The following is a 461,373-nucleotide window of genomic DNA, read 5'->3' on the forward strand; positions in this document are numbered from 1 at the left end:
ATGCGTGCCGTACTTGTGAGAACGACGGTATCAGCAATAAGGTAAAGCAAGCTCCTGTGCCTCACTGCGTTATCCCAAAAGGTTATGCAACGCCAAGCTTATTAGCGCAAATCATCACCAGCAAATATCAGTATGGGCTACCGCTTTATCGTCAAGAGGCCATGTTTAAGCAGCATGGTATTGAACTCAGCCGTAAGACGATGGCGGACTGGATAATCCGCTGCGCTGAGTTGTTTAAACCCCTTTATGACCAACTTCATCAACACCTGCTGCAACAACCGGTTATCGCTGCGGATGAAACCACGTTGAAGGTGATTGAGTCTGAGAAAGTGAATAGCTATATGTGGCTATATGCCAGTGGCGCTGATTCACCTAGCGGTAATATCCCCGATACAGCGATACCTAACATCGTGCTCTACGACTATCACAATAGTCGAGCTGGGCAATGCGCGGTAGACTTCCTTGATGGCTATAACGGTTACCTACAAGTGGATGGTTATCAAGGCTACGAGCAAACGCAAGCCACACTCGTCGGGTGCTGGGCACATGCCCGCCGTAAGTTTATGGAAGCGAAGAAAGGCGCGGGTAAAAAAGGCAGTGGCAAAGCGGATTGGGCACTCAATCACATCCAAAAACTCTACCGCATCGAAACCCAGTTAAAAGATAAAACGGTGGAAGAACGCTACCTCACCCGACAAGAAAAGAGCCTGCCGTTACTCAATCAGCTCCATACATGGCTAGCGAAATCGGTTCAACAGGTGCTGCCGAAAACCAAATTAGGTGAAGCGATACAATACTGCTTAAACCAATGGGAAAAGCTTGCACGCTACACACTCGATGGATTACTGAATATAGATAATAATCGCGCTGAGCGCGCGATTAAACCGTTCGTCATCGGCAGAAAAAACTGGCTGTTTAGCCAAACCGCCACGGGCGCAAATGCCAGTGCGGTGCTTTATAGCATCATTGAAACCGCAAAAGCCAACGACCTCAATGTGTTCGAGTATGTAATGACATGCCTTGATGAAGTCAGCAAGCCCGACGCCGATATCGAGCAACTGCTACCATGGCAGTTTGATAAGCGCTAGGTGGTATTGCCGGACGGATACAGTTCGTCTGGGTTTTCTTAATCTTGATGACTGTGTCCTTTTCCGCATTACAACACCATTATACTGACGCGAAGTCCAATCATTGATTGGTCTCAACGGCGTTGAAAGAAAAATGTCTATTCAGTCACCAGGGCTACTGCGGGAGAGCTATCGTGGAGATCAAATAAATCTTCATTAAAGAGATTGACGGCACACTTCCTCAACTTTTTTACCAGCATCAACTTCTTTCAATACTGCGACAATCTGATATTCGTATAGCGTGATTTTTTCATAGTCGTCTCCTGCGTTAATCATTGCAGAAAACTCCAATTAAGTCTGTCTCAGTTCAGGGGTAGTGGACAGTTGACATACGCGCTAATGACTTAAGTGAAATCTGGCTGAGGGGGAACAGGAATACCACTGCGTTACGATTGGTAGTGCTTACTAAAGCAAAATATTAAAAGTGTGATTACGTCAAAACCGCTTTGTACTTATACAGTCAGTATTCCTTAGTAATCACACTAATTCAGCTTACAGTTATTTAGGTGATAATTGAACGTGCATATTCTAGAACCATCAGAACTATCTTAAGCTCCTAAAACACACTAAATCCGGTTATGGCTCGTCTGGCAGACTATCTGCATCAGGCATAGGGGTGTATTTGTATCCAGTCAATACCCAAACTCCATTAATATAAGTATAAGTCCACGTCCTAGTTCCATCGGTTCTAGTCTGTGTGATTGTTTGCTTATCACCTTCTTTCGGTGTCGGGTCAGGATCTGGTACATTGTTAAACGTTTCAAAAGAACTAGCGGATCCTATATTAGACTCACCTACACTCGTGCAGAAATGTTTCTTACTTATCACAGTATAAGGTTCGTCAAGGTCAAACGTGTTAGTGCTAATTGCTTCATACATTGCATCAATCAGCCCTGCACTGAGAGTCGGGGTGCCTTCTTCTTTTACCACTTCAGTACTGCAAACTGTTTTTGCTAAAGTAGAACCGGAAAAGATTATAGATGAAACCACAAAGAATGATACATAAGTACCTATTTTGAACACATCTGACGGTTCCGAACGTACTCGGTGGATTTTAGTCGATAATACAAAATTATTAATGTATTTAAGCATTTGAATAAAATCTCCTTTTAATTTGAATTGTGAAAGTCCAACTCCACAATTCAAACCTAGTTGTAATTCATGCGAATTGCAAATTGCATTGTGAGCGTCCGGTAATCCCCACATTCAATTCATAAGTTAGCTACGGCATGGTGTTCTTTTATGCAAAGGAGAATGATCATGCAGCAACGAAGAGAAGTGCAAGATTGGCTCAATCTATTTGAGCAACAAAAACAAAGCGGACTCACTGCGGTGGAGTTTTGTCGCCAGCAGCAGATTAACGTTCAAACCTACTATACCAGGCGTCGTGATATTCTGCTTCAACGAACAAGCAGCAAGTTCGTTCAAGTGAAACGCGAAGTCACGAAGATTGAGTCATACACCGAAGAAATGGGGGGCGACCTTCTCCTGCAACTCGGAGACGCTCAATTGAGCGTGCCAACGAACATGAGTCCTCATTGGGTTGCTACTGTGATGAAGGCATTGGCCGAATGAAGATGTTCGTTGAGCCTGCCGATATTTATCTATACATGGATATCGTCGACTTCCGCAAATCCATTAATGGCTTGATTGTAGTGGTCGAGCAAGACATGAACCTTAATCCGTTTCGCGATGCACTGTTTGTGTTTTGCAATAAAAAGCGCGATAAAGTCAAAATACTCTACTGGGATAAAACGGGCTTTGCACTCTGGTATAAACGTCTCGAGAAGCATCGGTTTAAGTGGCCTGTCGAGACGGAATTGCAACAACTGCACGTGAGTGAACAACAGCTACAATGGCTGTTATCGGGCTACGATGTCATAGGCCATCAGCCATTGCACTACAATACATCCGGCTTATAACCTGTGATCATAAGTCGCGATTATCGATCACCAAACGGTCTTAATAATGTCGGGTAATCAGTGGCTTATTGCATGATAATAACGTCATGAATATTGATATCGAAAACTTACCCGACGATCCAGCAACATTGAAAAAGATGTTGTCGCAAGTCATGTCTCGTAATCAATACCTTGAAGAGCAGTTTCGTATTGCCCAGCATAAGCAGTTTGGTAAAAGCACCGAAGGCCACCCTGGGCAAGGTGAGTTGTTCAATGAAGCGGAAGAACTGGTTGTTGAGGCTGAAACCGCCGAAGAAACGATTAGCTACACCCGTAAAAAGCCGGTACGTAAACCGCTACCCAAAGACCTTCCCCGTGAGGTTATCGTTCACGATATTACGGATGAAGAAAAAATCTGTGGCTGTTGTTCGGGTGAATTACATCGCATCGGTGAAGATAAGTCAGAGAAGCTTCAGTTTATCCCTGCTCAGGTCAAAGTGATTGAGCATGTTCGCCCTAAATATGCGTGCCGTACTTGTGAGAACGACGGTATCAGCAATAAGGTAAAGCAAGCTCCTGTGCCTCACTGCGTTATCCCAAAAGGTTATGCAACGCCAAGCTTATTAGCGCAAATCATCACCAGCAAATATCAGTATGGGCTACCGCTTTATCGTCAAGAGGCCATGTTTAAGCAGCATGGTATTGAACTCAGCCGTAAGACGATGGCGGACTGGATAATCCGCTGCGCTGAGTTGTTTAAACCCCTTTATGACCAACTTCATCAACACCTGCTGCAACAACCGGTTATCGCTGCGGATGAAACCACGTTGAAGGTGATTGAGTCTGAGAAAGTGAATAGCTATATGTGGCTATATGCCAGTGGCGCTGATTCACCTAGCGGTAATATCCCCGATACAGCGATACCTAACATCGTGCTCTACGACTATCACAATAGTCGAGCTGGGCAATGCGCGGTAGACTTCCTTGATGGCTATAACGGTTACCTACAAGTGGATGGTTATCAAGGCTACGAGCAAACGCAAGCCACACTCGTCGGGTGCTGGGCACATGCCCGCCGTAAGTTTATGGAAGCGAAGAAAGGCGCGGGTAAAAAAGGCAGTGGCAAAGCGGATTGGGCACTCAATCACATCCAAAAACTCTACCGCATCGAAACCCAGTTAAAAGATAAAACGGTGGAAGAACGCTACCTCACCCGACAAGAAAAGAGCCTGCCGTTACTCAATCAGCTCCATACATGGCTAGCGAAATCGGTTCAACAGGTGCTGCCGAAAACCAAATTAGGTGAAGCGATACAATACTGCTTAAACCAATGGGAAAAGCTTGCACGCTACACACTCGATGGATTACTGAATATAGATAATAATCGCGCTGAGCGCGCGATTAAACCGTTCGTCATCGGCAGAAAAAACTGGCTGTTTAGCCAAACCGCCACGGGCGCAAATGCCAGTGCGGTGCTTTATAGCATCATTGAAACCGCAAAAGCCAACGACCTCAATGTGTTCGAGTATGTAATGACATGCCTTGATGAAGTCAGCAAGCCCGACGCCGATATCGAGCAACTGCTACCATGGCAGTTTGATAAGCGCTAGGTGGTATTGCCGGACGGATACGGATAATTTCTGATTCAGGCCAGTTGTGGTTAAGCAGACTTAACAACCAGGGCGTGTTGTCAGGAGGAAAGCTCCCTCTGTGTTCACGCAAGGAATTTATGACTCTGGTTAATTGAGAGAGTTGTGCAGGGCTGATATCGGTTTGGTTTCCGAATTGGTTCAGCCACCTTCTTACGGTCGCGCTATTAATAGTGATGAATGTTACCTTGGCTCTATCCATCAGGCTCTTACCAGTCGTAATGAAAAGGGTCGTCAAAGCTGGAAAAGGTATCGTCAATACCATTATCAAATACGTCGAAATCATCATTGCTGTACATCACGTGTCCTCCGGCATCAATACCGCTTTCTTCAATTTCTGGAAACCCTGTACACGGATTTACGGCAGGAATTTTACTATCTTCGTGTATAGGATGTTCTTCATTGTGAGAAGGAAAGCCTGATGTCTGCCTTAACGTTTCTTGCAGGACATAATCATCGATGGGATTACCAGGTACTTCGGTTTCCCATTCGAGTGGTTCTGACTCAAAGTCATCACTTTGTTTAGGCTTAATGTATGCCTCTTCGGTCTCGACTGAAAATGTTTGTTCCGTGGTGACGTTTAAAAACTGGGAAGCGTGGAAGTGAGTAGATATCAACGATACCGTTGGTTGAGCTGGCGTTTTAATGTGGACAGATTCAGTGGGCTTTTCTTTACCGTAGTTTTCAAGTTCGGCAAGAGAGTAATGGCCTAAAAGTTCGACAAGTGTCATGGTGGAATACCTCAATTTTAATTAACAGAGGTACAGGTACATTAATAATTTTTAAGACAAAATCAAATACAAAATGCGTAAAAGAGCGGAGACGCTAAATCGCACTTTTCTGATAAGAACAATACGCCGTTATGCAAGCGCATGACGGCAATAAGCGAGCTTCAACGAAGCTCAATAACCGGCGTAGACGAAGTGTTTCAACGAAAGACTTCGGCGAAGCCAGTGACTGTGCGCCGTGGCGTACTTCCCGAAAAAAGGTTTCGCGTCAGCGAAATTCGAGACATGAAACAAGGTGTCATGGCGATGAACCGAAAATCAATTTCATTGAAATTGAACAGTGCATCACGATGTGATGAGACGCTGTGCGCTGCACAAGTCGACACGGCATTTTTGCGGGAAGTACGGCGCAGAGCGCGGTACAGTCACTGTCGGCTTTTAGCGCTAGTGTCGCAGACACGTAAAGTGATTCCGTTGCCATGGCAACATCAGCAATCACGGGCGATACAAGGCGATTAAAAATCAGCGAAAGGCGCTGGTTTTTATTCTGCAAAGCAGAAGCGGTTGCAACAAGTGTTGCCGTTGTCGTTCCGAGCATGAAAACAGAGTCTCAGGGAACCAATCAGGGAATAATTTTGTGTTTATCGATGTAATACATCGATAATTCTGCCTGACTAAAACCTACCTCCTTATATCCACAACAAGGAGGGATTAATGAAACAACTCGAACTCGCTGGATTGCCAACGGCACTTCAGCATCAACTTTATATCGATATGCGCTATCAGCCAGCGGCCAGTAATAATGAAACGGGCAAGCGGCGGTTACATTGCACTATCAAATACGCTGCGCGGCTTGGCATGATAAGCCCGATATTCATTAGCTGGCTTTACGGTATCAATCGTTCATTAGCTTTAGAGCATTTGAATAAGCTCGTTAAAGCGGATTTATTAAATGTTGCACCGACAGTGCGTGTGCCAGATGGCAGAGTATATGTGCTTACCCTGGGGGGCGCTAAACTTGCCGAAGAGCTGCTGCGTCAGCATGTACCTTTCCGGTCATCTACCAATCCACAGTTACAGGTAAATCAAAACACGTTAATGCACGATGTGATTTTGCAATATGTGCTTGCCAGGGGAATTCAAAATATTGACGGGGCAGGGAATTACCGGCCTCAATGGACAGGCTTTATCAGTGAAAAGGAATTCAAACGCTTATATCCCTCAAATACCATTCGCAATGTGGATGGCCTGGTAATTGAGCCAGAGGGAGCCTGCTGCGCCATTGAAATTGAACACAGCTATAAGCCTATCCAGATTCGCAAAAATATCCTTTTAAAATACCGCGATGCGCTACAGGATAGCTTATACGATAAAGTATTTTTTATATCCCAGTCATTGCAGATTTTGCAGGACAGCAAGCGAATAAATAGTTTAGCCATGGACAGCCTGAGAAGCATTGTTGACCGGAAAACCGATAAGCCACTGTTGAGTGATAACGACAGGACATTACTGGAAGACCGGCTTATTTACCGGACGAAATTTTGTGAAGAAATCACAACGCTATTCTATCCATAAAAATGCGCCCGATGGGCGCATCAATGTTAATGACTCAGTTATTCTGAGTCTTTGGTACATATCCAGATAAGCCCTGCACTCATGTAAAAGCAGGAACTCAGCCACAAAGTATTAAATCCTGCATAGAGTTCATTGCGGTCGAGACCTGGCTCTGAAATGATTCGCCAGAAAGCAACAAAAAGAAAGTGGATGAGACATGCATCTCCCAGTCTTAAAATTAAACTTATCCACCAATCTACGGAGTCTTTGTTGAACTTACTCATATTTTTCCTCTTTACCTTAATTGGTTCTCTATGAAGGGATGCCTTGAGGTAAATATGAGGGGGAGGTCAGGGCTTTGAATTTATAAAGGCCTAGAAAAAAGCCAGGGGGAAACCGTAGTTTCCCCCTGGCAAGTATGACCTGACTCTAGTGGCGCAATATCCCGTCTAATGCTATCGCACGCTTTTGTGCTTTAGCACTGCAAAATCTCTACATTTGCCTTCCTAAGTGATCTCGATGAAAGCGTAACGCGTCATAGCCAATATCGAACTAAGAGAGGTAGAGTCTCTCGGACACGTACATTATTCAGGAAGTTACAGATTGCGCCTGTACGTGTAGTGTTGAACCTAAATTTAAATAGGAAAGGGTATCGGGAAATTGGATGGTTTATCTTAATATTCCAGCATAATCCCCAGTTTTTTTAATTTTTGTGATTGTGACAAAATAACATTGTGCGGTCAGGGGGGTACTCAGCCTTCTTTGGAATTAAACTTTTGATGCATGTCATCACCATATGCAGAGGGCGTTAAAGCAACAGAGTTAATGTAAGGGTACTTGAACCTACAACAAACAAGGTCGGCGAAATGCACGCCAGAAATATGCTAAGACCGCACATTTTTATCACACGTTATTACTATGAGGGCACAACAACCCTTTAGTCTGGGACAACATTCCGTAATTTAAGTACAAGAGACAAAAGAGGAAAATTCAAAAGCATAACATCAGGATTAATCAATAAAGCTTATTGTTTTCGCTGTTTTGGACTGCTTGTGCAGGCCTGATATGTCTCATTTGACTTATGATATGAGCCTAATGGGAAATAATCGTAGGTAGCCTGTTTTGGGTTCAAAGATAGATCAACCGAGGACTTACAACGGTTTGATTGCCTGTTTCTGATTTTGGTCAAAACTGGCCATGCTGCTATTTGTTTCTTTATGACTGGTTTGTACGTAAAGCGGAAGTTGAAACACTGGACATTGCGCGTCGCAATGAGCGGCTACTGAATTACGTCTATTTATTCTTCTGATATGTGCAATCACCCTTTCAAACATTTTTCATGGTATGGTCGAGCACCGTGAAATTTTAACGTTAATCACTACCAGATTATTACACAGGATGTCGTAAATGAAGTTAGTTCATAGCTTAGTTGTTTTTGGCTTTGCTACATTATTGGTAGCCTGTTCTGATAGCCCTCAACAATCTGACCCTGACTTCAGACCTAAACATAGAGTTGCACACTTTTCCCCTGAGAGTAGTCCACTTGTTTTAATAGACGAAGCCCATAATAACTTTTTGACGTTGAGCGGCAGATATAAGCCATTCGCGCAAGTTCTAAAAAGTGACGGGTTCAGGGTCGATTCGAACGATAAACCAATTACAGAAAATCAGCTAAAGCAAGTGGATATTTTAGTAATTGCAAACGCGCTTGACAGAAAGCGACAGGACTGGCTTCCACCTTATGGAGATGCGTTTGATGACAATGAAGTTGAAGTGCTCAAGAGCTGGATATCGAACGGTGGTTCACTTTTTTTAGTTGCTGATCACACACCGTTTCCCAAAGCTATAGATAATCTGGCACTTGCACTTGGTTTTCAATTCATCAATGGACATGTTGGAAACGCAACCTTTAGCAAAGTGAATCATTCGCTCACCGAACACGCTACAACTTACAATAAAGAAATTTCGCAAAATATAGATGAAAAATCACAGCCTCTTTTTCTGCAAAGTATTAATAATGTATCACCAGATATACTACAGGTAAGATCGTTTGGTGGCTCAGCATTTAAAGCTCCCGAAAAAGCAATATCTCTACTGAAATTAGGGAACGGTATCACTGCTACAGAACCCAAAATACCGTTTCAAGTTAACGCGGATACACCAAAGCTTCCAATGTCAGGATGGAGTCAAGGTGCTGTTTTAGAGCTAGGCAAAGGACGTGTAGCAGTTTTTTCTGAAGGCATGATGTTCTCTTCGCAATTAGTTAAAAGTACAGGCAAAACTATGGGGTTACGCTCTGTTGGTGCGGAACAAAATGAAGAGTTTTTACTGAACATAATGCGCTGGCTAGCTGACTCGCAAGACTGATAATTGACTAGCTGTCTACAGGTTTAAAGGCAGCCTATTGCTCTGGGAAACAATTTTGCGTAAACAAATTTCTATTCTGGCTCATGCCAGAAACTCAGAGTCTCAAACCAAACAGTCGGCTATTTGTCTTTAAGTGCCCCTGTCTTAGTTGGCCGATTCGTACGTGAAGCTGCCGCTCGGGCCGACAGTCATTTCATACTTTCGCTCTTTATTTCTCTTAGCAGTTTTGCGAACGCCTAAGTGTATGATTTGGATGCGTAAAGCTGTACTATGCCAATAGTGATTTATTTATATGCGAACCGTTGTTCGCATACAAATAGGTTCGCAAAATATTAGATATCTGCCAGCGCAGTCACAGCAACGGATAGCGGGAGCTGGCCCGGTATGATAAAAATTAATTTGCGGTTCTTAGTGGCCGTATCATTTAGATGGCAGCAATCAAAAGGACACACATGCTCAGTGTTTATGATAAATACTTGGAATTGCTTCATGATTTCGAGTCACTTCCCGATTCAATAAAAAGCGAAAGCATTTTTGATGTCGCTGGCTATCCTCATTATGAAAATGTGATAAGCAATATCTTGGCATTTTATCTCAACCCAAATAATGAACACGGTTTAGGAAATTTGCTTTTTTCTTCTTTGATGAACCTTGCTGGCGGAAATGAAATACGACAAGATAATGTGCAAATAAGCCGAGAGGTTTCAACAAATAAAGGCGGTAGGCTCGATATAGTCATTGAAACCGATAACCAAATTATAGGTATTGAGAACAAAATATATCATCATTTGAATAATGACCTTGATGATTACAGCCGATTAATTGACGAATTGGCTAAGCCGAATAATTTGGATACAACAAAAATCATACTTAGCATTAGAAATGAAGGGAATAGCTCTGGATTTATAAATGTTACTTACGAAAACTATTGGCAAAATATAAAAGAGAATCTTGGTAGCTATGTGTCAACGTCATCTCAGAAGTGGGTGTTGTATCTCATTGACTTTATGAGCACCATAGAAAAATTAAACGGCAGCAACATGAAATTAGATGATAACGATCAGTTCTTCATAAAAAATGAAGAAAGAGTAAATTCATTAATAAATGCCAGAAATAAATTTATATCAAAACTCAATGGAAAAATAAGAGATTTATCTGATCTAGTTCAAAAACCAGTCAACTGCGAGCGCCAATGGATTTATGCAAAATCTTGTTTGGTTCACGACTTTAATCTGTCAGGAAATTCAATAGCGTACGATCTTTATATTTCACCAAAAGGGTGGGAGCTTCAGTTGTTTGGCCGCAACGCAAAATCCAGAGAATATCTGAAAGAACTATTTTTAATGCCAGCTTTATCAGAAAAAACAGTACCACTGAAAGATTCAAGACTTATCTTGAAGAAATATGACTTATCTACCGAACTGACCACAATTAAAGAGGATTTACTTGGGTGGTTTTATCTTTTAGATCAAGCGGAAAACGAAAAAAATGCTAACAAAGGCATCAACTCGGGCAACTGAAACTGAGCAATTTCCGTTATGCTTCAGTCACACAGCTTTCAGTTGCCGGTTATAGCAAGCGTTGAACGTCCGTTGTTTGTCTTTTGCCGACGTTCCCAATCAGCCCTCTTGATGTCCGCTTCTCGCTTATTTGAGTCTTAAACAGCCTCTGCCGAGACGAGGAATTGTAAGTGCTGATGATTCGAGAGAACGTTATCCATTTCTTAAAGATTTGAGTGGCTTACTCTGTTCACGCGATCTCTTTAAAACGGAATTAAATTTTGGAGATCTAGAGAATCTGAATCTGGTTTAAGACGATGGGCAAAATCAAATTAATTATTCTGGAAGAATTATTGTGATCGTAGACTTCCGCTTGTTTCCGAGATTGTTCCACTGAATTACTGACTTGTTCCACTGACTTTGTTAGTATCCAAGGTGGAACAAAAGTGGAACAGAAATCCCTTGGTCAACTATAAGTCATTGATTTTATTGAATTTTATTTTGTAAGTGGTGGCCCCACCTGGACTCGAACCAGGGACCTAACGATTATGAGTCGTGTGCTCTAACCAACTGAGCTATAGGGCCATTGTGCGCTAAACGCTTAAGAAATCCTGTTTGAATAACCAAACGCGCGCAAGTATAAGCAGTTTTTAGGGGCTTGTCACCCCATGTTAGGATTACTTGATGTTTTCTTATACTGATCAATACTAAAAATAACGATCTGTTGAAGCCTGAACCTGATCAAAATTGCTGAATCCATTATGAGACGTCATAGCTTAGTGCAAATATATTAATAGTCTGCTATCTTTCAGCTACTTATAGGTAAAAACGTCTTGGTTCGGCATTTGAATTGGGAGATAACAATGACTGAAAAACCCTATTTGGTCAGTGGCCGCAACACATTAATCCATAAAATACGTAAATTTGATCTACTGATATTAAACGGCAACGACGACCCGGCAGTAGTGGTGAATTACAAGGGTATTAAGGAATACTCGGGAAAAATTCCGGAAAATAAGCGCGAAGCAAAAATGATGGATATGGAGCTGGTGGATGTAACCGCCAGTGAGGTATTCGGCGATGAAAAAACGCTGATTTTTGTGCAAACCCTTAACGGTAAAGAATACAAAATAGATTATTCAAAAGCGGGTACCTCGATGTTTATTCGCGTACATCAGGACAGTATTTTTTAACAATTCCTGATATACCAATGTTTGGTAGTGTTGTGATTGCCAACCTACCAACCTTATGTTTTGTACTTCACAGAAAACATTATCCTAAATTTCCCCACCGGTACGGATTTAAGCTGTTAAATCCTTCAATCTTTCTTTTTTTGCCTTTGAGTTGTACGTATTTGGGGGCAAAGATCGTGAACTGGCAAATATCTTTTGGCGTTGTTTCTGAAGGGTTGAGTTCACGGGTTATGCCAGCTTGATTCAAACCTTCTGCCACAAGCTCTGAACAAAACCAGCGATTACTCTTTTTACGGTTGTAGGTGATCCAATTGAACCAGCGGTGATCATCAAACACATCGATAGCCGCGCCAAACAGTTGCCAGATGTCATAACCTTTACCCAATTCGCCGGCCAGAAAATCATGAAAACCATGCCAGTTATTCTGTAACTGTTGTTTGGCTTCGTTGTGCAGGGGTAACCACCAAACATCGCCATTATAGTGCTTAATGCGTTCTTCCACATAGTTGTACATGACGCCCTTTTTGCCTTTTATTGACGTTGCCTCGATCATAGTGAGATGCTGTGCCGCAGAGTTAGAGCGCTTGTCATCAGGCGAGTCGATGACCATCGCGGTGTGGGTAACTACCGAGCGGGTAGTTAATTTGGTCCAGCGGGAAAACAAGCTGGTACCGCCGAACGCAATAATATCCCCTGGGGCTATCTGGTGTTTTATATCGTGATAGGCGTGTTGAGTAAGCATGTCTTTCCTGTTTTTGCCTGGGCTCTCTGCTACCCGGTTTCAGTTTGGGTAGGTTCTCCGGTTTTCGCTCTATCTGACTCTTGGCCGTGTACTCCTTGCTCGCGACATTGGGTCGAATGTTACAAAGTGTGTGGTGTGCACGACTAACAATAGGCGATTCCGGACCGTTTAACTGCAGTTATATCCCTTTTGTCGCAAAATCTCAAATAGACGTCGATTAACGCTTTGCAGGCAACCTTTTGCTGCTCTGCCTCTACTGTATAGGGGCGAAAGGAAGAGTCAGACCTTATCTTCCACAACAGAGTCAGCGATAGGTAAAGGAAAGTGTCATGCAAAAAGTTAACAGTGTCATTCGTTCAGCGTTATTAGCAGGTACCACAGTAGCTGCAACATTAGGCGGTATCTCTTCCGCTCAGGCCGGCAACATACCCGAGGCCCTGGAAGATAAATTAGTTGCGGTTTGTCAGGCAATCAAAGATGACAACCGTATTGAGCTTCACAAAGCCGTCAAAGACAGCGGGGTAAGTTACCGCCGTCTGGCCCGCGGCCTGGTGTGCAACGGCATGGATATGTACACCTTTGCAATGCAATATGGTGCTGATAATACTCGAGTATTGATTGCCGAACGCACCAATTTAGAAAAACAAGTTTTATTAGCAAAGCAATAGGAGAAAGGGTTTCACATCCCTGTGGTTTGGGCTGTGTTCTTCACAGCCCTTTTTTTGGAGTCTGACATGCAAGAGAGACATTCAGATAGCATGATAGTGCGATTTATTGGCAAACCTAGTGCAGAAGTCGATGCTTTTCATCAGTTTCTAACCCAGTACTTCATTAGGCCGTTTGAGTTTGAGTTTATAGCGGAACTCAATGATGCAGCGTTAAATGAACTTTTTGCCAGTCACCAGACAGTTGCAAAAACCGTTTCGCACCAATCACCCCAAATACGAATTGTTGTAACTGATCATTCCACCATTGGAGCGTTTACTGAAACCGGACTGTGTGGTGTGCTCACTGTAATGTGCGGCCATACCAATCGGGATGCGTTACAGGCATTTAACGCTGGTGTAGGTGTGTTTTTCTGCTTATCCGCAAGTGTAGAAGAAAAGCGCAAGCAGATGCATCGGCTGTATCTAAAATACCAAACACGCATGCAGGCACTGAAATGGCGTTTTGTTAGCGAGAAGCTTGCCCGCCAACACGCATGTTCCTCTGCCCGGTTGATAGCTGAATTAACTAACATCAAGTCAAACTGCTCACGACCCTCCCAACAAATTGCCATGCGTTGTGGTGCAGACTGGCAGTATGTAGACTGGCAAACCATTCGTTATGTGGAAGCTGCAGGCGACTACATGTGCGTTTACACGCAGGAAGAAACGCTGATTGTTCGTTCTACACTAACCGATATGGCGAGACGATTGCCCAAGCATGCTTTTACCCGTGTGAACCGTTCTATCATTGTGAATACGCAGTTTGTAAAACGGTTGATTAAACTCAACTCCCGGGTGAACTATGTGGAGCTTCAGGATGGCAGTAAAGTAAAAATAAGCCGGCGCTTAATGCCTGTTTGTAACCAGCAACTGGACGCGGCGTTGTCGCAGTCCTGAATACGTTTTTCTGCATGCGAGCCTACCCTATTAATCTGATAAGGCGCTTCCTGCTGTCAGCATTTCTTTAATTAATCCTGCACATAAGTAACTATAACCGAAGTCGGCTAGTGGTTTGCACTTAACCTCGTTATCATCGAGCTATTCCATCCCTGCGGAGCATCACAGTGCATGTTAAATCAATCCTTAATGGGTGGCTGATCATTATTGGCTGCTACCTGGTGGGAGAGTTTTTTGTATTAGTGACTAATTTACCTCTGCCTGGTGCGTTAATCGGCTTGCTATTGCTGCTTGGCGGGCTGTTGTTGCGTCAGCGTCCTGCAGTTACGGTTGGGCGGGGCGCGCAGCCGTTGCTCACGCATATGTCGGTTCTGTTTGTGCCGGCTGTGATTGGTGTAGGTTTATTCTGGGCTGAGGTAAGTGAAAATGCGCTGGGGATTGCACTTGCGCTGGTAGCTACCACCATTCTGGCGCTGGGTTTTACTGCCTGGTTTGCCCAGCGGCTCATGAAAGCCAGAAGGCCTGATTAATGTTAAGGGCAGAGCTGGCAATTAAACAAATTATTACCCGCTTCAGCGACGTAATAAGCAGTACGGCTTCCATTAATGGCGTGTTGTGGCTGGCTGTTACCCTGGCCTTTTATAGCATTGCGCTTAAAGTTTTCCGTGTATCCAAAGGCCATCCGCTGGTACATCCATTGAGTATTACTACTTTAGCCGTGGCAGGGGCGATGTGGTTAGCAGATATCTCCGCTGCTCAATATCGAGAGTTTGCCTCATTATTACACTGGTTGTTAGGGCCAGCCACGGTGGCACTTGCGGTACCTATGTACAATCAGTGGCAAAACATTCGTCAGTTGGGAATGCCGTTGATCATTAGCGTGATGGTTGGCGGCATTGTTGCACCGCTGCTAGCCTGGGGCGTGATATACTTGACCAACGCGCCGCTGGCAATTCAGATGACAATGCTGGTGAAGTCTATAACGAGTCCGTTGGCTATGGAAACCGGGGCGGCAATTGGCGGTATTCCGGCCCTGGCTGCGGTATTTGTTATCCTTACCGGTATTGTGGGCGCTTTGGCGGCACCGCTTACCTATCGGTTGTTAGGGGTCACTATGCCAGATGCTCAGGGCGTGGCGTTGGGCGCGGTGTGCCACGCTGTGGGCACCTCCAAAGCACTGCAGATGGGCGAAGTGCAGGGGGCGCTCGCCACGGTAGGACTGGGCCTGAATGGGATTCTAACCGCCGTTATCTTACCTATTATTCTATAGGGTTTTTCATGGACCGAGTCTATAAATACCCTATGTTAAGTTGATTTTTGCCGTCTAACTGCTATTTGTTAAAAGGTACTTACTGCATTGTTTTCTGCCAGTTCTTAACCGTTGGATAGTTATGTACTCAGTTTTGATTTGTGATGACTCGTTGGTGGCCCGCAAGCAGGTGGCAAAATGCCTGCCACAGGACTGGGATGTTGCTATTCATTTTGCTAAACATGGCGGTGAAGCTATTCAATGCCTGGCGGCCGGTAAAGGGCGCATTTTGCTGCTTGATTTAAATATGCCGGAAATGGACGGCTATCAAACATTGGAAGCCATCGCTCAGCAAGGCTTAAAAACTAATGTGATTGTGGTGTCTGGCGATGTCCAGCCCGAAGCCCGTGAGCGGGTAATTAAGCTCGGCGCGCTGGATTTTATTCGTAAGCCGGTCAGTGCTTCTGAGTTACTGGCCGTTTTAAGTAAACATCAACTGATCAACGCGCCTGTCGAAGAAGAGCAAAAGGAGTTTGAGCCGCTGGATCCTGATATTCGTGACTGTTATCAGGAAATTACCAACATAGCCATGGGCAGGGCGGGCGATCATCTGGCCCGTACACTGAATGTTTTTGTTCATTTACCTATCCCAAACGTTAATTTAATTGAGGTGTCTGAGCTGCACATGCTGCTCAGTGATATCGAAAACCACGAGCGGGTGAGTGCCGTTTGTCAGGGGTTCGTGGGGCCTGGGGTACAAGGTGAAGCATTGTGTATTTTAAGTGACTCAAGCCTGGATGACGTGGCCCGAATCCTCAATATTTCCGGAGAAGTCGACGATCAGAAACAATTGGAGTTGTTAATGGATGCGGCAAGCATCCTGATAGGTACCTGCCTGAGCGGCATTGCCGAACAGCTGGATGTTAGTTTTGCTCAGGGGCAACCGGTTGTGCTCGGTCAGCATCGTAATATCACCGAGATCATTGCCACCAATAAGCTGAAATGGAAAAGAACACTGGCTATCGAAATTTCTTACGGCCTTGAAGGGTACAACACCGTGTGCGAGTTGCTGTTGTTATTTACCGAAAGCTCCATGGAAACGCTCAACTATAAACTCGCTCACTTGCTGGAGGATTTCTGATGACCAATGACGCCGTAGATGACATGCTGGAGTTTCATTGGATTATCGACATGCTACAAACCGTGGATGTGGGCATTGTTGTACTGGATCGCGAGTTTAAAATCAAAATGTGGAACGGTTTTATGGAAAGCCACAGCGGCAAGTTGCCCTCTGAGGTACGCGATAAAACCCTGTTTAATGTTTTCCCGGATATCAAGCCAGACTGGTTCGCTCAGAAAGCTAAGCCGGTATTTGAACTCAAAACCCGGGCATTTATGCTTTGGGAACAGCGCCCTTATCTGTTTAAGTTTTCGAATTACCGGCCAATTACCGGCAGTGAAGAATTCATGTATCAGAACATTATTTTGTCGCCACTGGTATCGGCAACCGGTAACGTTGATCATATCAGCATGATGATTTACGACATGACGGATATTGCCAGTGGCAAAAAGCAACTCGAAGTATTACAAGTAATGCAGAGTGAAGCTATAGAGCGAGGGGCTAAAAGCCGCGCCTGACGTGTGGCGGGTTATTTGCGATGAGTTATCGCGAACACTGTAGTGTTCGCCGCTTAGCGTTGTAGGTGGCCGTATTCAACCTGATTTTTAGCAATCTGGTCTAAAGCGACTTTTCATTTACGGTTTTGGTTTCACAATATCAGTATGAAAAGCGTATCTCATTTTTTATTGTGCATTATGTGTTTGTTGCCGGCTGGTCTATCAGCGCCGGCTGCAGCGCATTACAGCTGCGACGTCGATTTAAATTATGGCGTTGTGGTAAACGACGATCAGCTACGTGTACTTAAAGAATACCTGACTTTATATCAGATCAATCATCAGCAGCAGTTATTTGTCGCTGGCGACTGGCTATCGCTTGATGATAGCCAGGCTGCTCTGGTAACCGAATATGCCAAAGGGCTGCATTCCATAGTGCCGCAGGTAACCTTGCTGGCGACCACGGGCATTGATTTAGCTACCGATACCGTTCAACAGATGTTTCTGTCGTTATTAGGCAGCGATCATGACAGCTACGAAAAGCTCAATACTGCCATGGATAAAATGAAGAAGCGGGTGCGCAAGAAGTTTCGTTACGCCCGCAGTCATTATTATCTTGGACCAAGTTCAAGCGAAGGGCTGGATGAACTGGCCGAGGCCGATCTGATGGTGCCCTTATCACAAACGTTAACGACTTCGGTGGGGAGTATTCTAACCACGCTTGGTGCTATGGACTCCGACAAACTGGCGGTAGATCGTACTGAAATGGCGGTTATCAATCAACGCATTGCACATTATGCGGCCACATCCGACGGTGACGGCCCACCGGTGGATACCACCCTGCCACAAAAAGCCCGGTGGTATTGTGACTACTTCAAAAAACTCGATATGCTTGAAAAGCAAATGCAGAGCACCATTCCACAATTGGCAGGCATCGATTTAATTCGACAAACCAGTCATAAAGACTAATCACACCGGAGTAGACTACCCGGATTTTAGTTCTAAATACATCCTCTGCGTCATCCCTGCATGCTTTAAGTGGGCACACCCTTGCATGATATCGTGGGTTTAATACTTCATTGGTGAACAGCTTTAATTGGATAAGACAGCTTTTATGGAGGTCCCGGCTTGTGGGCAGGGATGACTGATTTTTATTGACCGGGATGACTATCAAGATGAGTGTCATCCAGAAAGTTTCGAAGAAACTATCCGGGATATCCTTAACAGTTTCACTCACTCAAAATACTGATTGATAACACTCGCAGTCTCCGCATCTTGTCGGGGTGCCAACTGCACCCAAAGAGGAGTTGACTCCCCTTTGGAAACCTCCGGTTCTTTAATCGCGAAGGAGTATACTGTCAGCGGGCAGGTATAACCTATCGGTCAGAGAGGGCGTACAGCCCTCCTGAGCGGAGTCACCATCCATGATGCCTCTAGGCTTTTACTTAATCTGCCCGATGGCAGTATTTCGCGAAACAAAGAACCAAAAGGGAAAGGGCACGTTTTTTAACTGGTCGGTTAGGGAGGTCCCGGCTTGTGGGCCGGGATAACAGTAATAGTTTGGGTCGGAATGGCGATCAGTTATTTTAGCAACGACGAAACAGATACCGAGACATTCACGGCACCCTTGTGGATTTCGTCCATTACTCCCTGCACCTGGGTGATCTGCTCGTTGGTTTGCTCTACATTGAGTTGGACGTTTTTCATTTGCTCAGAGACAGTGCCTGACAACTGCTTATTTTCGTTAACGACAGATTCGATTTCAATGGTCGATTCACTTGTTCGACTTGCGAGTTGACGGACCTCATCGGCGACAACCGCAAAACCTCTCCCCTGGTCGCCGGCTCTGGCTGCTTCGATAGCGGCATTCAGAGCGAGCAGGTTGGTTTGTTCAGCAATTGAGCGTATGGTTGAAACAATCGCCTCAATACTGGAAGACTGTTCATTAAGCCGGTTCATCAATTCACTGGTAGTACTTACCTGTTCGCGGGCAGCATCCGATGCTACTACAGACTTTTTGAGCATACCATTGCCTTGTTCTGCTATTTGCGCGGTTTCCTCAGAGGTAGAAAAAGCCAGCTCTGCAGCTTTGGTGATTAACTGTTTTTCTTCTACCTGAGCGGTCACGTCGGTAGCGAATTTAATTACCTTTATTACCTTACCGTCTGGCCCCAGTATGGGATTGTATGTGGCTTCCAGCCAAATAGAGTTGCCCTGGGCAGTGCGGCGCTCGAACAAGCCAGTCTGGTGCTCACCGTTACTCAGCCGTTTCCAGAAGTCTTTATGGTTCTCCAGAAATTCCTGAGAACAAAATATGGCGTGATGCTTACCATTGATTTGGTCTAGTGAATACCCCATAGCGTTGAGGAAGTTTCGGTTGGCCTTGCGAACTTCACCGGTTGGAGTGAACTCGATAACGGCGGTTGATTTATCGAGTGAGTCATTGACAGCCTTCAGTGACATCACCTCATCCATTCGCTCGCTTACGTCACAGGCAATTTTAAGGATTGAGGTAATCCGATTATTGGCTTCAACAATGGGAATATAGGTGGCCTCAAGCCAAATTGACTCGCCGTTCGCCTTAACGCGTTCGTAGGTGCCGGTTTGCGGGATCCCCTCTCGGAGTTGTTGCCAGAATTCTGCGTAATCCTGACTTTTTGTATAGCTGGATCTACAAAGCATCCGGTGATGCTGGCCTTGAATCTGTTGCAAGGAATAACCCATTATCTGGCCAAATAACTCATTGGCTTCAATAATTTCGCCGTTTGGGGTGAACTGAATTACGGCTACGGAGTTCTTTATCGACTGCAGTATGGATTGAGCAGTGTCGACCTGCGTTTTTAATATATTCAGCTCGGCCTTATGGCGGGAAAGTGAGACAATCATTCTCAACCTCATTGAACTTTCAAAACACTGATCCTGCAAACAGTTAATGCCGGTAAGAACTTTCTTTTCCTGGCAGAATCGCTTAACAACTGGCTATTTACACCTGACCAGATGACTTTCGTACCTAAGTCGTAAATATAGACTATTAAACATAAAGTTAATAGTTTTATAATGAACAGTTAAACTAAAGATTAAACATCACTAAGATGCTGGTACCTCGAGCCTGTAAAAGTACCAGCAGAATTGATTAGGGAGTTTACAGTGCGGCTTTCGATGCGGTCGCAAAGGCAACGTGTAGTTTGTGATAGGCCGCTTCGTTTATAAAATGGGGGTAAATGGTCTCGCCTTGCCAGATTTGTGGTTCACCATCAAACGACAAAAACACCGGATCGCCTGCACTGACCGGGGCAAAGTCGTTGTCTTGAAGGTCAGGATGGATCATAGCCAGTCTCTCACCGTCTTCGTTGAGCGGGAAAGTAATATTTTCAATAAAACGAAACACGTCACAGGGCGGGAGTTTGGGTACTGTATCGCTGTTGTAGGCATTAACAAAGTCGAGAATAGCCAGAGCCATCCGCTCTGTCAGGTCGTATACATCTGCGCGTAATACGCCCTGAGGTTGCGCGCCTACTTCAATCATAATGCCGCGTTTGCCGATGCTACACAGATAAGCATGTTCTGCCGGGGGCTTTTCGTCTTCTACCAGAATATTGGCTTCTGGCATCTGCTGTTTTACATAGCGAGCGAGTTGCGTATGAAAATCATCGGCTTCCAGAATGATTAAGGTTGCCCCCATCGCGCTGGTCGTGTTGTGAATGTCAATAAGTAAGTCGATGTCAGACTCGCCTTTCGGCCCCCATTGTTGGTTAAGGGCGTGGGCTAACCTGGCTTCCTGGCACTGCGGCTGGCGGGCTAGCAGGGCAGGGGTAAACTGGCGGTTAAGGTCTTCCTCAACAAAGCGCACATTGGCATCAATAGCTGCCATATTCGACAAATAACAGTCGATGTTTAGCCCGTTATAGGCTGCAGGCACACCAAACTGCTGCCAGTTTCTCACCAGTTGTATGCCACTGGTCTCGTTACCGTGGGTACCGCCCACAATAGTAATGTTTGCGATCATCAATGTTGGTCTCTAATGCTTAAAAAAGTCGCTGTGTTGTTCACTCAGCATGGCTTCAATGTCTTCGGGGTCCAGGTTATTGATATCTGACTCCTGAGCCGGACTGGAGATGACTTTTTCTTCACCAGCCCACTCTCCTAAATCAATTAACTGGCATTTTTTGCTGCAAAACGGGCGGTATTCACTGTTGTGTGACCATTCCACGTCTCGCTGACAGGTTGGGCATTTTACTTTCACAATTAACACGCTGCTAAATCAAATTGAACCGGTTTTTCGACCGCGCCGGAGCGGCCTTCAGGAGGGTTATAGTACATAAAGCGGATAGCATAACGATACTTATTTCCGCTTAGTACAGGATAATATTCTTCGTTGGTTTGACAACGGATCCGAATCAGCTCGTTGCGATCATCTGCGACGCCCTGATAAAAGCCATTGGCTGCCTCGGTTGCACTAAAAGCGGTTCGCTCTCGCAAAAACGACAGGGCGATGCTGATAGCTTCTTCGGTAAGGGCAAAGGACATGATCCACTGTTTAATGTCTTCCTGACGCTTAGCGATGGGACGGTGACACCAGTAATGTAAATTGGGCAGGTCGAAGCTGCAGGTTCCGCCCGGTATAGCAAAGCGCTGACGAATGCTGGCCAGAAATTTGTCATCACGCAGTAGAGCATTGATCTTTTTACTGATCTTGAGCTGATCGCGCACGTTGATAATGGTTTTCAGGGTTTGTTGCAGGGCTTCGTTATCGATATTGGGCAGTTGTGACCAATGCACCAGGTTTTTTTCGTGGGCATCAAGGTCTTTAATGATATCGGTACGAATGTCGATACGTTCAAACAAGTCCAGTAAGGTAAACAGCTGCTCAAAGAAATACAGCGACAAGCCATTATCAAGGCCCGCGGCACCCAGTTTCAGTTGTCCCATTAACTGTTCTATACGCAGATAGTTACGAACTTTTTCTTTCAGCGGGAATTCGTAGACTGTTGTGTTTGACATTCGGTTCCTCGTCAATTATTCGCACTAGCGTACCAGCCCAGCCTACAATTTACCAATGCATTCGCCAGCCACGACGGTGCTCTGGTCTTACAAACAGGAAGGAATTACATGACCGCTGCGCAGAATTTACTTACAAACACGTAAATTTAGCGGGTGTGATTTTAATAATAGCTAAAAATCATTAGCTTAGCTTGTTTTTTTAACCTGGAACAGCAGTTGCAGCAGTCTGCTTGAAGTGCAATTAAATTTAAGGAGAAAATAATGGCTACATCAAAATCTACCGCAAATGGTGCAGATACGTCAGGTCACCCTATGACAGATAAACTGCAATCCACACTGCATGATTCACTGGATACGATTGCAGAAAAAGCGGCAACTGCTGAGCAAAGCTTGCGTGAGTCAGCATCAGAGTCGGCTGATAATCTGGCTGCTCGTCGTCGCTTAATGAAGCAAAAATGGTTGGGTTCTTCAGTGCGTAATTACGCCGTGGAAAACCCCGTAGCGGCAGCGGGTATTACTTTCGCAGCCGGCATGCTGGTAGCGTCTTTGCTGAAAAAAAGCAAATAATCAGAGGTGATGGATGACTCAATCATCTGTTAACGACCCAGCAGCGCCCCGTCCGGACAGTAACATGCCCGACGGGGCGTCGCCGCATCAGGAATCACCAGCTGAGCAGGTTCCGCAGCCAGACATCACGCTCGACGAAGTGGTGGCCGCGTTTTCCGATCTCATAGCGGCAAAGAAGCTTCAATTCAGTGCTCAATGGGAGCTGGTAGGAGCCGAGGCAAAACTGCTGAGGCAGTCTGTGCTGGTTACCGTTCTGGCCACCCTGGCAACGTTCGCCTTTGGTTGTGTTTGCTGGTTAATTGTTAATGCTGCTTCGGCGGTGTTACTGGCGAAAGTCGGATTACACGCGGCTTTAATAGCCGGTATCTTACTGTTGATTAACGGACTGTTGATGTTTACGGCCTGGCGTGTGGCAACGGACGCGTTTAAACACATTTCTATCAATCCATTGGTAGCAGCTGTAAAAGGTGAGCCTGAAGAGAGTAGCGCTAAAGCACAGCAAGGTAAGCAGGAGAGTTAATATGGCCAATTTGTTTTTACGACGTGCAATCGCCGAACGTGAGCAACGAGTCCACGAATATAAAGAGATTAAGTTACTGGGTAAATATTGTCAGGAAGATGCCATCGCCGCGTCGAAGCAGCTACTGGCTACGCCACTTGGGTTGTTGGGCAGCTTTTCGGCCGGTGCATTTAAAGGCTGGCACGATGACGATCCGCACAAGGCCCACCGACGACGTAAAGCTGTCTGGCGTTTTGCCAGAATGTGGATGCAGCAAACTATGTTTTAACTCGTCTGAGCCCTGGCGAGTGCAAGGTACCGCTTGTGTAACTGCTCGACCTGAGCAACCGTATGTTTCTTGTCCCCGCTATTGTCTATTACGTCATCGGCTTCAGCAAGCCGAACGTCTCTGCTGACCTGAGATGCGATGATGCCTTTAATGACCGTTTCACTGCTCCCATCCCGGGTTAAAGCGCGCTTTAATTGAATCGACTCAGGACAATCCACAACTGCAATGCGGTCGACCATTTTTTGCATGTGGTTTTCAATCAGCAGCGGCACGGCCAGCACGCCATATTCAGAACCAATGTTACTGATGGCCTCCGTCATGGCCTCACGAATACGCGGATGTAAACATTCATTAAGCCACTGTTTTTGCTTTTCGTTGGTAAACACTAACTCACGTAATGCTGCCCGGTTTAGCTCACCTTGAGCGGTTAAAATAGTGTCTCCGAAGTGGGCAGCAATGGCAGCAAGGCCGGCTGAGCCAGGAGCAACGACGTCTCGGGCAACCACATCTGCATCGACCACCTCTATCCCTAAACTTGCAAAGGTATCTGTTACCAGCGTCTTACCCGAGCCGATACCGCCGGTCACGCCAACCAGAAAGGGGGTATCACTCATTCTAGTAGCCCAGCGCCCAGCTCAGGTAGGCGGTTTTAATGGGTTCCTGATATAACAGGGTAAACCAGCCGGCGATGGCCAGATAAGGCCCGAAAGGAATCGCTAATTCCTTACCTTGTTTTTGTCGGATCATAATGACGATACCAAATAGCGCGCCAACAAAAGATGACAGTAAGATAATAATCAGCAAGCCCTGCCAGCCGGTAAAGGCGCCCAGTGCTGCGAGTAATTTAAAATCGCCATAGCCCATGCCTTCCTTTCCGGTAAGTAGCTTAAATGCCCAGTAAATACTCCATAGACTCAGATAGCCGATGGCCGCGCCGAGGATAGCTTCGGTGGGCGATACAAAAATGTGATTAATACTGGCTAACAGCCCAATCCAAAGTAATGGCAATGTGAGCTGATCTGGCAGGATCATTTTATCCAGGTCGATAAAGGTCATGGCAACCAGTAACCAGGTTAATACGATGGCGATTAAAGCCTGGGAGGATGGACCGTAATGCAGTGCTGCCCATAGCGAGAGCATGCCGGTAAGTAATTCAACAGCAGGATAGCGAAATGAGATGCCGGTTTTACACTGGCTGCATTTGCCACCTAAAAACAAAAAGCTGAGTACGGGAATATTCTCCCAGGCGCGGATCCGATGGCCGCATTTAGGGCAGGTGCTGTCGGGTTTGATTAAATCGAAGCGTTCGGTTTCGGTAGCCGACTGGTCGGGATTGAAATAGCTCTGGTATTCCCGCTGCCAGTCACGTTCCATCATAATTGGCAAACGGTAGACAACCACGTTTAAAAAGCTGCCCACCATCAGGCTGATAACGGCTGCCAGGGCATAAAAGAACCAGGGTGAGTGTAAACTAAGCTCAATGACGGATTGCATGCAGGGCGTAACCTATGATCAGAAAATGCAATTAAGAATAACAGCTTAGCTAACGTTAAACTACCATACCCATTTGGAAAATCGGCAGGTACATGGCAACAATCAGGCCACCGATCACCACGCCTAACACCGCCATGATCATAGGCTCCAGCAGGCTGGTTAGACCGTCGACCATGTCATCGACTTCGCCCTCGTAGATGGTGGCGATTTTGCTAAGCATTTCATCCACTGCGCCGGATTCTTCGCCAATGGCGATCATTTGCGTCACCATGTCGGGGAAAACGTTAGTGCTGCGCATAGCGGCATTCATTTGAATACCACCGGCGACTTCTTTACGAATAAACAAAATAGCATCGCGGTATACCGCGTTGCCAGCCGCACCCGCAGCGGAATCTAAAGCGCCGATTAATGGCACACCAGCTGCAAATGTGGTGGCAAGAGTTCGGGTAAAACGTGCGATGGCTGCTTTGCGTAGGATTTCACCAATAACGGGCATTTTAAGCAGTTTCGCGTCCAGATTATCACGCAGATCTTTGGACTTTGCGTAATATTGTTTAAACAGGAAGCCAAACACACCCATCCCGGCCAACATAAATACACCATAATCCTGAACAAATCGTGATATAGCCAGCACCAGTTGGGTAAAGGCGGGTAGTTCAGCGCCAAAGCTTGAAAATATTTCTTCAAACTGCGGCACTACAAAAACTAGGAGTACGGCTGTAACGATAAAAGCCACTACTAATACCGCGATGGGGTAAAACATTGCCTTTTTAATTTTGGATTTAAGCGCTTCGGCTTTCTCTTTATAAGTGGCAATCCTATCGTAGATAGTTTCCAGTGCACCAGAGTGCTCGCCAGTTTCCACGAGATCGCAATACAGGTCGTCAAAGTGTTTTGGATGTTTTCTAAGGGCGCTAGAAAGCGGCGTACCGGCTTTAACGTCATCACCTATTTGGTTCAGCACCTTACGCATCGAAGCCTTGGTATGGCCCTTAGCCAGCATATCGATGGTTTGAATAAGTGTCACACCTGCCGCCAGCATGGTGGCTATTTGGCGGGAGATCATGCAAATATCGGCTGCCGTGATTTTATCGCCGCCGCGGCCGAATAAAGGTTTGGATAATTTTCTGACTTTGGTGGCTGAGATACCCCGGCGTCTTAACAGGTTTTTCGTTTCCTGAATCGACTTGGCGCTGGTTTCACCTTTAATGGTTTGGCCCTTGGCGTTTGTGCCTTGCCAGGTATAGGTGGTTAACGCGTTTTCTTTAGCCATTACGTAATCTCACTGTCAGAAAGCAAAAAGCCCAGTTCAAACTGGGCTTAGATAATTTGCTAATTGATTAGCAAAGGTCTGCATTGGCGCAAGTCTCTTCCCAAGTAACAACACCGTTGGTGTATTTTGGTTTGAGAGTATAAGTGTCTGCAACTGCTAAGCCGCCCGCTGCTTGAGGAGTTACAATAATACCATTAGCAGGAGTGTAAGTAATGAAGTCAACGTAGTCAGACAGTTTAGCACCAGAGGCTGTGTCAGCTGGGATACCATTAGTACCAGCAGTACAGTTAGTTAAACCGCCTTCAGCTTGGGCACATACTTCAATAGCTGTCTTGTATCCCTGAGTTGCCAGTACTACTTCTGAGAAGCGCGCTTTCTTGGTGTAGTTTTGGTAAGCAGGTAATGCTACCGCTGCCAGAATACCGATGATGGCAACAACGATCATCAGTTCGATTAAGGTAAAGCCTTTGTTGTTCAGCTTGATATTTTTCATGGTTACATTCTCCGGGTCGCAAAACAATATAATGTCAGCATTAAATAAAGTTAAGGTTGATACCTGAGGCGTCGTCACTTACGTCCCCGGTACTTGATTCTCAGTATAGAACCATCTAAGCATCTGACAAGTATTAGGAATTATACTCTAGTGTTTGAAACTGCTACCTATTTGTACAATTCGGCATACGTAAAGATACCTAAGCCAGGGAATTCAGGCGGTTAGCCGGTATTACAAATTGATGCGTAACGACAAATCAACCGCCTTGACATGCTTGGTAAGCGCTCCTGAAGAAATATAATCCACACCCAGCAGAGCCAGTGAAGATAGTCGTTCAGAAGTAATATTACCCGACACCTCCAGTTTACAAAGTTTTTGCGTCAGGCTAACTGCGCGTTGGATCTGTTCGTTACTAAAATTATCCAGCATCACGATATCGGCACCTGCGCCGATCGCTTGTTGCAATTCGTCCAGGCTTTCCACTTCTACTTCTACCGGTTTACCGGGCGCCTGGGCTTTGGCTGTACTGATGGCCTGGGCAATACCACCACAGGCCATAATATGGTTTTCCTTTATAAGGAAGGCGTCGAATAAGCCAATGCGATGGTTCTTGCCGCCGCCACAGGCGACAGCGTATTTTTGTGCCAGCCGTAAACCGGGGATGGTTTTGCGGGTATCAAGAATACGAGTGTCCGATCCGGCCAGTAGACTGGCATAAAAAGCCGTTTCCGTGGCAGTACCCGATAGCAACTGCAAAAAGTTAAGGGCGGTGCGCTCAGCCGTTAGTAGTGCTCTGGCAGGTCCTTTCAATGAAACCAATACAGCATCTGCCGGTATGCTATCGCCATCTGCTACCTGCCAGCTTTGTTCTATGCTGCTATCCACCAGGCTAAAAGCCAGTTGTGCCCAGGCCACACCACACACCACGCAATCTTCGCGGGTAATGATGGTGGCGGTAGCCTGATGGTCGGCAGGGATTAAATTGGCCGTGATATCGGCACTGGCTTCAGGCGTGCCGCCGAGGTCTTCGGCCAGCGCCTGGGTAACTTGTTGCTGAATACTTAGTTGGGATGGCAATGATTGTTGACTCACAGTAATACTTCTTTTTATAGGGTACGAAGAATAAGGGTTTCCCCTCGTTGGGTGAATTCTAACTGTTTTAGGGCGCTCATACCCAGCAAAATCTGTTCGCTTTGAATGCCAGGGTTGATATTTGCCTCTACATTTTGCAGCGTAATGCCGCCCAGGGTTAAGGACGCAATTTCGGTAAGCGTAATCTTAACCCGGCCGTTTGCCGTGGAAGCTATACCGCTTCGCCCCCTGGGCAGGTTAAACTCATCGGCTAAGTGGGCTGGAATGGAAACACTGGTGGCGCCGGTGTCTACCATAAACACCGCCGGCTTGCCATTGATGGTGCCACTGACGACATAATGCCCCTGACGATTCTGCTCCAGTCGAATCTCGATCTGGTCGCCTCGCATTATACTTAGTGGCTTTTGGTTAGGGTTTGCCTGTTGCTCGAGCAAATTGCCAAATACCAGGATCAGCAAGCCAAATAAACAGGCCCAGGCAAGAATAAGCATCCATTTTGCGGCTTTGCTGGTGTCAGTGCTTTGTTGGGTCATACCTTGCCTTTAGATTGTCAATCGGCGACTTCGCTGTCACACTATTCTAATGAATTACCTAAAAAATTCACTACTATGAGTGTTTCTTATCAATATAAAGATGCAGTAATAAAGGTCTCTCCTTTTTATGATGAGCGGCCGGACGAGAGCGCAGTGAGCGTATTGGTGGTTCACAATATCTCGTTGCCGCCGGGGCAGTTCGGCACCAAAGGCATTGAGCAACTGTTTACCGGCACCCTTGATCCTAATGAGCATCCTTATTATGCCGAAATAGCCCATTTGCGGGTATCGGCTCACTGTGTGATACGCCGCGATGGCACGGTGGAGCAATATGTGCCGTTTAACAAAAGGGCCTGGCATGCCGGAGTGTCCAGTTTTCAGGGGCAGGAAAAATGTAATGACTTTGCAATTGGTATTGAACTGGAAGGTACGGATGAATTGCCATACACCCAGGCGCAGTATCAGTCGCTGGAAGCGGTGAGCGCACAGATAATTTCGTTGTATCCGGCTATAACACTGGGCAGAATAGTAGGGCATAACGATATTGCACCCGGACGCAAAACCGATCCGGGCGTGGCATTTAACTGGGCTGGCTTTCGCCAGGCGCTTAGTCAATATATGAAAAGGTGAAACCACCATGGTGTTAATCAGTTTGCTATTGGTCTTGTCTCTGGAAAGGACAATTCGTAAACAGCCGATGTGGCATGTTGAAAATCATTTAGGCCAATACCTGCAATGGACACAGGAGCAGGACTGGATAGCGAAACAAAGCGTGCCTATGCAACTGATATTGCAAATTGCGCTCCCGGTACTGGTCACCTTTTTAATTTGTCAGTGGTTATTTGGCGGCTTTATCAGCTTTGTTTTACAAAGCGTTGTATTGTTTTTGTGCCTGGGCAGTGAGCCTCTGCGCAATACCTATCGATCGTTTTTACAAGCGGCTGACCGCGGTGACCTGGAAGCCTGTCATTTATATACCCGGGAGCTGGGTCACTGTACTTCTCTGGAAGTTGCCGATGAGCCGGCCCAACAAGGTAAAAGTTTTGGCCAGCATTTACTGTGGTTAAACTATCAGCATTACGCAGCAGTGATTATCTTTTTTACGGTATTTGGCGCTGCAGGCACTATAGCATATGTTACCAGCAGAGAATGTTACCGTCTGTGGTGTGAAAGTGACGATGAACGTAAAAAAGGGATGGCCACCTGGATGCATATTCTGGACTGGCTCCCCGTGCGTATTACCGCATTTGGATTGTTGTTGGTTGGCCATTTTTCCCGCGCGCTGCCGATATGGCTGAGCTACCTTACTCACCCGTCCATTGCCAGCGAGAAAGTATTAACTGAAGTGGCGGCACAAGCCGAAGATGTCGATTTTACTGAATCTCAACAGGCGGATCCTACCTGTGAACCCAAGGCTCTGGTGACTCTGGCGAAGCGCAATGTCATGCTGCTATTGTCAATTATTGCCGTGCTGACCTTACTTGGCCTGGTCGACTAGCAAACACTCATCTCGCTACAACAAGGGCTGCACTGGCAGCCCTTTTACGTTATCTATTCCTTTATAAATCTGATCGTTAACTGCTATCAGCCGGTACAAATATCCATTATTGATGTTTTTTTTAACAATACGTGTGATTTTTCAGCGTTACGGGTCAGAAGCAGGGGGGAATAGGCGGGTTTCATCGCAGTTTTCAGGGGATTGGTAATAAAATGCTGCACTGCAAAACAATAGCTTACCATTTTTTAAATTGCCTAATCTGTAATTAAATTACCGGAAATTGAGTCATTTCAGGGCTGGTTAAACCAGTTTGGCCGGTGAAATTTTATGAATAATTTCAAAAGTTAAGTGGTTTGTTACAGAAACTTTATAAAACTTGGTCTATGTTTACTATTTACCTCCGTGATATTCTGCTCTACACTAGTTAGATAGGTAAAATGGTAATACCAATTTTGGTGTGAGCGATTCTTCGTTTACAAAGTAATGTTTCGGAGCCTGAATTTTATATTATGCAAACCGGCCGCAAAAAGCTTGCAGACGTTATCACCGAGCAACTCGAGTCTATGATACTCGATGGCTCGTTATTGGCCGGTCAGCGCTTACCTCCGGAACGTGAACTGGCTGAACAATTTCAGGTATCCCGGCCGTCTTTACGGGAGGCCATTGGTAATTTACAGGCGCGCGGGCTGGTAGAACGTAAGCAGGGAGGCGGCACTTTTGTAAGTCGTCAACTTAACTCCGCGATGACCGATCCGTTAATGGCCCTTATCAGCGGCCGCCCGGAAACCCAGTTCGATTTACTTGAATTCAGACATGCCCTTGAAGGGATGTCGGCCTATTACGCAGCGTTGCGGGGCCAGCCGGAAGATTACGCAGCCTTGCGCGAAGCGTTGGACCAAATGCCTACGCCCAAACGCACCGAGTGCAAGCGGGAGCAGGCGGAATGCCTGGGGCGTTTTTACGTCATTATGGCGCGCGCTTCACACAATATGGTGTTGCTCCATGTCATGAGCACCATGCAAACCATGCTGGTAGACAATATCGAACGTAACTTCGAAATGCTGGCGTTGCATGCCAGTGATGAAGCGGTTGATAACATTGCCCAGCAGCGCAAAGAGATTGTTGAAGCCATTGCAAGCCGGGATCCGGAAGCGGCCCGTCAGGCCTGTAATGCGCACCTTGCCTACATCGAGAAAACGTTGTTGGCAATTAATCAACGAGACAGTCGTGTGCAACGAGCGTTGCGCCGGTTGGAAATTTAAGAACACGTGTCGGCTTCGGTAGTATAACGAGGCAGTCAGGTAAGTATTACAAAGCGACATGGTGCGGTAGTATCGTTGCCATGTCAGACAATTTGTTAGGTATTTCATCCGCCATATGCGCCGACCAGCCATATAGAGTGTGGATGTATTTCTATATCAGTAACTATAGGATGGCACCATGAGTGATATGATGCACCAAGATGTTGACCCGCAGGAAACCCAGGAATGGCTGGAATCGTTAGAATCGGTTCTGGAGGAAGAAGGGGTAGAACGCGCGCACTTTTTGTTAGAGTCTCTTATTGAGAAAGCCCGCCGCAACGGTGCGCACTTGCCGTACGACGCTACCACTGCTTATATCAATACAATCCCGCCAGGGCAGGAACCGACCATGCCGGGCGACCAGACGATTGAAGGTAGCATTCGTAATGCACTGCGCTGGAACGCGTTGATGATGGTATTACGGGCGTCTAAAAAAGACCTTGAATTAGGTGGTCATATCTCAAGTTTTGCCTCTTCTGCCATGCTTTACGATGTGGGCTTTAACCACTTCTTCAAAGCGCCGAACGACAAAGACGGCGGCGACTTTATAATGTACCAGGGCCACGTAGCGCCTGGTATCTATTCACGCGCTTATATCGAAGGCCGTTTAACCGAAGAGCAGCTAGACGGTTTCCGTCAGGAAGTAGACGGCAAGGGTCTGTCTTCTTACCCGCACCCTAAATTAATGCCAGAGTTCTGGCAGTTCCCAACGGTATCAATGGGGTTAGGTCCGATGCAGGCAATATATCAGGCCCGTTTCCTGAAATACCTGACTAACCGCGGTTTAAAAGACTGTTCTGATCAGCGCGTGTGGTGCTTCCTGGGTGATGGTGAAATTGATGAGCCGGAAAGCTTGGGGGCAATTGGCCTGGCGTCTCGAGAAGGTCTCGACAACCTGACGTTTGTGGTTAACTGTAACCTGCAGCGCCTGGATGGTCCGGTACGTGGTAATGGCAAAATTATTCAGGAACTGGAAGGTACCTTCCGTGGTGCAGGCTGGGAAGTGATCAAGGTTATCTGGGGTCGTTACTGGGATCCACTGTTGGCCCGTGACACTACCGGTAAACTGCTGCAGTTAATGAACGAAACCGTAGACGGTGAATACCAGAACTTCAAAGCGAAGGGCGGTGCTTACACCCGCGAACACTTCTTTGGTAAATACCCTGAGCTGAAAGAAATGGTGTCGAACATGTCGGATGAAGACATCTGGCGCTTAAACCGTGGTGGTCATGATCCGGTTAAAGTCTATGCCGCTTACGATCGCGCGGTAAACACCAAGGGCCGTCCACAGGTAATCCTGGCCAAAACCGTTAAAGGTTACGGCATGGGCGCCGCCGGTGAAGGTAAAAACATTGCTCACCAGGTGAAGAAAATGGACATGGATGCGATTAAACATTATCGCGACCGTTTCAATATTCCGGTATCTGATGAAGCATTAGAAAAACTGCCGTACTACAAGTTTGACGAAGACAGCACTGAGATGAAGTATCTGCGCGAACGCCGTGAAGCTCTGAAAGGCTACATGCCGCGTCGTCTGGCTAAGTCTACCGAAGAGTTACCAGCGCCAGCGCTGAAAGCGTTTGAAGCGGTAACCAAAGGTTCTGGTGATCGTGAAATTTCAACTACCATGGCGTTTGTACGTGTGCTGACTGCGCTGCTTAAAGACAAGCAGATTGGTAAGCGCGTTGTACCAATTATACCGGATGAAGCCCGTACCTTTGGTATGGAAGGTCTGTTCCGTCAGGTAGGTATCTACTCGAGCCAGGGCCAGAAATACGAGCCACAGGATTCGGATCAGGTAGCGTACTACCGTGAAGATCAAAAAGGCCAGGTACTGCAGGAAGGGATTAACGAGCTGGGTGCCATGGCGTCATGGTTATCAGCCGGCACCTCTTACAGCACTAACGATCTGCCAATGGTACCGTTCTATATTTACTACTCTATGTTTGGTTTCCAGCGTGTGGGCGATTTAGCCTGGGCCGCCGGTGACAGCCAGACCCGTGGTTTCTTAGTAGGTGGTACGGCCGGTCGAACAACGCTTAACGGTGAGGGGTTGCAGCACCAGGATGGCCACAGCCATACTCAGGCAGCGCTTATCCCTAACTGTGTCAGCTACGATCCGACTTATGGTTATGAAGTTGCGGTGATTGTTCAGGACGGTCTGCGCAGAATGCTCGAAGAGCAGGAAGACGTATTCTATTACCTCACCGTAATGAATGAGAACTACAAGCAGCCGGCTATGCCTAAGGGCGTTGAAGAAGGCATCATCAAAGGTATCTACAAGCTGGAAACCATTGGTCGCAGCAACGCGAAGAAGAAAGTAAAACTGCTTGGTTCAGGTACCATTTTAGAGCAGGTACGCACTGCGGCTAACAAACTGCATGACGATTACGGTGTAGCCGTTGAAGTGTACTCAGTACCTTCTTTCAACGAACTTGCCCGTGACGGTCAGGAGTGTGACCGCTTCAATATGTATCACCCGGATGCGGATGCCAAAGTGCCGTTCATCACTGAAGTGCTTAACGAAGGCTTTGATGGCCCGACTATTACCGCTACCGATTACATTAAGAACTACGGTGAGCAGGTCCGTGCCTATGTACCGGGCGCGTACCGTGTGCTGGGCACTGACGGTTTCGGTCGTTCAGACAGTCGCGCTAATCTGCGTCGTCACTTCGAAGTAGATGCTGATTACGTCACTTTTGCAGCCCTGTATGAGCTGTACAAGCAAGGCGAGCTGGATGGTAAAACGCTCAATAAAGCCATGCAGGATCTGGGGATTGACCCGGACAAAATTAACCCGCTGTTCGCATAAGCTCAGGGAGACTGCAAACGATGTCAGACATTAAAGACGTATTAGTACCGGATTTAGGTGAAGATGAAGTTGAAGTCATTGAACTGTGCGTATCACCAGGCGATTCGGTTGAGGCCGAAGACGCCCTGGTAACAGTTGAAAGTGACAAAGCCAGTATGGACGTACCTGCACCTTTTGCCGGTACGCTCAAAGAACTGTGCGTAAAAGTGGGTGATAAAATCAGCCACAACGACCTGCTTGCCAAGCTGGAAGTGGCTGGCGAAGCTGCCGCTGAAGCACCTGCTGAAGAAGCGCCAGCTCAGGAAGAAAAAGCTGAGGAAGCGCCCGCCGCCCAATCAGAAGAGCCAGCGGCTGCGCCGGCTGAGTCAGGCAGTGGTGGTAGCGATACTATCGAAGTGACCGTCCCCGACATTGGCGACGCCGCAGATGTAGACGTTATTGAGATTTTGGTAAGTGCTGGCGACAGCGTGGAAGCAGAAGACGGCTTAATTACCCTTGAAACCGACAAAGCCACCATGGACGTACCGAGCCCTAAAGCCGGTAAAGTGGTGGAAGTGAAGGTAAAAGAAGGTGACAAAGTGAGCGAAGGCTCTCTGGTTCTGATCCTTGAAGTGGCCGGCTCAGGTGGCAGTGCTGCCCCGCAAGCAGACAGTGCTCCGGATCCTGAAGTGGCGGCAGAAGCGCCGTCTGCGGAACCAGTTGGTGAACCAGTCGGTGAAGAAGAAATTGAAGTGACTGTACCGGATATCGGCGATGCATCGGATGTCGATGTTATCGAGATCCTGGTTGCCGAAGGTGACAAAGTAGCGGTAGAAGATGGGCTTATTACCCTTGAAACCGATAAAGCTACGATGGATGTGCCGTCACCGAAAGAAGGTGTGGTTACCAAGTTGCTGGTGAAATCCGGCGACAAAGTGTCTAAAGGCGATAAGGTATGTATGTTAAAAGTAGCCGGTGCCGCAAAACCAGCGCCTGCTAAGTCAGACAGTGCTGCGTCTGCGCCTAAAGCCGATAGTGCACCTGCTGCAAGCAAGCCTGCTGAGCCCAAGAAAGCACCGGTACCGCATCATCCTTCGGCCGGTACCAAACCAAAAACCGGTAAAGTACACGCCTCGCCATCGGTGCGCCGTGTTGCCCGCGAATTTGGTGTGGATTTATCCGAAGTCCCTGGCAGTGGTCCTAAAAATCGTATTCTGAAAGAAGATATTCAGGCTTACGTTAAAGAAGAACTGTCACGTCCGCGTACCACAGCACCAGCTGCTGGTGGTAATGGCGGCGGTCTGCAGGTACTCGCGCAGCCGAAAGTTGATTTTGCTAAGTTTGGTGAAATTGAAGAAAAGCCGCTGACCCGTATCCAGAAGCTCTCTGGCCCGAACCTGCATCGTAACTGGGTAACTATCCCGCACGTAACGCAGTTCGAGGAAGCCGATATCACCGATCTGGAAGCGTTCCGTAAAGAGCAGAATGCCATCGCTGAAAAGCGCAAGCTGGGTGTAAAAATTACCCCACTGGTGTTTATGATGAAAGCGGCCGCCGATGCACTGCGTGCCTACCCAATTTTTAATACCTCACTGGGAGAGTCGGGGGACACCCTGATCCAGAAGAAGTATATTCACATTGGTATTGCTGTAGACACTCCGGGAGGCCTGGTGGTACCGGTGGTTCGTGATGTTGATAAGAAAGGCATTTATGAGCTGTCGGAAGAGTTAATGCAAATCAGCGTTAAAGCCCGTGACGGCAAGTTAAAGGCGGCTGATATGCAAGGTAGCTGTTTTACCATCTCAAGCCTCGGAGGCATTGGTGGTACAGCGTTTACGCCAATTGTGAACGCGCCTGATGTGGCTATTCTTGGTGTATCAAAATCTGACATGAAACCGAAGTGGAATGGTAAAGAGTTTATCCCACGCCTGACGGTACCTTTATCGCTGTCATACGACCATCGTGTTATTGACGGCGCGGTCGCAGCAAGGTTTGCTGTACACTTGAAGTCAGTACTGGAAGATTTACGCCAGTTAATTCTGTAAATCATTGTTCGCCCTGCTTTGTGCAGGGCGATTTGTAATCTGAATTAGTGGGTTTACCTTTACTGCTGTGACGCAGCTAGTTACAATTCAGACACTTACATTCGTATAGAAACAGGACAGATTTGAGGTCACGATGAGCGAAATTAAAACGCAGTTAGTGGTACTAGGCGCCGGCCCCGGCGGCTATTCAGCAGCCTTCCGCGCAGCTGATATGGGGATTGAAACAGTTCTGGTTGACGCCAGAGAAACCCTTGGTGGTGTATGCTTGAACGTTGGATGTATTCCTTCCAAAGCCCTGCTGCACGTTGCTAAAGTGATGAAAGAAGCTAAGCACCTGGCCAGCCACGGCGTGTCGTTCGGCGAACCTGAAATCGACCTGGATAAAATCCGCGCATATAAAGACGGCGTGGTAGGCCAGCTGACTAAAGGTTTGGCGGGCATGTCTAAAATGCGTAAAGTTAAGCACGTTCAGGGCTACGGTAAATTTACCGGCGCTAACACCCTGGAAGTGGAAGGCAAAGACGGCAAAACCACGATTTCTTTCGAAAACGCGATTATTGCTGCAGGTTCTGAGCCGGTTTCTCTACCGTTTATTCCTGAAGATGACCGCGTAATCGACTCCACTGGCGCGCTGGAAATGAAAGACATTCCGGAAAAAATGCTGGTACTGGGTGGTGGTATCATCGGTCTGGAAATGGGCACAGTGTACGAAGCGCTGGGTTCAAACATTGACGTGGTCGAATTCCTCGACCAGTTAATCCCGGCCGCAGACAAAGACATCATGAAGGTCTTCATGAAGACCTACAAAGAAAAATTCAACATCATGCTGGAAACTAAGGTGACCGGCGTTGAAGCGAAAGACGATGGTCTGTACGTCAGCTTTGAAGGTAAAAATGCACCGGCTGAGCCAGTACGTTACGACAAAGTGCTGGTAGCGGTTGGCCGTAAGCCAAATGGCGGTCTGGTTGCGGCGGATAAAGCGGGCGTTAAAGTCGACGAGCGCGGCTTTATTTCTGTTGATAAGCAAATGAAAACCAACGTTGGTCATATTTACGCCATTGGTGACCTGGTAGGTCAGCCTATGCTGGCGCACAAAGCGGTTCACGAAGGCCACGTGGCCGCTGAGAACATCGCTGGTAAGAAGCACTTCTTCGACCCACGTTGTATTCCTTCAGTAGCCTACACTGAGCCAGAAGTGGCTTGGGTTGGTTTAACCGAGAAAGAAGCCAAAGAGCAGGGCGTAAGTTACGAAACAGCCACTTTCCCATGGGCTGCTTCTGGTCGTGCGATTGCCTCTGATGCAACCGACGGTATGACTAAGATGATTTTCGATAAAGATTCTGGCCGTGTAATCGGTGGTGCCATGATTGGTACTAACGCAGGTGAAATGCTGGGTGAAATTGGTTTAGCCATCGAAATGGGTGCTGATGCCGAAGACGTAGCGCTGACAATTCACGCTCACCCAACGCTGAACGAGTCAATTGGTCTGGCGTCTGAAATTTTCGAAGGCAGCATCACCGACCTGCCAAACCCCAAGGCGAAGAAAAAGTAATTAAGCAGGTTAACCACCCTGCCTAATTATCCCGGAATCGCCAAAGGTGATATCCGGGACCTCCCCAAAAGGCTGTCTCACTGAAGACAGCCTTTTTTGTTTGCCTCATCAAAAAAGCCAATAACATGTTGGGAGATCCCGGATATTTGCTGCGCAAATTCCGGGATGACAGGATTGATGTGCTAATAAATAATTGCCATCCGGCCAAACTATCTCCGTCATCCCCGCCGGCTTTTGAGCGGGGATCTCCTGAAAAGTCTGACTCACGCTATTATTTTTCGTCATACCTGCCCCCCGAATCGGGATCTCCCGAACAGGTTGGCTGATTCAAACAGCCCAATATGCCCGCTGAATCGCCTTGAATCATCGCTGAAACGACCTGATTTTGCCATAATGTCTTTTTATAGTTATTGACGTAATTAATCGTACAAAAAGGACATAACATGGATAAAGGTGCTGCAGGTATATTAGCTCTGGGTATTTTCTTCGGTGCAGCAGCACTCGGAGGCTTGGGCGGAAATGCGTTAATTGAAGCCAAACAATGGGAACGTTCGGTTGTTGTAAAGGGATTGTCAGAGCGCGAGTACGTAGCTGATAAAGTGATTTGGCCGCTACAGTTTGTTGCCGCTGATAATGATCTCAGTTCGTTATACAGCACCATGTCGGACAATAGTGAGAAGGTCAAAGCCTACCTTATCTTACAAGGCATAGATGCCGCGGAGATTACCGTAGGACTCCCTGAGGTGACCGACAAGCTGGCCCAGCGTTATGGCAGCAACAATGACGTGAAGTTTCGTTATAGCGGCACACAAACTGTTACCGTTTATTCTGCCGATGTGATGAAAGTACGAAGTGTGCAACAAAACTTATCTGATTTGCTCGGGCAGGGCGTAGCGCTGAGTACCGAGAACTATAATGCCCGAACGGAGTTTATATTTACCCGGTTAAACGAAGTGAAACCGGAAATGATTGAGGAAGCGACCATTAACGCCCGTGAAGTGGCTGAGAAGTTTGCAGATGATTCCAACAGTCAACTGGGCAAAATTAAACGGGCGAATCAGGGGCAGTTTTCTATTTTTGAAAGAGATAGTCAGCACCCTCACATTAAACAGGTGCGGGTGGTTTCTACCATTGAATATACACTGACTGATTAAAAACTATACTTTACGCCCGTTAGGGCGTGCTAAGCTAATCATATTGATTATTAAATTCTGTAACCATGGCAGACGACAAGCAGCCAGCTCAGCTTGAGTTTTTTACTATACCGAGTCCGTGTATTGGCGTTTGTCAAAGCGGACCAAAAGGGTATTGTCAGGGCTGCTTTCGCTCCCGCGAAGAGCGGCTGTACTGGCTACAGATCGATGACGGCACGCGACACGCAATACTTGACGCCTGTAAGCGGCGCAAGCGTTATTCTCAACGCCGTAAGTCACAATCAAATAACCAATCCGATACTCAGCCGTTGCAACAGGATTTGTTTGGTGATGAACCAGGCAAATAACGCAGCGAGGTTTTAACGCTCTGATATACTTAATTTATGATCGAGGAAAGGTCACAGGGTAATGAATCAATTTATTGAATATGCAACGCAATCCTTTACGTTACCGGATATCTGTTTAAGGTTACGAAGTGTGCTGGACGATCCGCGCTCTGATATGGACGACATCGCCGCGCTTATCAGCATCGATCCTTCGCTTACCGCCAAATTACTTCGTCTGGCTAACAGTGCGCTGTTCCGGTTTCCTTCGCAAATAGAATCCATCAGCAAAGCGGTTAGCGTTATCGGTGGTGAAGCTCTGTATAACCTGGTGTTGGCTGAAACGGCCAATATTGCTTTTAAGCATTTTGATAATCAGATTCTGATTGTGGATAAACACTGGGAACAATCGGTGTTTACCGGCATGCTGGCAAAATACCTCGCTAAAGATATGAACGTGCGTGGCAGCGACCGTTTTTTTGTCATGGGGATCTTGCAGAGCCTGAGCGAGTTGGTCATTGCTAAGTGTGATCCTGAGAAATATCAACAATATGCGAAAGATGATTCACCGGGTACGCCCTGGGATCGTCAGGTTGCTCACTTTGGCTTTTTATTCAGTGAATGCAGTGGTTCAATTATGGAACAGTGGAAGCTGCCTATGCCGTTGTTTTATCCGGTTAAATTTGCTCACAATTGGGTGAAATTGGCTAGCGACTTAGACGTGTCTTTGTTAACCTGTGCTATACGGCTGTCAACGGCTCATTATCAGCGGGAACGGTATCCGGAGTTGGATATTATCTCTCCCGACATGGTGCGGTTGTTACCGTTAGACGACGATGTGTTACAAAACGCCAAACTGTTTGCCCAAAAAGAAACTAACAAGGTTGCAGTATCCGTTTTGTAAATGCTCCTTAGGCAATAAAAACGAAATATAAAAACTGCTTCCATGTTACACCAAGTTTTAGCGAAGGCAGCGCCACTTGTTCTGGCGCTGTTTTGTATGTCGGTATCGGCGGCTGATAAGGATCTTATCAGTACCTTGTATCACGCCGACTTTGTTGAATACGACGAAGACCAAAAGAACAAGTTTACGCTTGATGGGGAACTTGGGGTGATATTTGCCTCGGGGAATACTAACGCGACCTCAATTAAGAGCAGTCTTAAATCCGAACACGAAACCAAACGCTTCTCTAATAACTACTGGATTGAGTTCCTGTATAAGGAAACCGAAGTCAGTGTGGATGATGGAGTGGTTGATCAAACCACCGCTCAGCGACTTTATACCTACGCCCAATCCGACTACAAACTGGAACAGGAAAACCGTCGTTTGTTTGTTTACGGCGATTATGAAGATGATCGTTTTAATGGTTATGACTACCGTTCATCCTTCGCAGCCGGTTGGTCACAATTAATGTGGCAAAACGAAATCAGTGACTTTCGCTATAGTGTGGGGCCGGGTTATGCCTTTGCAAAGTTCGATAACGGTGAACGGGCGGATCAGGTTGATGGCTTTATTGTAAGGGCGTCTGCAGAGTATCATTACATCTGGCCCACAGGGGCTAAACTTCGTCAGTTTGTATCGATGGAAGCTGGCGACGAAAACATTAAGTCGCGCACTGAATCATCCCTGAGTGCGAATCTATTTGAATCACTGGCATTAAAGTTTTCATTTATTATGCAGCACAACACCAGTCCGGTGAATGATGCGCAGTCATTAAACACCGAAACAGCGGTGACGATTGTCTACCGGTTTTTCTGAATTTTGTCCTGTTGTTGAATTGATTTTGCTCTGAGATGCTTTAACATAGCGGTTTCTAGCCATTGGGAGTATTTTCTCCTTCAGACTGTGGCGAACAGGATTTAATATATTTAGGAACCCCCCGCATGAAAAAACTACTACTTGCCATTACCGGTACCTGCGTTGCTGTCAGCGCTGTTGCACAGGATGAACCAAAGCCGTTTACCATGGATGGTGAGTTTGGTCTGATAGTGACCACTGGTAACACCGAAACCTCTTCTGCTACTGCTGGTATCACAGCTCAACAAGAGCTTGAGAACTGGAGTAATGACTATCAAATTGAAGGTCTATACAAACAGGAAACGGTTACGCAGGATGGTGAGGAAGTAGAACGTACCTCTGCACAGAAATTTTTCGCCTCTGCTCAGGGTAACTACAAATTAGAAAACCCTGATCATCGTTTGTTTGCGTTCTCCTCATATGAAGATGACCGCTTTAGTAACTTTGATTATCAGGCAACACTGGCCGGCGGTTGGTCACAAAAAATGTGGGAAACTGAGAAAACCGCATTAGAATATAGTATCGGTCCGGGTTATTCGTGGGCCGAAACACAAGCTGGTGTTGATAATAGTAGCTTTATTGTTCGTGGCTCTGCAGCATTTAAATGGTTTATCTCTGATACGGCTAAGTTTACGCAAACAGCGAGTACTGAGGTGGGTTCTGAAAACACCAAATCACGTGCCGAGTCAGCGTTAACTGCTACTATCAACGGTTCATTGTCGATGAAGTTCTCTGTGCGTCTGGACCACAACAGCAATGTTACTGAAGGGGTTGAAAAGCTGGATACCGAAACAGCGGTTACTTTGGTTTATAACTTCTTTTAATTGTTGTTCTACGGCGCTTTCGCCGAAGTGGTATAAAAGGTTGTCTTTAAGGCAACCTTTTTTATTTACGGAGTATATGCGTTAGCAATCCCTGTTTTCTCAATAGTTCGCAATAACCGAACGGGTGACAAGCCGTTGTATTGAGATCTGTGGGTAACCGGTAATAGTGAGAGAAGATCCCGGATAGTTTCATTGAAACTTTCGGGATGACGAGGGGGCGAAATTCAGCTATGACAGACGGTTTTGATGCCTTGTCATTACCCATAAAAAAGCTGCCTTAATGGGGGCAGCTTTTTGGATATACTATTTGGTAAAGCCTGATTAGTGCAATACGCGGGTTTTGATAGTGCCGTTGATTTGCATTAATTCAGACAGAGCGTCTTCCGCTTTATCGGCCTCCACGTCGATAACCACATAACCGATGTCGGCATTGGTTTGCAGGTACTGAGCTTCAATGTTGATGCCTTTAGCTGCAAATGCCTGGTTGATTTGGGTTAGCACGCCCGGGCGGTTTTCGTGGATATGGAGTAAACGAGAACGCTTGATATTTGCCGGTAGTGATACTTCAGGGAAGTTAACTGCAGACAGAGTAGAGCCGTTGTCACTGTATTTCGCCAGCTTACCAGCGACTTCGATGCCGATATTCTGCTGCGCTTCCTGGGTGCTGCCGCCAACATGTGGTGTAAGGATAACATTGTCAAACTGACGCAGCGGTGATTCGAACTCTTCGTTGTTTGACTTTGGTTCTACCGGGAATACGTCAATGGCTGCACCAGCAATGTAACCGGAGGACAGCGCTTCGGTTAATGCGTCTATGTCGACCACAGTACCGCGAGAGGCGTTAATTAAGATACCGCCTTTTTTCATTTTCGCCAGTTGTGCCTGGCCAATCATATTTTTGGTTTCCGGTGTTTCCGGAACATGTAGTGAAACCACGTCCGACATAGCCAGCAGGTCATCCATCAACTTCACCTGTTCGGAGTTACCCAGTACCAGTTTGTCTTCAATATCGAAGAAGCGCACGCGCATACCCAGGTGTTCAGCCAGAATAGACAGTTGGGTACCAATATGGCCGTAACCGATAATGCCAAGTGTTTTACCTCGCGCTTCGTAAGAGCCTTCTGCGCTCTTGTCCCAGCCGCCACGGTGCGCCTTTGCGTTCTTTTGAGGTACCCGGCGCAGTAACAGAATAAGCTGCCCAAGCACCAGCTCTGCTACCGAGCGGGTGTTAGAGAACGGTGCGTTAAATACCGGGATACCACGGGCCTGGGTCGCTTTAAGATCAACCTGATTGGTACCGATACAAAAACAGCCCACGGCTACCAGTTTACTGGCCGCGTTAACCACAGCTTCGGTAATATGGGTACGAGAGCGAATTCCCACAAAATGAACGTCTTTCATCTTTTCGATGAGCTCATCTTCGGGTAACGAGGTTTTTAAGTACTCGATGTTGGTATATCCATTAGACTGCAGGGTTTCCAGGGCACTTTTGTGCACACCTTCCAGCAGCAAGATCTTAATTTTATCTTTTGATAGTGAAAATTTGCTCATTACATCGTTCTCAGTCAGGGAGTTTAAGAGACATCTGGACGTCTATATGGGTAAAGTACCACAAAGTCACTGATAGAACAAAGTGCTTTGTTGCATCACTTTGGAATAATTAGGAACGTTTGGGTCGTTTTTAGTCCTGTTTTGCCCTGGCGTTTCTGCTAGGGCTAATCCCAGGGGGCTATGATTTTTACCGTGTCGCTACACCATCGTCGGTAGCAACCAGGACAATATCTGCACCGCGCAGGGCGAATATCCCGTTAGTGACAACGCCAGGAATGTTGTTGATAGTTTTCTCCATCTGCACCGGATTGAGTATTTCTAGGTTATAGATATCCAGGATCACGTTACCGTTATCTGTTACTACACCTTCACGATATTCCGGATCACCTCCCAGCTTAACCAGTTCGCGGGCTACATATGAACGAGCCATCGGGATCACTTCTATTGGCAGTGGGAACTTACCGAGGACGCCGACTTCTTTGCTGTCATCTACAATACAAACAAAAGTTTTGGCTACAGCGGAAACAATCTTTTCCTGGGTCAGTGCCGCGCCACCGCCTTTAATCATATGCTTATGCTCGGTGACTTCGTCGGCACCATCAACGTAAATAGACAGACTGTCGACATTATTCAGCTCAAATACTTCGATGCCTAATGCTTTAAGGCGCTCGGTTGATGCCACAGAACTTGATACTGCACCTGTAATCTGATGCTTAATGTCGGCCAGGGCATCAATAAAGTAATTAACCGTTGAACCGGTGCCAACACCAATAATGGTATCTGGCTCCACATATTTGATTGCAGCGCGGCCAACCGCCTGCTTTTTTGCGTTCTGATCCATGTTTATACCCGCTGAGATAAAGAGGCGGTATTTTAGCCGAAATTACCCCTCTTCGCATAGGGAATTATAGAGAGAGCGAAAGTTAAAAGCTGAATATCACGCCAGGAAATGACCAGGGCTTAATCGCTGGATCAGCGACTAGCGATGATTTGTGTAGGCGTTACGATCAGATCCAGTGGCACATCCCAGGGCTCAACAGGCAATGCTTCGACCTGTTGGCAATCATGGGCTACGCCAACCAGAGTAGGGCGATTCAATACGGAATCGATATTGGCCAGCGTGCGGTCGTAAAAACCACCGCCCATACCAAGGCGATTACCCTGGGCGTCAAATCCTACTAACGGCATCAGTAATAACTGATGTTGACACAGCAAACGAATGGCGCTGCTGTTAAGGGCCGGTTCGCTAATTCCAAAGCGGTTCAGGGCCATCTCAGTATCCGGCGTATATTCCTGAAACAACAGATGCTTGCCGGTAAAAGGGTGTAAAACGGGCAGCGTTACGTGGCCTGTTTGCTGGCAGGCAGTAATAGTTGGGGCTAAATCAATTTCACCATCATTGGCCAGATAGCCTGCCACGGTACCGTTGGCCCGGGTAAGCAGCGATTGAATTTGCGTGCAAAGTAAACGAGCGGCCTCCGCTTGCTCACTGTGGCTCAGCGCATTGCGCTTAGCGCGCAGTGATTTACGTAATTCCCGACGGGATAAAGGGCAACTGCTAGTCATAGGTGCTACAAAGGCCCTGTCTGCTGACAGGGCCTTGAGGGGTTACAGTGCGTAAGTGTCGATAAACAGTTGAAACAGTTCATCGTGTTTCACGCTTGTGGCGGCCTGAACAAATTTTGCTTCGGTCCACAGCGGACTGGCTGTAGTACCTGGCACTGCTACCACAGTTTGACCACGGTTTAATTCGTCGGTGGATACGCGAATGTTGCCGCGGGTAAATTCAAACAGCTCCGGCTTCACCAGGTGAGCGATGGGGAAGGCGTCATGGAAGAAGCACACTTTTTCATCGCGGTTCTGGGAGTAAAAATTAATATAGAATTGTGAGGCCTTTTGCATAAAGCCACCCATTACCGGATTCTTGTCAGCGAGAATGTCGACAAATTTGGGATCGGTTGGTGCGAACAAGGTTACGTCCAGGCCAAACATTTTTACTTCCCAGTCGGCTGAGAAAACAATATCAGCGGCATAAGCGTCGTTCCAGATATTTGCTTCGGCTACCGGGGTAACGTTACCAGGAACGAATGCAGCACCGCCCATAATGCTGATCCCTTTAACCAGTTTGGGTAACTCCGGCTCAAGGCGTAATGCCAGTGCGATATTGCCCAGAGGACCAATTGCCACCAGAGTAATTTCGCCGGGGTGCTTGCGGGCCATTTCAACAATGAATTCTGCCGAACTACGAGGGTCTACCTCGCGGGTTGACGACGGGTAATCGATGTTACCGAAGCCGTCGTCGCCATGCACAAAGTGCGCGTAGTCAGACTCAGGTCCTACCCAGGGTAACGCCACCCCTTTGGTTACAGGTACGTCCTGGCGACCGGCGATATCACATAACGTGAGTGCGTTACGTGCCGACATGCTAACCGGTATGTTGCCATAAACGGTGGTCAGGCCAAGTACTTCTATTTCAGGTGACTGAAAGGCAAAAAAGATCGCCATAGCATCGTCGATGCCCGGATCCGTATCGATAATAATTTTGTGCGTCATAATATTCTCAGTTAATGCTTTATACTCTGCCGTTTACCCGGTGTGCTTCGCTAAAAAGCGATCGACTTCTTTGGCTTCGGGGATCGACTGAGCCGCGCCAGTGCGAGTGACGGAAATAGCTGATGCAGCGCAGGCGCGTTTTAATGCCTGACGGGCATCCGCATGCTGACTGTAAGCCGCTAAAAAATAGCCTATAAAGGTATCGCCGGCTGCGGTGGTATCTACTGCATCCACAACAAAAGCGTCGACCTGTATGGTTTGTTGATTCTTAAGCATAATCACACCGGCTTTGCCCAGTGTAATAATCACCTCAGCATGTGACCACTGGGTTTTATAGTGTTCAATGATGGCGTCGAGCTCCCGCTCTCCGGAAAGTTCTGCTGCTTCGACTTCGTTGACAATTAGCAGGTCGATGCATTCATGGGGCAAAGACTTTACAGACTCACTCATTGGCGCCGGATTGAAGGCTACCTTGATGTGTTTCTCTCTAGCTTGTTGCAGGGTTTCAGCCAGTCCGCTGGTTTCGTTCTGGGTTAATACCCAGTCGGACGGGCGGGCTTTATCCAGCGCATACATTATGTCTTTGCTGCCAATTTCCTGATTGGCGCCGCCAAACAATACAATAGCGTTTTCGCCAGAAGGCGTGACCTGAATGATGGCGTGTCCGGAAGGTGCCTCCACACACTGCAAAAACTGGCAGTCGATACCGTGCTTAATCAGTGTTTGCTTAAATGAGCTGTCCGCTTGATTTACCTTGCCGACATGGCGAACTTCTGCGCCGGCTGCCGCCAGAGCGATAGACTGGTTGGCACCTTTGCCACCGAGTAATTGTTGGTAATTGGTTGATGCGATAGTTTCGCCGGGCTGGACGAAGTGGTCGACCTGGTAGACATGGTCAATATTTACCGATCCAAAGTTTATTATTGCCATTATTAATTCCGTCGATAAATGGCGTCTCCCAAAGTGCCGCTGTCTATTGTTCGCCCTAGAACCGAAAAGTTCAGGGCGGAAGCATCATTATTACCGTAGGCTTCTCGGTACGAGCCGAGCCTGCTCAATAGTAACAAGTCAACTTCCTTGGTAAATAGCATCGGCCAGGGACATGAATAGACTGGCAAACACCCCAGGAGACATTGTTATTAGCGAATTCAAAGGGGTAAGTTTACGCCCTCTGTGTCGCTATGCAAGTTTGTGATGAATAACTTGCGAATGCTGATCATAGTAGAATCAGCCTTGAACTGCCAGACACGATACGTCATATGATATTCAAATGCTTACTTTGTGCCCGCTTAGCTGTTTATTTAATCCGCTCAAGGGTAATATGGGCGGGAGTTTTGGATTTAAACCAGTGCATTTGTTAGCATTGGACAAATTGTTTATGGAATACCTTATGTCCACTGAGTTCGATACTTTAACCCAATGCCTTGCCGATAACGAGATGGTTGTGGATGGCGCTGAAATCCATGGCATGATGTGCGGCATGTTGTGTGGCGGTATGTCACTGAGTGAGCAGCAATGGCTGGTGGTGCTGCAGGACACCATGAACCAGGGGCAGCCATTGGCTGAGCCGGTGGTTTCGCAATTGCAAAACCTGTTCAATGAAACCTGTCAGCAACTGGTAGATGGTCAGTTTGCTTTACGCCTGATGTTGCCCGACGATAATCAGCCTATTAACGACCGCGGTCTGGCGCTGATTAATTGGGTCCAGGGTTTTATGGCCGGTTTTGGCTTGTATCAGCAAAAACTCAGCAATTGTTCTGATGATGTACGCGAAGCGCTACAGGATTTCTCGGATATCGCTCGCATGGAAGAACCCATGAACGATGATGAGGAGTCCGAACAAGCCCTGCACGAAGTGGTGGAATACGTGCGCATTTCTGCATTGCTGTGTTTTAATGAGCTCGGCCAATCGTTGCTCGAAGACCAACAAGACTCACCTTCTGTCCATTAATGGTTACGGTAAAACAATTCCGCCAGCGCCAAACTCGCTTGCTGCGCCAGTTGCCACCCGCTAGTGTTCTGGTATTGCCAGCTGCGCAGCTGGTTACTCGAAGCCGGGATACCGAGTATGTCTTCCGGCAAAACAGCGACTTCTGGTATCTGACCGGCTTTAATGAACCAGACGCCTGGCTGTTACTCTCGAATCACGAACGGTATGCGGGCGATTACCGGGCCATGGTATGTCAATCTAAAGACCCTCAGTTGGAAATCTGGCAGGGCAGACGTCTAGGGCCGGAGCAGGCGCTGGAAACGTTCAAACTGGATGAGGCCTATCCCACAGATGTGTTCTCTGAGGTGCTGACTGAATGGCTCGAAGGTCATCAACAGGTCTTTTTCCCGCAGGGCGAATTTACTTTTGCCGATGAGGCGATATTTGCGGCCCTCGATACCCTGCGTAAAACGCCGAAACAAAGCTTGGCGCCTACTACGCTGGTTGATTGCCGGCCGTTAATTCACGAAATGCGACTGTTTAAATCGAGCGACGAAATTAACGTTATGCGCGCCGCTGCCGAAATATCAGCCCGAGCCCACCGCCGGGCTATGCAGTTTGCCTCTCCCGGTTGTTATGAATACCAGCTCGAAGCTGAACTGCACCACGAGTTTGCCATGGCCGGAGCCCGGCAACCCGCCTACAGCACCATCGTTGGCGGTGGCGAGAACGCCTGTATCCTGCATTACACTGAAAATAACCAGCAAGTAACCGACGGTTCCTTGATCCTGATCGATGCAGGGGCCGAATTTCACGGCTATGCTGCCGATATCACCCGTACGTTTCCGGTTAACGGGAAGTTTACCAGCGCCCAGGCCAAGCTGTATCAACTGGTGCTGGATGCGCAACTGGCCGCTCTGGAGCAACTAAGAGCCGGCGTAACCTTACCTGCTGTGACAGAGGTAGTCATTGAAGTGATCTGCCATGGTTTGTGTGCATTAGGGTTACTGAAAGAACGTCCGGAACAAGCGCTGGCCAGTAAAAGTTGGCGACGCTTTTTTATGCACGGTCTGGGGCACTATCTTGGCCTTGATGTTCATGATGTTGGGGATTACCAGCAAGACGGACAGCCAAGACCGCTTGCTGCCGGTATGGTGATCACGGTAGAGCCGGGTGTGTATATTCCGGTTGAAGATGATATTCCCGAGCTTTACCGGGGTATCGGGATCCGAATCGAGGATAATATCGTTATTACCGAAGATGGTTACCAGATGTTAACCGGTGACGTACCTAAAACCATCGCAGACATTGAAGCCTTAATGGCGCGGGACTAACAACCCTCAGAAGGACTAAAGACAGGTAGTGGCGAATATTAACCAGTCGGATATTGTTATTGTAGGTGGCGGAGCTGTGGGCTCCGCGTTGGCGCGTTTGCTGATAAAGCAAGGCCGTCATAGTGTTACGCTTATCGATGCGAATCAGTTTAGCCGGGATCCGCAGAGTCATCCGGGCTTTGATGCCAGAGTGATTGCTCTGGCCAAGCGCACTGAACAGGCTCTGACTGACGTCGGTATTAATCTGAAAAAAGCCTTCGCGACTCCCATTGAACATATTTTAGTTTCTGATCAGGGGTTTATCGGCCAGACTCGCTTGCACGCTAGCGATTACCAACTAAACAGTTTTGGTCAGGTCGTGGGTATACAAGCGCTTGGTCAGCAACTCTTTCCTGCTGGCTTAAGCGGGCTCAATGTACTGGAAGGGATAACGGTCGATGGCGTTAACCAACAGACCGATAATACTGAACTGCAGCTCAGTAATGGCGACAGCTTAAAAGCGGGTCTGCTGGTGCTCGCAGATGGCGGGCGTTCCGAGCTGGCCGATAAACTCAATTTCAGGCGCACCAGTGAAGATTACGGTCAGTCAGCCCTGACTGCTAATGTTCAGATGAGTGAGCCGCATAGCGGCTGGGCTCATGAACGGTTCACCTCCAATGGCCCGTTAGCTATGTTGCCGTTCGCCGAAGGCGATAGCAGTGAATATGCCAACCTTTATTCGCTGGTCTGGACGCTCAGTCATGAAGAGGCTGACGCTGCGCTGGCGTGGCCAGAAGCAAAGTTTATCAGTCGCTTGCAGCAGCAGCTCGGTTATCGTCATGGCATGGTAAAAAAGGTAGGCAGCCGTCACTGCTACCCATTGGTATTAACTCAGATCCGAGATTTTACCGGTCATCGCTGTGTGGTGGTCGGGAACGGCGCACAGGCCTTACATCCCATTGCCGGACAGGGCTTTAATCTGGGACTCAGGGATGTGCTGACGCTGGCCGATGTACTGGCCGAAGCATCAGATCCCGGGGCGTTTTCGGTGTTACACCAATACCGGCAAAAAAGAGTAAGGGATAAAGCCACCACCATCGGGCTAACGGATGGACTGGTAAGGCTGTTCTCCAATCGGTACGCACCGCTGGTGGCAGGCCGGAATGCTGGCTTACTGGCGATGGAGTTTTGCGATAACCTGTCGCAAAAGTTTGTCCGCCAGACCATGGGTTTTGGACAGTAAATCCGAACAATACAGGACTTAAAATATGTATCAGGCGGACATCGCAATTGTAGGCGCAGGCATGGTGGGACTGGCACTTGCCCGGTCATTAAAAGATGCCGATCTGTCGGTGATCCTTATCGACACCACCCCGATAGCCAAACCTCTGACAAATCAGCCCGAACTGCGCGTATCAGCGATTAATGCAGCGAATAAACAAGTGCTTGAGCAACTGGGCGTGTGGCAGCATCTGGACCAGCAGCGCCTGAGTGCCTACACGCAGATGCAGGTTTGGGATCAGGATAGTTTCGGCCGGATCCAGTTCAGTAGTGAAGAAATGGGAACCTCTGAGCTGGGACATATCATTGAGAACCAGTCTCTGGTCAACGCGTTACATCATCAGGTCAGTCAGCAGCCCAATGTGCAGTTGTTACCATCGACCCATATTGCCAAAGTACTGGCCGGACAATCTGAAACCATGCTCATGCTGGACAGCGACGAGGTGGTGTCCTGCCGGTTGTTAGTCGGGGCCGATGGGGCTAATTCGGCTATTCGGAAATATGCCAACTTTCCACTGACCTTTAAGGATTACGGGCATACTGCCATTGTGGCAACAATCAAAACTGCAGCGCCACATGGTAAAGTGGCCCGCCAGGTGTTTACGCCTGCCGGACCGCTGGCCTTGTTACCCTTAAGCGAGCCCCATTTATGTTCTATTGTCTGGTCGCAGAACAGTCAGTACGCTGATGAGCTACTGGCGTTGTCGAACAGTGACTTTGCCAAAGCCCTGCAGGTTGCGATTGAAGGCGACGTGGGCGAAATCACAGTTGAAAGCGCGCGCATGCACTTCCCGTTAACCATGCGCTACGCCCGTCAGTGGCTCAGTGATGGGTTGGTCATTATTGGTGATGCGGCACACACTATTCATCCGTTAGCCGGACAAGGCGCAAACCTCGGCTTACAGGATGCTTTTGCGCTGGCTGAAAGTTTGCAAAACCTGGCTGCAAAGCAGGCTGCGTTTCATCAGGCAAGTCAGTTGCGCGCCTTTGAGCGAGCACGTAAAAGTGAAGCCATTAAGATGATTGCTGCCATGGAAAGCTTTAAACAGCTCTTTGGTGGCAGCCACCCGCTTAAAAAACTCATTCGCGGGGTGGGGATGTGTACCGCCGATGCGATCCCAGCCATAAAACAACGGTTTATCACTCAGGCAATGGGCTGGTAAGCCCGACCGTTTTTTCTTCTTTACCTATCTGGCATGCCAGCTTATCGTAGCTGGCGTTGCAACTATGGCCAGGCGGGCATACAGTAGCTAAGTCTTTATTCACTATCAGGAGCATACCGAGTATGCGAGTGTTTGTTGTGTTACTGCTACTGAGCGGTTTAGGCGTATTTAACAGTCAGGCTGAACCGGCCGATGAGCTACTTTCATTGCGCGAGAGGGCCGCAGTGCAGGATGCCTTGCTGACAAAGCGGGTAGAACTGTTACTGCCGCAACTGATGACCAACAGCGGCATTGATATGTGGTTGATGATTAGCCGTGAATATAATGAAGATCCGGTGTTACGCACATTTCTGCCTGCAGACTGGCTACAAACTGCCAGACGAACCACCATCTTAGTGGTTGCAAAAGATAACCAGGACAAGATTCACACACTGGCTGTCGCGCCTTACAAGGTGGGGAGTCTGTTTGAGCGTGCCTGGGATAAATCCGCAGAGCCGGACCAGTGGCAGGCGCTGAATGCGATTATCAGGCGTTTTGATCCTAAAACGATTGGCGTAAACCAGTCGGAATTCTGGGCTCATGCCGATGGCCTTACCGTTACCGACCGTGCCAGGTTAATGGCTAAGCTGCCTGCAAAATATCAATCACGGGTGGTGTCTGCTGAGGCTCTCGCGGTGAGATGGCTCGAAACCCGGATTGATGCCGAAATTGAGCAGTACAGAAAAATGGTCGCCGTGGCTCATCAGATCATCGCAGAAGGATTTTCTGCCAAAACCATTATAGTGGGCAAAACCACAACTGAAGATCTGGTGTGGTGGTTCAGAGAACGGGTAGCAGAATTAAAGCTGTTAACCTGGTTTCATCCGTCCGTATCGCTGCAGCGAAGCGATAATCAACACTTTGATCACGAAACCACGTTTGACGACGATCAGGCCGAGGTGATTCTGCCCGGCGATTTGTTGCACGTTGATTTTGGCATTACTTATCTGGGCCTCAATACCGATACACAGCAGCATGCCTATATTTTAATGCCTGGTGAGAATAGCGCGCCGGATTACCTGCAGCAGGCACTGCAAAAAGCCAATCAGTTACAGGATATTTTTACCCGAGAATTTGCTGCGGGCCGCACGGGTAATGCGGTACTGGCGAGCAGTTTAGCCAAAGCAAAAGCGGCTGGATTACAGCCAACTATCTATACGCATCCGCTGGGGTATCACGGCCATGCTGCGGGCACCACACTGGGTATGTGGGATCAACAGGGTGGCGTGCCCGGTGATGGTGATTATCCATTGCATGTAAATACTGCCTATAGCATTGAACTGAATAACGCGGTGATGGTGGAGCCCTGGGGCAAAGAAATTCGCATCATGCTGGAGGAAGATGCGTTTTTTGATAACACCGGAGTCTGGTATCTGGACGGGCGACAGACCCGCCTGATAGAAATCCCATCGCGCTCTGTGTTTTCGCATCAGTTTTAACATCCAAACAAGAAGAACGAGAGATGGATAAACGTACATTTTTAAAAATTGCGGGTTTAAGCGGCGTGAGTCTTTTGCTGGCGGGTAGAGCCAATGCGGCAGCACAGAGTGAGGAGCTGACCTCGTTAACGTCGCTGGTGGGGGATTTACAGCCGGTGTCGGTAACTGAAAAACGTAGTCGGATAGCCCGCGCACAAAAACTGATGGCCGAGCTGAACATCGATGCGATTGTTATAGAGCCTGGCGCAGCCATGGTGTATTTCACCGGTATTCAATGGTGGCGCAGTGAAAGACTGACTGCAGTGGTGATCCCCTGGGACGGTGAGATTGGCGTGGTGTGTCCGTTCTTTGAAGAGCCCAGTATCCGCGAATCCCTGGCAGTGGGCGACGATGTGAGAGTGTGGCAGGAGCACGAGAGCCCGTTTGCATTGGTGACGGAAATTCTTGCCGATCGGGGTATTAAAAAAGGCACGGTTGGCTTTGAAAACAGTGTTCGTTTTTTTGTGTCTGACGGCATTCTGGGCGTAAACCCGCAACTGCTTGCGGTGAGCGCTGAACCGGTCACCCGGGGCTGCAGAATGATGAAATCGTCTCATGAACTTAAGCTGATGCATAAAGCCAATGAAATAACCCTGGCTGCTTACGGCTACGTGTATAAACGCTTACGCAAGGGGATGTCTCAGGCCGAAGTGAAAAGTATGATGAATCAGGCTATGGTGGCGCTGGGAGGCAGCCGGCCATGGAGCCTGGCGCTGTTTAATGAAGCCAGTGCGTACCCTCATGGTACCCGTCAGCAACAAGTCATCGAGAATGGCTCTGTAGTACTGATGGATTGCGGTTGTGCGGTGCATGGTTACCAGTCAGATATTAGCCGGACGTTTGTGTTTGGCGAGCCTGATAAAAAACAGCTGCAGGTGTGGCAAACCGTACGTAAAGGGCAGGAGATCGCGTTTGCCGCGGCGCAACTCGGTAAACCGGCCGGTAGTGTGGACGACGCCGTGCGGGAGCATTATAGCGCATTAGGTTACGGACCGGATTATGTGCTACCGGGGCTATCTCACCGAACCGGTCATGGAATTGGCATGGAAGGGCACGAAAGTGTCAACTTTGTAAAAGGTGAGATGACGGTGTTACAGCCTGGCATGTGTTTCTCTAATGAGCCTGGTATTTATATTCCCGGTGAATTCGGTGTACGGCTGGAAGACTGCCTGTATATGACGGCGAAGGGCCCAGCCTGGTTTACCTCGCCTCCGGAGTCGCTGTTCAGTCCACTGGGGAAACTTGAGCCGTTAAGAGCTTGAAATAAGTCGACTGGCGGCGAAGTGTCGCCAGTCAACTTAGCCGATACTATGCCATCGGGGTTACTTAGAGGTCGACGAAAACCGTATCGTCTTCATTGTTTTCGGGAACGATCACCGGACCAGGCATCGGGGCTGGCATTGGGATCGGACTGAACCCCGGCAGCTGAGAAACGCTACCGCCGAAAACATGACTAAGTTGTTGTTGAGTAAGAATGGTAATGGTTGTTTCGCTCATGATTTTTCTCCGTAAATAATAGTGAACTGCCAGCTCATCATAGTGCTTGTGATGCACAATGAGAGCTGACAGGAAGGCCGGAAAAAAGCCAGTATTATCAGATTGTGTAGTCAGGATTAAGTATCGATAAAACAGTATCGATTAGAATTTTCCTGCGTAACGGTTTGGTGATGTAGGCGTTCATGCCGGCTTGCAGGCATTCTTGTTTGTCATGCACCGAGGCGTTGGCAGTACACGCTACGATAGGGATATGTTTGTAGTGCTTGCCTGCCTTACCGGTTCGGATAGCATGGGTTGCAGCAAAGCCGTCCATTACCGGCATGCGACAATCCATCAGAATAAGGTCGATGTCATTATTGGCTTTCAGCAAATCAATAGCATGCTTGCCATCTTCAGCTGAAAGCACCGGGAAGCCAGCGTCCTGCAACATATAAAAAGCGACCTCCCGATTAATAGGGTTGTCCTCTACTATCATGATGCGGCCAGTTGGGAGCGCCAATTGGTGGGGCGGAATATAGGATAGCTCGGTTTCCTTTGAAACGGCTTTGGGTGAACCCTGCAACAAGGCGAATAGTTCATGCCGTAATACGGGCTTATTAAGGACATGCTGTTTATTGTCAGGTAGAAGTGTGGCGTTAATGGTAGTGTTACGATCAGCAAAGACAGCCTGATTAGCGGGTAATAACTCAACCCGGCGGGCATGTTTTTTACTACTTTTCCAGGCGCTAAATTCAGCCTGAAGTGCAGTATCAACAATCAGCCAGTCCATGTTAGGTGGTATCTTTTCGCAGAACTCAGTCAGCGAGTCGAGCGAGTCAATTAAGACAAAGCGAACTTTCCAGGCGGCTAATTGTTTACACAGCAAACGGGCCTGACTATGCAGTGAGCTCAACACAATAACGCCACCTACCTCCGGTAGTGCTTGCAGACGGGCCGGCGAAGACAGCGTTGCCGTTGCGGTAAACTGACTGCCTTCATTAAGTTTACTGGTAACCGTGACTTTGCCTTCCATCATATGAGTAAGGCGTTGCACAATGGATAGCCCGAGGCCGGTGCCACCAAAACGCCGGGTAGTAGATGAGTCGGCCTGACTAAACGGCTGAAACAAGACTTGTTGCTGGGCGTCCGTCATGCCTATTCCGGTATCTGCCACGGTCATTTCGAGCAAAATATGCTCGCTGTCCAGTGGAATACCGCGCAGGCTAAGGCGCACTTCCCCCTCGGCGGTAAATTTAATCGCATTAGACAGTAGATTGGTTAACACCTGCCCCAGGCGTACTTCATCGCCGGTAAGTCGGCTAAAGGGTAAATCACTCAAATCGACCTGGAGTTGTACAGGCTTCGTACTCAGGTGAGCTAATTGCTCCTCAATTATTCGCTGTACCAGTAGATCTATTTCGATAGGCGCGTAGTCCAGCTCCATTTTCTGCGCCTCGATTTTAGAAAAGTCGAGAATATCGTTAATAATGGTGAGCAATGCACTGGCACTCGTATGGGCAAGTTCAAGGCGACGTTGTTGTTGTTCATTACTGGCCTGCTGTAATGCCAACTGTAACATACCCATAATGCCGTTCATTGGAGTGCGGATCTCATGACTCATGGTGGCTAAAAACTCACTTTTAGCCTGGTTCGCCTGCTCCGCTTCATTTTTTGCCAGCTGCATGGCCAGCTCACTGGCCTTAACGTTGGTAATGTCGGTTGCAACACCCAGGATGAAGGATTGCCCGTGGGCATCCTCAAAGCGGATTTTCTTCGTCCACAAAGTACGTATTTCGCCATTGGGAAACTGGATCTGCTCTTCGTTTTCTGAACTGCCAGAGGCAAAGGCCAGGATATCCATTTGCAAAAACTGTGCGGCTTCATCCTTGTTATATTCCTCAACCGTTGTGTAGCCTATGATGTTATTCCGCTTCTCTGGGGGATAAAGGGAAATGAATTTATTATTGGCCATCACAATGCGGTAATCGGTGTCTTTAACAAATAAATACACCGGTAGGTGATCGAACATTAACTGCTGGAAACTGGCCTTTTCAGTCAGAGCAATCTCGAACCGCTTTTTCTCATTGATATCGGTATGGGTACCGGCCATCAAAACTGGCTCGTCTTTAGCGTTGTATTCGGTTACCTTACCGCGTTCGAGAAACCAGACCCACTCGCCGTTTTTATGTCGCATACGGCATTCGAAATCGTAGTATTCACTGTGGCCCTGCAGACAATCCTGCAGCAGTAATCTGGCTTTATCCCGGTCTTCAGGGTGCATGGCATTAAGAATGGTCTCTATCGTCAGCGGGCCCAGTTCGTTAAGCTCATAGCCGAGCATATTGGCCCAGCGGGCGTTGAGTTGCAGGCGTTGAGAGGGAATTTCCCATTCCCAGGTGCCGGCTCCGGTGGCTTCTACAATAAACCCAAGACGTTTTTTCTTGATTAGCCTGGCCTGCAAAATGCGTTGTCGGGTAATATGCTGGCACAAGGTAGTGAGTATATTCAGATAATGCTGCAAGCGATTAAACAGCGCTTCATCGGCAGTGGTGCCAGCCTTCAGCATCACGCAGAGGCTGAGTTCTATATTTAGTGGTTCACTGAACAAGGTAAGTGCTGCCAGCTCGTCGTGCTCTCCCAGTGCAAAGTCGAGAATGCCGGCGGGACAATGCCAGCGACTCTCGGCCCTGAATTGCCCCAGTAATGACTCGATAAACTCGGTGTCCAGGGAGTGTTCTGTGGTGAAATACAACTGGTTCCACAGCGAACGTGAATGACACAGCAGCATAGCGCCATCCAGGCAAAGGTGATCGGTGAGCGTGTGAAAGACAGGTGTAAGCTGGGCGGCTTCCTCTGCGGTCATGTCGCTGGTTAACAGTGAATAGTCATCGTCAACCAAATTACTGTCTATGGGAGTACTTAGCATATCATCGAAAAACGGTGTCTTTGAGCAAAGTATAGTGCAAAGTAGCGATCCACCAAGCCCTGTTGGTCATTATCGTTCTCTTAACCGACGAGTGATGAAGTCGGCCAGTGTCTTACTCACTACCGGATGCTGGGTAGACTGACTAAACAGGCATACGTTAATCCCTCCCAGCGCCGGCAGATTTTTATGTTTCAGCTCCATCAGGTTAGCCGGCATACTGGAGCGGGCCAGTGCGGTGATGCCTAAACCCTGTTGGATGGCCGCCACCAGGCCGGATAAATCGGCGTTGGTGTAACTTATTTTCCAGGCCGTAGTTTGTTGTTTAAGGTGTGTAATTATGCGACTGCGATAAATACAGCCATCGGGCGCCAGCACCAGAGCAATATTGGGGGTGAGCAGGGGGTGGGCTGGATCGCCAACCCAAACTACTTCATCTTCCAGAATCACATCACCGTTGGTAGCCTGCTCCGGATTAACCAGCGCCAGAATCATGTCGAAGTCATTCTGCCGCGATGGGTGAAGCAGCTCGCGGCTCAGTGCAGAAGTTACTTCCAGCGATACATCCGGGTAACGTTTAGAAAATTCTCCTATTAGCCCGGGCAGCAAAGTAGAGGCAAACTCGTTGGGGATCCCTAACCGCATACGTCCGCGTAAAGGGGTGGGATCCAGACTACGGAAAATACTGTCGTTAAGTTCCAGCAGCTCCTTGGCTTTAGGGTACAGCCAGTTGCCATCGGTACTCGGTAAGTGCCGTTGACCTACTTTAGTAAACAGCTTTTTACCCAACTGTTCTTCCAGCTTTTTTATCTGCAGACTGATAGCAGGTTGCGAACGTCCCAGCCACTGACCGGCTTTAGCATAGCCGCCTTGTTCAATGACACCAACGAAGGTGCGCAGGTTGTCGAGGGAAAGCTGCTTCATCATAAAGATTAGTAATTCTGATATTTAGGCTTATGTATATAAGTATTTTAAATGTATTGATAAGAATTTCCAATTTGTTGTGATTGCCAGGCCTCCCTATACTTTTATGCAGAATCTTCACAATGTCGGGTTAGCCACAATGAGCAGCGCAACTACACAACGCACCGCGTTATACAATAAACACCTTGAGTCAGGTGCCAAGATGGTCGATTTCCACGGCTGGGATATGCCGCTTCACTATGGATCGCAAATCGAAGAACACCATACTGTACGTCAGGCGGCGGGCATGTTTGACGTGTCGCACATGACCATTGTTGATGTTACTGGCAGCCAGGCTAAAGATTACCTACGTTATTTGCTGGCCAACGACGTGGATAAGCTCAAGGACAAAGGCAAAGCGCTATACAGCGGCATGCTGAACGAAGATGGCGGCGTGGTTGATGACCTGATTGTGTATTATTTTGATGCGACCAATTACCGCATGGTGGTGAACTCTGCGACCCGTGAAAAAGATATGAACTGGTTAATTAAGCAAACCGAAGGCTTTGATGTCACCGTTACAGAGCGTCCGGAATTTGCCATGATTGCCGTGCAGGGGCCGGAAGCAAAAGCCAAAGCTGCAGCCGTTTTCTCTAACGCTCAAAACGAGGCGGTTGAGGGAATGAAGCCTTTCTATGGTGTGCAGGCCGAAGATTTATTTATCGCGACTACCGGATACACCGGTGAAGCAGGTTACGAAGTTATGGTGCCGGTAGAAAAAGCACCTGAACTGTGGCAGAGCCTGCTTGAGGCTGGGGTTAAACCCAGCGGATTAGGAGCACGGGATACGCTGCGTTTGGAAGCAGGCATGAATTTATATGGCCAGGACATGGACGAGACCATTTCGCCTCTGGAAGCCAATATGGGCTGGACCGTTAGCTGGGAACCTGCCGAGCGTGATTTTGTTGGTCGTGCGGCGCTTGAAGCGCAGCGCGGGCAGGGCACTCGCAAACTGGTTGGCCTGGTAATGAAAGAAAAAGGCGTATTACGCGCCGGCCTGAATGTAAAAACAGCAGAAGGCGAAGCGGGCATTATTACGTCGGGTACCTTCTCACCAACCCTTGGACATGCCATCGCCATGGCGCGTATTCCTGCGACTAACAGCAGCACCGTAGAGGTGGAAATGCGTAAAAAGTGGGTTAAAGTAGAAGTGGTTAAGCCCAGTTTTGTCCGCAATGGAAAAAGTGTTTTATAACAAATTAACGAAGAGCAGGAATACACATGAGTACTATCCCAAATGATTTACGTTACGCGGCGTCACACGAATGGGTTCGCCCGGAAGGTGATGGAGTTTTTACCATTGGTATCACTGAACACGCGCAGGATTTATTAGGTGATATGGTATTTGTTGATTTACCGGATGTGGGTGATCAGGTGAATGCCGGTGACGATGTGGCTGTTGCAGAATCGGTTAAGGCCGCGTCAGACGTTTACACGCCTCTTACCGGTGAAGTGCTGGCGGTAAACGAAGAACTCGAAGACTCACCAGAACTGGTTAACTCAGACCCCTACGGTGACGGCTGGTTGTTTAAAATTAAGGCCGACGATGTGGCTGAAGTAGACGAGCTGCTCGACGCTGAAGGCTACGCCGCCAGTATCGAAGACGACGAATAAGTCTGACGTTACAACATTGATAATAAAGGGGCGATATTGGCCCCTTTGTTTATTCTTTTTACTCTATTGCAGATGCTTAACGAATTATGTCAAACGCTTCAATTTCACTGGCTCAGTTAGAGCAAAAAAATGCTTTCGTAAGTCGCCATGTAGGCCCTAGCGAAGATGAAATCCAGCAGATGCTGGAAAAAGTGGGCGCCAGCTCATTAGATGACCTGATTAACCAGACTGTGCCAAACAGCATTTGTCTGGATAAACCCATTGAAGTGGGCGAAGGTGCCACCGAAGTTGAAGCGCTGGCAGCCCTTAAAGCAACCGCCGCAAAGAATAAAATTAATCGCTCGTTTATCGGCATGGGCTATTACGATACGCATGTGCCGAATGTTATTTTACGTAACGTGCTGGAAAACCCGGGTTGGTATACCGCTTATACGCCGTATCAGCCGGAAATTGCCCAGGGTCGCTTAGAAGCAATCCTGAACTTCCAGCAACTGACTATCGATTTAACCGGCCTTGAGCTGGCTTCAGCCTCATTGCTAGACGAAGGTACCGCTGCGGCGGAAGCCATGGCGCTGGCCAAACGGGTCTCTAAAAACAAAAAAGCCAACCTGTTTTTTGTTGCCGACGATGTGCACCCGCAAACCCTTGACGTGGTAGAAACCCGCGCCGAAATGTTTGGCTTTGGTATTATTACCGGTCCTGCTGAGCAGGCAGCTGAACATGAAGTATTTGGTGCCTTATTGCAATATCCCGGCACCACCGGCGAAGTAAAAGACTTAACCGACATTATTGCAGCCGTACAAGCCAAAAAAGGCATTGTGGCGGTTGCCACCGACCTGATGAGCCTGGCGCTGCTGAAATCGCCCGGTGAACTGGGTGCAGATGTTGCCTTAGGCAGTGCACAACGTTTTGGTGTGCCCATGGGATACGGCGGTCCACACGCGGCCTTTTTTGCCACCCGTGATGCTTACAAGCGTTCATTACCAGGCCGTATCATTGGCGTAAGTAAAGACACCCGTGGTCGTCAGGCACTGCGTATGGCGCTGCAAACCCGCGAGCAACACATTCGCCGCGAAAAAGCCAACTCCAACATTTGTACTGCCCAGGTATTACTGGCCAACATGGCCTCGTTCTACGCGGTTTATCATGGCCCTGAAGGCATTAAAACCATTGCCAGCCGTATTCACCGCTTTGCCGATATTCTGGCCGCCGGTTTAGCCAAGAAAGGTCTGGCGCTTAAGCATTGCACCTATTTTGATACACTCACCGTGCTGGTAGATAACAAAGAAAGTGTGATTGAGAAAGCGCTGACGCTGGGCCTCAATCTGCGTACCGACCTGGAAGGCGCGGTGGGTATTGCTTTAGATGAAACCACTACCCGCGACGACATGCTGAACCTGTTCAGCGCATTAGTTGGTGAAGAGCATGGCTTAAACATTGACGATCTCGATGCTCAGGTAACCACGCAGGGCAGCCAGTCTATTCCGAGCGACCTGGTACGTACCAGTGACTACCTCACGCACGACGTGTTTAACAGCTATCACTCAGAAACCGAGATGTTACGCTACATTAAGAGCCTGGAAGATAAAGACTTAGCGCTTAATCATTCGATGATTTCTTTGGGCTCGTGCACCATGAAGCTGAATGCCACGGCAGAGATGATTCCGGTGACCTGGCCTGAGTTTGGTCAGTTGCACCCGTTTGCGCCGCTTGAGCAGGCTGCTGGTTATCAGGAAATGATCAGCGAACTCAGTGACTGGTTGATCAGCATTACCGGTTACGACGCCCTGTCTATGCAGCCAAACTCCGGTGCCCAGGGGGAGTACGCAGGCTTGCTGGCCATTCAGCGCTATCATGAAAGCCGTGGTGAAGGTCATCGTAATGTGTGCCTGATCCCAAGTTCAGCTCATGGTACTAACCCTGCGTCAGCGCAAATGGTGAGCCTGAAAGTGGTAGTGGTTGCCTGTGATAAAAACGGAAATGTGGATCTGGCCGATCTTCGTACCAAAGCTGAGGAAGTGGGTGATAACCTGTCTTGCGCCATGATCACTTATCCATCAACCCACGGTGTATACGAAGAAACCGTGCGCGAGATCTGCGATATCGTGCACGAACATGGTGGCCAGGTATATATGGATGGCGCCAACATGAATGCTCAGGTAGGTATTACCGCCCCGGGCTTTATTGGCTCTGACGTATCGCATTTAAACCTGCATAAAACCTTCTGTATTCCCCACGGCGGCGGTGGCCCGGGTATGGGACCTATTGGTGTTAAAGCGCACCTGGCGCCATTCCTGTCTAATCACAGCGTGGTGAATATCGATGGTGCGGGTAAAGACTGCGGTGCAGTTTCAGCCGCGCCCTGGGGGAGTGCTTCTATCCTGCCAATCAGCTACATGTACATCAAGATGATGGGCAGCGAAGGCTTACGTAAAGCCACCGAGGTGGCCATTTTGAACGCCAACTATGTAGCGCGTTCACTGGAAGGCCATTATCCGGTGCTATACAAAGGTCGTAATGGACACGTAGCACACGAATGTATTATCGATCTACGCCCGTTAAAAGAAGCCTCAGGCGTGACCGAACTGGATATTGCCAAACGCTTAAATGACTATGGTTTCCACGCGCCAACCATGAGCTTCCCGGTAGCGGGCACGCTGATGATTGAGCCGACCGAGTCAGAGTCTAAATTTGAGCTGGACCGTTTTGTTGAAGCCATGGTGAGCATTCGCAGCGAAATCGCCAAAGTTGAAAGTGGTGAGTGGGATGCCATTGACAACCCACTGCATAATGCACCGCATACGTTAGCTGATATTTGCGATAACGACTGGAACCGCAGCTACGACCGCACTACTGCGGCGTATCCGGTGGCAACTGTTGCGCGCAACAAATTCTGGCCGAGCGTAAACCGTATCGACGACGTATACGGCGACCGCAACCTCATGTGTAGCTGCCCCCCACTTGAAAGTTATATTGAAGAGTGATTAGTTGATAACTGGTAATGAAGTCTGTTACAGGTAATTAAGATTGTGACAATCTAGTTAGTTGAACTCAAAAAAGGCGAACCAGAAATGGTTCGCCTTTTTGTTAACTCGTTTTATGCCCCAAAATTATTTACTGCTTGTTCAAAATACTTTCTATTTGTTGAAATTTACTTTCTTCAAATGCGTCAAAACTTTTTCTTATTTTTTCTGATTCTTCTTCATCATAATATTCTACAATTTTACTAGGAACGCCATAATCACTTGCTAGTCTCGCTTTGTCAGATGTTGCGTTGTACTCTAACTTTAGCAATAAGCGGTCTAATCCAACTATATCGTCCATAGGCTTGTTTTGTGATTTGGATAAAAAGAATTTGTACATAACATTAAATACACCAAGATATTTAACTAATTGATATTTTAATGTATTAAATACAAATCTTGATGACTCTTGAATTGCTTTGTCAGTAGTAAAGTAATTACCTTTGTTATCTTTTCGGCTTAAATTGTACTTAATACTGCCTGCAAAGCCATCAGAAAGATATGCAGATAAAGAATACACCAACGTGGGGTAACTATTTCCAGCGTTAGTTCCATTTCTTAAAATCGATTCGTTGTTAATTAAAAAGGCTAGTGTTTTATTGCTCACAATAGGTTTTACAACACTCAAAACAACCTTAAATCCATTGTAATCAATTGTTAGATTACGAGTAATTGAAGAGATAAGTAATCTAATTTGGTGAAGACTTACAGGGGTTAATGATGAAATTTGATCATAAACTCTTATTTTATCTGAGTGAGATATAACTTTGTACATAGACATGATTTCATCTGGTATACCACGTATATTCTGCTGCCTAATTACTTCTCGGCGTTTTAATATATCTTCCTGACTTAAGAATGACTCGTCAGTTATGAAATAATCGATTTCATCTTTATTAGAGTCGGGGTCAAAGTTTTTATGCTTAATTTCACTATCAGAACCTTCAAGAATATCTTTAAATTTCTTGTCAAGAATTATTACTCTGCCGCTAAAATGATGCAAAAATCGTCCTGCACGGCCTGCGATATTTTTGGCATCAAAGGTTTTTAAGTCTTTATTTCCTTTTGTTGAGTTAACAACAAGTAGATTTTTAGCCGAGGTATTTACACCTTCCGTTATTGTAGTTGTTGATATTAGTACATCTAAGTGACCATCATTAAAGAAGTTTATTATTTCTTTTTGAATGTACTTTGGCACTAACCCGTGGTGAATTCCTACTTTATTTTGCAGTGCATTTATTACCACCCAATCATTGTATTTATAATGACTAAGAAGGTGACTGATAAAGCTTTGAAGATTAGGATTTAATTCGTCATTCTCTATTGTAGAAAGGCTTATCACGTCTTTTGCATATGACTCTGCTTTCCCAGGCCCTTTTGTGTATAAAATTAAGTTTTCTTTTATTGAACGAACATCATCAACAATTTTGGAAATCCTAGAGCCGATACTCTTCTGGCTATACCCCTTTAAATCAATCGTCAATTCATCATCGAATTTCAAAGTTGCATTTCTTACTATCAAACTACTTTTACTTACGATTTCGTACTTATTGTAGTCGATAATTTTAAACTTATTGCTATTAAGGAAAGTGTTAAAGGATTGATTTAGTTGACTATCATTTTTATCTGGGAAGTCGATATAAGGCCCGACTAAAAGAATATCTTGGCTTTTATCCAAAATGCTTTTAAGTGCAACTCTATATGCAGTATCTCTTTCATTTTCTTTACTGGTTGTGTCGATAACAAATTCATTATCGATTTTGTAAATTTCGTCAACAAAGACAAAATCAATATTAATTTCAGGGTGTCTATCAATAAAAGATAAATATCTTTCTGGCGTGAAAATGAAAATGTTTTTTTCTGAAAATTCATCGACATCACTCAAGGTATGTATATCAAAGCCATTATAAAAATATCGAAAATTGTCATCCGTAAACAGCCTTTCGTAATTTTCAGATAACAGCGCGATTGTTGGAAATATTAGAACAATATTGTCGTATGATAACTTTTTTATGATTTCATATATCAGGAAAGTTTTTCCAAATGAAGTAGTAGCAGATAGAAAATATCTATTTTGTTCAGTTGTTCGAAATTGGTTTAGCACCTGCTTTTGAAATTTATGAATCTTGATTTTTTCATCAATGTGTAAAGTGCTTTCATAAAGCATCGATGAAACCGTGTTTAAATCATAGTGCTCAAAGTCTTCAGCCGAATTAAATTTTGATAGTAATAAATCGTAGTAGTGAGGGATTCCTGCAACATTAGATATGTATTTCAAAAACTTAAGATCTGAAGCTGATAATTCCAGCCCTTTAACTTTATCAAAGTAGTCACATACTTTTTTAATAAAGTCGTAATCATTTATAGAATCAGACAGGAATAAATTTAAATCTTTTACTATAGAAGTGGCTGCTTCGACTCTATCCATGAAATAACATCCTCTTTAATTTTTTTGACTTCGCTTACAGGAACTAAAATAAAAAATAGTTCAAAATCCACTGATAAATTATATTGCTTTTCAGAATAGCGTTCGTTGATATGAGCGATTGTATTTTTAATTTTAGTTTCGAAGTCATCGCTATTGTCTGGGTAAACGAGTAAAACAGGGTAAATCAGCTTCATGTCATACTTTTTAACCTCTTCAATAATATTAATCGAAGGGTTGTTAGTCCACTCATGAAGAATTGCTTCAATTTTTGAATCTTTAACCGAAAAGTTATTTCTATGGTTTACCATAGCCAAGATGTTATCTCGCAAGTAACTATCAGAAAATGCTTTATCTAATCCTTCAATGGCTGACTTCGCACAACTGGCAAGCGTGGCTCTAAATTTGACCTCTCCAAACCAAAGTTCTAAGTTCCCCTCGTCATCTATCATATGGTACGAATCATATCCTTTAGTTTCTGAATTCTCTAATGGGTTGTAAAAGTAACCTCTAGAAATGATAGGGTTGGCGTGATAAAAATTAGTTAAAATTGCGTAGAGTAAAACTTCACCATAAAAGCCATATTTAATTTTTATATCTTGTTTCTGCCAATCTTTATATTTAATTTTTGTTTGAAGAGCGACTGCAAGTAAATCATTGTAATCTTTGTCTGTAAGTTCAAATTCGTTAAATGAATATTCGATGATTGAGTTGTATATAATTTGGGCGAGTTTATTTTCACAGGTACATTGAAATGCGTCATCTCCCCAAGTACTAATATTGACACCTTTAACTCCTGATTCTGAACATGGGAGTTGGTCCCGAATTCAGATAATAAGTGCACCACTCATGGTTAAAGGGTGACAGACGACCAACTGCCTGTTGGTGGTATTCTAAAGTCGCCAAACAATTAGAGTATTACCATGAGTTACAAGCAGTTGATCGAGGGACAACGATACCAGATCGAAGCCTACTTACGCGAGGGTTTCAGTTATCGGGAGATTGGAAAGCGTCTGAGTGTAAGTCACAGCACCATTAGTCGTGAAGTTAAGCGCAATCGAATTCGAGATAGCCATTACCTACCGGAAGTCGCTCAGGCCAAGGCATTAAAACGGCGTTGTCAGGCCGCAAAGTACAGGATATCTGAACTGACGATTACCTTTGTTGAGTTCGGGCTTAACGAAAAGTGGAGCCCTGAGCAGATTACTGGTGTAGGTAAAATCATCGGTCATCACGTCAGTCACGAATGGATTTATGGCTACGTCCAGCGTGATAAATTACGCGGCGGTAAATTGTATAAACAGCTACGTCAGAGCCACCGAAGATACCGTAATGGTAGCCGCGCGAAGCGTGTGATTATCCCGAATCGCGTTGGGATAGAGCAACGTCCAGCTATCGTGGACAAGAAAAAACGCTTCGGTGACTGGGAAGCTGACACAGTTCTGGGGAAGCAAGGTACTGGCGCAATTGTCAGCCTGGTAGAGCGTAAAAGTAAGCTGTATCTGATACGCAAAGTGCCAGCGAAAAGTGCAGCCGATGTGGCCCGTGCCATGGTTGGCATGTTGTGGAAATATCGCAGTCATGTCCGAACTATCACGGCGGACAACGGCAGCGAATTCTGTGACCACGAGCTGGTCGCAGAGAAGCTTAAAACGGATATTTACTTCGCGAACCCTTATTCATCCTGGGAACGCGGACTGAATGAAAACTTTAACGGTTTGCTTCGCCAATACATACGTAAAGGCACCGATTTGCGGACAGTAACGGACAAGCAAATTACTGAGATTGAACGGGCATTAAATGCCAGGCCGAGAAAGTGTCTCGGCTTCAGGCAACCTGTTGCGGTATTCAATGAATTACGCCAGGCTGCCTAATTTAGCGAGTGGTGCACTTCGGAGTTGAATTCGCGGTATTCCCATATGAGAGTTTTTTCTAGTAGGCTTTTGAGTGCTTTTCTCAAATATACATTCCTATTTCTTGTTGTTTTTAGGTTGTTCCATATCTGTAATAGGAACTAAGTTGTCGTTTTCAATAAGATAGTATAAAAAACATTCGATAATTACCAGTAACCAACCATCTCTCCTTGGCATTGGCGTAGTTTCAAGCTTTAAACTTACGGTAATCGTTGATGAAGCCTGAAGAAATCCAGTAAAAAAGGTTATTCGGATACAGATGAGTTTTTTCAAAGATAAAAAATCTCAAACAAACTGCTCGCGAATTCAACTCCGAAGTGCACCACTCGCTAAATTAGGCAGCCTTGCGTAATTCATTGAATATCGCGACAGGTTGCCTGAAGCCGAGACACTTTCTCGGCCTGGCATTTAATGCCCGTTCAATCTCAGCAATTTGTTTGTCCGTTACTGTCCGCAAATCGGTGCCTTTACGTATGTATTGGCGAAGCAAACCGTTAAAGTTTTCATTCAGTCCGCTTTCCCAGGATGAATAAGGGTTCGCGAAGTAAATATCCGTTTTAAGCTTCTCTGCGACCAGCTCGTGGTCACAGAATTCGCTGCCGTTGTCCGCCGTGATAGTTCGGACATGACTGCGATATTTCCACAACATGCCAACCATGGCACAGGCCACATCGGCTGCACTTTTCGCTGGCACTTTGCGTATCAGATACAGCTTACTTTTACGCTCTACCAGGCTAACAATCGCGCCCGTTCCTTGCTTGCCTAAAACCGTGTCAGCTTCCCAGTCACCGAACCGCTTCTTCTTGTTCACGATAGCGGGACGATGCTCTATGCCAACACGATTTGGGATAATTACACGCTTCGCGCGGCTACCTTTACGGTATCTTCGGTGGCTCTGGCGTAGCTGTTTATACAATTTACCGCCGCGTAATTTATCACGCTGAACGTAGCCATAAATCCATTCGTGACTGACGTGATGACCGATGATTTTACCTACACCAGTAATCTGCTCAGGGCTCCACTTTTCGTTAAGCCCGAACTCAACAAAGGTAATCGTCAGTTCAGATATCCTGTACTTTGCGGCCTGACAACGCCGTTTTAATGCCTTGGCCTGAGCGACTTCCGGTAGGTAATGGCTATCTCGAATTCGATTACGTTTAACTTCTCTACTAATGGTGCTGTGAATCGACCAGACTTCTCTAGACACTTTCCATCCGTTCTGGTTTAAATGTTGAGAGAAAAGCGCGACCCATATAGAAATGGGTAGCGCTTTAAACATATGCAAATACAGACTTAAACAAGGTGTTCAGTTCATCAAAATTGGCGTCTCGTTCAGTGACGCTAGTGGCATAAGACTCGTGACGTTTAAATTCTGATTCGATGAAATCGTTTATCACAGGTACTGCACTTGCGTATTCCTTTTCAAGGCTCACTTTCTTTCGAGCCAAAAGGTCAGTTATCGCCTCATCCAACAATGAGTTATCTGCAACCAATTTACGTAATACGTCAAACTCTATGGGGGCCGGTTTGTCATAACGCTCCAACCACATGATGGCGAGCAATGGTCGTAACACATAAAAGTACTTTTTTAGCGGTACGACGTCCTTTTTTAAGAACTCACGATAGTTGCCTTTGGCCATATGCAGGTAGTGGTATATACCTTTATATGATGATGCTATACGCGGCATCATTTCTCGGGCTTGTGCAGCAAAGTGCCCATCATCAACATACACGATAGGGGACTGAAGCCATTCGATAAAAGCCGGGTTGGATTTCCAAAACAGCTTAAGGGCCTTTTTGATATCCCAACCATTGATATCGATTTCATCTACTATCGGGTATTCGATGACATCGCGCTTATCTTCCACATTCACAGTTAAATACCAGTCTTTAGGATGCGCATAGATAAATCGCACATCGTAGTCACTGTTGGGGCTGGCAAATCCCCAGGCGCGACTGCCTGATTCAACGGCGTAAAGTATTTTTACATTGTGTTCCTGCTCTGCTGCGGTTATACGCCTCAGTATTTCTGCTCTTATTTCCGGCTCTATCGCGTCCGGTGCGTGTTTGTTTTCCATGTTGTATTACTCCAATAATTTATCTATCTAAAGTGATTTTCCAACACACCTCATTGTGCCTTTTCATTGTTATATTTATATCCACAAACTGCCGGATGACCTCAATATTGGTGGTCGTATGCAACGTTGGTTTTGTGGTGGTATAACTCCCACTGCCGGCCAACACCATTGGAATGAGTAGTTGGTCTGCCAGTTGCTCCTCCACTGCCGCTTGCGAATGAATAAACTTTCTCACGCGGCCAGCACATCGTTTGGCGACCCGTTCTCCGGAAACTCCCAGTTCGCCGACCACTTCAAATAGGCTTGTGTGCGTTTTACTGTCAATTTTCAACTGAAAGCTATTACCAGGCCCGAGTGAATCTACCTCTGTGACTGCGCCTTTTGAAGCGTTCCAGTTCAATATGGCTCTTGCTGTTTCTATCTCTCGTTCGCCAATCGAAGGCGGTAACTGACTGACCAAAGCATCTAGCCGGCAGTTTTCTGGTGCTACAGCAAAGTTGCTAGCAGCTTCTGTTAGTTCAATCCGACTCAAGTCTTTGGCTGGGTTGATAGTGATTTTCCACTTGCCGCCACCTGCGGGATAAAACCCCAGAGCTGACCTTTCAACCTGACATCCTATTCCCATCTTCTGTAACAGCGGCAAATAGGATTGCTCCAGAAAGCACAGTGATGGTGACATGCCATTATGTGTGCCACCTTCAAAGGTCACACTTGAACTGGCATTGGCCAATGCCAGTATTGGTAAAATGGTCTGGCAGACCAGTACAGTGCTACCCGCCGTTCCTATTGAGAAATGGTAATCACCCGGTACAACCTCACAGGGTGTAAACCGTATTCGCCCAGCACCTAGCTCCACACCCTCTGTGGTCGCGCCGCATATCGCTTGCGCGGCCAGTACTGAGGTGAGGTGTTGACGCAATAACCCTGACTTTTTGCGTTTGGCACGTATGTTTACTATTTCAATAGGTTGCTTAGTGAGGACGGACATGGTTAAGGCTGTCCTTAACACCTGTCCGCCGCCTTCACCTTGCGCACCATCAAGTTGTAAGTACGTCATTGTTTACCCCTTTACACACACAACTTGCTTTAAGGTGTAAACCACTTCAACCAGGTCTTTCTGGGCTTCCATGACTTTATCAATATCCTTATAAGCATGTGGGATCTCATCAATCACTGACTCATCCTTACGGCATTCCACGCCCTGAGTCGCTTCAATCTGATCTTTTATGTTATAGATCTTTTTCGCCTGCGTCCGTGACATGACTCGCCCGGCGCCATGGCTACAACTGTTGAAACTTTCAGGGTTTCCCAGGCCTCTTACGATGAAGGAACGCGCTCCCATGCTGCCAGGAATGATCCCCATTTCACCTTTCTCTGCCCGTACAGCACCTTTACGTGTCACAAAGCAGTTTTTGCCAAAATGCCGCTCACGGGAAATATAGTTATGGTGGCAGTTCACAGCGAGTTCTGCCGTTGAAAATGCCGTGGGGATCTGTTTTCTCAATGCGGCAATGGCATTAATCATCATGATCTCACGGTTTTTCGCGGCATAGTCTTGTGCCCATTCCACCGCTTCAACATAGTCATCAAAATACTCACTGCCTTCTTCCAGGTATGCCAAATCTCTATCAGGCAGATTTATCTGATGACGCTCCATTTCCTTTTTAGCCAGCTCTATAAAATAGGTACCAATACGATTACCCACGCCGCGACTGCCTGAATGCAGCATGATCCATACTGCGTTGTTTTCATCTAAACACAGTTCAAGAAAGTGGTTGCCTGTTCCCATCGTACCTAAATGGTTTACGTGGTTACTCTTTCTGATTTCCGGGTGCTTTTCACATATGCGTTCAAACCGGGCCTCCAGTTTCTTCCACTCAGCGGCGACCACATCCGGAATGTTATGCCAGGCGCCTTTATCCCGTGAGCCTCTGGCTCTTGCGCTTCTCCCGTGTGGAATAGCGGCTTCAAAGGCGCTTCTGATACCCGACAAGTTATCTGGCAACTGGCTGGCGGATAGGGTGGTTTTTGTAGCCACCATACCGCATCCGATATCTACACCCACTGCCGCAGGGATGACCGCATCAACAGAGGGGATTACACTGCCTATCGTTGCGCCTTTGCCCATATGTACGTCGGGCATAACGGCAATATGGGAGTGAACCAATGGCATGCTGGCGATGTTATTTAACTGTTCTTGAGCCTTGTCTTCAAACGGGACACCCTTGGTCCACGCCTTAATTGTTGCTCTTCCTTCGCTTTCAATAACGTTGTAGTTGCTACACATTATTTACTCCTTAACTTCTTTTTTGTTTTGTTCGTTTTATCGTTGCGAGATTTCAATGGCGGACTGCGACATCTTTTTCGTCGCAGTCCTTCCCGCTTCCTGTTTTTTACTATGTGGTTCTCTATGCTATTTTCACCACGCCATTCATTAGGCCTTCCAGGCCTCCATACACCGTCAGGTTGCCTATTTTGTCCGACACTTTTTCAAGCGCTTCGAGCTCTTTCAACCGCATCAGGGTAGGGTTGTTTTCCATCACCTTGGCGGTGTTGTGCAAACTTCTGGTAGCCGAAGTTTCTTCTCGCCGTTTAATCACATTGGCTTCTGCGGCTTTTTGCGCTTCAACTACCTGATTCAGGATGGCTTTCATTTCGCCAGGCAAAATGATGTCCTTCACGCCTACATTTATCAGCGATATGCCTATGTCGTTAAGTTGCCCTGAGACTAACTCTTTCACCGTTTCGTTTACGTACAACTTATCCAGTAGGATATCGTCTAGTGCTTTAGTACCTACGGCCTCTCTTAGCGCGAGCTGCAAGGTTTTGTAGACATAGTCATCCACCTTATCAACGCTGCGGGCGGCAAGCTCTGGGTCCAGCACTTTGATGTTCGCACTCAGGTTTATTCTGAGACTCACTCTGTCCTTACTCAGGATTTCCTGTCCGGATATCTCCAGCATCTGAGTTTTGCAATCAAACGCCTTCACTTCAATCGTGTGATTGAACTGCCAAAAAGCATGTTGACCGGGTTCCAGTCTACGAATGAACTTTCCATCCACATACAACAGACCAACATGTTCTTTTGCTACCGCTACATCAGCAATTGGCTTAACGGCAACAGTTCGGCTACTTCTAATCAACCTTGAAGCACTATTGGCTCCTGCCCGGTTAATCAGGAAAAGCAGTTTTTCGTCGACGGTCAGGTTGTCGTCTATCGAGAGCGTTTCCAACCTCAATTCGCCAGCATCTTTCCAGAGGTAGATATGTTCACTTGGGGCAACAATACCTTGTAGCAAATCATCTACGTATAGCAATCCGACTTCGTTGCTCGACAACTTCCAGTGTGAAATATGGTTACGCAAGGTTTCACTATTTCGATAAAGTCTGTCGGCATTTTTTTCAGAAAAATACAGATCATTGATGTCAAATGTTATAAATTCGAGTTCATTTTTGAGATCCCACATTTTGTGCTTTCCTGGCAGCAGGATGTCAGTCAACTGCTGATTTTTAAACATCAACATTCTTTGGTTTTCAGCGACTGTCACTGTTTTTCTCATTAGGTTATTTTTCAACATCATTAATTTCCTTTTATCATTCCATCCACTTTTCCAACGTCTTGTCGCTAAGTGGTGTTAGCAAGGGTTAATTGCTTCACTGACAAGGGCACCGGAGCGTTGAATAGCAGGGAGCATCCGGCTTGCTGCTAGTCGTTTCTCTTTAGCGCTCGTCAGTCATTGGCAAAAACGACTCACTAACGTACTTTTACAATGTGTTTTTAGGGTGGGACTTGAACCCACAACAATCGAAGTAAATGTTCGATGCTCTACCAATTTGAGCTACCTGTATTTAAGGAAGGATTCGAACCTTCGCCAACGGGTGTTACGCCGTTGCTCTATCCGCTTGAGCTACTTAAATAGTATTAAGATGGGAATCGAACCCATGACCGACGAATATCAATTCGCTGCTCTTCCAACTGAGCTACTTAATAGGTTGTTTGATTAGGCATACGCAGTCACAGAGTTCAGCGCACCAGTGTGATGTTTTGAATCACAACCGTTTAATCAGACACTTTCTGTATATCAATCGATGTGCCAATCTTGGTTTTATTTTTCATTTTTATCATAACCTATTGTTTTTAAATGGTTATGTTTGAGTCCTTGTTGGCATGAATGTATTCTCATAATTTGACTTGAAGTAAAAATAATAATTAAATGGATATCTAATTATCTATATGGATATATTTTAATGAAGCGTACCGTGGTGGTAAGCCTGATTGGCACACAATTGGATTATGTTGGAAAGCGAGTGGATCGCTGGGGAAAATGGCGGCCTAATGTCAGCTTATGTAGTCAGGATGATTTGATAGTTAGTCAATTGCACATGCTGCATGACAACCACAGTACCCGATTAGCGAATAACGTTGCGGTTGATATTGAAAGTGTTTCGCCGGAAACCAACGTGGTTTTACACAATGTGAATTTTAACGATCCGTGGGATTTCGAAGAAGTATATTCAAAGCTTTACGACTGGTGTCACCAACAAGTCTTCGACACCGATCACAATGACTACCTTTTCCATATTACAACGGGTACGCACGTCGTTCAGATTTGCAGTTTCTTGCTGACAGAAAGCGGCCATTTCCCGGGCCGATTAATACAAACCTCACCGGATAGAAGAAACAAAAATAAAGCCATAGGTAAGACTCAAATCATTGATTTGGACTTGTCCAAGTATGACCAACTCGCCACACGTTTTGATCGGGAGCATTTAGAAGGTAAAGAATTTCTTAAAGGCGGTATTAAAACCAAGAACACTGCTTTTAACGGTTTAATTACCCAAATTGAAAAGGTTGCTATTCGCTCGAGCGATCCCATTTTGCTTACTGGGCCAACGGGAGCCGGTAAGAGTCAACTGGCGACACGTGTGTTTCAGTTAAAGAAGAAACGGGTCATGCTTAAAGGTGATTTCGTTTCGGTAAACTGTGCCACACTGAAAGGTGAAAATGCCATGGCAGCGTTATTTGGCCATACTAAGGGGGCATTTACCGGGGCACAAAAAGAGCGCAGTGGCTATTTGATGACAGCTAACAAAGGCGTGTTATTCCTCGATGAAATTGGCGAGTTGGGGCTAGAAGAGCAAGCCATGCTACTTCACGCTATCGAAAATAAAACTTTTCACCCAGTAGGAAGCGATCAAACCGTCAGCAGTAACTTTCAATTGATTGCCGGGACCAATAAAGACCTCAAATTCGAAGTCGAACATGGCCAATTTCGGGAAGATCTGCTGGCAAGGATAAACTTGTGGACTTATGAGCTACCGGCGTTGAAAGATCGGCGAGAAGATATACCGGCAAATATTGATTATGAATTAACTCTGTATGAACAAAAAACAGGTCAGCGGATTCAGTTTAACAAAGAGGCACGGGACACTTTTGAGCAATTCGCGACATCAGCAACGGCCATTTGGTCAGGTAACTTTCGAGATTTGAGCTCCGCGATTACTAGGTTATGCACCCTAGCTGATTCTTCACGGATCTCAGTTGACGATGTTAAGAATGAGATTGAACGGCTCAGGCAAGCCTGGCAATCATCCGGTCAGTCAGTCTCAATAATACAAAAATACGTTTCAAAAACAGATATTGACCAGATGGATCTGTTCGATGTGCATCAACTCAACTATGTGTTACAGGTTTGCAGCCAACACCGGACTATGGCCTCAGCCGGTAGGGAACTGTTTAACGTCAGTCGTACCAAAAAGGCGCAAACTAACGATTCAACAAGGCTACAAAAGTACCTGCAAAAGTTTGGATTGAGTTGGTCGCAGATAATGGAACGATGAATTATTGTTTGCTATTTTTGTGTGTTGGAATGATGAAGCAGAGCGCTAAGCAATGTTTTACCCTGGTCAAAAGTTCTTTCAGCGCTGTCAGACGGTGGAATTCTGCGTTCACAATTTTAATTGTTGTTCTCCATTAGTTGATAACGACAATTGAAGTTGGAAACTAACTAAGTATAGAAGGCGAACCTGATGGTTCGCCTTTTTTTAACTTATTTCAGCCCCTTTCTAAGTTAGAGTATTGGCTCTCTCACGTTTTGATAACCAGAGCTTTCTATACATAAGTAATATCAAATACCATTGATAACTGAACATGATTATTGATCATTGCGTAGTGAATAATTATGCAATCGTATTGTTTATTATTGACTTAGGGAAATGGGATGTAGATTATGTATTTAAGCAAATTGAATAAAACCAGGATTAGCTAAAAAGGTGCCCGGGTTCCATCGCTTCATCACCAAGATTGTACCATTGCTACATACAGTGAATGCGGAACATTGTTTCCAGTGGATACGGGCGGCGACCATTGTCCAACTTACGGTAAAAAGGTTCAATCACGTCCAGCAGTTGAGACAACAGCAGCAGGTTGTCCATCCGGGATAAGAAAATCTCCTCACGAGTCTGGCGGCGCTTGCTGGAAAACTCACTATCGACAAAAGTTAACTGTTGGTTCATTGGTAGCCGTGGTGGTGCCCTAAAGCCGATATTTGTCTTTCAAAATCTTACAGGAAATGCTACTTTCGCGCTGGTTTTGGGTACTGTACAAACAGATGAAATATAACCTGCCGGAACTTTCCATAATGGAGCATTTTCAAAGATTACATAATGGATGCATAGCAACTCTCAGGGATTGAATTATGAAGAATACTCTTTCTGTCATTGTGATCACGAAAAACGAAGAAGATCGCATTTCACGTTGTTTAAACTCAGTAAAAAGTATTGCCGATGAAATAATTGTTTTTGACAGCGGTAGCACCGACAAAACCGTTGAAATAGTTAAACAATTCACTGATAAAGTTTTTATTACGGATTGGCAAGGCTATGGAATCCAAAAGCAAAGAGCGCTGGATAAGGCAAGGTGCGACTGGGTTTTATCTCTCGATGCAGATGAGGAAGTGGATTCAAAACTTGCTCGAGAAATAACAAAACTCTTAAATCAAGATTCTATTGAGCACAATGCTTATAAGATGAGATGGAAAAACATCATCTTCGGTAAACCAACTCGGTTTGGTAGAACTGCGAGAGCGTGTACTCGCTTGTTCAGAAGGAAGGGTTCTAGATTTGATGAGGCCATTGTTCATGAAAAGGTACTTTTCGAAGGTGAAACTGGTGTTATTAAAAAAGGCTTTTTAAATCATTACTCTATACGAGACTTTGAGCATCTTCTTTATAAAAATCGACTCTACGCAGTATTAATGGCTGAAAAGAAATTCGCCAAAGGCCAAAAGAGTCATGGGCTATTGTTAGCGGCTCTGAGAGGGTTACTCAACTTCATACAAATATACGTATTCAGGCTTGGCTTTTTAGATGGCAGCAGAGGACTTTTGTATGCTGTTATTTATGCACAATATACTTTTAACAAGTACGCAGGCTTGTGGTCTCTTGAGCAGCAGAGTAAACACTAGCCAGTAGTAGAATTGTTATGTTAATTGGCGAGTCTGTTGACTACAATGAGCAACTAACTGAATGAGCGTGGTTACCAAAGGTTACTTACGTGTATAGGTTGAGTTGAGGGCATGGAATGATGTTGGTTAACTAGTTGTTCATATCTCGTTTAAGAAGGCAAACCTATTGGTTCGCCTTTTTTAACTCTTTCTTCCCTGTCATGAGTAACTAATGACTCTGTATCTAAACACGTGTTTAAACGTCAATCCCCAATAGGTTGCTGAGGCACAATTCCGTGCAAAGATGCAACACTGGCCCTGACTCGTTTCAAACTATTTTCCGCCTTATCACCCAATAACATTGCAACCTTGTGTACTAAGCAATCAATTACAAATAATTGTGAGAATCTCATTGGGTTAGGCTGATTATGAGCTACTCCAGACTGAGATAATTCGACATTCAGACAGACATTAATGATGCGCGCAAGAGGGCTGTTATTATCAGTAATAGCAACGGTGGAGGCACCGTTGTAATCCGCCAGCTCAGCGCTGTCAAGCAATGAACTCGGACGTCCTGTAGACGACACAAATAATGCACAGTCTTTTTCACCCAGGGTAGCAGCAGACATACGTTGTAAATAGCTGTCAATATAAGCTGTACAGGTGATATTGAGTCGAAATAAACGGTTTTGAATTTCATTAGCTAGTATAGCGGAGCTGCCACCGGTACCATAAATGAATACTCGATTCGCTTTAGCAAGAATTTCTGCCGCACTTTCAAGGTCATCCAGTGATAGTTTCTGAGCGGTAAATTCAAGCTCGGTAGTCGTAGCGTTATAAATATGGTCAAGATACGAACCTGATTGTTTTCGTGGTCTAGAACCATCTTCGGAGTCTTTGAACGCTTGCACAATAGCAAGGTGTTGTGAAAGCAATATTTTAAGATCTTTAAAACCTTCACAGCCGAAATTTCGACCAAACCTTACCACTGTGGCTTCACTGACATCTGTAATCGCTGAGACCTCTTTTATACTGGTGTTGGCAAACCGTTGTGGTTCGTCCAGTAAAAACTTGGCAATTTTTTTGTCGGACTTACTCAAGCCGGTGTACACCTCGCGCACGAGTGCTAGTAAATCACTGGCGTTGGTATTATTTGCTTGTGTTTTCATTTTGCTCTCTTCAGCCTCTGATATGATCCTTACCAAGACCTTATAAAGGCTAGCATTAACGGTAGATAGTGTCATTGAATTTCATTTGAAATTCAATCGCAATCGCACGTATAGCTAATCGCCGATAGGTTGCTGGGGTACGATTCCGTGTAATGGGGCAACACTGCAGCGCACACGCTTGAGTATAATGTCTGACTTTTCCCCCAGTTGTCGAGCTGCTTCGTTAGACAAAGCATCTACCATTGCGAGTTGCGCAAAGCGCATTGGGTTGGGGTGCCCATGTGCAACGCCATTTTGATTAAGTGGAACATTAAGACAAATATCAACAACCTTGCCTAGTGCGCTGGTATCATTGGTGATGGCTATACTCGTGGCCCCGTAGTAGTGACAAAGGTCGGCACTTTCTACTAAGCAACGTGGCAGGCCTGTGGACGAGACAAATAAGGCGATATCGCATTCGGATAACGTTGCCGCAGACATCCGTTGTTGGTAGCTGTCAGTGTACACGGTGCAGGGAATATTCAGTCTAAATAGCCGGTTCTGAGCTTCTTGTGCCATCATTGCTGAACTTCCACCCACACCGAAAATCAATACACGACGGGCTTTGACCAAGTGTCTAACTGCTAGGACGATACGCTCTGGAGGGCAGTGTTTCCCGCACATTGTAATGGTCTCAATGGCCGACCGGAAAATACTCTCAATCCAACCGTTGCCAAATTGAGGAGGTTTGACTCCGGCGTCCTCTCTTACGCGGGCTACGGCTAGTTGTTGCGTTAGCTTTATTTTTACGTCTTTGAACCCTTCAAATCCCATCTTACTGCCAAACCGGATCACGCTGGCTTCACTAACTTTGGCTGAATCTGCGACGTCTTTGACACTCGCGTTAACAACAAACTCCGGGTTTAAAATGAATAAGCGGGCAATACGTTGCCCGGCATAGCTCAAATTCCTGACGTTAGCTTTAATTTTCGCGATGATATCGCCATTTGGATTTGTTGACATAATTAATAAATCTAAGTTTCATATTTTAACAATATCATACTTTTATGAAATTATGCTTCTTTATTTTGAGGTTTGATGTCAGACTATGGGATGAGAGGTTATGAAATATAGAAGAAAATTTTTGAAATGATTGTGCTCGATGCATAGGAAATTAATACATGTATGTATTTATTGATTAAAAATGCATGCTTTTTTGTGTTCTGTTTTACAAATGTAGTTTAGTTTCATTATTGGTTGAGGTGGATTATTATGGGGGGGGGAGTGTTTCAACACGTCGATTGGCTGCGCACAATAGCAATCAGAATGGGATATTTGTTTGCATGTTGTGCAATGGTTTCGTGTACCGGGAATTCAAACTTAAATTCGGTGATGTCCTACAAAGAAAATTCAAATCGTAAGGCTGCATCGCTGTATAGTTTTGAGCAAGGTCATGTACCGTCTGTGTTGTCATGCAAAAATTCATGCACAAGCTTAACCGACTACCAATATAAAGATGGTAGCCAGAGCCTGAAATGGCAAGTGTCGGACGACGATTCGTTAACGTTGAACTACTCTGCCGATATTTCAAATTCAGTGACACAAATTTCAGATGGCCTGGCCCCCGCCTTTTATACCTGGCTTTACAATCCTGTTGCGGTAGATGATTCTCTGCGGGTGGCTTTTTTCAATGGTGAAAAAGAAATCCGATATTTTGAGTATGGTCTTAATTTCACCGGTTGGCGAGCAATACTGGTGCCTTACCTTACTGAAATGTACGGTCAGGGTGAGTTAAGCTTCGATAAGATTCAATTGCAGTACCCAAAGCTTCGGGCAAATACAGATTCATTTTTACTCCTTGATCATTGGATCCCAGTGGTAAATGTTGATGCTCGCTGGCCTCTGCCCGATTATCAGATTCGTCTTCATGAGGAAGTGGCAAGAGCACCCAATGCGCACTGGAATGCCGTGCTACAATATGACGATTGGCGAAAGGCTAACGCCAGTAACAATAGCGTTCACACTAATTCCTCACAACAAATTGAACAAATTTCACACCGTATAGAGCAACAGCTGTTGTCAAATGTTTCCGTAGACGAGCATTCATTTGCAGCTTTGCTGTTGTCGCTTCAAAACGCACAGGTTAGCACCTCACTGCCAGAAAACCTTAAATGGAAACCGGTATTTTTTGTGAGGCATCATGAACTGCTGAGTCAGGGAAGGGTGAATTCAAATCAGTTGCAATGGGTTAAGCAAAATAGCCTTTATTTCAGGGATGCAGGAAGGCTACTGCTTTCTATTGCCCAGCATTATCATAAGACCACGCTGGTTAGACAGCGTAAATTATTGCTTGTTTACTTTGAGTCGTTGGCCAAGCATTTGCGCGAACAGGGATTTGCCGAGGGAAGCGGGCTTGGCAATATGCACCATCAGGGTTACTCAATCAGGGAATGGGCCGATGCGATATTCTTAATGCGGGAAGTGTTGCCTGGATTGTCCGCAACAGTAGCTGAAGATATGGCCTGGTTTGCAGGGCTAGGGCGCATCTACAGGCCTGAAGCGGAAATCGTCGGTTTTAATGTCGATGTTATGAATACATTTTTGCCTGCTATGCTTTACGCCGCACTACTGCAACCTATCCCTGAAACACAGTATGAACTGGTTCGTCAACTCAGCAAATGGGTGAGTTATTCATTAACTCACCACCAGGGACTGGCTGGTGGAATACAATCAGATAGCGCTTTTTTTCATCATTCACAGCACTATGTTGCGTATGGTAACGGTGGATTATTAGGACTAGCTCCGGTGATTTACTATCTGAGTCAGAGTGATTTTGCTATCAGTGAACAAGCCTTTGAACGAGTGAAAAAAGCCTTGTTACTTTCCGCGGTGTTTTCTAATGAGCGACGTATCCCTCTGAGTTTGAGTGGACGACACCCTGACGGCAAACAAAGTATCGTGGTTGAACCTTTTCAATTTCTGGCCAGAGCAAGGTCTGTGCCTGACCGCGAACTAGCTTCACTGTATTTAGCTTTGTCAGTGGATAAAGACCCACGTATTGTTCGTGAATTTAAAGCGGCTGGTATTACCCCAGCGAAAACACCGACCGGAGCCTGGGCCGTTAACACGTCTAGTCTACTTTTGTATAGGCAGCAGAACTGGTTACTGTCAGCGCGCGGATTTAATCGTTACCTTGTGAGTCATGAAAGCTATGGTAATGCCAACTTATATGGTCGCTATATCAACTATGGCCAGATTGAAGTTATGCCTGAGAAAGCTGACCTGCGAGGCTTCAGGGAGTCCGGTTGGAATTGGAACCACTGGCCTGGCACAACCAGTATTATCTTGCCGCTGGCAAAATTGAAAGCGCAACTTTTTCAGGTCGATAAATTCGCCGGTATTGAGGAAATGCTGCTGGCAGAAGAAACGTTCAGTGGGGCAAATGTATTGAGTGACGATGCCGCAATGTTTGCTATGTCTTTGCGTGGACATGCTAAATATGCGCCTTCGTTCCGTGCTAAAAAATCATTATTTGTGTTTGGCAACAAAGCCGTTGCTTTAGGATCAGATATTCACTATGCAGATCCAGATTTTCCTGTTCAGACCACCTTGTTACAAGTGAGTCGTGAGGCTGAAAGTCTGGGTACGTCAATTCGACTAGACGGTGTCACGTTGGAACAGGCTCCGTTCGAACAAGTTTTTTATAGCGATGCGTTTACACGACTTGATGATCACCTTGGTATAGCCTATTTTGTTGCTCCCGGACAAGCTTTACAGGTCGCGCGGCGAAACCAACATTCTCGCGACAATAAGAATTCCCAAGACACTGAGGGCGAGTTTACGACAGCCTGGATAGATCATGGACACGAGCCCAAAGCCTCGACTTACCATTACAGTATGTTGATTGGCGCGAGTGAGGAAGAGAAGTCAGCCTTTGCGTTACAGCTGCATCAACCGGACACAGCACCATATACTGTGATTCAACAAGATAGTACCGCACACATTGTGCGCGATAACCAGCGTCAAGAAGTGGGGATGGCAATTTATGATGCCTCGCAACCTTTACTATCAGAGGTCATTAAATCTGTCGATAAACCAGCGATGCTCATGTTTGAGAACGACGAGACGCTGACAATGACAGTAGTAAATCCTGACCTTGCCTTGTATGAGGGCCTCGACTCTGACCAGTACGACGAGCATGGCCTTTTTAAAGAAGTCAGCATATATTCTCGGCCTTGGCGCACTGCAGAGTTTCAGGAAACGAAGCTGTCTGTCACCGTTTGGGGACAATGGGCGCTTTCCGCCCCTTCAGAGGTGGTTACCGTCATGTATGATTCTGACGGCAATACCCGCCTACAAATTACCTGCTTGGCAGGGCAGCCCGTAAAATTCGATTTAACGCCCATCAGGTAAGGTACTGTGGCATTATATGCGTTGACAACGTTACTTTTGCTGGTCGCTACCACCCTAGGTTCACCCAGCAAATGTTATGTTGCGCCTCAAGTTGCTGAGAAGCCCTCTGGCGCAATGTGGCTATCAGTACCAAAAGCCAGCATTCCTGAGTCTCCGTGGCCACTCGCAACGAAGCCAGTTGTGGCACTGAATCCAACCTCATTTCAGGTGGCTCATAATCGTAAATATATATTCATAAAGATCACAGCGAATGATGATGCTGTGATCACACCAGAATCCATTGATAAAGAAACGGATATTCGTCTCGCCGATAGAGTGGAAATTGGCTTCTCAGCAGACGATAGCTTAAACCACTATGTGATGATGGAGGTTGACGCTCGTGGTCGTGTTATGGACTATCAGGCTAAGCCATTTCGGCAGTTTGATTTTTCTTGGCAGTTCGATCGGGCCGTCGTATCAAGCATTCCGTACAAAAAAGGGTATATGATAGATATAACGTTTCCTATTCAAGCACTTAAAGACCATCTTCATCTTAACGTAGCGACTCTCTCAAAGTTGACTTTTGGTGTCTTTCGCGCTGATTTCCATTCATCCAAACCACCTTGGCAGGTTAGTTGGCGGAGCTGGCAAAACCCTGGTACCGACAAACCTGATTTTCATACTCCTGCCGCATGGGGATGTTTGGTGCTCCAATATGGTGAGTTTGCTAACTAAACCTGCACTATTTTGTAGCTTAGCTACATTGCGTATTATAAATTTAACAAATATGAAGAAAAGCTACCTTTCTTGCTTGTTTATTCGACACAATGGGGGTAAGGTTGATTTGTAGCTGAGTTGCATTAACTGGCGAATTTGGCTATTTATGAAATTAAACTCCTTTTAGGGAGTCTGAATAAGAAAAACAAGCTGTCAGTCACCCAAAAAGAAAAAGATGACGCAGCGTTCTAAACAGAAACCGGTGAAAAGAAACCCAATTACCTTCGCCGGTTCCAGGAGAAATTCATGTTATCTATAGTAAATGTTAAGCACAAACCCTGTTTTCGCCCTGCAACACTCACTATGGCTGTCTATACAGGCTTAATCGCAGGAACGCTTGTGCCGGATGCTATGGCTCAGGAAAGGGAACAAACAACTGAAGCTGTTGAAAAAATAACCGTCACTTCCGGATATCGTGGTAGCTTGGTTTCGTCGTTGAACGACAAGCGATTCAGTAACAAAGTTCAGGATGGTATTACCGCAGAAGATATCGGTAAATTCCCAGACCAAAACGTCGCGGAGTCTTTGCAACGTATCACGGGTGTTACTATTAGTCGTTCAGAAGGTGAAGGTCAGAAAATCTCTATTCGCGGATTTGGCCCCGAGTTTAACACCAGCTTGATGAATATGCGTACATTACCGTCAGATGGTACCGGCCGTTCATTTTCTTACGATGTGATTGCGTCGGAGCTGATAAGTGGAGCAGAAGTCTATAAGACATCCAGTGCAGATCTGCTTGAGGGCGGGATAGGCGGAACGGTTAACATCACAACAGCTAGGCCTTTAGATGTGGATGATAAAGTTGTCGCCGCATCAGTAAGAGGTGTATACGATACACTGGCTGAAAGTACAAACCCATACATCTCTGCATTAGTTAGCCGTAACTTCGATGACAAGTTTGGTATTCTTGCATCATTCGCCTATCAGGAGCGAGAAGCACGAGTGGATGTGGCTGACATTGGTGGCTATCGTCAGGACGCTGTTATTCCAGGTGATGATCCTTATGGTGAATATACCGACGAGGCCTTCTGGCGTCCGCAGTCTGCAAGTCAAACGCTGAAAGAGCAGGATCGCGAACGCTTAGGTGGAACGGTTGCGTTTCAATGGAGCCCGAGTGACAACGCGGTACTAACGGTTGATGCACTGTATTCAAAACTGACTATAGATGAAACTTCCAGCCAGTTGTCTCGTTGGTTCTCAATGCCCATGTACAACGCTGAGATGGACAGTAACGGTACCGTAGTTGAATTTGACCGTATTCCCAAACCTCAGGTGACTCCTGGTGTCTATGAACTGTGGGACAACGGTGTACAAAACGGCATTGGTCAGTGGAACTCTGTAAATGTAAATTCAGTGGATCGGGAGTCTACTACTACCATGTTCGGCGTGAACTTTGAGTGGCACCTAAATGACGATATGTCGTTGGTCTTTGATGCACAAACCTCCAGTGCCAAATTGGACTCTCCGAACAACCCAGGCTTTACACTGGCTAATCCGAGTCAAGTAGCAACGCATTTCGCTCTTACTGGTGATACTTTTAATTGGTCAGGTACTGATGATGAGTTTAAAGGTAGCAAATTGGATTATATGGCCAACAATATGTCTCTGGCCTCAGATATAGCGGATGATGACATCACGGAAGCGCGCGTAGATTTTAACTGGTTACTGGACGATGCAGGCCCTTTCAGTGCTCTACACGCTGGTGTGTATTACTCTGATAGAGAAAAAAACAGCAAGCGCTACGAAACACCTTGGACTGATGTGACAGTTGCACTGCGTGGCTTTTACATTAACATTCCTGAAGAGTACCTGTATGACGTGAAGCCGTCAGGCGGTTTCCTTAGCGAGTACAACGAAGGCGGTTTTGTTAATAGCTGGTACGGCTATAACCCGGACGCCATTATTGATTATATGATGAGTGAAGCGGTGTATGCCAATGCTCAGAATAAAGCAGACCAGTTACAACATAGTATAGATAACGGTAGTGGTGCTTCCGTTGATGATGAGTTGGTTGCCAATACCATAGCGGCAATTCAAACGGCTCAGCAAATTGGTTTTGCTCCCGTGCTACGTAGTGATAAGTCCTGGAAAGTGGCGGAAAAAAATGTCGCACTCTACGTGAGTACCGATATTGATACGTATGTAGCCGACATGGCGTTAACCGGTAACATGGGATTGCGCTACATCCGAACAAGCCTCGATTCCTGGGGGCAGGGTGCTGAATTTGTTGGTCTTCAGTATGATCAGGTACAAGGCAGTGCAACAGCGGTCACCAACAGTGGTGTGGCGTTGAGTGCATCTAACAGCTATAGCGAACTGCTACCAAGTTTGAACCTGAAATTATCACTGACTGAGGACGTCGTCGCGCGTTTTGCGTATTCAAAAACTCTCACTCGCCCGGATCTTAATCAGGTATCACCAAGCGTTTCTATTGCCAATAACTCAGTAGGTGTTCTGGACTTTGACAATATTGATTTTGTTGGCACCATTTCAGGAGATAATCCAGAACTGGAGCCCTATACTTCGCAAAACTTTGATTTGGCGTTGGAGTGGTATTACACCGACGACAGTTTTGCTGGCCTGAGCTTGTTCTATAAAGATATCAACGACTGGATTGTTACCGCCAATTATACAGACTACCTGTATGACACTATCAACAATGTTGAACGTGAGTTCCAACGCAAATCGCCGCTTAATAGTGAAAGCGCGACTGCAGAAGGTGCTGAGCTGTCGTTCCTACATACCTTTGATTCAGGCTTTGGTGTGCAAGCTAACTACACCTATATGGACAGCTCTGCGGCATTTGACGTTAACAATACAGATTATGTTTTTAGTCTCGATGGTCTGTCTAAGAACAGCTACAACCTGATTGGTTTCTACGAAAATGAGGGCATTCAGGTGCGTGTTGCTTACAACTGGCGTGGTGAATACACCCAGTGCGCAGCCTGTTCACGTTCGTCGCAGCCCATCATGGTGGAAGACTACGGACAATTGGATGCGTCATTTAGTTATGAATTGACCGACACTGTAACGTTAACCGCTGATGTGATTAACCTTTTGGATGATGACCCTCGCTCATACAGCGTTTATAAGAGTCGTTTCCTGTCAATGGCAGATACAGGAACTCGTTACTCTGTGGGCGTGCGTTCACGTTTCTAAAACCAGATAAAAGGGGAAGTATTGCTTCCCCTTTTTTATTTCTTAATCTGTTTGGCATAAACGGAGCTGTATCGACAGAATGTCTACGCACGTCAGAAAGGGCAAACCTAACTTTTACCTCTGAAGGGCGTATCGCCGGACAATAATAAAAAACACAAGGGAGACTGGAAAATGATGAAATTTCGTCATCTTTTCGTTTTATTTGTAGTGATTATCACTATCAATCTGGCATCAGCAGCTATCGCTTATGATGAGTCCCACACGTCAGCAGCTGAAAAACATCGCGTCAAAAAAAACATTCGAAACCCTCATACTAAGGCAATCCAGGCGTTATCCGGTAAACCCAGCTCTGGCCCTGCTCAGAATGTCATTGGTCAAGTAATTAAAGCACTTTCAATAAACCAGGCATATGCAGTACATGATAACGAATCACAGTATTGGATTAATTATCTCGATAGCCGATCACCAAACTCAGATTTGAGAGATCCTTTTACTGTCTTATCTGATGATGACATATTCCCAAACTTTTCTTACGCAGGATATGATTTTGCTAATTCAGCGATTCCTGAGAGCACGGGAGGAACTGGATACGGAGACAGTGTCCCTGTATTCGATCCAGAATTGACGACTCATAAAGTATTTAACGTGGTCGACTATGGCGCCATGCCAGACGATGCGGTGTCAGACAAAGCCGCAATTAAGGCCACTATTGAGGCGGCTGAAAATTATGTGGAAAACGGCGGTGATGGAGCGATTGTTTATTTTCCGACTGGTCGGTTTTTAGTTAATGAAGACAGTGACATGGTCTTTACGGACGAAAATGCGCAGCCCGTTTCGGTTGGTTATTGTGATGGTCAAAGTGTGGCTTGTATCGGCAGTACTATGCAGCCAGGCGATGATGTGTTGCGTAAGAATGCGGCAACTAATCAGCCTTTTTTTATTCGCACTGGAAATATAATTGTGCGTGGCTCTGGCAGCGGTGAAGGTGGTACACAACTGTATATGAAGAACCACTTTGTAACGCCGTATTACAACGTGTTGTATGAAACTCCCCACCTTTTTATGATTGGTCAGTTTGCTGATGACTACTGGCAGCGCAGTAGTGGCGGCGATGAGTCCAGTGCCTATTTGGCGCTGCATGAGCCTAAATCTCAACCTGCCTCCACCGGTATAGGCGCGTTGATAACACGTATCACTTCTAATGCGTTACGTGATACTACGCGCACAGTTTCCGTTGAGGATGCTTCGGCGTTGTTCGTTGGTCAGTGGGTCAGGTTGCACAGTGTTGATACAAGAGTCGGGACACTGAGTGAAGTGTTGGGCCCTTACGAACCCGAGCCATTGTTCAGCAAAACCGGGAGCCCCTGGTGGACCGGTCTCAATCGCGGTTTTGAGCAACGTCAACTGAACAAAGTTATTGCCGTTGATAGTGTGAACAATACCGTAACCTTTGCAGCCCCTATTAGTGCTGATATTGAAGCCTCAAGTAGTGAAGATAACTTTGGTTGGGTTATTGAGGTCCTTGAATACACTGAAAATGTTGGCGTTGAAGACCTGGCTATAGTGGGCAATGCGCCGGCTCCATTTGTTCACCATAAAAACTATGTGCATGATAGTGGCTGGTCCGGACTGAATATGTTTAAAACCGTCAATAGTTGGGTGCGCAACGTACGATTTGAGAGTATGAGTGAAGGGCTTCAGGTCGTATTGTCTTGTGCCATGACCTTGCAGGATATTGACGTAGGGGGGAATGCAGGTCATCTGTCAGTTGCGATTGAAAACAGTAGCAATGTGCTGGGATTGAACATAGCAGAAACGGCTTCCACCTGGCATGCCGCTGGATTTTCTAATTACGCTGCAGGCAACGTGATTCTGAATCACCAGTATCCGGCAGATACATCACCCAACATTCATGCCAGTTTCCCTCGAGCAAACCTGTTTGATGGTCAAACCGGAGGCTGGATCCATGGCCATTGGGGTGGGGCACTGAGCAATACTCCTAATCATATGAAACACCTGGTATGGTGGAATCCCGTTAACCTGTCAAAAGCCGAAAATGACTGGGAATTCATGCAGAGTGATTCAAAATATGGCCGCATTATCATGCCCTATGTTATCGGCATGACTGGTAACGTTCACACTTTTGCTGATCAGGCCCGTTATTACAATAATCAGGTAGATTTGCATTACACGAAAACGGGGGCGGTTTCAGGAGATGGCCGGGATTACATTACCGGGTTTGATGAGTCGCACAGCAACTGCTATGAAACGCCGGAATCAGATACCGATGATCAATGTGATCTGCCTTCTACAGTTGAAGATGCCGCTACGGCGATTACCTATACTGATGTTGGTGGCAATGCCGATTTTCCAGCCTTGTTTAACCCGTATTCGGCGCCGTTGAGTAGTGAAAAATTACAAGCTTTTGTTGAGTCGGCAGGACAACGTGTTGGTCCTGTATTGCTATATGAAGCTCAGTTACAGCAACGTTTGGGGCAACTGCCTGAGTGGTTGGTTTCTGCTACCGACAAAGTCCGCTACGTCTCTTTTCAAATCGCTACATTACATGACGGTGGCAGTGTCCCTGTATCAGGTACATTGCGTGTGTATGGTTCTCTTGGTCAACTGATCACTGCTACCCCCCTCACTTTCTCTGCTATACCTGCTTCCGTGACCGTTGATTTGGGCGGTTATTACAATCTCAGTGAAATTGCGTTTGTTCCCGACGCAACATCCTCAGGGTTGGTTGCTAGCTTTGCTGTATACAGCAATCAAACAGATCTTGGCAGCTCAGACTGGGGCGACGCTGACGTGTCCGGCACTATGGGTAATAGTGTGCACATTCAGCGTTTCAGTCCAGGTGAGTCGCAACAGATACTCATTTCAGCACTAGACAGCAATGAGCAACAAGTGGAAGTGGTATCCGATAGTGACAATGACACTTATTGGATGGCGTCGCAGGCTGGCACATCACTGTACTTTGATTTGCAGCGTCCTGTCTGGGCCGAGAGCCTTAACATGGCGTTTTTTAATGGTGCCAGTAATCAGTTTGCATTTGACCTTGCGTACTCTGACGATCTGGTTACCTGGACATTACTGTCTGACCCGACTAACACCAGTGATGACTTTGTTACTTCAGGGACCAGTAGCCAAAACGAAACCTTGGCGCTTGCTACACCCGTTCAGGCAAGGTATTGGCGTGTTACCGCACAAACCAGTGTAGCTGGCAGCGATGACTTTGCTCTGGCGGAATTTTCTATCAATGAGCAATCTGAGCCCGGATTGGTGAGTTACTTGCCGCTTAATGAAGGTGTGGGGGCAACATTGCTCGATGCTACCGGGTTGCAATCGCCAACGTTAGTCAATTCAGAACGCGTGAATGGTGTGATTTTTGATGGTATTGACGACTATGTTGAGCTGGGTGATTTTGATCCTGCTGATGGCGCATTTTCTGTCGCGCTGTGGGCTAAACTTGAAGCGCAATCTTCGACCGCGTTCTTGTTGCGTAAGCATAGTTGGGGAACGGCAAATCCCTATTATCTACAGCTAACCAGTTCCGGTGTACTCAGTGCCAGAGTCAATGGTTCGGGTGTCACAGCAGACAACATGGCAGATGGACTTTGGCATCACATTACCATGACATTAGACAATACAATACTATCTTTCTATGTTGACGGTGAGTTTGTGGGATCAGCAACGGTCTCGCCAGTCAGCAATGATACGCCGGTGACATTAGGGGGGGATCCTAGCGGCCGCTACCCGTTTACCGGCGCAATAGATGATGTGCGATTCTATTCGTCAGTACTGAGCCATACCGATGTTCAAGCTCTGGCTGCTATTTCTCAGGTCAGCCAGTTAAGAGGAAGCTGCGACTCTGATGATTCAGGGATGCTTGCCTTTTATCCTTTTGAGGATGCGGATCCGACAGATTCCGCCGCTGTTATTGAGAGTTGTGAAGCAACGGGCACTGGCCCTAGTGCGTATCTTGCAAATGGTGCTGGGTGGGGGGATACCGTTAACGCAGCCTGGCAAGGGGAAGTCACCGGTCTGACATTTGATGGTGTGGACGATTACCTCACACTGTCTGATATTGATTATGGTGTGCAAGGCGAGCTAACGGTTGCATTGTGGACGCGTTTTACTAACCAGGCTTCCACCGCCTTTCTACTGCGTAAAGGGAACTATGGAAGCAGTAATCCTTACTATATTCAGGTCAATACCAACGGAACTCTGCTGGCCCGGGTGAATGGAGCAGGCCCGAGTGTCAGCTATATTAATGATAACCAGTGGCATCACGTTGCCATGGTGCTCAGTGGGAACAGCCTGGCGTTGTATGTTGACGGGGATTATCACAGTGACGCTACGGTCATACCGGTAAGTAACAATACGCCCGTGACCATAGGCGGAGAAAGTGGTGGCAGTAAACCCTTTGCTGGAAGCGTCGACGATGTGGCTATTTATCAACGTGCTTTAACAGCTACTGAAGTCAGTGAACTTGCCGCATCTGCGCAGTATAACGCTAACGGTGACTGTAACGCAGTAAGCGATACCGATTTAGCCGTGTACCTGCCGCTTCAGGATGGAAAGTCTGTTACCTGTGATGTATCAGGGAATGACTCTCATGCGATATTAGGTAATGCACCCGTTTGGGAATATCAGACGACCTGGTTGGCATTGGACGGTGAGGACGACCAAATCATGATAGGCGAGATCGGGTATGGGCAGGGAGAGACGATGTCTGTATCGTTTTGGCTACGTGCAGAATTGCCGGATGATGTGAGCTATCTGTTCCAGAAAGCTACATGGATCGGTAATTCCCCGCTGGCCGTTTATTTACGGACAGACGGTGCGCTTAGAGCCGGTGTGTTGGGTACTGAAGCGGAAATCAGCAACGTGGCTGATGGACACTGGCATCATATTGTAACTGTGCTGGAAGGCAGCACGCTACTGGTTTATATGGACGGTGAACTGGTAACATCTCAAACGGTCTCGCCCGGTGATGACAGTGGCTTGCTAACGGTTGGAGGGGCAACAGGTTTACCCCACCTCCGAGCTTTTCAAGGGGCACTGGACGAAATACGCATATATCAAAGTGCTGTTTCAGCTGATGTGGTCAGCGAGCTTTATATGCAAGGACATTAGGCCTGTACACAGCTTAACCGCTGCGTAACTTTTCAGTCAGAGAAACTATTTATAAAATTCGTTTCTCTGGCAAGCCGTTCTTTTTCTCAAAGGTAGTTGTCCGACCATACCCATCCAAGGCGATACCGCACAATGAGTTCTGGGGCCATGTTTATGTACGCAGAGTATATTAGCCCATTTTGTTGTTGACCGATGGCGTATATCTGTAATGAGGCAGGTATCTGCTTTACCTGCCTAACATCCAGGCAATCTTACCGAATTAGTCAGAGGATGACGTTGAAATAGGGTGGTTAAGTCGGGCTACTTCGGCATTCAAATAATCTATAAATGCAGACTTAGTCGCAATTGCACTGCTATCCTGCTCCCAGGTTGCTGCAAAGTAATAATGAACAGCATTATCTTGCGTATTAAGCAGCACCAGATAGTTATTTTCATCGCTGGTCAGTGCGTTTAGCTGGTCGGTTGGGTAGAATACGGCCATACCCAAATGGTCACCCGCTTCACTTTGTGCTCCCCAGCTCGCGATATACTGCCATTGAGCAGATGGGATGTCAGAACTGAGTAGTTCAGTATTGGGGTGTTTCACAATACCGGTAGCCACTATTGCATCCTGGCTCAGGGTTATTTCGCTGTGAGTCAGGCGTGAGCCCGCGACGATACTTAACTGATTGCTGATATCCAGTATCTGTGCGTTCACATGCCATTTTGTGTGGGCCACCTCAAGGCTAGCCTGCAACGGGCCAAGGGCCTCAAGTGTTACCTGCATTTTCTCGGCGGTATTGACGGTGTGTACCTGATTGTTAACCCACAATGCCGGTGCTCCCATCCCCAGTGACTTTCCGACTTTCAACACATCCATCCCCCATTCGGATGGTGCGTGGTAGTTCGCATCCTGTTGGCCTACATGCTGCAGTTCAAGCTGGTTACGCTTTTTTCCAAATATATCGATAATATTGCGCTGATCGAAATAAAGTCGGTACGCTACCAGTTCTGACTCCCAGCCCGGTCCTTCATAGCGATATAAGCGATCGCCCGGCACATGTTCTTGTTCCAGAACCGCTTGCTGAATATTTACGTATTCACCTCCTTGATATTGCCCGTTGACCAAGCGTCCTCCCTGTCGGCGTGAAAAGTCGACCTGTACCCGAGGTGAAACAAGTGGTTTGCTTTCAGTAACAGAAAGCGTCAGGGTTTTGGTTTCGTTTGCTGCGAAGTCAGCTATCACCAATAAACTGTCATCAACACCATTATTATCGGTATCAATTGGCTGCGTTGACAACGTGTTTTGTTTATCCATAACCAGAAGGTTTGCCAACGGCTTATTAAATGCCTTTAACTGACCTGCATCTATGATAAACCGGCTGTCCTTGCGGGCTTTATTCAGCGGGTTTGTCACCTCAATGCTTGAAACAAAGTCGCTTTCGCCGGGCTGTGAGGCCTCATTGCACCCCAGAAGAGAGAGGGATAAGGCAATAAAGCTACCCTTGTATAGTAAATTTACTTTCATTTTTTACTCCATTTGACTTAAGAATCATTATAAAATGAAATAATGCTTCAAAAACGGGGTGCAATCAAATTATTAATGTAGTAATGTTGCATTTAGCTGGTGATGTTTCATGCAAATGTATTGAAACGAGAAATGAAAAGTCAGAAAGGAACAAAGCAATAATGAAAACAATGATAAAGAGATGGGGAGCAGGTGTCAGTGCGGCAGTAAGTATGTCGCTTGTCAGCATGGTAGCCGGATGTAGTGCGGCAAATACCGTAGGCTATGCGCCTCAATCTCAACAAACACAGGCGACATTTTCTGCTGCGCTTAAGACGGATGCTGTGATGACCGTCATGAACGCCGTCGCTGATTGGCAAATAGCACAATACGACACTAAAACTAACATGCTGTATCAGGATGAAACTGCCGATGGGCATCCTCAGGGATGGGTGTATGCCGCATTGTTTGCTGGAATGACACGCCATGCCGTCCTGGCTGAGTCGCCCAAATATCTGGATTTTCTACGCAATGTCGCTGAGCGTAATCAGTACTTATTTGCGCCACGTATTTACAACGCAGACGACTACGCTATCGGCCAGATGTATCTGGATTTATACGAACTTGATGAGGATCCAAGATATCTCGCACCTCTTAAGATGATCATGGAGCTCATGCTGTTGAACCGGTCAACCGTGTCCCTTGAGTTCGTTAAAGCGAAAGGCATGTTTGAATTTTACGACGGCCGTGAATACAGCATCGTACCGTGTAAAAACCGATGGTGTTGGGCAGACGCGCTGTTTATGGGGCCACCAGTCTGGGCCCACATGGCCAGTGTAACCGGTGACGACCGTTATATGGCATTTGCGGACGAGGAATTCTGGGCGACTACCGATTACTTATACGATACTGAAGAACATCTGTATTTCCGCGACAGCCGCTTCTTCGAACAACGTGAATCCAATGGTGCCAAAATTTTCTGGGGAAGAGGGAATGGCTGGGTATTGGCCGGCCTGGCACGTATGCTTGAGCATATTCCTGCAGACCATCCAAAGCGCAACGAATATGAAACTATTTTCCGTGAAATGAGTGCTGCCTTGGTGAAGGCACAAACAGACGAAGGTTACTGGCGTACATCTATTCTGGCACCGCAAACCTATAGCACACCTGAAACTAGCGGCACAGCCTTTATCACTTTTGGTCTTGCATGGGGGGTTAATCATGGCCTGCTCGATAAGTCGGTGTATATGCCTGCAATAGAGAAAGGTTGGCAAGGTCTGCTTAACGCCGTACATGCAAACGGTAAGCTCGGCTGGGTGCAGCAGGTTGCTCATGCGCCGGGTAGTGCAACTTACGATGACACACAACTTTACGGTGTGGGCGCTTTCCTGATGGCGGGTAGTGAAATAATGATGCTGGCAAACTAATCGATTTTTGTCCCAATTTGTGTGTTCTTTGGGCTTTAGAGCCCTTGTGGCTCTATTTTTATAAACTGGTTATGAAGTTAAATTTCATAACTAAAGATAAGCCCCTTGTAATAGTTACTGAATTACATGAATCGTAGTTCATAACATTATGGCGGGGCAACTTTGTATTAAAGGAGTACTTCATGAATATTGAACGTATTGGCGGTGTTAAGACCGGTAGTGGCGGCCAAAGTCTGCCTTTTTGTCAGGCGACGGTTGCAGACGGTTTTGTGTTTGTGTCTGGTCAGGTGGCTATGGACGAAACGGGTGAAATTATTGCAGGTGGTATTGTGCCGCAAACTCATAAAACCATGCAGAATGTTATCGCTATCTTGGAAAAAGCAGGGTGCACATTAAAAGATGTGGTGAAGGCCAACGTCTGGCTGGATGATACGCGTGATTTCCAAGGCTTTAATCGTGTGTATGCAGAATATTTTGCCGACTTTGCGCCTGCTCGCGCTTGTGTTCAGTCCGCCATTATGGTTGACGCCAAAGTGGAAATTGATGTGATTGCCTTCAAAGGCAAAGATTGAATTTAGCCAACAGGATTAAGGATTAAGTATGAGCTATTCGTTTTACGCTTATCCGTGGACGATGAATGAAAATAACCTGCAAACGCGTCTCGACGACGCCGCGTCAGTAGGAGTGCAAAATATTAATTTCGCTGCTTCTTACCACGCCGGTAAGTTTATTCATCCTCAGTCATCAGGTGAGCGGGTATATTTTCCACAGGACGGAACGGTATATTTCCGTCCTCAAAACGAATACGGCGTGCTTAAACCTCAGGTTGCGTCTTGTTGTGACGAATTTGACTGCATGGCTGAAGTGGCTGCGACGAATACATTAGCTGTCAACGCCTGGACGGTCTTATTTCATAATAGCCGCCTTGGCATGGCTCATCCGGATGCCTGTGTGCAAAATGCTTGGGGGAATCGTTACCCTTACAGTTTGTGCCCGAATAATCCTGATGTGCGTGAGTACGGTAAAACCCTGTGTCTGGACATGGCCGAGCATTATTCGCTGAATTCGATTTTGCTGGAAACGCCTGGATTTCTGACCTACGAACATGGCTATCATCATGAATTCGCGCAAATGCGTCCCAATCCCTGGTTAGACGCGTGGTTAGGGCTGTGTTTTTGCGAACACTGTTGTGATGGTGCCAAGCAAGAGGGCATCGACGCTCAAGCGCTACGCTACACTGCCAGAGAAGAAGTTGACGCCTTTCTGGCATCCGATGCCGATCCAAGCGAATCAATGGCGTTTGCCAGATTACAGTCAGACTTGATCTTAAAGCCAGAATTGAGCGCATTTTTGCGCTGGCGGGCTAACCAGGTTACGGCCTTAGTCAAAGACATAACCCAGCAATGCGCACCGTATTGTCGCGTTAAGGTTATTGCGACAACACAAAAACCTCATGCCACTGCAATATGGGAGGGCATGGATTTAGCCGCTCTCAATGCAGTGAGCGATGGTCTCGAACTGCCTCTGTACCAACCTACTGTTTCTGAGACCCTCGCTGACCTGCAATACGTTCTTCATACTGTAAAAGAGCAACAAAAGGTCAGTGTTATTTTGCGTCCCGGTTGGCCGGATATGCAAAGCGCTGGACAGGTACTGGAGACAGTGGTGTGCATGCATGAGTATGGGATCAAGGATATAGGGTTTTATAACCTTGATATGTTGCGTCCCGTTAATATCGCATGGCTGAAAGCTGTATTGACAGAGCAATAATAAGGAACCAATGATGAACCAGAATACATTTGCAAATGATGTGGTATTAGTTACCGGTGCGGCCGGTGGTGTCGGTCAGGTGTTGTGTGAGCAGTTTTGTGCAGCTGGCGCAACAGTAATAGCATTGGATTACGCTGCTAGTGCTCTGGATCCTTTAATTACACGATTAGGTGACCAATGTGTACCGCTGGTGAGTAGCGTGACAGAACTTGCGGTGCTTAAAGCGGCATTGGCAACCGTAACGGAGCAGACTGGCCCGGTGACCATTCTCATTAATAATGCTGGCGCAGCTGCTGCGACAACCTTGTCAACCATGACGCCAGAAGCCTGGCAACACGATATTGATTTAAACCTCACCGGCGCTTATCACTGTATTGAATGTGTAAAAGAAGCGATGTTCGAACAATCATCGGGCTGTATTCTAAATATTGGCACTGTGAACGCAACACTAGCTCTGGGCCATCCTGCATACAGTGCAGCCAAGGCGGGTTTAATCAGCTATACCAAATCTCTGGCGGTCGAATACGGGCCAAGAGGTGTTCGTGCTAATATGATCAATCCAGGAACAGTGAAAACACCGGCGTGGAAAGCCCGGGTTGAAGCTAAGCCTGATGTTTTCGATAACCTCAAAAAGTGGTATCCGTTGCGTAATTTTGCTGAACCAGAGGATATCGCTGCACTCGCGTTATTTCTCGCATCAAAACAGGCACGTGTAATCACCGGAGCCGTGATTCCTGTTGACGGTGGTCTGACAGCGGGCAACCCGGTACTGGCATCAGAACTGACGCTGGAGACATTTTAATGACTCGGGTTTTTAATGTATCACTCAGCTCCATGACCAAAGGGCTCCCAGGGGAGGCCGCGGCGGTCAGTCTCGATGATGTTGGTCAGCAGGGGTGGAATGTACTGCGCGAAGATTTGCCTTTCCCGGTAGCCGTTATTCGCCAGGATGCGCTGGAGCATAACCTGAAATGGATGAACCAGTTTCTCACTTCTCGTGGTGTACGGTTGGCTCCCCATGGGAAAACCACTATGTGCCCAAAACTGTTTAAGATGCAGATGGACCACGGGGCATGGGGCATTACCATAGCGACGACCCAGCAACTAAATGTGTGCTATGAACATGGCATCGGGCCGGTATTGATGGCTAACCAGTTGGTTGGCAAAGCCGCTGTACGTAATGTTGCGGAAAAGATAGCCAATGATCCGGCATTCGAGTTTTATTGTCTGGTTGACTCAAAAGCACAGTTGGACAGTCTGCAGCATCAACTGGCTGAGATGGAACAATCTTGTCAGCGACCAATAGCACTTAGAGTGCTGATTGAACTCGGTTTTACCGGCGGGCGCACAGGGTGTCGCAATTTGCAACAAGTGGTGGCACTGGCCGAGTACATACAAACTTTACCGAACATCGCTTTACATGGCCTTGAGTGCTACGAAGGCGGGTTTGTGAGCAAAGACATCTCCAAAGACGTGAAGAATGTCGAGGGGTTACTGTCCGAGCTTGCTACTGCTTACCATGCAATAAAAGAGCGCCAGGGGTTCGTTGATCCCGGCAATGTGTTATTGACCGCAGGGGGATCTGCCTACTTTGATTTGGTCGCTGATGCCTTGCATGCTATCGACCCGAATAACACAGTGTGTATTGTCAGAAGTGGGTGTTACCTGACCCATGATTCTAAATTTTACCGACAGTTGGTTGAAAACCTGATGTTGCGTTGTCAGGCAGGCGAGGCAACAACGGAAATAGAAGGTTTACGACCTGCGCTTGAAGTCTGGACCTGTGTGCAATCTGTTCCTGAGCCTGGGCTTGCGATCCTTAGTTTGGGTAAGCGTGATATTTCTCATGACATTCACTTGCCCATTGCGCATCAATGGTTTCGGCCAGATGAATCGAATATGCCCATTACTTTGGGCGATGACTTCGAGATTGTAGCTCTTAATGATCAGCATGCGTATTTATTATTGCCAGATAACGCAGATGTGGCTGTGGGCGATATCATCGGGTTGGGAATTTCGCACCCCTGCACAACCTTTGATAAATGGCAGTTGATCCATTTGGTTAACCAGCACTACGACGTGGTTGACGGATTAAAGACGTACTTCTAATCGTCGTTATTTTATTGTTTTCAATTTTTCCTTGCACCAGTTAGGGCAGGACAGGTGCATCCAAATTTAGGGATAACGCTATGTATGATTTAGTTTTTCGAGGGGCCACCGTGATAGACGGAAGCGGCAACCCGAGCGAGATCGCTGATGTAGCGGTGTTGCAGGGGCGCATTGCTGCTGTGGGTGATTTAGGTTTAGTTTCAGCTGACGAGGAGGTTGATGCACGCGGCAAGGTACTATCACCGGGTTTTATTGACGTTCATACCCATGATGACAGAGCTTGTTTGGATAAACCGGATATGGTGCCGAAAATCAGCCAGGGGGTAACAACCGTCATCGTAGGTAATTGTGGACTGAGCCTTGCTCCACTGATCGGGCAATCCACTATTCCCGAGCCGCTCAATTTGTTGGGTAATCCGGAGCAATTCGAGTTCGCAAGTTTTGCCGATTATGTTGACGCTGTTAACCGAACTGCGCCGGCAATCAATATCGCCGCCCTAGTTGGTCACAATACGCTGCGGGTAGCAGTCATGGACTCACTGGATCGCGAGGCCAATAGCGAAGAAATACAGGTCATGCAGGGCCTTCTAGCCGACGCTCTTGATGCAGGAGCGGTAGGCATGAGTTCGGGCGTATTTTATGTGCCAGGGCAGGCTGCGACATTGCACGAGCTGGTGAGTTTGGCAAAAGTAGTCGCTCAAAAGGGCGGTGTTTATACCTCTCATATCCGGGACGAGTATGATGATATTATGGGGGCTTTGGAAGAGGCTGTAACCACGGCTAAGCAAGCCGAGACGCCACTGGTGATCTCGCATCACAAATGTGCCGGGGTACAAAACTGGGGCCGTACAGAGCAAACTCTGCCTTATATCGACAAAGTCCGTGAGCACCAGTGTGTGCACATGGATTGTTACCCCTATCACGCGGGTTCCAGTGTGCTCGACCCAGAGTTGGTCGACGGCAAAATTGAGATCATGGTGACTTGGTCGCAGCCTCATCCTGAGATGGGTAGCCGCATGTTAGCGGATATTGCCCATGAATGGGACTGTACAGAGAAGGAAGCGGCAGAAAAGTTATTGCCGGGCGGTGGATGCTATTTCCAGATGCACGAAGATGATGTGCGCCGGGTTTTAGCGCACCCAGCCAGTATGATTGGCTCAGACGGTCTGCCTAACGATCCACATCCTCATCCGCGCTTGTGGGGCGCGTTTCCTCGCGTATTGGGCCACTATTCCCGCGATTTGAAATTACTGCCTCTAGAGCAGGCTGTTCACAAGATGACCGGGCTTTCTGCTCGCGAATTTGGCTTGCGTCGGCGTGGTCAGATCCAAATCGGTTATCACGCTGATCTGGTATTGTTTGACCCTGATAGAGTTATCGATAAAGCGTCTTTTGACAATCCATGCGTACCGGCTGAAGGCATCGATATGGTGTGTGTTAACGGCACCATTGCCTGGCGTGACGGAGCGTCAACTCAATCCCGAACTGGTTGTTTTATCCGCAGAAGCAAATGCAATGAGGACGCACTATGACGCTTGCACTCATAGACTGGATATTTATCGTTGGTTTTTTATCGTTATCACTTCTAATTGGACTCTGGGCAAGCAAAAAAGCCAGCAAAAGCAGTGGAGAGTTTTTCTTAAGCGGCCGCAGCATGCCCTGGTGGTTATTGGGCGCATCTATGGTGGCGACGACATTTTCCACTGATACGCCAAATCTGGTGACCGATATTGTGCGTACTCAAGGCGTAGCAGGAAATTGGATCTGGTGGGCGTTCCTACTGACCGGTATGGTGACCTGTTTTATTTATGCCAAGTTGTGGCGTCGCTCCGGTGTGACTACCGATCTCGGTTTTTACGAGTTACGTTATAGCGGCCGCGCTGCAGGCGCTTTGCGGGCGTTTAGAGCGCTGTATCTTGGGGTGTTTTTCAACATCATGGTAATGGCCATGGTGTCTCTGGCTGCGATAAAAATTGGGGCTGTGATTTTGGGGTTATCTCCCCTGGAAACCATCGTCATTGCCGGGGGCGTGACCTTACTTTTCAGCACGCTCGGCGGCTTCCTTGGAGTCGTGGTGACCGATTTGATCCTGTTTGTTATTTCTATGGTCGGGGCTGTATGGGCTGCCGTTGTTGCGGTTTCTCTGCCTGAAGTTGGTGGTTTGACGGCATTAATCAATAATCCGGCGGTTGCGGATAAAATTAGCTTTTTGCCAGATTTTTCTAATTGGGAAGTGGCGCTGACGGTGTTTATTATTCCTTTAACCGTGCAATGGTGGAGTGTGTGGTATCCAGGGGCAGAGCCCGGTGGTGGTGGGTATGTCGCACAACGTATGCTCGCAGCCAAGAACGAGCAGAATGCACTGGGTGCTGTGTTGCTGTTCCAAATTGCCCACTATGCGTTGCGCCCCTGGCCATGGATCCTCGTGGCGCTGGCATCACTGGTTGTATTTCCTGACCTGGCGAGTATTGAAAAAGCCTTTCCTGATTTAGATCCATCCGTTATTGATCATGATCTGGCGTATCCGGCCATGCTGACATACTTGCCGCACGGTCTATTAGGACTGGTTCTGGCCTCACTGATTTCGGCTTACATGTCGACTATGTCGACTCAGCTTAACTGGGGCGCATCCTACGTGGTAAACGATTTCTATAAGCGCTTCGTGCATCCGCAGGCCAGTGAAAAGCAATTGGTTTTGGTTGCGCGTCTGGTTACCGTGGGTTTAATGGTACTGGCATGTATCTTTGCTCTATTCCTACAGTCTGCATTGCAGGTTTTCAGTATTCTGCTGAGTATCGGCGCAGGGACAGGCTTACTATTTTTACTACGTTGGTTCTGGTGGCGTATTAATGCATGGAGTGAAATTAGTGCCATGATCATTTCGTTTGTCGCCGCATTGTATTTTCAAATGGCTGAGCTCAACGGGATGAGCGATGCAATGCGTTTGGTGTCTAGTGTAGCAGTAACAACCGTTGGCTGGTTGGCAGTGACTTTGCTAACGCCGGCAACTGACAGAGATACTTTGAAAGCGTTCGTACAACGTATTCAACCTGGTGGGCGTGGCTGGAAAAACATCGAGCTGGAGATGGCCAATGAAGGCCTCGATATTACACCTGGAAGTAATAATTTCTCCATGTCACAAGCTATTGGCTGTGTGTTTAGTGGCTGCGTAGCGGTGTATGCATTGCTGTTTGGTATTGGTAGTGCGATATATAGTGAGCGGCTACAGGCGACAGTATTATTTACAGTAGCTTTCATCGCATTGTTTTACATCTGGCGAGCAGTGAGCGGACAATCTGCTGAAACAGCCGATGAGCGGGGTGAGAGATGCTAAGTACGCGCCCAGTTTTAATTGCCGTTGATTGGGGGACAACCAACTTTCGTGCGTTTTTGCTTAATGGCGAGGGCTGCTGCGTTGACGTTCGCAAGGCGAATACTGGCATTGCGAATGCTGACATGCAGCATTCAGAGATACTGCACAAGCAATTGGATGATTGGTTAACGCCAAACCCGGGTATTCCCGTAGTCCTCTGCGGTATGGTTGGAAGTCGCCAGGGATGGGCTGAAACCAGCTATATATCATGTCCGTTTAATGCACAGAATCTGGCCAGAGACTGGGTACAGGTAAGTACTTTCAATCAGGGAAAGTGTTGGATAATCCCTGGAGCGCAATGCAAAACGAGTGCAGGCTACAGTGATGTAATGCGGGGTGAAGAAACTCAGTTGTTAGGGGCAATAAGCTTGCTACAGGAACCTGTTAACGCGATATGTATGCCCGGAACGCACAATAAGTGGGCCTTGATTGAGCAAGGTAGCGTGACCAGTTTCCGCACAGCAATGACCGGAGAAATGTATCACCTTTTATCGCAGTATTCATTGCTGTCTCATTCCGTAGAGCAGAGCAGTGAATTGAACTGTGAAGTGTTCTTGGCCGGTGTTGAACTGGCCCGGCGAGAACCGAATTTACTGCAGCACTTGTTTTCGGTGCGCACTAATCATTTGTTAAACGTCTATACGCCCGCGCAAAGCAGCGCATACTTGTCTGGTTTGTTAATCGGTCGTGATGTAGCCAGTATGCTGGATTGTGGATTGTTATCCCCAAATGCCCGCGTAGCAATCGTAGCCTCCGAAACCCTAGCTAAGCGTTACGAAATGGCGCTACTCGCCTGTTCTTTTCAGTCTTTGTATGTACCAGGAGAGCTCGCTGTCACCCGAGGCATATTTGAAGTGGCGAAAGCCGCTAACATCATTCATCTAAATCCATCTCAACAAGCATGTAAAGGGAGTTCTTGTGTCAAGTAAGCATCAACATTTACCACTTATTGCTATTTTAAGAGGAATTACGCCGGACTATGCAGTTCCAATTGCTCAGCAAATAGTCGCAAATGGTATTACTCAAATAGAAGTACCGCTGAATTCACCCAATGCCTTGCAAAGTATTGCGAACATGGTCGAATCCCTGCCTGAGCACATTATTGTTGGCGCGGGAACAGTATTGCATCCAGATCAAGTTAGGGCGTTGTCTGACATTGGCGCAAAATTAATTGTGTCGCCAAACCTGAACCCAGAGGTAATTGCACTGACGCGGAAGTTAGGCATGATCAGTGCGCCTGGTGTGGCCACGCCAAGCGAAGCATTTGTGGCATTGGATGCCGGCGCATCCCTACTTAAAGTATTTCCCGCTGAACAAATAAGTCCGAAAGCTCTAAAAGCCTGGTGTGCAGTTCTACCAGCCAAAACACAGATTGTTCCAGTTGGAGGTATCGATGAAAATACTATGGCGCAGTATTATGAAGCCGGTGCAACCGGCTTTGGGCTTGGTGGGAGTCTTTACTCGGTAGGTCAAAGTGTTACGGTGACGGCACGAAGAGCGGTGGCGTTAGTAGCAGCGTGTAGACAAACAATGGAGATAGCATAGATTGTTTCAATGACCTTAACTGATGGATGGTGTCTATATATATGACTACAGACACCAATCTGTCATTATTGATAATCTCGCTAAATGAGGTATGGGCATAAGTGACAGAATCAAATATGCACCAAAAAGTTCGGCTGTTGAGCATCAACCTGGAATATTAGCTGCACAAAATAATCCGAGGTTGCCGGATGCTAATACTCCGAGGAGAATTAGTGAATAAAAAAAGCGTAACGTAATCTCTGAAATTCTGCCAGCGAATTTGATATTTATGTAGGGTGATGAAACCGTATTTTACTTGGTTTCTTAGGCAAATAAGACTGGTGACTTTTTTGGAAGTCTTTCTCCATCTTCGGGCACTTACCTTCTTCTCTGAGCAGACGGATTGCTTCCTGTTCCGGTGTCAGTGTCCCATTATCTCGAAATGCATGCGCACCTTATGACTTCTGTTTTTTAAGTCTGCGCCCTAATATATTTGCGCTAATACCAGGACAACGAGCAGCCTCAGCAATATTATAATTATTGATCAATAACCAGACTCTCTGCGTCCAGTCGAGTTAATTATCTCTTAACTGGAGGCATGAATCTATTGAGGCACGTCAACCAGGATAACAATGGTGCATGGAAGGTTGAAGAGGCAGAACCTTATGAGTTGGGTAAAAGGAGCGCGCAGTTGAACAGTACGGTAAAGGCAATATCTATGGTCTGGAAGACCAAGAAAGGCAGCTGAATGAAGTTACCGCATTACGGTTAACAGGTAACCAAGGTAGCGGCATGGCTTGGGCCAAGCTCATTCGAAACATCTCTTCAAACCAGGCGCTGCCTGCAGCTTGCAACAGCATCGCAAATCACCACTACTGATTGATAGTGAAAAGTAACTTAAACCTCTGTGAATGCTGACTTTTTGATACCTGTAGATATGAAACAATACTCCCGGGAGGTTGTCCGAAGGATAAACAGCGTGTATACAATGATGTGATGTTTCTTACCATGTTGTGAAGGTTTTTCATGTCCTTTCGTTATGACCTCCGGTGGCTTGGATGCGTTCTTTGGATAGCCATAGTGAATCCCGCAGACGCTCAATCACCACCTGAACTGGCTCAGCTAGTCAAAGAGTTGACCTCGCAAATTATTGATGCGCGTAATGCAGGAAATATGCAGCGAGCCGACGAACTGGCAGAGATTTTTATTAGCCAGGCCAGGGATCAAAATAACGCCAGCCTAGAAGGCGAGGCTTTGTATCAGCAAGCGCGCAATGCTATGGAGCGAAATCAGTATGATGAGGCGCAAAGCAAACTAACCTTGGCGATTACGCGCTTTAAGAGCGTTAATGATCGGCAAGGGCTTGGCCGGGCTTACCGCCAAATGGGGTTAACCTACCGTTATCAATCCAGTTACTCTAAAGCGCTGCAATACGTTTACCTGTCGATGCAGATTTTTCAGCAGTTAGACGACAAGAATGCCATTAGTTCGGCTTATAACAGCATCGGTGTAGTGCTGGAAAAGATGGGGTATTACGAAGAAGCTCTTGAAGCTCACCAACAAGCACTGGAAATGAATAGCGAGCTCAATGATAAATCCGGGGTGGCCAGTGCGTTATATAATATCGGCGATTTGCGCCGGAGGATGGGGGATTGGGGCACTGCGCTAAGCTATTTCGAGGATGCGCTGAAATTGGATATTGCTTCAGGCAACTCAAAAAATATCGCCTATAGCAATAACAAAATAGGTTATCTACTCAATTCCATGGGGCAACACGAGCGGGCGCGGAGTTATATTCTTAAAGCGTTGGAATTATTTCGTAAAATTCAGGCACCGCGAGATACTGACTGGGCCTTATCATCGCTGGCCCAATTAGAAATGGACAGTGGTAATCTAACCACTGCCACAACCCTCATTGAGGGTGTGATTGAGCGTGCCCGGCAAAATGATTATCGCAGTTTACTGGTTGATGCCTTCGAGATTGCTGCTGAGCTTGATTACCGGCAGAAAAAGTATGCCTCAGCATTGCAATACATTAACGCGGGTTTGCAACTGGCCATACAAAATAATGAACTCGCGCATCAGTCCGAGTTTGAGGCGTTGCAGGTAAAGGTTCATCTGGCTAACGACTCGTTGGAACAGGCGTTCGAGGCGTTACAAAGACAAAAACGGCTTGACGATCAGCGGTTGAATGACGTACGTGTTGAAGGCATTGCAAAAGTGCAGGCTCAGGCGGAATTTGTGCGCCGCGCCCATCAAATCGAACTGCTTGAAAAAGAACAGGCACTTGAGAAGACATCACGCATTTTGTGGATGACGGCAACCTTTACTATTATCTGTTTATGCCTGCTTCTGTTGTTACTTTACAGTCGGTTAACTCAGCGCCGGATTAACAGCCAGTTGGAACAAAAGGTTGCCCAACGCACTCTGGAACTGGAAGAGAAAAACCAGCAGTTGTCGGCAGCGTATCAGGAAGTAGAAGCCATTAGCCTCACCGACAAGCTCACCGGATTACATAATCGCCGGTTTCTGGAAAGCCATATTGAGCCCGATTTGGAGCATTCGCATCGGCTTTACTACGACTGGCATGTCGGCAAGACAGATAAACCGGTCCAGGCCGATGTCGTTTTGTTTATTATCGACCTGGATGACTTTAAAAAGGTTAATGATTCCTATGGTCATAACGTCGGCGATAGTATTCTGGCTCAACTCGCCCAGCGTATGAAGCAGGTGTTTCGCCAGTCCGACTACGTGGTGCGTTGGGGCGGCGAAGAGTTTGTGGCCGTTGCTCGCTTTATTAACCGGGAAGAAGCGGCACTGTTGGCGCAGCGGATGCTTGAGATAATTAACTCTGACCCCTTTAATTTTAGTTTAAATGAAACGCACAAGCAGACCTGCTCTATTGGCTATGTGTGTTTTCCTCTGGTGCCCCAAGCGCCCGACCTGAAAATCAGTTTAACATCACTCATGGCGATTGCTGACGGTTGTCTTTATACCGCTAAATCAGCGGGTAAAAATACCTGGGTTGGCGTTGAATCTGCTGAGGATCCGAAGTTATTTGATGATGAGACATCGTTACTCCGGATAGAAAGTTTACTGCAAAATGAGGAGGTTGTTATCAGACGAGGTCTGGGTTAGTTAGCGGTGAGCGGGGACGCGGTAACCACAGAGACAGTCAGCCTGTGCAGTTAGCGTTGCAAATATCTATGCCTTGGGTTTTTATGCGGTGATTATTTGGAATTGAGCTAAACTTTCTATAAGTTTACGATTATGAAAGAAATTTATGAAACACTGCTTAGTGCTTGTATAGGAAGACAATGTGTTCAGATAAACGGCAACAGACAAACTTCGGTGATTCCTATGATGCGGCAGAACTGAGATTTTTGGATCTTATCTGTTCTCTGACCAAAGTATCTATTCAGGGTTACGACAAGCGCAGAAATGTCATCTACTGGAATGAATCGAGCGAAGAAATTTATGGGTTCCCTCGTGAAGAGGCCATCGGGAAAAAGCTAGAAGAGCTGATAATTCCTCCCCCTATGCGGGATGAAGTCCTCACTCTGCACCAACGATGGCTGGATAAAGGTGTGCCCATTCCGTCGGCTCAGTTGCCGCTACAGCGTAAGGACGGCAGCATCGTACACGTCTTCTCCTCTCACGTCATGCTCAAAGCCCATACCGATTCGCCGGAGATGTTTTGTATCGATATTGATTTGAGTGAACAACATGCGGCGCGGGAGAAACTCGAACAAATGGCGTCTACCGACTTACTTACCGGGTTGCCCAATCGTCGTCACCTTGAAAATACCTTACATAGTCGTATAGCCAAAGCACAGAATGCTGGTGAGCAGTTTGCTGTATTTTTTCTCGATCTGGACATGTTTAAAGAGGTTAACGATACGCTCGGTCACGCATGGGGCGATGAACTTTTACAAGCGGTCTCGCAGCGTTTGCACGAGTGCCTTGAGGGTAAAGGGTTAATCACTCGTTTTGGTGGTGATGAGTTTGTAGTGGTGAGTGATGTCCTGGATGACGTTGGTGCCAGAGAGCTTGCTGGCAAGCTGACCGATTGCTTTCAGGAAGCGTTTGAGTTGAGCGGTGAAAATGTGCGCATTACCCTTACCGTAGGCATCAGCCTGTTTCCCAAAGACGGTACAAAGGCCGGTGATTTGCTGAAAAACGCAGATTTGGCTATGTACGACGCAAAAGCGAAAGGACGAAACCGCTACGAGTTTTTCAGTGAATCTTTGGCCTTGCAACTGCAGGCGCAGCGTGCTCTGGCCGCGCAATTACATGAGTCGCTGAATAATAATGAATTTGAATTAGTTTATCAGCCGCAGTTTGATTTAAACACGGGTCGGATTGCAGCCTGTGAAGCCTTGCTCCGCTGGCGGCCAATGAAGGCGGTTGCCAGTGTTTCTCCTGCCATTTTTATTCCGGTTGCAGAGCGTACTGATCTTATCCTGCGTATGGGGCGCTGGGTAATGGAACAGGCATGCCAGCAGGTAAAAGCATGGCGTGATAAAGGCATTCAAATCCGTGTCGATATCAATGTGTCCGGGCGGGAACTGGTTGAGTCGGGTTATTTTGCCACCCTTGACGATTGCCGCTTGCGCCACGGGCTTGCGCCTTGTGACATCGGGATCGAGTTAACCGAGAATATTCTTATTAAGGCGGGCAGCGAAGCCCTTGAGGAGCTTAAGAAGCAGCGGGATAAAGGCGTTGAAATCTCGGTTGACGATTTTGGTGTGGGTTACTCATCGCTGAGCTATTTAAAACATTTCCCGGTAAGTCACCTTAAAATAGATCGTACTTTCTTAAAAGACGCCCCTGAAAGTGCTTACGATGGTGCACTCATGGAAGCCATTGTTAATGTGGGTCACAAACTCGATTTGTTTATTGTGGCGGAGGGGGTGGAAACCGAAGAGCAGTCTCTGTATTGTCAGGACCTTAAAGTCGAATATGCTCAGGGTTTTTTGTATGCTAAACCAATGCCAGCCGAAGAACTTGAAAAGCTATTGATCCCCAGCGAGTAGTGGCGCAATGTCGCTATCACTTTTTACTCAGTTGTAGCTGGGTAAACAGTGGGAAGTGGTCAGAGCCGTAACCCGACAACCTTTCCACCTTCACCATCTCGAAATCCTTTGAGTGAAAAATATGATCCAGCGGCCAGCGCACCAGCGGGTATTTGGCGTGAAAGGTGTTATAAAAGCCGCGTCCAATGCGTGGATCCTGAGCTTTGCTAAGCTTACGAAATCGACGGGTGCTGGGCGACCAGGCCACGTCATTTAAATCGCCCGACACAATTACGGGATCGTTATGCTCGGCCATTTCTTTACCGATGACGGCTAATTCAGTGTCTCTGGGCGCGGCAGATTCATTTTCGGTTGGGCTCGGCGGTTTGGGATGCAGAAAATAAACCGTTATCTGAGTGCCATTAATATCAATTTGCACTTCCATGGACGGCACATCATCTTCTATTACATAGCGTATTTGTTCACCTTTAAAAGGCAACTTGCTGTACAAGTGCATGCCATAAAGGTTTTCCAGCGGGCAGGCTAAGCGGTGCGGATACTCGGTGTTAATCGATGACATAGCGTCCTGCCAGGCCTGGTTACTTTCCAGCAGCACCAGCATATCGGGCTGGTACTGAGCTACCAGTTTCTTTAATCCATCATAGTTATCGTTATACATATACACGTTACTGGTAAGAATACTGAGGGTGTTGTTGGCATCCGCATGGCTTACCTGCTTTACCTGTTTGGGCCACAGTACAGTATAGGGCAGGATCCAAATTGCCTGATAAATGCCCGCAGTCGTCAGGGCTGGTATCATCACTGCTGCTGACTCCGGGTGAGCCATCGCCAGAAAAGCCCAGCCAGTAATACACAACAAAATTAATACAAACAATTGTAAACGGGGAAACTCCCAGACTCTGATAAGCCAGTGTTTACCGGGCAGGTGAGGTGCCAGGGTAGTAAACAGCATAAACAGGCTTGCGATGAGCAGCGTGATGTACATTAGTCGTCCATGATCAGCAGGTCCTGCAGGTAAGATACCTTTATTCCTTAACTTTTCATACTTAACCGTTATATTCGATCAATCCTCGTGGTTCAATTCACTAGTTGAGAAAAGTTGCTTAATGGGCGTATGATCATCGTTTTTCCGTAATAAGAATTCCCAATGTATCAGAATTTTCAAGCGGAGCTGGCCTGGGCTACGCTCCATATGCCACGCACTCGCGCTGCTATTAATGCGTTACCGGCTCTCAAGGGGGTAAAACTTGCCTGTAATATGCATCTCGATTTAAAAATGGCACCGCTGGTGGCCGGGTTACTCGATGCGGGTTGTGAAGTATTTCTGACCACTTGTAACCCCACTACCGTGCAGGATGATGTCGTGGCGCATCTGGTGAGCAAAGGCGCAGTCGCCTATGCCTGGCGCGATATGAGTGCCAAAGACTGGTCTGATTCTTTTGATAAGGCGCTTGCCTGGGGGCCAACTCATTTATGTGAAATGGGCGCCGACCTCACCACACGCTTACATGAAGGCAATCTTCAACCAGCCATTATTGCTGGCCTGGAAGCAACCGGCTCAGGCATCAATCGTTTGGGCAACGTGACGCCGCGTTATCCCATTTTTAACTGGGATGACCTGCCGGTAAAAGAAGGGCTGCATAACCGCCACATGGTGGGACTGAGTGCCTGGCAAACCTTTTTCCAAACCACACATCTGACGTTGCACGAAAAAGTTGTGGTGGTGATTGGTTATGGATTAGTGGGGCAGGGTGTCGCCGCCTCGGCCAAAGCCTTTGGCGCACAGGTGCAGGTGGCCGAACTGGATCCGGCCCGCGCTCTGCAGGCTAAATATGATGGCTGGCCGGTGGTCGATTTGAGTGAGGCGGTGAAAACCGCAGATGTTATTGCCACGGCTACCGGTGCTTATGGCGTAGTAAGTGCCGCGCACCTCGATAGCATGAAAGACGGAACCTTTATGTTAAACGTGGGTCATGTCGCGCAGGAAATCGATGTGCCTTACCTTAAACAGAATGCTACCCACAACGAGCCGATGCCATATGTTAACGCCTACCAGTTGGGCGATAAAACGTTGTTTTTGCTGGCTGACGGTTCTATGTTTAACCTTACCGCCGGCTATGGCGACAGCTTAAACGCCTTTGATGTAACGTTGGCAGTAATGGCGGCGGGGATTGGCCATATTGTAGGGGAGGGAGCTTCGGCAGAACAAGGCCTGTATTTGCTTCCCGAGCATGCGTGGATGAGCGCACTCTGATCAGCCCATCTACAGGAGGTGCATTTGCACCTCCTGTTCTTATTACTGCGTTAAAACGTCTTTCAATTTCTGTTTACATGGGTACCCCAATGGTAGCGCTCATGGTAGAAAAAGTGTTGTGTCTGGTGCTGAAATTCATTGTCTCGACGGTAAGTGGTACATCTATTGTGCCGCCAGCGAAGAAGGCGATATCTGGGCGTTGCGGCATTAAGCGTTGGCGTGTACAGGCCAACGCTTAATGATGAGCGGGTATAACTGGGCATGATGCACGCCGAAAAATCCTTTATCGACTTCGCCCTCGATGCCACCGTGTTTGAAAATAACGGTAAGCACTATTTTTGCTGGGCTGAGAAAACCGGCGGACAATTCGCTGCATCTAACCTGTACCTGGCTGAAATGGGAGCGTCTATTAAACTTAAAACCACGCAGTTTATGCTTACTATCCCCGATTATGACTGGGAGCGGGTTGCTTTTTGGGTAAACGAAGGTCCGGCTGTGCTTAAGCAAGGTGGTAAAATCTTTATTGCGTTCTCGGCTAGTGATACAGGCACCTGCTACTGTATGGGTTATATGGAAGCCGATGAAAACGCCGATCTGCTCGACAGTAATTCATGGACCAAAACCCACATGCCGGTGCTGGCAACTGATTACGACCAGAAGCTCTTTGGTCCCGGCCACAACTGTTTTACCGTTGCCGAAGATGATGTAACACCGTTGTGTGTTTATCATGTCAGGGATTATGAGCATGCTGTGGGCAAGCCGGTATTTAAACTCTACTAAACTCCTTATAAAACCACCGCTTGGCTGAGCGGTGGCTTGTACTTTTACGCAGATAAGTCCTTTCCCGAAACGCCTTTTTAAAAAATGATAACCGACTAGCGGTGAAAACCTCCCCTAAACGCTATACTGTGTAATAAAATGATTAAAAATTCGCCATGTTGTCAGGTTTCCCCCGGCCTGTTGATCGTTGTTGGTGACGATATCCAACATACAAGGAAAGAAGCATGGCTACGTCTGTTAACGGGCTCTCCAGTACTGACAGCTCCTCCTGGACTGATTTTTATACCAGCGTTAAAACCAGTGGTTTTCATTTTATTTTTGTAGCACTGATTTGGGCTTTTTTCTTTGGTGTCGGTCAAATTCAGGACATGATTCAACAAACCAATGGCTATGGACTGGACGAGTTAGGTTTTTCGGTACTATACGTTTTCGCCAGTGTGTATTTTTCGTTGGTAGTTTGGCTTACGTTGCGGCTCATTTTTGATATTAAAAGCTATGAAATGCAACAGAACGTCAGGATTTCTTTGCTTGGCTACATAGTGCAACAGTTAAGTACGCACCGAGAAAACTACTATGCCGGACGTTGGGGCATTCAGCTACCTCGTTACCTGTCGGCTATTCCATCAATTGGCGCTATCATTTATGCGGTGTCCAGCGGGTTTTGGTGGGTTGCACTGTTAGCCGTGTTTAGTACGGCGCTGGTACTTATCTTCTTAATTAAACGTCCTAAAGATTCCCATGCCTTAAGCGTTCAACGTTGGTTCTGGATCCTGCTTGGCCTGTTCGCCGTTACGGCCTTTATTGCGATTTTCTTTCAGTCTGCATTTATTGCAATTTTTAATGGTTTAAACCTCATTTGGTGGGGGCTGGCCAGCATGTTGTTTGGCTTTGTTCTGACGGCTTATTTCATGTTTGATACCCTCAACTATGGAAGTCATCGCTTCGATATCCATTGTTTAAAAAATGCTTTTAGTAAACCTTACCCGGTGCTTCTCACCATTATTCTGATTCCAATTGTGGCAGGTGTACTGCCAACGTCCGATAACCATCAGGTGCGCTTTATTGAAGCGTCTGAAGGCTCGTCACTTTACCCGGTAAAATCGCTGGTCGATGCATTTGATCGTTTTAAGCGCAGTGAAGCCAGCAAAATACAGTTTACCGATGAGGAGCATAAAGTAACTTATGTGCCAGTGTTTCTGGTGGGGGCGCAAGGCGGCGGACTGCGCGCTTCATACTGGACCGTATTGGCATTAAATCGTTTGGAAAAGCTGTTGCCGGGGTTCAGCAATAATTTGTTTTTACTTACTGGGGCGTCGGGTGGTTCGGTGGGAAATGCCTTCTATTTTGCCAGTAAACACGTATCGCCGCCTGGAACTGAATGCATACTGGAAGATCTCGACCCGTCACTTAGCCTCGATCTTGCAGGTGCTGCGGATATGTGCTTTTTAAGCAATGCGGTGGGGAAAGATTACCTGTCGTCAGTAGCAACATCCTTTATGTACAACGACCTGCTTTACTCTTTTTTACCCGTGCCAGTACCCGTTTATAAAAAAGACCGGGCGACTTATCTCGAGCAGTCTTTCGAAAACGGTTTTGCCGAGGTTTACGGCAAGGTTGAAACTGGAGATGGTAAATCCATTTCTGCACTGGGCCTGGGTTACAAATCCTTTTATCGTGACTCATCCTGGACGCCGTTATTGTTAGGCACTTCCACAATACAGGAAACCGGGCTGATGTCGATTTATGCTCCGTTTCCGGTGAAAGGTGATGTGTTTAATAATAAGCTCGATACCAACTTGTATATTAACTCAGCGAACCCGAAAAAGTGGGTCATCAGTGACACTGTACCGCCTGTGCTGGATATGCGTTTAAGTACCGTCGCAGTTAATTCTGCAAGGTTTCCTTATGTTACGCCCACCGGTACGTTAAATGTTGAGGCACCTCGTGCTGAGAAGTTTCATACTGCCGATGCCGGATATTTCGATAACTACGGTGCGGCCACATTACTGGATGTGATGGAAAAATTACTGTCGCCAGTTGATGTTGATGCCGACGAATGGCAAACCGTTTATGTACCCATACCTGTGATCCTGAAAAATGACATCCTCATTGATAAGTACCGTCAGCACAATTCCCGCAGTGTGTTCGATATTGGCGAACCGAATATCTCCGCCAATACCAGTAGTATCTTTGCTCATGAGCTGCTAAGCCCTATTCAGGCCCTCATTGAAATCAGGGGAGGGCTGGCTAATACCAAGCTGGCAGAGTTAATTGCTTATCAAAAGCGTCATTCTAACGTTAAAAGCTTGCTGAGAATGACGCAAAAGGATCCCCTGTGGCGTGCTTTGTTGCCTGAAAACTCTCCGGTTGTGGCGGTGTACTACCAGAAGCTAAAGGCCGAACCCGGCATAACCACCATTGAACCGCCATTAGGGTGGTGGCTGTCAAAAGGATCCAAAGAAGATATGTTGTGCCAGATATTACTGTTCCCGAATCAGGTTTACCGCGGCAACAGTCCCATCTGTAAAGCAATCCAAAAGCGACTTTAACCCTCGTTACTTATCGAAAGGAACGCAGACATGTCAGACAGCTCAATATTCAGGTTTAAGTGGTCCATAGGGACCATAATTTTAGTTTCCGTTGTTGTATTGTATTTTGGTTTCAAGATTAGTAACGCCATCGACAGCATTAAATATGCCCTTACTCCCCCAAAACTTCCTGAGTTTCAATCGTTGGAAATGCAATACGTTAACGCTAACGGCTATAAGAATGAGCCCTCTGATTGGTTTCACCATGCCTCTCAGGGGACCGCTACGATCCCTATTCCATATGCATGGCTGGTGGCCCTGGAGGCACCTAAATCCAATCCATGGTTGTTATTTTTTGGCGAGGAGGCGTTGTTTACGGGGAAGTATATGTTGCGACACGGGTTTATTGAGCAATCCGCATCGGATGACAATCCCGATGGTTTACCTATTGGCATTGCAAAAACAGAGAGTATTTATTTTGCCGGGCTTAATCGCAAAGCGGCGGCGGCTGGCTTTACTTGTGCAGCTTGTCATACCGGCCAGTTAATCTATGCCAAAAAGCGATATATAGTCGATGGCGCTCCTGCTTCGACTGATCTCGGGTTATTTACCCGATCTCTTGGGGCGGCGCTCGGACAAACCGTACTGTCCGGCAAGGTGAATATTTTAAATGGTCGCTTTGACAGGTTTGCCCGGCGTGTACTTGGGAGTAATGACAATGTTGTTACCCGCAATCAGTTAAAAGAGGAGCTCAATGAAACCATCGGGATACTGGCCAAAAGCAGCGATACCATAGCCGTAACAGAAGGTTTTACGCGACTGGATGCATTAAACCGCATTGGTAATCAGGTTTTTAATAAGGATATGTCGCGGCCTGCCAACTATTCACCCATTAACGCCCCGGTGAACTATCCGCATATCTGGACTACTTCCTGGTTTAACTGGGTTCAGTACGACGGCTCAATTATGCAGCCTCTGATCCGTAATGCCGGCGAAGCGCTGGGCGTAAGTGCTTATGTTGATACCACAGGGCCGGATGCCCAGCGTTTTGCTTCGTCGGTCAACTACACGAGCCTGGTAAAGATGGAAGGCTGGCTGGGCGGCACCAATCCAAAACTTAATGGTAATCAGTTCAATGGGCTGCTAGCGCCGGAATGGCCGAAGCGCTTTCCGGCAATTGACACTGCCCTGGCGCAGCAAGGCGAAAAACTCTACCAGCGACTGTGTCAGGGGTGTCACCTGCCAGCGGTTGACTCAACTGCGTTTTGGGATGATCGCCACTGGCAACCTATTCGCTATCAAATGCAGAATGAATTAATAACCACTACTGAACCCTATCTGACGCTGCATATTATTCCGTTGCAACACATCGGCACCGATCCCGCTCAGGCCAGAGTACTGGAAACACGCACGGTGGATACGACCGGGTTAAATCTGGCGACACAGGTTTGCACGCCGGTGCAGGTCCCTGCCCAGCAATCAGCGAGGCTGACCTATGTAAACCTTAATGACAGTGCCACGGCCAACTTTGGTTTGGCGTTGGGGGCATTTGTTGAACGGACCAATCAGCAGTGGTTTAAGCAAAGCAATATTTCCAGCTCTCAGCAAACGCAAATGGAAGGCAGACGGCCAAACTGTTTACAGGTTGGCGCTGGGTATAAAGCGCGACCACTAAATGGTATTTGGGCCACAGCGCCTTTTCTGCATAACGGCGCTGTGGCAACGATTTATGATCTGTTAAGTACCGAGCGACCCAACTTCATTATGTTGGGAGGACAGCAGTTTGATGCCGAGAAGCTTGGTGTGGCGCAAAGTGAGTTAGTGAGTACTTTTGCAGCTAAATACGCAGGGGTAGAACACGCCTTAACGCCTGATTATAGTGATGGCTACTTCTTACTGGATACCCGCCAAAGTGGTAACAGTCAGGGCGGTCACTGGTTTGCTGAGAAATCATCAGGCAAGCAGGGTATAGTGGGGCCGACACTGGCGGAAGAGCAAAAGTATGCGCTGATTGAGTACCTGAAAACGCTCTGACCCATTGGCGTTACAAGATCGCTGGCAGAGGCTTTGATCAATGCCAATAAAAGCGATTTTTCGGGCATCTAATGCTGGGTGAAATGACCAATAACCGTTACATTAGACGGCAAGCGTTTTCTACAGCTTTTTTTTTTCGTTAATGTGCCATTGAAGTTTCGGTGGCGGTTTTCGCCGCTGGTGGCTGATGGGTAGGGTGGCCGGAACACAGGCTTTCCTGCACAATGTTGACAGAGTCTTAGCAGACTGAAATAAAATGACTATCTTTTAACGAGTATTTAAGGATATATGTGGTGTAATGAGTTCACAGCCGTCGCTTACCATTCAGCAAAACCTGACGATCCGGTTACTACGGGTGTTGCGCTATAACAAGGCCCGTATTGAACGGGCGCAGGCGCTATTGCCGCCCGAGCGCCGACCGCTGTTTCATGTCATCCCTTTTTTACTACACGTTAATCATCCTGATCTCCCCGGTTATGTGGAGACCGACGCAGACCTTTTTTTTGGCCTGAATAACTTTAGTTTTCGCGACGAGATAAAAGACGCGTTGTTTACCGTTTTTCCTCAGCAACATGATTTATTTGACGACATCAAGTCTGTCTGGCCCCGCCAGCGAGCCATCGACGCTTTGGTGTTAATGGGCAGTATTGGCACTATCGCACAATCGGATAAGTCAGACTTTGATTACTGGGTTTGCGTGGATGGCGATAAACTGAATCAAGCATCTTTGGATGCCATGCAACGCAAACTTCACGCCATTGAAAACTGGGCGATGAGTTGCTACAACATCGAAGTCCACTTTTTCCTGTCGGATATCGAGAAAGTCAGAAACAATGACTTTGGCGTGGCGGAAGGAGAAAGTGCCGGGTCGGCTCAGGCGGTGTTCTTAAAGTCGGAGTTTTACACCACCAATATAGTGGTGGCGGGTAAGGCACCATTCTGGTGGTTAACCCCGGATTTCACCACCGAACAGCAGTATTATTCGCTGCTGAACGCCTTGGAGGAGGGCGGCTCACCGGATCCCAACTGGTTTATGGATCTGGGCCATCTCGACAAGCTGGATATCAAAGAGCTGTTTGGCGCGGCGATCTGGCAGTTGGGTAAAGCTATCGACTCGCCGTTTAAATCGGTATTAAAAATGGCCAAGCTTGAAGTGTTCCTGGAAAACCTGGAGCACGAACAGCCGTTGTGTAACCTATTGAAGAAACGGGTCCATCACGGCGATGAAGCACCAGGCAATGTGGCCAATATCGACCCGTATGCGCTGATGTTTGATCAATTACTGAGTCATTACCAGGCCGTCAACGAACCGGACACGGTGTTGCTGTTACAGCAGTGTCTTTACATTAAGTGCAATTGCCAGCTCAGCCACCCCGTGGCGGAGAGTGATATCACCTTTAAGCGTCGCATTATTGCCGGTCTGGTCAAGGAGTGGGGCTGGACAAAAAGTCAGATCCGCCACCTGGATAACTCTCAAAACTGGTCGCTGACCGAGTTAGTGCAACTGAGCCGCAAAATTCACCGTTTCTTAATTTATTGCTACCGGCGCATGTCCTCACAATTACAAATGGATAATCAGTCGGTCAGCCGGGAAGATATGGCCGTGTTAGGTCGTCGTCTCGATACGTTTTATTCCAAAAAAGAGCACAAGCTGGAGTTTTTACGTATTGGCTTTGATGACAAAGTATTTTGTCCGGTGATAACCATTAAACAGCACCGCCGTAAAAACGGTCAGCAGGTTTGGGCAGCGTATTACGACGATCAGTTAGGCGTGCTGGGTAAGAGTCTGGAAAAAGCCCGGATCAGCGCAGCGGAATCGCCGGTACGCCTTATTTTATGGTGTGTGTGTAATCGCGTTATAGATATCAGCACCACGGTGTTATTGGATTACGATACCGATCCGGTCACCGACAGCGACATCCATGCACTGATCAAACATTTTGGTAATATTTTTGGGCCGGTAAGGGTCAATGCCATTCCCCGGGAGGCGCTGTTAAGCCCGATGCAAATCAAGGCCTGTATGGCGGTTGTCAATTTTACGTCCAGCCGCCTTAAACCTACCGTTGATGAAGTGACCGTTATCTACACCACCACATGGGGTGAGACTTATGTGATGCCTGGAACAGAATCGTTGGATAAACTGTGGTTTGAATTGCAGGAGTCCATCCCCCGTCCTCCCTGCTACATCTTTGTGCCGGAAAGCTCGCAGCGCAAACGTATTTATCAGGCGTTCATCGACGCCGCTGAGCAGGACTTTGAATTACTCAACTACTGGTAGCCGGCGACGTTTTCAGGTCCCTTATTCCCGCGGAGGCTTTAAATGAAACTGTTTGGGCCAGTCACGGTAATTAAATACCTGCCCCTCATTGCGAATTCGGGCAATTTCTCCCAGGTCGACCGAGGCATACACCCAGTCTGGCTCGCTGTTTTCCCCTTCAGCTAAAATACCGTTAGCCGGAAAGCCATAATCAACCGGGGTATAAACGCTGGCTCTGCCCGTATTGGCATCTACCGCCGGCGACCAGTTAGCATCTCCCACCGTGGGCGATTGCACCACATAACACTGATTCTCCAGGGCGCGAGCCTGACAACCGATGCGCACGCGGTGAAAGCCCGCCTGGGTATCGGTACAACTGGGTACCAGCAGCAAATCGGCTCCCGCTACTACCTGGTGGTGGGCGATCATGGGAAACTCTGAGTCATAACAAATGTGAATGCCGATTCGTCCTAGCGAGGTATCAATCACGTTAATGTCGGTGCCTGGGCTAATGTGCCATTGTTCGTTCTCAAAACGGGTCATGATGAGCTTATCCTGATAGCCCAACAGGCCCTCAGGGCCAAACAGGTTGGCGCGATTCACAAAGCTACCATCTGCCTGAGCAGTAGGGAAAGAACTGGCCAGAATATGCACGTCATATCGGGCCGCTAACGATGTATGCAGGGCTTCCCATCGCGGCAACAGGGTTTGCATCGCATGCAGTTGCTGAGCTAAGTCACTGTAAACCGTTTCACCAAACAGGGATGCCAATTCCATGCTGCCATACTCTGGAAAAACCAGCAGTTTGGCACCTTGTTTGGCGGCGCGACTTACCCAGTCATCAAGTTTGCTGGCAAACTCGTCCCAGTGCTCAAAGAAACCGATGTCATATTGTGCCGTAGCCAGTTTAAACGTGTGCATTAATACTCCTGAGTGAGCGTTTTCATCCAGAATGTCATGGGTTTGGCAGACTCCTGAGAATCACCCACTTCCTTCCAACTGAAGGTGGTAGTCAGGTCGGCACATTTCTGGTAGCCGCGGCGTTGCCAGAATGCGTCCAGAGGTTGATAGTCCGCCGGTCGGGCCGGGTGATCAACTGGTCGCTGAACCGCACAAAAGCATGAGTGGGCGATACCGGCGATGGATTTAGCGTGTGCCTCTCGATAATTAAAAAAGGCAACGCCCGCCCCCTGACCTCGATATTGCGGCAGCAGCACTGACTCGCCACAATAAAAAATGCGCTGAGTATCGAAGCCTGCGTTGATAAAAGGCTGCTTCACTTCCGCCATTTCATGTTGCAGCGGTAGGCCGGTGGACGCGCCTACCGCTTTAGTGCCGTCGAATGCCATCACAATAACACTGTTGGGTGCCTCAATATAGGTACTCAGATAGCGGGCTTCGTACGCCGCATCGCCATCGTATAAATAGGGGAAATCGCGAAACACCTGCATACGCAGATGTGCGAGTTCATCTATATATTGATGCAGCGGTGCGCCGGATAAACATTTAAAAGTAAGCATAAAGGTTGTTGTATGGCAATCAGGCCGAAACCTGTGCGATCCAGTCTTCGAGGTTGTAATAATTTGTAACCCGGGCAACTTTGCCATGCCGAATATCAAAAAACGCACCGGCGGGCAGTTTGTAGGTCTGACCATTTGCTTCGGGTAATCCATCATCGGTGGCCAGGTATTCGCCTAATACGGTGAACTCCACCGCGGCACGATCGCCGGCCGTATTGGTCATCACCTCGATATCCACAATGGTTTCTTTGTAGTTTTTATTCATGCGATCCATAAACGCCAAAAAGGCATCCTTACCAACTTCCCGGGCGCCCTGATTAATGTCATGAATAACATCATCAGTGAGCAGCGACAGAAAGGTTTCCATGTCCTGCTTATTAAAGGCAGCGTAGTAATCCTGAAGTAGTTGAGCCGTTATCTGATTCATTCAGCAAACCCTAAAAGGTTAAAAACGCATGATAATCTGCCAGCCTGGGAGAATAAACAGGTATACCGCGGCGATTTATCTTGTAATACCAGTTAGCCAGCAACATATCTAAGGGGCTTTGGGTCAGCAAGTCGCTGAACAGGTTATTAGTAGTAAGCTGAATAGCTTTGAGTGATGATGTGGCCTGATTGATGGTCTCTTTTTTCGTGCAGGTATCCTGATCGCTTGTATACTTAGTCAGTCGAACGGTGCATGTTTACAGTGCTGACTTTGTATACTAGTGCATCCTGAGTATTAAATTTGTTGAGTGTAAATTAATGTCGGTGAAAGACTTAAGGCGTGCATCCATCCAGAGCAGTATCAGTAAATCTGTGTGGTTACCTCTGATTGTCTTGATTATCGGCTATCTTTACGCAACAGAGGTGGGGAAAAGTTATGAAGCTCAGCGAGGCCAACTGATTACCGATGCTCTGGAGCGACGTCTGGCACAAATCAGCGAAGCGGTTAATGATCGCGTGTCACTTTATGCGTACGGGTTGTCGAGCTTAAAGGCATCGGTTGTGGCAGTAGGGATAGATAACCTGCGTTATGATTACTTGCAAACCTACGCCAGAAGCCAGAATTACAGTCAGCAGTACCCCGGAGCCCGCGGGTTTGGCTTTATCCGTAAGGTCGAGGTGGCAGATTTTGCCGAATTCATGGCGATGGCCAGGCTGGACAGGCCGGATAATCAATTCGAACTCCGCACGTTAACGCCTCACAATAACAGTTACTTTATCATCCAGTACATCATGCCTGAGCATGCCAACCTGCAGGCAATCGGGCTGGATATTGGCTCTGAAACCATGCGGCGGCGTTCTGCAGAGAAGGCCGCAAAATCGAATTCTACCCAGTTAACGGCGCCCATTACTCTGGTCCAGGCAAATCAAAAACGGTTGCAAGGCTTTTTAATTATGCAGCCGGTATACAATTCTCCGCAGGTACCCGGTGGAGATGAAGCGCGGATGGAGGCGCTGGTTGGCTGGAGCTATGCGCCATTGCTGATTGATGAAGTGTTATCTTCGGTAAGTGGTTTACGCGACGACGTGACACTTGCCATCGATGATATCTCTGCCGGTGAGGCCCTAACGTTCTTCGGGCGCCATCATGATGGCAGTCTTGATGCATTCAAAATTCAGCAAACCCTACAACTGTTCGGTCGTGACTGGCGTTTATCGCTGATGCCAAACCAGGCCTTTATCGATGGTTTGCGTTTACCGTCCAGGCAACAGGCGTTCAATAATACGCTGGCCATTGTGACCAGTCTGGCACTGGTGATTTTCAGCCTGCACATTGTAATAAGTCGTCGCGCCGATGCAAAACGTTATGAACGGGAGTTGGCCGAAGCCAATCAGCGCGCCCTGGAGTTAAACAACGAAAAGCTGGAAGGCGAAGTAGCCGCCCGTACTTATGAGATAGCCCAGGCGAATATTTTGCAGCGGCGGATTCTGGAAAGCGCCGGCTATGCGCTGATTGCTACCGACAATGAGGGCCTGATTACCGCTTTTAATCCGGCCGCAGAAAGACTGATTGGCTATCGGGCCGACGAAATGATTGGCAAGCAAACCCCCGTCGTTTTTCACCTGTTTGAAGAGATGGAAGCCCGGGCAGCGGAACTCACCGAAGAGCTTGGACGGCCAATTGAACCCGGCTTCGATGTGTTTGTAGAAAAAGTGATAAACGGTAATACTGACATCAACAACTGGACCTATGTGCGTAAAGACGGTTCCACGGTGCCGGTACGACTGAGTGAGACCAGTTTATTCGATGAAGACGGTAAGCTATTTGGCTTTCTCGGTATCGCCTACGATCTCACCCCGCAGTTAAAACGCGAGCAGGAATTAAAAGAAGCACGGCAACTGGCAGAACAAGCGAATGAGGCCAAGTCCAGTTTTCTGGCCAATATGAGTCATGAGATCCGCACGCCGTTAAACGGTATTTACGGTGCACTCCAGTTGATTCGCCGTTCCGATACGGGTGAGCAACACGCTGGTTTGCTGGATAAGGCGATTTACTCCACCCGCAATCTGAGTCGGATTATTAACGATATCCTGGACTTCTCTAAAATTGAAGCGGGTAAGATAACTATCGACCCTCATCGTTTCAGTTTGTCGACGATGCTTGATGGTCTGCAATCTGATATGTCGATGTTAGTAGGTAATAAACCAGTGGCGCTGATCTTTGACAATCAGGCAAATCATGATGTCTGGATTGGTGATGCGGTGAGAATGCGTCAGGTGCTGCTGAATATCTGCACTAACGCCATAAAATTCACTGAGCAGGGAAAAGTCACTATTTCTGCGCGCAACACCGCCAGAGATGGATTGCTGTTCAGCATTACCGATACCGGTCAGGGTATGACAAAAGATGCCCTGGCACGATTGTTTGATCGCTTTGAACAAGCCGACTCCTCGACCACCCGAAAATATGGCGGTACCGGACTCGGCATGGCAATAACCCAGTCGCTGGTGCATTTAATGCACGGCAAGATCCGAGTGGCCAGTACGCCAGGTGAGGGCTCCCGATTTATTGTAACGTTGCCGGTCATTAAGGCGGCCGGTGATATGAATGACTCTGCGCCGGGTAAGGATGACAAAGCCCCCGATTTAAGCAACACAATGATCCTGGTCGCCGAAGACAACGACATTAATTGTTCCGTGATGGAGGCGATGCTGGCAGAAACCAAAGCAACCCTCTTTTTTGTCGAAAACGGCCTGGAAGCCGTTGAGTTTGTGAAAAAGAAATACCCGGACTTGGTATTGATGGATATTCAGATGCCGGTAATGGATGGGGTTGAGGCCTGTCAACAAATTAAACGTGAGCACCCGGAATTGCCGGTGGTTGCGGTAACCGCCAATGCCATGGCAGTAGATGTTGCGCTCTACCGTGAAGAGGGCTTTGATGATTATTTATCGAAGCCTGTGGACGTGGGGCAACTTAACGCTGTACTGGCTCAGTATCTTGTTTCACAGGCGGATTAATTCGGGCAGTCCTTTGCCCGTCTGATGATTATTGGATATCGGTCGTGGTTTGCTCGGTTGCCGTTACCGTTGTTTCGACTACGGCCTGGAAGCTGAATATGTCAGCATTCTCATCGGTTTCCGGTTCGTCGTTCAACGCCAGGCAACTAAACCCTACAGTGTAAGGACCGGCAGGCAGGTAGCCAGCGACGAACTCGTAGCTCTCACTCTCTTCACTGTAATTGACGTTAGCCACTGTGTAGGGCGAGATTTCATCGGCGTTGGCCGGTTGGTCTGCATCGTCGCCGAGCAGCGTTTCGTCCAGCGAATCGCCTTCATAAATATAAACGGCATTACCGCTGTTCATATCTATCTTTTCGGCACACGCCGCGCTTTCAATTAACGCTGGAGATACCGTGCCGAGTAACGTACCCACTGAGTCGTTTGCGACTAATCGCACGCCCCGCGGTTTTAAGAAAATAGTGTTGGGTTGACCAACCGGGTCGACCAGGCTTTTACGCAGATCAAATTCTACGGTATAGGCAGCTCCTACCCCTGGCAGGGCTTCAATGCCGTCCAGTTTTAACTCGTTGCTGGGTACTTTGAGTTCAAAAGTGCCACTGTCCATTTCAATGTATGAGTCGTCAGTGACTTCAAGGCGCAATTGGGTATATGTGCCAGTGGGGATTGCAGTGGCATCCACGATGGTAACAAAGGCTTCGCCCTGATAATTAAGCAGGTCGATGGCCTGCGGATCATTGTTTTCATCACGTACATCAAAAGTAATCGGGCCGTCAGGACCAAAAAGCTCCACAGTATTAAAGTACACCACAACAGCGTTAGCCTGATCCACCGGTGCATCAGATACGGCGAGGCTGAAAGAAGTGGTGTCTGGTTCAGGGTTGGCATTATCACTGCCGCCACCGCCACAAGCGATCATTGAGGCAGACAGGGTGGCTACGGTGAGTGTTTTGGCTGACTGCTTCTTTAAAGCGTCTGAAACGAAATTTAACGACTTATTCATTTTTTGACTCCTGGTATCAATGCAGCTTAATATTGAGCATTTATTTCTTTTTATGTCATTGCATCGCCATTGTGCGCCATCAAGCACTATGCCATACCGGTAAGAGTTATGTTTATCAATGCCTTAGTCTAAATTTTTGTCAGTAATCAAATTTGAATAACCGGTAAATGTTGCAAATACGCTACAGAATTTACCGGTGTTTCTTTGGCATACGACCAGAGATTTAATCTGATTAATGCGTCAGCACCGCCTGAGACTGTTGTTACCTGAATGACTAGTGGTTGAATGGTCTGGTGGAAGGATTGCAGTTTAACCGGGGTTCTTTATACTGGAATTCAGACTATTAGCAGGCTGATGGCAGCAGGGAGAAAACATGAATAAGCCGGGCAGGGTACTGCGATGTTGGCTGGTGGCATTAGCCGGATTTATCGCCAGTGCAGCCACCGCAAAGGATCAGCCGTTGGCTAACCTGAAAAACTATCAGGTGAATACGCCAGCCATGATGAGTTCGGGGTTACCTGATACAACGCATTTTAACGCCTTAAAATCGCTGGGTGTTACCCGGGTTATCGACCTGATACCAGGTGACAGAGGCGAGGAGAAAGCGCTGGTTAAACACCTTGGGCTGGATTATTACAACATTCAGGTAGCGTGGGAAAACCCAACGCTGGCCAATTTTGTTAACTATGTGACGTTGATGGAAAGCACGCCCCAGCAGGGGATGACTTTAACGCACTGCAAATTGAACTGGCGGGGGGCTGTGTTTACCTACTTATATCGGGTAATCCGCCTTAAAGAAGACGAGGAGACTGCAAGAGAGGATTTAGCCGCTATATGGCAGCCCAATGATACCTGGCGGCAATTCATCGATGAGGTAAAGCAGCATTATCAGGCGGAGTAATTTTCCCGTTAACCGTTACATCTGTCGTTCAAGGAGGCAAGGATGCGTTTAACCAACAAAATAGCACTGGTGACCGGCGCAGCCAGGGGGATTGGTCAGGCAATTGCTGCAGAGTTTACCCGGCAGGGGGCAACGGTAATTGTTACCGATGTAGACTAGCAGGCCGGGCAGCATGTAGCTAATGATATTGGTCACTCAGCACAATTTTTGCCGCTGGATGTAGGCTCAGAGGCTGCATGGGCGGCGATTTCCGACAGCGTGCGCAACGATTACGGCAGACTCGATATTCTGGTCAATAATGCGGGTATTACTGGTTTTATGAGCCATCCCGGCCCTTTTGATCCAGAGCATTTTAACTTAGACAGCTGGCATGCCGTGCATCGCGTTAACCTGGATGGGGTTGCACTGGGCTGCAAATATGCCATAGGTTTAATGCAGCAAAGTCCGGCAGCCAGCATTGTTAACATTTCATCGCGTTCCGGCATGGTGGGTATTCCGGCTGCAGCGGCTTATGCGTCGAGTAAGGCGGCGGTGCGAAATCATACCAAATCAGTCGCACTCTATTGCGCGGAGAAAGGGTACCCTATTCGTTGTAATTCCATTCATCCCGGTGCAATCCTCACACCCATCTGGGAGTCTATGCTCGGTGATGGCGAAGCTCGGCAACAAGCTATTGCAGCGATCGCCGCAGACATTCCATTGCAACATATGGGAATGCCGGAAGACGTAGCGTTTGCAGCGGTATATCTTGCCTGTGATGAGTCTAAATATGTCACCGGTACGGAACTGACCATAGATGGTGGAATTCTGGCGGGTTCGTCAGCCCGGCCACCCACCAGTGACGAAGAATAATCTCAAGCTTTTCGAGGTCATAAACTAAAGGCCACAAAAAAATAGATGTGGATCAAATTTTAATCAGTTGGCCCTGCTATACTTTAGTTTAAATGAAGTGAGTCGTTGTGCTTTGCCGGTTTCCGGAGGCTGACTTGTTTTATTTTTAATCTCATACCCTACATTTACTCTTTCGGTTGCCGTATTGCGAAAGACATAGCGACGGAGTTACCTATGACAGTGCATACAATAAAATCGAAGTTACCTTCGAAGGCCGATCAGGCCCTGATGGTAGAAAAAGGGCATCTTTGGCTACACTGCTTCAGAACCTGTAAAAGTTGTAAGTCTTTATCGAAGAATTTAACTCAGTATGAGTTTGGTGATGGAAGTTCAGTGATCCTCGACTCCAGCGCTGATTTTCCTGCGCCGGTAGCCCCTGAGTTAGTGATACCCAAACTGCGTTACAGCGGCGTAACCAGCCACTGAAGTTTTAGTTTGTCATTTATTTTATAGTTTCAAGGCATTATGCAAACGGTAATGCCTTATTTATTTTGTTAACCGAAAGTCCCTTCATATCCTGATTTTATTGTCGTTCTCCCATACCGGCCGTCTGTGGCTCATAAAATTTAGACTATAGTGTCTTTGAATAAAGAATATAGTTGCTATTGGGCGCGTATAGCTCATAATTTGGGCGACTGCATGTGATTTGGTTTATGTATCTGGAGTAGCCTGTGAATCTGTCAATTAAGCAAAAGTTGTTGCTCATTTCCATCGTGCCTGTACTGATCCTGGGAGGGGTGATGACCTTCTTTTCGGTGTTTCAGGTAAATCAACAAGCGCAAGACCGGTTGTTAAGCAGTCGCGAGGTGATGATGAACGATCGCGAGAAAGAAGTAAAAGCGTTGCTTGAAATGGCGGTCAGTCTGGTGAAGCCCATTTATGAAAATGGCGGCAGCATTGAGGAAGCGGTAAGCTTACTGCGACGGTTCCAGTTTGGTGAGTCCGGGTATATATTCGGCTATACCGACCAGGGGATACGGGTATTGAATGGTCAGAGTCCGGACCAGGTTGGCGACAGCTTCTGGGATTTTCAGGACAGCAACGGTGTATACCTGATCCGTGAGCTGGTGGCTGCAGGCAAAAAGAATGGCCTGGCTAAGGGAGATCATTATGTCACTTATCACTTCCCTAAGCCGGGTGAGCGTGAACCCCATCCCAAATTATCCTATTCAGCATACTTTCCTGACTGGCAATTAATGATTGGCGCCGGTTTTTATATCGATGAAGTCGACCGCGAGCTGACTGTCATTGAAGAAGCGGTATACAGCAGTCGGAATCATCTGGTAACCCTGCTTATGGTGAGTTGTATTGTACTCGGTGCGGTATCCTTTGTGATCGGGTTACTGGTTCGTCGCAGTATTATCCGGCCTTTGGACGAAGTGAACTCATCAATTAAAATGCTGGCCCAGGGCAACGGCGATCTTACCCGCAAGGTGGTGGTCGACGATCAGTTTGAAATAGGCACGCTGGCTGACAATGTCAATCAGCTACTGGCGAGTTTGCATCAGATGATGTGCATGATAAGGGACGTGACCAAAGACATTGAGCAGGAAACCACTCATCTCGACGGGCGCGCTTCAGACCTCAACGTTATTGCCGAAGAGCAACAGAGTAATACCGATCAGATTGCCACGGCCGTCACCGAGCTTTCTCACTCATCGCAAAATGTGACCCAGCATGCCTCGGCTGCGGCAGAGGCGGCGCAGCAGGCTGAGCAACAAAGTGAACTAGCCGATAAAACGGTGGATGAAACCGTTAGCAGTATGAATCAGCTGGCTGAAGAGATCAGCCGTGCCAGCAACGTGGTGCAGCGCGTGGGGGGCGATGTAGATGGCATTGTTAATCTCTTGCATGTTATTGAAAATATCGCAGCGCAGACTAATCTGCTGGCTCTAAACGCCGCCATCGAAGCTGCTCGTGCCGGTGAGCAGGGGCGCGGATTTGCGGTGGTTGCTGATGAAGTGCGTAGCCTGGCCAGCAAAACTCAGGATAGTACTGAGCAAATTCAGGATATGATCCAGCGGCTCCAGAGTGGCTCGCAATCGGCGCTGGAAACCATGCAAAGCAGCCTGGATAAGAGTCAGGAGACGCAGCAACGGGTAGAAGCTACCCGAGAAGCCCTGCTGGCGATAATTACTGCTACCCAGACGATTAATCAGATGAATGCGGAAATTGCCGCTGCCGCCCATGAGCAAAGTGAAGTGTCGGCAGATATCAGCGTGCGGGTGAACGAAGTGAATGAGCATACCGGCCAACTGGCTCAGGCCTCATCCGATAATAAGCAGGGATGTAAAATTCTGAATGATAAAACCGACCGGCTGGAAAAGTTGGTGGGTCAGTTCAAACTTTAACAGCTTCCATTAAGCTGGTCCCTGGAATGAGATTCGGCGCTGGCGCCTGTGTTTGGTCAGTTTGCAGATGCAAGCTGGCCGTGATTTCGTTACTATGATGCAGACTCAAATCATCATAATAACAACAGGACGACAATGAAGAATCTCGCATGGTTACTCACTACCATCCCTTTATTCACCGCTTGTTCGCCGGCGCCAGAAACCGATAGCTCAGTAGCTGAGGTCGAAGCGACCGTTACCGATAACAGTGATATTAAAGCCGGGGTGGATTATCACTCCTATTCTAACCCTGCTGAAGTCACCGTGACCCACCTGGATCTGGATTTAACCGCTGACTTTGCTGCCAGTGTGTTAAGCGGCAGTGCCACACTGACTTATCAGAAACAGACTGCCCAGGCAGATACGCTGATTGTGGATACCCGTGACCTCAGCATTCAGAGCGTGACCGCCAACGGTGAATCGTTGGACTACCAGTTACAGCCGGCTGATCCGGAACTGGGTGCGGCGCTGGAAATAGATCTGCCCGAGCAGGGCAATAAGGTGACTATTGAATACGCTACCTCGCCTCAGGCATCCGGGGTACAGTGGCTTACGCCTTCGCAAACAGCGGGCAAACAGCACCCGTTTTTGTTTACCCAGGCCCAGGCGGTTCATGCCCGTAGCTTTATTCCGTTGCAGGATTCGCCACAGGTGCGGGTGACTTACAATGCCACCATTCATACGCCCGAGGCGCTACTGGCTGTAATGAGTGCGGCAAACGATCCCGACACCGAACGTGACGGCGAGTATGATTTCACCATGCCGCAACCGGTACCTTCTTATCTGATTGCCCTGGCCATTGGTGATTTGCAGTTTAAACCTATGGGGGAGCGCACTGGGGTCTATGCAGAACCGGCATTACTGGACGCCGCGGCGGAAGAATTTGCGGATACCGAAAGTATGCTGGAAGCCACGGAAAAGACCTATGGCCCTTATAGCTGGGACCGTTATGATCTGCTGATCCTGCCGCCCTCATTTCCTTTTGGCGGGATGGAAAATCCTCGCCTGTCGTTTATTACGCCAACTGTGATTGCCGGTGATAAAAGCCTGGTTTCGCTAATTGCCCATGAACTGGCTCACAGCTGGTCGGGGAATACTGTTACCAATGCGACCTGGCGTGACTTATGGCTGAACGAGGGGTTCACTACCTATCTGACCTACCGTATTATGGAAATGATCTATGGCCATGACCGGTACCGTATGGAAGCTGTACTCGGCTATCAGGATTTACAGGACGATATTGCTGCGTTGCCTGCTGATGATCAGATCCTTGCGATTGATTTACGCGGGCGTAACCCGGACGATGTGTTCTCTGATATTCCCTATGAAAAAGGCGCGCTGTTTCTGCGCGAGCTGGAACAAAAGGTTGGGCGCGAAAACTTCGATCAGTTCCTGCTGAATTACTTTCAGCACTTCGCCTTTCAGAGCATCACTACGGATGAGTTTATTGCTTATTTGAACGATACGCTGCTAGCCGAGTACCCGGATAAACTCGACAGTGAACGCATTGAGCAATGGATCTTTAAGCCAGGCATTCCTGCCGATGCGCCTATGCCAACTTCAGATGCTTTCTCGATTGTGGATCAGGCTCGTCAGGACTGGTTGTCAGGTGAAAAAAACGCATCCAGCATTGATACTGCTCAGTGGACGGTTCACCAATGGCTGTATTTCTTAAATAACATGCCTGCAGAATTGTCTGATGAGCAACTGGCTGCGCTGGATGATGCTTTTGGGCTTACTGCCAGCAGTAATAATGAAATAGCCCACAGCTGGCTGATGATCGCAGTACGTAATGAATATCAGCCTGCCTATGACAGACTCTATGATTATCTGGTATCCATTGGCCGCAACAAGCTGGTAAAACCGTTATATCGTGAGTTGTCAAAAACGCCGGACGGAAAAGCGTTTGCTCAGAAAGCCTTTGCCGAAGCAAAACCGGGCTATCATCCGCTCACCATTAAAGCTAACGAAGGCTTTGTAAACTAACCCCTGCTACAGCCAGCGCGAGACCTTAGCCGTCTCGCGTTATTTCAATTTCTACTGGTCGTCAGCACTGTTTTATTGTTTATTTTATGTTAATTTGTCATACAAAATAACAGGGGAATAAACCGTGAAAACATCCACAATAGTGGCCAGCTTGTTACTGGTAGTGAGCTTTTCTGCGCAATCAGCCATTCGCAAACTGGACCTTGAACTCTACCCACAGAACATACCCGGTGCTATCGACACAAGTAATCAGGGAGAGCTGTATGATGAGCGATTTAACGACCGTTTTATTACTGCAATAAGTAAGCCTTCACTTACTCTTTATATCCCGGAAAATAAAGCTGTTAAGAAAACTGTAATCATCTGCCCCGGGGGCGGGTATTTTGGTGTGTCATCCATTAAGGAAGGCCAAGAAGTGGCTGAGCGGTTTGCAGAAAATGGGGTTGCGGCGGCGGTGCTATGGTATCGAATGCCTAACCCTGCCACCATGGAAGTTCCCTATGAAGGACCACTACAGGATTTGCAACAGGCATTTTATCGGCTTCAACAGGGTGGCGAGCAGTGGCAGCTTAACCAGAGTCAGTTTGGCGTAATGGGCTTTTCTGCCGGTGGACATTTGGCAGCAACCGGAGCGACCCATTTTGCGCAGCCGGTGATCGACAGCTATGCTCCCAAAGCGCTCCGACCTGCTTTCCAAATCCTGATCTATCCGGTGATCAGTATGCAGGCACAAATTACCCATAAGGGGTCGCGTAATCTGCTGTTGGGCGAACAGCCCGAGGCGGCATTAGTAACCGCTTTTTCCAATGAATTACAGACCACTGAACAAACGCCGCCAGCCTTCATCGTTCATGCTAATGACGACAGTGTTGTAGTGGTTGAGAATGCCCTTGAATATTATTCTGCTTTGCGAAAGCAGAATGTATCAGTACGCCTGTTATTGCTTGAAGAAGGCGGACACGGCTTTGGCATGCGCCATCATGTAGATTGGTTTGCTGATGTGCTTGACTGGGTGAAGGCTCAATAAAAGCAAAATAGAAAGGGGCGTCTGTAGCGTCCCTTCGAGGTGACGTTTTCTGGTAGTTGGTTTTACTGAATATGGCCCCGTAGCTCTCCGTATTCAAAAGTGTCGGTGTGCACGTTGACATACCATTCGCCTTCGAGCAAATTAGTGATCAATCCACTGTTGACACTGGTTTCATCAAGAGTATATGTGCCGGCCGTTGACCCTGACGCCACGTCGCCGTTACGCCCGATAATGCCATTGTGAATATGAATTGCCTGAACCCCTTCCACATCGTTCACAAAACTGTGGTAGCAACACAAATAAAGCTTTGGAGAAGAGGTTAAAGGTTAATCAAAGCGGTGAACTAACCAGTTATAAGGTTCAGTTTACAGTTCACAACAGTTGGTTACACTTTAGCGACTAAATCTTAGTAGCAATAAATGTTATTATTCGACGGTTATTTCATCACCAAATAATAAAAAAACTCCAATCTCAAACGACAGTGAGGACGCGTTCATGAAAAGACTCTTATCCTGGGTCTCCTGCATGTTCATGCTGGTGGCAAATGTTGCCCTGGCAGAAGATGTAGACTATCGGCTACCTGGCGCCGTTAAGCCAACTTTTCAACAAATTCATTTAAATATCGATCCGGATCAGCCTGACTATTCCGGCGAAACGGTTATCGAACTTAATATTACCGAAGCGGTAACCAAAGTTGGTTTTTACCAAATGGATATTCAGGTGACCAATGCTGAGCTTCGCCAGGGTAATCGCATTTATCCACTGCGTATTACCGAAGGTGATTACAACATTAACTGGGGGCATAGCTCAGCAACTGTTCCGGTTGGTCAATACGAACTTGCCATCAGTTTTGAGGGGAAGGTGAATACCTCTTCAGATGGTATGTACCTGTCGAGTTTCGAAGGACGTAACTACATCTTCACTCAGTTTGAGGATATGCATGCGCGGAAAGCGTTCCCTAGCTTCGACGAACCTGCATTTAAAATTCCTTATCAAATGACCATCACCACGCCGGAAAAACAGGTTGTTGCGTCTAATACACCGGTTGAGAAGCGCACCGTTGAAGACGGTATGCAAACCGTAACCTTCATGAAAACCAAACCTATGCCGACCTACCTGATCGCTTATACGGTGGGTCCGTTCGACAGCGTTGAAATGGAAGGTCTGTCGGTACCAGGCAAGCTTTATGTGCCTAAAGGTTACGCTGATAAAACCAAATTTATTGTGAAGCACACGCCCGAAATTCTCGAATCACTGGAGAACTTCTTTGGTATAGATTACCCGTATCGCAAGCTCGATTTCGTAGCCGTTCCTAACTTTACCCACGGCGCAATGGAAAATGCCGGTCTGATCACCTATCGCGACAGTCTGTTATTGCTGGAAGACGAGCCGGGTCTGGCAGAACGTTCAGCACCGTTAAATGTGGTAGCCCACGAACTTGCTCACCAATGGTACGGCAACCTGGTAACCATGGCCTGGTGGGATGACCTGTGGTTAAACGAAGCTTTTGCTTCATGGATGGCCAGCTACGTGATGATGGAGCTCTATCCTGAACTCAATTTCAAAGATCGTATCATTCAGGAAGGCGCGTTTGGTGCTGATGCCAGCCCCACAGTTAAGCCTGTGAAAAAGATTGTTCGCAGCCAGCCTGACGTAATGGACGGACTCGGCCTTAACTATTCGAAGGGCGAATCCATCCTGCAAATGATTGAATCTCTGATTGGCACGGAAAATTTCCAGCAAGGCGTTCAGGCATATATGAAAAAACACGCCTGGGGTAATACACAGGCCGACGATTTATGGGCAGCACTGGATGAAGTATCCGACTTCAACCTGAGCAAAATGATGAAAGCCTATCTGGAACAGCCGGGCTACCCGCTGCTGGACATCGACAGCGACGGCACCATCGCGCAGAAACGTTTTCACCTGGCCGGTGCCGACGTGAAAGAGCAAACCTGGGCGGTACCGCTGAATATCAGTTACAAAAAAGACGGTAAAATCCACCGTGAGATTGTTTTTGTTGACAAAAAGTCTACCCGTTTACCACAGCTGGCAGAAGCCGAGTGGGTTTTCCCTAACGATAATGCCACCGGCTATTTCCGTTGGAATATTCCGGCCGCACAGATGGATAACTTGCTGGCCGATTTGGATGTGCTGAATAACCGTGAAAAGAAAAACGTACTGTATAACATGCAGGCGCTGTTAAATGGCGGTGAGGCAGGTATCGACAGTGTGATGAAAGTACTGAATGCCATGGCTGCAGATGACGATCCGGTGGTTATTCGTGCATCGGTAGGCACGCTGGCAGGTTTCCTGTATCTGGTTAATGACGACAATGAAGCGCAATTTGCCGAGTTACTCAATAAAAAATACATGCCGCTGCTGGAGAAGCTTACGCTGACTCAGTCAGATGATGATGATGAAAGTGTTATCAGACTACGTACTCAGTTGTATAGCTTATTGGGTCGCCACAGCGACAATGAAGAGCTGGTAGAGAAAAGTAAAGCGCTGGCTGAGCAGTACCTGGCCGATACCGGTAGTATGCCAAACGGAATAGCCAGTACCGCTCTGAACGTGACGACCATGGGGTCAGATGCTGACCCTGCCTGGTTTGACCGTATTATGAAAGTCTTTGCCCACAGCAAATTGCCGAATGTGAAAAACACGCTTCTTTATTCAATGGGTTATGAAGATCCGGCAATGATCAACAAACTGCTCGATCTGTCACTGACTGATAATGTAACGCCGGCTAATACTATTAGCATGCTGGGAAGCGTGAGACGCAATCTGGATGATCAAACGCCTTATTATGCCTGGTTAACCAAAAATGCCGATGCCGTATTAGAAAAAATGCCTGATTATCATGTATCGCGCATGCCTGAGTTTATAGCCACTACCTGTGATGCTGATAACCTGGCGCTGGCTATTGAGTTCTATGGCCCGATTAAAGACCAACACGAAGGTATGGCTCGCAGTTATGACATTATGATGGACGAGTCTAATCAGTGTCTGCGCCTGAAAGAAACCTATCAGAGTAAGTTTGATGCGTTCCTGAACGGACTGTAAACACGCCGCTAGTTACCAAAAAGCCTCCGTTCGGAGGCTTTTTTTTGGCATTAAAAAACACCGCGCCGGGCGGTGTTCTTTATAACGTAACGCTTAAAGGTTTTATTCTTCCGATGGGATTTCCTGCATGATTAAACGGCCCACAATGCGTTTCACCATCGGGGCGACAACCATGATGGTAGGGAACGCGATGATGAACGTCATCGGCCATGATACGAGCCAGCGTAACAATAAATCCTCAACCAGCCCGATATTAATACTGGTGACAACCAGAGACATGATACCTGACATAAAAAATGCCATAAACAGAGCGAAGACGACAGGTGCAAAACGAGGATGAATCATATTAATGGGTTCCTGTGATCGGAATTAGCAAAATTACTCTGTATTTAAGTGTAATATGTTACAATAATGGTATAAATGCTTAATTTATTAATCTTAAATTACCAAAATGAAATCATCTATCGACGATATTGCACTCTTTGTTCAGGTGGTAAAGCACGGTAATCTGGCCGGGGCTGCACGCTATGCCGGGTTGCCGCCGGCAACGGTTACGCGCAGGTTGCAGAAGTTGGAGCACGCGCTGGGGGTAACGCTCCTTCACCGGTCCGCGCGGAAATGCGTGTTAACCCAGGACGGAGAAGCTTATTTTGATGCTTATGCGGAATTGGTTGAGCGCTTTGAAGCGGCCCGGCAGCAATTTAGTGATGAATCACTAAAGTTGGGAGGGAAGTTAAAGGTACTTGCGCCGGTGAATATTTCTCACGGGATATTAGGGCCGATGTGGACCGCCTTCACGCGGGATTACCCCAAAATAGAACTTGAACTGCACTTAAGCAACCATCCCATGGATATAATAGAGACACAGGCGGATCTGGCTATTCGTATCGGCAGACAGGATGATTCATCTTTATATCAGCGTCGTCTCGGCCAGATTGAAAACGTGCTGGTAGCCAGCGAGGACTATATTACCCGTCACGGCATACCGAATAGTCCCGCTGAGTTATCGGAGCATGAGTTAATTGGCTTGAGTATGCGCCCCAAATGGCAACTGCATCATGAAGCTAACGGTCAGACATTTACCCTTTATCCTCGTTACCGGGCGCAGGTAAATGATCCATTAATGGTGAAGTATTTCGTCCGCGATGCCCAGGGGATAGCCCTGGCGCCGCTCACCGAAGTAAAAGAGGAATTGGCCGGGGGAGAGCTTACGAGAGTACTCCCCGAGTGGGGTGGGGAAGTCAGGGATATCTTTCTGCTTTGGCCGGGAGGCAAGCTGCTGAGTAAACGGGCAAAGTGTTTAAGAGATTATGTTTACCAGTATGTTCAGCAGCACTTGTAATTAATTTGCCTGATCCGGACTTTGCTCCACCGTGGGTAATTCTTCTTCGGTGGGATGCACCGGTTTGCCGACTATGTAAAGTACTATAAAGCCCAGCACGGCAGATACCGCTGAACCGGCAAGAATACCCACCCGTACATCGAAGATCTGATTGATACCCGTTTCCTGAAACGCCAGTCCGCCAATAAACAAACTCATGGTAAAGCCAACGCCGCACAGTAGTGAACAGCCATAGATATGTTTAAAATTGAGGTCAGACGGAAGTGACGCCAGTCTGAGTTTGACAATCAGCCAACAAAAGGCAAACACGCCTACTTGTTTACCAACCACCAGACCTAAGAATATCCCCCATGTTACCGGGTGGAAAATGCCCTCCGGCGCGATGTTGCTGAAATTAATGCCGGCGTTGGCGAAGGCAAATATAGGAATAATCGCAAAGCTCACCGCGGAATTGAGCTCGTGTTCTAACCGCACTACCGGCGAATTATCCGGGTTTTTCTTTTCTCGCATAGGAATAAAGGCGGCCAGTAATACGCCTGCCAATGTGGCATGCACACCGGATTTTAACAGAGCAACCCAGAGTACCACACCAACGATGATGTAGCTCGGCAGATCGACCACGTTACGTTTGTTCATGAGCCATAGGATGGCGAAGCAAACTGCGGCAATCATCAAAGCCACTACGGTGATGTTTTCGGTGTAAAATAGGGCAATGATAACGATAGCGCCAATGTCATCGATAATGGCCAGGGTCACCAGAAACACCTTCAGACTGGCTGGCACCCGCTTGCCCAGTAATGCCATTACCCCGAGGGCAAAAGCAATATCGGTAGCGGCAGGAATCGCCCAACCAGACATGGCCGTTGGGTTACCCCAGTTGATGCCGACATAAATCAGTGCCGGAATGATCATGCCACCTATCGCACCGCTGGCAGGGAGAACAATATTTTTGGGATTGGCCAGTTCGCCTTCACAAACTTCACGTTTGAGTTCCAGCCCGACATGAAAGAAAAACACGGCCATCAGGCCATCGTTAATCCAAAGCAGCAAAGGTTTATCGATTCTGAAATCACCGGCGGCAATAATGACTGGCATGGAAACCAGTTTATCGTAGTAGATGTTGAGAGGAGTATTGGCTACCACTAACGCCAGGGCCGTAGCGATCATCAGCAGAATACCGGCTGAGGACTCGCGCTTAAGAAAACTCTCTACGACTTCGGTAATTTCATTTATTTTTTCCACACATACTCCTGTGTTGCTAAATCAATCAGTTATTACGCCTCGTTGATAAAGATAGAATACCCCACCATAGATGAAAGTTTAAACATTAATCAAAGCTTTATAAAGCAAAGGACTGAAAGGGAACTGTTGATATGCAAAATAACAAACTCGTATCGCGAACACGATAGGTTTACCTGGCTATTTTCAGTCAGGTTCAGCAAGTATGCATGTTGGTCAGTGAGCAGGCAAGAGTATTAACCATTTGCCAACTGGCACATAACCAGGGGTTAAAGGTGGTTGCCGAAGGCGTTGAAACTGATGTTCAGTATGCGCTCCTTCATCAGTATGGGTGTGACGACCTGTAAGGCTATTTGTTTGCGCGGCCGGTGCCAGCCTGAGAAGCGTTAAATCTGTTTAACTAAAAACGGCGCCGTCAGGCGCCGTTTGACTTTAACACATCAATGTTCAAATGCCTCAGGCAGCATCACTCACTTTATCGCCATTCTCTTTACCCTGGGCAAGACCAAGGTCAAAGTCGAACTCGTCAACATTAACGACCTCCTTACGCAACTCGTCCGCGGCCGCAATCTGATCGGCCTCGGCCTCGGTAATCACCTGCTCGGCCAGTGCTTTATCACGTAATTGGAAGATACTGCCTTTGCGCGGCAGAGTTTTGGCTTGCTGGGCCGCTTTCACTTTACTGGCTAATGGAGCCAGCGCGTCGATAGCATCCATGGCCTGGTTCAGCACGGCAACGGCATCATCTTCATTCTTACCCACATAACACATGGGGGTAATGGCGTCGCGCAGCGATTTATCCTGGCACAGGTTAAGCGCCAAGCGTGTTTTCAGCTTGTCTTTAGGCGGATTATAGGCGCTGCCCCAGGGGAAGATCAGACGCTGGATCAGCGTGCCAATAACCGGATTAGCAATATGGCGGCAGTAACCTTTAAGCGCTACCTCACAGTTATACAGTGACTGCTGAATAAGGTAATCAACAATCGGTTGCTCTTTAGGGTTAGCGCCGCGGCTATAGAAGTGTTTGAGTACCGCTGAAGCCAGGTACAGTTCACTTAATACATCACCTAAGCGGGCAGATAGCATTTCGCGCCGTTTTAGCTCACCACCCAGCATCAGCATGGCAATGTCCGAGCAAATCGCTAATGCTTTACTCATACGGTTAATTTGCTGAGTATGGCGCTTATTGGCATCGTTTTTCGGTGCTGAAGCAAAGCGGGCGCCGGTTAAGCCGTGGCCAAAGGCCGCGAAGGCATTGCCCAGCGCAAACTTAATGTGTTTGTACAATAACGGCTCAAACTGTGCCAGGCCGGTTTTAAAGTCCGACTCGGCGGCTGCCACCATTTCGTCAAACACGTAGGGATGGCAGCGGGTAGCCCCCTGGCCAAAGATCATCAGGCTACGGGTGAGAATATTTGCCCCTTCAACCGTAATGGAAACCGGCATCGCCATGTACAGAGAAGCCAGGTAATTATTTGGCCCCATCTGAATACCTTTACCCCCGTGAATATCCATCGCAATATTAATGCTCTGGCGGGCCACTTCGGTCATGTGGAATTTAGCAATGGCAGTCACCACCGCTGGCTTCTGGCCCAAATCGATAGCACCTGCAGTCAGATGGCGAACGGCTTCTGCCTGATAGGCATTGGCGCTTAATTGGGCCAGCCCTTCCTGAACACCTTCAAACTCATACAGTGAACAACCAAATTGCTGGCGAATGCTGGCGTAAATGGCGGTGGTCTGTGCGCTCAACTGAGCGTTACCGGTAGACAGTGCGGGCAGAGAGATCCCACGACCCGCTGACAAGCATTCCATCAGCATGCGCCAGCCTTTGCCCGCATAGTCCGGTCCGCCGATGATCCAGTCAATAGGAATAAACACATCTTTACCGCGGGTAGTACCGTTCATAAACGCCTGTTCGAGTGGCAGGTGACGCTGGCCGACTTCCACTCCCGGGTGGCTGGTAGGGATCAGCGCACAGGTAATGCCGATACTTTCCTTATCGCCTAATAGCTTATCCGGGTCGAACAGTTTAAATGCCAGGCCCAGTACCGTCGCAACCGGGGCAAGGGTAATATAGCGTTTGTCCCAGTTAAGACGGATCCCCAGGGTTTCCTTGCCATCATATTCACCCATAGTGATAACACCAGTATCCGGAATACTGCCAGCATCGGAACCCGCTTCAGGGCCGGTAAGGGCAAAGCAGGGAATGTCAGTGCCGTCAGCCAGACGCGGTAGCCAGTAATCTTTTTGTTGCTGGGTACCATAATGGCTTAATAGTTCTCCGGGGCCGAGGGAGTTAGGTACCATTACCGTTACGCCGGCACTTACTGAGCGGCTGGCAATTTTTGAGACGATGGTAGAGTTGGCCAATGCAGAGAATGCCTTACCACCATACTCTTTAGGTATGATCATAGCGAAAAAGCCTTTTTCCCGCATATAACGCCAGGCGTCCTCGCTGAAATCTTTGTCTTTGTGGATCACGTCGAAGTCGTCAATCATGCCCATCAGCTCATTGACTTCGTTATCTAAAAACGACTGCTCGTCGTCAGTCAACTGAGGTAACGCCATGGAATACAGGCGTTGCCAGTCTGGCTTACCGGAAAATAAATCGCCTTCTACCCACACGGAGCCTGCTTCCATGGCTTCCCGCTCGGTTTGACTTAATGGTGGTAGTACTTTCTTGAAGAGTTTAAATGCGGGTCCGGTAACCCACTGTTGGCGCAATGATTTTACCTGAAACAGGACGAAAATCAGTGCCGCGACAAGAATCCAAAAGAGCATAATCAATCTCCTGAGTGTATGTGATGAGGCAACCCCCAATTTAAATATATGAATTAAACGGGCGTTTGAATTTCCCGAATTTAAACACTTGTTTTAATTCTCGTCAATCAACAAATCTATCGATAAATACGAAAACTCAACTCGCATGAAATGCCTCAGACACCACTCAACTTATTAATAGATAATATAAAATGACTAGAATAGGTAGCTCGTAGCGGCAGAGAATAGAAGCTTGATCAGCTCATCCGATGAGTGGAGGGTGGCCATTTTCGTCAGCCCGAAAGCTATACCGGATTGTTCAACTGACTTTTATACTCATGAACCACCGCCAAAAATGCACTGAGTAGCGGCGAGTGATCGTTTTTCAAATAGATGCAACTTAGATCCACGGTGGCATTGTCGGGTAATCCGCCAAGGGGGATATATTTAACGCCTGGCAACTGCAGCACGCTTGCCGAGCTGGGAATTAAACAAAAGCCAAACCCACCGGACACCAGTGCAATACCGGTTACAGCATCAATGACCGTTTGGGTGATATTCATGGTTACCCCGGCCTCCTGAAATACCCTGGAGACCAGATCAACAAAGTTTGGCCGTGCACCTTTGGGGAACACCACAATGGGCTCGTTATCCAGTTCTGTAAGATTGATAATGGTTTTCGTTGCCAGCGGGTGATCATCGCGTACGGCTACCATCAACCTGTCCTGCAGGATCATGGTGGAATCGATGTCCGTCAACGGGGCAAGTAGGCGGTTAAAGCCCACAGAAATGCGTTTTTGCCGGAGCGCTTCAATTTGCTCTGCTTTACTCATTTGATGCAGAACAATATTTACGCCTGGGTAGGTGGTCTTAAATCGCTTAAGAATATCCGGAATGGTGTTAAGGATCCCGGAGCCAAAAATGGCCACATCGAGTCGGCCTAACTGGCCTTTTCCTGCCCGCTGCGTTCGCTCCTGAGCTTGCTCTATAAGACTCAGAATATTCCGCGATTCATTGAGGAATAACTGACCCGCTGAAGTCAGCTCTACGCCTTTAGCGGTGCGCTCAAACAGCTTTACCTGTAGCTCGTCTTCAAGTTGTTGGATCTGGCGGGTCAGAGGCGGCTGAGAGATGAACAATCGTTTCGCTGCTCGGCCAATATTGCGCTCTTCAGCGACAGCAACAAAGTAACGGATCTGGCGAATATCCATGGCCGCATTCCGGTTAGGTAGAATTGCTAATACCTTAAAGGTATCAAGTGGGGCCGTCAATAGTATTGGAAGGTAATTAACAGCAAATATACATTTCGTTCACAACGCGTGATTTAACTATATCCAACCTATTTGGTGCGACAGAGGTTCGCTGTTACACCAGGCTGTGAGGTGAGGTATCCGGGTCGCGCAACTCAGCATAGTGAAACATTCGAGGAGGAACGCTATGAATGAAGTGTGGGTGAAACAAAACAACAATAAGTTGCCTCGCAACGCACTCGCCGCCGCCGTTGCCCTGGGCCTTTTAGCCTCAGCGCAATCCCAGGCTGCAACCATCGATACGGGCAATCGCGATCTGCGTGTCCGTTGGGATAACACCGTTAAGTACAGTGCAATGTTCCGCGTAGCACCTGCTGAAAACGATGTGGCTAACGGCTCTCAGGGGCCACAGGCTAACACCAACGATGGTGATCTCAACTTTGATAAAGGGTTGGTCTCCAGTCGTCTGGATTTGTTTTCAGAGTTCGATCTGCGCTACAAGCGCCGTTATGGTCTGCGTATCAGTGCTGCCACCTGGTATGACTCGGTTTATCACGAAAGTAACGATAATCCGGGATATCTGGACGGCGCGCTGGTTAACACGCAGTCTGTCCCGGCCGGTGAGTTTGCCGAAGATACCCAGGATTTGCATGGCCAGTATGGCGAGATCCTGGATGCGTTTGTGTACGGTGGATTTAACCTTGGCAAAAAATCGATAAACCTGAAAGCAGGTCGTTTTGCCCAGCTTTACGGTGAGAGCCTGTTCTTTGGTTCTAACGCAGTGGCCGGTGCCATGACCAGTCTCGACCTGGCACGTGCATTGTCTGTACCGCAGTCTGAATTTAAAGAAGTCGCGCGTCCTACCGGTCAGTTTGCTGCCCAGTTGCAGGTTAACTCTAAGTTGACCCTTGCTGCGTACTATCAGTTTGAATGGCGCAAGTCGCGATTACCTGCAGCGGGCAGCTATTTTTCATTTGCCGATTTTGTTGATAAAGGCGGTGAAACCATCATTCTTGGCCCCGGTCAGATTGTTCATCGAAGCGAAGATATTGTCGCCGATGATTCTGGTCAGTTTGGTTTCCAGGCCCGTTATAAAATTAACGATTACGAAGTAGGGTTCTATGCCGCCCAGTTCCACGACAAGATGCCGCAGTTCTATGCGCGCCCCGGCATTAATGTACAGGAAGGTGGCATTGGTGACTATGCTCAGGTATTTGCCGAAGATATCAAAGTGTATGGTCTAAGCGTAAGTACTTTGGTGGGTGAAACCAACGTGGCGGCAGAAATGTCGGTACGTCAGGATATGTCGCTGGTGGCTACCGGTAATACAGTAATTCTGCCGGGTGATACGGTGTCTGATGGCGGTGATAACTCGGCTTTCCCTCGTGGCGATACGTTCCACTTCAACGCCTCCATGATCAGCATTTTAAATGAAAACAGCTTATGGGACGCCGCGACCTTTATCGGTGAGTTTGCTTTCAACCGCCGCTTAAATATCTCGGAAAATGCCGATCAGCTGGATCCCCTAGCGACTAAGGATGCCAGTGCGATTCAGTTCACCTTTACACCGGATTATTTCCAGGTTTTACCTGGCCTTGATATGCAGGTGCCCATTGGATTCGGTTTTGGCATTGAGGGGCGCTCGTCGGTGAACGGTGTGCTGTTCCCATCAGAACACGGTGGCAATGTCAGTGTTGGCCTGAAAGGCGACTACAACCGTATGTGGCGCTTCTCACTCAACTACAACAAGTATCTTGGCGATGCCGGCTCGATAATCCAGTACAACACCCCGGTACCTACACTTTCTTATGAGAACTTCCATGGCGATCGTGACTTCATCTCGTTGTCTGTACAACGCACCTTCTAACGATCGAGGACAGGAGAAAAATTATGTTTAACCAAATTCGTAACGCAATCACACTGGCCGTCACTCTGGCCGTGGTACCTGCCACTTTTGCGGCAGGCACTGACGTCAGTAAGCTCGGCACTGAACTTAACCCACTCGGTGGCACCATGGCAGGCAATGCCGATGGTTCCATTCCGGCCTGGACCGGCGGTCTGACGGAAAAAGTAGCTGGCGAACACGCTGGTGACATTCCGCTGGAACTGTTCAAAGATGAAAAACCATTGTACCGGGTAGATGCCAGCAATTATCAGCAGTATGCCGATCAACTGACCGACGGTACCGTTGAACTGCTGAAAAAATACCCTGAGACGTTTTATCTTGACGTGTATCCTACCCACCGTACAGCGGCAGCACCGGAGCATGTCTACGATGCCATCAAAGCCAATGTAAAAAATTGTACGCTGACAGAACAAGGCTACAGTCTTGAAGGATGTATCGGTGGTATTCCGTTCCCTATGCCTGAAAATGGTAATGAGGTGATGTGGAACTTCCTGCTGCGTGTTGAAGCACCTTCAATAGAATATACCTTTAAAAACATTGTGGGTAATGCCGATGGTTCGCACACGCTGGCAACCCGCAACGAAATTTCATTCCAGTACCCGCCTTACTACGAAGATGCTGAAGCCGATGACTGGAACGGGGAATACTCCATGTTTCGTTTCAACACCATGGAACCACCTTTTAAAGCCGGTGAGTCACTGGTTATCCGCGATAGCATTGATGCCGACAGTCCGCGTAAAGCGTGGCAGTACCTGTTAGGTCAGCGTCGTGTGCGTCGAGCCCCCACCGTAGCCTATGATACACCGGACTTTGTTGCCTCCGGTGCTAACTACTTCGACGAAGTACAGGGCCTGTTGGGTCACATTGACCGCTACAGCTGGACGCTGAAAGGCAAAAAGGAAATGCTGGTGCCTTACAACAATAATGGCTTTATTGCGCCTGATGCGGATGAGGCTATTGCTGAGTTTCATTTAAACCCTGAACACGTTCGCTGGGAAAAACACCGCGTTTGGGAAGTGGAAGCGCAGGTAGGCGAAGGTAAACGTCATGCAGTGCCAACCCGTACCTATTACATCGATGAAGACTCCTGGGTGATCCTGCTGATGGACGGCTATGATGCCGAAGGCAACCTGTGGAGAACCACGCAGGTTACACCGTTTGTACTACCGTCTGTTCCCGCAGTACTGGTCAAAACGGCCACGGTTTTCAACCTGCAGGCAAAAACCATGAGTGTGATTCAGTCTCTCAATGGTGAGCGCTTCTTTGTGGTGGATACTAAGCCAGAGACGTTCTTTACCGGTGATGCAGTAGCGGCTGACGCCGTACGCTAACCACTTTGCTTTAAAGCACAGGCCCGCGTCAGCGGGCCATTCCTGTGATGTAACAGAGATAGTTATCATGAAACGAATGAACGTAGATGGCTTGTTCGGCTTTGCATTGCCCTCAATCTTCTTCACTTTTCTACTGCTGTGCGCACCGCTTCACGCCTCAGCTGAGAACGAAGCCGAATCTACACTTGTGGATGTGCTGGATGCCCCCGCCAAACAAAATAAAACCAGTGTAAATACACTGCAACTAGGCCTCGCAAGGGCTGGTAGCAAACTGGTGTCTGTAGGCGAACGCGGCGTTATCCTGCTATCCGAAGATGAGGGCAATAGCTGGACTCAAGCGAAATCAGTGCCGGTGTCAGTTACCCTTACTGCGGTAACCTTCAGCGACCCGTTAAACGGCTGGGCAGCCGGTCATAGCGGCGTCATTTTGGTGACGACTGATGGTGGTAACACCTGGCAGGTCCAACTGGATGGTTATCAGGCCGCCCAACTTGCCATGGCTGAAGCCGAATCGCTGGTAGCAGCCGGTGATGAACGCGGCGAGCGCGCTAAACGTAATGCAGGGTATCTGATTAAGGAAGGAGCGGATAAGCCTATTCTGGATATCTTCTTTGCTAATCAGTTTGATGGCTGGGCAATCGGTGCTTATGGCCTGGCTTATGCTACCAATGACGGTGGTGATAATTGGTATTCGATAATTGCCCGGCTACCAAACCCTGCCGGCAAACACCTGTACAAGGTGGTTCGCTCCAATGACGAACTGATTATCTTAGGTGAACAGGCGGCGGTATTTACCTCTGCAGATGATGGCGACACTTTCACGAAGCTCGACACGCCTTACTACGGCAGCTTTTTTGATGGTCTGCTGCTTGATGACGGGACCCGCCTGTTGTATGGCCTGCGCGGTAACGTATGGCGTCAGAGTAAAGGTAAAGGTCGCTGGAAACGGGTGAAACTGGGGTCCGAAGTCACGCTGACCAGTGGTTTGGTTGGCTCTGACGGTCAGATTATGCTGGCAGACCAAAGCGGACAACTGTTTATCAGTGCCGACTCGGCAAAAAATTTCAGCCTGATGGGCCAGGCACCCTTTGGTGGTATCACCGATATTATTCAATCGCAAAGCGGCTATGCCGTTGCAACCGCGCGCGGTTCGCATCCGGTTAGTGACGACAATCTGGTGAGTAGGGGAGCGCGCTAATGACTAAACATACACAGGGCGAAACCCTAATTCGTCATCTCGAAGACTTCGATACCAGTTCCGGACGCGTTCTGGAACGGGCCATTTTTAATTTCAGGCCAATCATTATTTTGTTATGCCTGGTAGTGACCGGGATTTTGGGCTATCAGTCAACGCAACTTACCTTAAGTGCTGCGTTTCAAAAAATGATCCCCAGCAATCATCCGTATATTCTTAACTTTCTGGATAACCGCAAACAACTATCGGATACCAGTAATGCTTTACGGATAGCCGTGCACAATACTGAAGGCAGCATTTTTGATGCCCAGTACCTGGAAACACTGCGCGAGTTAAATGACGAATTGTTCCTGATGCCTGGGGTGGAGCGGCCGTTTATGAAGTCGTTGTGGACGCCCTCGGTACGCTGGACCGGCGTAACCGAAGAAGGACTCGATGGTGGGCCGGTTATTCCGGATGACTATGACGGTTCCCAGGCATCCCTGGATCAGGTACGGTTAAACGTCGAGCGTTCTGGTGAGGTGGGGCAACTGGTTTCTGGCAACTATGCTTCCAGTATTATTCTGGTGCCTTTGCGGGAAATGGATCACGAAGGCAACCAACTGGATTACCATGCGTTCTCGGCAAAGCTTGAAGAGCTCAGAGCGAAATATCAGAAAGACGGTATTGAGATACATATCACCGGCTTTGCCAAGGTGGTGGGCGATTTAATCGACGGGCTAAAACAGGTACTGGTGTTTTTTGCGATCACTATTGGTATTGCCACCGTGGTGTTGTTTATTTACACCCGTTGTATTCGCAGTACGTTGCTGGTGGTGAGTTGTTCGCTGATTGCCGTGGTCTGGTTATTGGGTTTGTTACCGACTCTTGGCTATGAGCTGGATCCGTATTCGATACTGGTACCTTTTCTGGTGTTCGCCATTGGCATGAGTCATGGCGCGCAAAAGATGAACGGTATTATGCAGGATATCGGTCGCGGAATTCATAAGTTACTGGCGGCTCGTTATACCTTCCGTCGCCTGTTCCTGGCCGGCATTACTGCGCTTATTTCTGATGCCGTTGGTTTTGCCGTACTGATGGTCATTGATATTCCGGTCATCCAGGACCTGGCTGTCACTGCCAGTATCGGTGTCGCCGTACTCATTTTCAGCAACCTGATTTTGCTACCGGTGCTACTGTCTTACACCGGGGTTGCCCAGTCTGCCGCAAAACGTAGCATTCATGCAGAGTTAAGGGATGAAGCGGACGTTTCACACAGCAAGCATCCGCTGTGGGCATTCCTGGATCTGTTTACCCGGAAGAAGTACGCCACAGTAACTGTTATCGGGGCGATAATTCTAGGCGTCGGTGGCAGTATGATCAGCGCCAATGTAAAAATCGGTGATACCGATCAGGGGGCGCCGGAGTTGCGTCCGGACTCTCGCTATAACCTTGATAATGCCTTTATGACTGCAAACTATACTACCAGTTCGGACGTGTATGTGGTGATGGTTAAGACAGAGCAGTACGCCTGTGCCCATTATGATACGCTGATGGCGGTGGATGCTTTGGAGCAGGAATTACGGCAACTCTCGGGAGTGGTGACTACGTCTTCACTTGCCGGTCTGGCCAAGGTGGCTAATGCCGGAATGAACGAAGGTAATCTCAAGTGGTACGGCATTCCCCGTTCTCAGGGCATGCTCAATGCCATTATTACCCGGGCACCACGAGAGATGTTTAATCAGAACTGTGACCTGCTGACCATTTTCGCTTATCTGGAGGATCACAAGTCTGACACTCTCTATGAAGTGGTGCAGACCGTGGAAGCCTTTGCCGAACAATACAATACTGAAAAATTCCAGTTCTTAAATGCTGCAGGTAATTCAGGGATTGAGGCGGCTACCAATATCGTGGTGGAAAAGGCTAATACACAAATGCTGCTGTATGTTTACAGTGCCGTGATCATTCTTGCCTTTATTACCTTCCGCTCCTGGCGTGCGGTGGTGTGTGCCATTCTGCCACTGATGCTGACTTCTATTTTATGTCAGGCTTTAATGGTGTGGTTAAACATCGGCGTGAAAGTGGCAACGTTGCCGGTTATCGCCCTGGGTGTAGGGATTGGTGTGGATTACGCGTTGTATATTCTCACTGTAATGAAGTCCCGTTTGCAGGATGGTAAGTCGCTTTCAGACGCTTACTACGACGCACTATTGTTTACCGGCAAAGTGGTGGTTCTGACCGGTATTACACTGGGCATTGCCGTAGCGACCTGGGTGTTCTCACCGATTAAATTTCAGGCTGACATGGGGATCCTGCTAGCCTTTATGTTTATCTGGAACATGTTAGGGGCACTGATTCTGTTGCCAGCGCTGGCAAGGTTTTTAATGCCAGGAGCAGCCAGGCAGAGAAGTGCTTAAACATAAATTGCGGTAATGGTAAGTATTTTGCTTAATTGAAATTACGTTGTAATTAAAGTGTTAACACTTTTGGAATTAAAGGGGTATGATGGGCCAGAGATGGCCCCATACCCCCTGTTGTTGGACAGTAGTATGATTGCAGATCAACAAATAGCGCAGGAAGAAAAAGAGGTAGTCGATCGTTTTGACCTTCGCTCAAAACTCCGTTTTAACCAGGAAACAGGGAAGATCTGGCTAGGCGAAAGCCGTTTGTTGTTATTACATGCCAAAGCGCTGATGGAAATGCGCACCAAGTTATTTGATTACCTTGACGCAGAGTCCGCCAAGCGGATGCTCATTCGTATAGGTTTTGTGGCCGGCGAACAGGATGCTGACCTTGCTCACAAGCTCGCAGATAACAAAAATAATTACGATGTGTTCCGGATTGGTCCGGAGCTACATGCTTTCGAAGGCCACGTGCGCTCGCATATTACCGAAGCCGAAATTGACTGGGAAACCGGGCGATTTTTTGGCGAGGTGGTTGTCGAGAACTCCTGGGAAGCCGAAGCCCATTTACAGTCATTGGGTTTATCTGAAGAAGCCGCCTGCTGGACCATTGTGGGTTATGCGTCGGGTTACACCAGCCGCTTTTTTCGTCGCTTCATTGTATTTAAAGAAATCGAATGCATGTGTAAGGGCGATCATCACTGCAAGATTGTGGGTAAGCCTGCAGACTGCTGGGATGATGAGAATTATATTGAATTATTTCGTGACGATCCGCTCAGCCCGTCATTACGGGAAATCGAAAAAGAACTCAGCCAGCTGCGTGGTAAGCGTCAGGTAAAATATGATACCGATGGCCTGGTGGGTGCCTCGCCCGAATTTACCAGTGCTCTGAACTTGCTGAAGCGAGCGGCGGATTCGCCAATTAACGTGCTGTTGCTTGGCGAGACTGGCGTGGGTAAAGAGGTCTTTGCCCGTTGGTTACATGAGCACAGCAGTCGCAGCGAAAAGCCTTTTATTGCCGTCAACTGCGGGGCAATTCCCCATGAATTGATTGAAGCGGAACTCTTTGGGGTGAAAAAAGGGGCTTATACTGGCGCTCAGGAATCCCGCCCAGGGCGCTTTGAGCGCGCCGATGGCGGTACCTTGTTTTTGGATGAGTTAGGTGATTTGCCTTTATCGGCGCAGGTTAAACTCCTGCGGGTATTACAAACCGGTGAAGTAGAACGACTCGGCGATGATGAGGTGCGTAAGGTGAATGTGCGTTTGGTTGCCGCGACCAATGTTGACCTTCAACAAGCCATTAAAGACAGTCAGTTCCGGGCCGATCTGTATTACCGTATTGCCACCTACCCGGTCAACATTCCGCCGTTAAGAGAGCGCCGGGGAGACATTCTTATCCTGTGCAACGCAATGATAGAGCGCTTTTCAGCAAGCTATCAAAAGCGCCTGACTGGTTTGTCAGGTCAGGCGATGCAGGTACTGTCCCGCTATGAATGGCCGGGGAATGTGCGTGAACTGGAAAACGTCATTGAGCGTGGTGTGCTGCTGGCAACGGATGGCGGCTTAATCGAATTAGAGCATTTGTTTGTCAGCCCGCCGGATTTAGCCGATACCCACGAGCGCCTGAGCGAAGTCGATGAACAAGGGCAGATTAAACCGCTCAGTGCGATAGCGGAAATGGACACGCAGTTTTACGATAAGCTGCTGGAGCAGGGCGAGTTTGATTTGGCCAGCCACGAACAGCAGCTGTTTGAGGCGGCCGTGAGAAAAGCGAAAGGCAACTTAACCCATGCGGCGCAATATCTCGGTGTCACTCGCCGGCAACTGGCGTATCGGGTTAACGAAAAACCGCGCTAAAACCGATTGTGAACAGTCCCAACCCCACCGAGCGGGTTTGATCATATGATTAGCTCGTTTCGGTGTACCCTTCCTGATTTAATTAAATGGTTAACTGCCGGCAACGGTTTTATTCACTCATTTTATTTTTAATCCTAACCACCTGCTTCAGTAGGTAGTGATCATTTAAGATAGGTTTTTGCCTGTATTGCTAGCGGTTAACAAAGGAAATTGTTTATACCGTTTTGTTGGAGTCGCCGACGACATAGTTGGGAATATAGCAACAAACCTCTCCGTGATTCATTTCAGTCTCGCTATCCGTAGCATTCCTAATACTGCGACATGCCAATGGCATTCTGGTTATTCGTCACCCCGCATTACCAACCTTACAAAATTGTAAGGGCACAACATCAAACTAACAAATGCGTTATGCAAACGTTAAGTAAAATCGCTAAAAATTTACATGAAATATATAAATATCAATTAAAACAATGAGATAAAACGTTGGCATGATACCTGTATTAAGTTAATGGATTGTTGCGCTCAAGGGCGCTTAGAAGCTCATAGTGGAGAACAGATTATGGCGATGACAGGTGTATTACGTCCAGGACATGTAGCTGTACGGGTATTAGATTTGGATGAAGCGGTTAAGTTTTACAGTGATGTAATGGGACTCGTTGAAACCGGTCGTGATGACATGGGACGGGTTTATTTCAAGTGCTGGGATGAGCAGGACCACAACAGTTATATCATTCGTGAGGCCGAGCAGGCAGGTGTTGATTTCGTAGGCTTCAAAGTACTCGATACTGCCACCCTCGATAAGCTTGAGAAAGATTTGAACGCTTACGGTGTAGAAACCCGCCGTCTTGAAGCCGGTGATTTACTTGAAACCGGTGAGCGGGTCCGCTTCACGCTGCCATCCGGCCACGAATTTGAGCTTTACGCAGAGAAAACCAAAGTGGGTAACGGTATGGGCCTGATTAACCCGGCCCCTTGGTACACCCAGAGTGAGCATGGTATTGCGCCGGTACGCCTGGACCACATGCTGTTGTACGGGCCAGACATCGCTAAAGTGAAGGCCATTTTTGAAGATGTTTTGGGTTTCTTCCTGGTTGAGCGTGTACTGGCTGAAGACAACGAGTCAGAAGCGGCTATCTGGCTGTCCTGCTCGCACAAAGTTCACGATATAGCCTTTGTTGAATATCCGGAGCCTGGCAAGCTGCATCACACTTCATTCCTGATGGAAAGCTGGGAACGTGTGCTGCGTGCTGGTGACATTATGTCGATGAACAAAGTGGCCGTGGACATTGGCCCCACGCGTCACGGCATCACTCGTGGTTGTACCATTTATGCCTGGGATCCTTCCGGTAACCGTTTTGAAACCTTTATGGGCGGTTATCACCCTTACCCTGATTACGAAACCATTACCTGGACCTGGGATAACTTCGCGCAGGGGCTCGATTACCCGCAGCGTAAGCTGCACGAGAGCTTCCTGACGATAGTGAGCTAACGGCAAACCTGGAAGGACAAATCATGAACGACAGTATTGCGGCCCCGAAAGAGCAGTTCGACACCTCGTTACATTACGTGCGTGTGACAGGCAAACGAGACGACGGATTTGTGGAGTTTGAGTTTAGTGTAGGCCAGCCGGAGGTAGCACTGGAAATGGTGCTTAAACAGCAGGACTTTGAAAAGTTTTGTGAAGAACAAAAGGTGACATTCCTCGATGAGGAAGCGGCTCCCTCCGACGATGAAGAAAAGAATGCATTCCAGTGGAGTCTCCACGACGCTACCCACCACTTTCGTGACGAGTAGATAGGCAATTTTAGAGGAAAGAATTATGCAAATCGATGTACAAACGGTCAATATTGAACAGAAAAATCAGACCTTTACCCATTTAAAGAAGCGCTTTGGCGATAAGAAAATCCCATCGCGGTATCAGGAAGCCAGCTATGACCTGCAGGCCGTAGAGAATCTGCATTATCGCCCGACCTGGGCGCCAGAGCAGGAGCTTTACGATCCGAATTTAAGCAAAATTCGCATGAACGACTGGTATGACTTAAAAGATCCCCGTCAGTTCTATTACAGCACCTACACGCTGAATCGTGCCAAGCAACAGGAGACCATGGAGTCTAATTTCAAGACGGTTGAGTCGCTGAACCTGATTGAAGGCATGCCGGACCCGGTTCTGGCTGTGGCGCAGGACCTACTCATTCCGCTGCGCCATGCCAATTACGCGGCCAACATGAATAACACCCTGGTTTGCGGCTACGGTTATGGCACGGTGTTTACCCAGCCCTGTGTTTATCACGCGATGGATAATTTAGGCATTGCCCAGTACCTGTCTCGTCTTGGCCTGATGATTGGAGATGTGGAATCCCTAGAAGCAGCAAAGCAGGACTGGATGAACAGCGACGCCTGGCAGCCACTGCGTCGCTCGCTGGAAGACCTGATGTGTGTACGCGATCCGGTTGAGGTGTTCATTAAGCAAAACTTTGTGCTTGATGGCCTGCTGTATCCGTTGGTGTTTCAGCGCATTGTGGATCAAAACCTGGTTGAGCAGGGCGGTTCGGGTATTTCGATTCTTACTCAGTTCATGACTAACTGGTATCTGGAATCCAAGCGCTGGATTGATTCGGTGCTCAAAACCATGGCGGCTGAATCAGCCGAGAATAAAGCCGTATTGGAAGAGTGGATCGATACTGCTGCAAATCACTTTACGTCGGTGTTACTGCCGGTAGCAGGGTTAGCGGTAGAAGGTAATCAGGCCGACGAGCTGGTTAGCGAAGCTCACGATGATTTATTACAGCGCGCTAAAAAAGCTGGTTTGTTTAAGTAGGAATCAAGATGTCTAAAGTTTTTATTATTTTACAGGCTAATGAAGAAACCCGCTCTATTGTAGAAGCCATTGAGCAGGATAATCCAGACGCCGAAGTAGTACACGAACCGGCCATGGTAAAGGTACAGGCGGAGGGCCATCTGGTGGTGCGTCGCGAAACCATTGAGGAAGAAATTGGCCGCGAGTTCGATATGCAGGAACTCAACATTAACTTAATCACGCTCAGCGGTAACGTCGATGAAGACGAAGACGCTCTGACACTCACCTGGAACAGCTAGGAGACTATCGTGGATATTAAAAAGACCCCAAAGAAACTTAACATTAAAGAGAAGTATCGCTTAATGACCCGCGATCTGGCCTGGGAGCCAAGCTATCGCGATGAGAAAGAAATTTACCCTTATGTTGATTACGAAGGCATTAAGGTTCACGACTGGTCGAAATGGGAAGATCCGTTCCGCTTAACCATGGATGCTTACTGGAAATACCAGGCAGAAAAAGAGCGTAAGTACTATGCAATCATTGACGCCCACGCGCAGAACAATGGCCATCTGAACGTTACCGATGCGCGCTATTTAACTGCTATCAAGCTGTTTCTGCAGGGCATCAGCCCGGGTGAATATGCCGCTCACCGTGGTTTTGCCCGGGTCGGTCGTGAGTTTGCCGGAGTGGGCCCGCAGGTGGCGTGTCAGATGCAGTCGATTGATGAAATCCGTCATGCGCAAACCCAGGTACATGCTATGTCGAACTACAACAAGTTCTATAATGGCTTTAAAGATTTCGCGAACCAGCGTGACCGTATCTGGTATACCTCAGTACCGCGCTCATTCTTTGATGATGCCATGTCGGCAGGTCCGTTTGAGTTCCTGATTGCCATTGGTTTTTCATTCGAGTACGTGCTGACCAACCTGTTGTTCGTTCCCTTTATGTCGGGTGCCGCATACAACGGTGATATGGCGACTTGTACGTTTGGTTTCTCGGCACAGTCCGACGAAGCGCGTCACATGACCCTTGGTCTTGAATGTATCAAGTTTATGTTGGAGCAGGATCCGGACAACATTCCGATTGTGCAGAAATGGATTGATAAGTGGTTCTGGCGTGGTTGCCGTCTGCTGACGCTGGTCGCGGCGATGATGGATTACATGCTGCCTAAGCGCGTAATGTCCTGGCGCGAGGCCTGGAATATTTACGGCGTGGAAAACGGTAATGCGCTGTTCCGCGATCTGGCTCGCTACGGTATTAAACCACCGATGCACTGGGATGATGTAGAAAAGTCCATCGATCACACCTCGCATCAAATCATGCTGGGCTTGTATCAGTGGAAATTCGGTACCGCGTTCCATTCATGGACACCTACTGACAGTGACATTGAGTGGCTGAAAGAAAAATACCCGACCACCTTCGAAAAATACTATCTGCCGCGCTGGGAATACGCTATCGCGCAGAAAGAGGCAGGCGGTGAATATAACAACTTTGGTTTACCCAAACTGTGTCAGACATGTCAGTTACCTTGTCTGTTTACTGAGCCGGATGATCCAACTCAACTTGCACAACGCGAAACAGAGTATGAAGGTGAAAAGTATCACTTCTGTTCTGATGGCTGTCAGCATGTGTTTGAGCAGGAACCTGAGAAGTATGTTCAGGCCTGGTTACCTATGCCGTCTCTGATGCAGGAGCCGTTAAAAGGTGATCTTGCAGCCTGGATGGAGTGGGTCAGTCTTGAGCCAACAGCTTCTGGTGAATACGCCAAGTCAGAAGACAAAGCCAACTTTGAGAAATGGCGCAAGCAGGTTTCGACCGACTAATCACAGTATTTAAGCATCGCCCGGTGATGCCGGGCGACATGAGCCTGCAAGTGCAGGTTATAACAGGAGAATTATTATGGCAGTTGTAGCAAATGGTGAGTACAAATTCCCCTCACGGGACAGAGTAGAAAACTATTATGGCCATCAGTTGTTGTTTGCATGCTGGGAGCATCACATGCTGATGGCGGCACCTTTTATGTTATTTGGTGCGCCGGATCAAAAGCTCGGTGACATTATTGAACAGCAGTTGAAACCGCTGTTGCAGCCGGATCCCGACTTTGAAAAAATTGACTGGAACGCTATTGAGTGGACTAAAAGCGGTGAGCCATGGCAGCCTGACTTCAATAAAACGGTAAAAGAAAACGGCCTGGTACACAAAGAGCAGTTCTGCTTTAAAACCCCTGGCTTGTCAACATTGGTTCCGCCTCAGGGAGAATAGCCATGAGCTTTGAAGTAACCATAGAGCCATTGGGACAAACCATCGAGGTTGAAGATGATCAAACTATTCTGGATGCCGCATTGCGTGCAGGTATTTATCTGCCGCATGCGTGCTGCCACGGATTATGTGCAACCTGTAAAATTGATGTGTTGGATGGTGAAGTCGACCACGGCGAAGCGTCAAGCTTTGCCCTGATGGACTTTGAGCGCGACGAAAATAAATGTCTGGCTTGCTGCGCCATACCGGAAAGCGATTTAGTGATCGAAGCTGAAATCGAAGAAGATCCCGATTCACGCAACCTCCCGGTTCAGGATTACCAGTGTACGGTTAGCCGCATTGAAGATCTCACGCCTACCATTAAAGGTATCTGGTTAAAAATCGAAGATGCCGATGGTATAGAATTTCAGGCCGGCCAGTACATTAACCTTAACTTACCGGACGACATTGGCAGCCGGGCGTTCTCTATTGCCAGTACCCCGGCAGAGCCGGGAGAAATTGAACTGAATATTCGAAAAGTTCCCGGTGGTGTGGGCACTGCTTATATTCACGATGAGTTAAAAGAAGGTGATGAGATTACCTTTAGTGGTCCTTACGGACGCTTCTTTGTGAAAAAGTCAGCTGAAATGCCCATGGTGTTTATGGCTGGAGGTTCAGGGTTATCGAGTCCGCGCTCTATGATAGTGGAACTGCTTGAAGAAGGTTGTGAACATCCGATCACATTGGTGTACGGTCAGCGTACCCGCGAAGAGCTTTACTACCACGATGAGTTTATAGCCCTGGCTGAGAAGTACCCGAACTTTACCTATATTCCGGCACTGTCAGATGCCGGGGATGACGGTGAGTGGCAAGGTGAGGTTGGCTTCGTACATGAAGCCGCGCAGCGTGCTTTTAATGGCGATTTCAGTGGCAACAAAGCGTATTTGTGTGGTCCGCCACTAATGATAGACGCTTGTATCAATACCCTGATGCAGGGCCGCTTGTTTGAACGGGATATCTATACCGAGAAATTTATATCTGCTGCAGATGCACAGCAGGTTCGCAGCCCGCTATTTAAAAATATCTGATTTGTGTCACAGGGACGTGATACGAAGTTGCCAGAACTTTATGACCAACATCGTTGTTACAGTGATTGCCGCAATGCGCACCGCGCCCTTTGGGTTACGGTCCTTGCGGCTTTTTATTTATCACTACCTTGCAGAGGGGTAACCGTGCTGTATCAGTGACTCAAGGTTATACCTTTTAAGTATTAAATTGTTTTTTAAATGGTATTAGACGGTATGAGGTTGGGAATTTACACTGACTTTAAGTGTTATTGAGTTGTAAATATTAATTTAAGGGCTTGCGTAGCCTAAAGTGAGAGTCCGATATGCGCCAAGTAGAAAATTTTATCCGCGGAGAGTTTGTGGCTGCCAGAGATGGTAAGCGTTTTGACAAAGTATCTCCGGTTACCGGCGAGGTTATCGCCAGCGTTGCCGAAGCAGGACGCAGTGATGTGAATGAAGCTGTGTTAGCTGCCAAGGCTGCGCTTCAGGGCGAATGGTCGACCTTTACCACGAATCAACGGGTGGAGATGCTGTATGAAGTAGCTGATGAAATCACCCGCCGCTTTGAAGATTTTGTAGAAGCCGAAATGGCCGATACCGGTCAGCCTTCTCATGTCATGCGCCATGTGTTTATTCCTCGCGGCGCGGCTAACTTCAAAATCTTTGCCGACACCATTAAAAATGTGCCTACCGAGAGTTTTATGCTGGACACACCGGATGGCGCCGGCGCCCTTAACTACGGCGTGCGCACACCGAAAGGCGTAATTGGCGTTATCAGTCCGTGGAATGCGCCGTTTATGCTGATGACCTGGAAAGTCGGCCCGGCTCTGGCCTGCGGGAATACCGTGGTGGTGAAACCATCAGAAGAAACACCACTGACGTCCGTATTACTTGGTGAAGTAATGAATAAAGTCGGCGTACCAAAAGGCGTTTATAACGTTGTGAATGGCTTTGGCCCGGATTCAGCGGGCGCTTACCTGACTGAACATAAAGACGTTGATGCCATTACCTTTACCGGTGAAACCCGGACGGGCACGGCTATTATGAAAGCCGCCGCTGAAGGGACACGCGATGTATCGTTTGAAATGGGCGGTAAGAATGCTGGTATCGTGTTTGCCGATTGTGATTTTGATAAAGCCATTGAAGGCATCTCCCGTTCCTCTTTCTTAAATTCCGGTCAGGTGTGTTTAGGCACTGAGCGGGTGTATGTAGAGCGTCCCATATTCGATAAATTCGTCGCGGCATTAAAAGAAAAAGCCGAAGCGGTTAACTACGGTAAACCCACCGATGAAGGCGTTAACTATGGGCCATTAATCAGTAAAGAGCACCAGGACAAAGTACTGTCATACTACAAAAAAGCGGTAGATGACGGCGCTACAGTAGTCACCGGTGGTGGGATTCCAGAGGTACCTGAAGCGCTCAAAAATGGTCACTGGATCCAGCCGACTATCTGGACCGATTTAGCTGATGACGCCGCAGTGGTACGAGAAGAGATCTTTGGACCATGCTGCCACATTCGCCCCTTTGACAGCGAAGAAGAAGTGATTGGTCTGGCGAACAGCACCGATTACGGCCTGGCGACCACTATCTGGACCAAGGATTTACCCCGCGCGCACCGCATGGCGGCCAAAATCGATGTAGGTATTTGCTGGGTTAACAGCTGGTTCCTGCGTGATCTGCGTACCGCATTCGGTGGCACCAAACAGTCCGGCATTGGCCGTGAGGGCGGCGTACATTCCCTGGAGTTCTACACTGAGCTGCGCAACGTCTGTGTGAAGCTATAGGAGGCCTCTGATGGATAATTCACAAGTTAAAAAACTGGGCGATGAGTTGTATGACGCCATGATGTCGCGCAACACGTTGGTCCCTTTTACTGAGCAATATCCCGATATCACCCTGGAACAGGCTTATGAAATTCAGCTGCAATACATTCAGCGCCGTCTTGATGCCGGTGAGAAAATTGTCGGTAAAAAGATTGGGGTGACAAGCAAAGCCGTACAGGACTTTTTAGGTGTGTTCCAGCCGGATTTTGGTCAACTGACCGACAAAATGGTGTATCAGGAAGGCGAAACTATTGATCTTAACGAGCTGATCCAACCCAAAGCCGAAGCTGAGCTGGCCATTGTTCTGAAAGAAGACTTAATTGGTCCGGGCATTACCGCAGTGGATGTTATTCGTGCCACCGACTATGTGAGCCCCTGTTTTGAAATTGTCGACTCACGGATCACCGACTGGAAAATCAAAATCCAGGATACCGTAGCAGATAACGCATCTTGCGGTGTATATGTGGTGAGCAATATCAAAGCCGACCCACGAAAAGTCGACATCACTATGGCCGGAATGACCCTGTACAAAAATGGTGAGCTGTTCTCCACCGGAGTGGGCGCAGCAGTACAAGGCTCGCCGTTTAACGCCGTGGCCTGGCTGGCGAATACGCTGGGCGAATTGGGTATACCGTTCAAGGCGGGCGAGGTGATCCTGTCAGGCTCCCAGTCTGCGCTGGTACCGGTGACCGATGGTGACGAACTCGAGTGTTACATCGCCGGCGTGGGGGGTTGTAAAGTGAATTTTGCTGGGAGCACAAAAGTATGAAAACCAATTTAACTCAGGAACAAATTATCCGCTTCTGTGAGCGTGTGGAAGGTGCTCAGCGCCGTGCAAACGATATCGCAAAGCTCACTAATGAATACCCGGAAATGACCATTGAAGATGCTTACGCCGTGCAAAACGCGCTGCGTGCCCGCTTCATTGAGCAGGGTGAAAAGTTGATTGGCTGGAAAGCCGGACTGACCTCCAAAGCAAAAATGGTGCAGATGGGCGTTGATAAACCGTCTATTGGCTTCCTCACCGATGCCATGTCGCGGCCGGAAAATACCGCGATAAGTACCCATGATCTGGTGCACCCGCGGGTGGAATGTGAAGTGGCCTTTGTCACCAAAGCGGACTTGAGTGGTCCCACCTGTACACGTGCTGATGTCCTGGCTGCTACCGACTTTGTGATGCCGGCGGTTGAGGTGATCGACTCACGCTATGAAAACTTCAAGTTCGATTTACCGAGTGTGATTGCCGATAACAGTTCCTCTGCACGATTCGTCGCTGGCGGACGTCCCCGCTATGTGGAAGACATCGAAGTGGATGGCATTGGTGTCGCCATGGAGCTAAACGGCGAAATTGTTGAAATGGGTTCATCTGCAGCAGTCATGGGGCATCCGGCGGATGCCGTGGCCATGGTGGTTAATATTCTACACGACATGGGTGAAATACTGCCCGCTGGTAGTTTTGTGATGAGTGGTGGGATCACCGCCGCCGTCGCTGTGAAACCTGGTGATAACGTGATTGCACGCTATCAGGATTTGGGCAGCGTCAGCCTTCGCTTTGAATAATCCGGTACCTGAATGGAGAACAACCATGCCAATTCTCGAAATGCACCTGATGACAGGGCGAACGGAAGAACAAAAATGTAATGCAGCCAGAGCAGTCACTGATGCACTGGTATCGTCCCTGGGCGTTAAACGTGAGTCAGTGCGGATCCTAATCACTGAACACGGTGAACACGACTTTTTCGTGTCAGGAATGACCATGAAAGAGCGCAGTCAGGCTCAGCAGGCAGCCCAACAACCACTGAATGCAGAGGGGAAATAGTAATGAAAAAAATTAAGTGTGCGTTAATTGGTTCGGGCAATATCGGTACCGATCTGATGTACAAAGTCATGCGCAGCGAATGGCTTGAACCGGTCTGGATGGTGGGTATCGACCCTGAATCTGAAGGCTTGGCCCGGGCTAAAAAAATGGGGCTTAAAACTACCGCAGAAGGCGTAGACGGACTGCTACCTCACGTGGAAGAAGACGGGATTCAGATTGCCTTTGATGCCACCAGTGCTTATGTTCACGCCGAAAACAGCCGCAAGTTAAATGCTAAGGGGGTCATGATGATTGACCTCACACCAGCTGCTATCGGGCCTTTATGTGTGCCGCCGGTAAACCTCAAGGAGCACGCTGACAAGCAGGAAATGAACGTGAATATGATTTCTTGTGCCGGACAGGCGACCATTCCTATTGTCAATGCGGTTGCTCAGGTGCAAGGCGTTGAATACGCTGAAATTATCGCCAGTTTGTCGAGTAAGTCTATTGGTGCAGGCACCCGCGCTAACCTGGATGAATTTACCTTTACTACCTCTAATGCCATTGAGAAAGTGGGCGGGGCCAAAAAAGGTAAGGCGCTGGCAATTATCAACCCGGCTGATCCACCTATCATTATGCGCAACACCATTTACTGCCTGACCGAGGGAGAGCCTGATGAAGTGGCGATCCGCGACTCCGTGCTGAAGATGATAGAAGAAGTTCAGAAATACGTGCCCGGTTACAAATTGGTCAATGGACCGACTTTCGACGGCAATAAAGTGGCCGTGTTTATGGAAGTGGCCGGCCTCGGCGATTACCTGCCTAAATATGCTGGCAACCTCGACATTATGACTGCTGCAGCAACGCGTACAGCAGAAATGTTTGCCGAAGAAATTGCTAACGGCACCATCACGTTAACCCCTACGGAGGCCGCGTAATGAGCGAAAACAATATTATTTTACATGACATGTGTCTGCGCGATGGTATGCATGCGAAGAAAGAGCAAATCAGCGTAGAGCAAATGGTTAAAGTCGCAAAAGCGATGGACGATGCTGGTGTACCCTACATTCAGGTAACCCATGGCGCCGGTTTAGGTGGAAATTCGTTGCAGCATGGTTTTGCTCTTGCCAGCAATGAAGAGTACATCAGCGCGGTCGCAGAGGCTGTAAAACAAACGATTATCTCTGTGCTCCTTATCCCCGGCCTTGGCACCATGAAAGAACTGAAGTCAGCTTACGAAAGTGGTGCGCGCAGCGTTCACGTTGCTACCCACTGCACTGAAGCTGACACCTCACCCCAGCATATCGCTTTTGCGCGCGAACTAGGCATGGATACCTCGGGCTTCTTAATGATGTCCCACCTCAATACACCACAGGGGCTGACTGAGCAGGCACTGCTAATGGAATCCTATGGTGCGAATACGGTTTACATTACTGACTCAGCCGGCTTTATGCTGCCAGAAGATGTGACCGAAGTGATTACTCGTCTACGTGGTGAGCTGAAACCTGAAACTGAAATTGGCTTCCATGGCCATCATAATATGGCTCTCGGTGTGTCTAATTCTGTGGCGGCCATTAAAGCCGGCGCAACGCGAATTGATGCCTCGGTTGCCGGTCTGGGAGCGGGAGCAGGCAACACGCCACTGGAAGTACTGGCTGCAGTGCTTGAACGTATGGGCATTCCAACCGGGCTGGATCTGTTCAGGCTGATGGATATTGCTGAGGACATCATTACGCCAATGATGGATCACATGGTTCGCATTGACCGCGACTCGCTCACACTGGGCTATGCCGGTGTTTACTCAACCTTCTTACTCCATGCTAAAAAGGCAGCAGAAAAATACGGTATATCCGCTCGCGATATTCTGGTTGAGCTGGGACGCAAGAAAATGATCGGTGGCCAGGAAGATATGATCCAGGATACCGCCATGACGCTGGCCAAAGAAAAAGGCCTGTTAAAAGAAGCTGTATAAAATAAGGTGTCGTTATGCCTGATAAAAATATCGCCATAGTCGTAGGTGCTACCGGCACCTTTGGTGTGGAAATTGTGCGTCAGTTAATCGAAAGCGACTTGCATGTGCTGGCCGTAGGTCGCAGTGCCGATTCGTTGGCCAGTTTAACTGAAACTTATAGTGAAGTGAGTGTTGTGCAGGCTGATATCAGCCAGGACAGCGCCATTGAAGCGATTAAATCGGCCATCACAGGTCCGGTAAAAATGGTTGTGCATGGGCCTGGTGTGGCTGTTGCTGGTGGCATCTTGAAAGCGCCTACTGCAGCTATGGTGGATGCGGTAAACATAAAAGTGGGTGGTATTTTACGCTTAAGTCGCGCCGCCGATGAACACTTTTGTGACAATGCCCGCATCGTGGCGATTGGCGGTCACTACGGCCTGGAGCCCACGGAATATGCAGCGTCTGCTGGTGTGGCTAACGCCGCACTGGTTAATGTGATGCGTCAGCTTTCACTGGCTTACGGCCGTCGTGGCATTAGTGCTCACACTATTGCGCCGGGTCCTGCCGACAGTGAACGCTTGCGTAATGTTGCCGCCGCTCGTGCTGAACAGCGCGGTATTAGCGTAGATGATGTACTGGAAGAACTACTTGAAGAATCTTCTGTACATCAGTTCACTACTGCCGAACAGGTAGGTTGGGCAGTGTGTAATTTGCTGGACGCTCGCGCTATTGGCATGACCGGTTCCACCATCATGCTTGATTCGGGCCGTCGTAAAGGGTTGCCATAGGCGCTGACAAACTGCTGCGCTGGGTATTGCTGCGTTAAAACTGTTTTCAAAATCCTCATTTACTAAAAGTAAACTGCGGTTTTTCAAAGATTTTTGCCTTGCTATACCAGCGCTCGCGACGTTCGTTAGTAAGCGTTTAGGATTGATTATATCGGGTTCATAAAACCTGTTTGTCGGGAGTAGTGTTATGCCAATCGTTAAATTTCACCTTGCTGATAAAGATATCAGTGATGCGCAGATTGAGTCAGTCATCGAGCAAGCCACGCAAATTTATGCCCAGGTGCTGGATAGCCCGGTTGATCGTATTCGTGTCTTTATCGATCTGCACGCGCCTAACTTGATTGGCGTGGGTGGTAAACTCGTAAGCAAAGGTGGCAACAATGCGCCTTTCTTTGAGTTTATTGTGATGAAAGGACGCACCCTTGAGCAGCGCCAGAGCATTGCTGAGCAGTTTACCAACATGCTGGCAACTACGCTCAGGGTCGATAAGGCTGATATTCGTGGCAATTGCTACATCGTAGAGCCGGAGAACTGGAGCATCGCTGGCAGCCTGGCGTCGGAAATACGTAAAGCCGAAATCGAAGCCAGAGCGCAAGCCGGCGCATAATCAACAGTAAATCGCGCCGGGGCAGGGGAGAGCACTATGACCTATACGATCGACATTATAAACACCCAGGAAAGTTATTCTTGTCGTGCCAATGAGTCGTTGTTGGACGGTATGGCGCGCCTTGGACGCAAAGGGATCCCGGTGGGCTGTCGCGGCGGCGGCTGCGGGATCTGTAAAATTCAGATTGAGACCGGCCAGTATACGGCAAAAAAGATGAGTCGCTGTCATATTAGTGAAGAAGAGCAGGCGGCGGGCGTGGTGTTGGCGTGTAAAGTGTTTCCGCTGTCGGACATTACTCTGCGGGTGACGGGTAAATGTCAGCGCCAGTTTGAGCGCAAATGTGTCAAAGCGGAAACCTTTCTGCTAGCAACCAGTGAAAGTGGGGAATAGCTTCCTCCGGGAAAAAGAGCACGAGGTGCGGATAATTTGGACATTATCAACACTTTTTTGACAGGGCGTTCGCGCCCTGTTTTTTTTGCTGAAAATATTTCAGGGTGCCTGCCATAATTGCACACTCATTATACGGTCTTTTATAAAGCTATTACTTTACTTAATCTAAAACAGTAACTTATAACCTGGCGCAAAGATTGTATCGTCTTTAGTAAAGGTAAGAATAAAAGACGGGGTACAGTATGTCTGATCAAAACTATCGTACAAAATTAGTGGATGCGGATCAGGTACAGGTTGCATCGGTTTTCGATTCGAAACTCAACGCTAAGAAAGCGATTGAACAAGTGGTGCGCGGCACCGATGTGGGGGCGCAGCAGGTAACGCTGATTGAACCTGATGACAGTGACTTTAACCGCAAGTTGGAGGGTGACAGTAAGGTACTGGGTAAGATGATGTGGTATTCCCATTTACTGCTCGGCGCAGCAGGGCTGGTGGTAGGATTATTTACCGCCTATTTGCTGGTTAATATTGGTCCTGCCCTTACGCAGCAGAATCCGCTGGCCACCTACATTGGGGTAATTTCGCCCGGCATTTTTATTGGACTGTTTTTGGCCGGATTGCTGAGCTTGCGACCCGATCGCACGCAGATTATCGAGGTGGTCAGAAAAGCGGTTAAGGCAAAACACTATGCGGTGGTAGTAAATCTGAAAAGCGGCCAGTCAGTGTCGAAGGTGCGCGATATGTTCAGCCGTCACAGTAGTCAGGTCGTGGAATCGATTCAGTAAACTATTTATTTAGCGTTCAAAGCACTCACAATTTGTGAGTGTTTTGTCGTAACATAGCCCTATCTATTGTTTTCACACAGGCATGTTCGTTATGGCTATTCATGAAATCACCCACCCACTTATTCAACATAAAATTGGCCTGATGCGCGAAGCTTCCATCAGCAGTAAGGATTTTCGGGAACTGGCAGGCGAAGTAGGCAACCTGTTAACCTACGAGGCCACACGCCATCTGCCGGTCGAGCTGGTAGACATTAAAGGCTGGACCGGTGAAAGCCTTAAAGTCAAAAGTATCAAAGGCAAAAAAATTACCGTAGTGCCTATACTTCGGGCTGGGCTGGGTATGCTCGACGGCGTGCTGAACCTCATTCCCAATGCCAAGATCAGCGTAGTCGGGTTATACCGCGATGAAGAAACTCTGCAACCTGTGGCCTATTTTGACAAAGTGGTTAAAAATATCGACAAGCGCACTGCGTTAATTGTTGATCCCATGCTGGCAACTGGCGGTACACTGATTGCCACTATCGACCTGCTTAAACAGAAAGGCTGCAAAAAAATCATGGGGCTGTTTTTGGTGGCAGCACCAGAAGGTATTGCGGCGGTAGAAGCTGTGCATCCCGACGTCGATATCTACACTGCATCCATAGACGACCGGCTGAATGAAAAAGGCTATATCTTGCCGGGTCTGGGCGATGCCGGCGACAAAATATTCGGTACCCGCTGAGTGAATTTCCTGGCAAAACCAACCTGGCTTTCCCGTAAATAAAAAGGTTAAACGATTTAGAAAGCTTAACCTTTTGTTTTATGCTAGAATTATTTTTAACATTTTTTTAAACTTAATGAAATTAAGAGCGTCTTAAGATACGTTAAGAAGATCGTAGCAATATACTAGGTTGGGAATTGTTGATAACTCTATGAAAAAGCTTACTTTAAAAGATGTTGCTAAGCAGCTCGGTGTTTCTACAGCAACTATTTCAAATGCATTTAATCGCCCTGATCAGTTATCTGCTAATAAGCGCACCGAAATCCTCGAAGCCTGTAAAGAAATTGGCTACACTGGCCCTAATCGTGCCGCTCAGATCCTGCGCAAGGGGCAGTCGAACATCGTTGCTCTGGTGCTGGCTGACAGCCTTGACTATATGGTCACTGATCCGGTCGCTAGTACCTTTATCCAGGGGGTATCGCGAGTGCTACGTGAAAATCAAAAACATCTGCTGTTGTATGCCGGCGATTCAGAAAATATCACCGATGTGGTGGATTTTGTTGATGGGTTTATTTGCTACGGTGCGCCACGTAATGGCGCTTTATCAACGCAGCTAAATCAACAGAGTAAACCGGTGGTAACGGTGGACTTTAACCTCGAAGGCCGCCCGGCAGTTAACATCGATAACGAACAAGCCAGCTATGAAATTGCCAAAGCGGCGCTCAGACCAGGTGATCGGGTCGCTATCCTTGGGCTGCGCCTTATTGATTCGCCCAACACCTGCCGCATTTATGACAGCCCACTGCTCGACGCCGAGTCATCCATTACTCATCGTCGTCTGGATGGCTATTGCCGGGCGTTAAAAGAGACAGGCATCAGGGTTGAAACCGACTGGATCTGGAACCTGCCGGAAAATGCCGGTATGTACGCTGTTCAGGCCGCCAGGGAAGTATTGCAAAGCTCCCCGCGACCCGATGTGATCCTATGCATGAGTGACATTATTGCCCTTGAATTGCTGCAGTGTGCGCTCACTATGGGAATTGATATTCCCGGTGAGTTACGGATTACCGGCTTTGACGGCATTGAAGAGGCAGCCAGGACCCGACCCTATATGGCTACGGTATGCCAGTCGAGTGTGGAAAAAGGGATGGAAGCCGCAAAACTGCTGTTGTCTGGCGACAATACCTCTTCGTCTTTACCTTACGAAATCAAATTAGGCGAAACCATCTAGTTAACGCCCGGATCCAGCCGGGCTAAAGTTAAGCAAACAGCCTTCAAAAAATGCTGCCAGTTGGTTTTGTTTAAACAGATCCGTGGCGGCAACACCTCTGTCCAGAGGCGGGAAAGCGCCGTAACCAGCCAATAAGCAGTGCCATGAAGTGGTGCCAAAGTGAGAGTTGAGTTGCTGCCGCTGAATTTCCTGGCCCAGGTCGCCCCTGCGGTACCAGGCGTTGAGTAAATGCAGTAGTGAATCAGACAGGTTTTCGTTATTTTGATTGGCCAGCCAGTATTCGCTGTCAGCGCGCGTATTAAGTCGATAGTGAGCAACAATATAATCCCGCACCCGTTCGAATCGTTCACTAATAAGCTGGTTATAGGCACTGCGCTGAGTCTCTGTAAAGCCCCCCTTATCAACGTGATTGAGGAAAATCTCCACGCTGGTCTGCACCAGATGCAGCGCCGTGGCTTCAAGGGGCTCAATAAACCCCTGCGACAGACCAACCGCCAGACAGTTTTTAATCCAGTGGCGCTCCACCTGCCCAACGTTCATGGTCAGTTTACGTAACGTTGCTGACTCCTCATCCACACCTACATGTCGGCATAGCTCCCTGGCTGCTTGGTCATCACTGATAAAGTCACTGCTGTATACATAGCCATTACCAGTGCGGTTTGTCAGTGGGATCTGCCACGCCCAGCCGGCAGAGAGCGCCGTAGCGCGGGTTTCAACGGGGAGTTCGGTTTGCGCCGGAGTCGGGCAAACGACCGCAGAGTCGTTAAACAGATTGTCTTTAAACGAGTTAAACTTAACACCTAAGGTTTTTTGCAGTAGCAATGATTGAAAGCCGGTGCAATCGATAAAAAAGTCGCCCTCAACACGCTCGCCTTCTTTACTGTGTAAAGCGGCAATATCGCCGTTGGAATGGCAGGCTATGTCGGTAATATTAAGCGCTTTGTGCACAACGCCGAGTCCCTGCGCATGGCGTTTTAAGAACTCACCCACCAGACCCGAGTCGAAATGGTAGCCGTATTCAATGCGAAACGGAAAGTTTGCCGGGGTCACCGGGCTGCGCTGGTGTTTTGCCAGCCAGCCGTTAAACAAAAATGCATCAGGGCAGGTGATAACATCCTGCCCTAAGCGGCGGTGAAAGCAGTTCACATAAAAGGAACGTTCGCTAAAGGTGTCGAGCTGGCTGATAAACGGGTGTGAATAACTGCTAATATTTGCGCCGGGACTCCAGCCGTCAAAACGAATACTGACTTTATAGGTGGCGTTACACGCTGGCATCCACTCCTGCTCGGCAATGCCCATGTCGCCGAAGAAGCGCTTTAAGGTAGGCGTGGAACCTTCACCAACGCCAATAATGCCAATATCCGGTGACTCCACTAAAGTGATTGTTACCGGCTGATTCAACCAGCGTTTAGCCAGCAGGTTGGCGGTCATCCAGCCGGCCGTACCACCGCCGGCGATGACAACGTGTAACGGCCTGACACTCATGCGCTGGTGTACCGCTCTATGAATTCGTCATGGCCAAGTAGCTTGGCTACCGGTTGCTGTTTGGCCTGTTGAATTTGCTGCATGGCGTTAAGCAGGGTTTGATCATCCATGGCGTTTACCGCTGCATGATAATCCTGGGGGAACAGACCTTGCCCCATCATCACCTGAACCCAGGAAGCATCACGGAAAATGTCATTTTGTTCATTGAAAATAGCGGCGGTTTCCTTAAATGCCTCAATCTTCTGCGCCAGTCGGTCAGGAATAGCCATTTCGCGCATGGCTAGCCAAAACTCGCTGTCATCACGCTCATTGACATGATAATGCAAAATAATGAAGTCGCGGATGGTTTCAAACTCATCCTTTGACTCAGCGTTATACATATTCACCATAACAGGAGATATGCCGTGATTGGGAAACATCTTCATCAGCCGGATAATAGCGGACTGAATAAGGTGGATACTGGTAGACTCCAGTGGTTCAAGGAAGCCGCTGGATAAGCCGATAGCCACCACATTTTTACACCACTGCTGGTCAGTACGCCCGGTGTTAAAGCGAATAGTGCGAGGTTCGCCCAGTGCTTTAGTGTCGAGGTTACCGAGCAGGGTCTCGCTTGCCTGCTCATCCGTGGTAAAGCGCGAGCTATAGACAATACCATTGCCGTTACGGTGAGTTAGTGGAATGCGCCACTGCCAACCGCAACTGTGAGCAATACTGCGTGTATAGGGCAGGGTTTTATCAAACCGCTCACTGGGTACGGCCTGCGCCGAATCGGCGGGCAACCAGTGACTCCAGTCTTCATAAGTTACGCCCAGCGTTTTGCGGATGAGCAGACCGTTTAACCCAGTACAGTCGATGAATAAATCACCCTCAATCTGCCGTCCATCAGTTAGCTGTAACCCGGTGATAAAACCGCTTTGGGAGTGTTGCTGAACATGCTCAATAATGCCTTCGCTGCGTTTCACTCCACCTTGTTCTGCAAAGCGGCGCAGGAATTGCCCGTACAGCGCTGAGTCGAAGTGATAGGCGTAGGGCATGTTATAGAGCGGATTCTGGGTATTTATTTTATTAAACTTGCCCTGTTGGCAGGCAAGATAATTCAGGTCGAAGTCCCAGAATGAGTGGTCTAAGCCGGCCTCTCTGGCTTTTAGCCAGTAATGATGGAAACTACAAAAACCCATGGTAGTGCCGGGCGCACCAAAGGTGTGGAAGTAGCTCTCACCATGCACCCGCCAGTTTTCAAACTTAATCGCTAGTTTAATAGTACCCTGAGTTTCTCTGAGAAAGGCTTTCTCATCGATCCCTAAAAAGCGGTTAAAAGTTTGAATTGGCGGGATGGTCGCTTCGCCAACACCCACAATACCAATTTGCTCTGACTCAACAAGTTCGATAGTGACGCTGTTTCCCAGTACTTTGTTGAGCAGCGCTGCGGTCATCCAGCCGGCGGTGCCGCCACCGGCAATGACTACTTTTTTAATTGCATCAGGCATGAATCATCCTCAGAGCATGTTTTCATCGGTTTGCTTTTGACTCTAGTGAAGTTAAAGTGAAAAGCAAACCGGTTGGAACAAAAAAGCCCCACTAAGGCGGGGCTTTTTATTTCGTTGCTAATTAATAGAACGAATAGTTGAAGTTGAGCATGTAAGAAGGGCCAAACTCACGACGCAATGTCACAATGCCGTTGTCGTCGATAGTTTCTTCTTTCTCATCTGTTAAGTTAACACCCTGCAATGACACTCGCAGACCTTCCAGATATTCAATACCACTGCCTTCAAAGTCGTAGCTGATTTGCGCATCAACCTGAGTGATCTTGTCACGGGTTGCGGTTTCAATCTTGTTAGAACCACCACGCTGGTAGGTTGCAAATTCAGAGCGGTCAGTCGCAGCTACACGAATCTCAAAACCATCCATTTCATAGTACGCAGTCAGTGATAACACTTGATCAGACTGGCCTGGAATTGGGTTACCATTTTCAAGTTCTGCATCGATGATCGTGGCAGAGCCTGCAAAACCAAAACCTTCCAGTGCACCAATAAAGTTACCCAGAGGAATATTGGCAGTCAGCTCGGTTCCTTTTACTTCACCTTTCAGACCATCCTGGAAGTACTCAAAGTAACCAAAGTCCGGAGGCGTCGCTAAATCACCTGCATCGTAAGCCACGTTGGCCGGACCATACAGACCGGTGGTCTGGATAATACGGTCATGGAAGCCAGGGATGAAGTAGTTGGCGCCGTTGTTGGTTGAATCATTGGTAAAGTCGATTAACTCACGAGCGTCATCTGTCCAGTTAACTAAGTCTTTGTAGAAGAATGTTAACGCTACGTAACCTTCTTCGTCGAAGTATTTCTCGAACGACAAGTCGAAGTTATTGGCTTCAAGCGGGCGTAACGATGGGTTACCCTTAAACTTACTCCATGGAGAACCGTATTCCTCAACATCGGCCTGGCTATTTGGAATAGCAATTAAATCAATGTTCTGGTCAAACTTCACAAAACCAGAGGCTTTCATTTGGTCGATTCGGGCCCGGCTGATGGTTTTATTTGCCGCAACACGAATGAACTGGTTATCGTCTACTTCAATGCTAACGTTAAGGCTTGGCAGGAAGTGACTATATTCATCGCCATCACTTAATATACAGTCTGAATCCACCTGGCCATTGTTGTCGTCATCACATACTGCGAAGTTTGAGCCGACAATGCCTAAGTAACCTGTAGACGACTGAGTAGTATCCACATACTGCGCACCAAAGTTACCGATAACAGGGAAGCCATTGATTTCGGTTTCAAAATCAAACTTGGCATAGATTGTGACGATTTCTTCGTCTACCGTGTAGCTGTCACCTAAACGATCCGGTTCAAGCAAGCCTGCATCGTTCAGGGTATATTCGCCATCGTTGTATGGTGCGAAACCGTCGTAAGCGACTACCTTACCAAAGCCAGCCCAGGTCAGATCGGCCAGACCGTTATACAGGTATTCTGATGGGATAGCCTCTGAATAAGGATAAGACGAAGCGGTTGCAAAGAAACCCTTGTTATCCTTCATCTTGTAACGATCGCTATAATTAACACCATACTGGATCTTGTTGATAATCCCCCAGTCTACATAGCCCTCTGCTTCAACGCGAACCGTGGTCAGTTCTTCTTCAAAGTCTGCGTAGTTTAAGAAACCATCCTGTGCATTTAAGTAACTGAATGGAATAGGGTTGCCATCCTCGTCAGTAAAGACTGTGTTTACGTCTGTAGCAAATTGGTCGGCAATGTTAGCCATACCGCCGCCCCACTGCTGCGGGCCGGTAAGTTGTAACAGAGAAGGATCAGAGAATGCTTCCAGACCAGTGCTACCAGTGAGGAACACACCGTCAGCACTCATTTGAAACTGGCGGGTACCAAATGTATCGATGGCACCGTTACGGGCTAAACCGGCGTACGACTCACCACGCAGGTCGCGTTTTTCTGACTGGCTGTTGGCCGCATCAAGCATGACTGACCAGTTGTCATCAATGTTATATTTAACATTCAGGCCAAAGGTTTGCAGTTCGCCGTCTTTTTGCGCCGGGTCGGTACGCATAACCGGGTTTACGCCAACCTGAGTACCAGAAACATTGGTGCCGTTGCCGGATAATGACGCTGGATCCGCATTGAAGGGTTCGATAAATCCGCGAATAACCCCTGAGTCAGAGTAATCGATATCCAACGCATCCACTACGATGTCGAGGTTATCGGTTGGGCGCCACTGGAGTACGGCTGAAATAGTGTCACGATCCAGCTCACGGCTGATTGCCTGAGTATCCAGACCCGACGGTAGAATCTGACCAGCATCATTGGCACTGTATCCCCACACACCATACTTACGTTCGTTACGTGGTGACTCAGTGGTGGCTAACGCCACGGCAATACCCACGGTATCATCGGCAAATTTTTCAACGAAAGACAACGCCAGGCGCTTACCTGTGTTATCAAATTCAGGGTTATCAGAGTCGTTGCCGCCCATCTCGTAAACACCGGTTAATGTCAGTGTTTCCTGTGCAGCAAGCGGACGAACCGTTTGCAGGTCAACCGTACCACCAATGCCCTGAACCATCAGGTCTGCTTCGGTGGTTTTATAAATGGTTGCACCGGTCATGATCTCAGAAGGATACAAGTCGTATTCTACACCGCGGTTATCACCAATACCGATGAGCTCACGGCCATTCAGGGATGTACCGGTAAAATCTTCTTTAAAACCACGAACAGAAATACCCGAAGTCCGGCCACCGACACGCTCACCGGCAAGACCAGGCAGACGAGCCAGTGATTCTGCGATCGATGAGTCAGGTAATTTACCGATGTCTTCAGCAGAAATGGCTTCAACAATTGATGTGTTGTCCATCTTGATGGCCTGAGCACGCATCAGTGAGCCGCGAATACCTTTTACTGCAATTACTTCTACTTCAGGTTCACTGGCGCCGTTATTTTCTTGTGATAACGCGTGGCCTGAATACATTGCTGAGGTCACAGCCAGTGACAACAACGCTGGTTTAAATATGTGTTTAGTCTTCATGTTTAGTGCCCTAACTAAAGTTTGAACGGTGCAATCTTGTTACATCGATGTTAACGATAGTTAAAGTATTGTCAGCCGTCAAGTAATTTTCTTAATCAATTAAGAAAATTAATTTAACTTTATTTACCGTGGCTTAGTGGTATTTTTTGTAGGTGGTTTATCCAGTTGGATTTTTTCGATTAAGTATGATTATTGAAAATAATTTAATGGCGAATATTTTTTACATTTATGTTTATGCACAAATAGCACTAATGCTTAACTAATGGCACTTAGTAAAGGTAGAACAAAAGTCACAAAAGTATAAATTTACGCGTTGAATTTTTTCTCGCCGCTGTAAAGTGAAAAGATCTTGTGGTGAACTACAGCAAATAAGCTATAGGACGCGGTGAATTAACTGGGCAATCTGAACGGGGTTTGTTAGCTTAAGAATTTGTTGTGGGCGACAACCCGTCAGGCATCGACAGCCATGGAGTTTGAACAGTGAAATTATTCGGTGGTGTATTTTTCTTTATCGTTACTGCGATTGTTGTGTTTGGTTGGATAAGTAGCGACCCGGGCTCCGATGCCTCGGTTGGTGAAATGCGCCAAACGTCTCTTAACACTGAACCCGTAAAGTCGGTTAAGCGGCATTACGAACAAGTGGCAGAGCGTCACTTCAAAAAACCGCGAGTCGAACCCGTCAGGCTACCGGACATCGGCCGTACCGATGTGTCCTGGGGAGCGGTTGGTAACGATCCGGCGGGGAATATTTATGTGGGTCTGGCGGAGTCTAATGGTGAACCGAGAAGTGCTTATCTGGTTAAGGTTAATGCCGCTGGCCAGTCAGCAGTCATTGGTGATGTGGTTAGCGAGCTCAAGCGCAAAGGTATTGGTCCGGCGAGCCAGAGCCAGGGCAAAATTCACAGTCAGATTGTTGCCGCACATGATGGTTACCTTTACTTTTCCAGTTTTGATGAAGCCGGCGAGACAGACGTTCGTTTACCCGATTATGGCGGTCATCTGTGGCGAGTAAATATCCAATCAGGACAGTGGGAACACCTTCTCGCCACCCCGGAAGCGTTAATTGCCGTTAACACCGATGGTCGCTATGTTTATGCGCTTGGTTACTGGGGGCATGTGCTGTATCAGTACGACACGCAATCGGCGAAGGTAAATAAAACCGAAGTGGGTTCGGTACCTGGTCATGTGTCACGCCAGTTTTTGGTTGATGGTAAAGGCCATGTATATGTGCCCAAAGTGTCGCAAAGTGGTATTAACGAGGCACCTTCGGCGATGCTTGTTGAGTTTGATCAAAACCTGAATGCAGTGACTGAATATCCGCTACCGGATTACCAAAACAAAGATATGACCCGTTACAGAGGCATAATTGCATATACGAATATGCGCAACGGTGATGTGTACTTCACACTCGGGCAGGGCTACCTGCTGCAGATCCAGGCAAATGAATCGGGGGCTGAAAAACTGATAAATCACGGTCTGTTTAACCCGGCTGGTGAGGCAAATATCCCCAGTTTGTTTACCGTTGATGGTGAACAGTTTGTCATGGGGGTCAGTCGTCGTCCCGGTGCCGATCCTGAGTGGTTAATTTATGAGAAAATATCCGGGGCAACGGTAAATTATGCGATGCCGGAGCTGAATGACTTTTTGTTTTTTGGCACAGAGGCCAAGGATGCATCGGGTAATTTTTATCTGGTAGGGCGGGATACCAGCTCTCGAAAACCTAAAGTGGTTAAATTAACGTTTTCTGAGTAACCCAGCGCTCAGTGTGGGCGCTGGGTTCTTCATCAACCTATCTCTGCTACGGGTTTTGTCTGGCATTGCAAAGCTGGTCGCCATAATAATTATTGGCATAGTTACAGTTTGTTTCAGCCTCGCGTTTTTCAGCGGCGATACGTTGTTTGATTTGATTGATTAGTTTACTCATGTGTCTTTCTCCTGATTGGTTACAGACACTATATGAATAAAGCTAAGTCTAATATATCAATTAATAGTGATTAATCTGATAGTTTTTCTGAATCATCTTTATTGAAGTACATGTCAGTGTATTCGTGAGACTCTTTTTGCTTATCAGTAAAAGGGTATAAGCTGAAACCGGTCACTTCCCGCTTTGTGTTCACATCGAAGTGAATAAACGCATCACTGGCGGCATTCTGGTTATCCCAACGGATCACAAACGTGTGATCAGCAAACGCTTCCAGGCTGCCGGTTAAGGTGGTCATTTTTTCGGATTGGATCCGCAACTGGTCGTTTACCATGGTAATGGTCAGTTGCCCAAACCACTGGTCAGAGAATTGCCCGGCATAGGCAAGTGGATCCAGAATGACTTCGCCTGTTCCTTCAGGCACAGAATAGTTGGCCAGGTAAATGGCTTCACGCTCGGCCTGATAGTCTTTTAAGGTTTGGACCCAGTCGTTTTTTTCCTGTGGCGCAATGTAGGCCTTGAGAATGTGCTGCATTACGGCACTGCGGGCACCATAGTTTGAACCGTTGTTAAGCAGCACCACGCCTAACTCCAGGTCTGGCACCAGGGCTACATAGGCCTGATAGCCTGACAATGTACCGGTATGTGATACTACTTTATGACCATACACATTGGATAACCGCCAGCCAAGCCCGTATGATTTGAGGCTGGTGTTGTCCCACTCTTCATCAGTTGCGGAAACTGGCAGGACCATATGGGCTTTCTGCATAAAGGCAATCTGATCAGGGCTAAGCAGGGTTTCGCCGTCAGCTGTCTGGCCATCATTCAACCACATAGCTACCCATTTGAGCATTTCCTCTGCGTTACACACAATGCCTCCTGCTGCTGCTGACACAAGCTCAGTGCCGTTAATAGCATTACGAGGGATAGCGTATAAGCCGCGCTCATCATTGTGACCGTAGCTCATGGCGGCATTTTGCAGGGCGGCGTCATTCAGATCGCCGGCAAAGCATTGCATAGTTAACGGCGCAAAGATTTTTTCTTCTATCACCGAGGCATAAGGTTTACCGTAAAGCTGCGCAACAATTTCACCGGCGGTGATAAACATCAGGTTGCTGTACGCATATTCGCTGCGAAAACTACTGACCGGCGTCAGGTAGCGCAGGTTATGAATAATCTCCTCACGGCTAAAGCCGCTGGGCTCAGGCCATAGCATGCTGTCGCCGGCGCCGCTGGCGAGCCCGGAACGGTGGGTTAACAGGTCCAGCAAGGTGAACTCCCGGGTTACCCAGGGATCCTGCATTTGAAACTCTGGCAGGATGTCGGTGACCTTAGTTTGCCAGCTCAGGGAGAATTCGTCGATTGCCATGGCCAGGGCTGTAGCCGTAAAGGCTTTAGACGTTGAGGCCAAACGGAAATAAGTACTTGCAGTAACCGGTAAGTTATTGGCCAGGTTTCGCTGCCCTACACCGTTTAGATAAACGGTTTCGCCCTGATGAATGATACCAACTCCCATCCCCGGGGTGTTAAACTCCGTTAATGCCTGTTCTATTACTGCAGTGGTGTTCTGAGGCGGTGCCGTTAATTTGTCAGGCGTAGCAGAGCAGGCGGAAGTGGTTAATAACACCAGGCCGGCGAGAAGTTGGGTAGCGCGAATGGCAGACATATTGATTCCCTGCAAATTGAATGGTTTGGAATAATTTATTCAATTTGCAGGCTCGTGCGGCGATTGTCAATGCTATCTTATTCTTCGCTGACTTTAGTCGGGTCCCACACCAGTGCTTTGAAGTGTTTACGGCACATAGATTCGTAGCGGTCATTGCCGCCGATTTCCACCTGTGCACCACTGGTTACTGCCACACCATTTTCGTCGATACGCACCACAAAGTTAGCTTTGCGGCCACAATGGCAAACGGTTTTGAGTTCAAAAAGTTTATCCGCCCAGGCCAGCAGGTAGTGACTGCCGGTGAAGGTTTCGCCTAAAAAGTCGGTGCGCAGGCCATAAGCCAGTACCGGGATATCCAGTTCATCCACCACTTCGATAAGTTGTGATACTTGCGCTTTGGTTAAAAACTGAGCCTCATCAATGAAGACACAATCCACATAGTGCTCGCTGTGCAGTTTGGTAATAATATTGAGCAGGTCGTCCTCTTCATTGTATAGTCTGGCGTCGGCTTCCAGTCCTATGCGGGAAGCCACTTTACCGCTACCGAAACGATTATCCAGCGCAAAGGTGAAAATGAGCGGGTTCATGCCCCGCTCTCGGTAATTGTATGCAGATTGCAGCAGTGAAGTTGATTTCCCGGCATTCATCGCCGAGTAATAAAAGTATAGTTGCGCCATAATGTGTTCTACTTATTATCCTGCCAGCCAGTGTACCACTCCTGCAGGGCTTTTTTCTCTAGTGGACGGGCAAATAAATAGCCCTGTAGGCAGTCAACCCCAAGCAGTCTCAGCAGGCTCGCTTGTTCTTCTGTTTCTACGCCTTCAGCAACGGTTTTACAGCCAAGCGCTTTTGCCATTAACACTGTCGCTTTCACGATGGCGTCACTGCTGACAGCCATTTGTTGCACAAAGGTTCGGTCTATTTTTAGCAAATCAAAGTCGAGTGACTGGAGCAGATTTAGCGAGGAAAAGCCAGTGCCAAAATCATCGATGGCAACCTTCACACGGCGTGCTTTAAGCTCACTGATGTTGGCTGTAAGTACCGCCATGTCGTCGGCAAAAATTGACTCTGTGACTTCCAGGTGCAGGCGCTGGGGGGCGAGACCCGAACTGACCAGTGCCCGCTCGACGCAAGCTACAAAATCTTCACTGACCAGTTGCAACACAGAGACGTTAACCGATACGCCACAAGACTCATCATCCCATTGGGCGGCATCAATACAAGCCCGATGTAATACCCAGGCACCGATATCGTGGATGGTGCCGTTTTTTTCAGCCAGAGGGATGAACTCATCAGGACTTATCCAGGTGTCATTAAATTGCCAGCGTAGTAGCGCCTCAATGGCCCACAAGCGATTTGATGACGCGTCGATAATGGGCTGATATACCACCTGTAGTTGCTTTTTCTCTATGGCCTGGCGCAACCCATCGCGTAGTTGCTGCTCATGATGCATCTTGTCGTACAGTGCTTCGGTGTAGATGCCCACCAGCCCCGGTGAAGTGCGCTTGTAGTGATACATGGTCAGGTCGGCTAACTGCACCAGAGTAGAAGCAGAATTACCATGTAATGGGTACAAGGCAATGCCTATGGTGGCGTCAACAGACAACGGGCTATCGGCAATGGGATTCAGCGTGGTCAGACTGCTTTTAATGGCTAAGGCAATGGCGACGGCGGTATCACCATCGGCATGGGGCAAAATAATAATAAATTCATCACCACCCCAGCGGCCAATACAATTGGCTTCACAATATTCACTGAGTTTGGCCGCGACCTTTGATAACACCACATCACCGGCCTGGTGCCCCAGACTGTCATTGATTTGCTTAAAGCCATCGAGATCGATAAATAACACGGCCATTGAAGTCTTGCCTTGAGTGGCGCCCTCCAGAATGGCGTTGAAGTTATGCATGAAGCCAATGCGGTTCATTAAGTTAGTCAGTGGATCGCGATTAGAAATATCCTGTAATTCTTTTGTACGACGGCTCACTTCAGATTCGAGGTTACTGTTGGCATGGTCGAGTTTCTGGTTGGAATCGAGCAGCGCCTGATTGACTCTTCGGACTTCATTGCGCTCCTCACGCATTAAGGTCACTAACTCTTCGTTCTCATGTTTTATAGCGATGGCCTGTTTGGTGAAGTCGTTGGCCTTTACCGCGGCACTGCACATCGCTAACCAAAACAGGGAGCCTAAACCGCCAAGCAGCGTAAAGTGTTCATTACTGTCGAACAGTGCACGAACGGATAAGGGTAATAGCAATAAGGTTGTATACAGTAACACCAGCGGCAAATGTGAGGCCAGGGTGGTTGCTGCACCGCCTGCCATGGCGGCAACTATGACCATGGTGGTGGACAGTTCAATTAATGACATGCTCTCATACAGGCTGACACAGTAAAATGCCCACATCAGCGCGGATAATGAAGAACCGAGGATAAATCGCGTCAGCGGCCAGCGCGGTGGGTAGTTGCTGTTGCGCAGGTGCAGATACCAGTAGGCAACGTCAATAGTGCGGAGCAGTGACAGGAACATCATGCCTGCCCATAAATAAAACTTGGATGGCGCTATATCGGGATTGGCGAAACCAAAGGTAATGGCACTGATACTCAGTATGGTCATCACCAGTCCGGTAAAAAGGTTAGCGTACAATAGTTCGACAACTTCTCTCGTAGTTGTGATACTCGCTGATGAAGGCGGTGACTTGATCATGCTGCGTTTTAATACTCGGTGTGCGGGCTATTCAGGGCGGTACCCAGGAATGTTCAGATGCGTTCCCCGCAAATTACAAATGCTGTGTGCTTTATAGTGTTGATTTTAAGCAAATGTAATGCAAGCTTAATTGATAGATATGCGGCAAAATGTGGTGATAAAAACAACAAAGCCGGGCTCAGGGCCCGGCTTCAGAGTAAATAAACGACGTTACTCAGGCGGCGTCTTTGGTTTCCTGACCGGGCGCTTCGGCTGAAATCAGCTCCAGATCAAAGGTAAACTCGTCGACACGTACAGCCAGTTTACGTTTTTCGTTATAGTCGTGCAGATCCCTGGCTTCTTCCGCTGTTACGACACCACGTTCCTGTAGTTTATTGAGCGCATTTTCAAAGGACAGGAATGGTACTACAGGTTCTTTGCGCAGCGCTTTTTGCACTTTGCCCAGTAACGGCAGTACTTTGTGCTTGGCTTTAAAGGCCTGCTCATTGATGTCGTTACCGTCTCCGGCAACCGGCTGAACCAGGTGGGTCAGCTGTGCCTTAACACTGTTGTCCTGCAAGGCCGCCATGGACAACTCGCGGATCAGGTCATCGCTAATAGTGCTTACGCTACCGCTGTAAGTTGCGGTAAGCAAACGCATCAAACCACGGGTTGGCGTGTTCGGGAAGTTACGAACAAAGTTCACCAGTGCCTGTTCAGCCTGTTGCAGTGACCATTGCATTGCATAATCGAAGTACGGCTTAGCTTGCTGACGATCTTCAATACGTTGCTCGTAGTAACGAATCGCAGCCATGGCACCATACAGATAGCTCATGATGTCACCTAAACGGGCAGACAGTAACTCGGCTTTCTTTAAATCGCCGCCCAGCACTGCCAGTGACAAATCGGCCATTGGCGCCAGTTTGGCAGATAGCGCATTAAGGCGTTTTTCGTAACCACGAACTTCCGGCAGACTTGACTGCGCGCCACGTACAAATGGCAGGTAGCTGCTAAACATGCTGCGGAATGCATTTTTCACGCTAAAGCTAACGGTTTTACGCAGCACTTTATTAAACTGCGCATCAGCCGATTTCTCTTCGCTGTAGATTAGGTCAACCATCTCTTTTAAGTGCGGGTGACAACGCATCGCCCCCTGGCCGAAGATCATCAGGTTACGGGTCAGAATATTCGCGCCTTCCACCGTAATAGCGATAGGTAGCGCAGAGTACCCGGCTGCCAATGTGTTTTGTGGACCACGCTGAATAGCTTTACCTGCCTGGACGTCCATGGCCGCGTTCATCACCTGACGACCAATTTCGGTCATATGATATTTGGCGATTGCGGTAACCACTGATGGCTTAAGGCCTTCGCCTAACCCTTCAGTCGTCAGCACGCGCATGGATTCACACAGGAATGTCTTCCCAGCGATTTCTGCCAGTTTTTCCTGAATACCTTCAAAGCGGCCAATCGGTAAGCCGAATTGTTCGCGAACAAACGCATACTCGGCGGTAGACTTTAATGCGCTTTGTGCTGTGGCCGTGCCCATTGCCGGCAGTGAAATACCACGGCCAGCACCTAAGCAGCTCACCAACATTTGCCAGCCGCGACCGATGTTCTTTTGGCCACCAATGATAAAGTCCATAGGGATGAACACGTCCTGACCACGGGTAGTACCGTTATAGAATTTCACGCCCATTGGGTCGTGACGATTGCCCAACTCAACCCCCGGATGAGATTTAGGTAACAAGGCACAGGTAATGCCCAGCTCCAATTTGTCGCCCAGTAACTGATCCGGGTCGAACACTTTAAAGGCCAGACCCAGCACAGAGGCAATGGGGGCCAGCGTAATATAGCGCTTGTCCCAGCTTACGCGCAGACCAATGACTTCTTCGCCGTTGAACTGGCCTTTGGTAACAATTGCAGCATCGGGAATACCGCCTGCATCGGAACCGGCCTCAGGACTGGTTAAGGCAAAGCAAGGAATGTCTTTACCTACGGCCAGGCGTGGCAACCAGTAGTCTTGCTGTGCTTTAGTGCCGTAGTGCATCAGCAGTTCGCCCGGGCCTAAAGAATTAGGCACCATTACGGTGACTGCCAGTGCGCCGCTTTTGGCTGCAATGGTTGCTACGATGGTCGAGTTGGCATAGGGGCTAAACTCTAAACCACCAAATTTCTTGGGAATGATCATCGAGAAAAAACGATTCTCACCCAGAAAATCAAGAATATGTTGTGGGATATGCTTTGAATTACCTAATTCAAAATCATCCACCATGCCTAACAGTTCTTTTACCGGTCCGTCCATGAACGCTTGCTCATCGGCACTCAGCTTGGCTTGAGGAACTGCTCGCAATGCCTCCATGTCAGGCGCTCCACGGTAAATGGAGGACTCTAACCAAATATCACCTGCATCCAGGGCTTCTTGTTCTGTAATTGAAATGGGAGGTAAAACTTTCTTCAAACTTGTTCTGATACTCATAACTCATCCGCTCATCTGACCAGTTGGTTTTGCAAATGATACAGAAAAAAAAACCAATTGCAAATACATTGTTAACTGTATGTATTGTATGGTTTATTTCTGGTCTACCGGTTAACGGTTACGGTGTGGAAAGCGTTTTTGGTGGGTGCTTGAAGTGATTGTTCTATGTTCAGTTGCGGTGGCTGGTGCTTACCGTTAAGGCGGCTATAGTTAGGTTAACAGACCCAGTTATATTACTGAGAAGTGCGGCAAGCATTGACTTGTAAGCGCTTTAAACGTGCAGTCTTACTGTAATTTGCTGTCGATAACAGTATAGTATCTGCCAATAACTCTTTAGAAGCATAAAGGATTTCAATATGTTGGAACGTAAGCTTGTATTTGGCTCGTTACTTGTCGGGTTATCTTTGCCGCTACTGTGGCCTGCGGCAGTAAATGCCGATGAAGCAGAGGGATTGCGTATTGCAACTGAGAGAAAATCGCGTAATTCAGGATGGGAGGACACCGTGGCATCAACTACTATGGTGCTGCGTGATGCCCGGGGTAAAGAAAGTGAGCGTGAATTACGGGTTTATACCCTCGAAAGAGTTGATGAGGGAGATAAGTCACTGACCGTATTTGAATCGCCGGCCGATGTAAAAGGTGCCGCCTTCTTAAGTTTTTCAAATACTCTGACGCCGGATGATCAGTGGATGTATCTGCCCAAGGTCAAGCGGGTAAAACGCATTGCAACGCAGAATAAATCTGGCCCATTTATGAGTAGTGAGTTTGCCTACGAAGACATGACGTCTTTTGAACTGGAGAAATTTACATTCGACTACACCGGCGATGCTGAAGTTGAAGATCAGGCCGTTTTTGTTGTGGAACAAACGCCGGTGGATCAATATTCCGGTTATTCAAAGCAAATTGCCTACATTGATAAAGAGCATTATCGCTTATTAAAGATGGATTTCTTTGATAAAAAGGGCGATTTGCTTAAAACCCTGATCCTGGATGATTACGAACTCTATCTCGATGCCTACTGGCGTCCACATACTTCTGAGATGTTTAATGAACAAACCGGTAAAAGTACGGCCATGTACATTAACGATATTGAATTTAAAACTGGTCTGAAAGACAGTGATTTCGATAAAGACAGTCTGAAACGAGCTAGATAATATGAAATTAACCAATGCTATGGGGCTGTTGCTGGCCATGGGAGTCCTGTCACACAGCTTTTACGTAGAGGCTGAAGTCGAATATTCCGGCGTATTGACCGTTGAGCAGCGTTTTTTTCTGCAGGATGCTGCGTTTCCCGGACAAGCCCGGGCACAAACGTCATTAACTGTGACCCCCGAGGTGTTTTATGACTGGAATGATGGTTATGACCGGATAACCTTCAAGCCTTTTATGCGAGTTGATCAGTACGACGAAGAACGTACGCATGCCGATATCCGTGAACTTATGTGGCTGCACGCGGCTGAGTCCTACGAAGTAAAAGCCGGTATTGGTAAGGTTTTCTGGGGACAAACTGAGTCGCTGCATTTGGTTGATGTGATTAACCAAACCGATGCTGTTGAACGGGTGGATGGCGAAGAAAAACTTGGCCAGCCAATGCTTAGTGCTTCCTATCTGATGGAAAGTGGCGCGATAAGCGTATTTGTAATGCCTTATTTCCGCGAGCGTACATTTGCTGGTGAGGAGGGGCGCCTGCGTCCGCTGGTGCCGATCAACAATGACAATGCAGTTTATGAGTCGGAAGATGAGCAACAGAATATTGATTACGCCATACGCTGGCAGCAAACTCTTGGCGACTGGGAAGTAGGGCTGTCTTATTTTGACGGTACTAACCGTGAGCCGCTGTTGCTCGTTGATGGCGCCATTGAAACCAACGATTTACTGCTACGGCCTTATTATCAGCAAATGCAACAGGTTGGCGCAGATTTATTGTGGGTAAATGGTGCCATGTTGTACAAACTTGAAGCTATTCACCGGAAAACCGACCTCCAGTCTTTTTATGCTGCGGTGGGCGGCTTTGAATATACCACCGTGGGTATTTTCGATTCAGTTTATGATATTGGCTGGTTAATGGAGTACCAGTTTGATGAGCGTGAAAACAGCTTTTTTGCACCAGCCCAAAACGATTTAATGGTGGGCTTACGCTGGGTGTGGAATGACCTGGACGGTACTCAGGTGTTGTTCGGCTATGTGCAGGATCTTGATGATACCAAGACGTACAGTGGCTTTGTTGAAGCGTCCAGTCGCATGACGGACAACTGGAAATTTACCATCAATGGCTACTTTTTCTCTGCTGATTCACTTACCGATCCGTACTATTTTGTACGCCGGGACGACCACATAGAAATTAACGTTGAGTTTTTCTTTTAATTGATAGCCGGGAGAAGGTTAATGAAGTTGAAATCACTGTTAGGTGGATTGCTGATATTAGTTAGCGCGCAATCTGCCCAGGCTATCGAACGAATGTACGGAGTGATTGGCGTCGGATACTCTGATCTGGAATACCGCCAGGCCCAGGATGAAGCGTTCAGTTATAAACTGGTGTTGGGACACCAGTTTCACCGTCAATGGTATGTTGAGGGGGGGTATTATCAATTTGCCGATGTGGATGCTGACGCCGATGGTTCCAGTTTTGGGTTGCAGTCTGATGCCCTTTACCTTGGCGTGTTAGGAAAGGCGTCACATCCGGTAGGTGAGTTGTTTTATCGGCTTGGCGTTGCCAACGTGAGCGTGCAAAGCTCAGAACTAAGTGGTAGTGGCAGCTGTGAGGTGGGCGCCGCGGTGGCAACCGCCGGTACCCAAACCATTTGTGCTTATGACGAAAGCGTTGCTGCGGGATTGATTGGCTTAGGTTTTGACTACTATGTGGCCACTAAAACGTTTATCCGGTTAGAGGCTGAATATTTACGTGGTAAAGACGGTTTTGATACCAGTTTTATTTCACTGGGTGTTCGTTACAACTTTAATTAGAGCCTGTCGCCGGATTCTGAACAGCGCTAATTGGTTGTAATCTAAAAGGCATCTTCGGTGGTATAACAAACAGGAGGTGTCTTTGTATGAAAAATGAAATAGATTCAAAATTTGTCCTGCGGGTGTTTGATAAAATCCGTCAGGAAGGTGAAGAACAGGAAGGAAAGTACCGACTTGAAGGGGTGGTAGCTTATACCGACTTTGACGGTTATACCCTTTATATTAATGATGCCAAAGTGGCCATGCAATTTGGTTTCCACAACCAGTATCACTTTGATTATCAAAAGTCTGACGATTTTGACGCGTTCGAAAAGAAGCTTCGTTATATCGATAAAGCTTATTAGGTCTGTTGCAGTATCATGCATTGGGGGTAATGCATGCACGGTAAGTATTCAAAAAGACCGACTTAAGCTACAATGCCGTCAAATTTTGGCGGCAGAGGTTATCGCTCTGTTCGCTCGTTAAAGTGACAGAGGACCATCATCTTGGCTGTAGCAATTAAGCCGCCCAAATTTTCTTTGGCATTTCTCGGACCCCGCTACTGGTTAGTCTGGCTCGGCGTTATCCTACTTTATATTGTCACCTGGTTACCTTTCCCGGCAATTCGCGGTTTAGGCCGCAGCACCGGGTGGTTGTTGGGTATGTTAGCAAAATCACGGGTTAAGGTTGCCCGGCGTAATATTCAGCTTTGCTATCCGCAGATGTCCGCTGAGGCCCAGAATAAACTGGTTAAACACAACCTTGAGCGAGCAGGTATGGCAGTGTATGAAACCGCCATGGGCTGGTGGTGGCCCGACTGGCGGGTTAAAAAACATGGCGCGGTGGAAGGCTTTGAACATGTTGAAGCTATTCTGGCGGCGAACAAGGGGGTCTTTGGCATGGCTCTGCATAACATGAACCTTGAATTTGCCTGCCGGATCCTGGGGTTGAAGTATCCAAGCATCGCCTTTTATCGAAAGCATAATAATCCCCTGATGGACTATTTGCAGTATCACGGCCGGGCCCGCTCGAACAAATATATGATCCACAAGCGCAATGCCCGGGCGCTGATCGCGGCCCTCGATGAAGGTGAACTGTGCCTTTATTTACCGGATCAGGATTATGGTCGCAATCAAAGTATTTTTGTGCCCTTTGCCGGTGTAAAAGAAACGGCAACGACCACCGCTACGATGATGTTTATCCGGCGTACTAACAGTGAGCCGTTGATTGTAACATCACAGTACGCAGAGAAAGGTTACAAAGTGAAGTTTTATCCACCCATGCCGGAGTTAAGAGAACTCGAGGATGTGCCGGCTCTGACTTTACTTAATCAAAACATTGCCGATATTATAAATGAGCAACCTGAAAGTTACCTGTGGATGCACAAGCGGTTTAAAACCCGTCCGGATCCGAAGGCGCCATCTTTATACAAGTAGGGTGGGTTCATAATCGAGCAAAGTGGTCATGAAAAGAAGTGGAACACTTAACGAGATAGCTGTAAATCAGCAGTCGCTGGTTTTATCGACGAGAAGCAGAGAGCCTGAATGAACAAAAAGCCTACCTCTACCCTTTTTTGGGCTAAACACCTTGGGCTGGCCCTGGCGGTGATTATTGTCGCGGGTATTGTTATTCACCTGCAGATGAACATGACATCAGCGCCAACACCAGTGGATGCGCCGGAAGAGCGCTCTGTAGCCAAAGGGTTGTCCGACTTTTACCGGGAATTCAGAATGACGGCCAATGAACCAGAGCGTTCTGAAGGGGCTGATATGGTGCTTGATCTCACGCCGTCAGAGCAAAGTCTTGATGACCGTTTGCAGTCGATGTCGAGTGCTTTGAAACCGGTGGATAGTCGCTGGGAAGGTGAATACAAATACCGGACATTCCGGGCTGGTAATACACTGCGCGAAGCGATTTCGTATTATGCTGAGCAGGAAGGGATGCAGGTTATCTGGGATTTGAATCAGGACTTTGTGATCAAGCATCAGTTTCAGATGGACAATACTGTTGCCGGTTCACTGGCAAAGATTGCCAGTGCAATCGATAGTAATTTTGAAGGCAAGGTGGCAACTTTCGTTTGCCCCAAACAACGTTCACTGGTAGTGACTGAAAAAGTCACCGAATATCTGAACACGCAGTGCAGTCGGGTGGGCAACTAAAGCCGCCCTCAGGATAGATTAAATGTTTGCTGCCACTGTGCGGTAACGAGTTTTCTTACAGCTTCCAGCTCTTCATTACTGTGGGCAAATTTTTCACCCGCCAGGGTTAACTGATGATAATGGTCACGCAGCGTTAAATAAGCATTTTGTAGGTTTTCAGCCGTGGTTTTGGACAGCAAACCGGCGTGCTGGACATGCTCAATAATACGCAGGTTATCCGGCCATTGCGTGAGGCTTGGGAACTGATGGGAATAACCGAGCACCCAGAACTGCACCATAAACTCAATATCCGTGATCCCGCCTTCACACTGCTTGAGATCTAGTCCGCTGGCCTGATTGTCGAGCAGGTGGTCACGCATTTTAAGGCGCATTTTAACCACTTCATTTGCCAGCGAGGACAGCTCACGCTGACGTTGCAAGACCCGGTTTCTGACCTGCTTAAATGCCGCCAGCAGTGGTTCATCTCCCAAAATGCTGCGGGCTCTGACCAGCGCCTGATGTTCCCATGTCCAGGCTTCCTGTTCCTGATAATGTTCAAAGCCGCTTAAATGACAGCATAACAGGCCGGAATTGCCGGATGGACGCAAGCGCAAATCGGCTTCGTAGAGCTGACCTGACAGGGTGCGGGTATTTAACAGGTGCATGATGCGCTGGGCCAGTTTGATATAAAACTGTTGTGCAGAAACCTTTTTGGGACCGTTCGTTTCGCTGTCCTGCGGGGCGTTATGGATAAATACTAAATCCAAATCTGACCCATAACCCAGTTCATAACCACCTAATTTGCCATAACCTACGATTAAAAAGCCGGTATCATCCTGTTGCAGGTGTGAGGGGGCACCAAATTTTTCGGTTAATTGTTGCCAGGCTGACTTAAAAACCGCCTGGAGTAACACTTCGGCGAGGACGGTTAATTTGTCGCTGACTTTTGCAATGGGCAGCGAGCCTGAGATATCGCTGGCCGCGATACGCAGTTGCTGGCAAAGCTTGAACTGGCGCCACTGCTCCATTAACAATTCAGTGTCATCAGGCTCTACCCGCAACAGACTCTGGCGTAGTTCATCGTTGTACTCATCGTACACTACCGGCAAATTTGTTTGTTGCTGCTGCAGATAAAGTGGCGTCAGTAATTCGTCCAGCAATAGCGGGAAACTGCGGATCTGTTCGGTGATCCAGGCGCTTCTGGCACACAGCTTGATAAGTTGTTTGAGGACATCCGGGTTCTCATGTAGTAAGTCAAGATAAGTGGTACGCCCGGTAATGGCACCAATAACACTGATCAGGCGCGGTAGTAACCGGGTGATGCTAGTGGGGCACTGCCTGAGCATATAGTAAATCATTTCCGGCATGAGTTTGCCCAGGGTGTCTTCGCCGCGCTGACCAATGCGATGCCTGCTCAGCTGCCCTTTGAAATCTCTCAGTTGCTCAAACAGCGCCAGCGCGGATTCTTCATCGAGGGTATCGCTCAGCAGTTCACAAAATTCGGGCTCGGACATTTCCAGCAACCAGGCATCTTTGCAACGGCTAAACAAGGAATCCTGCTCTTGCTGCTCATCACCGGGTTCAGATACTAACTGATTAAACTGCGCGTGCACCCGCTCCATCACCACCGTCAGGGTGGTTAAGAACGCCTGATAATCAGGGAATGCCATGACCCTTGCTATCACCGCCCGCGGCCAGCTATTTTCGGGGAGCAGTTGGGTCTGCTCGTCATTAAATTGTTGTAGGGTATGCTCTGTTTTGCGTAGAAAATAGTAATCTTCCAACAACTGGCTGATGGCCTGGGGTTCGATAATCTGTAATGCTGCAAGGCGGGTTAAGACCGGCTGTAGTTGCCGTGATTGCAGCGTTGTTTCACGCCCGCCGTGGATCAACTGAAAGCTCTGGGCGAAAAATTCTACCTCTCGAATGCCACCGGCACCAAGCTTGATATTGCCGGTTAAACGGCGACGGCGTAGCTCTTTGCTGATCAACCGTTTCATATCACGGATAGCGTCAATCGTAGTAAAATCCAGGTAACGCCGGTAGATAAAGGGGGCCAGTATGGCTTCCAATTGGCTGGAATAGTGAGATTCAGGGTTGAGTATACGCGCTTTAATCATGGCGTAGCGTTCCCACTGACGGCCCTGATCCTGATAGTAATCTTCCATTGCACCGAAATGCGCTACCAACGGACCGCTGTCACCGAAAGGACGTAAGCGCATATCCACTCTGAAGACCTGCCCTAAAGACGTGGTTTTGTTCAGCGCAGCGATGAGTCTTTGTGCAAGTTTGGTAAAAAACTGCTGATTTTCGATGGGTTTGCGGGGATGGTCGGTTTCGCCCTTGTACGGATACGAAAAGATAAGATCAATATCGCTGGAAAAATTGAGCTCTTTGCCGCCAAGCTTACCCATCCCGAGGATAAGCATGGGTTGTGGGCCATTGGGGCCCTGAGGTACTCCATAGCGCGCAGAGTGTGCCTGATAAAGCCAGTCGTAGGCTGCCATAATTAATGTGTCGGCCAGTTTGCTGGTTTGCGTTAGGGAGTCCTGAATACTTTGCTGATTTGTGAGATCCCGCCAGGCCAGCGCTGCCATTTGTTCAGCTCTGAACAAACGTAGAGCTATCAGCAGGTTATCTTCACTGTCGGTTTCGGCGAGTCGGGTTTTAAAGTCACTGCAAACCTGATCAATATCAACCTGTTTATGCCACTGATGCCTAAGGATTCGGGTAAACACATCGGGTTTAGTCAGCGCTACCTCAGTGGCAAAAGGGCTCAGCCCCAAAATCTCAGTGATGGCGTCCTGATGCTGGGTCAACAATTCTGCCGGGCAGTCACTATCCTGCAGTTTTTGCCAGTTTTCATCAGCATGTTGTTGAATAATCCCGTTTATTGTTTTTTCCGTAGACATATTAACTTAGGATGGTGTGTTATGAGTGTGAGTCTGGCACAAAGGTGGCATTGCCTCCAGTGTTATAAGCGGAAACTTAGCGCTGATTAACCGCGAATATCACATCAATTATGAACGCAAATTAGAGGTGTAAATGGAAACATTAGTCAAGCTGGTGCCACTGGCCCGGGATTTATGGGTGTATGTAGCGATTGATGTGGGACTGGCGTTGCTGTTATTGCTCGTTATGAAATGGCTTTCCCGCTCCCGGGCCAAAGTCTCGGTGAGTGACGAGTTAGGCGTTAAGGATAACTTTGCTTTTGGGATAAGCGTTGCCGGCGGCATGCTGTCACTGTGTCTGGTACTTAGCTCGGTAGTTGGGCGTCATGTAGGGCAGGGGTATGAGCAAGCCGCTATAGGCATGGTCATATTTGGCATCATTGGTATATTGTTGGTGAAAGTGGGCAGGTTTGCCCATGATAAAATCGTGCTTGATGCCGTGGATACCCATCATAAAATTAACGATCGAAATGTCAGTATCGCGCTGGTGGACGCCGCCAGCCTAGTCTCCAGTGCCATTATTTTACGCAGCATTATGGTGTGGGTCGATGGCAGCGATGTGAATGCAATGATTGCCATCGTTACCGGGTTTCTGGTGGTGCTGACCATTCTGCTGATCATGACCCGAATTTACGAAATGCGCTATGCCATACAAAATCAAAATCATTCCTTTCAGAGTGCGCTGGATACCGGCCAGTTAGCTTTGGCAGTGCAGCATGCCGGCAACCTGTTAGGCACTGCGATAGTGGTGTCTTCTGCAGGGGCCTTGTTGCGCTATAGCCCTGAAGGCTATGTGAGTAACGTGACTGGCTGGTTAGTGACCAGCGTATTATTGTCTTTATTGTTGTGGGTACTGGTGGCCTTTAGCAAACGAACTATATTAAATGGCATGAATTACCAAAAAGAAGTCGATGAGCAACATAATGTGGGCGTTGCCGCCGTGGAGTTAACGCTCAGTATCGGCCTGGCTATGATTATCACCAGTGTGTTGAGTTCATCTGCCGGATAGCTTGTTCTGTCAGGCGGGTAGCCGCGACAGGCAATTCGCCATCCTCCCTGACAAGAGCTTCTTTAGTTTGTCGGCTGCGTTGCTTTATCCAGGCTTCCAGCCTGAGCGCCTGAGACTTATCACTCACCTCAAAAATGCAATAAAAGGAAAGTGGTGTTTTGCCTCGCAGCGCCTTAGCCCCGCCTTTAATGGCGCCGCTGTGTTGCCGCATGCGCCTTTTGGGGTCGGTAGTAATACCGGTATACAAAGTATTGCTGGCTGTTTTAAGTAAATATACGTACCACGGGGTCATGAGTTGGCTCTTCGCGTCTGATCACTGTTATAATCCCGCCATTAGTGTATCGGAAAAGACAGAAATGGCACTCCCGAATTTTAGTCAAATCAAAGTATTAGTTGTTGGTGATGTAATGTTGGATCGCTACTGGAGCGGTGCAACGGCACGGGTATCACCTGAGGCGCCGGTACCGGTAGTAAACATTAATGCTGCGGAAGACCGCCCCGGTGGCGCGGCCAACGTGGCTATCAACTTATCTTCGCTGGGCGCTAAAGTTACCCTGCTGGGGATGACCGGTAACGATGCGAATGCGGATGTGCTGGAAAAACGGCTGCTGGGCTATGGTATTGATTGTTATTTTAGTCGCTGCGATGGTTTCGATACTATTACTAAATTGCGAGTGATGAGCCGTAACCAGCAATTGCTGAGAATGGACTTTGAGCGCTCTTTTGCCGATGTGGATAAAACCGGGCTGGAAAGCCAGTTTACAACAGCGCTTGCTGAACATGATTTAGTGATCCTGTCAGATTACGCCAAAGGTGCATTGAGTAACCCTGCACGCCTCATTGAGCTTGCCAAAGCTGAAAACAAACCAGTAGTGGTAGACCCCAAAGGTAGCGATTTCAAAAAATATCAGGGCGCTACCCTTATAACGCCCAATATGGCTGAATTTACGGCCGTTATGGGCGAAGTGAACAGCGAGCAGCATTTGGTCGAACTGGCGAATAAACTTTGTGCTAAGCTGGCGCTGAACGCGTTACTGGTCACGCGTTCAGAACAAGGGATGACCTTGTTTACACCCGGGGAAACAGAGTTTCATCTGCCCGCTAAAGCCAAGGAAGTTTTTGACGTAACCGGTGCCGGTGATACGGTTATTTCGACACTGGCCGCTTGCATCGCTGCGGGAGAAACCCTGCAACAGTCATGCGTAATGGCAAACCTCGCCGCCAGCATAGTGGTAGGTAAATTAGGTACATCAACAGTAACCACCACCGAACTGGCCGTGGCTGCCGGTCAGCACAATCACCCTGATGGCGGTGTGATGACAGAGGAACAGCTGGCCCTTGCCGTAGCGGCTGCCAAACAGCGGGGTGAAAAAGTAGTAATGACTAACGGTTGCTTTGATATTTTACATGCCGGGCATGTGTCTTATTTGGATGCCGCCGCAAAGCTGGGCGATCGCTTGATTGTTGCTGTGAATACCGACGCATCGGTACAGGCATTAAAAGGCCCGGGCCGACCAGTAAACCCGGTACAACGCCGCATGGCTGTTCTTGCCGGACTCAGCGCCGTTGACTGGGTTGTACCGTTTAGTGAGGAGACCCCGCAACGTCTGATTGCCGGTATTTTACCGGATGTGTTGGTCAAAGGCGGTGATTATAAAGTTGAGGAAATCGCTGGTGGCAGGGAAGTGCTTGATAATGGTGGTGTGGTGAAGGTATTGCACTTCGAAGAAGGGGTATCTACCACGGGCATTATTGAAACGATTGTGAAGCAACAAAGTTATGGTAAATCCTGATGATTTTCGGTGTTGATTTAATGCACACTTTGGCGCTTTAGGATAAGCTAGGGAAAATCGCGTTGAGCGCATAAGGCGCGGGCGCAATAACAGCGGTAGAAGCATTTCATGTACGAAAGTTATTACGGACTTAACTCCAAGCCTTTTCAGTTGACCCCGGATCCCGCATTTTTCTTTGCCAGTAAATGGCATAAGCGTGCGATGTCCTATTTACAGTACGGATTATCTCAGGCTGAAGGCTTTATTGTGATCACCGGCGATATCGGTACCGGAAAAACCACTATTGCCAACAGTTTGCTGGCTGAGATCGAAGACGATATTGTTGCTGCGCAAATTGTTACGCCAAAACTATCACCGGATGAACTGGTGAAAATGGTGGCGGCCAAGTTTGAAATCGATGTGGCCGGTAAAACCAAAGCTGATATCCTTAAAGATTTAGAAGGTTACCTGTTTGCCCTGAGTGCCCAGGGACGTCGTGCACTGTTGTTGGTGGACGAAGCGCAAAACCTGCCGCTTGAGACTATCGAAGAATTACGTATGCTGTCTAACTTCCAGGAGAAAGGGAAGCCGCTTCTACAGAGCTTTTTATTGGGGCAAGAAGAGCTTCAGCCCATTTTACGCGCACCCAATATGGAGCAGTTTCGTCAGCGTATTGTGGCCTCCTGTCATTTGGCACCACTGACGCTGGAAGAGGTACAATCTTACATTGAATATCGCCTGCAGCATGCCGGCTGGAATGGTTCTCAATTGTTCTCCAGCGATGCCTATGAGCATATTTACAAGTTTACCCGTGGTGTGCCGCGCAAGATTAACACACTGATGGACCGCATTCTGCTTTTTGGTTTCCTTGAGGAATTGGAAGTGCTTGATGTGCAAGCCGTTGACTCGGTTATCGATGAAGTTCGTGAAGAAATGTTTGTGCCAGACTCACCGGAAGTAAAAGAGGATGAGACGGTCAGTGAAGAATTGTCGGAGGATGCTCAGGTCGATGCGCAGGCGGCGTCGAATACTGTGCCTCGCCAGCGACTCATTACGCCTAACGGAAACGAAGTGAAGGACGCTGAGTACTATAAAGCGATGTTAGGGGAGTTGGTTGATGCGCTGGATGATGCCATTAGTCACAAAATTAAGCTGACCCAATACATCGATAAGCTGCTGAAGAAAAAGTACCGGACCTATGTTCGCCTGAAGTCTGATGATTAGACAATAAAAAAGCCCTTAAGGGCTTTTTTATTGTCTGTTACTTTGGAAGTTGTAGGTCATACTGAACGATATACGGGTTTCGTTTAAATCCAGCGAATCTCTTCCGATAGCCCTGTTCGTACCACCGTCCAGATAACGTAAGTCCGTGCTTACAGTCAATCCTCGTGATAGACGACTACTCAAACCTATCGAATATATCCTGGTATCGTTTTCAGACTGACTACCATTAACGGTATTGTCCATTTGAGTATATTGAATTCGGCTGAATAGCGAGCTTCGACTGCCAAGCTGAAGGTTGCCGGTCACCCCAATTTGTTTTTGGATTTGCTGCCTGTCGTCAATGCTGTAATCCGTATCAATATACCTAATGTCTGTTGAAATTTTGAGTCGCCGTCTTTGAAAACCAATGCTGGCACCTAATTGACGGCGAAGAATCACCTGATCAGTTAACTCACTGACCAATTGACTGAATTGTACAACCTGATCACCGGGTTGCATCTCATAATCGAGAGTATCTGGTTGAAAGCAGTCAATAATATCCACTGCTCCAGCAGGACAAACAAAAGTACCTACGTCCACAATGTCATACATCAGCCGCGAAAAAGAAGTTGTACTCTCTTGGTAGGTAATTGCTGAGCGAACCCTCTTAGTTCCATAATTAAAGGTAAAACTTCCTGCATCACCATAGTAACGACGCCCATAATCGGCTTGGATATTTGTGCGTGGCGTAAACTGCCAACTCGTAGATACTCCTACAAAGGTTTTACCGTCGTCTTCGCCGTCAGTCGATACTTTGTTTAACGTGACATTAAAAAAACGGCCTTCTGCGGGACGGTAATTAACCCCGGCTCCATAGGTATCGAACTTAGCAAACTGATTGTTATAACGGTTTAAAAAGTTTGACAACTCTCCGTCTATATCATTTTCTTCATGGGTTACTGTAAGGAGTACGCCTAAATCATTGTACAAATTAAAACCGATCTGCGCATTTGCCCTAAGTGACTCAAATGTGCCGCGATCTTGTCTTTCAGTGCTCTGAAAAACTGCGTTGACGTTCCAGTAACTATTCCTGAACCAATTACCATTAACTAAGGTCGCGTTAGCAGACGTGCCCTTGGAATTGATAAATTGATTGAAGGCCGAAGAGCTATTTTCAGCTTCTTCCAATGTATTATCTGACTTGGTTTCAAAATAGCGGCCAGTAACCCCAAGGCCCCAAATATTGCCTCTGGGAATATTCAACGAAGCCCCTGCACTGTGAGAGGTTATTTTCGTTAAGTCATCAGAATTAAGCAGGAAGTCTGATGAGATATAAGTCTCAGGACGAAACGAACGATAGCCCTGTGAACCCTGACCAAAAATTCTAAATACATTATCTATAACGTTAAGGTTTCCAGCATATTCAAATTCTGTAAAATTGGTTGAACGACTACCTTCATCAAAGTCAAAACGTTGATAAAGTTGCGTAGCAGTCACGCTGGCACTCGCTTTCTTACTTGTATAGACGCCTGTTAATGTGGGCGCAATTTGTATTGTATTTCGATCTTCATAGCGGCTATTTGTACTGTCGGTATCAAAAGACTGGTTTACCAATGAAGCTTCAACCGAGCCTCTGAATTGTACATCAGCTTGCAAGTTAGCGCTGAAAGCCGCCGTTACCAATGTTGCGATAATGGCCGGGCGAAATGTATTAATCCTTTCCACAAGCTATCCTTTATCGCTGTTTATTCAGAAGGGCCACTACCGTAGTAGTAGCCATAGTAATTACCATTTTCGGCACTTTCATTCACTGCTTTGTTAACAATAAAACCTACTGCCATGTCCGGATTAAGCCGGTCGACGATATTGTTAATATCATTAAGCTTAGTTCGACCTTCCTCAGTAACGATAACAGCCTGGCCGGCAAAACTGGCCAGTACCGCTGATTCATTAATACCAATCAACGGAGGCGTATCGATAATAACAATACGGTCCGGATAACGATTAGAGAACTCGTTAATTGTCTCATTCATTCGCTCACTGGCTAATAGTTCAGTAGACAAGTGGTGGGTTTGACCAGCAGGAATAATTCGCAATTTATCCACGTTGGTGCGATAGAGCACATCAGAAATATCCTTATTTTCATCTAACAAATACTCCATCAAGCCTTCACCAGGGTTTACACGTAACGTTCTGGTAACGTTTGGCTTAAGTACATCAGCATCCACTAACAGCACCGTTTTATCTTGTTCCGCTGCAAAACTTAACGCCAGATTGATTGCCGTAAACGTTTTACCTTCGGATGGACGAGCACTGCTCACCATGATGATATTACTGTTTTTCAATGTCTTGGATAATGCACCAAAAGCATTCCTGAGAAGTTTTCGTTTAATTTCACGATATTCTTCATTGATCAGCTTGCGTGCATTACTTACTGATACAAAACCCCGTTCATCTAGCTCTTCAAGATTAATGGTCAAATTAAGTGCTTCATTATCAGCATTAACCGCAGCACCAGCTTGGGGCTTACCTGCTGACTTACTCTTAACCGGTTCTGTAACCACCCGCTCAGATACAGTTGCCTGCTGTTTCTCTAACGTGCGTTCAATGGTTGAAGATTTGCTTTCTTCCTGTTGGCTCTCGGCTTGTTCTGCAGCCTGCTTGGCGGCGGCTTCTTTCTGCCGTTGTAAGGCTTTCTCTATAGTATTATTAGCCATTATAAGAACCTCTCCACCAGGTTAATATTTGCTAACTCTGCAGCCAGCAGAATAGCATACATCGACACGATCGCACCGGATGATAAGATGAAAACGAACACTCGGATTCTATTTCTGCGTTGGATTTTCTTCAAGTTCAAATGGGTGACAGCACCAAGCACAGGGAAAGACGTAAGCGTTGTCAGCTGTTTTCCGCGAACCAGTACAGGTCTTAACTGACTGAGCGCAAATGCTAAAGCTATTCCAACACCAAAGCCCAGAATTAACACGCCGGTATAGAACATCAGTCGTTTCGGACCGGTAGGTTTAGAGGGAACTAATGGTGGCTCAATGATTCTGAATTGAAGTTCCTCTGAGGAAACATCAGCGCGTCGCGACAATTCTGCTGCTTCTTTTCTACGCAGCAGTTCTTCATACTTCTGCTTGGTAATTCCATAATCACGGTTTAAGGCAGTTGATTCGGCTTCGATTTGTGGAACAAGATCTATTTTATTTCGTAATTCCTGGATCTTGGCTTCAAAATCTCCTTCCCTTACTCGTAGCGAAGCAATCTGGCCCTCTAAGCGGCTTATTTCAAGCTTTAATTCGGTAGCCAATGGGCTGAGATTTGCATCATTACCTTCTTCGCCGGTTGCACTGAAGTAGGCTTTGATCTCTTCCTGTCGCGATTCTTCCAGCGAAGCCAACAAGTTTTTAGCTTCGATCACGTCCGGATGTTGATCGGTAAACCGAAGTTTTAATTGATCAATTTTTTCTTCCAGAGACTTAATACGATTATCGTACCGGGTGGTAATTATCGGCGTATTGTCGCCCTGACGAACGTCAAAACCATCAGTCGCTCTTCCAGAGCTCATCTGACTCTTAAGCGAAGTCACCTGCTGTTGGAGTTCTCTGATTTGCAATTGCGTGTTTTCGAGGTTACTGGTTGCCCCTTGAAGCGTTGAGTAGAACGAGCCCGAAACAGGCAGTATATCATTGTAACGACGTTGGAAGTCGGCCAAACGTTGTTCTGCTTCTATCAAACGTGTTTCGTATTCTGAAATTTGTTCATCGAGAAAGCGACTGGCTGTATCGGTATCCCGACGATTATTTCCCAGACTACCTTCAACAAATAAATCCAGCGTTTCTTGAACAACTCGTTTGGCTAATTCGGGATTTCGGTTGGAATAGGAAATAGTGTAGATATTATTCCTGCCGGTTCGATTTAGCCTGATGTTATTGCTGAGTGCATTGATCAGATTCGTATACCCCTGAGCGGTATTTACCGTTATATCCAAGTCTGATTCGCGGGCAATAATTTCGATATTGGAACGACTTAACAACGTCTGTGCCATCATCGCAATTTCTTGCTGCGGATTAGTTTGGATTGCCAGGCCGCTTAGCAGAGGTTGCAGCATTGAACGCGTGTCAACGAATACAACAGCTTCAGACTTGTATACGTCGGGCATCATTGCTACATAGCCAAACCCAATAGGGCAAATTAGCCATGAGCAAAGCATTACATACCGTTTCTTTAACCAGATCCCACGAATATAGTCGAGGATCATATCTATCGTTTGTTGCAATTCCTGCATGATTTCGTCCGTTTACCGCAAATTAGACACAGTGATTACGATTCTGATTTCTAGAACCATGCTTCTGGAATAATAACGATATCACCAGGTAACATATCTACATTTTTAGAAATGTCGCCATCGCGAATTAAGTCATCAATGGCAATCTTATAAGTATTCTGACGTCCATCGACAACGCGTATCAACTTCGCATCGTTACCATCGGCGAATTCTGTTAATCCCCCTACTGAAATCATCAAATCCAGCAACGTCATGTGCTCGGTAAAATTGATCGCTCTCGGGTTGGTTGCTTCGCCAATTACTCTTACCTGCTCACTTAACGGCCCAGAAAAACCGTTTACGCTTACAGTAACGCGTGGATTATTAATGTACGTTGATAACTTCTCTTCGATTTCTCGTGCCAGCATAGTTGGAGTGCGACCCGATACATCCAGATCTTCAACCAACGCGGTGGTGACTTTTCCATCGGGGCGAACGACGAAACTGCCTGAAATTTCAGGGTTACGCCAAACAAAAATTGACACATTATCACCCGGGCCAATCAGGTATTTGTAGTCATTAACATCCGTGGTGAGTGACGGACGGGTGGTAGCCTGGGGTAGACTACTGGTTCCACTACATCCGGTCAGTAAAGTTCCCAGTGCAGCCGTAATGAGTAATAACCTGGTATTTACCTTTTCCATGCTTTTCTATCCTGTACTTAACAAATTAATTGACGGGGGACGTCTCAACTTAGCAGACTTTTAAAGTCCGTTGTTAAAATTTAGCCACTAATATAATGCGATAGTGTGCAATTAGTCTATCTCATTCAAAAAAAATGTCATATCATAAATCCCGACAGCGGAAATTACGTCAATAACAGGCTGGTAAAAGACAATATGGCAGTTGCAAAAAACAGACAAAATAAGCGTTCTAACGCGTTGGTTATCACAGAAGCTTTGCTTGTTTCGTATGTGGGTTACATCACCAGCTTTATTCTGGTTCAACTTAATCTGATAACTGAACCCGATATAGAAAATCTCACTATCAACATTTTCCTGATCACACTCTCAGTGCTGCTTTGCTCCTTGTCAGTGGGTCTCTATGAAGCAAAATTAAGGGAAACTTTCAGGGGAATTATTCGGCGCATATTCGTGAGCCTGGGGTTGAGTTATTTCATCGTTGAAATACTCACGGGCACTTTGTTCGCCTCTCTGGATATGCATTCTTACTACCTGCCTACCGCAATTTGCCTGAATATTATAGCGTTGGTCTTTTTCCGCTATTTTACCAACCGTTTGGGGTTACTTGGTTTAGGTCGCGTTCGACTGGTTGTATTAGGTGCTGGCGAGCGGGCATCTATTATCGAGAAGCGCATGCGGCGTGATGTGGACAGGCTGGGCTTCGAATTGCTGGGTTTTGTACCTGTGCCGGGCGATAATCGGGAAGACGGTATTAAAAACGAAAAAATCATTCACGTGAAAGTGGATGAGAGCCTGCGCAATTTTGTGGTTGAAAATGATATTGAAGAAATTGTTATTGCATGTGACCAACGCCGCGGTACTTTGCCAATAGAAATTCTTTTCGATTGCCGCTTACGCGGTATCGAAGTCACTGATCTACTGGATTTTATGGAGCGCGAGACCGGCCAGATTGCGGTTAATCTGATGTATCCGAGCTGGGTAATCTATTCCAACGGTTTTCACTCGCAAAATTATCTGCGTGACGCACTCGATTACACTATGAATGCAGTCCTGGCTTTGTTCGTATTCTTTTTTGCCTGGCCATTTATGCTTATCACGGCAATGATTATTTACCTCGATGATGGACGCAGAACAAAAACTTCTGTGTTTTATAAACAGGAGCGCGTTGGGCAAAACGGGCGACTGTTTAAAATTATTAAATTCCGCAGCATGCGGCCGGATGCCGAAAAAGATGGCGCAAAGTGGGCAACCAAAAATGATAACAGGGTTACCCGCATCGGCGCATTCATTCGCAAATACCGGATTGACGAACTGCCCCAGTTAATTAACGTATTTAAAGGTGAAATGTCTTTCATCGGGCCTCGCCCAGAGCGCCCCGAGTTCGTTGAGCAACTGGTAAAAGAGGTGCCCTATTACAATCAGCGTCATAATGTAAAGCCTGGTTTAGCCGGGTGGGCACAACTGAATTATCCCTATGGTGCAAGCGTTGAAGACTCCATGGAGAAGCTGAAATTCGATTTATATTACGTAAAACATCAAAGTCTGTTGTTGGATATTCTTATATTGATACGAACGGTTGAGATCGTATTATTTGGAAAAGGGCGATAATTGTGAGTGCTGCAGAACCTCGCTTAAATGCCATGACCGTTGACGTGGAGGACTACTTTCAGGTGTCCGCGTTTGAGTCGGTTTATACCCCCGACGACTGGTCAAAGATTCCTCTCAGGGTTGAGGATAATACCAACCGTTTGTTAGATATTTTCGCGGAAAACAACGTCAAGTCGACTTTTTTTACCCTTGGCTGGGTGGGTAAGCGCTGCCCGAAGTTGATCAAACGCATTGTAGATGAAGGGCATGAATTGGCCAGCCATGGATTAAACCACAGGCGAGCAACCACTATGGATCGCCAGGCGTTTATCGACGATGTGCAGACCAGTAAGTCTATTTTAGAAGACGCCGGCGGCGTAGCCATTAAAGGTTATCGGGCCCCCAGTTTTTCTGTAAACGATACTAACCAGTGGATTTATGAAGTTCTGGTGGAGCTTGGCTTTACGTATTCCTCAAGTACTTACCCGGTTGTACATGATCTTTACGGTGTGCCTGACTGGCCGAGATTTAAACATGAACGACCAGAGGGCATTACTGAAATTCCGGTTCCTACAATTGTTAAGAAAGGCAAGAATGTTGGGATTGGCGGTGGTGGTTATTTCCGTTTGTATCCTTATTGGCTGTCCAAAAAGCGAATAGAGCGCTTTATGCAGACTGAGTCTGCGCCCTATAGTTTTTATTTCCATCCATGGGAAATCGACCCCGATCAGCCCCGAATAAATGAGGCGCCTCTGAAGTCTAAGGTTCGTCATTACATTAACCTGAGCAAAATGGAAGGCAAATTGAAACAACTGCTGGCTGATTATCGCTGGGGTACAATGCAAAACGCTTACGAACTTAAATAATATCGCGGTGGTAAATCATGCAGGAGCAAGGAGTCGCGGGTAACAGCGATAAGGAAATAAATAAGGCCTTTACTGCCGTAATGATGCCCGTCGTTATGGTTTTATTTGGGTGGGCTGCCGTATTTCATGAGGGCTTGGTTACTGCCATTACCATCTGGTACAACTCAGATATTTTCAATCATTGTTTATTCGTCATTCCCGGTACCTTTTTTCTCATTTACTTAAAACGCAAGGCGTTGTTGGCACAGCCAATAAAGCCCAATTACTGGGTGGCTGTGCTAATTCTGCCCGCCATAGTGCTTTATGGCATTGGCCTGGCTGGGGATGTGCAACTGTTTATGCATGCAGCAATGTTTGGTTTGTTACCGGTACTTATATGGATGGTACTTGGCAACAAAGCGGCCTGGCAAATCTTATTCCCATTGGTGTTTATTCTCTTCTGTATTCCGGTAGGGGAGGAACTGGTTCCTTACTTGCAACAAATCGCTGCTAGGTTCTCGGTTGATCTGCTTGAGCTATCCGGGATCCCGGTATTTCGCAGCGGACTGTATATTGAGATCCCCAAAGGGCGTTTTCTGGTGGCAGAGGCCTGCTCCGGGATCAGCTTTTTTATTGCTTCGCTGGTGATTGGTTGCCTTTATGCTTATCTCAATATGTATAGCACTCAGCGACGTACCGTTTTTGTTTTACTGTCTGTGATATTTCCTATCGCGGCAAATATTGTCAGGGTTTACGGCATTATATTGATTGCACACTTGTCTGATATGCAATATGCAGTAGGGGCTGATCATCTTATTTACGGCTGGTTTTTCTTCGCGTTTGTGATTGTGTGCCTGATTGGGATTGGTGAGTTACTGCGTGATAAGACGCCGCTGCAAAGTAACGACGCTACATTTGTGATAGAGGCGCAAAAGCCTTTCAAGGCAGCCAAAGGTGGTTTGCTTTCTGTGGGCGTTTTATTGCTGGCAGCTGCCGTCTGGTATCAGTTTATCGCTGGTGCGATACCGGATAAGCAAGTACAGCAGTTTGAGTTTACAAACACCCCTCAGACCAAACCACTCAGCGAGGATGAGGTTTACTGGTTACCCTGGCGGGCTAAATTCCGCTCGCCCACGGTTGAGCAATATCAGCAAATGACAACGCCTTACGATTCCACCATTACCGTCTACCAGGCTTTTTATGCTGCAGGCGACGGTGAACTGGTTAGCTCATTAAATCGTCTGTATGACCAGGATCGCTGGACCCGGGTGGAAGTCATTGTTCCGCCGGCTTCCTATGATACTCCTTTCGCTGTAGAGTTACTCTCTTCTCCTGCGGGTCAATTGCGGTTGATAGCCAGTTGGTATGTCTTAGAGGATGAGACGTTCGCAGGCAAGCAACAAACTAAACTACAACAAATAGTCACGACCTTAGGCGGGGAGCCCGCCCACGGTGCAGTGGTCATCATGTCGATGGAAATAGAGCGTCGATTCCAGCAAGAACAGCAACAATGGTTTATCGATAAAGTGTCTCAGATGTACCCTATACTTTCCCGACAATCCTGGCTGGCCGGGAAGTAGCGGTGTCAAAAAGCATTGGCAGCTTGCATAACCTGCCTGGCTGGTTAAACCGGTTAGTGATTTGGTTTCAATTGCACGATGCGAAAGGTAAGTATGCTTTATATCGACTAATGTGTAAGTATTTTGCAGACCGATATGTTTGTTACCAGTTCGAAAAAAGCACCTTTATCCTGCCTGTTGACGAATGGTGTTTTTGGCTTGAGGGTGGTCCCGATAATTATTATCCGGACGAGTTTGCCCCATTCTGTGAACTACTGAACCAACTCGGCGACTTTTCTTTTTTTGATTTGGGGGCGGATATTGGCACTGTGAGTGCTTTGGTATCGCGAAACTGCCCGGGACTGCAAAACGTCTTAGCCTTTGAACCAAACCCTGGATCCTATGCCATGCTTAGTTATAATCTGACCGAGCTTGATGTAACGGCGCTGGCCTTAAATCAGGCTGTTTCAGACTTTGAAGGTATGGTGAGTTTCACGTCAGACAATAATCAAACCGGTGATCATGAAGGGCACATTTTGCCCGGTTCATCAGGCGATACCCAGGTAACTTCAATCGACAAGTATTTATCCCATAACCGCGTTGAGCTGGCGAGTAAGCTAGTGTTCAAAATTGATGTGGAAGGCCAGGAAGTGCAGGCTGTAAAGGGGGCACTGGAAACTATACAGCGGTCCAGTGGTGCAGTGCTATTGCTTGAAATTCATCCTGATGTACTGGCGTCACAGGGACAAACTCCGGAAGATATGTTTAGCAAAATCGAGTCGATGCTGGAAGTCAGCTGGTTTGTGCCGATGTTTTCTCAGCAGAAAGTCGATAGGCAGCAGTCTTTTTTTAACCAGTTTCCTGTGCAACAGTATGATGTTATTGCTCTAACACCATCGCTAGATCACCTGCTTTAATCGTTGAGCGGGTAAAGCGCATTAAAGATTTGCTGTTGATAATGGGCTGGAAAGCGTTGAATAATGCTTTTTTTCAGCGCCATCGGTAATGTGGTTATCTTATAGTTATTCTTTAGCTCAGCGCTTCCGCTATTTCGTTTTTTAATCCGTTTATTGATCCCGTTTTCTGCGATAACAACTCCCTTTGTGGCGGCAAAGCGGTATTCAATGGCATTGGGATAGGAATGCAACTGGATAATCTGGTTGCCCTTTACTAATGTGCCAGGTGATGACTCAAGAATAATACCCGCATCGGCATTAGGATGGTGGTTATCGGCATGATAAATAATGTTGTTGGCAATGAGCCCACCCTGGTTACCTCTCCCGGCCATACCGAAACCAATGCCACGGTCACTGTTTATAATAACATTGCCGATAACCTGATTATTGTTACTGTTATTCCATAAATGAATAGCATGTTCGGCAACCCGGTTTTCAGGGCTTGCGATACCAAAAAACTGGTTAGACTCAATGAGCCAGTTCTGGCCACGATGTAAGTCGACGCCGCCAATGTAATACTGTGGTCCGATTCCCCGGGTGTATCCAAAGGTGCAGTGACGGATAATGCCACTGTCTGCAGCCACCGGGCTTTTCGCCCGATGGCTGACTTTGAGAAGCTGCTCATAAGCATCCTGTAAAATACAATGCTCAATGACTGCAAAGTCGGCATTTGCCTCGCCTACTATCTGAATAATGTGATGAGGGGCTGCCTCGCCGGTTAAACCAGAAAATGTGAAATGCTGACCGGTTACCCGGATTAGATTTTTAACTCTCTTTGACGCAAGCATACCCTCTCCACGCAGAATGGTGGAAGTGGGGTTGCCTGATGCAGATTTCAGTGTAATGTGATGACCTGTCACATTAAGCGTATTATTAAGCTGGTAAATACCTTCAGAGATAATAATCTGTGTATATCCGCCCCGTTGGTTGGCTTGCTTAACTGCTTTGTATAGGGCGTGTGCCGAGTCAACTTCAATGGTGTGTTTGTATTTGTTATGGGGGAACAACTTTTCGGCATTGCCGGAAAAAGGCAATAGCGTAAGAAACACAAAAAAGAGTAAATACTTCATACCATTAATTTCCGGCGGACTTTCTACTACCAAGAATCTTAGCCGGATTGCCGCCCACAATGGCATAATCGGGCACAGGGTTGATGACGACACTGCCTGCACCTATTACACATTTTTTACCGACATCGGCCATTACCAAAGCACCGTTACCCAGCCAGCTGTCCTCACCAATAGTCACCTGGGTAAAAACGCCCCCTTGCTCCCGCAAAGGGGTATCCGGGTCTGCGAAACTATGCTGGCCTTTACCGCTCATAATATGCACGCCACTGCCTAATAAACAGTTCTCACCGATAGCACATTTACCTATATTGCATTGTGGACCGATATACGTGCCGGCTCCGATCTGAGTAGCGCTTTGGGAAAACAGGGTACCGAACCCGATAACCAGATCCTGGCTGGTATGTTTAAAGATGAGTGAATAAAACGCTGCTCGGAAATAAACGCCCAGCATTCCAGGCCAAAGGCTCATTAATTGTGACCAACTGGTTGTAGCCTGATCCGCACCCATCAACACGCTCTGCAGTTTGTACAACAGATAAAAGGGCAGAATCAGCAGCACAAACAACAGTCTCAATGCGGTTTTGACAAGGGCTTTCATAATGAATTCGCTTTTTCCTTACTGATCAGTTCTAACAAGGGAGTCAGAATGCCATCCCAGGAATAATGCTCATCGATGGTTGAGAGAGCACTGTTGCGCATGGACTGGTAGTGTTGAGGCTCTTCCACTAGCCGCTTAATTGCCTCAAACATTTCCTGGGCTGTATCACCGACTTCTATATTCTCTCCCGGTGTGCAACGAATACCTTCCGCACCCATTGAAGTGCTGACTACCGGTAATCCGCATGCAAAAGCCTGCAGAATCTTATTTTGGATGCCCCTGGCGATTCTGAAGGGGGCAACGAATATATTGCTTTGGTGAAAGTAAGGCAGGATGTCTTCAACAAATCCAGTGACTTTTATATTGTCTAAGCCCTGCAACTTGGTGATAGAAGGCGTAGGGTTCATACCAGCAATCGTAAGTGTTGCATCCGGCCACAAGGCCAATACTTTAGGCCAGACCTGATTGTAAAACCACATCATAGCATCCACATTCGGAGTGTAATCCATGACACCGGCAAACAATAGATGTGGCGATTTTACCTCTTTGGGCTCGGTAACCGGATAAAATTCGTTAGGATCTATTCCATTGCCAATTGATAACACCTCGGCTGCCGGCTGGTTGGCTTGTTGTTTATACAATTCGGTTTCTGGCTCGGCGACAAAAAAGCAGGCATCAAACTGGTTTCCTACCTGATTCTCCAGACGTTTAACCAGACTCGCTTCTCGCTGATAAACCCAGCGCATAGGCGGCTTTGCATTCAGCGAGTACTGGTGCCACTTATGAGAATCCATATCCATGAAATCCATAATAAGGCGGGGTCTATTGGTGGCTCCCGCTATTGCTCTGGAACGAAACACATAATTCGCCATGCTTGAGGCTGTACAGATAATCGCATCAATCTTTTGTTGTTGCAGTAAATCGTCGATTTGCTTTTGCAATGCGACACTATAAAAATGCGCTTCACTAAGAGAGGTGTTGCCAGCCAGGCCGGTTAGATAACGGACAACTTTATGACCAAGTGGTTGGTTGAGTGTTTGGCAACCATATTCCCGCTCCAGTGTTTCAAAGTATTCTAGCTCATCCGAATGCTCAAATGGGGCTGCAACAGTCACTTCAATGCCATTTTTTCGCAAAAAGTTAATTTGGTGGAAAGAGCGTAATTTCTCTCCTTTATTTGGCGGGTAAGGTATCCGCTGGGCAAGGTACAAACAGTGCAAAAGTGATCTCGTTTAGTTGTTATAGGCATATGTTTTGATTAGTGTATTATGCTTTCTGGTGAATAAAAAGCCATAACCGCGTGTCAATCTGGTTTCTGTATAACGCTTTACTCAGATTGCTGCTTTTTGCATCCAAGGCTAACACTCTGAGTGGGGATAAATGCCTTTGCAAAGCAAAAGCTTATTTACAGTTTCACGTGCCGACGCTATTCTGCCATGTGTTGGTATTTCAATCACTTTCTCGGAGTAACCATTGAAGACTCTGGTACTAACTCAGAACTTTCCGCCTGCTTCAGGAGGCAGTGGCCGTTGGTTTTGGGAGCTTTATTCGCGATTAGGTAACGATTATATTGTTGCTGCCGATGTGATGGCTGAGTCGGCAGCATTTGACTCGGCCGCACCTATAATCATACATCGTTTACCGCTTTATAGCCCGCAATGGGGCGTGGCTAATTTACAGGGCTTGAAATACTACTGGCAGTCATTTAAAGCGTTAAAGCGTCTGGTGAAAGAACAGGACATTGACTATATCCATTGTGGCCGCGTGCTGCCAGAAGGGCTGATGGCATGGATGCTCAAGAAGACGCTGGGAATACCGTACTTGTGCTATGTACATGGAGAAGATCTGGAAGCCAGTGCATTATCCCGTGAATTAAATAGCCTGACCAAATTGGTGATGCGCAGCGCAGAGAAAATAATCTGCAATAGTCACAACAGTGCTGATATCGTCAGTCGGGTGGACGAAACTGTTAATCATAAAGTGACGGTGATGCATCCGGGCGCTGACACTACGAAGTTCTATCCGGTAGAAAGTACGGATAACGACTTTCTTTCTTCTATGGGATGGCAAGGCAAAAAAGTTATCTTAACTGTCGGACGGTTGCAGGCACGAAAAGGGCAGGACAAGATGATTGAAGCCATGCCTGAAATATTAAAGCGTTGTCCGCACGCTCATTACGTAATTATTGGTCATGGCGAAAGTCGCTCTCACTTAGAAAATTTGATAGATTCGCTTGAGTTAAAAGAGCATGTACAGATGCTGACTGACTGCGATGACGAAACTATGATTAAGTGTTATCAGCACTGTGATGTATTTATTCTGCCAAACCGAACAGAGGGCCAGGATATCGAAGGTTTTGGAATGGTGTTGGTAGAAGCTCAGGCTTGCGCGAAGCCGGTTGTCGCAGGCAACTCCGGAGGCACTAAAGAAACCCTTATTCCAGGTGAGAGTGGTGAGATAGTTGATGCTACCGACGTTGATGCCCTGGTTGCTGTTATCACCAAATTCATTGAAGACCCGGCTCGCTGTGTGGTATACGGCAAAGCTGGCCGTAAGCACTCGGTTCAGGCCTTTGACTGGGAAAATGCAGCAATAAATGCTCGTTCGGTGTTTATTCGCGACTAAAGATCTGCAAGTTGGCGGTATAAGGCCATCATCTGCCTGGCGGATTCGTCCCAGCCGAAAGAGTGACTGTGCCTTAGCCCTTTGTCAATCAGCTCTTGTTTTAGCTGTGGGTTATTTACTAAAGCAATAATCGCCTCTCCAAGCACACCTGGTTGTTCTATATCGACTTTAATACCTGCGTCCCCTGCCGCTTCGGGCAGGGAGCTGTTAGTACCAGTAATCACCGGAACTCCATAGGACATCGCTTCAAGAATAACCAGGCCGAACCCTTCATAAAGACTAGGATAAAGGAAAATGTCGGCATACTTGTATAAGGTGTGGCGCTCTTCATCAGAGATAAAACCGGTTAACAACACTCTGTCGCTTAAACCGTACTCAGTGATTTTTTTCTCTACCGCTTGCTGGGAATCGCCGGGGGCACCGGCAATGATTAATAAGTGTGGAAGCCGGTCACTGATTTTGGCAAATTCATCAACCAGATATTCAACATTTTTGCGTGGCTGCAGGGTGCCTATAAACAGTAAATACGGCGTCAGGGAGGTAATGGGGCGGTTCATAATACTGGTAGATTCACTAGTCTGGCCAGGATTCGGTTCATAGCCCTGATAGATCACGGTTGTTTTGTCTGGCGCAGCCCCTTCCCTGATGATGTCGTTGGCCGTTGATTGCGATACTGCAACAATTTTTGTAGCGCTTGCCATATTCTCAAGTGTGCTACGTTTTAGCATTCTGTCGAGACCTTCGCCATGCACCCTCATGTAGAAATAGGCGATGTCATGAATGGTCAGGACTGTGGGGATTTTACCGGCAACAGGAACAGAGTGATTCGGGCCGTGGAAAATGTCTATTCTGTCGAACTTCATCATAAACGGCAGGTAATACTTCCACCAGACACTAGGGTGTTCGCTAAGGAGGTTTACCGGCGTCCATAGTGGACGGTGTCTGACCTGCTTATTATTGCTCAACCAGTCAAGTTTCTTCTCCCCAGGCTGACGCTGGTAATAGAGATAAAAAGAGACATCAGGGTGATGCTGACTGACCAGCGTTTCAACTAACCTTTTGACATATCTGGATATTCCGGTATGAAACTGTGCTTTGACTACTTCAACGAAAATGCCAACCCGCATTGAGTATATCCTTAATCTAACCTTAATTGGTTCAACAAACGCTGACCTATTGTTGCAGACAAAAGCGTTTTAAGCATTGCTTTTTCAATAAAAAGTAAACCTGGCAGTTAGTGACCCTAGTATATCTTAGTCGGAACAGGACGGTATGAGTAACCAAGGATTCATTTGAGTGTTTGTATATTCGCCTGTGAAGGGTAATATGCAGTACGGTTTAATGACTGAATTAAGTGTCTTCGTCCAGCTTTCGTTTTAGCTCCAAAAGCTGAGGCCTCTTTAACAATTTAGGGGAGATAATGGTAATAGATAAGGGCGTTTTTCGATTTCTTTTAGGTTTTTTCCAGTTTTACAGAAAAAACAAACACAAGAAAATTATACTTATAAAATCAGCTCATCCGAATAATCCATCGATGTACAGTTGGGGGGATTATCATTTTGCATGTGATTTGGCGAGCGGATTAGAGTGTACTGATGAGTTGGCGGCTTTCATCGTGCCATTCGAATACTGGAATATCGACTTTATTAATAACAGGGCTCATTTCTCTTTGCTATTAAGTGGTGTTAGGAAAGCTGTCATACACCCCGCCAATCCCCACTATCTTTATGTTATATCCCATCCTGAAATCCTCAATGAAGACTATGTAAAACAATTTAATCATGTATTTTGCGCCAGCCTGTACTTAACTGACTTACTGTCTAAGCAAACAAGCGACGTATCTTACTTACCTCAATTTACTAATGAGGACAGGTTTTATCCATGTGCTGAAGTTGATAGTGAGCTTAGCAATCAAGTTATATTTATTGGTAATACACGAAATACCTATCGCGAGGCGGTAAAATATTGTGTTGCTGCCAAGATTCCAGTGGCGGTGTATGGCAAGGGCTGGGAAAATTACATACCGGCAGAAATGATTATGGGCGATTATATAGATAATAATCAGCTTAGGTCTTTTTATTCGAATGCAGCCATTGTCCTCAACGATCATTGGCCAGAAATGAGAGAGCAGGGGTTCATCTCAAATCGCATTTTTGATGTCAGTGCATGTAATGGTTTTATTATTACTGATTACTTATCCGCGATAGAGCAAAGTTTTTCGGATTCTATAGTAACCTATACCAGTGAGGATGATTTGGTCAAAAAGATCAATTACTACCTTAATCATCCAAAAGAGCGTGAGTCCTTAGCCGCAAAAGCGAGAGAAATTACTCTCCGGACCCATACCAATAAAGCTATTGCCACTGAAATATTACGAGTGATTGAGGTTTAGCTGAAGTTGGTTGAGGAAAACGACAGTCACAGCGAGTTCTTAATATACCTTTGTGTGGGAAGAAATAATTGCTAGTTTTTACTGACTAGGGTTGAATATGTGCCAAAATAAGCTTTTCGTAAAATAGTTTGGTGTTGAGCTGTTACAGGAACATAACCTGAACTTCGTTTTCGGGTTAACAGTCAGGGTGTAAGATGGTAAAAATTGCTCTTTATCTAGCATTGCTTGTCAGTTTTTTTATGATATTCAATGCGCCATGGATTGCTGCGTTAGTGTATTCTATTGTGTCAGTAATGCAGCCACAGTATATATGGTTCTGGGCATTTGAAGACTTTTCTGCATTTAAAGTCTCAGCAGGCATTACCATTCTTGCCTGGGGGTGGCACCTTCTTCAAGGGAATATCCGCTGGGAGGTCTATAAATCTCCTCAGTTTAAGGGAGTGATAGGCCTTACCATTATTTTCCACTTATCAAATCTTCTCACTCCTTTTGATACCTATTTCTCGCTGGTGAGCGGTGATTTGGTCGTAGACATTTTCACGACTATTGCCATTATGTACTTTTTTGTACTGCCACTGATAAACCAGGAAAATACGATTAAGTTTTTTGGTTACATGTTTATTTTTGTCACTGTTTATTATGCCTATTGGGCGAATGACCATTATTTTAGTGGCAATTGGTCGATGTTCGAAGGTGGACGTTTACTAGGGCCCAGGAAAAGTCCATATAAGGATGGTAACGTAACGTCCATTGTATTAACCAGTGGACTGGCATTTGTAATGTTTGGTATTCGCTACTTTAAACAAAAGTGGTTGATATATGCGTTAGTTCTGACCCTGCCTTTTATCTGGCACGCATTGATCCTATTTGCGTCCCGTGGTGCTTTATTAAGTGCTGCATCGGTTACATTATTTTTCGCTTTGGTCGTTAAATCAAAGTCGTTGAATGTAGTGATGGCAATTGGTTTTGTTGCCATGCTGGTTTATCAGGGAGGCATGTTGGTGCAACGTACGTCGAGTACAGTGAGTATGGCTCAATCTCATAACAGTGGTGATGAGCCTCTGAACCCAAGATTGGTTTCCTGGTCAGTCGGACTCGGGATTGCCGCCAATTATCCATTGTTGGGAGCTGGCCCGCAGAGATTTCAATATGCTTCGCAACAGCTTTACCCAGGTGAATCGCCGCATGTGGCGCATAACACTTTTATTAATTTTTCTGCTAATACAGGTTTGATTGCAGGGTTTATATATTTGTCGTTTTTCTGGGCGTCATTTAAGCAGTTTAAATACGTCAGAGCTCATGTGGTAGAAAATTCAACGTTTGATTATATCAATCTCTCATGTATGGGAGGGTTAGTTGGCTACTTCGTCGGTGCGTTTTTCCTGGATTTAATTATATTTGAGCCTTTCTATTTCTTGTTGATTCTCATTACTGCCAATTATTATTTGGTGAAGAATGCAGTGGAAAACAAAACCGGTATTGAAGGGATCCGGGCGTCGGATCTCAGCGAAGATGATGCCAGTAGTACTCAGAAGGTCACTGCATGAATGAACTTAAATACAATATTGTCATGTTCGCTTATAACGAACAGGATAATATTGAAACATCTATAACAAGTGTATTTAACAGCACAGATAAAAACTTAAATCGTTTTTATGTGATTGCTAATGGTTGCACAGACCATACAGTAAAGGTTGCCAACGAGGTAAAACAAAAACTTAACTTCGGTCAATTGACGGTGCATGAGATTGAACTTGGAGATAAATGTAATGCCTGGAATACCTATGTTCACGATCTGGCCGATGACGTTGCAGTGCATTTTTTTGTCGATGCGGATGTGCGGTTCTCCTTAAACTGCTTCCCGCAAATGGCTGAAAAACTCTACTCGTCGCCTGAACAAACCGTGATTATAGCGGGGATGCCCCTGAGCGGCCGGAATTTAGACTTCTATCGTAGTCTGGTTATCGAGCGATCTTGTTTCTTTGGTAATCTTTATGGCATGAAATGGTCGTTCATTCAACGCATCAGGGAAAAGCCATTTTACTTGCCGGTAGGTTTAAACTGGATAGATTCGTTTCTGACCAAAGCAGCCAATACAAATCTGGCTTTTGGTAAGAAGAACCTGCCCGAGAGAACAACATGGTTAGAGGGAGTAGGCTATGATTTTGAAAAGTTATCTGTATTTAAGCCTAGCGATATCAAACTTTATATAAATCGAATAGCTCGTTATGAACTGGGCAAAATACAAGAGGTCTTTTTGGATGCTCTACCACCTGAAGATTGGCCTCGTAAAATGAAACCTATTAATCAAAAGATAGACGCAGATTTTGAAAATTTAACTACTCATCTTAACCCGGTAAAACGAAAACTGGTAAGAAAACGACTCACAAAGCTTTTGCTTAAATGAGTGATTCGATATTGAGTTGAGGTTTTACTATGCACTTCGGGTACTCTGGATAAGTGAACCTCATATCGCTTCATTGTTTTAGGATAATTTACATTGTTAACTGCTCGCTCAGGAATAATTGCCAGCTCCTTGTCGGTGCTCACGCAGGTTACGCGTCGCATGGTGGGAGTCGTAAGTTTAATAATTCTGGCACGGATTCTATCTCCTGAAGACTATGGCCTTGTCGCCATCGCTTTAATTTTTTTGAATTTTATCGATGTCATTTCTACTACAGGTGGAAGAAACTATCTCCTCAGCCAGGAAACTCTGACCGATGAATTAGTTTATACAAACTGGACCCTGGGGTTTCTTTTAAAGGGCACTCTTTCTCTGCTGCTGGCTATTTCCAGTTATCCAATATCGCTGTACTACGATGATCCTCGTTTAATGCCGATCATATTGGTTTTCAGTTTACAGTCGTTTATCGGACTGCTTGGCAGTCCTGGTATGATATATAAATATAAAAATCAGGAACTAGGCGCCATAACAAAGTGGCAGATTATGTCGAGGTTTGTCACAACGGGTATCACTATCGGAGTGGCTGTTATCTATGAAACCTATTGGGCACTGGTTATTGGGCAGTTTTTAATTACTTTAAGTCAGCTAATAGCTGGTTATGTTATAGCGCCCAAAATGCCGCGCTTTTCCCTGTCTAACATTCGTGAGCAATGGAATTTTTCCAAGTGGATCCTTCCCCAGTCGGTTTTAAACTTTTTCAGAAGTCAGCTTGATGTCATTTTCGTTAGTGGCTCATTTGAAAAAGCGATGGTTGGCGGTTATAACTCCATGCGATACTACGCCAATATCCCCACAACGATGTTTATAAACCCCGCCAGTGGGCCTTTGCTTACACAATTCTCACAGTTTAAAAATAATCCTGCTTATTTTGCGAAGCAACTACAAGTCGTGATGTTTTACATGTCACTGATATCTGCACCTGTTATATACCTTATGTATAATCATGCTGAGTACGTGGTTGAGTTGATTCTAGGTAGTAAGTGGCTGCCTTATTCTGGCTTGTTAGCCATATTTTCGTTCTTTACAATAGTGATGACGTTAAACAACACGCTCGGGCAAATTGTCATGCTCAAAGGCAAAACCAGCCTGTTATTTGCGTATTCAGTTTATTCTCTTATAGCGCAAGCCATCTTGTTTTTAACTTTCGATTTTGAGAGTGTTTTTCAATTAGCTGAATATAAAATTTCACTTGATGTGATATCAGTACTGTTATTTTTTGTCATCGTTGTTTGGCTTTACGTGGGTAAGCACGCTTTCCCTGCCTTACTATTGCCAGTTTTACCCGCTTTGCCTTTGATAATACTTAGTGGGAAAGTAGCCTTCCTTATCATCCCTAATGTTAATTCGATATTAATGTTGATTTCGCACTCTCTTATAACCTCAGCTTTGTTTGGTTGTTTACAGTTATTACTTATAATGGGCCTGAAAAGTCGTGTCCATTGTTATGGCTATACGGTGAAATTAGTGGCCCCCTTGATGAATGTAATCAGATCTAAGTTTAATAGGAACCAAAAAGCTGAGAGGGAATAAACTAATGAAGTTGTTGCTTTGTAGACTTGCCATTACAGCGTGTGCCATTGCAGGTTTAGCGTTGTTAGCTTTAAACCTCTATGGTTTTACACAGGAATTAAGACCCGATGGGTTGACCCCGGAAGTCCTTCGGTTTGGAGAACAGGATCTCAGCCTCACACCGCCCGAGTTAAAGCAGGCAGTATTTCGCTTGCCCGGTGAAACGGATAAACAGTACGCCAAGCGCCTGACGCTTGATTTAGCTGGTGGTATAGCCCATGTAGAGTGGGAAGCCTTCGATCCCGACTTATTTCATCAGCGCGTGCCGCTCTGGGAAAACTATATCCTCTACGTCATGGGCGTAGTAACCACCATTCCCGAATATCAGCGTTACCATTACGCAAATCCTTACCGCAGTATTGAGCGTGGTATTGGCATTTGTGGAGATGCTTCCATGACCCTGTCGGGCTTGCTCGATGAGCAGGGAATTGCCAACAAAATTATCACTGTACCTGGCCATGTTATGGTGGAAGCTTATTTTGATGGAGAGCCATTGCTACTGGATGCGGACTTTGGTGTAGTGCTGGAGCATGGCATTATGTTTTATGAGCAGAACCCACAGGCTCTGATTAGTGCTTACCAGCAGCAATTAGGACGGGTGAATGATGGTGAGCTTATGATTGCCGGTAACCTGATTAAAGACGGTTTTAAATACTGGAACGGCACATCGCACTTTATCACCAAGAAATATTACTTTGAGAAAGTTGCCTATGTGGTTAAGTGGGCTCTGCCTGTTACTTTTCTTATCATTGCAGTGGTAATGTGGCGTAAAACTGACCGGAAGTGATCCGGCTTTATCCTACGTTTACTGCCAATGGATCATCACCGGGTTGGTAAAGAACTGATAATGGTGCTGTTCCGGTTGAATGCTGCGCCCAAACCAACGTACCGCCGTAATGTTTGCATTAGTGGGTAAACGTACCTCAAAGCTGTACTCCCGGCGCTGTGAATCAGGGAAAAATACTTCAGTTTGTACACCTCTCTCGGTCACAACCACTACCGTAACTTCGTCCAGTGACGTCTTAAAGCCCTGCCAGTCTTTTTCATTCAACCTTACCGTGAGTTTTGCGGTGAGCGGTAAACGCGGACTGTTGATAACATTACCCGCCTGGGCGAGTGGTTGGCCTTGGTCATTTTCTACCCTTGCGCTCAACGAGTCTACAAATTTGCCATGCTGTGCCCAGTAATTACCTGTGGCGAATCCGTTCAGCAGATCATTGGTGTGGCGGCTGCGGGCGTATACGTGCGTGGTTGAGAACTCACAAGGCCAGTAGTCTATCAGGAGGTTATGGAAATCGGATGGCGCGCGGGCCGCAAAAGTTTGCAAACCCGCTTGCAGCAGGCTGTCCCAGTCATTGCCAGGAATCGCTACGGCAGGATCCCAACCATGGTGGGTCTTAAAGCGATTATTATAGGAACCATTGTCGTCACCACGCTTTTTCTGATGGCCCGGCGCACCGGAAAAGCCGATGACATAGGGGGTCTGTGAGCGCCATTTCTGCATATCGTGGGCATTTTCGCCGGGCTCTAAATCTTTGCGGCTGGGATGGTTATACATAACAACTGGCGGCGTCTCACTGTCTTTAAACTGGTTATTCAGCCATTCCAGTGCCTGGCTTTCATCAATCGTGGTGGACTTGGTTTTGCCATAATGATCATAACGGCCTCTGAACAGGCTAATGAGCTGGTCATGATTGACTGATTCAGGAAACAGCAATGTCATATGTTCGCGCCCGGCAAACGGGGGAATGTTCCACTCCAGACCTGCAATAAGGGTCAAATCACTGAACTGAGACGAAGCATTGGCGAAATCCTGCCAGTACTCTGAAGAAAATACCCCTTTTAGGTTATGATCGCCGTGATCGGTAATTGCCACGGCGTCACAGCCAAACTTACTGGCATTTTCTGCTACCTGATTAATGCTGAAACGGCCATCTGAATACTTGGTGTGGGTATGGGTATCCACCTGATACCAGTTGCCACTTTGCATAATCTGACCTGCTTTGACTGGTCTGTCATAAGTGGCAGTCGTCACAGCTTGTTGCAGTTGAGGCGCACCGCTCGAATAGAGCGGTAAAGCCTGAATACGGTCATCTATCCGGGCTTCCATTTTTTGGTATCTTGGGTCTGATTCACTGCCAAACACACTGGTAAAGGTCTCTTCACTCAGTCCCTCTGGCAGATCGTGGAGTAACGGGATGAACTGATCTTCACTGTCGATACCGGCTAGGACTTCTTGTACGCGGCGAGCATTGGCATTGTTCGAGATGGCGAAGTCGGCCAGCTCAACACCGGCTTTATCTGCGGTAAGGTCGCGGAAACTATAGCCTGAACCACCCTTGGCAGAGTCCATTACTTCTTTGAGTTTACCTATGTTAATACTCATTTGCTTTTCGCTGGCCAGCCGTAATGCCACCGAATAAAAAAAGTGCAGGCGTAGGTCCATCCTACCCCGCAGGACATATTTTTTAGGTTGCATTAGTGAGTAATCTACCGGCATAGCGACAACTCGGGCAAAGTCTGGTGCGCCAAAGGACATCGCCAATGCCCACAAGGCCGCGAAGTTCTCGTCGGTAGGATCTTCAGACACCGAACGGTTTTTTGCCAGTAAGAAGGTTTTTCCAACCATTTCAGCTGTGGTGTCTGTGCGGTCTGAATGGGATTGGATGTAGTCCAGATAAGTTTGGATGGTTTCTGTTTCTACGCCATTAATCTGCCGAAACTCCTGAACTACCTTAAAAGTATCTGTCAGCCGTTGCTCTACGGCAGCTTTAAGGTTGCCGGGCTTCTTGAAACGTACTACGACCTGGTCATTTTCCAGACGTGTATTGGATAAAATATTGTTCAGGGTAGTCAGTGCTTCTTCACCGAAAAGTAGCCGGGCGAGGCCCCTTGCGAAGTATTCGATAAGCTTACCGGGAACCGGCAAGTTACCCAGTTTACACTGAGAAAATCTCATGGTGCCATTGAAATCGGGCATCAGCCAGCAACTGAAGTTAACGTAAACTACTCCAGGAATCGTGGTCAGGGAAGAGGCGATTAGAATGCCATAGCTACTGCTATTCAGGCGTAATTGTACCGCCGGCACGGTATAACTGACAGCGTTAGAGATAGCTTCAAGGTGCTCGGTTGTTACCGAGATACTGACGTCTTCCCGGGATGACATTAAGGGCTTTAAAATCTTGGCGGCACCTGAGCGCGCCTGTGCTGCCTGGCTTGGCGTCAGGTTGCTGGTGGGGATAACCAACGGCGAAAAGGAAAAGATTAGCGCCAGCAGAATGACAATCACGCTGTATTTGATGATCCGCCCTTTACGCCAGAATCGTTTTTGAGTGGACTTGTCTGCCGATGAGGGTGAGTGCTTTGGCATAATAAGGACCGTTTTACTGTTTGTCGTTTACGAGGCTAGCCGCTGGTAGATGGCGTTAAAGGCATCACACATAGACGTCACGCTAAAGCGTTTTGCAAAGCGGCTTTTTGCCTGCTTGGCGAATGCATTGTAAAGCACTTTATCGTTGGCTATTCGTTGTATCGCCTGGGCAAAAGCAGTCTGATTGTCATTATCAACCACCAGGCCATTTTCATTATGGGCAATCACCTCTTTATTGCCACCAGCGTCGGTAACGACGCACGGTTTACCTATAGACATAGCTTCCAGCAAAGTCATGGACGTGCCTTCGCTGAAAGAAGAGAGTAGAAAGATGTCCATCAAAGAAAGGTATCGGGCCGGCTGTGGCTGATAGCCGGTAAGTCTGACCGCATCGGTGATGCCCAATTCGGTGATGCGTTGCTCAATAGCCGAGCGCATCTCGCCATCACCCACTATCACCAGTACTGCATTTAATCCCGCTTCCAGGCAGTCCTTAAAGGCGCTTAACATCATCAGGTGATTCTTGATAGGGTCAAATCGGGCGATGGTGCCCAGCACAATACTTTCAGGCTGAATTTTTAACTGCTCGCGCAATGCGTCCAGAGATGACTGCTCAGCAGGCATTAGCGCCTGAATGCCATTGTAGATTACCGTTATTTTTTCAGCGCTTAGATTTTCGTGGGTGACCAACGCTTGCCGGGTGGCTGCTGAAATGGCTGTCATGCTGTCTGTCAGTCTCTGTAACACTGGGTTGACCAACTTACGCTTCCAGGTACCGAAATCGGGATAGAAACGGCCATGTTCGGTAAATATGACTTTGGTTTTAAGACCTGCTGCAGCAATGACGCCATAGACCCATGGGGTGTACTGATGGCAGTGTATAATATCAATCTTGTGCTGACGGATATGTGCCCGAATAGCTTTAATCAGCGCTTTGTCAAAACCAGGCTGGCGGGGATGAGTGGTGATTTGAATGCCACTTTGCTTAAGCATTTCACCCCATGGACCCAAGGGACTCTCGATGCAGAATATCGACATATCAACCGACCTGGCTGCAAAGCCCTCTATAAGGTTTTTAATGACCATCTCGGTACCGCCAATACGCATATCATAGGTAATATGCATTACCCTGGTAATTCCGCTCACGCAGCCTCTGCCTCACTTCCAATATAGCGTTGATACCACATTTCAAACATCAGCATACTCCATAGCAGGGTACCATGCTGATAGCTACCGCTTTGATGTTGCTGCCAGAACTGTTGGATAACTTCTGGCTTAAAGTACCGGCATAAGCCATTGTTCGCTTTCAGGATGTAGTTTTCGGCGATGGCTTTAATTTCATTTCTGAGCCAGCTGTCCAGCGGTACCGAAAAGCCCATTTTTTTGCGGTACAGAATATCGTCGGGTAGCAGAGGTTTAAAAGCTTCCTTTAGTATGTGTTTTTTCTCACCATTTTTAAATTTGTAGGCAGAGGGTACCGTTGCTGCAAACTCAATGACTTCGCGGTCTAAAATAGGCGCGCGAACTTCCAGTGAGTTGGCCATGCTCATGCGATCGACTTTGACCAGAATACCGCCGGGCAAAAACGTCGTAAGGTCGGTATATAATATCTTGGCCAGATGATCCGGGCCGTTGGCCCTGGCATAGGCGTCCAGGGTGATTTTACTGGGGTGGTAATCACCCAAACGACTTGCAAAATCCGGGGCCACCAGTTGTTGCCAATGACGTTGGTCGATTTGTGCATTGGACAGGTAAAAACCCATTGCCGGATCGCAGGATAAGCTGTCACACAGGGATTTAGCCTTGCGCAGCAACGTAATCGACGAGCCGGCGCTGAGCAGGTTAGCCAGTCCGGGCAACACATTCTTACGTAACCAGCCCGGCACTTTATTGCGCAGATTATTTTCTACTGCGTCAACACTGTATTTCTCATAGCCGGCAAACACTTCATCGCCACCATCACCGGCAATCGCTACCGTGACTTCCTGACGAGCCAGCTTGGACACAAAATAGGTGGGCACCAAAGATGGGTCCGCAAAGGGTTCGTCAAAAAAGCTGACAATATGCTCAAGATTGTCGCTGACATTGTCATGAACGATAAACTCGTGATGTTCGGTGTGATACTGATCCGCCACCGCCTGAGCAAACTCTGTTTCATTGAAGCGTTTTTCATCGAAGCCGATAGAGCAGGTTTTCACCGGCGACTCAGATTGATTAGCCATCATGGCGACTACGCCACTGGAATCGACACCACCACTCAGAAATGCACCGAGTGGAACGTCCGCTATCATGCGCTGTTTAGTACAGTGTGCGGTAAGCTCCCTTAGCTGATTGGTCAACGCCTCTTCGGAATTGTTGCTGGTGCGACTAAAGTCAATATCCCAGTACTGCTCAATAGTCAGCTCGCCCTCTTTAAACAGCATATAATGACCAGGAGGACACTTCTGAATATCGGTGAAAATCGTTTTTGGATCCGGGACGTACTGGTAAGCAAAAAAGTCGTATACAGCGTCGTCACGGATGGTTTTACTGATAAAAGGTAACGGCAGCAATGCTTTTATTTCCGAGGCAAAAGCGAACTTGCCTTGCTGATGACTGTAATAGAGTGGCTTTTTACCAATGCGATCACGGGCCAGAAAAACCGATTGTTCGGCGGTATCCCAGATAGCCAGCGCGAACATGCCATTAAGTTTATCAAGGCATTCAGGGCCTTCCAGTGCATAGAGTGTCAGAATAACTTCGGTATCGGTATGGGTCGAAAACTGATGGCCTTGTGCTTCCAGAGACGCGCGAATATCGAGGAAGTTGTAAATTTCACCATTAAACACAATCACGTAACGCCGATCCGGGCTGAACATCGGTTGATTGCCCGCCGCAGATAGATCCAGAATGCTCAAGCGGCGATGGCATAAACCCACACCGGCATCCAGGTAAGTGCCGCCTGCGTCCGGCCCCCGGTGATAAATGGCCTGCCCCATGCCTGCCAGTAGAGACTCATCACCCGATTCAAACTGATAGCGGCTGAAGCCGGCAATCCCGCACATATAAATCCTGCCTTATAAACTAATATAGCGTCGTATAGCCGACCCCATAGTAACCGTTAATCCCAGCGGAAGTCTGGGCCAGATAGTTTCCGCTAACTGCCTTACCGTCCCCGGAGGACCTGTTTCAACCGCTGCCGCCAGGTCTGGAGTCGCACCGTCATGCCAGTGCAATGCATAGGGAACTGCTCCCCACTGAGTTTTAAATTTGTAAGTGCCTTCACCGAAAGAGGAGCGGCCAAAATCAAACATACGTTGGCCGTTATCGGTGACGTTGGCCAGCAGTGACCAATAAAGTAACATATTCGGCGCCAGCCGGTTATGCTGACTCAAAGTCGACGCCCAGGGAATGGCTGCCATCTGTCCGTTGATTAACACAATGCCAGCGCCTATGGCTAATTCTCCGGTGTAAATAACACACACCCGGGCGGCATTATCATAATTTGCTAGTATACGTTCAAACCATTTGCGGGAGTGGACCGGTGAGGCAAGCTGGCGCATATTTTGTTTATATACGTCGTAAAAGTCGGCCAGCAGCTGTTTATGCTGAGTGAAGTTATCCGCTATTTTCATGGTCAGACCGTTCTTTTCAGCTTTACGGATCTGACTGCGTAATTTGGACTTAAACTGGCTTAATAATGCTTCACTGCTGTCTGGCAGCGGCAAGCGTAAAATCACCTTTTGGCCCGGACTCAGGGTGCTGGTATCCGCCGGCTCCTGACGTAAATCCCGGTAATCACTTTGCGCGTTGAGATGCGATAACAGTGCTGTTTTTATATCCTGGCTGTTTGCCAGAGCAAAACCGGTATCGCAAAAAGGCAGTGCTACCAGATGCTTGCCTTTAAGAGGGCGTTTAAAATCGATGGCAGGCAGCACACCTATTAAGTGACCGTTTGTATCTTCGGCCAGCAAATAGTGCATTGACTGCTGGTATGCCTGTTCACACGCCATACCCCAACCGAATTGGTGATATGGCGTTGCTTCGGCATGCTGTGCAACATAGTTATCCCAGGCTGCTGCATCGGTGGGTGTTGCCCGTCTGATGTTCATAAAAGAACGGCTTCCTCCGGATTTCTCACATTAAGCATTTCACAGGCTTCTGTGATGGTACAAAACTGCACAGGGCCCGTCTGTTTGAGGTGTTCCACGGTGGTTTTTATACGCTGACAAATTACCTCAAGAGAGTTTTCTTTATCAAATAGCCCGGTGATACCATCAATCAGGCTGGAACTGTGCAAATACATATGAATTACGTTATGGCCCCGTCCTAATGCAGAGTCGACCAGTAGACAAAGGTTTTCACTGTCATTCAATTCCGGGCTCAGATAAAGCTTTCGTAATAACCGCGTATGCCACATCAAACCAATGGTGTGGAGCATTTTCAGTGGCGCAGATTCTCCCAGACGGTGGATTTTATCCACGGCTTCGTAATTCTGACGATTGAAGCCGGCGGTGACCGGAAGCTCAATAATCTGGCGCTGGTTGCCGGCTTTAAGCGGATCGTTAAAATCAGGCCAGTAAGGCGTTAAAGGTGCCCCCTCACAGGTGAAAAACTCGTTTCGATAATACGGATAAACACTGCTGTCGACGCGAAATCCACGGTTGGCGAGGAGCTTCAATACCTTGCTGTCGATTCCCCAACGGCCGGTTCGAAACGAGCGAGGATGAGTGTTGAAGCGCTTAATCAGCAGCTCAATAAGCGCATCGAGTTTGGCTTCAATTTGCTCTGGTGGCAAGTTCACAACGTGGGATTCTGCCTCTCCGGTTTTGCCAAAGTAGGGCGGGTTGCACCACGGATGCAGGTGAGCGCCTATTTCACATTGGTTGTGCTGCCTGGCTTGTTGTATGGCATCTACGGCTTGCTGGTCATCAGCAACTGCATAGTCAACAAAGTAGGTTGGCCTGACGCCGAGCCTTTCGCAAAACTGCTGAAACTCTGGAATACACTGAATATTCTTAACCTGGCAATTATGTTGCGGAAACGGGCCGTCCCAATGCCATTCTTCTTCAGTATCAATGGTCAGTACAAACAGTGTCGTTGTTGGTGAATGCTGGTTTACCATGCCATATCCTTAGCTCAGTAAGTCCTCGAAAAGAACCATATATTCGTTGGCCATTCGTTGCGCCGAGAAGTGCTCTTCTACAAAGGCTTTTGCTTGTAAGCCATATTCGTTAGCCTTGATAGTATCAGATAACATATCCCGCCAGTAGCCTTTAAGCGTTTCACGCTCGCCAAGTGGCGCGAGTAAACCGGTTTGCTGGTGGGTGATGAGCTGGTCAATCCCGGGGATCTGATAGGCCGCTACCGGTGTGCCCATAGCACAGGCTTCCATGAGGCATCGGGGTACCCCTTCCAGCGTAGAGGTCATTACAAACAAATCAAAGGTTTTCAGAAGCGCCAGCCGATCGTCGCGAAAACCGAGAAAGTGAATGTCGCTTTTGCTGGGTAAAGTGGCAGCGATTTGTTCGAGTCGGGCACGATCGTCGCCATCACCAAGGAACAGGAGTTCGATATTCATTCCTTCCTGGTGCAAGTCGTCAAAAATCGTCAGGATATCATCGATATTTTTGCGGCTTATCATTTGGCCAATAAAGCCTACGCGCAGCTTTTCAGTGTTGGCGGTGATGTTCTCGTCGGTGCGCACTGACTCAACTTCAGACAAATCCACACCGTTTTGTATATAGTGCGTTTTTTCTGCTTTCACCCCCAGACGCTGCATGTCGGCTAACAGTTGGCGAGATAAGGGAACTATCGCATCGCCGTATTTCATCGCCTGGCAGCCAAGCCAGATAAACATCCGTAGCTTTATGTCCCTGGCGTTCTCGAAGCCGTGTGGTGTTACTACACAAGGGATCCCCGCTTTTCGGGCAGCCCAGACACCAAGAATATCTGACTTATACCCATGGGTGTGGATAATATCGATGTCTTCACGCTTGATGAGTTCAGCCAGCTTATCAACAACAGAGAAATCAAACTTATGCTTCATAGGCAATTCGAAGGTTTCTCCGCAACGGTCTTTAAATTGCCGCACCAGCTCAAGGTTCTGAGAATTGTCTTCCAGTGTTGTAGCCAGTAGCGAGACAGTTTTATCTTTAGGCAAATGGCTGGCCAGAGCCAGCACCCAGCGTTCAGCACCATAAAAACCCGTTGAACAGATAAATTGCAGAATTTTTATTTTTTTATTTGCCATGTGAAGAAGTTCCGATGGTTTTTATTATGCCGCCCACGGTACCAATGGCCCGGGCCGGGAAGTAAATACTGTAAAATTTTAAGACTTGCCAGAAGGAAGTTTTGCCGGCGACCAGTCTGAATAAGCGCAGGCTATAGAGGATGATCGGTAATACCGCCAGACCGAGAGCCACAAGGCTTAACCCGCTGTACCCGGTTATCGCCAGTAAAAAAGCGCATAAAAGCAGTCCCGGTATTGCAACTGGCACAATAAAGCTTGGCCATTCCCGGAGCGGGATATGGCGATCCCTGGTAGAGGCTAGATTTGACTGACCGCGCCAGATTTCCTTACTAAACATGGCTGTGAGCTGTTTATCCTCGCCTATGTGCACATACTGCGCCTGACTTGTGTAATACAACTCACCCAGTTGATTAACCTTGTCGGTGAAGTAGTAGTCCTCGCAGGTCACCAAATCGTCTGGAAACTGACCGGCCTGATAAAAGGTTTCCTTGCTGAGCAACAAATTTCGACCGGGTAAAAAACTTACCGTACAATCGATGTCTGCATTGCTCAGCGCAACGCGGATGTGTTCCAAAGGCGTGGGTGTTTCAGAAGGCAATTGCATGGCACTAACCAGCTTAGTGTACGGACGGCTCTGTAGTAGCTCTAAACACGTGCTCAGCCAGTTAGCCGACAGGGCAATGTCAGCATCGAGAAAAGCAAAGTAGGTACCGTTAGCCTGCTTAGCGCCGATATTTCGGGAGGTTGAAATGGTGTTATCCGGCGTACTTTCGATGACCTGCAATGTTATGTCACCGGCAGCCTGTTCAACGTCTTCTGAAACAGCAGGATTCTGCGACACTAACACGATTTCCAGCAGTTCGTGGGGATATTCTAGTGCGGCAATTGAACCAATGGTTTCAATCAACATGTTTTCACGCCCTTTGTGGGGAATTATAAACGAGACGCTTTCCATGTTTAATGCCACCGACTTCCGCGTAACTTAGGAATACGCTTTTGCAACTGTTGCCACTCATATTGTGGCGAAAACTGTTTTATTACCCGTAGCAACTCTGTCTGCCAGCCCGCCACATGTTGAGTTTTGGTCACCGGCGTGTCGGCTATTGTTTGCTTAACCGCCAAGGAGTCAGAGGATGCCAACACAGTATCCACGCCATAATTTTGCATTACGAGGGCCAGGATTCGGGTATATTCGCGCTCTTTACTATTGCTTAATGCTGTGACGACATACTCTTTCAGCGCCTTACCTTTTAGCTTAAACCGGTCGGCCCACTCGGCGGATTCTGCATAAGTCGCTGCAACGGCTAGAACATGGACTTTGCGCAGATCCTGAGCGCTCCATGTCTGGTTGGGATACTCAAGAATGTCAGGCTTTTCAAGATAGGGATATTCGTTATTGGCCATCCATCTGGCGTAGTGTAGCAGGCACGCTTTGGCGTAGTTAAAATCGCTGTTTTCAGCGATGCATTGCTGCACCGTGAGGTACCGACACAGCGCCTGTAAGAAAACCGTGTAAAACCAACATTCCTCAACGTTTGTCAGATCTCTGTTGGCTTCGATATTATCAACAGGGGAGATCGTATGACGAATGATATGAGCCACTTTGTCCAGTAAGCACGTGTTGCCAGTGAGTTCGTAGCTATCGAGCAGAGCAACCATATAATTGGCAGTGCCCCTATCCAGTGGATAATGACCGGTGGTGAACTGCTTTAAATCCTTTCGGTGACGATTTTTAAATTGCAACAGTAAGCCGAAAAGCGTGCCATCACTTTCGTAAACCTGGGTTATCCAGTTTGCTAAGCCGAGCACTGCCTTTTTCGCCTGCAGGCAACCAGTAAGGAAATAATACAACTGCAGACCGCTGGTATAGCAGTGCTGACCACCCGGCCCGCCGCCGCCGGCATGGTCCTGGTAAGCATCGCTCTTGTGATGTCTGGAATATGTCCGGTGGGTCGCCGTCTCGGCCGGGAGATAATGGTCGGTATGCCAGAATAAACCATTGTTATATTCCGGCTTGTCATGGTCACAATGATAAATATCAATGTCGATAATATGTTTGGCCAGATCGTCTGCGAGTTCTTTCCACTTTTCATCACCGCTTAACAGCCACTGCTTTAAAAAGCCATACAACGGGTCATACTGATTGTTGTAATGGGAAGGAAACAGTTCATCGCCGTGATATTCTGCGGTTTCGTGATCGGCATAGAGATCGCCAAAGTGACGCCAGCCAAACTCGTCGATACGTTCACGCTTGGCGAAAAAGTTCTGTTCGCCAGATAGTCCCAGATTTATCAGTGACTGAAGCGGATCTGAAATCAAAGAGTCAGAGAACCAGGGGATGACGGCGCAGTGTGTTACCCACTCCGGATTCAGGCGGGCAGTTGCTTTATTATAGTTATATGAGTTGACACTAAAAGCCAGTTCGCAGCAGTGGGATTTTTGCTCGCCAGGTTGTAATTCAACCGGGTGGCTGGCCTCGGCTTTAAAGAAGTGCCAGCATAATTGAGCTGACCTGGCAGTGAAGGCGGTCGGAAAATTCTGCCAGAATTTTTGTGGGACAATGCGTAAACTGGTCTCATCCTGTTTCAGGATGCCGGCAGGCGCAAGTCGTACCGGTTGTTCGGATTTAGCTCCATTTACGTCGATAACACTTAATGGGTTCGATATGCTGAGCTTACGTTCATGATTAACATGCACCGGGCTGTCCCAGTGTTTACCGTTGCTGGAACGCTGCCACAGCATACTTTCCGTATGAATCGGCTCTTTGCTGGCAAGGGATACACTGTCATCACTAAGGTGTGATGTGCCTGATTCTGCTTTAATAAACCAGTTAAGCTCTTCTATTAACAGGCTTTTTTGTTCACCCAGGTCCCAGGTGCCTCCGGCATGCTCGGCCTGATTTGGATTCAAAAGAGTGCTATGTAATTCACAGTAGCCAAAGTGGGTAAAGTATTTTAGCGTTACCGTAAACTCCAGAGGCAGGTTAACCGGCGACTGGCTGATAAGCTGATAATGTAACGTTAGCTCAATATACGTCGCTACACCGCTGCTTTTGTTGTCGTAAGCGGGTGTAATATGCCAGTCAGATAAAACGGTTTCCGGCGCTTCAAATGGGGCCCTGAACTGATACTTTACACCGAACCTAAATATCTTCCCGGCAACAGTGAGGGTGCCGGAGAACAGTTGGTCTGTGTTAATTAACCAGGTGGTGTCGGCGCAACGAACTTCGACGTTGTTCTGCGTTGCGGCGATCTCAGGAGATTGCTGTTTACCGTGTGTGGTGATCTGCGGGGGCTCACAAATTGTAAAGCCCGCTTTGTCCAGCCCCTGGCTACTGGTTTCCCCATGTATCTGGACCCACTTTAGGGAATTGTCCGGCCAGAATGCCTTAGGCATGACAGCGGCGCTGACTTCCTTTGCATCATCACGACAGCAAACCAATTGCTGAAGCGCGAAGAAACGGCCTTTGGGAAGAGGTACACCGACAGAAAATAATGCCTCTGAACTGTTGTTCTCAGAGTGAGTTTGTAGCGAAAAATAGTTAGGTTCCAGCATGTGTCGGCATTTGTAGTTATTGTCGTTAATGGGGAGTCAATCTGTGTAACTGTACCGTTAAATAGCGCTACAGAGCAATCATTAATCACGGATTACACGTATTGCGCGGCTATTTTTAGCGAAAGCGGCGCACAATGCTTTTTATTATACTTAACAATTGCGTAAGCCAGTTTTTTTTGAACAGGTGAACGGCCGTTAAGGCGTATTGCTGATTGGATAATGACCGCTTGTACTGACTGTCGCCGCCCATAAAATCATAAGTTTTGAACTCTTTGCCGGCAAAATACGCGATTGCCAGGGTATGCATTATCAGACCCGGCTGAAAACGGTTACTTTCTTCTGCGTATTCAATAGCCGATAAATAAAAATAGACCGTGTCATGATTCAGCAAATTATAGGTGTAGCCCAGGCAAAGGTCACCGGCATAAAATGCCAGCACTTCACATTGAAAAGCATGCTGGTGTTCATTGGCCATGAGCGCTTTATGGAAGTTGACAAAGAATGGATTATCAAAACCACTCCCTTCGCTGGTATTTCCCCATTTGCGACGGTGAAGTGTCATCATATTCAACAGTGACTTGGCATCCGGTTGCGCACCAAGAGAAGTCAGGGAGAGTTCACCGTAGCGCTGTTGCATGTACTTCATTGCTCGGCGGATTCGGCTACGACTGTTACTGGAACACTGGGACAGAAAAATGTTGTAATCGGTAAATGAGTCTGTCAGTTTAACCCGAAAGGCGGGTATATCCATCACCTCTGCGTTAAACGCTGAGTGCTGCAGCCATTCTGACGGTTTATCGGTTATTTCGAGGACCCACTTCTGCTGTGGTTGTGTTTGACACCAATCCAGTAAGCATATAATGGCTTCCTGGCGGTACTCAGGGAGTGCCAGTATGTCGTTGTACTCTATCCAGATTTGGTCCTGCTTAGCTTCACCAGTTTTATTGAACCAGCCGCAGGAGAAAGGTTCTTTTGGTAAACGGTAGCCGGTGGTTGTTAAAAAGATACTGCTTACCACCTGGTCATTATCCCTACAGGTTAACCATACCGGTGGTGTTTCACACCGTTCAAGCCAGGGTCTGACCCAGAATAAACTCAGAAACAATGGTACTGACGGGATCGCATTCTCCAGTGAGGTGAGCGTTGATGTCACCTCATCCAGAGTATAATTTTCCCTTACATCCAGGGTCAGCACTATATTGTTCCGTCAGACCTAATTTTCTGCGTCAAGTCGGTTTTTGAGTTCCTTATGTAACGATCTCTGTAACGGCGTGACTGGGTGGATCCGAGACAGCATAGACTTCGCTTGGGCTATTTCTTCATTGAGGATAAGCGCTTCCACGTTATGTAGCTGAATTTCCTTGTTATTCGGATCTTTACCCAGCGCCCGTTCAACGAACGTCTTGCCTTCCTGTACTTTGCCTTGTTTTATCAAAACATAACCATAGGTATCGAGGGCATAGGAAGAATCCGGTGCAATTTGAATAACCTTTTTAGCTACCTTTACGGCGTTTTCGAAGTCACCTGATTGAGTATAAACTGACGCCAGATTGTTCAGCGCAGCGAACTCGTCGGGATTTTGGGCCAGAACCTGTTTGTATAAATCAATGGAAGCATCATACATTCCATATGATGAAGCGTAGTCCGCAGCAACTAATTTAAATACTACTTTGTCTTCGTCCTTGGCTATTTCCGTCAATAAGTAATCTAAGCCTTTATCAGGTTGCCCCATACCTGCGTATGCAAGAGCCAGTAATCGCGCTACAGCAAATCCGGAATTCGTCTCATAGTATGCGGTAAGCAGAGAAACTGCTTCACTAAAACGGCCCTCATTCAGCGCTAACAGCCCTCTGGTATGGGTTAAATTCACTAGCTCGCTACTATCCTCTGAAAGCAGTTCTATAGCTCTTTTGGACTGGGCAAATCGTCCTGTAGAAGCCGCCAGGTGAGCTTCGACTAGTACTAGTCGTTCGTCTCTGGGTAAATATCGGCGAGCATTCTGGGTTGCTTCCAAAGCACCATCAAAGTTATTACTCATTTGATAAGTTGCAATCAGGCGATACCAACTACGACTATCCGTGGGAAATTTCTGGGACCAGTCACGATAAGTCTCAATAGCTTTGTCGAAGTTCTTAATAGCGACATAAGCGTCACCTAACGCCTGGTAAACGCCGAAACTTTGTGGTTCTGTAATCCCTTTGAGCAGACTTATCGCTTTTTCAGGTTTATCGGAACGTAAGTAGATTAGTGCTAATGCTGCGCTGGGAGCATCTGATTCAGGAAACTTCTGAATACGCTCCGATAAAAAGGTTTCCAATTCATCTTCATCACCCATAGCTATCTTAATATTAACAACATCAATCAGGTTTTGCAGATTGTTTGGGGTTAACTCTAATAGTTTGTCGCCGTATTCCATTGCCTTATCAAAGTTTTCCCAGCGAGCTTCACCAATCATGAGGTATCGAATTGCACCCGCATTATCCGGATCCCGTTTAACCAGGTTAGTGAAATGTTCTATAGCTTTCTTTTCATTACCATGACGTAAATAGATGATTCCTCTTAATAGTTCGCCATTCAGTTCATTTAGTTCGGCCCATTGATTGGCGATTTCTAGCGCTGAATTCAGCCCCTCTTCCTCATACTTAGCTTGCGCTAAAAGAATCCACGCTTCGCTAAGATCCGGTGCAAGTTCTAATGCTCGGGATAGTGAATCAGAAGCGCCGTCTTTACCTTCATCAAGCAGAATATAGCCTTCTCTTAATAGGCTAACGGGATTGTTGGGGTCAAGCGCTTTCGCTCTTTTGAGTAAGCTTTGGGATTCTGCGTCTTCTCCCTGCTGTAACTTTTGCAGTGCGGCCAGACTATATATTTCAGCCCCTTGACCGGGCTCAATATTCAGTTCGTCTAAATTACCTGCAACTTCATTTACGTAGCCTAGCTCCAATTTAACTTGTGCGAGCATTCTATGAACTGGGTGAGAAGGGGGCAGTGTCGTCGCAGCAGTAGACAAAAGCCGTAAAGCACTTTCGAGTCGACCTGTGTAATAGGCACTGGTACCAGCGATGAAACTTGCAAGCGCGGGTTTAGCCTTGTGCTGCAAAGCAAGGGTGGCCAGATTATAAGCTTGCTCGTACTGATTCTGATAGAAACTGACCAGAGACTTTAGGTAATTCGCATGACCGCTGTTAGGGTTTAGAGCAAGTAGTTTATCAATTTCTTCATCTGCGCGGCTGAGTTGCTTATCTTCAATAAGCTGTTCTGCGAGCATAAATCGCGCCACGTGATAGGTGGGAAATATCTCCAGAGCTTTGGTGTTGGCAATTATTGCTTCTACATGATTACCCATTAGAGACTCAATCATCCCTGTTAAAAGGTACTTTTCGAAAGGCTCTACTTCGGGACTAATAAATTGCTCTGTAATATTTTTAGCAACCTGCGGCTTGCCTGATTCAAGTGTTTGATAAGCCTGAGCAATCAACAACTCTTCGTTCTGTAGACGCTTTGTTGGAATGACAGGGCCTTGTTCACCACTTTTTAATTTAGCCAGATATTCAAATAAGGAAATGGTGCTTATTACCTGAGTGTCCGAAAATTCTGGGGCGCTTTCCAGTTCATTGAGCACTCGAAGAAAGTCATTTTGATAAAATATTGATTTAATTAAAAAAGGATATGCCTGTCGTTTGTCGAAGCCTAATTCAAGGGAGCGCCTTAACTCTTTTTCTGCTTCTTCCCATAAGCCTCGTTGATATTCCAGCATACCAAGTTGGAAACGAGCATTGGCATTATTAGGTTCTGTTACTACTGCATTCTTTAACTCTACAATAGCTGCATTTCTTTCGCCTTCTAACACCAGACGTTTAGCTTCTACAATTTGCTCGTCAGCTGATTTCGGTGTGCAAGCTGTTAAAAACAATACACACATTAGTGCTGTGGACCGTTTCATTCGCATCCATTCCTTATGGCTAAATACCTCATACTGCAAGCAAAGATACCAGTTTGGTCTCACTCTGACTATACCCCAAAGGACTCATTACTGTGAATCGTATTTGCCAGGCGATAAAATATCATTGGGGTCCATGGCTTTCTTTAATACTTTTATGGTTTGCCAATACGAAGTTGACTTGTCGAGTTTCTGTTGTTCATGGATGGGTAATCGGTAAGGAACGAATCCTTGTTTACATCCCTCAGTAATTAATTCGTGCAGGCAATTGAGTGCTTTATGTTCTTCTTCATCGCTCTGTTTATTGAACACCAAAGGAACCGTTGAATCGATACAGTCATGCTTTAAATTAGTAAAGGTTATTAACGGATCTAACCCGTATTTGAGCATGGTTGAGCGGACAAATGAAACAAACTGATTTAAAGCATCAGGGTCCATGGGGATCAGCGGCGCATACCACAGTAAACCACAGTTTTCTGCGGCGGGATTAAGCGGGCGGGACTTGTCGCCTTTAGCAGATTGATTGCGCCAGTAGGGGAGGGGCAAGGCCACCTGATTCGGCTCTCCGAGCATGATATCAATACCTTCATTGAGCGAAGTTAACTGGCTTTTCACGTCTTTAAAAGCAGGAATGAAATTAAGAGGAAGACGTACAAACTGATGTGCAAATTTCAGTAATAAAGAGTCAGAAAAGAGTATCCGGCCAAGTTGCTTGCCGTTTTTATTGATGTACTTTTTAACAAAATTGACGACTGGTTGGTCGCCATAAATTGAACCAACAATCATCCATTCGGGGAGTCGTTTGGAAGACGCTAGTTTGTTTACTTGTTCATCGGATAATGGCTCGATAGGGCTCTGGTCGACGTTGGGGTTTTCGCACGTCATGGATACCAGACGTCTTTTATCCATTAAATTGATAGAGCCAACCATGCCAGCTTGAGACTCAAGTAAATCCCGGATAAAAGAGACTGCGTTAGCAAAGTGATCACCCTCAAAAATCTGAATGTAAAATGCACAAAAAGACGAAGGTTTTTTAGCCAGTCTTAATGTCATTTCTGTGACTACGCCAAGATTACTTTGGGTAAACAAACCGTCTACATAGGGGCCCAACCCCCATTTAAAGGTTTTATCGATGAAATCATTGCCACTGAGGTCCAGTGCTGATACAGCTGAAGAAAGTTGTTGCTCGCATAGATCAGGGTGAGGAATATAGGCCTTTAAAGCATTACAGGCATAAAAGTGGTCAGTATGAGGTGTGATGCCGTAACCTCTTTCAAGGGCGTTGCTCAACAGGCTGCATGAAGGTCCGGCACCTGTTACTGGTACCATATGGGGCCAGTTTTGCTCAACAAGATAGTCGTGTAACTGCTGCTGGGTGACACCTGGGCCAATTGTAATGAGTCCGAGGTTTCTATCGGTCGGTGTGATAGTGTTCAACGGCGACAAATCTAGCAAATAAACCGGCGCGTTATCGACTAAAATTGAGCCGTAACCCCAGTTATTATTGGTGCTAACCGGATGCAGTTTAAACCCTTCTGAGTTTGCCAGCTTGAGTAGTTGGGGGATAGCCGACTCCTTTATCACTTTGATTGCCCCGGAAAACTGCTGTGGTTTACCGAAGGTATTGATACCGTATTGGCTTGTCGCTTCCTCTGAGGCTATAAGAGTGGCGATACCAGGCTGACAAATGAGTGACAGTTTATTGTGAATATCCATATATGATCAGGTTGCTTAGAGGTGGATTTATATAACTAGACTATAGCGTGAAATAACAAAAAAGCCGACATAAAGCCGGCTTTTCAATGAAAGAGATTTTAATTAATTACTTTTTACCTAATTGACGAAGTGCAATAATAGCCATTCCAATCAAAAGGATAAGTGAAGTGCCTGGAGTACTAACCGGTATTTCACGGGTACTTAGGCCTATAACTATGTTGTCAAACTCACCAGCAATGTCACTGGTATTGATCACTAGTGTGTCAAATTGTTCAGCAATCGAAAAGGCTATATTTACATAGGCATTTGAGTCTGGGTCTGACTGGTCGCCTGAACTTCCTCCTAGTGCTGTGAGCAATTCCGCGCCTGTAATAGATGAAACGAGTGAGCCGCCAGAATAAAAATTAAAGTCGTTAAAATTGTCTACAGAACCCCAGTAAAATCCTAGATAAGTTACACCAAGTTGGGCAGAAGACCCATAAAGTGCACTGTAATAGTTAAGCAAATTACTATAGTCAAAAGAAATACTCGCAACGCCATTGCCATTATTAGTGGCGTAGCCATAGCAAGTGTTGTCATTTGCTGGAGCCGCTGCCACTTCTGGGTCGGAGCCTTTCCTTACAGCAATTTCGTTACTGTTTGCCATAACAGAAACACCAATTGGACTGCTATTCAGACTGTTTACTGCACATTCGTCTTCGAAACCAGACACGGTGTAGTCAGTTGATCCCGGAAAAAGTGGATCGCCCGTTGCGATGTCAAAGGTTTCTATAAAATAATCTGATAAACCACCATTAATGGGGTCCATAAAGCTGCTTGTAAGGCCCGAACCGTCTGAGGCATTGGCTCCTCCAAAGCTGATAGTTGCTGCAGTAGATTGATTTAATACACTAAAAACCAGTACGGCACTGAATAAAAGGGATTTAGTGACGAGGGGAATACGTTTCATTTAGTCGCTCCTTGTTAATGTCACCAACGATAGGAGCAATGCATTTTCCAGACCAATAAAAAAATGCTCAAAAATTCATCAGTTTAAATTTTGATGTAGTAATGTGTAATTTTAAGTGTAAAAAAAGTCGGCACTTAGGCCGACTTTTTCGTGGTAACTTTCTTTTTCGTTTATTTCTTTAAACGAGATCTCAGGCCAAGAGCAACCAGGCCAAAAGCGAACAGTGCAAGTCCTGTTGGAGCTGGAACTGGCAATTCACGAGAGCTAAGGCCGATTACGATGTTATCGAACTCACCAGCCACGCCAGAAGTATTGATAACTAATGTGTCGAACTGTTCAGCAATCGAAAACTCTATCTCTACGTAAGTATTTGAGCTAGGAGCCTGTTGGTTACCAGATGAACCGCCAAATTGGTTAAGAAGATCAACACCACTGATTTCAGTTACTAAAGAACCACCAGAGTAGAATTCAAAATCGTTAAACGTGTCAACTGAACCCCAGTAAAAACCAAGATAAGTAATACCAAGTTGAACTCCGTTACCCGCTAAGTTGCTGTAGAAATCCAGTAAATTAGTGTAATCAAACTCAACTGAAGCAGTACCCGAACCATTGTTTGTAAGATAACCAAAACAAGTAGAGTCGTTTGCAGGTGGAGCTGCTTGGGTAGGCAAAAGACCTTGACGAACACCAATTTCGTTGGTGTTGCCGGTTACACTTATTCCGATTGGGCTAGCGTTAACACTATTAACCGCACAGTCTTGTTCAAAACCAGGATCGGTGTATGCAGTTGAACCAGGGAAGCCTGGAACGCCTGTTGCCTGGTCAAAAGTTTCAATGAAGTAATCTGGCAGACCGCCGTTAATAGGGTCAATGTACTGACTGGTTAAACCAGAACCATCAGAAGCCGCTACACCATTGTTAAAATTAATTGTTGCTGCGTTAGACGCACCAGCGAAACCTAAGCCGATGATTGCACTCAGAGACAACGCTTTTGTCAGTTTAGAAAATTTATTCATATTTACTGTCCTCTGTACTAAGAAAGTTACCACGAACAAAACAATGCATGTGGTGTGCCATTTTTTGTTTTTTCTTTTATTACAAAGGTTTAAGTGTTTCTTGTGAGGGGGTGGATAGTAAGACTGTAAAATTCTTTGACATCAGATTCTACTAATTCGCGATTCGCTCTAAACGTGTGTAAATTGAACCGCAAATTAAAGCTGTTAACTTTCTTCCTTGATCTGTTTATTCACCTGAATCTGGATGTCGCGGAGCATATATTTGAAGCTCGGAGCCAGGTCACGAAGTAGGATCTCAGCGTTAATATAGTATGGAGCCCGTTGGCCATGATATTCAATCGTCGGGCCGATCTTAATATACTTAATACCCAGAAAACGCATACTTCTGGCTAAACGGGGTTCCATCATCACAAAGGCATGTTGTATGCCTTGTGTAAGCGCCAAAGATGCAGCTGAGAGATAAAGCCCGATAGCAATAAACGGAAAACAACGCAATTCTGCCTCTGAATACGTTGATTCGTTAATCGCACCGGTAGCAGCCCCGGCAAATTTATCCATTGCCCGGCGTCTGAAATGCGCCGGCACGGCCAGTCGTGATATTTCACAGATTTCACGACGGTCAAAGTGCTTTGGGGTAAATTCATCATGAGATATAGAGTGCAGGCAATATTTCTCAAGCGGCAGAAGTTGCCCTTCCTCTCTCGGAGTAACTAATCTGACCGTACCCGCGTAGGCTTCCGAGCCTATGTGTTTAATAAGGCAATACTGAGAAAAAGCATCAAATTCATCTTTTTCCATTTGATCTGGTCTTAGCGGTTCGAAGCCGAGCTCTTCACAGTAAACATTATGCCTGATTTTAAAGACCTCATGTTGCAGCTCTTCTGCATTAGCGACTACAGGCGTCAAAAAGGTAGAAAAATGTTTTGATATAGCCGTAGCCTCGCGTAAGCGTTGGTAAGACTGCCATAGCTTGGTAATTTTCGCGCCAGTACTTTTAAACACCGTTACCTCTTCCATAGGGGCCAGTTGTTAACTTTATAGGTAGCATATTAATGCGCCTCATCTCTTGTTTCTTAATAATAGCACCAAAAATGTACACGTAATGCTATTTAGACTAATAACTCTCTTTCCTTATCGGCCAGTCTCCGGTTTCATAAAGCAAACCAATATATTCATAAAGCGCTCTTTCGGTGTTGTAAATACTGGCAATTGAGGGAATGTTCAGCGTCACATCATAGGTAGGGGGGCTGAGATGTTCAACCGGGACCGGAACTAAATGGTTAAAGCCAATCTCCTTGGCCTGATACAGTAATCTGCGCATATGGGTTGCTGATGTAACCACCGCGATGGAGATATCGCCGGTTTGTTGGAATAATGCCTGGAGTTCCTGCTGCGTATTATGCCCTATTGGTATCGCGGTGATTTCTGATTGAATCAGGGTCGCTAGAAATTGCCTGGCTCTATCTGCATAGACGATTTCTTTATCGCGTAAAAAATTACCGCCGGTAACAATGACGGGTTTATTTTTGTAGCCTGCCATTATCGCTGTTTGCGTTAAGCGGGAAAGTGAGCACTGATGCCAGTTACTGGCTGCAGGTAAATCGTTGCCATAATAGTAACAACCAGGTGTAAATATATATTCTACCTGATGCCAGGCTTTGTCGGTTTTTTTTAACGGCGGGTAGGCGTACTCCAGTGGAGCAAGTAACCAGTTACTAAAAAAGTACTGGCTGGAGAGTAGTAACCAAAAACAAGCTATGGCCAGCAGCGGACGTGCGCAACGACGTAACCTTTTGGTGAAATGGCTGAATATGCTTAACGCCAGTACAAGGAAAAAAAGTACTAAAGGTGAAATAAGTTGTTTTACAATGAATTTTAGTGTGTCGACATCCACAAGCTCGGTCCCTGATAACCAGGCTACAATATTCAATGATTTAAAAGCGAGTTGCAATGAAGAATATCTGTCTGTTTTTGTTATGTATCATTCTACCTGCGTCACTTCAGGCAAATCAGTCTATGGTGGAGGTTATTAAAAAAGTAAAACCTTCTGTGGTTGGAGTGGGATTAACTACGCCTATGAACTCCCCGGCCAACCAGTTGCAGGGAACGGGGTTTGTTATTGGGGACGGGCATTACATTGCCACGAACTATCACGTCGTTTCAACGCCTTTGAATCCGGATGTTGTTCAATACAGGGCGGTTTTTGCAGGGAATGCGAAAAATACCAAAACTTTCAGAGCGGAAGTGGTAGAAATCGATCCGGCTCATGATCTGGCCATTCTGAAAATAGATACACAATTAACCCCGCTAACCATCGCTCCTGATGAGTTCCAGCCGGAAGGTACTCATATTGCTTTCACCGGGTTTCCGATTGGTGCTGTTTTAGGGCTATATCCCGCTACTCACAGAGGGATGATTGCCGCAATAACACCTGACGCTATTCCTGCCCGACGTTCTGAGCAGTTATCTATAGATATGCTGGATCGGCTGCAAAAAGTCTTTCTGATATACCAACTGGATGCCACGGCTTATCCTGGAAACAGCGGTAGCCCAATGTATCTCAGCGATTCAGGAACAGTGGTCGGGATCATTAATAAGGTGTTTGTGGCCGAGACCAAAGAATCAGTGCTGAGTAAACCGTCAGGAATTTCATACGCTATTCCGGTAATACATTTGCGTAAATTAGCGGCAAAGTCTAATATACCGCTCTAAGTGAGTGGGCGTCTGATTATTACTGTCGGCAATTTTTACAATGAAATGGCAGTAAGTACTCTGAAATAATAAAAATCATTGATAATCATTGCGTTAAATAGTTGGCATGATTTATTCATGGTGCTTTAAAATTAGTCTGCACATGCGCAGTTCGCAGCTTTTCAAAGGAAGACAAGGGTTATCAGTATGGGTATCGAACAAAATCAATCTTCAGTGACAAAACGTCGTCAGTTTATTAAAAAAGCCGGTGCTGGTGTGGCGGTATCCTCACTTCCTATGAAATCAGTGTGGGGGGCATGTTCAGTATCAGGTGTAATGTCCGGTAATCTGTCACAAACTGGTGGTGGCATTGGTAATACCTGTGGCTCCGTTCAGATGCCATCGGGTGGTCGTTCACCAGGTTCATGGTTTCAGGGCAATACGTGGGAGCAGGGCAGTAATGGTGACGCACCGGCTTCTATTTTTCCGCAGCTTAATGTGGAAATACCATCAGACGACAACTGCTTGCTCGATGCTCGTATAGAAGAAATGCGCACTATCATCAATCAGTTTATTGTTGATACTCATTTGACAATATCTGATTCAGCAGCAAAATATATTTTCAACTCGGACACTGATTACAGCACATCAGTCTCTTTAACTGACGCAATTTTCGGCACCGGTTCACTTGTTCCTTCGCCAAGCAGAAAGAATATCTTACGTCATACCGCTACCGTGTATATGAACGTTTATTTTGGATTATATAATGGTGTTTCATTACCGCTAAATCATAGTGCAGCTCAGGAAACAGCTGAAATTGTGATGGCGGCATTAATTCAGTTGAAGCAGACAAGTGACACGGATATGAGCGATGCACAACTCGGTTATACCGATGGTCACAGTCAAATTATTCAATCTACATTCGAGTATGCGTTCAGCGACGTATTTAGTGGTGCTAGTGCTGCGTGCTCATCCGGTAGTAGCGGAAGCAAAGGACATAAAGGCAAGCATAAGAGGTGAGGCAGGTAATTCGCCTTAGGGAAGGCGTAAGGTGCCGGTCTTTTAGTGATTTGTCCGGGTTGGCTTTTTTTTCTGCCCGGACTTGTAATACCTTTTTTGTTCACCAACCTTTAAAAAGCTCACTTAACTTTTCTGACGCCAGTGATGAAATGACAGTCGATGAATTCATTGGTCACTTCCAGAAAGGGCAAATATCAATGGTTAATGAGCTGGAAGCACGGGGTTTATTGGTACGCGTGTGAAGCCATTTTTTATTAACATGGGCCTGTTCCAGGCAAAAGTAAACAACTACCCTTCTTCAATAAGCCCGGCACTCAATTTAATTTACGGTGACTGCCAGCCAAAAGAAATGTCTGATTTCACTGTGAGTCTGGCGCCAGGCAGCATTGTTCGTAAATGGCTCCGGCCGCAAATTGTATTTGAAAGCAATACCCGTATTCCATTTAAACCGTTACCTTTTTCTCAAGCCTACGCTTTGCTTGAGTGGGGGTTGAACTGGTGTTTGGCTACCCATGATTTTAATCATCTGCTACTGCATTCTGCAGTACTGGTAAAAAATAACAAAGCGGTTTTATTTCCTGCACTCCCCGGATCGGGAAAAAGCACGTTATCCTGCTGGTTATCCATACAGGGTTGGAAGCTCTACTCTGATGAAATGGCAGTAATAGATACGGATTCGCTGACTGCAGAGCCACTTTACCGACCTGCTTGTATAAAAAACCGCTCCATTGATTTGGTGAGATCCTGGCAACCCGACGCGATGCTCACAAAGGTCTGTAGTGATACGGCGAAAGGGGATGTGGCCCATGCTAAGTTTCAGACCTGGGCCGATTATTCCCGCTTAAAGCCTGTTGAAATAGCCGGGATTGTTTTCCCGAAATATGACGGTAGCCTGACCGGGGAGCAGTTCTATACCATTGCCAAATCGCAGGTTTTCGAAGAGTTATGCCAACATGCGTTTAATTATCATGTATTAGGTTACCGGGCCTTCGATACCGTTTGGCGCTTGCTCGATAAAGTGAAGGTGTTTGAGGTGCACTACAGCAATCTCGACTTTATGGATGAGTTTTTATTGGATGAGGTCGTTGGCTATGGCGCATAAATTCAGCTTTGAACATCTTGTCCAAGCGATTAATTCGCCTGACCAGCTTACCCATTTCTCATTACAAGAGTGGGAATCTCTGTTGTTCGTGCTGAAAACATCACGCCTTGAAGCTTACTTAGCCTTCGTTTTACGAGACTCTGAGGCCTGGGGCCGTATTCCAGAGCAGGTCAGGGCTCATCTAAGCGCCGCCATGGTTTATGCGCAGCGACAAAATGATCAGGTGTTTCATGAGGGGAAGGAAATCCATGATCTGTTGACAGCTGAGGGCGTGACACCGGTATTTCTAAAAGGCGCCGCCTATATTGTTGCGGCAACGAACAATGCGCGGGGCCGGTTGTGCTCGGATATTGATTTGTTAGTTAAAGAGGATGACCTGGCAATCAGTGAGACTGCACTGCTGAATAATTTCTGGTATCACAAAAGCATCACGGATTACGACGACAAGTATTACCGCGACTATGCTCATGAAATTCCCCCTCTGTATCATCTGACCCGGGGTACGGTGCTCGATCTGCACCACAATCTGTTCTTGCCTATCAGTGGTAAGGCTCCACCGTTAGACGAGTTCTGGCAGGGCGTGGAGCTTCATGAAAGTGGGCTGTATACCTTGGCCCCTGCAGCAATGTTTATGCATAGCATTATTCACCTGATGCTGAATGAAGAAGTCATATATGGTTTCCGCGACATGGTGGATTTAAAGTGCCTGGCTCAACAATATGATAGTCAAGCGTTCTGGCAACGGGTTGAGCAGCTAGCCGCTGAAAGCCATTTCGAGATGGAGTTAAAGGTAGTTGTGTCTCTGCTAAATGCCTGGTTCAATTGCACTTATCCGATCAGCCGTGCTGAAGGAAGGTTGCAGCGCGGTAAACTGCAACTGTTGATTCGAATTTATAAATACGCTTTGATACCGGAGCATCCTGCATTACACTCAGTGCGGGCAGGCCTTGCCAGGTTTATTGTATTTGTGCGTGGACATAGCATTAAGATGCCGCTTGGCGTACTCATTAAACACTTTTCGATTAAATTTATGTTGGGCTTGCGCAATTGGCTTCGCGGTGATTCTACGGCAGATTCAAAATCCGTAGATTTAGGTAAAGCGTTTAAGCAATAAGTTGTCACTTACTATTTAGCGGAGAATTTCATGAAAGTTCTGGTCACCGGTGCGGCGGGATTTATTGGTTCAGCAGTAAGCCGATACCTGGCTCAGTGTGGGGACGATGTAGTCGGTATCGACAATATAAATGACTATTACGATGTAAATTTAAAGTATGGTCGTCTAAGTCAGCTGGAGTCAGGCGAATTTGCCGGTAGTTTCCGCTTTCAAAAAATGGGCGTAGAAGAGCGCGACCTATGTGCTGAGCTGTTTGCCAGTGAAAAGTTTGACCGCGTAGTTCATCTTGCCGCTCAGGCTGGTGTGCGCTACTCCATCGAGAATCCTAATGCTTATGTCGATGCCAATCTGGTTGGCTTTATGAATATACTCGAGGGTTGTCGGCATAATCAGGTAGAGCACCTGGTTTATGCTTCTTCCAGTTCCGTCTATGGCGCTAATGAAACCATGCCATTTTCAGAACAGCACAATGTCGACCACCCGGTAAGCCTTTATGCGGCCAGTAAGAAGGCCAATGAACTGATGGCTCACACCTACAGCCACCTTTATGGCCTGCCAACCACAGGGTTACGTTTCTTCACGGTTTATGGTCCCTGGGGGCGTCCGGACATGGCCTTGTTTAAGTTTACCAAGGCGATTCTGGCTGGCGAGACTATTCAGGTTTATAACTACGGCAACCACCGCCGTGACTTTACCTATATCGACGATATCGTAGAAGGGGTCATCAGAACTCTCGATCGCCCTGCTCAAAGTGATGAAAGCTGGAGTGGTGAGTCGCCAAACCCTGCTACCAGCAAAGCTCCCTGGCGAGTGTACAATATTGGTGCTCAAAACCCGGTCAACCTGCTTACGTTTATCGAGACGCTGGAAAAAGCGCTGGGCATGCTTGCTAACAAAGAGCTCCTTCCCATGCAACCCGGCGATGTACCGGATACCTACGCCGATGTGGAAAGTCTGGTAAATGATACCGGTTATCGTCCGTCGATTGGTATAGAGCATGGGATCGGCGAATTTGTTAAGTGGTATCGGGACTATTATCAGATCTGAGGCAGGCTGTTTTTAGCCTGCGTTGGACTGAGGGCCGCTGAGCTTACTGAGTTTAATCGGTAAGAAGTTCATTGCGGTTTCATACCCCTGCTTGTAAAGCGCCAGTTTGTCTTCACAAGACATATCAAAATCTACCGAAGAAGCGGCACCGGTGTTGATCACCAGGGTATTATGCCAGTGTTCTGCATGGACATATTCCCGCGACAGCGCGGTCATAAAGGTGCGAATTAGCATGCCTATATATTGTGGCAATATAAACCGGCGTTTAGGGTTAAACGGCTGTTCACGGGCTTCGCTGCGAAGTCGAAAACAGATGTTCGGTGTACCATCCTGCTGCCAGTCTCTGAATAACGCGTCCTCCGACAGTATTGCACCATCTACCAGTAAGTGTTGCTCATATACCGTATAACTGAATAAAAGCGGAATCGACATGGAGCAGCGCACGGCATGTGAGACCTTCATGTTCGGGCTGGTTTCCTTGCTGAATATTACGGGCCCGCCGCCGTTTACGTCTGTGGCCAGAATATGCAGCGGGATGGGCGCTTCAGAAAATGTCATGCCATCGAGTTGTTGATCCATCCATTGTTCAAATTTAATCCCGGATGAAAGGCCGCCATGGCGAAGTAACCGGAGAATTGAAAAGTCGCGGAATTGTCTGAAATCAGTATTTACCGCTAGATCGTACAAGGCTTTATTGCTCATTCCGTAGCTGTGTAGAGAAGCTACAATAGATCCTCCGGAAATCCCTACCAGCGAAGCAAAACTCACTTCCAGTTCTTGTAAAGCTTTGAGGATACCAATGTGGGCGAGCAGTCGGGTGCCGCCGCCTGAAAATATGGGCACGATTTGTTGTTTTGCCATAGTGTCTTTAAAATGCCTTCGATGTTATTAGCATATACCAATTTATTAATAACGCGGGATTTTCAGGCAGAAATCAACCATAAAATGATGAGACCAGCGGTTTAACGGATGGCTTTATTTCGAAGAAACAAAAAAGCAGGCCGCAGCCTGCTTAGTCTTATGGTAACGAATTAGCGTTTCCGAAGTGCCGCTTTCATTTCCTTACGCTTATGATGCAACAACGGTTCGGTGTAACCACTTGGCTGCTCTTTACCCTTAAAGATAAGTTCACTGGCCGCCTGGAAGCCGATTGAATTAGCGGTATCCGGCGTCATTGGGATGTATTCCGGGTCATTGGCGTTTTGTTCATCAACCAGTTTGGCCATGCGCTCCAGAGAGGCCTTGACCATTTCCTCCGAGATAATGCCATGAGCCAGCCAGTTAGCTAGGTGCTGACTGGAAATACGCAGCGTTGCACGGTCTTCCATTAACCCTACATCATTAATATCCGGTACTTTTGAGCAACCAACGCCCTGGTGAACCCAGCGCACAACATAGCCCAGGATGCCTTGTACGTTATTGTCTACTTCGCGCTGTATTTGTTGTTCAGTCAGCGATGATGGATCTGCTAGTAACGGCAGGGTGATGATGTCATCAATACCATCGAAACGCTGGCTCGCCAGTTCTCTTTGCAGACCAAATACATCCACCTGATGATAGTGCAGGGCATGCAGTGTTGCTGCCGTAGGTGAAGGTACCCATGCCGTATTGGCGCCGGATTTAGGGTGACCAATTTTCGCTTCCATCATTTGCGCCATTTGATCCGGAATGGGCCACATACCTTTACCTATCTGAGCTTTGCCGGATAAGCCGCAGGCAAGGCCGGTACTCACGTTGGCTTTTTCGTAGGCCTGGATCCACTTCATGTTTTTGAGGCTGGCTTTGTCAGCAAATGGCCCTGCCAGCATCGAGGTATGGATCTCGTCACCTGTGCGGTCCAGGAAGCCCGTATTAATAAAGACGGTGCGCTGTTTTGCGGCTGCAATACAAGCTTTCAGGTTGACACTGGTGCGACGCTCTTCATCCATGATCCCCATTTTCAGGGTAAACGGCTCAAGGCCAATGACTTCCTCGATACGGCCAAACAACGCGTTGCTGAAAGCCACTTCGTCAGGTCCATGCATCTTAGGTTTTACAATGTAGATGCTGCCGGTACGAGTATTCTTGAAGGTACTGTTACCCAGCAAATCATGCTTGGCAATCAGGGAAGTGATAACCCCGTCCATAATGCCTTCTGGCACTTCCTCACCATCGAATAAAATGGCATCGTTAGTCATCAGATGACCAACGTTACGCACGAACATCAGGCTGCGTCCGGCGAGACTCAGGCCTGCGCCTGTTGGCGTCGTGTATTCACGATCCGGATTCATTTTACGCTCAAAGGTTTGACCGCCTTTTTGCATTTCGATGCTCAGCGTACCCTTCATCAGACCCAGCCAGTTGGAATACACCAGAGTTTTGTCCTCAGCATCCACTGCGGCCACCGAATCTTCACAATCCATAATGGTCGTGAGCGCAGCCTCAACCAGAATATCTTTAACGCCGGCGGGATCGGTTTTACCAATTGGATGCGAGTTGTCGATCTGAATTTCAAAATGCAGCCCGTTGTGGACAAATAACAGCGCAGAGGGGGCATCAGCATTGCCCTGATAACCCTGCCATTGATCATTATCGGCAAGGGTAGCAACATCGCCGTCAGCTAATTTTACTGCGATATTTTTGCCATCAATGGCGTAGCCTACCGCCTGCTGATGACTCCCCGTCGACAATGGCAGCATTGTATTAAGCCATTCCCGGGCGGTCTGAATCACCTTTTCACCACGAACCGGGTTGAAAGACCCGGTAATTTCGGCTCCGCCATCGGTACTGATAACATCAGTGCCATAAAGTGCATCATACAGGCTGCCCCAGCGGGCATTCGCAGCGTTAAGCGCGTAGCGGGCGTTGTTTATCGGGACCACTAGTTGTGGCCCGGCCATCGTGGCCATTTCAGCATCTACGTTGTCTGTTTCAATGGCAAAGTCTTCGGGTTCAGGTTGCAAGTAACCGATTTCCTGTAAAAACAGTTTATACTGCGCGCCGGTAGGCGAATTTCCAGCCTTATGATAATCATCAATTTTGGCCTGTAGTTCGTCACGCGTTGCCAACAACGCTTTGTTCTGACCGACAAATTCTGCCAGGATAGCTTCGAAACCCTGCCAGAAACCATTTTCCTCAACGCCGGAGCCAGGTAATGCTTGCTCATTAATAAACTTGTCTAAAATCGTCGCAACCTGCATACGGCCGCGTTGAATATAATCCTGCATAGAAGTCCCCTGTCTACGGTTAGTAACCCACAGTCTAGAGGGATGTGGACTAAATTTTTAGTTTATGGTTTTTATTGCTGTCATAATTAGTGTGAATGTTGGATGGGCAGAGTGCAGGCAGCTTACCGGCATTGCACCGGTAAGCAGGTGTAAAATAGTATTTACTGCATTTCCGCAGCCACATCACCGATTAGACGACGCAGCCAGATATGGCCTGCATCGTGGTGAAGCAGGGCACTCCAGGCCATTTTCAAAGCGATGGGCGGGATATCGAAAGGCGGCTCACGCAACACGATATCCGGATCATCTGTAAATATCTTGGCGGCTTTACTGGGGAGTGTCGCAATTAAGCTCTGGCGTTTGGCGATTTGCAAGGCCGCATGATAATGACGGGTAAATACCCGTATATCTCTCTGTTTACCCAATTTGGTCAACTCCGCGTCGACCCAGCCCAGCTTTTGCACTTCATTTGGGTCGATACCAACGCCTACACCAAAACCGGTTTTGCTCACCCAGATATGTTTTGCCTTAAGGTAGGTCTCTAAATCATAATGGCTGGCAAGCGGGTGCTTTTTGTTCATTACACAAGCGAAATTATCGTACCAGATGACTTTTTGGTGAAATGACAACGGTAATTCGTCAAAGCGGTTGATGGCCATATCTACTTTGCCCTGTTCCACATCATGAAACGTTACATCGCTGGGCGTAATTAAATCCAGGGTAATATTAGGGGCGCAGTCTGCCAGTCTGCCAAGCAGTTCCAGTAACAGCGTTGATTCTGCGTAATCACTGGTCATGATGCGAAAAGTGCGGCTGCTGGTGGCAGGATTAAAGTCGGTTTCCGGCTGAATTGAACTTTCCAGCTTACTGAGTACATCGCGGATAATGGGTTGTAATTCAAGTGCACGCTTGGTTGGCGTCATTCCATCACTGGTGCGAACCAACAGCGGGTCTTTAAATAAGTCACGCAGACGTTTCAGACCATTACTCATTGCCGGTTGGGTAATGCTAAGTTGATTTGCGGCGCGGGTAACACTGCCTTCTCGCAAAAGCACATCCAGATACACCAATAAATTCAAATCAACCTTTGCAATATTCATAACTATAATAGCCTGTATTAGTTTTATTAAACGCCGCTATTATACTCATAGTCTTAGTGGTTGTCAGATAGGCCTTTGGTCGTAATGCTTTATTGACTATTTAATGTTAATTGATTGATATTTATATATAATCTTTATTTTTTGAATTGCCAATGTGTTTTGTGAATGATTCAAAATAAATAATTTTGGTGAATAAAACCGATAAAACCACCAATATTTAAGCTCATTCGGTGATAAAAAAAGCCTCCCGAAGGAGGCTTAACATGAATCGACTTGTTTCAGTTGGGAATGAGTCGAATTAGTCGAACTGGTTCATCGTGTTATCTTTACCACTGGCTTTCAGTGCCTGTTCACCAGAGAAGTACTCTTTGTGAGTGTCACCTAAGTCAGAACCGGCCATCGCCTGGTGCTTAACGCACGCCAGACCCTGGCGGATTTCCTGACGCTGTACGCCTTTAACATAGGCCAGCATACCTTCGTCGCCAAAGTAACCTTTAGCCAGGTTGTCGGTAGACAGTGCAGCAGTGTGGTAAGTTGGCAGTGTGATCAGGTGGTGGAAGATACCAGCTTCGCGGGCACCATCAGCCTGGAAGCTCTGGATTTTCGCATCCGCTTCAGCGGCTAACTCAGTTTCGTCATATTCAACAGACATCAGATTAGCACGGTCGTAGGCTGAGACGTCTTTACCGGCTTCTGACCAAGCATCGAAGACTTGCTGACGGAAGTTCAGTGTCCAGTTAAATGACGGTGAGTTGTTGTAAACCAGTTTTGCATTTGGAACAACTTCACGGATTTGGTTTACCATATCACCAATCTGACCTACGTGAGGTTTTTCAGTTTCAATCCACAGCAGGTCAGCACCATTTTGCAGGCTGGTGATACAATCCAGTACACAGCGTGCTACACCAGTATCCGGCTTGAAGCGGAATAAACCGTTAGGCAGGCGCTCTGGCTTAACGAGTTCACCGTTTTGCTTCAGTACCAGATCGCCTTCGTTCAGGTCAGCGACTGAGTTAACCGGAGTCGTTTGTAAGAAAGCGTTGTACTGAGAAGCCAGATCACCTTCGCTGGTAGATACCGGGATCTTCTGAGTCAGGCCTGCACCTAATGAGTCAGTACGGGCAACGATAACACCGTCGTCTACACCCAGCTCAAGGAAGGCATAGCGAACTGCGTTGATTTTGGCCAGGAAATCTTCGTGAGGAACGGTTACTTTGCCGTCCTGGTGACCACACTGTTTGGCATCAGAGACCTGGTTTTCGATTTGGATACAGCAAGCACCCGCTTCAATCATTTTCTTAGCCAGCAGGTAGGTAGCTTCTTCGTTACCGAAGCCGGCATCGATATCAGCAATAATTGGCACTACGTGCGTTTCGTAGTTGTCGATTTGCGCCTGGATAGCCGCTACATCGCCACCGTTCGCTTTAGCAGCGTCTAACTGCTTGAATAAATCACCCAGTTCGCGAGCGTCAGCCTGACGCAGGAAGGTGTACAGTTCTTCGATTAATGATGCGACTGAGGTTTTTTCGTGCATAGATTGATCCGGCAGAGGGCCGAACTCAGAACGCAGTGCAGCAACCATCCAGCCAGACAAATAAAGGTAGCTCTTGCTGGTAGTGCCCTGGTGTTTCTTAACAGACAGCATCTTTTGCTGACCAACGAAACCGTGCCAGCAACCTAATGATTGCGTGTATTGAGTACAGTCTGCATCGTACTCGGCCATGTCCTGACGCATGATCTTAGCTGTGTATTTAGCAACATCTAAACCGGTTCTGAAGCGGTTTTGAACAACCATACGTGCAGCAAAATCTGGACTGATGGCATCCCAAGTACCGTTATATTGACTCTTAAGCGTGGCAACCTTATCGATTGCATTTTGGTATTCTGACATGACTGTCTCTCCTTCCCGAAAATAGAATGACTCTTTTGCTGATAACACCCTTGGGTTGTCATCGACTTCCATTCCATCCTAGAGCGATGAGCTCAATAACAGAAATATATAATCATCATTATCGCAATAACCTCAGTGAATGATCGGTGATTGAATTATGAACAGTGTGATTACTAAGGATTTTCCGCGCAAAGTGTGCAAAAAAAATCTATCATTAAGAAAAGATAGTCGTTAGGCCATTTATTATGAGTGAAATACTTTCGTCAGTTGATCAGCGAACTAAGCTGGTAGGTGAAAACCGCCTTGAGTTACTGTTGTTCAGGTTAGGGACCCGTCACACTTACGCGATCAACGTGTTTAAGGTAAAGGAAGTGATCACGGTGCCGAAGATGAATATGATGCCCGGCACCCATGGCAACCTGCGGGGTGTGACCATTTACCGGGGCTTGACAATTCCAGTCATTGACCTTCGTCAGTCAATAAAGATGCGAGCGCTTGATAACGACACCGCCGGCGCGGAGCGTAATGTGATCATTACTGAGTACAACCGGTCAGTGCAGGGGTTTTTAATTGGTGATGTGGTCAGTATCGTTAATACATCCTGGGAAGATATTCAGCCACCGCCTAAATCTATCGGTAAGACTAACTTTCTTACCGCCATCACTCAGATTGATATTCAGGGTAAACGAGAGTTAGTCGAGATTATCGATGTGGAAAAAGTGCTGGCTGAAATCATTGAATATGACGTCTCAATCTCCGAAGAAATCCTCGATCGTGAGGTTGTCGATCACCTGAAGGGGCGAAAAGTGCTGATCGTGGATGATTCTTCTACGGCCCGAAAACAAATTCGCGATACCCTTGAGCAACTCGGCTTGCAGATCCTTGAATGTCAGAATGGGGCAGAGGCGTTGGGGTTACTGAAGGAGTGGGCTGATATCGGCAAAACGGTCACCGACGAAATTCTGATGATGTTTACCGATGCCGAGATGCCGGAAATGGATGGTTATCGGTTAACCGCTGAAGTTCGTGCCGATCCGCGGATGGCGGATTTATTTATCGCACTTAATACGTCACTCAGCGGTAGCTTCAATCAGGCCATGGTTGAAAAAGTCGGTTGTAACCGCTTTATCTCTAAATTCCAACCAGACATGCTGGTGGACGTGGTTCAACAACGCATGCGGGAGTTATTATAAACGCCAAGCTGCTGCATGGGCATCCGGTAAGTATGTCGGTATACTCTGTGTTAGATTTAATTAACCTGTTGTTTTAACATCTTATCGGTTTTTCATGCAGATGTAAGATAGCAGCGATACACTGCGATGTATTAAGATTACAAAAAGGAACCTATCGTGCGACAGAAATTGCTTGTGGCAGTGGCCGCAACATTTGCGTTGTCGGCTTGTGTGAATACTGCCGATACCGCTTCTACTACTCAGAAACAAATCCCCTCGACGCCGAAAAATATCATTATGATTGTTTCAGACGGTATGGGGCCAGCCTATACCACTGCCTATCGCAATTTCCGTGACAACCCCGACACACCAGAAGTGGAAAGTGTTGTGTTGGACGATATTTTTGTGGGTAATGCCAGTACTTATCCTGATCATGTGTCTGGTTTTGTAACCGATTCGGCCGCCTCTGCTACAGCACTCGCATCTGGTGTTAAAAGCTATAATGGTGCCATTGGCGTTGATAAAAACAAAAAGCCGGTGACGTCTATTCTGCAACGAGCGAAGCAATTGGGTATGCGTACCGGGGTTGCTGTTACATCGCAAATTGTTCATGCCACACCAGCGGCCTATGTTGCGCATAATGAAAGTCGTCAAAATTATAATGCGCTGGCCGACAGCTTCTTCGATGATCGAATCAATGGTCAGTTTGTTGCTGATGTAATGCTGGGTGGCGGTACCCGGTATTTTGAGCGCGAAGATCGCAATGTCACCGCGGAATTTATTGATGCCGGCTATGCCTATGTTGATACCTACAACAAGCTGGCAACGCTGCCTGCTGGTGAAAATGTGCTGGGATTATTTGCTGAAGTAGGCCTGCCCTGGGCACTCGATGATCTGCGCAAGAATCGTCTGGCTTATCTCACTGAGCATGCGATCAAGCATTTGGAGAACGATAAGGGCTTCTTCCTGCTGGTGGAAGCCAGTCAGGTTGACTGGGCTGGTCACTCTAACGATATCGCTGCAGCGATGGCTGAGATGCACGACCTGAACCTCGCTCTGGAATACTTGGTTAGTTATGTGGAAGAACACCCAGATACACTGGTGGTCCTTACTGCTGATCACAGCACCGGTGGATTAACCATCGGTGCGCGCGGCGAATATCGCTGGGCACCTGAATGGCTGCAAAATCTTAAACAGTCTCCGGCAACTATCGCCCAAAATATAACCGAGGCGGATTCACCTGTCGCTTTTGTTAGCGATGCGTTGGGCTTTGACCTTAATGAACAAGAATCAGAGCAGGTAATAGAACTGGCAAAACAGGACGACCTCAAAGCGCGATTCGATGGCATTAAAGCTTTACTCGATATTCGCTCGAATACGGGCTGGACCACTACCGGTCATACGGGCGTGGATGTGGAAGTGTTTGCATTCGGAGCCGGTAGTCGTCAGTTTTACGGGCAGTACGACAATACCGATATCGCCAAAAAGCTGTTCGGTTTACTCCCAAAGAATGTACCAGTGATGCAAACGGATACTACACCAGCTTCTAAAGAAGAAAAAAGCCAGTGCGATTTTGAAACCGACTGGCGCTGTGAGTAATCATTAGCCTTCTCAGCGGCTAATCTTCGAGCCTTTATAAAATGACGAACAGGTTTCTGTTCGTCATTTATCTTTACCAGCACGTCCTGTGCGACATGTTATTAAGCTTTTTATGAGTATTTTTCAGTGCCGCCAGGCCCTGGTAAACAAAGAGGCACAGGTGCGAGTAATTTAGCTGCTGGATGAAGATTTTCTGAACTTGTTCTTAGACTCAAACTCGACATATCTGCCAGCTGTTGCAGAGACCAGCAGCGGCGTTCTTTTCGCTGAGCTGTTTAAGTTTATTCGCGTTAATTTGGGGCTGTTGGCTTGATTTTAAGCTAACAGGAGTTTGCCGTTTTCCTGACGTTATTTACCCGTAACGCCGACGTCTAACGAATCCCCTCATAAATTAAAGCAGATTCAATAATATAGACACGCATGGCGCGATTTGATCTAATTCATTTCGCCAAAAACCAAGTAGAACCACACACCATGCGTGATATCTCTATCTTACATGATTTGCTTAAGAATCAATGCCCTAATTTACATCAAAAACGGCTTTCCTCTCTGATGATTGCTGTGCAATCCTTGCTTGACGGGCAGCAGCTCTCACTGACTGAACTGGGCCGGAATATCTCCGGACCAGTTGCGGCTAAACACAATATTAAACGTATTGACCGTTTGCTGGGCAACCATGCGTTGTACCAGGAGCGGATGGATATTTACTGCTGGCATGCACGTTTGCTGTGTGGGGCAAACCCAATGCCGATAATTCTTATAGATTGGTCTGATGTAAGAGAACAAATGCGTCATCAAACCTTGCGTGCCTCAGTGAGTTTTGAGGGGCGCTCCGTCATACTCTATGAACGAGTATTTCCATTTTCCCAATATAACTCACCGGTCAGCCACAACCCCTTTCTACAAGAATTGGCTGCCATACTGCCAGAGCGCTGTTGCCCTCTGATAGTGACGGATGCCGGTTATCGCAACACCTGGTTCCGGGAAGTGGAGAAACTTGGTTGGTTCTGGCTTGGGCGTGTCCGTGGTGAAGTCGGCTTTCGTGAACATGGCCAATCTAAATGGCTCAGTAATAAGTCATTTTATCCCTCTGCTAACGCCAAAGCACGTTACCTGGGCTTCGGGGAATTAGGGCGCAAAAGGCCTATTGATGCCTATCTACATTTGTATAAAGCTAAATCCAAAGGTCGTAAAGACCAGCGTTCTTCGAAAGCTGGCCGTCATCACAATGCACAACAAAATTATCGTGATAGCAGCAAAGAGCCCTGGCTACTGGCAACCAATGTTCCTGCCGAATCGCTGACCTCAAAGAAGCTCGTCAACCTCTATGCTAAGCGAATGCAAATAGAAGAAAGTTTCCGCGATATCAAAAGTCCTCAGTACGGATTAGGGCTCCGTCATAGCAGAACACGCTGCCCTAAACGCTTCGATATGCTGTTGCTCATTGCTATGCTTGCCGAGTGGCTGTTACGGTTGATTGGCATCATTGCTCAAAAGCATCAATGGCAGCGGGCCTTCCAGGCCAATACTATCCGGTACCGGCCGGTTCTATCACTAATAAGATTGGGCCGGGAAGTTCGGAAACGGTGGCGGGACTACCCGGTTTCTATCTCTGAAATTCGCTGGGCCATAGCCCAATATATTCAGCGGGTTCACGTTACCGGGATGCCTGAATTATGAGGGGATCCCCCAGCGCCGACGTTACCAGTACGATACCAGATTTCAACTGACCATTTTTTCTTCGTCGTCAGACTAAATTCATTGATTATGATGTTTCAGAGGTCTGGTCGTGAAGCTGATATGCATCTTTGCTGCGCGGTCATAAATCATTCAGCTGTGATACTTCTGAGATTAAATTGTGAAATAAAGGCGCGAGCTGTTACTCGGGAGGATGTAGGAGTCGATGCAGTGACAGGCTAAATAACCTATTCCATTGACTATAGCGGAGACAAAGAAAATGAAAAAAGACGGTTTTCCATTAGTGGTTCCCGTTTTATTTGCTTTTATGGTCCCTGCAATGGCACCGATGCCACGTTTCGGGCTTGATTCAGTACGAAATACAGGTGCGACAGTTTGCCTTTATCAGGTGATTTGTCGCACCTTTGCCGCTTCACTACTGATTAATAAAGCTCTCGATATCTTGACCGGTAATTTTACCAATCTGACTGAACAGATACCACAGCGCAGCAATCAGTAATACCATGGAAGGGATGACAATTACCGGGTAGCTCAATGCCGTCATACGTCCCAACTCTTCGGTATAGGCCGTGGTACCGGGCTCGCTCACCAGAATCACTTTAGCCAGGATATAGTTAAGCGTAGAGGATAAGAAAAATGAACCGGCTACAATGTAAGAGCAGTGCTTGATTTTTTCCCTAAACAGCGGTTGTTTATTCTGCTGATCGAGCACTTCGTTTAATTTGGGCCAGTTAATGATCTGATCATTCAGAATAAGCATCTTCACCAACGGTTTTTCCGTTGCCTGGGTGACCAACACGGCTATGCCTATGAGGGCAGGGATGGCCGCCTCTTTAATGGCTATATATTCGGCCGGTAGTTGTAACAAACTGATCCCACCGGTGAGTAACACGCTGATAATCCCCAGTACAGAGAAACCATTTACCTTGCCGCTTTGCTTTAAATCCCACAAGCCATAGCCGAGCGGAAAACTCAGTGCGGCTACAATACTCCAGGCCGGGCCTAAGTACTCTTCGGAGCTGGCATAGCTCATCAGCACGACCGGGATGACAATATTAAATGCCAGATTAGGCAGAAACCCCTGATTCTGAGGAGTGGCGGTTGACTGAGTGCTGTCTGACATAAGGTAACTTCTTTACTTACAATAACAGGCTGCAAGCCTTGATATTAAGAGGATTTCGCCCACAGGTGAGCACTAAGTAAGCCCATAATGAAACCAAACAGGTGGTATTCAAAAGAAACAAATCGCTGTAAGGGCAGTACGCCAAATATCATACCGCCATATAGCACGGCTATCACTACCGAAATAATCAATAAATGTAATTTTTTGCTATAAAAGCCACCCAGGATGAGAAAGCCAAGGTATCCATAAACAATACCGCTGGCGCCAATATGCATAGCATTACGACCAAACAACCACACCAGCAGGCCTGCACCCAGCCAAATTAGCAGTGTGGATTTCAGAAAGGTCAGTTTGCCCCACTGCATACTCAGCCACATAAACAGTAATAAAGGCAAAAAGTTACTGGCAAAGTGTGTCAGGTTGGCGTGTAGAAAGGGGGCCAGGAAAATACCCGGTAGGTTAGCAGGATCACGCGGGCGGATACCGAATTGATTTAACCAGTTAGACAGTAATAAGTTAATAAACTCTGTGCCCAGTAAGCCGAGAGCCAATATGCCTAAAATTCTGAGTTGCTGGGATAAGGTAAACTGTCTCATAAAATAATGTGCGGCAAATAGCGCGATAAGTCCTGAGTAATAAGTGAATGGTCTTCCCGAATGGAAATGCCAGCCGGCAAGTCATCTACCAGCCAACTGCCAAGTAATACATATTGATCGCCATAGCGGGGCAGAGGGTGGTACTGTTGCAGGATAAATCCTTCTTCACCGTAAGGGCCATCCGATAGGGTGGTTGGTGTCTCATCGTCGTTGAGCAGCGAGATATTGGCTCCTTCACGGGAAAATAAGGGTTTTTTAATCCACTTTCCACCGGTGATCCGGCTTTTATCCTGCTCAAAAAAAGCCGGTAACAGATTGGGGTGATTAGGAAACTCCTGCCACAGCAGCGGCAGCAGTGCCTTATTGGATAGCACCGATTTCCACGGCGGCTCAAGCCAACCTACATCTGCCGCTCCCAGCGCATCGCCAAATTCTTCCCGGAGCATAAATTCCCACGGGTAAAGTTTGAAACAATGGGTAATGGCCTTGTCGTCTATATCGGTAAAATAACCCGTGTCGCTCAGGCCTATGTCTTCAACAAACAAAAAGGGGGCGTCTATGCCCGCTGCATTGGCACAATCCTGCAGGTATTGTACGGTGCCCCGATCCTCTACTGAGTCTTCACAACAACTAAAGTGAATGCGCTGATAATCGTATTGCTGCCTTAATTGCTCAAACCGATAAACGAGCTTTTCCTGTAAGGAGTTAAACTGGTCGGCGTGGCGGGCAATCTTGCCGGCATCCACCAGGTTCTCCAGCCATAGCCATTGCCAGAAACCGGTTTCGTACAGGGAAGTGGGGGTATCCGCATTGTTTTCTAACAGCTTGGCTGGGGATTTACCGTCGTAAACCAGATCCAGCCGCGAATAGAGAGAAGGCTGTTTTTCATGCCAGCTTGAGGCGATGAAATCCCAGTGTGGCTGTGGTATCTGGCACTGCGTGAGCAATGCCTCAGAGTGAACCACTTTATCCACCACGTGCAAACACATCTGGTGTAATTCAGCACTGGGATCTTCAATGTCCTGCTCAATTTGACGCAGGGTAAACTGATAGTAAGCACTTTCATCCCAGTAGGGCTCGCCATACATGGTATGAAAATGAAAACCATATTGAGCTGCTAACTGTTGCCAGTTTTGCCGTGGCTGACTGGCCATTCTGAACATGTTAGCCGCCCCAGCCCTTGGACTTACTGCCGGAACTGCCCCAACTGGATTTCGCTCGCACGCTGCTGCCAAAACCACCGCGTTTAATGGTGCGGTTTACGGTTGGTTTCTTCTCGAATACCGAGGAAGGCGCATTATAAGAGCGTTTTCGGATATCGCCATCAAACACATAGCCGTTTGAAGTTACCCAACGGGAGCGGAATGGCGAGTAAGGTGAGAACGAGGTATATAACGGTTGCGAATAGTAGGGCCGCGGTTGCAGCAACTGACTTACCATGTAACCGGCCATAAAGGGCATAAAAAAGCTGCCAGATGACGTTTGTACGTACTGACAGCGGTCATTACCAAATTCGTACTCACAGTCATTTTGTGAGTCGAACTTCGGTGCAGTGCGATTATGTTCCTCAAGCGCAGACTCGTAAGCTGCCAGGCACTGGCCGGTCGCTTCCGGGTTATCCTGCTGGCAATCTTCCGGCGATACGTAAATGTTTGACTGTTCGCGGCTGCCGCCACAGGCGGTTAGCATAATTCCGGCAACACCCACAGCCAACGGTTTTAAAGCAAAGGCTTTGCGCAGCTGATACAGATGAATACTTTTAGAACGTTTTTGTGAATGGCTCATCGCAAAACTCCTAATAAGTCATGCAAGCGGCATTCAGAATACCCACAGCAATCGACATAGCAGCAAGCATAACACCGGCAGAAATTTCATTGTTATTAATGCGCTCGGCAATTTTCGGCATAAAACTAAAGCGCAACAGGGCGAAGGCCAGGCTTTGGGCGATCACGGCAACGACGCCCCAAAGTGTAAAATCAATCAGTCCCAGTGAGTTTGATGCGGCGCTCGCCAGAGCCAGACTGAAGCCAATCATTGCGCCACCAAAGCCAATTGCCGCAGCAACGTTTTTTTCCTGTTTAACCAGTTTCCACTCATCGTGAGGCGTAACCATGGCGTACACCACCTTAAAAATGAACAGGTAAATAATAGAGATCGCAAAATACAGGGCGAAGTTTAAAAGTCCGGCCATTGACTGAGTAATAATTTCCATGCGTTTTCCTTATTGTTAGCCGTTAATGCGAATATCTGAAGGTTGAATGTCAAAACCGGTACTGATCACCAGGCAACGATCGGCGTTGGCGCCGACGATTTTCTCTTCTCCGGCGACCAGTAAAGACTCCGTTCGATCATTGTCAATTTCACGTTCGTAAAGCATCATAAACTGGTCGGTTTCACTGACATCACCGTCTTCTTCCCAGGTTTTCTCTGTAACGGCAACGGGGGGGGATTCGTCACCCACTGCATCCCAGACACGATTAAACCGGTGGCCTTCCAGCTCATAGGTGGGTCGAGAAATATCCTGATTCAGACATTGTTGCCATTGAGACTGGTTGCCGATAGTGGTTGTGGAGTAGAAATACCAGAGCTTTACATCAGTAATGTGATTTTCGCTCATGCCGCCGTCGAGCACTACCTGCAGGAAGGCGTCATCGTCGGTGTAAAAACGCAACAGTGTGCCACCGCTGTCCAGCTCTGCCTGGCCTACAGCCTGTATCAGGTGTTGGCTGGCCGCCCCCTCAATACACAGCTGTGGCGTAAGCAGTTTTAGTTTAAGTGCATCAAGCTCGAAGGAGCCGCCTAAGTATAGGCCCATCACCTCCGGAGCGGCAGGCTTTTTGGGCGAATCAGATGTAAACCATTTTTTAAACATATCACTGCTCCGTGAGTGCATTCCAGTTGATATCGGTAATGCGTGCTTTGGCGATATAATAAAGTTTATCCTGCGGTGAAATGACCGTGTCAAGTGCTGGGTTGAGCGTGACTGCTTGGCCGCGTTCAGCGCCGGCACAACCAATTAACGTAGCATCATACTGGCGTTTAAACGCCATAAATAATGTTTGATAGCTCACCGGCTCAACCGAATGGGGAATGATCAGGGAAAATTGCGCCTGACCATCGTCATCAACGCTTAACAAATCGTGGTGCAGGGCGCTGGAGCCAGGATCGAAAGCGGCTTTAGCGAGCATTTCAACGGCAACACTGGGCGTGCACTCAACCTGTGGGCAATGCATCTGTAGTAGCCGGACCAGGCTTTCATCGTCAAAATAAGCAACCTGATGGGCTGACGGATTTTTTTGGGCGCAATAAAGCGCGGTGGTCATGGTTAAATCGTCTTCCGGATTATCAATAAGAATGGTGGCCGCGGCGCTGATACAGGCTTTGTCCATGTCTTCATCTTTATTAAACGATTCAACCCTGATGAATTCTATCTTTCCGGGCATGGGATTGGTAATGTCAGCTCTGACACAGAGCACGATATCAGGCTTTTCAGTTAAGGACTGACGTTCCTGCAGGAGTAATTTGAGTAGTAATAACGTGCGTTGCTCATTCCAGCCAATGACCAGAATATGGTTGCTAACATCGAGACTGGATAACCCCATAATACCTTTTCTCCATTGATTTCCCACAAAAGCGGCAACCCTACCCACAATCATCGCAAAGATACTTAAACCAAGCGGGATGACATACAAGGCAACAATTAGCTTGCCCGCGGGGGTTTGCGGTGATAAATCACCATAGCCAACCGTTGAACCGGTGACTGCCAGCCAATAGATGAAGTCAACACTTTCGGTCAGTGCCTGTTCGTCAAATGCATAAAGCAATAACCAGGACGACAGTGCGTAAAACAGCGTCGCCAGAACGATGGTGTACCATCGCGATTCGGCAAAATAGTTAAGCATTACACGTCGGATTTTTATCCACATATTGGCGTCACTGACTATCCTTAGTTGTTGAGTTGCCTGCCATCTTCGCAAAAAAATAGCGGTTAGTCCAAGTGCCTGCAAAGAGCAAGACTGAGACTTAACCGCTTGATTTTATTTATTTGCCTAAAATTCGCGCCAGCTCATCATCGGCAGAGCTTTGGCCGCCTTTAATGCCTGCCGCTGCCAGGCGTTTTTCCAACTCATCAGATGATTCAGATGACGCCAGTTCTTCAGCCGCTTCCAACTCCGCGGTGCGCATTTTTTGTTTTTCCTGAATACGCGATAATGACTCAGTGGCTGTCTTCATTTTGCTGTTTGCGCCCATGTGACGCGAAGAAACTGCTACCTGAGCCTTCTGCACGCTTTCAGTCGCTTTCACCATGTCAACCTGTTGTTCCAGGCGACGCAGGTTCGCTTTTGCCTGCTGAATATTTTTAGCTAACTGTTTTTCTGATGCATTGAACTGGTCGAGGTATTGCTGCTCCTGATCGCGTTCCGCTTTCAGTTCGCTAACCTTTTGCGCGCAATCAAGCGCCAGTTCACGGTCGGTGTCGATAGCTTTACGAGCATGAGCTTCATACTCCGCGATCGACTGGTTAAATCCATCGACCTTTTGCTGTGACAATTTACATTTAGCCAGAATTTGTGTGCGGGCATGATCAGACTTGCGCAACTCTTCCTTTGCTTCCCGAATTTCCTGTTCAAGAATTCTGATTGCCTGACTATCTACTACTGACTGGGCCGCTTCGTTGGCTCCACCTTTCACTGCTGTGATCAGTTTTTTCCAAACAGACATAAATTTCTCCTTAAATTACTTCAAATGTGACTCATAAGCGTCAAGGAAGGCGGCCACGTTCTGGAATAACGTGGTCACTTCAATTTGAATACTTTCTGCTTTTGACTGCGCGCTTAACGCACCAAATGCGGTGTAGTATTCCTCTCCATTAACGTTGGAAATGGCCACCGTTGTGAGTGGGAAAAGCATGTGAGTTGACAGAATATCGTGGTCAAGAGCGGCTTTGTCGGCAACCTGCGATGCATTAAACAGTAAACTCTCAACAATGATTTGTTCACCGCTGATTGCCAGCCAGGCATCCAGCCCGTCCTGATTTGCAATCAGTAAACATTCTTTTTCACGGGTGACGACCAGGTCATCCATGTCTTTAAAAAGGGTCTCAAGTTGTTCAAGATCCCATTCCATACTATATCTCCTTACCGAATCAGCTAAATGCCGTTAACTCTAGTCAGATTTACTACACTGTTGCAACGACTTTACGCTAATTAGTGCAACAAAGTGTGACTAAACCGATAGTCTGTGGTGTTCTCATTGCCCGTTCTGAGCGACTTTGTGTTAGTTAATCTTTCAGAACGAGGAAAAGTGTAGACAATTACGGTGGTAGTAGTCAATAATAATTATGTCTATATGTGTAAAAAAGTGTGTCAATGTAAATTATAATTCACAAAAGGGGTTATTTTGAAAGGTCAGAATCAATGGCGTATGGTGGTACAGCGGATTATTCGCTCGGAGATGTCGCTGCGTGGCGTTAAATATCAGGGGTTGAGTGACAAACTGGCAGAAATTGGGGTTTCGCAAACTGCTGATAATCTGCGCAATAAAGTAAATAAAGGGATTTTAGGAGCTGATCTACTGCTGCAAATACTTTATGTATTAAAGGCCAGACCACTGTCAACGGAAATGATGGCAGAAATTATGGCCGCCGGTGAAAACGAATAATCGCTTGAAAAATCGATGAAATTCTTGATGGATGGCAGATAAACAAAACCCAGCCAAAGTGACTGGGTCGAATAAGGAAGATGGGAGAACATCATCGCTTTGGTTAAATAATAGTCTTATTGCGTAAGAATAAAAGAAAAACTGTGTATCGGATGGCATTCATTGGTATAGATACTTATACCTAAAGTTGGTGAGAAAATTGCTAGAGATTTGCAAAAAGTTGCCGGATAATTTCTTTAGCGTCTGCAAGCCGGGTTGATATGTGATGTTTAAGTCGCGCCGCACAGGCCTCAAGTCCCCGTCCCAAACAGTTTGACTTGCTGCCGTGGGCAGTGAAATTGTGCCGATGGCACGGCCTTTTTCGAGGGAATGTGTTACACTCCCGCCAATTTTTGAAAGAAACCCTTTGATATCGCCGGAACGCTCGAACATGTTGGTAGTTCTTGCGATTTAAGAGCGATTTGATACGACATTTGAGCTGCATGAAATTATCAGATTTTAGTTTTACTTTGCCTGAACACTTAATTGCTAAACATCCTACCGCTGAACGCACCGCCAGTCGTCTGTTGCACCTCAATGGTAAGACGGGCGTGGTTGACCATAAACAGTTCCGGGACATGCTTGAACTGATCGAACCAGGGGACCTGCTGGTATTTAATAATACCCGAGTTATTCCTGCGCGCCTGTTGGGTCACAAAGCCTCGGGTGGTAAAGTGGAAGTACTGGTTGAGCGCATTGTGGATGAGCATAACGCTCTGGCTCACGTCCGGGCCAGCAAAGCGCCTAAGTCCGGCACGAAATTAGTGCTGGAAGGGTCGGTTGAAGTTACCGTTACAGGCAGGCAGGAGGCATTGTTTGAGCTTTGTTTTGATGGGGAAAACACGGTCCTTGAACAGCTCGAAGCCCATGGTCATATGCCGTTACCGCCTTACATTGACAGAGCCGATGAAGACAGTGACAAAGAACGCTACCAAACGGTTTATAACCAGGCGCCCGGAGCGGTAGCAGCACCTACCGCAGGACTGCATTTTGATGAGGCCATTTTAACCGCGCTGGCAGAAAAACAGGTAAATCTGGCTTACGTTACCCTACACGTAGGGGCTGGCACTTTTCAGCCGGTTCGGGTCGACAATGTACTTGAACACAAGATGCACAGTGAATATGCCATTGTGCCGCAAGATGTGGTAGACGCCGTCAGAGCAACTAAAGCCGCAGGTAAGCGTGTTATCGCGGTAGGAACCACCTCAGTGCGTTCACTGGAGTCTGCGGCGTTGGATGCCGATACCACCGCACTGATTGAGCCGTTCCTGGCTGACACGAATATCTTTATCTATCCCGGTTTCGAATTTAAGGTGGTGGACGCCATGTTCACTAACTTTCATCTGCCCGAGTCCACGCTGATTATGCTGATTAGTGCTTTTGCCGGGCGCGACAATGTGCTTAAGGCTTATGCCGAAGCTATTGAACAGGAATACCGTTTTTACAGCTATGGCGACAGCATGTTTATTGAAAAAGGCATTAACACATGATCTCTGATGTATTGCTGGTATAATCCGCCCTCAATTGAGTATCGACAAAGGGGACGTGCGAATGGTCCTCTTGATCAGACAGGACATTAACTCTCATGCAATTTGAACTGCTCCATACCGACGGTCGCGCCAGACGAGGAAAACTGGTGTTTGAACGCGGCGAAGTGGAAACGCCGGCGTTTATGCCGGTAGGTACCTACGGTACTGTTAAAGGAATGACCCCCGAAGAACTGGCCGACAGCGGAGCCCACATTTGTCTTGGAAACACTTTCCATCTGATGCTGCGCCCAGGCACCGGGATCATCAAAGAACACGGTGATCTGCATGATTTTATGCACTGGCAAAAACCTATCCTGACTGATTCAGGTGGTTTTCAGGTCTTCAGTCTCGGTGATCTGCGTAAAATTACCGAAGAGGGGGTGACTTTCCGCTCGCCAATCAATGGCGAAAAGATTTTACTGACGCCGGAAAAATCGATGGAAGTGCAGCGTGATCTGGGCTCGGATATCGTGATGATTTTCGATGAGTGCACGCCGTACCCGGCCTCGCAGCAGGAAGCTCGTATTTCTATGGAATTGTCGCTGCGCTGGGCGCGACGCAGTAAAGACGCCCATGGCGATAATCCCTCCGCCCTGTTTGGTATTATTCAGGGGGGTATGTACGAAGACCTGCGGGATATTTCTTTAGCTGGCCTTGAAGATATTGGCTTCGACGGTTACGCCATTGGCGGGTTGTCGGTGGGTGAGCCCAAAGCAGACATGATCCGCATCATCGAGCACACGGCACCGAAAATTCCTGAGCACAAGCCCCGCTACCTGATGGGCGTTGGGAAACCAGAAGATATTGTGGAAGCGGTCCGTCGCGGAATTGACATGTTCGATTGTGTGATGCCAACCCGAAACGCTCGTAACGGTCATTTGTTTGTCACGGAAGGTGTGATAAAAATCCGCAACGCCAAACATAAGCATGATACGGGTCCGTTGGACGAAAATTGTGATTGCTACACTTGCAAAAACTATTCTCGGTCATATTTACATCATCTCGACAAATGCAATGAGATACTTGGCGCCAGACTCAATACCATCCATAACCTGCGTTATTATCAACGGGTTATGCAGGGATTGCGGGACGCGATTGCGAGCAATACTCTGGACGAATTTGTCAGCGAATTTTACGCACAGAAAAACATGCCGGTACCGGCTTTATAACAATTTATAACGGGGAACATTATGAGTTTATTTATTTCCGAAGCACATGCACAAACAGCTGGTGGCGGTGGCCAGGGCGGCGGTTTAGAAATGCTGATCATGCTGGGCGTGTTTGGCCTGATTTTCTATTTCCTGCTGTATCGTCCACAGGCTAAACGGGTTAAAGAACATAAGGCACTGGTCTCATCACTGACCAAAGGTGACGAAATTCTGACTCAGGGCGGCATGGTCGGTAAAGTGACCAAAGTGTCTGATGAAAAGGATTTTATTGAAGTGGCGCTGAACGAACAGACCAATATCGTGGTACAAAAATCTGCCGTGAGTGCCGTGCTGCCAAAAGGCACAATGAAGTCTATCTAAGTAACCAGCTGAAACGGGCCCGGTGAACACTGCAGCCCGTCGTAGGAAATTTTTGTGTTAAACCAAAACTCATTTTTTAAGGTGCTGGTCGTACTGTTTATGGTACTGATGTGCGGCCTGTATGCGTTACCAAATTTATACGGCGAAGATAATGCTGTGCAAATTTCCGGTTCGCGCAACGCCACCGTCACTGCAGCACTCGAATCTCGAATCACAACAGCGCTGGCGGAACAAAACATACCTATTAAATCGGTAGAGTTTGAAAACGAGCAACTGCTGATTCGTCTGCCGGATTCAGACAGCCAGTTAAAAGCGCGGGATTTTCTGGATCGCGAACTCGGCACTGATTATGTGGTTGCCATGAACCTTGCCCCTGATACCCCTGAGTGGCTGGAAGGGCTTGGCGGCACCCCGATGAAACTGGGCCTGGATTTACGTGGTGGTGTGCATTTTCTGATGGAAGTGGACATGAATGAAGCCATCAGTAAGTCACTGGAAGATGCCGAAAGCGATTTTCGTACTGCACTGCGTGAAGAAAAACTGCGTTATCGGTCGGTAAATGTGCGCGATGGATTTATTGATATTCAGTTCCGCGATGAAGAAACACTCGATAAAGCCGAGTTTTTCCTTGAAAACCGTAATCGTGACCTGACCTACCAGGAAATGGACGATTTGGTTCTGCGGGCCCGCTTCTCTGAGCAGAAGCTCGCTGAGATTAGAGACTACGCGGTTAAGCAGAATATTACCATCATCCGCAACCGGGTAAATCAACTGGGTGTTGCAGAACCTGTGGTACAAAAACAAGGCGCAGAGCGCATTGTAGTGCAGCTGCCAGGTATTCAGGATACCGCTCAGGCGAAAGAAATTCTAAATGCCACGGCGACGTTGGAATTCAGAATGGTGGATCAGGACAACGACGTGCGTGATGCCATCGCAGGGCGTGTGCCTGCTGGCTCACAACTGCTGTATGAAGGTGAACGTCCGGTGCTGCTGGACAAGCGTGTGGTGGTTACCGGTAACCACATTATTGATGCCAACAGCGGTGTGGATGAATACGGCTTGCCGCAGGTCAGTATCTCTCTTGACAGTGAAGGCGGTAATAAAATGTCGCGTAATACCCGCGAGAACGTGGGGAAACCGATGGCCACCGTGTTCATTGAATATAAGGCAACGGGTGAGCGTGATGCCAACGATAAGCTGATTTTTGAACGTCACGAAGAAGTCATTAACGTGGCTACCATTCGTGGTCAGTTTGCCAGTAACTTCCAGATCACCGGCCTTGATTCACCCAAAGAAGCCCGCGACCTGAGTCTGTTGCTGCGCGCTGGTGCGTTGATTGCGCCTATTCAGATTGTTGAAGAGCGCACTGTTGGCCCAAGCCTGGGTCAGGAAAATATCGATTTAGGGATGCAGGCGATTATCTGGGGCCTGGCATTGGTCATGGTCTTTATGCTGGTGTATTACAAAGCCTTCGGCGTAGTGGCGGATATCGCGCTGGCGCTAAACCTGGTGATGATTGTGGGCATTATGTCGATGATCCCCGGTGCAACGCTTACTTTACCGGGCATGGCGGGTATTGTTTTGACAGTTGGTATGGCGGTGGATGCCAACGTACTCATCTTTGAGCGTATACGCGAAGAAATTCGCGATGGTCGAAGTCCGCAACAGGCAATTCACCAGGGATACGATAGTGCTTTCTCTACCATTCTTGATGCGAATATTACCACCTTCATTGCCGGCCTGATTTTGTTTGCTGTGGGCTCGGGCCCGATTAAAGGCTTCTCTATCACCCTGATGATTGGTATTGCTACCTCGATGTTTACTGCCATTCTGGTTACCCGGGTGATCGTAAACACCGTTTGGGGTGGTCGCCGTGTTAGCAAACTGGCGATATAGGAGCGTCTGACATGCAATTATTAAAACTAGCTGAAACCGTTAACTTTATGAAATTGCGGATGCCCGCAATGGTGTTATCAACGGCATTGATTTTCGCTTCTATTTTCTCGCTGTTCACTAACAGTTTGAACTGGGGGCTGGACTTCACCGGCGGAACCCTGATTGAAGTGGGGTATGAGCAGGCGGCCGATCTTAGCGAAATTCGCACGTCACTGGCAGCTAACGATTTTCCCGATGCGGTGGTACAAAATTTCGGTAGCAGTACTGATGTGCTGATCCGCATTGCGCCGCGTGAAGGGGTTAAAGCTGTAACCATTGGCGACCAGGTTATCGCAATTCTGGAGCAGGCAGATAGTAGCGTGGAAAAGCGTCGTATCGAGTTTGTTGGCCCTAACGTAGGGGAAGAACTGACAGAGCAGGGCGGTCTGGCCATGCTGGTGGCACTTATCTGTATTCTTATTTACGTGGCGGCACGATTTGAATGGCGTTTTGCTTTGGGGTCAGTATCAGCTCTGGTACACGACGTCTTGCTCACACTGGGTTTGTTCTCATTTTTGCAACTGGAATTTGACCTGACGGTACTGGCAGCTGTACTGGCGGTTATTGGTTACTCTCTTAACGATACCATCGTGGTATCGGATCGGATCCGCGAGAACTTTCGCAAGATCCGTAAAGGAGAGCCAGTGGAAATTATTAATATTTCACTGACCCAGACCCTCAACCGAACCATCATCACCTCATTAACCACTGTGCTGGTATTGCTGGCGTTGTTCTTTAAGGGGGGGGCACTTATCCATGGCTTTGCCACCGCATTGTTATTTGGTGTGATAGTGGGGACGTATTCTTCCATTTATATTGCCAGTTCCGTGGCGTTGGCACTGGGGATCAGTAAAGAAGATCTTATGCCGCCGCAGGTTGAAAAAGAAGGCGAAGATTTGGACGCAATGCCATAGGTTGTTTACAATCAATTTATGACTAAGTGAAAGCCGCGGTTAATAACCGCGGCTTTTTTGATGGCCCATAAGCGGTTTACAGCACTTTCATTTCTGCGCTAGCGGACTTCAATACTGCCAGTGAGTTTTGCCAGCATTTTAACGCCGATACCTTTCACCTTAGTGAGATCATCTACAGAATTAAATGGGCCTTCAGATTCCCGATAGTTAATAATGGCTGACGCCTTACTTTTACCAATCCCGGGTAATGCCATCAGTTGCTCCAGTGAGGCCGTGTTCAGGTTAAGTAAAGACTCCGTCGTTGCCACCTGAGTAACTTCATCGGTCATTTTCAACGACTCCGCAGTAGCGTTGTTAAAGCCAGTTAACAACGCCAGCATAATCATACAAATTTTCATAATGGATAGATTCATGTGTAGCTCCTAAAGGTTGTGAGTGATGATAATCATCCCTTTTACTTTACTCACCACACAGCAAGAGCGGCAGTACAGAAAATGGCCAGTTTTTCTTATCTGGGCAGATCTGCAGGTTGATAAGAGACGAAAAATACGACCCTGCGGATAAATTTACAGTTTTACTCACGATGTAAATCGGTGTAATGCCGAATCTTTTAACTCGAACTCCGGTTAACCAGCGATGTAAATGTTGTTACGCTGAAACATAAGGTGTTTCAATTAATAAAAACAGTATTTGGTGTGATTTCTACGAAGGCGGTAATTAGATACGTCAGAAAAAGACGGAAAACATCTGAGTCATGCATCACAGGTTATCCGTCGCTACATTCCTGATCTTCAGTTAGTAAACATCCAGGAAATCATCAATGCCCACTCAGCTGACCACCTTTACGCTTGGGGGAATATTCGTAGGAGTAATTGCCGTAGTGGGTAGCTTAGTTTGCCAAACGTTATTGAAACAACGAACAGGTAGTCAGCGTCGACGCTACAATGCAGAAATTTATCGATACGTTAAGACGGGAGCTTGATTACAACGCTTTTGCGCGTCCCAGTCGTTAGAAGTTCATGAATTCACGAGCGGTTTCAGTCTGGTCAGGTGTCAGTTCGGTAACATTGTTGCGATGGCCTAACTGGCAAAGCTCGACATCGAAACGTAACCGTCGTTAACCCGAATGTATGACCGGCGGAGGTTCTGGCGCCGAGCTGAATGTTTATGAACTGCTTGAAAGATCGGATGTGAACACGCATTAAAAGCGTCTTTCGGATACTCGCAGGGCCGTCACTTCACGGATATTTGAACGTCAAAGCAACGACCATTACTACACGTTTGGTTTGTAGCAAATGGCAGAGCAACAAGGCTTTGTGGGCATACGGATAGATGCTGGCGTCACCCTTGAGCAAAAACTGAATAACCAAATCAGTAATGGTTGCTCCTTGTTTGACTGTGATTCAGGTTGACTCCGCTTCTGGATATTAGTTGCTTAGCTGCTTATCCGGTGTTTTATACCGCCACGGAGTCATAAACTATCACTTTACGCCAAAGATGCTCACAGTCCTTTACAAATTGTAGATGTATGGGATGTGACTGGTAACTGTTTTGTCCTTCCACACTATCAAATAACAGCATTTCGGATACGTCGAAGCTATTATCTACCACTTCCCGTTTTTCGGTTGATGCTGGTACACCTATCTGAATGCCTTTCACTGCTTCTATGTCAGCCAGTGTTTTAAGGCCTGCAATTAAGGCGTCCCGGTCGGCCTGCTTGCCTGGATTTTTTAACCAGAAAAACACGCTGTGACGAATTGCCGGCAGGGCAACTTCGCTGGCCGAAACGGCTGATACCGGTGCCAGTGCAGCAGCACCGGCGGCAGCACCCGCCGATAATAAAAAACGACGACGTTGTGATATGGAGTCTGTCATAGCTTTACTCATACAATTATCATGCGCACAACATTACACACTCTACCGGCATTTAGCTACGTCCCGGAGTCGCCTTTTTGTGGTGTATTATCGATAATTTTTAGGATCTCGTTGTCTCTGCCGATTTCCGCCAGCTCTTTCAGATAGGCTTTTTGTAATGGGTCGAGCGTTTGATCGTTAAGTAACTGCTTTAGCTCTGCACTGTCCCGGTTGGCAATGGCGGTTTGCACCGCAGCCATATTGGCGATGCTATTATCAGGCGTTGTTTGCGACATTAATTTCTCCTTATTGCTCTTATTGATTCGAGACAATAACGGAAATAGTTCACTTTTAGCCAGACAAAAAAAAGCAAGTCCGAAGACTTGCTTGATAATTCAGAAAAAGCAATATGCCGGTTACAAACGCTCCAGCATTGCCTGAGTGAACTCGGTGGTGCCATGCTGACCACCCAAATCGCGGGTAGTGCGATCGCCACTTTCAATTACATCTTTCAGGGCTGAACGGATCGCTTCGGCTTTGTCAGCCATACCCAGGTATTCAAGCATCTGAACGGAAGCCAGAATGACACTGGTAGGGTTAGCCAGGTTTTTGCCAGCGATGTCTGGTGCTGAGCCATGTACCGCTTCGAAAATTGCACATTCACCGCCAATATTTGCGCCAGGTGCCATACCCAGGCCGCCAACCAGACCGGCACACAGGTCAGACAAAATGTCGCCAAACAGGTTGGTGGTAACAATCACGTCAAACTGGTGAGGATTCATTACCAGTTGCATACAGGCGTTATCTACAATCATCTCAGTAGATTCGATATCCGGGTATTTCTCACCAATTTCGCGAGCAACTTTCAGGAACAAACCTGAAGTCGATTTAAGGATGTTCGCTTTGTGTACCGCAGTCACTTTTTTGCGGCCTTCGCGACGGGCCAATTCGTAAGCGAAAGTCACGATTTTTTCAGCACCTTCACGGGTAATTTTGCTGCGCGCTTCTGCTTCAGTACCGTCTTCAGAAACTACCTGACCAAGGCCGGAGTACATCCCCTGGGTGTTTTCACGAACGGTGATAATGTCGATGTCTTCATAGCGTGCCTTGGTGCCTTTAAAAGACAATACCGGACGCACGTTTGCATATAGCTGAAATTGCTTACGCAGGCTCACATTAATCGACGTAAACCCTTCGCCAACCGGCGTGGTAAGTGGCCCTTTCAGGGTCACTTTGTTTTTGGCGATCAGATCCAGCGTTTCCTGAGGTAATAGCTCGCCATGATTTTCCAGTGCCATCAGGCCTGCATCAGCGTAATCATAGGCAAAGTCACAGCCTACTTTATCTAAAATTTGTGTTGCTGCATCAATAATATCCGGGCCGATACCATCTCCGCGGATGACAGTAATGCGTTGTTGAGTCATCAGAGATCCTTAATAACTTTTACTGATTCGTTAGGTCGTTTGCTTTTTGATAAGTGTAACGTAATTTTTGCGCAAGAGGGTTTTTCTCTGGCGTTTTTGTAATCAATTGTAGGGTGTCCTTGCACACGCCTAAGTGTATATGATGCAAGACTAAATGAGTAGTTAAATAGGCCATAGTGCTTATAAACAGCGTTTATTAAGGGCCTTTATCCGGAGGTTATAACAACGGACAATTGAGCAGGTGACTGACTTTGGGCTGAAGTTGTCCTTGCAGTGTAATTAACTCAGGAAATGCCTGTTGGGTCTGTTGAATAAACGCATTCGTTTGTGCACAAGGCGTCTGCCTGAGTAGCCATTGCCGGGCCCAAATAAGGCTCAAACCGGTAATACAATGGGGCAGACGCAATAACCCGGGGACTTCCTGAGGCAGGCGGCCACAACAGGCTATCAACCGTGATTGGCCTTTGTCCTGCTCCCAGGCTGAGGCCAGGGAAATAAGACGTTGTCGGGTAGCACTGTTACCTTGTCCGGCATTATTTTGCAGCAACGTAGTGACATCAAATAGTCGTTCGTTGTTGTGGTTCACCGCTGTTTTGCCTTTTTCCTGAGCCGACGTAAATAACGGTGAGAGGGCGACGGTAGTCACCAGACTGGCATATTGTGGCGTTATTCGGGCACAACTATTCGCCAGTTCACTGCTGAGTAAAATGGCTATCTGAGCCAGCCGCGAATACCAGTCGAGCAACGGAAACCAGTGCTGAGTTAAACGTTGAAAAAGGGCGTACTGCACGAGCATATGGCCGACCCTTTCAAGGCCATAGGTCAGGATGCTTTGCTTAACATTCTGCACCGGTAACTGCATGCGGTTGTCCTTTGACGCTGCATCGGTCAGGAAATGACTGAAAGCCGGCTCAACTTCTACCATCGCCACTATTTTGGCAACGTCGATATCCGGATCATTGAGTGCCTTTAGCAGTGTTTGCAGGCTAAGTGGCGGGCGCGATGTTGGGTAGCTCGTCGGCAGTGCCCAGCGGTGATCGCCAGGACGTATCACTTCACCTTCTTCTGGTTGTTCTTCCAATGTGGCCAGTATTCTGGTCCATTGTTCGGTGCTGAGCGATTGCTTGCGCAGTAAGCGAACCTGCTTTTTTGCCAGCCAGCAAAAACGTTCCTTCGTGTTTGAGTAAATAAGCACCTGATCTTTTAGCTGACTCATCACAGGCCCGATATGCTGCCCTGACGCGATCAACAGACCCTCGTGAAGCAGTCCGGGATAGACGGTCAGGGCATGGAGTGGTTGCTGTCCGGTGACCGGGAGTGTCATTGTCAGTTTTGGCAAAATGTCGTTAAAGTCGCTGACCGGTGCACGCAACAGGTAGCGTTGCCATAACCTGGCAATATCAAAGCAATCGCTATAGAGTGGCGGACGTCTGGTTGCGGGCAGAATATGCGCAGCCCAGTAATGCTGGCCACAACGACTAAGCTGTTTAATAGCGCTGCTCAGGCGCTGTTTATTGAGTAGTGACTGTTGTTTTAACTGATAATAAGACAGCAGCGCCGCGACGCCTTGTTGCTGAGTGTGATGATTCACCCGATTACGTAAACAGAGGAGTAAATACACTGAGATATGGCGAAGCCATAAATGCTGTGTCGGGTCTGTGGTGCTGAATGGGCGGCTGACAACTACCGTTAACAGTGGTAGGTTGGCTTGTGCAAAATCGAGCCAGCGGGCGCTGACATCAAGGTACTGAGAAAGTTGCGCTGCTTCCCGGACAGGCAAAGGCGGCAGTGCCTCGCTGTCTTGCACCAGTTCCTGCAAGGCTGCCAACATGGCTGTCAAATTAATTAACTGCTCAGGTAGGTTTGATAAGCACCGTCACCCCAGGCAATCAAGGCTTCGTTTTCGAATAAAAGCGGCGTGCATTCATCCTGTGTCGTCATACCGTCTGCGCGCACATGCTGAGTACGGTAAAACATTACCTGAATCTCACGGCTATCCTGCATTTTGGCTTCTGTAATATCCGGTGTACCCAGTAAAGCCATTACCTCGGCGCGGGTAATACCCAGCTCCAGCTTGGATATTTGCACTTTGTTATACTCTTCCCGATCCTGCCAGTCCATATTCTCCGGTTTGTCCGGATAAAAGGCGATGAGTAAAAAAGCAAGGACCGCGTACGAGGCTACGCCGATCAAAATAAGTCGGATTGCTTTACTGTTCATTTATCTGTGTCGTTTTACTGGTTAATTCATTCTGGCCCTGTCGGACCTTAATCAATAGTAGTCTATCCAATTAACGCCACACTGTCAGCCTTAAGAATGTTACTGATTATGAATCGCGGTTGATGCTGTAACAGGGCCGGTATTCAGTGCCGGGTAATTTCATACGCTGCTGTGCCACAAAGGATTTCAGTAAGGCGTCGATACGGGCCATTAAATCGGCTTCACCAGACAGATTAAACGGGCCAAATTCCCGGATTTGGCGAATACCCTCAGCTTTCACATTGCCCGCCACAATTCCCGAAAATGCTTTGCGTAAATTATTTGCCAAATCAGACAGCGGCTGCTCCCGGTGAAGATTAAGTGTCGCCATGGATTTGTGGGTGGGGATAAACGGTTGCTGAAAGTCATCTTCGATTTTCAGTGACCAGTTAAAACTGAACGCATCGCCCATGGCCAGTCTGAACTGCTCCACCTTTTTAACACCCTGGCCCAGTACCCGGGCGACTTCCACCGCATCATCCACAATAATCTGATAGCGATTTTGCGCTTTGGGCCCCAGGGTGGCGCCGACGAACTCGTGGATAGCTTCAAAATAAGACTCACTGCCAGCCGGGCCGGTTAATATTACCGGGAAGGGCTGCTGGGCGTTTCGTTCGTGGATAAGGATCCCGAGTAAATACAACAGTTCCTCAGCGGTACCTACGCCGCCAGGGAAAATAATAATGCCGTGCGCGATTCGAACGAAGGCTTCCAGACGTTTTTCAATGTCTGGCATGATCACCAGCTCATTAACAATGGCATTAGGCGGTTCTGCGGCAATAATACTGGGCTCGGAGATGCCAATATAGCGGCCGTCACGGTAGCGCTGTTTAGCGTGGCCAATGGCGGCGCCTTTCATGGGGCCTTTCATTGCCCCTGGACCACAACCCGTGCAAATGTTGATCTCACGTAAGCCCAGTTGATAGCCCACTTCCTTGGTGTATTTGTATTCCTTAAGACCAATGGAGTGGCCGCCCCAACACACGATGGTGTTGAGCTCATTATTACGTTCGATGACTTTAGCGTGACGCAGCATGTCAAAAACCATATCGGTTATACTGCCACTATCAAGCGGTGCGCTCTCATGTACAAAGGCGTACTTGTTGCCCATGTAAAGCATGTCTCGTAACACTGAGAACAGATGCTCATGAACGCCTTTAACCAACCGCTCGTCAACAAAGCCGACTTCCGGCGGGTTAATTAATTCGAGTTTGACGCCCCGTTCCCGCTTAATCAATCGTATGTCGAATGATTCGTACGGAGCGAATAAAATTTCGTAGTTATCTTCGTCTACGCCGCTGTTGAGTACTGCCAGACAACAGTTGCGGAAGAGCTTATACAAATTACTGTTTGTGGTGTCTTCAAGCTTGCTGACTTCAAGTTGGGAGAGCTGGCTCATCCAACCTACAGGGTTGAGCTGAATTTTTTTCATTCGGTATCCTGAATGACCACCTGATTCCGACCACCGGATTTTGCTTTGTATAACCCTTTATCGGCCCGCTCAAAGGCGGCATCGAGTTTCTCACCAGTGCGGCAATGGGTGCCGCCTATGGATGCAGTCACTATCAGGCGTTCTTGTTTAAATTTAAAGGGTAGCTTAGCCAGACCCTCACGCAACTCATTAAGGCGATTTAACAGTTTATCATTAGCATGATCAGGCAACAAAATGATAAATTCTTCACCGCCCCAACGCGCCATAAATTCGCTGCTGGTAAGGTTAGCTTTAAGATGGCGAGCAATGGCCTGCAGTGTTTTATCACCTGCAGCATGGCCGTATTTATCGTTGATCCGTTTAAAATGATCAACGTCGACCACCGCGATGCTGAGCGGTGTACCCTGCGCCTGGCAGCGATCCCATTCTTTGGAAGCCCGCTCATTATAAGCCATGCGATTGGGCACACGGGTGAGCGGGTCGGTGTACATGTTGATGCGCTGCTCAACCAGCTTTCTACGATACAAGTCTGTTTGCTTTTGCAGCGACGAGAGCTGTTGTTGCATGGAAACCAGCAGTGACATCAAACCTTCCTGCTCCTGACGCTCCGCTTCTTCACTTGCACTTAGTGAGTTAGCCATCTGGCCAAGGTAATGCTGGGCCTGCTGTTTCAATTCGTCGATACTGTGCTCGCCTTCGAGCGCGTCTTCCATGTCTTCCAGTACGTTTCGCAACTCCTGATTGCGCGATTGGCGGGCCTCAAAGCTCTCGGCACTTTTTGAGATACTGGACTGCACATCACCGTTAATGTTACCCAGCGCATTATTCAGACGCTGAATAATTTTACCGGCCGTATTGGCCTCGGTGAGGGTTTCCTGAACCATGACCCGGATCAGGATCAGGCAGCTGTTAAGTAACTCTTCTTCGGTAAGCCCCTGGCCAAGTCTCTCCTGTAGAGAGGCAATATAGTCATCCTCCGGATTGACCCGAATATAGGTTTGTACCAGTTGGCCTAGTTCGTCGATTAAATCTTGTTTAAGCTGTACAGTTCGGTTATTGGGCTGGTTATCACCCGCTGATTCTTCACCACTGTCTATGCTGGATTGATAGCATTTTAATACTTGCTGATAGAGCGGCAGTACACCACTTATTCCATTGATAGGCTTTTTCAAAGCGCTACTGGCTTTGGCTGCCTGACTGCGGGCGGTAGGTTCGGTAACCAAGCGCTGAAATGCCTGAATATCTTCTTCCAACTGGCGTATCCAGGCCTGGGTCAGCGTTTTAACTGAGTAGGGTTCCAGCATAATTAACTGGCTGACTTTATTCATGGAAAGGGTGGCCAGGGTAAAATCAATCTTGCCACTTAAATGACCACGCAGAGACTGTAACTCTTTATCAATCTCTGCCGATAGCCCTTCATAATAACTGGTGAGTCGGACTATAAATCCTGCCAGTTGCTCACTGTGAGCGCGCAGCGATTGGAGTTGTTTCGCTTCCATGTGTTATGCAAGCTCCTTATAAGCCAAAATAGCCGCCGGCATACTACTGCCGGGCTAGTCGATTGTTCGATATAATGAAATCAAAATTCGCACGCAGCGGGTTGATATCCAATCCGCCTCTGCGGGTGTAGCGCGCATAGACAGCTAGCTTGTGCGGCTTGCAACGAACCATTAAATCACAAAAAATTCGCTCGATACACTGCTCATGAAACTCATTATGACGACGAAACGAAATGAGGTAAGCCAGCAGCCCGGCGTGGTCTATGGCCGCGCCTTCATAATGGATTTGCACACTTGCCCAGTCAGGCTGGCTGGTGATCAGGCAATTTGATTTTAACAAATGACTCACCAGGGTTTCAGAAACCTGTTGGTCGCTGGTTGTCAGCAGTTCAGGACTGGGCTGGTAGGCATTGATTTCAATGTCCAGGTCGTCAATCACGGTGCCGTCAAGTTCACCAAGATGAAGAGTACCGAACTGGCCGGCACTGAATAGTTGCACCTCAACCGGTGCCTGGGCACATGCCGATAAATCATTCGTTAAATATTGGACGACTTCATCTGCACCGTTAAATACCGACTGGTTAAAACTGTTCAGATAAAGCTTAAAAGACTTTGACTCAATTAGGTTTTGCGAATCAATGGGCACCCGGCATTGTAAAATCGCTACCTGCGGTTTTCCCTTTGGATTAAGCCATGAAAGTTCATAACCATTCCAGATATCCACGCCGCCAAAAGGCAAAGGCTGGGAAACACCTATTTGTTCGCGGCTTAGCGTGCGTGGTACGCCTTGCAGCAGCTCAGGTGTGTACTGTTCAATGTAGTCAACCTTTTGACCCAGAGTCAGGTTGGCGGGAAGAGACGGAGACGAAGAGTGCTTTGCTGTCATGCTGTCCTGTAACTTTTTACCACTGATTAATTGTGACACGCGCATTCAATATGCCAAGCTGGTGTTTTAAGTGCCATAAATTCTTTAGTATAGAGGTTTAGTATACCTGATATGGAATCGCAATGGAGAATATCGTTCAACAATCATTGCATAATTTAATGCGCGATTTGCAACAAACGGCAGCGTCTCACCCCGCGCTTATGACTTCAGAGTTTGAGCCGGAATTAGCATCCCCCTGTTATGTAGGGAATGCAAAGCCGGGAGAGCCCTGCGCCTGGCAGCCTGTGCCTATGGAAGCTGAATATACCTTTGCCAACATCGAAAACGCCCTGCATATCACGCTGAACGAGCAATATTGTAAGTTCTTTACGACTTACTGGAGTTTTAATCTGCAGGTAAAGGCTCCACAGGGTAACTGTGAACTATTGCAGGTTTGCAGTGAAGAGGACTTCGAACGGTTGCAACAAAACCTGATTGGGCATTTGTTAATGAAGCAGCGACTGAAACAGCCGCCCACTTTGTTTTTTGGTTTAACCGACGAAGACGACTTTATTTTGTCAGTGGATAATGCCTCAGGCGAAGTGGTGTTGGAGCAGGTGGGCAAATTACCCAGTCGCTGCCTGGCGCCCGACCTGGCGACCTTTATTGATGGCCTGACGCTGGCCGCTTAACCGAGCTTTGCCAATCGGCTCTCCATCACCGCGAGAGCCTGTTCTAATTGTTCCACCCGTTTTTCCAGCTCAGTGATGCGCGCTTTGTCTCCCGGCGTTTTTGGTTGGGCTTTAACCTCTACGTTTTGCTGATTGAACACCTTTATAGCCTCGATGGCATCCAGTACGCTTACCTTAAAAGAGGCTCTACCACGCAATAAGCCCACGCCCGGGGTTAAACCCTCGGCCGCCAGTGTGTGGCATATTTCGACCAGGGTTTTATGGTTTTCTTTGGATGTCATAAGATTACTCTTTACTGATGACTGACAGGGTAGATTGAGAGAGCGTCTAACCGGTTAGTCAAAACAACGAAAATTTCGCTAATCATACTGATAGTTAGTACTGTCGCCAAGTGGTTATTTTTTAACTCCTTTAAAATTCAATGAGTTATAGTTGGCCTTATTTTTGATTACCTGAATTAATTAGTGACTTATTATTTTTCAACAGGGAACCACTATGAAAAAACTGATGCTTTGTACTGCTCTGGTAGCACCGATGTTATTGTCTGGCTGTATTATCTCCGTGGGTGATGACGACAGAGAACACTATCAGGCCAGCTGGGAGCAGCGCGAGTATAATAACCGTAAACATATCAGTAATCTGGAAGTGAATGCGCACTTTGAAGATGTCACTCGCAAAATGGGGGTAGCCGACTTCAATGAAATGGTAGGTGAGGGCGATCATGTTTACCGGATCCTTTACTATCGCACGCAGCGTACCGAAGACGATGGTATCACCACTAAGGATGAGTGCACGCCACTGGTCTTTAAAGACAACCGCTTAATCGGTTGGGGGGATGAAGCGGTTCGTAAAATCTAAACCGCCCAACCGTGCTGACAAGCCTGATAGACGAATCGTTTATCAGGCTTGCTGCTGTCAGTTCTCCCCTTTATAAAGTTACAGTGTGGTTCGATTATCAACGCAGTCACTTCCCTCATCATTTCTTATCAGATTGACTAAATTGTATAAATATTGTTAACAGAATATTTACAAAGCGTTATTTTTTTAGCTAGAGTGGGGAACTGATGCACTTTTTGTGCGTCTATTACGTAACTCTTAAGACCAATCTTGTTGTTTTCAGTTGGCTGTTGTTTACCTGCAGCGCTGAGCGGTTGAGTGAGAGGGCGGCCTGGGTCGCAATAACTGGCGTGTACGCATCACCACAACACGGGAGACAGGCTATGGTACAAGCGGAAATCCAACAAAATCTGGATAAAATCAGAGCAGCATACTTATCAGCGGAAGACCTGAAAGTTGCCGCATCCATTATTTACAACGCCTACCACGACGATCCAATTTTTTTACAAATATTCCAGAGCGAAAAGGAAGGCTACGAATCGCGGCTCCGTTCCGCCATTCGCGAAGAACTCACCGCATTCTGGGAAGCAGAGCAACCCATTATTGGCTTATTTGATGAAGGACGATTGCTGTCTGTTGCATGCCTTACCGGGCCTGACAATGCAGCAGGTGCCGGCCGTTATTGGCACTGGCGGTTAAAAATGCTGTTAACGACCGGTTATTACGGTACCCGGCAAATGCTGGAAAAAGAGGAGAAAATTCGCTCAGCCATGCCAGCTGAAAAGTACCATTTACTGTCGTTTATCGCGGTGCATCCGGACTACCAGTCCCACGGTCTTGGCCATCTGTTAATGCGGGCTATTGACAGTGTGTTACTTGAGCACCGTGATTCAGAAGGGGTGGGCGTATTTGTGACTGTGCCTAAATATGAAACGTTCTTCTCCGATGGCTTTTATCAGAAAGTCGCGCAGGTGGAAATTGCTAATAAAATCGGGCAGGTTATGTTCAGGCCAAGGCCTTAACCGCTAAATACAATGCCGGGCAGGGCGATTATCACGCCCTGCTTTTGCTGATAAATTTCCTTGTCAGTCTTGCGGGCGGAATACCGTCAGGTATAGTGCCTGTATTGATAATGACACTCTGCAGATATGACCGACTCTTTAGATTTCGATCCGGTACAAGCCATTCAGAATGAAGATGCCTGGGTTAGCGTCATCCAGAAGATGGATGAAGCCTATGCGGATCTGGTGCAGTCGCAGGTCGAAGTCGAAGAGAAAAACGTTGAGCTTGAAGAGGCCAAGAGCTTTTCTGACAGCATTCAAAGTGCCATGAATGATGTGCTCATCGTCTGTGATAACGATGGCATTATAGAAGGGGTCAACCGGGCGCTGACCGAGCTGGTGGGGGAGTCGGAATCGGCTCTGATTGGCCGCTCTATTCTCACCTTTATCGCCCCGGAGCTGCACGACAAGGTACAAGGCTTCCACGAGCGTCTGCGCGCCCAGCCTGTGCGTGACTACGAACTTGAGTTACAGGGCAAGTCGGGTAATGTGCCATTATCGGTAAATTGTACGACACGCTTAAATCACCGCGGTAAGTCAGTCGGCATGGTACTGGTAGGACGGCCTCTGGGCGAGCTACAAAGGGCCTATAAAGAGCTCAATATCGCCCATGCTGAATTACAGCTCGCCCAGCAACGGCTTATTCAGTCAGAAAAAATGGCTTCTCTGGGTCGTCTGGTCGCAGGGGTGGCCCACGAGCTGAACAATCCTATCAGCTTTGTGTATGGCAACATGCACGTATTACGTCGCTACACCGATAAACTCAGTACCTATTTTGATGCAGTAGCCAATGGCGAGAGCCGCGACACACTGCGAGAAATGCGCGAAAACATGCGCCTGGAAAAAGCCATCAAGGATCTCAATTCGCTGGTGGATGGCACGATGGAAGGCGCTGACCGGGTAAAAGAAATCGTTAATGATTTACGTCAGTTTTCATCAGCGCAGGTGTCAGAAAAGGCGTCTTTCGACCTCAGTTATGCGGTGCATACCGCTTTACACTGGATAATGAAAGAAAATGATTATGCGGTTGAGGTTATTGACAATATTCCCCGGCCATTGGAAGCCTATGGCCATGCAGGCCAGATCCATCAGGTCGTGGTAAACCTGATTGAAAACGCGGTGGATGCCATGGCCGCTTCCGAGCTTCGTAGGTTAACTATCAATGCCAGTGTAGACAAAGACGGCGTGTTGCTGACGATAAAGGATACCGGGCCGGGGATCAGCGCTGATGATGCGCCGCAAATCTTTGAGCCTTTCTATACAACCAAGCCGGTTGGTATGGGAACAGGCCTGGGGTTATCAATTAGCTATGGTATCGTTTCGCAACATAATGGCGAATTGTCCATCGACAATCATACCGAAGGCGGTGCTATCGCCAGCCTGTTTTTACCCTACCGGGAGTCCGCTAATGCTTAATTTGTTATGGCTGCAATCCGGCGGTTGCGGCGGTTGTTCCATGTCGTTACTCAATGCCGAATCCCCCGATGTGTTGACCCTGTTTGAAAATGCCGGCATCAATCTGCTGTGGCATCCGTCGTTAAGCGAAGCTACCGGTGATGAGTGTATTGCCATGCTTGAGGGCATTCTGAGCGGCGCCATTGCGCTGGATATTCTTTGTATTGAAGGCTCAATGATGACCGGCCCCATGGGCACTGGCAAGTTCCACATCATGGGCGGTACCGGCAAGCCCATGATTGAATGGGTAAAAGCGCTGGCGGACATTGCTCGCTACACGGTTGCTGTTGGCAGTTGCGCGGCCTACGGCGGCATTACGGCAGCAGGGGCTAATGATACTGATGCCACTGGTCTGCAATTTGACGGCGAAATGGCAGGCGGTTTGCTGGGCAAGGATTTCACCTCGCAAAGTGGCGAACAGGTGGTTAATATCGCTGGTTGCCCGGTACACCCTGACTGGGTTACCGAAACGCTGATGAGTATTGCGCTGGGTGAGCACAATGATGAGCAACTCGATAAATTTGGTCGGCCACGTATGTATGCCGATCATCTGGTGCATCACGGCTGCTCCCGCAATGAATTCTATGAATATAAAGCCAGTGCCGTGGACATGGGCGACCGCGGTTGCATGATGGAAAATATGGGCTGCAAAGGTACCCAGGCTCATGCTGACTGTAATAGCCGGCCGTGGAATGGTCAGGGTTCCTGTACTAATGGTGGTTACCCGTGTATCAACTGTACCGCGCCTGAATTTGAAGAGCCTGGGCACAGCTTCTGCCAAACGCCGAAAATTGCCGGGATCCCGGTTGGCCTGCCAACTGATATGCCCAAGGCCTGGTTTGTAGCCCTGGCGCAATTGTCTAAAGCGGCCACGCCTGAACGCTTAAAAAAGAATGCGATTGCCGAACAGTTAATTTACCCGCCCACCATTCATAAACGTAAAGGCTGAACCATCAGTATGTACAGTCAGAGAGTAGCAGTATGAACCGAATTGTCGCCGGTCCCTTTAATCGCGTGGAAGGGGACCTGGAAATTACCCTGGAAACCGGGGAGGGTAAAGTTCAGCGAGCCGAAGTGAACTCGCCGCTTTATCGTGGTTTTGAACGAATCTTACTGGGTCACAAACCCATGGATGCACTGGTTTATACGCCGCGGATTTGCGGGATTTGTTCGGTTACCCAGTCGGTGGCCAGTGCCCGCGCGTTAGCCGATGCCATGGGACTGAATATGCCGAAAAACGGCGAGCTGTGTACTAATCTGGTACTGGCAAGTGAGAATATTACCGATCTTATCACGCATTTTTATCTGTTTTTTATGCCCGATTTTGCCCGCGACAGTTACGCTGGCGCTGCCTGGTTTGGTGATATCCAGGCCCGGTTTAAAGCGACTGCAGGTTCCGCCGCGGCCCAAATGTTACCAGCCCGAGCTGACTTTCTGCACCTGATGGGGCTTATGGCCGGTAAGTGGCCACATACCCTGAGTTTACAACCGGGGGGCGTAGCCAAAGCGATTGAGCCCAAAGAGCGCCTGCGTTTACTGGCTATCGTTGCCGGGTTTAAACGATTTCTGGAAAGTACTTTGTTTGGCGATAGCCTGACCACCATCAGTCAGCTTAAAAGCGAGGCCGAACTGTGGCAGTGGCATCAGCAAAAGCCCTGGCACAGCTCTGACTTTCGCCGTTTTTTGCATGTGGCTGAGGTACAGCAGTTACACCAGCTTGGTCGGGCAACGGATCATTTCCTCAGCTTTGGTGCCTATGGTGCGATTGATGAGCCCATGTGGGCAGCTGGCAGTTATCAAAATGGCCAGACAAGCCCATTGGATATTGGGCGCATAGCCGAAGATCACTCCCATAGCTGGATGAGTGACAGCGACCATCCGCATCCCCCAGCAAAGGGAATTACCCAGCCTACGCTCGATAATGAAGCGGGATATAGTTGGTGTAAGGCTCCCCGGTTAGGGCAGAAAGTGGTAGAAGTCGGTCCTTTGGCGCGACAAGTGGTTAATGGTCACCCTCTGGTGCGTGATATGGCCAGCCGCCACGGTGGCAATGTGTTAAGCCGAGTGGTTGCCAGACTACTTGAAGTAGCCATTGTGGTAGGGCAAATGGAACAGTGGATAAAGCAAATTGATCCCAAGGCACCCTTTTGTCATCACGGTGATATGCCCGCCGAGGCCTCAGGTGTTGGCCTGGTTGAAGCGGCCCGAGGCGCTTTGGGCCACTGGCTGGAAGTAAAAAACGGCAAGATCAGTAATTATCAGATCATCGCGCCGACGAGCTGGAATTTCTCGCCACGTGATCAGTACGAACAACCAGGCGCGCTGGAAAAAGCCGTGGTAGGGGCGCCAGTAATGGCTGGCGAAAAAACGCCGATGTCGGTGCAACATATTGTTCGCTCTTTCGATCCCTGTATGGCCTGTACGGTGCATTAATGCCAGATAGCAAGGGAATGCGCTTACGCGTTAACGGGATTGTTCAGGGCGTAGGCTTTCGCCCGTTTATCTGGCGTCTGGCGACAGATTTAAAGCTCACCGGCCGGGTCTATAACGACGCTGGTGGTGTAATCATTGAGCTTAACTGTAATGCGCAGCAGGCCAGTGAGTTTGCTGAACTAATGTCGCAGCAGCTACCGCCACTGGCCCGGATCGATGCAATACATCATGAGACGCTGCATTTGCCTTTATTTTCATCCTTTGAAATTGATGTATCTCAGTCGGGTACCGTTACGACCGGTTGTGCACCGGATGCCGCTACATGCCCTGACTGCCTTACAGAGCTGAATCACTCTGGCGATCGCCGGTTCCGGTATCCTTTTATCAATTGCACCAATTGTGGCCCGCGGCTAAGTATCATCCGCAAAATACCCTACGATCGGGCTTCCACCACGATGGCCGATTTTACCCTTTGCAAGGCTTGTCTACAGGAGTACCAGAATCCGGCAGACCGCCGTTTTCATGCGCAACCGAATGCCTGTCCTGACTGTGGTCCACACTGCTGGCTGGAAACTCCAGATGGTGAAAGGCTAGCCAGCGAAGCGCCTTTTCATGCGCTGGGTGAAGCGTTGCGCGATGGACAGATTGTTGCGATTAAAGGGATCGGCGGAGTTCATTTAGCCTGTGACGCGACCAATGAAAACGCGGTGAAACGTTTACGCGAGCGTAAACAACGTCCTCATAAAGCGCTGGCGCTGATGGCTGCCAATATTAATACCATCCGGGGCTTTGCCACCGTGACTAAACAAGACGAAGCCCTGCTGACTCATCCTGCGGCGCCCGTGGTGCTGCTAGCGCAGCCGAGAACGCCTGAGCAACATCCGATTATCGCACCATCCGTTGCTCCGGATAACGCGAGGATAGGTGTGATGTTGCCTTATTCACCGGTACATTATTTGTTATTGGCGGAGGTGGACTTTCCTCTGGTGATGACCAGTGGCAATCGCTCCGGAGAGCCTCAGGCTATTACCAATGAGGCTGCACGGGACCAACTGAATGATATTGCCGATCTGTTGTTATTACATAACCGGCCGATTCATAACCGGCTGGATGATTCGGTTGTCATCGCCAGGGAAAGCGGGGTTCAGGTACTGCGCCGCGCCCGCGGTTACGCGCCGACCAGTTTACCGTTACCGGTAGGGTTTCCTGCCGGGCAGTCGCTTATCGCGCTGGGCGGTCAGTTAAAGAATACGCTGTGTCTGGTTAAGGATGGCCGGGCGGTGATTACCCAGCACCTTGGTGACCTGTATGATGCCAACACGTTCGATGAATATTTGCATACCCTTGAGCTTTATCGTGAGTTATATGATAACGCGGCAACGCATTATGTGTGTGACATGCACCCGGAGTATCTGTCAACAAAACACGGTGTAAGCCTGGAAGAACAAGGCGCTCTTTTGTCACAGGTACAACACCATCATGCTCATATTGCCGCGTGTCTGGGCGATAATCGCTATCCACTGGCGGGTGATGCGGTACTTGGGATCTGCCTTGATGGTACCGGTTTCGGCACCGATGAGACCCTGTGGGGCGGTGAGTTTTTATATGGCGGTTATGCTGCCATGGAACGGGTCGCCTCGCTAGCGCCGGTGCCTTTAATTGGTGGCGCTCAGGCAATCAAATCTCCCTGGCGTTCCTTGTATGCTCAGTTAAGACTAAGCTTCAGTGCAGAACAGATGGCTGAGATGACGGAGGTTTGCCCGCAGTTTGCCGATCCTATGTGTAAAAGTTTCGAAAAAATGCTGTCGATGCAAATGAATTGCCCGATGACCAGCTCTGCAGGCAGATTGTTTGATGCGGTGGCCGCAGCCCTTGGGTGTGCGCCGCCTCACATCTCCTACGAAGGGCAGGCCGCCATCAGACTGGAAACGCTGGCGACAACTTGTCAGGAAGATGTAGAGCCTTATCAACTGGATATTAAAGATAGCCAGATCGTTACATTCGGGTTGTGGCAACAACTACTGGCGGATTTAAAGCAGGGACGCAGCAAAGCCGCTATGGCAATGGCTTTTCATAAAGGACTGGTTGTAGCACTTACCGAAATGACCTTAACCTTAAGTCATTCACATCGTTTTACCACAGTGGTTCTATCGGGCGGTGTGATGCAAAACCTACTGCTCAGTGAGCCGCTGACCAGTGCATTATTAACCGCCGGTTTTAAGGTGCTAACGCATCAGCAACTACCGGCAAATGATGGCGGAATAGCCTTTGGTCAGGCATTAGTCGCCATGGCAACAGCCAAATAAAATCAACATTATTGGTTTATCCGGTCATTCTTAAAACCCATCCCCTACGGCCTGGAAAGGTCGTTAACACAGTGTAAACAGACTTTCCGCTTTTCCTGTCTAGTGGTAAGTAGTCTTCATGCGACTCCCTGTTTTTTAGTTTTAACTTATTGTTATTAATGGTTATTTGTAGTTGGTCTGTTGTTTGCATTCACGCTTGTGCGTACTTAAAAAAACATCACGCTGTGTCATTAGAAAAATAATAGCTGAACGCCACTTACATCGTAACTAAAACCAAGACCGATTGGCCGTGCAAATGTGAGGTAAGTGTCATTTCAGCGGTATCACTGCCGGAGGACCGAATGTCCCAATTAGAGACCTTTTACGAAGTCATGCGGCGACAGGGGATAACCCGTCGCAGTTTCCTGAAGTATTGTAGCTTAACTGCTGCTGCATTAGGACTGGGCCCTGCGTTTGCACCACGTATTGCCAATGCCATGGAAACCAAGGAACGTACTCCCGTGCTGTGGCTGCACGGACTGGAATGTACCTGTTGTTCTGAATCGTTTATTCGTTCTGCTCACCCATTGGTGAAGGACGTTGTGTTATCGATGATTTCACTGGATTACGACGATACGTTAATGGCGTCAGCGGGGCATCAGGCTGAAGCCATTCTTGAAGAGACCATGCAGAAGTACAAGGGCAAATACATCCTTGCTGTAGAAGGTAATCCGCCGCTCAATGAAGACGGCATGTTCTGTATTGTGGGGGGAAAGCCTTTCCTTGATCAGCTCAAACATGCGGCAAAAGATGCTGCGGCCATCATTGCATGGGGCTCATGTGCCTCATGGGGCTGTGTTCAGGCGGCTCGTCCGAACCCGACCCAGGCAGTACCGATTCATAAAGTGATTAAAGACAAGCCCATTATTAAAGTACCGGGTTGCCCACCCATTGCGGAGGTAATGACCGGCGTTATCACCTATATGCTGACTTTCGGTAAGGTACCGGAGCTAGACCGTCAGGGACGTCCGAAGATGTTTTACAGCCAGCGTATCCACGATAAATGCTACCGCCGTCCGCACTTCGATGCCGGTCAGTTTGTCGAGCACTGGGATGACGAGGGCGCCCGGAAGGGTTACTGCCTGTACAAAGTGGGCTGTAAAGGGCCAACAACTTATAACGCCTGTTCCACAGTGCGCTGGAACGAAGGCACGTCCTTCCCCATCCAGGCCGGTCACGGCTGTATTGGCTGTTCGGAAGATGGTTTCTGGGATAAAGGTTCCTTCTATGACCGTCTGACCGATATTAACCAGTTCGGTATCGAATCGAACGCTGATGAAGTAGGCACTGCCGTTGCCGGTGGTGTAGGTGCAGCGATTGCTGCCCATGCTGCGGTTAGTGCGGTGAAACGCGCGCAGCATAAGGGAGAACAATAATAATGAATACGCCGTTAAATGCTAAATTACTCGACAGTTCAGGCCGTCGGATTGTGGTGGATCCGGTGACCCGCATTGAAGGTCACATGCGCTGCGAAGTGAATGTCGATGACAACAATATTATTCGTAATGCGGTATCCACCGGCACCATGTGGCGCGGTCTGGAAGTCATTTTAAAAGGCCGTGATCCTCGTGATGCCTGGGCATTCGTTGAACGTATTTGTGGGGTGTGTACCGGTTGTCACGCACTCACCAGTGTGCGTGCGGTGGAAGATGCGCTGGGCATTGATATTCCGTTAAATGCGCACCTTATTCGTCACCTGATGGATAAAACACTGAATATCCACGATCACGTGGTGCATTTTTATCATCTGCATGCGCTGGACTGGGTGAACCCGGTTAATGCGCTGAAAGCCGATCCGAAAGCTACTTCTGCCCTACAGCAGAAAATTTCGTCTTCGCATCCGCTATCCAGTCCGGGATATTTCCGCGACGTTCAAACCCGCATTAAGAAATTTATCGAAAGTGGCCAGCTAGGCTTATTTGCCAATGGTTACTGGAGTAACCCGGCTTATAAACTGCCGCCGGAAGCTGATTTGATGGCGGTAGCTCACTATCTTGAAGCGCTGGATATGCAAAAAGAAATCGTCAAGATCCATACGATCTTCGGCGGTAAAAACCCACATCCTAACTTCATGGTCGGTGGTGTGCCTTGTGCGATTAATCTCGACGGTACCGGTTCATCGGGTGCACCGGTAAATATGACCAGCCTGAACTTTGTGCTGGAGCGTATTCGCGAAGCGGAAGCATTTATTAAAAATGTTTATATTCCCGACGTCATCGCCATTGCCACTTTATACAAAGACTGGCTGTATGGCGGTGGTCTGTCAGCGTCTAACGTACTGAGTTATGGCACACACACCGTGGTGCCAGGTGATAAATCCACCGACCTGATCCCGGCGGGGGCGATCATCAACGGCAACTGGGACGAAGTGCATCCGGTAGATGTACGTAACCCGGACGAAATTCAGGAATTTGTTGATCACAGCTGGTATCAGTATGCCAACGGCGCTAAAGGTCTGCACCCCTGGGACGGTGAAACAGAAGCGAAATTTGAGCTGGGACCAAACTTTAAGGGCACCAAAACTAACATCAAAGAGTTGGATGAAAGCGCTAAGTACAGCTGGATCAAATCCCCTCGCTGGAAAGGTCATGCCATGGAAGTGGGCCCGCTGTCACGTTACATCGTGGCTTATGCTTCCGGCAAAGAGTACGTTCAGGAACAGGTCGACCGCTCACTTTCGGCGTTTAATCAGGCCACGGGTATGGACCTTGGCTTAAAGCAGTTCCTACCTTCTACCTTGGGTCGTACGCTGGCGCGAGCACTGGATTCTGAACTGTGTGTCGACTCGATGCTGGCTGACTGGCATCAATTGATTAACAACATCAAAAATGGTGATACCTCTACCGCCAATGTTGAAAAATGGGATCCGAAAACCTGGCCTAAAGAAGCGAAAGGGGTGGGTACCAACGAAGCACCCCGTGGTGCGCTGGGTCACTGGATCAAGATTAAAGACGGCAAAATTGAGAACTACCAGGCGGTGGTACCGACCACCTGGAACGGTTCTCCCCGTGACTCAGAAGGTAACATTGGTGCGTTTGAGGCGTCGTTGCTCAATACGCCTATGGAACGTCCTGATGAGCCGGTTGAAATCCTGCGAACGCTTCACAGCTTTGACCCGTGTCTGGCTTGTTCCACGCACGTAATGAGTGAAGATGGTCAGGAGCTGACTAAAGTGAAAATTCGTTAAGAGAGTAGATGAAATACTCTCGCTGGAGACTCAACCTATGTCTACGTCAGTGGAAAGCAAAACGGTGCCCCAAGAGCATCTGACTGATAATCATCATAGTGGTGATGAAAAGGTCATTACCCGTCGGCAAACGGCGGTATACGTTTACGAAGCGCCAGTGCGCTTATGGCACTGGATAACGGTGTTTTCCATCATCACCCTGTGCGTGACGGGATATTTTATCGGCCAGCCATTACCCACCTTACCGGGTGAAGCCAGCGATAACTTCCTGATGGGTTACATTCGTTTTGCCCACTTTGCGGCGGCTTATGTGGTAACAATTGGTTTTATCGGCCGGTTGTACTGGGCGCTGGTGGGTAACCATCATTCCCGTGAATTGTTCTTTCCGAAGTTTTTCGTAAAAACCTGGTGGAAAGAGGTATGGCATGAGGTGCGCTGGTACCTGTTTATGGAAAAGACGCCTAAGAAATATATCGGGCATAACCCGTTGGCACAGCTCGGCATGTTCTTTTTCTTTATCCTCGGCATGATCTTTATGATCTTTACCGGCTTTGCGCTTTACAGCGAAGGCGCCGGGCAGGGGAGTTGGCAGGATACGCTGTTTGGCTGGGTGATTCCGCTGTTCGGACAGAGTCAGGATGTACATACCTGGCATCGCCTGGGCATGTGGTACCTGGTCACCTTTATTATGATCCATGTGTATGTGGCTATTCGTGAAGACATTATGTCACGTCAAAGTCTGATCTCCACCATGATCAGTGGCTGGCGGATGTTTAAGGACGATAAGCCGGATTAAGGCTTCTCAAAGGGATGCAGGCAATGGTTGACCCCGCCTGCGTCTCTTTTTCTTTAACCCATTTTGTTTACTTTTCTGAGCAACCTGATGACAGCCTTCAATCTCAATGTGAGCAGCCGTTGCCTGAGTAGTCGTAAGCCTGAACACCCCGGTCTTTTTCTTGAACGTTGCTATCTTAAACCCCTGCATATCAGCCAGTCTGAGCTGGCCAGACTTCTCGGTACATCCCGAAGACGTGTACACGAGATTATCAGGGGGCAGCGTGCTATCTCTGCCGATACCGCCATCAGACTCGCCCGACAATTTCAGACTACCCCAATGTTTTGGTTGGAAAAACAACAGCTTTGGGAACTGTACGATGCCAGCCGTCGCTTCATTAACGAAGGTGGTAAGTAACTTTCCGATAGGTAGGTATTTTCGTCACATCTATTTCCTCTTTTTTATTATGGTTAATTGTAACGCTCCCCGTGACACCCCGCCGTAAGGCGCTTCGCCATTTTTTAATAAGTTGGCATGCTACTTGTTACATGTAAATGAAATGTAATTAACGGAAGCGCCTGGCAATCCGAGTTTTACGGCAGTGCAAAATCAAATGAATGAAAAGCAAATACTTATTTTAGGCATTGGCAATGTGTTATGGGCTGATGAGGGGTTTGGTGTTCGCTGTGTTGAGACGCTCAACCAGGATTACGAATTTGGTGAAAACGTAAAGATCATGGATGGCGGTACCCAGGGTATTTATCTGGTACAGCATGTTCAGGAAGCCGATGTGCTGGTGGTGTTCGACGCTATTGATTACGGCCTGGCACCAGGCACCTTAAAAACCATCTACAACGACGAAGTGCCTAAATTTATGGGCGCTAAACAGATGAGTCTGCATCAGACCGGTTTTCAGGAAGTGCTCGCCATGGCTGAATTTACCGGCAATTATCCGGCAGATTTGCTGCTTATCGGTTGTCAGCCTGCAGAACTTGAAGATTTTGGCGGGAGCTTACGATCCGAAGTGAAAGCACAGGTTCAGCCCGCAATTGAGAAAGCGCTCGAATATATGGCGCGTTTTGGCGTAGTGGCAGAGCGAAGCACTGGCGCTGCACAGGCATTAGCGCCTGGTCAGCTGAATCTTAGCGATTATGAACAAGGCCGGCCAGATGAAGATGCGGCCTGCCGCACTGGCGATAGTCGGGTTATCGGTAGTGCTACCGCAGGGGAAATTACTCAGTAATGTGTATTGGTGTGCCGTTTCAGGTTATTCACACCGACAGCCATAAAGCTTACTGTCAGCGCGGTGCAGAGCAGCGCTGGATTGATACCTCGCTGATAGGCGATGTAGAGGCTGGTGACTGGTTGTTAGTATTTTTAGACGCTGCCCGGGAAGTGCTGACTGAAGAGCGGGCGCAACAGGTGGAAGAGGCTGTCAGCGCTATTGAGCGGGTAATGTCCGGGCAAAGTGTCGATCTGGAAGATTGCTTTAAAGACCTTGTCGAGCGAGAGCCAGAACTGCCTGAGCATTTAAAACCGCTTTTAAAATAACAGAAAATAAGAGAACACTATGAACTCACCGCTGATTAATCGTCTTCTCGACGAGTTGGGCTATCCCTTACTCGACGATGATAACTTCGAGCGTTTTATTGAGCAAACACCCTTTAGCGTATTGTTTCTAACCGAAGATCCCAAACGTTTTCCCGAGAGTCTGGATGTCGCAGTGATCTTGCCGGAACTGATCAAACAGTTCCCCCAACTGACTCCTGCAGTAGTGTCTGAAGATATTCAGACCGCGTGCCGAGGACGCTACAACTTTATGGCCTGGCCGGCACTGGTGTTTCTTAAGCATGGCCAGTATCTCGACGCCATTACCAAGGTGCAGAACTGGGATGACTACGTCCACGAAATCAATCGAATCCTGGCGCTGGAGCCCCGCCCGGATCCAGGGATCGGTATTCCAGTAGTGTTTAATCCACTCAATAAAAGTTGCGGACATTAGGGGAACAACATGCGTGATAACAGTATAAACATCGTCAATGTCCCAATCGGGCCGGGCAGCCAGTCGGAAGGCGACATGGTACTTGATTACATGAAAATGCCGTCGGAAATGAATACTTATGATATGCCATCGTTTCCGCAAGAAAGTGAACTCGAGCGCTGCCCCCGGGCCATGAGTATCCTCGCCGATATCCAGCTTATGCTTGGCCAGATCAATGAAAACGGACAGCGCAGTATTATGACGCTTACTGAGTTACCGGAAGCAGATTTAAACCTGCTTAATCAAATTCTTGGCGAAGGTGAGGTTAGTGTTCTGATTGAGGGCGATAAGCCAGTCAGAATTCAGGAAACCGTGATGGCGGGCATCTGGCGTCTGCGTACCTTTGACGAGCAGGGCAACGTAACGGCAGAAGCCATTGAGGTGGCAGAAATCCCCGAATGCGTTAAAGAGCGGGCATTTGCCACCAAAGTGGATTTACCCGCCCGTATTGCCAGCTTGCCGGAAGGACTATTGAATGCGCCTTCTGTACTGGTAGAAATTGCAGATATCTCAGCGGACTATCAGCGTAAGCAGGGCATGGCATCACATGTCATTAATCTTTCTTTACTGCCGTTTTCACCGGAAGATCACTATTGTCTGACAGAAACCACAGGCACTGGCTGTGTCACCATCTTATCCCGGGGTTACGGTAACTGCCGGATCACGTCAACTCAGGTAGAGGGCTTATGGCGTGTACAGTATTACAACAGTACCGACCAACTAATCCTGGACACCCTGGAGATTGTGGCAATACCTGCAGTGGCTTGCGCAGCACCCGAGGATCTGACTGATTCAGCCGTCCGTCTGTCTGAAATTCGTACTGCGCTGGTATAGGAATTCAAAAATGAGTTTTCAGGGCTTTGAAGGTAGTTATTTAGGTGACGCCAGCCGGATTGATAAGCAGGCTAAACTGGAATGCAAGATATGCTGGTATGTGTACGACCCGGCTGAAGGTGATGAGGTCTGGCAAATTCCAGCGGGAACGGCGTTTGTCGACTTACCCGATCACTGGCGTTGTCCTGAATGCGATGGTGACCGCGATCAGTTCATGGTGATAGAGGACTAACAGTGTCAAACGATAAAGCAGTTGTCGCTTTCTATGAATCGGTGGCCCGCAAAATGGCAGGCCTGCCGGTGTACAACAATAAGCTCGCAGTGGATGCGACCGAATTTTTATTATGGGAAGACAATTGGCTGGGTATTATCGTTACGCCCTGGTGTATGAACATCCTGTTACTCCCAAGCGAAGAGTCCCATCAAAACGCTCAACTGGTAGGGGCTAAATTTCGTCAGAGGTTACCTTCTGGCCAGTATGAATTTATTCGTGCTTATGCCCGCAAGTGTGGTGATTTCGCAACCTGCTCCGTGTTTTCACCCATGTTTGAATTCTCATCCCAGAGCATGGCCATGGAAACCGCGCAGGAAGTGTTGGCAGCACTGTTTGATGCCGACAACAACGCGCCCTCAGAACGTCACCAAAGCTACACGGTGCACAGCGAAATGCGCCAGTCTGTTGAAAACGAAGCTGATGAAGAGACGCCCGAAGTGAGTCGTCGGGCATTTTTAACCGGCAATTTCGCTCGGCGTGAGGACAGCAGACCATGAATATTGCTGCAGAACTGGCTGTCGCGAGCAACACTCAAAACACAGGCGTGAATTCGCTTACTGGCGGCATACGGGTTACCGTTGGTTATAACCGCGACCATATCAAAGCGGTTGAGATTAAGAGTACCCGTCCCTTTGCGGTTACCCGCCTGTTCAGGGAAAAGCCGGTAGAACGTGTGCTGGCGATGATGCCATCGCTCTTTTATATTTGCGGTATGGGGCAGTTAATCGCCGCGCTCAGAGCCGCAGAGAGTGCCGCTGGTGTGACCGAAACGTCGGTCCTAAAACAAGCCCGGGATACGTTATTATTTGCGGAGTCTTTACGGGAACAGGTGTTTAGCTGGGTGACCAACTGGGCGCCACCACATAAATCCATGATGAGTCATGTGGTGGACTGGTTTAATCAGTGTCGTAAGCAGCTTGACTGGAGTTTAACCCTGGCTTCGACAACCTCTGGTAAGGCGACCTGCCAGCCTGCGCTTGAGCATCTGGCCCGACAGTTGGAAGAGGTCATTAAACCGTTGTTGCCGACCAACCGGGGAGAAGCGTCGTTAGCAACGATGGGATTGCCAGCAGAGGTGTGTCAGTTGTTGAAAGCCTGCGGTGAATACCCGTTAGGACTGGCTGCAAAAACGTTAGACTTAACTGAGCCGCAACAGCTGATGGCAGTGTTGACATCATTAAAGGCTGCGGAAGCGGAACAGTTTTGTCATCAGCCAACGGTTAACGGGGGGGCCGCTGAAACCGGCTGTTGGGCGCGGCAACACATTGATGGCAGAGGATTTGTGATTGAAAGTCGCCTGCGCTCGCTTTACCGTGAAATTACCACAGCGCCGATGCGGCTCAGAGCACTTGGCCGGCAGCATCAGTTTCATCAACCAGAAGGAACCGGCGTCCGCGGTTGTTCGGTAGTAGAGACTGCCAGAGGTTGGCTGTTACATAAAGTTGAACTGGATAACCGCAATCACGTGACTAATTACCAGATTATTGCGCCCACCGAGTGGAATTTTCATTCCCAGGGTAGTCTCAAAACCATGCTGGAAGGGTTATATTTACCCAGGGATCAGGTAACACCGGTGGCTGAAACCTTGATAAAACTTCTCGACCCTTGTGTGTCGTGGCAGTTGGAGTTAATCCATGCATGAGATGTCTATTGCAGAAGGGATCCTGCAGGTATTAGAAGAACAGGCAGTGAGCCAGTCGTTTGAAAAAGTCAAAGCGGTGTGGGTCGAAATCGGCCCGCTCGCCACCATCGAAGCCGACGCACTAACGTTTTGTTTCGATGCGGTAATAAGAGGAAGTCTGGCCGAAGGCGCCAGCCTGCACATTATAAAAATGCCGGGAAAAGCCTTCTGTTTGCAGTGTCTGGATACCGTCCCGGTCACGCAACGCTATGACAGTTGCCCTGTTTGTGGCAGTTATCACTTACAGATAACGCAGGGCGAAGAAATGAGAATAAAAGAACTAGAGGTGGCATAAACATGTGTACGGTTTGCGGTTGTTCAGAAGGTGAAGTAAAAATAGAAGGGCATGAAGGTCACGCCCACGGGCATAGTCATGATCACACTCATGCACACGGGCATCACCATCATCACGAGCATGATCATCATCATAGCGACCATCATGGTGGACATAGTCACGGCCATTCACACTCTCACGCGCACAGTCATGAAGACCAGCATGACCACAGCGGTATTGAAAGTGATGGCGATAACATTCACTTCGGCAAAGGCCCAGCTCATGCCCACGTGGCTGGCCTTAGTCAAAGCCGTATGGTGCAAATAGAACAGGATATTCTGGGTAAGAATAACCAGTATGCCGCACAAAACCGGGTACGCTTTGAGCAGCAATCGTTGTTTGTGCTCAACCTGGTATCAAGCCCGGGCTCAGGCAAAACCACTTTACTCACTGAAACCATTAATCATATAAAAGACCGCTACACCGTAGGCGTGATTGAAGGGGATCAGCAAACGGCCAACGATGCTGACCGCATTCGCGAAACCGGCGTTCAGGCTATCCAGATCAATACCGGTAAAGGTTGTCACCTCGATGCCCATATGGTGGGCCATGCTATGGATAGTTTCTCCGGGATGACCGGCGGCGTGCTGTTTATTGAAAATGTAGGTAATCTGGTGTGCCCGGCGTCTTTTGATTTGGGCGAGGCGGCAAAAGTGTCGATTCTGTCGGTGACTGAAGGCGAAGATAAGCCGCTGAAGTATCCGGATATGTTCCATGCCTCTGAACTGATGATCCTTAACAAAACCGATCTGTTGCCTTACCTGGATTTTGATGTGGAAAAGTGTATTCAATACGCTAAACAGGTTAATCCTGATATCCGCATTATTCAGCTGTCAGCCAAAAGTGGCGAGGGGATGCAGGAGTGGCTCGATTGGATCAACACCAAACGGGCAGCCATCATTGAATCGCGCATTCATTTTCTGCAGCAACAGGTAGAGCAGTTTAAGGCAATTTTATAATGACCACATCACAACGTCCTATTGTGTTATGCGTTGATGATGAAGTCCGTTCGCTTGAAACCCTTGAGCGAACTCTGGATGAAGAGTTTGTCGTATTAACCGCTAACAGCGCCGACGGAGCGCTGGATTTACTGGAAAGCCATGACGTGCAGGTGATCTTGTGCGACCAGCGCATGCCGGATCGCACCGGTGTGGAGCTGTTAACCGAAGTGCGGGATCGCTGGCCTCAGGTTGCCCGGCTCATTTTGTCTGGCTATACCGACTCAGAAGATATTATTAAAGGGCTTAATGAAGCCGGCATTTTGCAGTACATCACTAAACCCTGGCACCCGGAAAGTCTGTTAATGATTATCCGCAGCGCTTGCAGGATGTGTGCCCTACAAAGCGAAAACGCGCTGCTGAATATGGAGATGCGTCTTACTGAAGAGCAGGCCGAGCAACAGGTTAATGAGAAAAAGGCCCATCTGCGTAATAGCTTTCAGCTCGAGGAAATAAAGCGCCATGCGCAAAGTCCGCTGAATATGGTCTGTGATCAGGTCAGCAAAATTGCCCCTTATGACGTCTCGGTGCTCATCACCGGCCCATCCGGTGCGGGTAAGGAATTATTTGCCCGGGCGCTGCATTACAACAGCTTGCGTTCAGACCGGCCGTTTGTGGTAGAAAACTGTGGTGCTATGCCCGATGAACTGCTGGCATCTGAACTGTTTGGTCATAAAAAAGGGTCATTTACCGGCGCGATTACCGACCATGTGGGCTTATTTGAACAGGCCGACGGCGGCACCATTTTTCTTGATGAAATTGGCGAGATCAGCCCGGCTTTTCAGGTTAAATTGTTGCGAGTACTGCAGGAACGTGAAATTCGCCGGTTGGGTGAGCAACAACGCCGTAAGATCAATGTGCGGGTAATTGCGTCAACAAACCGTGACCTCGAAGAAGAGGTTCGTGCTGGTCGTTTCCGTCAGGATCTTTATTTTCGCTTAGCCGAAGTCACTTTGGAGCTGCCGGCATTGTCTCGTCGTACCATTGATATTCCGGTGCTGGCGAACAGCTTTTTACAAACTGCCATGCATCAGTTCGACAAGCCGGTGAAAGGCTTTAGCGAAGAAACCATCGATTGTATGAAACGCTACAGCTGGCCGGGTAACGTACGTGAATTACAAAATGAGGTACGCCGGATGCTGGTAATGTGTGAGGGCGAATGGCTGACCGCTGACTTACTGAATTCGCGGGTTCTGAGAGCTGCTCCTGGCGGCGAAGATGAAGATATCGAAGTGTTCGCTGCCCTTGAAGGCACGCTCAAAGAAAAGGTCGAATTGCTGGAAAAACGCATTCTGCGCGAGACACTGATCCGCCACCGCTGGAATAAGAGCAGTGCGTCGTTGGAACTGGGTTTGTCACGGGTAGGGTTGCGCTCGAAGCTAGAGCGCTACGAGCTTGAGAAATCAGGCGATTCAGAAACCAGTAAACAGCATTGAGGGGAGTATCAGTATGTGTTTAGGGATCCCCGGCCAGATTATCGCTATTAGCGATGAAGCCTTGCAAACCGGTATTGTTCAGGTTTCTGGTGTTAAACGCGAGGCCAACTTAAGTTGTGTGGTGCCTGCTGATGGTAACCTGCACTCTTTAGTTGGTAGCTGGGCACTGGTGCACGTAGGGTTTGCCATGAGCATTATCGACGAGGATGAGGCCCGGCGGACGCTGGAAATTCTTGCTGAGATTGGTGAGTTGCAGGAAGAGCTCGACGCGATGCAGCAGGGTGCTCAGGGATAACCGTGATGAGCGATCCCAACGATAACCAGTCAGTTTTGTCGGCTCTGTACCCCTTTACCGGCCAGACAACAGCAAGTAAACCCGCCGGTAACGACGAGTTGGAACGTGTCCTGGTAGCCTCTGTTCAGGCTAAAGCGCATGACAGTATCACTGTGAAGCAGGCATTTTTTGACCGCCACAGCGAGACCTTGCTTACGGCCGCAAAACGTATTGCGGCCACTTATGCGCAGCAGGGAAAATTATTAACGGCAGGCAATGGAGGCTCTTCCTGTGATGCTGCGCACCTGGCAGTAGAGTTTATGCACCCGGTTACGACTGGTCGCAGAGCACTGCCAGCCATCAATCTATCTCAGGATACCGCGATGATGACGGCGGTGAGTAATGATGTAGGTACCGAGCATGTCATCACCCGGCAGTTATCCGCGCTAGCCAATACCGGTGATACGCTGGTGGTGTTCTCAACCAGTGGGAACTCAGCCAATTTAATTGAAGCCTGCAAAAAAGCCCGGGCCATGGATCTGAGTGTTGTTGCCTTTACCGGCCGAACTGCTGGTGAGCTGCAACGACAACAGCTAACCGATGTTTGTATTACCGTACCCAGTGACAGTATTCACCGTATTCAGGAGTGCCACCTGGCCTGCTATCACATTTTATGGGATCTGGTGCACAGCCTGCTGGCTGACAGCCGGTTGTCTCAGGAGAAGGAAGAATGAAGTTTGTTGATGAGTTTCGCGATCCCCAAATGGCCCGGCGAGTGCTTGAGCGCATCCATGCTGTGGTAGAGGAAATTCCCACCACCGTGCAACGACCGTTACAAATAATGGAGGTGTGTGGAGGGCATACGCACTCGATTTTTCGTTACGGACTGGAAGAATTATTGCCAGACAAAATAGAAATGGTGCATGGGCCTGGCTGCCCGGTCTGTGTACTGCCTATGGGAAGAGTTGACGATTGTGTCGCGATTGCCGAACAGCCCGATGTGATATTTACCACCTTCGGTGATGCCATGCGCGTGCCAGGCTCGAAGAAAAGCCTGCAGCAAGCCAATTCTGATGGCTGCGATGTACGCATGGTCTACTCCCCTATGGATGCACTGGATATTGCCCGTAAAAATCCGGATAAAAACGTTGTCTTTTTCGGGTTGGGTTTCGAAACCACCATGCCGAGTACGGCTTTAACACTGCTGCAGGCAAATCGGGAAGGCATCAGTAACTTCTCGCTGTTCTGTAACCACATCACTATCATTCCCACTATCAAAGCAATTCTGGACTCGCCGGATATGGTCATAGACGGCTTTTTAGGTCCCGGTCATGTGTCAATGGTGATTGGCAAAGCGCCCTATGAGTTTATTGCCAGCCACTATAAGCGTCCGCTGGTAATTGCCGGGTTTGAACCGCTGGATATCCTGCAATCCATGCTGATGGTGGTTGAGCAAATTCGAGATGGTAAGGCTCTGGTGGAAAATCAGTACAAGCGAATCGTCCCTGAAAAGGGCAATAGCAACGCGCTTCAGGCAGTCGGGGAAGTGTTTGAATTACGCGAATTCTTCGAGTGGCGGGGCCTGGGGTCCATCGATCATTCCGGCGTACGTATTCGGGAAAAGTATGCCCGATTTGATGCGGAACGCTTATTTGCTGTAGAGCCGGCTCATGTAGCCGATCCTAAAGCCTGCCAGTGTGGCGAAGTGCTTAAGGGCGTGCTTAAACCCTGGGAGTGCAAATTGTTTGGCGATCAGTGTAACCCTGAAACGCCTATCGGCGCGTTGATGGTGTCTACTGAAGGCGCCTGTTCCGCGTACTACAGCTACGGCAAAATCGACATAAAACAAGCCGTGGAACTAACCGAGTAAGCAGTATGAATAAACCTAAACGGACCCTGCGGGCCAAAACCATCACTATGGCTCATGGCGCCGGTGGCAAAGCCATGCGCGATCTGATTGAAGATGTATTTGTGGGGACCTTTGCTAATCCCGACCTGGAACAACTGGAAGATCAGGCTCGCTTTGAACTGGCCGAATTAATGCAGAGTGGCGCACAACTGGCGTTTACCACCGATTCTTACGTGGTTGACCCTGTAGAATTTCCGGGTGGCGATATTGGATCGCTGGCGGTGAATGGTACGGTAAATGATATAGCCGTGTCTGGCGCGATCCCAAAGTATTTGTCCTGCGGTATGATTTTAGAAGAAGGCCTCGATGTCGAGTTACTGCGGCGCGTGGTAGCGTCAATGAAAGCCGCCGCTGATAAGGCGGGGGTAACCATCGTCACTGGCGACACCAAGGTGGTGCCAAAAGGCAAAGGCGATAAAATTTTTATTAATACCAGTGGTATTGGAGTTATTCCCGAAGGCGTAAACATTTCAGCGTCTAACTGCCGGGTAGGCGATAAAATTATTGTTAACGGCCTGATTGGCGATCACGGTGCGGCAATTCTCAATGCCCGTGGCGATCTGGTGCTTGATGTGACATTAGAAACTGACTGCCAGGCGTTAAACGAACTGGTTCAAATCATGTTGGCGCAATGCCCGGATATTCATGCAATTCGGGATGCATCCCGGGGCGGAGTGGCTACTGTATTATGCGAGTTTGCCGAGTCCTCGGAAGTGAGCATTCGCCTGCAGGAAGAACAGATCCCGGTGCGAGAGACCGTACGTGGCGTTTGCGAAATACTAGGGCTTGATGCACTGTACTTTGCCAATGAAGGTAAACTCGTTGCGGCGGTCCCGGCCGATAATGCTGAGGCGGTGCTTGAGACGATGCGAAATCACCCGGCCGGCAAGGATTCAGCCATTATTGGTGAAGTCATTGAATCGAAATATAACCGCGTACTGGTAAAAACTCACTTCGGTGGAGAGCGCATTTTAGATATGCTGGTGGGTGAGCAACTGCCGCGGATTTGCTAGCGTTGACATAATCTTTTGTTAGCTGTGTGTTTGTTCGTAACTTTCCAGTAATTTATGAGCAACGGACTGTTGTTCCCGGCTTAACATGGTTTTTTCTGAAACAGAGCGCACCAATCTGTATTCTTGTTCCTTTGTGATGATGCCCCGGTTGGCGATTTTAAGAAAGTCTCTGAATGCTTTATTATGCATTGTGGTGAGCGAAGGCAAACCGCTCTCTTTCATTTTAAGATTCAGCTTATTCTGTTCATCCTGGCGCATTAAACCAGACAGCTCTAATTCGTCGTGAGCAGCCAGCCTTACAGAAGTTAAAGATCCTTTTAAAAGATTCTGCCTGGTAAAAATATCCATGGTTGATGGCTGTCCCTTTTCAAAAACAAGGGCTGTAAGTTCAGCGAGAATGTCTTTTTCTGTTTTCTTATCAGCACCGAGAAATTATATTAAAGGGCTCACAGAAACAGGCAGATTCACTTATCTTTGAAGCCCTTACATAATTATTTGATCACAATACCTTATAGCAATATTCCGGTATAGTGCGATGATTAATGTAGGAATTTTTAGGGAGATCCCTGATATTGCTTGGCGATTCAGGATCACAGGTTAAGGTTGTTCCTGCCTAACCTGTGGGGAAGGCATGCGCTGGCTTACATTTTGTCAGCGCAGCATCATATAAATCTGTAGGTTTTAATAACGCGAAAAAGGAGCCGCTCCTAAGACCGGCTCCTGCCCATGGCATTCAATAATTGGTGTGGGTCACCTAAATTGAAAACAACGATACTCCCATCATTGCAATAACCAGCCCAATAATTCTGTTTGCTGTAGGGATACTGCGCGAGACCAGTTTCGACACAGCAAAGCCCGTCGCTACCAGTGTGGCGCTGGTAACGAGGAAACCTGAAGCAAACAGAAAAGGGACGGAGCCGGCGGTCTCAAGACCATGGGCAAAACCGTGAAACATTGCAAAACAGGCCGCCAGGCTAACCGCCAGGCCCTGAGTTACGTTCTTACGTGTGGCTATAAGTAAGCCGGTGATTACGGATGTCAGGACGATGCCTGTTTCCATAAACGAAAAGCTGAAACCTGCTAAGCCTAATGAAAAACCACCAATCAATAATGCAAAAAATGCGGCAAGCATGGCCTTGCATTGTTTACCTGCAAAACCTGACGCCCAGTAGCCCATCGCTACCATGGCAATAAGGTGATCAATACCCATCATGGGGTGCGACAAACCAGCCAAAAAAGCATTCTGAACCGTTTCGTGACCGGTATGTGCAAAGGCCGGTGCTGTGATAGCAAGTGTGAGTAGAAGGCCGCTGGATATTTTTTGTGTACGTGTCATATTTTTACCTTACTGCGAAATCGAACAGTTATTAATGCGTTATTGCTTGTATAGCTGTTTAACAACAACTTTATTGTAATCGCTACTGTTTTAGCATTTTTTTAATTAACAATATTTAGCAAAACGGGTGCCAAACTAAAACTTACCGCTCAAAATGTTTTAAGTTCATGAAAAATATGTGTATTTCTATTGTTTTGTAGGATGATGGAATGTGTTCTGACTGGTAACTTGCTTGCCAGTTAGCATACAATTTGCAACTTCCTGTGCGCAGCGTAAAGGGCTGTTATTACTTATCTATTTTCCTGCGCCACTCTCTAATGGGCACACTGTCTAATAAATAAAGTGGATATCGCCAAGTTCTCCCTGCAAATAGCGTTTAAACTCCGCTGCTTTGCTGGCGGGAAAAGCAAAGCCCGGCGGATTTCCCGGTGTTGTTGGATTATAGGGTAGGCAAAAGTAGCAATGTTCCCCCGTGGTTTCTAACGCCACTCGTGTAACTTTGTGGACCGGAATTGAGGTTGAGCCAAACTGAATATGACCGTTGTTAAATGTTACGTAATTTACCGGATCCATTACCGTGGCGTCGGGCATGGTTTTATACCACTTCACTATCCAAACCAGGTTAAAAACACCGAGCATTAGCAACAGATTGACTTCTTGTCTCACTATCCAAAGTATCGAGCCCACACTTAAAGCGGCCAGGACACCATGTATTAATGTTTCTTTATTGATGGGATTGGATGAGGTCATTAATAAAGTCCGTTTTCATACATGCCTGTTGATTAATAAGGGCCTGTTCTGGCGCTACCGCAACACTTAGCTATACTTATACCGAATTGCAGACAGAATATGCAAACTTTTAATCCCACATTATAAAGCTCCATGACTGTTTCTTTGAGTACTCAGATTTTCGATGTTTGGAACTTAGCCAAAAGGATAAGACAATTCCCCTTTCTTTTTGTACGAAATATCTTACAAAGCTGTGAGATATGGTAGATTTTGTCTGTGCTAAAAACGTCGCTTAATTTTTAACATCATGAAAAATATAAAATAAATTTATTTTTGTAAGCTTTGGTCGGCAACGTTGACGCAAAAATATCCGACAGTGGATTAGCGTTCCTCACTCACAAGCGTATTATGAACGTGTCACACGGAAACACGACGAGTCAGGAAGACACACGGATGAACTTGGGATTACTCAGGATGAGTAAGACAGGGTAAGGAATTCTGTTTAAGGATAAAGGACAGGTCGGGAAGGCCGAATCAGGACAATTCCGGGATGGAAAATGCTGTAGCAGGATGTACGGTGCAAGAAGGAGCAATGGAAAGGGACCTGTTCAGGGAGAACAGCTCACGCAGGATGATGTGAGAAAAGAAGGAAAGGGGCGTATACGGATTTTAATCGGGACGATTTTAGTCGCAAGGGAACGCTGAGAAGGATGCTCAAAATTCAAAGAAAACGATGACTTCGGTCATCGTTTTTTTATGTCTACTGAAAACTGCTGAATTTTGTGCGTCGGATTGCCTGCCATTGTAACAAGTGCCTAAAATCCGCTGTCTAACGGCGTTATGCTGTACTATCATCCTTGGTAAATGAGCAACAGGGGATCGTGTCGATGGCAGACAGATTGAAATCAGCCGAAGTGTATCGCTACCAGACCGTCAGCGCAGCCTCTCTGGAAGAAGAGAGTGCGTTGCCAACAGAATGCGCCCTTGCTATCAGTTATAACGATATCAGTTATGCAGTAATGATGATGAGTCCCGATGACGTTAAGGATTTTGTTGTCGGATTTAGCCTGACCCAGGGAGTCATTGATTCGTCAGGTCAGATTCGTAGTATCAGTGTAAAGTTTGATAGCGAGCAGGGGGTTGCCGATGTGCAACTTAGCCCTCGCGCGCAATGGCAGTTCAGGTCTTATCAACGCCAGTTGGCCGGCAGTGCTGGTTGTGGTATATGCGGTACAGATGCACTCAGTTCTGCTTTACCCGAACTATCGGTGTTACCGCCTGCTCGGCTGCCCGACGTGTGCGCCTTTACCCATTTGCGTCATCGTGTCCGCGAATTCCAGCAGGCTCTCTATACGGGAGGTGCCCAGCACGCTGCCTTTTTTGTCACTAACGATGGTTGCATTACACTATGTCGTGAAGATATCGGGCGTCACAATGCCATGGACAAACTGATTGGTGCGCTGGCCTTATCACAAACTACTTTAAGCAACGGTTTTATGGTGCTAACCAGTAGATGTGGGCTTGAGTTGGTGCAAAAAGCCATACGCATTGGCCTGCCAACGCTGGTGACGCTGTCTGCACCCACCACGATGGCTGTGGAATGGGCTAAACGGTATCAGCTTAATCTGATTCATTTACCTCACCACAGCGCTCCCAGGGTGTATCACAGCTCAGCCAGGGACAATGCCGGCTAATTCTGAGTAACCGCAATACGATTATCAGACTGTGCTTTGGCCAGTTTAATGGCTATGTATTTAGAGGTCGGGGTGAATGACTCATCGCCATAACTTTCCAGCGGTACCAGTCCATTGGCTTCAGGAAAATATGCGGCCGCCTGGCCTTGCGGAATGTCATAGGCCACCAGAGTGAAACCCTGCACCCGGCGTTCCCTGCCGTCATTCCAGAGCGAAATCATGTCGACCTTATCACCCTCACTAAACCCAAGGCGGGCGATGTCCTGTACGTTAATAAAAACAACATAGCGCTGGCCAAACACCCCCCTGTAGCGGTCATCAAGACCATAGACCGTGGTATTGTACTGATCGTGTGAACGCAGTGTTTGCAGAATAAGGTCGGGTGTCTCCCCTGTGGGCAATTGCGCTGGCAGTAACTGCCCGGGTAATGGAATAGCGGCAAAGCCGGCTTTGTTATCAGCCGTGCGCCATTTTCTGGAAGCAGCCGGGTTTGGTAAGTGAAACCCGCCGGGTTGCGATAACTTCTGATTAAAGTTGGTAAAACCGGGAATGGTATCGGCAATCAGATCGCGGATGCGGCTGTAATCACTGCTCAGTGCATCCCAGTCCACCGGGTGGTTGCCTAATGTGGCTTTGGCCATACCGGCTACAATGGCTGGCTCTGAACGCAACAGCGCTGAGCCCGGAGGCAGTTGCCCATAGGAAATGTGTACCATCGAAAAGGTATCTTCTACCGTTACGCCCTGCGGCTGGCCGCCCTGAATATCTGCTTCGGTACGGCCCAGGCAAGGCAGAATAAGCGCGGTTTTACCGGTAATTAAATGAGATCGGTTGAGTTTGGTACTCACATGAACAGTGAGATCACATTGCTTTAAAGCCGCATGAGTGCGAGGCGTATCTGGAGTCGCTTGAGCAAAGTTGCCGCCCATGCCAATAAAGACTCTCGCGTGCCCCTGTTCCATTGCCTGAATAGCTTGTACCACGTTGTGACCGGGCGCACGGGGAACCGAAAATTCAAAGCGTTTTTCCAGTGCATCGAGTAGCCATTGCGGCGGCTTTTCGTCGATACCCATGGTTCTGTCGCCCTGCACATTACTGTGGCCTCGCACCGGTGATAACCCGGCCCCCGGTTTACCCACATTGCCGCGCAGGAGTTGCACGTTAATAATTTCCTGGATGATAGCAACCGAGTGCTTGTGTTGCGTGATGCCCATAGCCCAGCACATAATCACCCGCTCTGCCCGGCAGTACATACTGGCTGCCAGATAGATATCCTCCTGGCTAAGGCCGGACTGTTTTACAATGTCTGGCCAGGAGGTGGCTTCGACTAAGGCCAGGTAATCGTCAAGTCCGGTAGTGTGCCGGTTAATAAAGTCATGATCAAAAATGGCAGGGTGTTTATTGGTCTGGGCCTCTCTCTCCCATTCAAGCAGGCATTTGGCAATGCCGCGCATGACTGCCATATCGCCGCCTAATGCCGGGCGGAAGTAAGCGGTATTGGTGGGCGCATCGCCATTGGTTAGCATTTCCAAAGGATGTTGTGGATGCTGAAAACGTTCCAGGCCGCGCTCCTTGAGCGGATTAAAGCATACTACCTGAGCGCCACGTTCCACCGCTTCTCGTAACGGTTCGAGCATGCGCGGGTGATTGGTGCCGGGATTCTGGCCCAGTACAAATATCGCATCGGCTTTGGCAAAATCGTCGAAAACCACGGTGCCTTTGCCTACGCCCACGGATTGCTTCATGGCATGGCCACTGGCCTCATGACACATATTGGAACAGTCGGGAAAGTTATTAGTGCCAAACGCTCGCACAAACAACTGATATAGATAAGCCGCTTCATTACTGGTTCGTCCGGAGGTGTAAAATTCAGCCTGATCGGGACTGGCCAGTTGGTTGAGATGTTGAGCAATTAATGCAAATGCATCATCCCAGCTAATCTCTACATATTTATCTGTAGTGGGGTCGTACTGCATGGGGTGCGATAGCCGACCCTGGTCTTCCAACCAGTAATCACTGTGCTCTAACAGTTTAGATACTGTGTAGCGGTCAAAAAATGCCGGTCCAACCTGACGGCCTGAAGACTCCCAGTTAACCGCTTTAGCACCGTTTTCACAAAATTTAACCAGGCCGTTTTCCGGCGATTCTCCCCAGGCACAGCCCGGGCAGTCAAAACCATGATCCTGATTGGTTTTGAGCATTGCGCGCAGGTTTTTCAGCGGCTTTTCGCTGGCAATCCAGCTTTTGGTTACGCTCTTCAGGGCCCCCCAGCCACCGGCAGGGGCGGTATATTTCTGTACAGACTTATCAGCCATAGCACTTCCTGATCCTGCCTGGTTCCGGGACTGGCAGCTTGATTGTATTTTATAGCGTACAGTAAAGCAGAAATTAATAAGAGGACGCAAACGTATATCCGTCAGTCCTGTATCTTTTTACGACCAGTGTCATGGCGAGCCGGACATTATGCGGCGTGGTTGTGAGCCTTGAAACTGCTGATTCGCCGCTTAACTTAACTTCATCCAATGAATAATGATGGTGTTAACGCCAATGCCATATGCAAGATGTAACTGACCATTGTCTTCAAGGTTCATTATCAGAGGAGAACGAACCTCACGGTGAATAATAGACCCGTAATGCAGTTGTCGCAGTTCTTTTTTAGGTAGCAGGAGCGCTTATGTTCATCGCGCCTGCAGCTTCGATGGCTTGCAGGACCAGCCGTTGTTCGTAAATGGGAAAAGACAGAATCACTTCGTCTACGCCGGTTGCTGCGACAAACTGGTTCAACTGGTCCTCGGCTCTTTCCTTATCGCCAACCAGAGCATAGCGCAGAGTACTGTTAATACCGCGGATTTCCATTTCGTTAAGTTCCAGGCGAATATCTTCCACCGGCGGCGGCATTGGCTTGTTAGCATTTCGACGCAGATTGGCAAACTGCTGCTGAACTGAGGTAAAGAGCTGGCGGGCGTGATCATCGGTCTCACCAATAACCGCCATAACGCCGGCAGAAACATAAGGTTCGGCCAGTTGCACAGAGGGTTTAAAGTTCGCCCGGTAAATACTGATCGCATCGTTAAGCATATCCGGCGCAAAATGCGAGGCAAAGGAAAAGGGCAGGCCCATATGGGCTGCCAACTGAGCTGAATATAAACTGGAACCGAGTAACCAAATTGGCACATTGGTGCCGGCGCCGGGCACAGCAATAGGCTTTTGGCCTTCTTCAGGTGTGCCCAGCAATCGCTGAAGTTCAACGACATCCTCGGGATAGCGCTCGGCATCGCCCTGAATATCCCGACGTAACGCTTTGGCGGTCGCCATGTCAGTGCCAGGGGCACGGCCAAGCCCCAAATCTACACGATCGGGATACAGCTCCGCTAACGTACCAAATTGCTCGGCAATCACCAACGGTGCATGGTTAGGCAGCATAACGCCACCAGAGCCAATACGAATACGGTTGGTGATTGCGCCCACGCTAGATAACAACACTGCCGTCGCGGCACTGGCCACCGCCCGCATACCATGGTGTTCAGCCAGCCAGTAACGGGTAAAACCCGCCTGCTCAGCGGTTTGGGCTATAGCCTGGCTGCGCAGCAGTGCCTCGCGTACGGAACTGCCTTCGGCGACATGAGCAAGGTCTAGGAGCGACAGGGGAAAGGGTTCAGTCATGAAAATACCTGTTAGTTTGCATACCAAATACTATTGTGGCAAAACGTGAAATTAAAAGGCTGATTCGATCAGTTGCAATTCACCGGGATAAAGTTAACCCGGCACCGTTTGTCAGGTATCAGTGAATTATCTCTGTTATGGCCCATGACTTCGACTATACTTTTTGTATTTCAAATAGTTCAGTCATTTTTATGGGCGCTGTGCAAGCCAATACTGCGGTTTCTTTAGCAACACTGATTGCGTTATCCAAACGTGCGCGGGATGCGCTCGATGCTACCGAGTTACGCTTTATACTAGTCAATGAAACCCACCAACTTATTCCTTATCGCCATGCGGCATTTTTTTCTGAGGCGAGGGGCATTGAGTGTATTTCATCCTTAACCAACTTTGATGCACAGGCGCCTTTCGTCCAGTGGCTGGATAACTGGTTTAAAAGTTTACCAAAACAAGCCAAAAGTCCGCACTTCTCGGTGGATTTGCGACAGCTTGGCAACGATCAGCAATGGCAGGACTGGCTTCCGCCACACCTTACCGTGTTTACTATTGAATCGCGGACCCAGGTTTCGGGCAGCACGTTGTTGATAGCGAAGGATACGCCGATGTCTGCTGAAGACATTGCATTAATGGAAGAATGGATAGATAGTTGGCGTTATATTTATAGGGATAAAAACACACTGACGAAGAGCGATAAACTGTCATTCTGGCGCAAACACCTGTTTGGCAAGAAGCACAAGTTAATGATTGCCGGTCTGCTCGTTGCTTTTTGTTGTATTCCAGTTCGTTTATCAGTGTTGGCGCCCGCCGAGATTATTCCTTTATCACCAACCATAATCAGAGCGCCTATGGACGGCATAATTGATAAGTTGTTGGTCACACCGAATGAGCACGTGAGTGCTGGCGACGCACTGGTAGAATTTGATCAAATCCAACTGTTGAGCCGACTGGATTCGGCCAGACAAGCACTGGAAACTGCCCGCGCTGAATATGGACAGGAGGCGCAAAATGCATTGTTTGACAGAGAAAGTAAGGCCCGGCTGTCGATTTTAAAAAGCCGTATCGAAGAAAAAGAAATCGATGTGCAGTTTCTTGAAGCCTTAAAGCAGCGCAGTGTTATTAGTGCCCCTCAGAACGGGCTGGTATTAATTGATGATGTGTCTGAATGGATTGGTCGGCCGGTAGTTACCGGTGAAAAGATATTTAAATTGGCTGATGAAAAACAGGTGCAGGTAGAAGCATGGGTCGCCCCGGCCGATCTGATAGCGTTTTCGGATGCTGCGCCAGTGACGGTTTTTCTGAGTGCCGATCCCACCCGGCCCGTTCAGGCCTCGTTAACCTATCTGTCGCACGAGGCGGAGCTACAACCAGATGGCATTTATGCTTATCGCATGCGCGCCACACTGGAAGGCGAATCGGGCGATCCGGTACGTATCGGACAGAAAGGAACAGCCAGAATTGACGGTGACCGAACCCTGCTTATTTACTGGATCCTGAGAAGGCCCTGGGCGGCATTACGCGGCTGGCTAGGGATATAACCATGTCAGCAACGGCTAACAGGGGGGCTTTACTGCCGCACATGCGGGATGATCTTAAGCTTTATGCTGGCCCTTATAACCGGGCGGGCACCCCAACCTGGACCATCTATGATCCAGCGCGCAACCTGTACTTTCAGATTGGCTGGTTAAGCTTTGAAATAATGTGCCGCTGGCAACTCAGGCAGCCGGCCCAGATAGTACAAAGTATCGAAGATGAAACGGCTTTACAGGTGTCGGTGGCAGAAGTGCAGGAAGTATCAGACTTTCTGGTTAAGCATGATCTGGTGCTGCATACCCATCAGGCCCAAACACTACAAAAATGCGAGCGATTTAAGGCCCGGCAGCAACACTGGGCTCAACGGTTGTTTCACAGTTATTTGTTTTTCCGGATTCCGTTATGGAATCCCGATCGGTGGTTAGCCCGCCATCTCAATAAAGTTCGCTGGTTGGGCAGTCGTTACTTTACATTACTGACATGGCTGGTGTTGTTTACCGGCCTGATCCAACTTAGCCGACAGTGGGACAGTTTTACCCATAGCTTTGTTGATATGTTTAGTTTGGCCGGGATGGTGTCCTATGGTGTTACCCTGGTGCTGGTTAAGCTGCTGCATGAGTTTGGGCATGCATTTACTGCCAGGCATTTTGGCTGCAACGTGCCGAGAATGGGACTCGCCTTTCTGGTTATGTTCCCCATGGCCTACACCGATGTGAATGATGTGTGGAAGTTGGCCGATAGGCGTCAGCGCTTACTGGTGGGTGCCGCCGGCATCCGCACCGAACTTACCATTGCGGCCTGGTCGACACTGCTGTGGGCTTTGCTTCCTGCCGGCGTGTTAAGAGATAGCGCATTTCTGCTGGCGACCACCACCTGGATCAGCACTTTGCTGATTAACGTATCGCCGTTTATGCGCTTTGACGGCTATTTCTTGCTGATGGACTGGCTGGAAATGCCAAACCTTCATCAGCGTGCTTTCGCCCTCGGACGCTGGCGCCTGAGGGAATGGTTGTTCAGGCCGAAACATTCTGTACCCGAGCATTTTTCACCGTCACGTTACCGCTTCCTGCTGGCTTTCTGTTACGTCATCTGGCTTTACCGGTTAATCACTTTTCTGGGGATTGCGTTGATGGTGTACTGGTATTTTCCGAAACCGCTGGGACCGCTCCTGGCGGCAGTAGAAATTTACTGGTTTATTGGCAAACCCATTGGGTCTGAATTGAGCGCCTGGTTTGAAATGAGGAAAGAAATAGTGGCGAGTTCACGTTTTGTTAAAACCGCTTTTGTGTTGTTACTGATTCTTGGTATTGCCATCATACCCTGGGATCCAAGGATCGCAGCCCAGGGGCTGATAAAACTGCCAGTTGTACAAAATATTGCTGCGCCCGCATCGGCAGTAATTGTTGATGTGGCAGTTCCCTCCGGACAGCATGTTAATCAGGGAGAACGCGTGATACAGCTTGAATCCCCCGATTTATCTTTTGAACTTGCATCGTTAGAACAACAGCAAGAGCAGCTTGAGCAGCAAATTACGCTTAGTCAGTTAGTTAATCGTGAGCGCCAGCGCTTACCGGTTTTGCAGTCCCAACTGACCAATGTGAAACTCGACATAGAGCGGATTGAAGCCCGCTTAGCACAATTACAATTGTCTGCTAAAGTCAGCGGAAAATTTGTTGCTTCCGAACTGGAGCTTACCCAGGGAGACTGGGTGGCCGAACGCACTATTCTGGGCAAGGTTCTTGATGAGAGCAGCGTGTCAGCGCATGTGTATCTCGACCAAACCAGCGTTAAGCGTGTTAGTGTTGGGGATAAGGCAATGTTTTATGCGGAGTCGGGTGTTATCGCACCCCTGGCGTTAAGCGTGGTCAGAATTGATACTGATACCACACGAAACCTTACAGATGGCGCTCTGGCTGCTTTATATGGCGGGGATCTGGTGGTAGCGGAAAAGGACTCCCAGCTAGTGCCGGAGGATGCGTTGTATCAGGTAGTTCTGAGTCCTCAGGAGTCTGAGAGTATAACGTTACCCAACGAGCTTCGCGGGCAGGTGGTTATTCACGGTAAGTCGCAGTCCTGGTTAGGCGATCATCTGCGCTACGCCGCGGCCATCTTCCGCCGGGAAGCCGGTTTTTAAACCGCGCCGGCACCGACGCGGTTTAACTGCAGTCGATAAATACTGCTTAACTTTCTGCTGAGCGGGCGAGTTGTATTAATGCATCACGCTTTGCTTTCCAGACAAAGTGGTTTTGCATTTGTAATTGTTCGCTAAATCGCATTTGCCCCATTGGTTGTTCGGCCATTGCAGAAACATCCATACTATTAGCAACGGTAATGGTGATGACGGTTTCAACCTGATTTCCCAGCGCATCCCGGGCAATCACGCGGATTATCAGGCTACCGTTAAATTCTGCCGGCGGAATACCGTAAAACTCACCCTTGGTACTGTCGAAAGACAGCCATTGCGGGAGCGTTTCGCCATTCGCCATCACGGCCGTAAGCGCGATATCCATATTAGGGTCGGTGCTGGCAAAAGTGTCGGTTGGAATCACAACAGAAATACTCTGGCCCGAAGCAAACGATTGTTCCGGGATATCCCGTTGTAAAACTAACTCCGCTGAAGCGGTATCATAAGAGGACAGGGCGCTGCTTTGGTCGTTGCCAGACTGCTCACCGGTTAGAGTAAAGTCTGCGCCACCGCTGTCTCCCGACGAGCTGCTACTACTGTTTACCACGGCTGCAGCACCAGCTCCTGTAGGCACAGTGCCGCCTGTATCAACCGGCGCAGTGTGATAGGCGGGATCGGCATCAACAGATGCCGAGTCACCGTTGTTGGTCAGATCCGTATCGGTTTGGTTTGCTGATACACTGGCGCTGTTAACCACTTCTGAGGTATCGGTAGTTCTAACAACTATCTGTAAAACCGCCGATTCTCCGCTGGCAAGAGTGCCAACGGACCACTGTCCGGTGGTGGCATCGTAGCTGCCGTCGGAACTCACAAACGTAAAGCCGGCGGGTAACTGATCGGTCACCATCACATTGGTGGCGGCATCCGGACCGGTGTTACTGACGGTTAACGTGAAGGTCACGTCATCACCTACATTCGGCGAGGCGTTATCCACGGTCTTGCTTAATCCCAGATCGACGGCCTGGGCATCCACGCTGACACTGTCACTGTTATCACTGCTATCCAGTTCAGTTTGATCGGCGGTCACGCTGGCGGTATTGGTTACCGCGCTGCTGTCGGTGGTGGTCGCCACAATCGTTAAGGTCGCGGAGGCACCACTAGCAAGACTACCTACGGACCACTGTCCGGTGGTGGCATCGTAGTGACCGTCACTTGACACAAAGGTAAAGCCCGCCGGCAATTGATCGGTGACCACCACATTGGTGGCCGCATCCGGGCCGGTATTGGAAACGGTGAGGGTGAAGCTGACGTTATCGCCGAGATTCGGCGAGGCGTTGTCCACAGTTTTGCTTAATGCTAGATCGATGGCCTGGGCATCGACACTGACGCTGTCGGTATTATCGCTGCTATCCAGTTCGGTCTGATCCGCCGTTACCGAGGCGGTGTTAGTCACCGCGCTGCTGTCGGTGGTGGTCGCGACGATGGTTAACGTTGCTGACGCACCACTGGCTAAACTACCCACGCTCCATAATCCTGTCGCCGCATCGTAGCTGCCGTCAGAACTCACAAACGTAAAGCCGGCCGGTAACTGATCGGTGACCATGACATTAGTCGCCGCATCCGGACCAGAGTTGCTGACGGTTAACGTGAAGCTGACGTCGTCACCTAAGTTCGGTGAGGTGTTATCCACGGTTTTACTCAATGCTAAATCAATCGCCTGAGCATCCACGCTGACACTGTCTGTATTATCACTGCTATCCAGTTCAGTCTGATCGGCTGTGACTGAGGCCGTGTTGGTCACCGCGTTGCTGTCGGTGGTGGTCGCGACGATGGTTAACGTTGCTGACGCACCGCTGGCCAATGAACCCACGCTCCATAGTCCGGTGGTCGCATCGTAGCTACCGTCGGAACTCACAAACGTAAAGCCGGCGGGTAACTGATCCGTCACAACCACATTAGTCGCCGCATCCGGACCAGAGTTGCTGACGGTTAACGTGAAGCTGACGTCGTCACCTAAGTTCGGTGAGGTGTTATCCACGGTCTTGCTTAATCCCAGATCCACAGCCTGGGCATCCACGCTGACACTGTCAGTATTATCACTGCTATCCAACTCGGTCTGATCGGCCGTGACCGAGGCGGTATTGGTCACCGCGCTGCTGTCGGTGGTGGTCGCGACAATCGTTATGGTCGCGGAGGCACCACTGGCCAGTGACCCCACGCTCCATAATCCTGTCGCCGCATCGTAGCTGCCGTCGGAGCTCACAAACGTAAAGCCCACCGGTAACTGATCGGTGACCATGACATTAGTCGCCGCATCCGGACCAGAGTTGCTGACGGTTAACGTGAAGCTGACGTCGTCACCTAAGTTCGGTGAGGTGTTATCCACGGTTTTACTGATATTCAGGTCAATGGCCTGGGCATCCACCGTGGCGGAGTCACTATTATCACTACTATTCAGCTCAGTTTGATCGGCGGTCACGCTGGCGGTATTGGTTACCGCGCTGCTGTCGGTGGTGGTCGCCACAATCGTTAAGGTCGCGGAGGCACCACTGGCTAAACTACCCACTGTCCACAAGCCGGTGGTGGCATCGTAATTTCCGTTAGCGCTGACAAAGGTAAAGCCGGTCGGTAACTGATCGGTGACCACGACATTAGTCGCGGTATCCGGACCAGAGTTGCTGACGGTTAACGTGAAGCTCACGTCGTCACCTAAGTTCGGTGAGGTGTTATCCACGGTCTTGCTTAATGCCAGATCCACGGCCTGGGCATCCACGCTGACACTGTCAGTATTATCACTGCTATCCAGCTCCGTCTGATCCGCCGTGACCGAGGCGGTATTGGTTACCGCGCTGCTGTCGGTGGTGGTCGCCACAATAGTCAACGTCGCGGTAGCACCACTGGCCAGTGACCCCACGCTCCATAAGCCTGTCGCCGCATCGTAGCTGCCGTCGGAGCTCACAAACGTAAAGCCCGCCGGTAACTGGTCGGTGACCACGACATTGGTGGCGGCATCCGGACCAGAGTTGCTGACGGTTAACGTGAAGCTGACGTCGTCACCTAAGTTCGGTGAGGTGTTATCCACGGTTTTACTCAATGCTAAATCAATCGCCTGAGCATCCACGCTGACACTGTCTGTATTATCACTGCTATCCAGTTCAGTTTGATCAGCCGTAACGCTAGCGGTATTGGTTACCGCGCTGCTGTCGGTGGTGGTCGCCACAATCGTTAAGGTCGCGGAGGCACCGCTGGCCAATGAACCCACGTTCCATAATCCGGTGGTCGCATCGTAGCTGCCGTCGGAACTGACAAAGGTAAAGCCGGCCGGTAACTGATCGGTGACCACGACATTGGTGGCGGCATCGGGGCCGGTGTGGGAGACGGTCAGGGTAAAGCTGACGTCGTCACCTAAGTTCGGTGAGGTGTTATCCACGGTTTTACTCAATGCTAAATCAATCGCCTGGGCATCCACGCTGACACTGTCAGTATTATCACTGCTATCCAGTTCAGTCTGATCGGCCGTGACACTGGCGGTATTGGTCACCGCGCTGCTGTCGGTGGTGGTCGCCACAATCGTTAAGGTCGCGGAGGCACCACTAGCAAGACTACCTACGGACCATAAGCCGGTGGTGGCATCGTAATTACCGTTAGCGCTGACAAACGTAAAGCCCGCCGGTAACTGGTCGGTGACCACCACATTAGTGGCGGTATCCGGGCCAGAGTTGCTGACGGTTAACGTGAAGCTGACCTCGTCGCCTAAGTTCGGTGAGGTGTTATCCACGGTCTTGCTTAATCCCAGATCCACGGCCTGGGCATCCACCGTGGCGGAGTCACTATTATCACTGCTATCCAGTTCGGTTTGATCGGCGGTCACGCTGGCGGTATTGGTCACCGCGTTGCTGTCGGTGGTGGTCGCGACGATAGTGAGTGTGGCAGTGGCACCGCTGGCCAATGAACCCACGCTCCATAGTCCGATGGTGGCATCGTAGCTGCCGTCGGAACTCACAAAGGTAAAGCCGGCCGGTAACTGATCGGTGACCACGACATTGGTGGCGGCATCCGGGCCGGTGTTGCTGACGGTTAACGTGAAGCTCACCTCGTCACCTAAGTTCGGTGAGGCGTTATCGACGGTTTTACTGATATTCAGGTCAATGGCCTGGGCATCCACCGTGGCGGAGTCACTATTATCACTACTATTCAGTTCAGTTTGATCGGCTGTGACTGAGGCCGTGTTGGTCACCGCGCTGCTGTCGGTGGTGGTCGCGACGATGGTTAACGTTGCTGACGCACCGCTGGCCAATGAACCCACGTTCCATAGTCCGGTGGTCGCATCGTAGCTGCCGTCGGAACTCACAAAGGTAAAGCCGGCCGGTAACTGGTCGGTGACCACCACATTTGTCGCGGTATCCGGGCCAGAGTTGCTGACGGTTAACGTGAAGGTCACGTCATCACCTACATTCGGCGAGGTGTTATCCACGGTTTTACTGATATTCAGGTCAATGGCCTGGGCATCCACCGTGGCGGAGTCACTGTTATCACTGCTATCCAGCTCAGTTTGATCGGCTGTGACTGAGGCCGTATTGGTGACCGCGCTGCTGTCGGTGGTGGTCGCGACGATGGTTAACGTTGCTGACGCACCGCTGGCCAATGAACCCACGCTCCATAGTCCGGTGGTGGCATCGTAGCTGCCGTCGGAACTCACAAACGTAAAGCCGGCCGGTAACTGATCGGTCACCACCACATTAGTGGCGGTATCCGGGCCGGTGTTGCTGACGGTTAACGTGAAGCTGACGTCGTCACCTAAGTTCGGCGAGGCGTTATCCACGGTCTTGCTTAATCCCAGATCCACGGCCTGGGCATCCACCGTGGCGGAGTCACTGTTATCACTGCTATTCAGTTCAGTTTGATCCGCCGTAACGCTAGCGGTATTGGTTACCGCGCTGCCGTCGGTAGTGGTCGCCACAATCGTTAAGGTCGCGGAGGCACCGCTGGCCAATGAACCCACGTTCCATAATCCGGTGGTCGCATCGTAGCTGCCGTCGGAACTGACAAAGGTAAAGCCGGCCGGTAACTGATCGGTGACCACGACATTGGTGGCGGCATCGGGGCCGGTGTTGGAGACGGTCAGGGTAAAGCTGACGTCGTCACCTACATTCGGTGAGGTGTTATCCACGGTTTTACTCAATGCTAAATCAATCGCCTGGGCATCCACGCTGACACTGTCAGTATTATCACTGCTATCCAGTTCAGTCTGATCGGCCGTGACACTGGCGGTATTGGTCACCGCGCTGCTGTCGGTGGTGGTGGCGACAATGGTGAGTGTCGCTGACGCACCACTGGCTAAACTACCCACGCTCCATAATCCTGTCGCCGCATCGTAGCTGCCGTCAGAACTCACAAAGGTAAAGCCGGCGGGTAACTGATCAGTCACCACCACATTGGTGGCGGCATCCGGGCCGGTGTTATTGACGGTTAACGTGAAGGTCACGTCATCACCTACATTCGGTGAGGCGTTATCCACAGTTTTACTGATATTCAGGTCAATCGCCTGGGCATCCACGCTAACACTGTCAGTATTATCACTGCTATCCAACTCGGTCTGATCGGCCGTGACACTGGCGGTATTGGTCACCGCGCTGCTGTCGGTGGTGGTCGCGACAATCGTTATGGTCGCGGAGGCACCACTGGCCAGTGACCCCACGCTCCATAATCCTGTCGCCGCATCGTAGCTGCCGTCGGAACTCACAAAGGTAAAGCCCGCCGGTAACTGATCGGTCACCACCATATTTGTCGCGGTATCCGGACCAGAGTTGCTGACGGTTAACGTGAAGCTGACGTCGTCACCTAAGTTCGGTGAGGTGTTATCCACGGTCTTGCTTAATGCTAAATCAATCGCCTGGGCATCCACGCTGACACTGTCAGTATTATCACTGCTATCCAGATCGGTTTGATCAGCGGTTACGCTGGCGGTATTGGTCACCGCGCCGCTGTCGGTGGTGGTGGCGACAATGGTGAGTGTCGCTGACGCACCACTGGCCAGTGACCCCACGCTCCATAATCCTGTCGCCGCATCGTAGCTGCCGTCGGAACTCACAAAGGTAAAGCCCGCGGGTAACTTATCGGTGACCACCACATTGGTGGCGGCATCGGGGCCGGTGTTAGAGACGGTCAGGGTAAAGCTGACGTCATCGCCTAGATTGGGTGAGGCGTTATCCACGGTCTTGCTCAATGCTAAATCAATCGCCTGGGCATCCACGCTGACACTGTCAGTATTATCACTGCTATCCAGTTCAGTTTGATCGGCCGTGACACTGGCGGTATTGGTCACCGCGCTGCTGTCGATAGTGGTCGCGACAATCGTTATGGTCGCGGAGGCACCACTGGCCAGTGACCCCACGCTCCATAATCCTGTCGCCGCATCGTAGCTGCCGTCGGAGCTCACAAAGGTAAAGCCCGCCGGTAACTGATCGGTGACCACCACATTAGTGGCGGTATCCGGGCCGGTGTTGCTGACGGTTAACGTGAAGCTGACGTCGTCACCTAAGTTCGGTGAGGTGTTATCCACGGTCTTGCTTAATCCCAGATCCACGGCCTGGGCATCCACCGTGGCGGAGTCACTATTATCACTACTATTCAGTTCAGTCTGATCGGCTGTGACTGAGGCCGTATTAGTCACCGCGCTGCTGTCGGTGGTGGTCGCGACGATGGTTAACGTTGCTGACGCACCACTGGCTAAACTACCCACGTTCCATAATCCTGTCGCCGCATCGTAGCTGCCGTCGGAACTCACAAAGGTAAAGCCCGCCGGTAACTGATCGGTGACCATGACATTAGTCGCCGCATCCGGACCAGAGTTGCTGACGGTTAACGTGAAGCTCACGTCGTCACCTAAGTTCGGTGAGGTGTTATCCACGGTCTTGCTTAATCCCAGATCCACGGCCTGGGCATCCACCGTGGCGGAGTCTGTATTATCACTGCTATCCAGTTCAGTCTGATCGGCTGTGACCGAGGCGGTGTTAGTCACCGCGCTGCTGTCGGTGGTGGTGGCGACAATGGTGAGCGTTGCTGACGCACCACTGGCTAAACTACCCACGCTCCATAACCCGGTGGCCGCATCGTAGCTGCCGTCGGAACTCACAAAGGTAAAGCCGGCCGGTAACTGATCGGTGACCATGACATTAGTCGCCGCATCCGGACCAGAGTTGCTGACGGTTAACGTGAAGCTGACGTTATCGCCTAAATTCGGTGAAATATTGTCTACCGTTTTAGTTAAGCCTAAATCTATGCCTGGCGTGCTATCAGTGGTGCCGAGAATCAAAATGTTTAAGGTCGCTGTTGAGGTATCACCATCCGCGTCGGTGATCTGATAGCTGAAAACCTCACTGAGCTGGTCGCCGTTGTCGAGTGAATCAACAGTTGCGTTGTTATCGTCCAGGCTATAGCTGTAACTGCCATCCGCGCCAATGGTTAGTGAGCCAAAATCACCGGTTACTTCTGTGCCATTGCTGCTACTGGTGGAATTTACTGCCACCGAAGTTAAGGGCGCTGTGTTGCCTTTGCTTACCAGAGTCACTTCCAACTGGCCGTCGGCACCTGCAGTGTCGCTAACGTCGCCGGTTGCGCTGGCTACAATAACGTTACCAGTAACAGCGGTCGACGGCGAGCTGGCCGTACCTTCGGTGATGTTGACCTGATCGGCATTGGCAACCGGCGCATCGTCAGTGATCGCAACATTAACGGTGTGGCTGACGACATTGCCAAAGGCATCGTAGCTCTGCACGGTGATCGCGTCGGTTATGCTGCCGCTGCTGTGGTTTGCGTTATCAGTAAGTGTATAAGAAAACTCACCGGTGGATGCATCAAGGCTCCAGGTACCGTAAATGCCTGAGCCTGATTGGCCGGAAACAAAGGTTTGTTCTGTGGGCGCTGTCAGGGTTATCGCTCCTGACTCCGCCGTGCCCGCCGCATTGCTGCCGCTGGCCAGGTCGCTTTCCAGTACTGTCAGTCCTGAATAAACCTCGGGCACCGTGATGGCAATACTGTCGCTGTCGTAAAGGTTTTGCCCGTCCTGACTAAAAATGGTGAGGAAGTCTGAGCCCACAAAGTCGGTGTCCGGGGTATATTGTAAGGTAGCCAGTGCAGCATTGATGGCGGTTTGGCTGCCTTCGATAATCAGTCGGCCGGTGCCATTGTCGGTAATCGATGCACTGCCTGCGGTAACATTTAATATGCCGTTATCAACCGCCAGAATGACGCGGCTCAGATCGCCATCCACGTCGGTTACTTCGATAAGACTGTTATTTAAATCAGAAAAGCTGTAGGGCGTGTTTTTGGCAGTTTCAACACCGGATGAAAAGTTTGAGCTGTTGTTGAACTGGTTAACCGGCGCATCATTACTGCCGTAAACCGTTACTGTGATAAGTGCATCAGAAATTACACCTGCGGCATCTTCCATGCGATAGGTAAAAGTGTCAGTCACCGAGTCAGCGGCCGTCATGCCAATTACGGTGCTATTGGCCGCATCTACGGCGTAACTGTAGGTACCATCTGCATTTATGGTTAAGGTACCGTAACTCCCATCAACTGTTACCCCGGAGTTATCTACCAGGGTTTCGCTTGGCAGCGATGGCTGGGTAACATCATCAAAGCTGCCGGCCGTAGCGGCGATGACCGTTTGGGGATCGTTGTTGTCTGCATCCGAATCATTACTGAACACCTGACCGCCGGCATTATTGCCGATACTGGCGCTGAGTGAGTCATCCCCGGCTACCGGCGCGTCATTTGCTCCATTTATAGTTATCACCAGTTGTGAACTGGATAAACCGTTACCCAGATCATTACCCACCACATAGGTAAATGTTTCGGTCAGGGACTGACGGCTGTTGAGCGCATTGACTACGCTGTTTGCATTATCGACCACATAACTGTATGAGCCGTCACCATTCAAAGTGAGAGTGCCGTAGTTGCCTGTGATGGTTTGGTTGGTGGTGCCGCTTCCTACCAACGTGGAGTTGCCATCTGTGGCGATTGATACCACAAATTCAGTGGCACTGAGCGGTCCGGTATCATTGCTGAGCAAATTACCAGTAGGATCAACGCCGCTGGTAATTACCGCGCCGGTGTTGCCATTATCACCTTGTTCAGTTGCAGTGGTGCTATCGCTGACCGCAGTAGAGTCGTTCTGGCCTGCGCCATAAACGGTAATGATCAGTTGCGCTTCACTGGTTTCGCCGGCTGCATCCTGCATGCTGTAAGTGAAGATATCCTCAACCGATTCGCCCTCTGATATCGCCGGATTATCAGTATTGGCGGTATACGTGTATGACCCGTCAGCCTGTAACATCAACTCACCATGTGCACCCTGATAAGTTGCACCGGTGGCGCCGCTGCCTGCCGAGAAAGAAAAGCTGGTACCGGCCGGGCTGGTAACCTTATCACTGCTTAATAATACCGAGGTGACGACGCCATTGGTGTAGGTCACATCCGTTACCGTGGTGCCGGCTGGCACACCGGTACCTGTTACGGTCATGCCAATGCCGATAGTACCGTCAATGTTGGTTAATCCGGTCAGTTCGGTGCTGCCGGTTGTAGCGCTTGACTGCAGTTGTGCCTGGGCGCCCTTCGAGGCGTTTTCAGTTTGTGAGGTGGAATCTTCAAACGACACAAATGAGTAGGTCGCCAGAAAGGCTTGTGGGTCGCTGATTGCAACATAATCCGATCCGTTCCAGTAATAATTTGGTGTCTGACTGAGTGGGATCCCGTAGGTACCATCAGCATTTTCAATCGGGGCAGAGGTGGCCGTTACCTGAGAGAAGGTTGCGCCATTATCAGCAGAATAGTACAACGCATTGTAAGTAACATTACCCCCGGTGTTGGTTAAATCGATATAAAGTTCATCGCCCGCTGCTACTTTGTTTCCAAGTGAAGCGCCTGCCGCTGAGCTAAAGGTAAGCTGATAGCTACCGGTATTCACGGTTACCGTTGCAGCATCTGCGCTACCCTGCGCGGAAAGGCCGGTTATTGTTAGTGTGTCACTGCTATCCACATCGGTATCGTTAGCCAGTAAATCGCCGGTTGCGGTGAAGCCGGTGGAAGTAAAACCAGATTCGGCAAGGGTTGTTGACTCTTTGGCGCTGTTATAATCGTCATTTGCAACAGGGGCGTCGTTGCTGCCCTGAATGGTAATAGTCAGGCTGGCCGTTGAATAACCGCCGTTTCCGTCTGCGATAGTGTAGGTAAAGGTTTCAGATGCTGTGCCACCAAGTAACGCGTCAACCGCGGCGTTAGTATTGTCCACAACATAGGTATAAGCACCGTCCTGGCTTATCGTTAAAGTACCATACTGACCCGTTACTGCGGTTGAGCCCGTTGCTGGGATGTTAGTGGTTCCGCCATGCACTGAAGCGGCCACTTCGGTTACTGTCAGGGAGTCGTTGTTACTATCGGTATCATTGGTTAATACGTTGCCGGTTGCATCCACACCAGCAGTGATAATTCTTACCGGCGACTCGTCCCGGTCGGTGCCCAGTTCTACCGCTGCAGTGTTATCGTCGTTAGTAGCAACGGGATCATTGTTAGCAGGCTGCAAGTCGACCAGTTCGTTTAACTGTGAGTCTACCCGATCCGAGGACGATTTTACTTCAGCTATACTGTAGGTACCCGCTTCGGCTCCGGTGGAAACATTCAGGTTAGAGGTTGTCAGGCTATCAAAGTAGGCCTGATCAACAACCAGTATAAAACCAAAATTATCACTGACGTCATTATCACCATCCTGGTTGCCATCTGCCTGCGCAGTGGCCAGGTCAGTAAAGTCGGCGTCGGTCCAGAAATAGAAGCCTTTAACTTCTCCCTGAACCTTCAGCGGGCGGCTTATCCAGCCATAGTAGTCGGTGCCACCAATGTTGATCCCGATTGCCGATACGTCATTACCGCTAAAGTACTGACTATCGTAGTTATTGTCATCAACCGTAACATTGCCAAGACCGTTGCTGTAGTTACCGTCTGAGATAATAATGCTATGTGATTCCTGCTCTTTTTCTACCCAATTCTCGGTGTTATCGATAAGGCCGTCGCCGTCGGTGTCCCGAATCATCGCGTAAGCATTTACAAAGGAATATGTAGCCCACTCAACCTCGAGAGTTTCACCATCAATGGTCATTGAGCCCTGATCGTTTTCACTCAGGGAATTCTCGTTGGCCTGACGGGTATCCGTGGCAAATACTGCGTCGGCAAAATGCTGGCCTTCGTCACCACGGGTATCTGTACCGTTGTTGATTAAGCTATCGAGCAGGTGGCCATATTCTTCAACCAGCACGCGGGTCGAGGCTTCTGCGCCGAATTGTTCAATGTAATCTGCATTGAGATAAATTGTGGGCTGACCGTCTGTACCGGTGGCAGAAAAAGCGCCTAGTGCGCCATTCAGCGTCTGATTGTCGAGTAGCGTGACTTGCACATCCAAGGCATCAGAAAGCACGTCCTGTCGGGTCGCTTCCATGGATTGCAGCCAGGCCACATCAATACGCTTATTATCGGCACTAAAGATGGCGAACAGATCGTCCGCTGATGCATTTTGCAGAAACGCTTTGATTTGCGCCGTAGCCAGCTCCGTTGCCCGGTTGGTTTTATCGTGTGCTACGGCAAGCTGAAAGTAGTTTTCCGGGGCCTCAGAATCGCCGCGATCCTGAACGGGATCGTCCAGCTGTGTATCGGGTTCTGCTGCCGCCTCGGCGGTTGTGGCAACCGCCGCCCCATCAAACATCAGACGCTGTTCTAACTGTAAAATGTCTAATGCTGGGCGTGAATTTTCAGCATTGCTACGATCAGTCATCTAAGGTCTCCCCAGATCCTTTGTTAAAACTTAGTTGTTGGGTGGGCGACGTGATATTAATACGACCGCTCATTCCGGGCAGTAACTCGGTATGCGCATTTTCGAGGTTGGCAAACACCTTTATGGACTGGCTCAGTGCATCCACTTTGCCGGTTGTGTAGCTAATGGTGGCCGAGTAAGTCGCTTGGGTATCGGTTACAAATACCGACAGCGGATAGTCGGCTGTAAGCCACGTCAGCCAAGATGACGGTGCGATAAATTCCACTCGTAACGACTCGTTATTCTGCAGTTCAAGAATGGGTTTACCGGTTTCCACAAATTCATTGGCGTTAACAAATTTATCTGACACGGTGCCAGAGTAGGGGGCAGTCAGTATACATTTGCTAATAACGGCGTTTAATAATGAAACCTCTGCCTCGGCTTTCATAACTTCAAGACGGCTATTTTCCAGTTCTACCAAGCCTATGGCTTCCATTTCTGCCATGCGATTGGTGCCCTTGAGTTTGTTTTGGGCGACCTGGGCCTCAATGCGAGCTTTATCTAATCGGGCATTTTCTGCGTCACAGTTAAACTCAACCAAGTGTTGTCCTGCTTGTACATACATGCCTTCACGTACATGAAGCGTTTTAATGCTGCCAGTCATTTCAGCACTCAGGGTGGCAAACTGTTGTGCCGTAATTTGCGCTCTGAGCTCTTCAGCCGCCAAGGTAAAAGCGGGCGTTTGTGCAACGGCAGAACGGACTAATGCCAGCATCAGAGTGGACATCAGGTATACATAAACGATAGTTTTCATGAGCATTTACACTACAGGAATTTCAGGCAGACTTATCTGGTTTACATCCGTGCTCAACCACTGCTCTATTATTTTACTTAACTCGTTCAGATCCATTTCATCCACACTACCAATAACCGGCTCATCGCCCAGGCTGGTTTGCAACAGCCCCAGAGCCTCGGCATATTTGGACATAGCCTCATAGCGTCTCAGTTCACTGAGTATGGTTGTGACACTGGCAGATATCCGGCGCTGGTTACCCGCCATGTTGCCTTCTGTTTTACTCAGCGCTATCTGCTCTAATTGTGAGTCGACAGCAAACAGGTCGTCAGAGCGGTGGTACTGCATCAGGGCATTATTAAACTGGTGAACCGCCAGATGGACCTTGGTGAGTGTGGTCATTTGTAACGCGATACGTTTTTGCAGCTCAATGGCTTCAGTTTTCCCAGCGGCTTCTTTGCGTGAAGAATAAGAAAACAGGTTCATCAGATTAAAACTGAGTGAGGTGCCTGCAGAATTCCAAGCACTGTTTACCAGGTAATAATCGGTGTCGTAATGTGTTCCCACATTGAATGTCAGGTTAGGAAACATCTTGAGTAAAGTTTTACGGGTCTCAAGGGCAGCGATACGCACGTTGAACATTTGCTGTTTCATATCAGCGTTGTTCAGCAGGGCATATTGTTCCAGATTTGCTACGTCTACAGTGAGTGGGGCAAACTGCTCAGTTTCTTCCACCAGTTCAAAAACGGTACCGGGCATTAAACCCATCAGCCTGGCAAGTTCGATTTTGGCGCTGGCCAAATCACGGTTAACGCTTTCCAACAACCGCAGGTTCTCCAGCAAGTTTCGCTGATAGCGCAGTGATTCTTCTGGTGACGTGACTTTTTCGGCAAACAAGCTTTTAGACTTATCCAGTGCAGCTTCTGCTTCTTCGATTGTCTTTGCAACTTTGAATGACAAGGTTTGACTGGCCAGCGCTTTCCAGTATGCCACACGTACCTTCCGAATCAGGATATGCATGGCGCGGCGACGCTCTTCATTAGCTACCAGCAGCCGGTCTGCATTCTGTTTTGACGTGTAGTAACTGGCTCCAAAATCAAGCAGGCTCCAGGATAAACCTAAATCATAGGTGCGATGCTCCGGCGCAATCGAGATATTGGTATCTCGTTCGCGGTTCACTTCGCGGGGAGTGCTGTAGTCGGCCTCATACCGGCTCGAGAAATTGTTGCGCCAGTCATAGCCCGCTTCTGCCAATAACTTTGGCAGCATGTCAAATTTGCCGGCAGTCAGTTCGCTGGAGGCCAGCGACTGTTTGAGCGTGAGGACCCGTTGGTCAAGGTTGTTTTTTAGTGCCCGGGAAATCGCTTCAGACAAAGAAATAGCTTCTGTTACCGGTTGGCTGGCAGCCAGAATTGTGCCTTTATCTTCATCATGAGTTTGTTGAATTTCGTTTAGAGTCAGTGGCGCTGGCGAAATTGAACAACCAGATAAAACGATAATAAAATTGATGCTAAACAGTAGCATTGAGCTGCGTTGCATGAGTATCCCGGGTACAAGTTGAACTTAATCGTTAAAGATTGGTTAAATATAGTGCAGGTGGTGAAGTTCGAAAATTATACTTTTGATGACAATCTGGTATTGAATTTAATACGTAGTTATATTTGGTGGTACTTATTGTTTTTTAGTTTTAAATTCTGACTGTAGAAGAGAGGTTTTTATTTTTTAAATTAAAACAATGGATTACTTTTGCCTTTTGATATTAGTGAAGCGATGTTATTTTAGGTGAAATTATGAAAACAGTTTGAAACCTTCTTTTTGTGATTGAGTTTTGTTCGTTTATGGCTTTTTTGCGTATAAATTGCGACGTGTTTTTTCGATCATTATTTAACGAGTTGTAAATAATTGTTAAGTTGGTTTCAGAATCTACTAGAAACTATAAAGCACATTTTCCTGCGGACGTGAATCAATGGTAACCTGGCCGGAAGCATTGACAATAGGAATAGCAGGCATATCAACTGACTCCGTTGTGGCATAAAACACAGGCCACTGGCGACTAGGCCAATGCCTATTACAACAGCCAATCTTCGCACGGATAATCCTTATCGCATGATTTCTTGTTCTTATTAATTGCAACGCTATCATGGTGTTAGACTGCAATTTAAGTGCTTATTACCGGTATGTGATAGCGTTTCTATTAAGCGGCGGCGTTAATTTTTGCCCTGATAAATCAGCCCGGTTAATTGAATCGCGGAACAAAATCCCTTATGTTGTAATGCTGCGCTAATTTTACCGCACTAACTGCTCACCGCAGTTCTTAACATCAATCCTGATAGGTAAAATATGAAATTTCCAAGCACTCTCCCGGCGGCTCATCAGCGTCTTTTGGTTCAGATTGTCAACGTATTGTCTGCGGATCCACGGATTGTGGGTATCGGCGCCAGTGGTTCGTTTGCCAGCAATCGTATGGATGATTACAGCGATTTGGATCTGGTGATTGCCATAACGCCTGAAAACTATAGTGAAGTGATGGGTGAGCGATTTAAGCTGGTAGACAGTATCCCGGGGAATATAGCGGCGTTCACAGGCGAACATGTTGGTGAGCCGCGACTGATAATCGCGCTTTACGAACCGGATTTGGTTCATGTGGATTATAAATTTGTGTCCTTAACTGACGCTGCTCAGCGAGTTGATAACACTCAGGTTCTGTGGGAACGAAATCATTGTCTCACTGAAATTTATGCCAAGTCTGATTACCGTTATCCCCAGCCGGATATTCAGTGGATTGAAGACAGGTTCTGGATTTGGCTGCATTACGCAACGGGTAAAATTGCCAGGGGCGAATTTTTTGAAGCGTTGGAATTTTTATCGTTCTTACGTACGGTAGTGCTTGCGCCGCTGGCGCTTCAGCAAGCCGGACTCACACCGTCCGGGGTACGCACGATCGAAAAACGACTCCCGGCGTTTGCCGCGCAACTGCAAACAACCGTCGCCACACCGTGTCTGGAATCACTGACTCCGGCCCTTGAGTCATGTGTTAAGTGCTATCTGGATTTAAGAGCAAACACTACCGTTACGGTAAATAAAAAAGCGGAGGCGCTGAGTGTTGCCTATTTCAATGCGCAACTGAAAAATGAAATACCGGGGCCGGGTACGCAGCCCGGCCCGTAATACCGGACAACCCGGTGTGTAGTATTATGCTGTTACCTGCTCGCAGACTTTCTGTGTTTGACTGGTGTTATCTGCTGTTTACTGAAAGAAACGAGGTAACACTATGGGCAAAATTTTAATGATCACCGGCGACTTTGTGGAAGACTACGAAAACATGGTGCCTTTTCAGGCGCTGATGGCTTGTGGACACAGTGTCGATGCAGTGTGTCCTGGCAAAGCGGCCGGGGACACGGTGAAAACCGCTATTCATGATTTTGAGGGTGACCAGACTTACACTGAAAAGCCGGGGCATCATTTTACCCTTAATGCGACTTTCGCTGAAGTGAAAGCCGAAGATTATGATGGCCTCTACATCCCCGGCGGGCGGGCGCCTGAATACCTTCGGCTGGATGCTGCGGTGATCGCCCTGGTACAGGCATTTTTTAGCGCAGATAAACCGGTAAGCTCAATTTGTCATGGCCCACAGTTATTAGCGGCAGCAGGGGTACTAGAAGGTAAGAAAGTGTCTGCCTATCCGGCCTGTGAGCCTGAAATTAAACTGGCCGGTGCGACTTACGAAAAGCTCAACATGGACGAGGCCATTACCGATGGTAAGCTGGTTACTGGCCCTGCGTGGCCCGCTCACCCGGCATTGTTGAGTCAGTTTATGGCATTATTGTAAGGCGAATGATGGGAGATAAGGTTGATGTGCGGATTGTTTATTAATGCTGATCCATCGTTATGGCAGAGTGCAACCAAATCAATGCGTATTGACGGGGTTGTTACGTCTATCCGCATGGAGACCTTCTTCTGGAATATTCTGCAGGAAATTGCGTGTCGTGATTCGTTGAGTATCAGCCAGTTAATTTCTAAACTGTATCTTGAATCGCTGGATGCGGATCATGATATTGGCAACTTTACGTCTTTTCTCCGGGTCTGTTGCGGACGCTATCTGTCGATGGTTGCCGACGGGTATCTGCAGCGTGATGCTATGGAGCCGCTCGATGGTATGAATGCTGAACGATTGATAAAAAGCGAAGCTGATTCACAGGTGGCACGCTTAAACCGCCTTACTACTCGATCATCCAGCGGGCGTGGCAGTAATCATTAGCGTATTAAGGTGTCACGTTAATCTGCAGCAACCGGGGCTCGAACAACGACGATTTCACAATCGACGTATTGGTATCGGCACATTCATAATGGGAACATTATGTCATCGAGTTCGGCAATATCCTGTAACGCCAGGCGGGCGATCAGGCAATCATCGCCGGTCACCCGGTCGCACGCCATAAAGCGTGGTTCGTTTGTAATCCGTTTTTCGACTTTTCTAATCTGCCCGGATTTGGGTTTAATTCGTACCAGTGCCTCAATACTTTATCCAATCCCAGCCTGACGCCAAAGCCATTGTTAACGCTCTTATGCCTGAGGGGGTTCATTCTTTCGCCTACGGCAGGGTCTGATAATCCCACTATATTACTAATGTCTGCCAGGCTTAAACGGGCATTGTCATCAAATGCGGTTAAGATGGCTTTATTGAGGTAATCAATAGTTGCTGTCATGAGTCGCTTTCATCCGAAAGTTATAGAATAAATTTAGCGGTAATTGAAAGGTAAATTCATAGGTATGCTTTTTTATAGGGCAGTGAAATGCGCCGTGTGTGTTGATATTCTTTTAAAAGGTGCTTAGCCACAACAATTTTTTTGAGGAGCAATAGTGAATATACAGCGCATAGCCGCATTCACTGCGGGTGACAAAGGAGGCAACCCGGCAGGGGTGGTGCTACTTAATGAACCGCTGGATGAAGGCCAAATGGGCTATATTGCGGCATAGGTGGGGTATTCTGAAACGGCTTTTGCTTACTCTTTGTCAGACGATAACACTGCCTGGCGTGTTCGCTACTTTTCACCTGAGTCAGAAGTACCGTTTTGTGGTCATGCTACCATCGCCTTAGGCGCAGTGTTAGACGAATACGCCGGTGTTGGTGAGTATCATTTAACGATAAACAGCGCCAAAATTTCGGTTACCGCAGAGCAAACGTCTGATGGGATTGCTGTTACACTCATGTCACCGCGCACCTGCAGCAGAGCGATCCAGGCAGATGAGCTGGAACAGGTACTGGCCTTGTTTGGTCTCACTGAAAAAGAATTGGCCGATGACCTGGCACCCGCTTTTATTCACGGCGGATCCAATCATATCGTTGTGCCCCTCAAAAAACGTCAAACTCTGGCTTCGATGCAATATTCACTGGCTGCTGGCAGGGAACTTATGCAAAAGCTTGGACTGGTTACGATCATGTTGGTTTATATCGATGAAGAACGAGAGTTTTTAGTACGAAATGCATTTGCCTCTGGCGGCGTGTTAGAAGATCCCGCCACAGGTGCTGCTGCCGCTGCATTCGCAGGGTATTTGCGGGATGTGGACTGGCCCCATGGCGGACAGTTTACTATCCGTCAGGGCGAAGATATGGGTTCACCTTCAGTCATTAGGGTAAGCTTATCTGATGAAGCAGGCAGCCCGGTTTCGGTATCTGGTACCACTCGAAATATTGAGTAGCTGTGCGGTATATTACCCATTAAGATGAGCCGCAGGGTTAATCTGCTGGCATGGTCAGAGAGGCTGTAGTCGCGTAGTTTCGGTCTTTGCGGAAAATTGATTCGTCTGGCTATGCTTTGTTGGTTGCCGCGCGTTTAATCAGCGCGGCAACATCCGTTTTAACGTGGCATCTTTCAGAATGAAGTGATGATAGAGTGCCGCAGTGGCATGTAGTCCGATAAGTCCGTATCCCACTTTGGCCATCAAAATATGAATTTGCGAGAGCTCTTCTGCCATGACTTTATCCGGCTCGGCAATTTGCGGTAATTGCCAGCCGAATAATGACACTGAGACATCCCACATGCCAACATCTATCCAGCCGATCACCGGGACGATGATCATCAGGCCATAGAGCAGGGCAAATACCAGCCGGGCCACATTTTTCTGCAAACGGCCATGGTTCTCTTTTTCAATCGGCTCACTACGCCACCAAAGCCATAGCCGTACTACAGCCAAAATCAGAATCACCAGGCCTAACAGATAATGGGTGGACAACATTACTGTTCTGCCCAGTGTGCCTTTGGGATAAAGGGTAATAAACTCCATTGCAAGGTATACCGTAGCTATCATAAGAGCCATCAACCAGTGTAACCAAACTAAAACCGGACGATAAGATTTGACCATAATAGAGCACCTGCTACGAAGATAAGTATTGAATCTCTTGCTTACATTATGCTGTTTACAGCGCAGCATAGGTTGCTTTTTTATAGCGGTAAATCCGCATAAATTGAACCTGACATCGCACAGTATTTGATGCCGGGCACGTCGTGTAAATTCTTCAAAGCCGTTGCAAAAGTCTCTTTCTTATTACTGCTTTCAAACGTATTCTGTAATTATTGTTTAATAAAATCATGTGGTTATTGGTTGGTTTGGATTTTGCTTACACCTCGGTCACGCCAAATTAATTTGTCACAGGAGTGTTTTTATGAGCAATCAATTTAACTTGAAAGGAAAAAAGGTCGCCATTGTAGCAACCAGTGGCTTTGAGCAGAGTGAGTTAATTAAACCCAAACAAATGCTTGCTGAACAAGGGGCTGAGGTCGAGGTACTTTCTATCGATGATCAAACCACAATAACGGGGTGGGATCAGGGCAAATGGGGTGAGGAAGTGGCTGTTGACGGACAAGTTGCCGCTGCTGTACCTGGTGATTATGACGCGATAGTGTTGCCAGGCGGCCAGATTAACCCGGACATTCTGCGCAATAATGAACAGGCAGTATCATTTATCAAACGCGCCCACGCGGAAACCCGTGTCAGAGTTATCGGTGCAATTTGTCATGGTCCATGGTTATTGGTTGAATCTGAGTTGGCCCGGGACAGCAAAGTCACGTCATTTCCGAGTATCAAGACCGATTTGCTGAACGCCGGTGCCGCGTGGGAAGACAACGAAGTTGTTCACGATGGTAAGCTTGTTACCAGTCGAAATCCTAACGATATTCCCGCGTTTGTCGGCAAAATCAGTGAACTGGTAGCGTAAGTTGGATTAGCAGGCAGGAGTCATAATGTCAGTAGCACAAGAAATCAACTCAAAGGTAATAGTGATCACCGGTGCATCTAGCGGTATTGGTGAGGCAACAGCCAGACTACTGGTGGAAAATGGCCATCAGGTGGCGTTACTTGCTAGGCGGTTGGATAAACTCAAAGAGCTGGTTAATGAGCTGGGCGAAAAGAATGCTTATGCGGTGAAAGCCGACGTGAGTCATTATGATGAGCTCGGAAATGCCTTTGCAGATATCTATTCTAAGTTCGGTAGCATAGATGGTGTGTTCGCTAATGCCGGAACCGGTGTTAACTCACCCGGGGTGGAAGAGGGCGACGTGAAAGAGTGGAGTGGTATGTTAGGCGCTAATGTTAACGGCTTACTGTTTACCGCGAAAGCCAGTCTGCCCTATCTGAAAAAGAGCCAAGGGCACTTTCTGCTGACCAGTTCCGCTGCGGGCAGAATGACGCTGAAAGGCTCAGTTTACGGCGCGACCAAATGGTTCGCGTATGGTTTCGGAATGAACCTGGCCGAAGAGATGCGTGAGTGGGGCGGGAAATGCACAACCATCTGCCCGGGTATGGTTAACACGCCATTTTTTGATGAACCGAAAGAGGACAAAATTGCGCCAAAGGACATTGCTGAAGCCGTGCTTTATGCGCTGTCGAGCAGCAAAACAGCCTGTGTCAGAGAAGTATTCGTAATGCCCGCTGATAAACCATAACGCGGAGACACGCTACGCCAAAGTGACACGCATTTCCGTTAACGTGTAAGACATTTCCTACAAAAATGTACGAATAAGCGGTTTGTTTTGCCTAGTCTGATCTTATACTTTTGGCTAAGGTAATGAAAAGTATAGAGTATTGAATCTGTCACAGATGAGATTAATGAAAATGAGTCGATTTTATGGAATCTAGCGGTGGCAGGTTTTTCTCAGAAGGGTAATCTAAATGTGTCGCAAGGAAATGCGACTTGTCAGGAAGGCCAAAGGAATCCGGTTTAAAGGAATAAACTAATAGGATTTAAGGAAGAGGCTGGGATGCCAGCAGGAATGGAATGAGCCAGGAAGGCCAGGGACAACTCCAGGAACGGAGAATACTTTACAGGAAGTAAAGATTGTTACGGAAAATGGAAAGGGATACGCCTAAGGACAGGTGACCTGCTGTGAAGCAGAGAAAGACGGAATTGCGTGCGGGATTTTAAGCAAAGCTTACAATTGCACTAACGCTGAGAGGGAGTCTCAAAATTCCATGAGAAAACGGTGGCGGTTGCCACCGTTTTTTTTTGCAATCCGGTTATTCGCCGAGCATCAAAGTTCCATCATTTCTTATCTTAAAAGCAATATTGTTGATAATCATGTTTCAGCCAAAAAACAATCATCATCAATAACCTCAGGCAAAGAAAATATTGTTGGCCCGCAACAAGTTTTCTATTGCCATTACCGCCCGTGACAACACGTTGCTGTGTCAATTAGTTGATCTAATAGAACTACTAAAGCAATTTAAAATAAAATGTCATAGCTGGTTGTTACGGTAACTCCATAGTTTGTATGGGTAACTGCGAAAGCCATAAAAGGGTACAAAAGGCAATCGTAGCGATAGGTCAGGGCTCTGGGAGCCCGCCTATGAACTGAATTACTAACTAGCTTTTGGCTTTAATCGTTCGTCGGCCCCAAACTATCATCAGTAATAGAAATACCTGCCAGAACCTCAAAGAGCCTCCCCCGGATGTTGTATTATCAACCACCACATCAGGAGCACTTACGCTAAAAGTAAAATCGGTTGTTTCTTGCGATGTTCCATCTGAGACAGTAAACACTACTGTTGCCGTATCGCCCGAATAATTCGCTGGAATCATAATGTCATAACGACCTTGAAGCGGCGGTGGTGTTAGTACTGACGCAGGTAAAGTGTCCGAGCTCACGGCTAATGTTAGTGGCTCCCTGTTTTTATCTGATGTGGTAATGTTTAACTGAATTAACTTCCCTTTATCAACTGATGTGGCGTCAGACGTCACATTAACCGTTGGTGGCGACTCCACAGGTTCGACAAAAACAGCAACATGCTTCACCGAAGTATTAACAGAATCATTCGCCACAAAGCCTAATGTAATAATTGACTCGGTGTAGACTGTTGGACCGGTAATAAGAAGTGTCCCCGGCTCTGTTTGTTTTAATTCTACGGCCGGGCCCGTTACCTGCTTGTAGTTTAGCGAAGCATTGTTGCCATCATCCTCTACATAAAAGCGGATTGAAGTTTGCTGACCTTCAGAAATTCGTTGCTCAGATGCATAGGCTGTAATTTGAGGCGGGGCATTGCCAGCTTCAACAACAGGGAGACGCCAATGTTCTGCCGGAGTGCCGATAGAGGAATAGTCAAAGGAACCAGGCCTGTAATTGGGGTTGGCTATTGGTACCACTGCATTAGCTTCATCTAAATATTGTTGTAGCCGGAGATCTAATTCATCAACTTTACTGGGAAACTCAGATGCTAGATTTGTGGTTTCCCCAACATCATTTTTCAGATCATATAAATAATATAAGTGCCTTTCGGATTGGCCATATTCGAAACTGCGGATCAGTTTCCAGCCGTCATATTGTATCGTTACCGACGGTGGTAGCCAGTCGGGTACAACAGCATTTACCGGGTAAAAATTAATCAGTGGACGAGGGCCATGTGCTTCGCCTGTAAAGGTATCACTAATATCTTGTCCGTCGATTACGGAATGCGTTGGTAGCGGAATATCCAACCCTTCTAGCAGTGTAGGCATAAAGTCCACCGATTGTATGGGGGTCGAGGATATTGAATTAGGCGTTGTTTTTCCTGGCCAGCTTATAATGGTGGGAACACGAATGCCGCCATCAAAGTCCGTTGCTTTTCCGCCGCGCAATGGAAAGTTATTGGTGGCCCGAATATTACCAAGCACACTGTACATATTGCCGCCGTTGTCAGAACTGAAAATAATAACGGTATCTTTAGTTAAATTAAGTTCTTCCAGCTTATCCAGTAATATGCCAATAGCATTATCAAAATGTTTGACCATTGCGGCGTAAACAACACTCCGTTGAATATTATAGGGGGAGCGTTTTTCGATAAAATGCTCGACTAAATCGGGATCAGCGTCGAAGGGTGAATGGACGGAGAAGGCCCAAAAATTTAAGTAAAAAGGACCATTCTGACTTACTTCCGCCAACCAGTTGCCAGCTTCTGTCGCTAAACGTTCGTCGATATGCTCTCCGGGAGTCTGCGGTTGTAGATTTGGTGCAAAACTCCATGGTGCTAAAAATCCGCCTGTCGGACCTGCGCCGGAAAAATGTGGAATATCAATATCAAAGCCATGCTCAAGCGGGCTGTATGGACTCGCACCCAAGTGCCATTTACCAAAGTGTGCAGTTTGATATCCATGTTGTTTTAATATAGAGGGGAGGGTAGGAATGGACGTATCCAGACGGGTAACCGTGTGCGGCGCAATTGACATTTTGTTACTGGCAGCCGAATTGGGGAGATCCGCAACCAACCTTACATTATTTAAATGATGTAGTGGCTGGATTGAGCCATGTCTGGCGGGTGTCTGTCCGGTTAAAATTGATGCTCGGTTTGGTGAACAAAGAGGGTTGTTTGTATAGGAGTGAGTATAAAGCATTCCTTGTTCAGCTAATCTCTCTATGTTTGGCGTCTCTAAAAAACGGTCGTTGCCAAACAGGGTTGTGTCATTCCAACCCAGATCGTCGGCAAGGATCACGATAATATTTTTAGGTTCCGCGTGAGCTAAGTGAGTGAAAATAAAGGCGAGAAAGATAAGACTGTTTTTCCACATTGACATTTACACTTCTAGTTTTAAATCTATATTGATATCAGCAGTATATAGTTACGCTTGTATTAGTAAAGTTCGCGGTGGTCATCATTTTCACAGACGTGTCTTAAAACCGATTGTTTATGCCCCCTGATAATGAATACACTCACAGCAGCTTATTAGCATAGTAATCCACACAACAGCGTTTATTTTCATTCCGAAGGTTTACCATACAGCAACCGCAGCTTCATAAAGTAACTTGGTTCACTTGATAATGAACCCGGCATGAGTCGGCGAGGAAACTGCCGTGATAATGTGGTAGCAGAAAGTTTCTTTAGTCACCTGAAGAAACAAAATCTAAGGCGAATTAAAGACAAGTCAGAGATCATGCACGCCAGGCGATGTTTCAATACATCGATATGCTCCGCTATCCCAAACGTCGGCATACCTGCAACTGTTGCTTGTTACAAACAGAGTATGTCCAGCAGCTTTTAAAAATAGGGAAAGTGTCTAAGAACTCAGGCCTAACCAGAAGTAAGTGCTATCAGACTTTTAAAAGTTTGAATATGCGGAGAATCTCATCGGGAAGCAAAATTCCCAGGTTTAAAACTGAATTATAGCTGGCTGGTATGATTGTAAGACATTTCCTACAAAAATGTACGAATAAGCGGTTTGTTTTGCCCGGTCTGATTTTATACTTTTGGCTAAGGTAATGAAAAGTATAGAGTATTGAATCTGTCACAGATGAGATTAATGAAAATGAGTCGATTTTATGGAATCTAGCGGTGGCAGGTTTTTCTCAGAAGGGTAATCTACATGTGTCGCAAGGAAATGCGACTTGTCAGGAAGACACCTATCAGGGAGATAGCTTTCAGGAAGAAAGCGCGCCAGCAAAGGGCAACAGGAAACCACGTCAGGATGACGATGTCAGGAAGACCAAGGGAATCCGGTTTAAAGGAATAAACCAAATAGGATTTAAGGAAGAGGCTGGGATGCCAGCAGGAATGGAATGAGCCAGGAAGGCCAGGGACAACTCCAGGAACGGAGAATACTTTACAGGAAGTAAAGATTGTTACGGAAAATGGAAAGGGATACGCCTAAGGACAGGTGATCTGCTGTGAAGCAGAAAAAGACGGAATTGCGTGCGGGATTTTAAGCAAAGCTTAGAATTGCACTAACGCTGAGAGGGAGTCTCAAAATTCCATAAAAAAACGGTGGCCGTGCCACCGTTTTTTTATGGGTAATATTTAGTAAGTATTAATGCGATGTGGTGGCGTTTCGGTTTTGACCACCGTCAGGCCATTTAGCAGCAACGAGCCCTGGTAACAGTCATCGCCGGTGGATGAAAACTCAAATAAAAACTCACTGCGCCAGTCCAGCTTGCCCCGGTAGAGCATTGGGCGGGTGGTTTTTCTGGCCACACTCACCAGCTGTAAACGCTGCTGTTCGCAATAGCGCTGCAGATATTGGTTTGCGCACTCAGAAATCGTCCGGATGCGCCAGAAGAAAGCGCCGCCCGCGCACAGTAACACCAAGAGCAATACATCAAATAAATTCACCGGATCTTATCCTGCCTTGTTAAAAAGGCTGTTTAACGGAGCCTGCATTAATGGATTATTCTGATGTGCCCGGGCCAGGGTAAGCATAGTACGGCGTAGCGTTGGAATTTGCACCAAGTCGCTAAACAGGCCAATAAACAATTCATGCTGATAGCCACCGTCGGCATCGGCTTTGGCGGCAGCTTCCAGAAAACGCTGGGCGGTTAAAGTATCTAACTGCGCATCATGTCGCCCGGCGATCACACTCAGTAAATGGATATCGGGCTGCGATATTTTGTCTAACAGTTCATTCAACGCATTATTGATTTGCGGATGATAGTCTGGCGTGCTTAACGCTCTGAGCAACCCGAGCATGTTGTGCTTTTGAGCTTCATCTTCAGCAACAGCAGTGAGTTGCTCTATAAAGAAGGCTTGCAGGTTTTCAGGCAGCGATACACTTTCCAGACTACTGAATAACATCTCTAAAAACGGCTCACTAAAGTGTCCGAAGTGTTCAATAATGTGGGCAGCCTGCTTATCATCAATTGCTACCGCGAGGTCGGCAATGGCCTGAACCGGGAGCTGTTGCCAATCAATAATGGCCGGAGCCTGCAGGTATTGTCGGGCTTGATCGAGGGCGTCGCTTTTTGCGTCGTTAAGCGTCTGGCGGGCAATGGCGGAAAACTGTGCCATCAGCTGTTGACTGGGTACGAACGTGTAAGGGTTATCCGGCAGTGCATCGCTGCCTTGTTCACCGGCAATCTGATTGCCCAGTGCATCAACGATGATTTGTAAAAAGTGGTTCCGCGAAGCCTGAATCAATAAGCCCTGTTCATCCAGCGGAAACTTAACAAACCAGATATAACGCTGGGCCTGGGGATTGGTTTGCCAAAACACCACTGCATACCAGGCGTGTTGCTGACGAGGACGGGGAGGGCATACTTTACCGTTTTCGATATCTAAAAATGTTTGCGAGGCAACTGGATAAACTCCACGACCTAAGTCAAAAATGCGATAATCCGTGCCCGCATGTAATAAAAACTCGCTCAGCGAGTGAATACTTTTTGAATTCATGCTGATTTTTACTATGACAAAATTTGCCGATAGTGTAACAGGCATTGGAGTAAGCGCGTAATGATTCATGACCTCAAATCCATTGAGCTGGGCTCAAATTTGTTGTTGGAGCTGGAAGAGATTTTAAAAGCGGCGGGATTGTGGTCGTCGGTCACGCCGTCGCCGGAAGCGCTGGCCAGCCAGCAGCCCTTCGCCTGTGACACGCTTAACTTTGAGGAGTGGCTGCAGTTTATTTTTATTCCGCGTTTACAGACATTGCTGGAAAGCAATACCTTACCTCCGCCCATGCAAGTTCAACCCATGGCCGAAGTCACCTGGCAGGGCAGTTATCTGCCTGTGCAACGGGTGCTGGCTCGATTCGACAGCTGGAGTGAGTCTCACCATGGGTAACACCGAGTTGAAAGTGGTGTATCAGGATGAGCATGTTGTGGCCATTTATAAGCCGGCGGGGTTACTGGTGCACCGCAGCCCGATAGACAAACACGAAACCCGCTTCGCGGTGCAGTTGCTGCGCGACCAGCTCGGCCAGCATGTTTATCCGCTGCACCGGCTGGACCGGCCGACAGCTGGCTTATTATTATTTGCGCTGGATAGCGAAACGGCTTCGATAATGAATGCGCAAATGATGCGTAACGGTATGCAGAAGTCTTATCGGGCGCTGGTCAGGGGGTATGTGAAATCGGCCGGAATGATCGATTACGCACTTAAGTATCGCTGGGATAAATATGCCGATGCCAACCGGACACAGGAGGTCGCGCCGCAAACCGCTCACTCTGATTACTGGCCTCTGGCCCACTATGAACTGCCTTTTCCGGTAGGGCGTTATGCCTCCGCACGGTATTCCTGGCTCGGACTGACACCTCATACCGGTCGCAAACATCAGTTAAGGCGGCACATGGTGCATTTACGTCATCCTATTGTGGGCGACACCACCCACGGAGACGGCAAACACAACGGATTCTTACGTGACCAGTTTGCCTGTCACCGGCTTATGCTGGTGTGCGTGTCGATGGGGTTTTACCACCCGGTTAGCGGTGAGTGGCTAACTATTAAGACGCAAGTCGATAGCGAAATAGAGCAGTTATTGGTAAGCTGGCAGCCGTTTTTAACCTGGAGTCAATAAAGTAAGGTAGGTCCATGGCAACCCTGAATATCATCGTCGGTTCGGTTTACGGTAATGCCGAAAATGTAGCAGAAGAAGTGCAGTCTTATTGTGAAGATCAAGGCATAGATGCGGAAGTATTTAAGGATCCGGATGTTAGTGATTTTACTGAGCCTCAAGCATTGTTAGTGATCACATCCACTACTGGTGCCGGCGATTTACCGCCCAACCTGGAGTTTCCCATTGATGAGTTACGTACGCAGTTCCCGCTGCTAGAACAAAAGCCCTTTGCGGTAGCAGCCTTAGGTGACAGCAGTTACGGTGATTCTTACTGTGGTGGTGGCAAAATTTGTCAGGAACTGTTAACCGAACTGCAAGGCTATCCGGTGGCTGATATGCTGGAAGTGGATGCCATGGAAACACTGGAGCCTGAACAGGATGTACTTAATTGGTTCAAAGGCATTCAGGACAAACTGATTGCTTAAACTTCTTTGTAAAGGCGCTGTTTGGCGCCTTTAGTTCCATCACGGTGAGATGCTTTTCTGTAGCGACACTACCTTTTTGTGGTATCCGGTGTTCGTACACGTTTGTAAACAAGGTCATATTTAAACGAGCCTGAGGATTCTTTTTGCTATGAATGATGTGCTTACCCGTTTTACTGACTGGGCAGCGTTTTACATGTCTAATCTGATTGTGACCGTTTTGGTGCTGATTATTTTCATGCTCGTGAACCGGTTACTCTTGCCGCAAATCGAAAAGCTGGCCACCAGTAGCAAACTGAGTGAAGAGGCCCGCAAGAAAACCTATCACACTGCCAGATTAATCACCGGCGTTATCACCATTGCGGTGTTATTGTTGGTATGGGGCGTTGATTTTAGCGGCCTGATTGTGCTTTCAACGTCTATCATTGCGCTTACCGGTGTTGCGCTCTTTGCCAGTTGGTCTTTGTTGAGTAACATCACCTCTTACTTCGTATTGCTGTTTCAGAATTCCTATACCAAGGGCAACTTTATTCGAATCATCGATGGTGATAATTATATGGAAGGCTATATCGCTGACATCAATTTATTCACCACACGGTTAATTACCAAAGATGACGAAGAGATTGCTTACCCCAATAACCTGGTGCTCACCCGGCCAGTTATTATTAATCCTAAACAGCACTGGCAGGGGATTGGTAAATCAACCGATAAACAAATGCCTGTTCAACCGGAGCAGCCCCGGGAAACTCAGAAAGATTAAGGTAGCAGACGAAAACGCGAAAGGCGCCATATAGCGCCTTTGTTTGAATGCAGCTTAAACCTATCCCTGGCTAATTACTAACACGTCTATTGCTGCCAGCGTTTATGTCCGGTAATTAATTCCCATACCGTGCTGGCCGCTGGGTCATCGCTGGGTTGTATACTACCGCATTTGATAGACTCATTGCAGCTCACACCGCGGATCCGGCTGCCAATTGAATTTTGATCATACTTACCGCTACTCACCAGCGAATCCACCAGGCCATCGAGTACCAGTGTCACTTCAAAGGCTTGGCCAGTGACTTCGATGACTTCGATGTTTTGATCTAATTCCAGATTAGCGAGGATGGCTGAATCCTGTTCAGCATTTGCTGAGCGCTCGGCCAGCTCTTTCAGGTATGCCATGGCTTCGGGATGTCGGGCCCGGGCTAAACGCTGAAATAAATCCACTGCACCTTCCACATCTTTGGTGGCGCCGGTGCCGGATTCTTTCATGCGGGCCAGCAGAAACATCGCTCTCATATTGTTTTGTTCAGCAGCGCTCTCGAGTAAAGCCACCGCCTGTTCCGCTTTTTCGCTATCACCGGATTTTAGAATATTCAGAGCTTTATCATACATGGCCGGCGCATAACCATATTTAATGGAGAGATCGTGCATTTCATCGGCTTTGGCAATGTCCTGGTCGAGTACAAATCCATTGCGTAACCAATCCGCCATGAGGTATGCGGCAACTGGATCGCGATAGCGTGCGCCAAGGATTATATAGTGTTCGGCTTTCTCAAGGTTTTTATCAAAGCCATCGCCGGAAGCATAGGCCATGGCAACAATGGCTGCTGCCCGGCCGCTGCCATTTCTGGCCAGTTGTACCAGATTACGGAGTTGTGTTTTGCAGTCGTCGTCAACACAGTATTTTGCGGATTCAGTAGCACCAGAATAGGCGCTAGCATCCTGGCTGAATGCCAGCAGTAACGCTAATGATGTGGCGTTGACGATTTGTGGGAATTGCATAGTATTTTCCTTAATTTTGCTCACGAGCTGATGTCACGCAGTACTCCTTGCCCCGTTAAACTTAACGAGAATGCGCAAACACCTTGTTTACAAATTTACCTTAGCAGTGTCGCTAAAAAATTGCTAGCCGGAGACATCAAGCCGCTATGATGTTATAAATGTTTACTATCAGAAGCTGCGTTAATCTTGTAACAAGGGCCTATTCATCTGTGTCGAATGCTATCTGGACAACGCATTCTCTGAGTGAGTGGTTTATTTACCCGCAAGAGTATTCGTGTCTAAATCGGCTAGAAACGGCTTAAATCCATATGAAGCCTACGATTAACTTCAATATTAAAGTGTTAGTAATATGCAATATTTCCATAAACTCACTGGGTTAAGAGGCTTTGCAGCTCTAATTGTTTTTGTGTCTCATGCGGCGAATGAAACACTTTTACCAGAATTTTTGGGAAATGGTTTTGGGCAAACTGGTGTCATGCTCTTCTTTCTTCTTAGTGGATTTTTGATGACTCATATATATATCCATGAAGAGTTCACTAGAAACAATATCAAACAATATGCATTCGCTAGGATAGGTCGTGTTTTACCCCTATATTTCACCTTATTAATGATTTCTGTGCTGATAACACAATTCACAGAAGGCAACGCGAATTCTACTTACCCTTTTAAGTTTAATGAACTCAATCGAACCATTGAAGCTTTTATGCTTATTAAAGCCCCATACATTTTTTGGACTATACCCGTAGAGGTGCAGTTTTATGTCGTTTTTATTGGCTTCTGGGGATTGTATAAACTCGGATGTAATGCCTATGTTTTAACTCTTTACGCGTTGCTTACCGTTTTTCCCAGCGCTTATTTTTACTTTTTTGTGAAACCAAAGCTGTTAGGCATTATCTCTACCTACGGTTTTGCTTTCTTCTTGGGGCTTTTTTCAGCCTTCGTCTTAGATAAGATTAAAGATTCAGTTTCGGCACGTAAAGCTGCTAATTGGTTTGGGTTACCCTTACTTCTTTTGTTGTGTATCAACCTGCCTGAACTTCGGGGTAAAGTCGGCTTGGTTTATACCGACGATTTCTTCTGGAAAACATGGGGTGACCCATTGACCTGGCTACTGGTATACAGTGTCTTTATGTGCGTAATTTTAAATTCGACCAGTATGTCAATTTTAAATAATCAGTTTTTTGTTTATCTAGGTAAGATTTCCTACGGTTTTTACTTATTGCATTACCCGGTATTGACGTATTTCGTCGCTATAGATGATTTAAATATGTATTTAAGATTAGGCTTAGCATTGTCTATAACTATGTTGCTTTCCCACTTATCTTTTTATTTTTTCGAAAAACCCGTTGCTAATAAAATACGTCGTTATGGTAAGTCAAATGCGGTATCTGCTTAGGCTAAAGTAAAAAGGCGCCATACCGGCGCCTTTTTAAAAATAACAGGTAAGCGTTTATTCAGCGCCTCGCAGCAGAGCGTTAATCCCAACTTTAGCGCGGGTTTTGGCATCCACCTTTTTCACAATGATGGCAGCATACAGGCTGTATTTACCATCTTTGCCTGGCAGGTTGCCTGGCACGACTACCGCACCGGCAGGTACGCGACCATAATGAACTTCGCCGGTTTCACGGTCGTAAATACGGGTAGACTGGCCGATGTATACACCCATTGAGATGACTGCGCCTTCTTCAACGATTACGCCTTCAACAATTTCAGAGCGGGCACCGATAAAACAGTTATCTTCGATGATGGTTGGGTTCGCCTGCAGCGGTTCCAGAACACCACCAATGCCAACACCACCAGACAAGTGAACGTTTTTACCAATTTGTGCGCATGAGCCAACGGTTGCCCAGGTGTCCACCATGGTGCCTTCGTCAACGAATGCACCGATATTAACGTAAGAAGGCATTACCACTACGTTTTTACCCACGAATGAACCGGTACGCACAGCCGCTGGTGGCACGATACGAACGCCATCAGCCGCAAACTGCTCGGCGGTGTAATCGGCATATTTTAAAGGCACTTTATCGTAGAAGCGGCTTTCTGCGCCTTCCATTACGTCATTATTGTGCAGGCGGAAAAACAGCAATACTGCTTTTTTCAGCCACTGGTGAACAACCCATTCACCGGCAATCTTTTCGGCCACACGTGCTTCACCGCTGTTGAGCAAGGCTATAGCATCGCTGACTGCCTGTTTTACTTCAGCAGGTGCAGCGGAAGGTGTGATACTTGCGCGGTCTTCGAAGGCCGCTTCAATAATGGCTTTTAATTCAGTCATGGTATGTTGATATCTTCAAGTTGATCGAGTTTAAACAATATCCGCTTTTTAAGCGTCGTCTGTTCTTCCGGCGTCAGGGCTTTGCCATGCTCATTTGACACGATAAACACGTCTTCCGCGCGTTCACCGATAGTGGCAATTTTGGCTAATTTTAATGTGAGATTGCAGTCTACGAAAGCGTGACCGACTTTAGCAAGAATTCCGGGCGCGTCCAATGCTTCCAGCTCAATTAATGTGGCATCATCCTGTGACGAATAAAAGCGCACTTTAACTGGTACATCCAGTTGCTTGTGCTGGCGGGAAAGCTTGCGGGTGTTGTTGTGACTGCGTCCGGGTTTAGATAATTGTTCGGCAATAGCCTGTTCAATGGAGCGCAGTCGTGATTCGCCTTCAATACGCGAACCGTCGTTTTCTAATATTAAGATGCTGTCAAACACATGGCCGTCGCGAGTAACGGCGATATGCGCATCATGAATGGAACAGTTACGACTATCGAGAACCGAGGCAATCTGGGCAAACAGGGCAGGGCGATCTTCGCCGTACAGCAGTAACTCGGTACCGCCTTTGGCCAGGTCATTGTTGGTTTTGATCAGCATCTCACCGGCTTTATGGTTCAGCTCAAAGGCCAGAATTTCCTGGCTGTGCCAGCTGATTTGCTCGGGCTTGAAACGGGCAAAATAGTCATCTTCAAATCGCGACCATAAGGTGTCTAAACGATTTGCATCTGCTTTGGCCGCGGTCAGCAGTTTTAGCGCCTTGGCTTTGTGGGAGTCTACCCTCTCGCGCATGGTCACACCGCATTGCAGGCCATTATCCAGGGCTTTTTGCGTCATGCTGTAAAGCTCTCGCAAGAGTGATGCTTTCCAGTCGTTCCACAGATTATCGTTGGTGGCACGAATATCCGCCAGGGTCAGCACATACAATAGATTAAGGTGTGTTTGGCTGCGCACGGCCGTTGCAAAGTCGTTCACTACATCCGGATCGTAAATATCCCGGCGTTGCGCTACCACCGACATCAGCAAGTGGTTTTCAACTAGCCAGGCAATCAGGTCAGCGTCAGCTTTTTCTATCTCGTGAGCCTCACAGAAAATGGCTACATCCTTGGCTCCCAGAGTGGAGTGGTCGCCATTTCTGCCCTTGGCAATATCATGAAAGATTGCAGCAATATAAATAAGCTCCGGCTTCTCGAAATTGCGGACTATGCGACCACAGCGTGGAAACTCGGTATTGTGCGGCTGAAAATAGTGATTAACGTGTTTGACCAACCGGTGAGTGTGTTCATCCACCGTGTAGGCATGAAACAGGTCAAACTGCATCATTCCCACAATATGGTCCCATTCCGGCAGGTAGGCCTGCAGGATGCCGTACTGGTGCATTATATCCCACGCAAAATCAAAAAAGTGCGGGTGTTTAAACAGCTCCAGAATAAGCTTGCGGCATGCAGGTCGTTCCACATAATAGGCTGACTGGAAACGACGGCGGGCGTTACGCAACTGGCGGATACAATTGGTATCCAGTCCCTGAGTCTCAGGTGTGTCGGCAATGGTTTTCAGAAACTCAAGAATATCTTCAGGCGATTCAAACACATTGTTATGTGTGGGGGAAATATTACCGTCAAGCAAACAAAAATCGTCGTTGATGGTTTTACGGCTTTGAATCGTCTGGTTCAGCATGTCATAACGGAAACGCTGTAGCAGCATCTGGTTGAGCTCGCTGATCCGACGTACGGTACGGAAAAAGGCCCGCATCATTTTTTCAACAGCGGTTTTGCTGTCGTCGCCATAGCCCATCATGGCAGCCACATCCGGCTGATAGTCAAACAATAAACGGTTTTCACTGCGACCAGCCACGAGGTGCAGGGCAAAGCGTAGCCGCCACAGCGACATGCGGCATTCTACTAACTCATCGAGTTCATCCTTGGTGAAATAACCATGGCCCACCAGGCCTTTGCCATCGTATTCTTTAAAATGCTTTTTGGCGACCCAGCCAATTGACTGTATATCGCGTAAACAGCCCGGGTTTTCCTTGATGTTGGGTTCCAGGTTGTAGGACGTACCATTGAATTTAGCGTGACGGGCTTTCTGCTCTTCGTATTTTGCAGTGAAAAAGGCTTTGCTGGTCCAACAGGTATCTTTTTCGTTTACGGCATGCCACATATCAACAAAGGTCTGGTCGCAGCCACTTAGCATGCGGCTCTCAACCAGGTTAGTGGCGATGGAAATATCATCCTTGGCCAGTTTTACCGTTTCTTTAATGGTACGCACCGACTGACCAACATCGAGCTTTATATCCCATAGCATGGTAATAAACTGCCCAACCTTTTCCTGCACATCGCGCTTGAGCGGTTTTTTACTGACAATCAGCAGGTCGATATCTGAATAGGGTTGTAAGTGACCACGGCCGTAACCGCCTACGGCACAAAGCGCCAGGCCCTTTTCGTTAGCCAGGCCGTAAAGTGACCATAAGCGTTGCAATAGCGTATCGATAAATAGTGCGCGCCCCGTCACCAGTTCGTCGATGGGGTGCAGAGTAAAGGCTGACTCTAACCACTCATAGCTTTGAGATACCAGTTGTTTAATTGATTTGATGTCGTCGACAGAGTCAATGCTAGCGATTTCTTCACATAACGATTTTAATTTCACAACTCACCCAATGAATACTTCAGAACACTCTCTGTGAATTAATCCGTTAGGACTAACCCGGCACTTTTTGCTGCCTAAGCAAGCGAATGCCGCCCTGAGGCGGCATTATTTATTAACTGTGGTGATAAACTCTTTCGAGATCTTCATCATCCCGTAGGGTCAGTACTTCAACGCCATCCTCGGTGACCAGCAGGGTGTGCTCCCATTGAGCACTAAGACTGCGGTCTTTGGTTACTACAGTCCATTGGTCGGGTAATATTTTTGAATAGCGTTTGCCAGCATTAACCATGGGTTCAATGGTGAAACACATGCCCGGCACCAGTTCGTCACCCGTTCCGGGACGGCCATAATGAACGATTTGGGGTTCTTCATGAAAGCCTGCGCCAATTCCATGCCCACAGTATTCGCGAACAATAGAATAATTGTGGGCTTCAGCGTGAGTCTGACAAATATGGCCAATATCACCAAGGCGCATACCCGGTTTTACTTCCTTGATAGCCTTATAAAGGCATTCCTGAGTAACCCGAACCAGACGGTCAGCCAGAATGCTGGGTTTGCCAACCATAAACATTTTGGAGGTGTCGCCATGGTAGCCGTCTTTAATGACAGTGACATCAACATTAACGATATCGCCATCCTTCAGCTTTTTGTCGGCTGGAATACCGTGGCAGATTACATGGTTGACTGACGTGCAAATCGATTTAGGGAACGGAGGATGGCCATAATTGAGTGGCGCTGGAATCGCTTGTTGTACATTTACTATGTAGTCATGACAAATGGTATTCAGCTCCTCGGTGGTCACGCCTTTTTTCACGTGTTCACCAAGCATCATTAATACATCAGCAGCCAGTTTACCGGCTACGCGCATTTTTTCGATTTCTTCAGCGGTTTTAATTATTGCTGCCACCTGAGTCCTCTTTGAATTAGACAATAAAATGAATGACGGATATAAGGCTTACCTGACTCGCGTCATTTTTAAAACGCTGTATGTTAGCGAATACCGCTGCGCGTGTATAGCGCCTGTCGTTTTTAGCGCCATGAAAATAGCTTATTTGCCCGGTTGAAATCTAACTTTAACTTGAGATAAGGGGCGCTACATGGTATAAAGCGCGCGCTTTTTGATTTAACCCGAATATTTCTGTGGACTTTGGTTCGCCGCAAATCACTTCAGTTATTTCAAAGAAGTACATTACTTAAATTAAAACACACATACACTGTGACGGCGTATCGGGGTGTCTGCATTGCCTTATTGCAATAGCGGATCGATACAAAGGGTGTATGGAGGCCTAACCCCATTTGAGGAATTAAACATGGCAAACGTTTCTATGCGTGACATGCTGAAAGCCGGCGTGCATTTCGGTCACCAAACCCGTTACTGGAACCCTAAGATGAAACCATACATCTTTGGTGCTCGTAACAAAGTTCATATCATCAACCTGGAAAAAACTGTTCCTTTATTCAACGAAGCACTTAACTTCCTGTCTGGCGTTTCTGCCAAGAAAGGTAAAGTTCTGTTCGTTGGTACTAAGCGGGCAGCAGGTGAAGCGGTAAAAGAAGCGGCACAGAAGTGTGACCAATTCTACGTGAACAAGCGTTGGTTGGGCGGTATGCTGACTAACTGGAAAACTGTTCGTCAGTCAATCAAGCGTCTGAAAGATCTTGAACAGCAAAGCCAGGACGGTACTTTCGAAAAGCTGACCAAAAAAGAAGCGCTGATGCTTCAGCGTGAAATGGACAAGCTGGAAAGCAGCCTGGGTGGTATCAAAGACATGGGCGGTCTGCCTGACGTATTGTTCGTAATCGATGCCGATCACGAGCACATCGCGGTAACTGAAGCCCGTAACCTGGGTATCCCGGTTGTATCTGTTGTTGATACTAACTCAAACCCAGATGGTGTTGATTACATCATCCCTGGTAACGACGATGCAATTCGTGCTATTCAACTTTACTTAAACGCCGCTGCTGACGCAGTTAGCGCAGGTCGCAACAGCAACCTGGAAGTACAAGCTGAAGACGAGTTTGTTGAAGCAGCTGAGTAATCTGCTTGCTTAGTCTGAGGCTCAACTGAGCCTCAGACTAGTTGTACCGATCGAATCTGATCGATGATTAAGAATTAATTAAGAGGGGCGTTCGCCCCTTTTACTCTGAATTTAAATATTGCTGAGGAATTGAAAATGGCAGTGACTGCAGCACTCGTAAAAGAATTGCGTGAGCGTACTGGCGCCGGCATGCTGGATTGCAAAAAAGCGTTGGTTGAAACTGATGGTGACATCGAACTGGCCATCGAAAACATGCGTAAGTCTGGTCAGGCTAAAGCCGCTAAGAAAGCTGGCCGTATCGCCGCTGAAGGTGTCATCCTGACTAAAGTTGAAGCGGGCAAAGCGACCATGCTTGAACTGAACTGTGAAACTGACTTCGTAGCGCGTGACGAAGGCTTCCTGGCGTTTGGTAACAAACTGCTGGATGCAGCATTCGAAAAAGGTCTGAACGACATCGAAGCGCTGAATGCGTCTGAAATCGACGGTGGCGTAGTAAGCGACGTACGTGACGCACTGGTTGCTAAAATCGGTGAAAACATCTCTCCACGTCGTGTACTGACTGTTGAAGGTGACAACTTAGGTGCTTACGTGCACGGTGGCCGTATCGGCGTAGTCGCTATCTTAACCGGTGGTAACGAAGACCTGGCGAAAGACGTAGCAATGCACGTTGCCGCTTCTAGCCCACAGTTTGTTAAGCCTGAGCAAGTTCCAGCGGAAGTTGTTGAGAAAGAAAAAGCCATCCAAATCGAAATCGCGATGCAGTCTGGCAAGCCAGCTGAAATCGCTGAGAAAATGGTTGTTGGCCGTATGAAGAAATTCACCGGCGAAATCAGCCTGACTGGCCAGCCTTTCGTTAAAGATCCTTCTGTTTCAGTAGGCGAATTACTGAAGTCTAACGGCGCTGACGTTGTTAACTTCGTTCGCTTTGAAGTAGGTGAAGGTATCGAGAAGAAGTCTGAAGACTTCGCTGCCGAAGTTGCTGCGCAAATGGAAGCTGCTAAGAAATAATTAGCGGTTTGACTTTTGCATTCGGCCAATGTCGGATACACTACGAGCACCTCTTCCGAGGTGCTTTTTTATAGCTGAAAGCAAAGCACCGACTATACCTGAAGATGACGACCGATTAAGTCGGTTTGGCTCATAGTTTGTGTACAAAATATGACCCAAGCCGAATCAAGAGGAAAAAACAACAATGAGCATCGCACCAAAATCCGCCTACCGACGCATTCTGCTTAAACTAAGCGGCGAAGCGCTAATGGGGAATGAAGGCTTTGGTATTGATCCCAAAGTGCTGGACCGCATGGCCCAGGAAATTAAAGAACTGGTAGAGTTGGGTGTTCAGGTTGGACTGGTTATCGGCGGTGGTAACCTGTTTCGTGGCGAAGGGCTCGCCAAAGCGGGTATGAATCGGGTTGTGGGCGACCACATGGGCATGCTGGCCACCGTTATGAACGGTCTAGCCATGCGTGATGCACTGCACCGTGCTTTTGTAAACGCCCGCTTGATGTCTGCTATTCCCCTCAACGGTGTCTGTGATGCCTACAACTGGGCCGAAGCCATTAGCCTGTTGAAATCAGGTCGCGTGGTCATTTTCTCTGCCGGCACCGGCAATCCATTTTTTACCACCGATTCTGCTGCGTGTTTACGTGGCATCGAAATTGAGGCCGACGCTGTTCTGAAAGGCACCAAAGTTGACGGTGTCTTCAGTGATGATCCGGTGAAAAACCCCGAAGCGAAACTGTACTCGCAGCTGTCATATCAGGACGTACTGGAAAAAGAATTAAAAGTGATGGATCTGTCGGCCTTCACGCTGGCACGTGACCATAGCTTACCTATCCGAGTATACAATATGAACAAGCCCGGTTGTCTCAAGCGGGTCGTGATGGGCGAACCTGAAGGCACGTTAATCGACCATGTCGAGAGTGTTACTGAATAATAATACAGGAATGAAATCGTGATTGATGAAATTGAATTAGATGCGCGTGAGCGTATGGACAAAAGCATTACTGCTTTAAAAGGTCAGTTAAGCAAAATCCGCACAGGCCGTGCACATCCAAGTCTGCTGGATGGTATTCAGGTACCTTATTACGGTGTCGACACGCCTCTGCGTCAGTTAGCGAACGTTATCACAGAAGATAGCCGTACCCTGGCATTAACCGTTTTTGATAAGAGCTCAATTCAGGCGGTAGAAAAAGCCATCATGCAGGCCGATTTGGGCTTAAACCCAATGAGCGCTGGTACGACAATTCGTATTCCATTGCCACCGTTGACCGAAGAACGTCGTAAAGATCTGATCCGCGTGGTACGTAACGAAGCCGAACAAGGCCGGGTGGCGATTCGTAATATTCGTCGCGATGCCAACAGCGATATCAAAGAATTACTCAAAGAAAAAGAAATCAGCGAAGACGAAAGTCGCGCGGGTGAAGAAAATATCCAGACACTGACCAATGAATTTATCAAAAAAGTTGATAACATGCTGTCTGATAAAGAAACTGAGTTAATGGAAGTATAAATAAGCTCATGTCGCGATCGCAGACTGACGATACAACGCTGGACGAAAGACTGGCGTTGTTGAATATGCCTAAGCACGTGGCCATTATTATGGATGGCAACGGACGTTGGGCCAAAAAGAAAGGGAAGATTCGTACTTTCGGGCATCGCGCCGGTGTGGAGTCAGTGCGAGCTGCAGTGCGTTTTGCGCGCAAAAACGCTATTCAGTCACTCACCTTGTTTGCATTTAGCAGCGAGAACTGGAAGCGTCCGGAAGAAGAAGTCAGTGTTTTAATGGATCTGTTTAACCTGGTATTAAACAGCGAAGCTAAACGTTTAAATAAAAACGGGGTGCGATTAAAAGTGTTGGGCGATACCTCACGTTTTGATCGCAAACTGGTTGATAAAATCAACAAAGCTGAAGCGATGACCGCGGACAATAAAGAGTTGGTGCTTAATATTGCAGCCAACTACGGTGGCCGTTGGGATATCGTTAATGCCGCCAGACAACTGGCAGATAAAGTGGACAAAGGCACCCTGAGTGCCGGGCAGATTGACGAGGCGCTGTTCGATCAGCATATGTCCACTGAAGGGTTGCCTGAGCTCGATTTGTTGATTCGAACCGGTGGTGAACATCGTATCAGTAACTTCCTGTTGTGGCAGTGTGCCTACGCAGAATTGTATTTCACTGATGTGTTGTGGCCTGATTTCGACGAAGAGGCCTTTTACCTGGCCGTTAAGGACTACAGTGAGCGTCAGCGCCGCTTTGGCCTTATTGGCGAGCAGGTGGAGACCACAGAGGTTGCAAACTCCTAATGACTGCCAGCTGCCTGCAATTAGCTTATAAAAGACCCATCGCATGTTAAAGCAACGAATTATTACGGCGCTGATCCTGGCGCCACTGGCTATTATGGCCATCTTGTTTTTACCCATTCACATCTTTCAATATGTGATTGCCGGTGTGGTCGCTCTGGGCGGTTACGAATGGGCAAATATGTCCGGTATTACCGCCCGGCCTTATAAAGTGGCTTTTGGTTTACTGCTGCTGGTGGGTTGTCTTACTCTGATTAGCATTGTGGATGTCAATGTTATCTGGTTCCAGGGCGCGCTTAATGAGCTTTACCACTGGATCCTGTCAGTCGCGGTGATCTGGTGGCTGGCTTCATTCTTTATGATCCTTGCGTATCCCCGTTATTCGGCGTTTTGGCGTCAAAGCTGGATGATTCGCTGTTTGTTTGGTGTATTAACGCTCATTCCAACCTGGGTAGCCGTAGTTGCCCTGCGTTCCAGCCTTTACGATGTGGATACGTTTTACGGTGCATCGCTGATTTTTTACGTACTGGGTATTGTCTGGGCTGCCGATATCGGTGCTTTCTTTGTGGGCGTCAAATTCGGCCGTCATAAGCTACGTCCGAATGTGTCGCCGGGGAAAACCTTTGAAGGGCTGTTCGGTGGCATCATGGCGTCTTTTGCGATTATTGCCTTTGCAGCGCTGCATTATCAGGTAGAAACTTCACGTATCTGGCTGCATTTGTTAATTGGCGGTTTAACCGTAGCTGTTTCTGCGCTGGGCGATCTGAATGAAAGTATGTTTAAGCGCTGTGCAGGCATTAAAGACAGCGGCCGGATTTTACCTGGTCATGGTGGTCTGATGGATCGCATTGATAGCCTGACTGCAGCCTTTCCGATATTTGCCTACTGCTACGTCACCTGGATGGCCTGATGCAAACGCTTACGATTCTTGGTGCGACCGGTTCCATCGGTCAAAGTACGCTGGATGTTATTGCCCGTCACCCGGATTTATACCGGGTGTTTGCGATCACGGGGCACCGTCAGGTAGAAAGACTGGTGCAACAGGCAAAAGCCTGTCACGCCCGATATCTGGTGGTTGCCAGCGATGATGATTATGAACAGGCTACCAGACTGGCCGTTGAGTATGATCTGTCGTCCGAAGTGTTAAGTGGGAAACGAGCGCTGGAAGAAGTCGCCTCAGCCCCGGAAGTCGATTCAGTGATGGCCGCTATTGTTGGCGCTGCCGGACTTGTGCCAACCCTGGCGGCAGTAAAAGCCGGCAAGCGGGTATTGCTGGCCAATAAAGAGTCGCTGGTGATGTCCGGCGCATTATTTTTAGACGCCGCCAGACAGTCACAGGCGGAGATTTTACCCATCGATAGTGAACACAACGCCATTTTTCAGTGTTTACCGGCAGATTTTAACTATGCTGAATTAAGCACCTCCGGTATCAGTAAAATACTGCTGACAGGTTCTGGTGGTCCGTTCCGTGACAGAGAACTGTCGACCTTTGCTGACATTACACCCGAACAGGCATGTGCCCATCCTAATTGGGATATGGGGCGCAAAATCTCGGTAGACTCAGCCACCATGATGAACAAAGGGCTGGAATTTATTGAAGCCTGTTGGTTGTTTGGTTTGCAGCCAGACGATATTCAGGTGGTGCTGCATCCACAAAGTACCATTCATTCCATGGTGCAGTATGTTGATGGTTCAGTGATTGCACAAATGGGCAATCCTGATATGCGTACACCGATTGCCTATGGATTAGGGTATCCCAACCGAATTGATGCCGGTGTGGCACCGCTGGATTTTGCTACGCTCAGTGATTTGAGTTTTTCGACTCCGGATACCCATCGCTTCCCTAATTTATATCTTGCAATTGAAGCCTGTCGCAGTGGCCAGGCCGCCACCACGCGACTGAACGCCGCCAATGAAATTGCAGTGCAGGCATTTTTGGACAATCGCATAAGCTTTAACCAAATCGCACAAATAAACGAGGAAATTCTAAATCGTTTTGAACCAACCGCGGTTTCGTCCATCCAACAGGTGCTCGAATTAGACAAGCAGGCGAGACTGGCCGCAATAGCAATGATAGAGGAAAGTTAAAGCGTGTTTGAATTTTTGCGTAATGCCGGTGCATTTATTATTGCCTTGAGTATTTTGGTCGCGGTTCATGAATGGGGACACTACTACATTGCGCGCTTGTGTGGTGTGTACGTAAAACGGTTTTCTATTGGCTTCGGTAAGCCAATCTGGAGCAAAGTGGATAAGCACGGTACCGAGTTTGCCCTGGCAGCTATTCCGCTTGGCGGTTACGTGCGCATGCTCGATGAACGGGTGGATGAAGTGCCACCTGAAATGGCCTCACAGGCGTTTAACAACAAGTCTGTAGGCAAGCGAATGGCCATTATTGCAGCGGGCCCGGGCGTTAACTTTATCTTTGCCGCGATTGCCTTGTACGTGATGTTTTTGATTGGTATCAGCACCATTAAGCCAGTCATTGGCGAGGTGAGTCCTGATAGCATCGCTGCGAAAGCGGGCCTGACCGGCAATATGGAAATTATCGCCGTAGGCTCAAGGGAAACGCCGGACTGGGAAGCGGTGAATCTGGAACTGATGTCATACATTGGCCAGGAAAGCATGCCGGTGACCGTAGCTTCAGAGAGTGACAGTGCCCGCCAACGCGTTTTAGATATTACCGGATGGAACTTTGATCCGGATTCGGAGTCTCCTTTACGCAGTCTGGGAATTTCACCATTCAGGCCTGGAGCAACATTAACCGTTGCTTACGTGGCCGAAAAGACTGCGGCGAGTGATGCCGGCCTTCAGCAGAACGACGAGGTTGTGGCGCTGGATGGACAACCGGTGACTGCCTGGGAAGATTTTGTTGCCCAAATTAAGAACCGCCCGGGTGAACAGGTAGAGATTCGGGTAAACAGGGCTGGTCAAACCTATGACCTTTCTGCCACAATTGGGCGCCGTGATACGCCAGAGGGGCAGGACGGTTACCTGGGCGTCAGTCCTTTTGCCGAACCATGGCCTGAAGGTTATGTGGTTACCCACCAGTACGGACTGCTGGATGCGGTAGGTAAAGCGGTTGATAAGACCTGGCGCTTAATGACCTTAAGCGTCGAAATGATAGGGAAACTGATTACCGGCGATGTATCAGTTAAAAACCTGAGCGGCCCGATCGCTATCGCGCAGGGTGCGGGTAACAGTGCAGGATACGGTCTGGTTTACTTTTTAAGTTTTCTGGCCCTGATCAGTGTGAACCTGGGGATAGTAAACTTACTGCCCTTGCCAATGCTAGATGGCGGTCACCTGATGTACTTTACCATTGAGTGGATTACTGGCCGCCCGGTACCTGAGGAAGTTCAGGAGTGGGGATTTAGAATTGGTGCCATGCTGTTATTTACCATAATGAGCATTGCCATATTTAATGATATTACACGTTTGTCGTAAGAATGCAGACGTCAGCAAGAATAAGCGAACGCAGCAGGAAGAAAAAGAATAGATGAAGTTTAATCAGTTAGTAGTAGCCGGATTGTTATGCTCCAGTGCTAGCTTAGCCAACGCTGCTTCAGGCAACAGTGAGTTTGTCGTAGAAGATATCCGGGTTGAAGGCCTGCAGCGAGTTGCTTTGGGCGCCGCGCTAACCTACATTCCGGTGCAAAAAGGTGACGAAGTCAATTCATTTCGAATTACGCAGTTGATTCGGTCTCTGTATTCGTCAACACACTTTGAAAACATTCAGGTAATGCGTGATGGCAATACGCTGATAATCAAGGTTGCCGAACGTCCAACCATCAGTAACATTATTTTTGACGGCAACGATGACATTAAAGATGAACAGCTTCAGGAAAGTCTGGACGGGAGTAATATTCGGGTGGGTGAGCCACTGGATAAAACCGTTCTGACGTCCATTGAGAATGGCCTGAAAGACTTCTTTTACAGTATTGGTAAGTATAACGCTGACGTCACCGCAATCATTACGCCATTACCGCGTAACCGGGTGGATTTGAAGTTATTGTTTGAAGAGGGCGATGCCGCCGATATCAAACAAATCAATATCGTGGGTAATGAGCTGTTCTCAGACCAGGAGCTGTTGGAAGATTTTGAGTTACAGTTCAATACTGCCTGGTATGACTTCCTGTCAGAAACCCGTTATCAGCAGCAAACACTGCAGGGTGACATGGAAACCCTGACCAATTTCTACATGGACCGCGGTTACCTGCGTTTCAATGTTGATTCCACCCAGGTGGCCATGACCCCTGAGAAAGACGGTATTTATATTTCACTGAATGTCACCGAGGGCGAGCAGTACACTATCTCAGAAGTCGAGTTGGTGGGCGAAATGCTGGGCCACGAAAACTACATTGAACGGGTATTACCACTTACGCCGGGTGAGTTATACAACCAGGCGGAAGTGACTTACACCGAAGAGTTTATCAGTAAATACCTGGGCCGCTTTGGTTATGCTTATCCTACGGTTACCACCGTACCGGAAATTAACGACGAAGATAAAACCGTTAAGCTGACCCTACGGGTGGATCCCGGGAAACGTATCTATGTACGTCGAATTAACTTTAACGGTAACACCATTACTGCCGACGAAGTGTTACGTCAGAATGTGGTGCAAATGGAAGGTACCTGGTTATCCAACGATCTGCTGGAAAGCTCGAAAAACTCCATGTCGCGTTTAACCTACATGGAAGAGGTGGAATTTGAAACCGTACGTATCCCGGGTAAAGACGATCAGGTTGACGTGCAGTTTAAAGTGAAAGAACAACCCTCCGGTTCATTCAACGCAGGTATCAGTTATGGCGATCAGACTAAGTTAGGTCTGCAGGCTGGGATTCAGCAAGATAACTTCCTGGGGACCGGTAAGCGTATTGGTGTTAACGTGAGTACGGTGTCGTACCAAAAGTCGGCGCAGTTGTCTTACACTGACCCTTTCTTTACCATTGACGGTATCAGCCTGGGTGGCACGGTTGCATTCAGTGAGTTTGATGGTTCCAGCTTTAACGTTATTCAGTACAACTCCAAGCGTTGGTCAGTCGGGGCAAATATTGGTTACCCGATTGACGAATTCAATCGTATTAACTTTGGTTTGACTTACTCAGACGTAGAGTTGTCTAACCGGGGTTATTATGAGCAAACAAACCGGTTCTACGGGCAGTTTACTGACGATCAGAATCCGGATGCGCCCATTAACTATACCAGCTTGCAAAGCTCGGTAGCTTGGAGTCGCAGCACATTAAACCGTGGTTTGTTTCCGACGGCTGGTTCATCACAGCGTGCGTCATTTAGTATTACCACGCCGAACTCAGACGTGAACTTCTTTAAAACCATTTACGACGGCCGCTTTTACTTCCCGCTTAGCCGTGATCAGCGCTGGTCGGTGCTGACCAAGGTCAGACTGGGGTATGGTAATGGTTACGGCGATATCAACGGTAACGAGCAGATCCTGCCATTTACCGAGAACTTCACAGCCGGTGGTGCCGATACTTTACGTGGTTTTGAGAACAACACCGTAGGACCCAGAGGGATACAGCGTGTAAGTGGTTCAAATACGGTTACATTACCGGATGGTACCGTCATTCCTGGCAGTCCTTCTGGCGATTCCTACGTGCTTTCACGTCGCAGTTTAGGTGGTAATGCTATGGCGCTTGGTAGCCTTGAGCTGATTACCCCTACACCATTCGTGGAAGAAGATGCGTCTAACTCGGTTCGCACCAGTGTATTCGTTGACGTGGGTAACGTGTGGGATACAGAGTTTGACTATAACGAGTATCTGCAGTTAGATAACAGAGGTCGAGACGAACTGCTGGATTATTCCGATTGGTCTTTATTTCGCAGTTCAGCAGGTATTTCTGTACAATGGATTTCACCCATGGGCCCAATGGTCTTCAGCTTCTCGCGGGCTATTAAAGAACGTGAAGGTGATGATGCGAAATTCTTTACATTTAATATTGGTCAAACATTTTAATAGTAGCTGGCACAGACCAGAAAATAAAAGGAGCACCTTTTGAAACAGTTGGCAAAATATGCAATTGCATCGGCAATGTTAGGTAGTGCGATGTTTAGTTCTGCAGCAATGGCAGAGCAAAAAATCGGCGTGGTAAACGTGCAAGGTATTTTTCAGGCGCTGCCGCAAGCGGCTGAGATCCAGAATGCCATTTCTATGGAATTCAAAGAGCAGGTTGACGAAGTCAACATGTTACAACGTGATGGTCAGTTATATGCTGAGAAATTGCAGCGTGACGCGGCAACCATGAGCGCTACTGAGAAGAAAGAACTGGAAGAGAAAATTCTGACTGTTCGTGAGCAACTTTCTCAGAAAGTGCAGCCACTTCAGCAAAATATCCAGCGTCGGCAGAATGAAGAGCGTAACAAAATCTTAGCGCTTATCAAGCAAGCAATTGATTCAGTTGCTGCAGACAACGACTACGATCTGGTACTTGATGCACCGGCTGTGGTTTATGCAGACGAAAGCAACGACTTGTCACAAAAAGTCCTGGATCAGCTGAGCAAATTAAACTAATCAGTGGCTGGTAAATACAGAGCCGACGTTTAATTCTGCTCTGTAAGTCAGCAGGTACTTACAGCAACAACTAGTATCTACTCTTAATCAATCAGGCCAGCGCAGTGTGTTGGTCTGATTTGTTTTTAAGTGATTAACGCGTAAGGTTGCCGCCCATATGAAGTTATAGCGACAAAGTCACCATCAAGGGAGTTGTCTGCTTGCACCGTGTCGAAGGAGATAATTTTTGGCCAACCCACTTAATACTATCGAAATCCGTGAAATTATGGATTTGCTACCTCATCGTTATCCGTTTCTGCTTATTGACAGAGTGACGGATTATGAACTGGGTGTTAGCATCAAAGCGTATAAAAACATTACCCTCAACGAACCTTGTTTTACCGGACATTTTCCTGATTATCCGATTTTTCCGGGGGTATTGATCCTGGAAGCAATGGCGCAGGCCGCCGGGGTACTGGGATTTAAGACCATAGGTAAAAACGATAAGCTATATTTATACGCAGGAATAGACAACGCGCGTTTTAAGCGCCCGGTAACGCCAGGCGACAAACTAGAATTTGACGTAAGCTTGGTTAAAGAGCGTCGTGGGATTTGGAAGTTCAAAGGCGTCGCGAGTGTCGACGGTGAAGAAGCCTGCTGCGCAGAGTTTATGTGTGCAATGAGAGAGAAGAATTAACGTGATTCATGAAACTGCGGTGATTTCCCCTGGTGCGACCCTTGGTAAAAATGTCTCAGTAGGCCCGTTTTCTATTATTGGCGATGAGGTAGTTATTGGTGACAACTGCCGCATTGAATCACATGTGGTGATTAAAGGACCTACGCGTATAGGTCAGGGTAACCATTTTTATCAGTTCAGCTCAATTGGTGAAGACTGCCAGGATAAAAAGTATGCTGGTGAGCGTACGGAGTTGATCATTGGTAATAATAATGTGTTCCGCGAAGGCGTGACGGTTCACCGTGGTACGGTGCAAGATGAAGGTGTTACCCGTATTGGCTCTGATAACCTGATTATGGTTAACGCGCATATCGCTCACGACTGTGTGATTGGCGATAATGTGATTATGGCGAATAACGTGATGGTAGCTGGCCACGTCGACATTGGCGATTACGCGATACTGGGCGGCGCTACGGCAATCCACCAGTTTTGTAAAATTGGTGCTCACTCCTTTATGGGAGGAGGCGCAATTGTATTACGCGATGTTCCGCCATACGTAATGGTAAGTGGCACTAAATATATTCCGCAAGGTATCAATTCTGAAGGGTTGCGTCGTCGTGGTTATGGTAAAGAAACCATCATGGCGATTAAGCGCGCGTATAAAGTGATTTACCGCGATAATAATACGGTTGAAGAAGCAATTAAAAAACTGACTGAGATGGCTGAAGGCCATCCCGAAGTTGGCATGTTAATTACGTTTCTGACGGAGTCAGAACGCGGCATCGTGCGCTAAGCGATGACAACCAGACCGCTACGCATTGCCGTTGTCGCCGGTGAAGCGTCCGGCGACGTGCTCGCCGCCGGACTCATCAGCGCGCTGAAAAAGCGCTATCCGGACGCGATATTCGAAGGCATTGCCGGGCAGCACATGCAGGCGGCGGGGTGCATCAGTCTGTTTGATATTGAAATTCTATCGGTGATGGGACTGGTGGAGGTGTTATCCAGCATCCGGCCCATTCTGAAAGTCAAAAACGAACTCATTGCTCATTTTATAAAGCACCCTCCGGACGTTTACATCGGTGTGGATGCGCCCGACTTTAATCTGCGTGTAGAAACCGCCCTAAAACAGCATGGCATTAAAACCGTCCACTATGTCAGTCCTACCGTATGGGCCTGGCGGGAAAAACGTATCTTTAAGATTGCCAGGGCCACAAACCGGGTACTGGGGATTTTTCCCTTCGAGCAGGATGTCTACGATAAATACCAGGTTCCTTATCGGTTTGTCGGTCATACCATGGCCGATATTATTCCACTGTGTCCGGATCAGGCTGAAGCCAGAAACGCGCTCGGCCTGAGTCACGATAGCCAGTGTCTGGCTCTGCTGCCCGGCAGCCGGGGCGGTGAAGTAGCGAAATTACTGCCGGTATTTACCGATACGGTAGAGCAACTATGGCAGCAAAAGCCTCACTGCCAGATTGTGATCCCGGCCGCTAATGACAGACGTTTGCAACAAATTGAGCAATATTTGCAAGTCAGCAAACCGGCCTGGCTGGAAGACAGTCGGGTGATGGTGCTGGCGGGGCAGTCCCGTGAAGCCATGATAGCCAGTGATGTGATTCTGCTGGCATCGGGAACTGCCACATTGGAAGCCATGCTGTGCAAGCGGCCTATGGTATCGGCTTACTTACTGTCCTGGTTAACGCACAAAATGATGATGCGGTTATATAAACCGGCGTATTTTTCATTACCGAATATTCTGGCTAACGAAGCTCTGGTGCCAGAGTTGTTGCAGGAAGATGTGAATCCCGAGCGACTTTGCCGTGAACTGCTTAACTTGTTTGACGCCGATACCACGGCGTTAACGGAGCGATTTGTTGAGTTGCACCAGTCGTTAAAACAAAACGCCGATGAACGAGCGGCAGAAGCCGTTCTGGAAGTTATCAATGAGTAACTTTATTGCCGGTGTGGATGAAGTTGGCCGGGGCCCTTTGGTGGGCGATGTCGTCACCGCTGCGGTGATCCTCGACCCGAACAATCCCATAGAGGGGCTAACTGATTCTAAAAAACTCAGTGAGAAAAAACGCAACGCGTTATCGGCTGAAATTAAACAAAAAGCGCTGGCGTGGGCAATTGGCCGTGCAACGCCGGCCGAAATCGACAAACTTAATATTCTGCACGCTACCATGCTGGCCATGACCCGCGCTGTAGATAATCTGTTACTAACGCCAGACTACGTGCTGGTGGACGGAAATCGATTACCGCCCTGGTCTTATGCAGCTGAAGCTGTGGTAAAAGGCGACAGCCTGCATCCTGAAATTTCTGCCGCATCCATTCTGGCTAAGGTGGAGCGGGACAACGATATGCTGGAGTTGGATAAGCAATATCCTGCCTACGGATTTGCCGCACATAAAGGCTATCCGACCAAAGCGCATTTTGCAGCGCTGGCCGACAACGGTGTATTATCGTGTTATCGCAAAAGTTTTAAACCGGTTCAGGCATTACTTACTGCTGCAGGATCCTCGGTGACAACTAAAGGTTAATAAAAAATGTCAGCGAACTTTGTTCATTTACGGGTACACAGTGACTTTTCCATGATGGATGGTCTGAATAAGGTCAAACCTATTCTGGCCAAAGTGGAAGAGCTGGGTATGCCGGCGGTGGCTATTACCGACCAGATGAATATGTGTGGCCTGGTAAAATATTACTCAGAGGCGCACTCCCGCGGTATAAAGCCCATCATAGGCACCGATTTTTGGGTGCAAAGTGAAGACTTTGTCGACGAGCCTTTCCGCCTCACGCTACTGGCCATGAACAATGAGGGATATAAAAATATCACCTTGTTGATTTCGAAGGCGTATCTGCGTGGCCACGTCCATCATCGGGCTATGATTGATAAACAATGGCTGGCGGAACATGCCGAGGGCGTTATCGTACTCTCTGGTGGAACCAAAGGCGATGTTGGCCAGTTGCTGACTAAAAACAACCCTAAAATGCTGGAAGACAACCTGGCATTTTATACTACCCATTTTGCCGATCGTTTCTATCTGGAACTGGTTCGCACCGGGCGACGCGGCGAAGAAGACTACAACCACGCCGCCTTTGCGTTAGCGGAAGAACGAGGTTTACCCGTAGTAGCCACCAACGAAGTCTGTTTTATAGACCGTGACAAATTTGATGCCCATGAAATACGCGTAAGTATCCATGATGGTTATACGCTGGATGATAAACGTCGCCCGAAACACTACAGTGAACAGCAGTATCTACGCAGTAGCGAAGAAATGGTCGCGCTGTTCGAGGACATTCCCGAGGCTATTGAAAATACGGTAGAAATCGCTAAGCGCTGTAATGTAACCGTGCGTCTGGGCGAGTACTTCCTGCCACAGTTTCCAACTGGCGGTATGACTACTGAGGACTTTCTGGTAAAGGTGTCTGAAGAAGGTCTGGAAGAGCGGTTGGAATTTCTGTTCCCGGATGAAAAAGTACGCGAGGAAAAGCGCCCGGCCTACGACGAAAGACTAGAAATTGAACTGGGCGTAATCAATCAGATGGGCTTCCCAGGTTACTTCCTGATCGTCATGGAATTTATCCAGTGGAGTAAGGACAATGACATTCCGGTGGGGCCAGGCCGTGGTTCCGGTGCCGGCTCACTGGTGGCTTATGCGCTGAAGATTACTGATCTGGATCCACTTGAGTTTGACCTCCTCTTCGAACGGTTCCTGAATCCCGAACGGGTCTCTATGCCCGATTTCGACGTTGACTTTTGTATGGACCGTCGGGACGAGGTAATCGATCACGTTGCCGAACTTTATGGCCGTGATGCGGTATCGCAGATTATCACCTTTGGTACCATGGCAGCAAAAGCGGTGGTGCGCGACGTGGGCCGGGTATTGGGTCATCCCTATGGTTTTGTTGATCGCATTTCAAAGTTAATTCCACCCGATCCGGGCATGACGTTGTCGAAAGCTTTTGAAGCGGAGCCACGCTTACCCGAGCTTTATGAGCAGGACGAAGAAGTCCGCGATCTTATCGATATGGCGCGCATCCTCGAGGGGGTAACCCGAAACGCCGGTAAACACGCCGGGGGCGTGGTCATAGCGCCCACCAAAATCACCGACTTCTCACCGCTCTACTGTGATGATGAAGGTAAGAACCCGGTTACCCAGTTTGATAAAAACGATGTGGAAACCGCCGGTCTGGTTAAGTTCGACTTCCTGGGGTTAAGAACCCTGACTATTATTCAGTGGGCGCTGGATATGATTAAGGAAGGGCAGGGCAAAGACGTTGATATTGCGGCCATTCCGTTAGAAGACAAAAAGAGTTTCCGGTCATTGCAGGCCGCAGAGACCACCGCGGTATTCCAGCTTGAATCCCGCGGCATGAAAGAACTGATTAAACGCCTTAAACCGGACTGTTTTGAAGACATCATCGCACTGGTAGCCCTGTTCCGTCCGGGGCCTTTGCAATCCGGCATGGTAGATAACTTTATCGACCGTAAGCACGGTCGGGAGGAAATCTCCTACCCTGATGCTGATTATCAGCACGAGTGTTTACAAGAAATTCTGGAGCCCACCTACGGCATTATCCTCTATCAGGAGCAGGTAATGCAGATTGCTCAGGAAATGGCCGGTTACTCGTTGGGCGGCGCTGACTTGCTACGTCGGGCTATGGGTAAGAAAAAACCCGAAGAGATGGAAAAACAGCGGGCAGTTTTTGCGGAAGGGTCGAAAAACAATAATATCGACCCTGATCTGGCGATGAAAATTTTCGACCTGGTGGAAAAGTTCGCCGGTTATGGTTTCAACAAATCTCACTCGGCCGCCTACGCACTGGTTTCCTACCAAACATTATGGCTGAAAGTGCATTATCCTGCCGAGTTTATGGCTGCGGTAATGTCGGCCGATATGGATAACACCGATAAAATCGTGACCCTGGTGGATGAATGTGCCCGTATGGGACTGGAGATTCTGCCGCCGGACCTCAATAAAGGACGTTATAAGTTTACCGTTGATGCGCAGGGCCGCATTGTATACGGCATCGGTGCCATTAAAGGCGTGGGTGAAAGCCCAATCGAAGCAATCATTGAAGCCCGCGAGAATCAGGGTGCGTTTTCAGATTTGTTTGATTTTTGCGCTAAGGTTGATTTGAAGCGGGTTAACAAGCGGGTACTGGAAAAGCTGGTGCTCGCTGGTGCGATGGACAATTTAGGTCCGCACCGGGCCGCTATTATGGCATCGCTGCCGGAGGCCATTGCTGCGGCAGACCAGCATGCTAAAGCGGAGTCTTTTGGTCAGTCCGATATGTTCGGCCTGCTGACTACTGAGCCTGAACAGGTGCTTCAGGCGTTTGCTGAAGTCCCCCAATGGCCAGAGAAAGTCTGGCTGGACGGGGAAAAAGAAACCCTGGGACTGTATTTAACCGGTCACCCGATTAATCAATATGCCGAAGAAGTCCGTAATTATGTTGACGGACGCCTGGTTGACCTGCGTCCGACCGGCAAGGATCAGATGGCTACGGCCGTTGGTCTGGTGCTGGGAGTGCGGGTAATGACCAATAAAAAAGGGCGGCGCTGGGCAATTGTTACACTTGACGATAAAAGTGCTAGAATGGACGTCAGGTTCTTCCCTGAAATGTATGAAACTTTTGAATCAGTGCTCGAACCTGATCGTATTTTGGTCATCAAGGGACAGGTCAGCTTTGATGATTTCTCGGGGGGCAATACAATCACCGCCCGGGATGCTATGGATATTGTTCAGGCGCGTGAGAAAAATGCGCGTTCCCTGGCATTGCAAGTCGACACGCAATGGTGTAAACCAGATAAGTTATCATCGTTGCAGTCGATTTTACGTAATTATGCGGGTGGTAGTTGCCCGGTTCAGTTAGATATTTTACATCCGGATGTGGCAGTTTCATTAAAATGTGACGCACACTGGTTTATTACACCCGAAGATCAGTTATTGCACGAATTAAAACAGTGCCTGGGTGAGCAGTCGGTTAGGCTGACCTTTCATTAATCGGTGAAGGTCAGGCCAATCGGGGAGTAAAAGTAGGACACGTAATGAGTATACAGTTTTTGGATTTTGAACAACCAATAGCCGAACTAGAAGCAAAAATAGAAGAGCTGCGGTTGGTAAATCAGGGCGGTGAGTTTGATGTGGGGATCGAAGAAGAGATCACCCGTCTGCGCACGAAAAGTGCCGAGTTAACCGGCAAAATTTTCTCTAATCTCGGCGCCTGGCAGATTTCTCAGTTGGCGCGTCATCCAATGCGTCCTTACACGCTGGATTACCTGACCCGCACATTTCATGAGTTCGACGAGCTGGCAGGTGATCGCGCCTATGCCGACGATAAGGCTATTGTTGGTGGACTGGCAAAGTTAGATGACCAGCCGGTGATGATTATCGGTCATCAGAAAGGCCGTGACGTACCGGAAAAGATTAAACGTAATTTCGGGATGCCAAAGCCTGAAGGTTATCGTAAAGCACTGCGTCTGATGAAGATGGCAGAGCGCTTTAATCTGCCGATTATTACTCTCATAGACACTCCCGGAGCTTATCCGGGTGTTGGTGCAGAAGAGCGTGGTCAGAGTGAAGCCATTGCCCGAAACCTAAAAGAAATGGCCGAACTTAAAGTGCCGATTATCTGTACCGTGATTGGCGAAGGTGGTTCGGGTGGTGCATTGGCAATTGGTGTGGGCGACCGGGTGAATATGCTGCAATACAGTACCTATTCGGTCATCTCGCCTGAAGGATGTGCCTCTATTCTCTGGAAGAGTGCAGATAAAGCCCCGCAGGCTGCCGAAGCCATGGGCGTGAGTGCGCAGCAAATCAAAGAGCTGGGCCTGATTAATGCCATTGTGGAAGAACCGCTCGGCGGCGCTCATCGTGATCACGACAGTATGGCAGCTAATCTGAAAGCGACTCTGAAACAGCAATTGAGCCAGTTACAGTCATTGCCACTGGATAAGTTGATGGACGAGCGCTACGAGCGACTGATGTCATTTGGTTATTGCTAGGGCATAACAAATCGATTAACTTAATAAAAGGGCCGGCAACGGCCCTTTTTTATTCGTCGTTTTTCATCTGGTAAAGTCCCGTTTATGGATCCGGTTTTTTCTGCATTAAGTACACATCTCAGCACGCTGATGGGTCGCGAACAGCCCGAAAAGCTGATCGTTGGCTTAAGTGGTGGCCTCGACTCCGTCGTGCTCTTGCATGGACTTATGCGGTTGTCACGCAGCGGTGCACTTGCTTTACCTGACATTGATGCGGTTTATGTGAATCATGGCCTGAGTGTCAATGCTAGTGACTGGCAATTGTTTTGTGAGGCGTTTTGTAAGAACCTCGACGTAAGCTTTACAGCGATTACTGTTGAGGTTACACCTCGCGCCCGAGAAAGTCTGGAGGCCTGTGCCCGTGAACGCCGCTACGAAGCCTTAACCGGCCATGCGAAAACGGCAAAACGTGTTATTCTTACCGCCCATCATCAGGATGATCAGGTTGAAACCGTGCTACTTCAGTTAAAGCGTGGGGCAGGGCCTAAGGGATTGTCGGGTATTCCGGCCTTCAGCGTAATGCACTCAGTAGCCGTTAGTCGACCGTTGCTAAACCTGAGCCGCGCGCAAATTCTGGCGTATGCACAGCAAAATGGTCTGCGCTGGATAGAGGATGAGTCAAACCGCGATGAAAGCTTCGATCGCAATTTTCTGCGGCACAGTGTGCTGCCGTCATTGTTAGAGCGCTGGCCCTCGTTTGGCCAGACGGTTTCCCGCAGTGCCAGCTTATGTGCCGAGCAGCAGACCCTGCTTGATGAAGCCTGTGACGAGCGTCTTGAAAGTTTGTGTGGTCAGCCTGAGCGTATCTCTGTGAGTGGATTAAACGCCGCTTCGCCTGCCTGGCAACGTGCCTTGCTGCGCCGTTGGCTTGAGTTCAACAACGTAGTCATGCCGGGTACAAAGCAACTGACGCAAATTCAGCAAATGCTGGCAGCCAGGCCCGATGCACAACCTCACATTGTCCTGGGAAGCACTCAGTTACGCCGTTATCAGGATACCCTTTACTGCTTCGACTCAAACCGGCTTCCATGGTCTTTCAAAACCGTCCGGTTTAGTGCTGAAGAAGAGGTGGTTATCGAACCACAGCAGCAGAAGCTGCTTGTTGGCGAACAAGACAATGGGGCTTTGTGCACTGCAACGTTAACCGTTGCCAATAGCTGTTTTTCGTTAAGCCAACCTGTATTGTCTTTGCCGGTTAAACCGGTCGGGGAGGTACATCACAAACCTTTGAAACAATGGTTTAAACAATGGAAAATGCCGCCCTGGGAGCGTGGTGACTGGTTACTACTGAGTGATGCAGAACAACCGTTGGCATTGGTTGGGAAGGGTCAGGTATTACCTCTTTCTACAACGGGGCAACATAGGCTCCTAATACAGCTTTACGCGTTATAGACAGTGGCAAACCGGCAGTCAACCATCGGCAATTTGGTGCCGTCTCAGGCTGCCTGATAAGTGCCCTTGCCATCTTTTTTTGCCTCATACAGCGCTTTGTCGGCGCGGTCGAATAAATCGCCCATGCTATCATTTTCACGCAGTATGGAGCCGCCTATACTACAGGTGACCTTATGAGTTTTAAGCAGCGGGTGATCGTGCATGGCGTCATGGATCCTGTCGGCAATCGCTGACAGTTCTCTTGAGCATCTGACATCCAGTAAACAGCAGAATTCGTCGCCGCCGAAACGGTAGGCTTCTTCATGCCCCCGAATGGTGTCGGTCAGTATTGCCGCTGTGGTTTTCAGCACTTCGTCACCTTGCTGGTGGCCATGTTTGTCGTTCACCTGTTTAAAGTTATCCAGATCCACTACCAGCAGCCCAAAGGTCTGGCCGTTTCGGGTATGGCGGTTAATCAGTCGCTGAGCCGCTTCATTAAAACCGTTGCGATTGCCGAGATTGGTTAGTGGGTCCTTAGTTGCCATCAGGCGTAAACGCTGAAATTCAATGGCGTGTATGAGCGGTCTGGTAAACAACTGATGTAATGTGGCCAGAACACGGCGCTGGGATGGAGACAAATTTTCGTCAAAAATATAACGCACAAAAGCTGCGTGTTTGCCCTGGTCAAGGCGAATGGCACTGATCGGCAGGCTAACTGAAAATTCGCTGTTAAGCAGACCTGCGTTCAACGCGTTATCAAACTCGGACAAATCGAGACCGACCAGAGGCAAGTATCTGTTTACCTCTGTAAAATAGAGTGACACCAGTGTATTAATTTCAATCGTTGAGGTCAGTTGGTTGAGCACGGTATTGACCTGCTCACTGGTCAGTACTTCAGGCTCAGCACCGCCTAAAAAGCCGCTTTCTGTAGTAGCGTGTTCAAATTGAATCATTGAAATATCCAAGTGCTGCCCCTTGACTCAACATCCGGCACCTACTTCACTTTAAGGATGACAAAAATATGTCGTTACTTGTGAAAATGTGTGCTTTGATTAGACTTAATGGTATGGTTGCCATTTTTTAAGCAAAACACATGCCCAAAATGCGTTGCGGGGAATTTAGGTGGTAGAACACGGTTTCGTTCAAATTGTACTGTTAATGCTTATAGCAGTGGTGAGTGTGGCTTTATTTAAACGGATCCATCTGCCGCCCATCCTCGCCTATTTATTTGCCGGTATCATTGCCGGGCCTAGTGGTTTTGCTCTTTATTCTCACCCTGAAGATATGCACCTGGCCGCTGAAGTCGGCATCGTCTTTCTGCTGTTTTCCCTTGGTCTTGAATTTTCATTACCAAAACTGATGGCGATGCGTTCGCTGGTATTTGGCGCCGGGCTGATGCAGATGGTACTGACCACCGTGCTGGGCTCAGTCGCGGTATGGATGCTGGTGGAAACTACCTTGTCGGCGGCCATCGTGATTGGCGGCATGCTGGCGCTCAGTTCCACTGCTATTGTCATTAAACAGGTGACAGAGATGGGCATATTGAACAATGTCCGCACGCAACTGGCGGTGAGTATCTTGCTTTTTCAGGACCTCGCTGTGGTGCCATTTCTGATCGTTATTCCGTTGCTGTCGGGTGAAAGAGAAACCAGCCTGGCGATGGCACTGGCCATGGCGCTGGTAAAAGGCGTACTGGTTGTGGGTATGCTAATGTCAGTGGGTAAATGGGTACTGCCCTGGGTCTTCAGAGAAGTGGCGCGCACCCGTACCGATGAATTGTTTGTGCTGACTACTATTCTGGTAGCGTTACTGGCAGGCGGGCTTACCTATGCCTTTGGTCTGTCTATGGCTTTGGGCGCTTTCCTGGCCGGAATGATGCTTGGTGAAAGTCAGTACAAGTATCAGTTGGAAGCGGATATCCGGCCCTTCCGTGACATTCTGATGGGATTGTTTTTCGTCACTGTTGGAATGCAGTTAGAACTCTCGGTGCTGATGAGTTACGGTCACTGGATCGTGCTTGGCGTTATTCTGCTGATGCTAGCCAAGGTGGTGCTGGTACGTCTGGCTGCCAGTGTCTTTTCTATTTCATCTATTGACGGCTGGTCGGCAGGGTTAAAACTATGTCAGGTCGGGGAGTTTAGTTTTGTTATCGCCTCTCTGGCCAGTAGTCACTCAGTGATCAGTCCTACTCAGTCGTCCATTCTGATTTCCATGGGCGTCATTAGTATGGCACTGACGCCCTGGTTAGTTGAGCATAGCCTTGAATTAGCACAGAGATTCAGCCCCACTGCGAACAGTAAAATCGAGCCGGAAGTGCCGGAGATTGATGTGAGCGGTATGCGTGATCATGTGATTATCTGTGGTTTTGGACGGGTAGGGCAATCGGTTGCCAGAATGCTCAATATGGAAGACGTACCGTATCTGGTTATTGATGTTGATCCGATCCGGGTGTTTGAGAGCCGTAGTGCCGGTGAGCATGTAATTTATGGCGACGCCACGCAAAAAGACCTGCTGCAAAGCGCTCGGTTAGAACAGGCAAAACTGGTCTTGGTGACTTTTTCTGAGGCAGAAAAAGCCAAGTTGGTGATCAATGCCGCGCGTCAGGTAAAAGGTGAGGTTGATGTTATGGTAAGGACGCCGCGTGATGTGGAACTGGAAGCGCTCTATAGCGCCGGGGCAAGCCAGGTGGTACCGGAACTTCAGGAAGGCAGCCTGATGCTCATCTCACAGGTGATGCATTATGCCGGGGTGCCTATGTCAAAAATTCTTAAGCGGGTACGTGAAGAGCGCAAGGGGCGCTACGACCATCTGCACGGTTTTTACCCGGGCGAGACTACCGAAATCAGCTATAACACGGCCGATAAACTGGAGTTTATCCATGCCATAGCACTGGGCACAGACGCCTTTGCGGTAGACAAGCAACTGCATGAACTGACTGGCATGATTGATAAGGTGAAAATAAAGTCGGTGCGACGCGGTGGCCAGGAGTTTACCGCCGAGGGCTGGCAGGAACGGCTAATGCCAGGTGATATTTTAGTTATTGCTGGTAAGCCAAGACGTATCGAACGCGCCGAGCGTTACCTTCTTGATGGTTACTGAAACACGCTAACAGGTTAGAAATTAATGGTTACTGCACCGGTTGTGGAATTATAATCAACCGTAAATGAGGGATTGCTTACCAATGAGTTGGTGCCGGTGAAATTTGTTATTGTACCGCGTTTCGTATAGGGCGTTAGGTCGTGAAGCGTTAATAACTTAACACCAGCATATTACTGCTGGTGTTATTACTGATAGGGAAAAATCACGCAACCCGGTCGTCTTCGAGGTCTTTAAATTGCTTTTTCAGGTCGTAGCCAGGGTCAGTAACAATTTTTTCTAAGGTGACAATGCGAGCTTTGAGCGTTTCAATTTCTTTTTTCAACTCGTTAGTTTTGTCATTATCGGCGTGATTATTTTTTGCCTTATGCTTAGATGTGGAAATGATGGTGCCAGCTAAAATGGCAACGATCACAACTACTGCGGTCCAAAAGCTCATAGTATTTTCCCTTAGTTAATCAGTTTCGTATAATCAGGCGCTTTACGTCGCAGTTACCATGCCGATATAACGGTGTGGGTGATGCGACGACTAGCATCGTTTGAGAATAGTATAGCAATTACTTCGCCAGAAAGATAAAGTGCTTTAAAAACATTTGGTTATGTTTTTATTATGGAGAGGTGAAGCGATGATTATCGCTATTTTGACCATTTAATTGAGTTTTTTCGCTAATGAATGAGCAAGTTAATCAAGACGAGTACTGGATACGTCATGCGTTATCGCTGGCGGCAAAAGCCGAAGCGATGAACGAAATTCCGGTAGGTGCTGTGGTCGTTGCCGACAATCAGATACTCGGTGAGGGTTATAATACGCCTATCGTTGATCACGATCCTTCCGCTCACGCGGAGATGAAAGCGATTCGCATGGCGGCCCGGACCATTGAGAATTACCGGATAATTAATGCCACCTTATACGTTACACTCGAACCTTGCCCAATGTGCGCAGGCTTGCTGGTACATAGCCGCATTAATCGGTTAGTTTTCGGCGCATTTGATACCAAAACGGGGGCAGCTGGCAGTGTGATGCAGCTTTGTCAGCATTCACAACTAAACCATCAGCTTGTAATAAACGGTGGTGTTTTAGCGGACGAATGCGGGGGAATTATTTCTGAGTTTTTCAGACGGCGAAGGGCAGAAAAGAAAGCGGCAAAAGCGGCGGGTTAGTTTGCTTTTGCCATTTGTACCAGGTCAAAGTTCAAAAACTGACGGCGTCTTTGAAAAATTTTCTGGCTTGTTTTACGCATCTGATGTCGTCTTCTGTTCGTGTTTTTCATATTAATCTCCGTAATTATTAATGGGTTGCGTTATTTGTCTTCTTCCAACCCGGTGATTACACTGATCACTCTAATAGACGTATATGAAGGTGATATGACAAAAGATCAAGTACCTTTCATTAACAGTGTTAACGTTTCTGCTACGTAGCGTACCTGATCCACAAAAGCAACAGCCTGGTCGCCGTTGGCAAATCCTGCGCGAGTTGTTGAATAATCGGTCTGCAACAAGGGGAGCTGTTGTTTAACATCGACCCATAAATCCGGGTTTGCTCCGGCCTGAATGGTGAGTTGTCTGGCATCGTCGATATGCTCTGCTCCCAGATAATAGGCAGCCAGGATAAACCAGGTGCGATCAGCTCCCTGAATCCTGGCTGGCAATTGCGCTTGCAACGCGTCGATTTTGCGGCCTATCTGAGTCAGCCTGGCGATTGGTTTTTCGCTTTCTTTTGCCTGCTCATTCTGTGCTGCACGCCAGTTGTTCAGAAGGTAATCGATGGCGGCTATGTACGCGCTGTCCAGCGTGCTCTCTGTACTCTCAACAGCAAGCTGTACAGCCGGATAACGGGTGTTTACATGCTCGACCAGGGCTCTTGGATCGGGCTTTTCGACCACCTTTTCAGGTTCAAGCATAGTGGCAATGAGCACGGCAAGAGAACCATTGGCCCGGCTTAAATGAGTATATTCATATAAACTACTGAGTAACCCCATGTCCTCGGCACGAACCAGCCATTGCTTGTTAATTGAGGAATCCGGCAGTTGTTCTTCTTGTAGCGATGGAAAATAACCTGCCAGCGCAGACCGCCAGGTGTCGGGGAGTATTGTGCAGGATTGTGCCTGGCTTGCTAGCATACTTAGTAACGTCACGCTGTCCGCGCTATCCGATTGTTGCCAGGTGAGACCAGTAACCGCTGTTACGGTTTCCTTTAAGTAAGGTAATACTTGTCGTTGCTGAGTTTCAAGTGCAGAGCAAGGTTGGTCAGCTTTCTCGGGCATTAAACGAATCAGCTTTGCGGTAAACAGTACCGGGCCATTGGTCACCCTTCCGGTGCTCGCAGCCGTATACCGGAAGCGTGGCGCAGCTATATGGATATCGTGATTGATAAGTGCCTTGTAAAGATTTATTTCGTTGTAAAACGACACTACCTTTAACTCAACCCCCAGATAGTCAGCAAGACCGTGGGCATAGCCGTAATCAAAACCGGTCGGGCCTTCTCCGGTAACATGGTAATGGTGTCTGTCATTGATCAGACCAACCCTCAACACCTGTTCCTGTAGCACGGTATTGAGGGTAGTTTGCGCCCGGGCACTGGTCATCAGTATCCAGCTAGTGACGATGGTGATAAAAACAAGTTTGCCTGCTATACGGTGAGGTAGGGGATTCATTATTATTCTTTATTACTGCTGTCTGTGCCAAAACCACAAAATCGGGTTATTCGGGTAAAAAAATTACGGTTGAATAACCCTAGCTGGTTATCAAGCCGCCGCTTTTCCACTATAATCCGCGCCAAACCAGTTCACAACCAGGACCGACGGCAGATTGGCGTTTTCTACCCGGCGGTTCTCACAAATTAGGTAGCAAACTATGTTGGTCCTACGTGGCGCTCCGGCGTTATCTGACTTCCGCACAGCTAAATTAATCCAACGACTGCAGCAATCCGGTGTCGACGTTACCCACCTCTACAGCGAATATGTTCATTTAGTTGATACGCAGCAGGCGTTAACTGAAGAACAATTATCGGTGTTGGATAAATTGTTAACCTATGGACCGAAACAGGCACAGGAAGCTGCCACTGGCGAATGTTTTTTCGTTACGCCCCGTCCCGGCACTATTTCGCCGTGGTCAAGTAAAGCCACCGACATTGCCCATAATTGCAGCTTGACTGCTATTGGCCGTATTGAACGCGGGTGTGCGTTTTATGTAACAGCGGCACAGCCGCTGACAGACGAGCAGCGTAAGCTCGTAGCTGCGGCGCTCCATGACCGCATGACGGAAAGCGTATTTGCTGCGCCACAGGACGCGTCAGTGCTGTTTGATAAGCATCAGCCCCGTGAATTCAGCTCGGTGGATATTTTAGGCGCCGGTAAAGACGCGCTGGTCTCGGCTAACCAAACTCTGGGTCTGGCACTGGCAGACGACGAAATCGATTACCTGTTTGATAACTTTGTGAAGCTGGGGCGTAACCCTAACGATATCGAACTGTACATGTTTGCTCAGGCTAACTCTGAGCACTGTCGTCATAAAATCTTTAATGCTGACTGGACTATCGATGGCGAGGTACAGCCTAAGTCATTGTTTAAAATGATCAAGAACACCTTCGAACTGTGCCCGGAATATGTGTTCTCTGCTTATAAAGACAACGCCGCAGTAATGGAAGGTTGGCAGGCTGGCCGATTCTTCCCTGAACCACAGTCACATGAATACACTTACCATCACGAAGATATTGCTATCCTGATGAAGGTGGAAACCCATAACCACCCAACCGCAATCTCACCGTTTCCGGGTGCTGCAACAGGCTCCGGTGGTGAAATTCGGGACGAAGGCGCTACCGGTCGTGGTTCTAAACCAAAAGCCGGTCTGGTTGGTTTTACCGTATCGAACCTGAAACTGCCTGATGCAGTTCGTCCATGGGAAGTCGATTACGGTAAACCCACCCGTATTGTCAGCGCACTGGATATTATGATTGATGGGCCACTTGGTGGTGCTGCTTTCAACAACGAGTTTGGTCGTCCTAATCTGTTAGGGTATTTCCGTACCTATGAGCAGGAAGTAAACAGTTTTAACGGCACCGAAGTCCGTGGTTATCATAAACCCATTATGCTGGCCGGTGGTTTAGGTAATATTCGCCAGGATCACGTCGAAAAAGGTGAAATTACTGTTGGCGCTAAACTGATCGTTCTTGGCGGCCCGGCAATGAACATTGGCCTGGGCGGCGGTGCAGCGTCATCCATGACGTCTGGGCAGTCCAGTGAAGATCTCGACTTTGCCTCGGTGCAACGAGATAACCCGGAAATGGAACGCCGCTGTCAGGAAGTCATCGACGCCTGCTGGCAGTTAGGTGAAGACAATCCTATTCAGTTTATCCACGATGTGGGCGCGGGTGGCTTATCCAACGCAATGCCGGAACTGGTAAACGACGGTGGTCGGGGCGGACGCTTTGAACTGCGTAAAGTATTGTCAGACGAGCCGGGCATGTCGCCGCTGGAAATCTGGTGTAACGAATCACAAGAGCGTTATGTAATGTCGGTAGCACCGGATAAACTGGCTGTGTTTGAAGCCATTTGTCAGCGCGAGCGCGCACCTTTTGCTGTTATTGGTGAAGCTACTGAAGAACAACACCTGTTATTGAATGACGAGCATTTTAATAATCAACCTATCGATTTACCGTTGGAGGTTCTGTTAGGCAAACCACCTAAAATGCATCGTGATGTGGCCAGCGCCACGCACAGTTCTGCTGAACTGGATTGCGCTGAAATTAGCGTTGCCGATGCCGCCGAGCGGCTGCTGCGCTTACCGGCCATTGCCGAGAAAACTTTCCTAATCACTATTGGCGATCGTAGCGTAACCGGTTTGGTGAGCCGCGACCAGATGGTGGGCCCGTGGCAGGTACCTGTTGCGGACGTTGCAGTAACAGCATCGGCATTTGACACCTATCATGGTGAAGCGATGGCGATGGGTGAACGTACCCCGGTAGCCTTGCTCGATTACGCTGCCTCGGCAAGACTGGCAGTAGGTGAGTCAATTACCAATATCGCTGCCGCCCACATTGGCGACATGAAACGCATTAAGTTGTCGGCGAACTGGATGGCGGCAGCCGGACATCCGGGTGAAGACGCGGGCTTGTATGAAGCGGTTAAAGCGGTGGGTGAAGAATTGTGCCCGGCACTGGGTCTGACCATTCCGGTGGGCAAAGACTCCATGTCGATGAAAACCGCCTGGCAAGACAACGGTGAGGATAAGTCGGTCACAGCACCGCTGTCACTGGTGATCACCGCATTTGGTGCGGCGACGGATATTCGCAAAACTGTTACCCCTCAATTGCGCACCGACAAAGGCGAGACGGCCTTATTACTGGTGGACTTAGGCGCAGGTAAAAACCGGTTGGGCGCCAGCTGTCTGGCCCAGGTATATAACCAGTTAGGTAAAACGCCGGTTGATCTGGATGCGCCGGAATTACTGCTTAATTTCTTTAACGCCGTGCAGGCATTACTGGCAGACAACAAACTACTGGCCTATCACGACCGCTCTGACGGTGGTTTATTTGTTAGCGTAGCTGAAATGGCCTTTGCTGGTAAAACCGGTGTGAGTGTGGCGCTTGATACGCTGGGCGATGACGATCTGGCGGCGCTATACAGCGAAGAGCTGGGGGCGGTAATGCAGGTCTCTGCTGGCGATGTGGAGAGCGTTGTTGCGGTATTCGCGGCCAATGGTCTGGGTGAGATGGTGCATAAAATAGGTATATTAAATACCACTGATACCATCGAATTTACCCGTGGTGGAGCGGTTGTACTTAGCGAAGCACGAACTACTTACCGTGCAATGTGGGCCGAAACCACACACGCCATGCAACGTTTACGGGATAACCCTGAATGCGCAGACGAAGAACATAAGGCCAAACAAGACGGCAGGGATCCTGGCTTGCACGCCAAACTGAGTTACGATATCAACGATGATGTGGCTGCACCTTATATTGCTAAGGGCATCAAGCCACGCATTGCTATCCTGCGTGAGCAGGGGGTGAACTCTCATCTGGAAATGGCGGCAGCCTTTAGCCGGGCCGGGTTTACGGCCATCGATGTACACATGAGCGATGTGCTGTCGGGTGCCGTTGCGCTGGAAGACTTCAACGGCCTGGCGGCCTGTGGTGGCTTCTCTTACGGTGACGTGCTTGGCGCTGGTGAGGGGTGGGCAAAGTCCATTCTGTTCAATCAGCGTGCCCGTGAACAATTTGAAGGTTTCTTCCACCGCGACGATACCTTCAGCCTTGGGGTTTGTAATGGTTGTCAGATGCTGTCTAACCTTAAATCTCTGATCCCGGGAACAACTCACTGGCCGCACTTTGTCACCAATAAGTCAGAGCGCTTCGAAGCACGGGTTGCCATGGTTGAGGTTCAGCAATCCAAATCGGTATTGTTTGCCGATATGGCGGGCTCAAGAATGCCGATTGCAGTCTCTCACGGCGAAGGTCGAGCTGAATTTGCCACAGAGGCTGATCTGCAGTCTGTGCAGGGCAAGGTAGCACTGCGGTATGTGAATAACTACGGTGAAGTTGCGACACAGTACCCGGCAAATCCGAATGGCTCACCGATGGGCATAACCGGGCTGACTACCGACGACGGTCGTTGTACCATTATGATGCCACACCCTGAGCGGGTATTCAGAGCTGTCACGAACTCATGGCGTGCTGATGAGTGGCAGGAAGACTCACCGTGGATGCGAATTTTCCGCAACGCACGGCGTTTTGTTGATTAATTTCAAAAAAATGACGGTAAGGTGTCAAATATTTGTCCAGACACCTTGCCAGCGCCCTTCTACTGCATTAAAGTAGTGCAAGCAGTATGGAATGCTGTGTGGTTACAAGGACTTGTAGGGGATGAGTTAACATCGCTGTGCTCAATTTTACAGTGGTCTAGAAATAATAAGAGACGAATATGAATCGTTCTTCAAAAGGTTTCGGCTTAACCGGCGTGGCTGTTGCAGTGCTGCTTATGATCGTTACAGCAGCGTTTGGAACCTCCGCCCAGTCAGCTGAAACAGCTACCGAAGTTCAACAAAATACCTCTAAATAATTAATAAAAATTAATTAGTTAACGATAATTATGTCATTTATGGCAGGTTATCGTTTTGCCTGCTTTTCGCGATTTATCATCTTTTGGTTAGGGTGTTTCTTCAATAACACATAAGTAGCACCAAGCCCGCCATGCATAGGTTGGGCGGTATGAAAGGCAATCACGTTATTAAACTGCGGCAGCCAGTGATTTACGTAAGATTTTTTCAAAGCGGGGAAGGGCTGACTTTGCTCTCCCTTGCCGTGTTGAATCAACAAGGTTCTCACGCCACGTTCATGGGCAGCATTGATTTTTTGATACAGCGTTACGCTGGAGTCCCGCAATGAGAGCCCTGCCAGCGAAATTTTTTGCTCTATAGGATATTTGCCCTGGCGCAGGTTCTTATAAACACCATCCTGTATTCCGGCCTGCTTAAATTCAAGAAAATCGTCCGGCTTGACCGGTTTCACCCCTTCAAAGGTTAACGGACTTTCTTTGGGCTTCTGAGCCAGTAAGGCCTCCCGGCGCATTTGTTTTTCGATAGCTTGCTGGGTTTGCTGGAGATGAACCTTGTCGTCAGATTTTATCGGTTTAACATCACCGACTTGTTGCAGGAAATCCTGAAAGGTATCCGGTTGTTCAAAATCCTGATCGTCGTCCCACATAAATCCCCCGACCACTAAGTTTCTTATTAGTATTACGCGTGACTGGCGTTAAAGTTCAGTACTTATCGAAGCTGTAGCAATTGGTTGGCGTCCCCACCGCGACTCGAACGCAGATCTAAAACTTAGGAGGTTCTTGTTTTATCCAGTTAAACTATGGGGACACGAAACGCTATTATAGATAGGCCTGCGAAAATCTAAAGCCCTAACGCTTGGCAACGAAGTCGTTTGGCTGAATATTGGCCAGAAAGCCCTCTTCGGCGGCTTTCACCCTTGCGTTATCGGCGTAGGCTTCGACCACCGTCACCTCTTCAGGATACAGGTGATACTGGGTAAATTTAACCCCTCGATAGTCGGTAACTTCCTGAATCTGATATATCGACAGGGTATCGCCGGGTTTCAGGCCGTGCTGGCGACCCAGTGAAACACTCAGCTCATTGCCGCCGTTGATACTGATCACCCGTCCTGTTGCCGGGACGCAGGCCAGTGTCGAGTCTACATCGCTTTGTAACTGGCGTAGTTGGTTTTGCAGGGCCTGGCCGTAGGCGCTTTGCCAGAATTGGTTGGAAGACGCATCGAGTTGCGCGAAGCGATCGAACTCCCATTCCGATTCGGTCTCATAAGTTTTATCTAACAACGGTGCACCGTTAATACCGTCGATAAGCTCCACTTTCAAGCGAAAACTCCGGGTTGCCGTGTCGTCTCGCCAGAAAGCTAACGTATTGCTTGTTGGCCGGTAAACACTGAGATCCTCAATCACACCGGTGAGAACAAACTGACTTTTGGTTTGGGTGGCGAGGGCCGTGGCCTGATCGCGAATTTGTCTGGACTGCCAGTGCACCACATAGGGTTCGACGCTGCTGATCACAGCATGTTGTGCTGATTGATCGAATTCGCGTTTTAACCGGGCGGTGACCAAACGACCCAGCTCCTGAACCTGACCATCCTGAGCATGCTGGCGCTCAAGTAGCGGGAAGTAACTAGTGGCAATGGTTTTGCTGAAGGGGGCGGCGGAGCATTGTTGTTGACTGGGGAAAATGTCAGCACGGATCCGCACCGTTACCGCATTTTCATGCCAGGTTTCTGAGATAAGCTGTAACTGGCGAATTTCTCCGGATGCGCTGACTTCAAGGCGATCATCGTTGAGTAAGCCATCAGTGAGCTGCTGAACACTGCGCACCGAAGCGCCGGCGAATAACATTGCCTGACGCAGTGCTTCTTCCGTAGCCTGATGTTTCGCCTGGACCTTATTGCCGTTTAATACCACTGATTGCCCCTGGGTTTCATACCAGACGGCATAACTTTGCCCAGTGAGGGCCAACAGCAGGCAGGTTATCGCCGACAAAAAGGCGGTTAGCCGGGTAATCAGTGTGTACATTGTCTTCATTGCTATTTCTCTCACCACTTACTTTGCTGTTGCAATGCGCTGTTCTTCGCTGGCACTGTCTTGCTGCGACCTTGGTACAAAAAGCCCCTGATGACAGGAGCGGTATGCAAGGTGTCAATCCAATGACTCGCCAAGCCTTTGTTGTATGAAGCTTTGCATATATCGTTCCCAAAATTCATTCGGTCATTGGGCATAAATATTGCTATCGTTTGACAAGTACATAGTGATTGTCCGCCTTGCCTCGCACGGCAGGCAATAGCACTGTTCAGACTGCACAAAAATACGGTGGTTTTATGACGGTTTTAAGACACATTAACAAGGCGCTTGGGTTGTTTGGCTGCCTGTTTATTATCAGTGGCTGCACATCCATGTTCGATAAGCATGTCGAATGGGAAACCGTTGCACCTGACGAATACCCGGTGCTAACCGCGGTGGGGTATGCACCAATAGCATCACAGCATGGTGGCTCCGAGTCAGAGAAAAATATCATGGCAATGAAAGCATCAAAACTCGATGCCTACCGTGAACTGGCTGAACAGGTCTACGGGCAACGCATAAATGGCCAACAGTCACTGGCTAACATGGTTGTGAACAATGCGCAGTTGCAGGCCTCCGTTGAAGGAGTGATCCGCGGCGCAAAGGTAGTGAAAGCTTATCCGGTGGGAGAGGATACCTACGCAACTGAGTTGGAACTCGACATGCAGCAGGTGTATAACATTTATGTGTCGACAGCCCGGCCACAACGCTTAAAAACAGTGAAGTATTATTAAGAGAATTCCGGTTGTTGAAAACTTCTTAACAGCGCTGGTTTAGCGCTTATCCAGCGCTTTCACTCAGGGAGAGGTGAGGTAACATGGAACTCGTTATACGCCCGTCAGGAATATTGCCGTGCTCTGTCACTCAGTGCTTCGTTTTTTTACGCTAAATTCACTGCTTACCCGTCGGTTAACGGCGGAAGCCAATATCTGTTGGGAAACTGGTGGACAAATGGGGCAGATAACCTAATCAAGTTACCTGAAGAAAATCAGTAGAACAGTGAGACACTTAAGCGCTGACGCCTTTACCAGAAAAGCCGCCTTTCTTTTTACCAGCTTTATCGTAGGTCAGGGACTCTTTGGCCCGCACATCCATCATCAGGTTACGCAAATGAACCAAACGTAACTGACCTTGCTCAACGGCAAGCTGGTTAACTTCGGTACAATACTGGCACTCGCTGAGCAAGTTTTTTGCCTGGTCGATATGGGCCTGAATGTCCTCGGTGAGGGGGGCTTCTTGCTGAAGCGTCTGCAACTGTGGGTTAATGGCATCGTCGAGGTTTTGGATAGCACCGAGCAATTGTTCTTTTTCTTTGAGCAGCGTCATTAACGCTTCGGCATCCCTGGAGCTAATCAGATGCAACTCCTTGTCCAGCATCGCCTTGAGTGATGCAAGATTGTCAGTCTGTTGCGTTAATTGATCAGTGAGTGTTGCCGTCATTATCTGTTACTTCAGGATTTAAACCCAAAAATCTCCGATTCCAGGCGTGCGATCTTTTTCGCCAGTGATTGCGGATCAACCTTGTACTCGCCACTTTGGATGGCTTTCTTAAGCTTATCGACTTTCTCCTGGTTCACAGGCGCTTCGGCACTTTTCTTCTGTACCTGATTTAATTGCTGTGCAGATTGAGTCAGCGACACTGAGTCCTGACGCGGCACATTAGTAGCCTGAGCTACAGATGTGGCCGCTTGCTGCGCAGCCGTCTTATTTTGTTGTGGCTGTTGCTGGCTGTTGACCTTGTTGTTGTCAACAGGCGCTTTGGGTAAGCCATTGTTTATGTTGTTAATTGCCATAATTAATTTCCACTACCTTTTAGACCTCAATATATATATCGGCTGCAGGCAGAATTTCTTTAGGCTCAATTGCGTATTTTTCACATCAAAAAACGCGGTATTTATAGCAACCTTATCACAAATTCACCACGACTTCCTGGGTGCTGGCAACTTCAGCAATGACAGACTTGTTAGAACTGCTGTTCACCACTTCAATGGTGTCGCCAATCACACCATCCTGACGGGCGATGCCAGAGGTTTTTACCTTCATAGCACCCGCGTTGGCGCTAATGGTGATTCTATCACCTTTACAGATAAAGCATAGCATATTACTTTGCACCGGCTGACCTTCTCTGACCCGGTATTTCAGCCGTGCTCCTACGACGTCATTCAGTGACGTGAAAGGAGTGTGCCGCAACTGCTTAATGTCGACCTCAGCGAGCGATAAATGGCTTGCCGACAGGACTGTATCCGGGCTAATCATACTGGCCGTGACGACGATAGTGCGGGTGCGGGTCACTTTGGCACTGGAAAATAAATACCAGTTGTTGCTATCACAACTTACCCGTACATTGAGATATGACTGCTGCAGCGTGGCAGGATCCACATCAAAGCTAAAAGGTACCGTGCATTCTGGTATATTAATGCGACTGTCTATGGGCGTTACTTCGACGCTTAAATTATCCGCCAAATCGGTTTCCCGGGTCGGCGCCAGACGGTTTTCCAGAAACGCTTTAACCGCATTTGTCAGGCGCTCGTGCGGCGTGCTAGCGTTTTGTTGGGCAATTGCGTCAAAGTGAGCTAAGGTGATACCTGTAGTCAATATGAAAGCCAGGCGCGCAGGCAAAAGTAATGTTTTCAATATTTTCATGTTCAGATGTTTTCATTTTGACTATTATTAAATATAAATCAGCGAGTTTTGCTAATCAGAACAGCCGCGACAGTTTATTGACGCCACCTCTGTTAAACAGGAAACACGCAAACTCTATGCCCACATTGAAATATCGAGGTGAAGTATGTCTGGAATTTTAGATTCGGTTAATCAGCGCACGCAACTGGTCGGCCAGAACCGGCTGGAGTTGTTGCTGTTCCGCTTAAACGGTCGGCAGCGATTCGGCATTAACGTGTTTAAGGTCAGAGAAGTGCTGCAGTGTCCGGCTCTCACATCTATGCCAAAGCTCAATCCCTTGGTACGAGGCGTTGCCCATATTCGTGGCCAGACCATTTCGGTTATCGACTTAAGTATGGCCACTGGCGGCCGTAGAATCGAAGATCTCAAAACTTCCTTTATTGTAATCGCAGAATACAATCGCTCAGTTCAGGGATTCCTGGTAGGTGCTGTTGAACGCATTATCAATACCAACTGGGATGCCATCATGCCGCCGCCTCAGGGAACTGGCCGTGCCAGTTACCTCACAGCGGTTACTGAAGTCGAAGGTGAACTGGTCGAAATTCTCGACGTTGAGAAAATTCTTAATGAGATTTCACCGCTGAATACCGAAGTTAGCCAGGAAGTGGCCTCTACGCTGAATACCGATGCCCATAAAGATAAGATTATTTTTATCGCTGATGATTCCTCGGTAGCGCGAAATCAGGTGAAACGGGCGTTAACCACGCTGGGGCTTGAAATTGAAATGGCCAAAAACGGCCTGGAAGCACTCAAGCGACTGAAAGAGATTGCCGCTGAAACCGGCGATGTCACCGACAAGGTCGGGGTGCTGGTGTCTGATATTGAAATGCCGGAAATGGATGGATACACCCTTACGGCCGAGATTAAAAATACGCCAGAGCTGCAAAAACTGCATGTGGTTCTGCATACCTCGCTGAGTGGTGTGTTTAATCAGGCAATGGTAAAGAAAGTGGGTGCTGACGACTTTATTGCCAAATTTCATCCTGACGAACTGGCCTCTGCCGTGCAGAAATGGCTGGGCCCTGAAGCATGATTAATGGAGCATTAACTGATTCAATGGAGCATTAACTGATTGATTAATAAGGATGTATCGCCTGACGCGTACCGCCAGTTTCGTGAGTTTTTGGAACAACAGTGCGGTATTGTGCTTGGCGATAATAAGCAGTATTTAGTGCGCAGTCGTTTAGGCGGGTTGTTGCACGAGCGGCAATTAACCAACATTGACGAACTGTTAAGGCAATCCATTTCCGGTCGCGATCGCGGATTACTGCAGCAGGTTATCGATGCCATGACCACCAATGAGACTCTCTGGTTTCGGGACAGCTATCCGTTTGAGCTATTGATCCGACAAATTCTGCCGACACTTGCCACCCGGCAACGGCGTATTCGAATCTGGAGTGCGGCATGTTCTTCCGGCCAGGAGCCTTATTCCATCGCCATGTCGCTGTTGGAATATCAGCGTAACAATCCCGGCAGCGGATCGTTATCTGCTGAGATTCTGGCAACGGATCTGTCGAGTAATATGCTGCGTAAGTGTGAAGAGGGCGTATACGATGAGCTTTCTCTGGCCCGTGGTTTGTCTGCTGAGCGCCGGCAAAGATATTTCCAGCAGCACGCCAGCGGTATGCTGCAGGTGAAACCTGAAGTGCGTCGTATGGTGAGTTTTCGCAGCCTGAACCTGTTACATAGCTATTCTTCGTTGGGCAAATTCGATATTGTCTTTTGCCGCAATGTACTGATTTATTTTTCTACAGAACTGAAACAAAAAATACTGCAACAAATTGCCGCTCAACTAAATCCGGGCGGCATCCTGTTTCTCGGCGCATCGGAATCCGTGGCCGCAGCGGCCGAGTGTTACCGCATGGTCAAGTGTAACCCTGGCTTGTACTACACTAAAAAAGACTAATTAAAATAACTGGTTAGTCTTTTCTTTTGTTGCGTTTCCTACCTCTTTGTCTTGTTGGCACTTAGTTTGCTTTATTCTCTGCGTTAGAGGAGAAGTGCTATGGCCATTAATTTAGACAAGCTCGTGGGTTTTCATCAGAATGCTTTGAAAATCCGCAACGACAAGATGGAAGTGATTGCCGGTAATCTGGCAAATGCCAACACGCCGGGTTACAAAGCCCGCGGCATCGATTTTCAGAAAGCAATGGCCAGCGCTCAGAATTCCAGTGGCCAGTCCATGACACGTACTCATGAAAAGCACATCAGCGGCGGCATGGTGTCATCAACAGACATCGGCTTTAGGATCCCCTCTCAGCCGGATACCGGCGACGGCAATACCGTCGAAGTCCAGCGTGAACGTAATGAATTCTTAGATACAGGCATGCGTTATCAGGCCACCATTGAATTTTTAAATGGCAAAGTGAAAGGCATGAAGAAAGCAATTAGTGGAGGTCAAGGTCAATGAGTCTGTTTGATGTTATGTCAATTTCTGCGTCAGGTATGCATGCTGAAAGTGTGCGTCTGAACACTACGGCAAGTAACATTGCCAATGCCAACTCGGTTAGCAGTAGCGAACAGGATACGTACCGTGCCCGCCACGCTGTGTTTGCCGCCGAATTGAATCGCGCAACCAATGATTACAGCAAGGGCTCGGAAGTCAAGGTACTGGGAATCGTTGAGAGCGACCGTCCGTTACAAACCGAGTATGCACCGCATAATCCCCTGGCTGACGAAAATGGTTATATCTATAAGCCTAACGTCAACATTGTTGAAGAAATGGCCGATATGATGTCTGCTTCCAAAGCCTATGAAACTAACGTACAGCTAGCCGATACCACCAAACGCATTTTCCGTCGGGTATTAACCCTTGGTCGTGGTCAGTAGTAGCGGTCATTAAGAGGATACTAACGTGAGTACGATATCTAACACGCAGGGTCTCAATAATGACCTTTACTGGCAGGAAGAAAAGGTAAAGATTTCTGATGGCTCTGAACAGTCGTTATCTCAGGAAGACTTTTTTGCCTTGTTAACTGAGCAACTGGCTAACCAGGATCCCACCAAACCAGTGGATAATGATCAAATGGTCTCGCAGATGACCCAGTTCACAACGGCCGATGGTATCAGCAAACTCAACGAGAAGTTTGAAAGCTTTGCGACATCCATGACATCGAACCAGGCGTTACAGGCTTCCAGTCTGATTGGCCAGGATGTGCTGGTTGAAGCCAATGTTGGCTATATGGGCAGTGAAGGTGCCGGTATCAGCGGTTTTGTGGTGAATGATCAGACGGTACAGAATATGGAGATCACTATTACCAATGGTAATGGTGAAGTTATCCGAACCATCGATGCGGGCACTCAGGGGGCCGGCAATATTGAGTTCAACTGGGATGGCACCGATCGCAGCGGCAATTTAATGCCGCCCGGCGAATACCTGGTCAGTGCAACTGGCCAGGTAGATGGTGAAGGGGTAGCGGTTTCTACTGCTATTCACCGGCACGTGAGCAGCGTAAGCCTGGCAGGCAGTAACCAGGGCGTTATTTTGAATTTAGAGGGTGATGTCAGTATCAATCTTGACGACGTCATTCAAATCGGCAGTTAGTAGGAGAAAAGCACATGTCTTTTAATATTGCATTAAGTGGCGTCTCTGCCGCACAAAAAGATTTAGACACTACCGCAAACAACATTGCCAACGTTAATACGGTAGGTTTTAAAGAATCGCGGGCCGAGTTTGGTGATGTCTATGCTGCTTCACTGTTAGCCAGCGGTAAAACCAAAGTGGGCGATGGTGTGCTTACTCAGGAAGTTGCCCAACAGTTCAGCCAGGGTAGTCTGCAGTTTACTAATACTGCACTGGATTTGGCGATCACCGGCAATGGCTTCTTTGCCACAGTACCAGAGATCACCTCACGTGACTTCTCTTTTACCCGTGCCGGACAGTTCAAGCTGGATGAAAATAACTTCGTGGTAAACAGCAGCGGTGACAACCTGCTGGGCTTTCCGGTTAACCCGGACGGTACCAGTTCGTCAGTAGCGTTAAGTACTACCGAACCAGTGCGTATCCCGGATTCGTCAGGTTCACCTCAGGCTACGCAGGAAGTCAGCATGCGTATGAACCTGCCAGCGAATGATGATTACCTGGATCCGGCATCATTTAACCCGGATGATACACTCACCTATAATGCGGCAACCTCGGTAACCGTTTATGATTCATTGGGTGAAAGTCATATTATGACTTATTATTTTGTGAAAGATGGTACCGACCAGGCGGCACCAGCGGGTCCTGACCAACAGAACAGTTGGCTCATGTTTACCACGGTTGATGATACGCCGGTGGATATTGCCGGTGGTGACAACAGTGTGCCGCTGCCAACAAGGGATGATCCGCAAAACCCGGGTACTACTGAACCCTGGTTGCCAGCCAGATTGTCTTTTAACCAGAGTGGTGACTTCACCTCACAAGTCCCGGCTGGTAACATTACCACTGTGCCTTTAGGAGATGACGGTACTGCAAACTCTGCCATCGCATTGACCGGTGGTGCCGATCAGACGCAAACCATCTCTATCGATTTCAACCTGGATCCGCTGGGTGGACAAACTATCAATGAGCCTACACAGTACGCTTCAGCCTTTGAAGTCACCTCACTGGAGCAGGATGGTTTGCCGGTAGGCCGTTTGACCGGTGTGGATATTGGTGAAGACGGTCTGGTCAGAGCGACGTTTTCCAATGGTACTTCTGAACCGGTAGTACGGGTTGCTTTAGTTCGGTTTGCGAATGAACAGGGCCTGACTCAACAAAGCAATACGCAGTGGAAAGAGTCTATAGAGTCAGGAGAAGCTCTGGCAGGTGAAGCAACCACCGGTACTTATGGCGAGATCAATTCCTCCGCTTTGGAACAGGCTAACGTAAACCTGACCACTGAGCTTATCGACATGATCATTGCTCAACGGAACTTCCAGGCGAACTCCCGGGCGCTGGAAGTCAACAACCAGCTTAACCAGACGATTCTGAATATCCGATAGTCACTTGTTCAATCCCGAGGGCCGCACCATGCGGCCTTTCTTTTGTCTCCTGTAAATCTGTCCGTTCGCCGTTTTGGCACTACCTTTGCAGTATAGTTAGTAATTATCATTAAAGCGTCAAAAGGCAGTCATGGATAAATTACTCTATATCGCCAGTAGTGGCGCCAATCAGGACCTGGTTGGCACGTCTTTACGCGCCAACAACCTGGCTAACGCGCAAACCAATGGCTTTAAAGCGCAGCTCGAACAGGCAAGGTCGATGCCGGTATACGGCGAAGGTTTGCCGACCCGGGTGTTCGCCATGACCGAAAGCCCCACTAACAACTACGAATCCGGCCCGTTAATTCAGACCCATCGTGATCTCGATGTGGCCATTCAGGGCGATGGTTGGTTTGCCGTGCAGGACAGACAGGGTAATGAAGCCTATACGCGTGATGGTAATTTTCAGTTAGGTCAGGACGGGGTTCTGGAAGATGTACATGGCAATGTGGTGATGGGCGATGCTGGTCCGCTGTTTTTGCCGGTGCCGCTGGATAATCTGACCATCGCCGCCGACGGTACCATTTCGATTCGCCCTCAGGGCGCTCCCGAGGCAGTGACTGAAGAAGTTGGCCGGCTCAAGTTAGTGAACCCTGAATACAGCAATCTGGAGCGTGGCAACGATGGTTTGTTCCGCCAGAAAGACGGCACTGATGCCCAGGCCGATGAAACCGTAACGGTCATGACCGGCATGCTTGAAGGTTCGAACGTGAACGCCATCGAAGAGATGGTCAGTATGATTCACCTGCAGCGTCATTATGAGTTGCAGGTCAAAATGATGAAAAAAGCCGACACGCTAGATACGCGCGGTAACATGCTATTACGCATTATTTAATTATTTGCCGCCAGCAACCAACAAGGCAGAGGAGAGACAATTATGCATCCAGCACTTTGGATCAGTAAAACCGGACTTGATGCCGCACAAACCGACGTAGCGGTGGTATCCAACAACCTGGCTAACGCGTCTACCGTTGGGTTTAAGAAAGATCGGGCGATCTTCGAAGATCTGCTCTATCAAAACATCAATCAGCCTGGTGGACGCTCTTCTGCTGATACTGAACTGCCGTCAGGGTTAATGGTGGGGGCCGGTTCTAAAGTGGTCGCCACGCAAAAAGCCCACACGCAGGGCAACCTGTTAACCACCGACAATGCACTGGATATGTCTATTCAGGGGCGCGGCTTTTTTGAGATCCTGCAACCGGACGGCACCATTGCTTATACCCGTAATGGCCAGTTTACGTTAAACGACCAGGGGCAAATTGTTACCCCGGGGGCCGGTTTCCTGTTGCAGCCTGAAATTGCAATCCCGGAAGATGCCCAGCAAATTACCATTTCACAGGATGGTGAGGTATCTGCATCGGTTCGAGGCCAGGCGGAACCCCAGGTGCTCGGACAGCTTAATATTTCTGATTTTGTGAACCCCACCGGCTTACAGCCAGTGGGTCAGAACCTGTATGTGGAAACGGCAGTATCCGGCGCGCCACTGCAAGGTGTACCGGGTCTGCAGGGATTGGGCACCATCGTGCAGGGGACCCTGGAAACGTCCAACGTTAATGTCACCGAAGAGTTGGTAAATCTGATTGAAAGCCAACGTTTATATGAAATGAATTCCAAAGTCATTTCATCGGTTGACCAGATGCTCGGTCAGGTTATACAGCAGCTTTAATCTAAGGTGATCCCATGATGCGTGTTTTACTGGTATTTACTTGTGTTGCACTGTTTAGCGGTTGTGCCAGTACTTCGCCTGATCGTGTTGAGGCGAATGACCCATCCTTCGCGCCGGTAATCCCGGAGATGCCGCGAGAGCAAATCGTCGAGGATGGCGGCCTGTTTCGCCCTCGTATGGCGAATAGTCTGTATTCAGATGTGACGGCCCGGCGGGTGGGCGACATCATCACCGTCACCCTCAGTGAAAACACCAATGCCAGTAAATCGGCGGGGACTACTACGTCTAAAGAAACCGGCGTAGACGTGCAGCCCATCACTGGTTTAGGTGGCAATGCGTTGAACATTGGTAATCAGTCAATACAGCTGGGCGTGAATTCTTCCAGCGAATTTGCCGGTGATGCCCAGGCAAATCAAAGTAACAGTCTGAATGGCAGTATATCGGTCACAGTCGTTGATGTGCTGGCCAACCAGAACCTGGTGATACGCGGTGAGAAATGGCTGACCTTAAATCACGGTGATGAGTACATTCGCTTAACCGGCATTATCCGCGCCTCGGATATCTCACCGGAAAATGAAATCCTGTCTACCCGTATTGCCAATGCCCGCATCCAATATAGTGGTACAGGTAGCTTTGCCCGCTCTCAGGAGAAAGGCTGGCTGACCAAATTCTTTTCATCACAATGGTGGCCTTTCTAGGGGGGAACATGGGTAAATTTTTAAGTGTTGTACTGTGTTGTCTGAGTCTGGTTACCAGCGCTCATGCCCAGCGGATCAAAGACGTAGCCAGTATTCAGGGCGTGCGTAGTAACCAGTTAATTGGCTATGGTCTGGTGGTGGGCTTACCCGGTACCGGCGAGCAAAGCCCGTTTACTGAGCAAAGTTTCAGAACCATGCTGACCAATTTTGGTATCAGTCTGGACCCTAACATTAAACCCAAAATTAAGAACGTTGCAGCAGTGGCCGTCCATGCCGAGTTACCGGCATTCATCAAACCTGGTCAGACTATTGATGTGACAGTGTCTTCGGTGGGTGAAGCCAGCAGTCTGCAGGGCGGTACGTTGCTACAAACCTTCTTGAAAGGTGTGGACGGTAATATTTATGCGGTTGCTCAGGGCAGCCTGATTGTTAGCGGTTTTGGTGCTGAGGGCGGTGACGGATCGCGCATTATCGTGAATACGCCAACCGTGGGTCGGATTGCCAATGGCGCGCTGGTAGAACGGGCTGTTCCCAGCGGATTTGCCAGTGGTGACAGCCTCACTCTTAACCTGCATTACCCGGATTTCTCCACCGCTAAAGCGCTGGCCGATGTGATTAACCAGCGATTAGGGGCACAGCCTGAAAAAGGCTATGCCATTGCTGAGCCGCTGGATGCTGCCTCAGTAAGAGTGACAGCGCCCCGCGATCCGGGTCAACGGGTCGGTTTTCTGGCGACCCTGGAAAACTTTGAATTTACCCCGGCAGATGCGCCGGCACGCGTTGTGGTGAACAGCCGCACAGGAACCATTGTTATTGGTCGTGACGTTCGCTTGTTACCAGCGGCTATCACGCATGGCGGCCTAACCGTAACCATTAGCGAGAACCAGCAGGTTACGCAACCTAATGCATTGGCCGACGGTGAAACAGCGGTAACTACGCAGTCCATTATTGATGTCAATCTGGCTGACAGTCGTATGTTTAAATTCGAGCCGGGCGTTACCCTGGACCAGTTGGTGCGCGCGGTTAATGAAGTGGGCGCAGCGCCGGGCGATCTGATGGCAATTCTTGAAGCCCTTCGCCAGGCCGGCGCTTTACAGGGCGAACTGGTGGTGATCTGATGGATGTGCTCAATACAAAATCGCAATTAGAGTCTGCCCGCAACGTTCATGATTTATCCAGTCTGAACCGGTTGCGCGAGGCAGCCTATTCTCAAGATGATAAAGCGCTCAAAGAAGCAGCGCAGCAGTTTGAAGCGATTTTTGTCCAGATGATGCTGAAATCCATGCGCAAAGCCCAGGACGCTATGGCAGATAAAGACAGTCCGTTTAATACCGAAGAAGTCAAATTTTATCGTGATATGCACGACAAACAACTCGCCCAGGATTTGTCCAGCGGCGGAGGTGTTGGCCTTGCCGAAATCATTGTTCAGCAGTTGGGGCAGCATGATATTAACGATTACATTCCAGCCAGTGTGGCGCGCAACGACGGCAATCTGGCTTCGCTGAATCGACAACGCGAATTTCGCATTGAACAGGCACAACAAACCGCCGAATTACTCAGCGACCCGCAATCGCAACAAGCCTTTAAGACTGCTGCGTTCAATAACCCTCAGGAGTTCGTCGAACAACTTTGGCCAGCCGCCAGCAAAGCGGCGGCAGAGCTGGGCATTGAGCCCCAGGCATTACTGGCACAGGCAGCAGTGGAAACAGGTTGGGGTCAACATGTTATTCATCATGGCAGTGGTAATAGCGCTAATAATCTGTTTGGTATCAAAGCCAATAGCAACTGGCAGGGTAAGTCAGCAACAGTCAATACCATGGAGTTTGATGGAACCGTGGCTCGTCAGCAGCGCGCCGCGTTTCGCTCTTACGATAACTTGCAGCAAGGCTTTGAAGACTATGTTGAATTTATTCGTGGCCAGGAACGGTATCGTGGAGCAGTGGAAAACGCCGCTGATCCCAAAGCGTATTTTAAAGCATTACAGGATGCCGGTTATGCAACGGATCCGCAGTATGCCGAGAAGGTGATGGCTGTTTATAACAGTGATTCTTTGCGGAGCTACCTGCCATGATTAACGACTACAGCGTGATAGTTTCCGGTCAGGCGAGGGCGTGCTTATGAGTGGTAATGTCGATTTATATTCTATTGCAACCAGCGGCGTAAATGCCAGCAGCCGGCTGCTGGCGACTACCAGTAATAACATTGCTAATGTTAACTCTGAAGGGTATGTCCGTGAGCGGACTTCAGTAAGCAATGAGCTTTATGGTGGCGTGGGCCGGGCTACCACCGAGCGCGTGATTAATCAATTTGCGCAGAACCAGTTACGCCGCGATACCACGTTGGTAGGCGAGTGGGAGACGTTTTCTGAAAAGGCCTCGGCTATCGATAATCTGTTGGCTAATGAAGCTAATTCCCTGTCTACCGGTTTCAGCGACTTTTTTGCTTCTGTGCAGACTGCAGCTGACGATCCAACGAATCTGTCTTCGCGCCAGTTGGTGTTATCTGAGGGGGAGGCATTGCTGCGTCGTATGTCATCCATTGCGGATTTTATGGAAGCCAAAGAAGAAGAGCTCAATCTTGAATTTAGCAGTATGGTGAAGCACGCCAACAGTTTGATTGAATCTATTGGCGATCTCAATAAGTCCATCCTCGTGGCTAAGGGCAATTTTAAAGACAGTGAGCCGTCAGCGTTACTTAATGAGCGCGATAAAGCGATTACCGATCTGGCGGAGATCATGGATATCACCGTGCGGGAAAGTAAGAATGCCAATGGCTCCTTGCTGATTAACCTGGCCAGTGGCGAATCGCTGGTGCTGGAAGACGGCAGTTTTAACCTGTTTGAGCTTAGCGATAATGCCGATTTCATGCAAAAGCAACTGGAATTGGCGACCAATTTTTCCGGCAGCAAACCCAATACCGATATCAATATTGCTGAGGAAGATCTGGGTGGCGCCCTGGGTGGTTTGTTTCGCTATCGGGATGAGGTGTTAGGTCCGTCGCAGCGTGATATTGGTCAGATGGCTGTGGCCTTTGCCGATGCGGTTAATTCGCAGAATCGCCTGGGTATGGACCTGGATTTTCAGCTGGGCGGTGACATATTCACGCTGCCGGAACTGAGTGGCCTGCCTTATAGCAATACGCCGCCTACGCTTGCTTTATCCGGTCAGTTTACGCCTGGTAAGGGCAACGAGCTTACCGATGCAGATATTCGTGTTTCTGTTACTAATGTTACAGGGGCCGGCGTGCCCAGTGAAGTGTCGGTGGAGCTGTTAAATGGCGATGGTACGCCTAAGCTGGATGAAAATAACCAGCCGGTGCTGTTCAGTAACATCACGTTAAATGCCGGCTATACTGAAATTCCGGGCGGCATTGAAATTGAATTTCAGTCGGCCAGTGGTTACAGCGTAGGGAATCAGTTTTTGGTTCAGCCGGTAAAATACAGCGCGTCCGATATTACTATGGCCACCACGCGGCCTGAAGATTTAGCTTTTGCCAGCCCGGTACGTGGTGATAAAGGCAACAATAATCTCGGCGATGCCTCGGTAGTGAATACTCAGGTGTACGATACCGATGTCACCACATCGTTCTTTGATGGTGCGGGGGGCCTGGACAGCGGTGCGCCCACGCAAATTCGTTTTACTGCGGCTGACAGCTATGAAGTGCTTGATAGCAGCGGAACGGTGTTATCTACCGTTACCGGAGCTACGGACTTTAATAGCCTGCTGGGCCAGGCGGGTGGCGGTTTAAATGGTAGTTACGATATCAGCCTTGAGGGGATCCCCGCTGCCGGCGACACATTTTCAATTAGCTACAATACTAATGGTAGCTTTGATAACCAGAATGCTCTGGAATTAGCCTCGTTGAAGCAAGCGTCGCTGGTACAACTGAGTACCAATTCCAGTAGTGAGCAGCGCACGCTGCATGAGAGTTACTCCACTCTGGTGAGCCGTGTAGGTGAAGAGTCAGCCTCTGCTAGCATTGCTTTACAGGCTGCCGAGAGCATGAAAGTACAGTCCACCGAGTGGTTTGATTCGGTGTCCGGCGTGAGTCTGGATGAAGAGGCTGCAAACCTTGTGCGATATCAGCAGTCTTATGCTGCAGCAGCCAGAATTCTGAGCACCGCCCAGGAATTGTTTAATACTATTTTATCGTCGGTCAGGTAACAGCCATGCGTATTTCCACTAATCAACTTTATGATCAGAATATCCGTGCAATTATGGATAATCAGTCAGGGCTTGCTGACACCCAGCAGCAGTTGAGTACGGGTAAGAAAATTAACCGACCCTCGGACGATCCGGTTGGCACTGCCAAAGTCTTACGCATGACCGAAGAGCTGGCCAGTTTAAAACAATATCAACGCAACAATGACCTGGTAACCGGTTCGCTGGAGCAACAGGAAACGATTCTGCGTAATATTACCGATTCAGTTAACCGTGCACGAGTGCTCACCATCCAGGCCGGTGACGGAACATTATCTTATGCCGACCGCAAAGCCCTGGCGTCAGAAATCGGCCAGATCAAAGACGAAGTGTTTGATCTGATGAACTCGCGAAACGCCGAAGGTGACTATTATTTTTCGGGCTATCAGTCTGAGTCACAGCCTTTCGTTTTGAATGCCGGAGGCGGCAGTAATGCTTATACGTATCAGGGCGATAGTGGCAGCAACGACGTACAGCTCTCCAATAGTGTAAAGGTGAGAAGCAGTGCCTCAGGGCAATCTCTATTCGAAGATGTGCCGGCGCGGCGCAACTTCACCATTACCGGCAATGCCGGGATCACTGTGGATGAAGCGCTGGTGGCCGGGCAGGGCGACTTTGATACCTTCTATAAAAATAATTACGATCCGCTCACCGCTGCCAATAACAATTTTCGCATTACCATCACTGCGCCTGACCAGGTACAGATTCAGAATCTCGGTACGGGCAGCGTAGTCGCGACAAAAGACTTTACCTCTGGTGAGCCATTTAGTTTTGCCGGCATCGATTTTAACTTGCAGGGCGGGGCCGGTAATACACTGGATTTTCAGTTAGATGCACCGCAAAAGAAAAATATTGCCACCACCCTTTATGACTTGCAGCAGGTGCTGAATAACGAGCAGGTGGGAGACGCCGCCTATCGTGAAGCGTTAAGTGATGCCCTGGTAGGCATTGACAACGGTCTGGAAAAAATAGCGTTTGAAACCTCGTCTATTGGTGCCCGGCGGAATGTGGCTCAATCGGTTTATGAAACCAATCTTGATTTGGAAGTGTCGATCAAAGAGGCTCGCAGCACTATCCAGGACGTGGATTATGCCGAAGCCTCTGCTGAATTTGCGAAGCAAGAGACCGCGCTCACGGCAGCATTGACCACCTTCCCGCGAATTTCTAACTTGTCGCTGTTTAATTACATTTCGTAATTAAGTTCGGCAAGATACATCCTGCTCTGGTTATCAATATGGCTGGAGTAATAGGCAATATACAGCTTGCCATCTTTGCGAGCTATACCCGGGTAACTGTTGTCGCCGCCGCTGGGTAATGTCAATAATTTTTCTAATTTGCCTGTTATAGTATTCAACGACCACAACTGCGTGACCAGCTTGCGGCCGGTAAAGTGACGACCGCACACCAAGGCCATGTCATTGCTAAGCGGCAACAATGATGGCGCGCCAATATAATCCCCCAGATCCTGCCACTGCCAGTGAGTATAAGGTGGCTTGCTGCGCCCCAGTTGGGCGGTAAATGTGTCGGCATCCCGTCGCGCAACGGCAATCATTTCACCCTGCTGGTTAAAGTAGCTGTCGGTTTCATTAGGGTAGCCCAACTGATGACGTGATTTAGACATACAACCGTTGACGACTCTGTGCATTTTGCCGCGCAAATTACCAGCGTATAAGTTCAGCTGCTCTGATGGTCGGTGATAGCCAATCCCCCAGTGGCGCCCCTGATAAGTGGTAGCGCGCCACAGCCACCAGTGGTCCGGCCCCGGGTCGTGCTGTGAGGACCAGCTTATGCCGTCATTGCTGAACCAGCTAAACGTTTTGGCCGGTTTCAGGGGGCTTATCCTGCGCTGGTGTGCAAGCAGATAGAGCCGGTCGTCATCCTTACAAAAATGCGGATCGCGCAGATCGCCGCCCGGACTGCTTAGTTGCTGAAAGCGGAATGGCTTGCCTGACGTGTCAATTTCGGCTACCACGATAATGCCGTTATCGCTCATATGATGAGCTCCCTGCCGATAGCAAGCCAATAACCTTCCATTAAAAAAGACTAAATCACCAAAGGCATTATGAGTATGACCTCGACATATCCGGGTCAGGCGGCTCAATTGTACTTTCATAACCTTGTTTTCAACGTAAATTCTTTATGTTGACAGTACGTTAACACGAACAGTCAGGCAACTTTTTGCCGCCTGAGAAAAAAATAGTGAATTTTTATTAAAGGGAATTTTGCAAGGGTCGATAAACATGATGAGAGAGCCAGTTCGTCAATTACCCCTCAAGGTATTGATGACTACTATTTAAATTGAAAAACACCGGGTTACCCGGTAGCCAGCTCTGGCTGGATTGAGAGTGTAGGAGAGACTTTATGTCTATGTATGTCAATACCAATGTGTCTGCATTAAACGCACAACGCCAGTTGTTCGATGTATCTAATGCCTTAAGCACATCTTTCGAGCGTCTTTCATCAGGCTTCCGTATTAACGGGGCTGCTGATGATGCCGCAGGTCTGCAAATTACCGATCGTATGACTTCTCAGATCCAAGGTCTGAACCAGGCTGTACGTAACGCTAATGATGCAATCTCATTAACGCAAACCGCCGAAGGCGCGCTAAACGAGACCACAACGGCTCTGCAGCGTATTCGCCAACTGGCAGTTCAATCACAAAACGGTATTAACAGCTCAGCTGATCGTCTGGCACTGCAAAAAGAAGTGTCGGCACTGAAAACCGAAATTTCACGTATTTCAACCGACTCACAGTTTAACGGATTGGATCTGTTAACCGGTACTTACTCTGCGAAGTTCCTGGTTGGTGCTAATGGTGGTCAGACTATCTCGGTGAATCTATCTCGAAGCGGAGGCTACGGTGCCTCGGGCCTGAGTGTAGGTTCGCTGTCAGTATCGTCTGCATCTGGCGCTTCAGCTGCGTTGGCTTCAGTTGATGCCGCTATCTCTACCATCGGTGGTGTACGTGCTGACTTAGGTGCCCTACAAAACCGTTTCCAATCCACTATCCGTAACCTGAGCAATATCTCAGAAAATGTTTCAGCAGCCCGTTCACGAATCAAAGATACTGATTTCGCGGAAGAGACTGCAGCACTAACGCGTAACCAGATTATCCAGCAGGCGAGTACCACTGTTTTGTCACAGGCAAATCAGCGTCCTCAGGCTGCACTTCAGCTATTAGGATAATCCGTTATGACACCCAAGTCAGGGAATGGGGCCAGGAGGTAGTGAACCAGGTAACCGCCTGACACCGGGAGTAAGCTCACTCTCAATTAAAAATGAGCATTAGCCGGACGAAAGTCCGGCGCTTTATTGTTTTTAACTAATTGATTTATAAGCTCAATAAAATTTAGTAAAAAAAGGCTAAAGGATTTCTCCTGCCCGCACGATAACTATTACAAAGGCACTGCGAATAATAAAAATAAATACGCAAAAGTGCCAGGTTGATCGCCCAATAACAACAACATGATCGGCCAGACCAGGTTAACAAAAACAATAAAAACCTGGGTAATACAAAAATCGTTAGGAGATTAAGAAATGAGCTTATACGTTAGCACGAATGTGTCGTCGCTGAACGCTCAGCGGCAACTATTTACCTCAAATAACCATTTGAGTACCGCCTTTGAGCGTTTATCTTCCGGTTTCCGGATCAACAGCGCCAAAGACGATGCGGCTGGTTTGCAAATATCAGATCGTATCACATCACAAATTATGGGTCTGGATCAGGCCGTTCGAAACGCCAATGATGGTATTTCTCTTGCTCAGGTTGCTGAAGGCGCCATGCAGGAAATTACGACCGCATTACAGCGTATCCGAGTGCTGGCTATCCAGGCACAAAACGGTATCAATACCTCAGCCGACCGTCTGGCCCTGCAAAAAGAAGTGTCGGCGCTGAAAACCGAGATTTCGCGTATCGCGTCTACCTCTCAGTTTGCTGGTGGTGACATTCTTACTGGTACCTTCTCAACGGCTTTCCTGGTTGGAGCGCAGGCGGGACAATTTATTAACTTTAACCTTTCGCGTTCTGGCGGTTACGGCTTTTCAGGCCTGACGAACGGCTATAATGCCAGTGTATTAACGGCCGGTGAGGCATCAGCCACGTTACCGGTGATTGATTCGGCGATTTCAGCCATCGACGCGAAACGGGCTGACTTAGGTGCGATTCAAAACCGCTTTCAGTCCACGATCAGAAACCTAAGTAATATTTCCGAAAATGCCTCGGCTGCGAGATCTCGCATCAGAGATACCGACTTCGCAACAGAAACCGCCGAACTGACTCGCTGGCAGATTATACAGCAGGCCAGTACCACGGTGTTGAGCCAGGCGAATCAGCGGCCACAGGCTGCACTACAGCTACTGCAAGGTTAATCCTATGCATAAGCTTACGAATGCAAAAAGCGGGGGCAGACTGCATTCGGTAATCGAATAACGATGAGTAGATAAGAAATAAAAACGGTCGAGTTGCAATATGTGGGGGCAGACTGCAATCGACCGGTGAGTAGAGTGTATTTGCAAGACAACGTGGTATTTGGTTAACGCTAAATGACAAAACCAGTGGGTTTTGTGTGTTGAGCTAAGCTGCCGACTGACAGGAATGAAGCCAGGAGGTAGTGAGAGGTATGAGGTCTGAACATCATACCTGCAGTCAGCATGAGCTTGTGCTCAATTTAGCACTGCTTAACCAGGCATACGCCAAGCAAAGCGTCAGTTTTTTATCACTGACGTTATAATTAATGCATAGGCTGTGCCAACACGTTGAAGTGATTTTTGAATTGCGTTGAAACCAATAAAAACAACAACGCTAACTTTAACTGTTAGGAGTAATCCATGAGTCTATACGTTAACACCAATGTGTCCTCTCTGAACGCCCAGCGCCAGATGTTTAGCTCGAGCAACGGGCTGGATACCGCTTTTGAACGCTTGTCTTCAGGCTTTCGCATTAACTCTGCAGCCGATGATGCTGCGGGTTTGCAAATCTCTGACCGCATGACCAGCCAGATCCAGGGCCTTGATCAAGCCGTGAGAAACGCCAATGACGGCATCTCTTTGGCCCAGACCGCTGAAGGGGCTATGCAGGAGATCACCACCGCGCTGCAGCGCATTCGGGTACTGGCTATCCAGTCCCAGAATGGTATCAATACCTCTGCAGACCGCTTGGCCCTGCAAAAAGAAGTGTCAGCGTTAAAGACTGAAATCTCACGGATTGCGACTACCAGCCAGTTTGGTGGGGTAGATATTCTTACCGGTGGCTATTCCGCTAAGTTCCTGGTCGGCGCCAACGCCGGACAAACTATCAGCGTGAATATTTCACGTACTGGCGGCTACGGCTTCTCGGGACTGACCAATGGTCAGAGTGATTTGTCGATTGCCTCAGCGGCTACTGCCTCAGCGGCACTGACCACCATAGATTCAGCTATTTCTGCCATCGATGCCAAACGGGCTGATTTAGGGGCGATTCAAAACCGCTTTCAGTCAACCATCAGAAACTTAAGTAATATTTCCGAGAACGTATCAGCGGCAAGATCGCGCATCCGGGATACAGATTTTGCCACCGAGACGGCACAACTTACCCGCTTTCAGATCATACAGCAGGCAAGTACAACGGTACTGTCCCAGGCGAATCAGCGACCGCAGGCAGCATTGTCGTTACTGGGCTAGACTAAGAGAAATACCATAGAGGGTAGGAACTGAGAGGCCAACCCTTGCCAGGGATGGCGGCCGAAAGGCCACCAACACAAGGATTAAAACGCCGACTAACAGAATTGAGAGTGTAGAATTTAAGGTTGAGAGGCCAGTATATTTCTACTATTCTGCCAGCCGACTGAAACTGAATTTGCTCAAACTCCTAACGTGAGCAAGTTGGCCGGGTCTCTATTTGACTCGGCCTTTTTTATTTTTATTACCGAATCGTTTCCCGTCACTTACCCGAGTTGTTTTGCAACACTGATGCCAGTTTTTCTTTTTTAGTTGTCATTAACGGCATATCCCTTATTGCTCATAGCTTTCTCATCCGCAGAGAACCGTTCCGCAATGACCGGCAGATGACACACGACAAACTATTGATGTGCAAAAGCGGAGAATGCTTGCCAGTGAATGCCGCCCGGGCGGATAACTTTGCCGCCTGATATCTTCCTTATGGTTGCGCCGACCTTAAATCATTACTGGTCGGGGCGATTGAAGCGCGACGTATATCTACCTGCCAACTCTTACCCACAGATTTTTACTCACCGACGCATTACAAAGCAACCTGGTTGGGCTTAAAAACGCGCTTTTAGCCATGTTTAAATCGCAAAGTCCAAAAGAATAGATAGGTTTATTTATTTAAAATCAATGCGTTAAAATATTTTTTGAATTTATTTAAATTTTTTTCGAAAAAAAACTAAAGATTCTCAAGGTTGGGCCGATACCTTTAGTTGAGGGGTAATTCATTTGATGAATTGCGTAGTGGCTGTGAGAGGCGCTACAAAAATGAGGTGATTTAGCAATTGTTGCTGTGATGAATATCGCAACCAATGATTCAGTGCTAAATCAGGTACGAAAGGTTATAGCTTAGCAGAGTCCGCGGGGATTCGGCTACAGGTATAAGCCCAGGAGGTTAGATAATGGCTTTATATGTAAATACAAACGTCTCGGCCCTGAATGCACAGCGTCAGCTTTTCGATGTGAGCAACAAGCTAAGCACATCATTTGAGCGTCTGTCTTCAGGTTTCAGAATCAACAGCGCATCCGATGACGCCGCCGGTCTGCAAATTTCAGATCGTATGACGTCGCAAATTCAGGGCCTTAACCAGGCTGTGCGAAATGCAAACGATGCGATTTCACTCACGCAAACAGCGGAAGGTGCCTTATCCGAGGTTACTACCAGCTTACAGCGTATTCGTCAGTTAGCAGTTCAGTCGCAAAACGGTATCAACAGTTCTGCTGACCGTGTGGCACTGCAAAAAGAAGTGTCAGCGTTAAAAACTGAAATGTCACGTATCGCTACTGACACCCAGTTTGGTGGTGTTGACCTGTTAAGCGGTACCTATTCAGCTAAGTTCCTGGTCGGGGCAAACGGTGGTCAGACTATTTCTGTAAACCTGTCACGTGCCGGTGGTGGTTACGGTACATCTGGGTTGTCTCTATCTGATTTGTCTGTGTCATCTGTTAGTGGTGCATCGGCTGCATTGACCTCAATTGACTCAGCTATTTCCACCATTGGTGGTGCACGAGCTGACCTGGGTGCCTTGCAAAACCGCTTCCAGTCAACTATTCGTAACTTAAGCAGTATCTCTGAAAACGTCTCCGCTGCCCGTTCGCGAATTCGTGACACTGACTTCGCTGCAGAAACGGCTGAATTGACTCGTAACCAGATCATTCAACAGGCGTCTGTTTCAGTGCTGAGTCAGGCTAACCAGCGTCCACAGACAGCATTATCGCTGTTAGGTTAATAGCTGGAAAGTTAACCGGCAACACGTTGCCGGTTAAGTCAACGGGTAAACGGGCATCCGCGTAAGCAGGCCCGTTTAATGCGTTTTAAAACAGGGGGTTAGTTGTGGAAATTTCACCAACACAAATTGGCCAGAATTTTGCTGGAAATATACCTAAAGAGCAGTCAAAACCCGAGCTTGAGTCGGACCAGGTCGCCCTGAATAGTTCCTCGCAGGAAGCACAAAAAAATGTGCAGCCGAAAGCAGAAGATGTTCAAGCTGAGCAAAAATCTGCCGATAACTATAATCGAGAGGAACAGGCTCCGGAACTGGACGGTGCAGTACAGGAAATTCAGTCGTTTTTGCAAACGCAAAATCGTAACCTGGCATTTTCTGTTGATGAAAACACCAACCGCTCGGTAGTGACTGTTAAAGATTCCACGTCAGGCGATGTTATCAGACAAATCCCGTCGGACGAGGTGTTGAGGTTAGCGGAAAGAATTAAAGATCTCCAACAAGACATCGGAAGTAGTGTGGGGGTGTTGTTTAATAAACAAGTGTAGAGGTGAGCTATGACTATTCAATCGTTAGGTGTTGGTTCCGGGCTTGCGCTTGACGACCTGGTCACGCAGCTCCTTACTGCTGAGCGCGAGCCAAAAGAAAAGCGCTTAAATGATAAAGAAGAAAAAATTCAGGCGGAGATCTCTGCCTTGGGTCAAATTAAGTCCAAACTGTCTGATTTTAAGGACACCGTCGACGAAATGCGTCGGGACTCCGACATTAACGGCCGCGAACCTATCATTTCGCATCCTTCCGAAGAAAACGAAATATTTACTGCCGAAGCGGCCAACTCGGCTTTACGTGGCAGCTATCAGATTGCTGTATCGCAACTGGCTTCGGGTTCCCGTATAGAAACGGCTGATGCGGCATTCAGTTCGTCGACAGACAAAGTATTAACAGATGGCATGGGTAGTACTTCCATGACTTTCAAAATCAATAATACGGGTCAAAGCTTCTCAGTGAATGTCACGCAAAACATGACACTTGCCCAGTTGCGTGAAGCGATTAATAACAACGACAGTAACTTTGGTGTGAATGCCAATATTATCGACACCGGCACAGCTGCTGGTGGTGCAAAATTAGTGTTCTCATCCGATGTGACCGGTAATGGTAACGATCTGGTTATCGTTAACAATGGTGATCGTGCGGAACTTGATTTGCTAACCACCACAGATTCAACCGAAACCAATACCAACCTTAGCCCGGTAAAGTCTGCATCTAACGCCATGGCTACTATTGACGGCATTGCGGTTGAAAGTACCACAAACGAGTTTGAAAACACCATCCAGAACGTGTCTTTTGAAGCCTCCAGCGTTTCGCCTTTGGACACCGATGGCGTAACGAGAAAAACATCGACGCTTGAAATTGGTTATGATCGTGAGGGCTTGGAAACTAAAGTCCGTGATTTTGTGGATAATTACAATAAAATCATTGCCGATATCAAATCTTTAACCCGTTATGGGGAGTCGGATCTGGAGGAAGACGGGGCATTAGCCGGGGACTCTTTGCTTAGAGGGATCAGTAATAGTTTGGCCAGCGTTGTTGGGTCCAGCGTGGATAATTCATCGCTGGGCAGTTTGTTTGCATTAGGTGTTGAACTTAACTCTGATGGAGAGCTTGAAATTCCGGCTACTGATTTTGGCCTCGGTTCAGGTGAAGAGCGACTGGCCGACGCGCTAGAAGACAATTTCGATGATATCGCGAGTCTATTTACCGATGAAGATCAAGGGATTGCAGTCCGTTTATATGAGCTGACTAAAGAGTATACGTCCTTCAGCGGATTAATTAGTTTGCGAGAGCGATCGGCTAAAGATGATAAGGAGCAACTGACCGATGAGCGCGAAAGGTTCGATATGCGCATGCTTAACTACGAGCAAATTCTGCGAGACAAATATTTAAATCTCGATCAAACCGTATCAAGACTCAATCAAACCGGTTCTGCATTGTTAGCAGCATTAGGTTAGTAACTGACATAATATTACGAGGACTTTTCATGGCACTCACCGGAATTAATGCATACCGTAAAGGCAATCTTAAACAGGATATCGCTAGTGCTGATCCGCATAAATTAACGCTGATGTTAATGCAAGGGGCGCTAGACCGCATCGCCTATGCAAAAGGGGCGATGGAGCGAAAAGAATATGAATTAAAGTCGCAGCATATTTCCCGGGTATCGGCGATTCTAATGAATTTACGTGACACGTTGGATGTAAAAGTAGGCGGTGAGACAGCCGAAAACCTCTATGCATTGTACGAATTTATGATTGAGCGTCTCAATGAAGCGCACGTTAAGAATAGTTTGCAGATGCTGAATGAAGTGACTAATCTATTAACTCCCATTCGCGATGCTTGGGTGCAAATTCCTGAAGAAGCAAAACAGGAAGCTTTTGAGGCCCAGCGTCAAAAAAGTCAAGCTGTGTGAATATAAACGACTTAAATCATCATCTCACTCCAGACGCGTTAAGCAATATCAATTCTCAAATCATTGAAGTGCTGAAGCAGCCTGACGATCAGTCGTCGGGCTACGCTGATTTTTTTCAACTCATTGTGCAGCGTGATGAACTAGTGCAACAACTTCTTGCTGATTTCGATGATTCTTCTGCAAAGGCCTTCGCGCGCGAAGAATTAAAAGCGAATAACAAGTTAAAAGAAGAAGCACTGTTATTATTAAAATCAGCGAAAGACGCTGCCAGTCACTTTATTCGAAGTCAGGCCGCCATTAAAAAGTATAAATAAGCACCATTTGTTACTTTGCTCAGCAGTTATAAATGGATTTTTTGCCTTCTAATGACTATATTTGCTCACAAGATAGTTATAACCATCTGTTATGAATGGTTTTTTGGCTGAAACCGCTGCAATGTAACGACGCCGGTGTCTATTTAGGCACTGTTGTTGCTAAATGTTCAATGGTCTAGACTTAATTAGCCGGAACGACGAACTCTTGACACTGGCAGCGGCGACTTGTAGGACACACAATGCGTTACAACAACATCATTAGTGCCAGTCTGACTACTTCAATAACTGATTAAAGAGCGGTGGATACGATGACACTATTTGATGGAAAAACAATACTGATCACAGGCGGTACAGGGTCATTTGGCAAACGCTTTGTCAGCTATCTGCTGGCAAATGCATCGCCAAAGCGAGTGATTATCTATTCCCGCGACGAACTCAAGCAGTTTGAAATGCAACAACAGTTTAATGCCAGCTGTATGCGCTATTTTATTGGCGATGTAAGGGATAACGAGCGCCTGAAGATAGCCATGAAAGATGTCGACTATGTCGTTCACGCCGCAGCGCTCAAGCAGGTGCCAGCGGCGGAATACAACCCCAATGAATGTATTAAAACCAATATCAACGGCGCGCAAAATGTCATTGATGCTGCCATTGCCAATGATGTGGCACGGGTAATCGCATTATCTACCGACAAAGCCGCAAATCCGGTTAATTTATATGGTGCCACCAAGCTGGCGTCAGACAAACTATTTGTTGCCGCCAATAATATCTCCGGTGCCAGGGGGCCTCGTTTTTCGGTAGTACGCTATGGTAATGTAGTGGGCTCAAGAGGTTCAGTGGTGCCTTTTTTTCGTAAGTTGCTGGCTGAAAGTTGCAATGAGTTACCGGTTACGCACCCGGAAATGACCCGTTTCTGGATCACACTGGATGAAGGCGTGGAGTTCGTTGTTAAAAGCTTTTCACGCATGCAGGGCGGTGAAATCTTTGTGCCTAAGATCCCGTCAATCCGCATTACCGATTTAGTCACTGCCATGAGTGGCAAGCCAGATTATAAGGTGGTGGGGATCAGACCGGGTGAGAAATTACACGAGGTGATGGTGCCGGAAGAAATGGCTCATCACACTATTGAGTTTGAAGATCATTATGTGATTGCCCCGGCGATTGTCTTTTTTGATAAGAATATTAATTACAAGCTCAACCGGTTATCTGAGCTGGGCCAACCGGTGAGCGATAAATTTGAGTATCATTCCGGCACCAACCCGCACTTTTTGTCGATTGATGAGTTGCAGGTTCTGGATAAGAGCACCGTATGATCCCCTATGGTAAGCACACCCTATTTCCCGATGATATTGATGCCGTTACCCAGGTACTGGAAGAGGGATTTTTAACCCAGGGCCAGCAGGTACCGGCATTCGAACAGGCATTGTGTCACTATACCGGCGCGGCGTTTGCTGTTGCCTGTAATAGCGGAACGTCCGGGTTACATATTGCTTGCCTGGCCGCTGGTGTAACAAGCGGCGATGTGGTGTGGACCGTACCAAATTCCTTTGCGGCGTCAGCCAATTGTGCCCGCTACTGCGGCGCAGAGGTCGATTTCGTGGACATCGATCCGGTCACCCGCAATCTATGCACGGCATCACTGGTGGATAAACTGCACCTTGCCGCCGCAGCTAATAAAATTCCTAAAGTCATTATCGTGGTTCATTTTGCTGGCAGTAGCTGTGATATGGCTGAAATTGCGGCTATTACCGAGCCATTTGGTATTACCCTGGTGGAAGACGCCGCGCATGCGCTGGGGGCGAAGGATGCACTGGGTCATGTTGTGGGCGCGGGCAAGTATTCAGCGATGACGGTGTTAAGTTTTCATCCGGTTAAATCTATCACCAGTGCCGAAGGTGGTGCGGTACTGACCAATGATGACGAACTGGCAGCCCTGTTGCGCCGCTACGCCAGCCATGGCATTACCCGCGACTCTGCTATGTTGGGGGATGCTCATCAGAATGAACCCTGGTTTTATGCTCAGTTTGAATTAGGTTTTAATTATCGGTTGAGCGATGTTCATGCGGCTCTGGGGCTTTCTCAGCTAAAACATCTTGATGACTTTGTGGCGCGGCGATATGCCCTGGCACAGGTTTACCACAAAGCATTAGCTGATCTGCCGGTGATCAGGCCGGTGCTCGACCCTAACAGTGCCTGGCACTTGTATATGATTGAGTTGACTGACCATGATCGTAAGCAGGTGTTCAATGCGCTTAGAGAGCGGGGGATTGGGGTGAATGTGCACTATATTCCCATTCATTTGCATCCTTATTATCAGCAGTTGGGTTTCAAACCCGGACAGTTCCCCAATGCTGAGCACTACTACAGCCGTGCGCTGACTTTACCTTTATTTCCAGCTCTGTCTGCCGATAACCAAATGGAGGTTATTACGCAGTTAAGCGAGGTATTATCTTGAATATTGCAGTGATCCCGGCCCGTGGTGGCAGTAAGCGGATCAAAGGAAAAAATGTCCGGCCTTTTGCCGGTAAACCATTAATTGCTTATTCTATTGAGGCGGCGAAGCAGGCCGGTGTATTCGACGATATTGTAGTATCGACCGATTCGCCTGAAATTGCCCGGGTAGCCAAAGCCTGGGGCGCCACCTTAATCATCGAACGGCCAAATGCGCTCTCTGATGATCATACCGGCACCTCACCGGTAGTTCGCCATGCAATAGAGGGCTACAGCGAAATCGTTGAAAAACCTGAATTTGTGTGCTGCATTTATGCCACCGCTCCGTTTTTACAAGCTGACTTTCTGGCCGATGGTTTAGCTCGTCTGCAGGCTGCCCCGGCTATGCACTACGCCTTTTCGGTAAGCACGTTTGATTTTCCCATTCAGCGCGCCATTCGGTTGACCGGTGAGGGGGTTGAACCGGTCGATGCCAATAACATGGGCAAGCGCTCGCAGGATTTGGAAGAGTGCTACCATGATGCCGGTCAGTTCTACTGGGGGCACAGCAGCGCCTGGTTAGCCCATCAGCCAATGTTTGCTCCGCACAGTATTCCGGTAGTATTGCCACGTCATCTGGTACAGGATATCGATACCTTGGAAGACTGGACTCGCGCCGAGCTGATGTACCTGGCTTATGTGAAAGGGGACAGTGATGCATAGCCGCGGACCGACCAGTAAAATAAAGATTGGCAACCGTGAAATCAGTCGTGATACCGCACCTTTCGTGATCGCAGAGCTAAGTGGCAATCACAGCCAGTCGCTCGATACTGCGAGAGCCATGGTCAAAGCAGCCGCAGAGAGTGGCGCACATGCAATCAAACTGCAAACCTACACTGCCGACAGCATGACACTTGATGTCATGGAAGCCGGCTTTGTTATCGAAGAAACCGACAGTCTCTGGCACGGCGCCAGCCTGTATAGCTTATATCAGAAAGCTGCCACCCCTTATGAGTGGCACTGTGAACTGTTCAACTATGCGAAATCGCTGGGGATGCTGGCGTTCAGCTCGCCCTTTGATGAGTCGGCGGTGGATTTCTTAGACGATCTCAACGTCCCCTGTTTTAAAATAGCCTCTTTTGAATTAACTGATATTCCGCTTATCAAAAAGGCTGCCAGCAAAGGCAAGCCGTTGATCATGTCTACCGGTATGGCCAGCCTGAGTGAAATTGAGCTGGCTGTAGAGACCGTCAGAAACGCGGGCTGCGAAGAGATTATCCTGCTTAAGTGCACCAGTACGTATCCGGCCGAGCCGATAAACACCAATCTTAATACCATTCCTCATTTGCGCGATGCCTTCGGTTGCGAAGTGGGCCTGAGCGACCATACCGGTGGTATTGGCGCAGCGGTGGCCAGTGTGGCACTGGGTGCCAGTGTAATAGAGAAACACTTTGTGCTGGATCGCAACGGCGGCGGCGTAGATGCGGCATTTTCACTGGAACCACAGGAACTCGCCTCGCTGGTAACAGAAACAGAACGCGCCTGGCAGGCCTTAGGACAAGTGAAGTACGGCGGTACCGTGGCAGAAGATAAAGCCAAACAATATCGCCGTTCTATTTATGTGAGCCAGGATATTCAGCCGGGCGAACCGCTTGGCCCGAACAACCTGAAGATAGTCCGCCCGGCCTTTGGCCTGGCACCAAAGCACTGGGATTCCGTGCTGCATAAAAAAGCCAGCCGGTTTATCCGCAAAGGGACCGCCCTTAGCTGGGAGCATATCGGCGAATGAGTGCTGTGCTTTTTTGTACTGGCGGCAGCCGTGAATCAGGCATTGGCCATATTATGCGTTGCCAGGCGCTTGCCCAGGCAGCCGGGGAACAAGGGCTGGAGAGCTTGTTTGTAGTGAACGAGGCCGCCCGCCAATTTATTATTGAGCGCCACGACTGGACAGGTCGGCAGATTTTAGCCGCCGATACCGAACAGGCTCTCGCCAGTCAGTTAACCGTTCTGGCAGAAGAGTATGCAGCGGTGGCTATTGTGCTTGATGGGTACGGTTTTAGCGAGTCGCTGCTGCGTGAGGTGAGTCACGCAGCAGCGCCGTTGGTGTTGCTCGATGATATCCGCCAAGCGGGTTTTCAGTATGCCGATATTTTGTGTAACCCTGCCGGTGAAGCCTGGCGTGAAGAGTACTCCCGGGCAAATCCGGCCGCCATGCTATGTTTAGGGGCCAGATACCGTTTACTGAGAAGAGAGTTTTCGGTCACTCAGCCACTTCCTCTGAATCAGCGCTTTAGCCTGACTATTAATATGGGCGGCAGCGATCCTGCCGAGTTAACCCTTCCAGTGCTTGAAGCACTTGCCGAAGCGCTGCCGGATGCGCCGTTTCGGGTTGTGACCGGCCCGGGCATGGCGGCGGATGCGCTTAACGCATTAACTCGCTTTATTGCTGAGAGTGATAGCGCGATTCAGCACGTACACAACTGTCAGGACATGGCCGATTTATGGATTAATGCCCGTCTTGCCGTGGTTGCCGCAGGAGGGAGTCAGTTTGAGCTGGCGGCCTGTTTTACACCTTCGGTGTTACTGACGGTGGCCGCTAATCAGCACCAGGCCAGCGATGAAGCTAGCGGGCAGGGTTGGTGTGAAGTCATGGATGCTGAAGCAAATCTTGATATGGCTGCTCTGACAGCCAGGGTAAAATCACTCTGGCTGGATGAAAGCCGCCTTGAAGCCATGTCCCGGGCGGCTTCTGACGTCGCGGTCTCCGATGGTGCCTGGCAACTGCTGGCTGCTATTGCCGAGTGGCGCAACGATCAGGCGGGATAGTATGTTGAGTGACGAGCCGGTAAACCGTTTTTCGCTCAGTGCCTATCAGGTAGAGTTATTACCGATGACACAAGCCCATCAGGGTTTGCTGCGCAACTGGCGTAATCAGGACGAAATTCGCCGGCAGATGCTGTCAGACGAACCTATCAGTGAAGAACAACAACAGGCGTGGTTCAAAAAAACGCACCTCGACCCTAAACAATTGCACTGGGTCATTAAATTTCGTGACCAGTTAATTGGCGCTACCAATGTTAAATCGTTGGAAAGCGGTAAAGCCGTGGCGCTGGCCAGTTTACTTGAGCCCGGCTTGTACATTGGCGAACGGCGTTATCAAGGCAATATTGTCGCTTTTGCCCCCACACTGGCCATGTACGACTTCTGCTTCGACCAGCTGGGCACCAAACGTTTTCGGGCGGTGGTTAAACGCAGTAATCACAATGCAATGAGTTACAATCAAAAACTCGGTTATACCATTGTCGAAGATGAAGAGCTGACGGTGCTGGAACTGGATGTGGAAAATTACCGTCGGGCCACGACGCCGATTAAACAGTTTTTATCACGCACTCGCAACGCAAAATAAGGAACGAGATACACGTGGATACGCAACAACAATTACAACAAGCCTTCAGTGATGCACTGGGGATCCCGCCGGAAAAAGTAACCGACGGACTCACATACAATACCATCCCTGAGTGGGACTCAACGGCGCACATGGTATTAATTGCGGAGCTGGAAAATGTGTTTGATGTGATGCTGGATACCGATGACATTATTGACATGAGCTCGGTGGCCCAGGCTAAACTGATTTTACAAAAATACGATGTCAGCTTCGCCTAATACTGGTTTACAAAGTGCGTCTGTACTGGTTACCGGGGCCTCCGGCGGCATCGGTCAGGCTATTGTGGCCGCTTGCATAGAACGCGGTGCCACCGTGTTTGCTGGCGGTCGCAACGAAGATGCGCTCAGCGCCATGCAGGAAACCTTTGGTAAAGCATTACGGCCGCTGGTTTACGACGTGACCGACGAGCATGCGGTGAAAGTCATCTTCCGGCAACTGCAGCGCCAGGTCTCGGATGGGCAGGCACCGCCTTTATTTGGCCTGGTGAATAATGCTGGTGTGATGCTGGAGTCGCCGTTATCGGTAACCAGCATGGACAAACTTAAACAGCAGCTCAATATTAACTTTCTCGCTCCTTATCAGCATATGCAACTGGCCAGCCGGTTAATGAGTCGGTTGCGCCGAGGCAGTATCGTTAATATTGTGTCGCAGGTTAGTGAGCAAGGCAGTAAAGGCATGAGCGCTTATGCGGCCAGTAAAGCCGCCCTGACTGGCGCAACCAAATCCCTGGCGAAAGAACTGGCTCCGGTGGGAATTCGGGTGAATGCAGTGGCCCCTGGATTTATCGATACCCCCCTGACAGAACATTACGAGGATGAAGCCAGACAAAAAGTGCTGCAGCGCACCGTGCTGCAGCGTGCCGGCACTGCTAAAGAAGTGGCTGACGCCGTACTCTATTTACTCTCCGAGCAGGCCGGTTATACCACCGGGCATGTGCTACCTGTTGATGGACACTTTTGCCCATGAGTCATGCAGAGCTGGTGATCCCGTTTATTGAAGCCCACCGTCATTCAGAACGCGTGGCACTGATAGATGACACCGACAGCCTAACGTATCGCGAGCTAAGTGAAGCTATTGAGCAACGGGCGCGGAACTGGCAACAAATTGTATCCCTTCATCGCCCGGTGGTGATGATGCTTATTGATAACAGTATCACCAGTGTGGTGGATTACCTCACTGCGCTGAGTCTGGATTATGTGGTGCTACTGCTTAATCCCGAGTGTTCGTTGACCACCCGTGAGCAGTATGCAGAGGCTTTAACTCCCAGTGTAGTGGTAGGCGATGGCACCGTTACGCTTTTGCATAACGAACCATTGGCAACCGACGCCCGGCTAAGTTTGTTATTATCTACCTCCGGTAGCACTGGCGCCGGTAAATGCGTGGCTCTGTCACAACGCAACCTGATGGCGAACTGTGATGCCATTTTAGACTACTTGCCCATTGCGGCAGAGGATATTACGCTGGCTACCCTGCCGCTCAGTTATTCCTACGGGTTGTCGGTATTGCATACGCATCTCAAAGCGGGCGCTACTATCTGCTTTACCCGCCACAGCGTGTTTGATAAAGCGTTCTGGGAACTCGTAAAAAGCCGTCCGGTAACGTCGCTGGCTGGTGTACCCTCTTTTTACGAAATGCTGCTTCGACTGCGCTTTACCCGCATGGAGTTACCAGCACTACGCTACTTTACTCAGGCTGGCGGTAAGCTGGCTCAGGCTCATGTGACCAGCCTGGCCAAGTACGCCAAACAAACCGATAAAGCATTTTATGTCATGTACGGCCAAACCGAGGCCACCGCCCGTATGGCTTACCTGGCGCCAGAAAAGGTATTACAAAAGCCTGGCGCCATGGGGCAGGCGATTGCCGGAGGCGAATTTAAACTGACAGGCGTCACCAGACCGGATGGTGAGGGGGAGCTTTGCTATCGTGGTGACAATGTCATGCTGGGCTACGTTGCCGAGGCGGCCGATTTAGCCACCTTTTCACCACCAGAATGGCTGGCCACCGGCGATTTGGCGGTGTGTGACGCCGAGGGTGATTATACGATTACCGGCCGCACCAAACGAATGATCAAAATTGCCGGCGAACGGGTTAATCTGGATGTAGTGGAACAGACGTTTCTGAGCGTACTTGCCCAGCAAAGCCTGCCATTAGCGGCCTGCGTGATGGGTGAAGATGACAAGCTTATCGCAATTTATAGCGGCGAGCTGTCCAGCGAGCAAAGCGCGCAACTCACCGACATTCTGGTAAAAACGCTGGCTATTCCGAAACGAAATATCCGTCTGAGGGCGAATGTTACTATTGAGCTGCTGGACAACGGTAAGATTGATTACGCCCATCTGGCACAGCAACAAAAAGGGGCGACCTGACATGTTTAGCTATCCGCCTGACTTATTTGATTTGCCTGTTTATGGCCTGGCCAGTGCCCAAAAGCAAGCCATGCTGGATGAATTGCTACCGCGCCTGAGTGCCCATCATTACGAGCATTGCCAGGCCTATAAGCAATTAATTGACTGCCAGGCGTTTGATTTCAGCCGTGCCGGAAGCCTGGGGCAGGTGCCTGTAGCGGCGAGGTTGTTTAAGGATCTTGAACTGGCCAGTATTGAAGAGTCCGAAGTGTTCAGACAAATGCGTTCATCCGGCACCAGCGGTCAAGCTTCAAAAATAACCCTGGATGGCCCGTCGGCCAAGCGCCAGAGTCAGGTACTGGTCAAGATTTTGCAAAGCTGGTTGGGTAAGCAGCGGCGGCCGATGCTGTTAATCGATGCCCCCTCCACGGTGAAAAAAGCCGGTGCAATGACCGCCAGAGCGGCAGGGCTACAGGGATTATCTTTTTTTGGTCGCCACCATTGCTACGCGCTGGATGATGAAATGCAACTAGACGTGGATAAAGTTCAGGCGTTTTTTACCGAGCACAGTGAGCAGCCCGTACTGATATTTGGTTTTACGTTCATCGTCTGGCAGCAGTTTATTCAAGCGATGATAAAGCAGGGGCTCACTGTTGATTTAACCAATGCCATCCTGATCCACGGCGGTGGCTGGAAGAAAATGCAGGAACAAGCGGTTAGCGACGCGCAGTTTAAGGCGACTATCCAAAATACCCTGGGCAACGTAAGTGTGCACGACTATTACGGCATGGTAGAGCAAACCGGCACCATTTATATGCAGTGTGAGCAAGGCCACTTACATACGCCGGTTTGGTCGGATGTGCTTATTCGCAACCCAGCCGATTTGAATGTGGTAGATAACGGTGAAAAGGGATTAATTCAGGTGAACTCGGTGTTACCAACCAGTTACCCCGGCCATTGCATATTGACAGAGGATCTCGGCACGATTATTGGCGAAGATGATTGCGCCTGTGGCCGGTTGGGGAAATATTTTAAGGTGCACGGCCGGGTGCCAAGAGCTCAAGTGAAGGGATGCAGTGATACATTCTCCTAATCAGGCGCTGGCCCATACACAAACTGCTACCAATGTAATCTGGCATCTTCCGCTTACTCAATCAGCCGGCACGCCAGTAAATCCCTGGCAGGTAGATATTCTTGACGCCGTGGAACAGTTTTCGGGATATTTGCTCAAGCATCCTGATGCTAGGCAGTACCCGGAAATCATTGCGCTGGGATTTTGGTTTCGTGGCACTCATGTTAAACAACTGGCAGCAGCAAAGTCTCACAAAATGCCGGCAGGTAAGGCTAAAACGGTTTTTCATATTGCACCGGCAAATGTAGATACCGTATTTATGTATTCGGTGTTGTTGTCGGTACTTTGTGGTAATCAGAATATTGTGCGGGTAAGTGAGCGTAGCGGTGATGTTACCTGGTTGCTGATTAAACTGTTAAAGGCGTTTATTGCATCGCCGCAAGGTAAAACGATGGCACCGCTGATTGGCGTGGTGCAATACCCGGCGTCTGATCAGGACGTTACTGCAGCGTTAAGTCAGTGGAGCGATCTACGGGTGATCTGGGGCGGCGACAAAGCTGTTGCCGCTATATCGGCGATAGCCCCGCAAACGCCGCAGATTTGTTTTCCGGATCGTTACTCGGTTGCTGTGCTGAAACTGGATGCCCGCAGTGATATTCCTGCTATGGCCAAAGCGTTGCTGGCTGACGTTTTACCGTTTGGTCAGCAGGCCTGCTCTTCGCCGAAAGCACTCTACTGGCTGGACACTGTGTCAGTATTGCAAGTTCAATTCTGGCAGGCGGTGCAGCAAGAAATGCGCAGCGTGACTCATCATTTGGAGCTCAGTGACAAGGTCGAACAGCACATTCTGTTACAAACGCTGGCCGCAGGCTTTACTTTGCAACTCATAGCCGAGGACTGTGGCAGTAAATTTGCATCTGTACTGAGTATGGGAGCGCTGGCACGCGCTAAAGTCAAAACATTGACTGCGGCTATGCTGCAGGCCCATAGGGGTCACGGTTTATTGCTGGAACAGGATATCGGCTGTATGGATGAGATTGCCTGCTCAGCAAAATTACAAACGGTAAGCTACGCAGGAATTCCGCAGACGGAATTGCTACCGGCGCAGGGGCAGTGCAAACGTTTGGTTCCGTTGGGTAAAGCGCTGGAATTTAACGAAAAATGGGATGGTGTGGATTTAATTAGCGTATTTAGTGGTAAGCAGACACGTTAATTAAACGCACGACAACAACGGCTTTAACTAACCGAGGTTAATGGATGTTAAAAGATATCCGCCTGCATCTGGCAACAGATGAAGCATTACAACATCAGCTGGAACAGCAGCTTTCTGAAAAGATTGTTTTTAATCACCGGCGTAGCGTAAATGCCTTTGCCCGGTATATTCCGTCGCTGGTAGCTGATGTGCGGGATGTCACCACACAGAATATTGCCATATTTGCCAATAAAAACGCCCAGTACAATATTGTGGATTATGGCACCGGCAGAACCATGTACGGGCTTAACCCTGATGCGGAAATTTACAAGCAATTTTCCCTGTTTACCAGCCATGCGCCGTATATTTCCCTGACCGGGGAGGCTGCTGCTGAGATTGATAACAGTGCCAATGAACTGACCGCGTTATCCAGTTACCAGCAGCATAAGGCCTTAGCGCCGTTACCGCCAGACGTTAATGTGTTGGTCGTGTTTGGTCTTGGCCTGGGCTATCATATTCGCGAGCTGGTTGAGCGGTACCAGATTACACATCTCATCGTATACGAACCTGAACGGCAGTATTTTCAGTGCTCTATTCTGACCACCGACTGGTTGCAACTGCTACAGACAATGGATGCTAAGGGAACATCAGTTTACCTGCAAATAGGTAAAGACGGACGCGATCTGTTAAGCGATATGGAAGAACTGGCCGCCCATGTGCCGGTAGGCGGTTTCTATTTTTACAAGCACTATAATCATACCGTGTTTGATGCCGTGGATTATGGTCTCAGGCATAAATCCTGGGCGCAGTTGCAGAAAGACGGCTTTAAGTACGCCATGCATAACGAGCCGAACTTGTATCTGCCTATCTGGTCTGAGAGCATTACGCTGGAGCAGTATCAGACTGTGGGCCCCGATGACGAGCAGTTTGTGAATAATCTGGCCGCGTTTAAGAAATACTTTCCGGCGATTTATAAAGAGTTTAAGAACTACCAGCCGCAGGACTGGCTGCCAGTAAAACGGGATAATGGTGACGTTAACCTGATCCAAAAGATTTCACTGGTGGCGTTTAATGGGGAGTCCGCCAGGGACGATGCACTGACCCATTTTGAGCACTTCAATCACCATCCGCAAAAAGATGGTCTGGTACTGGGTTACAACGGCACCAAACTAAAGAAGTATTTGCATTATCAGTTTGTTGCCAATACTGAAAAATTGCTCCGCGATGTCAGCGACGAGGCGGGGCAGTTACCGGAAACCGTTAAGTCAATGATCATGTTTGGTATTGGCCTAGGTTATCAGCTTGAGGCGTTATTCGACGGAAAGACCGTGGAAAAGCTGTTTCTGTGTGAACCCAACCGTGACTTCTTCTATGCCTCGTTATTTGCTATCGACTGGCAGGGCATTCTGACCACCATCGATGAAAATGATAGTCGAATATATATTAACATCGGTGATGATGGCACGCACTTATTCCGCGATTTGTTATCGCAGTTTTATTCGGTCGGCCCGTATATTCTGGCCAGTACTTATTTTTATCAGACCTATTACAATGCGAATCTGGTACAGGCGCTGGTGCAACTACGTGAGCAACTGCAAATTGTTATCTCTATGGGCGAATATTACGACCATGCCCGTTATGGTATTGCTCACACTACCGAAATCATCAGCCAGGGATATCCGCTGCTGCAGGCCAAACCAGCGAAATATCTGACCGCGCAGGATAAGGACGTAGCAGTCTTTATTGTGGGTAACGGCCCGTCCCTTGATGACGCCATTAGCGCTATCAAGGAATGGCAGGGGCGAGCGATTGTGGTGTCATGCGGCACCGCCCTGATGCCCTTGTATAAAAACAGTATTACCCCGGATTTTCATGCCGAGATAGAACAAAATCGTTCCACCTTTGACTGGATCTGCCGGGTAGGGGATTTTGATTACCTTAAACAAATTACTCTTATTAGCTGTAACGGTATTCACCCGGATACCTGCGCATTATTTGCTAATGTATTTATTGCCTTTAAGGCTGGAGAGTCTTCGACGGCGTGCGCCCTGAACGTGCTGAATAGAAAAAAATACGAAGAGCTGGAATTTGCTTTTCCAACGGTGTCTAACTTTGCGGTAAATGTGTTTAGTCAAATGGGCTTTAACCAGATGTATCTGTTTGGGGTGGACCTGGGCTTTGCTGATCAGAATAAGCATCACTCCAGTCTGTCGGGCTATTACAATAATGACGGTAAAGAAGCCTACAACTACCGAGAGAAGAACAATACCTCTATTGTCGTGCCGGGTAATTTTAAAAAGACCATCTTCACTAAACATGAGTTTAAGGTTTCAAAAGAGATTCTGGAACAAACTCTGAATAATCAGAAAATCGATTGTTATAACACTAGTGACGGTGCGAGAATTAAAGGGGCCAGCCCGTTGCAAACCGAGAATATTTTGTTGGTCAATTCTGCGGCGGATAAAGACTCGGCACTGGCCGCGATAAATCAGCGTGTATTCTTACCTGCGCCTGAATTTACCGAATACAAAGAGCGGTTCGCAGATAAATATCAGCCCAAAAACCTTGAGTTTGAATTAAATGGAATGCTCGAGCTGATCCGTCAGCCAATTACTGCAGCCGCCGATGCAGAAGAACTTATCACCAGGCAGAAAGACATGCTCTTTGCCTCTTATAGCAACGGCAAGTCTCTACTGTTTTACTTACTTTATGGTACTGTCAACTACGCCAACTCGGTATTTAGTAAGCTGGTAAGTCAAACCAGCCTTAAGCTGGAAACCCTGCAACAGGCTAAAGACTTCTGGGAAGCTTTTTTAACCCAATGCGCAGCGCAGCAGCATTATATTTTGTCAGTGTTTGACCTTGCCAGCTCTATGGCTAATCACCGAGAGCGGGTTTTCCTTAGCCGAAAAGTACTTAGCTACTGGGAGGTGGCGTATATACAAACGGCCGGTGCAGAACCCATCGCTAAGGCAATTTCCGGTGGTGCCAATGGGCTGAAGGTAAAGGTACTTTCCTCGCCTTGCTTAGGCGCTACAGCTCTGGTGCAAGGGCAGTTTGATGAGCAGGTGTTTACGTTGGAATATTATAACAGTCCATTTCAATACGAGCTTAGTGGCCAGACGCCCGCGCCCGGTACGTTAGCGGTATTTTACCCCGAAGTTATCAGTAGCGAGCAGCATCTCAACGACTTTTTTGACGGCAAATACCCATTTGCCAGCCTACAAAAAATAGGCTTTAGTGCATTGCGTTGTTTTACCCTGGGTAAAGCGTTTAAGTACGTTATTCCCAAGCTGGCATTTTTAACGTCGATGGATAATGCGTATCGAGAATTTTTAGCCTCATGGGTCGTTGATTTACCCGCCTTTGAGCAATATGTTGATTTTCCCAGTGTGATTGCGGTGCCACGTGATCCGCTCGCGGTCGATGCTAACGTGTTTGATGACCTCGGCTCGCGTGGGCGGGTGTGCTTGCGTGAAGGGTTGATTCAGGATCTGTTATTAGTCACCTATGAGCGCAGTATGGAAGCTGACTTTGCCAGACGCCTTGGGCTCGAACTTAAGTAACCGCTAAGCCATCACGCCGTGAACAGGGAGCGCTGCAACATGAAGAAAACCGTATATATATTTGGTGCAGGTCAGGCCGGCGAGGCGGCAGCCAAACAGCTTACTGATGTAAATATTGCCGGCTTTTTAGATAATAACCAGGCGAAAGCCGGAAGCGACATTGATGGTCTGCCGGTATTACATACCAGTGAACTGGCTGAGTTGTCGTTTGATTTTATTTATATCGCCAGTGAATTTTTCGAGAAAATTGAGCAACAGTTAATTAACGACTTTGCTATAGATGCGGCCACAATTAAAGTGCTGTCGGCTTGTCAGATTAAAGGTTTCCATTTTGAACACAACGACTGCTCGGTCGCTGAAGACGTACTGGGTCTGCTGTGCGAACAACTCGAGCAGCGCGACATCAGCTTTTATGTGGATGCCGGTACGCTGTTAGGCGTATACCGGGATAATGCACTGATCCCCTGGGACGACGACTTGGATTTGGCGTTACTTAGCAGTGATATGGCGCAGGTAATGGCAGAGCTGGAGGATATTTTACATGCATTACGCCAGTTGACCGGCGCAGCGTGGCAGGCTAACAGTTACACCAGTACCTATGATTTTGGCGCAGTTAAACAAGGTGATATCCGCTCCGTTAAGCTTAGTCCGGTTAATGCTAACACTGGCTTACCCAGTGTGGATCTGTTTGTTAAATACATCGATGATGAGCGCATGGATTTTGTGCTGGCATCACGCGGTATTACCACCCATAGCCGCTTTATGCATTATCGCAGGAGTTATCGCTTTCGTAGCCATCGCCTGATCGTGCCCGAGGATACCGAAGGCTATCTGGCAGGGCATTATGGCGAGAGCTGGCGTACACCGATTAAGCAATGGAACCTGAGTATGCTTGAAGGCGGTACGCCGCTTTGATAATCATAACCGCTAGGCGAAGATATGACTGACAATGCAGAAAAGATTGATTTTGTTATTTTTTGGGTCGATGGTCAGGATCCTGTTCATCAGGCTAAAAAGCACCGCTACCTCAAAGACTTCAAGTTAGAATCGGATAAAAACAAAGAACAGTCGACCGATGATCGCCGGTTTGTGCAGTTTAATGAACTCAAATACTGTTTACGTTCTATTGTGACACATGCGCCATGGTATAACAGGATTTACCTTGTTACCGATCAGCAGGTTCCGACCTTTCTTGATCCCCAACTGCTGGCAACCGACCGCATCGAAATTATCGATCATACCGAGCTCTTCGCCGGGGCTAGTCAGTATCTGCCAACGTTCAATTCCCGCAGTATTGCCACTCAACTTATGTATCTGGATAAATTGTCTGACTGCTACCTGGTAGGTAATGATGATGTGATGATGAGCAGTGCCGTTGAGCCTGATTTCTTTTTTAAAGATGGTAAGCCGGTGATTTATGCTGATAAACACATCACCCAAAGCTGGCCGGTGAACAGCTTGTACGATCAGGGCATCTATCAGGCAGCACAGATGATCAGGAAAAGCCCTGAGTTTTATCGCCCCAGCCACGGCTTTTTACCTTTCGATAAACCGCGCTTACGCCAGTTACAGCAGCGTTTTCCGGCTGAGTTTAGTAACAATCTGGTGCACCGTTTTCGTCACGAATCGCAGTTTTTAATAGAGTCACTGTATATGCATGATGTGATTGAGCAGCAGCAATGCCAGTTGTTTGATACCGAGTTGATGGTGCACTTTAGTGTGCAGCTATGTCGCGAAGGGCACCCCGACAAAATCGCTTTTTTATTTGATTTATTACAACGCGGTGAGCGTAAAATGTTTTGCTTAAACGAGTATCAGTCGCTGATCGCCAGAATGCCCGAGGTCGATGACTGGCTTAACCGCCTTTGCGGTGATCCGCTTAAGGCAGAAATTTATTAATATGATAAGGTGTTTTTATGGATTGAAACGCGGCCATGGGCTGCTCTGATCTATAGGAAAATAAATGGCAATCGCCTGCGCCAGTAATATTGGCTTTTGTTGCGACAAGGTTGCTGGATTTATCGAAACCTTCCGTAAACACGGAATTACAGCTAAGCTCTACGGTGTTTTGTACATGGTGTTAAAATCCTTGTCACTTCCTGTATTTAAATGGTTGTATTCTTCTAAATAGAGCCCAAGGGTTACTCATTTCAGGCTTATATTTTCGTATTCAATAATGCCAAACAGAGAAACTGCAACCGGTGTCTCAGTCGCCCTTCGGCCCTGAGGCTGTAACCATTGGTCCTTTAGACTACATAGAATGTTGTGCTAAACATAGCCCGAATTGGTTTGCTTGCGCTATTACGCTTAAAAAAATACATGAAAAGCAATGTTGTTGCATAAATAGCGCTAAGTTGTGTTGGTTTATTTAGTCGATTTCAATCACCGCATTGTGTCTGGCGAGATAGTCGTAAATCCAGGGGATCGTTTGTTTAAATTCGATATTGTCGATTCCCCATACCGGGCGCTGGTTAATCATTTCAACCACCTGTTCGGGGAGTTTATAGCAGCGCAGGGTTAGCTGTGGCATGCAGGCATCAATGGTGCAAAGCGCTGCCGAGTAAAAAGACGATATGTCTGCTGGAGGGAGTGCCGCACCGGCCAGCCATTGTTCTATGGGTTGCTGTAGGCGGGTGATCATAAGTGCGGGCAGTTGCTGTTGTAGTAACTCGATGGTGCTGTCTGATACGCCAGGGTGCGGGATATAGATATTTTGCTTATCCGCTAACACCAGTTGAGCAACCAGATCGCAATAATGCTGCTCTGCCAGATTAAAGGTATTGCAAAAGTTAGAGCCCACAATAACGTGACGGCAGTGATCCAGCGCCGGCCACTGTCGCCTGGTGTCTGATAAAGGATTCTCGGCTATATCAACGCCCTCAATGGGCGCAAGGTCTTTTAAAAACGTAAAAAAGTGGTAGGGATAGTCATCCTGCTCCACTATGCCGTACTGTGCTTTTATCTCCAGTGCCAATGTGCGCCGTGCCGAGGTGCCCCCTGCTGGTAAATGGAAAAAGCGTTTTCGGGTAGCAAGCAGATTGTGCGCGATAATACTGAAAGCTCCTTCATCCATCAGATAGGTTTTTTTGTTTAGGGTAGTGACAAGGTCTTTCTGCCATTGCACGCGGATATCGCTAAAGAACACTAGGTCTGCATCAAACGTTTTAAGGGCATTAATATGTTCACCGTACCAACCAATTCGCTGTGCTAATGTGGCGGATTCGTGGGTGTGAATCTTTATCAGTGAGAGATTGCCGACAGGCGCGAGAATTGCTGAACATTGTTCATCGTGTTTCTGACCAACGGGCTTGTGCGACAAATAAAGTATGCAGATTGCCTGGCGAATTCCGAAGCATTTTACTGCCTCGGTAACATTAATGGCATGCAGCGGGCCGCGAATGATAAAAATGGCCTTCACGTTATCTCCCTGTTTTCTCTTAATTTGTTATATTTTTCAACAATCTACAATATTACATTAAGCCTTGATTTTGTTGAATTTCGACCGATACATGTTATCTTAAATGAATCTGATTGGTAAAGCAGGCAGGCTACGGGTGCTAAACATACTGAATGTCATTGGACGCTCAAACGCGATATTTACAGACGACATCGCAGCCAACGAAAACAACATAAAAGGCATTGTCGAGTCCTCCTCGTTTTTAGTGTTAGGGGCGGCAGGTACTATTGGCCAGGCGGTCAGCAAAGAAATTTTTAAACGAAACCCGGCCAAACTGGATTTGGTCGATATCAGCGAGAATAACCTAGTAGAACTGGTTCGCGATCTGCGCAGTTCCGTGGGGTATACTGATGGTGTATTCCGTACTTTTGCGCTGGATATTAATTCCCCGGAGTATGATGCATTTTTTAATGCCGATGGCCATTATGACTATGTGCTCAACCTGTCAGCGTTGAAGCATGTGCGCTCGGAAAAAGATCCCTATACGCTGATGCGTATGATCAACACTAATATTTTTGCGACTCAAAAAACCGTGCGGCAGGCGATCGCTAAAGGGGTTAAGAAATACTTTTGTGTATCCACTGACAAGGCGGCCAATCCGGTCAATATGATGGGGGCCTCCAAACGCATTATGGAGATGTTTTTGTTACGCTATGCCGGGCAAATAGATATTTCGTCGGCGCGCTTTGCTAACGTCGCGTTTTCCGACGGCTCTTTGCTCCATGGCTTTAACCAGCGACTGTTAAAACAGCAACCCATTGTTGCACCTAAAGATATAAAGCGGTATTTCCTTACGCCGCAGGAGTCCGGTGAACTGTGCTTAATGTCGTGCTTACTGGGGCAAAACCGCGAGTTGTTTTTTCCTAAATTATCGGCAGAACTACAGCTTACGTCCTTTGCCGATATAGCGGTTAATTTTCTTAGCAGTCTTGGTTATAAAGCAGTTGAATGCGCCAGTGAAGATGAAGCCCGCTCACTGGCAGGCAGTCTGCCGGCAACACAGCAGTGGCCGTGCCTGTTTACCTTAAGCGATACGACCGGTGAAAAAGCCTTTGAAGAATTTTACACCGATGCCGAAACGGTCTTGCTTGATAAATTTGCCAACGTGGGCATTGTCGCCAACGAGCTGGTGTTTGATGAAAACAAGCTGGCATCCTTTGAAGCTGAAATCGCCCGGTTATTGGCTGCCGAGCAATGGCGTAAGCAGGATTTACTGGTGCTGTTTAATGATTTAATCCCAGGTTTTGCCCATCATGAACTGGGCAAATACCTCGATGATAAAATGTAGCCGCTGGTGCCTATGAAACCTGAGCATATTGTTGACTATATACAGTCAATCTATCACACTACTGACTTTATCCCGCTGCATGCACCGCAGTTTAACGGTAATGAAAAAGCCTACGTCAGTAACACTATCGACAGTACCTTTGTGTCTAGTGTGGGTGAGTATGTCATGCAATTTGAACAGGATATTAAAGCTTATACCAACGCCGGTGGTGCAGTTGCTGCGGTAAATGGTACCGCCGCACTGCATGCTGCGCTTTATCTGGCCGGTGTTGGCCAGGGCGACCTGGTGCTCACCCAGCCATTAAGTTTTGTTGCTACCGCCAATGCCATAAAGTACCTGGGTGCCGAACCGGTATTTGTGGATATCGCCGCTGAAGGGTTGGGATTATGCCCGCACAAAACGGCCGACTTTCTGGCTGAGTTTGCGTTTATTGATGCGCGGGGGGTGTGCTGCTTGTCCGCAACCGGGCAGGCGATACGGGCTGTGGTGCCCATGCATACTTTTGGTCATCCGGTGGACATGGATGGCTTTATCGATTTATGTGAGCGCTGGAATTTGTGCTTAATTGAAGATGCCGCAGAGAGTTTGGGATCACGCTATCACGGCCGGCATACCGGCACTCTGGGCGATATGGGCGTATTAAGCTTTAATGGCAACAAAATCATTACCACCGGCGCCGGGGGCATGCTGTTGAGCCGGGATGCTGAGCGCGCCAGAAAAGCCAAACACATCACTACCACTGCCAAAGTACCCCATGCCTATGAGTTTTATCATGATGAGCTTGGGTTTAATTACCGAATGCCTAATTTGAATGCGGCGCTGGGCTGTGCGCAACTGGAGCAGTTGGACGGTTTTATTCAGCGCAAGCGAGCGCTGGCCAGTGATTATGCTGCGTTTTTTGCTGGTAGTGAGTATCAGTTTTTACAGGAGCCCGACTACGCCACCTCTAATTACTGGTTAAATGCCATAATTTGTGAAGATAAAGCTGCGCGCGAACATCTGCTACTCGAAACCAATGCCGCGGGTGTGATGACCCGGCCGGTATGGCAGTTGCTGCCCACCTTGCCTATGTATCAACATTGTGTTTATGGGGATTTATCTGTTGCCCGTTATTATGCTGAACGGGTGGTTAATATTCCCAGTTCGCCGGTGTTAGAAAATACATAAATTCTGCGTTTTGATAGCAGGTATAAAAACTAACAGACTACCGTAAATACACAAGCACAGGTATTAAGTTTACGGTCTTTTTTCCGATAATAAAGCAATACGCGTGGAGCATGACAATGACCAGCATAATTGCCGAAGCCGGCGTAAATCATAATGGTGACAAAAATCTGGCGTTTCAATTGATAGAAGAGGCTGCTAACTCTGGTGCTGATTTTGTGAAATTTCAGACATTTAAAGCGAGTGAACTGGTCACGCCGCAGGCCGAAATGGCTGCTTATCAGGCCAGGAATTTAGGTACTCGGCAGAATCAATTTGAAATGCTGAAAAATTTAGAACTATCCTACGATACGCATTTTGAACTGGTGGACTATTGCAAACAGCAAAATATCGGGTTTCTATCCAGCGCGTTTGATTATGATAGCTTACAGTTCCTGATTGAAGATCTTGGCTTGCCTCAGCTAAAAATAGCTTCAGGCGAAATTACTAATCTACCTTTTTTGCTTGCGCATGCCCATTCTGATTGTAGGCTTATTTTATCTACGGGCATGTCAACGCTTGCCGATATCGAACAGGCGTTAGCTACGCTGGCATTTGGGCTGATAACCGAGAAGCGGGCGCGACCTAGTTTGAACGCAATCATGGAAGCTTATGTCTGTGATGAAGGGCAGCGCGCTCTGGCAGAAAAAATAACGTTATTGCACTGTACCAGCGAGTATCCTGCCCCTGTCGATGAAATTAATCTAAATGCCATTCACACTATGAAGCAAGCGTTTGGTTTACCTGTTGGTTATTCAGATCACAGTGATGGCATAATCGTCCCCGTAGCGGCTGCTGCTGTCGGAGCGTGTATGCTGGAAAAGCATTTTACGTTGGATAGGAATTTACCCGGTCCTGATCATAAGGCTTCGCTTGAACCCAGCGATCTCAAAAAGATGGTTAACGCGGTGAGAATGACTGAGCGGGCGATGGGCATGAGCGTAAAATTGCCCACACGCTCCGAGCTTGAAACCATTAAGGTGGGGCGTAAAAGTCTGGTGGCCGACCAGTCAATTAAACAGGGTGAAGTATTTAGTCCGGCAAATCTTGCTGTAAAGCGTCCGGGGACGGGGGTTGCTCCTAAATATTACTGGCAATATCTGGGGCGGGTAGCGAGCCGGGACTATCAGGCAGGAGAACTCATTGTCGAATAAACCTGTAGTGTTAATTGGTGGTGGAGGTCACGCGGCTGTATGTTTAGATATTTTGCAGTTGTGTGGGCGTGAAGTCGTAGCCGTAATTGCGCCGGAATCATCTCGTTCTGAATCCTTTAATTCATTAAACTGTTTTGCTACTGACGAAGAAATAAAGCATTTCATGCCGGCGGAGACAGACGTGGTCATTGGCGTTGGATTTATGCCATTTTCAACCTTACGACACGACTTGTATCGTAAATTTAAACAATGGGGCTATTCGATAGCGTCAGTCATTTCACCTCATGCTGTAATATCCACCTCCGCCACGCTTGGTGAAGGTGTACAGATATTTCATCAGGCGGTAGTGCAAACCAACGCTGTCTTAGGCGAACACTGTATAATTAATACTGCAGCAGTGATAGAACATGACTGTATCGTGGGGGCTCACAGCCATTTGGCGCCACGGGCACTGCTGTGTGGGCAAGTGACCAGCGGCCATGATGTATTTATTGGCGCATCTGCGGCTCTCAGGCAAGGGATTACCGTTGGCGATCATGCCATCATAGGTATGGGGACAACAGTACGTCACGATGTTGCCGCAAATCAGACAATCACCAGTTAAAAAGTGAAACCATGAAAACCTACGCATTTGTATTTGCCCGTGGTGGCTCCAAAGGCTTACCCGGCAAAAATATTAAACCACTTAACGGTAAACCGCTGATTTTATATGCCGTCGAAATGGCCCTGAGCTTGCCCGATTTCGATGCGGTATATGTATCTACCGACGACGGTCATATTGCAGAGGTGGTTAAAACAACAGCGGCAACGTTGATTGAGCGTCCAGCAGCTCTGGCAACAGATACAGCAAAAGAGTGGGATGCATGGCGCCATGCGGTAACCTGGGTCACCGAGCATGTCGGGCCATTTGATCGCTTTGTCAGCCTTCCGGCTACCAGTCCGCTGCGTAAAGCTGAGGATGTTAAGAGTGCGCTTATCCAGTATGAGCAGGCTGAGGCTGATATCTGTATTACAATAGCCGAAACGAATCGCAATCCTTACTTTAATATGGTCAGGTTAGACGACCATGGCTTAGCAACCTTGGTTAATCAACCAACGGGTGACGTTTTTCGTCGCCAGGATGCACCAATTGTTTACGATATTGTGCCAGTGGTTTATGTCACAACACCAGAATTTATTACGTCCGCAAATGGATTATTCGACGGCTCAGTGACTTCCATACAGGTGGATAAAACGAGCGCCATTGATATTGATGATATTTACGACTTCTATCTGGCACAGGCTGTGCTTAGCCATCAACAAGGCTAAATGTTTGGAGCTGGCAGCCGATAAGCGGTGTATGTGATGAAACTAATTGGGAAGGATAGAAAAATGATAGATTGGCGCAACGCTTGTGTTCAGCCTGGCGATTCTATTCATTCGGTATTGAGTGTGATTAACGATACCGCGCTCAAAGTCGCACTCGTTGTAGACGATGAGCTGACGTTGCTGGGTATTGTTTCCGACGGTGATATTCGCCGGGCCATGCTTAATAACATTTCCATGCATGTTGAAGTGGCCCGGATCATGAGCCAGAAGCCGATTACGGTTACCGAGGCTGACAGCCGGGAATTTATAACCGATCTCATGACCCGCTATAAGCTGGTGGCAATCCCCAAGGTGAATGCCAAGAACCAGCTGTGTGGTCTGGTCTCTGTGCACGATTTATTTTACAAGAAAAAGCTTGAAACGCCGGTGTTGTTAATGGCTGGTGGGTTAGGGGTGCGTCTGCGCCCGTTAACCAACAACTGCCCTAAACCGCTGCTCAAGGTTGGCGAACAGCCGATTTTAGAAACTACGCTGAAAAACTTTGCTAATGCCGGGTTTAAACAGTTTTACATTTCGACCCATTATATGGCCGACAAAATCCGAGGCTTTTTTGGCTCTGGCGAAAAATGGGATGTGGTAATTAAATACCTGCACGAGTCCAACCCCCTGGGAACCGCCGGCGCGTTGTCGTTACTGCCGCAGGGTGCCATCAGTACCGATATAATTGTCATGAACGGTGATATCCTGACCAATGTGGATTTTGAGGAAGTGCTTACGTTTCATAACGAAAAGGGCGCCGATGCCACCATGTGTGTGCGCGAATATGTCTCGCAGATTCCGTATGGTGTGATTGAAACCCACGGTAATGCGATTCAGACCATCAGGGAAAAACCAGTATACAACTATTCGGTAAATGCCGGTATTTATGTACTGTCGGCCAAAGTGGTTAACGAACTTATCGATGCGAATAAGCTGGATATGACCACGCTGTTTGAAGAGTGCATCAAACGCCAATGGAACGTGCAGGCCTATAAGATAAAAGATTACTGGCTGGATATTGGCCGCATCGATGATTTCAATCAGGCCCAGCTTGATATTAAAGCGCTGTAGTTACTCAGCGCTTTTTATGTGCTCGGTTGCGAAGTAACAGAACACCACGGGTTAACCCGTGGATGAATGAGAACAAGCAAAACGCATTGCGTAACTTTGGAACATTGTGAAGCTTTGCGTTTTGCATCAGCTGTAAGCTGTAACCGTAAGTACCACGGGCATGCCCGTGGGAATCTACTCAAAGATAGCATTTAAAGACAATTCTTAACCGTGAAAAAACTACTTCTTATTGGTGCTGGCCAGATTGGCAGTCGGCATTTACAAGCCTTAACTTTACTGGAGGAGGCCTGGAGCATTACGGTGGTCGACCCCAGTGAAGCGTCGTTAGCCATGGCCCGCGAGCGCGCGCAGGAAACGACCCTGGGCAAGGTTACACTGGCATTTACTACTCAGATGCCCCAAGGGTTGCATTTTGATTTAGCTATTATTGCCACCAACGCTGATGTCCGCTTTGCCGTATTCGACACACTGGTGAATAGCAATACAGTCGCTAATATCCTGTTTGAAAAAGTGCTGTTTCAAAGCGCTGTGCACATTGCTCGGGCCGGAGAGCTACTTGCGCGGCATGGCATCAACGCCTGGGTGAATTGCGCTCGGCGCCAGAATGCGGCGTACCAACGGTTAAAAACCTTATTTACCAATGAGAATAATATTGAGTTCAGTGTGGCGGGCAGTGCTTGGGGGCTGGCCTGCAATGGTATTCATTTTATGGATTTATTTGCTTTTCTTACCGGTGAGTATGCATCGCTGGAAATAGGCGCTAATCTGCAACCAAACTGTGAGCCGACTAAACGTAAAGGCTGCTATGAGGTATTTGGCAGCTTGAACGCCAATTCGGCAAAAGGCCAGGCGGTTATTCAGTGTCACGATACAGAAGCAGTATCGGTTGAAGTTAAGATTGAGTCGCCACACTGGTCGGTACAAATCAGTGAAACAAACCGCAGTGCGGTTATTGCTGATAAGCTAAGCGGTCACACGCAAGTAATGGCGTTTAGTCTGAGCCCGCAAAGTCAGTTAACTCATATCGTTGCTGCCGATATATTAGAACGAGGCGATAGTTGGTTACCGGTGTACGGCGAATCTGCGGTCATTCATAAAGTTTATCTTGGTGTTTTAACCGGTCATTTTCAGCAGCATCTGGACAATAAACTGAGCGTTTGCCCAATCTCTTAATAGTCAAAGCTCGCAATAAAAGGGGAATTTAATGGTTTGGTTAATTGGTGCCGGTAATATGGCAATCGAATATGCCAGAGTATTACTCGCACAGGAGGTGCCATTTACCTGTATTACCCGCAGCACAACATCGGCCGAGAGCTTTGCTAACGCCACCGGCGAAGCGGCAATAAGCGGCGGCTTGCAGACGTATCTTAACACCGGGCCAGCGCTGCCTACCCATGCAATCGTAGCTACGGATGTAACCTCGCTGGCTGCAAATACCGAGCTGTTGGTAAATGTTGGCGTGCCCCGCATCCTGGTTGAAAAACCGGCTGCGCTGACGATAAGTGAAGCCCTGCGGCTAGCTGAACTGGAAAACCAGGCGGCGATTTTTATTGCGTATAACCGACGCTTTTATGAATCGGTACTGGAAGCTGAGCGGCGCATTGCCGAGGATGGCGGGCTGACATCTCTTAATTACGAGCTCACAGAATGGGCGAGTGTGGTCACTCGGGTGCAAAAATCTACCGCGGTTCTTAATAAAATGTTTGTGGCCAATACTTCTCACGTGGTGGATTTGGCTTTTTTTATTGGCGGTAAGCCTGCTCAGCTAAGCTGTTTTACCGCTGGCTCGGCGGACTGGCATCAGGCCAGTACCAACTTTGCCGGGGCTGGCGTTACCGCGCAGGGGGCGCTATTTGCCTACACCGGCAACTGGGATGCGCCGGGGCGCTGGAGCCTTGAATTTTTAACCAAACATCACCGCTATATTTTCCGGCCAATGGAAAAGCTGCAAATTCAGCAGACCGGCTCAGTCGCTATTGCGTCCTGCGACATGACGTATTGGTATGATGAGAAGTTTAAGCCGGGTGTGTATCTGCAGGTGAAAGCCTTTATTGATAATGACAGCACACGCTTGTGCCGTGCCAGTGAACAGGCTGAAAACATGGAATATTACTATCAGATGGCAGGATATACCCGTGATTAAGTCCGCTTCGACGCCACTACTAGTGTGCGGTCAGATGCGCTCCGGCACTACCTTGTTGGCTAATTTTCTTAACGCTCAGGCAGATATTTCGGTGCACCGAGATCGCGCCACGGTACTGTTTCGTAATCAGCATGGCATTATCCATCCGTTAGATTATGAGAAAACCATAAGTCAAGACACTGTTAATTTAATTCAGCAGGAACTGGAGACCAACCTGGCAACCATCCTGAATGCCAAAAATCTTAGCGATGCACAACGGACTAACCTGGCCGAAAAGTACCGCATATGTTTGCAAAAGGCTGAACAGGTCAATTATAAAGTACTGGTGGAGCAGTGCTGTGCGCAAATGGCTAACCCGGGTGATGTGTATGCGGGGGCCAAGGTCACTGCCTGTGAGCACAATATCGGCCCTTTTATTTCGCAGGTTAAAGGCAAAGCTATCGCTATTGTGCGAAATCCCATTCACTGTGTGGCGTCGATAAGCAGCGTAAACTTTAAAGGTGGCGCGTTTAAAAATAAAATCGAAGCCTATGTTCAGTCCTGGAATCGGGGCGCAGACCGTTTGTTTGAGTATGCTTGTGATGACTTATTGGTTATTCGCTTTGAAGATTTTATCAATGAAAAGCAATCAACCTGTGTTCGAATCAGTAATTTCTTAGGAATCGAAATTCAAGCCGGTATCCAACATCTGAGTGACTATGGATGTGAATGGCACGGTAATTCCAGCTTTAATAAAAAGCTCGACGCAGTGGATAAAAGTCTGATGATTAGAAAAAGTGCCATCGACGAGCAAAGCACAGAACTGGTCGCTGCAACATGTGCGGAAAACATGCGCCGACTCGGATACCTGAGATAAACCTGAGCAGGTAATCACTCGAACAATGTGCAGATCAGGATTCGATGTGTTTGATTAAAGAAAATGCTTCTGCTTTGTGGGTATTTATAAAGCTTCCTCTAACAGTGGCCAATGCGCTGACAACTTCAATACTACGGGGAAAGGGAGCCTGCTGAACTTCTGATTCATACAGGCTGAGTATGGCTAGTTTTTTATCATGATACTCAGAGGTGTCGATAAAGTAATTTGGAGTAAAGCTCAAGCGTTCAGCAGGAAAAGCGTTCTCAGTTTCACTCAGGGTTTCCATCATCAGTATCCGTTTAATGAAAGGATAACGAAAACTTTTAAATGTTGAGCTTAGTGCTTCGAAAGTGACTCTGTGATCGGTATGAGCGTCTGCATAAAACGGTACATACATTATTTCTGGTTTTACTTCATTTATTACATTAGAAACTTGCTGAACCAATTGTGACCTAGATATCTGATCGACCTGTGTGGTTGGTATCCCAAGCTCAATGGTTTGGCAAAAGCCATAGGCGGCACTTACCGCTGCTATTTGCTGTTCTCTGGCTCGAATAAATGAATCAGTAAACCCAAGTGAAGTACTTGCCTTGGTAACAATCAGCCAGTACACCTCATCGCCATTAGCAATATGTTTTAATAGCGAGCCTCCTGCACCCAGTGTTTCATCATCAGGGTGTACCGCAACTACAAGTACTTTACGCATATTAATAATATTCCAATTTTACTGTGAGTGAAGAACTGCAATGATCTGTTGATAAGCGCGATGACTGCTATGACCATCACCGTACAAGTTTTCAATTTCAGCAATTGATTGACGAAACTCATCGGCGCAGGCGGCATTAATTGCAGTGATGATAGCCTTCTTTGAACAGTCACATTCTATTACATTCGCGCCGCGTTCACGGCCAAGTTGACGTTTACCAATGTCTACCACAGGTAACCTCACAGTGGCTGCTTCCAGAATGCCAGATGAAGAGTTACCTATAATCACACTGGCGTTTTTATACAGAGAAATAAACTCATTCCGTGACAGATTCTCGTATACATAAAAACCAGGCTCATGTGCTAGTTGAGCAATCGCTGAGATAATTTCTTCGTTGCCCGGATCGACATTAGGATAGCTGATAAATATTTTGAGTCTGCTTTGTTTCAATGCCGACACAAGGTTAGAAATTTGTTCGGTAATAGAATAATCTTCCTCGGCAAAGGGATGAAAAATAACCAAAGCATAGTCATTGTCAATCATGTCTGAGCCAAATTTTTGAGCCAGTTGACCTCTGCTGTACGTTCCTGAAGTAGTAAATCTATCCAATGCGGGATTGCCAATAACCACAATTCTCCCTGCGGGGATTCCCATAGCGATGAGTCTGTCGCGATGGCTGTTTAGCGTGACCATGTGATAGTCGGATAACATCGATGTGGCACGCCTGACTTTATTATCAACAAAGCCATGCTCGCTTTGATCTCCGCCAAAAAAGTGCATGACTTCAATACCAAGGTATGCCCCGATAGTTGATCCGATTAAGACATCCTCCCGATCACCGCAGACGATGATCAAATCAGGGGCAAAAGATGCCACCACATCGATAGCGTTTTGCAGTAAAAGACTACCTGATTTAATCCGGCTTTGTGGTGAATCTGAGTTAAGCAGTGATTCAATGCGGAGTAGAATATCGAGGCCATCCTTTTCAATTTCCGTTACTGTATAGCCAAATACCCTGGACAGGTGAGCACCTGAGACAAGTAGTCGGAAGTCGATAGCGGTATCTTTGTTAAGCAGTTTATATACCCCGGATAACAAATCATAGTCCGACCGAATGGCAGTAAATGCGAGAACTTTTTTGGCCACTTAATACACATCCGAATCGGCAAAGCGATAATGCCAGTCCCGAATATTATCGGTTTTGACAGGGCAGTTTTTAAATGGAATTACGCCTAAATATGTGGCAAATGTGCGTTCAGTAAAGCCAACCCTCTCCAATGCGAGGTGTTCATCGGTATGCAAATTAGACCATATATTAATACTGCTAAATCCCATTTCGAATACTTTTGTGGCAATCGAACCCCAAACAGTAAGGAGGTCGATGTCAGACCCGCGAAAGTAGATCTCCATCACGTCCAGCGCTCCCTGATATTCCTTATAAACAACATTTGCCACAACCTGATCATTTGTTGAAACCTGCAGCATGCTGTACTGATTCGGACAGTCAATAAAGCGCCATTTAAAGTAGTTATCGTCTCGGTTAAAACAATACCGGGCGTTAGCTATCCAGGGCGTGGTATTGTAGATGTCGGCATTGAGTACTGCTCCTTTGACTTCATAGTCTGTCACCTGCTTCTTTAATTGGCTCTTATCCAGGCTGAAATTACTTAGGGCTGCAAGATCCTGCCAGTTCATATGCTTGCGAAATCCATAATGGGAATTATGGTTGGCAAATCCATATACGCCTATAAAGCCATCGTTGCTGAGTTCTTTAAAAATGCCATCCGACAGCAATTTAAACAGGCCTTGTCCCTGATAATCAGGGTGGGTCATTGTCATGTTGGAATGGGCAATCATGTGAGAACGCTTTCCATCGTTTAGACGTACTGGTGAGACAGCGTAATAACCCGCCAGGATGTCTCCGTCCATACAATAGGCAATATAAACTTTATCTGACACGGGATTAGATAAAAATCGCCAGCGCCAGTATTCAGCGCTTAACTGTTGCTTAAAGCTTGCTTCAAAAGTGTCTTTAATACACGAAACTTCAAGTGGTTGATTAAAATAATACTGTATTTTCATGGCGCATCCTGGTGAGTAAGAATTCCCGCTCTGTTTAGTATATTTTAATTACGTCGTTCTGCTTTATCATAGTGAGGCAGGAATTGGTGAATCTGTCCGAATCAGTATAGCGTACCCTAAATGTAAGTGTTACTTTAAATAAATCATTTATATACAGGTACTGGTGTGCATTTAGCCATTTTATTACGCTTAGTCCCTGACGCTACATGAGCTGTTATAAAACAGCTGATGAAAAGTGTAATAACTATTACATCATATTTGTGGTTCAGCGACCGAAAATGAGTATTTGAGCAATTGTTACAGGTTTTAAATAACAAAAAATTTACAACGTTAATCGTTGCAGGAAAAAGACCTGGTCTTTTGCTTTATTGCCAGTGTTTTTTTTACAGATACCTTTAAGTTTTTGTTTGGGATGTAAGCCTGCTATATCGCTCCACGCCCGGTGATTCTTAACCAGAATCACCGGGCGTTTTAGTTTTAAAAGAGTGATTTCCTGCAGCGCTTGCGATAACGCTCTGAGTTTATCCTTGTTACACTTGCACTTTACGATTTTGCAAATGCTGCCGATAACGAAGTGTTCGCCGAATAAAACGGCAGCTTAACGCCCTTTTAATGGGGAAACCTGCCTCAAGCGGAGTAAATGATGGCAACTGATACACTGTCTGATATCACCCAGGCTCGAATTGGAGTAGTTGGCTTAGGTTATGTGGGACTTCCCTTGTCACTGCGATATGCCGAATTAGGCAGTCAGGTAATTGGTTTTGATATTGCCGACGGTGTGGTGGCTGAACTTAATCGCGGGACCACTCGGATTGAGCATATCGCTGATGCAAGGGTTGCACAGATGGTGGCCAGCGGTTTTTATGCCACCATGGATTTTTCGCTGATCAGTCAGTGCGATGCGGTTATTTTGTGTGTGCCCACACCGCTGAATAAGTATCGTGAACCGGATTTGAGTTATGTGCTTAATACCATGCACAGTATTGTGCCTTATTTACGCCAGGGACAGGTGCTATCCCTTGAGAGCACCACTTATCCTGGCACAACCGATGAAGAGCTAAAACCTATTATCGAAGCGCGTGGTTTAGTCGTAGGTACTGATATATATCTGGTGTATTCGCCCGAGCGGGAGGACCCCGGCAATGCGCAGTATTCCACACAAACTATTCCCAAGGTGGTAGGCGGTTGCACCCCTGCGTGTTTACAACAGGGCATCGCATTGTATGAAAAAGCGGTGGATCAGGTGGTACCGGTGTCATCCACCCAGACCGCAGAGATGACCAAGTTGCTGGAAAATATTCACCGCGCCGTTAATATCGGTCTAGTCAACGAAATGAAAATCGTGGCCGATAAAATGGGCATTGATATTCATGAGGTCATCGATGCTGCGGCAACAAAACCTTTTGGCTTTACCGCGTATTACCCCGGACCGGGTATTGGGGGGCACTGTATACCTATTGATCCGTTTTATTTAACCTGGAAAGCGCGGGAATACGGCGTGCATACACGGTTTATTGAACTGGCGGGTGAGGTCAACTCAGCGATGCCATTGTGGGTGGTCGATAAAGTGGCGGATGCCCTGAATCAGCATAAAAAAGCCATTAATGGCAGTCGTATCCTGCTATTGGGGATGGCTTATAAAAAGAATGTGGATGATATGCGCGAATCGCCGTCGCTAGCGCTGCTGGATATGCTGTTGCATAAAGGCGCCAGGGTAGAATACAACGATCCTCACGTACCGCACCTGCCAAAAGTGAGAAAGTACAATTTTGCGTTGAGTAGTGTTGAGTTAACTGCCGACACCCTAGCCGGTTACGATGCGGTGGTACTGGCCACCGCTCACGATGCTTTTGACTATGATTTAATTGCACGGCACAGTAAGCTGATTATTGATACGCGCGGGCAGTATAAAGCGCCGTTACCCACTGTTATTAAAGCTTAAAAGAATGACTTCAGCATGAGCATGCCTATTATTAAAAATTTTGCCATAATCGGCGCTTCCGGCTACATCGCCCCGCGCCACATGAAAGCGATTAAAGAAACGAGTAATCATTTGGCGGTGTGTTACGACAAAAACGATTCGGTGGGCATAATCGACAGTATCTCTCCACAGAGTGAGTTTTTTACTGAATTTGAGCGGTTTTACGATTATGCCTACAAACTGAAGCGGGAGCCTGAAACGCAGCTCGATTATGTATCAGTTTGCTCGCCTAACTACTTACACCATGCCCATATCGCTGCTGGATTGCGTCTGGGGTGTGATGTCATTTGTGAAAAGCCTTTGGTCCCGAGCATTGAGCTGCTTGATGATCTAAGTCTGATCGAGCAGGAGACCGGCCGCAAGGTGTTTAACATTTTACAGTTACGCCACCACAGCGCCATTCTGGCTCTTAAAGACAAGGTACAGCGCCAAGTGCGTGACGGAAAATACGATGTAGAGTTAACCTATATTACCTCCCGTGGGAAATGGTACTTGGAAAGCTGGAAAGGCGATCCAAGAAAGTCTTTCGGTATAGCGACCAATATTGGCGTGCACTTTTTTGACATGTTGCATTTTATGTTCGGTGAACTGGTGTGTAATGAACTCTATTATGCTGATGATAAAAAAGCCTGCGGTTATCTGGAATATGATAAAGCCCGGGTGCCGTGGTTTTTGTCTATTGACGCGGATGATCTGCCCGATTCAGTCAAAGGCCAGCAAAGCACCTATCGTTCGATAACGGTCGATGGCGAAGAGATTGAATTTTCCCAGGGGTTTACCGACCTGCACACGGTTAGCTATCAGGAAATACTGGCCGGGCGGGGCTATGGTATCGAAGATGCCAGGCATTGCGTAACGACAGTGAGCGAGATTCAACGGGGCAACGTAGTCGAAGCGGCCCCATCACGCGCCCATCCTTGTTTGCAACAATTGATGGCGTCGCTATGACCGACAGTTATACCCATCCATCTGCCATTGTTGATGAAGGCGCGCAAATAGGTGAAGGTTCCAGGATCTGGCATTTTGTTCATGTTTGCGCGGGGGCGGTTATAGGCAGGCAATGCTCATTGGGGCAAAACGTGTTTGTTGGTAACGCGGTGGTCATTGGCGATAACTGTAAAATTCAGAACAACGTGTCGGTTTACGATAATGTCACCCTGGAGGATGACGTGTTCTGCGGGCCAAGCATGGTCTTCACCAATGTATACAATCCACGCAGCGCCATTACCCGTAAAGATGAATATCGTGACACGTTAGTGAAAAGCGGTGCGACACTGGGAGCTAATTGCACCATCGTATGCGGAGTAACTATAGGGCGCTTTGCGTTTATCGGTGCTGGTGCAGTTGTCCAGCGTGACGTGCCTGACTACGCATTAATGGTTGGTGTACCCGCCAGACAAATAGGCTGGATGAGTGAGTTTGGCGAGCGTCTCGACTTGCCCTTGTCCGGTGATGCTCAGGCGGTCTGCTCTCATCAGCAGATTACGTATCGTTTATCGGGTGGCCAGGTCAGCAAGGTAAACCTTTGATGCAGTTTATCGATCTTAAAGCCCAGTACGAGTTTGCAAAAACGCGCATTGATCAACGAATCGCCGGCGTGCTTGACCATGGCCAGTACATCATGGGTCCGGAAGTCAGCGAACTTGAATTACAATTAGCGGATTATGTTGGAGTAAAGCACGCAATTACCTGTGCCAATGGCACCGACGCCCTACAACTGGCCTTGATGGCTATGGGCATTGGGCCGGGCGATGCCGTGATAGTGCCCACCTTTACTTTTTTTGCTTCAGCAGAAGCGGTGGCTTTTGTTGGAGCGACGCCGGTGTTTGCCGATGTTGACCCGCGTACCTTTAATCTGGATAGCGAGAAGTTAGCGACTACCATCCGCCAGGTGCATGCCAGCTCAGCATTAAAATTGAAAGCGATTGTGGCAGTTGACTTGTTTGGCCAGCCGGCAGCCTACGAACATATTCAGGCCATAGCGAAAGAGCACAATCTACGGATCATTGAAGATGCGGCCCAGGGATTTGGCGGCGAGCGAAATGGTAAACGAGCCGGTAGTTTTGGTGACATTGCCACGACCAGCTTTTTCCCGGCCAAACCCCTTGGTTGTTATGGCGATGGTGGTGCCGTGTTTACCAATAATGATGATTATGCGGCGCTGGTAAAATCGCTGCGTGTACACGGTAAAGGGGCAGACAAATACGATAACGTCAGAGTCGGCATGAATAGCCGTCTGGATACCTTGCAGGCGGCTGTCCTGCTCGAAAAATTAGCGCTGTTTCCAGCAGAGCTTGAGCGACGCCAGCACGTTGCCCGATTATACGCTGCCGGGCTGGCAAATAGCCCATTGGTGATGACCCCTGTCTGCCATAAGGGCGTGACAAGCAGTTGGGCGCAATACACCCTGCAGGCCCAATCAGTCAATCGCAGCAGGCTGCAGCACCTTTTGCAGCATCAACAAATTCCTACCGCTATCTACTATGCCACCTGTATGCACCAGCAGTCGGCTTTTACCAACGCAGCGCTACCATTGAGTGATTTATCGGTAGCGGAGTCGTTAGCGGCGTGTTGTTTTAGTATTCCTATGCATCCGTACCTCACTGATGAGGAGGTAGAACGGGTGATTGTCGCGCTACAAAATACGCTGTCAGAACTTTTCGATTAACGCATTTAGGTGAGAAGCTACATTGCGGATTTCCCGCAGTTTCTCATCGTTAATTTGATTCATAACAGTTTTCAGTTCGGTAGTGGAAATGTCCTGGGTGCGAGGCAGGTAGAGTACTTTTACGATGTCCTGTAAGCCATCAAATTTACCGGCCCAGTCATCACCCATGGCGAAAATGGTGGCCTGCTCTCTGATTAAGTCCTCTCGTTTTTGTTCCCAGCTATTTTCTTCAAACACATCATCCACGTATTGGCATGCCAAAAGGACTTCCCGGCGATCGGCGAAAGGTATGATGGTCTTTTTACCCTTCATCAGATTAAATTCGTCGGTAGATAATCCGACCACCAGTTTGTCTCCCAGCGATTTCAGGCGCTTAAGTAATCTGACATGGCCAACATGGAAAAGATCAAAAGTGCCATAGGTAACAACAGTTTTCATGTTAGCTGGATTCCTTAAAATTACTGAGCCGGTTAGCTTGTTTCAAGAGTATACATAGGTATCTTTGTTCATACATTATCGGCGTTATCAGGTGATGCTTTAGGTTGGCTAATGTTTGTACAAATGCTAAACTTACACGAGAGGTGAAAGGTATGATTAACTTTAATGCAGATAAGCCATTGTCGTTGCTTGAACAAGTCCAGCAGCGCCAGGATAAATTGTCTGAAAAGTTGGCGTCAGGCAAGCAAATCAATAGTGCTGCAGATGGCGCTGCCGCGCAGCAAATTATCGACCGCTTGACGTCTGAAGTTGAAGGCGGTCGTCAGGCTGTGAACAATGCCTATGATGGTATTTCGCTTGCCCAGGTTGCAGAAAGCGGGTTGGAAGGCATAAATAACGACGTTAACCGTATTCGTGAGTTAACGCTGCAATCAGGCAGCGGTATTCTCAATGACGCCGATCGTCAGGCTATCCAGTCAGAGATATCACAACTACAGCAGAATATCTCCCAGACCATTGAACAAACCGAGTTCGCTGGTAAGCCCCTGTTGTCGGATAGTGGCTCAATTGATTTTCAGGTAGGCAGTCAGGCGGGTCAGCAAATAAGTGTAGGCACCCGTGATATCGGCAGCGAGTTGTCGGGCGTTCTCTCTGTAGACATAACTTCGCAATCACTGGAAGATTCACTGGCCGCAGCAGACGCCGCTATTGAAACAGTGGATGGTGCCCGCGGTGAGTTAGGCGCAGTACAAAACCAGTTTGCGTCTACTGCACGTAACCTTACCGAAACCAATGTGAATCAGGCGGCAGCTCGAAGTCGTATTCAGGATACGGATTATGCACAGGCCAGCTCTCAGCAGGCAGCCAATGATGTGCAAAACCAGGCGGCACTGACTGTTCAGGCGCAGGCTAACCAGCAACAGGGTCAGGTATTGAGTTTGTTGAATAACTAAATCGCACAAATTTACAACAAAGGCAGGTTTACCTGCCTTTTTTATTGCCAATATTCTGCTTTTTTCATTGCGATTCACATTCTTACAGCTACAATTGCGACAGCGCTCTTTACCAAATTGCATACTGAGCTATGCAAATCGGTAATATCAACCCTTGGTGTCGGCCGCCAGGCTGCATTGCTGCCAATCATTTAATATTGACCAGCCCGGAAGGTTGGAATGTTGATGTTGGTAAAAATTGTGTCCGATTTTTGACAGTCGCGCACACAAAATCGTGGTTTGGTATAAACTAGTAAATATAACAATAGCGTTTGGGGACTGAATGAAGGATATATTGCTTGTTAGTGATAACAATGCATTAAAACAGAATCTGCACACGATCCTGACATTTTTAGGGGAGCCGTGTGTTTCACTTTCGGTGTCTGAAGCGCGAACGTTGCTGGAAAATAAATTACCCATTGCGGTGATCCTCGATGTTGAGACAGGCAATGACGCCCTTTCGCTGATCAAAAATTATCCTCAGCATCCGTTTGTTGCGCTAAATATGGCAGATCAGCCCAGTTTAAATGTAGGCAATCTGGTTGGTCATATTACCTTACCAATTACGTACCCTTCGCTCACTCAGGCAATACATCGCTGCCAGGAATACATTCGTAGCCACCCGGTACGCAACGGGGCTGTACCTACCAAAACACGGTTATTCCGTAGTCTGGTGGGGAAAAGCGAGCAAATTCAGGGTGTCCGCCGCTTGGTGGAGCAAGTTGCCCCCACCGAAGCTACAGTGCTTATTCTGGGAGAGTCGGGTACTGGTAAAGAAGTGGTCGCTCGTAATGTACATTTCCTGTCAGAACGTAAAGATGGGCCGTTTATACCGGTAAACTGTGGTGCTATTCCTGGTGAGTTGCTGGAAAGTGAGCTTTTTGGTCACGAAAAAGGTGCGTTTACCGGCGCTATTGGTGCCCGTAAAGGGCGTTTTGAATTGGCCGAAGGCGGCACCCTGTTTCTCGATGAAATCGGTGATATGCCGCTGCAGATGCAGGTTAAATTACTGCGCGTTCTGCAGGAAAGAATGTTTGAAAGAGTGGGTGGTAACCGGCCTTTGCAATGTGATGTACGAATAATCGCAGCAACGCATCGCGATCTGGAAAAGATGATTGCCGAGGATAAGTTCCGCGAAGATTTATATTACCGTCTTAACGTTTTCCCTATCGATAGTCCTGCTCTGCGGGAACGTCGCGAAGACATTCCATTATTACTGCAGGAACTGATCAGCCGCATTCAGGGCGATGGCGTTGATCCGGTGAAATTTACCGAGCGAGCGATTAGCTCATTGATGGAACACCCCTGGTCGGGTAATGTTCGCGAACTGTCTAATTTGGTTGAACGCCTAATGATACTGTATCCGGGCCAGATTGTGGATGTACAGGATCTGCCGCAGAAATATCAGTATGGTGACATGGAGCGATTCGAACCGGATTATCCGGAAGAAGTGCTGGAGCGGGAAGCGTTCAACGAACTCTTTGCCGAGTCGGCAGGGTATGATGACGATACACCAGAGCCTGAACCCGCTATCAATGGCTATTTGCCGGACGAAGGGGTAAACCTTAAAGAGTATCTCTCAGAGCTGGAAATTAATCTTATCCAGCAGGCCCTCGATCAGCAGGAATGGGTAGTAGCCCGGGCTGCGGATAAGCTGGGTATGCGCCGAACCACTTTGGTTGAGAAGATGCGCAAGTATAATATTCAGCGTGACTAATACGGCTGGCCTCAGAAAGAGTTAACCCTTCGGTTAGCCCTTTTATTGTTGATAATCGCCGTGAACCTACATTTGTCATTATATTGACAGCAAAAATGTCGTTAAAATTCACTTATCTTATTGAAATTTAAAATCTAAATTTCTGGCACGACTAATGCAAAACCCTTGGCAGTCCAACAAGTGTCTGCAAATTGACGAGGAATGTATGGCATTAAATAGTCGTGTTGCCAATACCGTAGAAGAAGTATCGATAAAGTCGCCAAAAAGTCATCAGGCACCGGCCGATTTATCGCTGGTACGCGAATCTGCTCAATCACCGCAGCAGGAACTCGACTCCTTACGACAACAAGCCTCCCGTCTTAATCACCTGTTACAGGTTATGCCTGCCGGGGTTATCGTGCTGGATGGTAAAGGGTATGTGAGGCAAGCCAACGAACAGGCGTCTTTGTTGCTTGGCGAACCGTTGGAAGGCGAGTTGTGGCGATCTATTATTGCCCGCTCTTTTAAACCTCGGGCCGACGATGGTCACGAAGTGTCATTGTTTGATGGTCGTCGGGTTAAGCTGTCTATTACCCCGCTGGTCAATGAGCCGGGTCAGCTGATTGTGCTTACCGACCTCACCGAAACCCGCCAGTTGCAGGCGCGTTTGAGTCACTTACAGCGGTTATCCTCGCTGGGTAAAATGGTTGCTTCACTGGCTCACCAGATCCGTACGCCGTTGTCGGCGGCGATGCTGTATGCGGCGAATCTGACCCGCAAAAACCTCCAGCCCGAATCAGGGGTGCAGTTTGCGCATAAACTGCAGGACAGGCTCAAAGAACTGGAAAGCCAGGTCAATGATATGTTGCTGTTTGCCAAAAGTGGTGAGCAACAGGTCGTCAATGATATCTCTGTTCAAGAGTTGTACGAGTCAATTGCGCCTACTGCGCAAACCATTACCCAGGGCCAGGACCAGATTGTTGTCTTCAAGGGCCAGCATATTAATGCATCGATCACCGGCAATCTCACCGCATTGCAGGGGGCTTTACTTAACCTTATTCAGAATGCCAGTCAGATTAGTCCGAAGGGCAGCGATGTTACCGTACAATTCAGTGTGCTTAATCGCTGGCTGTGTATCACCATCAGCGACCAGGGGCCGGGCATTTCTGACGCGTTGAAAGACAAAATGTTCGAACCTTTTTATACCACCAAAACGCACGGCACCGGCCTTGGTCTGGCAGTAGTGCAATCGGTCGTCAAAGCACATCAGGGCCGTATTAAAGTGGAAAACCTGGCCGATGAAGGCGCCTCTTTTTCAATTATGTTACCCCGCGCATTTGCCAGTGAAATGGTGATTGCCGACACTCAACCAGAGGAATAACTCATGCCTAAAACAACCGTACTGATTGTCGAAGATGATGCAGGCCTGCGCGAGGCGCTGGTAGATACGCTGTTATTGGCTGATTATCAGGTGGTCGCCGCCGATTCAGCTGAGCAGGCGATTATGCTGCTCAGTAAGCAGTCTGTGGATATCGTGGTAAGTGATATTCAGATGGGTGAAATGAATGGCCTGGCGCTATTAAAAGCGATTAAAAGCAAAGATGCCAATTTACCGGTGCTGCTGATGACAGCTTATGCCACGGTGGATGACGCAGTGAGTGCCATGCGCGACGGCGCGACGGACTATTTGTCCAAGCCCTTTGCTCCAGAAGTGCTGTTGAATCTGGTTGGACGTTACGCACCGGCGCAAAAAGTAGAGTCTCGACAACCCATTGTAGGCGACAGTAGCAGCCTGGAATTACTGCAACTGGCGCGTAAGGTAGCTCGCTCAGAGGCAACCGTGATGGTGTTGGGACCAAGTGGTTCGGGTAAAGAAGTGCTGTCCCGTTATATCCATGACAATTCGCAGCGCAGTCAGTCACCTTTTGTGGCGATTAACTGTGCGGCCATTCCTGAAAATATGCTGGAGGCTACCTTATTTGGATATGAGAAAGGTGCATTTACCGGCGCAGTGCAGGCGTGTCCTGGTAAGTTCGAACAAGCACAGGGGGGCACTTTGCTGCTCGACGAAATCACCGAGATGGACCTGGCGTTGCAAGCTAAGTTATTACGTGTCCTGCAGGAAAAAGAAGTGGAGCGTCTGGGTGCTCGCAAAACCATTGAACTGGATGTGCGGGTGATTGCCACCAGCAACCGCGACCTTAAAGAAGCCGTGGCCCGGGGCGAATTTCGGGAGGATTTATATTACCGACTGAATGTGTTTCCAATCACCTGGTTGCCACTGGCACAGCGGGTAGGGGATATTATTCCTCTCGCCGAACACCTGATCAATCGTCATGCTGCTCAGCAAGGATTAGGGCAGTTAAAATTGAGTGCGTCAGCACGCAGTAAACTGTTACAGCATGGCTGGCCGGGTAATGTCCGTGAACTGGAAAATGTTTGTCAGCGAGCATTGATACTATGTGAATCCGAGGTAATTGATGCCAGCGATCTGATGATCGAACCTATGAGCGGGCAGTCCTTTGCTTCTGCCAGTGAAGCAGATTATGAAGAAGATGATAGCCGGCTGGGCTCGGAGCTGCGCTACCAGGAGCACCAGATCATTCTGGATACCCTGGCTTCCTGCAAGGGTAAACGCAAGGACGTGGCCGAAAAGCTCGGCATCAGCCCGCGTACATTGCGCTATAAACTGGCTCGCATGCGTGAGCAAGGCATCGAAGTACCGGCCTGATAGTACGGTTTTTTCTACTATTGCAGGGCGCTTATTTCAGCGCCCTGTTTGCAATCCCTCCTCTTGTAGCCAGTGGCCCTGTGCCTGATTGCCGTCATAAATTTGGCATTGATACGTAACATTCTGATATTAAACAATAATAAAAGTTGGTCTGGTCCTTGCTGTAGATCGCTGTAAGTACAATTAAAGCCATAAATCCGGCACCATCGGACAGGCATACAACACACATCAGGAGCCGTTATGGACGTTAAAGCCAACAGTTTGTATCAGGAAATGCAGGCTATGATCGCGCAGACTCGTCTGGACGTTAATCCACAGCAAAATCTTGAAATCACTACCGAGTTAAATACGTCAAAAAGTGATTTTGCCGCGATGCTGGGTAATGCTGTTGAAAAGGTAAACAGTATGCAGCTTGAATCCAAAGAAATGACCCAGCGTTTCGAAATGGGTGATAAATCCCTCAGTCTGGCCGAAGTGATGCTGGCCAAAGAGAAGTCGGGGATTGCATTTGAAGCTACCGTGCAGGTGCGCAATAAAGTGCTTGAAGCATACAAACAAATCATGAATATGCCGGTGTAGTGGAGTAACTGACTGTGGCTGAAGCAACGGGAACAAATCTGGCCGTCTCTGACGCGGCGGATTCCGATAACGAGCAGAAATCCGGGTTTATGGACACTATTGGCAGTACCGACATGGTGCGCCAGATGACGCTGGTTGTTGTGTTGGTAATCAGCGTGGCCATTGCCATCTTTGTGGTGTTGTTTATTCAGGAGCCTGATTTCCGTCCGCTGGCTAAGATGGACACCGAAGAACTGATTGAAACTCTCGATTATCTTGATGCTAACCAGATTGAATATCAGCTGGAAGGCAATGTCGTTAACGTTCGGGTCGACGAATATCAGAAAATTAAACTGGGTATGAGCCGTGAGGGTCTGGCCCAAGCCGACCAGGCTGGCAGTGATATCATCATGCAGGACATGGGATTTGGGGTCTCACAGCGGGTCGAAATGGAACGCTTGAAGCATGCCCGTGAAATGCAGGTAGCTGCAACGATTGAAGATATGGCGAGCATTAAAAAAGCCCGCGTCCTGCTGGCGTTGCCCAAAGAGAATGTGTTTGCCCGACGGGAGAAAAAAGCCAGTGCTACCGTTGTGTTAACTGCCACTCGCGGTTCGGCGATTACCGGTGAAGAAGTGGATGCAGTGGTTGATATCGTGGCATCAGCGGTGCAGGGCATGGATCCGGAAAGGGTAACCGTAACCGACAGCAACGGCCGCTTACTTAACTCGGGATCGCAGAATTCTGTAAGTGCCAGAGCGCGTAAAGAATATGAAATCGAGCGTCAGCGAGAAAGTGAATACCAGGAAAAGATCGATGCCATTCTGATTCCGGTACTGGGCATTGGCAACTACACTGCCCAGGTTGATGTCAGCATGGACTTTACCGCGGTGGAACAAACCCAGCGTCGTTATAATCCGGACTTACCTGCAGTGCGCAGTGAAATGGTGGTTGAGGAAAACTCAGTAGGCTCGGTAGCAGCGGGTATTCCCGGCGCTATCAGTAATCAGCCGCCGCTTGACGCCAATATCCCGGAAAACGCGGTGGGTAATGGCCAGGTTGCCCCGGTGCCCGGTCGCACCACTAAGGAATCGACCCGTAACTACGAACTGGACACCACCATTAGTCATACCAAGCAGCAAACCGGCGTGATCCGTCGTTTGAGTGTGTCGGTTGCCGTGGACTACCAGCAAAACACCGCCGAAGATGGCACCGTGACCAGCGAGGCGCGCAGTCAGGAAGAGTTACTCAGCATACGTCGCTTATTGCAAGGCGGTATTGGTTTTGACGTTACCCGTGGCGATAGCCTGGAAGTTGTCAGTATGCCATTTAGCCGAATTGACGCTGGCGATGTGGAAGAATTACCACTTTGGGAACAACCTTTCTTTATGCCTATACTTAAATGGGTAATGGGCGGTTTGGTCGTTATGACGCTGATCTTTGCGGTCATCAGACCAATGTTGTCGAAGCTGATCAATCCGGTGGATAGCCAGGGCTCTGATGAATTCGATGCCGATGAAGGATTGGATCTGGGTGATGATACCATTAACATGTTATCCAGTGAGTTTGATGCGGGGCAGGTTGGCTTTGCACCTGATGGCTCGTTGATGTTACCGGATCTGCATAAAGATGAAGACGTGTTGAAAGCGGTACGTGCACTGGTGGCCAATGAACCTGAACTATCTGCACAGGTAGTCAAGGGCTGGCTGTTGCAGGATGAGTAATTAAGGGGTCGTGAGATGGCAGAAGAACTGGCCACACAAGAAGAACAAACCTACGACGTAAGTAAGCTTGAAGGCGTTGAGAAAGCCGCGATCCTGCTACTGAGCCTGTCGGAAGAAGACGCTGCCCAGATCCTTAAACATCTGGAGCCTAAACAGGTACAAAAACTCGGTGCGGCCATGGCCCGTATCGATGATATGACACAGCCTAAAATTACGTCTGTGCATAAACATTTTATAGAAGAAATTCAGAACTACTCAACTATTGGTTTCCAGAGCCAGGACTTTGTGAAACGGGCCTTAACTGCCGCATTGGGTGAAGACAAAGCGGCAAACCTGATCGACCAGATCCTGATGGGTTCCGGTGCCAAAGGTCTGGACTCTCTGAAATGGATGGACTCCAAACAGGTGGCCAGTATTATTCGCAACGAGCACCCGCAGATCCAGACCATCGTATTGTCGTACCTGGAGCCGGAACAATCTGCCGAGATATTGTCGCAGTTCCCGGAAAAAGTCCGTCTCGACTTACTGATGCGGGTCGCCAACCTCGAAGAAGTTCAACCCGCTGCGTTACAGGAACTCAACGAGATCATGGAGAAACAGTTTGCCGGTCAGGCCGGCACGCAGGCGGCCAAAATGGGCGGCCTGAAGTCTGCTGCCGACATTATGAACTACCTGGATACCAATATCGAAGGCCAGTTAATGGATGCTATCCGTGAACAGGACGAAGAACTCAGCCAGCAAATTCAGGATCTGATGTTTGTGTTCGACAACCTGGTGGATGTAGACGATCGCGGTATTCAGGCTATCCTGCGCGAAGTACAGCAGGATTCGCTGCTTAAGGCGATTAAAGGCGCTGACGAAGAGCTCAAGAATAAGATCACCAATAATATGTCGAAGCGTGCAGCAGAAATGCTTACGGATGATCTTGAAGCCATGGGGCCGGTGCGGATTAGCGAAGTGGAAACAGCGCAGAAAGAAATTCTGTCTGTGGCTCGCCGATTAGCCGACGCCGGCGAAATCATGCTTGGCGGCGGTGGCGGTGAAGAGTTCCTTTAACAGGGTAAGCTATGAAATCCTATAAATCATTCTCGGTCGCAGAGCTTGAAGAAGCGAAAGGCTGGGATCTGCCCCATGTTGAACAACCAGAGCCGACCGAAGAAGGCAAAACGAATGCCCTGAATCGTCGCAGCGACTGGAAATATGAGCCGCCTGAAGAGCCGGAAGAAATTAAGCCGCCGACCGCACAGGAAATAGAAGCCATTCGCCAGGCCGCCTACGAAGAAGGCTATAGTGAAGGCAAACAAACCGGTTACGACGAAGGAAAAGCCGAAGGACAGGCACAAGGGCACGAGGAAGGATTGGCCAGCGGTCATGAGGCCGGACTTGAGCAGGGCCTGGAACAAGGACAGGCACAAATCAGCCAGCAAACCGAATTGTGGGAGTCACTGGTCTCACAGCTCCATGAACCGTTAAGCAAGGTTGATGAACAGGTTCGCAAAGAAATCGTTAAACTGGCTGTAGCATTGGCACGTTCGGTAATCAGAACGGAAGTCAGAACCAACGAAGACATTATTTTGCAGGCGCTCAGTGAAGGCCTTAAGGCACTGCCAGTTGAAGAAAACCAGTACAGCATTCATCTGCACCCTGAAGATATCCAGCTGGTCCAGGCGCATTTTGGCACCGACACTATTAAGGAACGAGGCTGGACGCTTATTGATGCCCCAGGCATGGAGCGCGGCGGGTGCGACATTGTTACTCAACACAATGCCGTGGATCTCTCCATTGAACGGCGCAGCCGCAATGTGCTGGATAAATTTCTGTTAGAGCAAGGCTTATCAGATGACAGTTAGTCTGTTATCCCATGTGCAACAACTACAAAAACAAGTGCCGTCGCCACCGATTGTGGCGGCCGGTAAACTGGTCAGGGGGATCGGACTGACCCTAGAGGCGGTAGGTTGTCAATTACCTGTCGGCAGTCAGTGTATGGTGCAAACCATTGATGGTGAAATAGAGGCTGAGGTGGTTGGCTTTGGCGATCATATTACCTACTTAATGCCGACGGAAGCGGTGCGCGGTATTGTTCCCGGTTCACGGGTGTTGCCGCTGAATCGAGACAGTGGTCTGGCAGTCGGACTGGGAATGCTTGGCCGGGTGGTGGATGGCAATGGTCAGCCGCTGGATGGGCTGGGCCCGATTGACGCAACAGAACGGGTGCCTACCACTAAACCGCCCATAAACCCTCTGGCCCGGCGCACGATAGCCGAGCCAATGGACGTGGGTGTGCGGGCCATTAATGCGATCACGACCGTAGGCGTGGGGCAGCGAATGGGTCTGTTTGCCGGCAGTGGCGTGGGTAAAAGTGTATTGCTGGGTATGATGACCCGTGGTGCCAAGGCGGATGTGGTTGTGGTTGGTCTGGTGGGTGAACGGGGCCGTGAGGTAAAAGAGTTTATTCACGATATCCTTACCGAGGAAGAACGTCAGCGCGCTGTCGTTGTGGCAGCCCCTGCTGATACTTCGCCACTAATGCGTTTAAAGGGCTGTGAAACGGCCGTCACTATCGCCGAATACTTCCGCGACCAGGGCATGAATGTGCTGTTGCTGGTTGATTCTTTAACCCGTTATGCCATGGCGCAGCGCGAAATTGCGCTGGCCGTGGGTGAGCCCCCGGCGACAAAAGGCTATCCTCCTTCGGTGTTCGCCCGGTTACCGGCGTTGGTTGAGCGCGCGGGCAATGGCAGCGAAAATCAGGGGTCTATTACGGCTTTCTACACTGTACTGACAGAAGGCGATGATTTGCAGGATCCGATTGCCGACTCCGCACGGGCCATTCTGGACGGCCACATTGTGTTGTCTCGTTCACTGGCTGAAAGCGGCCACTACCCGGCCATTGACATTGAGTCATCCATTAGTCGTGTGATGCCTCAGGTTGTGAGCGAGGAGCACTTGTTCCAGGCTCGTCGTATCCGCCAGGTTTATTCAACCTATCAACAGAACCGCGATCTTATAACCCTTGGCGCTTACACCCGGGGCACCGATGCACGGGTAGATTTAGCCATAAATGCTGAGCCCGCCATCAAAGCGTTGCTGCAACAGGGCATGAAACAGGTGACGGCCTACGATGAAAGTCTGGAAGCCATGAGCAAGCTGGCTGGCGGTTTAGGTAAAGGCTAAGGTTTATGGCCCGGACAGACATTACCCGTTCTATAGAGCAACTCGCTACGGTTCTGAGGATGGAACTGGAAAAAGAAAATAAGGCCCTAAATGCCTTTCGACTAGCCCAGGATTATCATCAGCAACAACGTGTGAAACTGACCAGCCTACAGCAGTATCGCATGGATTATGTGCGGCAACTGCAACAGGATGGCAGCGGTGGCGTAAAAGCGCACCATTACCAGCAGCGCCTGTCATTCGTGGCCAAACTGGATAAAGCCTGTGAACAACAGGGGCATGTCATTGCCCAGTGCAAAATGGCGGCCGATCAACGTCGTACTCAGTGGTTGGCCCAGCAGCGCCGCCGCCAGGCCGTTGAAAAACTCATCGAAAAGAAAGACCAGAGCTTACAGGTTATTGATAATCGCATCGAACAACAGATGATGGATGAACTGGCTACCCAGCGCCTGCTACGCCGCTCTATCTCCTGATCCCGCCTCTGATAAAAGTGGCGCACTCTTTGCAAAATCATTATTGAAGCGACTAATACTGATGTAACAGCACATCAAATTCAAGCAGTTAGGTATTGAGGACTCGGTTATGATGCAACAGCTTGCCACGCAACGATCACAAATTGCCGCCTTCCCGGAGACATTGCCGGAAAGTGCTGCCAGCCGTGATCCGGCTCAAACCAGTGAGTCTGTATTACCTGTCAGCCCTGACCCGTCGGGAGCGGCAAGGTCAGGCAAAAGTGCGCCGGCAAAGGATAGTTTTGCTGAGGTACTTAATCGCCAGCGTGGGGACGAACAAGCTGCCGAGGCAAAAAGTAACGCTGATAAAGAGACTACGCCAACTCAAGAGAGCGCAAAGGATCCCGCTGCAAGCAACAGTACGGCTAAACCCGAAGGCGATGCAGTGGATGGTTCGGTTGGCAATCCAACTGGCAATCCAACTGGCGAATCTGCTGGCCAGTCAGACAGCGAAGCAAAAGCCACGTCAGATAAAATGGCTAGTGGTGCTAAAGAGCCGGTAGCGGCCGACGAGCGTCAGATTTCTGCTACCCAGACTGTACAAGAGCGAATCGACAATATTGCCGCAGCAGAGGATGATATCGCGGATATTGCCATGCTGCTGGGCGGTAATACTACCTCACGGACTGATGGCGAAACGGATTACCTTGCCCTGGTTGATGCCGTGCGTGCCCTGCAGGATAAGCTTGCCGCAGCCAGTGATAAATCGGCAACCGCCACAGACCCACTCAGTAGCGAAGATCTTATCAGTATGCTGCCAACCGACATTGGTAATCCCATAGACGGTGACGTGCTGAGCAAATTGCAGGATTGGTTGAATAGCCTCACGCCAGGGGACCTGGCCGGGGATATGCAGGCCTCGCCATTGCAACAAATGCGTGGTGCCGAACAGGTACTCTCCGATTTACTTGCATTAGTGAAGCAGGTGAAAGCCAGCGCAGCTAATGAGCAAGAGGTTACTGAAAATACCCCACCTAATCAGGATCCAACGTTATTGGCGGCAACTGAAATTATGGCGGCAGTGTCGGCGGACAAAGACGCCGAGGATGCGCAAATGTCAGAAGAAAACCTGCTGGCACTGGCCATGGCCTTGTTGCAGGGACTTCCCAACGAGCGTCAGAACGTAAACGGTGACACCAGGCCGGCAGCAGAGGAAGGTGAACAGGAACTGTTGCCTGAAATCGCCGCGGCAAATGTGCAACTGGCTGAAGATCCTGTTGCCGTGGCAGAGGCAACAGATGAGGCGCTAATCCATCAGGCTACACTGCTGGTAAGCCTTATGCGTCAGGCTCAGCACAATGCCGAAACACCGAATACAGAGGCGAATGTTAATGCTGACAACGTGGCAGCCAAAGTGTCCGACCTGGATGCCCTGACATCGATGCTCAGCGAAACTGATGATGAGACCTTACGGGCGCTGGCGCAGGTCATGACCGATAGTGCCAGCAAAGCCAATCCGGCACTCACCGATACCCAGTTAAGTCAAATGCGCAGCCAGTTAACTACCGGCCTGGAAGAAATGCGTGCTCAGTTAAAACAAGGCCATCAACCAGGTATTGATTTGGCTGCTCTGGTGCAGCAAACCGTGCAGGATGTGGCAGCGGAGAATGGCCAGAATATAGTGTTACCTGTGATGCAGGATGTTCAGCAACTGACTCATCTGGCGTCTATGGCAAGCATGAGTCAGGGTCAGGAGCAACAGCTAAGCGAACTGATCACAGTAGCCCGGGACGTGCTGGTTCATGAAAGCCGCCAGCAGCACGGTGATACCCTTAAATCCATGCAGCAGCAATCAGTTTTCGATAAACCGGTCAATGTACAGCAGACACAGGGCCAGCAACAAATCGCCGAGAAGATCCGCTGGATGGTAAATGGTCGTCAGTCGATGGCTGAAATTCGTCTTGATCCGCCCGAGATGGGGAGCATGCAAATTCGCCTTAATGTCTCTGGCGACAGCGCCTCAGTAAGTTTTGTGGTGCAATCCCAGCAGGCCAAAGAAGCGCTGAACGAAGCGATGCCGCGATTACGGGATATGTTCTCGGAGCAGGGGCTGGATTTAGGCGAGTCCTTTGTCAGTCAGCAAAACAGTGGTGAAGCCGGTGACGGAGAGTTTGCCGGTCAGCAGGGCGGTGGCTTTGGTGAATCGGCTGACGACGAGACAAAAAGTCAGGAAACTCACGTTGTCCGACCTGCAAACGGCCTGATTGACGACTATGTTTAATGAAAACATAGCGTTTGCCGTTGCCATTTATTGGTGAGCAGACATAATACACCTAATTTGTGTATGTGAGAGTGGTTGGAAAATGGCTGAAGAATTACAGATTGAAGAAACCGGCGGTAAAAAAAGCAAGCTGATGCTGATCATCATCATCGCTGTAGTGCTGGTTGGCGGAGGTGGTGCAGCGTACTTCTTCTTATTTGCCGGTGGTGATGAACCAACCGCCGCGGAGGAACTGGCGGCTGAAGGCGGTGGGCAGGCGGCAGCAGTGCCTGAGTCCAACGCCAGCGTGGGTACCGCATTGTATGTCGCTATGCCGCGGCCCATCGTATTTAACGTGCCGGGCTCCGGCCGTGACAGACTGGTACAGATTAAGGTTCAGTTAATGGTGCGTGGTACCGATAACGAAGAAAAGGCTAAAACCCATATCCCTTTAATCGAAGGTACCTTGCTGCAAACCTTCAGCGCCAGCAACGCTGATGACCTGGTAACAGAGCCGGGTAAAATTGAGTTAAGAGACAATGCCCTGGAAGCGGTGCAGAACGCGCTGAAGGACATTTCTGGTGGTGAAGTGGTTGAACGGGTACTGTTTACCGACTTCGTTATGCAATAGCAGGAGTTCGCTGTGAGCGATTTATTATCACAAGATGAAATTGATGCGCTGCTCCACGGGGTAGATGACGTCGAGGAAGAAGAAGTCGCCCATGAGCCGGGTGACTCGTCGGCGCTTGAGTATGACTTTTCATCACAGGATCGAATCGTTCGTGGCCGAATGCCAACGCTGGAAATTGTGAATGAGCGATTCGCCCGGCATCTACGGGTGAGTTTATTTAATATGATGCGCCGTAGTGCGGAAGTGTCGATTAATGGCATTCAGATGATTAAGTTTGGTGAGTACATTCATACTCTGTTTGTACCAACCAGCCTGAACATGGTGCGTTTCAGACCATTAAAAGGTACCGGCCTGATAACCATGGAAGCGCGCCTGGTATTTATTCTGGTGGATAACTTTTTTGGTGGTGACGGCCGTTACCATGCGAAAATTGAGGGGCGGGAGTTTACGCCCACTGAGCGGCGTATTATTCAGATGCTGCTGAAAATTATTTTCGAGGATTACAAGGAAGCGTGGGCGCCGGTAATGGATGTGTCGTTTGAATACCTTGACTCCGAAGTTAACCCGGCTATGGCTAACATTGTCAGCCCAACGGAAGTGGTGGTGATCAGTTCATTCCATATTGAACTGGACGGCGGTGGTGGCGATTTTCATGTGTCACTGCCTTATTCAATGCTGGAACCCATCCGCGAACTGCTCGATGCCGGTGTGCAGAGTGATAAGGAAGATACGGATCTACGTTGGAGTAAAGCGCTGCGGGATGAAATTATGGATGTGCATGTGGAGCTCAGCACGCACATGCTGGATTTTGATGTTTCATTACGGGATGTCATGAACTTCAAGCCCGGCGATATTATCCCCATTGAGATGCCTGAGCATATTACCGTGCTGATTGAAGATTTACCCACATTCAGAGCCAAACTTGGTCGGTCGAGGGAAAATCTGGCGTTGAAGATTGCTGAGAAGATACCCAGACCTACCTCCGTGAAGTCTGAGTTACAGTTACTTACCCGCGGTGGCCGGATCATCGATAACGATGCCGAGCTGCAGGTACTGGAAGAAGATTTGTAATCGCAAGTCAAGTTAAGAGATAAGAGGCGAGATCATGAGTGAAGAAGACGGTATGGACGATTGGGCTGCAGCCATGGCTGAACAGGCCGACGCTGAGTCCGAAAGCGAAGGGGGTGACGACGACGGCGTCCGCGTAGCTGAACTTGACGAACTGTCTGATGACGCGCCCATTACCCAGGAAGAGAAAAAGAAACTCGATACCATTCTGGATATCCCGGTTACCATTTCCATGGAAGTCGGCCGTAGCCAGATTAGTATCCGAAACCTGCTGCAATTAAACCAAGGCTCGGTGGTTGAGCTCGATAGGGTGGCAGGTGAACCGTTAGACGTTCTTGTAAATGGCACGCTGATTGCTCATGGAGAAGTAGTAGTGGTCAACGACAAGTTCGGGATTCGGTTAACGGATGTTATTAGTCAAATCGAGAGAATCAAAAAGCTCAGGTAAATTTCCTTTCAAAACAGGGGGATGCTTTGTCTCCCTGATTTCATCGCTGTATGGTGGTGAGGCGCACGCCGCCAACTCCATCACCAATCCCAGCTCGGTACTGTCAATTTTTCTATCATTGTTGCTGATTGTCGCGATTATATTTTCCCTCGCTTATGTCATGCGTCGGTTTAATGTCACTCCCGGCAGTTCCGGTCAGTTAAAAGTCATTGCCAGCCTGTCGGCAGGCACCCGCGAACGTGTAATGGTCTTACAGGTGGGGGATGAGCAACATCTGATAGGTGTTACGGCGCAAAACATTAATCATCTCAGCAAACTCGAAAACCCCCTGGAAAGCATTACTGGTAATGTCGCTGGCAGCGGTGGTGGCGCGGCTTTCAAACAAAAGCTGGTACAGGCTATGGCGCAAAAAATGAATCCGGGTATGAAGGACCGCAGCGATGACAAATAAAATGAAAGCCATCGTCATAGTCCTATTGGGTGGTTTGTTGTTATCACTGCCAGCGGTTGCTCAGCAAGGTATACCGGCGGTGACCGTCACTAACAATGGTGATGGCACCCAGGATTACACCATGACCCTTCAGGCGCTGTTCATCATGACTGCGCTGAGCCTGATCCCGGCGTTTATCATGATGATGACCTCGTTTACCCGGATCATCGTGGTACTGTCAATTTTGCGTCAGGCCATTGGTCTGCAGCAGTCACCTTCTAACCAAATCCTGGTTGGAGTGAGCCTGTTTTTGTCACTGTTCATTATGACACCGGTCTTCGATGAAATTAATGTTCGCGCCTTACAGCCTTATCTGGACGAAGAGATGACCTCCATGGAGGCCTTTGAGAAGGCAAAGGGGCCTATGCGAGCCTTTATGCTGTCGCAAACCCGGGTCAAGGATTTAGAAACCTTTGTGTCGATTGCCGGTGAGGAAGGTAAGTATGCCGATCCAACCGAAGTACCGCTGAACATCCTTATCCCGGCATTTGTGACCAGTGAATTAAAAACGGCGTTCCAAATTGGCTTTATGTTGTTTATTCCGTTTTTGATTATCGACCTGGTGGTCGCCTCGATTCTGATGGCGATGGGGATGATGATGCTGTCACCGATGATCGTGTCGTTACCCTTTAAGCTCATGTTATTTGTGCTGGTGGATGGCTGGAACCTGATTTTTGGCACCCTGGCTACCAGCTTCGGAATGGGAGTCTAGCGCGATGAGCCCAGAGGTCTTTGTTGAAATATTGCGTGAATCGATGTTTATGGTGATCCTGCTCGTTTCGGCGGTTATCGTGCCGAGCATGATTGTCGGGCTGGTAGTGGCGGTCTTCCAGGCGGCCACCTCTATCAATGAACAAACCATGAGTTTCCTGCCGCGTTTAATTGTTACGTTGCTGGCGCTAAGCTGGGGGGGGAACTGGCTGGTGCAGAAGCTGATGGATTTTACCTTCCATATGGTTGAGCAAATTCCGCAGGTGGTGGGCTAAATGGAAGTCGAACTGGCCGCCATCAATCAGTTTCTGGCTGATTTATTGCTGCCGTTTATGCGCATCAGCGGCATGTTTGCCGCTATGGTTGGCCTGAGCGCCAAATCTATACCACCGCAGGTCAAAGCCCTGCTGGCCATGCTTATGACACTGGTGATCATGCCGGTGGTTCCGCCTACACCTATCACCCAGATGGTTGATTTAGGCACCTTCGTGATAGGTATCCAACAGCTGTTAATCGGCATTGCCGTAGGCTTCTTGTCGATGATGGTGCTTAACACCTTTGTACTGGCCGGGCAGGTCATTGCAATGCAAACCGGCCTCGGTTTTGCCAGCATTGTTGACCCGGTGAACGGGATTAACGTACCGGCCGTTGGTCAGTTTTATCTGATCCTGGCTACGCTGTTGTTCTGGGGCATGGACGGTCATCTGGCCATGATCAGAATGATTGTGATGAGCTTTGAAGCCTTTCCCATTGGCGAGGCCTGGTTTGCCGCTGAGCAATTACGCGATATTGCCCACTGGGCCGGCTGGATGTTTGTGGCGGCTCTGACCCTGGCGCTGGCACCGATTATTTCGCTGCTTATAGTTAATCTGGCATTTGGGGTAATGACCAAAGCCGCGCCACAGCTTAATATCTTCAGCATTGGTTTTTCCATCGCCCAAATTATGGGCTTAATCATTATCTGGTTAACGCTGGATAACTTTTCCACTCACTTCGCTAATCAATGGCAACGTGCTCAACAGTTTATGTGTGAGCTGCTATTGATTTGTCCAAGCTGATAAGGCTGAGCAACGATGGCTGATTCTTCAGAAAAAACAGAAGACCCCACGGGGAAACGACTAGAGGATGCCCGCAGCAAAGGGCAAATTGCCCGTTCTAGGGAACTATCCACCACACTGGTGCTGGTGGCAAGCAGTCTGATGCTACTGTTGTTCGGTAGTTTTATCGCTGAAGCTATGTTTGCCATTTCGGGACGGGTGTTTACCCTGTCACGTGACGAAACCTACGATCCTACTCATATGTTTTCAGCCTGGGGGGTGGCAATAAATGAGGTCAGTACGCCGGTGCTGTCGTTTATGTTTGTGTCAATGATTGCCGGTATCTACGGCTCTATCGCGCTGGGCGGGTATAATTTTACCTGGTATTCCGCTGCGCCTCGATTTTCCAAACTTAATCCTCTGAGTGGGTTAAAACGTATGTTTGGCGTGAATGGGTTGGTTGAGCTGTTGAAGGCCATTGCCAAGTTTTTCGTTATCGGCGCTATGGCGCTGATCTCCCTGTCTTTGTTTCAGGATGAAGCGTTGCACCTGGATCAGGAGATTTACCCGCTGAATATCTTCCATGCCCTGGATATGATCGAGTGGGCCTTCTTTCTGCTCACCCTTGGCATGGTCCCCATTGCCTTATTTGATGTGCCTTATCAGTCGTATAAACACAATGAACAAATGAAAATGACCAAGCAACAGGTAAAGGATGAGCGCAAAAACTCCGAAGGGGATCCGCAGATAAAAGGGCGCATTCGTAAACTGCAATATCAGGCAGCGGCGCGACGAATGATGCAGGAAGTGCCTAAAGCTGATGTGGTGGTTACTAACCCGACACATTACTCTGTGGCGCTCAAGTATGACGAACACGGCGTACGGGCACCGGTGGTTATTGCCAAGGGATCCGATGAACTGGCGATGCATATTCGTAAAATTGCCACCGCTCATGATGTGCCATTAATCCCGTCTCCCATGCTGACCCGGGCGATTTATCACACCACTGAAGTGGATGAAGAAATCCCCCATAAACTGTTTATGGCGGTGGCCCAGGTACTGGCTTACGTCTTCCAGCTTAAGAAATATAAAGCAGGTAAAGCCAAACGACCCAAACCACTGTCGCGTAACCTGCCTATTCCACCTGATATGCGTTATTAATCCGCCAAATTCTCATTGTTGAAAGGCCGGTTAAGCCGGCCACTAAGACCCAATACTAAATATTGGTGATAATTCGAGCACTTAAGCCGCAGACGCAAAAAGCTGGCACGGGGATTGAAATAGTCCCTGTAAGCGAATTTTAGTGTCAAAAATCGGTTATTGAGAACGTCTCGTTATGGTGTTAACAGAATATCTGCAGCGTGTTGATAAAACCCGGCTTCAACAGTTGAGCCAGGGTTTAGGCGTACCTCTGGTTTTGCTGGCCATTATGGGTATGGTCATTCTACCCATGCCGCCGATTTTGCTCGATGTGCTGTTCAGCTTCAATATCGCTCTGTCACTGGTGATTATTCTGGTTGCGGTACTGACCAACCGGCCGGTGGATTTCGGTATCTTCCCGCTGGTACTGCTGATTGCCACGGTGTTACGTCTCGCCCTGAATGTCGCGTCGACCCGGGTCGTTCTGCTTTACGGTCACGAAGGCGGTGATGCGGCCGGTAAAGTGATCGAAGCCTTTGGTGAGGTGGTGATTGGCGGTAACTATGCCGTGGGCGTCGTGGTATTTGCTATTTTACTGATTATTAACTTTAAAGTAGTGACTGCCGGGGCCGGTCGTATTTCCGAAGTGGGCGCCCGTTTTACCCTCGATGCGATGCCGGGTAAACAAATGGCCATCGATGCGGACCTAAATGCCGGTTATATCGACCAGGACGAAGCCCGCCGTCGTCGCGAAGACATCACCGCTGAAGCCGACTTTTACGGCTCTATGGACGGTGCGTCAAAATTTGTAAAGGGCGATGCGATTGCCGGCCTGTTTATTATGCTTATCAATATCGTCGGCGGCCTGTTTATAGGGATGATCCAACATGACCTGTCGTTTGGTAATGCGCTTGAGGTATACACCATACTGACCATCGGTGACGGTCTGGTGGCGCAGATCCCTTCATTACTGCTGTCAGTGGCCACCGCCATTATTGTGACGCGTGAAAATGAAAGCCAGGAGATGGGCAGCGAAATCACCACGCAGCTGGGTAATAAAAAGGCGCTGTATATTTCTTCCGGGATCCTGTTTGTCATGGGCATTGTGCCCGGCATGCCTCATCTGGCTTTCCTGAGCTTCTCGGCCCTGGCCGGCGGCTATGCGTATTATCAAAGCTATGCTGAAAAACGCAAGGCCGAGCAACCACCGGCACCGATAGTCAGTAACAATACTGAAGACAATGTACCGGCAGAGATAAAAGAACTGGGCTGGGATGATGTTCAGCATGTCGATACCATCGGCCTGGAAGTTGGTTATCGCTTAATTCCGCTGGTGGACAAAACCCAGGGCGGCGAATTACTGACACGCATTAAAGGCGTGCGTAAAAAGCTGTCTCAGGAACTGGGCTTTTTGATCCCACCGGTGCACATCCGCGATAATTTGGATCTCGACCCCAACGCTTACAACATTTCCATGCTTGGTGTAACCATTGGCGATGCCGAAGTCAGCCACGATGAAGAACTGGCGATTAATCCTGGCCAGGTGTTTGGCAAGCTCGAGGGGCGGGCCACCCGTGATCCTGCGTTTGGTCTGGATGCCGTATGGATTAAACCGGCGCAGCGTGAGCATGCGCAAACACTGGGCTATACCGTGGTCGATGCAGCCACTGTGATTGCTACCCACCTTAGCCAGTTATTAACCAACAATGCTTACCAGCTACTGGGCTTTGAAGAAGTACAGCAACTCATGGATATGCTGGCCAAGCATAATCCGAAGCTGGTGGAAGGGCTGATACCAGATCTGTTGTCACTGGCTACCGTGGTAAAAGTGTTGCAAACCCTGCTGTACGAAGGCGTACCTATTCGTGATATGCGTACTATCGTCCAAACACTGACCGAATATGCGCCGAAGAGTCAGGATCCTGACGTATTGGTCTCTGCGGTACGAATTGCTCTGAAACGCTTGATTGTGCAGGAAATTAACAGCGGCGGTGCGGAACTGCCGGTCATTACCCTGGCACCTGAATTAGAGCAGATGTTACATCAGTCGCTACAAGCTGGTGGTGATGATGGTGCCGGTATTGAGCCGGGTCTGGCTGAGCGCCTGCAACAATCCTTGCAACAGGCCGGTCAGCAACAAGAGCTGGCCGGAGAGCCAGCGGTATTACTCACTTCGGGCATGTTACGTCCGGTATTATCGAGATTCTTAAAGAATGCAGTGAATGGCCTGCATGTTTTGTCGTACCAGGAAATCCCGGATGACAAGCAGGTGCGCATTGTTTCTTCCGTCGGTCAGTAACCTGACAGACACCCTATACCTAAGAGGTCATTATGAAAATTAGACGATTTTTTGGCAAAGATATGCGCGAAGCATTAAGCCAGGTAAAAAATGAACTGGGTAGTGATGCGGTGATCATGTCAAACCGCAAAGTGGCTGACGGCATTGAACTGGTTGCAGCCTACGATAAAGAGCCGGTGGCTAAATTGTCGGTACCGCCAAAGGTCAAAGCCTCCGCTACGAAACCGAGCGAAGGTAGTTTGCCAACATTAAGTGAAATTATTGGCGATGATGGCCCGGATACCCTGCGTGCCTTGCTGGAAAAGCAGGCAGAGCAAAAAGCGGCCGTCGCCCAGCGAGTGGAAGCGGCGAATGCCGAAGCCGAGAAACGCGCTCCGGCTAATCCTTCGCCAGTTGAGGCGCCGGCAGCGAAAAAGACTTCACCATTGACGGTAACCGATGATGAGGCAGAACCTACCGATGGTGGCAGCCTGGCTGATATTCGTGCTGAAATTGCTTCATTACGCAATGTGCTGCAGTTTCAGTTGGCCGATATGCAGCAACAGCAACATTCCCGCTTTAAACCGCAACAGCGTTACCTGCATCAGCAACTCTGCGATATGGGAATTAGCCGGGAACTGGCTGCCCAACTGGTGACTTATACACCGGCAGACTGTAACGAAAGGGAGGCCTGGTTATATCTGTTAAAACTTTTGTCCAATCGTCTGACCACCAACAATGATGATATTCTCACGCAACAAGGCGTGGTTGCACTGGTTGGGCCAACCGGGACCGGCAAAACCACTACTATTGCCAAGCTGGCCGCCCGTTATGCGCAAAAATACGGTGCCGACCAGGTTGCACTTATAACCATCGATACTTATCGGATTGCCGCCTATGAGCAACTGGCTACCTACGGCAAAATTATTGGCTGTCCGGTTCGTAAAGCACAGTCTGGCGAACAATTAGCCGATTTACTGTTCCAGTTGCGTAATAAACGTCTGGTTTTAATCGATACTGCAGGCTTCAGTCAGCGCGACAGCCGCCTGATTAGCCAGCTCGCGACCTTCGGTCAGGTGAGCGGTCAGCAGGTAAACAACTATTTAGTTGTGCAGGGTAACACGCAACAGGCTACACTTAAGCATATTATAAACGCCTATAAGAGTATTGATTTGCAAGGATGTATCATCACAAAGCTGGATGAGTGCTATAGTTTAGGTGAAGTGGTCAGTAATGTAATTGAAGCGCAATTGCCGGTCAGTTATGTTGCCGATGGCCAACAGGTGCCTGAGGATATTCACGTTGCTAATGCGAAATCTATAATCTCTTTAGCAGCAAAGCTTTATAAAAAGTATGGTTTGAATCATACTAATAGCAGTTCCGATGTAAACACAGCACAGGCAGTATGATTGAAGACCAGGCGAGTAGCTTACGAAAGATGAATCAATCACGATTAATTAAGGTGATAGCCGTTACTGGCGGTAAGGGCGGGGTAGGTAAAACTAACGTTACTCTTAACACCGCCATTGCAATGGCAAAACAAGGCAAAAAGGTCATGGTTCTGGATGCAGACCTTGGCCTGGCCAACGTAGACGTGATGCTGGGGTTACGCGTAGAGAAGAATTTGTCTCATGTGTTGTCCGGCGAATGCACGTTAGACGAAGTGCTGGTAACCGGCCCTCACGGGATTAAAATTGCCCCAGCGACCTCTGGTACCCAGTCAATGACCGAACTGTCGCCCACTCAGCACGCGGGGCTCATTCGCGCATTCAGTGAACTGCGCTCGCAAATTGATGTACTTATCGTTGATACCGCCGCGGGTATCTCAGACATGGTGTTGAGTTTTTCAAGAGCATCCCAGGATATTCTGGTAGTGGTATGTGACGAACCAACCTCACTCACCGATGCCTATGCACTGATTAAAATCCTTAACCGCGATCATGGTGTTTTCCGTTTTAAGATTGTCGCCAATATGGTCAGGGACGTACGCGAGGGGCAGGAATTATTCAGTAAGTTGTCCAAAGTTACCGGTCGCTTCCTCGATGTGGCGCTGGAATTAGTGGCAACCATCCCCTTTGATGAAAATATTCGCCGGGCGGTCCGTAAGCAAACCGCCATTGTTGATGCATTCCCATCATCCCCGGCATCGGTAGCCATTGGTCAACTGGCAACAAAAGCCCTGACCTGGCCTATCCCGGCGCAGCCTGGCGGACACCTTGAGTTCTTCGTTGAGCAACTGATCGCGTCGAAGGTGGCAGGGAGATAGCGTGAATAGCAAAGCTGCAGCGTACAAACAACAAACCGATAAAGCGCAGCTGGTTGAGCGACATGCTTCTTTAGTAAAACGTATTGCTCACCATTTAATGGCGCGGCTACCAGCCAGTGTAATTGTTGATGACCTTATCCAGGCCGGTATGATTGGCCTGCTTGAGGCAGCGAAAAACTTTGATGGCAGTAAAGGGGCCAGTTTCGAAACGTTTGCTGGCATTCGGATACGCGGTGCCATGCTGGATGAAATCCGCAAAGGCGACTGGACGCCCCGGTCGGTCCATAAGAATGGCCGGGCCATTTCTGATGCGATTTCGCAAGTAGAGCGCGAGACCGGGCGGGATGCACGGGATGTCGACATTGCTGCAAAGCTGAATGTGTCGCTGCCTGAATATCACCAGATGTTATCAGAGGTCAATGCCGGCAAACTGGTTGGCATTGAAGATTTAGGCGTGTCTGAAGACGTGATCGCGACGGATGAGTCGCGGGGCACGGATTCGCCGTTGGAAGATTTAATGCAAGGTTCATTTCAAAAAGCGCTGGCGCATGCTATTACTACATTACCAGAGCGTGAAGCGATCGTACTATCCTTGTATTATGACGAAGAATTAAACCTGCGGGAAATCGGCGAGGTTCTCGAGGTAAGTGAATCACGGGTCAGTCAAATTCACAGCCAGGCAATGTTAAAATTAAAAGCGCGCATGCGGTCCTGGCAGACTGGTGAGTAACATTAACTATACTAACAATATGACTATCCTCACTGGAGGCAATTTTGGATAAGAATATGAAAATTCTCGTGGTAGATGATTTTTCTACGATGAGACGTATTATCAAAAACTTACTCAAAGATCTCGGCTTTTCCAATATTCAGGAGGCCGATGATGGAAGTACTGCGCTGCCAATGCTGCAGCAGGGCGACTTTGACTTTGTGGTAACCGACTGGAATATGCCAGGCATGCAGGGCATTGATCTGTTGCGGGCGATTCGTGCGGACGACAGTCTGAAGCACTTACCGGTGCTGATGGTGACTGCTGAGGCGAAAAAAGAACAAATCGTAGCGGCTGCCCAGGCGGGCGTAAATGGCTATGTGGTTAAACCGTTCACTGCCGCCACTCTAAAAGAAAAATTAGAAAAGATTTTTGAACGTTTAGGTTAATCCAGTAACGTGTTTAACCACCGAGGACAACTGGATGACTGAAAATAAGAAAGTCCCCATTACGCTGGATGAAGCGAAGCAGTTGGTAACCTTTCTGGAAGAAGGTGATACTGATTCTGCTAATGCACTGCTTGACGCTGTCACCATGAAAGAGTCTGTCGAATTATTCGCTGAGGTGGGTAAGCTAACCCGTCAGTTGCATGATTCTTTAAACAATTTTCAATTGGATGAACGTATCGCCGGTTTAGCGAACGAAGATATCCCAGATGCGCAGACAAGATTAACCTACGTTATTGAAGAAACCGAAAAAGCGGCTAATACTACAATGGATGCTGTTGAACAGAGCATGTCGATTGTGGAGACCATGAAAGGGCAATTAGACAGCCTGATGCCTGAGTGGAAAAAATTAATGAACCGCGAAATCGAACTCGACGAGTTTAAATCAATGTGTCTTGACCTGGATAAACACCTTGAGTCTTCATTGGCGGATGCCGATAAGATGATGGGACTACTCACCGAAGTGCTGATGGCGCAAGGGTATCAGGATTTAACCGGTCAGGTTATCCGGCGTGTAATAGAGCTGGTTAAAGAAGTAGAAGACAGTCTGGTCCATATGCTTACAGTGTTCGGCGGCGCAGAAGCGACAAAAGCGGTCAAAACTTCGCCGCCGAAGGTCGAAAAGGCGATTGTTGCTGAAGGGCCAATTATTGATGCTGAATCGCGCGACGATGTGGTGTCTGGCCAGGATGATGTGGATGACCTTTTATCCAGCCTGGGTTTTTAGGGGAGCGGATACATGTCTTTTGATGTCGATGAAGATATTTTGCAGGATTTCCTGGTTGAAGCCGGAGAAATTCTTGAGCAACTCCAGGAGCAGTTAGTTGACCTGGAGAATAATCCAGAGGATAAGGATCTTCTCAATGCTATATTCCGGGGCTATCACACTGTAAAGGGGGGTGCCGGATTTCTGTCATTAACCGAACTGGTTGAGATATGCCATGGTGCGGAAAACGTTTTCGACGTAATGCGTAATGGTCAGCGATCTCTAACACCAGAACTAATGGATACCATTCT

General features: G+C 48.0%; 393 protein-coding genes, 4 tRNA genes, 1 other RNA gene and 8 pseudogenes (2 of these 406 running past the window's edge). 267 read left to right on the plus strand and 139 right to left on the minus strand.

What is annotated here, in order from left to right; translation table 11 throughout:
- On the plus strand, nt 1-1,088 hold the 3' portion of the coding sequence (tnpC, locus tag AC2T0J_RS13180; RefSeq protein WP_489806275.1) for an IS66 family transposase. 415 nt of this gene lie to the left of the window's left edge; only the last 1,088 of its 1,503 coding nucleotides appear in the window; the start codon falls outside the window, past its left edge; it ends in the stop codon at nt 1,086-1,088.
- Between the two features lie 204 nt (nt 1,089-1,292).
- Here tnpC (AC2T0J_RS13180) and AC2T0J_RS13185 read toward each other — a convergent pair.
- Nucleotides 1,293-1,381 (minus strand): annotated as a pseudogene (locus AC2T0J_RS13185) (transposase); the annotation flags it as partial.
- 322 nt (nt 1,382-1,703) lie between these two features.
- The gene (locus AC2T0J_RS13190; RefSeq protein WP_489806276.1) at nt 1,704-2,333 is read right to left on the minus strand and encodes a hypothetical protein; all 630 of its coding nucleotides are present in this window, start codon (nt 2,331-2,333) and stop codon (nt 1,704-1,706) included.
- A gap of 54 nt (nt 2,334-2,387) precedes the next feature.
- On the opposite strand from AC2T0J_RS13190, the gene tnpA reads away from it, so the two are divergent.
- From tnpA to tnpC (AC2T0J_RS13205), 3 genes are all read left to right on the plus strand, one after another.
- Nucleotides 2,388-2,702, plus strand: a complete 315-nt coding sequence (gene tnpA, locus AC2T0J_RS13195; protein ID WP_489806273.1) for an IS66 family insertion sequence element accessory protein TnpA — start codon at nt 2,388-2,390, stop codon at nt 2,700-2,702.
- Complete coding sequence (gene tnpB / locus AC2T0J_RS13200; RefSeq protein ID WP_489806274.1) at nt 2,699-3,049, plus strand: IS66 family insertion sequence element accessory protein TnpB; 351 nt, start codon at nt 2,699-2,701, stop codon at nt 3,047-3,049. The genes tnpA and tnpB overlap by 4 nt, the downstream gene beginning before the upstream one ends.
- Before the next feature lie 86 nt (nt 3,050-3,135).
- A complete protein-coding gene (tnpC, locus tag AC2T0J_RS13205) occupies nt 3,136-4,638 on the plus strand; it encodes an IS66 family transposase (RefSeq protein WP_489806275.1) in 1,503 nt (500 codons plus the stop codon).
- Nucleotides 4,639-4,886: 248 nt separating this feature from the next.
- Here tnpC (AC2T0J_RS13205) and AC2T0J_RS13210 read toward each other — a convergent pair whose 3' ends face one another.
- Entirely contained in the window at nt 4,887-5,408 is a 522-nt protein-coding gene (locus tag AC2T0J_RS13210; protein ID WP_489806277.1) for a hypothetical protein, read from the minus strand.
- Nucleotides 5,409-6,119: 711 nt separating this feature from the next.
- Here AC2T0J_RS13210 and AC2T0J_RS13215 point away from each other — a divergent pair.
- The 3 genes from AC2T0J_RS13215 (at nt 6,120) to AC2T0J_RS13225 (ending at nt 10,846) form a co-directional block, all read left to right on the plus strand.
- Nucleotides 6,120-6,980, plus strand: coding sequence for a hypothetical protein (locus AC2T0J_RS13215; RefSeq protein WP_489806278.1), 861 nt, complete (start codon nt 6,120-6,122; stop codon nt 6,978-6,980).
- 1,386 nt (nt 6,981-8,366) lie between these two features.
- Nucleotides 8,367-9,326: a DUF4350 domain-containing protein gene (locus AC2T0J_RS13220; protein WP_489806279.1), complete on the plus strand. Its 960-nt coding sequence runs from the start codon at nt 8,367-8,369 to the stop codon at nt 9,324-9,326.
- Between the two features lie 428 nt (nt 9,327-9,754).
- Entirely contained in the window at nt 9,755-10,846 is a 1,092-nt protein-coding gene (locus AC2T0J_RS13225; RefSeq protein ID WP_489806280.1) for a PD-(D/E)XK nuclease family protein, read from the plus strand.
- A 487-nt stretch (nt 10,847-11,333) separates the two neighbouring features.
- Here AC2T0J_RS13225 and AC2T0J_RS13230 read toward each other — a convergent pair.
- A tRNA-Ile gene (locus AC2T0J_RS13230) sits at nt 11,334-11,410 on the minus strand.
- 278 nt (nt 11,411-11,688) lie between these two features.
- Between AC2T0J_RS13230 and AC2T0J_RS13235 the strand changes: the two genes are divergently transcribed.
- Nucleotides 11,689-12,018: a hypothetical protein gene (locus tag AC2T0J_RS13235; RefSeq protein WP_279321871.1), complete on the plus strand. Its 330-nt coding sequence runs from the start codon at nt 11,689-11,691 to the stop codon at nt 12,016-12,018.
- 79 nt (nt 12,019-12,097) lie between these two features.
- Here AC2T0J_RS13235 and AC2T0J_RS13240 read toward each other — a convergent pair whose 3' ends face one another.
- Nucleotides 12,098-12,760, minus strand: a complete 663-nt coding sequence (locus AC2T0J_RS13240) for a C40 family peptidase (RefSeq protein ID WP_489806281.1) — start codon at nt 12,758-12,760, stop codon at nt 12,098-12,100.
- Between the two features lie 329 nt (nt 12,761-13,089).
- Here AC2T0J_RS13240 and AC2T0J_RS13245 point away from each other — a divergent pair, with 329 nt between their 5' ends.
- The 7 genes from AC2T0J_RS13245 (at nt 13,090) to AC2T0J_RS13275 (ending at nt 18,196) form a co-directional block, all read left to right on the plus strand.
- Nucleotides 13,090-13,428 carry a DUF3718 domain-containing protein gene (locus AC2T0J_RS13245; RefSeq protein WP_489806282.1) on the plus strand — a complete coding sequence of 113 codons (339 nt, stop codon included), beginning with the start codon at nt 13,090-13,092 and terminating at the stop codon, nt 13,426-13,428.
- A 66-nt stretch (nt 13,429-13,494) separates the two neighbouring features.
- Nucleotides 13,495-14,364: a LytR/AlgR family response regulator transcription factor gene (locus AC2T0J_RS13250; protein WP_489806283.1), complete on the plus strand. Its 870-nt coding sequence runs from the start codon at nt 13,495-13,497 to the stop codon at nt 14,362-14,364.
- 167 nt (nt 14,365-14,531) lie between these two features.
- Entirely contained in the window at nt 14,532-14,894 is a 363-nt protein-coding gene (locus tag AC2T0J_RS13255; protein ID WP_489806284.1) for a CidA/LrgA family protein, read from the plus strand.
- A complete protein-coding gene (locus AC2T0J_RS13260; RefSeq protein WP_489806285.1) occupies nt 14,894-15,634 on the plus strand; it encodes an LrgB family protein in 741 nt (246 codons plus the stop codon). The genes AC2T0J_RS13255 and AC2T0J_RS13260 overlap by 1 nt, the downstream gene beginning before the upstream one ends.
- A 121-nt stretch (nt 15,635-15,755) precedes the next feature.
- The gene (locus AC2T0J_RS13265) at nt 15,756-16,754 is read left to right on the plus strand and encodes a response regulator (protein WP_489806286.1); all 999 of its coding nucleotides are present in this window, start codon (nt 15,756-15,758) and stop codon (nt 16,752-16,754) included.
- A complete protein-coding gene (locus AC2T0J_RS13270) occupies nt 16,754-17,251 on the plus strand; it encodes a hypothetical protein (RefSeq protein ID WP_489806287.1) in 498 nt (165 codons plus the stop codon). Before AC2T0J_RS13265 ends, AC2T0J_RS13270 begins: the two co-directional genes overlap by 1 nt.
- A gap of 144 nt (nt 17,252-17,395) precedes the next feature.
- Entirely contained in the window at nt 17,396-18,196 is an 801-nt protein-coding gene (locus AC2T0J_RS13275) for a DUF2884 family protein (protein ID WP_489806288.1), read from the plus strand.
- 612 nt (nt 18,197-18,808) lie between these two features.
- On the opposite strand, the gene AC2T0J_RS13280 is transcribed toward AC2T0J_RS13275, so the two are convergent.
- The 5 genes and pseudogenes from AC2T0J_RS13280 to zapD all read right to left on the minus strand — a co-directional run bounded on the left by AC2T0J_RS13280 (nt 18,809) and on the right by zapD (nt 22,228).
- A complete protein-coding gene (locus AC2T0J_RS13280) occupies nt 18,809-19,252 on the minus strand; it encodes a methyl-accepting chemotaxis protein (protein ID WP_489810338.1) in 444 nt (147 codons plus the stop codon).
- Nucleotides 19,253-19,387: 135 nt separating this feature from the next.
- A pseudogene (locus AC2T0J_RS13285) lies at nt 19,388-20,125 on the minus strand (PAS domain-containing protein); the annotation flags it as partial.
- A 244-nt stretch (nt 20,126-20,369) separates the two neighbouring features.
- The gene (locus AC2T0J_RS13290) at nt 20,370-21,233 is read right to left on the minus strand and encodes an aspartoacylase (protein WP_489806289.1); all 864 of its coding nucleotides are present in this window, start codon (nt 21,231-21,233) and stop codon (nt 20,370-20,372) included.
- Between the two features lie 12 nt (nt 21,234-21,245).
- Nucleotides 21,246-21,470: a DNA gyrase inhibitor YacG gene (gene yacG, locus AC2T0J_RS13295; RefSeq protein ID WP_489806290.1), complete on the minus strand. Its 225-nt coding sequence runs from the start codon at nt 21,468-21,470 to the stop codon at nt 21,246-21,248.
- Between the two features lie 2 nt (nt 21,471-21,472).
- Nucleotides 21,473-22,228 (minus strand): cell division protein ZapD, encoded by a 756-nt coding sequence (gene zapD, locus AC2T0J_RS13300; protein WP_489806291.1) that lies wholly within the window; start codon nt 22,226-22,228, stop codon nt 21,473-21,475.
- 261 nt (nt 22,229-22,489) lie between these two features.
- On the opposite strand from zapD, the gene AC2T0J_RS13305 reads away from it, so the two are divergent.
- The 3 genes from AC2T0J_RS13305 to AC2T0J_RS13315 are packed head-to-tail and all read left to right on the plus strand — an operon-like array spanning nt 22,490 to nt 23,583.
- Entirely contained in the window at nt 22,490-22,795 is a 306-nt protein-coding gene (locus AC2T0J_RS13305; protein WP_105936691.1) for a DUF883 domain-containing protein, read from the plus strand.
- A 13-nt stretch (nt 22,796-22,808) separates the two neighbouring features.
- Entirely contained in the window at nt 22,809-23,315 is a 507-nt protein-coding gene (locus AC2T0J_RS13310; RefSeq protein ID WP_489806292.1) for a hypothetical protein, read from the plus strand.
- A gap of 1 nt (nt 23,316) precedes the next feature.
- On the plus strand, nt 23,317-23,583 hold the full coding sequence (locus AC2T0J_RS13315) for a hypothetical protein (protein WP_489806293.1): 267 nt from the start codon (nt 23,317-23,319) through the stop codon (nt 23,581-23,583).
- Here AC2T0J_RS13315 and coaE read toward each other — a convergent pair.
- From coaE to AC2T0J_RS13345, 6 genes are all read right to left on the minus strand, one after another.
- Entirely contained in the window at nt 23,580-24,197 is a 618-nt protein-coding gene (gene coaE / locus AC2T0J_RS13320; RefSeq protein WP_489806294.1) for a dephospho-CoA kinase, read from the minus strand. The genes AC2T0J_RS13315 and coaE overlap by 4 nt on opposite strands.
- Before the next feature lies 1 nt (nt 24,198).
- The gene (locus tag AC2T0J_RS13325; protein ID WP_489806295.1) at nt 24,199-25,077 is read right to left on the minus strand and encodes a prepilin peptidase; all 879 of its coding nucleotides are present in this window, start codon (nt 25,075-25,077) and stop codon (nt 24,199-24,201) included.
- 55 nt (nt 25,078-25,132) lie between these two features.
- A complete protein-coding gene (locus AC2T0J_RS13330; RefSeq protein WP_489806296.1) occupies nt 25,133-26,350 on the minus strand; it encodes a type II secretion system F family protein in 1,218 nt (405 codons plus the stop codon).
- A gap of 67 nt (nt 26,351-26,417) precedes the next feature.
- On the minus strand, nt 26,418-26,843 hold the full coding sequence (locus AC2T0J_RS13335) for a pilin (RefSeq protein ID WP_489806297.1): 426 nt from the start codon (nt 26,841-26,843) through the stop codon (nt 26,418-26,420).
- 231 nt (nt 26,844-27,074) lie between these two features.
- Nucleotides 27,075-27,935, minus strand: coding sequence for a carboxylating nicotinate-nucleotide diphosphorylase (nadC, locus tag AC2T0J_RS13340; protein WP_489806298.1), 861 nt, complete (start codon nt 27,933-27,935; stop codon nt 27,075-27,077).
- 14 nt (nt 27,936-27,949) lie between these two features.
- Entirely contained in the window at nt 27,950-28,468 is a 519-nt protein-coding gene (locus tag AC2T0J_RS13345; protein WP_489806299.1) for a retropepsin-like aspartic protease family protein, read from the minus strand.
- A gap of 75 nt (nt 28,469-28,543) precedes the next feature.
- Here AC2T0J_RS13345 and ampD point away from each other — a divergent pair, with 75 nt between their 5' ends.
- From ampD to AC2T0J_RS13400, 11 genes are all read left to right on the plus strand, one after another.
- Nucleotides 28,544-29,098: a 1,6-anhydro-N-acetylmuramyl-L-alanine amidase AmpD gene (ampD, locus tag AC2T0J_RS13350; RefSeq protein ID WP_489806300.1), complete on the plus strand. Its 555-nt coding sequence runs from the start codon at nt 28,544-28,546 to the stop codon at nt 29,096-29,098.
- Nucleotides 29,099-29,105: 7 nt separating this feature from the next.
- Nucleotides 29,106-29,966, plus strand: coding sequence for a beta-lactamase regulator AmpE (gene ampE, locus AC2T0J_RS13355; RefSeq protein WP_489806301.1), 861 nt, complete (start codon nt 29,106-29,108; stop codon nt 29,964-29,966).
- Between the two features lie 509 nt (nt 29,967-30,475).
- Nucleotides 30,476-31,228 carry a GntR family transcriptional regulator gene (locus AC2T0J_RS13360; RefSeq protein ID WP_123326023.1) on the plus strand — a complete coding sequence of 251 codons (753 nt, stop codon included), beginning with the start codon at nt 30,476-30,478 and terminating at the stop codon, nt 31,226-31,228.
- A gap of 178 nt (nt 31,229-31,406) precedes the next feature.
- A complete protein-coding gene (aceE, locus tag AC2T0J_RS13365; protein WP_489806302.1) occupies nt 31,407-34,079 on the plus strand; it encodes a pyruvate dehydrogenase (acetyl-transferring), homodimeric type in 2,673 nt (890 codons plus the stop codon).
- A gap of 20 nt (nt 34,080-34,099) precedes the next feature.
- Nucleotides 34,100-36,103, plus strand: a complete 2,004-nt coding sequence (gene aceF, locus AC2T0J_RS13370; protein WP_489806303.1) for a dihydrolipoyllysine-residue acetyltransferase — start codon at nt 34,100-34,102, stop codon at nt 36,101-36,103.
- 133 nt (nt 36,104-36,236) lie between these two features.
- On the plus strand, nt 36,237-37,655 hold the full coding sequence (lpdA, locus tag AC2T0J_RS13375; RefSeq protein ID WP_279321896.1) for a dihydrolipoyl dehydrogenase: 1,419 nt from the start codon (nt 36,237-36,239) through the stop codon (nt 37,653-37,655).
- Between the two features lie 443 nt (nt 37,656-38,098).
- Nucleotides 38,099-38,809 (plus strand): SIMPL domain-containing protein, encoded by a 711-nt coding sequence (locus tag AC2T0J_RS13380; RefSeq protein WP_489806304.1) that lies wholly within the window; start codon nt 38,099-38,101, stop codon nt 38,807-38,809.
- Between the two features lie 65 nt (nt 38,810-38,874).
- A complete protein-coding gene (locus tag AC2T0J_RS13385; RefSeq protein ID WP_489806305.1) occupies nt 38,875-39,156 on the plus strand; it encodes a DUF1289 domain-containing protein in 282 nt (93 codons plus the stop codon).
- A 61-nt stretch (nt 39,157-39,217) separates the two neighbouring features.
- Entirely contained in the window at nt 39,218-40,036 is an 819-nt protein-coding gene (locus AC2T0J_RS13390) for an HDOD domain-containing protein (protein ID WP_489806306.1), read from the plus strand.
- A gap of 42 nt (nt 40,037-40,078) precedes the next feature.
- Entirely contained in the window at nt 40,079-40,891 is an 813-nt protein-coding gene (locus AC2T0J_RS13395) for a DUF481 domain-containing protein (RefSeq protein ID WP_489806307.1), read from the plus strand.
- Between the two features lie 125 nt (nt 40,892-41,016).
- On the plus strand, nt 41,017-41,754 hold the full coding sequence (locus tag AC2T0J_RS13400) for a DUF481 domain-containing protein (protein WP_489806308.1): 738 nt from the start codon (nt 41,017-41,019) through the stop codon (nt 41,752-41,754).
- A gap of 321 nt (nt 41,755-42,075) precedes the next feature.
- On the opposite strand, the gene serA is transcribed toward AC2T0J_RS13400, so the two are convergent.
- The 6 genes from serA to ssrS form a co-directional block, all read right to left on the minus strand.
- Nucleotides 42,076-43,305, minus strand: coding sequence for a phosphoglycerate dehydrogenase (gene serA / locus AC2T0J_RS13405; protein ID WP_489806309.1), 1,230 nt, complete (start codon nt 43,303-43,305; stop codon nt 42,076-42,078).
- Nucleotides 43,306-43,492: 187 nt separating this feature from the next.
- Nucleotides 43,493-44,146 carry a ribose-5-phosphate isomerase RpiA gene (gene rpiA / locus AC2T0J_RS13410; RefSeq protein WP_489806310.1) on the minus strand — a complete coding sequence of 218 codons (654 nt, stop codon included), beginning with the start codon at nt 44,144-44,146 and terminating at the stop codon, nt 43,493-43,495.
- 131 nt (nt 44,147-44,277) lie between these two features.
- The gene (locus tag AC2T0J_RS13415) at nt 44,278-44,871 is read right to left on the minus strand and encodes a 5-formyltetrahydrofolate cyclo-ligase (RefSeq protein WP_489806311.1); all 594 of its coding nucleotides are present in this window, start codon (nt 44,869-44,871) and stop codon (nt 44,278-44,280) included.
- 42 nt (nt 44,872-44,913) lie between these two features.
- Nucleotides 44,914-45,858 (minus strand): nucleoside hydrolase, encoded by a 945-nt coding sequence (locus tag AC2T0J_RS13420; protein ID WP_489806312.1) that lies wholly within the window; start codon nt 45,856-45,858, stop codon nt 44,914-44,916.
- Nucleotides 45,859-45,891: 33 nt separating this feature from the next.
- Nucleotides 45,892-46,788 carry a ribokinase gene (locus AC2T0J_RS13425; RefSeq protein ID WP_489806313.1) on the minus strand — a complete coding sequence of 299 codons (897 nt, stop codon included), beginning with the start codon at nt 46,786-46,788 and terminating at the stop codon, nt 45,892-45,894.
- A 21-nt stretch (nt 46,789-46,809) separates the two neighbouring features.
- Nucleotides 46,810-46,991, minus strand: a non-coding RNA gene (ssrS, locus tag AC2T0J_RS13430) — 6S RNA.
- Nucleotides 46,992-47,248: 257 nt separating this feature from the next.
- On the opposite strand from ssrS, the gene AC2T0J_RS13435 reads away from it, so the two are divergent.
- From AC2T0J_RS13435 to AC2T0J_RS13460, 6 genes are all read left to right on the plus strand, one after another.
- On the plus strand, nt 47,249-47,809 hold the full coding sequence (locus tag AC2T0J_RS13435) for a UPF0149 family protein (RefSeq protein ID WP_489806314.1): 561 nt from the start codon (nt 47,249-47,251) through the stop codon (nt 47,807-47,809).
- Entirely contained in the window at nt 47,809-49,122 is a 1,314-nt protein-coding gene (gene pepP, locus AC2T0J_RS13440) for a Xaa-Pro aminopeptidase (protein ID WP_489806315.1), read from the plus strand. The genes AC2T0J_RS13435 and pepP overlap by 1 nt, the downstream gene beginning before the upstream one ends.
- A gap of 28 nt (nt 49,123-49,150) precedes the next feature.
- On the plus strand, nt 49,151-50,344 hold the full coding sequence (gene ubiH / locus AC2T0J_RS13445; RefSeq protein WP_489806316.1) for a 2-octaprenyl-6-methoxyphenyl hydroxylase: 1,194 nt from the start codon (nt 49,151-49,153) through the stop codon (nt 50,342-50,344).
- A 25-nt stretch (nt 50,345-50,369) separates the two neighbouring features.
- Nucleotides 50,370-51,545, plus strand: a complete 1,176-nt coding sequence (locus AC2T0J_RS13450) for an FAD-dependent monooxygenase (RefSeq protein WP_489806317.1) — start codon at nt 50,370-50,372, stop codon at nt 51,543-51,545.
- Nucleotides 51,546-51,667: 122 nt separating this feature from the next.
- Nucleotides 51,668-53,023 (plus strand): M24 family metallopeptidase, encoded by a 1,356-nt coding sequence (locus AC2T0J_RS13455; protein ID WP_489806318.1) that lies wholly within the window; start codon nt 51,668-51,670, stop codon nt 53,021-53,023.
- A gap of 23 nt (nt 53,024-53,046) precedes the next feature.
- Complete coding sequence (locus tag AC2T0J_RS13460; RefSeq protein WP_489806319.1) at nt 53,047-54,324, plus strand: M24 family metallopeptidase; 1,278 nt, start codon at nt 53,047-53,049, stop codon at nt 54,322-54,324.
- A gap of 64 nt (nt 54,325-54,388) precedes the next feature.
- Here AC2T0J_RS13460 and AC2T0J_RS13465 read toward each other — a convergent pair whose 3' ends face one another.
- The 3 genes from AC2T0J_RS13465 to AC2T0J_RS13475 all read right to left on the minus strand — a co-directional run bounded on the left by AC2T0J_RS13465 (nt 54,389) and on the right by AC2T0J_RS13475 (nt 58,385).
- A complete protein-coding gene (locus AC2T0J_RS13465) occupies nt 54,389-54,559 on the minus strand; it encodes a hypothetical protein (RefSeq protein WP_489806320.1) in 171 nt (56 codons plus the stop codon).
- Between the two features lie 97 nt (nt 54,560-54,656).
- The gene (locus tag AC2T0J_RS13470; protein WP_489806321.1) at nt 54,657-57,464 is read right to left on the minus strand and encodes a hybrid sensor histidine kinase/response regulator; all 2,808 of its coding nucleotides are present in this window, start codon (nt 57,462-57,464) and stop codon (nt 54,657-54,659) included.
- A 69-nt stretch (nt 57,465-57,533) separates the two neighbouring features.
- Nucleotides 57,534-58,385 (minus strand): LysR family transcriptional regulator, encoded by an 852-nt coding sequence (locus AC2T0J_RS13475; RefSeq protein ID WP_489810339.1) that lies wholly within the window; start codon nt 58,383-58,385, stop codon nt 57,534-57,536.
- A gap of 139 nt (nt 58,386-58,524) precedes the next feature.
- Between AC2T0J_RS13475 and gcvT the strand changes: the two genes are divergently transcribed.
- The 3 genes from gcvT (at nt 58,525) to gcvP (ending at nt 63,022) form a co-directional block, all read left to right on the plus strand.
- Nucleotides 58,525-59,619: a glycine cleavage system aminomethyltransferase GcvT gene (gcvT, locus tag AC2T0J_RS13480; RefSeq protein ID WP_489806322.1), complete on the plus strand. Its 1,095-nt coding sequence runs from the start codon at nt 58,525-58,527 to the stop codon at nt 59,617-59,619.
- Nucleotides 59,620-59,645: 26 nt separating this feature from the next.
- A complete protein-coding gene (gene gcvH / locus AC2T0J_RS13485) occupies nt 59,646-60,038 on the plus strand; it encodes a glycine cleavage system protein GcvH (RefSeq protein WP_489806323.1) in 393 nt (130 codons plus the stop codon).
- Between the two features lie 86 nt (nt 60,039-60,124).
- Nucleotides 60,125-63,022, plus strand: coding sequence for an aminomethyl-transferring glycine dehydrogenase (gene gcvP, locus AC2T0J_RS13490; RefSeq protein ID WP_489806324.1), 2,898 nt, complete (start codon nt 60,125-60,127; stop codon nt 63,020-63,022).
- 130 nt (nt 63,023-63,152) lie between these two features.
- Here the strand turns inward: gcvP and AC2T0J_RS13495 are convergent, their stop codons facing one another.
- Both AC2T0J_RS13495 and AC2T0J_RS13500 read right to left on the minus strand, forming a co-directional pair.
- A complete protein-coding gene (locus AC2T0J_RS13495) occupies nt 63,153-65,489 on the minus strand; it encodes a helicase-related protein (RefSeq protein WP_489806325.1) in 2,337 nt (778 codons plus the stop codon).
- On the minus strand, nt 65,459-66,313 hold the full coding sequence (locus tag AC2T0J_RS13500; RefSeq protein WP_489810340.1) for a HamA C-terminal domain-containing protein: 855 nt from the start codon (nt 66,311-66,313) through the stop codon (nt 65,459-65,461). Before AC2T0J_RS13500 ends, AC2T0J_RS13495 begins: the two co-directional genes overlap by 31 nt.
- 96 nt (nt 66,314-66,409) lie before the next feature.
- Between AC2T0J_RS13500 and AC2T0J_RS13505 the strand changes: the two genes are divergently transcribed.
- Entirely contained in the window at nt 66,410-67,360 is a 951-nt protein-coding gene (locus AC2T0J_RS13505) for an IS30 family transposase (RefSeq protein ID WP_489806326.1), read from the plus strand.
- 373 nt (nt 67,361-67,733) lie between these two features.
- Here AC2T0J_RS13505 and AC2T0J_RS13510 read toward each other — a convergent pair.
- From AC2T0J_RS13510 to AC2T0J_RS13540, 7 genes and pseudogenes are all read right to left on the minus strand, one after another.
- Nucleotides 67,734-68,582: pseudogene (locus AC2T0J_RS13510) on the minus strand (IS30 family transposase); the annotation flags it as partial.
- Nucleotides 68,583-68,670: 88 nt separating this feature from the next.
- Nucleotides 68,671-69,477: a nucleotidyltransferase domain-containing protein gene (locus AC2T0J_RS13515; protein ID WP_489806327.1), complete on the minus strand. Its 807-nt coding sequence runs from the start codon at nt 69,475-69,477 to the stop codon at nt 68,671-68,673.
- Between the two features lie 19 nt (nt 69,478-69,496).
- Complete coding sequence (gene rtcA / locus AC2T0J_RS13520; protein ID WP_489806328.1) at nt 69,497-70,534, minus strand: RNA 3'-terminal phosphate cyclase; 1,038 nt, start codon at nt 70,532-70,534, stop codon at nt 69,497-69,499.
- A 3-nt stretch (nt 70,535-70,537) separates the two neighbouring features.
- Nucleotides 70,538-71,764, minus strand: coding sequence for an RtcB family protein (locus tag AC2T0J_RS13525; RefSeq protein ID WP_489806329.1), 1,227 nt, complete (start codon nt 71,762-71,764; stop codon nt 70,538-70,540).
- Nucleotides 71,765-71,885: 121 nt separating this feature from the next.
- On the minus strand, nt 71,886-72,995 hold the full coding sequence (locus tag AC2T0J_RS13530) for a slipin family protein (RefSeq protein WP_489806330.1): 1,110 nt from the start codon (nt 72,993-72,995) through the stop codon (nt 71,886-71,888).
- A 328-nt stretch (nt 72,996-73,323) separates the two neighbouring features.
- Nucleotides 73,324-73,395: transfer RNA gene (locus AC2T0J_RS13535), tRNA-OTHER, on the minus strand.
- Between the two features lies 1 nt (nt 73,396).
- Nucleotides 73,397-73,468: transfer RNA gene (locus AC2T0J_RS13540), tRNA-OTHER, on the minus strand.
- A 272-nt stretch (nt 73,469-73,740) separates the two neighbouring features.
- Here AC2T0J_RS13540 and rtcR point away from each other — a divergent pair.
- The gene (gene rtcR / locus AC2T0J_RS13545) at nt 73,741-75,318 is read left to right on the plus strand and encodes an RNA repair transcriptional activator RtcR (RefSeq protein ID WP_489806331.1); all 1,578 of its coding nucleotides are present in this window, start codon (nt 73,741-73,743) and stop codon (nt 75,316-75,318) included.
- Between the two features lie 477 nt (nt 75,319-75,795).
- Here the strand turns inward: rtcR and AC2T0J_RS13550 are convergent.
- Nucleotides 75,796-75,993 (minus strand): annotated as a pseudogene (locus AC2T0J_RS13550) (transposase); the annotation flags it as partial.
- 182 nt (nt 75,994-76,175) lie between these two features.
- On the opposite strand from AC2T0J_RS13550, the gene AC2T0J_RS13555 reads away from it, so the two are divergent.
- Nucleotides 76,176-76,943, plus strand: a complete 768-nt coding sequence (locus AC2T0J_RS13555; protein ID WP_489806332.1) for a glycosyltransferase family 2 protein — start codon at nt 76,176-76,178, stop codon at nt 76,941-76,943.
- A 242-nt stretch (nt 76,944-77,185) separates the two neighbouring features.
- Here the strand turns inward: AC2T0J_RS13555 and AC2T0J_RS13560 are convergent, their stop codons facing one another.
- Nucleotides 77,186-78,091 carry a MurR/RpiR family transcriptional regulator gene (locus tag AC2T0J_RS13560; RefSeq protein ID WP_489806333.1) on the minus strand — a complete coding sequence of 302 codons (906 nt, stop codon included), beginning with the start codon at nt 78,089-78,091 and terminating at the stop codon, nt 77,186-77,188.
- Between the two features lie 114 nt (nt 78,092-78,205).
- Nucleotides 78,206-79,093, minus strand: coding sequence for a MurR/RpiR family transcriptional regulator (locus tag AC2T0J_RS13565; protein ID WP_489806334.1), 888 nt, complete (start codon nt 79,091-79,093; stop codon nt 78,206-78,208).
- Nucleotides 79,094-79,462: 369 nt separating this feature from the next.
- Between AC2T0J_RS13565 and AC2T0J_RS13570 the strand changes: the two genes are divergently transcribed.
- The 4 genes from AC2T0J_RS13570 to AC2T0J_RS13585 all read left to right on the plus strand — a co-directional run bounded on the left by AC2T0J_RS13570 (nt 79,463) and on the right by AC2T0J_RS13585 (nt 91,540).
- Entirely contained in the window at nt 79,463-82,483 is a 3,021-nt protein-coding gene (locus AC2T0J_RS13570) for a chondroitinase family polysaccharide lyase (protein ID WP_489806335.1), read from the plus strand.
- 6 nt (nt 82,484-82,489) lie between these two features.
- Nucleotides 82,490-83,197, plus strand: a complete 708-nt coding sequence (locus tag AC2T0J_RS13575; RefSeq protein ID WP_489806336.1) for a sugar-binding protein — start codon at nt 82,490-82,492, stop codon at nt 83,195-83,197.
- Nucleotides 83,198-83,485: 288 nt separating this feature from the next.
- Nucleotides 83,486-86,398 carry a TonB-dependent receptor gene (locus tag AC2T0J_RS13580; RefSeq protein ID WP_489806337.1) on the plus strand — a complete coding sequence of 971 codons (2,913 nt, stop codon included), beginning with the start codon at nt 83,486-83,488 and terminating at the stop codon, nt 86,396-86,398.
- Between the two features lie 621 nt (nt 86,399-87,019).
- Complete coding sequence (locus AC2T0J_RS13585; protein WP_489806338.1) at nt 87,020-91,540, plus strand: LamG-like jellyroll fold domain-containing protein; 4,521 nt, start codon at nt 87,020-87,022, stop codon at nt 91,538-91,540.
- A 259-nt stretch (nt 91,541-91,799) separates the two neighbouring features.
- Here the strand turns inward: AC2T0J_RS13585 and AC2T0J_RS13590 are convergent, their stop codons facing one another.
- Nucleotides 91,800-93,047, minus strand: a complete 1,248-nt coding sequence (locus AC2T0J_RS13590; RefSeq protein WP_489806339.1) for a DUF4861 domain-containing protein — start codon at nt 93,045-93,047, stop codon at nt 91,800-91,802.
- Nucleotides 93,048-93,208: 161 nt separating this feature from the next.
- Here AC2T0J_RS13590 and AC2T0J_RS13595 point away from each other — a divergent pair, with 161 nt between their 5' ends.
- The 9 genes from AC2T0J_RS13595 (at nt 93,209) to AC2T0J_RS13635 (ending at nt 103,250) form a co-directional block, all read left to right on the plus strand.
- Complete coding sequence (locus AC2T0J_RS13595; RefSeq protein WP_489806340.1) at nt 93,209-94,453, plus strand: glycoside hydrolase family 88/105 protein; 1,245 nt, start codon at nt 93,209-93,211, stop codon at nt 94,451-94,453.
- A 182-nt stretch (nt 94,454-94,635) separates the two neighbouring features.
- Nucleotides 94,636-95,025: a RidA family protein gene (locus AC2T0J_RS13600; RefSeq protein WP_489806341.1), complete on the plus strand. Its 390-nt coding sequence runs from the start codon at nt 94,636-94,638 to the stop codon at nt 95,023-95,025.
- 28 nt (nt 95,026-95,053) lie between these two features.
- A complete protein-coding gene (locus AC2T0J_RS13605) occupies nt 95,054-96,223 on the plus strand; it encodes a hypothetical protein (RefSeq protein WP_489806342.1) in 1,170 nt (389 codons plus the stop codon).
- Between the two features lie 10 nt (nt 96,224-96,233).
- On the plus strand, nt 96,234-97,025 hold the full coding sequence (locus tag AC2T0J_RS13610; protein WP_489806343.1) for an SDR family oxidoreductase: 792 nt from the start codon (nt 96,234-96,236) through the stop codon (nt 97,023-97,025).
- Nucleotides 97,025-98,332, plus strand: coding sequence for an amino acid deaminase (locus tag AC2T0J_RS13615; protein WP_489806344.1), 1,308 nt, complete (start codon nt 97,025-97,027; stop codon nt 98,330-98,332). The genes AC2T0J_RS13610 and AC2T0J_RS13615 overlap by 1 nt, the downstream gene beginning before the upstream one ends.
- Nucleotides 98,333-98,412: 80 nt before the next feature.
- Entirely contained in the window at nt 98,413-99,864 is a 1,452-nt protein-coding gene (locus tag AC2T0J_RS13620; RefSeq protein ID WP_489806345.1) for an N-acyl-D-amino-acid deacylase family protein, read from the plus strand.
- The gene (locus tag AC2T0J_RS13625; protein WP_489806346.1) at nt 99,861-101,666 is read left to right on the plus strand and encodes a sodium:solute symporter family protein; all 1,806 of its coding nucleotides are present in this window, start codon (nt 99,861-99,863) and stop codon (nt 101,664-101,666) included. Before AC2T0J_RS13620 ends, AC2T0J_RS13625 begins: the two co-directional genes overlap by 4 nt.
- Nucleotides 101,660-102,634, plus strand: a complete 975-nt coding sequence (locus AC2T0J_RS13630; protein WP_489806347.1) for a 2-dehydro-3-deoxygalactonokinase — start codon at nt 101,660-101,662, stop codon at nt 102,632-102,634. The genes AC2T0J_RS13625 and AC2T0J_RS13630 overlap by 7 nt, the downstream gene beginning before the upstream one ends.
- A complete protein-coding gene (locus AC2T0J_RS13635) occupies nt 102,624-103,250 on the plus strand; it encodes a 2-dehydro-3-deoxy-6-phosphogalactonate aldolase (protein WP_489806348.1) in 627 nt (208 codons plus the stop codon). Before AC2T0J_RS13630 ends, AC2T0J_RS13635 begins: the two co-directional genes overlap by 11 nt.
- Before the next feature lie 265 nt (nt 103,251-103,515).
- Here the strand turns inward: AC2T0J_RS13635 and AC2T0J_RS13640 are convergent.
- Nucleotides 103,516-103,799, minus strand: a pseudogene (locus AC2T0J_RS13640) (transposase); the annotation flags it as partial.
- 510 nt (nt 103,800-104,309) lie between these two features.
- On the opposite strand from AC2T0J_RS13640, the gene AC2T0J_RS13645 reads away from it, so the two are divergent.
- Together AC2T0J_RS13645 and AC2T0J_RS13650 are read left to right on the plus strand one after the other, a co-directional pair.
- A complete protein-coding gene (locus AC2T0J_RS13645) occupies nt 104,310-106,367 on the plus strand; it encodes a diguanylate cyclase domain-containing protein (RefSeq protein ID WP_489806349.1) in 2,058 nt (685 codons plus the stop codon).
- Between the two features lie 179 nt (nt 106,368-106,546).
- Entirely contained in the window at nt 106,547-108,265 is a 1,719-nt protein-coding gene (locus AC2T0J_RS13650; protein ID WP_489806350.1) for a sensor domain-containing protein, read from the plus strand.
- A 16-nt stretch (nt 108,266-108,281) separates the two neighbouring features.
- On the opposite strand, the gene AC2T0J_RS13655 is transcribed toward AC2T0J_RS13650, so the two are convergent.
- A complete protein-coding gene (locus AC2T0J_RS13655) occupies nt 108,282-109,250 on the minus strand; it encodes an endonuclease/exonuclease/phosphatase family protein (protein WP_489806351.1) in 969 nt (322 codons plus the stop codon).
- A 162-nt stretch (nt 109,251-109,412) separates the two neighbouring features.
- Between AC2T0J_RS13655 and AC2T0J_RS13660 the strand changes: the two genes are divergently transcribed.
- The 5 genes from AC2T0J_RS13660 (at nt 109,413) to AC2T0J_RS13680 (ending at nt 118,139) form a co-directional block, all read left to right on the plus strand.
- Nucleotides 109,413-110,519 carry an adenosylhomocysteinase gene (locus tag AC2T0J_RS13660; protein WP_489806352.1) on the plus strand — a complete coding sequence of 369 codons (1,107 nt, stop codon included), beginning with the start codon at nt 109,413-109,415 and terminating at the stop codon, nt 110,517-110,519.
- 261 nt (nt 110,520-110,780) lie between these two features.
- Nucleotides 110,781-111,299: a family 43 glycosylhydrolase gene (locus AC2T0J_RS13665; RefSeq protein ID WP_489806353.1), complete on the plus strand. Its 519-nt coding sequence runs from the start codon at nt 110,781-110,783 to the stop codon at nt 111,297-111,299.
- Nucleotides 111,300-111,523: 224 nt separating this feature from the next.
- Complete coding sequence (locus AC2T0J_RS13670) at nt 111,524-113,848, plus strand: hypothetical protein (protein ID WP_489806354.1); 2,325 nt, start codon at nt 111,524-111,526, stop codon at nt 113,846-113,848.
- 30 nt (nt 113,849-113,878) lie between these two features.
- Nucleotides 113,879-115,861, plus strand: coding sequence for a di-heme-cytochrome C peroxidase (locus AC2T0J_RS13675; RefSeq protein ID WP_489806355.1), 1,983 nt, complete (start codon nt 113,879-113,881; stop codon nt 115,859-115,861).
- A 298-nt stretch (nt 115,862-116,159) separates the two neighbouring features.
- Nucleotides 116,160-118,139: a class I adenylate cyclase domain-containing protein gene (locus AC2T0J_RS13680; protein WP_489806356.1), complete on the plus strand. Its 1,980-nt coding sequence runs from the start codon at nt 116,160-116,162 to the stop codon at nt 118,137-118,139.
- A 21-nt stretch (nt 118,140-118,160) separates the two neighbouring features.
- Here AC2T0J_RS13680 and AC2T0J_RS13685 read toward each other — a convergent pair whose 3' ends face one another.
- The 3 genes from AC2T0J_RS13685 to AC2T0J_RS13695 are packed head-to-tail and all read right to left on the minus strand — an operon-like array spanning nt 118,161 to nt 120,065.
- Nucleotides 118,161-119,039 (minus strand): carbon-nitrogen hydrolase family protein, encoded by an 879-nt coding sequence (locus AC2T0J_RS13685; RefSeq protein ID WP_489806357.1) that lies wholly within the window; start codon nt 119,037-119,039, stop codon nt 118,161-118,163.
- Nucleotides 119,039-119,638, minus strand: coding sequence for a GNAT family N-acetyltransferase (locus tag AC2T0J_RS13690; RefSeq protein WP_489806358.1), 600 nt, complete (start codon nt 119,636-119,638; stop codon nt 119,039-119,041). The genes AC2T0J_RS13685 and AC2T0J_RS13690 overlap by 1 nt, the downstream gene beginning before the upstream one ends.
- A 19-nt stretch (nt 119,639-119,657) precedes the next feature.
- Complete coding sequence (locus tag AC2T0J_RS13695) at nt 119,658-120,065, minus strand: ketosteroid isomerase-related protein (protein WP_489806359.1); 408 nt, start codon at nt 120,063-120,065, stop codon at nt 119,658-119,660.
- A gap of 317 nt (nt 120,066-120,382) precedes the next feature.
- Between AC2T0J_RS13695 and AC2T0J_RS13700 the strand changes: the two genes are divergently transcribed.
- A complete protein-coding gene (locus tag AC2T0J_RS13700) occupies nt 120,383-123,085 on the plus strand; it encodes a CHASE domain-containing protein (protein WP_489806360.1) in 2,703 nt (900 codons plus the stop codon).
- Nucleotides 123,086-123,113: 28 nt separating this feature from the next.
- On the opposite strand, the gene AC2T0J_RS13705 is transcribed toward AC2T0J_RS13700, so the two are convergent.
- Nucleotides 123,114-124,088 (minus strand): DUF4382 domain-containing protein, encoded by a 975-nt coding sequence (locus AC2T0J_RS13705; protein ID WP_489806361.1) that lies wholly within the window; start codon nt 124,086-124,088, stop codon nt 123,114-123,116.
- A 373-nt stretch (nt 124,089-124,461) separates the two neighbouring features.
- Between AC2T0J_RS13705 and AC2T0J_RS13710 the strand changes: the two genes are divergently transcribed.
- The 6 genes and pseudogenes from AC2T0J_RS13710 (at nt 124,462) to AC2T0J_RS13735 (ending at nt 131,283) form a co-directional block, all read left to right on the plus strand.
- Nucleotides 124,462-124,989: a protein tyrosine phosphatase family protein gene (locus tag AC2T0J_RS13710; protein ID WP_489806362.1), complete on the plus strand. Its 528-nt coding sequence runs from the start codon at nt 124,462-124,464 to the stop codon at nt 124,987-124,989.
- 42 nt (nt 124,990-125,031) lie between these two features.
- Nucleotides 125,032-125,841: pseudogene (locus AC2T0J_RS13715) on the plus strand (SDR family oxidoreductase).
- Nucleotides 125,842-126,054: 213 nt separating this feature from the next.
- Complete coding sequence (locus AC2T0J_RS13720) at nt 126,055-126,306, plus strand: hypothetical protein (protein ID WP_489806363.1); 252 nt, start codon at nt 126,055-126,057, stop codon at nt 126,304-126,306.
- Between the two features lie 245 nt (nt 126,307-126,551).
- A complete protein-coding gene (locus AC2T0J_RS13725; protein WP_489806364.1) occupies nt 126,552-128,231 on the plus strand; it encodes a methyl-accepting chemotaxis protein in 1,680 nt (559 codons plus the stop codon).
- A 135-nt stretch (nt 128,232-128,366) separates the two neighbouring features.
- Nucleotides 128,367-130,256, plus strand: a complete 1,890-nt coding sequence (locus tag AC2T0J_RS13730; protein WP_489806365.1) for a M1 family metallopeptidase — start codon at nt 128,367-128,369, stop codon at nt 130,254-130,256.
- Nucleotides 130,257-130,380: 124 nt separating this feature from the next.
- Nucleotides 130,381-131,283 (plus strand): alpha/beta hydrolase, encoded by a 903-nt coding sequence (locus AC2T0J_RS13735; RefSeq protein ID WP_489806366.1) that lies wholly within the window; start codon nt 130,381-130,383, stop codon nt 131,281-131,283.
- Nucleotides 131,284-131,345: 62 nt separating this feature from the next.
- Here the strand turns inward: AC2T0J_RS13735 and AC2T0J_RS13740 are convergent, their stop codons facing one another.
- Nucleotides 131,346-131,561 carry a CHRD domain-containing protein gene (locus tag AC2T0J_RS13740; RefSeq protein ID WP_489806367.1) on the minus strand — a complete coding sequence of 72 codons (216 nt, stop codon included), beginning with the start codon at nt 131,559-131,561 and terminating at the stop codon, nt 131,346-131,348.
- A 247-nt stretch (nt 131,562-131,808) separates the two neighbouring features.
- On the opposite strand from AC2T0J_RS13740, the gene AC2T0J_RS13745 reads away from it, so the two are divergent.
- Nucleotides 131,809-134,349: a M1 family metallopeptidase gene (locus AC2T0J_RS13745; protein WP_489810341.1), complete on the plus strand. Its 2,541-nt coding sequence runs from the start codon at nt 131,809-131,811 to the stop codon at nt 134,347-134,349.
- Nucleotides 134,350-134,451: 102 nt separating this feature from the next.
- Here the strand turns inward: AC2T0J_RS13745 and AC2T0J_RS13750 are convergent, their stop codons facing one another.
- A complete protein-coding gene (locus tag AC2T0J_RS13750; RefSeq protein WP_489806368.1) occupies nt 134,452-134,694 on the minus strand; it encodes a DUF2798 domain-containing protein in 243 nt (80 codons plus the stop codon).
- A 106-nt stretch (nt 134,695-134,800) separates the two neighbouring features.
- Between AC2T0J_RS13750 and AC2T0J_RS13755 the strand changes: the two genes are divergently transcribed.
- Entirely contained in the window at nt 134,801-135,691 is an 891-nt protein-coding gene (locus AC2T0J_RS13755) for a LysR family transcriptional regulator (protein WP_489806369.1), read from the plus strand.
- Here AC2T0J_RS13755 and nhaA read toward each other — a convergent pair whose 3' ends face one another.
- A complete protein-coding gene (nhaA, locus tag AC2T0J_RS13760) occupies nt 135,692-136,933 on the minus strand; it encodes a Na+/H+ antiporter NhaA (protein WP_489806370.1) in 1,242 nt (413 codons plus the stop codon).
- 206 nt (nt 136,934-137,139) lie between these two features.
- Between nhaA and AC2T0J_RS13765 the strand changes: the two genes are divergently transcribed.
- Complete coding sequence (locus tag AC2T0J_RS13765) at nt 137,140-137,277, plus strand: EAL domain-containing protein (RefSeq protein WP_489806371.1); 138 nt, start codon at nt 137,140-137,142, stop codon at nt 137,275-137,277.
- 109 nt (nt 137,278-137,386) lie between these two features.
- Here the strand turns inward: AC2T0J_RS13765 and AC2T0J_RS13770 are convergent, their stop codons facing one another.
- Entirely contained in the window at nt 137,387-139,714 is a 2,328-nt protein-coding gene (locus AC2T0J_RS13770) for an acyl-CoA dehydrogenase (RefSeq protein ID WP_489806372.1), read from the minus strand.
- A gap of 284 nt (nt 139,715-139,998) precedes the next feature.
- Nucleotides 139,999-140,904 carry a LysR family transcriptional regulator gene (locus tag AC2T0J_RS13775; RefSeq protein ID WP_489806373.1) on the minus strand — a complete coding sequence of 302 codons (906 nt, stop codon included), beginning with the start codon at nt 140,902-140,904 and terminating at the stop codon, nt 139,999-140,001.
- Nucleotides 140,905-141,130: 226 nt separating this feature from the next.
- Between AC2T0J_RS13775 and AC2T0J_RS13780 the strand changes: the two genes are divergently transcribed.
- The 25 genes and pseudogenes from AC2T0J_RS13780 to AC2T0J_RS13900 all read left to right on the plus strand — a co-directional run bounded on the left by AC2T0J_RS13780 (nt 141,131) and on the right by AC2T0J_RS13900 (nt 165,788).
- The gene (locus tag AC2T0J_RS13780) at nt 141,131-142,810 is read left to right on the plus strand and encodes a DUF1302 domain-containing protein (protein WP_489806374.1); all 1,680 of its coding nucleotides are present in this window, start codon (nt 141,131-141,133) and stop codon (nt 142,808-142,810) included.
- Between the two features lie 23 nt (nt 142,811-142,833).
- Nucleotides 142,834-144,180, plus strand: a complete 1,347-nt coding sequence (locus AC2T0J_RS13785) for a DUF1329 domain-containing protein (protein WP_489806375.1) — start codon at nt 142,834-142,836, stop codon at nt 144,178-144,180.
- Nucleotides 144,181-144,247: 67 nt separating this feature from the next.
- Nucleotides 144,248-145,378, plus strand: coding sequence for a WD40/YVTN/BNR-like repeat-containing protein (locus AC2T0J_RS13790; protein WP_296049446.1), 1,131 nt, complete (start codon nt 144,248-144,250; stop codon nt 145,376-145,378).
- A 578-nt stretch (nt 145,379-145,956) separates the two neighbouring features.
- Nucleotides 145,957-146,526 (plus strand): annotated as a pseudogene (locus tag AC2T0J_RS13795) (MMPL family transporter); the annotation flags it as partial.
- A gap of 645 nt (nt 146,527-147,171) precedes the next feature.
- A pseudogene (locus AC2T0J_RS13800) lies at nt 147,172-147,771 on the plus strand (MMPL family transporter); the annotation flags it as partial.
- 132 nt (nt 147,772-147,903) lie between these two features.
- Nucleotides 147,904-149,613, plus strand: coding sequence for a sigma 54-interacting transcriptional regulator (locus AC2T0J_RS13805; protein WP_489806376.1), 1,710 nt, complete (start codon nt 147,904-147,906; stop codon nt 149,611-149,613).
- A gap of 559 nt (nt 149,614-150,172) precedes the next feature.
- A complete protein-coding gene (locus AC2T0J_RS13810; protein WP_105935986.1) occupies nt 150,173-151,102 on the plus strand; it encodes a catechol 2,3-dioxygenase in 930 nt (309 codons plus the stop codon).
- Nucleotides 151,103-151,125: 23 nt separating this feature from the next.
- Nucleotides 151,126-151,407, plus strand: a complete 282-nt coding sequence (locus tag AC2T0J_RS13815) for a phenol hydroxylase subunit (RefSeq protein ID WP_105935987.1) — start codon at nt 151,126-151,128, stop codon at nt 151,405-151,407.
- Between the two features lie 25 nt (nt 151,408-151,432).
- Nucleotides 151,433-152,431 carry a ferritin family protein gene (locus AC2T0J_RS13820; protein ID WP_489806377.1) on the plus strand — a complete coding sequence of 333 codons (999 nt, stop codon included), beginning with the start codon at nt 151,433-151,435 and terminating at the stop codon, nt 152,429-152,431.
- Nucleotides 152,432-152,439: 8 nt separating this feature from the next.
- Entirely contained in the window at nt 152,440-152,709 is a 270-nt protein-coding gene (locus tag AC2T0J_RS13825; RefSeq protein ID WP_105935989.1) for an MmoB/DmpM family protein, read from the plus strand.
- A 9-nt stretch (nt 152,710-152,718) separates the two neighbouring features.
- A complete protein-coding gene (locus AC2T0J_RS13830) occupies nt 152,719-154,233 on the plus strand; it encodes a YHS domain-containing protein (RefSeq protein WP_489806378.1) in 1,515 nt (504 codons plus the stop codon).
- A 76-nt stretch (nt 154,234-154,309) separates the two neighbouring features.
- Complete coding sequence (locus AC2T0J_RS13835; RefSeq protein ID WP_489806379.1) at nt 154,310-154,672, plus strand: phenol hydroxylase subunit P4; 363 nt, start codon at nt 154,310-154,312, stop codon at nt 154,670-154,672.
- 2 nt (nt 154,673-154,674) lie between these two features.
- The gene (locus AC2T0J_RS13840) at nt 154,675-155,736 is read left to right on the plus strand and encodes an NADH:ubiquinone reductase (Na(+)-transporting) subunit F (protein ID WP_489806380.1); all 1,062 of its coding nucleotides are present in this window, start codon (nt 154,675-154,677) and stop codon (nt 155,734-155,736) included.
- Nucleotides 155,737-156,038: 302 nt separating this feature from the next.
- A complete protein-coding gene (locus tag AC2T0J_RS13845; protein WP_489806381.1) occupies nt 156,039-157,499 on the plus strand; it encodes a 2-hydroxymuconic semialdehyde dehydrogenase in 1,461 nt (486 codons plus the stop codon).
- Nucleotides 157,500-157,509: 10 nt separating this feature from the next.
- The gene (gene dmpE, locus AC2T0J_RS13850; RefSeq protein WP_489806382.1) at nt 157,510-158,307 is read left to right on the plus strand and encodes a 2-oxopent-4-enoate hydratase; all 798 of its coding nucleotides are present in this window, start codon (nt 157,510-157,512) and stop codon (nt 158,305-158,307) included.
- Nucleotides 158,304-159,098, plus strand: a complete 795-nt coding sequence (gene dmpH / locus AC2T0J_RS13855; RefSeq protein WP_489806383.1) for a 2-oxo-3-hexenedioate decarboxylase — start codon at nt 158,304-158,306, stop codon at nt 159,096-159,098. The genes dmpE and dmpH overlap by 4 nt, the downstream gene beginning before the upstream one ends.
- A 25-nt stretch (nt 159,099-159,123) precedes the next feature.
- Nucleotides 159,124-159,357, plus strand: coding sequence for a tautomerase family protein (locus AC2T0J_RS13860; RefSeq protein ID WP_489806384.1), 234 nt, complete (start codon nt 159,124-159,126; stop codon nt 159,355-159,357).
- A gap of 2 nt (nt 159,358-159,359) precedes the next feature.
- Entirely contained in the window at nt 159,360-160,274 is a 915-nt protein-coding gene (locus tag AC2T0J_RS13865) for an acetaldehyde dehydrogenase (acetylating) (RefSeq protein WP_489806385.1), read from the plus strand.
- Nucleotides 160,274-161,308 carry a 4-hydroxy-2-oxovalerate aldolase gene (gene dmpG, locus AC2T0J_RS13870; protein WP_489806386.1) on the plus strand — a complete coding sequence of 345 codons (1,035 nt, stop codon included), beginning with the start codon at nt 160,274-160,276 and terminating at the stop codon, nt 161,306-161,308. Before AC2T0J_RS13865 ends, dmpG begins: the two co-directional genes overlap by 1 nt.
- A 14-nt stretch (nt 161,309-161,322) precedes the next feature.
- The gene (locus tag AC2T0J_RS13875) at nt 161,323-162,075 is read left to right on the plus strand and encodes an SDR family NAD(P)-dependent oxidoreductase (protein ID WP_489806387.1); all 753 of its coding nucleotides are present in this window, start codon (nt 161,323-161,325) and stop codon (nt 162,073-162,075) included.
- Nucleotides 162,076-162,262: 187 nt separating this feature from the next.
- Nucleotides 162,263-162,682, plus strand: coding sequence for a tautomerase family protein (locus AC2T0J_RS13880; protein WP_489806388.1), 420 nt, complete (start codon nt 162,263-162,265; stop codon nt 162,680-162,682).
- A 36-nt stretch (nt 162,683-162,718) separates the two neighbouring features.
- A complete protein-coding gene (locus AC2T0J_RS13885) occupies nt 162,719-163,072 on the plus strand; it encodes a 2Fe-2S iron-sulfur cluster-binding protein (protein ID WP_489806389.1) in 354 nt (117 codons plus the stop codon).
- A gap of 242 nt (nt 163,073-163,314) precedes the next feature.
- Complete coding sequence (locus AC2T0J_RS13890) at nt 163,315-163,857, plus strand: hypothetical protein (protein WP_489806390.1); 543 nt, start codon at nt 163,315-163,317, stop codon at nt 163,855-163,857.
- A gap of 91 nt (nt 163,858-163,948) precedes the next feature.
- Nucleotides 163,949-164,578: a uracil phosphoribosyltransferase gene (gene upp / locus AC2T0J_RS13895; RefSeq protein ID WP_489806391.1), complete on the plus strand. Its 630-nt coding sequence runs from the start codon at nt 163,949-163,951 to the stop codon at nt 164,576-164,578.
- A 190-nt stretch (nt 164,579-164,768) separates the two neighbouring features.
- On the plus strand, nt 164,769-165,788 hold the full coding sequence (locus tag AC2T0J_RS13900) for a LacI family DNA-binding transcriptional regulator (protein WP_489806392.1): 1,020 nt from the start codon (nt 164,769-164,771) through the stop codon (nt 165,786-165,788).
- On the opposite strand, the gene AC2T0J_RS13905 is transcribed toward AC2T0J_RS13900, so the two are convergent.
- The 3 genes from AC2T0J_RS13905 to AC2T0J_RS13915 all read right to left on the minus strand — a co-directional run bounded on the left by AC2T0J_RS13905 (nt 165,789) and on the right by AC2T0J_RS13915 (nt 171,752).
- Nucleotides 165,789-167,273 (minus strand): tryptophan halogenase family protein, encoded by a 1,485-nt coding sequence (locus AC2T0J_RS13905; RefSeq protein WP_489806393.1) that lies wholly within the window; start codon nt 167,271-167,273, stop codon nt 165,789-165,791.
- Complete coding sequence (locus tag AC2T0J_RS13910) at nt 167,270-168,760, minus strand: tryptophan halogenase family protein (RefSeq protein ID WP_489806394.1); 1,491 nt, start codon at nt 168,758-168,760, stop codon at nt 167,270-167,272. Before AC2T0J_RS13910 ends, AC2T0J_RS13905 begins: the two co-directional genes overlap by 4 nt.
- A gap of 121 nt (nt 168,761-168,881) precedes the next feature.
- Nucleotides 168,882-171,752, minus strand: coding sequence for a TonB-dependent receptor (locus tag AC2T0J_RS13915; protein ID WP_489810342.1), 2,871 nt, complete (start codon nt 171,750-171,752; stop codon nt 168,882-168,884).
- A gap of 537 nt (nt 171,753-172,289) precedes the next feature.
- Between AC2T0J_RS13915 and AC2T0J_RS13920 the strand changes: the two genes are divergently transcribed.
- Complete coding sequence (locus tag AC2T0J_RS13920) at nt 172,290-173,561, plus strand: NHL repeat-containing protein (protein ID WP_489806395.1); 1,272 nt, start codon at nt 172,290-172,292, stop codon at nt 173,559-173,561.
- Between the two features lie 46 nt (nt 173,562-173,607).
- Here AC2T0J_RS13920 and AC2T0J_RS13925 read toward each other — a convergent pair whose 3' ends face one another.
- The 5 genes from AC2T0J_RS13925 to AC2T0J_RS13945 all read right to left on the minus strand — a co-directional run bounded on the left by AC2T0J_RS13925 (nt 173,608) and on the right by AC2T0J_RS13945 (nt 180,555).
- Complete coding sequence (locus AC2T0J_RS13925; RefSeq protein ID WP_489806396.1) at nt 173,608-173,733, minus strand: hypothetical protein; 126 nt, start codon at nt 173,731-173,733, stop codon at nt 173,608-173,610.
- A gap of 70 nt (nt 173,734-173,803) precedes the next feature.
- Nucleotides 173,804-175,396 (minus strand): serine hydrolase, encoded by a 1,593-nt coding sequence (locus AC2T0J_RS13930; RefSeq protein WP_489806397.1) that lies wholly within the window; start codon nt 175,394-175,396, stop codon nt 173,804-173,806.
- Nucleotides 175,397-175,473: 77 nt separating this feature from the next.
- On the minus strand, nt 175,474-176,073 hold the full coding sequence (locus AC2T0J_RS13935) for a thymidine kinase (protein ID WP_489806398.1): 600 nt from the start codon (nt 176,071-176,073) through the stop codon (nt 175,474-175,476).
- An 8-nt stretch (nt 176,074-176,081) separates the two neighbouring features.
- Complete coding sequence (locus AC2T0J_RS13940; protein WP_489806399.1) at nt 176,082-178,010, minus strand: putative bifunctional diguanylate cyclase/phosphodiesterase; 1,929 nt, start codon at nt 178,008-178,010, stop codon at nt 176,082-176,084.
- A 304-nt stretch (nt 178,011-178,314) separates the two neighbouring features.
- Entirely contained in the window at nt 178,315-180,555 is a 2,241-nt protein-coding gene (locus tag AC2T0J_RS13945; RefSeq protein ID WP_489806400.1) for an acyl-CoA dehydrogenase, read from the minus strand.
- A 356-nt stretch (nt 180,556-180,911) separates the two neighbouring features.
- Between AC2T0J_RS13945 and AC2T0J_RS13950 the strand changes: the two genes are divergently transcribed.
- From AC2T0J_RS13950 to AC2T0J_RS13975, 6 genes are all read left to right on the plus strand, one after another.
- Complete coding sequence (locus AC2T0J_RS13950) at nt 180,912-181,709, plus strand: outer membrane lipoprotein-sorting protein (RefSeq protein WP_489806401.1); 798 nt, start codon at nt 180,912-180,914, stop codon at nt 181,707-181,709.
- A gap of 1 nt (nt 181,710) precedes the next feature.
- Nucleotides 181,711-182,919, plus strand: coding sequence for a hypothetical protein (locus AC2T0J_RS13955; protein WP_489806402.1), 1,209 nt, complete (start codon nt 181,711-181,713; stop codon nt 182,917-182,919).
- Nucleotides 182,920-182,940: 21 nt separating this feature from the next.
- Entirely contained in the window at nt 182,941-183,519 is a 579-nt protein-coding gene (locus AC2T0J_RS13960) for an outer membrane beta-barrel protein (protein ID WP_489806403.1), read from the plus strand.
- A gap of 86 nt (nt 183,520-183,605) precedes the next feature.
- Nucleotides 183,606-183,863, plus strand: coding sequence for a DUF3081 family protein (locus AC2T0J_RS13965; protein WP_489806404.1), 258 nt, complete (start codon nt 183,606-183,608; stop codon nt 183,861-183,863).
- 141 nt (nt 183,864-184,004) lie between these two features.
- Complete coding sequence (gene lpxL / locus AC2T0J_RS13970; RefSeq protein ID WP_489806405.1) at nt 184,005-184,934, plus strand: LpxL/LpxP family Kdo(2)-lipid IV(A) lauroyl/palmitoleoyl acyltransferase; 930 nt, start codon at nt 184,005-184,007, stop codon at nt 184,932-184,934.
- A gap of 108 nt (nt 184,935-185,042) precedes the next feature.
- Complete coding sequence (locus tag AC2T0J_RS13975; RefSeq protein WP_489806406.1) at nt 185,043-185,657, plus strand: TcpQ domain-containing protein; 615 nt, start codon at nt 185,043-185,045, stop codon at nt 185,655-185,657.
- An 8-nt stretch (nt 185,658-185,665) separates the two neighbouring features.
- On the opposite strand, the gene glnE is transcribed toward AC2T0J_RS13975, so the two are convergent.
- Nucleotides 185,666-188,548 (minus strand): bifunctional [glutamate--ammonia ligase]-adenylyl-L-tyrosine phosphorylase/[glutamate--ammonia-ligase] adenylyltransferase, encoded by a 2,883-nt coding sequence (gene glnE / locus AC2T0J_RS13980; RefSeq protein WP_489806407.1) that lies wholly within the window; start codon nt 188,546-188,548, stop codon nt 185,666-185,668.
- A 133-nt stretch (nt 188,549-188,681) separates the two neighbouring features.
- On the opposite strand from glnE, the gene AC2T0J_RS13985 reads away from it, so the two are divergent.
- The gene (locus AC2T0J_RS13985; RefSeq protein ID WP_489806408.1) at nt 188,682-189,596 is read left to right on the plus strand and encodes a DUF350 domain-containing protein; all 915 of its coding nucleotides are present in this window, start codon (nt 188,682-188,684) and stop codon (nt 189,594-189,596) included.
- Here AC2T0J_RS13985 and AC2T0J_RS13990 read toward each other — a convergent pair.
- Complete coding sequence (locus tag AC2T0J_RS13990) at nt 189,565-189,888, minus strand: GIY-YIG nuclease family protein (protein WP_489806409.1); 324 nt, start codon at nt 189,886-189,888, stop codon at nt 189,565-189,567. The two genes, AC2T0J_RS13985 and AC2T0J_RS13990, sit on opposite strands and share 32 nt — an antisense overlap.
- 64 nt (nt 189,889-189,952) lie before the next feature.
- On the opposite strand from AC2T0J_RS13990, the gene hldE reads away from it, so the two are divergent.
- Both hldE and AC2T0J_RS14000 read left to right on the plus strand, forming a co-directional pair.
- Nucleotides 189,953-191,389, plus strand: coding sequence for a bifunctional D-glycero-beta-D-manno-heptose-7-phosphate kinase/D-glycero-beta-D-manno-heptose 1-phosphate adenylyltransferase HldE (gene hldE, locus AC2T0J_RS13995; RefSeq protein WP_489806410.1), 1,437 nt, complete (start codon nt 189,953-189,955; stop codon nt 191,387-191,389).
- Between the two features lie 108 nt (nt 191,390-191,497).
- Complete coding sequence (locus tag AC2T0J_RS14000; protein ID WP_489806411.1) at nt 191,498-192,592, plus strand: XrtA/PEP-CTERM system-associated ATPase; 1,095 nt, start codon at nt 191,498-191,500, stop codon at nt 192,590-192,592.
- A 27-nt stretch (nt 192,593-192,619) separates the two neighbouring features.
- Here the strand turns inward: AC2T0J_RS14000 and AC2T0J_RS14005 are convergent, their stop codons facing one another.
- Genes AC2T0J_RS14005 through AC2T0J_RS14020 form a run of 4 tightly spaced genes read right to left on the minus strand, consistent with a single transcriptional unit; the run spans nt 192,620 to nt 197,545 of the window.
- Nucleotides 192,620-194,296: a porin family protein gene (locus AC2T0J_RS14005; RefSeq protein ID WP_489806412.1), complete on the minus strand. Its 1,677-nt coding sequence runs from the start codon at nt 194,294-194,296 to the stop codon at nt 192,620-192,622.
- 20 nt (nt 194,297-194,316) lie between these two features.
- The gene (locus AC2T0J_RS14010; RefSeq protein ID WP_489806413.1) at nt 194,317-195,288 is read right to left on the minus strand and encodes an XrtA-associated tyrosine autokinase; all 972 of its coding nucleotides are present in this window, start codon (nt 195,286-195,288) and stop codon (nt 194,317-194,319) included.
- Complete coding sequence (locus AC2T0J_RS14015; protein WP_489806414.1) at nt 195,288-196,862, minus strand: XrtA system polysaccharide chain length determinant; 1,575 nt, start codon at nt 196,860-196,862, stop codon at nt 195,288-195,290. The genes AC2T0J_RS14010 and AC2T0J_RS14015 overlap by 1 nt, the downstream gene beginning before the upstream one ends.
- Before the next feature lie 50 nt (nt 196,863-196,912).
- Entirely contained in the window at nt 196,913-197,545 is a 633-nt protein-coding gene (locus AC2T0J_RS14020; protein ID WP_489806415.1) for an XrtA/PEP-CTERM system exopolysaccharide export protein, read from the minus strand.
- A gap of 195 nt (nt 197,546-197,740) precedes the next feature.
- Between AC2T0J_RS14020 and AC2T0J_RS14025 the strand changes: the two genes are divergently transcribed.
- Genes AC2T0J_RS14025 through AC2T0J_RS14040 form a run of 4 tightly spaced genes read left to right on the plus strand, consistent with a single transcriptional unit; the run spans nt 197,741 to nt 202,453 of the window.
- Nucleotides 197,741-199,153, plus strand: a complete 1,413-nt coding sequence (locus tag AC2T0J_RS14025) for a TIGR03013 family XrtA/PEP-CTERM system glycosyltransferase (RefSeq protein ID WP_489806416.1) — start codon at nt 197,741-197,743, stop codon at nt 199,151-199,153.
- Between the two features lie 32 nt (nt 199,154-199,185).
- On the plus strand, nt 199,186-199,998 hold the full coding sequence (locus AC2T0J_RS14030; RefSeq protein ID WP_489810343.1) for an XrtA system polysaccharide deacetylase: 813 nt from the start codon (nt 199,186-199,188) through the stop codon (nt 199,996-199,998).
- A gap of 17 nt (nt 199,999-200,015) precedes the next feature.
- Nucleotides 200,016-201,557, plus strand: a complete 1,542-nt coding sequence (xrtA, locus tag AC2T0J_RS14035) for an exosortase A (protein ID WP_489806417.1) — start codon at nt 200,016-200,018, stop codon at nt 201,555-201,557.
- 2 nt (nt 201,558-201,559) lie between these two features.
- Nucleotides 201,560-202,453 carry an FkbM family methyltransferase gene (locus tag AC2T0J_RS14040; RefSeq protein ID WP_489806418.1) on the plus strand — a complete coding sequence of 298 codons (894 nt, stop codon included), beginning with the start codon at nt 201,560-201,562 and terminating at the stop codon, nt 202,451-202,453.
- On the opposite strand, the gene AC2T0J_RS14045 is transcribed toward AC2T0J_RS14040, so the two are convergent.
- The 3 genes from AC2T0J_RS14045 to AC2T0J_RS14055 are packed head-to-tail and all read right to left on the minus strand — an operon-like array spanning nt 202,450 to nt 205,380.
- Nucleotides 202,450-203,562, minus strand: a complete 1,113-nt coding sequence (locus tag AC2T0J_RS14045) for a right-handed parallel beta-helix repeat-containing protein (RefSeq protein WP_489806419.1) — start codon at nt 203,560-203,562, stop codon at nt 202,450-202,452. The genes AC2T0J_RS14040 and AC2T0J_RS14045 overlap by 4 nt on opposite strands.
- A gap of 4 nt (nt 203,563-203,566) precedes the next feature.
- Nucleotides 203,567-204,160, minus strand: a complete 594-nt coding sequence (locus AC2T0J_RS14050; RefSeq protein ID WP_489806420.1) for an acyltransferase — start codon at nt 204,158-204,160, stop codon at nt 203,567-203,569.
- Nucleotides 204,157-205,380: a TIGR03087 family PEP-CTERM/XrtA system glycosyltransferase gene (locus AC2T0J_RS14055; RefSeq protein WP_489806421.1), complete on the minus strand. Its 1,224-nt coding sequence runs from the start codon at nt 205,378-205,380 to the stop codon at nt 204,157-204,159. Before AC2T0J_RS14055 ends, AC2T0J_RS14050 begins: the two co-directional genes overlap by 4 nt.
- A 253-nt stretch (nt 205,381-205,633) precedes the next feature.
- On the opposite strand from AC2T0J_RS14055, the gene AC2T0J_RS14060 reads away from it, so the two are divergent.
- A complete protein-coding gene (locus AC2T0J_RS14060; RefSeq protein WP_489806422.1) occupies nt 205,634-206,785 on the plus strand; it encodes a glycosyltransferase family 4 protein in 1,152 nt (383 codons plus the stop codon).
- Here the strand turns inward: AC2T0J_RS14060 and AC2T0J_RS14065 are convergent.
- The gene (locus AC2T0J_RS14065; RefSeq protein ID WP_489806423.1) at nt 206,782-207,912 is read right to left on the minus strand and encodes a glycosyltransferase family 4 protein; all 1,131 of its coding nucleotides are present in this window, start codon (nt 207,910-207,912) and stop codon (nt 206,782-206,784) included. The two genes, AC2T0J_RS14060 and AC2T0J_RS14065, sit on opposite strands and share 4 nt — an antisense overlap.
- 293 nt (nt 207,913-208,205) lie before the next feature.
- Between AC2T0J_RS14065 and AC2T0J_RS14070 the strand changes: the two genes are divergently transcribed.
- The 5 genes from AC2T0J_RS14070 to AC2T0J_RS14090 all read left to right on the plus strand — a co-directional run bounded on the left by AC2T0J_RS14070 (nt 208,206) and on the right by AC2T0J_RS14090 (nt 213,997).
- Entirely contained in the window at nt 208,206-209,177 is a 972-nt protein-coding gene (locus AC2T0J_RS14070) for a CgeB family protein (protein ID WP_489806424.1), read from the plus strand.
- A gap of 194 nt (nt 209,178-209,371) precedes the next feature.
- Nucleotides 209,372-210,724 carry an O-antigen ligase family protein gene (locus AC2T0J_RS14075; RefSeq protein ID WP_489806425.1) on the plus strand — a complete coding sequence of 451 codons (1,353 nt, stop codon included), beginning with the start codon at nt 209,372-209,374 and terminating at the stop codon, nt 210,722-210,724.
- On the plus strand, nt 210,721-211,584 hold the full coding sequence (locus tag AC2T0J_RS14080; protein ID WP_489806426.1) for a glycosyltransferase family A protein: 864 nt from the start codon (nt 210,721-210,723) through the stop codon (nt 211,582-211,584). Before AC2T0J_RS14075 ends, AC2T0J_RS14080 begins: the two co-directional genes overlap by 4 nt.
- A 93-nt stretch (nt 211,585-211,677) precedes the next feature.
- On the plus strand, nt 211,678-213,171 hold the full coding sequence (locus tag AC2T0J_RS14085; protein ID WP_489806427.1) for an oligosaccharide flippase family protein: 1,494 nt from the start codon (nt 211,678-211,680) through the stop codon (nt 213,169-213,171).
- A 4-nt stretch (nt 213,172-213,175) separates the two neighbouring features.
- Nucleotides 213,176-213,997, plus strand: a complete 822-nt coding sequence (locus AC2T0J_RS14090; RefSeq protein WP_489806428.1) for a hypothetical protein — start codon at nt 213,176-213,178, stop codon at nt 213,995-213,997.
- An 18-nt stretch (nt 213,998-214,015) separates the two neighbouring features.
- On the opposite strand, the gene AC2T0J_RS14095 is transcribed toward AC2T0J_RS14090, so the two are convergent.
- From AC2T0J_RS14095 to AC2T0J_RS14165, 15 genes are all read right to left on the minus strand, one after another.
- Nucleotides 214,016-216,580 carry a PHP domain-containing protein gene (locus tag AC2T0J_RS14095; RefSeq protein ID WP_489806429.1) on the minus strand — a complete coding sequence of 855 codons (2,565 nt, stop codon included), beginning with the start codon at nt 216,578-216,580 and terminating at the stop codon, nt 214,016-214,018.
- 27 nt (nt 216,581-216,607) lie between these two features.
- The gene (locus AC2T0J_RS14100) at nt 216,608-217,726 is read right to left on the minus strand and encodes a glycosyltransferase family 4 protein (RefSeq protein WP_489806430.1); all 1,119 of its coding nucleotides are present in this window, start codon (nt 217,724-217,726) and stop codon (nt 216,608-216,610) included.
- Nucleotides 217,723-219,624, minus strand: coding sequence for an asparagine synthase (glutamine-hydrolyzing) (asnB, locus tag AC2T0J_RS14105; RefSeq protein WP_489806431.1), 1,902 nt, complete (start codon nt 219,622-219,624; stop codon nt 217,723-217,725). The genes AC2T0J_RS14100 and asnB overlap by 4 nt, the downstream gene beginning before the upstream one ends.
- Nucleotides 219,625-219,636: 12 nt before the next feature.
- On the minus strand, nt 219,637-220,671 hold the full coding sequence (locus AC2T0J_RS14110) for a GNAT family N-acetyltransferase (protein WP_489806432.1): 1,035 nt from the start codon (nt 220,669-220,671) through the stop codon (nt 219,637-219,639).
- Entirely contained in the window at nt 220,668-221,684 is a 1,017-nt protein-coding gene (locus AC2T0J_RS14115; protein ID WP_489806433.1) for a polysaccharide deacetylase family protein, read from the minus strand. Before AC2T0J_RS14115 ends, AC2T0J_RS14110 begins: the two co-directional genes overlap by 4 nt.
- A 9-nt stretch (nt 221,685-221,693) precedes the next feature.
- The gene (locus AC2T0J_RS14120; RefSeq protein WP_489806434.1) at nt 221,694-222,812 is read right to left on the minus strand and encodes a glycosyltransferase; all 1,119 of its coding nucleotides are present in this window, start codon (nt 222,810-222,812) and stop codon (nt 221,694-221,696) included.
- Complete coding sequence (locus tag AC2T0J_RS14125) at nt 222,802-223,722, minus strand: glycosyltransferase family 2 protein (RefSeq protein ID WP_489806435.1); 921 nt, start codon at nt 223,720-223,722, stop codon at nt 222,802-222,804. Before AC2T0J_RS14125 ends, AC2T0J_RS14120 begins: the two co-directional genes overlap by 11 nt.
- A gap of 47 nt (nt 223,723-223,769) precedes the next feature.
- A complete protein-coding gene (locus tag AC2T0J_RS14130; RefSeq protein ID WP_489806436.1) occupies nt 223,770-226,367 on the minus strand; it encodes an RIFT barrel domain-containing protein in 2,598 nt (865 codons plus the stop codon).
- A 115-nt stretch (nt 226,368-226,482) separates the two neighbouring features.
- On the minus strand, nt 226,483-227,562 hold the full coding sequence (locus AC2T0J_RS14135; protein ID WP_489806437.1) for a GNAT family N-acetyltransferase: 1,080 nt from the start codon (nt 227,560-227,562) through the stop codon (nt 226,483-226,485).
- An 18-nt stretch (nt 227,563-227,580) separates the two neighbouring features.
- Nucleotides 227,581-230,310 carry an XrtA/PEP-CTERM system TPR-repeat protein PrsT gene (prsT, locus tag AC2T0J_RS14140; RefSeq protein ID WP_489806438.1) on the minus strand — a complete coding sequence of 910 codons (2,730 nt, stop codon included), beginning with the start codon at nt 230,308-230,310 and terminating at the stop codon, nt 227,581-227,583.
- Nucleotides 230,311-230,397: 87 nt separating this feature from the next.
- Nucleotides 230,398-232,023 carry an FAD-binding protein gene (locus AC2T0J_RS14145; protein ID WP_489806439.1) on the minus strand — a complete coding sequence of 542 codons (1,626 nt, stop codon included), beginning with the start codon at nt 232,021-232,023 and terminating at the stop codon, nt 230,398-230,400.
- 106 nt (nt 232,024-232,129) lie between these two features.
- On the minus strand, nt 232,130-232,972 hold the full coding sequence (locus AC2T0J_RS14150) for an Npun_F0296 family exosortase-dependent surface protein (RefSeq protein WP_489806440.1): 843 nt from the start codon (nt 232,970-232,972) through the stop codon (nt 232,130-232,132).
- Between the two features lie 170 nt (nt 232,973-233,142).
- A complete protein-coding gene (locus AC2T0J_RS14155) occupies nt 233,143-233,988 on the minus strand; it encodes an Npun_F0296 family exosortase-dependent surface protein (RefSeq protein ID WP_489806441.1) in 846 nt (281 codons plus the stop codon).
- 204 nt (nt 233,989-234,192) lie between these two features.
- Nucleotides 234,193-235,005 carry a PEP-CTERM/exosortase system-associated acyltransferase gene (locus tag AC2T0J_RS14160; RefSeq protein ID WP_489806442.1) on the minus strand — a complete coding sequence of 271 codons (813 nt, stop codon included), beginning with the start codon at nt 235,003-235,005 and terminating at the stop codon, nt 234,193-234,195.
- A gap of 97 nt (nt 235,006-235,102) precedes the next feature.
- On the minus strand, nt 235,103-235,939 hold the full coding sequence (locus AC2T0J_RS14165; RefSeq protein WP_489806443.1) for a YdcF family protein: 837 nt from the start codon (nt 235,937-235,939) through the stop codon (nt 235,103-235,105).
- On the opposite strand from AC2T0J_RS14165, the gene AC2T0J_RS14170 reads away from it, so the two are divergent.
- The 5 genes from AC2T0J_RS14170 to AC2T0J_RS14190 all read left to right on the plus strand — a co-directional run bounded on the left by AC2T0J_RS14170 (nt 235,939) and on the right by AC2T0J_RS14190 (nt 240,962).
- Nucleotides 235,939-236,700 (plus strand): S1 family peptidase, encoded by a 762-nt coding sequence (locus AC2T0J_RS14170; RefSeq protein ID WP_489806444.1) that lies wholly within the window; start codon nt 235,939-235,941, stop codon nt 236,698-236,700. The genes AC2T0J_RS14165 and AC2T0J_RS14170 overlap by 1 nt on opposite strands.
- A gap of 186 nt (nt 236,701-236,886) precedes the next feature.
- Nucleotides 236,887-237,699, plus strand: a complete 813-nt coding sequence (locus AC2T0J_RS14175) for a hypothetical protein (RefSeq protein WP_489806445.1) — start codon at nt 236,887-236,889, stop codon at nt 237,697-237,699.
- A gap of 238 nt (nt 237,700-237,937) precedes the next feature.
- Nucleotides 237,938-238,801, plus strand: coding sequence for an HprK-related kinase A (locus AC2T0J_RS14180; RefSeq protein WP_489806446.1), 864 nt, complete (start codon nt 237,938-237,940; stop codon nt 238,799-238,801).
- Nucleotides 238,791-239,915 carry a nucleotidyltransferase domain-containing protein gene (locus AC2T0J_RS14185; RefSeq protein ID WP_489806447.1) on the plus strand — a complete coding sequence of 375 codons (1,125 nt, stop codon included), beginning with the start codon at nt 238,791-238,793 and terminating at the stop codon, nt 239,913-239,915. Before AC2T0J_RS14180 ends, AC2T0J_RS14185 begins: the two co-directional genes overlap by 11 nt.
- Nucleotides 239,916-239,945: 30 nt before the next feature.
- On the plus strand, nt 239,946-240,962 hold the full coding sequence (locus AC2T0J_RS14190) for an NAD-dependent epimerase (RefSeq protein ID WP_489806448.1): 1,017 nt from the start codon (nt 239,946-239,948) through the stop codon (nt 240,960-240,962).
- Nucleotides 240,963-240,974: 12 nt separating this feature from the next.
- Here the strand turns inward: AC2T0J_RS14190 and AC2T0J_RS14195 are convergent, their stop codons facing one another.
- From AC2T0J_RS14195 to AC2T0J_RS14210, 4 genes are all read right to left on the minus strand, one after another.
- Nucleotides 240,975-241,823 carry a patatin-like phospholipase family protein gene (locus tag AC2T0J_RS14195; protein WP_489806449.1) on the minus strand — a complete coding sequence of 283 codons (849 nt, stop codon included), beginning with the start codon at nt 241,821-241,823 and terminating at the stop codon, nt 240,975-240,977.
- Nucleotides 241,824-241,993: 170 nt separating this feature from the next.
- Nucleotides 241,994-244,168 carry a malate synthase G gene (locus tag AC2T0J_RS14200; RefSeq protein WP_489806450.1) on the minus strand — a complete coding sequence of 725 codons (2,175 nt, stop codon included), beginning with the start codon at nt 244,166-244,168 and terminating at the stop codon, nt 241,994-241,996.
- 161 nt (nt 244,169-244,329) lie between these two features.
- Nucleotides 244,330-245,268, minus strand: a complete 939-nt coding sequence (locus AC2T0J_RS14205; protein ID WP_489806451.1) for a LysR family transcriptional regulator — start codon at nt 245,266-245,268, stop codon at nt 244,330-244,332.
- 298 nt (nt 245,269-245,566) lie between these two features.
- Nucleotides 245,567-247,159: an isocitrate lyase gene (locus AC2T0J_RS14210; protein ID WP_489806452.1), complete on the minus strand. Its 1,593-nt coding sequence runs from the start codon at nt 247,157-247,159 to the stop codon at nt 245,567-245,569.
- A 245-nt stretch (nt 247,160-247,404) separates the two neighbouring features.
- On the opposite strand from AC2T0J_RS14210, the gene AC2T0J_RS14215 reads away from it, so the two are divergent.
- The 3 genes from AC2T0J_RS14215 (at nt 247,405) to AC2T0J_RS14225 (ending at nt 251,610) form a co-directional block, all read left to right on the plus strand.
- Entirely contained in the window at nt 247,405-248,352 is a 948-nt protein-coding gene (locus tag AC2T0J_RS14215) for a chemotaxis protein CheV (protein WP_489806453.1), read from the plus strand.
- A 156-nt stretch (nt 248,353-248,508) separates the two neighbouring features.
- On the plus strand, nt 248,509-249,930 hold the full coding sequence (locus tag AC2T0J_RS14220) for an alkaline phosphatase (RefSeq protein ID WP_489806454.1): 1,422 nt from the start codon (nt 248,509-248,511) through the stop codon (nt 249,928-249,930).
- 474 nt (nt 249,931-250,404) lie between these two features.
- Complete coding sequence (locus AC2T0J_RS14225; protein WP_489810324.1) at nt 250,405-251,610, plus strand: IS4 family transposase; 1,206 nt, start codon at nt 250,405-250,407, stop codon at nt 251,608-251,610.
- 433 nt (nt 251,611-252,043) lie between these two features.
- On the opposite strand, the gene AC2T0J_RS14230 is transcribed toward AC2T0J_RS14225, so the two are convergent.
- The 9 genes from AC2T0J_RS14230 to AC2T0J_RS14270 all read right to left on the minus strand — a co-directional run bounded on the left by AC2T0J_RS14230 (nt 252,044) and on the right by AC2T0J_RS14270 (nt 258,474).
- The gene (locus tag AC2T0J_RS14230) at nt 252,044-252,751 is read right to left on the minus strand and encodes a VC0807 family protein (protein WP_489806455.1); all 708 of its coding nucleotides are present in this window, start codon (nt 252,749-252,751) and stop codon (nt 252,044-252,046) included.
- A 44-nt stretch (nt 252,752-252,795) separates the two neighbouring features.
- The gene (locus AC2T0J_RS14235) at nt 252,796-253,347 is read right to left on the minus strand and encodes a rhomboid family intramembrane serine protease (protein WP_489806456.1); all 552 of its coding nucleotides are present in this window, start codon (nt 253,345-253,347) and stop codon (nt 252,796-252,798) included.
- Nucleotides 253,344-254,510, minus strand: coding sequence for a glutathionylspermidine synthase family protein (locus AC2T0J_RS14240; RefSeq protein WP_489806457.1), 1,167 nt, complete (start codon nt 254,508-254,510; stop codon nt 253,344-253,346). The genes AC2T0J_RS14235 and AC2T0J_RS14240 overlap by 4 nt, the downstream gene beginning before the upstream one ends.
- 1 nt (nt 254,511) lies before the next feature.
- On the minus strand, nt 254,512-255,132 hold the full coding sequence (locus tag AC2T0J_RS14245; protein WP_489806458.1) for a DUF1190 domain-containing protein: 621 nt from the start codon (nt 255,130-255,132) through the stop codon (nt 254,512-254,514).
- A gap of 10 nt (nt 255,133-255,142) precedes the next feature.
- Nucleotides 255,143-255,559: a DUF350 domain-containing protein gene (locus tag AC2T0J_RS14250; RefSeq protein WP_489806459.1), complete on the minus strand. Its 417-nt coding sequence runs from the start codon at nt 255,557-255,559 to the stop codon at nt 255,143-255,145.
- A 15-nt stretch (nt 255,560-255,574) separates the two neighbouring features.
- Nucleotides 255,575-256,219 (minus strand): YjfK family protein, encoded by a 645-nt coding sequence (locus AC2T0J_RS14255; RefSeq protein WP_489806460.1) that lies wholly within the window; start codon nt 256,217-256,219, stop codon nt 255,575-255,577.
- A gap of 1 nt (nt 256,220) precedes the next feature.
- Nucleotides 256,221-257,273, minus strand: coding sequence for a potassium channel family protein (locus AC2T0J_RS14260; RefSeq protein WP_489806461.1), 1,053 nt, complete (start codon nt 257,271-257,273; stop codon nt 256,221-256,223).
- 115 nt (nt 257,274-257,388) lie between these two features.
- Complete coding sequence (locus AC2T0J_RS14265; RefSeq protein WP_489806462.1) at nt 257,389-258,069, minus strand: PspA/IM30 family protein; 681 nt, start codon at nt 258,067-258,069, stop codon at nt 257,389-257,391.
- Between the two features lie 15 nt (nt 258,070-258,084).
- On the minus strand, nt 258,085-258,474 hold the full coding sequence (locus tag AC2T0J_RS14270) for a DUF2170 family protein (RefSeq protein WP_489806463.1): 390 nt from the start codon (nt 258,472-258,474) through the stop codon (nt 258,085-258,087).
- 297 nt (nt 258,475-258,771) lie between these two features.
- Here AC2T0J_RS14270 and AC2T0J_RS14275 point away from each other — a divergent pair, with 297 nt between their 5' ends.
- Nucleotides 258,772-259,008 (plus strand): DUF6471 domain-containing protein, encoded by a 237-nt coding sequence (locus tag AC2T0J_RS14275; protein WP_489810344.1) that lies wholly within the window; start codon nt 258,772-258,774, stop codon nt 259,006-259,008.
- A gap of 159 nt (nt 259,009-259,167) precedes the next feature.
- Here the strand turns inward: AC2T0J_RS14275 and AC2T0J_RS14280 are convergent, their stop codons facing one another.
- On the minus strand, nt 259,168-259,440 hold the full coding sequence (locus tag AC2T0J_RS14280; protein WP_489806464.1) for a hypothetical protein: 273 nt from the start codon (nt 259,438-259,440) through the stop codon (nt 259,168-259,170).
- Nucleotides 259,441-259,490: 50 nt separating this feature from the next.
- Here AC2T0J_RS14280 and queA point away from each other — a divergent pair, with 50 nt between their 5' ends.
- The 5 genes from queA (at nt 259,491) to secF (ending at nt 264,954) form a co-directional block, all read left to right on the plus strand.
- Nucleotides 259,491-260,537 (plus strand): tRNA preQ1(34) S-adenosylmethionine ribosyltransferase-isomerase QueA, encoded by a 1,047-nt coding sequence (gene queA / locus AC2T0J_RS14285; protein WP_489806465.1) that lies wholly within the window; start codon nt 259,491-259,493, stop codon nt 260,535-260,537.
- 95 nt (nt 260,538-260,632) lie between these two features.
- Entirely contained in the window at nt 260,633-261,745 is a 1,113-nt protein-coding gene (gene tgt / locus AC2T0J_RS14290; protein WP_489806466.1) for a tRNA guanosine(34) transglycosylase Tgt, read from the plus strand.
- 21 nt (nt 261,746-261,766) lie between these two features.
- Nucleotides 261,767-262,105 carry a preprotein translocase subunit YajC gene (gene yajC / locus AC2T0J_RS14295; RefSeq protein WP_489806467.1) on the plus strand — a complete coding sequence of 113 codons (339 nt, stop codon included), beginning with the start codon at nt 261,767-261,769 and terminating at the stop codon, nt 262,103-262,105.
- Between the two features lie 54 nt (nt 262,106-262,159).
- A complete protein-coding gene (secD, locus tag AC2T0J_RS14300) occupies nt 262,160-264,001 on the plus strand; it encodes a protein translocase subunit SecD (protein WP_489806468.1) in 1,842 nt (613 codons plus the stop codon).
- Nucleotides 264,002-264,012: 11 nt separating this feature from the next.
- Nucleotides 264,013-264,954: a protein translocase subunit SecF gene (secF, locus tag AC2T0J_RS14305; protein ID WP_489806469.1), complete on the plus strand. Its 942-nt coding sequence runs from the start codon at nt 264,013-264,015 to the stop codon at nt 264,952-264,954.
- Nucleotides 264,955-265,052: 98 nt separating this feature from the next.
- Here the strand turns inward: secF and AC2T0J_RS14310 are convergent, their stop codons facing one another.
- The 9 genes from AC2T0J_RS14310 to queF form a co-directional block, all read right to left on the minus strand.
- Complete coding sequence (locus AC2T0J_RS14310; protein WP_489806470.1) at nt 265,053-265,367, minus strand: ComEA family DNA-binding protein; 315 nt, start codon at nt 265,365-265,367, stop codon at nt 265,053-265,055.
- A 1,042-nt stretch (nt 265,368-266,409) separates the two neighbouring features.
- Nucleotides 266,410-266,829, minus strand: coding sequence for a Dabb family protein (locus AC2T0J_RS14315; RefSeq protein ID WP_489806471.1), 420 nt, complete (start codon nt 266,827-266,829; stop codon nt 266,410-266,412).
- 56 nt (nt 266,830-266,885) lie between these two features.
- Nucleotides 266,886-267,104, minus strand: a complete 219-nt coding sequence (locus AC2T0J_RS14320) for a hypothetical protein (RefSeq protein ID WP_489806472.1) — start codon at nt 267,102-267,104, stop codon at nt 266,886-266,888.
- A 120-nt stretch (nt 267,105-267,224) separates the two neighbouring features.
- Nucleotides 267,225-268,232: an isocitrate dehydrogenase gene (locus AC2T0J_RS14325; RefSeq protein WP_105933854.1), complete on the minus strand. Its 1,008-nt coding sequence runs from the start codon at nt 268,230-268,232 to the stop codon at nt 267,225-267,227.
- A 217-nt stretch (nt 268,233-268,449) separates the two neighbouring features.
- Complete coding sequence (locus AC2T0J_RS14330) at nt 268,450-270,072, minus strand: hypothetical protein (RefSeq protein WP_489806473.1); 1,623 nt, start codon at nt 270,070-270,072, stop codon at nt 268,450-268,452.
- A 5-nt stretch (nt 270,073-270,077) separates the two neighbouring features.
- On the minus strand, nt 270,078-270,452 hold the full coding sequence (locus AC2T0J_RS14335; RefSeq protein ID WP_105933852.1) for a DUF3192 domain-containing protein: 375 nt from the start codon (nt 270,450-270,452) through the stop codon (nt 270,078-270,080).
- A gap of 106 nt (nt 270,453-270,558) precedes the next feature.
- On the minus strand, nt 270,559-271,923 hold the full coding sequence (gene ppnN, locus AC2T0J_RS14340; protein ID WP_489806474.1) for a nucleotide 5'-monophosphate nucleosidase PpnN: 1,365 nt from the start codon (nt 271,921-271,923) through the stop codon (nt 270,559-270,561).
- On the minus strand, nt 271,920-273,422 hold the full coding sequence (locus tag AC2T0J_RS14345; protein WP_489806475.1) for a GGDEF domain-containing protein: 1,503 nt from the start codon (nt 273,420-273,422) through the stop codon (nt 271,920-271,922). The genes ppnN and AC2T0J_RS14345 overlap by 4 nt, the downstream gene beginning before the upstream one ends.
- 43 nt (nt 273,423-273,465) lie before the next feature.
- Nucleotides 273,466-274,308: an NADPH-dependent 7-cyano-7-deazaguanine reductase QueF gene (gene queF, locus AC2T0J_RS14350; protein WP_489810345.1), complete on the minus strand. Its 843-nt coding sequence runs from the start codon at nt 274,306-274,308 to the stop codon at nt 273,466-273,468.
- A 122-nt stretch (nt 274,309-274,430) separates the two neighbouring features.
- On the opposite strand from queF, the gene syd reads away from it, so the two are divergent.
- Nucleotides 274,431-274,979, plus strand: a complete 549-nt coding sequence (gene syd / locus AC2T0J_RS14355; protein WP_489806476.1) for a SecY-interacting protein — start codon at nt 274,431-274,433, stop codon at nt 274,977-274,979.
- On the opposite strand, the gene AC2T0J_RS14360 is transcribed toward syd, so the two are convergent.
- Entirely contained in the window at nt 274,976-275,260 is a 285-nt protein-coding gene (locus AC2T0J_RS14360; protein WP_489806477.1) for a hypothetical protein, read from the minus strand. The two genes, syd and AC2T0J_RS14360, sit on opposite strands and share 4 nt — an antisense overlap.
- 214 nt (nt 275,261-275,474) lie before the next feature.
- Between AC2T0J_RS14360 and AC2T0J_RS14365 the strand changes: the two genes are divergently transcribed.
- The 24 genes from AC2T0J_RS14365 (at nt 275,475) to hypE (ending at nt 297,866) form a co-directional block, all read left to right on the plus strand.
- Complete coding sequence (locus AC2T0J_RS14365) at nt 275,475-275,837, plus strand: DUF3192 domain-containing protein (RefSeq protein ID WP_489806478.1); 363 nt, start codon at nt 275,475-275,477, stop codon at nt 275,835-275,837.
- 362 nt (nt 275,838-276,199) lie between these two features.
- Nucleotides 276,200-276,838: a GNAT family N-acetyltransferase gene (locus AC2T0J_RS14370; protein WP_489806479.1), complete on the plus strand. Its 639-nt coding sequence runs from the start codon at nt 276,200-276,202 to the stop codon at nt 276,836-276,838.
- 126 nt (nt 276,839-276,964) lie between these two features.
- Nucleotides 276,965-278,293 (plus strand): PAS domain-containing sensor histidine kinase, encoded by a 1,329-nt coding sequence (locus AC2T0J_RS14375; RefSeq protein ID WP_489806480.1) that lies wholly within the window; start codon nt 276,965-276,967, stop codon nt 278,291-278,293.
- Nucleotides 278,286-279,281: an NADH-quinone oxidoreductase subunit B family protein gene (locus AC2T0J_RS14380; protein WP_489806481.1), complete on the plus strand. Its 996-nt coding sequence runs from the start codon at nt 278,286-278,288 to the stop codon at nt 279,279-279,281. Before AC2T0J_RS14375 ends, AC2T0J_RS14380 begins: the two co-directional genes overlap by 8 nt.
- A gap of 32 nt (nt 279,282-279,313) precedes the next feature.
- Nucleotides 279,314-280,765, plus strand: coding sequence for a nickel-dependent hydrogenase large subunit (locus tag AC2T0J_RS14385; RefSeq protein ID WP_489806482.1), 1,452 nt, complete (start codon nt 279,314-279,316; stop codon nt 280,763-280,765).
- Entirely contained in the window at nt 280,765-283,071 is a 2,307-nt protein-coding gene (hypF, locus tag AC2T0J_RS14390; protein ID WP_489806483.1) for a carbamoyltransferase HypF, read from the plus strand. Before AC2T0J_RS14385 ends, hypF begins: the two co-directional genes overlap by 1 nt.
- A 341-nt stretch (nt 283,072-283,412) precedes the next feature.
- The gene (locus AC2T0J_RS14395; protein ID WP_489806484.1) at nt 283,413-284,486 is read left to right on the plus strand and encodes a hydrogenase small subunit; all 1,074 of its coding nucleotides are present in this window, start codon (nt 283,413-283,415) and stop codon (nt 284,484-284,486) included.
- 2 nt (nt 284,487-284,488) lie between these two features.
- The gene (locus AC2T0J_RS14400; protein ID WP_489806485.1) at nt 284,489-286,297 is read left to right on the plus strand and encodes a nickel-dependent hydrogenase large subunit; all 1,809 of its coding nucleotides are present in this window, start codon (nt 284,489-284,491) and stop codon (nt 286,295-286,297) included.
- 37 nt (nt 286,298-286,334) lie between these two features.
- A complete protein-coding gene (cybH, locus tag AC2T0J_RS14405) occupies nt 286,335-287,093 on the plus strand; it encodes a Ni/Fe-hydrogenase, b-type cytochrome subunit (RefSeq protein ID WP_489806486.1) in 759 nt (252 codons plus the stop codon).
- An 87-nt stretch (nt 287,094-287,180) separates the two neighbouring features.
- On the plus strand, nt 287,181-287,489 hold the full coding sequence (locus AC2T0J_RS14410) for a HigA family addiction module antitoxin (protein WP_489806487.1): 309 nt from the start codon (nt 287,181-287,183) through the stop codon (nt 287,487-287,489).
- Nucleotides 287,490-287,685: 196 nt separating this feature from the next.
- Nucleotides 287,686-288,315 carry a HyaD/HybD family hydrogenase maturation endopeptidase gene (locus AC2T0J_RS14415; RefSeq protein ID WP_489806488.1) on the plus strand — a complete coding sequence of 210 codons (630 nt, stop codon included), beginning with the start codon at nt 287,686-287,688 and terminating at the stop codon, nt 288,313-288,315.
- Nucleotides 288,315-288,623 (plus strand): HypC/HybG/HupF family hydrogenase formation chaperone, encoded by a 309-nt coding sequence (locus AC2T0J_RS14420; protein ID WP_489806489.1) that lies wholly within the window; start codon nt 288,315-288,317, stop codon nt 288,621-288,623. The genes AC2T0J_RS14415 and AC2T0J_RS14420 overlap by 1 nt, the downstream gene beginning before the upstream one ends.
- 19 nt (nt 288,624-288,642) lie before the next feature.
- On the plus strand, nt 288,643-289,074 hold the full coding sequence (locus AC2T0J_RS14425) for a hypothetical protein (RefSeq protein WP_489806490.1): 432 nt from the start codon (nt 288,643-288,645) through the stop codon (nt 289,072-289,074).
- Nucleotides 289,075-289,083: 9 nt separating this feature from the next.
- Nucleotides 289,084-289,947, plus strand: a complete 864-nt coding sequence (locus tag AC2T0J_RS14430; RefSeq protein WP_489806491.1) for a hydrogenase expression/formation protein — start codon at nt 289,084-289,086, stop codon at nt 289,945-289,947.
- Between the two features lie 10 nt (nt 289,948-289,957).
- Nucleotides 289,958-290,179 carry a rubredoxin gene (locus tag AC2T0J_RS14435; protein ID WP_489806492.1) on the plus strand — a complete coding sequence of 74 codons (222 nt, stop codon included), beginning with the start codon at nt 289,958-289,960 and terminating at the stop codon, nt 290,177-290,179.
- A 2-nt stretch (nt 290,180-290,181) separates the two neighbouring features.
- The gene (gene hybE / locus AC2T0J_RS14440; RefSeq protein WP_489806493.1) at nt 290,182-290,718 is read left to right on the plus strand and encodes a [NiFe]-hydrogenase assembly chaperone HybE; all 537 of its coding nucleotides are present in this window, start codon (nt 290,182-290,184) and stop codon (nt 290,716-290,718) included.
- The gene (locus tag AC2T0J_RS14445) at nt 290,715-291,863 is read left to right on the plus strand and encodes a nickel-dependent hydrogenase large subunit (RefSeq protein WP_489806494.1); all 1,149 of its coding nucleotides are present in this window, start codon (nt 290,715-290,717) and stop codon (nt 291,861-291,863) included. The genes hybE and AC2T0J_RS14445 overlap by 4 nt, the downstream gene beginning before the upstream one ends.
- Complete coding sequence (hypA, locus tag AC2T0J_RS14450; RefSeq protein WP_020745489.1) at nt 291,856-292,197, plus strand: hydrogenase maturation nickel metallochaperone HypA; 342 nt, start codon at nt 291,856-291,858, stop codon at nt 292,195-292,197. Before AC2T0J_RS14445 ends, hypA begins: the two co-directional genes overlap by 8 nt.
- Before the next feature lie 2 nt (nt 292,198-292,199).
- Nucleotides 292,200-293,195, plus strand: a complete 996-nt coding sequence (gene hypB, locus AC2T0J_RS14455) for a hydrogenase nickel incorporation protein HypB (protein ID WP_489806495.1) — start codon at nt 292,200-292,202, stop codon at nt 293,193-293,195.
- A complete protein-coding gene (locus AC2T0J_RS14460) occupies nt 293,195-294,670 on the plus strand; it encodes a sigma-54-dependent transcriptional regulator (protein ID WP_489806496.1) in 1,476 nt (491 codons plus the stop codon). Before hypB ends, AC2T0J_RS14460 begins: the two co-directional genes overlap by 1 nt.
- A gap of 13 nt (nt 294,671-294,683) precedes the next feature.
- Nucleotides 294,684-294,965 (plus strand): HypC/HybG/HupF family hydrogenase formation chaperone, encoded by a 282-nt coding sequence (locus tag AC2T0J_RS14465; RefSeq protein ID WP_489806497.1) that lies wholly within the window; start codon nt 294,684-294,686, stop codon nt 294,963-294,965.
- Nucleotides 294,966-294,970: 5 nt separating this feature from the next.
- Nucleotides 294,971-295,678, plus strand: a complete 708-nt coding sequence (locus tag AC2T0J_RS14470) for a D-sedoheptulose-7-phosphate isomerase (protein WP_489806498.1) — start codon at nt 294,971-294,973, stop codon at nt 295,676-295,678.
- Nucleotides 295,675-296,814, plus strand: a complete 1,140-nt coding sequence (gene hypD / locus AC2T0J_RS14475) for a hydrogenase formation protein HypD (protein ID WP_489806499.1) — start codon at nt 295,675-295,677, stop codon at nt 296,812-296,814. Before AC2T0J_RS14470 ends, hypD begins: the two co-directional genes overlap by 4 nt.
- 5 nt (nt 296,815-296,819) lie before the next feature.
- Nucleotides 296,820-297,866 carry a hydrogenase expression/formation protein HypE gene (hypE, locus tag AC2T0J_RS14480; RefSeq protein WP_489806500.1) on the plus strand — a complete coding sequence of 349 codons (1,047 nt, stop codon included), beginning with the start codon at nt 296,820-296,822 and terminating at the stop codon, nt 297,864-297,866.
- A gap of 18 nt (nt 297,867-297,884) precedes the next feature.
- Here the strand turns inward: hypE and AC2T0J_RS14485 are convergent, their stop codons facing one another.
- The 3 genes from AC2T0J_RS14485 to AC2T0J_RS14495 all read right to left on the minus strand — a co-directional run bounded on the left by AC2T0J_RS14485 (nt 297,885) and on the right by AC2T0J_RS14495 (nt 299,952).
- The gene (locus AC2T0J_RS14485; protein WP_489806501.1) at nt 297,885-298,214 is read right to left on the minus strand and encodes a hypothetical protein; all 330 of its coding nucleotides are present in this window, start codon (nt 298,212-298,214) and stop codon (nt 297,885-297,887) included.
- 406 nt (nt 298,215-298,620) lie between these two features.
- Entirely contained in the window at nt 298,621-299,202 is a 582-nt protein-coding gene (locus AC2T0J_RS14490) for a HupE/UreJ family protein (RefSeq protein WP_489806502.1), read from the minus strand.
- A 330-nt stretch (nt 299,203-299,532) separates the two neighbouring features.
- Complete coding sequence (locus tag AC2T0J_RS14495; protein ID WP_489806503.1) at nt 299,533-299,952, minus strand: hypothetical protein; 420 nt, start codon at nt 299,950-299,952, stop codon at nt 299,533-299,535.
- An 866-nt stretch (nt 299,953-300,818) separates the two neighbouring features.
- Here AC2T0J_RS14495 and fdhD point away from each other — a divergent pair.
- On the plus strand, nt 300,819-301,625 hold the full coding sequence (fdhD, locus tag AC2T0J_RS14500; protein WP_489806504.1) for a formate dehydrogenase accessory sulfurtransferase FdhD: 807 nt from the start codon (nt 300,819-300,821) through the stop codon (nt 301,623-301,625).
- Here the strand turns inward: fdhD and AC2T0J_RS14505 are convergent.
- Both AC2T0J_RS14505 and AC2T0J_RS14510 read right to left on the minus strand, forming a co-directional pair.
- Complete coding sequence (locus tag AC2T0J_RS14505; protein WP_489806505.1) at nt 301,622-303,940, minus strand: FdhF/YdeP family oxidoreductase; 2,319 nt, start codon at nt 303,938-303,940, stop codon at nt 301,622-301,624. The genes fdhD and AC2T0J_RS14505 overlap by 4 nt on opposite strands.
- 340 nt (nt 303,941-304,280) lie before the next feature.
- Nucleotides 304,281-305,288 carry an LLM class flavin-dependent oxidoreductase gene (locus AC2T0J_RS14510; RefSeq protein WP_489806506.1) on the minus strand — a complete coding sequence of 336 codons (1,008 nt, stop codon included), beginning with the start codon at nt 305,286-305,288 and terminating at the stop codon, nt 304,281-304,283.
- Between the two features lie 191 nt (nt 305,289-305,479).
- Between AC2T0J_RS14510 and AC2T0J_RS14515 the strand changes: the two genes are divergently transcribed.
- Both AC2T0J_RS14515 and AC2T0J_RS14520 read left to right on the plus strand, forming a co-directional pair.
- The gene (locus AC2T0J_RS14515; protein WP_489806507.1) at nt 305,480-306,820 is read left to right on the plus strand and encodes an efflux RND transporter periplasmic adaptor subunit; all 1,341 of its coding nucleotides are present in this window, start codon (nt 305,480-305,482) and stop codon (nt 306,818-306,820) included.
- A 2-nt stretch (nt 306,821-306,822) separates the two neighbouring features.
- Nucleotides 306,823-308,949 carry a site-2 protease family protein gene (locus tag AC2T0J_RS14520; protein WP_489806508.1) on the plus strand — a complete coding sequence of 709 codons (2,127 nt, stop codon included), beginning with the start codon at nt 306,823-306,825 and terminating at the stop codon, nt 308,947-308,949.
- 46 nt (nt 308,950-308,995) lie between these two features.
- Here AC2T0J_RS14520 and AC2T0J_RS14525 read toward each other — a convergent pair whose 3' ends face one another.
- Genes AC2T0J_RS14525 through AC2T0J_RS14535 form a run of 3 tightly spaced genes read right to left on the minus strand, consistent with a single transcriptional unit; the run spans nt 308,996 to nt 323,075 of the window.
- A complete protein-coding gene (locus tag AC2T0J_RS14525; RefSeq protein WP_489806509.1) occupies nt 308,996-320,764 on the minus strand; it encodes a DUF7507 domain-containing protein in 11,769 nt (3,922 codons plus the stop codon).
- Nucleotides 320,757-321,557: an efflux RND transporter periplasmic adaptor subunit gene (locus AC2T0J_RS14530; protein ID WP_489806510.1), complete on the minus strand. Its 801-nt coding sequence runs from the start codon at nt 321,555-321,557 to the stop codon at nt 320,757-320,759. The genes AC2T0J_RS14525 and AC2T0J_RS14530 overlap by 8 nt, the downstream gene beginning before the upstream one ends.
- 6 nt (nt 321,558-321,563) lie before the next feature.
- Nucleotides 321,564-323,075, minus strand: a complete 1,512-nt coding sequence (locus AC2T0J_RS14535; protein WP_489806511.1) for a TolC family protein — start codon at nt 323,073-323,075, stop codon at nt 321,564-321,566.
- An 801-nt stretch (nt 323,076-323,876) separates the two neighbouring features.
- Between AC2T0J_RS14535 and AC2T0J_RS14540 the strand changes: the two genes are divergently transcribed.
- The 3 genes from AC2T0J_RS14540 (at nt 323,877) to AC2T0J_RS14550 (ending at nt 325,794) form a co-directional block, all read left to right on the plus strand.
- Nucleotides 323,877-324,704 carry an oxalate:formate antiporter gene (locus tag AC2T0J_RS14540; RefSeq protein WP_489806512.1) on the plus strand — a complete coding sequence of 276 codons (828 nt, stop codon included), beginning with the start codon at nt 323,877-323,879 and terminating at the stop codon, nt 324,702-324,704.
- Between the two features lie 103 nt (nt 324,705-324,807).
- Nucleotides 324,808-325,365, plus strand: coding sequence for a DJ-1/PfpI family protein (locus tag AC2T0J_RS14545; protein WP_489806513.1), 558 nt, complete (start codon nt 324,808-324,810; stop codon nt 325,363-325,365).
- A 24-nt stretch (nt 325,366-325,389) separates the two neighbouring features.
- Entirely contained in the window at nt 325,390-325,794 is a 405-nt protein-coding gene (locus AC2T0J_RS14550; RefSeq protein ID WP_489806514.1) for a ribbon-helix-helix domain-containing protein, read from the plus strand.
- An 83-nt stretch (nt 325,795-325,877) separates the two neighbouring features.
- Here the strand turns inward: AC2T0J_RS14550 and AC2T0J_RS14555 are convergent, their stop codons facing one another.
- Together AC2T0J_RS14555 and AC2T0J_RS14560 are read right to left on the minus strand one after the other, a co-directional pair.
- Nucleotides 325,878-326,015 (minus strand): Lrp/AsnC ligand binding domain-containing protein, encoded by a 138-nt coding sequence (locus AC2T0J_RS14555; RefSeq protein ID WP_489810346.1) that lies wholly within the window; start codon nt 326,013-326,015, stop codon nt 325,878-325,880.
- A complete protein-coding gene (locus AC2T0J_RS14560) occupies nt 325,955-326,242 on the minus strand; it encodes an AsnC family transcriptional regulator (RefSeq protein ID WP_489806515.1) in 288 nt (95 codons plus the stop codon). The genes AC2T0J_RS14555 and AC2T0J_RS14560 overlap by 61 nt, the downstream gene beginning before the upstream one ends.
- Before the next feature lie 271 nt (nt 326,243-326,513).
- On the opposite strand from AC2T0J_RS14560, the gene AC2T0J_RS14565 reads away from it, so the two are divergent.
- Complete coding sequence (locus tag AC2T0J_RS14565) at nt 326,514-327,236, plus strand: PhzF family phenazine biosynthesis protein (protein ID WP_489806516.1); 723 nt, start codon at nt 326,514-326,516, stop codon at nt 327,234-327,236.
- Nucleotides 327,237-327,374: 138 nt separating this feature from the next.
- Here the strand turns inward: AC2T0J_RS14565 and AC2T0J_RS14570 are convergent, their stop codons facing one another.
- A complete protein-coding gene (locus tag AC2T0J_RS14570) occupies nt 327,375-327,899 on the minus strand; it encodes a cytochrome b (protein WP_489806517.1) in 525 nt (174 codons plus the stop codon).
- A gap of 301 nt (nt 327,900-328,200) precedes the next feature.
- Here AC2T0J_RS14570 and AC2T0J_RS14575 point away from each other — a divergent pair, with 301 nt between their 5' ends.
- Complete coding sequence (locus tag AC2T0J_RS14575; protein WP_489806518.1) at nt 328,201-328,752, plus strand: type 1 glutamine amidotransferase domain-containing protein; 552 nt, start codon at nt 328,201-328,203, stop codon at nt 328,750-328,752.
- A gap of 25 nt (nt 328,753-328,777) precedes the next feature.
- Complete coding sequence (locus tag AC2T0J_RS14580) at nt 328,778-329,479, plus strand: SDR family oxidoreductase (RefSeq protein WP_489806519.1); 702 nt, start codon at nt 328,778-328,780, stop codon at nt 329,477-329,479.
- A gap of 917 nt (nt 329,480-330,396) precedes the next feature.
- Here AC2T0J_RS14580 and AC2T0J_RS14585 read toward each other — a convergent pair.
- Complete coding sequence (locus AC2T0J_RS14585) at nt 330,397-332,577, minus strand: sulfatase (protein WP_489806520.1); 2,181 nt, start codon at nt 332,575-332,577, stop codon at nt 330,397-330,399.
- A gap of 755 nt (nt 332,578-333,332) precedes the next feature.
- Here AC2T0J_RS14585 and AC2T0J_RS14590 point away from each other — a divergent pair.
- Entirely contained in the window at nt 333,333-333,560 is a 228-nt protein-coding gene (locus tag AC2T0J_RS14590; protein ID WP_489806521.1) for a hypothetical protein, read from the plus strand.
- Nucleotides 333,561-333,794: 234 nt separating this feature from the next.
- Here the strand turns inward: AC2T0J_RS14590 and AC2T0J_RS14595 are convergent, their stop codons facing one another.
- Together AC2T0J_RS14595 and AC2T0J_RS14600 are read right to left on the minus strand one after the other, a co-directional pair.
- Nucleotides 333,795-334,106 (minus strand): DUF3301 domain-containing protein, encoded by a 312-nt coding sequence (locus AC2T0J_RS14595; RefSeq protein WP_489806522.1) that lies wholly within the window; start codon nt 334,104-334,106, stop codon nt 333,795-333,797.
- Between the two features lie 6 nt (nt 334,107-334,112).
- Nucleotides 334,113-335,159 carry a DUF3549 family protein gene (locus tag AC2T0J_RS14600; protein WP_489806523.1) on the minus strand — a complete coding sequence of 349 codons (1,047 nt, stop codon included), beginning with the start codon at nt 335,157-335,159 and terminating at the stop codon, nt 334,113-334,115.
- Nucleotides 335,160-335,219: 60 nt separating this feature from the next.
- Between AC2T0J_RS14600 and AC2T0J_RS14605 the strand changes: the two genes are divergently transcribed.
- The 4 genes from AC2T0J_RS14605 (at nt 335,220) to AC2T0J_RS14620 (ending at nt 337,503) form a co-directional block, all read left to right on the plus strand.
- On the plus strand, nt 335,220-335,549 hold the full coding sequence (locus AC2T0J_RS14605; protein ID WP_489806524.1) for a YqcC family protein: 330 nt from the start codon (nt 335,220-335,222) through the stop codon (nt 335,547-335,549).
- Nucleotides 335,542-336,282, plus strand: coding sequence for a pseudouridine synthase (locus AC2T0J_RS14610; protein WP_489806525.1), 741 nt, complete (start codon nt 335,542-335,544; stop codon nt 336,280-336,282). The genes AC2T0J_RS14605 and AC2T0J_RS14610 overlap by 8 nt, the downstream gene beginning before the upstream one ends.
- A 14-nt stretch (nt 336,283-336,296) precedes the next feature.
- Nucleotides 336,297-336,746: a flavodoxin domain-containing protein gene (locus tag AC2T0J_RS14615; protein WP_489806526.1), complete on the plus strand. Its 450-nt coding sequence runs from the start codon at nt 336,297-336,299 to the stop codon at nt 336,744-336,746.
- Between the two features lie 148 nt (nt 336,747-336,894).
- A complete protein-coding gene (locus AC2T0J_RS14620) occupies nt 336,895-337,503 on the plus strand; it encodes a mechanosensitive ion channel domain-containing protein (protein WP_489806527.1) in 609 nt (202 codons plus the stop codon).
- Nucleotides 337,504-337,589: 86 nt separating this feature from the next.
- Here the strand turns inward: AC2T0J_RS14620 and AC2T0J_RS14625 are convergent, their stop codons facing one another.
- The gene (locus AC2T0J_RS14625) at nt 337,590-338,510 is read right to left on the minus strand and encodes a tetratricopeptide repeat protein (protein ID WP_489806528.1); all 921 of its coding nucleotides are present in this window, start codon (nt 338,508-338,510) and stop codon (nt 337,590-337,592) included.
- 349 nt (nt 338,511-338,859) lie between these two features.
- On the opposite strand from AC2T0J_RS14625, the gene AC2T0J_RS14630 reads away from it, so the two are divergent.
- Complete coding sequence (locus AC2T0J_RS14630; RefSeq protein ID WP_489806529.1) at nt 338,860-339,906, plus strand: acyltransferase family protein; 1,047 nt, start codon at nt 338,860-338,862, stop codon at nt 339,904-339,906.
- Between the two features lie 54 nt (nt 339,907-339,960).
- Here the strand turns inward: AC2T0J_RS14630 and dapD are convergent, their stop codons facing one another.
- The 3 genes from dapD to map form a co-directional block, all read right to left on the minus strand.
- Nucleotides 339,961-340,785 carry a 2,3,4,5-tetrahydropyridine-2,6-dicarboxylate N-succinyltransferase gene (gene dapD, locus AC2T0J_RS14635; RefSeq protein ID WP_489806530.1) on the minus strand — a complete coding sequence of 275 codons (825 nt, stop codon included), beginning with the start codon at nt 340,783-340,785 and terminating at the stop codon, nt 339,961-339,963.
- Entirely contained in the window at nt 340,782-343,427 is a 2,646-nt protein-coding gene (gene glnD, locus AC2T0J_RS14640) for a [protein-PII] uridylyltransferase (RefSeq protein WP_489806531.1), read from the minus strand. Before glnD ends, dapD begins: the two co-directional genes overlap by 4 nt.
- 112 nt (nt 343,428-343,539) lie before the next feature.
- On the minus strand, nt 343,540-344,334 hold the full coding sequence (gene map / locus AC2T0J_RS14645; protein ID WP_489806532.1) for a type I methionyl aminopeptidase: 795 nt from the start codon (nt 344,332-344,334) through the stop codon (nt 343,540-343,542).
- 403 nt (nt 344,335-344,737) lie between these two features.
- On the opposite strand from map, the gene rpsB reads away from it, so the two are divergent.
- The 17 genes from rpsB to tilS all read left to right on the plus strand — a co-directional run bounded on the left by rpsB (nt 344,738) and on the right by tilS (nt 364,393).
- Complete coding sequence (rpsB, locus tag AC2T0J_RS14650; RefSeq protein WP_279318248.1) at nt 344,738-345,466, plus strand: 30S ribosomal protein S2; 729 nt, start codon at nt 344,738-344,740, stop codon at nt 345,464-345,466.
- 135 nt (nt 345,467-345,601) lie between these two features.
- The gene (gene tsf, locus AC2T0J_RS14655; RefSeq protein ID WP_489806533.1) at nt 345,602-346,474 is read left to right on the plus strand and encodes a translation elongation factor Ts; all 873 of its coding nucleotides are present in this window, start codon (nt 345,602-345,604) and stop codon (nt 346,472-346,474) included.
- A gap of 184 nt (nt 346,475-346,658) precedes the next feature.
- Entirely contained in the window at nt 346,659-347,402 is a 744-nt protein-coding gene (gene pyrH, locus AC2T0J_RS14660; RefSeq protein ID WP_105935046.1) for a UMP kinase, read from the plus strand.
- An 18-nt stretch (nt 347,403-347,420) separates the two neighbouring features.
- Complete coding sequence (gene frr, locus AC2T0J_RS14665) at nt 347,421-347,978, plus strand: ribosome recycling factor (RefSeq protein ID WP_489806534.1); 558 nt, start codon at nt 347,421-347,423, stop codon at nt 347,976-347,978.
- An 8-nt stretch (nt 347,979-347,986) separates the two neighbouring features.
- Nucleotides 347,987-348,772, plus strand: a complete 786-nt coding sequence (gene uppS, locus AC2T0J_RS14670; RefSeq protein WP_489806535.1) for a polyprenyl diphosphate synthase — start codon at nt 347,987-347,989, stop codon at nt 348,770-348,772.
- 43 nt (nt 348,773-348,815) lie between these two features.
- Nucleotides 348,816-349,679: a phosphatidate cytidylyltransferase gene (locus tag AC2T0J_RS14675; protein WP_489806536.1), complete on the plus strand. Its 864-nt coding sequence runs from the start codon at nt 348,816-348,818 to the stop codon at nt 349,677-349,679.
- Entirely contained in the window at nt 349,679-350,857 is a 1,179-nt protein-coding gene (gene ispC / locus AC2T0J_RS14680) for a 1-deoxy-D-xylulose-5-phosphate reductoisomerase (protein ID WP_489806537.1), read from the plus strand. The genes AC2T0J_RS14675 and ispC overlap by 1 nt, the downstream gene beginning before the upstream one ends.
- Nucleotides 350,858-350,860: 3 nt before the next feature.
- Nucleotides 350,861-352,213 (plus strand): sigma E protease regulator RseP, encoded by a 1,353-nt coding sequence (gene rseP, locus AC2T0J_RS14685; RefSeq protein WP_489806538.1) that lies wholly within the window; start codon nt 350,861-350,863, stop codon nt 352,211-352,213.
- Nucleotides 352,214-352,265: 52 nt separating this feature from the next.
- Nucleotides 352,266-354,740, plus strand: coding sequence for an outer membrane protein assembly factor BamA (gene bamA, locus AC2T0J_RS14690; protein ID WP_489806539.1), 2,475 nt, complete (start codon nt 352,266-352,268; stop codon nt 354,738-354,740).
- Nucleotides 354,741-354,779: 39 nt separating this feature from the next.
- The gene (locus AC2T0J_RS14695) at nt 354,780-355,295 is read left to right on the plus strand and encodes an OmpH family outer membrane protein (RefSeq protein ID WP_279318239.1); all 516 of its coding nucleotides are present in this window, start codon (nt 354,780-354,782) and stop codon (nt 355,293-355,295) included.
- A gap of 226 nt (nt 355,296-355,521) precedes the next feature.
- A complete protein-coding gene (gene fabZ, locus AC2T0J_RS14700; RefSeq protein ID WP_489806540.1) occupies nt 355,522-355,971 on the plus strand; it encodes a 3-hydroxyacyl-ACP dehydratase FabZ in 450 nt (149 codons plus the stop codon).
- A gap of 1 nt (nt 355,972) precedes the next feature.
- Nucleotides 355,973-356,743, plus strand: a complete 771-nt coding sequence (gene lpxA / locus AC2T0J_RS14705) for an acyl-ACP--UDP-N-acetylglucosamine O-acyltransferase (RefSeq protein WP_489806541.1) — start codon at nt 355,973-355,975, stop codon at nt 356,741-356,743.
- A gap of 3 nt (nt 356,744-356,746) precedes the next feature.
- Nucleotides 356,747-357,901, plus strand: a complete 1,155-nt coding sequence (gene lpxB, locus AC2T0J_RS14710; RefSeq protein ID WP_489806542.1) for a lipid-A-disaccharide synthase — start codon at nt 356,747-356,749, stop codon at nt 357,899-357,901.
- Nucleotides 357,894-358,490: a ribonuclease HII gene (rnhB, locus tag AC2T0J_RS14715; RefSeq protein WP_489806543.1), complete on the plus strand. Its 597-nt coding sequence runs from the start codon at nt 357,894-357,896 to the stop codon at nt 358,488-358,490. Before lpxB ends, rnhB begins: the two co-directional genes overlap by 8 nt.
- Nucleotides 358,491-358,496: 6 nt before the next feature.
- The gene (gene dnaE / locus AC2T0J_RS14720) at nt 358,497-361,961 is read left to right on the plus strand and encodes a DNA polymerase III subunit alpha (protein ID WP_489806544.1); all 3,465 of its coding nucleotides are present in this window, start codon (nt 358,497-358,499) and stop codon (nt 361,959-361,961) included.
- A gap of 44 nt (nt 361,962-362,005) precedes the next feature.
- Entirely contained in the window at nt 362,006-362,962 is a 957-nt protein-coding gene (gene accA / locus AC2T0J_RS14725) for an acetyl-CoA carboxylase carboxyl transferase subunit alpha (RefSeq protein ID WP_489806545.1), read from the plus strand.
- A gap of 84 nt (nt 362,963-363,046) precedes the next feature.
- Nucleotides 363,047-364,393: a tRNA lysidine(34) synthetase TilS gene (gene tilS / locus AC2T0J_RS14730; RefSeq protein ID WP_489806546.1), complete on the plus strand. Its 1,347-nt coding sequence runs from the start codon at nt 363,047-363,049 to the stop codon at nt 364,391-364,393.
- Between the two features lie 44 nt (nt 364,394-364,437).
- Here tilS and AC2T0J_RS14735 read toward each other — a convergent pair whose 3' ends face one another.
- Complete coding sequence (locus tag AC2T0J_RS14735; protein ID WP_489806547.1) at nt 364,438-365,325, minus strand: GGDEF domain-containing protein; 888 nt, start codon at nt 365,323-365,325, stop codon at nt 364,438-364,440.
- Between the two features lie 205 nt (nt 365,326-365,530).
- Here AC2T0J_RS14735 and AC2T0J_RS14740 point away from each other — a divergent pair, with 205 nt between their 5' ends.
- On the plus strand, nt 365,531-367,471 hold the full coding sequence (locus AC2T0J_RS14740; RefSeq protein WP_489810347.1) for a monovalent cation:proton antiporter family protein: 1,941 nt from the start codon (nt 365,531-365,533) through the stop codon (nt 367,469-367,471).
- Between the two features lie 202 nt (nt 367,472-367,673).
- On the opposite strand, the gene AC2T0J_RS14745 is transcribed toward AC2T0J_RS14740, so the two are convergent.
- Nucleotides 367,674-367,907 carry a hypothetical protein gene (locus AC2T0J_RS14745; protein ID WP_489806548.1) on the minus strand — a complete coding sequence of 78 codons (234 nt, stop codon included), beginning with the start codon at nt 367,905-367,907 and terminating at the stop codon, nt 367,674-367,676.
- Nucleotides 367,908-368,137: 230 nt separating this feature from the next.
- Here AC2T0J_RS14745 and tadA point away from each other — a divergent pair, with 230 nt between their 5' ends.
- Nucleotides 368,138-368,629, plus strand: coding sequence for a tRNA adenosine(34) deaminase TadA (gene tadA / locus AC2T0J_RS14750; RefSeq protein WP_489806549.1), 492 nt, complete (start codon nt 368,138-368,140; stop codon nt 368,627-368,629).
- A 215-nt stretch (nt 368,630-368,844) separates the two neighbouring features.
- Here the strand turns inward: tadA and AC2T0J_RS14755 are convergent, their stop codons facing one another.
- Nucleotides 368,845-370,122 carry a membrane-bound lytic murein transglycosylase MltF gene (locus AC2T0J_RS14755; RefSeq protein ID WP_489806550.1) on the minus strand — a complete coding sequence of 426 codons (1,278 nt, stop codon included), beginning with the start codon at nt 370,120-370,122 and terminating at the stop codon, nt 368,845-368,847.
- Nucleotides 370,123-370,321: 199 nt separating this feature from the next.
- Here AC2T0J_RS14755 and purL point away from each other — a divergent pair, with 199 nt between their 5' ends.
- Nucleotides 370,322-374,209 carry a phosphoribosylformylglycinamidine synthase gene (gene purL / locus AC2T0J_RS14760; RefSeq protein WP_489806551.1) on the plus strand — a complete coding sequence of 1,296 codons (3,888 nt, stop codon included), beginning with the start codon at nt 370,322-370,324 and terminating at the stop codon, nt 374,207-374,209.
- Between the two features lie 179 nt (nt 374,210-374,388).
- Nucleotides 374,389-374,526 (plus strand): hypothetical protein, encoded by a 138-nt coding sequence (locus AC2T0J_RS14765; protein ID WP_489806552.1) that lies wholly within the window; start codon nt 374,389-374,391, stop codon nt 374,524-374,526.
- A gap of 47 nt (nt 374,527-374,573) precedes the next feature.
- Here AC2T0J_RS14765 and smrA read toward each other — a convergent pair whose 3' ends face one another.
- The 3 genes from smrA to AC2T0J_RS14780 form a co-directional block, all read right to left on the minus strand.
- Nucleotides 374,574-375,170 (minus strand): DNA endonuclease SmrA, encoded by a 597-nt coding sequence (smrA, locus tag AC2T0J_RS14770; RefSeq protein WP_489806553.1) that lies wholly within the window; start codon nt 375,168-375,170, stop codon nt 374,574-374,576.
- Nucleotides 375,171-375,255: 85 nt separating this feature from the next.
- Nucleotides 375,256-375,331: transfer RNA gene (locus AC2T0J_RS14775), tRNA-Arg, on the minus strand.
- Nucleotides 375,332-375,372: 41 nt separating this feature from the next.
- Nucleotides 375,373-376,554, minus strand: a complete 1,182-nt coding sequence (locus AC2T0J_RS14780) for a flagellar assembly protein T N-terminal domain-containing protein (protein ID WP_489806554.1) — start codon at nt 376,552-376,554, stop codon at nt 375,373-375,375.
- Nucleotides 376,555-376,847: 293 nt separating this feature from the next.
- On the opposite strand from AC2T0J_RS14780, the gene AC2T0J_RS14785 reads away from it, so the two are divergent.
- Complete coding sequence (locus AC2T0J_RS14785; RefSeq protein WP_489806555.1) at nt 376,848-377,324, plus strand: LPP20 family lipoprotein; 477 nt, start codon at nt 376,848-376,850, stop codon at nt 377,322-377,324.
- A gap of 274 nt (nt 377,325-377,598) precedes the next feature.
- Here the strand turns inward: AC2T0J_RS14785 and flgN are convergent, their stop codons facing one another.
- From flgN to flgA, 3 genes are all read right to left on the minus strand, one after another.
- On the minus strand, nt 377,599-378,030 hold the full coding sequence (flgN, locus tag AC2T0J_RS14790) for a flagellar export chaperone FlgN (RefSeq protein WP_489806556.1): 432 nt from the start codon (nt 378,028-378,030) through the stop codon (nt 377,599-377,601).
- Nucleotides 378,031-378,041: 11 nt separating this feature from the next.
- Nucleotides 378,042-378,383 (minus strand): flagellar biosynthesis anti-sigma factor FlgM, encoded by a 342-nt coding sequence (flgM, locus tag AC2T0J_RS14795; protein WP_489806557.1) that lies wholly within the window; start codon nt 378,381-378,383, stop codon nt 378,042-378,044.
- A gap of 115 nt (nt 378,384-378,498) precedes the next feature.
- On the minus strand, nt 378,499-379,233 hold the full coding sequence (gene flgA, locus AC2T0J_RS14800; protein WP_489806558.1) for a flagellar basal body P-ring formation chaperone FlgA: 735 nt from the start codon (nt 379,231-379,233) through the stop codon (nt 378,499-378,501).
- Between the two features lie 145 nt (nt 379,234-379,378).
- On the opposite strand from flgA, the gene AC2T0J_RS14805 reads away from it, so the two are divergent.
- The 13 genes from AC2T0J_RS14805 (at nt 379,379) to flgL (ending at nt 392,035) form a co-directional block, all read left to right on the plus strand.
- Nucleotides 379,379-380,305, plus strand: coding sequence for a chemotaxis protein CheV (locus AC2T0J_RS14805; RefSeq protein WP_489806559.1), 927 nt, complete (start codon nt 379,379-379,381; stop codon nt 380,303-380,305).
- A 39-nt stretch (nt 380,306-380,344) separates the two neighbouring features.
- A complete protein-coding gene (locus tag AC2T0J_RS14810; protein WP_489806560.1) occupies nt 380,345-381,178 on the plus strand; it encodes a CheR family methyltransferase in 834 nt (277 codons plus the stop codon).
- A gap of 99 nt (nt 381,179-381,277) precedes the next feature.
- Complete coding sequence (flgB, locus tag AC2T0J_RS14815) at nt 381,278-381,682, plus strand: flagellar basal body rod protein FlgB (RefSeq protein WP_489806561.1); 405 nt, start codon at nt 381,278-381,280, stop codon at nt 381,680-381,682.
- The gene (flgC, locus tag AC2T0J_RS14820; protein ID WP_489806562.1) at nt 381,679-382,101 is read left to right on the plus strand and encodes a flagellar basal body rod protein FlgC; all 423 of its coding nucleotides are present in this window, start codon (nt 381,679-381,681) and stop codon (nt 382,099-382,101) included. Before flgB ends, flgC begins: the two co-directional genes overlap by 4 nt.
- A 25-nt stretch (nt 382,102-382,126) precedes the next feature.
- On the plus strand, nt 382,127-382,816 hold the full coding sequence (flgD, locus tag AC2T0J_RS14825) for a flagellar hook assembly protein FlgD (protein ID WP_489806563.1): 690 nt from the start codon (nt 382,127-382,129) through the stop codon (nt 382,814-382,816).
- A 14-nt stretch (nt 382,817-382,830) separates the two neighbouring features.
- Nucleotides 382,831-384,237: a flagellar hook protein FlgE gene (gene flgE / locus AC2T0J_RS14830; RefSeq protein ID WP_489806564.1), complete on the plus strand. Its 1,407-nt coding sequence runs from the start codon at nt 382,831-382,833 to the stop codon at nt 384,235-384,237.
- Nucleotides 384,238-384,367: 130 nt separating this feature from the next.
- A complete protein-coding gene (gene flgF, locus AC2T0J_RS14835) occupies nt 384,368-385,111 on the plus strand; it encodes a flagellar basal-body rod protein FlgF (RefSeq protein WP_489806565.1) in 744 nt (247 codons plus the stop codon).
- Nucleotides 385,112-385,153: 42 nt separating this feature from the next.
- Complete coding sequence (gene flgG, locus AC2T0J_RS14840; RefSeq protein ID WP_123326633.1) at nt 385,154-385,942, plus strand: flagellar basal-body rod protein FlgG; 789 nt, start codon at nt 385,154-385,156, stop codon at nt 385,940-385,942.
- A gap of 17 nt (nt 385,943-385,959) precedes the next feature.
- Nucleotides 385,960-386,640 (plus strand): flagellar basal body L-ring protein FlgH, encoded by a 681-nt coding sequence (flgH, locus tag AC2T0J_RS14845; protein ID WP_489810348.1) that lies wholly within the window; start codon nt 385,960-385,962, stop codon nt 386,638-386,640.
- Nucleotides 386,641-386,648: 8 nt separating this feature from the next.
- Nucleotides 386,649-387,758, plus strand: coding sequence for a flagellar basal body P-ring protein FlgI (locus AC2T0J_RS14850; RefSeq protein ID WP_489806566.1), 1,110 nt, complete (start codon nt 386,649-386,651; stop codon nt 387,756-387,758).
- The gene (gene flgJ / locus AC2T0J_RS14855; RefSeq protein ID WP_489806567.1) at nt 387,758-388,711 is read left to right on the plus strand and encodes a flagellar assembly peptidoglycan hydrolase FlgJ; all 954 of its coding nucleotides are present in this window, start codon (nt 387,758-387,760) and stop codon (nt 388,709-388,711) included. Before AC2T0J_RS14850 ends, flgJ begins: the two co-directional genes overlap by 1 nt.
- Before the next feature lie 46 nt (nt 388,712-388,757).
- A complete protein-coding gene (gene flgK / locus AC2T0J_RS14860) occupies nt 388,758-390,803 on the plus strand; it encodes a flagellar hook-associated protein FlgK (RefSeq protein ID WP_489806568.1) in 2,046 nt (681 codons plus the stop codon).
- Nucleotides 390,804-390,808: 5 nt separating this feature from the next.
- Nucleotides 390,809-392,035, plus strand: a complete 1,227-nt coding sequence (gene flgL, locus AC2T0J_RS14865) for a flagellar hook-associated protein FlgL (protein ID WP_489806569.1) — start codon at nt 390,809-390,811, stop codon at nt 392,033-392,035.
- Here the strand turns inward: flgL and AC2T0J_RS14870 are convergent.
- Complete coding sequence (locus AC2T0J_RS14870; protein ID WP_489806570.1) at nt 392,023-392,832, minus strand: hypothetical protein; 810 nt, start codon at nt 392,830-392,832, stop codon at nt 392,023-392,025. The genes flgL and AC2T0J_RS14870 overlap by 13 nt on opposite strands.
- Nucleotides 392,833-393,200: 368 nt before the next feature.
- Here AC2T0J_RS14870 and AC2T0J_RS14875 point away from each other — a divergent pair, with 368 nt between their 5' ends.
- The 23 genes from AC2T0J_RS14875 to AC2T0J_RS14985 all read left to right on the plus strand — a co-directional run bounded on the left by AC2T0J_RS14875 (nt 393,201) and on the right by AC2T0J_RS14985 (nt 417,225).
- Nucleotides 393,201-394,025, plus strand: a complete 825-nt coding sequence (locus tag AC2T0J_RS14875; RefSeq protein ID WP_489806571.1) for a flagellin N-terminal helical domain-containing protein — start codon at nt 393,201-393,203, stop codon at nt 394,023-394,025.
- Between the two features lie 351 nt (nt 394,026-394,376).
- Entirely contained in the window at nt 394,377-395,207 is an 831-nt protein-coding gene (locus AC2T0J_RS14880) for a flagellin N-terminal helical domain-containing protein (RefSeq protein WP_489806572.1), read from the plus strand.
- A gap of 459 nt (nt 395,208-395,666) precedes the next feature.
- Nucleotides 395,667-396,497 carry a flagellin N-terminal helical domain-containing protein gene (locus AC2T0J_RS14885; protein ID WP_279318211.1) on the plus strand — a complete coding sequence of 277 codons (831 nt, stop codon included), beginning with the start codon at nt 395,667-395,669 and terminating at the stop codon, nt 396,495-396,497.
- A 944-nt stretch (nt 396,498-397,441) separates the two neighbouring features.
- Nucleotides 397,442-398,269, plus strand: coding sequence for a flagellin N-terminal helical domain-containing protein (locus AC2T0J_RS14890; protein ID WP_489806573.1), 828 nt, complete (start codon nt 397,442-397,444; stop codon nt 398,267-398,269).
- A 104-nt stretch (nt 398,270-398,373) separates the two neighbouring features.
- Nucleotides 398,374-398,811, plus strand: a complete 438-nt coding sequence (locus tag AC2T0J_RS14895; RefSeq protein WP_489806574.1) for a flagellar protein FlaG — start codon at nt 398,374-398,376, stop codon at nt 398,809-398,811.
- A gap of 9 nt (nt 398,812-398,820) precedes the next feature.
- Nucleotides 398,821-400,272: a flagellar filament capping protein FliD gene (fliD, locus tag AC2T0J_RS14900; RefSeq protein ID WP_489806575.1), complete on the plus strand. Its 1,452-nt coding sequence runs from the start codon at nt 398,821-398,823 to the stop codon at nt 400,270-400,272.
- Nucleotides 400,273-400,301: 29 nt separating this feature from the next.
- Nucleotides 400,302-400,730 carry a flagellar export chaperone FliS gene (gene fliS, locus AC2T0J_RS14905; protein ID WP_489806576.1) on the plus strand — a complete coding sequence of 143 codons (429 nt, stop codon included), beginning with the start codon at nt 400,302-400,304 and terminating at the stop codon, nt 400,728-400,730.
- Entirely contained in the window at nt 400,727-401,044 is a 318-nt protein-coding gene (locus AC2T0J_RS14910) for a hypothetical protein (protein WP_489806577.1), read from the plus strand. Before fliS ends, AC2T0J_RS14910 begins: the two co-directional genes overlap by 4 nt.
- Nucleotides 401,045-401,352: 308 nt before the next feature.
- On the plus strand, nt 401,353-402,357 hold the full coding sequence (gene pseB, locus AC2T0J_RS14915; protein WP_489806578.1) for a UDP-N-acetylglucosamine 4,6-dehydratase (inverting): 1,005 nt from the start codon (nt 401,353-401,355) through the stop codon (nt 402,355-402,357).
- Nucleotides 402,354-403,499: a UDP-4-amino-4,6-dideoxy-N-acetyl-beta-L-altrosamine transaminase gene (gene pseC / locus AC2T0J_RS14920; protein ID WP_489806579.1), complete on the plus strand. Its 1,146-nt coding sequence runs from the start codon at nt 402,354-402,356 to the stop codon at nt 403,497-403,499. Before pseB ends, pseC begins: the two co-directional genes overlap by 4 nt.
- Nucleotides 403,496-404,197: a pseudaminic acid cytidylyltransferase gene (pseF, locus tag AC2T0J_RS14925; RefSeq protein WP_489806580.1), complete on the plus strand. Its 702-nt coding sequence runs from the start codon at nt 403,496-403,498 to the stop codon at nt 404,195-404,197. The genes pseC and pseF overlap by 4 nt, the downstream gene beginning before the upstream one ends.
- Nucleotides 404,190-405,263, plus strand: a complete 1,074-nt coding sequence (gene pseI, locus AC2T0J_RS14930) for a pseudaminic acid synthase (protein WP_489806581.1) — start codon at nt 404,190-404,192, stop codon at nt 405,261-405,263. The genes pseF and pseI overlap by 8 nt, the downstream gene beginning before the upstream one ends.
- A complete protein-coding gene (pseG, locus tag AC2T0J_RS14935) occupies nt 405,260-406,300 on the plus strand; it encodes a UDP-2,4-diacetamido-2,4,6-trideoxy-beta-L-altropyranose hydrolase (RefSeq protein ID WP_489806582.1) in 1,041 nt (346 codons plus the stop codon). The genes pseI and pseG overlap by 4 nt, the downstream gene beginning before the upstream one ends.
- A 1-nt stretch (nt 406,301) precedes the next feature.
- Entirely contained in the window at nt 406,302-406,880 is a 579-nt protein-coding gene (locus tag AC2T0J_RS14940) for a GNAT family N-acetyltransferase (protein ID WP_489806583.1), read from the plus strand.
- A 14-nt stretch (nt 406,881-406,894) separates the two neighbouring features.
- Nucleotides 406,895-407,137 (plus strand): acyl carrier protein, encoded by a 243-nt coding sequence (locus tag AC2T0J_RS14945; protein ID WP_489806584.1) that lies wholly within the window; start codon nt 406,895-406,897, stop codon nt 407,135-407,137.
- Complete coding sequence (locus AC2T0J_RS14950; RefSeq protein ID WP_489806585.1) at nt 407,121-407,885, plus strand: SDR family NAD(P)-dependent oxidoreductase; 765 nt, start codon at nt 407,121-407,123, stop codon at nt 407,883-407,885. The genes AC2T0J_RS14945 and AC2T0J_RS14950 overlap by 17 nt, the downstream gene beginning before the upstream one ends.
- The gene (locus tag AC2T0J_RS14955) at nt 407,882-409,285 is read left to right on the plus strand and encodes an AMP-binding protein (RefSeq protein WP_489806586.1); all 1,404 of its coding nucleotides are present in this window, start codon (nt 407,882-407,884) and stop codon (nt 409,283-409,285) included. Before AC2T0J_RS14950 ends, AC2T0J_RS14955 begins: the two co-directional genes overlap by 4 nt.
- Before the next feature lies 1 nt (nt 409,286).
- On the plus strand, nt 409,287-410,357 hold the full coding sequence (locus tag AC2T0J_RS14960) for a LuxE/PaaK family acyltransferase (protein ID WP_489806587.1): 1,071 nt from the start codon (nt 409,287-409,289) through the stop codon (nt 410,355-410,357).
- The gene (locus tag AC2T0J_RS14965) at nt 410,341-411,549 is read left to right on the plus strand and encodes an acyl-CoA reductase (protein ID WP_489806588.1); all 1,209 of its coding nucleotides are present in this window, start codon (nt 410,341-410,343) and stop codon (nt 411,547-411,549) included. The genes AC2T0J_RS14960 and AC2T0J_RS14965 overlap by 17 nt, the downstream gene beginning before the upstream one ends.
- Nucleotides 411,550-411,593: 44 nt before the next feature.
- Nucleotides 411,594-415,094, plus strand: a complete 3,501-nt coding sequence (locus tag AC2T0J_RS14970; protein WP_489806589.1) for a motility associated factor glycosyltransferase family protein — start codon at nt 411,594-411,596, stop codon at nt 415,092-415,094.
- A gap of 39 nt (nt 415,095-415,133) precedes the next feature.
- Nucleotides 415,134-416,009: a nucleoside-diphosphate sugar epimerase/dehydratase gene (locus AC2T0J_RS14975; RefSeq protein ID WP_489806590.1), complete on the plus strand. Its 876-nt coding sequence runs from the start codon at nt 415,134-415,136 to the stop codon at nt 416,007-416,009.
- 24 nt (nt 416,010-416,033) lie between these two features.
- Nucleotides 416,034-416,993: a Stealth CR1 domain-containing protein gene (locus tag AC2T0J_RS14980; protein WP_489806591.1), complete on the plus strand. Its 960-nt coding sequence runs from the start codon at nt 416,034-416,036 to the stop codon at nt 416,991-416,993.
- Between the two features lie 64 nt (nt 416,994-417,057).
- Entirely contained in the window at nt 417,058-417,225 is a 168-nt protein-coding gene (locus tag AC2T0J_RS14985) for a hypothetical protein (RefSeq protein ID WP_489806592.1), read from the plus strand.
- Between the two features lie 237 nt (nt 417,226-417,462).
- On the opposite strand, the gene AC2T0J_RS14990 is transcribed toward AC2T0J_RS14985, so the two are convergent.
- Complete coding sequence (locus AC2T0J_RS14990) at nt 417,463-418,512, minus strand: hypothetical protein (RefSeq protein ID WP_489806593.1); 1,050 nt, start codon at nt 418,510-418,512, stop codon at nt 417,463-417,465.
- A gap of 136 nt (nt 418,513-418,648) precedes the next feature.
- Here AC2T0J_RS14990 and AC2T0J_RS14995 point away from each other — a divergent pair, with 136 nt between their 5' ends.
- From AC2T0J_RS14995 to AC2T0J_RS15035, 9 genes are all read left to right on the plus strand, one after another.
- Entirely contained in the window at nt 418,649-419,839 is a 1,191-nt protein-coding gene (locus tag AC2T0J_RS14995) for a UDP-N-acetylglucosamine 4,6-dehydratase (protein ID WP_489810349.1), read from the plus strand.
- Between the two features lie 12 nt (nt 419,840-419,851).
- Nucleotides 419,852-421,006, plus strand: a complete 1,155-nt coding sequence (locus AC2T0J_RS15000; RefSeq protein WP_489806594.1) for a LegC family aminotransferase — start codon at nt 419,852-419,854, stop codon at nt 421,004-421,006.
- Nucleotides 421,007-421,122: 116 nt separating this feature from the next.
- Nucleotides 421,123-422,196 carry an N-acetylneuraminate synthase gene (gene neuB / locus AC2T0J_RS15005; protein ID WP_489806595.1) on the plus strand — a complete coding sequence of 358 codons (1,074 nt, stop codon included), beginning with the start codon at nt 421,123-421,125 and terminating at the stop codon, nt 422,194-422,196.
- Complete coding sequence (locus AC2T0J_RS15010) at nt 422,186-422,800, plus strand: acetyltransferase (protein ID WP_489806596.1); 615 nt, start codon at nt 422,186-422,188, stop codon at nt 422,798-422,800. The genes neuB and AC2T0J_RS15010 overlap by 11 nt, the downstream gene beginning before the upstream one ends.
- A gap of 11 nt (nt 422,801-422,811) precedes the next feature.
- Nucleotides 422,812-423,504 (plus strand): acylneuraminate cytidylyltransferase family protein, encoded by a 693-nt coding sequence (locus AC2T0J_RS15015; RefSeq protein ID WP_489806597.1) that lies wholly within the window; start codon nt 422,812-422,814, stop codon nt 423,502-423,504.
- A 63-nt stretch (nt 423,505-423,567) separates the two neighbouring features.
- Nucleotides 423,568-424,614, plus strand: coding sequence for a nucleotidyltransferase family protein (locus AC2T0J_RS15020; RefSeq protein WP_489806598.1), 1,047 nt, complete (start codon nt 423,568-423,570; stop codon nt 424,612-424,614).
- 210 nt (nt 424,615-424,824) lie between these two features.
- Nucleotides 424,825-425,787: a Gfo/Idh/MocA family oxidoreductase gene (locus AC2T0J_RS15025; RefSeq protein ID WP_489806599.1), complete on the plus strand. Its 963-nt coding sequence runs from the start codon at nt 424,825-424,827 to the stop codon at nt 425,785-425,787.
- A 31-nt stretch (nt 425,788-425,818) separates the two neighbouring features.
- Nucleotides 425,819-426,757: a Gfo/Idh/MocA family oxidoreductase gene (locus AC2T0J_RS15030; protein WP_489806600.1), complete on the plus strand. Its 939-nt coding sequence runs from the start codon at nt 425,819-425,821 to the stop codon at nt 426,755-426,757.
- On the plus strand, nt 426,750-427,613 hold the full coding sequence (locus AC2T0J_RS15035; protein WP_489806601.1) for a sulfotransferase: 864 nt from the start codon (nt 426,750-426,752) through the stop codon (nt 427,611-427,613). The genes AC2T0J_RS15030 and AC2T0J_RS15035 overlap by 8 nt, the downstream gene beginning before the upstream one ends.
- A gap of 34 nt (nt 427,614-427,647) precedes the next feature.
- Here AC2T0J_RS15035 and AC2T0J_RS15040 read toward each other — a convergent pair whose 3' ends face one another.
- Genes AC2T0J_RS15040 through AC2T0J_RS15050 form a run of 3 tightly spaced genes read right to left on the minus strand, consistent with a single transcriptional unit; the run spans nt 427,648 to nt 430,401 of the window.
- Nucleotides 427,648-428,319, minus strand: coding sequence for a PIG-L deacetylase family protein (locus AC2T0J_RS15040; protein ID WP_489806602.1), 672 nt, complete (start codon nt 428,317-428,319; stop codon nt 427,648-427,650).
- 18 nt (nt 428,320-428,337) lie between these two features.
- Nucleotides 428,338-429,465, minus strand: a complete 1,128-nt coding sequence (gene neuC, locus AC2T0J_RS15045) for a UDP-N-acetylglucosamine 2-epimerase (RefSeq protein ID WP_489806603.1) — start codon at nt 429,463-429,465, stop codon at nt 428,338-428,340.
- Nucleotides 429,466-430,401, minus strand: a complete 936-nt coding sequence (locus tag AC2T0J_RS15050; RefSeq protein ID WP_489806604.1) for a GNAT family N-acetyltransferase — start codon at nt 430,399-430,401, stop codon at nt 429,466-429,468.
- Between the two features lie 640 nt (nt 430,402-431,041).
- Here AC2T0J_RS15050 and AC2T0J_RS15055 point away from each other — a divergent pair.
- The 4 genes from AC2T0J_RS15055 to AC2T0J_RS15070 are packed head-to-tail and all read left to right on the plus strand — an operon-like array spanning nt 431,042 to nt 435,050.
- A complete protein-coding gene (locus AC2T0J_RS15055) occupies nt 431,042-432,343 on the plus strand; it encodes a nucleotide sugar dehydrogenase (protein ID WP_489806605.1) in 1,302 nt (433 codons plus the stop codon).
- A gap of 15 nt (nt 432,344-432,358) precedes the next feature.
- Nucleotides 432,359-433,330 (plus strand): Gfo/Idh/MocA family oxidoreductase, encoded by a 972-nt coding sequence (locus tag AC2T0J_RS15060; protein WP_489806606.1) that lies wholly within the window; start codon nt 432,359-432,361, stop codon nt 433,328-433,330.
- Nucleotides 433,327-433,911 (plus strand): acyltransferase, encoded by a 585-nt coding sequence (locus AC2T0J_RS15065; RefSeq protein WP_489806607.1) that lies wholly within the window; start codon nt 433,327-433,329, stop codon nt 433,909-433,911. Before AC2T0J_RS15060 ends, AC2T0J_RS15065 begins: the two co-directional genes overlap by 4 nt.
- Nucleotides 433,911-435,050: a DegT/DnrJ/EryC1/StrS family aminotransferase gene (locus tag AC2T0J_RS15070; protein ID WP_489806608.1), complete on the plus strand. Its 1,140-nt coding sequence runs from the start codon at nt 433,911-433,913 to the stop codon at nt 435,048-435,050. Before AC2T0J_RS15065 ends, AC2T0J_RS15070 begins: the two co-directional genes overlap by 1 nt.
- Here AC2T0J_RS15070 and AC2T0J_RS15075 read toward each other — a convergent pair.
- Nucleotides 435,033-435,488, minus strand: coding sequence for an FAD synthase family protein (locus AC2T0J_RS15075; protein ID WP_489806609.1), 456 nt, complete (start codon nt 435,486-435,488; stop codon nt 435,033-435,035). The genes AC2T0J_RS15070 and AC2T0J_RS15075 overlap by 18 nt on opposite strands.
- Before the next feature lie 152 nt (nt 435,489-435,640).
- Between AC2T0J_RS15075 and AC2T0J_RS15080 the strand changes: the two genes are divergently transcribed.
- From AC2T0J_RS15080 to AC2T0J_RS15205, 26 genes are all read left to right on the plus strand, one after another.
- The gene (locus tag AC2T0J_RS15080) at nt 435,641-436,441 is read left to right on the plus strand and encodes a flagellin (RefSeq protein ID WP_489806610.1); all 801 of its coding nucleotides are present in this window, start codon (nt 435,641-435,643) and stop codon (nt 436,439-436,441) included.
- A 322-nt stretch (nt 436,442-436,763) separates the two neighbouring features.
- Nucleotides 436,764-438,197 carry a sigma-54 dependent transcriptional regulator gene (locus tag AC2T0J_RS15085; protein WP_489806611.1) on the plus strand — a complete coding sequence of 478 codons (1,434 nt, stop codon included), beginning with the start codon at nt 436,764-436,766 and terminating at the stop codon, nt 438,195-438,197.
- Nucleotides 438,198-438,351: 154 nt separating this feature from the next.
- The gene (locus tag AC2T0J_RS15090) at nt 438,352-439,557 is read left to right on the plus strand and encodes a sensor histidine kinase (protein WP_489806612.1); all 1,206 of its coding nucleotides are present in this window, start codon (nt 438,352-438,354) and stop codon (nt 439,555-439,557) included.
- Nucleotides 439,558-439,560: 3 nt separating this feature from the next.
- Nucleotides 439,561-440,907 (plus strand): sigma-54-dependent transcriptional regulator, encoded by a 1,347-nt coding sequence (locus AC2T0J_RS15095; RefSeq protein ID WP_296046585.1) that lies wholly within the window; start codon nt 439,561-439,563, stop codon nt 440,905-440,907.
- A gap of 240 nt (nt 440,908-441,147) precedes the next feature.
- Nucleotides 441,148-441,486 carry a flagellar hook-basal body complex protein FliE gene (gene fliE / locus AC2T0J_RS15100; RefSeq protein WP_489806613.1) on the plus strand — a complete coding sequence of 113 codons (339 nt, stop codon included), beginning with the start codon at nt 441,148-441,150 and terminating at the stop codon, nt 441,484-441,486.
- 14 nt (nt 441,487-441,500) lie between these two features.
- Nucleotides 441,501-443,189, plus strand: coding sequence for a flagellar basal-body MS-ring/collar protein FliF (fliF, locus tag AC2T0J_RS15105; RefSeq protein ID WP_489806614.1), 1,689 nt, complete (start codon nt 441,501-441,503; stop codon nt 443,187-443,189).
- Nucleotides 443,190-443,204: 15 nt separating this feature from the next.
- A complete protein-coding gene (fliG, locus tag AC2T0J_RS15110) occupies nt 443,205-444,245 on the plus strand; it encodes a flagellar motor switch protein FliG (RefSeq protein ID WP_489806615.1) in 1,041 nt (346 codons plus the stop codon).
- A gap of 11 nt (nt 444,246-444,256) precedes the next feature.
- Nucleotides 444,257-445,039: a flagellar assembly protein FliH gene (gene fliH, locus AC2T0J_RS15115; protein WP_489806616.1), complete on the plus strand. Its 783-nt coding sequence runs from the start codon at nt 444,257-444,259 to the stop codon at nt 445,037-445,039.
- Nucleotides 445,029-446,363: a flagellar protein export ATPase FliI gene (gene fliI / locus AC2T0J_RS15120; RefSeq protein WP_489806617.1), complete on the plus strand. Its 1,335-nt coding sequence runs from the start codon at nt 445,029-445,031 to the stop codon at nt 446,361-446,363. The genes fliH and fliI overlap by 11 nt, the downstream gene beginning before the upstream one ends.
- Nucleotides 446,364-446,368: 5 nt before the next feature.
- Complete coding sequence (fliJ, locus tag AC2T0J_RS15125; RefSeq protein WP_489806618.1) at nt 446,369-446,833, plus strand: flagellar export protein FliJ; 465 nt, start codon at nt 446,369-446,371, stop codon at nt 446,831-446,833.
- A gap of 109 nt (nt 446,834-446,942) precedes the next feature.
- A complete protein-coding gene (locus AC2T0J_RS15130; RefSeq protein ID WP_489806619.1) occupies nt 446,943-449,093 on the plus strand; it encodes a flagellar hook-length control protein FliK in 2,151 nt (716 codons plus the stop codon).
- 82 nt (nt 449,094-449,175) lie between these two features.
- Entirely contained in the window at nt 449,176-449,703 is a 528-nt protein-coding gene (gene fliL, locus AC2T0J_RS15135) for a flagellar basal body-associated protein FliL (protein WP_489806620.1), read from the plus strand.
- A 12-nt stretch (nt 449,704-449,715) separates the two neighbouring features.
- Nucleotides 449,716-450,774, plus strand: a complete 1,059-nt coding sequence (fliM, locus tag AC2T0J_RS15140; protein ID WP_489806621.1) for a flagellar motor switch protein FliM — start codon at nt 449,716-449,718, stop codon at nt 450,772-450,774.
- A 34-nt stretch (nt 450,775-450,808) separates the two neighbouring features.
- Nucleotides 450,809-451,219 carry a flagellar motor switch protein FliN gene (fliN, locus tag AC2T0J_RS15145; protein ID WP_105933526.1) on the plus strand — a complete coding sequence of 137 codons (411 nt, stop codon included), beginning with the start codon at nt 450,809-450,811 and terminating at the stop codon, nt 451,217-451,219.
- Nucleotides 451,179-451,670 (plus strand): flagellar biosynthetic protein FliO, encoded by a 492-nt coding sequence (gene fliO / locus AC2T0J_RS15150; RefSeq protein WP_489806622.1) that lies wholly within the window; start codon nt 451,179-451,181, stop codon nt 451,668-451,670. The genes fliN and fliO overlap by 41 nt, the downstream gene beginning before the upstream one ends.
- Nucleotide 451,671: 1 nt before the next feature.
- Nucleotides 451,672-452,421, plus strand: coding sequence for a flagellar type III secretion system pore protein FliP (fliP, locus tag AC2T0J_RS15155; protein WP_489810350.1), 750 nt, complete (start codon nt 451,672-451,674; stop codon nt 452,419-452,421).
- Nucleotides 452,422-452,425: 4 nt separating this feature from the next.
- On the plus strand, nt 452,426-452,695 hold the full coding sequence (gene fliQ / locus AC2T0J_RS15160) for a flagellar biosynthesis protein FliQ (protein WP_123326540.1): 270 nt from the start codon (nt 452,426-452,428) through the stop codon (nt 452,693-452,695).
- The gene (fliR, locus tag AC2T0J_RS15165) at nt 452,696-453,478 is read left to right on the plus strand and encodes a flagellar biosynthetic protein FliR (RefSeq protein WP_279318161.1); all 783 of its coding nucleotides are present in this window, start codon (nt 452,696-452,698) and stop codon (nt 453,476-453,478) included.
- A gap of 15 nt (nt 453,479-453,493) precedes the next feature.
- Nucleotides 453,494-454,618, plus strand: coding sequence for a flagellar biosynthesis protein FlhB (gene flhB / locus AC2T0J_RS15170; protein WP_489806623.1), 1,125 nt, complete (start codon nt 453,494-453,496; stop codon nt 454,616-454,618).
- A gap of 175 nt (nt 454,619-454,793) precedes the next feature.
- Nucleotides 454,794-456,896, plus strand: coding sequence for a flagellar biosynthesis protein FlhA (gene flhA / locus AC2T0J_RS15175; RefSeq protein ID WP_489806624.1), 2,103 nt, complete (start codon nt 454,794-454,796; stop codon nt 456,894-456,896).
- Nucleotides 456,897-456,928: 32 nt separating this feature from the next.
- Nucleotides 456,929-458,284 carry a flagellar biosynthesis GTPase FlhF gene (gene flhF / locus AC2T0J_RS15180; protein WP_489806625.1) on the plus strand — a complete coding sequence of 452 codons (1,356 nt, stop codon included), beginning with the start codon at nt 456,929-456,931 and terminating at the stop codon, nt 458,282-458,284.
- A complete protein-coding gene (locus AC2T0J_RS15185) occupies nt 458,281-459,141 on the plus strand; it encodes a MinD/ParA family protein (protein WP_489806626.1) in 861 nt (286 codons plus the stop codon). The genes flhF and AC2T0J_RS15185 overlap by 4 nt, the downstream gene beginning before the upstream one ends.
- A gap of 1 nt (nt 459,142) precedes the next feature.
- A complete protein-coding gene (locus AC2T0J_RS15190) occupies nt 459,143-459,871 on the plus strand; it encodes an RNA polymerase sigma factor FliA (RefSeq protein ID WP_123326531.1) in 729 nt (242 codons plus the stop codon).
- A gap of 44 nt (nt 459,872-459,915) precedes the next feature.
- Nucleotides 459,916-460,299, plus strand: a complete 384-nt coding sequence (gene cheY / locus AC2T0J_RS15195; protein ID WP_105933536.1) for a chemotaxis response regulator CheY — start codon at nt 459,916-459,918, stop codon at nt 460,297-460,299.
- A 34-nt stretch (nt 460,300-460,333) separates the two neighbouring features.
- Nucleotides 460,334-461,083 (plus strand): protein phosphatase CheZ, encoded by a 750-nt coding sequence (locus AC2T0J_RS15200; RefSeq protein ID WP_489806627.1) that lies wholly within the window; start codon nt 460,334-460,336, stop codon nt 461,081-461,083.
- A 12-nt stretch (nt 461,084-461,095) separates the two neighbouring features.
- On the plus strand, nt 461,096-461,373 hold the beginning of the coding sequence (locus AC2T0J_RS15205) for a chemotaxis protein CheA (protein WP_489806628.1). Its footprint extends 1,966 nt past the window's final position; 278 of the gene's 2,244 nt are visible here — the first part of the coding sequence; its start codon is at nt 461,096-461,098; its stop codon lies beyond the right edge, outside the window.

The organism is Alteromonas sp. ISO5, from assembly GCF_058105165.1.

Coding starts and splice junctions, on each gene's coding strand:
- AC2T0J_RS13505 (WP_489806326.1), top strand. CDS start 66,410: ATGAGTTACAAGCAGTTGATCGAGGGACAACGATACCAGATCGAAGCC.
- syd (WP_489806476.1), top strand. CDS start 274,431: ATGGAGAATATCGTTCAACAATCATTGCATAATTTAATGCGCGATTTG.
- AC2T0J_RS13305 (WP_105936691.1), top strand. CDS start 22,490: ATGGCTACATCAAAATCTACCGCAAATGGTGCAGATACGTCAGGTCAC.
- AC2T0J_RS14400 (WP_489806485.1), top strand. CDS start 284,489: ATGAATACGCCGTTAAATGCTAAATTACTCGACAGTTCAGGCCGTCGG.
- AC2T0J_RS14885 (WP_279318211.1), top strand. CDS start 395,667: ATGAGTCTATACGTTAACACCAATGTGTCCTCTCTGAACGCCCAGCGC.
- AC2T0J_RS14410 (WP_489806487.1), top strand. CDS start 287,181: ATGACAGCCTTCAATCTCAATGTGAGCAGCCGTTGCCTGAGTAGTCGT.
- AC2T0J_RS15080 (WP_489806610.1), top strand. CDS start 435,641: ATGATTAACTTTAATGCAGATAAGCCATTGTCGTTGCTTGAACAAGTC.
- AC2T0J_RS15130 (WP_489806619.1), top strand. CDS start 446,943: ATGATGCAACAGCTTGCCACGCAACGATCACAAATTGCCGCCTTCCCG.
- AC2T0J_RS14315 (WP_489806471.1), bottom strand. CDS start 266,829: ATGACAGACTCCATATCACAACGTCGTCGTTTTTTATTATCGGCGGGT.
- tgt (WP_489806466.1), top strand. CDS start 260,633: ATGCAATTTGAACTGCTCCATACCGACGGTCGCGCCAGACGAGGAAAA.
- AC2T0J_RS14465 (WP_489806497.1), top strand. CDS start 294,684: ATGTGTTTAGGGATCCCCGGCCAGATTATCGCTATTAGCGATGAAGCC.
- dmpE (WP_489806382.1), top strand. CDS start 157,510: ATGGATAATTCACAAGTTAAAAAACTGGGCGATGAGTTGTATGACGCC.
- AC2T0J_RS13315 (WP_489806293.1), top strand. CDS start 23,317: ATGGCCAATTTGTTTTTACGACGTGCAATCGCCGAACGTGAGCAACGA.
- AC2T0J_RS14985 (WP_489806592.1), top strand. CDS start 417,058: ATGGCAATCGCCTGCGCCAGTAATATTGGCTTTTGTTGCGACAAGGTT.
- AC2T0J_RS13270 (WP_489806287.1), top strand. CDS start 16,754: ATGACCAATGACGCCGTAGATGACATGCTGGAGTTTCATTGGATTATC.
- tnpB (WP_489806274.1), top strand. CDS start 2,699: ATGAAGATGTTCGTTGAGCCTGCCGATATTTATCTATACATGGATATC.
- AC2T0J_RS14095 (WP_489806429.1), bottom strand. CDS start 216,580: ATGCCAAAGCACTCACCCTCATCGGCAGACAAGTCCACTCAAAAACGA.
- AC2T0J_RS13580 (WP_489806337.1), top strand. CDS start 83,486: ATGTTATCTATAGTAAATGTTAAGCACAAACCCTGTTTTCGCCCTGCA.
- uppS (WP_489806535.1), top strand. CDS start 347,987: ATGTCGCGATCGCAGACTGACGATACAACGCTGGACGAAAGACTGGCG.
- AC2T0J_RS15050 (WP_489806604.1), bottom strand. CDS start 430,401: ATGAAAATACAGTATTATTTTAATCAACCACTTGAAGTTTCGTGTATT.
- zapD (WP_489806291.1), bottom strand. CDS start 22,228: ATGTCAAACACAACAGTCTACGAATTCCCGCTGAAAGAAAAAGTTCGT.
- fliG (WP_489806615.1), top strand. CDS start 443,205: ATGGCAGAAGAACTGGCCACACAAGAAGAACAAACCTACGACGTAAGT.
- AC2T0J_RS14560 (WP_489806515.1), bottom strand. CDS start 326,242: ATGACAGCAACTATTGATTACCTCAATAAAGCCATCTTAACCGCATTT.
- flgK (WP_489806568.1), top strand. CDS start 388,758: ATGAGTGGTAATGTCGATTTATATTCTATTGCAACCAGCGGCGTAAAT.
- AC2T0J_RS14605 (WP_489806524.1), top strand. CDS start 335,220: ATGATTCATGACCTCAAATCCATTGAGCTGGGCTCAAATTTGTTGTTG.
- rpiA (WP_489806310.1), bottom strand. CDS start 44,146: ATGGATCAGAACGCAAAAAAGCAGGCGGTTGGCCGCGCTGCAATCAAA.
- AC2T0J_RS14975 (WP_489806590.1), top strand. CDS start 415,134: ATGAAGAAAACCGTATATATATTTGGTGCAGGTCAGGCCGGCGAGGCG.
- asnB (WP_489806431.1), bottom strand. CDS start 219,624: ATGTGCGGGATTGCCGGCTTCAGCCGCTATCAGTTTGAATCGGGTGAT.
- AC2T0J_RS13985 (WP_489806408.1), top strand. CDS start 188,682: ATGGAAACATTAGTCAAGCTGGTGCCACTGGCCCGGGATTTATGGGTG.
- fliD (WP_489806575.1), top strand. CDS start 398,821: ATGACTATTCAATCGTTAGGTGTTGGTTCCGGGCTTGCGCTTGACGAC.
- pseG (WP_489806582.1), top strand. CDS start 405,260: ATGAGTGCTGTGCTTTTTTGTACTGGCGGCAGCCGTGAATCAGGCATT.
- tsf (WP_489806533.1), top strand. CDS start 345,602: ATGGCAGTGACTGCAGCACTCGTAAAAGAATTGCGTGAGCGTACTGGC.
- neuB (WP_489806595.1), top strand. CDS start 421,123: ATGACCAGCATAATTGCCGAAGCCGGCGTAAATCATAATGGTGACAAA.
- AC2T0J_RS13900 (WP_489806392.1), top strand. CDS start 164,769: ATGAAAAAGCTTACTTTAAAAGATGTTGCTAAGCAGCTCGGTGTTTCT.
- AC2T0J_RS13610 (WP_489806343.1), top strand. CDS start 96,234: ATGATGAACCAGAATACATTTGCAAATGATGTGGTATTAGTTACCGGT.
- AC2T0J_RS13345 (WP_489806299.1), bottom strand. CDS start 28,468: ATGACCCAACAAAGCACTGACACCAGCAAAGCCGCAAAATGGATGCTT.
- AC2T0J_RS13810 (WP_105935986.1), top strand. CDS start 150,173: ATGGCGATGACAGGTGTATTACGTCCAGGACATGTAGCTGTACGGGTA.
- AC2T0J_RS13335 (WP_489806297.1), bottom strand. CDS start 26,843: ATGAAAAATATCAAGCTGAACAACAAAGGCTTTACCTTAATCGAACTG.
- flgN (WP_489806556.1), bottom strand. CDS start 378,030: ATGACGGCAACACTCACTGATCAATTAACGCAACAGACTGACAATCTT.
- AC2T0J_RS13925 (WP_489806396.1), bottom strand. CDS start 173,733: ATGAGTAAACTAATCAATCAAATCAAACAACGTATCGCCGCTGAAAAA.
- AC2T0J_RS14940 (WP_489806583.1), top strand. CDS start 406,302: ATGTTGAGTGACGAGCCGGTAAACCGTTTTTCGCTCAGTGCCTATCAG.
- AC2T0J_RS13860 (WP_489806384.1), top strand. CDS start 159,124: ATGCCAATTCTCGAAATGCACCTGATGACAGGGCGAACGGAAGAACAA.
- dapD (WP_489806530.1), bottom strand. CDS start 340,785: ATGACTGAATTAAAAGCCATTATTGAAGCGGCCTTCGAAGACCGCGCA.
- AC2T0J_RS13940 (WP_489806399.1), bottom strand. CDS start 178,010: ATGACCATACTGAGTATCAGTGCCATTACCTTTGGTTTCGCCAATCCC.
- AC2T0J_RS13700 (WP_489806360.1), top strand. CDS start 120,383: ATGTCGGTGAAAGACTTAAGGCGTGCATCCATCCAGAGCAGTATCAGT.
- AC2T0J_RS14345 (WP_489806475.1), bottom strand. CDS start 273,422: ATGGAAGCGAAACAACTCCAATCGCTGCGCGCTCACAGTGAGCAACTG.
- AC2T0J_RS13400 (WP_489806308.1), top strand. CDS start 41,017: ATGAAAAAACTACTACTTGCCATTACCGGTACCTGCGTTGCTGTCAGC.
- dmpH (WP_489806383.1), top strand. CDS start 158,304: ATGAAAACCAATTTAACTCAGGAACAAATTATCCGCTTCTGTGAGCGT.
- AC2T0J_RS15020 (WP_489806598.1), top strand. CDS start 423,568: ATGATAGATTGGCGCAACGCTTGTGTTCAGCCTGGCGATTCTATTCAT.
- AC2T0J_RS14370 (WP_489806479.1), top strand. CDS start 276,200: ATGGTACAAGCGGAAATCCAACAAAATCTGGATAAAATCAGAGCAGCA.
- AC2T0J_RS14745 (WP_489806548.1), bottom strand. CDS start 367,907: ATGAGCTTTTGGACCGCAGTAGTTGTGATCGTTGCCATTTTAGCTGGC.
- AC2T0J_RS13245 (WP_489806282.1), top strand. CDS start 13,090: ATGCAAAAAGTTAACAGTGTCATTCGTTCAGCGTTATTAGCAGGTACC.
- AC2T0J_RS13960 (WP_489806403.1), top strand. CDS start 182,941: ATGAAGTTGAAATCACTGTTAGGTGGATTGCTGATATTAGTTAGCGCG.
- glnE (WP_489806407.1), bottom strand. CDS start 188,548: ATGTCTACGGAAAAAACAATAAACGGGATTATTCAACAACATGCTGAT.
- gcvT (WP_489806322.1), top strand. CDS start 58,525: ATGAGCAGCGCAACTACACAACGCACCGCGTTATACAATAAACACCTT.
- aceE (WP_489806302.1), top strand. CDS start 31,407: ATGAGTGATATGATGCACCAAGATGTTGACCCGCAGGAAACCCAGGAA.
- AC2T0J_RS14880 (WP_489806572.1), top strand. CDS start 394,377: ATGAGCTTATACGTTAGCACGAATGTGTCGTCGCTGAACGCTCAGCGG.
- AC2T0J_RS15185 (WP_489806626.1), top strand. CDS start 458,281: ATGATTGAAGACCAGGCGAGTAGCTTACGAAAGATGAATCAATCACGA.
- pyrH (WP_105935046.1), top strand. CDS start 346,659: ATGAGCATCGCACCAAAATCCGCCTACCGACGCATTCTGCTTAAACTA.
- AC2T0J_RS14030 (WP_489810343.1), top strand. CDS start 199,186: ATGACCGTTGACGTGGAGGACTACTTTCAGGTGTCCGCGTTTGAGTCG.
- AC2T0J_RS15095 (WP_296046585.1), top strand. CDS start 439,561: ATGCCTAAAACAACCGTACTGATTGTCGAAGATGATGCAGGCCTGCGC.
- flgA (WP_489806558.1), bottom strand. CDS start 379,233: ATGAAAATATTGAAAACATTACTTTTGCCTGCGCGCCTGGCTTTCATA.
- secF (WP_489806469.1), top strand. CDS start 264,013: ATGCAATTATTAAAACTAGCTGAAACCGTTAACTTTATGAAATTGCGG.
- hldE (WP_489806410.1), top strand. CDS start 189,953: ATGGCACTCCCGAATTTTAGTCAAATCAAAGTATTAGTTGTTGGTGAT.
- AC2T0J_RS14255 (WP_489806460.1), bottom strand. CDS start 256,219: ATGTTTAAAAAATGGTTTACATCTGATTCGCCCAAAAAGCCTGCCGCT.
- AC2T0J_RS15040 (WP_489806602.1), bottom strand. CDS start 428,319: ATGCGTAAAGTACTTGTAGTTGCGGTACACCCTGATGATGAAACACTG.
- fliI (WP_489806617.1), top strand. CDS start 445,029: ATGACAGTTAGTCTGTTATCCCATGTGCAACAACTACAAAAACAAGTG.
- AC2T0J_RS14075 (WP_489806425.1), top strand. CDS start 209,372: ATGGTAAAAATTGCTCTTTATCTAGCATTGCTTGTCAGTTTTTTTATG.
- rtcA (WP_489806328.1), bottom strand. CDS start 70,534: ATGACGTACTTACAACTTGATGGTGCGCAAGGTGAAGGCGGCGGACAG.
- AC2T0J_RS14525 (WP_489806509.1), bottom strand. CDS start 320,764: ATGACTGATCGTAGCAATGCTGAAAATTCACGCCCAGCATTAGACATT.
- queF (WP_489810345.1), bottom strand. CDS start 274,308: ATGACAGCAAAGCACTCTTCGTCTCCGTCTCTTCCCGCCAACCTGACT.
- AC2T0J_RS13280 (WP_489810338.1), bottom strand. CDS start 19,252: ATGCTCAAAAAGTCTGTAGTAGCATCGGATGCTGCCCGCGAACAGGTA.
- AC2T0J_RS13225 (WP_489806280.1), top strand. CDS start 9,755: ATGGCAGCAATCAAAAGGACACACATGCTCAGTGTTTATGATAAATAC.
- AC2T0J_RS14875 (WP_489806571.1), top strand. CDS start 393,201: ATGTCTATGTATGTCAATACCAATGTGTCTGCATTAAACGCACAACGC.
- hypB (WP_489806495.1), top strand. CDS start 292,200: ATGTGTACGGTTTGCGGTTGTTCAGAAGGTGAAGTAAAAATAGAAGGG.
- AC2T0J_RS14785 (WP_489806555.1), top strand. CDS start 376,848: ATGACGGTTTTAAGACACATTAACAAGGCGCTTGGGTTGTTTGGCTGC.
- AC2T0J_RS15070 (WP_489806608.1), top strand. CDS start 433,911: ATGCAGTTTATCGATCTTAAAGCCCAGTACGAGTTTGCAAAAACGCGC.
- AC2T0J_RS13250 (WP_489806283.1), top strand. CDS start 13,495: ATGCAAGAGAGACATTCAGATAGCATGATAGTGCGATTTATTGGCAAA.
- flgJ (WP_489806567.1), top strand. CDS start 387,758: ATGGATGTGCTCAATACAAAATCGCAATTAGAGTCTGCCCGCAACGTT.
- AC2T0J_RS14160 (WP_489806442.1), bottom strand. CDS start 235,005: ATGGAAGAGGTAACGGTGTTTAAAAGTACTGGCGCGAAAATTACCAAG.
- ampD (WP_489806300.1), top strand. CDS start 28,544: ATGAGTGTTTCTTATCAATATAAAGATGCAGTAATAAAGGTCTCTCCT.
- AC2T0J_RS13360 (WP_123326023.1), top strand. CDS start 30,476: ATGCAAACCGGCCGCAAAAAGCTTGCAGACGTTATCACCGAGCAACTC.
- AC2T0J_RS14000 (WP_489806411.1), top strand. CDS start 191,498: ATGTACGAAAGTTATTACGGACTTAACTCCAAGCCTTTTCAGTTGACC.
- AC2T0J_RS15030 (WP_489806600.1), top strand. CDS start 425,819: ATGGTTTGGTTAATTGGTGCCGGTAATATGGCAATCGAATATGCCAGA.
- prsT (WP_489806438.1), bottom strand. CDS start 230,310: ATGAAACGGTCCACAGCACTAATGTGTGTATTGTTTTTAACAGCTTGC.
- AC2T0J_RS14950 (WP_489806585.1), top strand. CDS start 407,121: ATGTCAGCTTCGCCTAATACTGGTTTACAAAGTGCGTCTGTACTGGTT.
- AC2T0J_RS13290 (WP_489806289.1), bottom strand. CDS start 21,233: ATGATCGCAAACATTACTATTGTGGGCGGTACCCACGGTAACGAGACC.
- AC2T0J_RS13815 (WP_105935987.1), top strand. CDS start 151,126: ATGAACGACAGTATTGCGGCCCCGAAAGAGCAGTTCGACACCTCGTTA.
- AC2T0J_RS14960 (WP_489806587.1), top strand. CDS start 409,287: ATGTTTAGCTATCCGCCTGACTTATTTGATTTGCCTGTTTATGGCCTG.
- AC2T0J_RS14460 (WP_489806496.1), top strand. CDS start 293,195: ATGACCACATCACAACGTCCTATTGTGTTATGCGTTGATGATGAAGTC.
- AC2T0J_RS13515 (WP_489806327.1), bottom strand. CDS start 69,477: ATGGAAAACAAACACGCACCGGACGCGATAGAGCCGGAAATAAGAGCA.
- rpsB (WP_279318248.1), top strand. CDS start 344,738: ATGGCAAACGTTTCTATGCGTGACATGCTGAAAGCCGGCGTGCATTTC.
- gcvH (WP_489806323.1), top strand. CDS start 59,646: ATGAGTACTATCCCAAATGATTTACGTTACGCGGCGTCACACGAATGG.
- AC2T0J_RS14580 (WP_489806519.1), top strand. CDS start 328,778: ATGTCAGTAGCACAAGAAATCAACTCAAAGGTAATAGTGATCACCGGT.
- AC2T0J_RS14365 (WP_489806478.1), top strand. CDS start 275,475: ATGAAAAAACTGATGCTTTGTACTGCTCTGGTAGCACCGATGTTATTG.
- AC2T0J_RS13720 (WP_489806363.1), top strand. CDS start 126,055: ATGACAGTGCATACAATAAAATCGAAGTTACCTTCGAAGGCCGATCAG.
- AC2T0J_RS14175 (WP_489806445.1), top strand. CDS start 236,887: ATGGGTATCGAACAAAATCAATCTTCAGTGACAAAACGTCGTCAGTTT.
- AC2T0J_RS14050 (WP_489806420.1), bottom strand. CDS start 204,160: ATGAAAGCCCTTGTCAAAACCGCATTGAGACTGTTGTTTGTGCTGCTG.
- AC2T0J_RS13675 (WP_489806355.1), top strand. CDS start 113,879: ATGTCAGACAGCTCAATATTCAGGTTTAAGTGGTCCATAGGGACCATA.
- AC2T0J_RS14485 (WP_489806501.1), bottom strand. CDS start 298,214: ATGGATATTTTTACCAGGCAGAATCTTTTAAAAGGATCTTTAACTTCT.
- AC2T0J_RS13865 (WP_489806385.1), top strand. CDS start 159,360: ATGAAAAAAATTAAGTGTGCGTTAATTGGTTCGGGCAATATCGGTACC.
- AC2T0J_RS13945 (WP_489806400.1), bottom strand. CDS start 180,555: ATGAGTATCAGAACAAGTTTGAAGAAAGTTTTACCTCCCATTTCAATT.
- AC2T0J_RS13910 (WP_489806394.1), bottom strand. CDS start 168,760: ATGCCTGATGCAATTAAAAAAGTAGTCATTGCCGGTGGCGGCACCGCC.
- flgL (WP_489806569.1), top strand. CDS start 390,809: ATGCGTATTTCCACTAATCAACTTTATGATCAGAATATCCGTGCAATT.
- fliE (WP_489806613.1), top strand. CDS start 441,148: ATGGACGTTAAAGCCAACAGTTTGTATCAGGAAATGCAGGCTATGATC.
- AC2T0J_RS14335 (WP_105933852.1), bottom strand. CDS start 270,452: ATGAACAGTAAAGCAATCCGACTTATTTTGATCGGCGTAGCCTCGTAC.
- AC2T0J_RS14080 (WP_489806426.1), top strand. CDS start 210,721: ATGAATGAACTTAAATACAATATTGTCATGTTCGCTTATAACGAACAG.
- AC2T0J_RS14235 (WP_489806456.1), bottom strand. CDS start 253,347: ATGAGACAGTTTACCTTATCCCAGCAACTCAGAATTTTAGGCATATTG.
- AC2T0J_RS14065 (WP_489806423.1), bottom strand. CDS start 207,912: ATGCGGGTTGGCATTTTCGTTGAAGTAGTCAAAGCACAGTTTCATACC.
- AC2T0J_RS14625 (WP_489806528.1), bottom strand. CDS start 338,510: ATGCAATTCCCACAAATCGTCAACGCCACATCATTAGCGTTACTGCTG.
- AC2T0J_RS13435 (WP_489806314.1), top strand. CDS start 47,249: ATGTCCACTGAGTTCGATACTTTAACCCAATGCCTTGCCGATAACGAG.
- AC2T0J_RS13275 (WP_489806288.1), top strand. CDS start 17,396: ATGAAAAGCGTATCTCATTTTTTATTGTGCATTATGTGTTTGTTGCCG.
- AC2T0J_RS13650 (WP_489806350.1), top strand. CDS start 106,547: ATGTGTTCAGATAAACGGCAACAGACAAACTTCGGTGATTCCTATGAT.
- hypA (WP_020745489.1), top strand. CDS start 291,856: ATGCATGAGATGTCTATTGCAGAAGGGATCCTGCAGGTATTAGAAGAA.
- AC2T0J_RS14385 (WP_489806482.1), top strand. CDS start 279,314: ATGAACCGAATTGTCGCCGGTCCCTTTAATCGCGTGGAAGGGGACCTG.
- AC2T0J_RS13240 (WP_489806281.1), bottom strand. CDS start 12,760: ATGCTTACTCAACACGCCTATCACGATATAAAACACCAGATAGCCCCA.
- AC2T0J_RS15055 (WP_489806605.1), top strand. CDS start 431,042: ATGATGGCAACTGATACACTGTCTGATATCACCCAGGCTCGAATTGGA.
- dnaE (WP_489806544.1), top strand. CDS start 358,497: ATGTCAGCGAACTTTGTTCATTTACGGGTACACAGTGACTTTTCCATG.
- AC2T0J_RS14550 (WP_489806514.1), top strand. CDS start 325,390: ATGTGCGGATTGTTTATTAATGCTGATCCATCGTTATGGCAGAGTGCA.
- AC2T0J_RS13620 (WP_489806345.1), top strand. CDS start 98,413: ATGTATGATTTAGTTTTTCGAGGGGCCACCGTGATAGACGGAAGCGGC.
- AC2T0J_RS13235 (WP_279321871.1), top strand. CDS start 11,689: ATGACTGAAAAACCCTATTTGGTCAGTGGCCGCAACACATTAATCCAT.
- AC2T0J_RS13825 (WP_105935989.1), top strand. CDS start 152,440: ATGTCTAAAGTTTTTATTATTTTACAGGCTAATGAAGAAACCCGCTCT.
- lpdA (WP_279321896.1), top strand. CDS start 36,237: ATGAGCGAAATTAAAACGCAGTTAGTGGTACTAGGCGCCGGCCCCGGC.
- AC2T0J_RS14205 (WP_489806451.1), bottom strand. CDS start 245,268: ATGAATATTGCAAAGGTTGATTTGAATTTATTGGTGTATCTGGATGTG.
- AC2T0J_RS13495 (WP_489806325.1), bottom strand. CDS start 65,489: ATGGATAGAGTCGAAGCAGCCACTTCTATAGTAAAAGATTTAAATTTA.
- AC2T0J_RS14495 (WP_489806503.1), bottom strand. CDS start 299,952: ATGACCTCATCCAATCCCATCAATAAAGAAACATTAATACATGGTGTC.
- AC2T0J_RS13330 (WP_489806296.1), bottom strand. CDS start 26,350: ATGGCTAAAGAAAACGCGTTAACCACCTATACCTGGCAAGGCACAAAC.
- AC2T0J_RS13325 (WP_489806295.1), bottom strand. CDS start 25,077: ATGCAATCCGTCATTGAGCTTAGTTTACACTCACCCTGGTTCTTTTAT.
- bamA (WP_489806539.1), top strand. CDS start 352,266: ATGAAGTTTAATCAGTTAGTAGTAGCCGGATTGTTATGCTCCAGTGCT.
- AC2T0J_RS13220 (WP_489806279.1), top strand. CDS start 8,367: ATGAAGTTAGTTCATAGCTTAGTTGTTTTTGGCTTTGCTACATTATTG.
- AC2T0J_RS13560 (WP_489806333.1), bottom strand. CDS start 78,091: ATGAAAACACAAGCAAATAATACCAACGCCAGTGATTTACTAGCACTC.
- AC2T0J_RS14510 (WP_489806506.1), bottom strand. CDS start 305,288: ATGACTGAACCCTTTCCCCTGTCGCTCCTAGACCTTGCTCATGTCGCC.
- AC2T0J_RS14025 (WP_489806416.1), top strand. CDS start 197,741: ATGGCAGTTGCAAAAAACAGACAAAATAAGCGTTCTAACGCGTTGGTT.
- AC2T0J_RS13835 (WP_489806379.1), top strand. CDS start 154,310: ATGGCAGTTGTAGCAAATGGTGAGTACAAATTCCCCTCACGGGACAGA.
- AC2T0J_RS13710 (WP_489806362.1), top strand. CDS start 124,462: ATGAATAAGCCGGGCAGGGTACTGCGATGTTGGCTGGTGGCATTAGCC.
- AC2T0J_RS13555 (WP_489806332.1), top strand. CDS start 76,176: ATGAAGAATACTCTTTCTGTCATTGTGATCACGAAAAACGAAGAAGAT.
- AC2T0J_RS13595 (WP_489806340.1), top strand. CDS start 93,209: ATGAAAACAATGATAAAGAGATGGGGAGCAGGTGTCAGTGCGGCAGTA.
- AC2T0J_RS14610 (WP_489806525.1), top strand. CDS start 335,542: ATGGGTAACACCGAGTTGAAAGTGGTGTATCAGGATGAGCATGTTGTG.
- AC2T0J_RS13475 (WP_489810339.1), bottom strand. CDS start 58,385: ATGAAGCAGCTTTCCCTCGACAACCTGCGCACCTTCGTTGGTGTCATT.
- AC2T0J_RS13570 (WP_489806335.1), top strand. CDS start 79,463: ATGTCCTACAAAGAAAATTCAAATCGTAAGGCTGCATCGCTGTATAGT.
- AC2T0J_RS14620 (WP_489806527.1), top strand. CDS start 336,895: ATGAATGATGTGCTTACCCGTTTTACTGACTGGGCAGCGTTTTACATG.
- AC2T0J_RS14170 (WP_489806444.1), top strand. CDS start 235,939: ATGAAGAATATCTGTCTGTTTTTGTTATGTATCATTCTACCTGCGTCA.
- AC2T0J_RS14515 (WP_489806507.1), top strand. CDS start 305,480: ATGGGCGCTGTGCAAGCCAATACTGCGGTTTCTTTAGCAACACTGATT.
- AC2T0J_RS15065 (WP_489806607.1), top strand. CDS start 433,327: ATGACCGACAGTTATACCCATCCATCTGCCATTGTTGATGAAGGCGCG.
- AC2T0J_RS14280 (WP_489806464.1), bottom strand. CDS start 259,440: ATGTTCGAGCGTTCCGGCGATATCAAAGGGTTTCTTTCAAAAATTGGC.
- AC2T0J_RS14415 (WP_489806488.1), top strand. CDS start 287,686: ATGAATGAAAAGCAAATACTTATTTTAGGCATTGGCAATGTGTTATGG.
- AC2T0J_RS13930 (WP_489806397.1), bottom strand. CDS start 175,396: ATGTCTGCCATTCGCGCTACCCAACTTCTCGCCGGCCTGGTGTTATTA.
- flhB (WP_489806623.1), top strand. CDS start 453,494: ATGGCTGATTCTTCAGAAAAAACAGAAGACCCCACGGGGAAACGACTA.
- AC2T0J_RS13605 (WP_489806342.1), top strand. CDS start 95,054: ATGAGCTATTCGTTTTACGCTTATCCGTGGACGATGAATGAAAATAAC.
- fliP (WP_489810350.1), top strand. CDS start 451,672: ATGAAAGCCATCGTCATAGTCCTATTGGGTGGTTTGTTGTTATCACTG.
- AC2T0J_RS14190 (WP_489806448.1), top strand. CDS start 239,946: ATGAAAGTTCTGGTCACCGGTGCGGCGGGATTTATTGGTTCAGCAGTA.
- AC2T0J_RS13380 (WP_489806304.1), top strand. CDS start 38,099: ATGGATAAAGGTGCTGCAGGTATATTAGCTCTGGGTATTTTCTTCGGT.
- pseI (WP_489806581.1), top strand. CDS start 404,190: ATGCATAGCCGCGGACCGACCAGTAAAATAAAGATTGGCAACCGTGAA.
- AC2T0J_RS14325 (WP_105933854.1), bottom strand. CDS start 268,232: ATGACTCAACAACGCATTACTGTCATCCGCGGAGATGGTATCGGCCCG.
- AC2T0J_RS14090 (WP_489806428.1), top strand. CDS start 213,176: ATGAAGTTGTTGCTTTGTAGACTTGCCATTACAGCGTGTGCCATTGCA.
- serA (WP_489806309.1), bottom strand. CDS start 43,305: ATGAGCAAATTTTCACTATCAAAAGATAAAATTAAGATCTTGCTGCTG.
- AC2T0J_RS14490 (WP_489806502.1), bottom strand. CDS start 299,202: ATGACACGTACACAAAAAATATCCAGCGGCCTTCTACTCACACTTGCT.
- AC2T0J_RS13690 (WP_489806358.1), bottom strand. CDS start 119,638: ATGCTTACTTTTAAATGTTTATCCGGCGCACCGCTGCATCAATATATA.
- AC2T0J_RS14675 (WP_489806536.1), top strand. CDS start 348,816: ATGTTAAAGCAACGAATTATTACGGCGCTGATCCTGGCGCCACTGGCT.
- AC2T0J_RS14980 (WP_489806591.1), top strand. CDS start 416,034: ATGACTGACAATGCAGAAAAGATTGATTTTGTTATTTTTTGGGTCGAT.
- AC2T0J_RS14435 (WP_489806492.1), top strand. CDS start 289,958: ATGAGTTTTCAGGGCTTTGAAGGTAGTTATTTAGGTGACGCCAGCCGG.
- AC2T0J_RS14470 (WP_489806498.1), top strand. CDS start 294,971: ATGAGCGATCCCAACGATAACCAGTCAGTTTTGTCGGCTCTGTACCCC.
- AC2T0J_RS14320 (WP_489806472.1), bottom strand. CDS start 267,104: ATGTCGCAAACAACGCCTGATAATAGCATCGCCAATATGGCTGCGGTG.
- AC2T0J_RS13875 (WP_489806387.1), top strand. CDS start 161,323: ATGCCTGATAAAAATATCGCCATAGTCGTAGGTGCTACCGGCACCTTT.
- AC2T0J_RS13530 (WP_489806330.1), bottom strand. CDS start 72,995: ATGTTTAAAAATCAGCAGTTGACTGACATCCTGCTGCCAGGAAAGCAC.
- AC2T0J_RS13590 (WP_489806339.1), bottom strand. CDS start 93,047: ATGAAAGTAAATTTACTATACAAGGGTAGCTTTATTGCCTTATCCCTC.
- AC2T0J_RS13415 (WP_489806311.1), bottom strand. CDS start 44,871: ATGACTAGCAGTTGCCCTTTATCCCGTCGGGAATTACGTAAATCACTG.
- AC2T0J_RS13695 (WP_489806359.1), bottom strand. CDS start 120,065: ATGAATCAGATAACGGCTCAACTACTTCAGGATTACTACGCTGCCTTT.
- AC2T0J_RS13680 (WP_489806356.1), top strand. CDS start 116,160: ATGAGTTCACAGCCGTCGCTTACCATTCAGCAAAACCTGACGATCCGG.
- AC2T0J_RS14310 (WP_489806470.1), bottom strand. CDS start 265,367: ATGAATCTATCCATTATGAAAATTTGTATGATTATGCTGGCGTTGTTA.
- AC2T0J_RS14630 (WP_489806529.1), top strand. CDS start 338,860: ATGCAATATTTCCATAAACTCACTGGGTTAAGAGGCTTTGCAGCTCTA.
- AC2T0J_RS14185 (WP_489806447.1), top strand. CDS start 238,791: ATGGCGCATAAATTCAGCTTTGAACATCTTGTCCAAGCGATTAATTCG.
- AC2T0J_RS14240 (WP_489806457.1), bottom strand. CDS start 254,510: ATGTTCAGAATGGCCAGTCAGCCACGGCAAAACTGGCAACAGTTAGCA.
- coaE (WP_489806294.1), bottom strand. CDS start 24,197: ATGAGTGATACCCCCTTTCTGGTTGGCGTGACCGGCGGTATCGGCTCG.
- AC2T0J_RS13265 (WP_489806286.1), top strand. CDS start 15,756: ATGTACTCAGTTTTGATTTGTGATGACTCGTTGGTGGCCCGCAAGCAG.
- AC2T0J_RS14145 (WP_489806439.1), bottom strand. CDS start 232,023: ATGGATATTCACAATAAACTGTCACTCATTTGTCAGCCTGGTATCGCC.
- AC2T0J_RS13210 (WP_489806277.1), bottom strand. CDS start 5,408: ATGACACTTGTCGAACTTTTAGGCCATTACTCTCTTGCCGAACTTGAA.
- AC2T0J_RS13685 (WP_489806357.1), bottom strand. CDS start 119,039: ATGCACACGTTTAAACTGGCTACGGCACAATATGACATCGGTTTCTTT.
- AC2T0J_RS14195 (WP_489806449.1), bottom strand. CDS start 241,823: ATGGCAAAACAACAAATCGTGCCCATATTTTCAGGCGGCGGCACCCGA.
- AC2T0J_RS15200 (WP_489806627.1), top strand. CDS start 460,334: ATGACTGAAAATAAGAAAGTCCCCATTACGCTGGATGAAGCGAAGCAG.
- AC2T0J_RS14155 (WP_489806441.1), bottom strand. CDS start 233,988: ATGAATAAATTTTCTAAACTGACAAAAGCGTTGTCTCTGAGTGCAATC.
- AC2T0J_RS13655 (WP_489806351.1), bottom strand. CDS start 109,250: ATGTACATCACGCTGCTCATCGCAAGCCTGTTTATGCTGTTTACTACC.
- AC2T0J_RS13975 (WP_489806406.1), top strand. CDS start 185,043: ATGAACAAAAAGCCTACCTCTACCCTTTTTTGGGCTAAACACCTTGGG.
- AC2T0J_RS14850 (WP_489806566.1), top strand. CDS start 386,649: ATGGGTAAATTTTTAAGTGTTGTACTGTGTTGTCTGAGTCTGGTTACC.
- AC2T0J_RS13215 (WP_489806278.1), top strand. CDS start 6,120: ATGAAACAACTCGAACTCGCTGGATTGCCAACGGCACTTCAGCATCAA.
- queA (WP_489806465.1), top strand. CDS start 259,491: ATGAAATTATCAGATTTTAGTTTTACTTTGCCTGAACACTTAATTGCT.
- yajC (WP_489806467.1), top strand. CDS start 261,767: ATGAGTTTATTTATTTCCGAAGCACATGCACAAACAGCTGGTGGCGGT.
- fliN (WP_105933526.1), top strand. CDS start 450,809: ATGAGTGAAGAAGACGGTATGGACGATTGGGCTGCAGCCATGGCTGAA.
- pepP (WP_489806315.1), top strand. CDS start 47,809: ATGGTTACGGTAAAACAATTCCGCCAGCGCCAAACTCGCTTGCTGCGC.
- flhF (WP_489806625.1), top strand. CDS start 456,929: ATGAAAATTAGACGATTTTTTGGCAAAGATATGCGCGAAGCATTAAGC.
- AC2T0J_RS13670 (WP_489806354.1), top strand. CDS start 111,524: ATGGCTACGTCTGTTAACGGGCTCTCCAGTACTGACAGCTCCTCCTGG.
- AC2T0J_RS14530 (WP_489806510.1), bottom strand. CDS start 321,557: ATGAAAACTATCGTTTATGTATACCTGATGTCCACTCTGATGCTGGCA.
- fliQ (WP_123326540.1), top strand. CDS start 452,426: ATGAGCCCAGAGGTCTTTGTTGAAATATTGCGTGAATCGATGTTTATG.
- AC2T0J_RS13955 (WP_489806402.1), top strand. CDS start 181,711: ATGAAATTAACCAATGCTATGGGGCTGTTGCTGGCCATGGGAGTCCTG.
- ampE (WP_489806301.1), top strand. CDS start 29,106: ATGGTGTTAATCAGTTTGCTATTGGTCTTGTCTCTGGAAAGGACAATT.
- AC2T0J_RS14125 (WP_489806435.1), bottom strand. CDS start 223,722: ATGTTGATTGAAACCATTGGTTCAATTGCCGCACTAGAATATCCCCAC.
- AC2T0J_RS13705 (WP_489806361.1), bottom strand. CDS start 124,088: ATGAATAAGTCGTTAAATTTCGTTTCAGACGCTTTAAAGAAGCAGTCA.
- AC2T0J_RS14765 (WP_489806552.1), top strand. CDS start 374,389: ATGAATCGTTCTTCAAAAGGTTTCGGCTTAACCGGCGTGGCTGTTGCA.
- ispC (WP_489806537.1), top strand. CDS start 349,679: ATGCAAACGCTTACGATTCTTGGTGCGACCGGTTCCATCGGTCAAAGT.
- AC2T0J_RS13780 (WP_489806374.1), top strand. CDS start 141,131: ATGAATGAAGTGTGGGTGAAACAAAACAACAATAAGTTGCCTCGCAAC.
- tilS (WP_489806546.1), top strand. CDS start 363,047: ATGGATCCGGTTTTTTCTGCATTAAGTACACATCTCAGCACGCTGATG.
- AC2T0J_RS14570 (WP_489806517.1), bottom strand. CDS start 327,899: ATGGTCAAATCTTATCGTCCGGTTTTAGTTTGGTTACACTGGTTGATG.
- AC2T0J_RS14890 (WP_489806573.1), top strand. CDS start 397,442: ATGGCTTTATATGTAAATACAAACGTCTCGGCCCTGAATGCACAGCGT.
- AC2T0J_RS13465 (WP_489806320.1), bottom strand. CDS start 54,559: ATGAGCGAAACAACCATTACCATTCTTACTCAACAACAACTTAGTCAT.
- AC2T0J_RS13770 (WP_489806372.1), bottom strand. CDS start 139,714: ATGCTCTTTTGGATTCTTGTCGCGGCACTGATTTTCGTCCTGTTTCAG.
- purL (WP_489806551.1), top strand. CDS start 370,322: ATGTTGGTCCTACGTGGCGCTCCGGCGTTATCTGACTTCCGCACAGCT.
- AC2T0J_RS13600 (WP_489806341.1), top strand. CDS start 94,636: ATGAATATTGAACGTATTGGCGGTGTTAAGACCGGTAGTGGCGGCCAA.
- tnpC (WP_489806275.1), top strand. CDS start 3,136: ATGAATATTGATATCGAAAACTTACCCGACGATCCAGCAACATTGAAA.
- pseC (WP_489806579.1), top strand. CDS start 402,354: ATGATCCCCTATGGTAAGCACACCCTATTTCCCGATGATATTGATGCC.
- fliO (WP_489806622.1), top strand. CDS start 451,179: ATGTTATTAGTCAAATCGAGAGAATCAAAAAGCTCAGGTAAATTTCCT.
- AC2T0J_RS13990 (WP_489806409.1), bottom strand. CDS start 189,888: ATGACCCCGTGGTACGTATATTTACTTAAAACAGCCAGCAATACTTTG.
- flgF (WP_489806565.1), top strand. CDS start 384,368: ATGGATAAATTACTCTATATCGCCAGTAGTGGCGCCAATCAGGACCTG.
- AC2T0J_RS14010 (WP_489806413.1), bottom strand. CDS start 195,288: ATGGCTAATAATACTATAGAGAAAGCCTTACAACGGCAGAAAGAAGCC.
- AC2T0J_RS13310 (WP_489806292.1), top strand. CDS start 22,809: ATGACTCAATCATCTGTTAACGACCCAGCAGCGCCCCGTCCGGACAGT.
- AC2T0J_RS13630 (WP_489806347.1), top strand. CDS start 101,660: ATGCTAAGTACGCGCCCAGTTTTAATTGCCGTTGATTGGGGGACAACC.
- AC2T0J_RS13420 (WP_489806312.1), bottom strand. CDS start 45,858: ATGACGCACAAAATTATTATCGATACGGATCCGGGCATCGACGATGCT.
- AC2T0J_RS14265 (WP_489806462.1), bottom strand. CDS start 258,069: ATGTCTGTTTGGAAAAAACTGATCACAGCAGTGAAAGGTGGAGCCAAC.
- AC2T0J_RS13425 (WP_489806313.1), bottom strand. CDS start 46,788: ATGGCAATAATAAACTTTGGATCGGTAAATATTGACCATGTCTACCAG.
- AC2T0J_RS13455 (WP_489806318.1), top strand. CDS start 51,668: ATGCGAGTGTTTGTTGTGTTACTGCTACTGAGCGGTTTAGGCGTATTT.
- AC2T0J_RS14230 (WP_489806455.1), bottom strand. CDS start 252,751: ATGTCAGACAGCACTCAGTCAACCGCCACTCCTCAGAATCAGGGGTTT.
- AC2T0J_RS14740 (WP_489810347.1), top strand. CDS start 365,531: ATGCTTATAGCAGTGGTGAGTGTGGCTTTATTTAAACGGATCCATCTG.
- AC2T0J_RS14615 (WP_489806526.1), top strand. CDS start 336,297: ATGGCAACCCTGAATATCATCGTCGGTTCGGTTTACGGTAATGCCGAA.
- fliS (WP_489806576.1), top strand. CDS start 400,302: ATGGCACTCACCGGAATTAATGCATACCGTAAAGGCAATCTTAAACAG.
- AC2T0J_RS13260 (WP_489806285.1), top strand. CDS start 14,894: ATGTTAAGGGCAGAGCTGGCAATTAAACAAATTATTACCCGCTTCAGC.
- AC2T0J_RS13880 (WP_489806388.1), top strand. CDS start 162,263: ATGCCAATCGTTAAATTTCACCTTGCTGATAAAGATATCAGTGATGCG.
- AC2T0J_RS13845 (WP_489806381.1), top strand. CDS start 156,039: ATGCGCCAAGTAGAAAATTTTATCCGCGGAGAGTTTGTGGCTGCCAGA.
- AC2T0J_RS14020 (WP_489806415.1), bottom strand. CDS start 197,545: ATGGAAAAGGTAAATACCAGGTTATTACTCATTACGGCTGCACTGGGA.
- AC2T0J_RS13525 (WP_489806329.1), bottom strand. CDS start 71,764: ATGTGTAGCAACTACAACGTTATTGAAAGCGAAGGAAGAGCAACAATT.
- AC2T0J_RS13470 (WP_489806321.1), bottom strand. CDS start 57,464: ATGCTAAGTACTCCCATAGACAGTAATTTGGTTGACGATGACTATTCA.
- hypD (WP_489806499.1), top strand. CDS start 295,675: ATGAAGTTTGTTGATGAGTTTCGCGATCCCCAAATGGCCCGGCGAGTG.
- fdhD (WP_489806504.1), top strand. CDS start 300,819: ATGGCAGACAGATTGAAATCAGCCGAAGTGTATCGCTACCAGACCGTC.
- AC2T0J_RS13660 (WP_489806352.1), top strand. CDS start 109,413: ATGTATCAGAATTTTCAAGCGGAGCTGGCCTGGGCTACGCTCCATATG.
- AC2T0J_RS14520 (WP_489806508.1), top strand. CDS start 306,823: ATGTCAGCAACGGCTAACAGGGGGGCTTTACTGCCGCACATGCGGGAT.
- AC2T0J_RS14210 (WP_489806452.1), bottom strand. CDS start 247,159: ATGTCAGAATACCAAAATGCAATCGATAAGGTTGCCACGCTTAAGAGT.
- AC2T0J_RS13395 (WP_489806307.1), top strand. CDS start 40,079: ATGTTACACCAAGTTTTAGCGAAGGCAGCGCCACTTGTTCTGGCGCTG.
- AC2T0J_RS13790 (WP_296049446.1), top strand. CDS start 144,248: ATGAAACGAATGAACGTAGATGGCTTGTTCGGCTTTGCATTGCCCTCA.
- AC2T0J_RS14250 (WP_489806459.1), bottom strand. CDS start 255,559: ATGGAAATTATTACTCAGTCAATGGCCGGACTTTTAAACTTCGCCCTG.
- AC2T0J_RS13785 (WP_489806375.1), top strand. CDS start 142,834: ATGTTTAACCAAATTCGTAACGCAATCACACTGGCCGTCACTCTGGCC.
- AC2T0J_RS14110 (WP_489806432.1), bottom strand. CDS start 220,671: ATGAACATCAGACGGGCAACACCCACCGATGCAGCAGCCTGGGATAAC.
- hypE (WP_489806500.1), top strand. CDS start 296,820: ATGAATAAACCTAAACGGACCCTGCGGGCCAAAACCATCACTATGGCT.
- AC2T0J_RS14260 (WP_489806461.1), bottom strand. CDS start 257,273: ATGTGGATAAAAATCCGACGTGTAATGCTTAACTATTTTGCCGAATCG.
- fliL (WP_489806620.1), top strand. CDS start 449,176: ATGGCTGAAGAATTACAGATTGAAGAAACCGGCGGTAAAAAAAGCAAG.
- AC2T0J_RS15075 (WP_489806609.1), bottom strand. CDS start 435,488: ATGAAAACTGTTGTTACCTATGGCACTTTTGATCTTTTCCATGTTGGC.
- AC2T0J_RS14425 (WP_489806490.1), top strand. CDS start 288,643: ATGAACTCACCGCTGATTAATCGTCTTCTCGACGAGTTGGGCTATCCC.
- AC2T0J_RS13190 (WP_489806276.1), bottom strand. CDS start 2,333: ATGTGGGGATTACCGGACGCTCACAATGCAATTTGCAATTCGCATGAA.
- pseB (WP_489806578.1), top strand. CDS start 401,353: ATGACACTATTTGATGGAAAAACAATACTGATCACAGGCGGTACAGGG.
- AC2T0J_RS13885 (WP_489806389.1), top strand. CDS start 162,719: ATGACCTATACGATCGACATTATAAACACCCAGGAAAGTTATTCTTGT.
- AC2T0J_RS14755 (WP_489806550.1), bottom strand. CDS start 370,122: ATGAATCCCCTACCTCACCGTATAGCAGGCAAACTTGTTTTTATCACC.
- fliR (WP_279318161.1), top strand. CDS start 452,696: ATGGAAGTCGAACTGGCCGCCATCAATCAGTTTCTGGCTGATTTATTG.
- flgH (WP_489810348.1), top strand. CDS start 385,960: ATGCGTGTTTTACTGGTATTTACTTGTGTTGCACTGTTTAGCGGTTGT.
- AC2T0J_RS13460 (WP_489806319.1), top strand. CDS start 53,047: ATGGATAAACGTACATTTTTAAAAATTGCGGGTTTAAGCGGCGTGAGT.
- AC2T0J_RS13905 (WP_489806393.1), bottom strand. CDS start 167,273: ATGAGTGTCAGGCCGTTACACGTTGTCATCGCCGGCGGTGGTACGGCC.
- AC2T0J_RS13840 (WP_489806380.1), top strand. CDS start 154,675: ATGAGCTTTGAAGTAACCATAGAGCCATTGGGACAAACCATCGAGGTT.
- AC2T0J_RS14150 (WP_489806440.1), bottom strand. CDS start 232,972: ATGAAACGTATTCCCCTCGTCACTAAATCCCTTTTATTCAGTGCCGTA.
- AC2T0J_RS13820 (WP_489806377.1), top strand. CDS start 151,433: ATGCAAATCGATGTACAAACGGTCAATATTGAACAGAAAAATCAGACC.
- AC2T0J_RS13950 (WP_489806401.1), top strand. CDS start 180,912: ATGTTGGAACGTAAGCTTGTATTTGGCTCGTTACTTGTCGGGTTATCT.
- smrA (WP_489806553.1), bottom strand. CDS start 375,170: ATGTGGGACGACGATCAGGATTTTGAACAACCGGATACCTTTCAGGAT.
- AC2T0J_RS13745 (WP_489810341.1), top strand. CDS start 131,809: ATGTTCATGCTGGTGGCAAATGTTGCCCTGGCAGAAGATGTAGACTAT.
- AC2T0J_RS13935 (WP_489806398.1), bottom strand. CDS start 176,073: ATGGCGCAACTATACTTTTATTACTCGGCGATGAATGCCGGGAAATCA.
- AC2T0J_RS13890 (WP_489806390.1), top strand. CDS start 163,315: ATGTCTGATCAAAACTATCGTACAAAATTAGTGGATGCGGATCAGGTA.
- flhA (WP_489806624.1), top strand. CDS start 454,794: ATGGTGTTAACAGAATATCTGCAGCGTGTTGATAAAACCCGGCTTCAA.
- AC2T0J_RS14045 (WP_489806419.1), bottom strand. CDS start 203,562: ATGAAGTATTTACTCTTTTTTGTGTTTCTTACGCTATTGCCTTTTTCC.
- AC2T0J_RS13625 (WP_489806346.1), top strand. CDS start 99,861: ATGACGCTTGCACTCATAGACTGGATATTTATCGTTGGTTTTTTATCG.
- AC2T0J_RS14360 (WP_489806477.1), bottom strand. CDS start 275,260: ATGACATCCAAAGAAAACCATAAAACCCTGGTCGAAATATGCCACACA.
- AC2T0J_RS14130 (WP_489806436.1), bottom strand. CDS start 226,367: ATGCTGGAACCTAACTATTTTTCGCTACAAACTCACTCTGAGAACAAC.
- flgC (WP_489806562.1), top strand. CDS start 381,679: ATGAGTCTGTTTGATGTTATGTCAATTTCTGCGTCAGGTATGCATGCT.
- AC2T0J_RS14735 (WP_489806547.1), bottom strand. CDS start 365,325: ATGATTCAATTTGAACACGCTACTACAGAAAGCGGCTTTTTAGGCGGT.
- AC2T0J_RS14600 (WP_489806523.1), bottom strand. CDS start 335,159: ATGAATTCAAAAAGTATTCACTCGCTGAGCGAGTTTTTATTACATGCG.
- aceF (WP_489806303.1), top strand. CDS start 34,100: ATGTCAGACATTAAAGACGTATTAGTACCGGATTTAGGTGAAGATGAA.
- AC2T0J_RS14585 (WP_489806520.1), bottom strand. CDS start 332,577: ATGTCAATGTGGAAAAACAGTCTTATCTTTCTCGCCTTTATTTTCACT.
- AC2T0J_RS15085 (WP_489806611.1), top strand. CDS start 436,764: ATGAAGGATATATTGCTTGTTAGTGATAACAATGCATTAAAACAGAAT.
- tadA (WP_489806549.1), top strand. CDS start 368,138: ATGAATGAGCAAGTTAATCAAGACGAGTACTGGATACGTCATGCGTTA.
- AC2T0J_RS14245 (WP_489806458.1), bottom strand. CDS start 255,132: ATGAGCCATTCACAAAAACGTTCTAAAAGTATTCATCTGTATCAGCTG.
- AC2T0J_RS15090 (WP_489806612.1), top strand. CDS start 438,352: ATGCAAAACCCTTGGCAGTCCAACAAGTGTCTGCAAATTGACGAGGAA.
- accA (WP_489806545.1), top strand. CDS start 362,006: ATGAGTATACAGTTTTTGGATTTTGAACAACCAATAGCCGAACTAGAA.
- AC2T0J_RS13805 (WP_489806376.1), top strand. CDS start 147,904: ATGATTGCAGATCAACAAATAGCGCAGGAAGAAAAAGAGGTAGTCGAT.
- AC2T0J_RS14225 (WP_489810324.1), top strand. CDS start 250,405: ATGCGTGATATCTCTATCTTACATGATTTGCTTAAGAATCAATGCCCT.
- AC2T0J_RS14780 (WP_489806554.1), bottom strand. CDS start 376,554: ATGAAGACAATGTACACACTGATTACCCGGCTAACCGCCTTTTTGTCG.
- AC2T0J_RS14275 (WP_489810344.1), top strand. CDS start 258,772: ATGGTGGTACAGCGGATTATTCGCTCGGAGATGTCGCTGCGTGGCGTT.
- hypF (WP_489806483.1), top strand. CDS start 280,765: ATGCCAGATAGCAAGGGAATGCGCTTACGCGTTAACGGGATTGTTCAG.
- AC2T0J_RS14120 (WP_489806434.1), bottom strand. CDS start 222,812: ATGGCAAATAAAAAAATAAAAATTCTGCAATTTATCTGTTCAACGGGT.
- AC2T0J_RS14545 (WP_489806513.1), top strand. CDS start 324,808: ATGGGCAAAATTTTAATGATCACCGGCGACTTTGTGGAAGACTACGAA.
- flgB (WP_489806561.1), top strand. CDS start 381,278: ATGGCCATTAATTTAGACAAGCTCGTGGGTTTTCATCAGAATGCTTTG.
- ppnN (WP_489806474.1), bottom strand. CDS start 271,923: ATGAAAAAAATTCAGCTCAACCCTGTAGGTTGGATGAGCCAGCTCTCC.
- AC2T0J_RS14070 (WP_489806424.1), top strand. CDS start 208,206: ATGGTAATAGATAAGGGCGTTTTTCGATTTCTTTTAGGTTTTTTCCAG.
- AC2T0J_RS14870 (WP_489806570.1), bottom strand. CDS start 392,832: ATGAGCGATAACGGCATTATCGTGGTAGCCGAAATTGACACGTCAGGC.
- dmpG (WP_489806386.1), top strand. CDS start 160,274: ATGAGCGAAAACAATATTATTTTACATGACATGTGTCTGCGCGATGGT.
- xrtA (WP_489806417.1), top strand. CDS start 200,016: ATGCAGGAGCAAGGAGTCGCGGGTAACAGCGATAAGGAAATAAATAAG.
- AC2T0J_RS13755 (WP_489806369.1), top strand. CDS start 134,801: ATGAAATCATCTATCGACGATATTGCACTCTTTGTTCAGGTGGTAAAG.
- fliJ (WP_489806618.1), top strand. CDS start 446,369: ATGGCCCGGACAGACATTACCCGTTCTATAGAGCAACTCGCTACGGTT.
- AC2T0J_RS14970 (WP_489806589.1), top strand. CDS start 411,594: ATGTTAAAAGATATCCGCCTGCATCTGGCAACAGATGAAGCATTACAA.
- AC2T0J_RS15015 (WP_489806597.1), top strand. CDS start 422,812: ATGAAAACCTACGCATTTGTATTTGCCCGTGGTGGCTCCAAAGGCTTA.
- AC2T0J_RS14270 (WP_489806463.1), bottom strand. CDS start 258,474: ATGGAATGGGATCTTGAACAACTTGAGACCCTTTTTAAAGACATGGAT.
- cybH (WP_489806486.1), top strand. CDS start 286,335: ATGTCTACGTCAGTGGAAAGCAAAACGGTGCCCCAAGAGCATCTGACT.
- gcvP (WP_489806324.1), top strand. CDS start 60,125: ATGTCAAACGCTTCAATTTCACTGGCTCAGTTAGAGCAAAAAAATGCT.
- AC2T0J_RS13965 (WP_489806404.1), top strand. CDS start 183,606: ATGAAAAATGAAATAGATTCAAAATTTGTCCTGCGGGTGTTTGATAAA.
- AC2T0J_RS14540 (WP_489806512.1), top strand. CDS start 323,877: ATGAAATTTCCAAGCACTCTCCCGGCGGCTCATCAGCGTCTTTTGGTT.
- AC2T0J_RS14535 (WP_489806511.1), bottom strand. CDS start 323,075: ATGCAACGCAGCTCAATGCTACTGTTTAGCATCAATTTTATTATCGTT.
- AC2T0J_RS13665 (WP_489806353.1), top strand. CDS start 110,781: ATGATGCACGCCGAAAAATCCTTTATCGACTTCGCCCTCGATGCCACC.
- fliH (WP_489806616.1), top strand. CDS start 444,257: ATGAAATCCTATAAATCATTCTCGGTCGCAGAGCTTGAAGAAGCGAAA.
- AC2T0J_RS14375 (WP_489806480.1), top strand. CDS start 276,965: ATGACCGACTCTTTAGATTTCGATCCGGTACAAGCCATTCAGAATGAA.
- AC2T0J_RS13765 (WP_489806371.1), top strand. CDS start 137,140: ATGTTGGTCAGTGAGCAGGCAAGAGTATTAACCATTTGCCAACTGGCA.
- AC2T0J_RS13915 (WP_489810342.1), bottom strand. CDS start 171,752: ATGTATTCAGGCCACGCGTTATCACAAGAAAATAACGGCGCCAGTGAA.
- AC2T0J_RS15000 (WP_489806594.1), top strand. CDS start 419,852: ATGAAACCTGAGCATATTGTTGACTATATACAGTCAATCTATCACACT.
- AC2T0J_RS14445 (WP_489806494.1), top strand. CDS start 290,715: ATGAATATTGCTGCAGAACTGGCTGTCGCGAGCAACACTCAAAACACA.
- AC2T0J_RS13565 (WP_489806334.1), bottom strand. CDS start 79,093: ATGTCAACAAATCCAAATGGCGATATCATCGCGAAAATTAAAGCTAAC.
- lpxB (WP_489806542.1), top strand. CDS start 356,747: ATGACAACCAGACCGCTACGCATTGCCGTTGTCGCCGGTGAAGCGTCC.
- upp (WP_489806391.1), top strand. CDS start 163,949: ATGGCTATTCATGAAATCACCCACCCACTTATTCAACATAAAATTGGC.
- AC2T0J_RS13390 (WP_489806306.1), top strand. CDS start 39,218: ATGAATCAATTTATTGAATATGCAACGCAATCCTTTACGTTACCGGAT.
- AC2T0J_RS14395 (WP_489806484.1), top strand. CDS start 283,413: ATGTCCCAATTAGAGACCTTTTACGAAGTCATGCGGCGACAGGGGATA.
- AC2T0J_RS14575 (WP_489806518.1), top strand. CDS start 328,201: ATGAGCAATCAATTTAACTTGAAAGGAAAAAAGGTCGCCATTGTAGCA.
- AC2T0J_RS14430 (WP_489806491.1), top strand. CDS start 289,084: ATGCGTGATAACAGTATAAACATCGTCAATGTCCCAATCGGGCCGGGC.
- flgM (WP_489806557.1), bottom strand. CDS start 378,383: ATGGCAATTAACAACATAAACAATGGCTTACCCAAAGCGCCTGTTGAC.
- tnpA (WP_489806273.1), top strand. CDS start 2,388: ATGCAGCAACGAAGAGAAGTGCAAGATTGGCTCAATCTATTTGAGCAA.
- AC2T0J_RS13730 (WP_489806365.1), top strand. CDS start 128,367: ATGAAGAATCTCGCATGGTTACTCACTACCATCCCTTTATTCACCGCT.
- AC2T0J_RS13775 (WP_489806373.1), bottom strand. CDS start 140,904: ATGGATATTCGCCAGATCCGTTACTTTGTTGCTGTCGCTGAAGAGCGC.
- AC2T0J_RS13615 (WP_489806344.1), top strand. CDS start 97,025: ATGACTCGGGTTTTTAATGTATCACTCAGCTCCATGACCAAAGGGCTC.
- AC2T0J_RS14380 (WP_489806481.1), top strand. CDS start 278,286: ATGCTTAATTTGTTATGGCTGCAATCCGGCGGTTGCGGCGGTTGTTCC.
- AC2T0J_RS13450 (WP_489806317.1), top strand. CDS start 50,370: ATGTATCAGGCGGACATCGCAATTGTAGGCGCAGGCATGGTGGGACTG.
- AC2T0J_RS14955 (WP_489806586.1), top strand. CDS start 407,882: ATGAGTCATGCAGAGCTGGTGATCCCGTTTATTGAAGCCCACCGTCAT.
- AC2T0J_RS14420 (WP_489806489.1), top strand. CDS start 288,315: ATGTGTATTGGTGTGCCGTTTCAGGTTATTCACACCGACAGCCATAAA.
- AC2T0J_RS14505 (WP_489806505.1), bottom strand. CDS start 303,940: ATGGCTGATAAGTCTGTACAGAAATATACCGCCCCTGCCGGTGGCTGG.
- flgE (WP_489806564.1), top strand. CDS start 382,831: ATGTCTTTTAATATTGCATTAAGTGGCGTCTCTGCCGCACAAAAAGAT.
- flgG (WP_123326633.1), top strand. CDS start 385,154: ATGCATCCAGCACTTTGGATCAGTAAAACCGGACTTGATGCCGCACAA.
- rnhB (WP_489806543.1), top strand. CDS start 357,894: ATGAGTAACTTTATTGCCGGTGTGGATGAAGTTGGCCGGGGCCCTTTG.
- AC2T0J_RS14200 (WP_489806450.1), bottom strand. CDS start 244,168: ATGCAGGATTATATTCAACGCGGCCGTATGCAGGTTGCGACGATTTTA.
- AC2T0J_RS13750 (WP_489806368.1), bottom strand. CDS start 134,694: ATGATTCATCCTCGTTTTGCACCTGTCGTCTTCGCTCTGTTTATGGCA.
- AC2T0J_RS15060 (WP_489806606.1), top strand. CDS start 432,359: ATGAGCATGCCTATTATTAAAAATTTTGCCATAATCGGCGCTTCCGGC.
- AC2T0J_RS14115 (WP_489806433.1), bottom strand. CDS start 221,684: ATGGTAAACCAGCATTCACCAACAACGACACTGTTTGTACTGACCATT.
- AC2T0J_RS14015 (WP_489806414.1), bottom strand. CDS start 196,862: ATGCAGGAATTGCAACAAACGATAGATATGATCCTCGACTATATTCGT.
- AC2T0J_RS14215 (WP_489806453.1), top strand. CDS start 247,405: ATGAGTGAAATACTTTCGTCAGTTGATCAGCGAACTAAGCTGGTAGGT.
- AC2T0J_RS13385 (WP_489806305.1), top strand. CDS start 38,875: ATGGCAGACGACAAGCAGCCAGCTCAGCTTGAGTTTTTTACTATACCG.
- AC2T0J_RS14805 (WP_489806559.1), top strand. CDS start 379,379: ATGTCTGGAATTTTAGATTCGGTTAATCAGCGCACGCAACTGGTCGGC.